The sequence below is a fragment of the Pseudomonas cerasi genome (assembly GCF_027983475.1).
In the GTDB taxonomy this organism is placed as follows: Bacteria; Pseudomonadota; Gammaproteobacteria; order Pseudomonadales; family Pseudomonadaceae; genus Aquipseudomonas; species Aquipseudomonas cerasi.
On the sequence record NZ_JAQJVM010000003.1, the window covers coordinates 749,061 to 1,210,433 of the forward strand.

Annotated in this window: 317 protein-coding genes, 3 tRNA genes, 9 pseudogenes and 2 riboswitches (2 of these 331 running past the window's edge); of the genes and pseudogenes, 151 read left to right on the forward strand and 178 right to left on the reverse strand. The window is 60.0% G+C overall.

Features of this window, described 5'->3' with window-relative positions; all coding sequences use genetic code 11:
* The 4 genes from syrE to syrB1 form a co-directional block, all read right to left on the reverse strand.
* Positions 1-7,962: the beginning of a syringomycin E biosynthesis non-ribosomal peptide synthetase SyrE gene (syrE, locus tag PI739_RS19290; protein WP_271352103.1), read on the reverse strand. The gene continues 20,409 nt to the left of window position 1, outside the view; only the first 7,962 of its 28,371 coding nucleotides appear in the window; its start codon is at positions 7,960-7,962; the stop codon falls past the left edge of the window.
* A 388-nt stretch (positions 7,963-8,350) separates the two neighbouring features.
* Complete coding sequence (syrC, locus tag PI739_RS19295) at positions 8,351-9,562, reverse strand: syringomycin E biosynthesis aminoacyltransferase SyrC (protein ID WP_054081196.1); 1,212 nt, start codon at positions 9,560-9,562, stop codon at positions 8,351-8,353.
* A gap of 72 nt (positions 9,563-9,634) precedes the next feature.
* Positions 9,635-10,567, reverse strand: a complete 933-nt coding sequence (syrB2, locus tag PI739_RS19300; RefSeq protein ID WP_003349549.1) for a syringomycin E biosynthesis L-threonyl-[L-threonyl-carrier protein] 4-chlorinase SyrB2 — start codon at positions 10,565-10,567, stop codon at positions 9,635-9,637.
* 17 nt (positions 10,568-10,584) lie between these two features.
* Complete coding sequence (gene syrB1 / locus PI739_RS19305; protein ID WP_054081197.1) at positions 10,585-12,429, reverse strand: syringomycin E biosynthesis L-threonine--[L-threonyl-carrier protein] ligase SyrB1; 1,845 nt, start codon at positions 12,427-12,429, stop codon at positions 10,585-10,587.
* Between the two features lie 332 nt (positions 12,430-12,761).
* Here syrB1 and PI739_RS19310 point away from each other — a divergent pair, with 332 nt between their 5' ends.
* The 7 genes from PI739_RS19310 to PI739_RS19340 all read left to right on the forward strand — a co-directional run bounded on the left by PI739_RS19310 (position 12,762) and on the right by PI739_RS19340 (position 92,380).
* Complete coding sequence (locus PI739_RS19310) at positions 12,762-13,823, forward strand: TauD/TfdA family dioxygenase (RefSeq protein WP_003433909.1); 1,062 nt, start codon at positions 12,762-12,764, stop codon at positions 13,821-13,823.
* 80 nt (positions 13,824-13,903) lie between these two features.
* Positions 13,904-15,604, forward strand: coding sequence for a cyclic peptide syringomycin export ABC transporter SyrD (gene syrD, locus PI739_RS19315; RefSeq protein WP_003433908.1), 1,701 nt, complete (start codon positions 13,904-13,906; stop codon positions 15,602-15,604).
* Positions 15,605-15,742: 138 nt separating this feature from the next.
* Positions 15,743-31,777, forward strand: coding sequence for a non-ribosomal peptide synthetase (locus tag PI739_RS19320; RefSeq protein ID WP_271352104.1), 16,035 nt, complete (start codon positions 15,743-15,745; stop codon positions 31,775-31,777).
* A 38-nt stretch (positions 31,778-31,815) separates the two neighbouring features.
* Complete coding sequence (locus tag PI739_RS19325) at positions 31,816-48,180, forward strand: non-ribosomal peptide synthetase (protein ID WP_408637179.1); 16,365 nt, start codon at positions 31,816-31,818, stop codon at positions 48,178-48,180.
* A gap of 416 nt (positions 48,181-48,596) precedes the next feature.
* The gene (gene sypC, locus PI739_RS19330) at positions 48,597-89,195 is read left to right on the forward strand and encodes a syringopeptin non-ribosomal peptide synthetase SypC (RefSeq protein WP_271352106.1); all 40,599 of its coding nucleotides are present in this window, start codon (positions 48,597-48,599) and stop codon (positions 89,193-89,195) included.
* Positions 89,196-89,258: 63 nt separating this feature from the next.
* A complete protein-coding gene (gene macA / locus PI739_RS19335) occupies positions 89,259-90,416 on the forward strand; it encodes a macrolide transporter subunit MacA (RefSeq protein WP_054080908.1) in 1,158 nt (385 codons plus the stop codon).
* Between the two features lie 2 nt (positions 90,417-90,418).
* Positions 90,419-92,380 carry a MacB family efflux pump subunit gene (locus tag PI739_RS19340; protein WP_151342821.1) on the forward strand — a complete coding sequence of 654 codons (1,962 nt, stop codon included), beginning with the start codon at positions 90,419-90,421 and terminating at the stop codon, positions 92,378-92,380.
* Between the two features lie 208 nt (positions 92,381-92,588).
* Here the strand turns inward: PI739_RS19340 and PI739_RS19345 are convergent, their stop codons facing one another.
* On the reverse strand, positions 92,589-93,923 hold the full coding sequence (locus tag PI739_RS19345; RefSeq protein WP_003433886.1) for a diaminobutyrate--2-oxoglutarate transaminase family protein: 1,335 nt from the start codon (positions 93,921-93,923) through the stop codon (positions 92,589-92,591).
* Between the two features lie 275 nt (positions 93,924-94,198).
* Between PI739_RS19345 and PI739_RS19350 the strand changes: the two genes are divergently transcribed.
* The 5 genes from PI739_RS19350 to PI739_RS19370 all read left to right on the forward strand — a co-directional run bounded on the left by PI739_RS19350 (position 94,199) and on the right by PI739_RS19370 (position 103,277).
* The gene (locus PI739_RS19350) at positions 94,199-95,629 is read left to right on the forward strand and encodes an efflux transporter outer membrane subunit (protein WP_271352107.1); all 1,431 of its coding nucleotides are present in this window, start codon (positions 94,199-94,201) and stop codon (positions 95,627-95,629) included.
* The gene (locus tag PI739_RS19355; protein WP_271352108.1) at positions 95,626-96,729 is read left to right on the forward strand and encodes an efflux RND transporter periplasmic adaptor subunit; all 1,104 of its coding nucleotides are present in this window, start codon (positions 95,626-95,628) and stop codon (positions 96,727-96,729) included. The genes PI739_RS19350 and PI739_RS19355 overlap by 4 nt, the downstream gene beginning before the upstream one ends.
* Positions 96,726-99,758 carry an efflux RND transporter permease subunit gene (locus PI739_RS19360; protein ID WP_271352109.1) on the forward strand — a complete coding sequence of 1,011 codons (3,033 nt, stop codon included), beginning with the start codon at positions 96,726-96,728 and terminating at the stop codon, positions 99,756-99,758. Before PI739_RS19355 ends, PI739_RS19360 begins: the two co-directional genes overlap by 4 nt.
* 470 nt (positions 99,759-100,228) lie before the next feature.
* Complete coding sequence (locus tag PI739_RS25090) at positions 100,229-101,857, forward strand: methyl-accepting chemotaxis protein (RefSeq protein ID WP_003433879.1); 1,629 nt, start codon at positions 100,229-100,231, stop codon at positions 101,855-101,857.
* A 241-nt stretch (positions 101,858-102,098) separates the two neighbouring features.
* Positions 102,099-103,277, forward strand: a complete 1,179-nt coding sequence (locus PI739_RS19370; RefSeq protein WP_032609567.1) for a DUF2252 domain-containing protein — start codon at positions 102,099-102,101, stop codon at positions 103,275-103,277.
* 124 nt (positions 103,278-103,401) lie between these two features.
* Here PI739_RS19370 and tspO read toward each other — a convergent pair whose 3' ends face one another.
* On the reverse strand, positions 103,402-103,842 hold the full coding sequence (tspO, locus tag PI739_RS19375) for a tryptophan-rich sensory protein TspO (protein ID WP_003371008.1): 441 nt from the start codon (positions 103,840-103,842) through the stop codon (positions 103,402-103,404).
* Between the two features lie 396 nt (positions 103,843-104,238).
* Here tspO and PI739_RS19380 point away from each other — a divergent pair, with 396 nt between their 5' ends.
* A complete protein-coding gene (locus PI739_RS19380; RefSeq protein WP_271352110.1) occupies positions 104,239-105,564 on the forward strand; it encodes an NAD(P)/FAD-dependent oxidoreductase in 1,326 nt (441 codons plus the stop codon).
* A gap of 47 nt (positions 105,565-105,611) precedes the next feature.
* On the opposite strand, the gene PI739_RS19385 is transcribed toward PI739_RS19380, so the two are convergent.
* Both PI739_RS19385 and PI739_RS19390 read right to left on the reverse strand, forming a co-directional pair.
* A complete protein-coding gene (locus PI739_RS19385; RefSeq protein ID WP_003433875.1) occupies positions 105,612-106,682 on the reverse strand; it encodes an alpha/beta fold hydrolase in 1,071 nt (356 codons plus the stop codon).
* 508 nt (positions 106,683-107,190) lie between these two features.
* Positions 107,191-107,910, reverse strand: a complete 720-nt coding sequence (locus PI739_RS19390; RefSeq protein ID WP_004417680.1) for a hypothetical protein — start codon at positions 107,908-107,910, stop codon at positions 107,191-107,193.
* Between the two features lie 497 nt (positions 107,911-108,407).
* Here PI739_RS19390 and PI739_RS19395 point away from each other — a divergent pair, with 497 nt between their 5' ends.
* The 3 genes and pseudogenes from PI739_RS19395 to PI739_RS19405 all read left to right on the forward strand — a co-directional run bounded on the left by PI739_RS19395 (position 108,408) and on the right by PI739_RS19405 (position 110,318).
* Entirely contained in the window at positions 108,408-108,872 is a 465-nt protein-coding gene (locus tag PI739_RS19395; RefSeq protein ID WP_096107405.1) for a DUF3429 domain-containing protein, read from the forward strand.
* Positions 108,873-109,292: 420 nt separating this feature from the next.
* Positions 109,293-109,403: pseudogene (locus PI739_RS19400) on the forward strand (IS66 family transposase); the annotation flags it as partial.
* Between the two features lie 78 nt (positions 109,404-109,481).
* Entirely contained in the window at positions 109,482-110,318 is an 837-nt protein-coding gene (locus PI739_RS19405) for a PhzF family phenazine biosynthesis protein (protein ID WP_271352111.1), read from the forward strand.
* Between the two features lie 204 nt (positions 110,319-110,522).
* Here the strand turns inward: PI739_RS19405 and PI739_RS19410 are convergent, their stop codons facing one another.
* The 3 genes from PI739_RS19410 to PI739_RS19420 all read right to left on the reverse strand — a co-directional run bounded on the left by PI739_RS19410 (position 110,523) and on the right by PI739_RS19420 (position 112,584).
* A complete protein-coding gene (locus PI739_RS19410; protein ID WP_099265957.1) occupies positions 110,523-111,050 on the reverse strand; it encodes an NUDIX hydrolase in 528 nt (175 codons plus the stop codon).
* A 73-nt stretch (positions 111,051-111,123) separates the two neighbouring features.
* The gene (locus tag PI739_RS19415; protein ID WP_099265958.1) at positions 111,124-111,594 is read right to left on the reverse strand and encodes an arsenate reductase ArsC; all 471 of its coding nucleotides are present in this window, start codon (positions 111,592-111,594) and stop codon (positions 111,124-111,126) included.
* A 90-nt stretch (positions 111,595-111,684) separates the two neighbouring features.
* Positions 111,685-112,584 (reverse strand): LysR family transcriptional regulator, encoded by a 900-nt coding sequence (locus PI739_RS19420; RefSeq protein ID WP_042930937.1) that lies wholly within the window; start codon positions 112,582-112,584, stop codon positions 111,685-111,687.
* 131 nt (positions 112,585-112,715) lie between these two features.
* Between PI739_RS19420 and PI739_RS19425 the strand changes: the two genes are divergently transcribed.
* The 10 genes from PI739_RS19425 (at position 112,716) to PI739_RS19470 (ending at position 123,873) form a co-directional block, all read left to right on the forward strand.
* Positions 112,716-114,008: a CitMHS family transporter gene (locus tag PI739_RS19425; RefSeq protein ID WP_003314918.1), complete on the forward strand. Its 1,293-nt coding sequence runs from the start codon at positions 112,716-112,718 to the stop codon at positions 114,006-114,008.
* Entirely contained in the window at positions 114,009-115,373 is a 1,365-nt protein-coding gene (locus tag PI739_RS19430) for an acyclic terpene utilization AtuA family protein (RefSeq protein ID WP_096137310.1), read from the forward strand.
* A complete protein-coding gene (locus tag PI739_RS19435; protein WP_060707809.1) occupies positions 115,370-115,690 on the forward strand; it encodes an AtuA-related protein in 321 nt (106 codons plus the stop codon). The genes PI739_RS19430 and PI739_RS19435 overlap by 4 nt, the downstream gene beginning before the upstream one ends.
* Positions 115,691-116,021: 331 nt before the next feature.
* Positions 116,022-116,759, forward strand: a complete 738-nt coding sequence (locus PI739_RS19440) for a FadR/GntR family transcriptional regulator (protein ID WP_003401136.1) — start codon at positions 116,022-116,024, stop codon at positions 116,757-116,759.
* On the forward strand, positions 116,756-117,772 hold the full coding sequence (locus PI739_RS19445; RefSeq protein WP_003370963.1) for an ABC transporter ATP-binding protein: 1,017 nt from the start codon (positions 116,756-116,758) through the stop codon (positions 117,770-117,772). The genes PI739_RS19440 and PI739_RS19445 overlap by 4 nt, the downstream gene beginning before the upstream one ends.
* Positions 117,769-118,902, forward strand: a complete 1,134-nt coding sequence (locus tag PI739_RS19450; RefSeq protein WP_003435279.1) for an ABC transporter ATP-binding protein — start codon at positions 117,769-117,771, stop codon at positions 118,900-118,902. The genes PI739_RS19445 and PI739_RS19450 overlap by 4 nt, the downstream gene beginning before the upstream one ends.
* The gene (locus PI739_RS19455; protein ID WP_271352112.1) at positions 118,899-120,401 is read left to right on the forward strand and encodes an ABC transporter substrate-binding protein; all 1,503 of its coding nucleotides are present in this window, start codon (positions 118,899-118,901) and stop codon (positions 120,399-120,401) included. Before PI739_RS19450 ends, PI739_RS19455 begins: the two co-directional genes overlap by 4 nt.
* 28 nt (positions 120,402-120,429) lie before the next feature.
* Positions 120,430-121,374, forward strand: coding sequence for an ABC transporter permease (locus PI739_RS19460; protein WP_003435284.1), 945 nt, complete (start codon positions 120,430-120,432; stop codon positions 121,372-121,374).
* A complete protein-coding gene (locus PI739_RS19465; RefSeq protein WP_003370958.1) occupies positions 121,374-122,246 on the forward strand; it encodes an ABC transporter permease in 873 nt (290 codons plus the stop codon). The genes PI739_RS19460 and PI739_RS19465 overlap by 1 nt, the downstream gene beginning before the upstream one ends.
* A 31-nt stretch (positions 122,247-122,277) precedes the next feature.
* Positions 122,278-123,873 (forward strand): gamma-glutamyltransferase family protein, encoded by a 1,596-nt coding sequence (locus tag PI739_RS19470; RefSeq protein WP_176556632.1) that lies wholly within the window; start codon positions 122,278-122,280, stop codon positions 123,871-123,873.
* 95 nt (positions 123,874-123,968) lie between these two features.
* Here PI739_RS19470 and PI739_RS19475 read toward each other — a convergent pair whose 3' ends face one another.
* A complete protein-coding gene (locus PI739_RS19475) occupies positions 123,969-125,363 on the reverse strand; it encodes a PepSY-associated TM helix domain-containing protein (protein ID WP_054080929.1) in 1,395 nt (464 codons plus the stop codon).
* A gap of 108 nt (positions 125,364-125,471) precedes the next feature.
* Positions 125,472-125,882, reverse strand: a complete 411-nt coding sequence (locus tag PI739_RS19480) for a DUF2946 family protein (RefSeq protein WP_054080930.1) — start codon at positions 125,880-125,882, stop codon at positions 125,472-125,474.
* A 976-nt stretch (positions 125,883-126,858) separates the two neighbouring features.
* On the opposite strand from PI739_RS19480, the gene arnB reads away from it, so the two are divergent.
* From arnB to PI739_RS19520, 8 genes are read left to right on the forward strand one after another with little or no spacing between them, the layout of a single operon-like run.
* On the forward strand, positions 126,859-128,007 hold the full coding sequence (gene arnB / locus PI739_RS19485; protein WP_058396909.1) for a UDP-4-amino-4-deoxy-L-arabinose aminotransferase: 1,149 nt from the start codon (positions 126,859-126,861) through the stop codon (positions 128,005-128,007).
* The gene (arnC, locus tag PI739_RS19490) at positions 128,004-129,017 is read left to right on the forward strand and encodes an undecaprenyl-phosphate 4-deoxy-4-formamido-L-arabinose transferase (RefSeq protein WP_058416506.1); all 1,014 of its coding nucleotides are present in this window, start codon (positions 128,004-128,006) and stop codon (positions 129,015-129,017) included. Before arnB ends, arnC begins: the two co-directional genes overlap by 4 nt.
* Positions 129,014-131,008, forward strand: a complete 1,995-nt coding sequence (arnA, locus tag PI739_RS19495) for a bifunctional UDP-4-amino-4-deoxy-L-arabinose formyltransferase/UDP-glucuronic acid oxidase ArnA (protein ID WP_271352113.1) — start codon at positions 129,014-129,016, stop codon at positions 131,006-131,008. The genes arnC and arnA overlap by 4 nt, the downstream gene beginning before the upstream one ends.
* Complete coding sequence (gene arnD, locus PI739_RS19500; protein WP_054081100.1) at positions 131,008-131,889, forward strand: 4-deoxy-4-formamido-L-arabinose-phosphoundecaprenol deformylase; 882 nt, start codon at positions 131,008-131,010, stop codon at positions 131,887-131,889. Before arnA ends, arnD begins: the two co-directional genes overlap by 1 nt.
* Positions 131,889-133,538: a lipid IV(A) 4-amino-4-deoxy-L-arabinosyltransferase gene (gene arnT, locus PI739_RS19505; protein ID WP_271352114.1), complete on the forward strand. Its 1,650-nt coding sequence runs from the start codon at positions 131,889-131,891 to the stop codon at positions 133,536-133,538. The genes arnD and arnT overlap by 1 nt, the downstream gene beginning before the upstream one ends.
* Complete coding sequence (gene arnE / locus PI739_RS19510) at positions 133,535-133,879, forward strand: 4-amino-4-deoxy-L-arabinose-phosphoundecaprenol flippase subunit ArnE (protein ID WP_003370936.1); 345 nt, start codon at positions 133,535-133,537, stop codon at positions 133,877-133,879. Before arnT ends, arnE begins: the two co-directional genes overlap by 4 nt.
* Before the next feature lie 26 nt (positions 133,880-133,905).
* Entirely contained in the window at positions 133,906-134,310 is a 405-nt protein-coding gene (gene arnF / locus PI739_RS19515; RefSeq protein WP_003435329.1) for a 4-amino-4-deoxy-L-arabinose-phosphoundecaprenol flippase subunit ArnF, read from the forward strand.
* Positions 134,288-135,682 (forward strand): UDP-glucose dehydrogenase family protein, encoded by a 1,395-nt coding sequence (locus PI739_RS19520; RefSeq protein ID WP_003435331.1) that lies wholly within the window; start codon positions 134,288-134,290, stop codon positions 135,680-135,682. The genes arnF and PI739_RS19520 overlap by 23 nt, the downstream gene beginning before the upstream one ends.
* A 33-nt stretch (positions 135,683-135,715) precedes the next feature.
* Here PI739_RS19520 and PI739_RS19525 read toward each other — a convergent pair whose 3' ends face one another.
* From PI739_RS19525 to PI739_RS19535, 3 genes are all read right to left on the reverse strand, one after another.
* A complete protein-coding gene (locus tag PI739_RS19525) occupies positions 135,716-137,203 on the reverse strand; it encodes an ArnT family glycosyltransferase (protein ID WP_271352115.1) in 1,488 nt (495 codons plus the stop codon).
* A gap of 233 nt (positions 137,204-137,436) precedes the next feature.
* Complete coding sequence (locus PI739_RS19530) at positions 137,437-138,456, reverse strand: hypothetical protein (RefSeq protein ID WP_003435335.1); 1,020 nt, start codon at positions 138,454-138,456, stop codon at positions 137,437-137,439.
* Between the two features lie 431 nt (positions 138,457-138,887).
* Positions 138,888-140,492: a hybrid sensor histidine kinase/response regulator gene (locus PI739_RS19535; protein WP_044308042.1), complete on the reverse strand. Its 1,605-nt coding sequence runs from the start codon at positions 140,490-140,492 to the stop codon at positions 138,888-138,890.
* Between the two features lie 266 nt (positions 140,493-140,758).
* On the opposite strand from PI739_RS19535, the gene PI739_RS19540 reads away from it, so the two are divergent.
* A complete protein-coding gene (locus PI739_RS19540) occupies positions 140,759-142,921 on the forward strand; it encodes a TonB-dependent receptor family protein (protein ID WP_271352116.1) in 2,163 nt (720 codons plus the stop codon).
* Positions 142,922-142,948: 27 nt separating this feature from the next.
* On the opposite strand, the gene PI739_RS19545 is transcribed toward PI739_RS19540, so the two are convergent.
* Both PI739_RS19545 and PI739_RS19550 read right to left on the reverse strand, forming a co-directional pair.
* A complete protein-coding gene (locus PI739_RS19545) occupies positions 142,949-143,497 on the reverse strand; it encodes a cupin domain-containing protein (RefSeq protein ID WP_003344936.1) in 549 nt (182 codons plus the stop codon).
* Positions 143,498-143,624: 127 nt separating this feature from the next.
* Complete coding sequence (locus PI739_RS19550; RefSeq protein WP_003370896.1) at positions 143,625-144,374, reverse strand: gamma-glutamyl-gamma-aminobutyrate hydrolase family protein; 750 nt, start codon at positions 144,372-144,374, stop codon at positions 143,625-143,627.
* A gap of 130 nt (positions 144,375-144,504) precedes the next feature.
* Here PI739_RS19550 and PI739_RS19555 point away from each other — a divergent pair, with 130 nt between their 5' ends.
* The 3 genes from PI739_RS19555 (at position 144,505) to PI739_RS19565 (ending at position 147,626) form a co-directional block, all read left to right on the forward strand.
* Complete coding sequence (locus tag PI739_RS19555; protein WP_058416498.1) at positions 144,505-145,392, forward strand: LysR family transcriptional regulator; 888 nt, start codon at positions 144,505-144,507, stop codon at positions 145,390-145,392.
* A gap of 145 nt (positions 145,393-145,537) precedes the next feature.
* On the forward strand, positions 145,538-146,602 hold the full coding sequence (locus PI739_RS19560; protein WP_003370890.1) for a Rieske 2Fe-2S domain-containing protein: 1,065 nt from the start codon (positions 145,538-145,540) through the stop codon (positions 146,600-146,602).
* 73 nt (positions 146,603-146,675) lie between these two features.
* The gene (locus PI739_RS19565; protein ID WP_003370888.1) at positions 146,676-147,626 is read left to right on the forward strand and encodes a PDR/VanB family oxidoreductase; all 951 of its coding nucleotides are present in this window, start codon (positions 146,676-146,678) and stop codon (positions 147,624-147,626) included.
* Here PI739_RS19565 and PI739_RS19570 read toward each other — a convergent pair whose 3' ends face one another.
* Together PI739_RS19570 and PI739_RS19575 are read right to left on the reverse strand one after the other, a co-directional pair.
* On the reverse strand, positions 147,627-148,337 hold the full coding sequence (locus PI739_RS19570; protein ID WP_046719385.1) for a GntR family transcriptional regulator: 711 nt from the start codon (positions 148,335-148,337) through the stop codon (positions 147,627-147,629).
* Between the two features lie 75 nt (positions 148,338-148,412).
* On the reverse strand, positions 148,413-150,383 hold the full coding sequence (locus PI739_RS19575; RefSeq protein WP_054080943.1) for a putative bifunctional diguanylate cyclase/phosphodiesterase: 1,971 nt from the start codon (positions 150,381-150,383) through the stop codon (positions 148,413-148,415).
* 251 nt (positions 150,384-150,634) lie between these two features.
* Between PI739_RS19575 and PI739_RS19580 the strand changes: the two genes are divergently transcribed.
* Entirely contained in the window at positions 150,635-151,627 is a 993-nt protein-coding gene (locus PI739_RS19580; protein WP_046719383.1) for a nucleoside hydrolase, read from the forward strand.
* A gap of 52 nt (positions 151,628-151,679) precedes the next feature.
* On the opposite strand, the gene PI739_RS19585 is transcribed toward PI739_RS19580, so the two are convergent.
* Both PI739_RS19585 and PI739_RS19590 read right to left on the reverse strand, forming a co-directional pair.
* On the reverse strand, positions 151,680-152,363 hold the full coding sequence (locus PI739_RS19585) for a hypothetical protein (protein ID WP_046719382.1): 684 nt from the start codon (positions 152,361-152,363) through the stop codon (positions 151,680-151,682).
* 138 nt (positions 152,364-152,501) lie between these two features.
* The gene (locus PI739_RS19590; RefSeq protein WP_003370874.1) at positions 152,502-153,401 is read right to left on the reverse strand and encodes a LysR family transcriptional regulator; all 900 of its coding nucleotides are present in this window, start codon (positions 153,399-153,401) and stop codon (positions 152,502-152,504) included.
* Positions 153,402-153,540: 139 nt separating this feature from the next.
* Between PI739_RS19590 and PI739_RS19595 the strand changes: the two genes are divergently transcribed.
* Both PI739_RS19595 and PI739_RS19600 read left to right on the forward strand, forming a co-directional pair.
* Positions 153,541-154,884: an MFS transporter gene (locus PI739_RS19595; protein ID WP_183131695.1), complete on the forward strand. Its 1,344-nt coding sequence runs from the start codon at positions 153,541-153,543 to the stop codon at positions 154,882-154,884.
* An 18-nt stretch (positions 154,885-154,902) separates the two neighbouring features.
* Positions 154,903-156,177 (forward strand): glucarate dehydratase family protein, encoded by a 1,275-nt coding sequence (locus PI739_RS19600; RefSeq protein WP_046719380.1) that lies wholly within the window; start codon positions 154,903-154,905, stop codon positions 156,175-156,177.
* A 16-nt stretch (positions 156,178-156,193) separates the two neighbouring features.
* Here PI739_RS19600 and PI739_RS19605 read toward each other — a convergent pair whose 3' ends face one another.
* The 13 genes from PI739_RS19605 to nac all read right to left on the reverse strand — a co-directional run bounded on the left by PI739_RS19605 (position 156,194) and on the right by nac (position 167,807).
* Positions 156,194-157,858, reverse strand: coding sequence for a PqiB family protein (locus tag PI739_RS19605; RefSeq protein ID WP_054080947.1), 1,665 nt, complete (start codon positions 157,856-157,858; stop codon positions 156,194-156,196).
* A 168-nt stretch (positions 157,859-158,026) separates the two neighbouring features.
* Positions 158,027-158,860, reverse strand: coding sequence for an ABC transporter substrate-binding protein (locus PI739_RS19610; protein ID WP_003435362.1), 834 nt, complete (start codon positions 158,858-158,860; stop codon positions 158,027-158,029).
* Between the two features lie 52 nt (positions 158,861-158,912).
* The gene (locus tag PI739_RS19615; protein WP_172831865.1) at positions 158,913-159,641 is read right to left on the reverse strand and encodes an amino acid ABC transporter ATP-binding protein; all 729 of its coding nucleotides are present in this window, start codon (positions 159,639-159,641) and stop codon (positions 158,913-158,915) included.
* Positions 159,642-159,660: 19 nt separating this feature from the next.
* Positions 159,661-160,401 (reverse strand): amino acid ABC transporter permease, encoded by a 741-nt coding sequence (locus tag PI739_RS19620; protein WP_003435366.1) that lies wholly within the window; start codon positions 160,399-160,401, stop codon positions 159,661-159,663.
* 6 nt (positions 160,402-160,407) lie between these two features.
* Positions 160,408-161,109: an amino acid ABC transporter permease gene (locus tag PI739_RS19625; protein ID WP_003370856.1), complete on the reverse strand. Its 702-nt coding sequence runs from the start codon at positions 161,107-161,109 to the stop codon at positions 160,408-160,410.
* A 118-nt stretch (positions 161,110-161,227) separates the two neighbouring features.
* A complete protein-coding gene (locus PI739_RS19630; RefSeq protein WP_003370854.1) occupies positions 161,228-161,980 on the reverse strand; it encodes an SDR family oxidoreductase in 753 nt (250 codons plus the stop codon).
* Between the two features lie 127 nt (positions 161,981-162,107).
* Positions 162,108-162,878: a LamB/YcsF family protein gene (locus tag PI739_RS19635; protein ID WP_003370850.1), complete on the reverse strand. Its 771-nt coding sequence runs from the start codon at positions 162,876-162,878 to the stop codon at positions 162,108-162,110.
* The gene (locus PI739_RS19640) at positions 162,868-163,290 is read right to left on the reverse strand and encodes a biotin/lipoyl-containing protein (protein ID WP_003370848.1); all 423 of its coding nucleotides are present in this window, start codon (positions 163,288-163,290) and stop codon (positions 162,868-162,870) included. The genes PI739_RS19635 and PI739_RS19640 overlap by 11 nt, the downstream gene beginning before the upstream one ends.
* Positions 163,290-164,261: a 5-oxoprolinase subunit C family protein gene (locus PI739_RS19645; RefSeq protein ID WP_003370846.1), complete on the reverse strand. Its 972-nt coding sequence runs from the start codon at positions 164,259-164,261 to the stop codon at positions 163,290-163,292. Before PI739_RS19645 ends, PI739_RS19640 begins: the two co-directional genes overlap by 1 nt.
* Positions 164,258-164,929, reverse strand: a complete 672-nt coding sequence (gene pxpB / locus PI739_RS19650; protein ID WP_003370843.1) for a 5-oxoprolinase subunit PxpB — start codon at positions 164,927-164,929, stop codon at positions 164,258-164,260. Before pxpB ends, PI739_RS19645 begins: the two co-directional genes overlap by 4 nt.
* The gene (gene accC, locus PI739_RS19655; protein ID WP_003370840.1) at positions 164,926-166,278 is read right to left on the reverse strand and encodes an acetyl-CoA carboxylase biotin carboxylase subunit; all 1,353 of its coding nucleotides are present in this window, start codon (positions 166,276-166,278) and stop codon (positions 164,926-164,928) included. Before accC ends, pxpB begins: the two co-directional genes overlap by 4 nt.
* A gap of 55 nt (positions 166,279-166,333) precedes the next feature.
* Positions 166,334-166,780 (reverse strand): acetyl-CoA carboxylase biotin carboxyl carrier protein, encoded by a 447-nt coding sequence (locus PI739_RS19660; protein ID WP_003370838.1) that lies wholly within the window; start codon positions 166,778-166,780, stop codon positions 166,334-166,336.
* A gap of 115 nt (positions 166,781-166,895) precedes the next feature.
* The gene (gene nac / locus PI739_RS19665; RefSeq protein ID WP_003435378.1) at positions 166,896-167,807 is read right to left on the reverse strand and encodes a nitrogen assimilation transcriptional regulator NAC; all 912 of its coding nucleotides are present in this window, start codon (positions 167,805-167,807) and stop codon (positions 166,896-166,898) included.
* Positions 167,808-168,083: 276 nt separating this feature from the next.
* On the opposite strand from nac, the gene PI739_RS19670 reads away from it, so the two are divergent.
* From PI739_RS19670 to PI739_RS19680, 3 genes are all read left to right on the forward strand, one after another.
* Positions 168,084-169,292 (forward strand): aspartate transaminase, encoded by a 1,209-nt coding sequence (locus PI739_RS19670; RefSeq protein WP_003435387.1) that lies wholly within the window; start codon positions 168,084-168,086, stop codon positions 169,290-169,292.
* The gene (locus PI739_RS19675; protein ID WP_161428862.1) at positions 169,264-170,886 is read left to right on the forward strand and encodes an MFS transporter; all 1,623 of its coding nucleotides are present in this window, start codon (positions 169,264-169,266) and stop codon (positions 170,884-170,886) included. The genes PI739_RS19670 and PI739_RS19675 overlap by 29 nt, the downstream gene beginning before the upstream one ends.
* A 64-nt stretch (positions 170,887-170,950) precedes the next feature.
* The gene (locus tag PI739_RS19680; protein WP_099265966.1) at positions 170,951-172,282 is read left to right on the forward strand and encodes an OprD family porin; all 1,332 of its coding nucleotides are present in this window, start codon (positions 170,951-170,953) and stop codon (positions 172,280-172,282) included.
* Positions 172,283-172,347: 65 nt separating this feature from the next.
* On the opposite strand, the gene PI739_RS19685 is transcribed toward PI739_RS19680, so the two are convergent.
* A complete protein-coding gene (locus PI739_RS19685; RefSeq protein ID WP_003370828.1) occupies positions 172,348-172,656 on the reverse strand; it encodes a putative quinol monooxygenase in 309 nt (102 codons plus the stop codon).
* A 26-nt stretch (positions 172,657-172,682) separates the two neighbouring features.
* A complete protein-coding gene (locus tag PI739_RS19690) occupies positions 172,683-173,867 on the reverse strand; it encodes an L-dopachrome tautomerase-related protein (protein ID WP_248672379.1) in 1,185 nt (394 codons plus the stop codon).
* A gap of 278 nt (positions 173,868-174,145) precedes the next feature.
* Here PI739_RS19690 and PI739_RS19695 point away from each other — a divergent pair, with 278 nt between their 5' ends.
* A complete protein-coding gene (locus PI739_RS19695; RefSeq protein WP_271352117.1) occupies positions 174,146-174,727 on the forward strand; it encodes a TetR/AcrR family transcriptional regulator in 582 nt (193 codons plus the stop codon).
* Between the two features lie 5 nt (positions 174,728-174,732).
* Here PI739_RS19695 and PI739_RS19700 read toward each other — a convergent pair whose 3' ends face one another.
* The 3 genes from PI739_RS19700 to PI739_RS19710 all read right to left on the reverse strand — a co-directional run bounded on the left by PI739_RS19700 (position 174,733) and on the right by PI739_RS19710 (position 177,418).
* A complete protein-coding gene (locus PI739_RS19700; protein WP_003435392.1) occupies positions 174,733-175,707 on the reverse strand; it encodes a 5-oxoprolinase subunit C family protein in 975 nt (324 codons plus the stop codon).
* Complete coding sequence (locus PI739_RS19705) at positions 175,704-176,576, reverse strand: 5-oxoprolinase subunit B family protein (RefSeq protein WP_003435393.1); 873 nt, start codon at positions 176,574-176,576, stop codon at positions 175,704-175,706. The genes PI739_RS19700 and PI739_RS19705 overlap by 4 nt, the downstream gene beginning before the upstream one ends.
* A gap of 86 nt (positions 176,577-176,662) precedes the next feature.
* Positions 176,663-177,418 (reverse strand): 5-oxoprolinase subunit PxpA, encoded by a 756-nt coding sequence (locus PI739_RS19710; protein ID WP_003370817.1) that lies wholly within the window; start codon positions 177,416-177,418, stop codon positions 176,663-176,665.
* A gap of 156 nt (positions 177,419-177,574) precedes the next feature.
* On the opposite strand from PI739_RS19710, the gene PI739_RS19715 reads away from it, so the two are divergent.
* Positions 177,575-178,492: a LysR family transcriptional regulator gene (locus PI739_RS19715; protein WP_003346362.1), complete on the forward strand. Its 918-nt coding sequence runs from the start codon at positions 177,575-177,577 to the stop codon at positions 178,490-178,492.
* 12 nt (positions 178,493-178,504) lie between these two features.
* Here the strand turns inward: PI739_RS19715 and PI739_RS19720 are convergent, their stop codons facing one another.
* Positions 178,505-179,440: a LysR family transcriptional regulator gene (locus PI739_RS19720; RefSeq protein ID WP_003435394.1), complete on the reverse strand. Its 936-nt coding sequence runs from the start codon at positions 179,438-179,440 to the stop codon at positions 178,505-178,507.
* Positions 179,441-179,596: 156 nt separating this feature from the next.
* Here PI739_RS19720 and PI739_RS19725 point away from each other — a divergent pair, with 156 nt between their 5' ends.
* The gene (locus PI739_RS19725) at positions 179,597-180,001 is read left to right on the forward strand and encodes a RidA family protein (protein ID WP_003370814.1); all 405 of its coding nucleotides are present in this window, start codon (positions 179,597-179,599) and stop codon (positions 179,999-180,001) included.
* Positions 180,002-180,020: 19 nt separating this feature from the next.
* Here PI739_RS19725 and PI739_RS19730 read toward each other — a convergent pair whose 3' ends face one another.
* The 5 genes from PI739_RS19730 to PI739_RS19750 all read right to left on the reverse strand — a co-directional run bounded on the left by PI739_RS19730 (position 180,021) and on the right by PI739_RS19750 (position 186,142).
* A complete protein-coding gene (locus PI739_RS19730) occupies positions 180,021-180,362 on the reverse strand; it encodes a hypothetical protein (protein WP_003370812.1) in 342 nt (113 codons plus the stop codon).
* A gap of 132 nt (positions 180,363-180,494) precedes the next feature.
* Positions 180,495-181,745: a thiolase family protein gene (locus PI739_RS19735; protein ID WP_003435397.1), complete on the reverse strand. Its 1,251-nt coding sequence runs from the start codon at positions 181,743-181,745 to the stop codon at positions 180,495-180,497.
* Positions 181,742-183,628 (reverse strand): feruloyl-CoA synthase, encoded by a 1,887-nt coding sequence (locus PI739_RS19740; protein ID WP_189494697.1) that lies wholly within the window; start codon positions 183,626-183,628, stop codon positions 181,742-181,744. The genes PI739_RS19735 and PI739_RS19740 overlap by 4 nt, the downstream gene beginning before the upstream one ends.
* A gap of 169 nt (positions 183,629-183,797) precedes the next feature.
* Positions 183,798-185,246, reverse strand: coding sequence for an aldehyde dehydrogenase (locus tag PI739_RS19745; protein WP_044308021.1), 1,449 nt, complete (start codon positions 185,244-185,246; stop codon positions 183,798-183,800).
* Between the two features lie 65 nt (positions 185,247-185,311).
* On the reverse strand, positions 185,312-186,142 hold the full coding sequence (locus PI739_RS19750) for a p-hydroxycinnamoyl CoA hydratase/lyase (protein WP_271352118.1): 831 nt from the start codon (positions 186,140-186,142) through the stop codon (positions 185,312-185,314).
* A gap of 211 nt (positions 186,143-186,353) precedes the next feature.
* Between PI739_RS19750 and PI739_RS19755 the strand changes: the two genes are divergently transcribed.
* Entirely contained in the window at positions 186,354-186,842 is a 489-nt protein-coding gene (locus PI739_RS19755; protein ID WP_003370802.1) for a MarR family winged helix-turn-helix transcriptional regulator, read from the forward strand.
* A 41-nt stretch (positions 186,843-186,883) separates the two neighbouring features.
* Here the strand turns inward: PI739_RS19755 and PI739_RS19760 are convergent, their stop codons facing one another.
* Positions 186,884-188,206, reverse strand: coding sequence for an OprD family porin (locus tag PI739_RS19760; RefSeq protein ID WP_271352119.1), 1,323 nt, complete (start codon positions 188,204-188,206; stop codon positions 186,884-186,886).
* Positions 188,207-188,533: 327 nt separating this feature from the next.
* On the opposite strand from PI739_RS19760, the gene mhpT reads away from it, so the two are divergent.
* Positions 188,534-189,754 carry a 3-(3-hydroxy-phenyl)propionate transporter MhpT gene (gene mhpT / locus PI739_RS19765; protein ID WP_003435407.1) on the forward strand — a complete coding sequence of 407 codons (1,221 nt, stop codon included), beginning with the start codon at positions 188,534-188,536 and terminating at the stop codon, positions 189,752-189,754.
* A 512-nt stretch (positions 189,755-190,266) separates the two neighbouring features.
* On the opposite strand, the gene PI739_RS19770 is transcribed toward mhpT, so the two are convergent.
* The 3 genes from PI739_RS19770 to PI739_RS19780 form a co-directional block, all read right to left on the reverse strand.
* Entirely contained in the window at positions 190,267-191,214 is a 948-nt protein-coding gene (locus PI739_RS19770) for a SphA family protein (RefSeq protein WP_003435410.1), read from the reverse strand.
* 85 nt (positions 191,215-191,299) lie between these two features.
* Entirely contained in the window at positions 191,300-192,067 is a 768-nt protein-coding gene (locus tag PI739_RS19775) for a coniferyl-alcohol dehydrogenase (RefSeq protein ID WP_058416880.1), read from the reverse strand.
* 86 nt (positions 192,068-192,153) lie between these two features.
* Entirely contained in the window at positions 192,154-193,635 is a 1,482-nt protein-coding gene (locus PI739_RS19780; RefSeq protein WP_248685097.1) for a benzaldehyde dehydrogenase, read from the reverse strand.
* 280 nt (positions 193,636-193,915) lie between these two features.
* Here PI739_RS19780 and PI739_RS19785 point away from each other — a divergent pair, with 280 nt between their 5' ends.
* Positions 193,916-195,679: a sigma-54-dependent Fis family transcriptional regulator gene (locus PI739_RS19785; RefSeq protein ID WP_058396882.1), complete on the forward strand. Its 1,764-nt coding sequence runs from the start codon at positions 193,916-193,918 to the stop codon at positions 195,677-195,679.
* A 50-nt stretch (positions 195,680-195,729) separates the two neighbouring features.
* Here PI739_RS19785 and treS read toward each other — a convergent pair whose 3' ends face one another.
* The 4 genes from treS to PI739_RS19805 form a co-directional block, all read right to left on the reverse strand.
* Positions 195,730-197,793, reverse strand: coding sequence for a maltose alpha-D-glucosyltransferase (gene treS / locus PI739_RS19790; RefSeq protein ID WP_271352120.1), 2,064 nt, complete (start codon positions 197,791-197,793; stop codon positions 195,730-195,732).
* 164 nt (positions 197,794-197,957) lie between these two features.
* Positions 197,958-198,527 carry a LysR substrate-binding domain-containing protein gene (locus PI739_RS19795; protein ID WP_244618977.1) on the reverse strand — a complete coding sequence of 190 codons (570 nt, stop codon included), beginning with the start codon at positions 198,525-198,527 and terminating at the stop codon, positions 197,958-197,960.
* Positions 198,524-198,823, reverse strand: a complete 300-nt coding sequence (locus tag PI739_RS19800) for a LysR family transcriptional regulator (protein ID WP_003370783.1) — start codon at positions 198,821-198,823, stop codon at positions 198,524-198,526. The genes PI739_RS19795 and PI739_RS19800 overlap by 4 nt, the downstream gene beginning before the upstream one ends.
* Positions 198,824-199,052: 229 nt before the next feature.
* Entirely contained in the window at positions 199,053-199,658 is a 606-nt protein-coding gene (locus PI739_RS19805; protein WP_003435425.1) for a DJ-1/PfpI family protein, read from the reverse strand.
* A gap of 142 nt (positions 199,659-199,800) precedes the next feature.
* Between PI739_RS19805 and ftrA the strand changes: the two genes are divergently transcribed.
* Positions 199,801-200,754 (forward strand): transcriptional regulator FtrA, encoded by a 954-nt coding sequence (gene ftrA, locus PI739_RS19810; protein WP_096120694.1) that lies wholly within the window; start codon positions 199,801-199,803, stop codon positions 200,752-200,754.
* Here ftrA and PI739_RS19815 read toward each other — a convergent pair.
* The 11 genes from PI739_RS19815 to PI739_RS19865 form a co-directional block, all read right to left on the reverse strand.
* Entirely contained in the window at positions 200,714-201,910 is a 1,197-nt protein-coding gene (locus tag PI739_RS19815; RefSeq protein WP_129485266.1) for a serine hydrolase domain-containing protein, read from the reverse strand. The two genes, ftrA and PI739_RS19815, sit on opposite strands and share 41 nt — an antisense overlap.
* Complete coding sequence (locus tag PI739_RS19820; RefSeq protein WP_080479702.1) at positions 201,907-203,061, reverse strand: iron-containing alcohol dehydrogenase; 1,155 nt, start codon at positions 203,059-203,061, stop codon at positions 201,907-201,909. Before PI739_RS19820 ends, PI739_RS19815 begins: the two co-directional genes overlap by 4 nt.
* 24 nt (positions 203,062-203,085) lie before the next feature.
* Positions 203,086-203,730 (reverse strand): LysE family transporter, encoded by a 645-nt coding sequence (locus PI739_RS19825; protein ID WP_003370769.1) that lies wholly within the window; start codon positions 203,728-203,730, stop codon positions 203,086-203,088.
* Between the two features lie 15 nt (positions 203,731-203,745).
* The gene (locus PI739_RS19830; protein ID WP_003370767.1) at positions 203,746-205,494 is read right to left on the reverse strand and encodes an FAD/NAD(P)-binding protein; all 1,749 of its coding nucleotides are present in this window, start codon (positions 205,492-205,494) and stop codon (positions 203,746-203,748) included.
* Positions 205,494-207,677 (reverse strand): 2,3-diaminopropionate biosynthesis protein SbnB, encoded by a 2,184-nt coding sequence (gene sbnB, locus PI739_RS19835; protein WP_271352121.1) that lies wholly within the window; start codon positions 207,675-207,677, stop codon positions 205,494-205,496. Before sbnB ends, PI739_RS19830 begins: the two co-directional genes overlap by 1 nt.
* A 5-nt stretch (positions 207,678-207,682) precedes the next feature.
* Complete coding sequence (locus PI739_RS19840; protein WP_271352122.1) at positions 207,683-209,002, reverse strand: lysine N(6)-hydroxylase/L-ornithine N(5)-oxygenase family protein; 1,320 nt, start codon at positions 209,000-209,002, stop codon at positions 207,683-207,685.
* Positions 209,003-209,046: 44 nt separating this feature from the next.
* Positions 209,047-210,027, reverse strand: coding sequence for an ABC transporter substrate-binding protein (locus PI739_RS19845; protein ID WP_271352123.1), 981 nt, complete (start codon positions 210,025-210,027; stop codon positions 209,047-209,049).
* The gene (locus PI739_RS19850) at positions 210,024-211,178 is read right to left on the reverse strand and encodes an NAD(P)/FAD-dependent oxidoreductase (RefSeq protein ID WP_271352124.1); all 1,155 of its coding nucleotides are present in this window, start codon (positions 211,176-211,178) and stop codon (positions 210,024-210,026) included. Before PI739_RS19850 ends, PI739_RS19845 begins: the two co-directional genes overlap by 4 nt.
* A 14-nt stretch (positions 211,179-211,192) precedes the next feature.
* Positions 211,193-212,692, reverse strand: a complete 1,500-nt coding sequence (locus tag PI739_RS19855; RefSeq protein ID WP_003435449.1) for a methionine--tRNA ligase — start codon at positions 212,690-212,692, stop codon at positions 211,193-211,195.
* On the reverse strand, positions 212,685-213,077 hold the full coding sequence (locus PI739_RS19860) for a cupin domain-containing protein (protein WP_003435452.1): 393 nt from the start codon (positions 213,075-213,077) through the stop codon (positions 212,685-212,687). Before PI739_RS19860 ends, PI739_RS19855 begins: the two co-directional genes overlap by 8 nt.
* A 333-nt stretch (positions 213,078-213,410) precedes the next feature.
* Positions 213,411-214,376 (reverse strand): site-specific integrase, encoded by a 966-nt coding sequence (locus PI739_RS19865; protein WP_271352125.1) that lies wholly within the window; start codon positions 214,374-214,376, stop codon positions 213,411-213,413.
* A gap of 223 nt (positions 214,377-214,599) precedes the next feature.
* Between PI739_RS19865 and PI739_RS19870 the strand changes: the two genes are divergently transcribed.
* On the forward strand, positions 214,600-215,064 hold the full coding sequence (locus PI739_RS19870; protein WP_122241436.1) for an Xre family toxin-antitoxin system antitoxin: 465 nt from the start codon (positions 214,600-214,602) through the stop codon (positions 215,062-215,064).
* A 5-nt stretch (positions 215,065-215,069) separates the two neighbouring features.
* Here the strand turns inward: PI739_RS19870 and acuI are convergent, their stop codons facing one another.
* On the reverse strand, positions 215,070-216,053 hold the full coding sequence (gene acuI / locus PI739_RS19875; protein ID WP_074806396.1) for an acrylyl-CoA reductase (NADPH): 984 nt from the start codon (positions 216,051-216,053) through the stop codon (positions 215,070-215,072).
* A 49-nt stretch (positions 216,054-216,102) separates the two neighbouring features.
* Complete coding sequence (acuR, locus tag PI739_RS19880) at positions 216,103-216,762, reverse strand: acrylate utilization transcriptional regulator AcuR (protein WP_044308005.1); 660 nt, start codon at positions 216,760-216,762, stop codon at positions 216,103-216,105.
* Between the two features lie 135 nt (positions 216,763-216,897).
* Between acuR and PI739_RS19885 the strand changes: the two genes are divergently transcribed.
* From PI739_RS19885 to PI739_RS19910, 6 genes are all read left to right on the forward strand, one after another.
* Positions 216,898-217,977 carry an NAD(P)H-dependent flavin oxidoreductase gene (locus PI739_RS19885; RefSeq protein WP_058396874.1) on the forward strand — a complete coding sequence of 360 codons (1,080 nt, stop codon included), beginning with the start codon at positions 216,898-216,900 and terminating at the stop codon, positions 217,975-217,977.
* A 101-nt stretch (positions 217,978-218,078) separates the two neighbouring features.
* Positions 218,079-218,846 carry a molybdate ABC transporter substrate-binding protein gene (modA, locus tag PI739_RS19890; protein ID WP_271352126.1) on the forward strand — a complete coding sequence of 256 codons (768 nt, stop codon included), beginning with the start codon at positions 218,079-218,081 and terminating at the stop codon, positions 218,844-218,846.
* Positions 218,847-219,527 (forward strand): molybdate ABC transporter permease subunit, encoded by a 681-nt coding sequence (gene modB / locus PI739_RS19895; protein WP_003370743.1) that lies wholly within the window; start codon positions 218,847-218,849, stop codon positions 219,525-219,527.
* A gap of 3 nt (positions 219,528-219,530) precedes the next feature.
* Positions 219,531-220,619 (forward strand): molybdenum ABC transporter ATP-binding protein, encoded by a 1,089-nt coding sequence (modC, locus tag PI739_RS19900; protein ID WP_054080969.1) that lies wholly within the window; start codon positions 219,531-219,533, stop codon positions 220,617-220,619.
* 89 nt (positions 220,620-220,708) lie between these two features.
* On the forward strand, positions 220,709-221,779 hold the full coding sequence (locus tag PI739_RS19905; RefSeq protein WP_003435474.1) for a DNA topoisomerase IB: 1,071 nt from the start codon (positions 220,709-220,711) through the stop codon (positions 221,777-221,779).
* Positions 221,780-221,944: 165 nt separating this feature from the next.
* Positions 221,945-222,030, forward strand: a tRNA-Leu gene (locus PI739_RS19910).
* 290 nt (positions 222,031-222,320) lie between these two features.
* Here PI739_RS19910 and PI739_RS24755 read toward each other — a convergent pair.
* From PI739_RS24755 to PI739_RS19960, 11 genes are all read right to left on the reverse strand, one after another.
* The gene (locus PI739_RS24755; RefSeq protein WP_003370737.1) at positions 222,321-222,509 is read right to left on the reverse strand and encodes a hypothetical protein; all 189 of its coding nucleotides are present in this window, start codon (positions 222,507-222,509) and stop codon (positions 222,321-222,323) included.
* Positions 222,510-222,772: 263 nt separating this feature from the next.
* On the reverse strand, positions 222,773-223,531 hold the full coding sequence (locus PI739_RS19915; RefSeq protein WP_192876183.1) for a lytic polysaccharide monooxygenase auxiliary activity family 9 protein: 759 nt from the start codon (positions 223,529-223,531) through the stop codon (positions 222,773-222,775).
* A 149-nt stretch (positions 223,532-223,680) separates the two neighbouring features.
* The gene (locus PI739_RS19920; protein WP_003370733.1) at positions 223,681-224,067 is read right to left on the reverse strand and encodes a VOC family protein; all 387 of its coding nucleotides are present in this window, start codon (positions 224,065-224,067) and stop codon (positions 223,681-223,683) included.
* Position 224,068: 1 nt separating this feature from the next.
* Positions 224,069-225,082: an isopenicillin N synthase family dioxygenase gene (locus PI739_RS19925; protein ID WP_044308000.1), complete on the reverse strand. Its 1,014-nt coding sequence runs from the start codon at positions 225,080-225,082 to the stop codon at positions 224,069-224,071.
* A 226-nt stretch (positions 225,083-225,308) separates the two neighbouring features.
* A complete protein-coding gene (locus PI739_RS19930; RefSeq protein ID WP_271352127.1) occupies positions 225,309-225,947 on the reverse strand; it encodes a cysteine hydrolase family protein in 639 nt (212 codons plus the stop codon).
* A 226-nt stretch (positions 225,948-226,173) separates the two neighbouring features.
* The gene (locus tag PI739_RS19935; RefSeq protein ID WP_032609754.1) at positions 226,174-226,464 is read right to left on the reverse strand and encodes a hypothetical protein; all 291 of its coding nucleotides are present in this window, start codon (positions 226,462-226,464) and stop codon (positions 226,174-226,176) included.
* 253 nt (positions 226,465-226,717) lie between these two features.
* Positions 226,718-226,791, reverse strand: a tRNA-Cys gene (locus tag PI739_RS19940).
* 200 nt (positions 226,792-226,991) lie between these two features.
* Complete coding sequence (locus tag PI739_RS19945; protein WP_271352128.1) at positions 226,992-228,731, reverse strand: tannase/feruloyl esterase family alpha/beta hydrolase; 1,740 nt, start codon at positions 228,729-228,731, stop codon at positions 226,992-226,994.
* Positions 228,732-228,848: 117 nt separating this feature from the next.
* Positions 228,849-230,255 carry an efflux transporter outer membrane subunit gene (locus PI739_RS19950; RefSeq protein WP_271352178.1) on the reverse strand — a complete coding sequence of 469 codons (1,407 nt, stop codon included), beginning with the start codon at positions 230,253-230,255 and terminating at the stop codon, positions 228,849-228,851.
* Positions 230,255-233,401, reverse strand: coding sequence for an efflux RND transporter permease subunit (locus tag PI739_RS19955; RefSeq protein ID WP_271352129.1), 3,147 nt, complete (start codon positions 233,399-233,401; stop codon positions 230,255-230,257). The genes PI739_RS19950 and PI739_RS19955 overlap by 1 nt, the downstream gene beginning before the upstream one ends.
* Before the next feature lie 2 nt (positions 233,402-233,403).
* The gene (locus PI739_RS19960; protein WP_271352130.1) at positions 233,404-234,606 is read right to left on the reverse strand and encodes an efflux RND transporter periplasmic adaptor subunit; all 1,203 of its coding nucleotides are present in this window, start codon (positions 234,604-234,606) and stop codon (positions 233,404-233,406) included.
* A gap of 144 nt (positions 234,607-234,750) precedes the next feature.
* Here PI739_RS19960 and baeS point away from each other — a divergent pair, with 144 nt between their 5' ends.
* Both baeS and PI739_RS19970 read left to right on the forward strand, forming a co-directional pair.
* Complete coding sequence (gene baeS, locus PI739_RS19965) at positions 234,751-236,142, forward strand: sensor histidine kinase efflux regulator BaeS (protein WP_058417382.1); 1,392 nt, start codon at positions 234,751-234,753, stop codon at positions 236,140-236,142.
* On the forward strand, positions 236,139-236,822 hold the full coding sequence (locus PI739_RS19970) for a response regulator (RefSeq protein ID WP_065349752.1): 684 nt from the start codon (positions 236,139-236,141) through the stop codon (positions 236,820-236,822). The genes baeS and PI739_RS19970 overlap by 4 nt, the downstream gene beginning before the upstream one ends.
* Before the next feature lie 134 nt (positions 236,823-236,956).
* Here the strand turns inward: PI739_RS19970 and PI739_RS19975 are convergent, their stop codons facing one another.
* Genes PI739_RS19975 through PI739_RS19985 form a run of 3 tightly spaced genes read right to left on the reverse strand, consistent with a single transcriptional unit; the run spans position 236,957 to position 240,032 of the window.
* The gene (locus tag PI739_RS19975) at positions 236,957-238,357 is read right to left on the reverse strand and encodes an LLM class flavin-dependent oxidoreductase (RefSeq protein ID WP_271352131.1); all 1,401 of its coding nucleotides are present in this window, start codon (positions 238,355-238,357) and stop codon (positions 236,957-236,959) included.
* Positions 238,358-238,361: 4 nt separating this feature from the next.
* A complete protein-coding gene (locus tag PI739_RS19980) occupies positions 238,362-238,802 on the reverse strand; it encodes an acyl-CoA dehydrogenase (protein WP_271352132.1) in 441 nt (146 codons plus the stop codon).
* 15 nt (positions 238,803-238,817) lie between these two features.
* On the reverse strand, positions 238,818-240,032 hold the full coding sequence (locus PI739_RS19985) for an SfnB family sulfur acquisition oxidoreductase (RefSeq protein WP_271352133.1): 1,215 nt from the start codon (positions 240,030-240,032) through the stop codon (positions 238,818-238,820).
* Between the two features lie 425 nt (positions 240,033-240,457).
* On the opposite strand from PI739_RS19985, the gene PI739_RS19990 reads away from it, so the two are divergent.
* Positions 240,458-241,696, forward strand: coding sequence for an acyl-CoA dehydrogenase family protein (locus tag PI739_RS19990; RefSeq protein WP_054080980.1), 1,239 nt, complete (start codon positions 240,458-240,460; stop codon positions 241,694-241,696).
* Between the two features lie 7 nt (positions 241,697-241,703).
* Here the strand turns inward: PI739_RS19990 and PI739_RS19995 are convergent, their stop codons facing one another.
* The 6 genes and pseudogenes from PI739_RS19995 to PI739_RS24965 form a co-directional block, all read right to left on the reverse strand.
* On the reverse strand, positions 241,704-242,690 hold the full coding sequence (locus PI739_RS19995; RefSeq protein WP_187809533.1) for an ABC transporter permease: 987 nt from the start codon (positions 242,688-242,690) through the stop codon (positions 241,704-241,706).
* Entirely contained in the window at positions 242,687-243,691 is a 1,005-nt protein-coding gene (locus PI739_RS20000; RefSeq protein WP_271352134.1) for an ABC transporter permease, read from the reverse strand. The genes PI739_RS19995 and PI739_RS20000 overlap by 4 nt, the downstream gene beginning before the upstream one ends.
* Entirely contained in the window at positions 243,678-245,249 is a 1,572-nt protein-coding gene (locus PI739_RS20005) for a sugar ABC transporter ATP-binding protein (RefSeq protein ID WP_271352135.1), read from the reverse strand. Before PI739_RS20005 ends, PI739_RS20000 begins: the two co-directional genes overlap by 14 nt.
* A gap of 15 nt (positions 245,250-245,264) precedes the next feature.
* Positions 245,265-246,269 (reverse strand): sugar ABC transporter substrate-binding protein, encoded by a 1,005-nt coding sequence (locus PI739_RS20010; protein WP_271352136.1) that lies wholly within the window; start codon positions 246,267-246,269, stop codon positions 245,265-245,267.
* A 243-nt stretch (positions 246,270-246,512) separates the two neighbouring features.
* Positions 246,513-247,691 (reverse strand): methyl-accepting chemotaxis protein, encoded by a 1,179-nt coding sequence (locus PI739_RS20015; RefSeq protein WP_408637180.1) that lies wholly within the window; start codon positions 247,689-247,691, stop codon positions 246,513-246,515.
* Positions 247,665-248,186, reverse strand: a pseudogene (locus PI739_RS24965) (MCP four helix bundle domain-containing protein); the annotation flags it as partial. The pseudogene PI739_RS24965 and the gene PI739_RS20015, both read right to left, overlap by 27 nt.
* Positions 248,187-248,349: 163 nt before the next feature.
* Here PI739_RS24965 and PI739_RS20020 point away from each other — a divergent pair.
* The gene (locus tag PI739_RS20020) at positions 248,350-248,778 is read left to right on the forward strand and encodes a VirK family protein (protein WP_003364296.1); all 429 of its coding nucleotides are present in this window, start codon (positions 248,350-248,352) and stop codon (positions 248,776-248,778) included.
* A 94-nt stretch (positions 248,779-248,872) separates the two neighbouring features.
* On the opposite strand, the gene PI739_RS20025 is transcribed toward PI739_RS20020, so the two are convergent.
* The gene (locus PI739_RS20025; protein ID WP_032609756.1) at positions 248,873-249,343 is read right to left on the reverse strand and encodes a DUF3237 family protein; all 471 of its coding nucleotides are present in this window, start codon (positions 249,341-249,343) and stop codon (positions 248,873-248,875) included.
* 178 nt (positions 249,344-249,521) lie between these two features.
* Positions 249,522-250,709, reverse strand: a complete 1,188-nt coding sequence (locus PI739_RS20030; protein WP_003364299.1) for a XylR family transcriptional regulator — start codon at positions 250,707-250,709, stop codon at positions 249,522-249,524.
* A gap of 169 nt (positions 250,710-250,878) precedes the next feature.
* On the opposite strand from PI739_RS20030, the gene xylA reads away from it, so the two are divergent.
* From xylA to PI739_RS20050, 4 genes are all read left to right on the forward strand, one after another.
* Positions 250,879-252,195: a xylose isomerase gene (xylA, locus tag PI739_RS20035; protein WP_271352137.1), complete on the forward strand. Its 1,317-nt coding sequence runs from the start codon at positions 250,879-250,881 to the stop codon at positions 252,193-252,195.
* Between the two features lie 133 nt (positions 252,196-252,328).
* Complete coding sequence (xylF, locus tag PI739_RS20040; RefSeq protein ID WP_271352138.1) at positions 252,329-253,333, forward strand: D-xylose ABC transporter substrate-binding protein; 1,005 nt, start codon at positions 252,329-252,331, stop codon at positions 253,331-253,333.
* 102 nt (positions 253,334-253,435) lie between these two features.
* Positions 253,436-254,992: a D-xylose ABC transporter ATP-binding protein gene (gene xylG / locus PI739_RS20045; protein ID WP_271352139.1), complete on the forward strand. Its 1,557-nt coding sequence runs from the start codon at positions 253,436-253,438 to the stop codon at positions 254,990-254,992.
* A complete protein-coding gene (locus PI739_RS20050) occupies positions 254,993-256,129 on the forward strand; it encodes a sugar ABC transporter permease (protein ID WP_046719331.1) in 1,137 nt (378 codons plus the stop codon).
* Positions 256,130-256,217: 88 nt separating this feature from the next.
* Here the strand turns inward: PI739_RS20050 and PI739_RS20055 are convergent, their stop codons facing one another.
* Positions 256,218-256,466 carry a hypothetical protein gene (locus PI739_RS20055; RefSeq protein WP_046719330.1) on the reverse strand — a complete coding sequence of 83 codons (249 nt, stop codon included), beginning with the start codon at positions 256,464-256,466 and terminating at the stop codon, positions 256,218-256,220.
* A 142-nt stretch (positions 256,467-256,608) separates the two neighbouring features.
* On the opposite strand from PI739_RS20055, the gene PI739_RS20060 reads away from it, so the two are divergent.
* Entirely contained in the window at positions 256,609-257,067 is a 459-nt protein-coding gene (locus PI739_RS20060; RefSeq protein WP_054080988.1) for a thiol-disulfide oxidoreductase DCC family protein, read from the forward strand.
* Between the two features lie 92 nt (positions 257,068-257,159).
* On the opposite strand, the gene PI739_RS20065 is transcribed toward PI739_RS20060, so the two are convergent.
* From PI739_RS20065 to PI739_RS20085, 5 genes are all read right to left on the reverse strand, one after another.
* Positions 257,160-257,235, reverse strand: a tRNA-Gly gene (locus tag PI739_RS20065).
* A gap of 66 nt (positions 257,236-257,301) precedes the next feature.
* Positions 257,302-257,862: a CDP-diacylglycerol--glycerol-3-phosphate 3-phosphatidyltransferase gene (pgsA, locus tag PI739_RS20070; RefSeq protein WP_003400851.1), complete on the reverse strand. Its 561-nt coding sequence runs from the start codon at positions 257,860-257,862 to the stop codon at positions 257,302-257,304.
* Between the two features lie 32 nt (positions 257,863-257,894).
* Positions 257,895-259,718 (reverse strand): excinuclease ABC subunit UvrC, encoded by a 1,824-nt coding sequence (uvrC, locus tag PI739_RS20075; RefSeq protein ID WP_003393963.1) that lies wholly within the window; start codon positions 259,716-259,718, stop codon positions 257,895-257,897.
* A gap of 2 nt (positions 259,719-259,720) precedes the next feature.
* Positions 259,721-260,365, reverse strand: coding sequence for a response regulator transcription factor GacA (gacA, locus tag PI739_RS20080; RefSeq protein ID WP_002553344.1), 645 nt, complete (start codon positions 260,363-260,365; stop codon positions 259,721-259,723).
* A gap of 169 nt (positions 260,366-260,534) precedes the next feature.
* Positions 260,535-260,849: a helix-turn-helix domain-containing protein gene (locus PI739_RS20085; protein ID WP_003364326.1), complete on the reverse strand. Its 315-nt coding sequence runs from the start codon at positions 260,847-260,849 to the stop codon at positions 260,535-260,537.
* A gap of 129 nt (positions 260,850-260,978) precedes the next feature.
* Between PI739_RS20085 and PI739_RS20090 the strand changes: the two genes are divergently transcribed.
* The 7 genes from PI739_RS20090 to PI739_RS20120 all read left to right on the forward strand — a co-directional run bounded on the left by PI739_RS20090 (position 260,979) and on the right by PI739_RS20120 (position 269,156).
* Complete coding sequence (locus PI739_RS20090; protein ID WP_003435509.1) at positions 260,979-261,212, forward strand: DNA-binding protein; 234 nt, start codon at positions 260,979-260,981, stop codon at positions 261,210-261,212.
* A 747-nt stretch (positions 261,213-261,959) separates the two neighbouring features.
* Entirely contained in the window at positions 261,960-263,042 is a 1,083-nt protein-coding gene (locus PI739_RS20095) for a 3-deoxy-7-phosphoheptulonate synthase (protein WP_003435510.1), read from the forward strand.
* Between the two features lie 81 nt (positions 263,043-263,123).
* Positions 263,124-263,405 (forward strand): peptidylprolyl isomerase, encoded by a 282-nt coding sequence (locus tag PI739_RS20100; RefSeq protein ID WP_002553340.1) that lies wholly within the window; start codon positions 263,124-263,126, stop codon positions 263,403-263,405.
* A 216-nt stretch (positions 263,406-263,621) separates the two neighbouring features.
* Positions 263,622-265,490: an extracellular solute-binding protein gene (locus tag PI739_RS20105; RefSeq protein ID WP_248680777.1), complete on the forward strand. Its 1,869-nt coding sequence runs from the start codon at positions 263,622-263,624 to the stop codon at positions 265,488-265,490.
* Positions 265,491-266,555 carry a microcin C ABC transporter permease YejB gene (locus PI739_RS20110; RefSeq protein WP_271352140.1) on the forward strand — a complete coding sequence of 355 codons (1,065 nt, stop codon included), beginning with the start codon at positions 265,491-265,493 and terminating at the stop codon, positions 266,553-266,555. It begins immediately after the preceding gene.
* The gene (locus tag PI739_RS20115; protein ID WP_003435512.1) at positions 266,555-267,577 is read left to right on the forward strand and encodes an ABC transporter permease; all 1,023 of its coding nucleotides are present in this window, start codon (positions 266,555-266,557) and stop codon (positions 267,575-267,577) included. The genes PI739_RS20110 and PI739_RS20115 overlap by 1 nt, the downstream gene beginning before the upstream one ends.
* Before the next feature lies 1 nt (position 267,578).
* The gene (locus PI739_RS20120) at positions 267,579-269,156 is read left to right on the forward strand and encodes an ABC transporter ATP-binding protein (RefSeq protein WP_046719327.1); all 1,578 of its coding nucleotides are present in this window, start codon (positions 267,579-267,581) and stop codon (positions 269,154-269,156) included.
* A 50-nt stretch (positions 269,157-269,206) separates the two neighbouring features.
* Here PI739_RS20120 and PI739_RS20125 read toward each other — a convergent pair whose 3' ends face one another.
* Positions 269,207-270,376: a PilT/PilU family type 4a pilus ATPase gene (locus tag PI739_RS20125; RefSeq protein WP_003435515.1), complete on the reverse strand. Its 1,170-nt coding sequence runs from the start codon at positions 270,374-270,376 to the stop codon at positions 269,207-269,209.
* 123 nt (positions 270,377-270,499) lie between these two features.
* Here PI739_RS20125 and PI739_RS20130 point away from each other — a divergent pair, with 123 nt between their 5' ends.
* A complete protein-coding gene (locus PI739_RS20130) occupies positions 270,500-270,775 on the forward strand; it encodes a peptidylprolyl isomerase (protein ID WP_002553334.1) in 276 nt (91 codons plus the stop codon).
* Between the two features lie 74 nt (positions 270,776-270,849).
* Here the strand turns inward: PI739_RS20130 and pgm are convergent, their stop codons facing one another.
* The 5 genes from pgm to PI739_RS20155 all read right to left on the reverse strand — a co-directional run bounded on the left by pgm (position 270,850) and on the right by PI739_RS20155 (position 279,705).
* Positions 270,850-272,496 (reverse strand): phosphoglucomutase (alpha-D-glucose-1,6-bisphosphate-dependent), encoded by a 1,647-nt coding sequence (pgm, locus tag PI739_RS20135; RefSeq protein WP_003435518.1) that lies wholly within the window; start codon positions 272,494-272,496, stop codon positions 270,850-270,852.
* Between the two features lie 163 nt (positions 272,497-272,659).
* Positions 272,660-274,987, reverse strand: coding sequence for an ATP-dependent DNA helicase (locus PI739_RS20140; RefSeq protein WP_271352141.1), 2,328 nt, complete (start codon positions 274,985-274,987; stop codon positions 272,660-272,662).
* 105 nt (positions 274,988-275,092) lie between these two features.
* Positions 275,093-276,499, reverse strand: coding sequence for an aminotransferase-like domain-containing protein (locus PI739_RS20145; protein WP_271352142.1), 1,407 nt, complete (start codon positions 276,497-276,499; stop codon positions 275,093-275,095).
* 91 nt (positions 276,500-276,590) lie between these two features.
* Positions 276,591-278,093, reverse strand: a complete 1,503-nt coding sequence (locus PI739_RS20150) for a hypothetical protein (RefSeq protein WP_003435527.1) — start codon at positions 278,091-278,093, stop codon at positions 276,591-276,593.
* A 589-nt stretch (positions 278,094-278,682) separates the two neighbouring features.
* The gene (locus PI739_RS20155; protein WP_099266074.1) at positions 278,683-279,705 is read right to left on the reverse strand and encodes a zinc-dependent alcohol dehydrogenase family protein; all 1,023 of its coding nucleotides are present in this window, start codon (positions 279,703-279,705) and stop codon (positions 278,683-278,685) included.
* Between the two features lie 309 nt (positions 279,706-280,014).
* Between PI739_RS20155 and PI739_RS20160 the strand changes: the two genes are divergently transcribed.
* The gene (locus PI739_RS20160) at positions 280,015-280,929 is read left to right on the forward strand and encodes a LysR family transcriptional regulator (RefSeq protein WP_271352143.1); all 915 of its coding nucleotides are present in this window, start codon (positions 280,015-280,017) and stop codon (positions 280,927-280,929) included.
* Positions 280,930-281,103: 174 nt separating this feature from the next.
* On the opposite strand, the gene PI739_RS20165 is transcribed toward PI739_RS20160, so the two are convergent.
* Positions 281,104-282,048, reverse strand: coding sequence for a GlxA family transcriptional regulator (locus PI739_RS20165; protein ID WP_271352144.1), 945 nt, complete (start codon positions 282,046-282,048; stop codon positions 281,104-281,106).
* Positions 282,049-282,241: 193 nt separating this feature from the next.
* Between PI739_RS20165 and PI739_RS20170 the strand changes: the two genes are divergently transcribed.
* The 8 genes from PI739_RS20170 to PI739_RS20205 all read left to right on the forward strand — a co-directional run bounded on the left by PI739_RS20170 (position 282,242) and on the right by PI739_RS20205 (position 290,219).
* Complete coding sequence (locus PI739_RS20170; protein WP_271352145.1) at positions 282,242-283,186, forward strand: choline ABC transporter substrate-binding protein; 945 nt, start codon at positions 282,242-282,244, stop codon at positions 283,184-283,186.
* A 74-nt stretch (positions 283,187-283,260) separates the two neighbouring features.
* Positions 283,261-284,148, forward strand: a complete 888-nt coding sequence (locus tag PI739_RS20175) for a 3-dehydrocarnitine:acetyl-CoA trimethylamine transferase CdhC (RefSeq protein ID WP_058396240.1) — start codon at positions 283,261-283,263, stop codon at positions 284,146-284,148.
* A gap of 57 nt (positions 284,149-284,205) precedes the next feature.
* Complete coding sequence (locus tag PI739_RS20180; protein ID WP_074806189.1) at positions 284,206-285,171, forward strand: L-carnitine dehydrogenase; 966 nt, start codon at positions 284,206-284,208, stop codon at positions 285,169-285,171.
* Between the two features lie 107 nt (positions 285,172-285,278).
* Positions 285,279-285,755 carry a thioesterase family protein gene (locus PI739_RS20185; RefSeq protein WP_271352146.1) on the forward strand — a complete coding sequence of 159 codons (477 nt, stop codon included), beginning with the start codon at positions 285,279-285,281 and terminating at the stop codon, positions 285,753-285,755.
* Between the two features lie 188 nt (positions 285,756-285,943).
* Positions 285,944-286,663 (forward strand): GntR family transcriptional regulator, encoded by a 720-nt coding sequence (locus tag PI739_RS20190; protein WP_003364375.1) that lies wholly within the window; start codon positions 285,944-285,946, stop codon positions 286,661-286,663.
* Positions 286,660-287,673 (forward strand): ADP-ribosylglycohydrolase family protein, encoded by a 1,014-nt coding sequence (locus tag PI739_RS20195; RefSeq protein ID WP_129485610.1) that lies wholly within the window; start codon positions 286,660-286,662, stop codon positions 287,671-287,673. Before PI739_RS20190 ends, PI739_RS20195 begins: the two co-directional genes overlap by 4 nt.
* Positions 287,674-287,833: 160 nt before the next feature.
* Entirely contained in the window at positions 287,834-289,303 is a 1,470-nt protein-coding gene (locus PI739_RS20200; RefSeq protein WP_004413701.1) for a purine-cytosine permease family protein, read from the forward strand.
* Positions 289,293-290,219 (forward strand): PfkB family carbohydrate kinase, encoded by a 927-nt coding sequence (locus PI739_RS20205; RefSeq protein WP_096121446.1) that lies wholly within the window; start codon positions 289,293-289,295, stop codon positions 290,217-290,219. Before PI739_RS20200 ends, PI739_RS20205 begins: the two co-directional genes overlap by 11 nt.
* A gap of 21 nt (positions 290,220-290,240) precedes the next feature.
* Here PI739_RS20205 and PI739_RS20210 read toward each other — a convergent pair whose 3' ends face one another.
* Positions 290,241-291,446: an MFS transporter gene (locus tag PI739_RS20210; RefSeq protein WP_024663665.1), complete on the reverse strand. Its 1,206-nt coding sequence runs from the start codon at positions 291,444-291,446 to the stop codon at positions 290,241-290,243.
* A gap of 110 nt (positions 291,447-291,556) precedes the next feature.
* Between PI739_RS20210 and PI739_RS20215 the strand changes: the two genes are divergently transcribed.
* Entirely contained in the window at positions 291,557-292,183 is a 627-nt protein-coding gene (locus PI739_RS20215) for a TetR/AcrR family transcriptional regulator (RefSeq protein WP_004413707.1), read from the forward strand.
* Between the two features lie 79 nt (positions 292,184-292,262).
* Positions 292,263-294,116, forward strand: a complete 1,854-nt coding sequence (locus PI739_RS20220) for an ABC transporter ATP-binding protein (protein WP_271352147.1) — start codon at positions 292,263-292,265, stop codon at positions 294,114-294,116.
* Between the two features lie 92 nt (positions 294,117-294,208).
* On the opposite strand, the gene PI739_RS20225 is transcribed toward PI739_RS20220, so the two are convergent.
* A complete protein-coding gene (locus PI739_RS20225) occupies positions 294,209-295,177 on the reverse strand; it encodes an ABC transporter substrate-binding protein (protein ID WP_129485607.1) in 969 nt (322 codons plus the stop codon).
* Between the two features lie 87 nt (positions 295,178-295,264).
* Positions 295,265-296,083 (reverse strand): phytanoyl-CoA dioxygenase family protein, encoded by an 819-nt coding sequence (locus PI739_RS20230; RefSeq protein WP_271352148.1) that lies wholly within the window; start codon positions 296,081-296,083, stop codon positions 295,265-295,267.
* Between the two features lie 107 nt (positions 296,084-296,190).
* On the opposite strand from PI739_RS20230, the gene PI739_RS20235 reads away from it, so the two are divergent.
* Both PI739_RS20235 and PI739_RS20240 read left to right on the forward strand, forming a co-directional pair.
* Positions 296,191-297,099 carry a LysR family transcriptional regulator gene (locus tag PI739_RS20235; protein WP_003364395.1) on the forward strand — a complete coding sequence of 303 codons (909 nt, stop codon included), beginning with the start codon at positions 296,191-296,193 and terminating at the stop codon, positions 297,097-297,099.
* Positions 297,100-297,197: 98 nt separating this feature from the next.
* A complete protein-coding gene (locus tag PI739_RS20240; RefSeq protein ID WP_271352149.1) occupies positions 297,198-298,070 on the forward strand; it encodes a LysR family transcriptional regulator in 873 nt (290 codons plus the stop codon).
* 54 nt (positions 298,071-298,124) lie between these two features.
* Here PI739_RS20240 and PI739_RS20245 read toward each other — a convergent pair whose 3' ends face one another.
* From PI739_RS20245 to PI739_RS20260, 4 genes are all read right to left on the reverse strand, one after another.
* A complete protein-coding gene (locus tag PI739_RS20245; RefSeq protein WP_003364399.1) occupies positions 298,125-298,550 on the reverse strand; it encodes a VOC family protein in 426 nt (141 codons plus the stop codon).
* Positions 298,551-298,727: 177 nt separating this feature from the next.
* Positions 298,728-299,621: a nickel/cobalt efflux protein RcnA gene (locus tag PI739_RS20250; protein ID WP_248672368.1), complete on the reverse strand. Its 894-nt coding sequence runs from the start codon at positions 299,619-299,621 to the stop codon at positions 298,728-298,730.
* 7 nt (positions 299,622-299,628) lie between these two features.
* Positions 299,629-299,922: a metal-sensing transcriptional repressor gene (locus PI739_RS20255; protein ID WP_271352150.1), complete on the reverse strand. Its 294-nt coding sequence runs from the start codon at positions 299,920-299,922 to the stop codon at positions 299,629-299,631.
* A gap of 113 nt (positions 299,923-300,035) precedes the next feature.
* A complete protein-coding gene (locus PI739_RS20260; RefSeq protein ID WP_024663669.1) occupies positions 300,036-301,148 on the reverse strand; it encodes an NADH:flavin oxidoreductase in 1,113 nt (370 codons plus the stop codon).
* A gap of 139 nt (positions 301,149-301,287) precedes the next feature.
* Between PI739_RS20260 and PI739_RS20265 the strand changes: the two genes are divergently transcribed.
* Entirely contained in the window at positions 301,288-302,172 is an 885-nt protein-coding gene (locus tag PI739_RS20265) for a LysR family transcriptional regulator (RefSeq protein WP_248680770.1), read from the forward strand.
* Between the two features lie 9 nt (positions 302,173-302,181).
* Here the strand turns inward: PI739_RS20265 and PI739_RS20270 are convergent, their stop codons facing one another.
* The gene (locus PI739_RS20270; protein WP_044309371.1) at positions 302,182-303,144 is read right to left on the reverse strand and encodes a GGDEF domain-containing response regulator; all 963 of its coding nucleotides are present in this window, start codon (positions 303,142-303,144) and stop codon (positions 302,182-302,184) included.
* An 18-nt stretch (positions 303,145-303,162) separates the two neighbouring features.
* The gene (locus tag PI739_RS20275) at positions 303,163-307,215 is read right to left on the reverse strand and encodes a CHASE domain-containing hybrid sensor histidine kinase/response regulator (protein ID WP_271352151.1); all 4,053 of its coding nucleotides are present in this window, start codon (positions 307,213-307,215) and stop codon (positions 303,163-303,165) included.
* A gap of 508 nt (positions 307,216-307,723) precedes the next feature.
* Here PI739_RS20275 and PI739_RS20280 point away from each other — a divergent pair.
* The 8 genes from PI739_RS20280 (at position 307,724) to PI739_RS20315 (ending at position 316,174) form a co-directional block, all read left to right on the forward strand.
* Positions 307,724-309,355, forward strand: a complete 1,632-nt coding sequence (locus tag PI739_RS20280; RefSeq protein ID WP_248694494.1) for an ABC transporter substrate-binding protein — start codon at positions 307,724-307,726, stop codon at positions 309,353-309,355.
* Positions 309,352-310,302 carry an ABC transporter permease gene (locus PI739_RS20285; RefSeq protein ID WP_003364415.1) on the forward strand — a complete coding sequence of 317 codons (951 nt, stop codon included), beginning with the start codon at positions 309,352-309,354 and terminating at the stop codon, positions 310,300-310,302. Before PI739_RS20280 ends, PI739_RS20285 begins: the two co-directional genes overlap by 4 nt.
* Positions 310,303-310,306: 4 nt before the next feature.
* Positions 310,307-311,239 carry an ABC transporter permease gene (locus PI739_RS20290; RefSeq protein WP_004413727.1) on the forward strand — a complete coding sequence of 311 codons (933 nt, stop codon included), beginning with the start codon at positions 310,307-310,309 and terminating at the stop codon, positions 311,237-311,239.
* Positions 311,236-312,879: a dipeptide ABC transporter ATP-binding protein gene (locus tag PI739_RS20295; protein ID WP_122267302.1), complete on the forward strand. Its 1,644-nt coding sequence runs from the start codon at positions 311,236-311,238 to the stop codon at positions 312,877-312,879. Before PI739_RS20290 ends, PI739_RS20295 begins: the two co-directional genes overlap by 4 nt.
* Before the next feature lie 243 nt (positions 312,880-313,122).
* Complete coding sequence (gene ehuB, locus PI739_RS20300; RefSeq protein WP_074806165.1) at positions 313,123-313,995, forward strand: ectoine/hydroxyectoine ABC transporter substrate-binding protein EhuB; 873 nt, start codon at positions 313,123-313,125, stop codon at positions 313,993-313,995.
* A 57-nt stretch (positions 313,996-314,052) separates the two neighbouring features.
* The gene (gene ehuC, locus PI739_RS20305) at positions 314,053-314,730 is read left to right on the forward strand and encodes an ectoine/hydroxyectoine ABC transporter permease subunit EhuC (RefSeq protein WP_003383635.1); all 678 of its coding nucleotides are present in this window, start codon (positions 314,053-314,055) and stop codon (positions 314,728-314,730) included.
* A 3-nt stretch (positions 314,731-314,733) separates the two neighbouring features.
* A complete protein-coding gene (gene ehuD / locus PI739_RS20310) occupies positions 314,734-315,384 on the forward strand; it encodes an ectoine/hydroxyectoine ABC transporter permease subunit EhuD (RefSeq protein WP_004413732.1) in 651 nt (216 codons plus the stop codon).
* Positions 315,377-316,174 (forward strand): amino acid ABC transporter ATP-binding protein, encoded by a 798-nt coding sequence (locus tag PI739_RS20315; RefSeq protein WP_248670660.1) that lies wholly within the window; start codon positions 315,377-315,379, stop codon positions 316,172-316,174. Before ehuD ends, PI739_RS20315 begins: the two co-directional genes overlap by 8 nt.
* Before the next feature lie 67 nt (positions 316,175-316,241).
* On the opposite strand, the gene PI739_RS24970 is transcribed toward PI739_RS20315, so the two are convergent.
* Together PI739_RS24970 and PI739_RS24975 are read right to left on the reverse strand one after the other, a co-directional pair.
* Positions 316,242-317,114: a methyl-accepting chemotaxis protein gene (locus tag PI739_RS24970; protein WP_371857176.1), complete on the reverse strand. Its 873-nt coding sequence runs from the start codon at positions 317,112-317,114 to the stop codon at positions 316,242-316,244.
* Between the two features lie 33 nt (positions 317,115-317,147).
* Positions 317,148-318,170: pseudogene (locus PI739_RS24975) on the reverse strand (methyl-accepting chemotaxis protein); the annotation flags it as partial.
* Positions 318,171-318,487: 317 nt separating this feature from the next.
* Between PI739_RS24975 and mexE the strand changes: the two are divergent.
* The 5 genes from mexE to PI739_RS20345 all read left to right on the forward strand — a co-directional run bounded on the left by mexE (position 318,488) and on the right by PI739_RS20345 (position 326,416).
* A complete protein-coding gene (gene mexE, locus PI739_RS20325; RefSeq protein WP_004413738.1) occupies positions 318,488-319,729 on the forward strand; it encodes a multidrug efflux RND transporter periplasmic adaptor subunit MexE in 1,242 nt (413 codons plus the stop codon).
* A gap of 12 nt (positions 319,730-319,741) precedes the next feature.
* Complete coding sequence (locus tag PI739_RS20330) at positions 319,742-322,933, forward strand: efflux RND transporter permease subunit (RefSeq protein ID WP_024663676.1); 3,192 nt, start codon at positions 319,742-319,744, stop codon at positions 322,931-322,933.
* Entirely contained in the window at positions 322,933-324,330 is a 1,398-nt protein-coding gene (locus PI739_RS20335; protein ID WP_003364436.1) for an efflux transporter outer membrane subunit, read from the forward strand. The genes PI739_RS20330 and PI739_RS20335 overlap by 1 nt, the downstream gene beginning before the upstream one ends.
* 143 nt (positions 324,331-324,473) lie before the next feature.
* Positions 324,474-325,568 (forward strand): HEAT repeat domain-containing protein, encoded by a 1,095-nt coding sequence (locus PI739_RS20340; protein WP_024663677.1) that lies wholly within the window; start codon positions 324,474-324,476, stop codon positions 325,566-325,568.
* A gap of 485 nt (positions 325,569-326,053) precedes the next feature.
* On the forward strand, positions 326,054-326,416 hold the full coding sequence (locus PI739_RS20345) for a histone-like nucleoid-structuring protein, MvaT/MvaU family (RefSeq protein ID WP_003364441.1): 363 nt from the start codon (positions 326,054-326,056) through the stop codon (positions 326,414-326,416).
* Positions 326,417-326,887: 471 nt separating this feature from the next.
* Here the strand turns inward: PI739_RS20345 and PI739_RS20350 are convergent, their stop codons facing one another.
* A complete protein-coding gene (locus PI739_RS20350) occupies positions 326,888-327,496 on the reverse strand; it encodes a DUF4946 domain-containing protein (RefSeq protein ID WP_161437854.1) in 609 nt (202 codons plus the stop codon).
* Between the two features lie 100 nt (positions 327,497-327,596).
* Between PI739_RS20350 and gloA the strand changes: the two genes are divergently transcribed.
* The gene (gloA, locus tag PI739_RS20355) at positions 327,597-328,118 is read left to right on the forward strand and encodes a lactoylglutathione lyase (protein ID WP_003364444.1); all 522 of its coding nucleotides are present in this window, start codon (positions 327,597-327,599) and stop codon (positions 328,116-328,118) included.
* A gap of 93 nt (positions 328,119-328,211) precedes the next feature.
* Here the strand turns inward: gloA and ahpF are convergent, their stop codons facing one another.
* From ahpF to PI739_RS20370, 3 genes are all read right to left on the reverse strand, one after another.
* Entirely contained in the window at positions 328,212-329,774 is a 1,563-nt protein-coding gene (gene ahpF, locus PI739_RS20360) for an alkyl hydroperoxide reductase subunit F (protein WP_271352152.1), read from the reverse strand.
* 124 nt (positions 329,775-329,898) lie between these two features.
* Positions 329,899-330,462: an alkyl hydroperoxide reductase subunit C gene (ahpC, locus tag PI739_RS20365; protein ID WP_002553298.1), complete on the reverse strand. Its 564-nt coding sequence runs from the start codon at positions 330,460-330,462 to the stop codon at positions 329,899-329,901.
* Positions 330,463-330,572: 110 nt separating this feature from the next.
* Entirely contained in the window at positions 330,573-331,532 is a 960-nt protein-coding gene (locus PI739_RS20370; protein ID WP_058417359.1) for a site-specific integrase, read from the reverse strand.
* Positions 331,533-331,709: 177 nt separating this feature from the next.
* Here PI739_RS20370 and PI739_RS20375 point away from each other — a divergent pair, with 177 nt between their 5' ends.
* Positions 331,710-332,720, forward strand: coding sequence for a DNA-binding protein (locus PI739_RS20375; protein WP_054081008.1), 1,011 nt, complete (start codon positions 331,710-331,712; stop codon positions 332,718-332,720).
* A gap of 10 nt (positions 332,721-332,730) precedes the next feature.
* Here PI739_RS20375 and PI739_RS20380 read toward each other — a convergent pair whose 3' ends face one another.
* The 3 genes from PI739_RS20380 to galU all read right to left on the reverse strand — a co-directional run bounded on the left by PI739_RS20380 (position 332,731) and on the right by galU (position 336,398).
* On the reverse strand, positions 332,731-334,005 hold the full coding sequence (locus PI739_RS20380) for a hybrid sensor histidine kinase/response regulator (protein ID WP_044309390.1): 1,275 nt from the start codon (positions 334,003-334,005) through the stop codon (positions 332,731-332,733).
* A gap of 92 nt (positions 334,006-334,097) precedes the next feature.
* Complete coding sequence (gorA, locus tag PI739_RS20385; protein WP_003364454.1) at positions 334,098-335,456, reverse strand: glutathione-disulfide reductase; 1,359 nt, start codon at positions 335,454-335,456, stop codon at positions 334,098-334,100.
* A gap of 102 nt (positions 335,457-335,558) precedes the next feature.
* On the reverse strand, positions 335,559-336,398 hold the full coding sequence (gene galU, locus PI739_RS20390; protein WP_003364457.1) for a UTP--glucose-1-phosphate uridylyltransferase GalU: 840 nt from the start codon (positions 336,396-336,398) through the stop codon (positions 335,559-335,561).
* A 374-nt stretch (positions 336,399-336,772) separates the two neighbouring features.
* Here galU and PI739_RS20395 point away from each other — a divergent pair, with 374 nt between their 5' ends.
* Positions 336,773-337,054, forward strand: coding sequence for a hypothetical protein (locus PI739_RS20395; protein ID WP_003400694.1), 282 nt, complete (start codon positions 336,773-336,775; stop codon positions 337,052-337,054).
* 55 nt (positions 337,055-337,109) lie between these two features.
* On the opposite strand, the gene PI739_RS20400 is transcribed toward PI739_RS20395, so the two are convergent.
* On the reverse strand, positions 337,110-337,463 hold the full coding sequence (locus tag PI739_RS20400) for a hypothetical protein (protein WP_003411257.1): 354 nt from the start codon (positions 337,461-337,463) through the stop codon (positions 337,110-337,112).
* Positions 337,464-337,630: 167 nt separating this feature from the next.
* Between PI739_RS20400 and PI739_RS20405 the strand changes: the two genes are divergently transcribed.
* The 3 genes from PI739_RS20405 to alkB are packed head-to-tail and all read left to right on the forward strand — an operon-like array spanning position 337,631 to position 338,844.
* A complete protein-coding gene (locus tag PI739_RS20405) occupies positions 337,631-337,936 on the forward strand; it encodes a DUF1883 domain-containing protein (protein ID WP_003364463.1) in 306 nt (101 codons plus the stop codon).
* Between the two features lie 14 nt (positions 337,937-337,950).
* Positions 337,951-338,133, forward strand: coding sequence for a hypothetical protein (locus tag PI739_RS20410; protein WP_003364465.1), 183 nt, complete (start codon positions 337,951-337,953; stop codon positions 338,131-338,133).
* Between the two features lie 24 nt (positions 338,134-338,157).
* Positions 338,158-338,844, forward strand: coding sequence for a DNA oxidative demethylase AlkB (alkB, locus tag PI739_RS20415; RefSeq protein WP_054081010.1), 687 nt, complete (start codon positions 338,158-338,160; stop codon positions 338,842-338,844).
* Here alkB and PI739_RS20420 read toward each other — a convergent pair whose 3' ends face one another.
* The 4 genes from PI739_RS20420 to gnd are packed head-to-tail and all read right to left on the reverse strand — an operon-like array spanning position 338,845 to position 344,072.
* A complete protein-coding gene (locus PI739_RS20420) occupies positions 338,845-340,662 on the reverse strand; it encodes a glycoside hydrolase family 15 protein (RefSeq protein WP_054081011.1) in 1,818 nt (605 codons plus the stop codon).
* A gap of 50 nt (positions 340,663-340,712) precedes the next feature.
* Complete coding sequence (locus PI739_RS20425) at positions 340,713-341,522, reverse strand: Cof-type HAD-IIB family hydrolase (protein WP_054081012.1); 810 nt, start codon at positions 341,520-341,522, stop codon at positions 340,713-340,715.
* The gene (zwf, locus tag PI739_RS20430) at positions 341,515-343,047 is read right to left on the reverse strand and encodes a glucose-6-phosphate dehydrogenase (RefSeq protein ID WP_004413763.1); all 1,533 of its coding nucleotides are present in this window, start codon (positions 343,045-343,047) and stop codon (positions 341,515-341,517) included. Before zwf ends, PI739_RS20425 begins: the two co-directional genes overlap by 8 nt.
* Positions 343,047-344,072, reverse strand: a complete 1,026-nt coding sequence (gnd, locus tag PI739_RS20435) for a phosphogluconate dehydrogenase (NAD(+)-dependent, decarboxylating) (RefSeq protein WP_072366055.1) — start codon at positions 344,070-344,072, stop codon at positions 343,047-343,049. Before gnd ends, zwf begins: the two co-directional genes overlap by 1 nt.
* Before the next feature lie 263 nt (positions 344,073-344,335).
* Here gnd and PI739_RS20440 point away from each other — a divergent pair, with 263 nt between their 5' ends.
* Positions 344,336-344,509: a DUF6026 family protein gene (locus PI739_RS20440; RefSeq protein ID WP_003364475.1), complete on the forward strand. Its 174-nt coding sequence runs from the start codon at positions 344,336-344,338 to the stop codon at positions 344,507-344,509.
* A 161-nt stretch (positions 344,510-344,670) separates the two neighbouring features.
* Here the strand turns inward: PI739_RS20440 and PI739_RS20445 are convergent, their stop codons facing one another.
* A complete protein-coding gene (locus PI739_RS20445) occupies positions 344,671-345,162 on the reverse strand; it encodes a GNAT family N-acetyltransferase (RefSeq protein WP_003364477.1) in 492 nt (163 codons plus the stop codon).
* 616 nt (positions 345,163-345,778) lie between these two features.
* On the opposite strand from PI739_RS20445, the gene glgA reads away from it, so the two are divergent.
* The 10 genes and pseudogenes from glgA (at position 345,779) to PI739_RS20495 (ending at position 359,873) form a co-directional block, all read left to right on the forward strand.
* Entirely contained in the window at positions 345,779-347,377 is a 1,599-nt protein-coding gene (gene glgA / locus PI739_RS20450; RefSeq protein ID WP_003364480.1) for a glycogen synthase GlgA, read from the forward strand.
* A gap of 16 nt (positions 347,378-347,393) precedes the next feature.
* A complete protein-coding gene (gene treZ, locus PI739_RS20455) occupies positions 347,394-349,208 on the forward strand; it encodes a malto-oligosyltrehalose trehalohydrolase (RefSeq protein WP_004413771.1) in 1,815 nt (604 codons plus the stop codon).
* Positions 349,198-351,276 (forward strand): 4-alpha-glucanotransferase, encoded by a 2,079-nt coding sequence (malQ, locus tag PI739_RS20460; protein ID WP_046719303.1) that lies wholly within the window; start codon positions 349,198-349,200, stop codon positions 351,274-351,276. Before treZ ends, malQ begins: the two co-directional genes overlap by 11 nt.
* Complete coding sequence (locus PI739_RS20465) at positions 351,273-354,056, forward strand: malto-oligosyltrehalose synthase (protein WP_054081014.1); 2,784 nt, start codon at positions 351,273-351,275, stop codon at positions 354,054-354,056. The genes malQ and PI739_RS20465 overlap by 4 nt, the downstream gene beginning before the upstream one ends.
* Before the next feature lie 17 nt (positions 354,057-354,073).
* A complete protein-coding gene (locus PI739_RS20470) occupies positions 354,074-354,475 on the forward strand; it encodes a DUF2934 domain-containing protein (protein ID WP_003364488.1) in 402 nt (133 codons plus the stop codon).
* Between the two features lie 156 nt (positions 354,476-354,631).
* Entirely contained in the window at positions 354,632-356,815 is a 2,184-nt protein-coding gene (glgX, locus tag PI739_RS20475; protein ID WP_004413777.1) for a glycogen debranching protein GlgX, read from the forward strand.
* Positions 356,812-357,841 (forward strand): annotated as a pseudogene (locus tag PI739_RS20480) (acyl-CoA dehydrogenase). The gene glgX and the pseudogene PI739_RS20480 overlap by 4 nt, the downstream one beginning before the upstream one ends.
* 13 nt (positions 357,842-357,854) lie before the next feature.
* Positions 357,855-358,628 (forward strand): PIG-L deacetylase family protein, encoded by a 774-nt coding sequence (locus PI739_RS20485; protein ID WP_054081016.1) that lies wholly within the window; start codon positions 357,855-357,857, stop codon positions 358,626-358,628.
* Positions 358,625-359,251 carry a class I SAM-dependent methyltransferase gene (locus tag PI739_RS20490; protein WP_003364496.1) on the forward strand — a complete coding sequence of 209 codons (627 nt, stop codon included), beginning with the start codon at positions 358,625-358,627 and terminating at the stop codon, positions 359,249-359,251. Before PI739_RS20485 ends, PI739_RS20490 begins: the two co-directional genes overlap by 4 nt.
* Positions 359,220-359,873, forward strand: coding sequence for a glycosyltransferase family 2 protein (locus tag PI739_RS20495; protein ID WP_003364497.1), 654 nt, complete (start codon positions 359,220-359,222; stop codon positions 359,871-359,873). Before PI739_RS20490 ends, PI739_RS20495 begins: the two co-directional genes overlap by 32 nt.
* 9 nt (positions 359,874-359,882) lie before the next feature.
* Here the strand turns inward: PI739_RS20495 and PI739_RS20500 are convergent, their stop codons facing one another.
* The 4 genes from PI739_RS20500 to pcaD form a co-directional block, all read right to left on the reverse strand.
* The gene (locus PI739_RS20500; protein WP_004413784.1) at positions 359,883-360,923 is read right to left on the reverse strand and encodes an alpha/beta hydrolase family protein; all 1,041 of its coding nucleotides are present in this window, start codon (positions 360,921-360,923) and stop codon (positions 359,883-359,885) included.
* Positions 360,924-361,471: 548 nt separating this feature from the next.
* Entirely contained in the window at positions 361,472-362,080 is a 609-nt protein-coding gene (locus PI739_RS20505; protein ID WP_003364501.1) for an FMN-dependent NADH-azoreductase, read from the reverse strand.
* A gap of 74 nt (positions 362,081-362,154) precedes the next feature.
* Complete coding sequence (locus tag PI739_RS20510; RefSeq protein WP_003364502.1) at positions 362,155-363,114, reverse strand: LysR family transcriptional regulator; 960 nt, start codon at positions 363,112-363,114, stop codon at positions 362,155-362,157.
* 80 nt (positions 363,115-363,194) lie between these two features.
* Entirely contained in the window at positions 363,195-363,986 is a 792-nt protein-coding gene (pcaD, locus tag PI739_RS20515; protein WP_271352153.1) for a 3-oxoadipate enol-lactonase, read from the reverse strand.
* Between the two features lie 126 nt (positions 363,987-364,112).
* Here pcaD and PI739_RS20520 point away from each other — a divergent pair, with 126 nt between their 5' ends.
* Entirely contained in the window at positions 364,113-364,481 is a 369-nt protein-coding gene (locus PI739_RS20520; RefSeq protein WP_003364507.1) for an MmcQ/YjbR family DNA-binding protein, read from the forward strand.
* Here PI739_RS20520 and PI739_RS20525 read toward each other — a convergent pair.
* A complete protein-coding gene (locus PI739_RS20525; protein ID WP_054081018.1) occupies positions 364,476-364,910 on the reverse strand; it encodes a DUF1294 domain-containing protein in 435 nt (144 codons plus the stop codon). The genes PI739_RS20520 and PI739_RS20525 overlap by 6 nt on opposite strands.
* Positions 364,907-365,737, reverse strand: a complete 831-nt coding sequence (locus PI739_RS20530) for an undecaprenyl-diphosphate phosphatase (RefSeq protein WP_004413791.1) — start codon at positions 365,735-365,737, stop codon at positions 364,907-364,909. Before PI739_RS20530 ends, PI739_RS20525 begins: the two co-directional genes overlap by 4 nt.
* A gap of 251 nt (positions 365,738-365,988) precedes the next feature.
* Between PI739_RS20530 and pnuC the strand changes: the two genes are divergently transcribed.
* A complete protein-coding gene (gene pnuC / locus PI739_RS20535; protein WP_054081019.1) occupies positions 365,989-366,552 on the forward strand; it encodes a nicotinamide riboside transporter PnuC in 564 nt (187 codons plus the stop codon).
* Entirely contained in the window at positions 366,549-367,094 is a 546-nt protein-coding gene (locus PI739_RS20540; RefSeq protein WP_003364515.1) for an AAA family ATPase, read from the forward strand. The genes pnuC and PI739_RS20540 overlap by 4 nt, the downstream gene beginning before the upstream one ends.
* Here PI739_RS20540 and PI739_RS20545 read toward each other — a convergent pair.
* Positions 367,071-368,396: a sigma-54-dependent transcriptional regulator gene (locus tag PI739_RS20545; RefSeq protein WP_054081020.1), complete on the reverse strand. Its 1,326-nt coding sequence runs from the start codon at positions 368,394-368,396 to the stop codon at positions 367,071-367,073. The genes PI739_RS20540 and PI739_RS20545 overlap by 24 nt on opposite strands.
* A gap of 328 nt (positions 368,397-368,724) precedes the next feature.
* Here PI739_RS20545 and PI739_RS20550 point away from each other — a divergent pair, with 328 nt between their 5' ends.
* Positions 368,725-368,991 (forward strand): hypothetical protein, encoded by a 267-nt coding sequence (locus PI739_RS20550; RefSeq protein ID WP_003315350.1) that lies wholly within the window; start codon positions 368,725-368,727, stop codon positions 368,989-368,991.
* Between the two features lie 160 nt (positions 368,992-369,151).
* On the opposite strand, the gene PI739_RS20555 is transcribed toward PI739_RS20550, so the two are convergent.
* The 4 genes from PI739_RS20555 to cobW are packed head-to-tail and all read right to left on the reverse strand — an operon-like array spanning position 369,152 to position 375,683.
* Positions 369,152-369,763, reverse strand: a complete 612-nt coding sequence (locus PI739_RS20555) for a vWA domain-containing protein (protein ID WP_054081021.1) — start codon at positions 369,761-369,763, stop codon at positions 369,152-369,154.
* Positions 369,764-369,816: 53 nt separating this feature from the next.
* Positions 369,817-370,851, reverse strand: coding sequence for a magnesium chelatase ATPase subunit I (locus tag PI739_RS20560; protein WP_003364520.1), 1,035 nt, complete (start codon positions 370,849-370,851; stop codon positions 369,817-369,819).
* On the reverse strand, positions 370,851-374,615 hold the full coding sequence (gene cobN, locus PI739_RS20565) for a cobaltochelatase subunit CobN (RefSeq protein ID WP_004413802.1): 3,765 nt from the start codon (positions 374,613-374,615) through the stop codon (positions 370,851-370,853). Before cobN ends, PI739_RS20560 begins: the two co-directional genes overlap by 1 nt.
* 3 nt (positions 374,616-374,618) lie before the next feature.
* Positions 374,619-375,683 carry a cobalamin biosynthesis protein CobW gene (gene cobW / locus PI739_RS20570; protein ID WP_011268157.1) on the reverse strand — a complete coding sequence of 355 codons (1,065 nt, stop codon included), beginning with the start codon at positions 375,681-375,683 and terminating at the stop codon, positions 374,619-374,621.
* Between the two features lie 119 nt (positions 375,684-375,802).
* A riboswitch (cobalamin riboswitch) is annotated at positions 375,803-376,024 on the reverse strand.
* A 58-nt stretch (positions 376,025-376,082) separates the two neighbouring features.
* A riboswitch (cobalamin riboswitch) is annotated at positions 376,083-376,297 on the forward strand.
* Positions 376,298-376,396: 99 nt separating this feature from the next.
* Between cobW and PI739_RS20575 the strand changes: the two genes are divergently transcribed.
* From PI739_RS20575 to cobM, 4 genes are read left to right on the forward strand one after another with little or no spacing between them, the layout of a single operon-like run.
* Positions 376,397-376,579 carry a CbtB domain-containing protein gene (locus PI739_RS20575; protein WP_003342053.1) on the forward strand — a complete coding sequence of 61 codons (183 nt, stop codon included), beginning with the start codon at positions 376,397-376,399 and terminating at the stop codon, positions 376,577-376,579.
* Positions 376,580-376,589: 10 nt separating this feature from the next.
* Positions 376,590-377,312, forward strand: coding sequence for a CbtA family protein (locus PI739_RS20580; protein WP_046719297.1), 723 nt, complete (start codon positions 376,590-376,592; stop codon positions 377,310-377,312).
* Positions 377,290-377,739 (forward strand): cobalamin biosynthesis protein, encoded by a 450-nt coding sequence (locus tag PI739_RS20585; protein WP_044309339.1) that lies wholly within the window; start codon positions 377,290-377,292, stop codon positions 377,737-377,739. The genes PI739_RS20580 and PI739_RS20585 overlap by 23 nt, the downstream gene beginning before the upstream one ends.
* Before the next feature lie 32 nt (positions 377,740-377,771).
* On the forward strand, positions 377,772-378,521 hold the full coding sequence (gene cobM / locus PI739_RS20590) for a precorrin-4 C(11)-methyltransferase (RefSeq protein ID WP_003364531.1): 750 nt from the start codon (positions 377,772-377,774) through the stop codon (positions 378,519-378,521).
* A gap of 87 nt (positions 378,522-378,608) precedes the next feature.
* Here cobM and PI739_RS20595 read toward each other — a convergent pair whose 3' ends face one another.
* Positions 378,609-382,091: an indolepyruvate ferredoxin oxidoreductase family protein gene (locus tag PI739_RS20595; RefSeq protein ID WP_046720267.1), complete on the reverse strand. Its 3,483-nt coding sequence runs from the start codon at positions 382,089-382,091 to the stop codon at positions 378,609-378,611.
* Positions 382,092-382,263: 172 nt separating this feature from the next.
* On the opposite strand from PI739_RS20595, the gene PI739_RS20600 reads away from it, so the two are divergent.
* From PI739_RS20600 to PI739_RS20610, 3 genes are all read left to right on the forward strand, one after another.
* Entirely contained in the window at positions 382,264-382,731 is a 468-nt protein-coding gene (locus tag PI739_RS20600; RefSeq protein WP_004413813.1) for an Lrp/AsnC family transcriptional regulator, read from the forward strand.
* A 492-nt stretch (positions 382,732-383,223) separates the two neighbouring features.
* Positions 383,224-383,775 (forward strand): sigma factor-like helix-turn-helix DNA-binding protein, encoded by a 552-nt coding sequence (locus PI739_RS20605; RefSeq protein ID WP_248688343.1) that lies wholly within the window; start codon positions 383,224-383,226, stop codon positions 383,773-383,775.
* Positions 383,776-383,876: 101 nt separating this feature from the next.
* On the forward strand, positions 383,877-385,013 hold the full coding sequence (locus PI739_RS20610; protein ID WP_058396267.1) for a M14 family metallopeptidase: 1,137 nt from the start codon (positions 383,877-383,879) through the stop codon (positions 385,011-385,013).
* 36 nt (positions 385,014-385,049) lie between these two features.
* On the opposite strand, the gene PI739_RS20615 is transcribed toward PI739_RS20610, so the two are convergent.
* The gene (locus PI739_RS20615; RefSeq protein ID WP_161428832.1) at positions 385,050-386,279 is read right to left on the reverse strand and encodes an MFS transporter; all 1,230 of its coding nucleotides are present in this window, start codon (positions 386,277-386,279) and stop codon (positions 385,050-385,052) included.
* Between the two features lie 106 nt (positions 386,280-386,385).
* On the opposite strand from PI739_RS20615, the gene PI739_RS20620 reads away from it, so the two are divergent.
* A complete protein-coding gene (locus PI739_RS20620; RefSeq protein ID WP_046719294.1) occupies positions 386,386-386,931 on the forward strand; it encodes a TetR/AcrR family transcriptional regulator in 546 nt (181 codons plus the stop codon).
* 78 nt (positions 386,932-387,009) lie between these two features.
* Entirely contained in the window at positions 387,010-388,314 is a 1,305-nt protein-coding gene (locus PI739_RS20625) for a leucine-rich repeat-containing protein kinase family protein (protein WP_271352154.1), read from the forward strand.
* A 20-nt stretch (positions 388,315-388,334) separates the two neighbouring features.
* On the opposite strand, the gene PI739_RS20630 is transcribed toward PI739_RS20625, so the two are convergent.
* Complete coding sequence (locus PI739_RS20630) at positions 388,335-389,039, reverse strand: YebC/PmpR family DNA-binding transcriptional regulator (RefSeq protein WP_003364547.1); 705 nt, start codon at positions 389,037-389,039, stop codon at positions 388,335-388,337.
* A 326-nt stretch (positions 389,040-389,365) separates the two neighbouring features.
* Here PI739_RS20630 and PI739_RS20635 point away from each other — a divergent pair, with 326 nt between their 5' ends.
* Positions 389,366-390,988, forward strand: a complete 1,623-nt coding sequence (locus PI739_RS20635; RefSeq protein ID WP_271352155.1) for a type VI secretion system Vgr family protein — start codon at positions 389,366-389,368, stop codon at positions 390,986-390,988.
* On the opposite strand, the gene PI739_RS20640 is transcribed toward PI739_RS20635, so the two are convergent.
* Positions 390,928-391,701 carry an enoyl-CoA hydratase gene (locus PI739_RS20640; RefSeq protein WP_004413827.1) on the reverse strand — a complete coding sequence of 258 codons (774 nt, stop codon included), beginning with the start codon at positions 391,699-391,701 and terminating at the stop codon, positions 390,928-390,930. The genes PI739_RS20635 and PI739_RS20640 overlap by 61 nt on opposite strands.
* Before the next feature lie 88 nt (positions 391,702-391,789).
* On the reverse strand, positions 391,790-392,998 hold the full coding sequence (locus PI739_RS20645; protein ID WP_096121473.1) for an acetyl-CoA C-acyltransferase: 1,209 nt from the start codon (positions 392,996-392,998) through the stop codon (positions 391,790-391,792).
* 190 nt (positions 392,999-393,188) lie between these two features.
* Between PI739_RS20645 and PI739_RS20650 the strand changes: the two genes are divergently transcribed.
* Both PI739_RS20650 and PI739_RS20655 read left to right on the forward strand, forming a co-directional pair.
* Complete coding sequence (locus PI739_RS20650; protein WP_003411342.1) at positions 393,189-393,668, forward strand: LEA/WHy family protein; 480 nt, start codon at positions 393,189-393,191, stop codon at positions 393,666-393,668.
* A gap of 130 nt (positions 393,669-393,798) precedes the next feature.
* Positions 393,799-394,677 carry a glycoside hydrolase family protein gene (locus PI739_RS20655; RefSeq protein ID WP_271352156.1) on the forward strand — a complete coding sequence of 293 codons (879 nt, stop codon included), beginning with the start codon at positions 393,799-393,801 and terminating at the stop codon, positions 394,675-394,677.
* Between the two features lie 37 nt (positions 394,678-394,714).
* On the opposite strand, the pseudogene PI739_RS24760 reads toward PI739_RS20655, so the two are convergent.
* Positions 394,715-395,011: pseudogene (locus PI739_RS24760) on the reverse strand (hypothetical protein); the annotation flags it as partial.
* A 592-nt stretch (positions 395,012-395,603) separates the two neighbouring features.
* Here PI739_RS24760 and PI739_RS20660 point away from each other — a divergent pair.
* Both PI739_RS20660 and PI739_RS20665 read left to right on the forward strand, forming a co-directional pair.
* Entirely contained in the window at positions 395,604-395,846 is a 243-nt protein-coding gene (locus tag PI739_RS20660) for a hypothetical protein (RefSeq protein ID WP_044309348.1), read from the forward strand.
* Positions 395,843-398,584, forward strand: coding sequence for a glycoside hydrolase family 3 protein (locus PI739_RS20665; protein WP_271352157.1), 2,742 nt, complete (start codon positions 395,843-395,845; stop codon positions 398,582-398,584). The genes PI739_RS20660 and PI739_RS20665 overlap by 4 nt, the downstream gene beginning before the upstream one ends.
* 15 nt (positions 398,585-398,599) lie before the next feature.
* On the opposite strand, the gene PI739_RS20670 is transcribed toward PI739_RS20665, so the two are convergent.
* The 3 genes from PI739_RS20670 to PI739_RS20680 form a co-directional block, all read right to left on the reverse strand.
* Complete coding sequence (locus PI739_RS20670; protein WP_271352158.1) at positions 398,600-399,250, reverse strand: TetR/AcrR family transcriptional regulator; 651 nt, start codon at positions 399,248-399,250, stop codon at positions 398,600-398,602.
* Positions 399,251-399,272: 22 nt separating this feature from the next.
* Positions 399,273-400,634: an MATE family efflux transporter gene (locus PI739_RS20675; RefSeq protein WP_271352159.1), complete on the reverse strand. Its 1,362-nt coding sequence runs from the start codon at positions 400,632-400,634 to the stop codon at positions 399,273-399,275.
* Between the two features lie 116 nt (positions 400,635-400,750).
* The gene (locus PI739_RS20680) at positions 400,751-401,005 is read right to left on the reverse strand and encodes a hypothetical protein (RefSeq protein WP_003315380.1); all 255 of its coding nucleotides are present in this window, start codon (positions 401,003-401,005) and stop codon (positions 400,751-400,753) included.
* Between the two features lie 153 nt (positions 401,006-401,158).
* Between PI739_RS20680 and PI739_RS20685 the strand changes: the two genes are divergently transcribed.
* Positions 401,159-401,476, forward strand: coding sequence for an ElaB/YgaM/YqjD family protein (locus tag PI739_RS20685; RefSeq protein ID WP_003364576.1), 318 nt, complete (start codon positions 401,159-401,161; stop codon positions 401,474-401,476).
* Positions 401,477-401,567: 91 nt separating this feature from the next.
* Here the strand turns inward: PI739_RS20685 and PI739_RS20690 are convergent, their stop codons facing one another.
* Positions 401,568-401,909 (reverse strand): hypothetical protein, encoded by a 342-nt coding sequence (locus tag PI739_RS20690; RefSeq protein WP_003364578.1) that lies wholly within the window; start codon positions 401,907-401,909, stop codon positions 401,568-401,570.
* A 267-nt stretch (positions 401,910-402,176) separates the two neighbouring features.
* On the opposite strand from PI739_RS20690, the gene PI739_RS20695 reads away from it, so the two are divergent.
* The 7 genes from PI739_RS20695 to PI739_RS20725 all read left to right on the forward strand — a co-directional run bounded on the left by PI739_RS20695 (position 402,177) and on the right by PI739_RS20725 (position 408,121).
* Positions 402,177-403,247 (forward strand): M4 family metallopeptidase, encoded by a 1,071-nt coding sequence (locus tag PI739_RS20695; protein ID WP_004413842.1) that lies wholly within the window; start codon positions 402,177-402,179, stop codon positions 403,245-403,247.
* Between the two features lie 41 nt (positions 403,248-403,288).
* Positions 403,289-403,588, forward strand: coding sequence for a protealysin inhibitor emfourin (locus tag PI739_RS20700; protein WP_003364583.1), 300 nt, complete (start codon positions 403,289-403,291; stop codon positions 403,586-403,588).
* Between the two features lie 266 nt (positions 403,589-403,854).
* Positions 403,855-404,484 (forward strand): paraquat-inducible protein A, encoded by a 630-nt coding sequence (locus PI739_RS20705; protein ID WP_044309352.1) that lies wholly within the window; start codon positions 403,855-403,857, stop codon positions 404,482-404,484.
* Complete coding sequence (locus tag PI739_RS20710; RefSeq protein ID WP_003364588.1) at positions 404,481-405,095, forward strand: paraquat-inducible protein A; 615 nt, start codon at positions 404,481-404,483, stop codon at positions 405,093-405,095. Before PI739_RS20705 ends, PI739_RS20710 begins: the two co-directional genes overlap by 4 nt.
* Positions 405,088-406,767, forward strand: a complete 1,680-nt coding sequence (locus PI739_RS20715) for a PqiB family protein (protein WP_003364592.1) — start codon at positions 405,088-405,090, stop codon at positions 406,765-406,767. Before PI739_RS20710 ends, PI739_RS20715 begins: the two co-directional genes overlap by 8 nt.
* Positions 406,764-407,387: a PqiC family protein gene (locus tag PI739_RS20720; RefSeq protein ID WP_044309353.1), complete on the forward strand. Its 624-nt coding sequence runs from the start codon at positions 406,764-406,766 to the stop codon at positions 407,385-407,387. Before PI739_RS20715 ends, PI739_RS20720 begins: the two co-directional genes overlap by 4 nt.
* Positions 407,388-407,671: 284 nt before the next feature.
* Complete coding sequence (locus PI739_RS20725; RefSeq protein WP_054081032.1) at positions 407,672-408,121, forward strand: helix-turn-helix domain-containing protein; 450 nt, start codon at positions 407,672-407,674, stop codon at positions 408,119-408,121.
* A gap of 30 nt (positions 408,122-408,151) precedes the next feature.
* Here the strand turns inward: PI739_RS20725 and PI739_RS20730 are convergent, their stop codons facing one another.
* Positions 408,152-409,063: a LysR family transcriptional regulator gene (locus tag PI739_RS20730; protein WP_122267329.1), complete on the reverse strand. Its 912-nt coding sequence runs from the start codon at positions 409,061-409,063 to the stop codon at positions 408,152-408,154.
* Between the two features lie 112 nt (positions 409,064-409,175).
* Here PI739_RS20730 and PI739_RS20735 point away from each other — a divergent pair, with 112 nt between their 5' ends.
* Both PI739_RS20735 and PI739_RS20740 read left to right on the forward strand, forming a co-directional pair.
* A complete protein-coding gene (locus PI739_RS20735) occupies positions 409,176-410,012 on the forward strand; it encodes a pirin family protein (protein WP_003364601.1) in 837 nt (278 codons plus the stop codon).
* A gap of 12 nt (positions 410,013-410,024) precedes the next feature.
* A pseudogene (locus PI739_RS20740) lies at positions 410,025-410,135 on the forward strand (LysR family transcriptional regulator); the annotation flags it as partial.
* A 13-nt stretch (positions 410,136-410,148) separates the two neighbouring features.
* On the opposite strand, the gene PI739_RS20745 reads toward PI739_RS20740, so the two are convergent.
* The 8 genes from PI739_RS20745 to PI739_RS20780 all read right to left on the reverse strand — a co-directional run bounded on the left by PI739_RS20745 (position 410,149) and on the right by PI739_RS20780 (position 419,396).
* Positions 410,149-411,678, reverse strand: coding sequence for a sodium:solute symporter family protein (locus PI739_RS20745; RefSeq protein ID WP_271352160.1), 1,530 nt, complete (start codon positions 411,676-411,678; stop codon positions 410,149-410,151).
* Entirely contained in the window at positions 411,675-411,935 is a 261-nt protein-coding gene (locus PI739_RS20750; protein ID WP_003364607.1) for a hypothetical protein, read from the reverse strand. The genes PI739_RS20745 and PI739_RS20750 overlap by 4 nt, the downstream gene beginning before the upstream one ends.
* A 146-nt stretch (positions 411,936-412,081) precedes the next feature.
* Positions 412,082-413,017 (reverse strand): choline kinase family protein, encoded by a 936-nt coding sequence (locus PI739_RS20755; protein ID WP_003364609.1) that lies wholly within the window; start codon positions 413,015-413,017, stop codon positions 412,082-412,084.
* A complete protein-coding gene (locus PI739_RS20760; RefSeq protein WP_074806102.1) occupies positions 413,014-413,967 on the reverse strand; it encodes an aminoglycoside phosphotransferase family protein in 954 nt (317 codons plus the stop codon). Before PI739_RS20760 ends, PI739_RS20755 begins: the two co-directional genes overlap by 4 nt.
* 10 nt (positions 413,968-413,977) lie before the next feature.
* Positions 413,978-415,258, reverse strand: a complete 1,281-nt coding sequence (locus tag PI739_RS20765; RefSeq protein ID WP_058396280.1) for a Zn-dependent hydrolase — start codon at positions 415,256-415,258, stop codon at positions 413,978-413,980.
* Positions 415,236-415,994, reverse strand: a complete 759-nt coding sequence (locus tag PI739_RS20770; RefSeq protein WP_003364616.1) for a DeoR/GlpR family DNA-binding transcription regulator — start codon at positions 415,992-415,994, stop codon at positions 415,236-415,238. The genes PI739_RS20765 and PI739_RS20770 overlap by 23 nt, the downstream gene beginning before the upstream one ends.
* Before the next feature lie 80 nt (positions 415,995-416,074).
* Positions 416,075-417,478, reverse strand: coding sequence for an amidase (locus PI739_RS20775; protein WP_096121478.1), 1,404 nt, complete (start codon positions 417,476-417,478; stop codon positions 416,075-416,077).
* Between the two features lie 310 nt (positions 417,479-417,788).
* Positions 417,789-419,396, reverse strand: coding sequence for a M10 family metallopeptidase (locus PI739_RS20780; protein WP_271352161.1), 1,608 nt, complete (start codon positions 419,394-419,396; stop codon positions 417,789-417,791).
* Between the two features lie 464 nt (positions 419,397-419,860).
* Here PI739_RS20780 and PI739_RS20785 point away from each other — a divergent pair, with 464 nt between their 5' ends.
* Entirely contained in the window at positions 419,861-421,189 is a 1,329-nt protein-coding gene (locus tag PI739_RS20785; RefSeq protein WP_024662335.1) for a sensor histidine kinase, read from the forward strand.
* Between the two features lie 121 nt (positions 421,190-421,310).
* Here PI739_RS20785 and PI739_RS20790 read toward each other — a convergent pair whose 3' ends face one another.
* Together PI739_RS20790 and PI739_RS20795 are read right to left on the reverse strand one after the other, a co-directional pair.
* Positions 421,311-421,937 (reverse strand): glutathione S-transferase N-terminal domain-containing protein, encoded by a 627-nt coding sequence (locus PI739_RS20790; RefSeq protein ID WP_248671637.1) that lies wholly within the window; start codon positions 421,935-421,937, stop codon positions 421,311-421,313.
* A gap of 42 nt (positions 421,938-421,979) precedes the next feature.
* Entirely contained in the window at positions 421,980-422,876 is an 897-nt protein-coding gene (locus tag PI739_RS20795) for a LysR family transcriptional regulator (protein ID WP_003364628.1), read from the reverse strand.
* A gap of 158 nt (positions 422,877-423,034) precedes the next feature.
* On the opposite strand from PI739_RS20795, the gene PI739_RS20800 reads away from it, so the two are divergent.
* From PI739_RS20800 to PI739_RS20810, 3 genes are all read left to right on the forward strand, one after another.
* Positions 423,035-424,600 carry an MFS transporter gene (locus PI739_RS20800; protein ID WP_248670643.1) on the forward strand — a complete coding sequence of 522 codons (1,566 nt, stop codon included), beginning with the start codon at positions 423,035-423,037 and terminating at the stop codon, positions 424,598-424,600.
* The gene (locus PI739_RS20805) at positions 424,597-425,574 is read left to right on the forward strand and encodes an LLM class oxidoreductase (protein ID WP_103736153.1); all 978 of its coding nucleotides are present in this window, start codon (positions 424,597-424,599) and stop codon (positions 425,572-425,574) included. Before PI739_RS20800 ends, PI739_RS20805 begins: the two co-directional genes overlap by 4 nt.
* A gap of 82 nt (positions 425,575-425,656) precedes the next feature.
* On the forward strand, positions 425,657-426,835 hold the full coding sequence (locus tag PI739_RS20810; RefSeq protein WP_248671636.1) for an LLM class flavin-dependent oxidoreductase: 1,179 nt from the start codon (positions 425,657-425,659) through the stop codon (positions 426,833-426,835).
* Between the two features lie 50 nt (positions 426,836-426,885).
* Here PI739_RS20810 and PI739_RS20815 read toward each other — a convergent pair whose 3' ends face one another.
* From PI739_RS20815 to PI739_RS20905, 20 genes and pseudogenes are all read right to left on the reverse strand, one after another.
* Positions 426,886-427,743 carry a DUF6282 family protein gene (locus tag PI739_RS20815; RefSeq protein WP_248671635.1) on the reverse strand — a complete coding sequence of 286 codons (858 nt, stop codon included), beginning with the start codon at positions 427,741-427,743 and terminating at the stop codon, positions 426,886-426,888.
* A complete protein-coding gene (locus PI739_RS20820) occupies positions 427,740-428,513 on the reverse strand; it encodes an alpha/beta fold hydrolase (protein ID WP_248671634.1) in 774 nt (257 codons plus the stop codon). The genes PI739_RS20815 and PI739_RS20820 overlap by 4 nt, the downstream gene beginning before the upstream one ends.
* Positions 428,514-428,585: 72 nt before the next feature.
* Positions 428,586-429,557, reverse strand: coding sequence for an NAD(P)H-dependent flavin oxidoreductase (locus PI739_RS20825; protein ID WP_096105520.1), 972 nt, complete (start codon positions 429,555-429,557; stop codon positions 428,586-428,588).
* A 77-nt stretch (positions 429,558-429,634) separates the two neighbouring features.
* Positions 429,635-429,997, reverse strand: coding sequence for a hypothetical protein (locus PI739_RS20830; protein WP_004413869.1), 363 nt, complete (start codon positions 429,995-429,997; stop codon positions 429,635-429,637).
* A gap of 34 nt (positions 429,998-430,031) precedes the next feature.
* Positions 430,032-430,751: an RraA family protein gene (locus tag PI739_RS20835; protein ID WP_004413870.1), complete on the reverse strand. Its 720-nt coding sequence runs from the start codon at positions 430,749-430,751 to the stop codon at positions 430,032-430,034.
* Positions 430,735-431,925, reverse strand: a complete 1,191-nt coding sequence (locus PI739_RS20840) for an isocitrate/isopropylmalate dehydrogenase family protein (RefSeq protein ID WP_096136948.1) — start codon at positions 431,923-431,925, stop codon at positions 430,735-430,737. The genes PI739_RS20835 and PI739_RS20840 overlap by 17 nt, the downstream gene beginning before the upstream one ends.
* The gene (locus tag PI739_RS20845; protein WP_032657573.1) at positions 431,922-432,944 is read right to left on the reverse strand and encodes an aldolase catalytic domain-containing protein; all 1,023 of its coding nucleotides are present in this window, start codon (positions 432,942-432,944) and stop codon (positions 431,922-431,924) included. The genes PI739_RS20840 and PI739_RS20845 overlap by 4 nt, the downstream gene beginning before the upstream one ends.
* 278 nt (positions 432,945-433,222) lie before the next feature.
* Positions 433,223-434,134: a LysR family transcriptional regulator gene (locus tag PI739_RS20850; protein ID WP_333782055.1), complete on the reverse strand. Its 912-nt coding sequence runs from the start codon at positions 434,132-434,134 to the stop codon at positions 433,223-433,225.
* Positions 434,135-434,582: 448 nt separating this feature from the next.
* A complete protein-coding gene (locus PI739_RS20855) occupies positions 434,583-434,915 on the reverse strand; it encodes a hypothetical protein (RefSeq protein ID WP_074806071.1) in 333 nt (110 codons plus the stop codon).
* Positions 434,916-435,082: 167 nt separating this feature from the next.
* Complete coding sequence (locus PI739_RS20860; protein ID WP_003364653.1) at positions 435,083-435,313, reverse strand: hypothetical protein; 231 nt, start codon at positions 435,311-435,313, stop codon at positions 435,083-435,085.
* Positions 435,300-436,169 carry a DUF4225 domain-containing protein gene (locus PI739_RS20865; protein ID WP_428835019.1) on the reverse strand — a complete coding sequence of 290 codons (870 nt, stop codon included), beginning with the start codon at positions 436,167-436,169 and terminating at the stop codon, positions 435,300-435,302. Before PI739_RS20865 ends, PI739_RS20860 begins: the two co-directional genes overlap by 14 nt.
* 9 nt (positions 436,170-436,178) lie before the next feature.
* Positions 436,179-436,995: pseudogene (locus tag PI739_RS20870) on the reverse strand (DUF637 domain-containing protein); the annotation flags it as partial.
* Positions 436,996-437,161: 166 nt separating this feature from the next.
* The gene (locus PI739_RS20875) at positions 437,162-437,494 is read right to left on the reverse strand and encodes a hypothetical protein (protein ID WP_065349634.1); all 333 of its coding nucleotides are present in this window, start codon (positions 437,492-437,494) and stop codon (positions 437,162-437,164) included.
* The gene (locus PI739_RS20880; protein ID WP_239989887.1) at positions 437,494-438,054 is read right to left on the reverse strand and encodes a hypothetical protein; all 561 of its coding nucleotides are present in this window, start codon (positions 438,052-438,054) and stop codon (positions 437,494-437,496) included. The genes PI739_RS20875 and PI739_RS20880 overlap by 1 nt, the downstream gene beginning before the upstream one ends.
* A 63-nt stretch (positions 438,055-438,117) precedes the next feature.
* Entirely contained in the window at positions 438,118-440,631 is a 2,514-nt protein-coding gene (locus PI739_RS20885; protein ID WP_333782056.1) for a DUF637 domain-containing protein, read from the reverse strand.
* 54 nt (positions 440,632-440,685) lie between these two features.
* Entirely contained in the window at positions 440,686-440,973 is a 288-nt protein-coding gene (locus tag PI739_RS20890) for a hypothetical protein (protein ID WP_065349632.1), read from the reverse strand.
* Between the two features lie 80 nt (positions 440,974-441,053).
* Positions 441,054-441,296: pseudogene (locus tag PI739_RS25095) on the reverse strand (TreTu family toxin).
* Positions 441,297-442,032: 736 nt separating this feature from the next.
* Positions 442,033-447,129: pseudogene (locus PI739_RS20895) on the reverse strand (hemagglutinin repeat-containing protein); the annotation flags it as partial.
* 620 nt (positions 447,130-447,749) lie between these two features.
* Complete coding sequence (locus tag PI739_RS20900; protein ID WP_096121485.1) at positions 447,750-448,265, reverse strand: hypothetical protein; 516 nt, start codon at positions 448,263-448,265, stop codon at positions 447,750-447,752.
* Between the two features lie 3 nt (positions 448,266-448,268).
* A protein-coding gene (locus tag PI739_RS20905) for a two-partner secretion domain-containing protein (RefSeq protein ID WP_271352164.1) crosses the window boundary here: on the reverse strand, positions 448,269-461,373 show its 3' portion. The gene runs 3,869 nt beyond the window's last position; only the last 13,105 of its 16,974 coding nucleotides appear in the window; the start codon falls outside the window, past its right edge; the stop codon is at positions 448,269-448,271.

The window sequence follows — 461,373 nt, forward strand, 5'->3', positions numbered from 1 at the left end:
TGCCTCAAACAGGTGCTGAATGCACAGGTCCGTCGGGTAGTCCTGGCGGGTCTGGTTGAAGGTCTCCAGCAGCAGGTTGCGCTCGGCGGCGGGCAGCACATCCAGCTGCGTAACGTCCATCTGTGGTGTGTGCGCCAGTGCGTCGGTCAATTGCTCCAGCGCACACTGCATCATGGCGCCAAGACGTTGCGGATCCGCGGGCTGAACGCCGTGTATCATCAGGCTGAGGTCACTGCCGTAATCATTGACTGACAGGCATAACGGGTAATTGGTGCGCTCGGAGCTGTCGAGCAGGCGCAGGCCCGGCCATTGCAACTGGCTGTCCTCACTCTGGTGCCGGTAGTTGAGCAGGCTGGAGAACAACGGCACTCCCGCGGCCACGCTACTGCAACGCTGAGCCAGGGCCAATGATGCCTGCTCGTGGCTCAGTAACTCGCTGAGATCACGGTGGGTGGCCATGACCAGTTCGTGGGCGCCTTGCGTGGCCAGTTGCACGCGAACCGGCAGGGTGTTCATGAACATGCCCATGGCTCGCTCGGCGCCTATCGTACCTTGCAGGCGGCCGGTGACCGCAGTGCCGAACACCACATCATCGCGACCGGTACAACGGGCCAGCACCTGGGCCCAGGCGACATGGAACAGCACCGCCGGGGACATGCCGCGCTCCCGGGCCTGAGTCCGGATACGTGCGCAGAGGTCAATGCTCAATGCCAGTTCGGCCTCTTCGACGTCATTACCGTCACCCTGAACTTCCAGCAGTTCGAACGGAGCGGTGGGTGAATCAACATCAGCCAGGCGGCGGGTGAAGTAGGCTTCGTGGGCACTTGAAGGGCTGGCGAGGGTCTGTGCGACAAACTCCCGGTAAGGCTGCGGTGGCAGCAGGTCTGCGCTGTGGCCGCGCATCAGCAGGCGAATTTCTTCGAGTATGAGTTCCAGGGTGACGTGGTCGCTGATCATATGGTGATCAATCAGCGCCAGTAGCCAACGATCCGAGTTTGGATCGCCAGCAATGTAGGCGAGCAGTAGCGGTGCCTGGCGCAGGTCCAGACGCAGACGACTGGGATCACTTAGACGATCCATCTGGCTGAATACATCTTCATTGGGCGTCAGGGTGAGCGTATGTACCGGCAATTGCGCCTGGCGGTGCACCACTTGCACCGCTTGCGGCAGGCCGGTCCAATGCACCGAACTGCGCAGGACATCATGGCGGTCGATAACCGTTTGCAGGCTCTCAAGAAAGGCGTCAAGACGTGCACGGCTGTCGAACTCGATCGTCGAGCGCACAAGGTAGGCGTCGCGTTCATGATTCAGCAGGTAATGAAACAGGATGCCTTCCTGAAGCGGTGCAAGCGGATAGACGTCCTGGATATTGGCGGCTCCACCCGGAACGGCGGAGGTAATCAGTTCAATCTCATCAACGCTCAGTTCCACCAGCGACAACATGTCTGGCGTTAATTGCGTGCAGTGGGCAGGAATGCGATTGGCCGGTGCCTGGAACAGGGGTTGTTTGTCCTGGCTGATAGCCAGAGCCATTTCACGCACGCTGGGCGCAGTGAATACAGTGTTTACGCTGAGATTCAGGCCCTGCTTGCGCAGACGGTCGATCAGCGAGACGGCCAGCAGTGAGTGGCCACCCAGTTCGAAGAAATGGTCGTGACGGCTTACCTGCTCGATGCCCAGCAGGTCTTGCCAGATAGCCGCGATCTGCGTTTCGGTTTCGCCTTGCGGGGCTTCATAGGCACGGCTGATCAGTGCATCGGCTTGTGGGGCTGGCAAGGCTTTGCGGTCCAGCTTGCCGTTCGGCGTCAATGGCATTGACTCGAGCAGCACATAGGCCATCGGGATCATATAAGCCGGCAGTTGTTCCTGCAGCCAGTCGCGCAAGTTTTCGATGTCTACCGAATCACGCTCTGCGATCAGGGTGTAATAAGCCACCAGACGTTTATCGCCCGGCACATCTTCACGAGCCGTGACCACCGCTTCATGAACCGCCGGGTGTTTGGCCAGCGCCGCCTCGATTTCGCCGATCTCGATACGCAAACCGCGAATCTTCACCTGGAAGTCATTACGGCCCAGGTATTCCAGCGCGCCATTGGCCAGCCAGCGACCCACGTCGCCGGTTTTGTACAGGCGGGCCTGCGGATCGTTGGAAAACGGGTCAGCGATGAAACGCTCGGCACTCAGCTGCGGCTGGTTAAGGTAACCCCGCGCTACGCCGATGCCGCCAATGTGCAGTTCACCGGCCACGCCCAGTGGTTGCAGCTGGCCCAAGGCATCCAGCACGTGCATCTGAATGTTGGCAATCGGACGGCCAATAGGCACGCTTTCGCCCGGATCCGTCGAGCGGCATTCCCAGGCAGTAACGTCGATGGCCGCTTCGGTCGGGCCATAGAGGTTGTGCAGTTCAACGCCCTTGATGTGTTGCTCGAAGCGGCGCTGCAATGCACGAGGCAAGGCCTCGCCGCTGCACAGTACGCGGCGCAGTTGCGGGAAGTCGCGGGTTGAACGGTGCTCCAGAAATACATCGAGCATCGAGGGCACAAAGTGCAGCAGGGTGATGCCCGCGTCACTCATGACCTGTGCCAGATAGTCAGGGTCTTGATGGCCACCGGGACGCGCCATGACCAGTTCGGCACCGGCCAGCAGCGGCAGGAAAAATTCCCAGACCGACACGTCGAAGCCGAACGGGGTCTTTTGCAGCACGCGATCATTGCTGTCCACTTGATAGGCGTCACGTGCCCAGAGCAGGCGGTTAACGACTCCAAGGTGCTCGTTCATCACGCCTTTGGGCGTGCCGGTGGAACCGGAGGTGTACAGCACGTAGGCCAGGTGGTTTGGCTGCAAACCCAGGGCCTTGGCATCCGGATTAACGCTCGGCTGCTTAGCCATTTGCGCGAGGTCATCGCGGTTATCGAGCACCAGCACCGGAAGGTCCAGGGCAGGCAGGTTGTCGTGCAGATCCTGAGTGGTCAGCACTGCCTGCGGCGAGCTGTCCTCAAGCATATAGGCCTGACGCGCGCTCGGCAGGTCCGGATCGATCGGCACGTAGGCGCCACCGGCCTTGAGAATACCCAACAGCGCCACGACCATTTCCGGTCCGCGACGCAGGCTGACCGCAACTCGCGTATCCGGCTCCACGCCCAGTTCGATCAGGCGATGGGCGAGCTGGTTGGCCTGTTGGTTGAGTTCGGCGTAGGTGAGCAGCGGTCCGCTGTCGCCGCGTACGGCGCAGGCATCCGGACGCTGGTTGACCTGGTGTTCGATCAGTTGGTGAATCAACACATCGCGTGGATAAGGGTGAGCGGTATTATTGAAGCCCGCCAGCAACAGCTCGCGCTCGTCATCCGGCAGTATCGGCAGGCTGTTCAACGCGGCATGCGGGGTGTGTTCCAGCGCTTCCACCAGGCTGTGCAGTGCAACCTGCATGTACTCGCCGATGCGCTGGGCATTGATTTGCTGGACGGCCTGAATAGTGAGCGTGAAAGCATCGCCCAGGTCATCGACGTTCAGGGTCAACGGGTAGTTGGTATTGTCTTCGGTGCCGAAAGACTCGATCCCTTCCCAGGCGGCGGCAGCTTGTGCCGAAACATCGCCCACGACACTGTGCCGGTAGTTGAGCAATGCACTGAATAGCGGCGTCGGTGCGGCCACGCCGCTGCAACGCTGGGCGAGCACCAGCGGAGCATGCTCATGCCCCAGCAAGGATGTCAGCCGCTCGTGGGTCGCCTTCAATCCCTCGGCCACTGTCGTCGCGTCGATATCGACGCGCAGCGGCAAGGTATTGATAAACATGCCCAACGCACGGTCGGCACCGTCGCCGGCCTGCATACGGCCCAGCAGTACCGTGCCGAACACCACTTTTTCACAGGCCGAGACATTGCCCAGCACCCGCGCCCAGGCCAGGTGCATCAGGCTCGCGACGCTGACGCCTGCCTGTCGAGCCTGAGCCCGCAAACGCAGGCTCAGCTCGGCGGCCAGGGGCACGCTGGCCTCTTTGAGGTCACGGCCGCCGTCCTGCACATCCTGCACACCGAATGGCAGGGTCGGCTCGACGATGTCGCCGAGCATCTCGCGGAAGAACGCTTGGTGCTGAGCATCACGGCCCCCCAGGCGAGCCTGGGCGACATAGTTGCGATACGGCACCGTCTCAGCCAACGCATCGCCCTGACCGAGCAGGTGCGCCTGAATTTCATGCAGGACCACGGACAGGGAAGTGGCGTCGCTGACCAGGTGATGGGACAGCAGCATCGCCAGCCAGCGGTCGTTGACCGGGTCATGGCTATAGACAATGCGCATCAATGGCGCGTTACGCACATCAAGGCGGTAATGCCGAGGGTCGAAGCGCTGGTGCAATTGCTCGTCAACCGGGCCGTCTGCAGGGTCGAGGAACAACTCGGTGACTTGCAGTTCAGCCTGGCGCAGCACCACTTGCACCGGTTCATCAAGATCTTCCCACAGCACTGCGGTGCGCAGGATATCGTGGCGGTTTATCACGCCTTGCAAAGCGCCGCTGAAAGCGTCCAGCCGCGCCCGGTCTGACACGCCAAACAGTGCTTTCAGGGTATAGGGGTCGCCCTGTTCGGCACTGATATGGTGGTAAAGAATCCCCGCCTGCAACGGTGCCAGCGGGTAGATGTCCTGCACATTGGCAGCACCGCCGGGCACGTCCTTCGCCACGCGGTCGATCTGCGCCTGAGTGAGGCTGATCAGCGGCAGCAAATCAGGGGTGATGTGTTCGCAATGTTCGGGAATCAGGTTGGCCGGCACCACGACGTCCGTGCCGCCATCGATTGCTGCGGCAAGCGCCGCCACGGTCGGCTGGCCGAACAGCACATGCACATCGGCGCTCAGACCGACATCGCGCATTTGCTGGATCAATTTCACCGCCAGCAGCGAGTGGCCGCCCAGCTCGAAGAAGTGATCATGACGACCCACCTGTTCAACCTTGAGCACGTCGGCCCAGATCGACGCCAGCAGCGTTTCCACTTCGCCTTGCGGCGCTTCGTAACCACGGCTGATCAGCGATTGCGCATCCGGAGCAGGCAGTGCCTTGCGATCCAGCTTGCCGTTGGGCGTCAAGGGCAGGCTGTCCAGCTGCACAAAAGCGCTGGGAACCATGTATTCGGGCAGGTGTTCAAGCAACTCTTTGCGCAGGTTTTCGGCGGGGACCGGTTCGCCACACAGGTAGGCCACCAGACGCTTGCTGTCAGGTTGTGCCGGGTCGTCTGCGCGGGCAACCACTACCACTTCACGCACACCGGTGCACAAAGCCAGAGCGGCCTCGATTTCGCCGATCTCGATACGCAAGCCGCGGATCTTCACCTGGAAGTCATTACGGCCCAGGTATTCCAGCGCGCCATTGGTCAGCCAGCGGCCCACGTCGCCGGTTTTGTATAGGCGGGCCTGCGGGTCGCTGGAAAACGGGTCAGCGACGAAACGCTCGGCACTCAATTCTGGCTGGTTCAGGTAACCCCTGGCCACGCCGATGCCGCCAATGTGCAGCTCACCGGCCACGCCCAGTGGTTGCAACTGGCCTGACGCACCCAACACGTGCATTTGAATATTGGCAATCGGACGGCCAATAGGCACGCTTTCGCCCGGATCCGTCGGGCGGCATTCCCAGGCAGTAACGTCGATGGCCGCTTCGGTCGGGCCATACAGGTTGTGCAGTTCAACACCCTTGAGCTGTTGCTCGAAGCGGCGCTGCAACGCGCGAGGTAAAGCCTCGCCGCTGCACAGCACGCGGCGCAGTTGCGGGAAGTCGCGGGTTGAGCGGTGCTCAAGAAACACATCGAGCATCGAGGGCACGAAGTGCAGCAGGGTAATGCCCGCGTCACTCATGACCTGCGCCAGATAGTCGGGGTCCTGATGGCCACCGGGACGCGCCATGACCAGTTCGGCACCGGCCAGCAGCGGCAGGAAAAATTCCCAGACCGACACGTCGAAGCCGAACGGGGTCTTTTGCAGTACCCGATCGTTGCTGTCCACGTGATAGGCGTCGCGCGCCCAGAGCAGGCGGTTGACCACACCCAGGTGTTCGTTCATCACGCCTTTGGGCGTGCCAGTGGAACCTGAGGTGTACAGCACATAGGCCAGATGATTCGGCTGAAGACCCAGAGCTTCGGCATCCGGGTTGTTGATCGGTTTTGAGGCAAGCCGGGCGCTGTCCTGGTGGTCATCCAGAATCAGTACAGGCAGCGTCATGGCCGGCAGGTTTTCGCTCAGGTCCAGAGTGGTCAGCACCGCCCTTGGCGAGCTGTCCTCAAGCATATAGGCCTGACGCGCGCTCGGCAGGTCAGGATCAATCGGTACATAGGCGCCACCGGCCTTGAGAATACCCAACAGCGCCACGACCATTTCCGGACCGCGACGCAGGCTTACCGCAACCCGCGTATCCGGTTCCACGCCCAGTTCGATCAGGCGATGGGCGAGCTGGTTGGCCTGTTGGTTGAGTTCGGCGTAAGTGAGCAACGGCCCGCTGTCGCTGCGCACGGCGCAGGCATCCGGACGCTGGGCGGCCTGTTGTTCGATCAGTTGGTGAATCAGGATGTCGCGAGGATAGGCGAGGGCGGTTTGGTTGAAAGTTGCCAGTTGCTGATGCTCGTTTTGGCTCATCAGCGGGAAGTGTGCCAAAGGGTTGTCGTGTTGATTCAGCACAGCTTCAAGCATGGCGAAAATGCGCTGCTGTATGCGCTGAACTTCCTCGAAGGTGAAGTAAGCCGTGTTGAAGTTGAAGTCCAGGTGGATGTCTTCAGAGGGATGGTAATCGCGTACGAAGATCGCCATGGGCGTCTGTTCGTAGCCGTTGTCCAGCATCAGCACCCGCGCCGGGTCTTCGCAGCCGAACGTGACATCACCATCGAAGCTTTCGAATGACAGTGAAACATCGAACAGCTGATGGCGTCCGGTTTGCGCCAGCCGCAGGCTACGGTTGAGTTCGGCAATCGGGAAACGCTGGTGACGGTAAGTGCGGCGTAGTTGCGTACCGATGTTATTCATCAGGTCGACCAGCGTTGCATGCGGATCGAAGCCCACGCGAATCGGGCTGATCGAGGAAAACATCCCGATGGTGGCTTTCTGACGAGCATTGGTGCGGTTATGCACCGGCATTCCGACAACGATCTCATCGACGCCTACGGTACGGCAGAAATAGGTGCTGATCACTCCGACCAGTACATGAGCCACGGACAGGTTGCATTCGCTGGCAAACTGCGTAAGCGCGTTGTAAAGCGCGCGGGGCAACATGGCTTGAACCTGGTCACTGGGAGCTGGACCGTTGGTTACGCCTGCCTTGAAATCCGCTCTGCGTTGCAGCAGAACCGGCGGCAGTTGGGCGTAGGTCTGCTCCCAGAACAGTCGATCACGCTCGTAGCGAGAAGACGTCATGTAGGCCTTGTCTTCTTCAAGGAACGAGAGGTAAGAAGGCCCCTCAGCAAGCGTTTGCTTGCCTTCCAGCAAGCCTGAGTAGGCATCGCTGACGGCGTGCGCGATCAGCACTGCACCGATACCGTCGGCGACCAGGTGGTGCAAGCGATTGAACCAGTAATAAAGTTGCGGACCGCAACGAACCAGACGCGACTCCCAGAGTTGTCCGGTCATTGACTCAAAGGGTTGGCGGAAGGACTCGCGCAGATGCGCAATGGCATGCTCGGCGTCGCCGTCGACCTCAGGCAAGTCGGTCACTTCAAGCTTGAACGGCGCCTCGGACAGAACACGCTGGCCGCCCATGCCCCTCTCGTGGCTGAAACTCAGGCGCAACGCGTCATGGCTGTCGATGACCATCTGGATGGCTTTCTCGAACAACACAATATCGATCTCGCCCTTGATCTCCAGAGTCATGCCGATGTTGTAGTAAGGCAGGTGCGGGTGTGTGAGCTGATCGAGCCAGATACCTTGCTGAACCGAAGCCAGCGAAAGGGGTTCTTGTTCTTGCGTGCACAGATTGTCGATCAACGAATTCATCTCAAAGCACCTGTTTGCGAAATCAATTGGCTCGTCTCCGGTCGAAGGGCGGCGCGGCATGTGGCTGGACGACTGCCAGTCGGAGGGAGGACTAAAAACATTGAAAAAAAAATAGAGCATCCCCTTGGGGATGTCTGTCGTGGGAAGCTGGGACAACTGCGGGCTTCCGGGCTGGGTGTTCAATGATTCAAGACTGTTCGGTATAAAGGCCCGGACCGATTCGACTGGCTTGTGGAGCGGGGTGGTGAAGGGAAGGTTGTTGATTGGTGCTGCGCCAGTGTGCCGCCTGGAAGGTGAGCCGGTTACCGCCGCGCTCAAGGCCGCAGCGCAGAGTGAAGTCGGGGGCCTGAGCCCCCGCCCTTTTATTCGCCGAGGTATCGCGCGACTGTCAGGCGACAGCGGGCTGAAGAACTTCGTCCAGGAAGCTGAAGGCGGTGTGTTTCGATTGCGGGCTGGAGACAAAGAACGCGAGGTGGCTGCCATTGTGTTCTATGTGCAGCGTGGCGTCCTTGATCGACGCAGCGATATGCCGTGAGCCACCGATGTGCGTCGTCGAGTCGGCATCGCCAGCCACGACCAGAGTTGGCGCGCTGATGCGCGCCAGTCGTGATGCCAGCTCGGTCTTGTTCAGTGCGTCATTCAAACGCGCATAGCGATAGAACAACTCGGGATTGACATAGGGGTAAAGCACCACGTGGGCAATGGACTCGGGGGTAGTGGCCAGCGTCGACTGGTCCAGGAACATCGCTTGCAGGTCAGCAGCCTCGCCGCGATCCTGAGCTGCGCTTTCCATCAGCCATTCGAAGTTTTGCTGATGAGCGGTGCGCAGGTCGTTGTCGCCCAGGTTGTAATCCCCATGCCACAGGCTCAGGGAGTTGACCCGGTCGGCATGGGCTGCAGCGGCGCTCAGGGCGATGACCGCGCCGCCGCAGATACCCATCAGATGCGCGCTGGATAACCTGAAGTGATTCATTACGCTGATCATATCGGCAACCTGGGCATCGGTGTCCACCGCGATCTGGTCGAACGCCTCGCAGGCACCGAACAGTCCCCGGGTCTCCCAGGTCACGACAAAAAACCGCTCGCTCAAGGCATTGAACCAGTCGCGGCAGAGATCGAACGGAATGCCGCAGGGTAATGCCAGAACCACAGGAGGCAGCTCGCGGTTGGTACTGGCATGCACCAGCAAAGGCGCATGGTCACGGGTGGTTAGATGCAGTGTCTCGATGTGCGGCACTGCACCACTGAATTCGAAATGCTTGAGCAGTCGATTGAAGGCGGTGACGTCTTCAGCATCGTCGAAGTGCTCGTAGGTATAGTCGAGCGCTTCGCATATTTTGCGGCTTATAAAGTATTCGAACGACGACAGTTGTGCCTCGTCCCCATGCAAGTACTGGAGGGTGCGCACACCGATGCGCGCAAACGCCGCATTGATTGCCCGCTCGGCGGCTCGCACGCTGGAGCACGCCGGCTCTGGCAGAGGACCGTCGTCCCGGGCGAGAAAGCTCAGGCACACGGGATCGGGCAAATTGAGGGCAAGGTGCCTGAGCATCCTCACCGTCTCGCACAGACGCATCGCTGCATCGGAGGAAATAGTCATGGATCGTCACTCTTTGTCGGGCGCTTTTTTCAGGCACATTGCGCGAGGCTACTGTCGTCTGACGTATGTGGGTCAGACCGCTTCGAATTTCTTGCCGCGTGTGGTGTGAGTCACAAGGCGGTTGTATTCCGGTGTTTCGTCACCGATCACCTGCACCGCACCGTATTTCTCCAGGCTGATGCGGCCGCCGTACTCTTCGATGTGGTCCGAATCCGGATAGATGTGCACGAACGACGGTACGTAGCGTGACGCAAAGCCCATGCGCATCTCCTGTGATTCGCCGCTGTGCGGATAGGACGCGTGCATCAGGGTCGACCAGAAAATGATGAACTGCCCGGCTTTCATCTGCATGGGCACAGCAGAGGCCTCGTCGGGCTTCCAGTTCTCATCGATCTGCAACTGGCGATAGTCGTAACCGAAGAAACCGCGACGCACGCCGTCCTTGACCACCGAGTTGTTGGCGTCGGGCTCATAGCTCATGCGCTTGGTTTCGTCGTAGTTCATGCTGTTCTGGGTGCCAGGAATGAACTGCAGGCAGCCATTGGCAATGTTGGCGTCGGTGAACGCCGTCCAGACGGTGATGGTGCCGCCGAACTCTTCGTTTTCCGGCCAGATGATCTGCGGCTTGCCGGAGGCATTGGCGAACGTATCGGCCTGATGCCAGTCGGTGCCTTCATCGCCCGGATACTTGGGAAAGAACTCGGTGCGCCAGCACAGCACATTAGGGCCGAGGATACTTTCGACGCGATCGCAGATTTCCGGGCGACAGATGTGGCTGGCCAGAAAGTCATCGTCCAGATGGCGGTCATAGTTGGCGATGTTGGTACCCCCGGAAATGGCGTCCAGGTCCTGATAGGCGGCGGCGCTACGGTCGAGCAGGCGCAGACGGGTGCGCTTCCAGGTTTCCTTCATTTCTTCTGGCGAATAGGCGTCAAACGGACCGATAAAGCCGTTTTTCTCGAACGAGGCACGCTGTTCCGCAGTTAAAGCGAATTTTTTGCTCATGAGCTTTTCCTTTTCGGTCAATGGGCTTGAACAAGGCTACGGGAGATGTGGTCGGCCAGGACTTTGGCCGTTGCGCCATCCGCCAGGATCCCGGGGTCGAGGTTGATTTTGTAATGTGTCTTGAGCTTGCTCAGCGAGCGGATCAATGCCAGAGAAGTGCCGCCGGAATCGAAGAAATCGTCATTGACACCGATGTTTTTCAGACCCAGGTCTTCGCTCCAGACTTTGAGCACGAAGTGCTCCTGTTCACTGAGGCCTTTGACGTCAGTCGTTTGTGAAGTCGTCGCGGCAGCGGTTGGCGAGGGCAGTTGTTGCTTGTCGATTTTGCCGTGGGGGGTCACCGGCAGCTCTGCCAGTGGCACATACAGCGAGGGACGCATGTACTCTGGCAAATTTTCGGCCATCAATGCAGCAACTTCGCTGCGGGCCTGTTCGGTCCAGGCTTCGACGCCCTGGGCTGGCACCACGTAAGCCACCAGGCGCAGGTCGCCATCGCCGTAATCATGTACGCCAACATGGGCAGCGGCCACGCTCGGGCTGGTTTGCAGAGAGGCTTCGATCTCGCCGGGCTCGATGCGGAAACCGCTGATTTTCAATTGCTCGTCGCAGCGACCGGCGTAACGGTATTCGCCATTACCCTCCAGAGTCATCAGGTCGCCAGTACGGTAGGCGCGTACAGCACCGGGCAACTCGATGAAGCGCTCGACGTTGAGCGCCTCACGGTTCAGGTAGCCCTGAGCCACGCCCGCGCCTTCGATGTACAACTCGCCAGTAGTGCCTGCCGCGACCGGAGTCTGACTCGCGTCAAGCAGGTGCAGGCGCCAGCCGTCCAGCGGCTTGCCGAGAGACACCATGGCCGCTGTTTCCAGATCCTGCGCCAACACTCGCTTGAAGGTGGTGTGAACGGTGGCCTCGGTGATGCCGTACATGTTGATCAGCGCAGGCTTCTGGTCGCCATGGCGCTCGACCCAGGAACGCAGCACGCTGGCGGGCAACGCTTCGCCACCGAACACTACATAGCGCAGCGCCAGAGAAGCAGTGTTGCCACGATCGGCTTCATCAAGACCACGGAAAGCCGATGGCGTCTGGCTGAGCACGGTGATGCGCTGATCGGCGAGCCATTGACGCAGGGCGGCAGGAGAACGCGAGACGTCATACGGGACAACGGCCACCTGGCCGCCATGGGCGAGGGCACCCCAGATTTCCCAGACCGAGAAGTCGAAACCGATGGAGTGGAACATCGACCAGACGTCCTGGGCGTTGAAGCCATAGACGCGTTGAGTACTTTCCAGCAGGCGACTGACGTTGCCATGGGAAACCTGTACGCCCTTGGGCTCACCGGTGGAACCCGAGGTGTAGATGATGTAGGCAGTGGCAGTACTCGGGTCGATACGGGTGTCTTCAGCGGCCGATTGCAGCGCCGGCGCGGACAGTAACTCGTCGAGTGCCAATACGCGCAGCGACGGTATTTTCGGCAGGTTGGTGGCATCACCGATGATCAGGCTCAGCTCGCTGTCACGCACGATGTGCTCGACGCGTTTGCCAGGGTATTGCGGGTCGACCGGCACATAGGTGCCACCGGATTTGAGAATACCCAGCAGGCTGGTGACCAGATCGACGCTGCGCGGCAGGTACATGCCCACACGCGTGCCATAGGTCACACCTTCATCGCGTAAACGTGCAGCCAGCTTTGTCGACAGCGCGTCGAGCTGTGCGTAGCTCAACGTCCGGGCGGCATCGCTGACGGCGGTGCGCTCAGGAAATTGTCGCGCCCTGTCACTGAATATCTCGTGCAGGAAAGCACCGGGTTTGAGAGGGGCTGACGCGGCGCTAAGCGATTCGTCAGTGTTCGTAATCGGCATGACCAAGGCTCCTGTGTAATAACCAGACGCAGCGTTCAAATCCGCTGCAATCGAGACATCCCTGCGGCCTGACGAATCCGTCAATGGGCCGGCATGATCCGCAGTTGGCGCATTTCAGCACCGACTGCCGGGCTGCGTCTGTCGAGGGAAATGGGGACAAAGCCTGCCGATTCTGATCAGTACGCATCGACACTCTTCGCGACCGATGTCCCGGATTGCGGTGACAGACGCCTCTGGTCATCAGTGTTTTTATTCTTGCGCGGTGCCGGAGCGTACTGGTCTGGCTCCATACAAAAAGTGGATGTGAAGGGCTGAGGTCCAGGAGTTTGTTCATGAGTCTTCAAGCTAACACTGCGCCCGTTTTCGCTGATGAACAGCAAACGGATGCGCCAACCTGGCCTGACAGGGCCGCTGACCCGTCGGTACGGTTGTCCTTGCTGGCTACCGGTACCCGTTTGCCTGTGGTGATCGAGCCAACAGTTGACGGACTGGATCCGGTGCTGTGGGCCAGCGCCCGGCGCGAAGCGATCGAGACGCTGCTGTGCCGTCACGGCGCGGTCTTGTTTCGGGGATTTGATCTGCCTTCGGTCGCTGCCTTCGAAGGCTTTGCCGAGGCGCTTTCACCTGGCCTGCACGGCGCGTACGGCGACCTTCCGAAAAAGGAAGGCGGGCGCAATGTCTATCGCTCAACGCCGTATCCAGAGCGCGAGATGATCCTTTATCACAACGAGAGTTCGCACCTGGAAAGCTGGCCACGCAAGCAATTTTTCTTTTGCGAGCAGCCATCGCGGGTGGGTGGAGCAACGCCGCTGGCGGATATCCGTCAAGTGCTCGCGTACCTGCCGCAAGAGGTGGTCGAGCGCTTCGAGAGCAAAGGTCTGCTTTACAGCCGGACCTTCACCGCCGGTGTCGAGCCGAGCTGGGAATCGTTCTTCGGCACGTCCGAACGCAGCGTTATCGAGCAGCGTTGCCGCGAGCAAGGTACAGACTTCGAGTGGCTTGACGGCGACACCCTGCAGCTGCGCACCCAGTGCCCGGCAGTGATCACCCATCCCTTCACGGGCGAGCGTTGTTTCTTCAATCAGGTGCAATTGCATCACCCGTATTGCATGGGCGAGGAACTGCGTGAGGACCTGCTCGACATGTTCGGCCCCGAGCGCCTGCCACGGTTGGTCAGCTATGGCGACGGCTCAGCCATCGAGGACTCGGTGATGGCCTTGATCGGTAAAGCCTACGAGGCTTGCGCTGTGCGTTTCGACTGGCGCAAGGGTGATGTGGTGATGCTTGACAACATGCTTGCCGCACACGCCCGTGACCCTTATGAGGAACCCCGGCTGATCGTTGTCGCCATGGGCGAAATGACCGCTCGCGGCGACGTTTGGCAACCGGCCTGAATGACCGACATCCCGTTATCAAGCCAGGACTTTCAACCACCGGCGCCCGCGCTGGCTAATGAATTCAAGGGCAGCAGCTAATGAAAACCAAGCAAGAAAAGAAGGCCAGACCAGGCTCGATCATGCGTCTGTTGTGGAGCAGCCATCCCTGGCTGACGTTCTTTACGCTGCTGACCGGGCTCATCAGCGGCGTTGCGTCCATTGCCGTGGTCAATGTGATCAACCAGGCGATTCACGAGGAGACCTTTCAGCGTGAGTCGTTGTTCTGGTTCGTTGGCCTGAGCCTGGTTGCCCTGGTTTTCCGCAACGGTGCGTCGCTGTTTCCGGCCTACGCCAGCATGCGCATCATGACCCGTATGCGCATTGCCCTGTGCCGCAAGATCCTCGGCACGCCGCTTGAGGAAATCGACCGCCGTGGTGCGCCGAATGTGCTGACCCTGCTGACCAGTGATATGCCGCAACTCAACGCTACGCTGTTGGTCATGCCAACGATCCTGGTGGAGTCGGCGGTGTTCCTGTTCGGTATTGCCTACCTGGCCTACCTGTCCTGGGTGGTGTTTGCAATAACCATCTCGCTGATGGTGCTGGGCGTTGCAATGTACATGCTGTTTTTCATGGGTGGCATGAAGTTCACCCACAAGGTGCGCGACGAGTTCACGGCCTTCAACGAATACACACACGCGCTGGTGTTCGGCCTCAAGGAACTGAAACTCAACGGTATTCGCCGCCGCTGGTTCAGCCGCTCGGCGATCCAGGAGTCTTCGGTGCGGGTCGCGAAGTACAACTACATTGAACGGCTCTGGTTCACTGGCGCCGAAAACGTTGGCCAGTTGACCCTGTCGTTGCTGGTCGGCTGCCTGCTGTTCGTTGCGCCGATGTTCGCTGTTATCGATGCCAGGACCATGAGCGCCAGTGTGCTGGCGGTGCTGTACATCATGGGTCCGCTGGTGATGCTGGTCAGCGCCATGCCGATGCTGGCCCAGGGACGCATTGCCTGCACGCGACTGGCGGATTTCGGATTCTCCATCAACGAACCGCACCCAGAACCGGAAACCAGCGATGCCGACAATGTGCTGCTCCTCGATCACAAGAAGTCATGGGGCAGTATCCAGCTGAAGAACGTACACATGAACTACAAGGACCCGCAGAGCAGTTCCGGTTTTGCCTTGGGACCCATCGACCTGACGATCCACTCCGGTGAACTGGTCTACATCGTCGGCGGCAACGGTTGTGGCAAAAGCACCCTGGCCAAAGTGTTTTGCGGCCTGTACATCCCGCAAGAGGGTCAACTACTGCTCGACGGTACGGCGGTCACAGACGACTCGCGCGGCAACTATCGCGATCTGTTCTCGGCGGTGTTCTCTGACTTCCATGTGTTCAACCGATTGATAGGTCCTGACGAGAAAGAACATCCCAGCACCGATCAGGCGCAGAAATACCTGTCGACTCTGGGCCTGGAAGAAAAGGTCAAGATCGAGGGACTTGGTTACTCGACCACCACGGACTTGTCGTACGGCCAGCAGAAACGCCTGGCACTGGTTTGCGCCTACCTGGAGGACCGTCCGATTTACCTGCTGGACGAGTGGGCCGCCGACCAGGACCCGCCGTTCAAGCGTTTCTTTTACGAGGAATTGCTGCCGGACCTCAAACGTCGCGGCAAGACGATCCTGATCATTACTCACGACGATCAGTACTTCCAGTTGGCCGACCGCATCATCAAGTTGGCCGACGGTTGCATCGTCTCCGACGTGAAGTGCGAGGTCCAGGGCAAGCGCGCCTGAACTCAAGCGCAGTCCAAATTCCCAGGGATGGTCCTTCACAAAACTGCATGAAGCAGGCTCGTCCCGGGCTCCGAATCGACTACCGGTTATCGCTGCCTTTTGTATGCGGCCAGGCCGACCCTTTGCGAGAAGAAATGTATGGCATTTGCCCTGACCGCTGCGCAACGCAATATCTGGCTGGATCAGATGACCCAGGGCGACTCGCCGTTATACAACATCGGCGGCTATATGGAGATCGATGGTGCCGTCGATTCCGTGTTGTTCCAGCAGGCCGTGGACCTGTTGATTGAAGAACACGATGCTCTGCGCATGGTCCTGCTTGACGAACGTGACGAGGAGGGCTTGCCGCTACAGGCCTTCGCCTCGAGCATGCCGCAGTGTATGACTCCGATCGACCTGCAAGGGCATGACGACCCGCGTCAGGCAGCCGAACACTGGGTGCAGACCCGGCTTGAAAAAGCGTTCAGGCTCGAGGGTGGGCCACTCTACCGAATGCATTTGCTCAAACTCGAAGAGCAGCGCTTCTACTTTGTGTTTTATACCCACCACATCGTGCTCGACGGCTGGAGCATCGACGGTGTCTGTACGTACCTCAGTGAGATTTACAATGCGCTGCTCAATCAGCGCACGCCTGACGTTGCGGCGCCGTCCTATGTCGATTTCATCAAGGACGACCTCAAGTATCGCGGGTCGCGACGTTTTTCGCTCGATCAAGCCTACTGGCTGGACAAATACCGTGAGATCCCCGATCCGTTGCTGACAGCGCGCCCGCGCCAGGTCTCTATTCAGAACCAGACAGCACACAGCCGCAGCGGCCACATCAGCTCCGGTCTTGACCGTGGTCTGGAGCAGCAGATCGACGATCTGGCGCTTCGACTGCAAGCCTCTTCGTTCCATGTTTTGCTGGCAGTGCTGTACGTGTACTTCACCCGCGTCTACCAGCGTGATGAACTGGTCATCGGCCTGCCGATTCTCAACCGCTCCAATGCCGGCTACAAGAAGACCCTGGGGCTTTTTACCCAACTCAGTTCGGTGCGCCTGAAATTCAGTCCAGACCTGCCGTTCGCAGAACTGGTCCAGGGTATATGTCGGGCAGTCAAGCAGGATTACCGCCACCAGCGGTTCCCGGTCAGCGACCTCAACCGGCTGCTGGAATTGCGCCGTACCGAGCGTACCCAATTGTTCGATCTGACGTTCTCCTATGAGCGCCAGAACCTTCCGCTGCATTTCAATCAGGCAGCCGCCAGCACTACCAAGTGTTCGAACAACCACGAACAGACGCCGCTAGCTATCTACCTGCGCACCAACGCCTGCGAAACTGAATCGTGGATGCACTACATCTACAACGAGGCGTTTTTTCAGCACGACGAGATTGTCCTCCTTGCCGAGCGCTTGCAGCGTGTTATGGAGCAGGGGCTGACGAATGAACAACTCCCGGTGAACGGGTTCTCGCTGATCAGCGAGACCGACACCTCCCGGGTTCAGGCGTGGAATGCCGATCAGCCACATTTCGCCGATGACCTGACTATCCACCAGCAGTTCGAAGCACGCGCTACAGAACGACCAGACGCCGTGGCGCTGGTATTCGAAGATCAAACCCTGAGCTACGGCGAACTCAACGCCCGCGCCAACCAGGTCGCGCATCGCTTGCTCGCGCTGGGTGTGCTCCCTGATGATCGCGTGGCGATCTGCGTCGAGCGTGGCCCGGCGATGATTATCGGCTTGCTGGGCATCCTCAAATCCGGTGCCGGTTATGTACCGCTGGACCCGGCTTACCCACTAGAGCGCCTGGCCTATACCCTCGGCGACAGCACGCCAGTGGCATTATTGAGCCAACAGTCAGTACAACAAGCGTTGCCGTTATCTGAAGTGCCGCTGATCTATCTCGACGACGCCGACCTGCAGAACGAATCCGTGTGCAATCCGCAGGTAGCGGTCAAGTCCAGCGACCTTGCCTATGTGATCTATACCTCCGGCTCCACCGGTCTGCCCAAGGGCGTAATGGTCGAGCATCGCAACGTTGCACGACTGTTTTCGGCCACGGAAGACTGGTTCGGCTTCAGCGAACAGGACGTGTGGGCGCTGTTCCACTCGTTCGCCTTCGACTTCTCGGTCTGGGAAATCTGGGGCGCATTGCTGCACGGCGGCCGCCTGTTGATCGTGCCGCAACTGGTCAGCCGCTCGCCAGAAGACTTCTATAGGCTGCTGTGCAGTGCCGGTGTCACGGTGCTCAACCAGACGCCAAGTGCGTTCCGCCAACTGATTGCGGCTCAGGGCGAAAAAGAGCAGACACATTCGCTGCGTCAGGTGATTTTCGGTGGTGAAGCGCTGGAAACGGCGATGCTCAAACCGTGGTACGCCCGAAAAGTGAATGCTGCTACACAACTGGTAAACATGTACGGCATCACCGAAACCACAGTGCATGTGACCTATTACCCGTTGCAGCCTGGAGACGCGCAGCGCGTTGGCGCCAGCCCGATTGGCAAGCGCATTCCCGACCTGCAGCTGTACCTGCTGGATGCTTATGGCCATCCGCTGCCACCAGGCGCGGCGGGCGAGTTGTACGTGGGCGGGGCAGGCGTGGCCCGTGGCTACCTCAATCGCGATGAATTGAACGCGACGCGCTTTCTCGATGATCCATTCGCCCCGGAACCCGGGGCGCGAATGTACCGCTCTGGCGATCTGGGTCGTTGGTTGCCGGACGGCAGCCTGGAATACCTGGGCCGTAACGATGAACAGGTGAAAATTCGTGGCTTCCGTATCGAACTGGGCGAGATCGAAGCTCGATTGAGCGCTTGCAAAGGCGTGCGTGAAGCGGTGGTCGTGGTGCGTGAAGACGAACCGGGCGACAAGCGCCTGGTGGCCTATGTCATCGGCACGGCAGACCTGGAACCGGACGCTACCTGGTTGCGTGAACAGCTGCGCCTGTCGCTGGCCGAGCACATGTTGCCGAGCGCTTTTGTCAGCCTGGAGGCTTTCCCGCTGACCGCCAACGGCAAGCTTGATCGCAAGGCACTGCCGCTGCCCGTGGCCGAGGCCTATGCCCGGCGTCAATACGAGGCCCCGCAAGGCCTGACGGAAACCTGCCTGGCCGGGTTGTGGGCCGAGTTGCTGGGCGTCGAGCAGGTAGGCCGTCATGACCAGTTCTTCGAATTGGGTGGGCATTCGATGCTGGCGGTGAAACTGATCGAACGCATGCGCGACATCGGTCTGAATGCCGACGTGCGCGTGCTGTTCGGCCAGCCGACCCTGGCCTCGCTGGCGGCAGCGAGCGGCAATGTCACGGACGTGCAGGCGCCCACCAATAAGATTCCCGCCGACTGTCGGCACATTACCCCCGACATGCTGCCTCTGGCCCGACTCACCCAGGCTCAGATCGACCGTGTGGTCGCCACAGTGCCGGGCGGTGTGGGCAACGTGCAGGATATCTATGGGCTGGTGCCGTTGCAGGAGGGCATTCTTTATCACCACTTAAGCAGTGAGGAGGGTGATCCGTACCTGTTGCAGGCGTTGTTGCGGGTCAATAGCTTCGAGCAACTGCTGGACTTCACGGAGGCCTTGCAGCAAGTCATTGACCGTCACGACATTCTGCGAACGGCGGTAGCCTGGGAAGAGCTCGACGAGCCAGTGCAGGTGGTCTGGCGTCAGGCACGGCTGCGCGTCGAGGCGTTTTTGCCGCATCCGGAGCAGGGTGATGTCGCGGCCCAATTGCAGGCACAGTTCGATCCACGACGGATACGCATGGATCTGCATCAGGCACCGATGATGCGCCTGCATTACGCAGAGGATCCCGTCAACCAAAACTGGGTGGCGGTGTTGCTGTTCCATCACCTGATCGATGATGCCACCTCGCTGGCTTTGCTGGGCGCAGAGATCGAGGCGTTCAGACAAGGGCGCGGCAACCATCTGCCAGCGTCGGTACCGTATCGCAATCATGTGGCTCAGGCGCGATTGAGCATGAGCCGCGAGGAGCACGAAGCGTTCTTCCGCGACATGCTCGCCGATGTTGACGAGCCGACCCTGCCGTTCGGCCTGCAAGACCTGCAAGGCGACGGCAGCGGAGTCGACGAAGCCCTGCTACCGGTTGACCCGGAGCTGGCCGAACGTCTGCGCGCCCATGCCCGACGCCTCGGCGTCAGCAACGCCAGCCTGCATCACCTCGCGTGGGCTCAGGTGATCGGGCGCCTGTCAGGGCGTCAGGACGTGGTCTTCGGTACTGTGCTGATGGGCCGCCTGCTCAGTGGTCAAGGCGCCGAACGGGCCTTGGGCATGTTTATCAATACCTTGCCATTGCGCGTCGCGGCCGGAGAGCAGGGCATTGAGGCTGCAGTGCGTACCACCCACGCACGGTTGGCGGCGCTGGTCAGTCATGAGCATGCACCGTTGTCACTGGCCCAGGGATGCAGCGGCGTGGCGGCACCGACACCGTTATTCAGTGCACTGATGAACTACCGCCATGTCGCGGTCGGCGCCCAGACACCTCAAGAGGCAGGGCAGACCAGGCTTTGGGGCGGTGTCGAGGTACTCGGCGGTGAAGAGCGCACCAACTACCCACTGTCCTTGTCGGTGGACGACCTCGGCGAATCCTTCGGCCTGACCGTTCAGGCAGTGGCCGGAATCGGTGCCCGGCGTATCTGCGGTTACATGCACACCGTGCTGGAGCAACTGGCCGACGCGCTGGACAGCCGGCCCGATGCACCCTTGCACAGCCTCGACTGGTTGCCCGTGCACGAGCGTCGCCAATTGCTGGAAGACTTCAACGCATTCGACTGCGGCTACCCGCAAGACGTTTTGCTGCACCAGCTGTTCGAGGCCCAGGCGGCTGCGCAACCCGACTCGGTGGCAGTCACCTACGAAGGCCAGCAACTGAGTTACCTCGAGCTCAATCAGTGGGCTAACCAGATTGCCCATCGGTTGATCGCCGAAGGCATTGGTGCTGATGACCGGGTGGCGATCTGTGCGGAACGCAGTCTGGAAATGATCGCGGGCCTGGTGGGCATTCTCAAGGCCGGCGCAGGCTACGTACCACTCGACCCTTCTTACCCTGCGGAACGTCTGGCCTACATGCTTGAGGACAGCGCACCGAAAATGCTGCTGACCCAACGCGGTTTGCGCGAGCGCGTTGCGCAGGCCGTCCTGCCGGTGTTGCTGCTGGAGGCTGATGCCCGCGCCGAGAGCGGTATTGACCGCACGCCGACGACCAATCCGCAGCTTGCGGGGCTTGGCGCGCAGCACCTGGCTTACCTGATCTACACCTCTGGCTCTACCGGACAGCCCAAAGGCGTGGCCATGCCCCATGCGCCGCTGGTCAATCTGATGCATTGGCAGATCGCCCAGACTGTCGAGCACGGTCGCCCGAGGCAACGCATCTTGCAGTTCGCCGCGCTGGGTTTTGATGTGGCCTTTCAGGAAATCTTCAGCACCTTGTGTGCAGGTGGCGAACTGTCTCTTATCCACGGTGATACCCGTCTGAATTTCCGCCGCCTGTTCCAACATATTTGCGAGCAGCGTATCGAACGCCTGTACATGCCATGTATTGCCCTGCAGGCATTGGCCGAGGCGGTAGTCGCTGAACCCGAACAGACTGATTGCCTGTTGCAGGACGTAATCACTGCCGGTGAGCAACTGCGAATCACCGAACCGATGCGGCAGTTATTCGCCCGTTTGAACGACGCCCGCCTGCATAACCACTACGGCCCGACCGAGTCCCATGTGGTCACGGCGCTGACCCTTGAGGGTGACCCGCAGGCCTGGCCGACCTTACCAAGCATCGGTCAGCCGGTGGCCAATACCCGCATTTACCTGCTCGACGAACACATGCGCCCCGTTCCGGTGGGCGTCGCGGGTGAACTGTACATCGGCGGTGCGTGTGTCGCGCGTGGCTACTTGAACCGTGATGAACTGACCAACGAACGCTTTATCGCTGATCCGTTTGCCGCCAGCGATGTCGGCAACCCACACGCGCGCCTGTACAAGACCGGCGACCTGGGTTGCTGGCAGGCCGACGGCAGGATCGTCTATCTGGGCCGTAACGACGATCAGATCAAGATCCGAGGTTTCCGTATCGAACTGGGCGAAATCGAGGCGCGTCTCGGTCAATTTCCAGGTCTGCGCGATGCAGCGGTGCTGGCCCGCGAAGACGTTCCCGGTGAAAAGCGCCTGGTCGCTTATTTCAGCGTGCACGCCGGGCAGGTGGTGCCCGAGGCCGACCAGATGCGTCTGCATTTACAGGCGCTGCTGCCGGATTACATGATCCCCGCAGCCTATGTACACCTGGAAAAACTGCCGGTCTCGCCCAACGGCAAACTGGATCGTCGCGCGTTGCCGCAGCCATCAGCCGATGCCTTCGTCAGTCGCGACTATCAGGCCCCGATCGGCGACACCGAAATCATGCTGGCTGAGCTCTGGGCCGACGTGCTGAGTGTTGAACGCGTCGGTCGGCAGGACCATTTCTTTGAACTGGGTGGTCACTCGCTGCTGGCGGTGAAGCTGATCGAGCGCATGCGTCAGGCTGGCCTGAGTGCCGATGTGCGCGTGCTGTTCGGCCAGCCCACCCTTGCTGCACTGGCGGCGGCGGTGGGCGGCGGCATCGAGATCGAAGTGCCCGCCAACGGCATTCCCGACGGCTGCGAGCACATCACCCCGGACATGCTGACCCTCACCACACTGGACCAGTCGAGTATCGAGCGTATTGTCGCCAGCGTTCCCGGTGGCGCAGCGAACGTGCAGGACATTTACCCGCTGGCACCATTGCAGGAAGGCATTCTTTATCACCATCTCGCCGCGGAGCAGGGCGACCCGTATCTGCTGCAAGCAACCTTCGCCCTGCATGATCCGGCGCACGTACGACGCTTTGCCGAAGGCTTGCAGGCAATGATCGATCGCCATGACATCCTGCGCACGGCGCTGGTCTGGGAAGGTCTGAAACAACCGCTGCAAGTGGCTCTACGCCGGGTCGAGCTGTCGATTGAGCAAATCACCCTGGCACCGGGCGGCGGCGATATCGTCGCCCAGATGCAACGCCGTTTTGATCCCCGCGAGTACCGCCTCGATCTCAGTCAGGCCCCGCTGGTTCACCTGGCCTTTGCCCAAGACCCGGAGAACCAGCGCTGGGTGGCGATCCTGCTGTTCCACCACATTGCCCTCGACCACACCGCGCTGGACGTGATGAGTGCAGAAATGCTCGCTCACGTGCACGGCAACGTGGCGCAAATGCCGGCGGCGATGCCTTACCGGAATTATGTGGCGCAGGCCCATCTTGGCGTGAGTCGCGAACAACATGAAGCATTTTTCCGCGAGATGCTCGGCGATGTCGATGAACCGACGCTACCGTTCGGTCTGCTTGAGGTGCAGGGTGACGGGCAGGGCATCAAGGAGGTTCGCCACGCGCTTGAGGCTGATTTGTGTCAGCGCCTGCGCACTCAGGCGCGGCAACTGGGGGTGAGTGCAGCAAGCTTGCATCACCTGGCCTGGGCGCGAGTGCTGGGCAGCGCCAGCGGGCGTGAAGACGTGGTATTCGGCACGGTGTTGCTGGGGCGCATGCAAAGCGGCCTGGGTGCCGACCGCGCCTTGGGCATGTTCATCAATACCTTGCCGCTGCGGGTCGATGTCGGTACGTGTGCAGTGCGTCAGGCCGTGCGTCAGACCCACGCCCGTTTGACCGCATTGCTCGGCCACGAACACGCGCCGCTGGTGCTGGCGCAACGTTGCAGCGCAGTGGATGCAACGTCGCCGCTGTTCAGCGCGTTGCTCAACTATCGCCACAGCCCGGCACGCGAAGCCAGCGGTGGCGAGCGTTGGGCGGATACCCAGGTGCTCGGCGTACTCGAACGGACCAATTACCCGTTGACCCTGTCGGTGGACGATCAAGGCGAAGGCTTCCTGTTGAACGTACAGGTAGCAGCCGGTTTCGATGGCCAGCGGATCTGCGACTATATGCAGACCGCCCTGAGCCATCTGGTTCAAGCCCTTGAATCGGCACCGGACTCAGCAGTGCGCGATCTGCCAGTGGTGCCGGAAGCCGAACGGACGGAGCTGCTGGTGGCGTTCAACGACACCGCGCGGGACTATCCGCAGCAACAGACCGTGCATAGCCTGTTTGAAGCTCAGGTGCGGGCGTGCCCCGAGGCTTGTGCGGCAATCCACGACGGCGTTGCCTTGAGTTATGCCGAGCTCAACACTCGGGCCAACCGTCTGGCGCGGCATCTGCTGGGGCTTGGTGTGCAGCCGGGTGACAGTGTGGCGATTTTGCTGGAGCGCAGCCATGACCTACTCGCCAGTCAACTGGCAGTGCTCAAGTGCGCGGCGGTGTATGTGCCGCTGGACATCAATGCACCGGTCGAGCGTCAGGCATTCATGGTTGAGGACAGCCAGGCGCGTGTACTGCTCACTCACAGCCAAGTGTCGCTGGAAACCGCTGCACAGCGTGTCGATCTCGATGGTTTGCCCCTGAACGATCTGAAAGACACTGATCTGGCGTTGCCGCAGTCAAGCGAAAGTGTTGCCTACATCATGTACACCTCTGGTTCGACGGGTGTTCCGAAAGGTGTGCTGGTGCCGCATCGGGCCATAAGCCGTCTGGTGATCAACAACGGTTATGCCGATTTCAACGCTCAGGACCGCGTGGCGTTCGCTTCCAACCCTGCATTTGACGCCAGCACGCTGGATGTCTGGGCACCGTTGCTCAACGGCGGCTGCGTGGTGGTGATCGGGCAGAACGACTTGCTCTCCCCATTGAACTTCCAGCGCCTGCTGCTGGAGCAATCCGTAACCGTGCTATGGATGACCGCCGGTTTATTCCATCAATACGCTTCGGGGCTGGGCGAGGCTTTTTCGCGCTTGCGCTACCTGATTGTTGGCGGTGATGTGCTGGACCCGGCCGTTATAGGCCGGGTGTTGGCGAATGATCCGCCACAGCATCTGCTTAATGGCTATGGCCCGACCGAGGCGACGACCTTTTCCGCGACCTGCGAGATTGTTTCGGTCGGCAATGGCTCGATTCCTATTGGCAAACCCGTGGGCAACAGCCGCCTGTATGTGCTCGGTAGCCAAGGCCAACCCGTGCCGTTGGGCGTGCCCGGCGAGCTGTATATCGGCGGGCAGGGTGTCGCCAAGGGGTATTTGAATCGGGATGAACTGACCCTTGAGAAATTTGTTGCCGACCCGTTCGACAGCGACCCACAGGCACGCTTGTACCGCACCGGCGACCTGGTTCGCTGGCGTGCCGATGGCAATCTGGAATACCTGGGTCGTAATGACGATCAGGTGAAAATCCGTGGTTTCCGCGTTGAACTGGGTGAAATAGAAGCACGCCTGGCCGAGCATTCGGATATTCGTGAAGCCGTGGTGCTGTGCCGTCAGGATGAGCCTGGCGACAAGCGTCTGGTGGCTTATGTAACCGCGCTGCAGCCTGAAACCGCGCTGGACATCGAACACCTGCGTAACCATCTGCAAGGCTTGTTACCGGACTATATGGTGCCGGCAGCCTACGTGCAGCTCGATGCGCTGCCGCTGACCGCCAATGGAAAGCTTGACCGCAAGGCGCTGCCAGTGCCGGATGCGCAAGCGCTGATCAGCCGTGGTTACGAAGCACCGAAAGGTGAGGTCGAAGTGGTGCTGGCCGAGATCTGGGCCGAGGTACTGCAGGTCGAGCGGGTTGGTCGCTACGATAACTTCTTCGATCTGGGCGGGCACTCTCTGCTGGCCATGCGCATGGTGTCTCAAGTACGCCAACAGCTGGGCGTTGAATTACCGCTGGGCGAGCTGTTTGCACTCGGTGAACTGGCAGCGGTGGCCACAGCGCTGAATGGCGTGGCGCGCAGTGAACTGACAGCGATCCTGCCGGTGAAGCGTGATCAGCCAATGCCATTGTCCTTCGCCCAGCAAAGGTTGTGGTTCCTGGCACAGATGGACGGCGGTAACGAAGCCTATAACATCCCGATGGCACTGAGCCTTGTGGGGGCGCTCGACGTCACCGCCCTAGCCCGAGCCCTGGCACGTATCGTCGAACGCCATGAAACCTTGCGCAGCCGATTTGTGACCTGTGAAGGCGCTGCGCAAGTACTGTTCGTGCCCACCTGCGCAGACGCCGGGCTGTCTGTCGAAGACATTCGTCATGCGCCTCATGGCCTGGAAGAGTTTATTCGGGTCGAGGCGGTAGCACCGTTCGATCTGGCTAACGGCCCGCTGATTCGCGCTCATTTGCTGCAAGTGGCCGACGACCGTCATGTGCTGCTGATGACTGTGCACCATATCGTCGCCGATGGTTGGTCGATGGCTGTACTGAGCCAGGAACTGCTGAAGCTGTACCCGGCGTTCTGCCAGGGACAGCCCGATCCACTGCCGGCGCTGGCGATCCAGTACGCCGATTACGCGGTATGGCAACGTCGCTGGCTGTCCGGCGAACGCCTGCAACACCAGGCCGCCTATTGGCATCAGGCACTGGAGGGAGCGCCGACGCTGCTCACGTTGCCGACTGATCGGCCACGTCCGGCGCAGCAGGACTTCGCCGGTGCCAGCCTTGCCGTGCAACTGAATGCAAATCTGGCAGCAGACCTGCGCAAACTGGCACAACGTCAGGGCGTCACGCTGTACATGGCGCTGATGGCCGCCTGGGCGACGACACTCACGCGCCTTTCGGGTCAGGCCGACGTGGTGATTGGCAGCCCGGTGGCAGGGCGAGGTCATACCGAACTTGAAGACCTGATCGGCCTGTTCGTCAACACCCTGGCGGTGCGCATCGACACCTCGGGCAATCCGAGCGGCGAGGCGCTGCTGGCCCGGGTCAAGGCCCGCGTACTGGAAGCACAGGAGCATCAGGACCTGCCGTTCGAACAGGTTGTGGAAGTCGTTCGCCCGACACGCAGCCTGGCCCATCCTCCTTTGTTCCAGACCACGCTGAACTGGATGCCGGGAAAAAACGTTGCCGATTCGCTTGGCGACCTGAGAGTGGAGCCGGTCGAGCAGAACAGTCAGGTGTCCAAATTCGACCTTTCGCTGAACCTGAGCGAGCAGGGCGAGACGCTGGCAGGGACGCTGGACTACGCCACGGCGCTGTTCGACGAAACCACGGCGCAACGGTATCTCGACTATTTCATGCAGATCCTCGAAGCCCTGGCGGCTGATGAGCAGACGCATCTTGATCGCATCCCGCTGGTCGGCGAAGAGGAACGCCGTTACCTGCTGGAAACGCTCAACACGACGGCGCTGGCGCAAGTTAATGACGAGCAGACCGTGCATGCCATGATCGAAGCCCGGGCCGCCAGCGCGCCAGAAGGTGTAGCGGCTCAGGTGGGCGAGCATTGCCTGCACTACGGCGAGATGAATCAACGCGCCAACGCACTGGCCCACCACCTGATCAGTCTCGGCGTAGGTGTCGATGATCGCGTGGCGGTCATGGCCCGTCGCGGGCTGGACACGCTGGTGGCCATGCTCGCCGTCCTCAAGGCAGGCGCAGGCTATGTCCCGGTCGATCCGTCACACCCTGACGAACGCATTGCCTATCTGCTGGCCGACAGCGCACCCAAAGTACTGCTGACCCAACAGGCTCTGATGAACCGTGTGCCGCAAACGTCTGCACCGGTCATCGCCTTTGACCGCCCTGAATGGCCGCAACGCCTGGAAAACCCGCAAGTGGCGGGGCTCAACCCCACGCATCTGGCTTACGTAATCTACACCTCCGGCTCCACTGGCCAGCCAAAAGGCGTGATGGTCGAGCACCGCACCCTCGGCAACCTGATCGACTGGCATTGCCAGGCCTTCGATCTCCAGGCTGGCAGCCATACCGCCAGCGTCGCTGGCTTCGGTTTCGACGCCGTGGCCTGGGAAGTCTGGCCGGCGCTGTGTGCCGGGGCGACCCTGCACCTGCCGCCTGCGGACTTGGGTAATGAACAGATTGATGCACTGCTCGACTGGTGGATCGCTCAACCGCTGCAGGTGGCTTTCCTGCCAACGCCGGTCGCCGAATATGCCTTCAGCCGCGACCTGTCTCACCCCACCTTGCGTACGCTCTTGATTGGTGGCGACCGTCTGCGCCAGTTCCAGCGCGATCCGGGCTTTACCGTCATCAACAACTATGGCCCGACCGAGGCCACGGTGGTCGCCACGTCGGGGCGTTTGCTGCCCGACGGCAGACTCGACATCGGCACACCGATTGCCAATACCCGCGTGTACCTGCTCGACGAGCATCAACAACTGGTGCCGCTGGGTGTGGCGGGCGAGCTGTACGTCGCCGGAGAAGGCGTGGCGAGGGGGTATCTGAACCGACCGGAGATGACCGCCGAGCGCTTTCTGCGTGATCCGTTCCACGCTGACGCACGGATGTACCGCACCGGCGACCTGGCACGCTGGAACGCCGATGGCACTCTCGACTACCTGGGGCGTAACGATGATCAGGTGAAGATTCGCGGCGCGCGCATCGAACTGGGCGAGATCGAAGCGCAGCTAAGCCGATTGCCGGGCATCGAAGAAGCGCTGGTGCTGGCCCGAGAGGACGAACCGGACCAGCCAAGGCTGACGGCTTATTTCATCGAGCGCGACGGTTCGCTGTCGACGCCGGTGGCAGAACTGCGCTCTGCCTTGCTGACAGTGCTGCCTGGCTACATGGTGCCCAGCGCCTTCGTGCGTCTGGACGCCTGGCCGCTGACGGCCAATGGCAAAGTCGACCGCAAGGCCCTGCCAATGCCGGATCGCGACGCGCTTCCGGATCGGGAGTACGAGGCACCCCAGGGGCCGGTGGAAATGGCCGTGGCCGAGATCTGGAGTTCGTTGCTGCACGTCGAGCGGGTGGGTCGTCATGACCACTTCTTCGAGCTGGGCGGGCACTCGCTGTTGGCCGTCAACCTGATCGCGCAAATGCGGCGCCAGGGGCTCGATGCCGATATTCGCACCCTGTTCACACAGCCGACGCTGGCCGCGCTGGCTGCGGCGGTGGGTAGCCTGAATGAAATAACAGTCCCGCAAAACGCCATCCCGGACGACTGCAAGCGCATTACGCCAGAGCTGCTGCCACTGGCCGATCTCGACCAGGCCGCCATCGACCTCATTGTCGCCAGCGTGCCCGGCGGCGTGGAAAATGTGCAGGACATCTACCCGCTGGCACCACTGCAGGAGGGGATTCTCTACCACCATCTGGCTGCCGAACAAGGCGATCCGTACGTCCTGCAAACGGTATTCGAGACTGCTGACCGAACGCGTTTGAATGCCTTTGTCGATGCCTTGCAAAGTGTGATTGATCGCCACGACATCCTGCGAACTGCAGTACTTTGGCAAGGCCTGGAAACACCGGTGCAGGTTGTCTATCGTCAGGCTCGGCTGTTGCTGGAGCAGGTCGAACTCGACCCGCTAGAGGGGCCGATCATGGAGCAACTGCAACAGCGCTTCGACCCTCGCCATTCGCGGCTGGACATTAGCCAGGCACCACTTCTGCGGCTGATCTTCGCCGAAGACCAGCCCAACCAGCGTTGTGCGGCGATCCTGCTGTTCCATCACATGGTCCTCGACCATACAGCGATGGAGATTGTGCTCCACGACATGCAGGCGCATCTGCTGGGGCAGGCTGACCAACTCGAAGCAGCCATTCCGTATCGTAACTATGTGGCCCAGGCTCGCCTGGGTATAAGCCGCGAGGCCCACGAAGCGTTTTTCCGCGAATTGCTCGGTGACATTGACGAACCGACGCTGCCGTTCGGGCTGCTGGATGTGCAAGGGGATGGCCGCGATGTTGAAGAAAGCAGCCTGACACTGGACCGGCAGTTGAACAGGCGTCTGCGCGCCCAGGCACGGCAGCTGGGGGTAAGCGCCGCAAGTCTGATGCATCTGGCTTGGGCTCAGGTATTGAGTCAGGTATCGGGCAGGCACACCGTCGTATTCGGCACCGTGTTGATGGGCCGCATGCACAGTGGCGAAGGCGCCGAACGGGCGTTGGGCATGTTCATCAATACCTTGCCGCTGCGCGTCGATCTGGCCGGGCAGGGGGCACGGGACGGCGTACGAGCGACCCATGCCCGACTCACCGCATTGCTCGGTCATGAACACGCGCCGCTGGTGCTGGCGCAGCGTTGCAGCGGCGTGGCGGCACCGTTGCCACTGTTCAGCGCGCTACTCAACTACCGCCACAGCAGCGTGGCAGAACCCACCAACGAATCGATCGAGGCCTGGCGCGGCATCGACGTGCAGAATGGTGAGGAGCGCACCAACTACCCGTTGACCTTGAACGTCGATGATCAGGGTGACGGTTTCAGATTTTCAGTGCTGGTGACCGGCAAAGTCGGTGCCGGGCGAGTCTGCGGGTACCTGCAGACCGCGCTGGAAAATCTGCTTGTTGCGCTGGAGCAGTCACCGGACGCCGCGCTCGAAAGCCTGCCTATCCTGCCTGCTGCCGAGCGTGAGCAGTTGCTGGTGCAGTTCAACGACACCGCGCTGGATTACCCGCACGAACAGACCATTCACGGGCTGTTTGAAGCACAGGTCGAGCGCACACCGCAAGCCATGGCAGTGGTTCATGGCGAACAACGCCTGACCTATCGCGAGCTTAACGAACAGGCCAACCGCCTGGCCCATGCCTTGCGCAAGCAGGGTGTGCAGCCGGATTCGCGGGTCGGGATCTGTGTGGAACGCGGTGTGGAGATGGTCGTCGGGTTGCTGGCGATCCTCAAGGCGGGCGGCGGTTACGTGCCGCTCGACCCGGCTTACCCGGTAGAACGAATTGCCTACATGTTGCAGGACAGCGCGCCTGCCGCTGTGCTGGCGCAGTCGGCGACTGAGGCGTTACTGGTCGACGTATCGGTACCTGTGATCAATCTTGATGCAAGCAACTGGCAGGACGAATCCGCCCGTAATCCGCAGGTGCCGGGGCAGACCTCAGCGCATCTTGCTTACCTGATCTACACCTCAGGCTCGACCGGCCTGCCGAAAGGCGTGATGATCGAGCACCGCAACACCGTTAACTTCCTGACCTGGGCGCACACGGCATTCGACGGCTCTGCGCTGGAAAAAACGCTGTTCTCCACCTCGCTGAACTTCGACCTCGCGGTCTACGAGTGCTTTGCGCCGCTGACCTCGGGTGGCAGCATCGAGGTGGTCACAAACGTGCTGGAACTGCAACACGGCGAGCACGATATCGGCCTGGTCAACACCGTACCGTCGGCGCTGAAAGCGCTGCTGGAAATCAACGGTTTGCCAGAGTCGGTCCATACCGTCAACGTCGCAGGAGAAGCACTCAAGCGCAGTCTGGTGGAAAACCTGTTCGAGAAAACCAGCGTGCAGCGCCTGTGCAATCTCTATGGCCCGTCGGAAACCACCACTTACTCAAGCTGGGTGGCGATGGATCGCGAAAACGGCTTCGCTTCACACATCGGCAAACCAGTCGGCAATACACAGTTTTACCTGCTGGATGAGCAACGACAGCCCGTGCCACTGGGTGTTGCCGGAGAGATCTACATCGGCGGCGCGGGCGTGGCCCGCGGCTACCTGAACCGTGACGACCTGACTGCCGAACGCTTCCTCGCGGATCCGTTCAGCCGGCAGCCCCAGGCACGTATGTATCGCACCGGCGACCTGGGTCGCTTCCTGCCAGACGGCAATATCGAATACCTGGGCCGTAACGACGATCAGGTGAAGATTCGCGGCTTCCGTATCGAGCTCGGCGAGATCGACGCGTGTCTGGCCAGGCATCCTGCCGTCCAGGATACGGTAGTCACCGCTCGTGAAGACGTCCCCGGTGACAAACGCCTGGTGGCGTATTACACGGTCCGGTCGGCGCAAACGGAACCAGCCATCGACAGCCTGCGCGGCTGGCTGCTAGGGCAGTTGCCGGCCTACATGGTCCCGGTGGCTTACGTGCGTCTCGATGCATTGCCTCTCACCCCCAACGGCAAACTTGACCGCAAGGCGCTCCCTGCGCCGGGCGAGGGCGCGTTGATCAGCCGTGGCTACGAAGCTCCGCAAGGCGAGAGAGAAGTACTGATCGCCGATATCTGGCAAGACTTGCTGGGTGTGACGCAGGTTGGCCGACATGACCATTTTTTTGAGCTGGGAGGTCACTCCCTGCTCGCCGTCAGCCTGATGGAACGCATGCGTCAGGAAGGCCTGGAGGCCGAGGTCAAGTCGCTGTTCAAACACCCCACCCTCATGGAATACGCAGCAACAACGGAAAGAATGGAGATTGTTCTGTGAGCATGATTGAACTGTTGGCAGTACTGGAAGAGAAAGATGTGCAGCTCGCCGTCAAGGGCGACCAACTGGTCGTCAGCGGCAAGCGACAGTCCCTCATGGAGCCCGCCGTGCTGGCGCTGTTGCGCGAGAACAAGGCGGCATTGATCGAACTGATCAATGCCGGCGAGTATTACAGCGGCAAGGCCGATGAAGTGGAGGTTCCCGCCCAGGCGATTGTGCCGGGCTGCGAGCGCATCACCCCGGAAATGTTGCCGCTGATCAAACTCGACCAGGCAGCCATCGAAAGCATCGTTGCCCGCGTCCCTGGCGGCGTGCGCAATGTGCAGGACATCTACCCGCTGGCGCCGTTGCAGGAAGGCATTCTTTATCACCATATTGCCGCCGAACAAGGCGATCCATACGTGCTACAGGCACAGTTTACGATTGCCAGCCGGGAGCTTTTCGACGAGTTCACCACGGCCTTGCAGCAGATCATCGACCGCCACGACATCCTGCGTACCAGCGTGGTATGGGAAGGCCTGGACGAGCCGGTTCAAGTTGTGTGGCACAAGGCTGATCTGGTGCTCAGCGAAATCATCCTTGAGCCTGACGCCGGTACCGCCAGCGAGCAGTTGCAACAACGCTTCGACCCACGGCATTACCGCCTCGATATCAGCCAGGCACCCTTGCTGCGGCTGGCCTTCACCCACGACGTGGCCAACCAGTGCTGGGTGGCGATGTTGCTGTTTCACCACATCGCCATCGACCATGCGGCGCTGGACCAGATCCATCATGAACTCCATGCGCACCTGAGCGGTCAGGCCCACACCCTGGGCGAGCCAGTGCCGTATCGCAACTATGTGGCCCAGGCCCGGCTCGGCGTCACGAACAAGCAGCATGAAGGGTTTTTCCGCGAGATGCTCGGCGACGTCGACGAGCCTACGCTGCCGTTCGGCCTGCACGATGTGCGCGGCGACGGCCATGGTATCGAAGAAGCGCATCAGACCCTGCCTTTAGAGCTGAGCCGGCGCTTGCGAAATCAGGCCCGACTGCAAGGGGTGAGCGCGGCGAGCTTGCATCACCTTGCCTGGGCACAGGTGCTCGGGCGCCTGTGCGGGCGCAGCAATGTCGTATTCGGCACCGTACTGCTCGGGCGTATGCGCGGCGGCGAGGGGGTTCGCCGGGCCTTGGGGATGTTTATCAATACCTTGCCGCTGCGGGTGGACGTGGGTGAGCAGGATGTGCGCGCCGGGGTCAAGGCGACCCATATACGTTTGACTGCATTGCTCGGCCACGAACACGCCTCGCTGGCGTTGGCCCAGCGTTGCAGCGGTGTATCAGCACCGACGCCACTGTTCAGCGCACTGCTCAACTATCGCCACAATTCAGCTGAAGCGGCGACCGATCAGGAAGTCACCGATCAGACCGCTCAACTCTGGGAAGGGATTGAGGTGAGGGGCGGCGAAGAACGCACCAACTACCCATTGATTTTATCCCTCGACGATTTTGGCGAAGGATTCAGCCTGAATGTTCAGGCTGTCACCGGTATCGGTGCCCAGCGGGTTTGCGGGTATATGCAGACGGCGCTGGAAAGCCTGGTGCATGCACTGGAGCAGACACCGCAGACGTCGTTGAACAGCTTGCCGATCTTGCCGGCCGACGAGCGTGAGAAGTTGCTGGTGCAGTTCAACGACACCGCGCTGGATTACCCGCAGCAACAGACCATTCACGGACTGTTTGAAGCACAGGTCGAGCGCACGCCAGATGATGTGGCCGTAGTGCATGGCGAACAACGTCTGACCTATCGCGAGCTTAACGAACAGGCCAACCGCCTGGCCCATGCCTTGCGCAAGCAGGGTGTGCAGCCGGATTCGCGGGTCGGGATTTGTGTAGAGCGCGGCGTGGAGATGGTCATCGGCTTGCTGGCGATCCTCAAGGCGGGCGGCGGTTATGTGCCGCTGGACCCGGCGTATCCGGTAGAACGAATTGCCTACATGTTGCAGGACAGCGCTCCGGCCGCAGTACTGGCACAAACCGCGACTCAGGGCTTGCTGGCCGACGTTTCAGCGCCTGTCATCAATCTTGATCTGAACGATTGGCAGGACCAATCCGTCCAGAATCCGCAGGTGCCGGGGCTGACTTCAGCGCATCTTGCCTACCTGATCTACACCTCGGGTTCCACCGGCCTGCCGAAAGGCGTGATGATCGAACACCGCAACACCGTTAACTTCCTCAGTTGGGCACACACGGCTTTCGACGGCTCTGCACTCGAAAAAACGCTGTTCTCCACCTCATTGAACTTCGATCTTGCGGTTTATGAGTGCTTCGCGCCGCTGACGTCGGGCGGCAGCATCGAAGTGGTCAAAAACGTCCTTGAGCTGCAACACGGCGAGCACGATATCGGCCTGATCAACACCGTACCGTCGGCGCTTAAAGCACTGTTGGACGTTGACGGGCTGCCGACGTCGGTCCATACGGTCAACGTCGCCGGTGAAGCGCTGAAACGCAGCCTGGTTGAATCGCTGTTCGAAAAAACTGGTGTGCAGCGCCTGTGCAACCTCTACGGCCCATCTGAAACCACCACCTACTCAAGCTGGGTGGCGATGGACCGCGAAGATGGCTTCGCAGCGCACATTGGCAAGCCAGTCGGCAATACACAGTTTTACCTGCTGGACGAACAGCAACAGCCTGTGCCACTGGGCGTTGCCGGTGAGATCTACATCGGCGGTGCTGGCGTGGCGCGGGGTTATCTGAACCGTGACGACCTGACTGCCGAGCGTTTCCTCAAAGACCCGTTCAGCCAAAACCCAGCGGCACGCATGTACCGTACCGGCGACCTGGGGCGCTACCTGCCAGACGGCAATATCGAATACCTGGGCCGTAACGACGATCAGGTGAAGATCCGTGGTTTCCGTATCGAATTGGGCGAGATCGATGCACGCCTGGCCAAACACCCGGCGGTCCATGAAGCGGTAGTCACCGCCCGTGAGGACATTCCGGGCGACAAACGCCTGGTGGCTTATTACACCGTCCAGGCAGCTCACACTGAGCCAGACATCGACAGCCTGCGCGGCTGGCTGCAGGAACAACTGCCGGCCCACATGATCGCTGCGGCCTACGTGCGTCTCGACGCAATGCCGCTGACCCCGAACGGCAAACTCGACCGCAAGGCCCTGCCAGCGCCGGACAGTGACTCACTGATCAGCCGTGGCTACGAAGCCCCACAAGGTGAAACCGAAACGCAGATCGCTGCTATCTGGAAAGACTTGCTGGGCGTTGAACAGGTCGGTAGACATGACAACTTCTTCGAGCTGGGCGGACACTCACTGTTGGCAGTCAGCCTCATAGGGCACATGCGTCAGTTGGGCCTGAGCGCCGATGTGCGTGCGCTGTTCGGCCAGCCGACGTTGGCCGCACTGGCTGCTGCGGTCGGTGGTGGCACGGCAGTCATGGTGCCGGCCAATCTGATCGCCGGGGATTGCAAACGCATTACGCCTGAGCTGCTGCCGTTGATCAATCTGACCCAGGTGCAGATCGATCAGGTCGTGGCAAGTGTGCCGGGTGGCGTGGCGAATGTGCAGGACATCTACCCGCTGGCACCGTTGCAGGAAGGCATCCTCTATCACCACCTGGCCGCCGAAAGCGGCGATCCCTATGTGTTGCAGACTCAGTTCGCCTTTGATAACCGCGAACGTATGGACGCTTTTGTTCAAGCGTTGCAAACGGTTATAGACCGTCACGATATTCTGCGCACCAGTGTGGTGTGGCAAGGCCTTGAGTCCCCGCTGCAGGTGGTCTGGCGTAAGGCCCAATTGCACCTTGAAGCGCTCGAACTGGATCCTGTGAACGGCGATATCGGCGAGCAACTGCACAGCCGCTTCGACCCGCGTCACTACCGCCTGGACATCGGTCAGGCACCGTTGATGCGCGTGGTCTATGCCGAAGATCCGCCCAACCAGCGGATTTGCGCGATGTTGCTGTTCCACCACATGGCCCTGGACCACACTGCGCTGGAAGTGGTGAAGCACGAAATACAGAACGGCTTGCTCGGCGATGCCGAAGCCTTGGCAGCGTCGGTGCCCGTGCCGTACCGCAACTATGTGGTTCAGGCACGCCAGGGTGTCAGCCAGGCTGATCACGAAACGTTCTTCCGCGACATGCTGGGCGATATCCTAGAGCCGACCCTACCGTACGGCCTGCTGGATGTGCAGGGCGATGGCAGCCACGTCAAGGAAGCCAGCCTGACGCTGGACCCTCAACTGAATCTGCGCCTGCGGGCTCAGGCCCGGCAGCAAGGCGTCAGCGCCGCCAGCCTGGTGCATCTGGCCTGGGGCCAGGTGCTCGGCACTGTGTCGGGCAAGCGTGACGTGGTGTTCGGTACGGTGTTGATGGGGCGGATGCAGGCCGGTGAGGGCGCCGAACGCGCCTTGGGCATGTTCATCAACACTTTGCCGCTGCGGGTTTCGGTAGGTGAGCAGGGCGTGCGTGACGAGGTCAAGGCGACCCATAAGCGCGTGACCGCGTTACTCGGTCACGAACATGCACCCCTTGCCCTGGCCCAGCGTTGCAGCGGCGTTGCCGCACCGACGCCGCTCTTCAGCGCTTTGCTCAACTACCGCCACAGTGCAGCTGCCAGGGTTTCCGAACAGGCGATCCAGGCCTGGCAAGGTATTCATGTTCTGAGCAGTGAAGAACGTGCCAATTATCCATTGAGCTTGAGCGTCGATGACTTTGGCGATGCTTTCAGCCTGAATGTACAGGCTGTGGCGGGTATCGATGCCAGGCGCATCTGCGATTACATGCAGACCGCCTTGAGTCATCTGGTCGAGGCCCTTGAATCCGCCCCGGATTCAGCCGTGTGCGACCTGCCGGTAGTGCCGGAAGCAGAACGTCGACAACTGCTGTTGGCGTTCAACGACACCAAGCAAGACTACCCGCGGCAGCAGACCGTGCACGCCATGATTGAAGCCCGGGCAGTCAGCGCACCCGAAAGTGTCGCGGCTCAGGTGGGCGAGCATTGCCTGCACTACGGCGAGATGAACCATCGCGCCAACGCCCTGGCCCATCACCTGATCAGTCTCGGCGTAGGTGTCGATGATCGCGTGGCGGTCATGGCCCGTCGCGGGCTGGACACGCTGGTGGCCATGCTCGCCGTCCTCAAGGCAGGCGCAGGCTATGTCCCGGTCGATCCGTCGCACCCTGACGAGCGCATTGCCTATCTGCTGACCGACAGCGCACCCAAAGTGATGCTGACCCAGCAGGCTCTGATGAGCCGTGTGCCGGAAGTATCTGCACCCGTCATCGCTTTCGACCGCCCTGAATGGCCGCAACGCCTGGAAAACCCGCAAGTGGCGGGGCTCAACCCCACGCATCTGGCTTACGTAATCTACACCTCCGGCTCCACTGGCCAGCCAAAAGGCGTGATGGTCGAGCACCGCACCCTCGGTAACCTGATCGACTGGCATTGCCAGGCCTTCGATCTCCAGGCTGGCAGCCATACCGCCAGCGTCGCTGGCTTCGGTTTCGACGCCATGGCCTGGGAAGTCTGGCCGGCGCTGTGTGCCGGGGCGACCCTGCACCTGCCGCCTGCGGACGTGAGCAATGAACAGATCGATGAGCTGCTCGACTGGTGGATCGCTCAACCGCTGCAGGTGGCTTTCCTGCCAACGCCGGTCGCCGAATATGCCTTCAGCCGCGACCTGTCTCACCCCACCTTGCGTACGCTCTTGATTGGTGGCGACCGTCTGCGCCAGTTCCAGCGCGATCCGGGCTTTACCGTCATCAACAACTATGGCCCGACCGAGGCCACGGTGGTCGCCACGTCGGGGCGTTTGCTGCCCGACGGCAGACTCGACATCGGCACACCGATTGCCAATACCCGCGTGTACCTGCTCGACGAGCATCAACAACTGGTGCCGCTGGGTGTGGCGGGCGAGCTGTACGTCGCCGGAGAAGGCGTGGCGAGGGGGTATCTGAACCGACCGGAGATGACCGCCGAGCGCTTTCTGCGTGATCCGTTCCACTCCGACGCCCGGATGTACCGCACCGGCGACCTGGCACGCTGGAACGCCGATGGCACTCTCGACTACCTGGGGCGTAACGATGATCAGGTGAAAATCCGCGGCTTACGCGTTGAGCTGGGTGAAATCGAAGCACGCCTGGCCGAACACGCCGATGTTCGTGAAGCCGTGGTGCTGTGCCGCCAGGATGTTCCTGGTGACAAGCGTCTGGTGGCGTATGTCACGACGCAGCAGCCTGAAACGGTGCTCGACATCGAACACCTGCGCAGCCATCTGCAAGGCACATTGCCGGACTACATGGTGCCGGCAGCCTACGTGCAGCTCGATGCGCTGCCGCTGACCGCCAACGGCAAGCTCGACCGCAAGGCCCTGCCAATGCCGGATGCGCAATCGCTGATCAGTCGTGGCTATGAAGCACCACAGGGCGAGGTTGAGATCCAACTGGCATCGATCTGGGCTGATGTACTCACGGTCGAACAGGTCGGTCGCCATGACCACTTCTTCGAACTGGGCGGCCACTCGCTGCTGGCAGTGAAATTGATCGAGCGCATGCGTCAGGTCGGCCTGAGTGCCGATGTGCGCGTACTGTTCAGCCAGCCTACGCTGGCGGCACTGGCGACAGCGGTCGGCGGTGGCACGGAAGTCGTGGTGCCGGCCAATCTGATTCCGGAACGCTGCGAACACATCACCCCGGACCTGCTGCCGCTGATCAGCCTGACTCAGGCGCAGATCGACTGCGTGGTAAAGCATGTGCCCGGCGGTGCTACTAACGTGCAGGACATTTACCCGCTGGCGCCTTTGCAGGCAGGTATTCTTTATCACCACATCAGTGCCGAGCAGGGCGATCCATACACCCTGAAAGCCCTGTTCAGTCTGCGCGACCGCGCACGACTGGACGATTTCAGCCACGCCTTGCAAGCGGTTATCAATCGTCACGATATCCTGCGTACCGCTGTACTGTGGGAAGGTCTCGACGAACCGGTGCAAGTGGTGCTGCGCCAAGCTGAAATGCACGTCACCGAGTTGTGCCTCGATCCGGTAAACGGCCCGATTGATGAACAGTTGCACGAGCGCTTCGATCCCCGGCATTACCGCCTCGATGTGCGTCAAGCGCCCTTGATGCAGATTGTCTTTACCCATGACCCGCTCAACGATCGCTGGCTGGCGATGCTGCTGTTCCATCACTTGGTCAATGACGCAACCTCGCTGTACGTGGTGCTGCATGAAATGCAGGCGCACTTGCTAGGTCAGGGTGCTTCTCTGGGTCAGAGCGTGCCGTATCGCAACTACGTGGCCCAGGCCCGGCTGGGTGTCAGCGATGCGCAGCATGAAGCTTTCTTCCGTGAAATGCTCGGTGATATCGACGAGCCAACGCTACCGTTCGGTTTGCAGGATGTGCAGGACGGCTGCGGTGACATCGAAGAGGCGAGCGTGATCCTGCCCGCTGAACTGAACCTGCGTTTGCGGGCTCAGGCTCGACAGGCAGGCGTCAGCGCGGCGAGCCTGATGCATCTGGCCTGGGCACGGGTGCTCGGCAGCGTCTCGGCCCGTGAACAGGTGGTGTTCGGCACGGTACTGCTGGGCCGTATGCAGGCCGGCGAGGGTGCAGACCACTCGTTGGGCATGTTTATCAACACCTTGCCACTGCGCGTCGATATCGGCGCGACGACGGTGGTCGAGGGATTGAAAGCGACCCACGGGCAACTAACGGCTTTGCTGGGCCACGAACACGCGCCACTGGTACTCGCCCAACGCTGTAGCGGCGTGGATGCCCCGGCGCCACTGTTCAGTGCGTTGCTCAACTATCGACACAGTGTCGTGAGCGACGTTTCAGCGGAAACCGCCACTGCCTGGGAGGGGATCGAGTCCTTCGGTGCCAAGGACCATACCAACTACCCGTTGACCCTGAATATCGATGACGTAGGCAACGGTTTCAACCTGACGGTACTGGTCAGCAGCACCGTCGGTGCCAAACGCGTCTGTGGCTACATGCAGACCGTGCTGGAGCATCTGTCGAATGCCCTGGAGCAGTCACCGTCCTCGACCCTCGACAGCCTGCCGATCCTGCCCGCTGCCGAACGTGAGCAGTTGCTGGTGACGATCAATGACACCGCGCGGGACTATCCGCAGCAACAGACCGTGCATGGCCTGTTTGAAGCTCAGGTGCGGGCGTCCCCCGAGGCTTGTGCGGCAATCCACGACGGCGTTGCAGTGAGCTATGCCGAACTCAACACTCGGGCCAACCGTCTGGCCCGGCATCTGCTGGGTCTTGGCGTGCAGCCGGGTGACAGCGTGGCGATTTTGCTGGAGCGCAACCATGACCTACTCGCCAGTCAACTGGCAGTGCTCAAGTGCGCGGCGGTGTATGTGCCGCTGGACATCAATGCACCGGTCGAACGTCAGGCATTCATGGTTGAGGACAGCCAGGCGCGTGTACTGCTCACTCACAGCCAAGTGTCGCTGGAAACCGCTGCACAGCGTGTCGATCTCGATGGTTTGCCCCTGAACGATCTGAAAGACACTGATCTGGCGTTGCCGCAGTCAAGCGAAAGTGTTGCCTACATCATGTACACCTCTGGTTCGACGGGTGTTCCGAAAGGTGTGCTGGTGCCGCATCGGGCCATAAGCCGTCTGGTGATCAACAACGGTTATGCCGATTTCAATGCAAAGGATCGTGTGGCATTTGCCTCCAACCCGGCGTTTGATGCCAGTACGCTGGATGTCTGGGCACCGCTGCTCAATGGCGGCTGTGTGGTGGTGATCGGGCAGAACGACTTGCTCTCCCCATTGAATTTCCAGCGCCTGCTGCTGGAGCAATCCGTAACCGTGCTGTGGATGACCGCCGGTTTATTCCATCAATACGCTTCGGGGCTGGGCGAGGCCTTTTCGCGCCTGCGCTACCTGATTGTCGGCGGCGACGTGCTGGACCCGGCCGTTATCGGCCGGGTGTTGGCGAATAATCCGCCACAGCATCTGCTCAACGGTTATGGCCCGACCGAGGCGACGACCTTTTCCGCGACCTACGAGATTGTTTCGGTCGGCAATGGCCCTATTCCTATTGGCAAACCCGTAGGCAACAGCCGCCTGTATGTGCTCGATAGCCAAGGCCAACCCGTGCCGTTGGGCGTGCCCGGCGAGCTGTATATCGGCGGGCAAGGCGTTGCCAAGGGCTATTTGAACCGTGATGAATTGAGCACCACGCAGTTTGTCGTCGATCCGTTCAATCCGTCGGAAAACGCACTGATGTACCGCACCGGCGATTTGGTTCGCTGGCGCGCCGACGGCAACCTGGAGTATCTCGGCCGCAATGACGAGCAGGTGAAGATTCGTGGTTTCCGCGTTGAACTGGGTGAAATCGAAGCGCGCCTGGCCGAACACTCCGCTGTTCGCGAAGCCGTAGTGCTGTGCCGTCAGGATGTGCCTGGCGACAAGCGTCTGGTGGCTTATTTCACCGCACACCAGCCTGTCGACATCGAACACCTGCGCAACCATCTGCAAGGCACGTTGCCGGACTACATGGTGCCGGCAGCCTACGTGCAGCTTGACGCTCTGCCGCTGACCGCCAACGGCAAGCTTGACCGCAAGGCGCTGCCAGTGCCGGATGCGCAAGCGCTGATCAGCCGTGGTTATGAAGCACCGCAAGGCGAAGTCGAGACCCTGCTGGCAGCGATCTGGGCGGATGTACTGACGGTCGAACAGGTCGGTCGTCATGATCACTTCTTCGAACTGGGCGGCCATTCGCTGCTGGCAGTGATGCTCATCGAACGCATGCGTCAGGTCGGCCTGAGTACCGACGTACGTGCGCTGTTCAGCCAGCCAACCCTGGCCGCGCTCGCCGCAGCGGTGGGCGGGTACACCGACGTGCAAGTGCCGGATAACCTGATCGTGCCGGGCTGCGAGCGTATTACCCCGGACATGCTGCCGCTGGCTGACCTCGATCAGGCAGGGATTGATCGGGTCGTCGCCAGCGTGCCGGGCGGCCTGGCCAACATTCAGGACATCTACGCCCTGGCCCCCTTGCAGGAAGGCATTCTCTATCACCATCTGGCTGCGGATGAAGGTGATCCCTACATCTTGCAGATGCTCTTCACGTTCGATGATCGCGAGTGCCTGGCCGGTTTCGCCGCGGCCTTGCAGAGCGTGGTCGAACGCCACGACATCCTGCGCACCAGCGTGGTCTGGGAGGGGCTTGAGCAGCCGGTGCAGGTGGTATGGCGCAACGCGAAACTGAGCCTGGAAGAGGTGGCCATCGATCCTCTCGACGGTGACGTGCTGACACGACTGCGCGAGCGTTTTGACCCGCGTCACTATCGCCTGGACATCGGCCAGGCGCCGCTGATGCGCATCGCCTATGCCGAGGACACCACCCACCAGCGTCTGGTCGGCATGTTGCTGTTCCACCATCTGGCGCTGGATCACACTTCGCTGGAAGTGGTGGTGGAGGAAATGCAGGCCAGCCTGCAGGGTCAGATCGAGCAATTGCCGGCCCCCGTGCCTTATCGCAACCATGTGGCACAGGCGCGTCTGGGTATCAGCCAAGCTGAACACGAAGCGTTTTTCCGCGACATGCTCGGCGACATCGACGAACCGACTCTGGCTTACGGCATACAGGACGTGCAGGGCGATGGCAGTGGCATCGAGGAAGTGAATCAGTTACTCGACAGCCAACTGAGCAGCCGTATACGCAGCATTGCGCGGCAGTTGGGGGTCAGCGCTGCAAGCCTGGCCCACCTGGCATGGGCTCAGGTGGCAGGTCGGGTCTCGGGGCGCGAAGAAGTCGTGTTCGGCACCGTACTGATGGGCAGGATGCAGGGCGGCAACGGTGCCGACCGGGCGCTGGGCATGTTCATCAACACCTTGCCGTTGCGCATCAGCGTCGGCAGCCAGAGCGCTCTGGCGGCGGTCAAGGTCACTCACCAACGCCTCTCGGCACTGCTGGGGCATGAGCATGCTTCGCTGTCGCTGGCCCAGCGCTGCAGCGGCGTGCCGAGTTCGCTGCCGCTGTTCAGCACCTTGCTCAACTACCGCCACAGCAACAACGGTGCGGCATCGACCGACACATTGTCAGCCTGGCAGGGCATTCAGACCCTGAGCATGGAGGAACGCACCAATTATCCGTTGTGCCTGAACGTCGATGACCTGGGCGATGACTTCATGCTCACCATTCAGGCCGTCAAGCAAATCAGTGCAACGCGCATCGGCGAGTACATGCAGGTTGCACTGCGCAGCCTGGTGGAAGCACTGGAACGCACCCCGCAAGCAGCGCTGAACAGCCTACCGCTGCTGCCGGACGATGAACGCGAGCTGTTGCTGACGGGTTTCAATGACACTGCCCATCCTTATCCTCGCGATGTGCTGATTCACCAACTGATCGAACACCAGGTCAACCAGCGTCCGGGTACTTGCGCCGTACGCGGCGACAGCGGACCGCTGCTCACTTACGCCGAACTCAACCAACAGGCCAACCAGCTCGCCCATCGCCTGATCGAGCTGGGCGTGGAGCCGGATACGCGAGTTGCGGTCAGCCTGCGTCGCGGACCGGAAATGGTCGTGGCGCTGTTGGGTATTCTCAAGGCCGGTGGTGCCTATGTACCGATCGACCCTGACCTGCCGAGCGCGCGTCAGGCCTATATGCTCGAAGACAGCTCGCCAAGGGCGGTGCTGACTACTCTGGACCTGAGCGAAAACCTGCCGGCCATGACGCTGCCTGTACTGATTCTGGATGACCACCAGGACAGCGCACAGCTTGCCGCACACCCGACCGGCAACCCGGATGCCAAAGCGCTGGGTCTTCAGCCCAATCATCTGGCCTACGTGCTGTACACCTCCGGTTCCACCGGCACGCCCAAAGGCGTGATGAACGAGCACCTGGGCGTGGTCAACCGCCTGCTCTGGGCGCGCGACGCCTATCACGTGGACAGCAATGATCGGGTACTGCAAAAGACCCCGTTCGGCTTCGACGTGTCGGTCTGGGAGTTTTTCCTGCCGCTGCTCGCCGGTGCCGAACTGGTCATGGCCCGTCCCGGTGGCCATCAGGACCCTGACTATCTGGCGCAGGTCATGAGTGACGCGGGCATTACCCTGCTGCACTTCGTGCCCTCGATGCTCGATGTGTTTCTGGAGCACCGCTCAACCCGCGACTTCCCGCAACTGCGCGGCGTGCTGTGCAGCGGCGAGGCCCTGCCTCGTGCGTTGCAGCGCCGCTTTGAGCAACACCTCAAGGGCGTTGAACTGCACAACCTGTATGGCCCGACCGAAGCGGCCATCGACGTTACTGCGTGGGAATGCCGCTCGACGGATCCGGGCGACAGCGTGCCCATCGGCCGTCCAATTGCCAACATTCAGATGCACGTGCTGAATGCCCTGGGCCAGTTGCAACCGCTGGGCGTGGCCGGTGAGCTGCACATTGGCGGCATCGGCGTGGCGCGGGGTTACCTGAACCAGCCGCAGCTGAGTGCCGAGCGTTTCATTGCCGATCCGTTTTCCAAGGACCCGCAGGCCCGCCTGTACAAAACCGGCGACGTGGGTCGCTGGCTGGCCAATGGTGCGCTGGAATACCTGGGCCGTAATGACTTCCAGGTGAAGATCCGCGGCTTGCGTATCGAGATCGGCGAAATCGAAGCCGCTCTGGCCAAACACCCGGCGGTCCATGAAGCGGTGATCACCGCTCGCGAAGACATACCCGGTGACAAACGCCTGGTGGCTTACTACACGCAGTCTGCCGAGCACACTGCTGTCGATATCGAAACCCTGCGCGGTCACCTGCAGCAGCAGTTGCCTGAATACATGGTTCCGGCCATTTACGTACTGCTCGATACCATGCCACTGACGCCGAACGGCAAGCTGGATCGCAAGGCGCTACCCGCACCGGACGGTGATGCGCTGATCAGCCGTGGCTACGAGGCGCCCGAAAGCGATACCGAGATGGCCATTGCGCATATCTGGCAAGACCTGCTGCAACTGGAGCAGGTCGGCAGGCATGACCACTTCTTCGAACTGGGCGGCCACTCTCTGCTGGCCGTGAAACTGATCGAGCGCATGCGCCAGATCGATCTGATTGCCGATGTACGCGTGCTGTTCAGCCAGCCGACCCTGTCAGCCCTGGCGGCGGCGGTGGGCGGCAAGGGGGCCGTCGAGGTGCCCGCCAACCTTATTCCCACCGACTGCGAGCGCATCACTCCAGACATGCTGCCGCTGGCATCACTGAGCCAGGACGACATCGACCGCGTGGCGTCCAGCGTGCCCGGCGGCATGGCCAACGTGCAGGACATCTATGCCCTGGCGCCGCTGCAGGAGGGGATTTTGTATCACCACCTTGCAGCGGTCGAGGGTGACCCGTACCTGCAATACGCACTATTTTCCTTCGACAATAACCAGCGTCTGCACAGTTTCGCCCAGGCACTGCAAGCTGTAATCGCGCGGCACGATATCCTCCGCACCGCCGTGCTTTGGGAGCGTCTCGAGGCTCCGGTGCAAGTGGTCTGGCGTGAAGCGCCTCTGATGCTTGATGAGCTGGTAATAGATCCGGCCGATGGCGAGGTCACCGAACAGTTGCTCAAGCGTCTCGACCCGCGTCACACGCGCCTGGACATCCGTCAGGCGCCGATGCTGCGCATCGGTTATGCCCACGACGCGGTAAATAATCGCTGGCTGGGCATGCTGTTGTTCCACCACCTGGTTGACGACGCCACGTCGCTGCGCATTCTCACCAGCGAAATCGAGGCGCACATGCTCGGCCAGCAAGCCTCGCTGCCGCCGTCCGTGCCTTATCGCAATTACGTGGCCCAGGCCAGACTCGGTGTAAGCCGCGAGGAACATGAGGCGTTTTTCCGTGACATGCTCGGTGACATCGACGAGCCCACGCTGCCATTCGGCGTGCAGGACGTGCAGGGCAACGGGCGCGGTATCGAGGAAGCATGCCAGCGGGTCGATATCGACCTGAGTCAGCGCTTGCGGGCGCAGGCTCGTCAACTCGGGGTCAGCTCCGCCAGCCTGTATCACCTGGCCTGGGCCCGTGTATTGGGCGCGGTGTCAGGCAAAGACGATGTGGTATTCGGCACCGTGTTGCTCGGTCGTTTGCAGGGCGGTGTCGGCTCCGACAGGGCGTTGGGAATGTTCATCAACACCTTGCCGCTGCGCGTCACGCTGGGTGAGCAGGGCGTGCGCAGTGGCCTGAAAACCACTCACGCACGGCTCAGTGGCTTGGTCGCCCATGAGCACGCCTCACTGGTACTGGCCCAGCGCTGCAGCGGGGTGCCCGCGTCAACGCCACTGTTCAGTGCCTTGCTTAACTATCGGCATGTCGACGCAGAGGTCAATCAGCAGGCTTTCGACGCCTGGCAGGGCATTGAACATCTGCACAGTGAAGAACGCACCAACTATCCGTTGACCCTTTCGGTCAACGATGAAGGGGTGGGCTTCAGCCTCACGGTCCAAACCATCGCCAGTATCGATGCGCAACGGGTCTGCGCGTATATGCAGACGGCACTGGAGAGCATGGTCAGCACACTGGAGCAGTCCAGCGAGATGCCTCTGGCAGGTTTGTCGGTTGTGCCGGCAGCAGAGCGTGAGCAACTGGTGTTCGGGCTCAACGCTACCGAGCTGGATTACCCGCAGCAGCAGACCATTCATGGCCTGTTCGAAGCGCAGGTCGAGCGCTCGCCGCAGGCTTTGGCGGTGGTGCATGGCGAACTGCGCCTGACGTATGGCGAGCTCAACGACCAGGCCAACCGCCTGGCCCATGCCTTGCGTAAACAGGGCGTTCAGCCGGATTCCCGCGTGGGGATCTGCGTAGAACGCGGGGCAGAAATGATCGTCGGCTTGCTGGCGATCCTCAAGGCGGGCGGTGGCTATGTGCCGCTGGACCCGGCTTATCCGGCCGAACGAATTACTTACATATTGCAGGACAGTGAGCCAGCGGCGGTGTTGGTCAAGGCAGCCACTCGGCATTTGCTGGCAGGCGTTTCGGTGCAGACCATCGACCTTGATGATCAGAGCGCCTGGCAACACGAATCCATACAGAACCCGGAAGTCGAGGGCCTGACCTCGGCACATCTGGCGTACCTGATCTACACCTCGGGTTCGACCGGTATGCCGAAAGGCGTGATGATCGAACACCGCAACACCGTTAACTTCCTGACCTGGGCGCACACGGCTTTCGACGGTTCTGCGCTGGAAAAAACGCTGTTCTCCACCTCGCTGAACTTCGACCTCGCGGTCTACGAGTGCTTTGCGCCGCTGACATCGGGTGGCAGCATCAACGTGGTGAAAAACGTTCTTGAACTGCAACACGGCGAACACGATATCGGCCTGATCAACACCGTGCCGTCAGCGCTGAAAGCGCTGCTGGAAATCAACGGGTTGCCAGGATCGGTTCACACCGTCAACGTCGCTGGCGAAGCGCTCAAGCGCAGTCTGGTCGAATCACTGTTCGAGACAACCGGCGTGCAGCGCCTTTGCAACCTGTACGGGCCGTCCGAAACCACCACTTACTCAAGCTGGGTGGCGATGGACCGCGAAGACGGCTTCGCTCCGCATATCGGCAGGCCGGTGGGCAACACCCGGTTCTATCTGCTGGACGAGCAGCAACAGCTCGTTCCGCGAGGTATGCCGGGTGAAATCTACATCGGCGGGGCAGGTGTGGCCCGTGGTTATCTGAACCGCGATGATCTGACCGCAGAACGTTTCCTGAAAGACCCGTTCAGCCAGCAGCCCGCGGCACGCATGTACCGCACGGGTGACCTTGGCCGTTATCTGCCGGATGGCAATATCGAATACCTGGGTCGTAACGATGATCAGGTGAAAATCCGTGGTTTCCGTATCGAACTGGGCGAGATCGAAACGTGTCTGGCCAAGCACCCAGGGGTACAGGAAACGGTGGTTGTCGCCCGTGAGGACGTACCAGGCGAAACCCGTCTGGTGGCGTATTTCACAGCGTCCGACCCTGCACGGCTACCGGAAAGCAGCGATCTGCGCACGTACCTGCAAGGGCTGCTGCCGGACTACATGCTCCCGGCAGCTTATATGCCGCTTGACGCGTGGCCGCTGACGCCGAACGGCAAGCTCGACCGCAAGGCCCTGCCGGCACCGGACAGCAGCGCACTTGTCTCGCGCGCTTACGAAGCCCCGGTGGGTGACGTCGAGATCAAACTGGCAGCGCTTTGGGCGGACCTGCTTAATGTCGAAAAGGTCGGACGTCATGACCATTTCTTCGAACTGGGCGGGCATTCTTTGTTGGCGGTGAGCCTGATTGAGCGCATGCGTCAGGCGGACCTCGAAGCTGACGTTAGAGTGCTGTTCGGTCATCCGACGCTTATTCAGGTGGCGGCGTCAGTGGGCAAGGTCAAGCGGCTGGAGGTGCCGGAGACGAAAATTCCGACGTTCAAGCGCAAACGCCGTATCTGAAGCCACGGCAACCACCCGACCGGTTTGCAAACGGTCGAGTGGTTGCCTTCCACCCTGAAGCCCTTCGCAACGCTTTCCCAACGTTTTCCCAACATCCCCCCTGCTTGTTCAGCCAAGCGCTCGCACATCGCTGCGTTGACGTCACCCTCAAGTCTTGTCCCAGCTTCCCACGACAGACAGTCGCCTGTGGATGCTCTAATTTTTGCGGCGTGTGGGAAGCACGGCGAATGGGAAGTTTCGTGTGTGTCATAGGATCGCAGCCCTTTATTGCTGCGGCTCCAATCATACCTGCGCCCGGATCCCGTTCTGTCTTCGAGTTTCGAAGCCCCTCCGTATTTATCGTGCGAAACACTGTTTGCGACACCGTGCCCCGGAGTCGTCAACCCTCTCCGAAATGAAAAACAGCAGGTTATTCGATGCACTTCAGCGAATTGATGGCAGTTCTTTCCACGCACCCGATCCGTCTTCAACAGGAAGAAGATGATCTGGTGATTCTCGGAGACGACGAGGGGCTGGACAGTGCCACTCTTGAAAGCCTGAGCGTGCACAAGGCAGAACTGCTGACGCTGGTAGCTCGAATGGGCGGTGACTGGCTCAGTCCGGCGTTTCGCATTACCACGGACATGCTGCCGCTGGCCAATCTGAGCCAAGAGGCGATTGACAGAATCGTCGATGCGATACCGGGCGGGGCTGGCAATGTGCAGGACATCTATCCGCTGGCGCCTCTGCAGGAAGGGATTCTCTATCATCACCTGGCGGCCGGGCAGGGCGACCCGTATGTATTGCGGGCGTTGTTCGGGGCCGAGAGCCGCGAACGTCTCGACGACTTCGCCCAGGCACTGCAGGCGGTGATCGAACGCCATGACATCCTGCGCACGGCGATGGTTTGGGAAGGCCTAGACGAACCGGTGCAAGTGGTGTTGCGCGATGCGGCGCTGGCCGTGGATGAACTGACGCTGGACGTGGCTGACGGCGACATCGAAACCCAGTTGCACGAACGCTATGATTCCCGGCAGTTCCGCCTCGATTTACGCCAGGCCCCGTTGATGCGCATGGTCTGTGCTGAAGATCCGGCCAACGCTCGCTGGGTCGCTATCCTGCTGTTCCACCACATTGCCATTGACCACGCCGCGCTTGAGCTGGTGAAACACGAGATGCAGGCCTTTCTGCTCGGCGAAGGCCATGCCTTGCCCGAAGCAGTGCCGTATCGCAACTACGTGGCACAGGTTCGGCTGGGTGTCGGGGCTGATGCTCATCAAGGTTTTTTCCGCGAGATGCTGGCCGACATCGACGAGCCGACGCTGCCGTTCGGCGTGGTCGAAACGCTGGGCAGCGAGCAACTGATCGAAGATGTGCACCTGCCCGTCGATGAAGCGTTGAGCGCGCGCCTGCGCACACAGGCCCGGCAGCTTGGGGTCAGTGCCGCGAGCCTGCATCACCTCGCCTGGGCGCGGGTGGTGGGTGCACTGTCGGGCAAATCGGATGTGGTTTTCGGCACAGTGCTGATGGGCCGGATGCAGGGCGGCGACGGTGCCGATCGGGCACTGGGCATGTTCATCAACACCTTGCCGTTGCGGGTCAAGCTGGAAGGGCACGCGGTGCGTGAAGGGGTCAGAACCACCCACGCTCGACTGACTGCCTTGCTCGGTCATGAACATGCGTCCCTGGCCCAGGCCCAGCGTTGCAGCGGCGTGGCCGCACCGGCGCCGTTGTTCAATTCGCTGCTCAATTACCGTCACAGTGCCAGCGAATCGGTGGCTTCGGCCGAAGCGCTCCAGGCCTGGAATGGCTTGCAGAGCCTGGGCAGCGAGGAGCAGAGCACTTACCCGATCACTCTGTCGGTGGACGACCTGGGCCAGCGCTTCAGCCTGACGGTTCAGGCCCTGGCGCAGATCGGTGCACAGCGCATCGGCGAGTATATGTTGACGGCACTCGGCGCGCTGGTAGAGGCGCTGGAGCAGCAGCCGCAAACCCCTTTGCAGCGTCTGCAAGTCCTCTCTTCAGCCGAACGCCAGCAAGTGCTGCATGACTTCAATGACACGGCACGCGACTACCCACGCAACAGCAGCCTGCAGGAACTTTTCGAACAGCAAGTGGCGGCGCAGCCTGATGCACTTGCTGCTGTACAGAATGACCAGTGCCTGACCTACCGGGAATTGAACGGTCGCGCCAACGCGCTAGCTCGTCACCTGGTCGACCTCGGCGTGCAACCGGGTGAGCGGGTGGCATTGCTGCTGGAGCGTTCCCTTGATCTGCTGGCCGGTCAATTGGCCATTATCAAATGCGGGGCGGCATACGTGCCGCTGGACATCAACGCCCCCGCCGAACGTCAAGCGTTCATGCTGCAAGACTGCGGGGCGCGGCAAGTGTTGACGCTGGCTCGCCACGACCTGCCTGAAGGCATCCAGCGGATTGACCTTGACCTGCTGCAACTGCCAAGCGATGCGCACAACCCGGCATCATCAGCGTCCGCCGAATCGGTGGCCTACATCATGTACACCTCCGGTTCCACCGGTATGCCCAAAGGCGTATTGGTGCCGCACCGTGCTGTCAGCCGTCTGGTGATCAACAACGGTTACGCTGACTTCAATGCACAGGATCGTGTAGCGTTCGCCTCAAACCCGGCGTTCGACGCCAGCACCCTGGATGTCTGGGCGCCACTGCTCAATGGCGGCTGCGTGGTTGTGGTGGAGCAGTCGGTGTTGCTGTCTCTGGACGAGCTCCGCGCGCTGCTGTTGTCCCAGTCGGTCAGCGTGCTGTGGATGACCGCGGGCCTGTTCCATCAGTATGCCGACGGCCTGATGGAGGCCTTCGCGAAATTGCGCTACCTGATCGTCGGTGGTGATGTGCTGGACCCGGCGGTGATCGCCCGGGTATTGAAACAAGGCGCTCCGCGACACTTGCTCAACGGCTACGGCCCGACCGAAGCGACGACCTTTTCCACGACCCATGAGATCACCTCGGTCGGCAACGGCGGTATTCCTGTCGGTCGCCCGATTGGCAACAGCCAGGTTTATGTGCTCGATACCCTGCGCCAACCGGTGGCCGTGGGCGTGGGCGGGGAGCTGTATATCGGCGGGCAGGGCGTGGCCAAGGGTTACCTGAACCGTCCTGAGCTGAACGCCACACAGTTTGTCGACAATCCTTTCAGCGACGACGCTGGAGCCCTGTTGTACCGCACGGGTGACCTCGGCCGCTGGAACGCAGACGGGGTTATCGAGTATCTGGGCCGTAACGATGACCAGGTGAAAATCCGTGGTTTCCGTATCGAACTGGGTGAAATCGAAGCATGTCTGGTCGAATGCTCTGGCGTCAGGGAGGCCGTGGTGTTGGCCCGCCAGGACGAACCTGGGCAAAAGCGCCTGGTGGCATACGTGGTCGGCGAAGACAACAGCGCCTTGTCAGCGGTCGAACTGCGCCGCGAACTGGCGGCTTCTCTGGCCGAATACATGGTGCCAAGCGCCTTTATGGTGCTGGATTCTTTCCCGCTGACCGCCAACGGCAAGCTGGATCGCCGGGCCTTGCCGGCACCGGACGCTGACGCCTATGCCAGCCGTGAATTCGAGGCACCCGAGGGGGAAGTGGAAATCACCTTGGCGCGCTTGTGGTCCGAATTGCTCAACGTTGAGCGCGTCGGCCGCCACGATCACTTCTTTGAGCTCGGCGGGCATTCGCTACTGGCCGTCAGCCTGATCGAACGTATGCGTCAGGCGGGCCTGAGCGCCGATGTACGCGTGCTGTTCAGCCAGCCCACGCTGGCCGCACTGGCCGCAGCCGTCGGCGCAGGCCATGACATCAAGGTACCCGCCAACCTGATAGACAAAGGCTGCGAGCGCATCACCCCGGAGCTGTTGCCACTGGCGAATCTGACCCAGGTGCAGATCGACCAAGTGGTCGCTACCGTACCCGGCGGCGTGGCAAATGTTCAGGATATCTACGCGCTGGCACCGTTGCAGGAAGGCATTCTCTATCACCACATGGCAGCCGAGCAGGGCGACCCCTATGTGCTGCAGAGCCAGTTTGCCTTTGATGACCGCGAGCGCCTGGACGCCTTCGTTCAAGCCTTGCAGATGGTTATCGACCGGCATGACATTCTGCGTACCGGGGTGGTCTGGGACGGTCTGGACTCACCCGTGCAGGTGGTCTGGCGTGAAGCGAAATTACACCTTGAGGGGCTTGAACTTGACCCGGCGGACGGAGAGATCGGCGCGCAACTGCATAGCCGCTTCGATCCGCGTCACTACTGCCTCGATATGACTCAAGCGCCACTGATGCGCCTGGTCCATGCCGAGGACCCGCTCAACCAGCGAATTATCGCGATGCTGCTTTTCCATCATATGGCCCTGGACCATATGGCCATGGAAGTGGTGCAGCATGAAATGCAGGCCTGGCTGTTGGGCGAGGCAGAATCCTTGTCGGCGCCGGTGCCCTATCGCAATTACCTGGCTCAGGCGCGTCTGGGGGTCAGCCAGGCGGATCATGAAGTGTTTTTCCGCGACATGCTGGGCGATATCGACGAACCGACGCTGCCTTTCGGCCTGCAGGATGTGCAGGGCGATGGCCGTGATATCGAAGAAGCCGCTCTTGTCGTGGACAGCCAGTTGAACCTGCGACTGCGTGCTCAGGCCCGACAACAGGGTGTGAGTGCCGCGAGTCTGGTGCATCTGGCGTGGGCTCAGGTGCTGGGCAAGGTTTCCGATCGTCGCGATGTGGTGTTCGGTACTGTACTGCTGGGCCGTATGCAGGCCGGCGAGGGCGCTGACAGGGCGCTGGGAATGTTCATCAATACCTTGCCGCTGCGGGTCGCCGTAGGCGGGCAAGGGGTACGCGCCGGGGTCAAGGCAACACACGCGCAACTTACCGCGTTGCTCGCTCACGAACATGCCTCACTGGCGTTGGCCCAGCGTTGCAGCGGTGTAGCCGCACCAACGCCACTGTTCAGCGCACTGCTCAATTACCGCCACAGCGCGGTGGGCAGCGCTGCAGAACAAACTGCCCAGGCCTGGCAGGGTATTCAAGCCCTGAACAGTGAAGAACGCACCAACTATCCATTGACCTTGAACGTCGATGACCTTGGTGACGGCTTCAAACTGACCGCGCTGGCGGCGAGCACGGTCGGTGCGCAGCGTGTGTGTGGCTACATGCACACGGCGCTGGAACAACTGGTGGACGCGCTTGAGTTAATGCCACAAGCGTCGTTGCAAAGTCTGTCGATTCTGCCAGCTGTCGAGCGTGATCATTTGCTGGTGGATTTCAATGACACCGCGCTGGATTACCCGCAGCAGCAGACCATTCACGGGCTGTTTGAAGCACAGGTCGAGCTTACGCCGCAGGCTCTTGCGGTCGTCCACGGCGAACAGCGCCTGACGTATCGCGAGCTTAACGAGCAGGCCAACCGCCTGGCCCATGCCTTGCGCAAGCAGGGCGTTCAGCCGGATTCGCGGGTAGGCATTTGTGTAGAACGCGGCGTGGAGATGGTCATCGGCTTGTTGGCGATCCTCAAGGCGGGCGGCGGTTACGTGCCACTCGACCCGGCTTATCCAGCGGAACGTATCGCTTACATGTTGCAGGACAGCGCTCCGGCCGCAGTGCTGGCGCAAACCGCGACTCAGGGCTTGCTGGCCGACGCTTCAGTACCTGTCATCAATCTTGATCTGAGCGATTGGCAGGACCAATCCGTCCAGAATCCGCAGGTACAGGGGCTGACTTCAGCGCATCTGGCCTACCTGATCTACACCTCGGGTTCCACCGGCCTGCCGAAAGGCGTGATGATCGAACACCGCAATACTGTGAACTTCCTCAGTTGGGCGCACACGGCTTTTGACGGCTCTGCACTGGAAAAAACACTGTTTTCCACCTCGCTGAACTTCGACCTCGCGGTCTACGAGTGTTTTGCACCGCTGACCTCGGGCGGCAGCATCGAAGTCGTCAAAAACGTGCTGGAACTGCAACACGGCGAGCACGATATCGGCCTGATCAACACCGTACCATCGGCGCTCAAGGCCTTGCTGGAAGTCGATGGACTGCCGAAATCGGTCCATACAGTCAACGTCGCCGGTGAAGCGCTGAAACGCAGCCTCGTGGAAAACCTGTTCGAAAAAACCGGCGTGCAGCGCCTGTGCAACCTCTACGGCCCATCCGAAACGACCACCTATTCAAGCTGGGTGGCAATGGATCGTGAAGATGGCTTCGCAGCTCACATCGGCAAGCCGGTCGGCAATACACAGTTTTACCTGCTGGACGAACAGCAACAGCCTGTGCCACTGGGCGTTGCCGGTGAGATCTACATCGGCGGTGCTGGCGTGGCGCGCGGTTATCTGAACCGTGACGACCTGACTGCCGAGCGTTTCCTCAAAGACCCGTTCAGCCAAAACCCAGCGGCACGCATGTACCGTACCGGCGACCTTGGCCGTTATCTGCCAGACGGTAATATCGAATACCTCGGCCGTAACGACGATCAGGTGAAAATCCGCGGCTTCCGTATCGAACTGGGCGAGATCGATGCGCGTCTGGCCAAACACCCGGCCGTCCACGAAGCCGTAGTGACAGCCCGCGAAGATGTGCCGGGCGACAAGCGTCTGGTGGCTTATTACACCTTGGCGACCGGAAACACCGTGGTCGACATCGATAACCTGCGCAGGCATTTGCAGGAAAAGCTGCCTGAGTACATGGTGCCGGCCATTTATGTGCGGCTTGAGGCCATGCCGCTGACCCCGAACGGCAAACTCGACCGCAAGGCTTTGCCAGCACCGGACGCCGATGCACTGATCAGCCGTGGCTACGAAGCTCCACAAGGTGAAACCGAAACGCAGATCGCGGCCATCTGGCAAGAGCTGCTGGGCGTTGCCCGGATTGGTCGTCACGACAACTTTTTCGAACTCGGCGGTCACTCGCTGCTGGCAGTCAGCCTGATCGGACGTATGCGCCAGTTGGGTCTGAGCACCGATATACGCGTGCTGTTCAGTCAGCCGACGTTATCTGCACTGGCTGCCGCAGTCGGCGGTAGCACGGACATCGTGGTGCCAGCCAATCTGATCACCGAGGATTGCCAACGCATTACGTCTGAACTACTGCCACTGGCCAACCTGACCCAGGCACAGATCGACCAGGTGGTTGCCAGCGTGCCGGGCGGCGTGGCGAATGTGCAGGACATCTACCCGTTGGCGCCGTTGCAGGAAGGCATTCTCTATCACCACATCGCCGCCGAGCAGGGCGATCCGTATGTGCTGCAGGCGCATTTCGCCTTTGACGACCACGCGTGCCTGGACGCTTTCGTCCAGGCTTTGCAGGCAGTTATTGATCGACACGACATTCTGCGCACCGGTGTAATCTGGAAAGGCCTGGACTCACCCGTACAAGTGGTCTGGCGCCACGCGCAATTGCCTCTTGAGGCGTTGCAACTCGACCCCGCAGCCGGTGATGTCAGCGCGCAACTGCACAGCCGCTTCGACCCGCGTCACCACCGCCTGGATGTCACTCAGGCACCGCTGATGCGCTTGGCCTACGCCGAAGACCCCCTGAACCAGCGGATCTGCGCGATGCTCCTGTTCCACCACATGGTCCTCGATAACATGGCGATGGCCGTGGTACAGCATGAAATGCAGGCCTGGCTGTTGGGCGAAGCTCAAAACCTGTCGACACCGGTGCCATACCGCAATTATGTGGCCCAGGCGCGACTGGGTGTCAGCCAGGCCGAGCACGAAGCGTTTTTCCGCGACATGCTCGGGGATGTGGACGAGCCGACGCTGCCATTCGGCCTGCTGGATGTGCAGGGCGATGGCCTTGATATCGAGGAAGCCAACCTGGCGCTGGCCCCTCGGTTGAACCTGAGACTGCGCGCTCAGGCCCGACAACAGGGCGTGAGCGCCGCCAGTCTGCTGCACCTGGCCTGGGCTCAGGTGTTGAGCACGGTTTCCAACAGGCAGGACGTAGTGTTCGGCACCGTGCTGATGGGCCGGATGCAGGCAGGGGAAGGCGCCGAGCGGGCCTTGGGGATGTTCATCAACACCTTGCCGCTGCGGGTTTCAGTGGGCGGAAAGAGCGTGCGTGACGCGGTCAAGGCCACCCATGAGCGTCTGACTGCCTTGCTGGGTCACGAACATGCTTCGCTGGCGCTGGCTCAGCGTTGCAGCGGCATTGCCGCACCGACGCCACTGTTCAGTTCGCTGCTCAACTATCGCCACAGTGCGCCTGGCAGCGTATCCGAGCGGGCTACCCAGGCCTGGCAGGGTATTCATACGCTGAACAGCGAAGAACGCACCAACTATCCATTGACCTTGAACGTCGATGACTCCGGTGAAGGCTTCAACCTGAACATGCTGGTCAGCAGTACCGTGGGTGCCAAACGGGTCTGCGCTTACATGCAGACTGTGCTGGAGCATCTGGTGGATGTGCTGGAACAGTCACCGTCCTCGGCCCTCGGCCGCCTGCCGGTCCTGCCTGCTGCCGAACGTGAGCAGTTGCTGGTGGCGTTCAACGACACCGCGCTGGATTACCCGCAGCAACAGACCATTCACGGGCTGTTCGAAGCACAAGTCGAGCGCACGCCAGATGATGTGGCCGTAGTGCATGGCGAACAACATCTGACCTATCGCGAGCTTAACGAGCAGGCCAACCGCCTGGCGCATGCCTTGCGCAAACAGGGCGTGCAGCCGGATTCGCGGGTCGGGATCTGTGTAGAACGCGGTGTGGAGATGGTCGTCGGTTTGCTGGCGATCCTCAAGGCGGGCGGCGGTTATGTGCCGCTCGACCCGGCGTATCCAGCGGAACGTATTGCTTACATGTTGCAGGACAGCGTGCCTGCCGCTGTGTTGGCGCAGTCGGCAACTGAGGCGCTGCTGACCGACGTTTCGGTGCCTGTTATCAATCTTGATCAGTGCAACTGGCAGGACGAATCCGTCCAGAATCCGCAGGTGCCGGGGCTGACTTCAGCGCATCTGGCGTACCTGATCTACACCTCGGGTTCGACCGGCCTGCCAAAAGGCGTAATGATCGAACACCGCAACACCGTGAACTTCCTGAGCTGGGCACACACGGCTTTTGACGGGGCAGCACTGGAAAAAACGCTGTTCTCCACTTCGCTGAACTTCGACCTCGCGGTCTACGAGTGCTTCGCGCCGCTGACCTCGGGCGGCAGCATCGAAGTCGTCAGGAACGTGCTGGAACTGCAACACGGCGACCACGATATCGGCCTGATCAACACCGTGCCGTCGGCGCTGAAAGCACTGCTGGAAGTTAACGGCCTGCCGGAATCTGTGCACACCGTGAACGTGGCGGGTGAAGCACTGAAACGCAGCCTGGTTGAATCGCTGTTCGAAAAAACTGACGTGCAGCGCCTGTGCAACCTCTACGGCCCCTCGGAAACCACCACCTACTCAAGCTGGGTGGCGATGGATCGCGAAGACGGCTTCGCTGCGCACATCGGCAAACCAGTGGGCAATACGCAGTTCTACCTGCTGAATGAACAGCAACAGCCCGTTCCACTGGGCGTTGTGGGCGAGATCTACATCGGCGGGGCCGGTGTGGCGCGCGGTTACCTGAACCGTGACGACCTGACTGCCGAACGCTTCCTCAAGGACCCTTTCAGCCAACAGCCTGCGGCACGCATGTACCGCACCGGCGACCTTGGCCGGTATCTGCCAGACGGCAATATCGAATACCTGGGCCGTAACGACGATCAGGTGAAAATCCGCGGCTTCCGTATCGAATTGGGCGAGATCGATGCACGCCTGGCCAAACACCCGGCGATCCACGAAGCCGTAGTGACTGCCCGAGAAGACATTCCCGGCGACAAGCGTCTGGCGGCTTATTACACCCTGAGCGCAGGGCAGGCTTCGGTGGACATCGATAGCCTGCGCGGCTGGCTGCAGGAACAACTGCCGGCCCACATGATCCCGGCGGCCTATGTGCTGCTCGACGCAATGCCGCTGACCCCGAACGGTAAACTCGACCGCAAGGCCCTGCCAGCACCGGACGGTAATGCACTGATCCGTGGCGGCTACGAGGAGCCACAAGGCACAGCCGAAATCACTCTGGCGAAGATCTGGAGCGACTTGCTCAAGATCGAGCGTGTCGGTCGCCACGACCACTTCTTTGAACTGGGCGGTCATTCGCTGCTGGCAGTGAGTCTGATTGAACGTATGCGCCAGGCCGGCCTGAGCGCCAACGTGCGTTCGCTGTTCAGCCAGCCGACCCTCGCGGCACTGGCTGCGTCGGCAGGCGCGGTCGACGAGCTGGTCATTCCGGCCAACGGCATTCCTGCGGACTGCCGGAGAATCACTCCGGACATGCTGCCGTTGATCGACCTGAATCAGGAGCAGATCGACCAGGTGGTGGCCTGCGTGCCCGGTGGCGCAGCGAACGTGCAGGACATCTATCCGTTGGCGCCGTTGCAGGAAGGCATTCTCTACCACCACATCAGCGCCGAACGGGGCGACCCCTATGTGTTGCAGGCGCAGTTTGCCTTTGACAGCCGCGCACACGTTGACACCTTCGCCAAAGCGCTGCAAATGGTCATCGACCGCCATGACATTCTGCGCACGTCCATGCACTGGGAAAGCCTTGATGAACCGTTGCAGGTGGTCTGGCGCCAGGTCGAGCTAGGCGTCGAAGAAGTTCAACTCAACCCCAGGCTGGGTGATGTAACCCGTCAGTTGCAGGAGCGCCTTGACCCACGCCAGATACGCCTGGACATCCGTCAGGCACCCTTGATGCGCATGGTGTGTGCTTTGGACACCGTTAACCAGCGCTGGGTGGCGATCTTGATGTTCCACCACATGATCCTCGACCACACCGCGCTGGATCAGGTGCAGCATGAAATGCGGGTCTGCCTGCTCGGTCAGGCCGAGCAACTTGGCGACTCCATTCCCTACCGCAATTATGTCGCTCAGGCCCGACAAAGCCTGAACGAGCAGGATCACGAGCAGTTCTTCCAGGACATGCTCGGCGACATCGACGAGCCGACGCTGCCATTCGGCCTGCACGATGTGCAAGGCGACGGCAGCGCTCTCGATCATGCCCGCCTGCAGCTGGACGGCGCTTTGAACCAACGCTTGAGAGTTCAGGCGCGGCAACTTGGGGTCAGTGCGGCGAGCCTGATCCACCTGGCGTTCGCGCAGATGCTGGGCCGCGTCAGCGGACGTGAACACGTGGTGTTCGGCACCATCCTGATGGGCCGGATGCAGAGCGGTCGAGGTGCCGAACGAGCCCTTGGCATGTTCATCAACACCTTGCCACTACGGATAGACCTGGGCGACCAGGGCGTGCGTGAAGGGGTCAAGGCCACGCATCGGCGCTTGACCGGCTTACTCGGCCACGAGCATGCGTCCCTGGCGCTGGCCCAGCGTTGCAGTGGCGTGGTCGCACCGACGCCGCTGTTCAGCGCCTTGCTCAATTATCGCCATAGCAACGTCGCCGTGACCGATGAGGCACTGACGGCGTGGAATGGCATGCAGTCGCTGGGGCTGGCCGATGAAGAGCGCACCAACTACCCATTGACCGTCAACGTTGACGATACGGGTGAAGGTTTTCTGTTCACCTCGCTGGTCACGGCGAGCATCGGCGCGCAGCGTGTGTGTGACTATTTGCAACTGGCCGTAGAGGGGCTGATCGATGCGCTGGAACAGGCACCGCAAACCCCGCTGCATGCTATTTCAATATTGCCGCTCAGCGAGCGTAAGCAGTTGCTCGAACAGTGGAACGAGCCCGGCAACACCTATGCACACGAAACACCGATCCACCAGCAATTCGAAGCCCGCGCTACAGAACGACCAGACGCCGTGGCGCTGGTATTCGAAGATCAAACCCTGAGCTACGGCGAACTCAACGCCCGCGCCAACCAGGTCGCGCATCGCTTGCTGGCATTGGGCGTGCGCCCGGATGATCGCGTGGCGATCTGCGTCGAGCGTGGCCCGGCGATGATTATCGGCTTGCTGGGTATCCTCAAATCCGGTGCCGGTTATGTACCGCTTGATCCGGCTTACCCGCTGGAGCGCCTGGCCTATACCCTCGGCGACAGCACGCCGGTGGCGTTGTTGAGCCAGCAGACCGTGCAGCAAGCCTTGCCAGTGACGGAACTGCCAATCATCAGTCTTGACGATGCCGACTTGCAAGACGAATCCGTGTGCAATCCGCAGGTAGCGGTCAAGTCCAGCGACCTGGCCTATGTGATCTATACCTCCGGCTCCACCGGCCTGCCCAAGGGCGTGATGGTCGAGCATCGCAACGTTGCAAGGCTGTTCTCGGCCACTGAAGAGTGGTTCGGTTTCAATGAACAGGATGTCTGGGCGCTGTTCCACTCGTTCGCCTTTGACTTCTCGGTCTGGGAAATCTGGGGCGCATTGCTGCACGGCGGACGTCTGTTGATCGTGCCGCAACTGGTCAGCCGCTCGCCGGAAGACTTCTACACATTGCTATGCAGCGCTGGGGTAACGGTGCTCAACCAGACGCCGAGCGCGTTCCGGCAACTGATTGCTGCCCAGGGCGAGAACGCGCAGGCGCATTCGCTGCGTCAGGTGATTTTCGGTGGTGAAGCGCTGGAAACGGCGATGCTCAAGCCGTGGTATGCCCGCAACGTGAATGCCGAGACACAACTGGTGAACATGTACGGAATTACCGAAACCACGGTGCATGTGACCTATCACCCGTTGCAGGCCGACGATGCACAGCGTAGCGGTTCCAGCCCGATCGGCCGGCGCATTCCCGATTTGCAACTGTATGTCCTCGACACCAATGGCGAGCCGGTACCGGTCGGCGTGGTTGGCGAGCTGTATGTCGGCGGCGCCGGTGTGGCGCGTGGCTACCTGAACCGTGAAGCACTGACGGCCGAGCGTTTTATCGACAACCCGTTCAGTACGGCGCCGGGTGCGCGCCTGTATCGCACCGGCGACCTCGGACGCTGGCTGGCCGATGGCAGCCTGGAATACCTGGGCCGTAACGACGAACAGGTCAAGATTCGCGGTTTCCGTATCGAACTGGGCGAGATCGAAGCACAACTGGCCGCGTGTGACGCTGTACAGGATGCGCTGGTGCTGGTGCGTGAGGACGAGCCCGGTGACAAGCGTCTGGTGGCCTACGTCATCGGTACGGCGGGACTGGAACCGGACGCTACGCAACTGCGCGAGCAACTGCGCCTGTCGCTGGCCGAGTACATGCTGCCAAGCGCCTTTGTCAGCCTGGAAAGTTTCCCGCTGACGGCCAACGGCAAGCTCGACCGCAAGGCTTTGCCAGCACCCGACCGCTCGGCGGTGGCCAGTCGCGGCTATGAAGCACCTGAAAACGATACCGAGATGGCCATTGCGCGTATCTGGCAAGACCTGCTGCAACTGGAGCAGGTTGGTCGTCATGACAATTTCTTTGAGCTGGGCGGCCACTCGCTGCTGGCCGTGAAACTGATCGAGCGCATGCGCCAGATCGATCTGGTTGCCGATGTGCGCGTGCTGTTCAGCCAGCCGACCCTGTCTGCCCTGGCGGCCGCAGTGGGCGGGAAGGGTGCTGTAGAAGCCCCCGCTAACCTTATTCCCGCCGGCTGTGAGCGCATCACCCCGGACATGCTGCCGCTGGTGTCGCTGAGCCAGGACGATATCGACCGCGTGGTGGCAAGCGTGCCCGGCGGCCTGGCCAACGTGCAGGACATCTATGCCCTGGCACCGTTGCAGGAGGGGATTTTGTATCACCACCTTGCCGCAGTCGAAGGTGACCCGTACCTGCAATATGCACTGTTTGCCTTTGACAGCCTCGAGCGGCTGCACAGTTTCGCTCAGGCCCTGCAAGGCGTGATCGCCCGCCACGATATCCTGCGCACCGCGATGCTTTGGGAGCGTCTCGACGCACCCGTGCAGGTGGTCTGGCGTGAGGCAACTCTGGGCCTGGATGAGCAGGTGCTGGACCCGGCCGAAGGCGACATCACCGAACAACTGATCAAGCGCCTGGACCCTCGTCACACGCGTCTGGACATCCGTCAGGCGCCGATGCTGCGTATCGGCTATGCACAGGACGCGGCGAATAATCGCTGGCTGGGCATGCTGCTGTTCCATCACCTGGTGGACGATGCCACCTCGCTGCGCATTCTCACCAGTGAAATCGAGGCGTACATGCTCGGGCAGCAAGCCTCGCTGCCACCGTCCGTGCCTTATCGCAACTACGTGGCCCAGGCAATGCTCGGTGTCAGCCGTGAAGAGCACGAGGCGTTTTTCCACGACATGCTCGGTGACGTCGATGAGCCGACGCTGCCATTCGGCCTGCAGGACGTGCAGGGCGACGGAAGCGGTATCGAGGAAGTACGCCAGGTGGTCGACATCGACCTGAGCCGCCGCCTGCGCGTGCAGGCCCGACAGCTCGGGGTCAGCTCCGCCAGCCTTTATCACCTGGCCTGGGCCCGTGTACTGGGCGCTGCATCCGGCAAGGACGATGTGGTGTTCGGCACCGTATTGCTCGGTCGTCTGCAGGGCGGTGCCGGGTCTGACAGGGCGCTGGGGATGTTCATCAACACCTTGCCGTTGCGTGTCACGCTGGGCGAGCAGGGCGTGCGCAGCGGTCTGAAAGCCACCCACGCACGACTCAGCGGGCTGCTGGCCCATGAGCACGCCTCGCTGGTACTGGCCCAACGTTGCAGTGGTGTACCCGCTTCGACGCCATTGTTCAGCTCGCTGCTCAACTTTCGCCATACCGGTGATCTCGACGCAAGTGACCAGGCGCTGGTCGCCTGGGAAGGCATTCAGGCGCTGCATGGCGAAGAACGCACCAACTACCCGCTGACCTTGTGCGTGGATGATCTGGGCGAAGGTTTCGCCTTGACCGTCATGACCGAAGGGCAGATCGGTGCCAAACGTGTGTGTACCTACATGCACTGTGTGCTGGAAAATCTGGTGCAAGCACTGGAACAGACCCCGGACGCTGCGCTGGGAGCGCTGAATATCCTGCCCGCGATCGAGCGCCAGCAACTGCTGGAAAGCTGGAACACTCCGCATGCCCTGCAGGCCGACGACACCCTGATTCACCGTACCTTCGAAGCCTGGGTGGTGGCGCAGCCGAATGCCGTGGCCTTGCATTACGAAGACCGCACCCTGACCTATGCCGAGCTGAACACTCGCGCCAATCAGGTGGCCCATTATCTGCTGGGCCTGGGCGTGCAGCCAGATGACCGGGTAGCGATCTGTGTCGAGCGCAGCCTGGAAATGATCGTCGGTCTGCTCGGGGTGCTCAAGGCCGGTGCCGGTTACGTGCCGATTGACCCGGCCTATCCGGCCGAGCGTATCGCCTACCAGGTGCAGGACAGCGCACCGATGGCGGTGCTGGCCGATGCTGCAGGGCTGGCGCTGCTGGGCACGTTCGATGGCCCACGCATGGATTTGCACAGTCCGGCGTTGCAGGCCCAACCGGGTCACAATCCACAGCTGACCGGGCTCAGCCCGCGCCACCTGGCGTACGTCATCTACACCTCCGGTTCGACCGGCCTGCCCAAGGGCGTAATGGTCGAGCATCGCAACGTGGCCCGTTTGTTCTCGGCCACACAGAGCTGGTTTGGTTTCAACGAGCAGGATGTCTGGGCGTTGTTCCATTCATTCGCCTTCGACTTCTCGGTCTGGGAAATCTGGGGTGCGCTGTTGCACGGCGGGCGTTTGTTTATCGTGCCGCAGCTGGTCAGCCGCTCCCCGCAAGACTGCTACGCGCTGTTGTGCAGCGCCGAAGTGACGGTGCTCAACCAGACTCCGAGCGCGTTCCGCCAGTTGCTCAACGCCCAGGGCGAGAGCGATCAGCGACATTCCTTGCGCCAGGTGATTTTTGGTGGCGAAGCGCTGGACACCGGGATGCTCAAGCCTTGGTACGCCAGGGTGATCAACGCCGGTACGCAATTGGTGAACATGTATGGCATCACCGAAACCACGGTGCATGTGACCTACCACCCCTTGGTGGCGGCAGATGCGCAGCGGGCGGGCGTGAGTCCTATCGGTGTGCGCATTCCCGATTTGCAGTTGTATGTACTCGATGCACGTCGCGAGCCGGTGCCGGTGGGTGTTGTTGGCGAGCTGTATGTCGGCGGTGCCGGTGTCGCGCGGGGCTACTTGAACCGTGAAGCGCTGACCGCCGAGCGTTTCCTGGCGAACCCGTTCAGCAAGGATCCTCAAGCGCGCCTGTACCGAACCGGCGACCTGGGTCGCTGGATGGCTGACGGCAGTCTCGATTACCTGGGCCGCAACGACGACCAGGTCAAGATCCGTGGCTTCCGTATCGAGCTGGGAGAAATTCAGGCGGTGCTGGCTGCCTGCGATACGGTCCGCGAAGCGCTGGTGCTGGTCCGCGAGGATCAACCGGGTGACAAGCGCCTGGTGGCCTATGTGATCGCCGAGCCGGGCCACGAGATCGTCGCGGCTGACTTGCGTGCGCGGTTGCTGCTGTCTCTGGCCGACTACATGGTGCCCAGTGCTTTTGTGGCACTGGACAGCTTCCCCCTGACCGCCAACGGCAAGCTCGACCAAAAGGCATTGCCTGCACCGGATGCGCAGGCACTGGCAATGCGCGAATACGCGCCGCCAGAGGGCGATGTCGAGATCGCCATCGCGCAGATCTGGCAGTCCCTGCTGCAAGTGCCGCAGGTCGGCCGCCACGATCATTTCTTCGAACTGGGCGGGCATTCGCTGCTGGCCGTCAAACTGATCGAGCGCATGCGCCAGATCGACCTGTCGGCTGACGTGCGCGTGCTGTTCAGCCAGCCGACCCTGGCCGCACTCGCTGCGGCGGTGGGCGGGTACACCGACGTGCAAGTGCCGGATAACCTGATCGTGCCGGGCTGCGAGCGTATTACCCCGGACATGCTGCCGCTGGCTGACCTCGATCAGGCAGGGATTGATCGGGTCGTCGCCAGCGTGCCGGGCGGCCTGGCCAACATTCAGGACATCTACGCCCTGGCCCCCTTGCAGGAAGGCATTCTCTATCACCATCTGGCCGCGGATGAAGGTGACCCCTACATCTTGCAGATGCTCTTCACGTTCGATGATCGCGAGTGCCTGGCCGGTTTCGCCGCGGCCTTGCAGAGCGTGGTCGAACGTCACGACATCCTGCGCACCAGCGTGGTCTGGGAGGGGCTTGAGCAGCCGGTGCAGGTGGTATGGCGCAACGCGAAACTGAGCCTGGAAGAGGTGGCCATCGATCCGCTCGACGGTGACGTGCTGACACGACTGCGCGAGCGCTTTGACCCACGGCACTATCGCCTGGACATCGGCCAGGCGCCGCTGATGCGTATTGCCTACGCCGAGGACACCACCCACCAGCGTCTGGTCGGCATGTTGCTGTTCCACCATCTGGCGCTGGATCACACCTCTCTGGAAGTGGTAGTGGAGGAAATGCAGGCCAGCCTGCAGGGTCATATCGAGCAATTGCCGGCCTCCGTGCCTTATCGCAACCATGTGGCACAGGCGCGTCTGGGTATCAGCCAGGCTGAACACGAAGCGTTTTTCCGCGACATGCTCGGCGACATCGACGAACCGACTCTGGCTTACGGCATACAGGACGTGCAGGGCGATGGCAGTGGCATCGAGGAAGTGAATCAGTTACTCGACAGCCAACTGAGCAGCCGTATACGCAGCATTGCGCGGCAGTTGGGGGTCAGCGCTGCAAGCCTGGCCCACCTGGCATGGGCTCAGGTGGCAGGTCGGGTCTCGGGGCGCGAAGAAGTCGTGTTCGGCACCGTACTGATGGGCAGGATGCAGGGCGGCAACGGTGCCGACCGGGCGCTGGGCATGTTCATCAACACCTTGCCGTTGCGCATCAGCGTCGGCAGCCAGAGCGCTCTGGCGGCGGTCAAGGTCACTCACCAACGCCTCTCGGCACTGCTGGGACATGAACATGCTTCGCTGTCGCTGGCCCAGCGCTGCAGCGGCGTGCCGAGTTCGCTGCCGCTGTTCAGCACCTTGCTCAACTACCGCCACAGCAACAACGGTGCGGCCTCGGCCGACACATTGTCAGCCTGGCAGGGCATTCAGACCCTGAGCATGGAGGAACGCACCAACTATCCGTTGTGCCTGAACGTCGATGACCTGGGCGATGACTTCATGCTCACCATTCAGGCCGTCCAGCAAATCAATGCTCAGCGCATCGGCGAGTACATGCAGGTTGCACTGCGCAGCCTCGTGGAAGCACTGGAACACACCCCGCAAGCAGCGCTGAACAGCCTGCCGATACTGCCGGATGACGAGCGCGAGCTGTTGCTGGCGGGTTTCAATGACACTGCCCATCCTTATCCTCGCGACGTGTTGATTCACCAACTGTTCGAACAACAGGCCGCCCAGCGTCCGGGTGCTTGCGCCGTACGCGGCGACAGCGGACCGCTGCTCACCTACGCCGAACTCAACCAACAGGCCAACCAGCTCGCCCATCGCCTGATCGAACTGGGCGTGGAACCGGATACGCGGGTCGCAGTAAGCCTGCGTCGCGGCGCGGAAATGGTCGTGGCGCTCTTGGGTATTCTCAAGGCCGGTGGTGCCTATGTGCCGATTGACCCGGACCTGCCGAGTGCTCGCCAGGCCTATATGCTCAGCGACAGCGCCCCTCGTGCGGTGCTGACCAGCAACGATCTGCTTGCAGATCTGCCAGCCCTAAGCGTTCCGGTGCTGGTGCTCGATTACCGCGATGACCTCGCGCAACTGGCTAAGCAGCCGAGCGGCAACACGGATGCCAAGGTCCTGGGTCTGCAGCCCAATCATCTGGCCTATGTGCTGTACACCTCCGGTTCCACCGGCACGCCCAAAGGCGTGATGAATGAACACTTGGGCGTGGTCAACCGCCTGCTCTGGGCGCGCGACGCCTATAAAGTGAACAGTCAGGATCGGGTACTGCAAAAGACCCCGTTCGGCTTCGACGTGTCGGTCTGGGAGTTTTTCCTGCCGCTGCTGGCCGGTGCCGAACTGGTCATGGCGCGTCCCGGTGGCCATCAGGACCCTGACTATCTGGCGCAGGTCATGAGTGACGCGGGCATTACCCTGCTGCACTTTGTGCCTTCAATGCTCGATGTATTTCTGGAGCACCGCTCAACCCGCGACTTCCCGCAATTGCGTCGAGTGCTGTGCAGCGGCGAAGCCTTGCCGCGCGCGTTGCAGCGCCGCTTCGAGCAACACCTCAAGGGCGTCGAACTGCACAACCTCTATGGCCCGACCGAAGCGGCCATCGACGTTACCGCCTGGGAATGCCGTCCGACAGATCCGGGCGAAAGCGTGCCCATCGGCCGTCCGATTGCCAACATTCAGATGCACGTACTGGATGCCCTGGGCCAGCTGCAACCGCTGGGCGTGGCCGGTGAGCTGCACATTGGCGGCATCGGCGTGGCGCGGGGTTACCTTAACCAGCCGCAGCTGAGTGCCGAGAGTTTCATCGCTGACCCGTTTTCCAACGACCCGCAGGCCCGTCTGTACAAAACCGGCGACGTGGGTCGCTGGCTGGCCAATGGTGCGCTGGAATACCTGGGCCGTAATGACTTCCAGGTGAAGATCCGCGGCTTGCGTATCGAGATCGGCGAAATCGAAGCCGCTCTGGCCAAACACCCGGCGGTCCATGAAGCCGTGGTCACGGCTCGTGAAGACATACCCGGTGACAAACGTCTGGTGGCTTACTACACGCAGTCTGCCGAGCACACTGCTGTCGATATCGAAACCCTGCGCAGTCACCTGCAGCAGCAGTTGCCTGAATACATGGTTCCGGCCATCTACGTACTGCTCGATACCATGCCATTGACGCCGAACGGCAAGCTGGACCGCAAGGCGCTACCCGCACCGGACGGTGATGCGCTGATCAGCCGTGGCTACGAAGCGCCGCAAGGCGAAATCGAGGAGCAGATCGCGGTTATCTGGCAAGACCTGCTGGGCGTCGCACAGGTCGGGCGTCACGACCACTTCTTCGAACTCGGCGGTCATTCGTTGCTGGCGGTGAGCCTGATCGGGCGTATGCGCCAGTTGGGTCTTCGCGCCGATGTACGCGTGCTGTTCAGCCAGCCGACGCTGGCAGCACTGGCCGCAGCCGTGGGCGGTGGCACCGAGATCGTGGTGCCAGCCAACCTGATCACCGAGGATTGCCAACGCATTACGCCTGAGCTGCTGCCACTGGCGGACCTGACTCAGTCGCAGATCGATCAAGTCGTGGCAACCGTGCCGGGCGGCGTGGCCAATGTGCAGGACATCTACCCGCTGGCGCCGTTGCAGGCAGGTATTCTTTATCACCACCTGGCCGCCGAAATCGGCGACCCCTATGTGTTACAGACGCAGTTCGCCTTTGCTGACGGCGAGCGTCTGAATGCCTTCGTTCAGGCTTTGCAGGCGGTCATCGACCGCCATGACATTCTGCGCACCAGCGTGGTCTGGGACGGTCTGGACTCACCTGTGCAAGTGGTCTGGCGTCAGGCCCGGTTGCACCTGGACGCGCTTGAGTTTGATCCGGCAGACGGCGATATAGGAACACAACTGCACAGCCGCTTTGACCCGCGCCATTACCGTCTGGACATCGGCCAGGCGCCGCTGATGCGCGTGGCCTATGCCGAAGACCCGCTCAACCAGCGCATCTTCGCGATGCTGCTGTTCCACCACATGGCGCTGGACCACGTGGCGCTGGAAGTGGTGAAGCATGAAATGCAGGCCTGGCTGGCGGGCGAGGCAGACAGCCTGGCAGCGTCGGTGCCTGTGCCGTATCGCAACTATGTGGCCCAGGCACGCCTGGGTGTCAGCCAGGCCGATCACGAAGCGTTTTTCCGCGACATGCTCGGCGATATCGACGAGCCGACGCTGCCGTTCGGCCTGCTGGACGTGCAGGGTGAAGGTCGTGACATCGAGGAAGCCAGCCTGGCGCTGGATCCTCAACTCAACCTGCGCCTGCGTGCTCAAGCCCGCCAACAAGGGGTGAGTGCCGCAAGTCTGGTGCACCTGGCCTGGGCTCAGGTGTTGGGCAAGGTATCAAACAAGCAGGATGTGGTCTTCGGTACCGTCCTGATGGGCCGGATGCAGGGGGGCGAAGGTACCGAGCGAGCCTTGGGGATGTTCATCAACACCTTGCCGCTGCGGGTTTCGGTAGGCGAGCAGGGCGTACGCGACGGGGTCAAGGCCACTCATAAGCGCTTGACTGCCTTGCTCGGTCACGAACATGCCTCGCTGGCGTTGGCCCAGCGTTGCAGCGGTGTTGCCGCGCCCGCGCCGCTGTTCAGCGCGCTGCTCAACTATCGCCACAGCGGGGTCGGCAGTGTGTCCGACCAGGCCATGCAGGCATGGCAGGGCATTGCGGTCCTCAGCGGCGAAGAACGCACCAACTACCCATTGACGTTGAACGTCGATGATCTGGCCGATGGGTTCAGCCTGACGGCGTTGGTGGCTTCGTCAATCGGTGCTCAACGTGTGTGCGGCTATATGCACACAGCGCTGGAAAACCTGTTGACGGCACTGGAGCAGACGCCAGAAACGCCGTTGCAAGGTTTGTCGATTCTGCCAGCTGTCGAACGTGATCAGTTGCTGGTGGATTTCAACGACACCGCGCTGGATTACCCGCAGCAGCAGACCATTCACGGGCTGTTCGAAGCACAAGTCGAGCTTACGCCGCAGGCTCTTGCGGTCGTCCACGGCGAACAGCGCCTGACGTATCGCGAGCTTAACGAGCAGGCCAACCGCCTGGCCCATGCCTTGCGCAAGCAGGGCGTTCAGCCGGATTCGCGGGTCGGGATCTGTGTAGAGCGCGGCGTGGAGATGGTCGTCGGGTTGTTGGCGATCCTCAAGGCGGGCGGCGGTTACGTGCCGCTGGACCCGGCGTATCCGGTAGAACGAATTGCCTACATGTTGCAGGACAGCGCACCTGCTGCCGTGCTCGCGCAGTCGGCAACTGAAGCGCTGCTGGCCGACGTTGCAGTACCTGTCATCAATCTTGATCTGAGCGATTGGCAGGACCAATCCGTCCAGAATCCGCAGGTGCCTGAGCTGACCTCGGCGCACTTGGCGTATCTGATCTACACCTCGGGCTCCACAGGTCTGCCGAAAGGCGTGATGATCGAACACCGCAACACCGTTAACTTCCTGACCTGGGCGCATAGTGCTTTCGACGCCTCTGCGCTGGAAAAAACGCTGTTCTCCACCTCGCTGAACTTCGACCTCGCGGTCTACGAGTGTTTTGCACCGCTGACCTCGGGCGGCAGCATCGAAGTCGTCAAAAACGTGCTGGAACTGCAACACGGCGAGCACGATATCGGCCTGATCAACACCGTACCATCGGCGCTCAAGGCCTTGCTGGAAGTCGATGGACTGCCGAAATCGGTCCATACAGTCAACGTCGCCGGTGAAGCGCTGAAACGCAGCCTCGTGGAAAACCTGTTCGAAAAAACCGGCGTGCAGCGCCTGTGCAACCTCTACGGCCCATCCGAAACGACCACCTATTCAAGCTGGGTGGCAATGGATCGTGAAGATGGCTTCGCAGCTCACATCGGCAAGCCGGTCGGCAATACACAGTTTTACCTGCTGGACGAACAGCAACAGCTTGTGCCACTGGGCGTTGCCGGTGAGATCTACCTCGGCGGTGCTGGCGTGGCGCGGGGTTATTTGAACCGTGACGACCTGACTGCCGAGCGCTTCCTCAAAGACCCGTTCAGCCAAAATCCAGTGGCACGCATGTACCGCACCGGCGACCTGGGTCGCTACCTGCCAGACGGCAATATCGAATACCTGGGCCGTAACGACGATCAGGTGAAGATTCGTGGTTTCCGTATCGAACTGGGCGAGATCGATGCGCGTCTGGCCAAGCACCCGGCGGTCCACGAGGCAGTGGTCACTGCCCGCGAAGACATTCCCGGCGAAAAGCGTCTGGTGGCTTATTACACCCTGAGCGCAGGGCAGGCTTCGGTAGACATCGACAGCCTGCGCGGCTGGCTGCAGGAGCAATTGCCGGCCTACATGATCCCGGTGGCCTACGTACGTCTCGATGCACTGCCACTCACCCCGAACGGCAAGCTGGACCGCAAGGCCTTGCCAGCACCTGAAGCCGATGCACTGATCAGCCGTGGTTATGAAGCCCCACTAGGTGAAACCGAAGCGCAGATCGCAGCCATCTGGCAAGACCTGCTGGGCGTTGCCCAGGTCGGCCGTCACGACAACTTCTTCGAGCTGGGCGGTCATTCGCTGCTGGCGGTGAGCCTTATTGGCCGTATGCGCCAGTTGGGTTTGAGCGCTGACGTGCGCGTGCTGTTCGGCCAGCCGACGTTGTCCGCCTTGGCGGCCGCAGTCGGCGGTAACACGGACATCGTGGTGCCAGCCAATCTGATTACCGAGGATTGCCAACGCATTACGCCTGAATTGCTGCCACTGGCCGACCTGACCCAGGCACAGATCGATAAGGTAGTCGATAGCGTGCCGGGCGGCGTGACAAATGTGCAGGACATCTACCCATTGGCGCCGTTGCAGGAAGGCATCCTCTATCACCACCTCAGCGCTGAGCGCGGAGATCCGTATTTGCTGCAATCGCTGTTCGCCTTCGACAGCCAGGAGCATGTCGACGACTTTGCCCGCGCCTTGCAGTTCGTGATCCAGCGCCATGACATTCTGCGCACTGCACTGGTCTGGGAGGGACTGGACGAACCGATGCAAGTGGTCTGGCGTCAGGCGTTGCTGATGCGCGAAAGCTTCGACCCAGATCCGCAAGGCGGCGATGTCGCGACACAGTTGCACCAGCGTTTCGACTCCCGCCGCCACCGTCTGGACATTCGTCGGGCGCCGATGATGCGTCTTGTACATGCCTGGGATGAGTCAAACCAGCGCTGGCTGGGCTGGTTACAGTTCCATCACCTGGTCATGGACCATACAACGCTGGAAGTAGTGCGCCATGAGATGCAGGCCTACCTGCTGGGGCAGGGGGCTCAACTGGGCCTGGCGGCACCCTATCGCAATTATATTGCTCAGGTCCGCCTGGGCATGAGTCAGGAGGAACATGAGGTGTTCTTCCGCGACATGTTGAGCGATGTTGACGAGGCGACGCTGCCGTTTGGTTTGCAGGAGGTGCAAGGTGACGGTCATGACATCGAAGAAGACTTTCTGCCGGTGGATCTGGAGCTCAGCCGTCGTTTGCGGGCCCAGGCCCGTCAACTGGGAGTCAGTGCCGCCAGCCTGGTCCACTTGGCCTGGGCGCAGCTGTTGAGTAAGGCCTCGGGGCGTGACGACGTAGTGTTCGGCACCGTGCTGCTGGGCCGGATGCAAGGTGGCGAAGGCTCGGAGCGAGCGCTGGGCGTGTTTATCAACACCTTGCCGCTACGTGTGGGCCTGGGCGACCAGGGCGTGCGTGACGGGGTCAAGGCCACGCACCGGCGCTTGACCGCATTACTCGGGCATGAACACGCGTCTCTGGCGCTGGCCCAACGTTGCAGTGGCGTGGTCGCACCGGCGCCGTTGTTCAGCGCCTTGCTCAACTATCGCCACACCAGCGTTGCCGTGACCGATGAAACGCTGACGGCCTGGAATGGCATGCAGGCGATAGCACTGGGCGATGAAGAACGCACCAACTATCCACTGACCCTCAACGTCGATGACCGCGGCGAAGACTTCCTGTTGACCGTACAGACCATACCGCTGATCGACGGCGCCCGGATTTGCGCCTACATGCTGCAAACATTGAGCAATCTGGTCAACGCGCTGGAGCAAGCGCCGCAGACACCGTTGCACGCTATTTCGATCCTGCCGGACAGCGAGCGGCAGCAGTTGCTCGAACAGTGGAACGAACCTGGCAATACCTATACGAGCGAGACACCGATTCATCTGCAATTTGAAGCCCGCGCAGCAGAGCGGCCGAATGCCGTGGCGCTGGTGTTCGAAGAGCAGACCCTGAGCTACGGCGAACTCAACGCCCGTGCCAACCAGGTTGCACATCGCCTGCTGGCCCACGGCGTTCGCCCGGATGATCGGGTAGCGATCTGCGTCGAACGCGGCCCGGCGATGATCATTGGCTTGCTGGGTATTCTCAAATCCGGCGCCGGTTACGTGCCACTGGATCCGGCTTATCCGCTGGAGCGCCTGGTCTACATCCTCGGCGACAGTGCGCCGGTCGCGTTGTTGAGCCAGCAGTCAGTGCAGCAGACGTTGCCTGTCTGCGAAGTGCCGCTGATCTATCTCGACGATGCCGACCTGCAGGACGAATCCGTCTGCAATCCGCAAGTACCGGTCAAGCCCGCTGACCTTGCCTACGTCATTTACACCTCCGGCTCCACCGGTCTGCCCAAGGGCGTGATGGTCGAGCATCGCAACGTTGCACGACTGTTCTCGGCCACCGAAGACTGGTTCGGTTTCAATGAACAGGATGTCTGGGCATTGTTCCACTCGTTCGCTTTCGACTTCTCAGTCTGGGAAATCTGGGGCGCACTGCTGCACGGCGGCCGTTTGTTGATCGTGCCGCAACTGGTCAGCCGCTCGCCAGAAGACTTCTACAACCTGCTGTGCAGTGCCGGGGTGACGGTGCTTAACCAGACGCCAAGTGCGTTCCGTCAACTGATTGCTGCCCAGGCTGAAAACACTCAGGCACATTCGCTGCGTCAGGTGATTTTCGGCGGTGAAGCGCTGGAAACGGCGATGCTCAAGCCGTGGTACGCCTGCAGCGTGAACGCTGGCACGCAACTGGTGAACATGTACGGCATCACTGAAACCACAGTGCATGTGACCTATTACCCGTTGCAGCCCGAAGACGCCCAGCGCGTCGGTGCCAGCCCGATCGGCAAGCGCATCCCGGACCTGCAGCTTTACCTGCTCGACGCCCATGGCGAACCCGTGCCGACAGGCGTGATCGGCGAGTTGTACGTGGGCGGTGCCGGTGTTGCTCGTGGCTACCTGAACCGTGAAGCTCTGACCGCCGAGCGTTTCCTCGATAACCCATTCAGCACCGCACCGAGTGCGCGCCTGTACCGTACCGGCGACCTGGGACGCTGGCTGGCCGATGGCAGCCTTGAATACCTGGGCCGCAACGACGAACAGGTCAAGATTCGTGGCTTCCGTATCGAACTGGGCGAGATCGAAGCGCGTCTGGCTGAATATCCGGACGTCCGCGATGCCGTGGTGCTGTGCCGTGAGGATGTGCCCGGCGACAAGCGCCTGGTGGCCTATGTCACGACACAGCAGCCGGAAAGCCTGCTGGACATCGAAAGCCTGCGCGAGCATCTGCACGGTGCATTGCCGGAGCACATGGTGCCCGCAGCCTACGTGCAACTCGATGAGTTGCCACTGACGGCCAACGGCAAGCTCGACCGCAGGGCTTTGCCGGTGCCCGACCGTTCGGCGGTGGCCAGTCGTGGCTATGCAGCGCCTGAAAACGACACCGAGATGGCCATTGCGCGTATCTGGCAAGACCTGCTGCAACTGGAGCAGGTTGGTCGTCATGACAACTTCTTTGAGCTGGGCGGCCACTCACTGCTGGCCGTCAAACTGATCGAGCGGATGCGCCAGATCGACCTGGTTGCCGACGTGCGCGTGCTGTTCAGTCAGCCGACCTTGTCTGCCCTGGCAGCAGCGGTAGGCGGCAAGGGGGCACTGGAAGTACCCGCCAACCTCATTCCCGCCAACTGCGAGCGCATCACCCCGGACATGCTGCCTCTGACAGTCCTGAGCCAGGATGATATCGACCGTGTGGTGGCAAGCGTACCCGGCGGCCTGGCCAACGTGCAGGACATCTACGCTCTGGCACCGCTGCAGGAAGGTATTTTGTATCACCACCTTGCCGCGACCGAGGGAGACCCGTACCTGCAATACGCGTTGTTTGCCTTTGACAGCCTCGAGCGTCTGCACGGTTTCGCCCAGGCACTGCAAGGCGTGATCGCGCGGCACGATATCCTGCGCACCGCCGTGCTTTGGGAGCGTCTCGACTCTCCGGTGCAGGTGGTCTGGCGTGAAGCACCTCTGGGCCTGGATGAGCTGATACTTGACCCTGCCGATGGCGATATCGCCGAACAACTGCTGGAACGTCTGGACCCTCGCCACACGCGTCTGGACATTCGTCAGGCACCGATGCTACGCATCGGTTATGCACATGACGCGGAGAACGACCGCTGGCTGGGCATGCTGCTGTTCCATCACCTGGTGGACGACGCCACGTCGCTGCGCATTCTCACCAGCGAAATCGAGTCATACATGCTCGGACAGCAAGCCTCTCTGCCACCGTCCGTGCCTTATCGCAATTACGTAGCGCAGGCCATGCTCGGCGTGAGCCGAGAAGAGCACGAAGCGTTTTTCCGCGACATGCTCGGTGATATCGATGAACCGACGCTGCCGTTTGGCCTGCAGGACGTGCAGGGCGACGGAAGCGGTATCGAGGAAGCACGCCTACAGGTCGACATGGACCTGAGCCGCCGCCTGCGCGTGCAGGCCCGCCAGTTCGGGGTCAGCTCCGCCAGCCTGTATCACCTGGCATGGGCTCGTGTTCTGGGCGCCTTGTCAGGCGAAGATGATGTGGTCTTCGGCACTGTATTGCTTGGCCGCCTGCAAGGCGGTGCCGGGTCTGACCGAGCGCTGGGGATGTTCATCAATACCTTGCCGTTGCGTGTCACGCTGGGCGAGCAGGGCGTGCGCAACAGTCTGAAGGCTACCCACGCCAGGCTCAGTGGGCTGCTTGCCCATGAACACGCCTCGCTGGTACTGGCCCAGCGTTGCAGTGGCGTGTCCGCTTCGACGCCGCTGTTCAGCGCTTTGCTCAACTACCGACATATCGCCGCTGAGGTCAACCAACAGACACTGGACGCCTGGCAAGGCATCGAAAGCCTGCGCGGCGAAGAGCGCACCAACTATCCGCTGACCCTTTCAGTAAACGATGAGGGAACGGGCTTCAGTTTAACGATTCAAGCCAGTGCCAGCATCGACGCGCAACGCGTCTGCGCGTATGTGCAGACCACTCTGGAGAATGTGGTCAGCGCACTGGAGCAGTCCGGCGAGGTGCCGCTGGCAGGCTTGTCGGTTCTGTCGGCCGCGGAGCGTGAGCATCTGGTGTATGGCTTGAACGCTACCGCGCTGGAATACTCGCAGCAGCAGACCATCCATGGGATGTTCGAGGCACAGGTCGAACGCACGCCTCAGGCGCTCGCTGTGGTCCACGGCGAGCAGCGTCTGACGTATCGCGAGCTTAACGAACAGGCCAACCGCCTGGCCCATGCCTTGCGCAAGCAGGGCGTTCAGCCGGATTCGCGGGTCGGGATCTGTGTAGAGCGCGGCGTGGAGATGGTCGTCGGGTTGCTGGCGATCCTCAAGGCGGGCGGCGGTTACGTGCCACTGGATCCGGCCTATCCAGCGGAACGTATTGCTTACATGTTGCAGGACAGCGCTCCGGCCGCAGTACTGGCGCAAACCGCGACTCAGGGCTTGCTGGCCGACGAATCAGTACCTGTCATCAATCTTGATCTGAGCGATTGGCAGGACCAATCCGTCCAGAATCCGCAGGTGCCTGAGCTGACCTCGGCGCACTTGGCGTATCTGATCTACACCTCGGGCTCGACCGGCCTGCCGAAAGGCGTGATGATCGAACATCGCAACACCGTGAACTTCCTGACCTGGGCGCACGCGGCTTTTTACGGCTCTGCACTGGAAAAAACGCTGTTCTCCACCTCGCTGAACTTCGATCTTGCGGTCTACGAGTGCTTTGCACCGCTGACCTCGGGTGGCAGCATCGAAATCGTCAAGAATGTGCTTGAACTGCAACACGGCGAGCACGATATCGGCCTGATCAACACCGTACCGTCGGCGCTTAAAGCACTGCTGGACGTTGATGGGTTGCCGGAATCGGTCCATACGGTGAACGTGGCCGGTGAAGCGCTGAAACGCAGCCTCGTGGAAAATCTGTTCGAAAAAACCGGCGTGCAGCGCCTGTGCAACCTCTACGGCCCATCGGAAACCACTACGTACTCAAGCTGGGTGGCGATGAACCGCGAAGACGGCTTCGCAGCTCACATCGGCAAACCAGTGGGCAATACACAGTTTTACCTGCTGGACGAGCAACAGCAGCCTGTTCCACTGGGTGTTAGCGGTGAAATCTACATTGGCGGTGCCGGTGTGGCACGGGGTTATCTGAACCGTGACGACCTGACCGCCGAACGCTTCCTCAAGGACCCGTTCAGCGAACAGCCAGCGGCACGCATGTACCGCACCGGAGACCTGGGGCGCTACCTGCCAGACGGCAATATCGAATACCTGGGTCGTAACGACGATCAGGTGAAGATCCGCGGCTTCCGTATCGAGCTGGGCGAGATCGATGCACGCCTGGCCAAACACCCGGCCGTCCATGAAGCAGTGGTGGCTGCTCGCGAAGATGTTCCGGGTGACAAGCGTCTGGTGGCTTATTACACCCTGAGCGCAGAGCAGGCTTCGACAGACATCGACAGCCTGCGCGGTTGGCTGCAGGAGCAACTGCCAGCCTACATGATCCCGGTAGCCTATGTGCTGCTCGACGCACTGCCGCTGACGCCGAACGGCAAGCTGGACCGCAAGGCACTGCCAGCACCGGAAGCCGATGCACTGATCCGCCGTGGTTACGAAGCCCCCCAAGGCGAAACCGAAACCCTGCTGGCGCAAATCTGGAGCGACCTGCTCCAGGTTGAACGCGTCAGCCGTCACGACCAGTTCTTCGAGCTGGGCGGTCACTCCTTGTTGGCGATGCGCCTGATTTCGCAAATTCGTCAACAACTGGGCGTCGAACTGAGCCTGGCCGCGCTGTTTGCCCACCCCGAACTGAGCACACTGGCACTGGCCATCGCCCAGGCCGGACGCAGCATCCTGCCGGATATCGTACCGGTGGCACGCGATCAGGCCTGGCCATTGTCGTTCGGCCAGCAACGCCTGTGGTTCCTCGCCCAGATGGAAGGTGCCAGTGCGGCCTACCACATGCCTGTCGGCTTGAGCCTGCGGGGCGAGCTGGATCGCGCGGCAATGCAAAGAGCGCTGGAGCGTATCGTGGCGCGTCACGAGGGTCTGCGCACCACCTTCATTCAGGGCGATGACGAACAACCATTGCAACGGATCAGCCCGGCGGATGCGGGCTTCAACCTGCAACTGCACGATCTGCAAGGGCTGGTGGATGCCAAAGAGAAGCTTCAGGCACTGGCCAGTGAGGAGTCGCTGCAAAGCTTCGATCTGGAACAGGGCCCATTGATCCGAGGCCGCCTGATCCGTATGGCCGAGGACCATCACGTCCTGTTGCTGACCATGCACCACATCGTTTCCGATGGCTGGTCAATTGGCGTGCTGACCCGTGAACTGGCGGCGCTCTACGCGGCATTCAGTCAGGGCCAGGACGACCCGTTGGCGCCACTGGCGCTGCAATACCTGGACTACGCGGTGTGGCAGCGTCGCTGGCTGAGCGGCGATCTGCTGCAGCAACAAAGCGACTACTGGCAGCAAACCCTGGCAGACGCTCCGGCGCTGCTGATGTTGCCCACCGACCGGGTGCGTCCGGCACAGCAGGACTATACCGGCGCGGTGCTGCCCATCGTGCTCGACGAAGACCTGACTCGCGGCCTCAAGGCATTGAGCCAACGTCACGGCAGCACCCTGTTCATGACCCTCATGGCCGCCTGGGCTGCACTGCTGGGGCGGCTGTCCGGCCAGGACGACGTGGTCATCGGCACGCCAGTGGCCAACCGCACACGCAGCGAAGCCGAAGGATTGGTGGGCCTGTTCGTCAATACCCTGGCGATCCGCGTCGACCTCAGCGACAAGCCCACGGCAGAAACGCTGCTGGCGCAGGTCAAGAGCAACACGTTAGGCGCCCAGGACCATCAGGACCTGCCGTTCGAGCAGGTGGTGGAAGTGATCAAGCCGGTGCGCAGCCTGTCGCACAGCCCGGTGTTCCAGGCCATGCTCAGCTGGCAGGACATGGGCGGTGGGGATTTCGCCCTTGGCGATCTGCAACTGGAGAGCCTGAGCGCGGGCCATACGCTGTCCAAGTTCGATCTCTCGCTGGACATCGGCGAAGCCCAGGGTCAGTTGTTCGGTTCGCTGGAATACGCCACTGCGTTGTTCGATGAAGGCACCATCGCCCGCTATCTGGGCTACCTGCAGCGTTTGCTGCACGCCATGGTCGCCGATGACCGCCAGGTGCTGGAACACGTACCACTGCTCGATACCGCGGAGCGCAAGCGTCTGCTGGTCGACCTTAACGCTACCGACGTGCCTTACCCGCAAGATCGCACGATTCATCAGCTGTTCGAGGAAAAGGTCCAGGCACAGCCCGACGCCATCGCCGTGGCCTTCCAGGCGCAGCGCTTGAGCTATGCCGAACTGAACCGCCAGGCCAATCGTCTCGCTCACCACCTGATCAGCCTGGGCATCGGTCCGGATGATCGAGTGGCGATCTGCGTCGAACGCGGAGTGAAAATGATCGTCGGGCTGCTCGGTGTACTCAAAGCCGGTGCCGCCTACGTACCGCTGGACCCGGCTTACCCGGCCGAGCGCCTGGCCTACATGATCAACGACAGCCAGCCGGCGGCGTTGCTCACCCAGCGCGGCTTGCAGGAGCGTTTGCCTGCACTGTCGATGCCGCTGGTATTGCTCGACGACGAGCATTGCCAGGGCTTCGCCGAGTGCGATGACAACCCGGTCGTACCGACACTCGGCGTGCGCAACCTGGCGTATGTGATCTACACCTCGGGTTCCACGGGCAATCCGAAGGGCGTGATGATCGAACACCGAGGCCTGGTCAACTACAGCGTCGATGCGGCGCGGCTGTTTGGCCTGTCCCAGAGCGACACGGTGCTGCAACAAAATACCCTTAACTTCGACCTGTCGGTGGAGGAGATCTTCCCGGCACTCCTGGCCGGTGCGACTCTGGCGCCAAGCCGCGAGATATTCGGCAGTGAGGGCACTGAAAATCACGGCATTTACCCGACCGTCCTGCACTTGACCGCCGCTCACTGGCACACCCTGGTCGCCGAATGGCACAACCAGCCGCAGGCTGCTGAACAACGCCTGGCCGAGGTGCGCCTGATCAACGTCACAGGTGACGCATTGTCGGCACAGAAACTCAAACTCTGGGATGAGGTGCGCCCGGCACACACTCGCCTGATCAACACTTACGGGCCGACCGAAGCGACGGTGTCCTGCACCGCGGCCTACGTCAGTCACGACGCTGCGGTCGGCAGCGAAGGCAGCGGCAACGCGACCATCGGCAAGCCGATGGCCAACACCCGCATCTACCTGCTCGATGCCCATCAGCAGCCGGTACCATACGGCGTGGCCGGTGAGATTTTCATCGGTGGCGACGGCGTGGCACGCGGTTACCTGAACCTTGCAGAGGTCAACGCCGAGCGCTTCCTCGCTGATCCGTTCAGCAACAGCCCTGATGCCCGGATGTACAAGACCGGTGACCTGGCACGCTACATGGCCGACGGCCGTATCGAATACCTGGGCCGTAATGACTTCCAGGTCAAAGTGCGCGGTTTCCGTATCGAGCTGGGCGAAATCGAAGCGCGTCTCGGTAGCTGCAAAGGGGTCAAGGAAGCGGTGGTGATCGCTCGGGAAGACAATCCCGGCGAAAAACGCCTCGTGGCCTACGTGATCGCCCAGCCACAAACAAACCTGGATGCCGCCAGACTGCGCGCCGAACTGGCGCCGCAACTGGCCGAGTACATGCTGCCAAGTGCGTTCGTGCTGCTTGATGCACTGCCGCTGACACCGAATCGCAAACTCGATCGCAAGGCCTTGCCAGCTCCAGCGGACAACGCCTTTGCCAGTCGCGAACATGTCGCCCCGCAAGGCACCAGCGAAAAAGCCCTGGCGCAGATCTGGCAGAACCTGCTCAACCTGGAAGCAGTAGGGCGTCATGACCACTTCTTCGAACTGGGCGGGCACTCGCTGCTGGCAATGCGCCTGATTTCCCAGGTGCGTCAGCGCATGGGCGTCGAGCTGAGCCTGGCGGACATCTTCGCCCAGCCGGAACTTGCGGCGCTGGCTCAGGTAGTGGCACACGCTGCCGGCAGCAGCCAGCAGCCCATCGTGCCGGTGTCCCGCGATCAGTCCTTGCCGCTGTCGTTTGCCCAGCAACGCCTGTGGTTCCTCGCGCAGCTGGACGGCGGCAGTGCGGCTTATCACATTCCAGCCGGTCTGCGTCTGCGCGGCAGGCTCGATCAGGACGCACTGAAGCGCGCGCTGGACCGTATCGTTGCGCGCCATGAGGCATTGCGCACAACCTTTGTCCAGGAACAGGACCAGGATCCGCTGCAGCGCATCGCTCCAGCCGATATCGGCTTCAACTTGCAACTGCAGGTGCTGACCGGGCAGGGCGACGCGGAACAACAACTGCTCGCCATCGCCGCAGAAGAGGCCGAAGAGGGCTTTGATCTGCTCAACGGCCCACTGGTGCGTGGACGTCTGGTATGCCTGGCCGATGATGACCATGTCTTGCTGGTGACCATGCACCACATCGTCTCTGACGGCTGGTCCGCTGGCGTGTTGACCCGTGAACTGGGCGTGCTCTATGCAGCGTTCAGCCAAGGCGCCGAGGATCCGTTGCCAGCATTGCCCGTGCAATACGCCGATTACGCGCTGTGGCAGCGCAACTGGCTGAGCGGCGACGTGCTGCAGCAACAGCGCCAGTACTGGCAGCAGACTCTGGCCGGCGCGCCGGCCTTGCTGACCTTGCCGAGCGACCGGCCACGCCCGGCGCAACAGGACTACAGCGGCCAGTTGCTCGGCCTGGTCCTCGACGCCGACCTGACGCGTGGCCTCAAGGCGCTGAGCCAGCGGCATGGCAGCAGCCTGTTCATGACGGTCATGGCCGCATGGGCTGCGTTGCTGGGACGTCTGGCCGGTCAGGACGACGTGGTCATCGGTACGCCGGTGGCCAACCGCCTGCGTACCGAGGTGGAGGACCTGATCGGGTTCTTCGTCAACACCCTGGCCGTGCGCGTCGACCTCTCGGGGACACCGAGCGTCCAAAGCCTGTTGCAGCAGGTCAAACAGCAGACCCTGGCCGCCCAGGCGAATCAGGACCTGCCGTTCGAACAGGTGGTTGAGGTGGTTCGCCCACAACGCAGCCTGTCCCACAGCCCGATTTTCCAGGCCATGTTGTCGTGGCAGAACAACGAAGCATCCGATCTGGCGCTTGGCGACATGAGCCTGCAGGGCGTCGCAGTGGCTGGCCATACGGCCAAGTTCGACCTGACGCTGGACATGACCGAGGTCGGCGATCAACTGATCGGCACGCTGGAATATGCCACGGCACTGTTCGACGAAAGCACCCTGCAGCGTTACATGGGCTACTTCCAGCGCTTGCTGGAAGCCATGGTCGCCGACGACCGCCAGTTGCTGGAGCAGGTGCCGTTGCTCGATAAGGCGGAGCGCCAGCATCTGCTGGTCGACCTTAATGCTACCGATGTGCCTTACCCGCAAGACTGCACGATTCACCAGCTGTTCGAAGAAAAGGTCCAGGTACAGCCCGACGCTATCGCCGTGGTCCACGAGGCGCAGCGCCTGAGCTATGCCGAATTGAACCGTCAGGCCAACCGTCTGGCTCATCACCTGATCGGCCTGGGCATCGGCCCGGACGACCGGGTGGCGATCTGCGTCGAGCGCGGTGTGGAAATGATGGTCGGCCTGCTCGGTGTGCTCAAGGCAGGGGCGGCTTATGTACCGCTGGACCCTGCCTATCCGGCCGAGCGACTGGCTTACATGATCACCGACAGCCAGCCAGCGGCGTTGCTGACCCAGCGTGATCTGCGCAAGCGCTTGCCGACCCTGACCTTGCCACTGGTGTTGCTCGACGGCGATCAGCGCGCCACCTTTACCGAGCGTGACGACAACCCGGTGGTGGAAGCCCTCAGCGTGCGCAACCTGGCGTATGTGATCTACACCTCGGGCTCCACGGGCAATCCGAAGGGCGTGATGATCGAACATCGCGGCCTGGTCAACTACAGCGTCGATGCGGCGCGGCTTTTTGGCCTGGCGCCAACCGACACCGTGCTGCAACAGAACACCCTGAACTTCGACCTGTCGGTGGAGGAAATCTTCCCGGCCTTGCTGGCGGGTTCCACCCTGGCTCCGAGCCGCGAGATATTCGGCAACGAAGGTCTTGAAACTCACGGCATTCATCCGACGGTCCTGCACTTGACCGCCGCGCACTGGCACACGCTGGTGGCCGAGTGGCACAACCAGCCTCAGGCTGCCGAACAACGCTTGGCCGAGGTGCGCCTGATCAACGTCACGGGCGATGCGCTGTCGGCGCAGAAGCTCAAGCTCTGGGACGAGGTGCGCCCGGCGCATACTCGCCTGATCAACACCTATGGTCCGACCGAGGCAACCGTTTCTTGCACCGCGGCTTATGTCAGCCATGATGCTGTGGCCGGCAGCGAAGGCAGTGGCAACGCGACCATCGGCAAACCGATGGCCAACACCCGCATCTACCTGCTTGATGCCCATCAGCAGCCCGTGCCCTATGGCGTGGCTGGTGAGATCTTCATCGGTGGCGATGGCGTGGCACGCGGCTACCTGAACCTTGCCGAGGTCAACGCCGAGCGTTTCCTCGCGGATCCGTTCAGCAGCAGCCCTGATGCCAGGATGTACAAAACCGGCGATTTGGCACGCTACATGGCTGACGGCCGCATTGAATATCTGGGGCGTAACGATTTCCAGGTCAAGGTGCGCGGTTTCCGTATCGAACTGGGCGAAATCGAAGCCCGCCTGGGCAATTGCGCCGGGGTCAAGGAAGCGGTGGTGATCGCTCGGGAAGACACTCCTGGTGAAAAACGTCTTGTGGCCTACGTGATTGCACAGCCACAAGCGAACCTGGATGCCGCCAGCCTGCGCGCCGAACTGGCACCGCAACTGGCCGAGTACATGCTGCCGAGCGCGTTTGTGCTGCTTGATGCACTGCCGTTGACGCCGAACCGCAAGCTCGACCGCAAGGCGTTGCCGGCTCCGCAAGCCGATGCCTTTGCCAGCCGCGAACACGTGGCGCCGCAAGGGGCCACAGAGCTGGCGCTGGCGCAGATCTGGCAGGACCTGCTCGATCTGGAACAGGTGGGCCGTCACGACCAGTTCTTTGAACTGGGCGGGCACTCGCTGCTGGCGATGCGTCTGATTTCCCAGGTGCGCCAGCAGTTGAGCGTCGAGCTGGGCCTGGCGGATATCTTTGCCCAGCCGGAACTGGCCGCCATGGCACGCATACTCGCCGACGCCAAAGGCAGCAGCCAGCCGCCTATCGTGCCGGTGTCCCGTGATCAGGCCTTGCCGCTGTCGTTTGCTCAGCAGCGTCTGTGGTTCCTCGCGCAGCTGGAAGGCGGCAGCGCGGCTTACCATATTCCGGCAGGGCTGCGTCTGCGTGGCACTCTGGATAACCCTGCGCTGGAGCGAGCGCTGGACCGTATCGTCGCCCGCCACGAAGTGCTGCGTACGACCTTTGTGCAAGAGCAGGACCAGGATCCGGTGCAGCGCATCGCTCCTGCCGATATCGGTTTCAGCCTGCAACTGCACGTGTTGACCGGGCAGGCGGATGCTGAACAGCAACTGCTCGCCATCACCGCTGCAGAGGCCAACGAGGGCTTCGATCTGCTCAACGGTCCGCTGGTACGGGGACACCTGGTGCGCATGGCCGAGGACGATCATGTGTTGCTGGTGACGATGCACCATATCGTCTCCGACGGCTGGTCCGCGGATGTGCTGACCCGCGAGCTGAGTGCGCTCTATGCGGCGTTCAGTGCCGGTGCCGAGGATCCGTTGCCCGCTTTGCCGGTGCAATACGCCGACTATGCCGTGTGGCAGCGCAACTGGCTGAGCGGCGAAGTGCTGCAGCAACAGCGTCAGTACTGGCAGGAGACCCTGGGTGGCGCGCCAGCCTTGCTGACCTTGCCGACCGACCGGCTACGCCCGGCACAACAGGACTACAGCGGCAACGTTCGCGGCCTGGTGCTTGATGCAGAGCTGACCAGCGGCCTCAAGGCCCTGAGCCAGCGACATGGCAGCACCCTGTTCATGACCGTAATGGTCGCATGGGCCTCGCTGCTGGGGCGTCTGGCCGGCCAGGACGATGTGGTGATCGGTACACCGGTGGCCAACCGCCTGCGTGCCGAAGTGGAGGACCTGATCGGGTTCTTCGTCAATACCCTGGCGATACGCGTCGATCTGTCCGGCGCACCCAGCGTCGAAGCGTTGATGCAGCAGGTCAAGCGTCAGACGCTGGCAGCGCAGACCCATCAGGACCTGTCGTTCGAACAGGTGGTCGAGGTGGTTCGTCCGCAACGCAGCCTGTCCCACAGCCCGATCTTCCAGGCCATGCTGTCCTGGCAGAACAACGAAACGTCCGACCTGTCGCTCGGCAGCATGAACCTGCAAGGCGTAGCGGTAAACGACCACACGGCGAAGTTCGATCTGGTGCTGGACATGACCGAGGTCGGCGATCAGTTGATCGGCACGCTGGAATACGCCACGGCGCTGTTCGACGAAAGCACCATGGACCGTTACCTGGGCTATTTCCAGCGCCTGCTGGAAGCTATGGTCGCCAATGAACAACACATACTGGAACACGTTCCATTGGTGGATGCAGTCGAGCGTCAGTATCTGTTGACCGGTCTTAATGCAACCGACCGCGCTTACCCTGAGGGTCAGTTGATGCATCGCCTTTTCGAGGCGCATGCAGCGTCTCGACCTCAGGCGCTTGCGGCCCGTCAGGGTGAGCAGACGCTGACCTACGCCGAACTCGACAGCCGCGCCAACGCCCTGGCTCAGCACTTGCGCCAACACGGCGTGCACGCGGGAACCCGAGTGGCGATCCTGCTGGATCGTTCGGTGGAACTGTTGACCAGTATGCTGGCCACGCTCAAGTGCGGCGCGGCTTACCTGGCGCTGGATCGCCTGGCTCCCGAAGAGCGTCTGCGCTTCATGCTCGAGGACAGCGAAGCAACCCTGTTGCTGACCCGCAGCGAACTGACGGCACCTGACCTGACACAGAGACTCGATCTGGACACCCTGGATCTATCAGCGTTGAGCCAAGGGCCAGTCGTGCTTGCAGATGAAGCTGCAGGCGAGACCCCGGCGTGCATCATCTACACCTCCGGCTCCACCGGCCTGCCCAAGGGCGTGATCGTGACCCACAACGGCATTGTGCGGCTGGTGCGGGACAACTACGACTTCCGTGCCGATGACCGCGTGGCGTTTTCTTCCAACCCGGCGTTCGACGCCAGTAGCCCGGAGATCTGGGGTGCCTTGCTCAACGGCGGCCAGTCGATAATCGTCGAGCCTTCCGTGTTGCTTGAGCCGGCGGCCTTTGCGGCCTTGCTCAAACGCCATGCGGTGACGGTGATGTTCAGTTCGACCGCGTTGTTCAATCTGTATGCCGGGTTGATTCCCGAAGCTTTGGCAGGCTTGCGCATGCTGGAGTGCGGTGGCGAACGGGCGGATCCGGCGTCGTTCCGCCGGGTACGGGAGCACTCGTCTCAAGTGCGCTTGTTCAACGGCTACGGCCCGACCGAGGGCACCACGTGCGCCACTCGTTACGAAGTGTTTGATGTGCAGCCGGGAACCCTGAGCCTGCCGATCGGCAAACCCAACGCCAACGTGCGCATCTATCTGCTCGACGCGTGCGGCGAGCCGGTGCCGATGGGCAGCGTCGGCGAGATCTACATCGGCGGGGTCGGGGTCGCGCTTGGCTACCTGAATCGCCCGGAACTGACCGCAGAACGCTTCAGCGACGATCCGTTCAGTCAGCAGGCGGGCGCGCGTCTCTATCGCACCGGCGACCTGGCGCGTTGGTTGCCGGACGGCAACCTCGAATACCTGGCGCGCAATGATGGCCAGGTGAAGGTCCGCGGCTTCCGTGTGGAGCTCGGGGAAGTCGAAAGCAGCCTGCATGGGTGCGATGGCGTGCGCAACTCCGTGGTAGTGGCCCGCGAAGACAGCCCGGGCGACACGCGTCTGGTGGCTTACTACACCGTGCACGCTGACGTTGAAGCACCCGAGCCGGAGGCTCTGCGTGCACAACTGAGCGCCAGCTTGCCGGAATACATGGTCCCGAGCGTATTCATCTGCCTGCCAGACTTGCCGCTGACGCTCAATGGCAAGGTGGATGTCCAGGCACTGCCAACGCCGACAGCGGATCAGTTCGTGAGCCGAACGTTTGAAGCCCCGGCAGGGGAGTTGGAGATTCGTCTGGCGAAAGCCTGGGCGGAAGTACTTGAATTGCAACAGGTGGGACGTCATGACAGCTTCTTCAATCTCGGCGGTCACTCGCTGATGGCGGTACGACTGGTCAACCAACTTGTACAGAGTGGCTTGCCGGTGTCTCTGGCCGACGTTTTCCAGCACGCCAGCGTGGCGGCCCTGGCCAGCCTGCTGGGCAGCCGCGGCGAAGAGGTTGCAGCGCAGCTTCATGAGCAACTGGTGCCGGTGCGCACCACCGGCAACCAGCGTCCGCTGTTCCTGGTCCACGAGTTCACCGGCCAGGATGTGCACTTCGCGGCGCTGGCGGTACACATCGACAGCGACATTCCGGTCTACGGGTTGAGCGGCATCCCGCTCGGTCAGGAACAGTTGCTGACCATGGAATGCCTGGCAACGCGCTTGTTGGGTGCGATGCGCAGCGTGCAGCCGCACGGACCTTATCGCTTGGCGGGCTGGTCGTTCGGAGGGCTTCTGGCCTACGAAATCGCCATCCAGCTGGAGGGCATGGACGAGGAGGTGGAGTTTATCGGCATGCTCGACACCTACATGCCGCGCCTGGTGGATCAGGGTCGCGAGCGTTGGGACCTGCAGACCGCCCACCGTCAGCACCTGCTGGAACACTGCGAGCAGTTCTGGAAAGCCCGGGGCGAATGCGCGCAGGCTCTGGAAGCCCTGGAGCGAGTGCGTGCAAACCGGCAGGCCTTTGATTTCGCCGGGCTCCTGCAGCACTGCCGTGAGCAGGGTGCGCTGCCGCCGGAGCTGGACATCTACACGAACGAGGGTCTTTGCCAGTACCTCGACCGAGAGGTGGCTCACGGTCATGCGCAGGCCAATTACACGGTTTACCCCAACAGCGTGCCGCTGCACCTGTTCACTGCCAGTGAGTGGGAACCCAACTCGCAGAAACACAGCGGTTACCTGGGTTGGGATAGCGTACTGCCCGTCAGTCAGTTGCGCAGTATCAAGGTCGCGGGCGATCACTTGAGCATGATGAAGCCGCCACATATCGAGGGCCTGGGTCAGGCGATCAGCCAGGCGTTGACTGATCTGCCCGATCGGCCACGGGGGGCTGACAACGCCCACCGGCCGTTGCTGACGATTCAGGGCGGACGCCGCGATCATGCGCCCGTGTTCTGTGTCCCGGGGGCAGGGGACAGTGTGACCGGTTTCATCGGCCTGGCCGAGGCACTGGGCCCGCACTGGCCGATCCACGGGCTGCAACCGCGCGGGCTGGATGGCCGCACGGTGCCTTACAGTCTGGTGGAAACCGCTGCCGAAGCGTATCTGCAAGCACTCGACAGCACTCACCCCGAGGGGCCGGTGCATCTGCTCGGTCATTCGTTCGGCGGCTGGGTGGCCTTTGAAATGGCCCAGCGCCTGACGGCACGTGGCCGCGAAGTGGCTTCGCTGACGCTGATCGACAGTGAGTCACCGGGCGGCAACGGCGTGGTGGGCAAACCTTACACCGCGATAGGCGTACTGGAACGTTTGATCGAGACCATGGAACTGGCTGCGGGCAAGTCGCTGGGCATCGATCGTGCGGCCTTCCGGACCCAGGACGATGTCGGTCAGATGCGCTTGTTGCATGCCGGGATGGTGCGGGCAGGGATGTTGCCGCAGCGTTCTTCGGCGGACGCGATGCGCGGGCCTGCGCGGGCTTTCGGTACGGCGTTGCGCACACGTTATCAACCGTCGCAGATCTACTCCGGGCCGGTGCGTCTGGTGCTGGCCGATGACCCAGTGCTGGATGCGGCGGGCAATCAGCGCGAACAGCAGGCGATGGTCAGCGGCTGGCGCCAGTGTGCTCCGGATCTCACTGTCTGGCGTGGGCCGGGCAACCATTTCACCATTCTCAAGGCGCAGCATGTACAGCATCTGGCGAACTGGTGGCTACCCCGCCAATAACGCCGTTTCTTCAAGCCCGGCGGTCCATCGCCGGGTCAATTCTCAACACATTCGTGGCTTTCTATGAAAAAGTTGAAGTTTCGCAAAGTGCTCATCGTTGTCGTGCTGCTGGTTCTGGCAGCGGGTATTGCCTACAGCGTCCAGTCTCCGGAAAAGGCTCCGGAGTACCTGACCGCCAAGGTCGAACGCACCGACATCGAAAACTCGGTGCTGGCCAGCGGTGTGCTGCAAGGCATCAAGCAGGTTGACGTCGGCTCGCAGGTCTCGGGCCAGCTCAAGTCCCTGAAGGTCAATCTGGGCGACAAGGTCAAACAAGGTCAGTGGCTGGCGGAAATCGATCCCGTGGTGCTGCAGAACACCCTGCGCCAGTCGCAGGTCAACGAACAGAACCTGATCGCCCAAAAAGACGCGGCTGTGGCGCAGCTCAAGGACGCCAAAGCCATTTACCAACGCTACAAGCAATTACGTGCGGATGACGCAATCTCGCAAAAGGACTTCGATACGGCGCAATCGGATTTCGAGGTCCGGAGTGCCAACCTGCGGTCGCTGGAGGCACAGGTGCGCGACGCAAGAATTCAGATCGAGACCGCCAGGATCAACCTGGGCTATACCCGTATCGTCGCGCCGATCAGCGGTGATGTGGTGGGTATCGTGACGCAGGAAGGCCAGACTGTGATCGCCAGCCAGCTGACACCGGTGATTCTCAAATTGGCGGATCTGGACACCATGACTGTCAAGGCACAGGTCTCCGAGGCCGACGTGATTCATATCACCCCCGGGCAAGAGGTGTATTTCACCATTCTCGGCGATGCCGAAAAACGCTATTACGCCAAGCTGAAGGGCACGGAGCCAGCACCGCAAAACTTCCTGGATGCACAATCCAGCACCGCCAGCAAGCCGAACAGTGCGGTGTTCTACAACGCATTGTTCGACGTCCCCAACCCTGATCACCGTCTGCGTATTTCGATGACCGCCCAAGTGCATATCGTGCGTGAAAAGGCCAAGGACGTATTGACTGTGCCTGTTGCGGCCCTGGGCGACAAGAACGGCGACGGCAGCTTCCCGGTACGCGTTGTCGACGCGCAGGGCCAGGCCCAGAGCCGCAATGTGCAGACCGGCATCAACAACAACGTGCGGGTCGAGATCAAGAGCGGCCTTGCCGAGGGTGACCAGGTGGTGATCGGTGAACCGTCGACCACACCAGCGACAGCGGGGGCCTGACCATGAGTCGAGCTCTTCTGGAACTCAAGGGTGTCACCCGGCGTTTCGTCGCCGGCGAGAAGGACTTCATCGCGCTCAATGACATCAACCTCACGATAAATGCCGGCGAACTGGTTGCCATTACCGGGGCCTCGGGCTCCGGCAAGTCAACGCTGATGAACGTGCTGGGTTGCCTGGACCACGCCAACAGCGGCAGCTACAAGGTCGACGGGCGTGAAACCGGTACGCTGACCGATGATGAGCTGGCAGAGCTGCGCCGTGATCACTTCGGTTTCATTTTTCAGCGTTATCACCTGTTGCCGCACCTGGCGGCGATCCAGAATGTCGAAATGCCGGCCATCTACGCAGGCACCGGTAAAAGCATGCGTGTGGAGCGCGCGCAGAAGCTGCTTGAGCGCCTGGGACTGTCCGGGCATCTGGAGCACAGGCCAAGCCAGTTGTCAGGCGGCCAGCAGCAGCGGGTGAGTATCGCCAGGGCCTTGATGAACGGCGGTGAGATCATTCTGGCCGACGAACCCACCGGAGCCCTCGACAGTGTGAGCGGCAAGGAGGTGATGAACATCCTCCTTGAGCTCAACAGCGCCGGGCACACGGTGATCCTGGTAACCCACGACGAGAAGGTTGCGGCGCACGCCGAGCGCATCATCGAAATGCGTGATGGCGAGATCATCGCCGACCGGGTCAACACTGACCGTCCGATCGTCAACGAAAAAACCACCGAGCGCCTGCCGAGCAAACCCAGGCAGGGCAACCGGCTGATGGCCAACATCGGCCTGTTCCAGGAGGCCTTCGTCATGGCGTGGGTGGCGCTGATCTCGCACCGCATGCGCACGCTGCTGACCATGCTCGGGATCATCATCGGCATCACCTCGGTGGTGTCGATCGTTGCGATCGGCGAAGGGGCCAAGCGCTATGTGCTCAAGGACATCCAGGCCATCGGTAGCAATACCATAGAGGTGTTCCCCGGCAGTGACTTTGGCGACACCAAGTCTATGGATATCCAGACTCTGGCGCTGTCCGATGTGACGGCGTTGAGCAGTGAGTACTACATCGACAGCGCCACACCGAATATCGGCCGCAACCTGCTGGTGCGCTACCGCAACATCGACGTCTCGGCGACGGTGAGCGGGGTCAGCCCGAGTTACTTCCAGGTGCGTGGCACCAAAATGGGCTTGGGCGTGGGTTTCAACAAGGATGATGCCCGGCGGCAGGCACAGGTGGTAGTAATCGATCACAACACGCGGATTCGCCTGTTCGGTCCCAAGGTCGATCCGCTGGGCCTGGTGATTCTGGTGGGTAACCTGCCGTGCACGGTGATCGGCGTGACCGAGAACAAGAAAAACATCTTCGACACCAGCAAGAACCTGAATATCTGGATGCCCTACGAAACCGCCTCCGGACGCCTTCTGGGTCAGACCTACCTGGACGGCATCACCGTGCGGGTCAAGGACGGACAGCCAAGCAAGGTGGTCGAGGACAACGTGAACAAGCTGTTGCAAAAGCGTCACGGGACCAAGGACTTCTTCACCTACAACCTCGACAGCGTGATGCAAACGGTGCAGAAGACCAGCCAGTCGCTGGCCCTGTTACTGTCGTTGATTGCGGTGATCTCGCTGGCGGTCGGCGGTATCGGGGTGATGAACATCATGCTGGTGTCGGTCACGGAACGGACGCGCGAGATCGGCATTCGCATGGCAGTCGGGGCACGCCAGGCGGATATCCGTCAGCAGTTTCTGGTGGAGGCGGTGATGGTCTGCCTGATTGGCGGGGTCATCGGCATCGGCCTGTCGTTCGTGATCGGCTATGTGTTTTCACTGCTGGTCAAGGAATGGCAGATGGTGTTCTCCGTGAGCTCGATTGTCACTGCGTTTATCTGCTCGACATTGATCGGCATCGTGTTCGGCTTCGTACCCGCACGTAACGCGGCACAGCTCGATCCGATCGAAGCGCTGGCACGGGATTGACAGGGGGATTGCAGGACAAGGATGTCCTGCCCGTTGGAAAAGGGCGTACGACCGCGCATTGAAAAGTGCCTGCGGGCGGAGTCAGAAAGATCGGCGTATGAGGTCGGCGCAGGAAGCTTAAGGGCAGGGATCCTGCTCGCAAGAGGCTGGTGCAGGCAACGAATGTCTGTCGTCTGCGTCAGCCTCCCGAGCAGGCTTTTGCGAGAGATCAGCCTACCGCACTGACGCTGGAAACCCGTGCGGCGCTGCTGCTCCTGAGGGCCTGTTCGAAGCGGTCGAGAACTGTACCTACTTCCGACTCGGTAATGTTCAAAGGTGGCAGGAAGCGCAGGACTGCGCTGCTGCGTCCACCCGTTTCGATGATCATGCCGTTGTCGAAGCACTCCAGCTTGATCGCTCGCGCACGTGCGCCATCGCCAGCCCCAGGACGCGATCCGCTGGCCGGTTTGACGATCTCCACGCCCAGCATCAGCCCACGGCCACGAACATCGCCGATAAACGGGAACTGTCGGGCGATATCTTCCAGCCCGCTTTGCAACTGCTCCCCCCGGCGCGAGGCATTGCCTGCCAGGTCGTGCTCCTTGATATGACGCATGGTCGCAGCTCCGGCCACCATCGCCACCTGATTGCCACGGAATGTGCCTGCGTGCATACCCGGGCCCCATGTATCCAAGTGCTCGGCATAGACGATCACTGATATTGGGTAGCCACCACCGATGGCCTTGGACAGCACCAGAATATCCGGCGTTATCCCGGAATGTTCGATGGCAAACAGGTTGCCGGTACGCCCGAGTCCGGTCTGCACTTCATCAATAATCAGCAAGATGCCGAACTCGCGGGTGATCTCCCGCACGGCGCGCAGCCACTCGGCCGATGCCGCGATACAGCCGCCTTCGCCCTGAATCACTTCGACCACCACCGCCGCCGGTTTGGGCACACCGCTTTCCGGATCACTGAGTACCGTGCGGATGTACTCGATGGAGAGGCGGTCGGTATGTTCGCCATCGGTGCCGAACGGGCAGCGGAAGCGATAGGGGAAGGGCAGGAAGTGGGTGCCCTGGGCCAGCAGGCCGGCTTTGGGGTTGAGGTTGCCCATGGCCGACAATGCGCCAGCGGTCATGCCATGGTAACCACCGTGGAAGGACATCAGCGGCGAGCGCTGGGTGTAATGGCGAGCCAGTTTGATTGCGGCTTCGACCGCGTCTGAGCCACTGGGGCCGCAGAACAGGATTTTGCTGTTGTCACGCATGCTGGCGGGCAACGTCGCAAACAGTTCTTCGACGAAGGCGTGCTTGGCCGGTGTGGCCAGGTCAAGGGCCTGCTGCAGATGATCACTGTTGAGAAATTCGATCACCGCCTCGCGGACCACCGGTGGGTTATGACCCAGTGCCAGCGTGCCAGCGTTCGACAGGCAGTCGAGGTACTCCCGGCCATTGGCGTCCTTGACTCGCATGCCTTTGCCGCTGACAAACAGTTGCTGGAAGGTCGCTGCATAGGTGCGCGCATTCGACTCCAGTTTCTTGAGATTGCTTAACTCTTCCATAGTCGATCCCTTGTTGGCACAGGTACGGATTCATTGCTACTCGCTTCGAGCAGAGCGCGATTCTGTAAGAACCTCAGGGGGATCGCCAACTTATCGCCGCCGGACTGTCCCCGTATTCCACGACAGACATCTCGCGGCCTCAGGCGTTAAATGCATGCTACGAAAGGGATTTGTGGCGCTGTAGGAAATCTCGCGACAACGCTCCTGATCGCCCGGATCCCTGCGCCGTTGCCTTATCTCCAGACAACCACTGTTCCGGAACCTTCGAGAGCTTTATGTCGATTGGCAAACCTGCTGGCCACTTCCTGTTGTCGACGTTTCTGGTGTCGCTGCTGAGCGGCTGCACGCTAGGACCGGACTACCACTTGCCTGCGGTGGCGGTTGCCAGCAAGTGGCATGCGCCACTGCCGCATGACGCGTCGATGGTCGGGCTGCAGGATTGGTGGCAACAGTTCAATGACCCTGCGCTGGCAACCCTGTTGCGTCTGGCACAGGCAGACAGTCCGTCACTCGACAAGGCTCTTGCGCGCATTGCCCAGGCACGTGCGACGGTGGACGACAGCGTTGCCGACCGGCTGCCGCAAGTGAGCGGCGGTGTGAGCAAGTCACGCGCCGGCATCAGGCAGAGCGGGGTGCGCCAGAGCGGCAAGACCTCCGGCGCAACCCTCGATGCGTCCTGGGAACTGGACCTGTTCGGCAAACTGCGACGCACCGACGAGGCTTCACGCAATCTGCTCGAAGCACGTGTCAATGATTGGCATGACGCTCGCGTATCACTGGCCGCCGAGGTCGGTGATGACTTCGTGCAGTACCGCGGCTGCCAGATGCTGGTGAACGCTTACCGTGATCAGGCGCAATCCCAGGAGCAGACAGCACGTCTGACTCGCGTATCGTTTCAGGCCGGGTTTACCGCCGCCGCCGATTCATCGTTGAGCGACGCCAGTGCGGCGGCGAGCACTGCGACTCTCATCAAACAACAGAGCGAGTGCGACGTGCTGCTCAAGAGCCTGGTGGACCTGACTGGCAGCGACGAGGAACAGGTACGAGAAGTGCTCAGCCATAACCCCGCGCGACTGCCGCAGCCTGCGTTGCTGGATGTACGGGAAATACCCGCCGATCTGGTGCGCCAGCGCCCGGACCTGGCGTCCAGCGAACGCGAACTGGCCGCAGCGAATGCGAAGATTGGCGCTGCCCAGGCTGATCGTCTGCCGAGCCTGAGCCTGGTTGGCTCGTTCGAAGTGGGGACCACCACCGGAGTATTCAGCCGCGATTGGAGCCTCGGCCCGCAACTGACTGTTCCGCTGTTCGATGCAGGCAAGCGCCGGGCGGCGGTAGATTCTGCGCGGGCGGATTATGACACGGCGCTGGCGACCTACCGGCAAACCCTGCGCACAGCGGTAATGGAGGTCGAGCAGGCGCTGGTGCGCCTGGACGCGGCGCGGCGCTCGCAAGCCAGCACGCAGCGGGCCAGCGACGGTTATCAAGCGTCGTTCGAGGCCACAGACCGCAACTGGCAGGCCGGTAATGCCAGCCTGCTGGACCGCGAAGAGGCTCGCCGCTCGGCGCTGTCGGCAGAAATCGAATTGATCAACGTGCAACAAAATCAGGTGCGCTACTGGATTGCCCTGTACAAGGCCCTGGGCGGTGGATGGCAGGACAGTCGCGAAGGTTTGGCCGGTGAAACACCGAAGCGGGGCGGCGCATGAGGAAGATACGCGTGTATGGGCTGCTGACGCTGGCAGTGCTGGGCGTTTCGGGCTGGCTATTGTCTGGCCGCGCAGAGCCGCCCCCGGCAGCCGCGGCCGCGCCGGCCACCAGCCTGACGGTCGAGGCGGTGCAACCGCGTCGCGAAGACTGGCCGCAGGAGCGTGTGGCCAGCGGTGCGCTCGCACCGTGGCAGGAAGCCGTGATCAGTGCCGAGACCGGAAGCTTGCGTATCGCCAGCCTGAAAGCTGATATCGGCGATCAGGTGAAGAAGGGCCAGGTTTTGGCGACCCTGGCCGATGACAGCGTGCTGGCCGAGGAAAACAAGCAGAAGTCGGCGGCCGCCCAGGCCTCTGCGCAACTGCAGGAAGCCCGCTCCAATGCCAGACGGGCGGCCTCGGTAGGGCAGAGCGGCGCCCTGTCCGAGCAGAAACTGGAAGAGTACCGGGTCAAGGTGCAGACCGCCGAAGCTGACCTGGCCTCGGCGAATGCCGATCTGCGCAGCATCCGGATCAAACTCACGCAGACGCGCATCGTCGCGGTGGATGACGGAATCATTTCCGGGCGCAAGGCCTTGCTTGGCGATGTGGTGTCGGCGGGCAGCGAAATGTTCAGAATGATCCGGGAGGGCCGCATCGAGTGGCAGGCGGAACTGGATGCCCAGCAACTGCCAGGCGTCAAGGCCGGGCAGCTCGCCCGTGTGAAGCTGCCCGGCGGTAATGAGGTCGAAGGGCACGTGCGGCTGGTCTCGCCAGTGCTTGACGGCAAGACCAGCAGGGCGCTGGTCTACGTATCCCTGCCGACAGGGTCGATGGCCCGCTCCGGCATGTACGCCAGCGGTCGCATCGAACTGCCGTCCAGCCCGGCGCTGACGGTTCCTGACACCAGCGTGATCCTGCGCGACGGGCGCTCCTATGTGTTTGTACTGGGCAAGGACATGCGCGTCAGCCAGCAAGTGGTAGAGATCGGACGACGTCGTGGGTCGGCGCTGGAAATCCTCGCCGGCCTGGCAGAGCAGGCACAGATCGTCCGCAGCGGTGGGGCCTTTCTCAATGACGGGGCCAGCGTGACGCTGGTCAACGCCGAGGCCCGCGCGCAATGAATATCTCCGCGTTGTCGATTCGTTACCCGGTTCCGGCGGTCATGCTGTTTTTATTGCTGACCCTGTTTGGTTTCCTCGGATTCGAGCGTCTCGGCATCCAGGACTTTCCCGACACCGATCTGCCTGCTGTGGTCATCAGTGCCTCGCTGGAAGGGGCCGCCCCCGAGCAACTGGAAACCGAAGTCGCGCGCAAGCTCGAAGACAAGCTGACCTCGCTGCGCCTGCTCAAGCATGTCACCACGCAAATTACCGAAGGCAGTGTCCTCATCAATGTGATCTTCGACATCGACAAGGATGGCAACGAAGCCCTCAACGAAGTGCGCAATGCGGTGGACAGCGCTGCGGCTGAATTGCCAGCCAACCTCGACACGCCATCGGTAACCCGCCTGACCACCAACACTACGGCGTTGCTGACCTATGTGGTCGATGCGCCACGCATGGACGAAGAAGCGTTGTCATGGTTTGTCGACAACGAGCTGAGTAAACAGCTGCTGACCGTGCGTGGGGTCGCGAAGATCAGCCGGGTGGGCGGCGTGGACCGCGAAGTCCAGGTTGACCTTGATCCGGCGCTGATGGCCGGTCTGGGTCTGAGTGTGACGGATATTGCAGATCGTTTGCGGGCGATGCAAAAAGACAATTCCGGAGGGCAGGGCGATCTGGGCAGCGGTCAACAGGCGCTGCGTGTCCTCGGCGGTATTGACGACCCCGCAGCGCTGGGCGCTATCCGCATTCCCGTCAGCGATGGACGGATGCTCGCTGTGCAGCAGTTGGCCACCGTGCGCGATACCCATGCCGAGCGTACTACGCTGGCGTATCGCGATGGCAAACCGGTGATTGGCTTTCAGGTCATCCGCTCCCTGGGCTTTTCCGACGTCGGCGTGACCAGGGATTTGCGCCAGGCAGTCAGTGAGTTCGCCAGGCTGCACCCTGATGTGCGTATTGAAGAGGCGAGTAATGCCGTCGAGCCGGTGATGGAAAACTATCGTGGCTCCATGGCGCTGCTTTACGAAGGGATGTTACTGGCTGTGCTGGTGGTCTGGTGGTTCCTGCGTGACTGGCGGGCGACCGTTATCGTGGCCACGGCGCTGCCCTTGTCGATCATCCCGACCTTCGGCGTGATGTATTTTGCCGGTTTTAGCCTCAATACCGTATCGCTGCTGGCGCTGGCGCTGGTGATCGGCATTCTGGTCGACGATGCCATCGTTGAGGTCGAAAACATTGCGCGACACCTGCGCATGGGCAAAACCCCACGGCAGGCGGCAATCGAAGCGTCCGACGAGATCGGCCTTGCGGTATTGGCAACCACCGTGACCCTGGTCGCGGTATTCCTGCCGACCGCTTTCATGGGCGGGATTTCCGGCAAACTGTTTCGCCAGTTCGGTGTGACCGCCAGCGCTGCGTTGATGTTTTCGTTACTGGTCGCCCGTCTTCTGACGCCGATGATGGCTGCGCACTTTCTCAAGGCGCGATCGCATGGCGAACACGACGGCGGTTTGATGAGGCGTTACCTGGGCTGGATTCATACCAGCCTGAGCCGCCGCAAGACCACCATGGCCATTGTGGGCGCTCTATTCATCGGCTCGCTGGCGCTTATACCCTTGCTGCCGACCAGCTTTCTGCCTGCACAGGATATTGCCAGCAGCACCGTCAGCCTGGAATTGCCGCCCGGCAGCAGTCTGGCGCAGACCGGCGAGATTACCTTGCAGGCTGAGAAGCGTTTGCGTGCGATCCCTGAAGTGGCCCACGTGTTCATCGCAGCGGGCAGCGGCGATGCCGGCAGTGCAGGTAATCGCAACGCGATACTGACCGTCGATCTGCTGCCGCGAGACCAGCGCGCCCTGAGACAATCCCAGGTGGAAGCGAGCATGCGTGAAAGTCTGCGCAGTTTGCCTGGTGTGCGGGTGACGGTCGGTGGTGACGCCAGCGGCGAACGGCTGGACATCGTCCTCGCCAGCGATGATGGCGATTTACTGGAGCGTACCGCCGCCGCGCTTGAACCGCAGTTGCGCCAGATAAAGGGCATCGGCAACGTCACCTCAAGTGCTGCGGTGCAACGACCGGAAATCCAGATGCGCCCGGATGTTGTCCGCGCGGCAGAGCAGGGTGTCAGCAGTCAAGACATCGCCGACACCCTGCGCATGGCCACCTATGGTGAATACAGTTCGTCTCTGGGCAAGATCAATCTGTCCCAGCGCCAGGTCAATGTACGGGTGCGCATGCAGCCGCAAGTACGTACCGACCTGCAGAGCCTCGCTCAGTTACGGATCACGGGGCGTGATGGCCAGATCGCACTGGCGTCGCTGGGAGAGCTCAGCATGGGCAGCGGCCCCGCGCAGATTGATCGTATCGATCGCTTACGCAATATCACCCTGTCCATCGAACTCAATGGCAGCAATCTGGGCGAAGTGATGGAACAGGCCAGGCAAACGCCGGTCATGCAGAACCTGCCAGCGCAAGTAAAACTGGTGGAGCAGGGCGAGTTGCAGTTGATGAGCGAGTTGTTTGGCAACTTCAGTCTGGCGATGGCCGTTGGCGTATTCTGTATCTACGCGGTGCTGGTGTTGCTGTTCCATGACTTCATGCAGCCGCTGACCATCCTGTCGGCGCTCCCGCTATCGCTTGGTGGCGCACTGTTGGCACTGTTGATCGGCGGGATGAGTTTTTCCATGGCGTCAGTCATCGGTCTGCTGATGCTGATGGGGATCGTCACCAAGAACTCGATCCTGCTGGTGGAGTACGCAATCATGGCTCGCCGTGCGCCGACCGTAAGCCGCTACGAAGCGTTGATCGACGCCTGCCACAAACGCGCCCGGCCAATTCTCATGACCACCATTGCAATGGGCGCGGGCATGCTGCCGACCGCACTGGGATGGGGCGGCGAATCCGGTTTCCGTCAACCGATGGCGGTGGTCGTTATCGGCGGACTGTTGGCCTCAACCGTACTAAGCCTGTTGGTAGTGCCCGTTATCTTTACTTATATCGATGATGGCCATGAGACACTTATAAAGTGGTTTCGCAGGCCTGGGTAAACAGTGTAATGCTGCCTCGGGGCTGGCTCCCTGACCGGAATAAGCACCAGAGAATACTTCGCATTCCGACATACTTCCTCCCTGGGTTCCACTGAGCGCACCCAGCGCATCAGTACCCGTTTTCATGCAGTCCCCCCTTTTTATCCAGTAACACCCCCGTGGCTATTCATAAAATCCGCTTCATGCCGATAAAGACAGGGAGCGCGAAAAGTCAAAGTGTCGTGAACAGCACTTTCTACCTCTCGCGGCCCGTAAAACTAACGGTCTTGGGCCAGATATCTACTAGGCTACGGCACGGTTAGTTTGTTGTAGGAAGCAGGTTCTGCCCTGGCACAGAGAGGGGATGGCCATTTCTGTAGTCCAACGAACCGCTTACAACAAAAGTACAAAACCACGCGTAACTACTTGCCTCTAGTGCAGTAGGGCTCTCGGACAGAAGTGCCCCCTTACTTAACGATGATGGATAATCAATGAACCTGATAAATCGCACCAGTTTCGCTAAAAAACTCATGGCCGCGTTCATCGTTTGCGCCATGATCACGTTGGCTGTGGGTGGTTTGGGCATGCTCGGTATCAACCGGCTTTCCGATGCCCTTGAGCTGACGTTCTCGAATAATCTGGTTTCAGTGGCCAACACCAACGAGACGATGACCGCCCTGACCACTCATAACCGCGGGCTTTACCGTTTGCTCGATGCCAAGGACAAGGCCACGGCGGAGAAAATGCGCCAAAGTATCAATGCCGAGCTGGAGCGTGCGCAGAAAGTCTATGCCATCTACCGCGCCACCCCATTGGAGGACGATGAACGCGCAGCGGGCGACCAGTACGACGCCTTGATGTCAGCCTACATCTCTGCTTCCCAGAACATCTTTGACCTGCAGCAGGCGGGCAAACTGGAAGACGCGCGCAATCGCCTCAACGCGCTGGCGGACGGGGAGTTCAACAAGGCTCGCGGCTACCTGCAGATCATGATCGACTCCAACAAGCGCCAGATCAAAGAAGGTGCAGAGGCCGCTGACAGGCTGCAAAGCAACTCGGTATTCATGTTGACGGCGGGTATCGTCATCGCGTTTGTGGTGGCGATCATGTTGGGTATTCTGATCACTCGCATGATTACAGGACCACTGAGAAGCGCTATCGAAGTTGCACAACGTATTGCATCGGGCGACTTGACCCAGAGCGTTTCCAGCACCCGAGGCGATGAAGCGGGGCACCTGCTCAATGCGATCGGCACGATGCAGGGCAACTTGAAACGCACGATTCAGGAGATTTCCAGCGCGTCCGATCAGCTTGCCTCCGCAGCCGAAGAGCTTGGCGCGGTCACCGAAGAAAGCACACGCGGCCTTACTCGACAAAACGACGAGATTCAACAGGCTGCAACGGCGGTAAACGAAATGACGGCTGCTGTTGAAGAGGTAGCCCGCAATGCAGTGTCTACCTCGGAGGAGTCCAAAGCACTGGCAACCGACGCCGCGAACGGTCGTGGCCAGGTGGATAACACCGTCAAGGGCATCGGCACGATGGTCAGGGAGATTACCGAGTCGACGGGGTCAGTGACCACGCTTGCCGGCCACGTCCGGGATATCAGCAAAGTGCTTGAGGTCATCCGCAGCATTGCGGAACAGACCAACCTGCTTGCGCTGAACGCCGCCATCGAGGCTGCACGCGCCGGTGAACAAGGCAGAGGGTTTGCTGTGGTAGCCGACGAAGTGCGCGCTCTGGCGCACCGCACCCAGGCTTCAACGGTGGAAATCGAAGGCATGATCGGTACCGTGCAGTCCGGTGCCGACGGTGCGGTCGCTGCAATGAGCAAAAGCCTGGCGACGGCCACCAACACCCAGGAACTCGCTCAGCGTGCCGGCAGCGCCCTGGAAAAAATCACCAGCGGCGTAGGCACCATCAACGAGCGCAACATGGTGATTGCCTCGGCGTCCGAAGAACAGGCCCAGGTCGCACGCGAAGTGGATCGCAACCTGGTCAACATTCAGGAGCTGAGCGCACAGTCTGCAGCGGGCGCTAATCAGACGAGTGCATCCAGTCAGGAACTGTCACGGCTGGCGATTTCGTTCAACACGATGGTTGCGCAGTTCAAGCTTTAACGGGCTTGTGCAGGTGTATTTCCGGTCTGATCGTCTGGACCGCTTTGACCGGGAATACACACTGCTTTCTCTTGTTCTTTTCTTGTTGACGGTCGACCTTGCCAGTTTGCGGTGGGCAAAGCGCTTGAAATAGTTTGAATCCGGCTGGGACGCTGAAATAAACAGCGATCAGATATGAAATATCTTGAAACATTCGTGTCACATGAAGAGTCAATGGAATAACCCTCTTCAAGGTTTTCCGATGAAAACGCCTCGCCCGAACACACGTCTCAAATCCCTCATCAATCTGCGCAATCTAAAAATGGCGCGGTCTGCGCACGCGTTCGTTCGAGGCAATACCGCCCAGTTCTATGAGTGGCTTCACAGCCAGTCGGGCAGACGTCTGCCCAGCGGTCCGCCGGTCTGGATCTGTGGCGATTGTCACGCCGGCAATCTCGGGCCCACGGGGGATTCGAGAGGGCGCATCGACATGCATATCCGCGATCTCGATCAGGCCGTCATCGGTAATCCTGCCCATGACCTGGTGAGGCTGGGGTTGTCGTTGGCGACGGCTGCTCGTGGCTCGGACTTGCCCGGCGTTACCACGGCAAGAATGCTGGAAGAGATGATGCAGGGCTACGAAGAAGCTTTTTTGGGCGACGACGATGAAGAGCCTGATCGCCCTGCGCAAGTGAAAGCCGGAATGCGTAGCGCGGTACAACGCACGTGGAAGCACCTTGCCAAGGAGCGCTTCGAAGGTACGCAGCCGACCATTCCGTTGGGTAAGCATTTCTGGCAACTGTCACGCGCGGAACGCGATGCAATCAAGGAGCTTTGCGAAACGCCGGAGATTCATGCGCTGGTGACATCGCTCAAAGGCAGGTCGCAGGATGACCGTGTGCGCTTACTCGACTCCGCCTATTGGGTAAAAGGATGCAGCTCTCTGGGGCTGCTTCGCTATGCGGTGCTGATGGGTGTTGGCGATGAAGAGGATGAAGAGTTCTGCCTGCTCGACGTCAAGGAAGCCGTCGCAGCGGCGGCCCCCCGTACGGCAAGGGCTCGCATGCCCAGAGACAATGGCAAACGGGTAGTGGAGGGCGCCCGGAATCTGTCGCCCGGCCTGGGCAGCCGAATGGTTGCCGTGCGAATGCTGGATCATTCGTTCTTCATACGTGAGCTGCTTCCTCAGGACATGAAGCTGGAACTGGATGAGCTCACCGAGCAAGAGGCCATGCAGGCCGCAGCGTATCTCGCAAAAGTGGTTGGTAACGCCCACGCCAGACAGATGGATCTGGCCACACGTGCGGCGTGGATCAGAGATCTGCAAAGCAATCGCTCCGAGACCCTGGACGCTCCCTCCTGGCTATGGTCAAGCGTCGTTCAACTGGTCGGCAGTCACGAGCAAGGCTACCTTGAGCACTGTCGGCGCTACGCGCTGTAGCGCCTTGTGAATTGAGCGGAACAGATTAACTGCCGATGCTGGCCGTCCTTGGCTTACATGAATCAGTTAATCAATATTCTGCTCAAACTCGCCGGGGAAGCATAAGGAAGTCAGCGCCAGGCACTTATCGGTTGTGGCGCAGAATGGAGAAGTTCAACGCCGCTGCCACCGAGAGCCAGACCAGGTAGGGAAACAAAATCAGCCCGGTGATGATGTCCAGTTGCAAGGCCATCACGATCATCGCGGCAACCACGACCCACAGCAGAACCAGAATCACCATCGCAGCAACCAGACGGTTCGCGCCAAAAAACACCGGCGTCCACAACGTGTTAAGCGCTATTTGAGCGGCCCACAAGGCCAGTACGATCTCGCTGCCGGGGATCAGCGTCAAGCGATAGCCCGCCCAGGCGAGAAGCAGATAAATCGTCGTCCACGCCACCGGAAACGCCCAGTCAGGGGGGGTAAAGCTCGGTTTCTTAAGAGATTCGTACCATGCTCCTGGCTTGAAGATGATGCCGGTTGCTCCGGCGGCGCAGCAGGCTAAAAGGAAAATGAAGAAGGTCATGGGTTGTCCTGGGTCGAGGGCTTATGAGGCTGATCGGTGGTAGCGATACCCAGGTTGGACGCCTTTGTGTTGAAAAGGTCCGTTTTTTTGATGTGAGGGTCAGAGCGAAGAAGAGAGGCGTGCCCTCTGCTTGACGCCTTGGAAAGCGCTGTTGCCGAATTGTAAAGCCTACCTCGGCGCCTCGATAAAGTCTGCCGAAGCGTGCCGCTTAAACGGTGGTTTCTACCAGGTAGCCCCGCGTTTAAGCGCTTATTGACGGCCTTATGGTGGTGTAATAAACCCTTGATGGCAGATGCCCGTCAGACCACGGTGGTCTGCGCTTTATAGGAGGACTGGCTGGACGGGTCGGGCTTTAGCAACAGGTCACTCTTCTGAACTCATGTGGATAACCAGAACATGCCAGCACCTTTAACTCCCGTGCATACCTCTGCAGATCTGCCGGCGGAGGCCGATGTGGTTGTGATCGGCGGCGGTATCATCGGCGCGTTTACCGCCTATTACCTTGCCAGGCGCGGCATGAAGGTCGCGCTGGTTGAAAAGGGCCGCATAGGCGCCGAGCAGTCAAGCCGTAACTGGGGATGGTGCCGTCAGCAGAATCGCGATGCGCGTGAATTACCGATGGCCACCAAAAGCCTGGAACTGTGGGAGCAATTCGCCGAGCAATCCGGTGAACAGACCGGCTTTACGCGATGCGGCTTGCTCTACCTGAGCAACAACGACCAGGAGCTGGAAGGGTGGGCGTGCTGGGGCGAGTTTGCGCGCACTGTCAACGTGCAGACCCAGATGCTCACCGCCGAGCAGGCCGCCGAACGGGGCAGGGCGACTGGCAAGCTATGGAAAGGTGGGGTGTTTGCGCCCACAGATGGCATTGCCGACCCTTCCCGCGCAGCCCCCGCAGTCGCGCGCGCGATCATGGCACTGGGCAGTAGCGTGCATCAGGACTGCGCCGTGCGGGGCGTCGAGACCGAAGGCGGTCGCTTGTCGGCAGTCGTCACCGAAAAAGGCACCATCCGCACCCGGCTCGCGGTGCTTGCCGCAGGCGCTTGGGCATCTTCGTTCTGCCGCCAGTATGGTATTCGCTTCCCGCAAGCGACGATTCGTCAGACCGTGCTTTCGGTCACCGCCCCGAGCCAGGAAATTCCCAGTGCGCTGCATACCACCGGCGCGTCCATGACCCGCCGCTTTGATGGCAGTTACACGCTGGCGATCAGTGGCCGGGGTCGAGTCGATATCACGCCGCAGTTGCTGAGGTTCTCTACGCAATTCCTGCCAATGTTTCAGCGTCGCTGGCGCAACCTTGCGCCTGGGGGCTTGGAAGGCTGGCAAGCAGGCCACGAAAGCTTGAAGCGCTGGCGCCTGGACCAGCCAACGCCGATGGAGAGAATGCGCATTCTCGATCCAAGCGCTGACGCCTCCGCAGTTGCGCTGACTTACAAGCGCGCAGTGGAATTGGTGCCGGCACTGCAGGGTACGTCGATCAAGGCGTCCTGGGCCGGTTACGTGGACAGTACGCCGGACGGCGTTCCCGGTATCGGAGAAATGTCCAGCCTGCCGGGATTGGTGATTGCGGCCGGGTTCAGCGGGCATGGCTTTGGTATTGGCCCCGGCGCGGGTCATCTTATTGCCGATATTGTCAGTGGTGTGAGCCCCATTGTAGACCCGCGTCCTTATCACCCTGACCGCTTTCAAACGTCCGCCTGGGGCAAGGTGGCGGACTTTTGAGCTGAAGCCGGTTTGTTGAAAACGTTTGGCCGGGGTAAGCGGGTCGTCTATTTCGCCTTTTCAGTCTCAAGCATGAACTGCCCGAGCTCCTTGCTATAAAACTTCGCCATGCTCGTGGTGCCGTGACCACGGGTGTCGGCACTGGCGGGGATAAGTAATAGCCGTGCGTGCTTGAGCTCTTTCATCGACGCCTGCATCAGGCCTGTTTCCGGCGGGATGCGCTCATCGTCCGCTGAATTGATGGCCAGCACCGGAGCTTGAATTTTTTTCAGACCGGGGGCTGCGTTGAAGTCGGCGGAAGATTGCCATTGGTAGATGAAGTCATTGGCGTCGGCGGTTTGTGCAGCGCTGAGGCGTTCATCCACCAGCTTATCGGCCTGAGCGCGGGTCGGGGCAGCCGCCTGATACGCCAGAGTACCGCCGCTGGTACCGATGCTGAACATCGCGTTGGCCAAGCGTAGGGACGGCGGTTGCGCGCTGTAGTTGCCGTTGTTCCAGGCCGGATCCTGCTTGATTGACTCGACCAGCAAGCGGCGCATCATCCAGTTGCGGGATGACATTTCGGTGGGTTGGGAAGCCATGGGCACCAGTGCGTCCATCATCTGCGGCCAGTTCTGGCCCCACATCCAGGTTTGCATGCCGCCCATGGAGTTACCGATGATCAGCCTCAGGTGCTTGATACCCAGACCTTCGGTGACCAACCGATACTGGGCTTGAACCATGTCGTTGTAGTTGTACGCCGGAAACCGAGTGCGCAAGCCATCCGATGGTTTGCTGGACTGGCCCACGCCGATGCCATCGGTGGAAATGATGTAGTACTTGCTGGCGTCCAGCGGTTGACCAGGGCCAAACAGCTCCCCGCCAAAATCCTTGCTCAGCATATCGCTGCCTGGCCGATAGGTGCCGTGCAGAAAGAGGATGGCGGGATTTTTGGGATTGCCAAGGGTGATGTAGTGCAGTTTGAGGTTGGCGAGTTTTTCACCGGTATGGAAGGTGAACTGCGGTGCAACCCAGTCGCCCTCGGTCGCAGCGGGTAACGGCGCGGCACTGACGGCAGAACCGAGTAAGGTCAGAGAAAACAACAGCCCGATCGTGGGACGTGAAATGAGTCTATGCATGATTGTGTCCTATTATTTTTGTTTTAGGAGGTCCTGCGCTCCGATGCTTGCAGGAGATTAATTACTTGGCGCGCATTTCGCTGGGCCTTGGGATGGTGCCACCGCGGCGCAATGTCCCCGGTGTCAATACAGGGGATCTTGGTTCCCGTCCCGTTCTGTATTTTTTTCAGGGCGTCATGGATGTCGAAAAGATCATCTTCCAACGATCAGATAATGTTAAGTTAATTTTTATATAACATTACTTAACACCTTGGCGCAGCTTTATTTTGAAGAGCAGGCTTGAAAAAAAGCGAGGGAGCGCGTTAGCGAGGGAGCGGTGGAGGGGGGGGGTGAGTGAGTTGCGCCCGTAAGAGGGTTGACTGGGCCAAAAGCCCAGTCAGCCCAGTCGAAGCGATGAAAACGCAGCTGGAAACCTCAAACGGTTTGGCCGGAAGCAATGACCTTGCTCGGAATTTCGCCAGGACGTCAAATGCAATGGCCAAGGAAAATTAACCAGTAATGGTTTTCGTTAGTTATCCTCGCCAGCGATCACGATATGGCTATGTTCATCAGCATCATTGATTCTGCTAGAGCCTCTTCCAGTCAGATCAAACGAGATTACCAAGCCTGGCCGCATGTCTTTTGGTCCGTCAGTCTTGCTGTTGCTGAAATGGCCGGCACCGCCCCATACGATACTTTTGTTCGCGCAGACAGCGGAGGCCTCTCTTGTAGCCGCCGCATCCCACGCTACATTCAAAGCTAGCCTCTTTTTCATGTACAAAATTTTTTGCATCGGCGTTTTAGGCTGATCTATCGCCATTTTTCTATCAATTCCAGAAACATAAATCCCTGCACGATGAGCACTGCACAGCGCCTCAGAAACCTTGTCTAGCCAAGCGTCTCCGTGTCGACCCCATGATGCTTCCAGAAAGTGTTTGACAGCGCTTTTTCCATCGCTCAATGCTTCTCTGAACGCGGCGCCATCGGAGTGCTTTACAAACTCTACCGCCAGGTGGTCGACGCCTGCATTTTTAAGTTTTGCAGCGGACTCGGTTATTAGTTTAGGTATGAAAAGCTTACCGTGCTCATCACCAATGTACACAAGGTTGTTGTCACTGGCTGCGCCTACTAGCGTATCAACGGGCCCACCCCTTGGAGGCCTGACATTTATACTGGGGTTGATACCTGCCGATGAGCTGCCTGAACTGACATAGCTGGTCGGGCTGGATGATGAAATTCTATTTAGCATATTATGTCCTTCGTTGTTCGAATTACGTTAGCTGGGAGTGTCGCTACCACATCGAATGTCACGCACCAAAGGGTTCCAGACATCACCGTCGTTTAAGTGGCTCATACTGGCTTGTCAGTTCCCTGATATCTGAAGGCCATAAGATTTGCTTTATTGCGCACGTGAAAGAGCAACGATGGTGGCGCGCAACGACGGGCAAAAGCACGGAAAGCAGGGCTTTTTCTGCTGCCAGGGCTCATGAGATGACTCCGTCAGCAAGTAGCAAACTGATTGCACGCCTTGAAGATCAACGCTGGGGTTTGATCTGGATAGGCCGGGCAGGGGGCCGATGCGGGATATCGTTCAATTTACTCAAATGGTCACTGCTCTCGGCTCAATCACGATATGGGGTTACCCTTAAGGCCGGGTAATGAGGCGGAGCCCACCTGCCGTTAATGCCTCGCTCAAGCGGGGCTTTTGGGCCTACAGTCTTGAGTGTCTCACTGCAAGGAATACACATGAACGCGTTGCCTTCAACCTCTCTGCCAAAGCCCATCAGCATGCTGGGTTATGGCGGTCTTTTGCCGTTTATTTCTCTGGCGCTGCTGATCCCGTTCTCTGGCGACTATCGGCCGCTGTTTGCGATTGCGCTTGTTAACTATGGAGCCGTCATCCTGAGCTTCGTCGGCGCCTTGCACTGGGGCTTCGCCATGACCGCGCAAGACATGAAAGCCGAGCAGCGCAGCGGCCGGTTCATCTGGAGTGTCATCCCTGCACTTATTGCCTGGATTGCCACGTTACTGCCAATGCCATTGGGTTGCTTGCTGTTGGTCATCGGCTTTGTTGTCCACCTCTGGCAGGACAGGCAACTCTCGCGGGTTATAAGCTTGCCCGCCTGGTACCTTCCGATGCGATTACGGCTTACCGTCGTGGCTAGCGTCTGCTTACTGCTTGCCGCGATAGTTGAGGTGCTTCATTTATGAAGCACCTCACAATCAAATGTTGGCCGTGGAAGGTTCGCCGATGCAGCGTCAGCAAGCACAGAGGGAGGTCGAGGCATCGGGGTTCATGAAAGGGAGGTAAGGATTGGTGAAAGCGGCTACACATATACAGACATAGAAACACACATAATTTAACATAATATACATTATGCGTAACAGGATGTTACGCGATCTTGGCAGCGTTTCCGCAGGAAAAGGCTCCTGTCGACACATGCAACCAGCCTCGAATCAATCCTGAGTGAAACCGCCACGCACATTGATCTATCACGAAGCTAAAAACACTGAGCGAGCCCTGCGCTGTATCGAGTTGCTTTACGAAATTGATAGCGAAGCCCACGACCTGTAGCCGGATTTACAGCGCCGAATACGGTAAGAAAAAGCCTTATCCGTGATGGCTACGCAGCGCTGTCGCGATACCTCGATGATTCGGTTGTACCCATTAACAATAATGGGGTCGAGAACCAGATCCAATCACGGGCTCCTGGACTCAAGAACTGGCTCTTCGCAGGGTCGTTCGTGCGGCTATGTAGACACTATCCTGCGATGTATTTAGGGTTACCTTTCCCACGGAACCCGACCGACGAGCGCTTTATGCCCAATACACTGAGTTTTCACCAGGTTGATGTATTCGCCAGTAAGCCCCTGGAAGGCAATGCCCTGGCAGTCGTAAGCGACGCTGATGATCTGACCACCGAACAAATGGCCGCGTTCGCACGTTGGACAAACCTTAGCGAGACGACATTTCTCATGCGTCCTACCCATCCTGATGCGGATTATCGTGTACGTATCTTTACTCCAATCCGTGAACTTTCTTTCGCTGGCCACCCTACTTTAGGCAGCTGTTACGTGTGGTTGGGGGATCATGGTTTTTCGCAAAGTAAAGAAGTCGTTCAGGAGTGTGATGCAGGTTTAGTTCACATCCGCCGCGACGGCCCTCGTTTGTCTTTCGCGGCACCACCGTTGCTACGTGGAGGCGCGGTTGAAGACGATGTTTTGCACCGCATCATCGATGGATTGGGTGTTGCACCTGACCGTATTATTGCGAGCCAATGGGCAGACAACGGCCCGGGTTGGGTTGTGGTAATGCTGCGCACGCGTGAAGAATTGTTGGCAGTACATCCAGACTATGCAGCACTGAATGGGTTAAACGTAGGGGCCTTTGCGCCTTGGGTCGGGCGAGATGCAGAAGCTGATGTCGAAGTTCGAGCCTTCATTAGTAACAGGTCTGCAGAAGACCCTGTTACTGGTAGCCTTAATGCCAGCCTTGCCCAATGGCTAATACCCGCCGGGCTAATGCCAAAACGATATACCGTCAGCCAAGGTACGGCGTTGGGACGTCGCGGACGAATTCAGGTAGAACAGATCGGTGAAGGCATCTGGGTTGGTGGTGAAGTTCAAAAATGCATTACCGGCCAAGTCTCTTTTTAGCAGATGATTAAAATCAGGTTGAGTCAGCGAGCTTTTGATGACGATCTACCAAGGAACGTGAGACTCATATTCGCCTGCAGAACAACCGCCCTCGCCCAACCTTAAAGTCCCTGAGATTGATAACTCAACTAAACAGTCATTTAGTTGAGTTATCAATCCCCCCCCACAAGCGCCCCTCCTGCACTTGACCCAGACATAAAATACTCACCGATTGACGACCAACTCCGAGACGACTTTTCTCAGCATTAAGGTCTCGCGTTGTATGGACAGCCCCATCGAAGACTCCTGACGCTGCATAACAGCCTCATTATGAGCGATGGCTTCAGTTACGCTGATCCAGACGGGCCGCATGCCATTGGCTATTTCATGGCTTTCCATTCTAACGGGCTCTAATTGGTGCGCGACTTCGCACAGATAAAAATGTGAGGTCATGTGCATCAGATCATACTGGGGCTTCCAATAGGGCCGGTATTCTTCGATGTAACCATAATGCTGGAGCACCTGAATTTCGCGAGCGCCCGTCTCTTCTTCAAGTTCACGCTTCAACCCTGTAACAACGTCCTCGTCTGCATCAAGGCCGCCTCCAGGAAAGCTGAAGTCGTTATAGCGTTCAGTGAACAGTAAAAGTATTTTCTCATCCCTCAATACGATGCCGCGTGCCGCATGGCGTCTGAATATTCTGCCCTGTGTGGACTTCAGTTCGGGATGAATGATTTCGGTAATGAGCTGCATGGGATCTTCATTTCGAGTGAGCTGGAGAATTCGAAGCAGTTGTCAGCCTGGTCGTAGCAACCTTTATTGCTCTTCAAAGCGAACCTATACGATCAAGTTCGGCCTTGAGCTGGTCGGTGCTGATGGCCTCCAGTGGCAACGCAAGAAACGCTGTCACACGCTCGCGAATTTTGGCGAGTGTACTTTCAAACGCTGCGGTGATCTGCGCTTCCGACCCGGAGACTTCGGAAGGATCAGCCAGCCCCCAATGCGCCTTCAGGGCAGGCCCGAAGAAGATCGGGCAGGTTTCACCTGCAGCCCTGTCACAGACGGTGATCACGATATCTGGAAGCGAGCCTTCAAAAACGTCCGAAGCCTTGCTGCTAAGGCCTGCGGTGGAAATACCTGCTGCTTCCAGGGTTCGCAAAGCCTGTTGATTTACCTGGCCACTGGGAAAACTGCCCGAGCTGACTGCCTCCAGACCTGGATGCGCCAGATGGTTGAAAAGCGCCTCAGACAGAATGCTGCGGCAGCTGTTGTGGGTGCACATGAACAATACTTTCATCGTTGCATACCTTGAGTCAGAAACCGGGACGCAATGCCGAGACACCCGTCTTTCTTCTATCCCATCCTATTCCATTCGTATAACAGGAAATCAATGGCTGGGATCGCCGAGCGTGCGCAGCCCCTCCAGCAACCGAACAAATTCGACAACAGCTGGGGCCATTGTGTGCTCCGTACGGGTAATGAGCCCGATTTGCCGAACAACACCCGGATGATCAACTGGCACCTTGCTCAGGTCTCCCCGCCCATCGTCCGCTGACTCCGGAAGAAGTGTAACGCCCTGCCCCTGCCTGACCAACGCCAGCACGGTAGACATGTAATTGGCTTCCAGCCCCGCAGATAAAGGCAGTTGCTCGTCAGCAAACACTCGCTCGACCAAATCGCGAACGCTGCTTTCCCTGCCGGTAAGAACGATCGGAAAAACAGCTATCTCGTCCAGTCTCACTGTCGGACGCTTTGCCAGTGGATGGTCTTTTGGGGCGAACAGGCACAACCGGTCTTCCAATATCGCGTTGAACTCCAGCCCATGAGTGGGCCGAGCCTGTACGCCTAATCCGAAATCCACTTCGCGCTCCATGACAAGCGTGTCGATGCGTTGCGCGACGACATCTCGCAGTCTGACCTCGACACCGGGAAACCGCTCGCGGAACGTCTTCAACACGACAGGCAGTACACCGGAACACAGCGATGGCAAGGCGGCGATGGTGATCAAGCCGCGTCGTGAGGCTGCAATATCCCGCGCAGCAGTAACGATGTTGTCCAGATCCAACAGCAGTTTTTCCATGGGTAAACGCGCATTTTGCCCGGCGCCGGTCAAGCAGACATGACGCGGGCTTCGTTCCAGCAAGGCAACGCCAAGCCAATCTTCCAGTTGCTGGATTTGTACGGTCAGTGCAGACGGCGACAAGTTGAGAGCAGCTGCGGCCTTGGAAAAACTGCCGGTCTGAGCGACTGACAGAAAGGCGCGGATGTGCTGGATCGAATTCTTCATTTTGTTTTTCCGAACAAGACCCACTGAATATTTCAATTCACAGAGCATAGCGTCGTTGTTATTACTCTTGCAAAACAACAAGAGGGTGTCTCGTCGCTGCCGCGCACAGGGATGCCAAAGAGGATCTGCCCATGCTCGCCACACTCGGTGTGATAACCATCCTTGCCATGCTCGTCAGTATTATGAGCAAACGCATATCTCCCCTGGTTGCATTGATCGCCCTCCCGATCATCGCCGCCCTCCTCGCTGGTTTTGGTCTGCAAACCAGTGGTTTCATCATCACAGGCATCAAGAACGTTGCGCCTGTAGTCGGGATGTTTGTATTCGCCATCCTCTTCTTCGGCATCATGACGGATGCCGGCATGCTCGATCCGATCATCGATCGCATCCTCAAACGGGTCGGTACACGGCCGACCCGCATCGTCATGGGCACCGCACTGCTGGCGCTGTTGGTGCATCTGGACGGCTCCGGCGCGGTGACCTTTCTCGTGACCATTCCGGCAATGCTGCCGTTGTATACGCGGCTGGGCATGGATAAACGCATACTGGCCTGCGTCACGGCGATGGCTGCGGGTGTCAACTTCCTGCCCTGGACGGGTCCGGTGTTGCGCTCCTCCGCAGCCCTTCACGTGCCGGTTTCGGATCTGTTTCAGCCGCTCATTCCGGTGCAGATCGTCGGACTGATCTTCGTCTTCACCTGCGCGTTCTTCCTGGGACGGCGTGAAGAGCGACGCCTGGGCCTGGGTCCTGACAATCTCGATGTAAAACCCCACCAACGCGTGCTCAGTGATGCCGAGCGTGAACTGCGCAAGCCTCGGTTGTTCTGGGTCAACCTGCTGCTGACGCTGGTGGTGATGGGCGTAATGATCGCGGGGGTTGTCGATCCGGTGGTGATGTTCATGCTCGGCACGGTGATTGCCTTGTGCATCAACTATCCTGCCGTGGACGCACAACGGGCACGCATCGACGCACACGCCAAAACGGCCCTGACCATGGCCAGTATTCTGCTTGCTGCCGGGGTATTCACAGGCATCATGCAGGGCACCGGGATGCTGAAGGCCATGGCAGAAGTGGCCGTAGGCCAGATCCCGGCCGGGCACGGCAAGCTGATCCCGGTCGTCGTAGGCTTTCTATCCATGCCCTTGAGCCTGCTCTTCGATCCGGACTCCTTCTACTTTGGCATCATGCCCGTGGTCGCCGAGGTCGGCAAAGCGCTCGGCGTTGACCCGATGCAGGTCGCGCAGGCGTCGCTGCTTGGCGTGCATACCACCGGCTTCCCGGTCAGCCCGTTGACGCCAGCGACCTTTCTGCTGGTCGGCCTGTGCAAGATCGAACTGGCTGACCACCAGCGTTTCACTATCCCTTTCCTGTTTGCGGCCTCGGTCATCATGACCCTGACCGCTATGGTAATAGGAGTTTTCTGAATGAAAACAATACGGATTGGTTCAGGAGCCGGTTATTCCGGCGACCGCATCGAGCCGGCGATCGAGCTGGCCGAGCATGGGCAACTGGATTACCTGGTATTTGAATGCCTCGCAGAACGTACCATTGCACTGGCACAGCAGTCGCGTCTGGCAGACCCATCAGCAGGCTACGATCCATTGCTGAGCGAGCGCATGCGCCGGGTCTTGCCTTTTGTGGGCAACGGCGTTGACGGTACGCGCCGCCGCTTGCGAATCATCACCAACATGGGCGCTGCAAATCCGCTTGGCGCCGCTAGTGAAATACGCCGGATAGCGGCAGAACTGGGCTTGAACGGCTTGAAAGTCGCAGCCCTGACAGGCGATGACGTGCTCACAGCCCTGCTGCAACAGCCCGATCAAACCCTCGACAACGGCAGGTCTCTGCGATCCCTCGGCGACAGGCTCATCTCGGCCAATGCCTATCTGGGCGCGGAAGGAATCATCCAGGCCTTGCGCGCCGATGCTGACGTGATCGTTACCGGAAGGGTCGCTGATCCCTCACTGTTTCTCGCACCGCAAATGTTCGAGTTCGGCTGGGCCGAGGACGCATGGGCATTGCTGGGCCGCGGAACCCTGGTCGGGCATTTGCTCGAATGTGCCGGCCAGGTCAGCGGCGGCTATTTCGCGGATCCTGGTGTTAAAGACGTCCCAGACCTCGACCGTCTGGGCTTCCCGCTGGCCGAGATAGATGCGGCAGGCAACGCCGTCATCAGCAAAGTGGCAGGCTCCGGTGGCCGCATTGATACCGCCACCTGCACCGAGCAAATGTTGTACGAAGTGCATGACCCTGCCGCCTATCTGACGCCGGATGTCAGCGCGGATTTCACCGATGCTTCCTTCGAATCCATCGCCAGAGACGAAGTGCGCGTTCAGGGGGCGGACGGACACGCACGTCCCGCGACGCTGAAGGTGTCAGTAGGTTTTCTGGATGGCTGGATCGGCGAAGGACAAATGTCCTACGGCGGCCCCGGCGCGCTGGCTCGCGGACAATTGGCGAAGGACATCGTACTCAAACGCCTGGCCCTGACAGGCGTGGTATGTGAGGACATTCGAGCCGAACTGATCGGCGTTAATGCCTTGCATGGAAGTCACCTGGGAGCTCGCGCCGAGGGCGAGCCCTGGGAAGTACGCCTCCGGGTGGCCGCGCGTTGCGTGGACAAAAACGATGCAATACGCGTCGGCAATGAGGTGGAAACCCTCTACACCAACGGCCCATACGGCGGCGGCGGTGCGAGCAAGTCAGTCCGCCAGGTAGTCGCGGTGGCGTCGTTGTTTGTGCCGAGAGACCAGGTCAACTTGCACGTACATCTGGAGGATCTGGCATGAACACCACCAAATTGCGGGACATCGCTCATACACGTACCGGTGACAAGGGTGACGTCTCCAATATCTCCATCGTTGCCTTTCGCATCGACGATTATCCACGTCTGGCTGAGCTGCTGACGGTGCAACGGGTCACTGAACACTTTGCCGAACTGCTGGATGCAAATGGACCACCCGTACGGCGCTACGAACTGCCACGTGTTGGTGCGCTCAACTTCGTCCTGCCCGGCATCCTGCGTGGCGGGGTCACGCGGTCACTGGCGCTCGATGCCCACGGCAAGGCTCTGGGGGCCGCACTGCTCGATCTGGCCCTGGAATGACGAGCGGCTTAGCGCGAGGCGGCACATCGGTCGCGCACCTAGCGGTGCACTTTGGCGCACCCTGCACGCATTGATGCAACAAATCCGTACCCGCTGAAAAATTGGTTCACTCAACGGCGAACCAATCCCCTTGCCATGCCGCGGACCAACCCGGCGGACCTTTGAACATTGGCCCGCCAGGCTTGATCCGCGACAGTGGCTGGCCATCTTGCCCGGCAAAATTGACCGAACCAATTTTCATTGGCATCGCTCTTGCACCAGCCCTTATGCCTGGAACCCCTGCCTGCGGGCAGCTCAGGGCATCTTTTTTCGGTCTGGCGCGAGTACCACGATGCAAAGGTTCGACCCTGACATCCCCATCGACAACTCTTCGAAACTGGCGCTGGACGCGTTGCGCCAGATCGTTGCCCAGCATGCGGCCTTCCCCCAGCGGGCATTGCCTACCGAGCGGGATCTGGCGGCCGATTTCGGGGTTAGCCGACGCGCAGTTCGTCGCGCCCTGTCGGTGCTGGAAGCCGAAGGCCAGGTCTGGCGTCGGCAAGGTAAGGGGACATTTGTCGGACCGACGCCACCCAGTGCCGCCATGAGCTTCGCGCGGCTTTCCGGCCGGACCAATTTCACCGAGGTCATGGAAGCGCGCCTGCACCTGGAGCCAGCGCTTGCCTCACTGGCGGCGGTACGGGCCAATGGTGAACAGATGGCGATTCTGCGCCGCCTTGCCGAGCGCACCACTCGCCAGCAGGTCGCCGAGCAGACCGATGCCGAAGGCATCGAGCTGTGGGACAGCGCCCTGCACCGTGCCATTGCCGAAGCCGCGGGTAATCGGCTGATGCTGGACATCTTCGAAATGCTCGATGCGATTCGTCTGGACCCCGCCTGGCGAGACTTGCGTCACCGGGCGCGCAATGCCGACCGCCTCGACACTTACAGCCACGATCACGACGACATTGTCAGCGCCATTGAAAGCCGCGATCCGATCAAAGCCGCCACCGCCATGCGCGGCCATTTACGTGCGCTGCAACAGGCCCTGAACACAGTCATCAACCAAGACCTGGAGGCCAGCCTATGAGCGCCACTGCCCACCTCACAGAAAACGGCGACGGCACGGTGCTCAGCATCAGCGACCTGACCGTCCGCTTTGCCGGTGCGCCCGCCAATGTTGTCGACGGCGTGTCGTTTTCCGTCAAGCGCGGCAAGACCCTGGCCATCGTCGGCGAGTCCGGCTGCGGCAAGAGCGTGACCTCAATGGGCCTGATGGGCCTGTTGCCGACGACGGCCAAGGTAGACGCCAGCGACTCGCTGCTGATCGATGAAGCCTTGTTGGGCATGTCCGAAGAGCGCCTGCTGGACGTGCGCGGCAACCGCATGGCGATGATCTTCCAGGAGCCGATGACCTCCCTCAATCCGGTCTTCACCATCGGTGAGCAGATCGCTGAAAGCGTGATGCGTCATCAGGGCCTTTCAGACAAGGCTGCCCGCCAGCGGGCTCTGGACATGCTGGAAAAGGTCCGCGTGCCGGACGCTCGCCAGCGGCTGGACGCCTACCCACATGAACTCTCGGGTGGCATGCGGCAGCGGGCCATGATTGCCATGGCGCTGGCCAATGACCCGGCGCTGATCATCGCGGATGAACCGACGACTGCGCTGGACGTGACCATTCAAGCACAAATCCTCTCGCTGATCGCCAACCTGCAGACCGAGACCGGCACAGCGATGATTCTGATCACCCACGATCTGGGTGTAGTCGCCGAAGTCGCCGATGACGTCATGGTCATGTACGCCGGGCGTGTCGTGGAAAGCGGCCCGGTGAAAACCCTGTTCGACGATCCGCAGCATCCGTACACCATCGGCCTGATGGGCTCGATGCCCTCGATCGGCCCTCGTGAAGGTCGTTTGGCGACCATTAACGGCCGGGTGCCGACGCCGGCAGAAATGCCGGGCGGTTGCCGTTTCGCCGGGCGTTGCCCGTTCGTGATCCAGCGATGCCGAGACGAACGCCCGCCGCTGCTTGAGTTGTCTCCCGGACACTTCGCCGCGTGCATCCGTGCGCCTTTGGAACAGCATGTGGGAGTCAGTGCGTGAACCTTTCCAGACCAGACATCGCCGGGCGCGTCAGCCCCGACAGCAACGCGCAGAAACCCATTCTGGAAGGCATCGGCCTGAGCAAGCACTTTACCGTGCAAAGCGGCCTTTTGCAGCCGAAGAAGCCGCCGGTACAGGCTGTCAATGAGGTCAACCTGTCAGTCCGCAAGGGCGAGACGCTGGCATTGGTAGGCGAGTCCGGCTCGGGTAAATCCACCCTTGGCCGCTTGCTGCTCAACCTGCTGCAACCGACTGCGGGCGACGTGATTTACGAGGGCCGCAACCTGGCCAACCTGACGCCGGAAAAACTGCGTCAGGTACGCCGTGACTTACAGATCATCTTTCAGGACCCGTTCGCCTCGCTGAATCCACGCATGACCGTGGAATCCATCGTTGGCGAACCGATCTGGCTGCACAGCCAGGCCAGCCGTAGCGACCGTCAGGCTAAAGTCGCCGAGTTGTTGCGCACGGTAGGTCTGGCTCCGGAACACGGCGGTCGGCATCCCCATGAGTTCTCCGGTGGTCAGCGCCAGCGCATCGGCATTGCCCGCGCCCTGGCTTCCGAGCCGCGCTTGATCCTCGGTGACGAGCCGGTCTCGGCGCTGGACGTTTCAGTGCAGGCGCAAGTGGTCAACCTGCTCGAAGACCTCAAGCATCAATTCGGCCTGACCCTGGTGATTGTTGCCCATGGCCTGGCCGTGATTCGCCATATGAGCGACCGCGTGGCGGTGATGTACCTGGGTGAAATCGTCGAACTGGCGCCGGTCGACGCGCTGTTCGAAAACCCTTTGCACCCTTATACCCAGGCGCTGATGGCCGCTGTGCCGGTCAGCCACCCTGACCTGCGCCAGCCGCGTCCGCTCCTCGGCGGCGATATGCCCAGCCCCAGCCGCCCGCCTTCGGGTTGCCGCTTTCATACCCGTTGCCCGCACGCCCGTGCGCTGTGCAAGGACGCTGCGCCGGTCATGGAAACAGTCGAGGCCGAACGCCAGGTCGCCTGCCACTTCTGGCGTGAAATCGCCAACGCAGGCAGCGCCACGCTGATCCTTCCGACACCCAGCGCTGCCTACACCCAGCGCCTGAATCTGTTCAAGCACCATCAATCCCTTGCAGTGGAGAGCCAGCCATGAAAATCGCACGCGTCGTGACAGGAACATTGTTATTGCTGGCCGCCAACGCTGCCTTTGCCGAATCGACGTTGCGCATCGGCATTCAGGACGATCCCGATGTGCTTGATCCGCATCGTTCGCGCACCTACTCTGGCCGTCTGGTCTACACCGCGCTGTGCGACAAACTGGTGGACGTCAACCCGGACCTGACCTACTCGCCGCAACTGGCCACCGCCTGGAACTGGAGCGAAGACGGTAAAACCCTGACCATGACGTTGCGCGAAGGCGTGACGTACCACGATGGCGAACCTTTTGATGCCGCCTCGGTGAAGTTCAACCTCGACCGCGCCCGCACCCTCCCCGACTCGCTGCGCAAAAGCGAGCTGGCCTCGGTGGACAGCGTCGAGGTGATAGACGCAAAAACCGTCGCCATCAAGCTCAAGCAGGCCGATGCCACGCTGGTTTCACAGCTGTCTGACCGCGCCGGAATGATGCTCGCGCCGAAAGCTGCGCAAGGCGAATTCGCCTCCAACCCGGTCTGCTCCGGCCCTTACAAATTCGTGCAGCGCGTGCAGCAGGATCGAATCGTGCTGGAGCGTTTTGACAACTACTGGAATAAACAGGCTTATCACTTCGACAAAGTGGTGTTCCTGCCGATTCCAGATACCTCGGTGCGCCTGGCCAACCTGCGCTCCGGCGACCTGGACACCATCGAGCGTGTTGCACCAACCGATGTGAAAACGGTCAAGGGTGACAGCAAGCTGGCGATCTACAACACACCCGGCCTGGGCTACATGCAACTGATGTTCAACATCGGCAACGGTGAAAAAGCCAACTCGCCGATGGGTAAGGACAAGCGCGTACGCAAAGCCTTTGAGCTGTCCATCGACCGCGATGCTATCAACCAGGTGGTGTTCGAGGGTCTGTACGCGCCAAGCGCTCAGCCGTTCCCGAAAAACAGCCCGTATTACGACAAGGACCAGCCGATCCCGGCTCGCGATATCGAGAAAAGCAAGGCGCTGCTGGCTCAGGCCGGTGTGAAGCTGCCATTGGCGGTGGACCTGAAAGTGGCCAACAACCCCATCGCACAGCAGGTCGGGCAGATCATTCAGGCCATGGCTGAAGAAGCAGGCTTCAAGGTCAACCTGATTGCCACTGAATACGCGACGATGCTCAGCGAACAGGCGAGCGGCAACTTCCAGATCGGCATGAGCGCCTGGTCGGGCCGTCCTGATCCGGACGGCGATATCCATCAGTTCGTGACCTGCAAAGGCGGCCAGAACGACGGTAAATACTGTAACGCCAGGCTCGACGAACTGCTCAACAAGGCGCGCACCGTGAACGACGTTGCACAACGCCAGGCGCTGTACAACGAAGCGCTGCGTTTGTTGGCCGATGAAGTACCGACCGCCTACCTGTATTTCGACCCGCGAATCATTGCCATGCGTAACAACGTGACCGGTTTCGTCCCTAACCCGGACGGTCTGATTCGTCTGAACAATGTCGCGTTCAAGCCATGACTGACGGGCGCACCTGCGAGGTTCCGGTATGCTGATGTTCATCCTGCGACGCCTGCTCAGCTCGATACCGACGCTGATTCTGGTATCGCTGTTCGTCTTCACCCTGCAGAAGCTGCTGCCGGGTGACCCGGTGCTGGCCATGGCCGGGGAAGAACGCGATCCAGCGGTCATGGAATACCTGCGCGACAAATACCGGCTCGATGACCCGATCCCGTTGCAGTACCTCAACTGGGTCGGCAACGTGCTGACCGGCGACCTGGGAACATCGCTGCGCACCGAGCAACCGGTGACCACGCTGCTGGCGTCGAAACTGCCGGTGACTATCGAACTGGCCGTGCTGGCCCTGCTGATTGCGCTGTTTATCGGCATTCCCACCGGGATCATTTCGGCGGTGCGCAAAGGCACTGCGGTGGATTACGGGGCCAACGTGGTGGCGCTGTCGGGGATTTCCATCCCGCACTTCTGGCTGGGTATTCTGCTGATCATGATCTTTGCAGTGAAACTGCAGTGGCTACCCGCCTCCGGCTTTGTGCCGATGGGTGAGGACTTCGGGCAAAACCTGAAGACCCTGATCCTGCCCGCGTTCGTACTGGGTGCCGGGCTTTCCGGGATTCTCATGCGCCACACCCGCAGCGCCATGCTGGAAGTCCTGCGTGCTGACTACGTCCGCACCGCACGGGCCAAGGGATTGTTCCCGCGCACGGTGATTCTCAAGCATGCGTTGCGCAACGCATTGATGCCGATCATCACCCTCACGACATTGCTGTTCGGCGAGTTGCTCGGCGGTGCGGTGTTGACCGAGCAGGTATTCAGCATTCCGGGGTTCGGCAAGATGATTGTCGACGCCGTATTCAACCGTGACTACGCCGTGGTGCAAGGCGTGGTGTTATGTGTCGCGATTGGCTTCCTGATGTTGAACTTGCTGGCAGACGTGCTTTATCGCCTGATCAACCCACGCCTGAGGACTGCCTGATGACCGCTATCGCCAGCCTGTCGCACAGCGCGATCCTGCCCCGCAGTCGCTCGCCTTTTCTGAAAAAATTCCTGGCCAACAAAGGCGCAGTGATTGGCGCGGCAGTGTTGTTGCTGTTTGTCCTGGCCGCCGTTCTGGCGCCCTGGATTGCGCCTCATGACCCGCTCAAAGCCAACTTCCTCGCGGTACGCAAGGCACCTTCATTGATCTACTGGATGGGCACCGACGAACTGGGGCGCGATTTATTCTCGCGCTTGCTGTATGGCGCACGCAGTTCGCTGCTGGCCGGTGGTGTTTCGGTGGCCATCGCCATGGTCATCGGCGTGCCGCTGGGCCTGCTGGCCGGGTACTTCGGTGGCAAGCTGGACATGATCATCTCGCAGGTCATGGAAGCGCTGTTGTCCTGTCCGTTCCTGGTGCTGGCCATCGCTTTGGGCGCCTTTCTCGGCCCCAGCCTGACCAACGCGATGATCGCTATCGGCCTGTCCGCGATGCCGATCTTTGCCCGCCTGACCCGCGGCCAGGTGCTGTCGATCAAACACGAGGATTACCTCGAAGGTGCCCGAGCCATCGGTCTGCCGGATCGCTGGATCATCCTGCGTTACGTGCTGCCCAACGTGATGTCGCCGCTGGTGGTACAGGCCACATTGACCATCGCCTCGGCGATTCTGGCCGAAGCCAGCCTGTCGTTTCTCGGCCTGGGCCAGCAACCGCCGTCGCCGTCCTGGGGCTCGATGCTCAATACTGCGAAAAATTTCATGGAGCAGGCGCCGTGGATGTCGATTGCGCCAGGTGTGGCGATCTACATCACAGTCCTGTGTTTCAACCTGCTGGGTGACGGCCTGCGCGATGCGCTGGACCCCAAGGGCTAAACCTTTCGTCTTCTGCCAAAGAGAAACGCTTATGTTCGATGATCTGGATTACAACCAACCGTACGCGTCGGCCCGCTCGCCGGTGATGGGCAACAATATGGTCGCCTGCTCTCAACCATTGGCCGCTCAGGCCGGGCTGGACATGCTGCGCCGTGGCGGCAATGCGGTCGACGCCGCCATCGCCGCGGCCATGGTGCTGACTGTGGTAGAGCCCACCGGCTGCGGCATCGGCAGCGATGCTTTTGCCATCGTCTGGGACGGCAGCAAGCTGCAGGGCTTGAACGCTTCCGGCCGCGCGCCACAGGCCTGGACACCGGAATACTTCGAAGGCCAGAGCCAGATGCCGCAACGCGGCTGGCCTGCGGTCAGCGTGCCGGGTGCAGTGTCGGCCTGGGTGGAGCTTTCGGCACGCTACGGCAAACTGCCCTTCGCGACCCTGGCCGAACCGGCGATCGGCTACGCCCGCGATGGCTATCAGGTCACACCGATTATCGCCGAGCTGTGGAAACGCGGCGCGCATCTGCTCAAGGACCAACCGGGCTTTGCCGAGTGTTTCATGCCGGATGGCAAGGCCCCCATGGCCGGAGAGAAAATCCGGCTCAAGGACCATGCCCGCACGCTGGAACTGATCGCGCAGACCAAAGGCGAAGCGTTCTATCGCGGCGAACTGGCGCAAACAATCATCGCCCATGCCAACGCCAATGGCAGCGTGATGAGTCTCGACGACCTGGCGACGCACACTGTGGACTGGATCGACACCCTGTCAGTGCCATACGCAGGCGCTGTGGTGCATGAACTGCCGCCCAATGGCCAGGGCATTGCCGCCCTTGCCGGCCTGACCATGCTCGAAGCACTGGGCGTCGGTAAACACCCGGTGGACAGCCTCGAGACGGTTCATCCGGTGCTGGAAGCAATGAAACTGGCCCTGGCCGACCTCGACGAACATGTCGCCGACAGCGAGCACATGCGCGTGCCCTCAGCCGATTTGCTGGGCCAGGCTTACCTGACGGAACGCGCACGGCTGATCACCGATCAGGCCGCCAATCCCGGGCACGGCTCGCCAAAACCGGGTGGCACGGTGTACCTGTCGGCAGCGGATGAAAGCGGCATGATGATCTCGTTCATCCAGTCCAACTATATGGGCTTCGGTTCGGGTGTGGTGGTACCCGGTACGGGCATCAGCATGCAGAACCGCGGCGCGGGCTTCTCGCTGGACCCGCAGCACGTCAATTACGTCGCGCCGCGCAAACGCCCGTTCCACACCATCATCCCCGGTTTTGTCATGAATGCCGACGGCACGCCGCTGATGTCCTTCGGTTTGATGGGCGGCCCGATGCAGGCGCAGGGTCACTTGCAGATGATGATGCGCATCCTGCGCTACAAACAGAACCCGCAAGCCGCTGCCGACGCACCGCGCTGGAGGATCGAATCCGGCCTGAAAGTCGCCGTGGAGCGTGCGTTTGACCCCGAGGTGGTGAAAGCACTGCGCGCCAAGGGTCACGACATCGATGTCGAAGAGCCGAGCGGCGTGTTTGCCTTCGGCGGTGCGCAGATTATCCAGCGCACCGCGCATGGATACGTGGGCGGGACCGATCCGAGGAAGGACGGAACGGTCGCAGCGTATTGAGCGACCGCGATATCCGCTACTGACAAGCCATCGAGCAGACGGCCCTGGTCGGGAAACAGTTGCTCGATGCGCTTGGTAATCCGCGCAACTAAGGGTTACACCTTGCCGTCGACCAAGGGTCTTGCGGCTCGCCGGTAGCCCAGCAGCGCGTCCAGGACGATAAAGCCCAGCAGACTCACGCCCAATACGGGCAGGGCAAAGCCAGTCAACACTGCGACCAGGATCAACGCCCATTGCGCGCCCGGATTCAATGAGCGCCAGAGACTCAAGAGCGTTGCCTGCTGATTGCGTGGTTGAGAAAGCGTTGGACGACGTCGCCACCACATCACATAACCCATGACGACCATGGCCGCCAGGCCACTGGCGAACACCACCAGCACCAATTGATTGGCCAGACCGAACAACACGCCCATGTGCGCATCAATGCCCCAGCGGGTCAGCTTGGCGGGCAGCGAATAGTCTGCAAACCTGACGTGATCGACCACTTCCAGTGTTTGCGGGTTGATCGACACGGCATCCACTTGCGTCGGCCAACTGCGATCTATCTCGCTGACCACCCACGCCTTGTCGCTGCTCGCGGATGGCCTGATCTCAACTTTGGCTGCATCGATATGCTCGGCACGCGCGCTGGCCAGAACGCTGTCAAACAAGGCAGGGTCCAACACGGATGCCTGTGTCGTCGGCGCCATGTGCATATGGTGCTCGGCGTGCTCGTCCATGGGCATAGACATTGGCATCGCCGCCGACTTGCCCAGTGCGGTGGCCACACTGGGCGTTGACCAGCCATAGTAGGCACGCAGTACGCCAATGTTATCGCCAGCGTACTGTGACCACGTCAAACCGGTGGCCGAGAAGAACAGCAGCCCCAGCAACAGCCATACGCCCGTGGTTGCATGCCAGCGGCGCATGTTGCCGCGTTCACGACTCTGCCGACGACGGCGAACCGTCCACAGCACCAGACCGCCGAGCGCAGCCACCCACAGCCATGAGGCGGCCAGCTCGCTGTAGATCCTGCCGACATCGCCCAGTAGAAGGCCCCGATGAAACTGATCGATCCAGGTGCGTAGGGGTAGTACGCCACTGGTACCGTAGACCTTCATGTCGCCGCGAATTTCGCCACTCACCGGGTCCACGAACAGCGCTCGATGCTCTGATGGGCCAAAGCCCGGATCGCTGAACATGACCCGAGTGGTATCCCCTTCCCGGGGTGCCGGGCGCACTGCGGCAACGCTCAGGCCTGGACCTGCCGATGCCTGCGCGCGCTGGATCTGCGCCTGCAAGCTCATGGCAGGACCACGGCTGTCTGTGTGCAGCGCACGCGCATAGAGCGAATCTTCGATCTGCGGGGTCAGCGCATAGACGATGCCACTCAAGGCCGCGACCAGCATGAACGGACCGACGAATACGCCGATGTAAAAATGGAGCCTTTTCAGAAAGGCGACAAACGCCCCGGAAGGCCGTAGCTCCGGGCTTGAACAGGATGCAGACATAAGGACTCACCAACGTATAAACGCGCCCCGCCGGAATGACCTTCCGGCAGGCTGTAAAGACAATATCGGTTGTTCGTGCGAGCGATAATCACACGTCCACGATGGGCGCTACGGGGCCTGTGGATTGAGTCGCGGGAGGGAGTACCTTGGCAGGTTGCCGAGCCAGAGGTCGGGCAACACGAAACGAGAACGGCGGATACGGGTCAGCCAGCCCAGCGCCACGAAGAAAATCATCGCCAGCGTCAGCGTGCCGGCAAACGAACAGTCTCCCGACTGCGCCTTCATGCCGCCTGACATGTCCGTCTTTTTGGACGAGCCGTCCATGGACATGTGCATCGTGTGATGCCCACCGTGCATATCCGACATCCCATGGTCTGCATGGGAGACCGACGCCACTGCAGTGCCTGCAAAGGCGGCCATCATCTGGCCGTGACCGATGCTGCACGCAAGACCATTGAACAGGACAACTGCGTACAGTATCCAGGCAATGGGCGAGCAATGGGTTCGGAAGAAGTTCATGGCGGCTAATTTAACATCTCCAGCCGGAACTAGACAGAATGGGGTGTACAGATCGGCAGCCTTCGCAGGAGCGATAATCGCGGTGAAGCGGGTTATACGAGCCCGCCATGTGCTGGTGGACGCCAGGGCGCACCGCGTGGTTTCTTGCTTCGCTGCATCGAATGAACCTGGCAATTGCAGTCGAGCAGACAGTCGTTTTTAAATCCGTCGTTAAATACTTCGCCTGTACCCGCCACCTACAGGATCGTGCCAATGGACATAAGAGAACATGAAGTAAACCTTGAACACCTTGCAACAACCAGCACGCGTGCACTGAACCGTCTCGAACTTATAACGCCCCCAATCACACCTCGATGATGACCCGTACCAACCTGGCCCTTATACACGTACTTTTCCATACCACACTGCCCGACTCTATCGCTTGGTTATATATATCACTTGATGGCGACACTGTTTTCTACACCCGAGCGAATTCCTCTTGACCCGGGTTTATCCGGACGCGCAGTCTGCTTTTCAAAAAACCGAGAAAAAAGCTGCCTCCCCCCCAATGAAACCGGGCCAATAGCAACCTGTTCGATTCAGGTTCGACCCTGTTAAAAAACGCGAAACCCATTTCGCGGTCATGAAACCTTCATTAAAAAATCCTGCAACTGCAACACACTTCATCCGCTTTAACTTTCCATGATTATCATGAACAAGCTGAACTAAAGCTGTCTGTTCATGACGAGCTCGATGAAACCTGAACGCCAGATTAATAATTCTACATGGACGCATAACGACATTGTCGGCCGTTTGAGTTTCCCCCTACTCTATGCTTCGAAAGCCTGCCAGGCGATACAAAAAAGCAACGGCATCTGGACATTATTTTTACAATTGAACGCCTAAGTTCACGGCACTCACGCACCCTGTATTTGCGCACTCGTCGTGTGACTTTTTTATGTTCGGCCCTGCTGCGTCAATCGGAGAGTCTCTGTAAATGAGTCAAACTTTTCTTGCCTTTTCACGGCCGTCCATTGGCGATGAAGAAATTGCTGCGGTAACGCGCGTGCTGCGTTCCGGATGGATCACCACCGGCCCGGAATGTCAGAAGCTGGAGGAAGAGTTCGCCGAACGGGTCGGCGCGCAACATGCAGTTGCACTGTCTTCGGCCACCGGAGCGATGCACATTGCGCTGCTGGCGCTGGGTGTAGGGCCTGGCGATGAAGTGATTACACCATCGCAAACCTGGGTGTCGACAGCCAACATGATCTGCCTGCTGGGGGCCACTCCGGTGTTTGTCGATGTTGACCGTGACACCCTGATGACCAGCGCCGCGCTGATAGAGCAAGCCATCACCCCCCGGACCAAAGCGATCGTGCCGGTGCATTACGCAGGCGCCGCATTCGATCTCGATCCGCTGTATGCGCTCGCCGAACGGCACGGCATCACCGTGATCGAGGATGCTGCACATGCCGTTGGCACCGGTTACCAGGGACGTCCGGTCGGCCAGCAAGGCACTGCGATCTTCTCTTTTCACGCAATCAAGAACATGACCTGTGCCGAAGGCGCGATGCTGGTCACCGACAATGCACGGCTGGCTGATCGGGTGCGTCAGCTTAAATTCCATGGTCTGGGTGTCGATGCCTACGACCGCCTGACCCTGGGTCGCAAGCCTCAGGCCGAGGTCATGGAGCCTGGCTTCAAATACAACCTGGCCGACATGAATGCGAGCATTGCGCGGGTGCAGTTGCAGCGTCTTGACGCCATCAATGCACAGCGCCAGACACTCGCCAGCCATTACCTCGATCGACTGGCCAACAGCCCCGTTCTGCCTCTCGCCCTGCCCCGGCATGCCCAGCAACATGCCTGGCACCTGTTCATTCTGCGCATCGACCCCGAGCGCTGCGGGCTGAATCGCGACGCCTTCATGAAGGCCTTGCAAGCGCAAAACATCGGCACCGGCATCCACTTCATCGCGACTCACCTGCACAGCTATTACCGCAAGCGTTTCCCGAACGTCCGTCTGCCGGACACTGAATGGAATTCATCAAGGCTGTGCTCCATCCCCCTGTTCCCCGACATGACCCTCGATGATGTCGAGCGGGTGGTCGGTGCCATTGAATCGACCGTGGAATCCAGCCATTGAAACCGTATCCCATCAAGTTCGTGTCGATCGTCATCCCGGTCTACAACGAACAACAAAGCCTGCCAGAGTTGTTGCGCCGTACTGAAGCGGCCTGCGAACAGCTCAACCACCGATTCGAAATCGTGCTGGTCGACGATGGCAGCCGCGACGACTCGACAGACATCCTCCAGCGGGCTGCCGGACGCGCCGACAGCCCGTTCGTCGCGGTGATCCTGAATCGAAACTACGGTCAGCACGCCGCCATTATGGCCGGATTCGAGCAGTGCCAGGGCGACGTGGTCATCACCCTCGATGCCGATCTGCAGAATCCTCCCGAGGAAATCCCTCGCCTGGTGAAGCTCGCTGAACAAGGGTACGACGTAGTCGGCACGGTGCGCGGCAATCGTCAGGACTCCGCCTGGCGACGCTGGCCATCGAAACTCATCAACCTGGCCGTGCAGCGTTCCACCGGCGTGGCCATGAACGATTACGGCTGCATGCTGCGCGCATACCGACGCACGATTGTCGATGCCATGCTCGCCTGCCGGGAGCGCAGCACGTTCATTCCTATTCTGGCGAACAGCTTCGCGCGACACACCACCGAGGTGCTGGTCGACCACGCCGAACGCGAGCACGGCGACTCCAAATACAGCCCGATGCGCCTGATCAACCTCATGTTCGACCTGATCACCTGCATGACCACCACGCCCCTGCGCCTGCTCAGCATCATCGGTTTCAGCATGGCGTTGCTCGGTGTCTTGTTCGCGGCGCTGCTGATCGTTCTGCGCCTGATCTTCGGCGCGTCATGGGCCGGGGACGGCATGTTCGTCCTGTTTGCCGTGTTGTTCGTGTTCACCGGAGGGCAGTTCATCGGTATGGGACTGCTGGGTGAGTACCTGGGCCGGATGTACAGCGACGTGCGTGCGCGTCCGCGCTTCTTCATCGAGAAAGTCGTGCGCAGCTCGTCCCGAGTGGCCACCGACAGCGTTGATTCCCCTGTAACTCCCTATATGAACAAGGTCGCGCCATGAGCATTAAAGCTGTCGTTTTCGCGTATCACGATATTGGCTGTGTCGGTCTGCAAGCGTTGCTGGATGCAGGCTATGAGATTGCCGCAGTGTTCACCCATGCCGACGACCCCAGGGAAAAAACCTTTTTTGGTTCTGTGGCCCAGATGTGCGCCCGGCACGGCATTACGGTGCATGCCCCCGAGGACCCGAATCACCCGCTGTGGGTGGAGCGCATCGGCAAACTGGCCCCGGACTTCATTTTCTCCTTTTACTATCGCCAGCTCCTCGGCGATTCGTTGCTGGCCTGCGCGAAAAAGGCCGCGCTGAACCTGCACGGCTCGCTGCTCCCGCGTTATCGCGGCCGCGCGCCGGCCAACTGGGTGCTGGTCAACGGCGAAAGTGAAACCGGCGTGACCCTGCATCAGATGGTCAAACGCGCGGATGCCGGGCCGATAGTCGCCCAGCAGCGGGTTTCGATCAGTGCCACCGATACCGCCTTGACGCTGCATGGCAAATTGCGTGATGCCGCCGCTGACCTGCTTTGCGAAACACTGCCCCTGCTGGCGGCAGAAGGGCAACTGCCAGCTACGCCTCAGGATGAATCCCGTGCAACGTATTTCGGTCGGCGTACCCCGGCTGACGGCTTGATCGACTGGTCGCTGCCAGCCACCCAGCTCTACAACCTGATCCGCGCAGTAACACAGCCCTACCCTGGCGCATTCTGCCCGGTAGGCGAGAACAAGTTGATTGTCTGGGCCGCCAATGCCGAGGCAGGCAATAACGGCGAAGCACCCGGCACGGTCATCAGCCACGACCCGTTGCGTATTGCCTGTGGCGAGGGTTCGCTGGTCATCACCGCAGGGCAGCGCGGCGACAGCGGCTTGTACCTCAGTGGTGCACAACTGGCGCGCGAATTCGGGCTTGTAGCAGGCTCGCAACTGCTCGATAAGGCACAGAGCCGGTCGATCCGTCGTACCCGTGTGCTGATCCTCGGCGTCAACGGTTTCATCGGCAACCACCTGTCCGAGCGTCTGCTGCAGGATGACCGTTACGAAATCTACGGCATGGATATCGGCTCGGACGCCATCGAGCGCCTGCGCGCCAAGCCGAACTTTCATTTCATCGAAGGTGACATCAGCATCCACACCGAGTGGATCGAATACCACATCAAGAAATGCGACGTTGTGCTGCCACTGGTGGCCATCGCCACGCCGATTGAATACACGCGCAATCCACTGCGGGTTTTCGAGCTGGATTTCGAAGAGAACCTGAAGATCGTCCGCTACTGCGTGAAGTACAACAAGCGCGTGATTTTTCCGTCCACCTCCGAAGTCTATGGCATGTGCCAGGACGCAAACTTCAACGAAGACACCTCCAACCTGATCGTTGGCCCGATCAACAAGCAGCGCTGGATCTACTCGGTGTCCAAGCAGCTACTGGACCGGGTGATCTGGGCCTATGGCCAGAAAGGCCTGCAATTCACCCTGTTTCGTCCGTTCAACTGGATGGGACCGCGTCTGGACCGCCTGGATTCGGCGCGCATAGGCAGCTCGCGGGCCATCACTCAGTTGATCCTGCACCTGGTCGAAGGCACGCCCATTCGCCTGGTGGACGGCGGCGCCCAGAAGCGCTGCTTCACGGATGTCGTCGACGGCATCGAGGCGCTGGCGCGGATCATCGAAAACCGCGATGAGCGCTGTAACGGACAAATCATCAACATCGGCAACCCCGATAACGAAGCCAGCATCCGTCAGTTGGGTGAAGAGTTGCTTCGCCAGTTCGAAGCCCATCCGTTGCGCGGCCATTTTCCGCCTTTCGCGGGCTTCCGCGAAGTCGAAAGCCAGTCCTTCTATGGCAAGGGCTATCAGGACGTCAGCCACCGCACGCCGAGCATCGACAACGCTAAAAAGCTGATTGGCTGGACACCGGGTATCGAGCTGAGCGAAACCATCGGCAAAACCCTGGATTTCTTCCTGCGCGAAGCCATGGCTGAAAAAGCGGACCAGTGCTGATGCAGGCAGGCCTGAGAATCGATGTCGACACTTACCGAGGTACCCGTGAGGGCGTGCCAAGGCTGCTGGACATACTCGACGAAGCGCAGGTCAAGGCGACCTTCTTTTTCAGTGTCGGCCCCGACAACATGGGGCGCCACCTGTGGCGCCTGGTAAGGCCCACGTTCTTCTGGAAGATGCTGCGCTCCAGGGCGGCGAGCCTGTATGGCTGGGATATTCTGCTGGCCGGTACCGCATGGCCGGGCAAACCGATTGGCCGGGACCTTGGCCCACTGATGCGCCGCGCGCTGGATGCAGGCCACGAAATAGGCCTGCATGCGTGGGATCACCATGGCTGGCAAGCGAATGCCGGACACTGGAGCGACCGACAGTTGACCGCCCAGATACACCGTGGGGTCGATTGCCTGAGCGACATCCTCGGCCAGCCGGTGGTGTGCTCTGCGGCAGCAGGCTGGCGCGCCGACCAGCGCGTCGTGCAGGCCAAAGAAGCGTTTGGCTTTCGTTACAACAGTGATTGCCGGGGCGTCAGTCTGTTTCGCCCGTTGCTGGCGGATGGAAGTGTCGGTACCGCTCAGGTTCCGGTGGACTTGCCGACCTTCGATGAAGTAGTCGGCCCGCACCTCCAGCCGGATGCGTTCAACGACTACATTCTCGGCCGTTTTGCCGCACGCAGACTCAATGTCTACACCCTCCACGCCGAAGTGGAAGGAATCATCATGGCCGACGGTTTCAGGCAGCTGTTAAAGCGCGCCAATACCCAGGGCATCCACTTCGCACCGTTGGGCGATCTGCTGCCAGGTGCCATTGAACGGCTGCCTTCCGGGCATATCGTTCGCGGTCACCTGCCCGGCCGCGATGGCTGGCTGGGGGTGCAGCAGTGATGCACGTCAGGCACCGTCATCTTGCGTTACTGTTATTGGCGTTCGTGCTGGCTTATCTGCTGCCCCTGGGCTTTCACGGCCTGTGGATTCCCGATGAAACCCGCTATGCGCAGATCAGCCAGGAAATGCTCCACAGTGGCAACTGGGTCGTCCCGCACTTCATGGGATTGCGTTACTTCGAAAAACCGGTTGCCGGTTACTGGCTGATTGCACTGGGGCAGCAGGTTTTTGGCGAAAACCTGTTCGGCATGCGCATTGTGTCGGCACTGGCCAGCGGCTTGAGCGTGCTGTTGGCCTATTTGCTGGCCGGCAAGATCTGGAACGACCCGCGCAAGCAGTTCGCCAGCGCCTTGCTGTTCATGAGCTTCGGCTTTGTCGCGGGCCAGGCCGGTTACGCCAATCTCGATCCGCAATTCACCTTCTGGACCAACGTGGCACTGCTGGCATTCTGGTACGCCGTGCACAGCGTCGGTCGAGCGCGTCTGGCGGCATGGGCGGTAGTCGGCGTGGCCTGCGGGATGGGGTTCATGACCAAGGGCTTTCTCGCCTGGGCACTGCCCGTCATCATCACCCTGCCTTATATGCTGTGGCAGCGGCGCCTGGCCGAGCTGCTCAGATTCGGCCCGCTCGCGGTACTGATTGCCGTCGCCGTCTGCCTGCCGTGGGCGCTGACGATCCACCAGCAAGCGCCCGACTACTGGCGTTACTTCTTCTGGCACGAGCATATTCACCGCTTTGCCGGGGACAATGCGCAGCATGCCCAGCCCTGGTGGTTCTATATGCCGCTGCTCGTGGCGGCTTGTGTGCCGTGGGCACTGCTGTTGCCGGTAACACTGAAGCAGGCATGGCAACAAAAAAGCCGCCCTGACATTGCCTTTTTGCTGCTGTGGCTGCTGCTGCCGCTGGCGTTTTTGAGCCTGAGCAAAGGCAAACTGCCGACCTACATACTGCCGTGCCTGCTGCCGTTGGCACTGCTGATGGCCAATGCTCTGGTCGATCGCCTTGATAAAGGTCACAGCACTGCGTTGCGCGCGAATGGATTAGTCAACGCGACCGTCAGCTTTGTCGGGCTTGTGGCGTTGATCTACCTGCAACTCAAGCAGCCCGTCTACGAAAACGAACCGATGCATCTGTCACTGGCGGTCATCGTGCTTCTCGGATGGACATTTGCCAACGCGCTGCAAGGCTTGCGTCCACTGACGTTCTGGACCATGCCGGCGCTGGGCAGTTGGCTGCTGATCGCATTGCTACCCGCTGCACTGCCAAACGATGTGATCAATAACAAGACTCCCGACCCGTTCGTGGTCAGGCACCAGGTCGAACTGGCGGACTGCACGCATCTGCTGAGCAACGATCTGGGCGCGGCCTCGGCACTGGCGTGGCGCCTGAAACGGCCTGATGTTGCGCTGTTCAACACCTGGGGCGAGCTGGAATACGGGCTGGGCTATCCCGATGTGCAGGGTCGCGAAGTCCGCCTGCAGGACATCGATGCCTGGATGAAGAACGCCCGCAGCCAAGGCCGGGTCGGCGTCATCATGCGCGGCAAGAGCGATGAGGAGCTGAAAGAGCTCGAAAGTCTTCCCAAGGATGGTCAGCGCTATGACGAAGGCAACCTGGCCATCCTCATTTACGAGAAATCGGCATCGTGACCTGGCTGATGCTGGCGTGTGCATGCCTGCTGACCTGTCTGGGCCAGATCGCGCAGAAGTACGCAGTACAAGACTGGCGTGGCGCATTTCCCGGCGCGTTTACAGCGCTGCGTTCGATATGGCTGTGGCTGGCGGTGGCCTGCCTTGGAGCGGGCCTGCTTATATGGCTGCTGGTGTTGCAACGCCTGGACGTTGGCATCGCCTATCCGATGCTGGGTCTTAATTTCGTGCTGATCACGCTGGCAGGTCGCTATCTGTTCGATGAGCCGGTTGACGCACAGCACTGGCTGGGTATTGCGCTGATTCTTGTCGGGGTATTTCAGCTGGGGCGTCAGGCGTGACGCGCTGCCGGGCAACCCTGTGCGCCATGGCCAGTGTGGCGCTGGTCAGCGCAGCGCAACTGGGCATGCGTTGGAGCATGAGCCGCCTGCCCTCGCCCGCTCAATGGCTCGAACTGCACAATCCGACGCAGCTCGATCTCCGTGCACTGATGGTCGTTTGCGCCTCGATCACCGCTTATGCGCTCTCCATGTTTTTCTGGCTACTGGCCCTGCGGGGCTTGCCCCTGAGCCGTGCCTATTCGCTGCTCAGTATCAGCTACGCGCTGGTTTATATGCTCGCCGCAGCGCTGCCGTTTTTCCACGAGACGTTCACGGTATCGAAAACTGTGGGTGTCACCCTGATCGTGGCAGGTGTCTTGACCATCAACCTCCGGCGCATGTGCGACCCATCACCTCAGGATCTTTCCCATGAAAATCAGCGTTTTCGGTAGCGGATATGTCGGCCTGGTACAAGCGACAGTGCTCGCCGAAGTCGGCCACGATGTGGTCTGCATGGACATTGATCAGGCCAAGATCGATCAGTTGCGCCTGGGCCAGGTGCATATCTACGAGCCTGGCCTGGCCAACCTGGTGCGTGAAAATCTGGATCAGCAGCGTCTGAACTTCACTACCGACGGGCAACTGGCGGTGGAGCATGCCGAGGTCCTGTTCATCGCGGTCGGCACGCCCTCTCGAGACGATGGTTCAGCTGACCTGAGCGGCTTTTTCGCGGTGGGCGAAGCTATCGCCCGGCATCGACGCGAACCACTGATCATCGTCGAGAAATCCACCGTACCGGTCGGCAGTGGCGACGCCTTGCGCAGCCACATCGACAAGGCGCTGCGTCAGGCGGGCCGGCTGTTGCAGTTCGATATCGTCTCCAACCCGGAATTTCTCAAGGAGGGCTCGGCGGTCAACGATTGCCGGCGCCCGGACCGTATCGTCATCGGCTGCGAAAATGAAGCGGTGCGCAACGTCATGCGCGAGCTGTATGCGCCGTTCAACCGCAATCATGAGCGGATCATGTTCATGGACCTGCGCAGCGCCGAACTGACCAAGTACGCCGCCAACTGCATGCTGGCGACCAAAATCAGCTTTATCAACCAGATCGCCGAGCTGGCAGAACATCTGGGCGCAGACGTCGAGTCCGTGCGGCTGGGCATCGGTGCCGACTCACGTATTGGTTACGACTTCATCTACCCCGGTTGCGGCTATGGCGGCTCATGCTTCGGCAAGGACATCCGTGCGTTGATACACAGCGCCAGAGAGGCGCATTGCTCCAACGACCTGCTGTCGGTGGTCGAGGCCATCAACGAACGACAGAAGAACAAACTGTTCGAGCGGGTCAACGCGTTCTATCAGGGCGACCTGCGCGGCAAGACCTTTGCCCTGTGGGGCCTGGCATTCAAGCCCAACACCGACGACATGCGCGATGCCCCCAGCCGCGTGCTCATGGAAGCGCTGTGGGACGCGGGGGCCAGCGTGCGCGCGTTCGACCCCGAAGCCATGCAGGAAACCCAGCGCCTCTATGGTCATCGCAAGGATCTGATTCTCATGGGGACGCCAGAATCAGCGCTCAACGAGGCTGATGCATTGATCGTCTGCACCGAATGGCAGCAGTTCAAAGCTCCGGATTTCGAGTTGATCCAGCAGCGCCTGAACGCCCCGGTCATCTTCGACGGACGCAATCTTTATGACACCGAACGACTGGCAAAACGCGGCTTTCACTACTTCCCCATCGGGCGTGGCGAATCGTGCGATCTGCCGATCCCGCAGAAGCAGTGGATACCGCATGATCAAGTGGCGAGCAGTCAGGCCGTATAACAAACCTGCGACGCTCGCCGTGCAGAGTGGCTGTCAGTAACTGACAGCCACTCCCAGCGGTGCCTGACTGACGAAATAGTAGATACGATCCCCGACCTTTACGCTGTCAACAATCCGCAGAGGTGGTTCGGGTGGCTGCATGCTTTCCATCACAGCGACATTGCCGTCAGCGCTGGTAAGAAAACCAGTCAATTCAGCGTTGCTAGCGAGTGTTTTCAGCAGGCTCTGACTATAGAACACGCTGGCCCCCGCCAGCCGTTCGCTGGGCTGGAATAAGTCCACATGGCGTCCCTTGACCTGTAGGGCATGAACCTTGTCGGTCAGCGGCAGGAACGACAACTGCCGGTCTGCTCGCGGTGCCAGCCAGAGGGCTGCGCCGAGATACCCCGTCACAATCAATACGGCTCCGGCCACCGTCATCGCCCGTCTGTTGCGTACCACGAACGCAGCTGACGCAGAACCTTGCGAGCGTGCCTTGAGCCGCTCGCCCAACACAAAGGCGTATTCCGCCGCGATTACGGCCGCCGCCGGGGCCAGTGACATCAGATAAACCATGCGTTTACTCGAGGCCAGCGACAACAGCAAGAACTGCGCGATCAACCACAGACTGAAAAACAGCAGGTAACGATTGGCCAGCAACTGTTTGCGGAAATGCCACAGCCCCAGGTAGACGAGCACGTTCCATGGCAAAAAGGCCTCGGGCAGCTTCGTCAGGTAGTAATGGAACGGCTCGTAATGCCCCGCCTCTTCGAACGAACCACTAAAGCGTCCGACACTGTTGGTCCAGAGCACATCCTTCAGCGACTGCGTACCGCCCTGCCCGTATAGAAAGCACAGCCATACCAACAGCGGCACCAGGGCCAGGACGGTGAACATCGCCGGGCGTAGCCAGTGGGCGAGCACAATGCGTTTGCTCTGCAACGACTCGCAAACAAGCCAGACGAAGATGACCACACCCGGCATCGCGAGGCCCAGCACGCCCTTGCTCAGGGTTGCCAGCGCAATGCCCATTACGAACAGCAACCAGGCTCCTGCGCAGGATTCGTCGTTGCGCAGACGCTGACTGGCGTAGAAAAAGCCCAGCAACGCCATGCTCACGCACAGCGTCAGCAGCGCGTCCTCGCCCACCTGCCGCGAATTGCTCCAGAAGCTGGCCTGGGTCGCGAGCATGAACGCAGCCACCCAGGCCACAAAAACAGGGCGCCCGAAACGACGCAGCATGCTGTAAAGCAGCAACACGCTAAACAGACCCGCACAGGCAGATGCGAGCCTGACCGCCCAGGGAGTCGCACCGAACACCCCGATGGACGCAGCGTCCAGCCACACACTCATCGGCGGCTTTTCCAGGAACGGTTGATCATTAAGCTTCGGCGTCACCCAGTTGCCACTCAGGTGCATTTCCATGGCAATACCCGCCACGCGGGGTTCTGTCGAGTTTTGTAATTGGTGATTGCCCAGCGCGAGAAAAAACAGCAACGCGCCCACTAACAAAAGCAATGGAGACAGTACGCGAGAAGTCATCAAGGGAATTACCGCAAAACCGTGGAAGGGAGAACATACAAACCGAGCGATAAAGTATAAGAGACTTATTGTTGAGAATTTGTTAACCCATGAAACCTTCAGGGTGAAATCCCTGCATTGATCGTGAACAGTTCAGGCTCTGTTCAGACTTCATCGCAGCTATATAAAAACAAAAAAATGGGGAGCGATAATCGCCCCCCATTCGATACATCAGTTCACGCTTTTTAAGTGAATCAGACCGCAGCAACTACCTTGGCTGGCGGCTGAGTACGACGACCCAGTACACCGGCGCCTGCTGCTACCAGACCCGAGATCACCAGAGTAATCAACAGAATCCAGGCACCTTGCGAAACGCGCTTGGCAGTCACTTCAGCTGCTTCACGGGCTTTCTGTTCTGCCTGAGCTTTCAGTTCCTGATACTTGGCATACGCCTGACGATAGCTGGCCTGAGCCTGATCGACGATTTGATTGGCTTCGGCATCAGTCTTGTTGCCACGCGCCTTGATCAGATTGACCAGCGCCTGACGATCAGCCGCATCCCAAGCCTGGTCGCCTTTGGCTTTGATGCGATCCATCAGACCGCTCAATTGCTCGTCAGCTTGCTGAGGATTCTGTGCGCTCTGCTTGGCAGTATTCTGCGCATCCTGCTGAGTCGCTTGAGCTTCCTGCTTGACGTTGTCCGGGTTCAGCTCGGGCTTGCCGGTCTGACGCATGGCCGTTTCGATTTCGCCCTGGATATCGTCCAGATTGAAATCAATGCCCTGAGCGCGCAATTGATCCTGAATCTTGCTGCCAACGGCCGGAGCCACCTGTGCGATACCGCTGCCCAGGGCCGACATGCCGCTGCCTGCCAGATTGAGGCCACCGCGTACGACGCCGGTCACTGCGCTGGAGACCAGATAAACAGTGATAAGCGATACAGTCGCCCACACCAGCAGGCCATGAAACGCGCCTTCGCGCTGCGCGAGACGTCCCGCGGCCCAGCCGCCGACGAACAGCGAGATCACCGAGCTTACAACGACCCAGATACCTGCGCCCGTACCCATACCGGACAGTGGATTGGCTTCCTGCATGGGATCGATACTGGCACTTCCGATTGCCGTACCCAGCAGGTTCAGCAACAGCGACACAACCATGGCCAGAACAACACCGGCCAGAATCGCACTCCAGGAGATTCGTTTAAGCAGCGGAGCCGCTGCATGAGTTTCGTGGTACACAGGGGCACCTGGGGCGATACGGTCGTCGCGAATCATAGTCATAGTCCTTTGAGTCATTGGCAGTGAACGCACAAATGTGTGACGTACCCATCAATGACCCAGGCGACGTTCAGGAAGTTTAAAAATTTTATAGACTTTTTTTCAGGCTGTACAAAGCACAATAGAACAGTATTGTTAATGACGCACAGCAACGGAACGTAACCTTCGCCCGATGCTCCAAGCGCTTTACACACTTACCGTTTCATTAGGCTGTTTGCTCTAATTATTGAAGTTGTCTGACGTCTGCCAATAACAGACGAGAATTAACCTGTTGCCAACTTTTAACTGTCGATACTCACTGGATATACGCAACTCTGCAGGAATGCGCGCAGGTATCGTAATAAAGACAGCGCCGTGCACTGTGCGCCAAAAAGCATGAAGGCCCGACTGAGAACAGTCAGGCCTTCGCAGGTGCATTGCCAGTGCCGTCAGGCGATACCGTTAGGCCCGTCAAGAACCTGCCTGACCTTCCTGGCGAGGTCCTGCGGCATACAGGGCTTGGACACCACCTCAAACTCTGAGCCGCCAATGTCGGTTCGCTCGATCGAGCTCTCAGCGTAGCCGGTGGTCAGCAGCACCTTGACCTTGGGGTACCTGCGCCTGACTTCCCGCGCGAGCATTACCCCGTTCATGCCGCCCGGCATGATCAGGTCGGTGAACAACAGGTCATACGTGCTGCCGGCCTCGAAGCGCTTCAGTGCCTCACGGGCGTTGAGGACGATTTCCGACACATAGCCGTAATCATCCAGCACCATCTTCGCCAGTTCGGCCACGTCAGGACGGTCTTCCACGATCAGAATCCGCTCGGAGCTGCCAATGCGCCTTTCCGAAGCTTTCGGCGGATCGTTTTTACTCAGTACCGCCTCGTCTACCGGGAAATACAAGCGCAGCGTAGTACCGACACCTTCTTCGGTATAAATACGCGCCGCGCCGCCCGACTGTTTGGCAAAGCCGTAGACCATCGAAAGACCGAGCCCGGACCCCTTGCCTTCTTCCTTGGTGGTAAAAAACGGGTCCATTACCCGATCACGGATACTCGCGGGCATGCCGATGCCATTGTCCGTCACCGCAATAGAAACATAACGCCCCGGCAACAGACCGTCATAGGACATATTGGCCAGCTCATCGACGACCAGATTGCGGGTTTCGATGAATATCTTGGGGTTGGGCCTGCCAATCAGCGCGTCCCGGGCGTTGATGAAAATGTTCAGCAAGGCAACTTCTGCCTGGGTCGGATCAATGCGGCAGTTTTTCAGTGCCGGATCCAGATCGGTTTCGATCACCACTTCCGGTCCAAAAGTACGCTCGATCAACGGCTCTGTCGTGGAGACCAGGCCATTGAGATTGAGGACTCGCCCCTGCAGCTTCTGTTTGCGGGCAAACGCCAGCAATTGCTTGGTCAATGTGCTGGCGCGTTCAACAGCAGACTTGGCGTGATGAACACTGCGCTGGACACGCTGCACGTCAATGGAGGGTTTCTCTGCCGCACTGCCGATCAAGTCGATATAGCCGCCCATCACTTGCAGCAGGTTATTGAAGTCGTGCGCGATGCCACCGGTAAGCTGCCCCAGGGCCTCCATCTTCTGTGCCTGACGCAATGCCTCTTCGGCATCTCGACGGCGGCTGATGTCCAGCTGCGACGCAAAGAAATAGATCAGGTCACCCGCGTCGTTATAGACCGGAGAAATAAACAGGGCATTCCAGAACGTTGAACCGTCCTTACGGTAGTTGAGAATCTCAGTGGAGATATCGACGCGTTCGTCGATTGCATCGCGAATGGATTTCACCACCGCCCGATCAGTGTCCGGCCCTTGAAGAAACCGGCAGTTGCTACCGATGATTTCTTCTGACGCATAACCGGTCATTTCCAGAAATGCACGGTTGGCAAAAATGATGGGGTTGTCCGGGCGATTGGGGTCCGTCACGATCATCGGCATCCGTGTCGTTTCTACCGCCGCGAAAAAGATATCCTTTCCCTGATGCTTGATATCTCCCGTCGCCGCATTGTCGACTCGGGCTTTATTTTCCGACACTCCAGAAACTCCACGACTGTTTATTGGGCTAGTGCGAATGCTCTCTCTAATGGCTAGGACTGGCGAAGCCTGAAAGGGTTCTCGCTGAGCAGACAAAAAGCAAATTATATTCAGTTAGTGCATTGAACAGCCTGAAAATATCGCCCGGCATCGACTGTTCACTCACCGGTTTAGTGACGCCAGTCACACATCACGCATCGAACACCTGTCCCTTTTCCAGAGCACGCAGGGCTGGCAGTTGACGCTGGCCGTGAACCACAAGGCGTATGCACTTGCAGTACCACCCACCGTTTCTGCTTTCCCCCTTGAACCTGACCCTGCAATTGTTCGGTTTCAGTACGGCTCTTGCTTTTACCTGTGTCGCCGAGGCTGATGTTGTCAGCCTGTCCAACATCGAAGTGGACGGCTCACGTATCGACAGCCCGGCGCAAATCCCGCGCGACGCGTTACGGGAAGTTCCGGGCGGTACCAACATTGTCGATATGAACACCGTCGAGCAAGGACGGGTCGCCAACAATGAAGACGTGTTCAAATACCAGCCCGGCATCTACGCCAAGGCCGCCAACAGTGAGGGGGCAAAAATCTCGATTCGTGGTTCGGGCCTGAACCGGGCGCCTGGCGCGCATGCCTCCGGGCTGTTCGAAATGCTCGACGGCTTGCCGCTGACCGGCCCCGGGGGTACGCCCTACGAACTCAAGGAGCCGTTATGGCTGAGCCACGTAGAAGTACGACGCGGTGCCAATGGCTTTGAACTGGGCTCGCTGGCGCTGGGTGGCGCGGTTAACTATGTCACCCACACCGGTTATGACGCGCCCAGGCTGCAGTTGCGCTACGAAGCAGGAAGCCACGGTTACTCGAAACGGCAGATCAGCTCGGGACAGGTGTTGGGCGATCTGGACTATTACGTCAGCGTGACCGACTCAAGCTACAACGGCTTCCAGGACCAGAGTGCCGGCGGTAGCCAGGGTATCGCAGCCAACGTCGGTTACCGGTTCAGCCCGAATCTGGAAACCCGCTTCTTCTTTCGTTACCGGGAAACCGACAACGACTCGCCGGGCAGACTGACCCGCGAGCAGATCCGCCATGATCCACAGGCGGCCAATGCGCTCAACCGTACGCGCGACTCAAAACGCCTGCAACCCGGCAGCACCTGGCTCGGCAACAAGACCACTGTTTATCTGGATGAAAGCTCACGCCTCGAAACGGGTCTGGTCTATCACGATTACCCCATGGACCTGCGCGAGGGCACCAATCGCCTGAAAGTCGCTTACACCGATATCAGCGGCACGCTCAATTACATACGCCAGGACACCGTGTCTGGCCATCAGAGCACGACCACGCTGGGACTGCGAACCACCAAGGGGCTGCCTGACAACGGCGCATCGGAATTCGTCCGCGTGCCAGCCGGCAACACCGCAGGCTATGTGCCAGGGACCAGAACCCGGGATTACAGCTACCTGGGCTCGGACAGCGTGCTGCACCTGAGCAATGATCTGGAGCTGGTACCGGACCTGTGGCTGACAACGGGCGTTGCCGCCCTCTATACCCGTCGCGAAACAGAGGTCACCTACCCCGCAACCCAACAGGCCGTCAGCACTCACGCCTGGGACTATGCCACCCGGCTGGGCCTGCGCTACGACTTCACGCCGCAATTGCAGCTTTACGGCAATCTGAGTCGCTCGGTCGAGCCGCCGCACGCCTGGTCAATGATCTGGGGTTCCAACCGTTTTTTCCCAGCAGGCAGCGGTGCGGCGACCGGCCTGCAGAGTATTGGCGTCAAACTTGAAAATCAGACCGCGACTACGCTGGAGCTCGGCGGCAAGGGTAATAGCGCAGCAGGCGACTGGACCGCAGGGTGGTATTACTCGCAGGTCAGACATGAACTGCTCAGTGTCGAAACCCAGGCAGCCAGCGCGACAGGCTCGCAAGTCATTGCCGAGTCCAACGCCAGCCCGACCATCCATACCGGTATCGAACTCAGCCTGGACAGCCCGCTGTGGCAGGGAGGCGCTGCGGGCAAGGTCGATTTACGCCAAGCCTACACGTTCAGCGACTTTCACTACCGTAACGACGACCGCTTCGGCGACAACGCGCTGCCGGGTATCCCCCGGCATTACTATCAGGCCGAGCTGCGCTACAGGCATCCTGTCGGCGTTTACGTAGCACTCAACACTGAGCACGCGTCGAGGATCGCGGTCGATTACGCCAACTCGTTTTACGCCGATCAGTACACCTTACTGGGCGCCACACTGGGCTACGCGTCACCCGGCGAAGACTGGCAGACCTGGCTGGACCTGCGCAATCTGACTAACCAGCGTTACGCCAGCACCGTGACACCCGGCTATGACGACAACGGCAAAGACATCGCACGCTCGACACCCGGCGACGGGATGGGGATTTATGCCGGTATTTCCTGGAGCCTTCGTTAGGCGCAAGGCATCGTTGGCTATCGGCACCTAGAAGTTGGCCGGGGTGTTGGCGCTGATGATCTCCGCTTCGTCCTGGCCGATGTTGCGGAAGCGATGCGGCAAGGTGGTCGGGAAGTAATAGCCGTCACCCGGACCGAGAATGTTGACCTGCCCATCGATGGTCAGCTCCACGGTGCCGCGCGTCACCAGACCGCACTCCTCACCTTCGCTGTGGACGATGGGTTCATCGCCCGAGTCGGCGCCCGGCGCGTATTGCTCACGCAGAAACCGCATCTGCCGGCTTGGCAATGTCGCGCCGACCAGCAGCAGGCGGGCACCGTTGCGCCCAAGATCGGGTTGATCGCCGGCTCGAAACACGTACTGATCCTGACCCGGAGGCTGATCGAACGTGAAGAAATCCGCCAGCGTCATGGGAATCCCTTCAAGCAGCTTTTTCAGCGAGCTGATGGAAGGACTGACACGATTTTGTTCGATGAGGGAAATCGTGGCATTGGTCACACCACTGCGTCTGGCGAGCTCACGCTGTGACAGCTTGTAGCTTTCACGCACCAGTTTGAGTCGTGCTCCCGTATCCATAGTGGCCTTATGTGAAAGATATCCGGTGAATGAGGCAGCGCCCCGGTGCAATGGATCGTCCATCACCCGAAGCCATCAAGCCGGATATTAAATCACGTTTGCCCACAACACTCAGCAGCTCATCGCTCTAGCGACTGCTGCGCGCATACCTCTGGCAGGCCTCGCGAAAGGCCTTGAACAGGCTGAGCGACACGGGGTTGTCCATGAACGCCCATTCCGGGTGCCACTGCACGCCCAGCACAAAGCCTGGCGCACCAGGCATGGACACCGCTTCGACCAGACCGTCGGGGGCCAATGCTTCCGCGCGCAGGTCCGACGCCATGCGATCGATACCCTGACTGTGCAGGCTGTTGACCTCGAACCCCGGTGCCAGGCCCAGCGAGTCGAGCAAACCGCCAGGCTGTACCTGCACGGCATGCTTTGGCGCGTACTGCACCGCCAGCACCTCGCTTTGTGGCTCGCGATGATCCAGATAGCCGGGCAGCTCCTGGACACGCTGATGCAGGCTGCCGCCCAGCGCGACATTCAGTTCTTGAAAGCCGCGGCAAATGCACAACACCGGCACCCCCTGAGCGATGGCAGCCCTGAGCAATGGCAAAGTTGTGCGATCCCGGAAGACGTCATGGGCGGTGCCCTCCACGCTCGCCGGCCCATTGTAGTGACGCGGCTCGACGTTGGACGGCGAGCCGGTAAACAACAGGCCATCCAGTGAGGCAAGCAGTTGCGCAGGCTCGGTGGGCACCTCGAGCGCAGGCAGGATTACCGGCATGCCCGCGAAGGCTGCGGCCTCGACGTACTTGTCGCCTGCGGTGTGAGAAGAGTACTTGCCCAACTGCTGACGGCAGGCGGTGACACCAATCAAGGGAGGTCGCGACATAGGTTGAATCCTGTGTGAAATCTGAGTGGTCAGCGCCGATTACCGGACGCTATCCAGCGGGAATGAAACCAGTCTAGGATAGTCATCCGCGCAACAAACATAGGCATTCAGGCAAAGGAACAATGCACCAATGCAATATGAAATCACCCACGCCGACCTTTCATTGGTGCTCGCCCTGGTTCGCGGCCGCACCCTCGCCCGTGCCGCCGACCTGTTGCAGGTTGATGTATCGACCGTGTTTCGCTCGATCCGTCGTTTGGAAGCCGCCCTTGGTGCCGCGCTGTTTGAAAAGAACCGGCGCGGGTACGTACCGACCGATACCGCTCAGGCCATGGCCGAACAGGCCGAGCGTGCCGAACAGGCGCTTGCCGCTGCGCGCATCGCTTTGCAGCAGGGCGAACAAGTCGTCAGCGGCACGGTGCGCCTGACCTGTACCGATGCGGTACTGCACAGCCTGCTGTTGCCCGCGCTGGCAGACTTCATGCCGCAGTACCCTGCCCTTACGCTGGAGCTGGCCACCTCCAACGCCTTTGCCAACCTCAGCCGTCGCGATGCCGACATCGCCCTGCGCCTGACCAATACGCCTCCCGAGCACCTGATCGGGCGCTGCCTGGGCAGTGCCGACTACTTTGTCTGCGGTCGCCCGGAATACCGCGAGGCCCTGACGCAAAACCCTGCCTCGATCCCCTGGATCAGCCCGGACGACTCGATGCCCGACCACACCTCGGTGATCTGGCGCAAACAGGCGTTTCCAGGGGTATTACCGAGCTACCGCTGCAGCAACATGTCGGCTGTCTCGCAGTTGGTCGCTGCCGGCCTGGGCGTGGCGGCGCTGACCGGTTTCACGGTCGAGGGCCTGGGTGCGGTCGAACGCCTGAGCGGCCCTCTGGAAGGATGCCGCACTGACCTGTGGCTGCTGACCCGCCCCGACTGCCGCGCCCTGCGTTCTGTGCAGACCCTGCTGGAAGCACTCGCGCCGCGCCTGCGAGCGGCGCTGCTGGTATCCAGCCCCGGCTGATCAATCTCTGTGGATCCATTAAATAATAGTTAACTAAATTAATCATTGGATTAATCTCGATCCTGTGGCATTAATAATCGCGAGGAAACAACATGATTCATTCTGTGGATCCATAAGATCAATAATCGAACCGTGGAGAACCATCATGCACCCGAAAAATGCGTGGTACGTCGCCTGTACAGCGGATGAAGTCGCTGACAAGCCTCTGGGGCGGCAGATCTGCAACGAAAAGATGGTGTTCTATCGCGACCAGGACCAGCAGGTCATTGCCGTCGAAGACTTCTGCCCGCATCGCGGCGCCCCGCTCTCGCTGGGTTATGTCGAGAACGGCCAGCTGGTGTGTGGTTATCACGGACTGGTCATGGGCGGCGACGGCAAGACTGTTTCAATGCCCGGCCAGCGTGTTCGCGGCTTCCCTTGCAACAAGACCTTCGCGGCGGTCGAGCGCTACGGCTTCATCTGGGTCTGGCCCGGTGACCGGGAAAAGGCCGACCCGGCACTCATCCACCATCTGGAATGGGCAGTCAGCGACGACTGGGCCTACGGCGGCGGGCTGTTTCATATCCAGTGCGATTACCGCCTGATGATCGACAACCTGATGGACCTCACCCACGAAACCTATGTGCATGCGTCAAGCATCGGCCAGAAGGAAATCGACGAGGCAGCGCCCGTCACAACGGTCGAAGGCGAGGAAGTGGTCACCGCCCGGCACATGGAAAACATCATGCCGCCGCCGTTCTGGCAGATGGCACTGCGTGGCAACAACCTGGCCGATGACGTGCCGGTCGATCGCTGGCAGATCTGCCGCTTCACGCCGCCCAGCCATGTGCTGATCGAAGTCGGCGTAGCCCATGCAGGCAAAGGCGGCTATCACGCGCCCAAAGAGTTCAAGGCGTCGAGCATCGTCGTCGACTTCATCACCCCCGAGACCGACACCTCCATCTGGTACTTCTGGGGCATGGCGCGCAACTTCAATCCCGCTGATGCAGAGCTGACCGCCAGCATCCGTGAAGGCCAGGGCAAGATCTTCACCGAAGACCTGGAAATGCTTGAACGCCAGCAACAGAACCTGCTCACGCACCCGCATCGCAGCCTGCTCAAGCTCAATATCGACGCCGGTGGCGTGCAGTCACGCAAGATCCTGGAGCGCCTGATCGCTGCCGAGCAGGCCGGTCGCGGCGAGCAGATTCCCGTGATGGCGACGAAATGACCGGCCATTGCCCGTCGAAACACCAAGAAAACAATCAGAAGTGACCCGTGCCGCGGTCACCCGAGGACCTGACATGATCGACGTGAAGGTGTTATCACGCAACGATGAAGCGCTGGACATCTGCAGCTTTGAACTGGTGCGGGCAGACGGAGCGCTGTTGCCGCCGTTCACCGCAGGCGCGCACATTGACGTACACCTGCCTGACGGGCTGATTCGTCAGTACTCGCTGTGCAATGCCCCGAACGAGCGTCACCGCTACCTGATTGGCGTCCTCAACGACCCGGCTTCGCGTGGTGGCTCGCGTAGCCTGCATCACCAGATTCAGACTGGCGCACAGTTGCGCATCAGTGAACCGCGCAACCTGTTCCCGCTGGCTGAAAACAGCCGACGCACCCTGCTGTTCGCCGGCGGTATTGGCATCACACCCATCCTCTGCATGGCCGAACAACTTGCGCTGGAGGCTGCCGATTTCGAGCTGCATTACTGCTTGCGTTCCGCCGAGCGCGGCGCCTTTATCGAGCGCCTGAAGCATTCGGCATTTGCCGAGCGCATCACGCTGCACTTCGATGAACAGCCGGACACTGCGCTGGAGGCTGGCAAAGTACTCGCCCGCCCACAGCCCGATACCCACCTGTACGTGTGCGGGCCGGGCGGTTTCATGCAATACATCCTCGACAGCGCGCGGGCCGCTGGCTGGTCCGAGGACACTCTGCACCGCGAGTACTTCTCCGCAGAGCCGGTCGACACCAGCAACGATGGCAGTTTTTCAATCGAGATCGCCAGTACCGGCCAGGTCATTGCCATTCCGGCCAATAAAACGGTCGCTCAGGTGCTCGAAAGCCACGGTATCGATATTCCGCTGTCGTGTGAGCAAGGTGTGTGTGGCACCTGCCTGACGCGGGTGTTGAAAGGCATTCCGGATCATCGCGATCTGTTTCTGACCGAAGACGAGCAGGCGCTCAACGATCAGTTCACGCCCTGCTGCTCACGTTCCAAGACGCCCGTGCTGGTGCTCGACATCTGATCAGTCCGGGCGCTGAATGACTTTCATGCGCTCGTTCTGCCCGGCGCCGAAGATTTCTGCATAGCGCAAGGTGGCATTGGCATGCTCGCGCATGATGGCCTCGGCGCGAGCGCCCTGCCCATTCACCAGCGCATCCACGACGGCGTGATGCTGCATGTGGGCGAAATTGAACCGCCGGTATTCGCGAATCAGGTTGTCGCGATCCACGGCCAGCGCGGTTACCGAGGCAAAAGGCAGATGGTCGTTGCGTGACAGTGCATCGGCAATGGCGCGATTGCCGCTGCCCTCGACGATCACGCGATGCAGGCGCATATTCATGTCGTGATAGACCTCAAGGTCATCTTCAGTGACATGGCCCTTTTCGAACAGCGCGTCACCCTGTACCAGACAGGCCTCCAGCTCGTCACGCGCCTCCTGGGTCAGGCCGCGCTCGGCCATCTGCCGCGCGGCAAGCCCCTCAAGGACACCGCGGACATCCACCGCGCCGGCGATTTCCATCGGGCTGATCGAGCGCACCTGAAAACCACGCCCGCCAAAGGGCACCAGCAGCCCCTCCTGCTCCAGCGTCCGGAACGCCATGCGCACCGGCATGCGCGAAACGCCGAACAGCTCGGCAGTCGGCACCTCCATCAGACGCTCGCCGGCAGCCAGCTCGCCTGATGCAATCATCTTGCGCAACGCAACAAGGACGGTCTGCCCGGGTTTGCTCATCAAAAGGCTTCCGTGGGGATCAAAAAACGCATCTTACCCCACGCACGCCTGAGAGAATCGCCCACATGCAATCGATCAGAGAGGGCACGATGCTGCGTAACCGAAGGTGCGCTCTTCATCGGGTATTTCAATCCAGGCCAGCGTTTCTGCAAAACTGATCGGCGGGCTGTAGAAGTAGCCCTGCACCATCGTACAACCCAGGGTGGTCAGTGCATTCAGCTCATCCTGTGTTTCGACGCCTTCGATCACGCAGCCCAGAGACATGTCCAGACTCAAGGCAACCAGCGATTTGACGATCTTGTAACTGGCCGGGTTGTGGTGCACGCCGGTGACAAAACTGCGGTCGATCTTCAGCTTGGTCAGCGCCAGCGCGTGCAACTGACTGAGGCTTGAGAATCCGGTGCCGAAGTCATCCAGCGAGATACCGCAACCCAGCTTGCGGAACTGGGTAATGGCCTGCTGCACCTGAGCAATATCCTGCATGACCGCCGTTTCGGTGATTTCCAGATCGAGCCGCGACGCATCGAAGCCGCTGTGTTCGATGATCTCGACAATTCTGCTGACACTTTCCCAGGTCGCACAGTCGTGCGCGGACAGATTGAACGACAGCCTGATAGGCGCGGGCCACGACAGGGCCATGCCAAGCGCCTGGGTCAACAAGGGCACGGTGAGCTTGTTGATCATGCCGATGCGCTCGGCGATCGGAATGAAATGCGCCGGCGAAACAGACCCCAGTTCCGGGCTGTTCCAGCGCGCCAGTGCCTCGAAAGCCACCGTTTCGCGCGTGCAGCTCTCAATGATCGGCTGAAACGATACGTGGAACTCGGTTTCCAGATTGGCGCGCCGCAAGGCCTGTTCGGTAACGCCGTCGGCATGCAATTGCTCACGGTGGCTGGCGGAGAACAGGCAGGTGGTTCCGGGGTTATGGTTCTTGCCTTGATACAGCGCGTAATCGGCAAACTCGAACAGCTGGGTCGCATTATCCGCCGTGGCCGGGTACGTCGCCAGGCCCAGTGTCGCGCCAATCTGGATCGGCATGTCCGACAGTTCGAAGCTTTCGTGCATGAGGTCACACAGGTGTTTGCCAAACGCCAGCAACGCGTCACTGTGCATGTCACCCTTGATCACCAGCGCGAACTCGTCACCGCCCAGTCGCGACACATGCACCTTGTCACTCGAGGCGCTGGTCAGGCGTTCAGCCACCAGCATCAGCAAACGGTCGCCGATGCGGTGACCATAGAGGTCATTGACCGGCTTGAACCCGTCCAGGTCCAATACCCCCACTGCCAGGCCGCTGCGCTGCGCCATTGCCTCGGTCATCGCGGCATCCAGAGTCTGAAAGAACTGGCGACGATTGGGCAGGCCCGTCAGGCTGTCCTGATTGGCCAGCAGCAGATTCTCGTTACTCAGTTGCTCGGTCTTTACCTGCACATTCACCAGGCTGGTGAAATCGCGGTACTGGTAATGAAGAATGATCAGCATGCCGATCGACACCAGCACGATATTCACCGCTGTGGCGATAAAGGTAACGTTGTACGTCGAGGCGAAGAAAATGACGAAGGCGGTGTTGACGACCAGGGCGGTGGTCAGCGCTGCAGGCCGCAAGTGCATCATGCAGAAGATGCAGACGATCACCGTAATACCCATGAAAAACGCGACATGCGCCTGGGAGTAGGCATCGCCGTAAGGGTAAAGCGACAGCGACCAGGCGGCAAACCCGGCCGCTATCACGCCTGCCAGGCCATGTGTACCACGCAGCGTGGCCAGAATGATCGCCGGAGCGGGTGGCGGCCGGTTTACCGTGCGCAACCATTTGCGTGCACGGACGGCACAGATAACCGTAAGCAGCGCCGGGACCAGCAGCGTCAGCCACACCGGAGCGGTTCGCCAGTGGGTGAACGCCAACGCCCAGGTATTGACCAGCAGCACGAAGTACATCAACGGCAGTTGCCGGGACAACGCAACGTATTGGGCCTGCAACAACCTGGGGTTATCAGCAGGCACAGACATCAGGGCACGCAAGGCACCCGGTAGTTTTTTCAGCATCGCAAGGCTTCTCTGTTACCACAGTCAAAGCACACGTGGCTTGCTGCTCATCATGCGAACCGGACAGCTAATTGTCGGCTCACTTGTCAGGCTCTCGGCGGATGTGATTAATTCTTTACGGTAAAACCGAGCCGTGCATCGGTTTAATTGAAATAACCTGTTGGCAACCTTTTTTCCGCGTGCCTTCGCATAAGTCAGCGGCGCTTGCACACCTTCTTTTCAATCGTCCCCTACAGGCAAGGAGCATTACCGTGAACAGGAAAGTCATTATCGATACGGACATGGGCTGGGATGACGTACTGTCGATCGCCTACCTGATGAAACGACAGGACATCGACATCCTCGGCATTACAGTGACCGGATGCGGCGAAACAGACCTCGGCTGGGGCGTGATCATCGCGCAGCATTTGCTGGGCATCGGCAATCGACTCGGCAGCGTCGTGGCAAAGGGTACCGATCAGCCACTTGAGTACGACAACCGCTTTCCGCAACCCTTCAAAAACGACATGAACGACATCATGGGGCTGCTCGGGACACTGAACCCTGCCACGCTGCCGGAACTGTCGAGCCTGCCCGCCTGGGAGTTCATGTATCAGACGGTAAAAAACAGCCAGGACCCCATCACAGTGCTGTCGCTGGGGGGCTTTACCAACATCGCAAAGATGCTTTCGTTGAGCAGCCAGTCAGCCGACTTCAAAATGCTCAAGCAGATCGTCGCCATGGCCGGCGCGGTTTACGTCGACGGCAACGTCGCGGCATTGAACAACGCGCAAAAGTCATGGGATCAGGGAGAGGCCTACAGCAGCAACCACTATGCAGAATGGAATGTGTTCGTCGACCCTGTCGCCGCCAACACTGTTTTCCAGTCAAGCCTGCCGTTGACGCTGGTGCCGCTGGATGTCTGCAACCAGATCATCCTCGACGCCAGCTACTGGCAATTGATCACCGCCATCGACCCTGTCGCCACGCTGGTCAAACAAGTGCTCGAACACAAATCCGGAACACACGCCGAAGGGCTTCCCGTGCCGATCTTCGATCCGCTGGCGACCATGCTGATGGCAGGTGGTATTGCAGCGACAAAAATCGATGAGCAGTTTCTGTCGGTCAACACCGAGTTGACGCCGCAGGACAACCATTGTGGTCAGATACAGCTGCAAGGCAGCGGCTCACGAATGATTGCATCAGTGCTGGGTGTCTCGCAGGTCGCGTTCAGAAACAACTTTGCCCAGGTCATCAATAGCTGAGGCCAGTGTGAAATGCTGCGCCGCGCCTTCTCAGCCTGGCGCAGTCACTCCATCAGTTCGCCGCCACCTGAGCCCGGTCGGCCTGCATGACCAGAGCCTTGAGCGAGGCGTCGAACTGTCTCAAGGCATTCACCTGCAAATCACGCTGCTGATCGATTTGTGCAGCGATCTCCGGAGCGGCCTTGCCTTGCACCCAGACCGAGGTCATTTCCCGAACCACTTCACCTTCGGCCTTGCCGATGTATTGCAGGTTGTTGTCATAGAAGCGCGCCATGAAACGCGCTTCGACCTGACTGTTGCGCTTGCTCACCAGGCGGTTGTAAGTGTCGAGCATGACCACTACGTCCGGGCGGGCCTGCATCAGCGCATCGAGGTTGTTGTAAACGGTTACCGAGGCGAACTCTTTCTTCAATGAGCCCACCAGCCAGTCGGTCGCCAGCGCAGGGTCCGAGCTGTTGATGAATGCGTTGCGGATACGCGCATCGAGTGCGCCATTGCTGCCGCTCCTGAGTGCCACCGAATGGTAGTTGTTCAAATACTGAAGGTTGCTGAGGGTATTTTCGCTGTACAGCACGCCCACCGACTGAGTGTGTTGCAGGCTGGCAGCGCTGTCGGCGACGGGCATGAAATGGCAGGACTGTTCGGAGACCGGAGAGACGGCAGCATTGACGGGGGCAGTGAACATAATGCTGGTGCTGAACACGGCAGCAAACGTCAACAGATTGAACATTCTCATCGCGTCGTCTCCCTTTGGAGCAGGTGGCTATGGCGCCATCCTCCTCCTTTGCCGGAAAAACAGAACTTGCCTTGCTTGATGATGACTATCGACTGAATGAATGATAGTTGATACCACTACGTTACAAGGTTTTTCGCTTCAATTTTCATCCGCCCTGACGGCCGCACGAATGGCTTCGAGCAGCATCCGGCACGCCGGGTTGTCATTGTCGGTGCGCCAGACCAGGTGCAACTCGCTCTGCACGCCTTCGCCCAGGTCAATGTCACGAAACACGACGTCCTTGAACACCACATTGGTCGCACAACGCGGTACCAGTGCCAGCCCCATGCCAGCGTTGACCAGCGCCAGAATAGTCAGTGACGATCCAAGCCATTGGACATACTCCGGTGCAACTCGTGCGGAGCGAAACATACCGGTCAGCAGTTCGTTGAACGGTGGGTACGCCGAATGCGAATACATCAGGAACGGTGCGCCATCCAGATCGGCCACCGCGACCGAGTCCGCATGCGCCAATCGATGATTGCTCGGCACGGCCAGCACAAAAGGCTCGCGTACCAGGCATTCGCTCTCGTACCCCGGCTGAAACAGTGGCGCTCGCACGATACCGAGGTCAATGCGCCGCGCCCTGAGTGCTTCGTGCTGCTGATAGGTGTTCATTTCAGTCAGGGAAATCTTCACCTGCGGCTGCTTGAGGCGCGCCTCGGCGATCACCCTGGGCAGAAACTCGTACACGGCGCTGCCGACGAAACTGATGGTCACCGAGCCGATGTCACCTTCGGCAAAGCGTCGCGCGGAAATGGCCGCCTGCTGCGCACGCTCCAGCAGGGTCTGCGCCTCGATGAAAAAAGCCCTGCCCGCCGCGGTCAGGGCCACACTGCGGGTGCTGCGGGTGAACAGCTCGACGCCCAGATTATGCTCCAGTATCTGAATCTGCCGACTCAACGGCGGCTGCGTCATGTTCAGCCGTTCGGCGGCACGGCGAAAATTCAGCTCCGTTGCCACCGTGGTGAAGCAACGCAGTTGAGAAAGCTCGAACATTGATCCACTCCCGGTATCAATCAAGTCACTAACTGGATTGGACGGGAATAATACACGCCCTCATGATCGACTCATCCCCAAAATAACAATGAATGGGAGTCGCCTCTTGAATACCGTCCCTGGTACTACGGACGTCACGGTGCTTGCCCGTGCGGCCGCCAAGGTGAAACGCCACGTGCTGCCGCTGTTCGTGGTGATGTTCATCGTCAATTACATCGACCGGGTCAACATCGGTTTTGTACGCAGCCATCTGGAAACCGATCTGGGTATCGGCGCAGCGGCTTATGGGCTGGGCGCCGGATTGTTCTTTGTCGGTTACGCACTGTTCGAAGTCCCCTCCAACATGCTCTTGCAGCGCTACGGCGCCCGCGCCTGGCTGACCCGCATCATGTTTACCTGGGGCGCGGCTGCGATGGCCATGGCATTCGTTCAGGGTGAAACCAGCTTCTACGTGCTGCGCTTCATTCTCGGCGCCGCCGAAGCCGGTTTCTTCCCCGGCATCATCTATTACTTCACCCAGTGGCTGCCTTCCAGCGACCGCGGCAAAGCCATGGCGCTGTTTCTCAGCGGCTCGGCGATAGCGTCGGTCATCTCCGGACCGGTGTCCGGCGCCCTGCTCGGCATCGAGGGCCTGAACCTGCATGGCTGGCAATGGATGTTCCTGATCGAAGGCTTCGCATCGATCGTGCTCTGCGGTTTCGTCTGGTTCTGGCTGCAATCAAATCCTCACGAAGCACGCTGGCTCAGTGATGAAGAAAAAACCGCGCTCAGCACCGCCATCGCCGAAGAGCAACGGCTGCGCGAAGCAGCACAAACCGTCAGACCCTCGGTATTGCGCCTGCTGGCGGACCGGCAGATCCTGCTGTTCTGCTTCATCTACTTTTCCGTGGCGCTGACCATCTACGGCGCCACCTTCTGGCTGCCGAGCATGATCCGCAAGATGGGCAGCTTCAGCGATTTCGAGGTCGGGCTGTTCAATTCGATCCCGTGGATCATCTCCATCGTGGCCATGTACGGCTTTGCAGCACTGGCTGCACGCTTCAAGCACCAGCAGGCCTGGGTGGCAGTCACCCTGGTCATCGCCGCCGCCGGCATGTTCATGTCCACCGTCGGCGGTCCGGTGTTCGCCTTTGTCGCCATCTGCTTCGCGGCCATCGGTTTCAAGGCCGCGTCTGCGCTGTTCTGGCCAATCCCTCAGGGCTATCTGGATGCACGCATTGCCGCTGCGGTCATTGCGCTGATCAACTCAATCGGCAACCTGGGCGGTTTCGTTGCGCCCACCACGTTCGGCTTTCTGGAACAGACCACCGGTTCGATTCAAGGCGGTCTGTATGGACTGGCAGCGACATCGCTGCTGGCTGCCGTGGTGATCTTCTTCGCCCGCACCACGCCACGAGGTGATCGCGGCCGCCCGTCAAGGGCTGAGCGGCCTGCAGCGCTCAGCCCTGCCGTTACTGGCACCCCTTCCAGCCTCAAACCCTGACCTTCGGGAGACCGCCCTTTGAAAATCATACGTGTGACCGTGACCCCTATCGCCTTTCGCGACCCGCCACTGCTCAACGCCAGTGGTATTCACGAACCCTTTGCCCTGCGCTCGATCATTGAGGTGGAAAGCGACAACGGCTACATCGGTCTCGGTGAAAGCTACGGGGATGCCCCGGCACTGGCGATTCAGCAACACGTGCAGAACCAGCTGATCGGGCTCGACCCGTTCAACCTCAATCAGCTGCGCAGCATCGTTCAGGCGACCGTGGCAGCGCATAAGCCTGCCAGCCTGGCGGGTGCCGAACTGGCGCCGGGCTCACACGCGAGCAAGGCGGTCAGCAATGCCTATTCTGCGTTCGAAGTGGCGTTTCTGGACCTGCAGGCGCGTTCCATGAACCTGCCATTGGTGGACCTGCTCGGCGGTGCCATTCGTGACCAGATACCCTTCAGCGCCTACCTGTTTTTCAAATACGCGCAGCATGCCGATGCGCCTTACGCGCCCGACAGCTGGGGTGAAGCGCTCAGCGAAGAGCAGATCGTTGCTCAGGCCCGGCGCATGATCGAAGCCTACGGTTTCAAAAGCATCAAGCTCAAGGCCGGAGCACTGCCGCCGGAACACGAGGTGTCGTGCATCAAGGCGCTGAAAAAGGCTTTCCCCGGTTATCCGCTGCGCATCGACCCTAACGGCAACTGGTCACTGGAGACTTCGATTCGCATGGCAGAGCTGCTGGGCGATGATCTGCAATATTACGAAGACCCGACGCCGGGCCTCGACGGCATGTCCGAGCTGCATAAACGCACCGGTCTGCCGCTGGCAACCAACATGGTGGTAACCGATTTCGACGAGTTCCGCCGCAGCGTGGCTCTCGACAGCGTGCAAATCGTACTCGCTGACCACCATTACTGGGGCGGCCTGCGCGACACTCAGGCACTGGCGAAGATGTGTGACACCTTTGGCCTCGGCGTGTCGATGCACTCCAACTCGCATCTGGGTATCAGCCTTATGGCCATGGCCCACGTTGCAGCGTCGGTGCCTAATCTGGACTACGCCTGCGACACGCACTACCCGTGGCAGGAGCCGGACGAGGAAGTCATCAAGGGCGGCAAACTGCCGATTGTCGACGGCTGCGTCAGCATCACCCGCGCGCCCGGCCTGGGGCTGGAACTGGACCATGACCAGCTCGGCAAGCTCAACGACCAGTATCACAGCTGTGGCATTCGGCAGCGCGATGACGTGAAGCAGATGCAAAAGTACAAGCCGGACTGGAAGGCGGTCAAACCGAGGTACTGAAGCCGTCCGGCTCGGCTTAATCGGCCTGCTGAGCAGGCGCGGTCCTCTGGTAGACACCCGGTCGATCCTGACGGGTGCGGCCGCGGATCAAGGCTTCGGGGTTGCGGCTCAGGTAATCGGTCAGGACCCTTACCGAGCGGGCCATGCGCTGAACGTCGTCGATTGTCCGATCGATCTGTTGATGCACAGGCGAGTCCTCGGCGAGTGCTGCGCCGGCAATGTCCAGTGTGCTTCGGGATTGCAGCAGAACGCCGTGCAGTTCAGGCATCACCTGCGCGTTGAAAAGCCTGAACGTCTTTTGCGCCTCGCCAAGGCTGCCATTGAAGTTGCCGGCGATCTCCTGCACCGGCACGTTGCTGAACTTGTCGATGATCTGCTGTACCTGCTCCTGCATCTTTTCAAGCTCCCCCGGCACGGTCGGGATTATCAACGGCTGCGCACTGACATCGAACGGCACCGGCGCAGCGTTGGCGATAAAACCCAAGGAAATATACAGTTGTCCGGTCAGCAGACTCTCGCTGCGAGGCTGCGCACGCAGGCCTCGTTTGACGAAGTCGGCTATCAACTGTGCCGTACGTGCATCATCGGTAACGCCTAACGTCTTCACGATTTTTTCATTGGCCATACCCAGGCGGTCGGGGTATATCTGCGCCCCTACGATGCTGGTGAACGACTTGCTGGCGGCGTCGTAGTCCAGGTCTACCGAGACGACTCGCCCCAGCGTTATGCCCATGAACTCGACCGGCGAATTGACCTCCAGCCCCCGCAGCGACTGACTGAATATCATACGGATGTAACCCGGTTCGCCGTCGGGCGGCGACAGCGCCTTCTGCTGATCGTCAAACAGCATGAAGCGTGCATGCTCCGCGGCCCGGGGCGCATTCGTACGGTAATCCGGCTCGACGAAGGCCACCCCTCCCGCCAGTATCGTCGAGACCGATTCAGTCTTTATTTTCAGACCATCGGCATCCACCGTCATGCCAATGCCGCTGGCATTCCAGAAACGCGTGTCGGTAGTCACGAAACTGTCGTTGGGCGCATTGATGAAAATTTCCGCATCCACGCCCTTGCCGTCTGCGGATAAATGGCAGGCCGCTATCTGTCCGACCTGAATGCGTCGGTAGTACACAGGAGACCCGACCTCCAGTGAGCCCATGTCTGCGGCGTGCAGGGTAAAACGCGTGCCTTTTGCGCCGTAGGTAATGGGTGGCGGAGCTTCCTGACCGACAAAGTGTTTTTTCGTATGCCCGGACGTACCGCTGTCCGCCGCGATAAATGGCCCGGAAAGCACTGTATCCAAGCCCGATACACCGGTGACGCCTATACGCGGGCGCACCACCCAGAACAGGGAGTCCTCGGCAGTGAAAGCACGGGCGCTGGCATCGAGGTCCACCGTCGCCACAACGCCTGTACGGTCCTTGTTCAAGGCCACGGCCGATACCTCGCCAATCACCACATTCCTGACCTTGACCCTCGTCTTGTGAGGTTCAAGCCCCTCGGCGCTCTGGAAGGTGACGAAGATTCTCGAGCCTTTCGACAGTGTGCTGCTGATCAGCAGCGACAGGCCTATCAAGGCAGCGAGCAGCGGAACCAGCCATACAGGGGATACGCCGAAACGTCTCTTTCGGGTGATGAAAGCAGCGACTGCCGATGGAGAAACCGAACCTGAGCGATCAGACATTTTGTCCTCTGAGACGCCCACGCGGGGTCATGCCGACGATTGATACTGTCGGTCGGACTCTGAACCTCGGCTATTAATAAACCATCAAGGAAATATCAAGATCTGATCAAGATGCGATGGCGCCGTTGCGGCATGAAGCCGACCGTTTGGTCGGCTTCATGCCCTTGCTCAAGGCAACGGGTCGAATTTCAATTCGCTGAGGCTTTGTACCTTGTCTTCGCGAACCATCTTGTATTCGGTATTCGGGCCAATCCAGTGCGCCCAGATCGCGTCGATCTCACCTGCGGCTTCCATTGCGCGCAGCGATTCGTTGACCTTCGCCAGAAAGGCCGGTTCGCCCTGGCGCATGCCGGCACCAATGGGCTCAAGCGCCATCGGTTCCTTGGCAATGACCAATTCCACGCCGCCGGCCTTGGCCTGCCCTACCAGCTTGATTGCGGTCATGGTGTTGGTCACCAGACCCACCACCTTGTTCTGTTGCAGTGCCATGTAGGCAGAGCCGGTGTCCTGGAAGGTCACTGGCGTCGCGTCAGCCAGACGGATCGACTGCTCGGAGGTAGAGCCTTTGGTCGAACTGATGCGTTTGCCCTTGAAGAACGATTTCGGTTGATCGGCATTCGCGGCACGGACTACCAGTGTTTCCTTGGCGATGTAGTAAGGGTCGCTGAACTGGATCTGGTCGGCACGGCTCTTGGTGTAAGCCAGGTTGGCGAAAATCACATCCACGCGGCCCATTTTGACTTCCGGGATACGTGCTTCGACCGACAGTGGCTTGAGTTCCAGCTCCACGCCCATGTGTTTGGCCAGGGCTTTGCAAAGATCGACGTCCATGCCCACCAGTTCGCGGGTTTGAGGGTCCGGTGCCGAGAACGGCGGAACGTCGGCATACACGCCACAGCTCAGGCTTTTCTTGCTCATCACATCGCTGAGCTGATCAGCATGGACCACCGAAACAGCCAGCGGCGACAACGCCAGTGCAGCCAGTACAGACTTGATACGCATGGTGAGACTCCTGGAAATGAATTGAGTGATTCGCTGAAATCAGTGCCTGCGCTCAATGGCTGCGCAGGTCGGCAATGAAGCGCTGGGCACGCGGATGGGTCGGTTGCTGAAAGAACACCTCAGGGCTGGATTTTTCGAGGATCTGCCCCGCATCCATGAACCAGATGGTGTCGGCCACTTCCCGGGCAAAATTCATCTCGTGGGTGACGCACATCATGGTCATGCCCTCTTTGGCCAGGCCTTTCATGACGCCGAGCACCTCGCCGACCATTTCCGGGTCAAGAGCGCTGGTGGGCTCGTCAAACAGCATGACGGGCGGCTCCATCGCCAGCGCGCGAGCAATCGCCACACGCTGCTGCTGGCCACCGGACAACTGTGCGGGGTAGGCACCGGCCTTGTGTGCCAGCCCCACCCGATCCAGCAACTCCATGGCGCGGGCGCGCGCTTCACTGCTCTTCAAGCCACGGACCTTGGTCGGGGTCAGGATGATGTTGTCGAGCACCGACAAGTGCGGAAACAGATTGAAGCTCTGGAACACGAAACCCACGCGGCTGCGCAGCCGATTGACGTTGGCGTCGGTGCCGTTCACGTCACGGCCGTCAAACAGAATCTGGCCTTCTTGCACGTCCTCAAGACGATTGACGGTGCGGATCAGTGTCGACTTGCCCGAGCCTGAGGGCCCGCACAGCACTACCACTTCGCCGCGCTGCACCTCGGCGGTGATATCGGTCAGGGCCTGGTACTCGCCATACCATTTATTGATCCTGGAAAACATGATCATCGGATGCATTGGGCAACCCTCAATTATCGGTAGTCAAAGGCCGGGGAACGGGCACAGGCGATACATCGCCTTCACGTTTGCGGGCAATCCGCTGCTCCACCACGGCGGCGAGACGGGTCAGGCCGTAGCACAGCACGTAGTAAGTGATCGCCAGGATGAAGAACACCTGAAACGGCTTGGTTAGCAGTTGGTTATTGATCTGATTGGCGGCAAAGGTCACTTCCTGGACGTTGATCACGTAGCCCAGCGACGTTTCCTTGATGATCGAAATGAACTGGCTGATCAGACTCGGCAAGGCGTTGTACAGCGCCTGCGGCAGGATCACCCAGACCGTGGTGCGCAGGTAGCCCATGCCCAGTGCACGGGAGGCTTCGTATTGACCGGTCGGCAGCGCCTGAATAGCGCCGCGGATGATTTCGCACAGGTAGGCGCTCTGATAGACCACCAGCGTGCAGAGCATGGTGGTGAAACCGGTGATGTTATGGCCGATCAGCAAGGGGACCAGAAAGTAGGTCCAGAAAATCACCATCAGCAGCGGAATGCCGCGCATCACGTAGACCCAGACCGTCGCCGGGTAGCGCAGCCAGCGCCACGGCGAAACCCGCGCCAGCGACAACAGCAGCCCCAGAGGAAAGGCCAGCAACAGGGCCAGCGCCGCCAGCATCAGCGTCGAAATCAGGCCGCCCATCGGACCGTGGGGGTATTGACCGACCAGCAGCAAGGTCCAGTTATCGCGAACAATCGTGAAGACATCAAACATCGCCGCCTACCTCGCCATGGCTTTGCTGAATTGCCGGGCCAGCACAGCACCCAGGCCCATCAGCATCAATGAAATGGCCAGGTAGACCACGGTTGCGACCAGATACGCTTCGAAGGTGCGGAAGGTGTAGTTCTCGACTTCGCGGGTAGCATAAGTCAGCTCCACCACGCCGATGGCCATGACCAGACTGGTGTTCTTGAACAGCAGGACCGTGTGATTGATCAGCGACGGCAGGCAGTTGCGAACCCCTTGCGGCAGGATCACGTAACGCATCGAGCGCACATAACCCAGGCCCAGCGCGCGCGACGCCTCGACTTGCCCGGCCGGAATCGCGCGTAACCCGCTGCGAATGTCTTCACTGAAATACGCCGCCTGGCAAAGGCCCAGGGCGATGACCGAAAACAGGTACTCGGTGCTGTAGTTGGCCAGCCAGATCTGTGTGTTTTCGGACAGCAGCGTGGGAATGCCGAAATACCAGAGCATCAGTTGCACCAGCGTCGGCACATTGCGGTGATAGGACACATAACCCGCCACCAGGCGCTCGGCGTACTTGTTGCCGGTCAGGCGAATCGACACCAGCAGCAGGGCTACCGCCATGGCCAGACACCAGGCAACGAATGCCAGTTGCAGGGTCGTTTCTATGCCCTTGACGATCAGCTCGGCGTACTCGCCCTGCAGGATCGCTGAAAGATCGAATTTACTCGTCATGGTTGTTCCCATAGACATTCAGCCAGGGCAGAAGCAAGGCGCCAGCGGGTCTGGCGCGGGTATGACATGGCGGCTGATGCCGCTCTCGTGATGGGGGACAGCCCTTGCAGGCGCAGCCTCAGCCTTCGTAGTCCTGCGGACGCGCAGTCGACAGACCGCCGGGCACCTGTAGCGTCGGGGTGATTTCCATATGCCCGATGTTGACCGCGATGGGCGCGGCAATCACATAGGCGATCGCATCGGCAATGTCCTTGGCCACCGGCAGCTCATAGCCCTCGATGAAACGCTTGCGCACTTCCTCGGAGTCGCCATGCACGTGAGCGAAGATATCCGTCGCCACGCGCCCCGGGCAGATTTCGGTGACCCGCACGCGCTTGCCGAAGGCATCGATGCGCAACTGACGGGACAGCATGCTTACCGCAGCCTTGGTCGCGTGGTACGTCGAGTTGCCACCGAAGTTGTAGGCAGCAGCGATCGAACTGATGTTGATGATGTGCCCGCAATCACGCTCGACCATCCCCGGCAACGAGAGCCTGGCAATCTGCAATACCGCGCGCAGGTTCACATCGACCAGCAGATCGATCCCTTCAGCGTCCGCCTTGAGCAGCGAGCCGGGCCGGTCGACGCCGGCATTGTTGACCACGACATCGAAATGATGGGCCTGAAACAAGGCCGTCAGGCCAGCCAGATCAGTCACGTCGATAGCGTGCGCGATACAACCGGTGCGCTGCGCCAGTGCCGCCAGCTTGTCTGCACTGCGCGCCAGCGCATGGACCTGCAAACCTTCGGCACACAGCCGCTCGACGACGGCCTCGCCAATGCCGGAAGAAGCGCCGGTGACCAGCGCGGTTTTATAATCGGAAAAAGGCATGTCAGGGTTTCCTTGAATAAGCGTCGATCAGCCGCTTGGCTGTTAATGCTGATCGCCTTGTACTGGACTTTAACGAGCGTCATGGGCAGCGACCAAGACACAATGGTTGTGTGGCAATAAGCTGCGCTTATGACCCGAGCAACTGTGAAACCGGGGTGATGACACCGCCCTGCTCTTCGATGCTCCGGCGAATGCTGCGCGCCAGCTCCACCGCCCCCGGCGTGTCGCCATGCAACAGAATCGACTGGGCGTTGACCGCCACACGCTTGCCGCTCAGGGTCGTTACCGAGCCGTCCTGCAACAGTTGCGCAACCCTGGCCCTGACCTGCTCCGGGTCTTTGATCACCGCACCGGGCGTACCTCGCGGCACCAGCAGGCAATTTTCGTCATAGGCGCGATCAGCCAGAAAGGTCGTTGCCACCCTCAGGTTGCACGCCTCGGCGGCCTGCTCGATGGCCGCGCTGCTGGATGAGCTGATGATCATCTGCGGGTCAAAACCTGCAACAGCCCTTACCAAAGGCCCGGCCAGTTCGGCATCCGCTGCGGCCATATTGCCCAGCGCCCCGTGAAAACTCATGTGCGTGACGCGGTAACCGGCAGCGGCTGCAAGGCCCGCCAGAGCGCCGAGTTGATACACCACAATGGCGCACAACTCCTTGAGCTCGATGTTCATTCTGCGGCGGCCGAACCCCTGCAGATCCGGAAAGCCGACATGCGCACCGAGATCAATGCCCAGCGCCTTGGCGCGGCGCACTGTGCTGTCCATGATCAGCGGATCCCCGGCATGAAAGCCGCACGCCACGTTGGCCGAGGAGATCAATGGCATCAGGACCTCGTCCTCGCCCATGGTCCAGGGCCCGAAGCCCTCACCCAGATCAGCATTCAGATCAATGCGCATGATCAAGTTCCTCCAGTTCAATCAGCGGCTGGCCATAACCGACGCGCTCGTTTTCGGCGGCCAGGAAGCGCAGTACGCGCCCTGCCTGATGACTGCGCACCGGCAGGTACAACAGGCCGATACGCAACAGCCCCAGCAACTGCCCCACAGCCACTGCATCGCCGGGTTTTACGTAGCTGCTGCGTTCATCGGGATGACTCGATACAAACACGCCGGGGTTGTCGGCACTCACCACATGGGCAGTCAGCGCCGACGGTTCAACGGCGACCTGAGGCGCAGAGGGCACAGCGCAGTCCTGTACAGGCTCGCCGCGGCGGATCAACAGCTCGAACCCCGGCCGCCTCAACTCCAGCACAGTAATGCCGGCGTCCCGAATACACGCTGCCAGCTGGCGAATCTCTTTGATGTTCATCAGCGATGTCCTTGCAGGCTGCGCAGCGCGAGCACGCGCCGGGCGTCTTCGATGAAAGCGTGATTGGTGTCCAGCGCGTCGACCGCTTCGTCGTAGCTGCACTGCACAAAACGGACCTTGCTGCCGATCGGCGCCTGGCCAAGACGCCACAGATCGGCCTCGATGACTGTGGCAAACTTGGGATAACCGCCACTGGGCTGGGCATCACGCATCTGCACGATCGGCTGTCCGCCGTGGGGCACCTGAATCACGCCAGGCACGATGCCATGAGAGCGGATTTCCAGCGTCTCGCGCGCAAGCAAGGGCGTGCCCTCCATGCGGTAGCCGTAACGGTTGCTCTGCGTGGTGATTTTCCAGTCACCGGCAAAAAACGCTGCTTGCGCCTCGGCACTGAAACAGTCGAATTCGGCAGCCGGCAGCACGCGGATGGCCGGCAGCCCGTCAAGCAACAACGGCAAGGCCGCCACCGACGATTGCACCCCGAAATCACTGGCACGCAGTTCGTTGGCAGCGCCCGCAGGAATCACATCACCCTGCTGCAACGCACGGCCCTGCCAGCCACCAAAAGCGCCGCGCAATTGCGTGCTGCGCGAGCCCAGCACCAACGGCACGTCGACGCCGCCGGCCAGACACAGATACACGCGGCTGCCCATCGTCGGGTAATTGAGCCGCAACACCTGATTCTTGCGTGCCTGAGCGACCCAATTGCCTGGCAGCCGCTCACCATCGAGCGACGCAGCGCAGGCGGCGCCGGTGATCGCGAAGGTGCAGTCATCGACAAAGCGCACTTCGAACGGGAACAGCGGAATTTCAATCCCCGCGGCGTCTTCATCGTTGCCCAGCAACAGGTTGCCGAGCCGCAGTGACAGCGTGTCCATCGCGCCAGACGTGCCGACGCCGTAGCCGAGGCTGCCGTGCCGCCCCAGATCCTGAACGGTCGCCAGTGCCGTAGCGCTGATAACTTCGATCATCGGATGATCCTCTCGATACGCAAGCGCAGTTGATCGCCGGGTTGCAACAGCGCCGGAGGCTGCTGACCCGCATCGAAAAACACCATTTCCGTGCGTCCTATGGTGTTCCAGCCACTGGGGCCGGCCGACGCGGAAATACCCGTCTGAACGCCACCGATGGAGACCGACCCGGCCCCGATATCGAGTACCGGCACCTTGCGCCGCGGCGTTGCCAGGCGCTGGTCCATACCGCCCAGGTAGCAATAACCCGGATGGCTGCCCAGGGCGTACACCGGGTACAGCGGCTCACAGTGCAGATTGGCGATGGTTTCGATATCCAGCCCGGTATGGGCGATGACATCGGCCATGTGCGGTCCGCCGTCACCGCCGTATACCACCGGCAATTCAATGATCCGGCCCTGCAACGGCAGCGGCTGGCACTGCTCCCAGGCCTCCAGCAAACGGGTTTTCAGACCGGCCAGGTCCCGCGGTGGCGCCGCGAAGGTCAGCATCAGGTTGTTCATCCCCGGCACCGCCTCGCGTACCTGCGGCCAGTCCTTGCTCAGACGGGCCAGTGCCCATATGCGTTGCTGCGGTGCCAGGTCGAGCTCGCCGGGTGCTTCGAACAGCAACGCGGTGGTTCCCAGCAAGGTGATTCTTGGCGCATTCGGCGCCTGCACGAGACTCATGGGTGGCTCCTTGTCTGCAACCAGCGCTCCAGGTGATGAATGTCCATGCCACCCTTGCAGAACACCGGGTCCTGCAGAATGTCGCGATGCAGCGCGATGTTGGTAGAGATGCCCTCGACGTGCATTTCGCTCAGTGCCAGACGCATGCGTGCCAACGCCTCATCGCGACTGGCACCATGAGTGATGACCTTGGCCACCATCGAATCGTAATAAGGCGGAACGCGGTAGCCGTGGCTGACATGCGAATCGACCCGCACGCCGAAACCACCGGGGATCTGCCAGCGGGTGACCTGGCCCGGCGTCGGCATGAAGCTGCGCGGGTCCTCGGCGTTGATCCGGCACTCCAGCGAATGGCCCGACACCGTTACGTCGGCCTGACTGAAGCTCAGGCGCTCGCCCATCGCCATGCGGATCTGCTGCTGAACAATGTCGATGCCGGAGGTCATTTCCGTTACCGGGTGCTCGACCTGCAGGCGGGTGTTCATCTCGATGAAATAGAACTCGTCCTTTTCGAAGAGGAACTCGAACGTGCCGACGCCCTGATAGCCGATCTGGCGGCAAGCCTGTGCGCAACGCTCGCCCACCCTGGCCATCAATGCTGCGTCGATGCCGGGTGCAGGCGCCTCTTCAAGCACCTTCTGGTGGCGGCGCTGCATCGAGCAATCCCGTGAGCCGAGCCAGACGGCATTGCCATAGGCATCGCACAACACCTGAATCTCGACATGGCGCGGCTGGCCCAGAAACTTCTCGATATACAACTCGGGATTGCCGAAGGCGTGTCGGGCTTCTTCGCGGGTCAGCGCAATCGCATCGAGCAGACGAGACTCTTCCTGAACCACACGCATGCCCCGCCCTCCGCCGCCGCCTGCGGCCTTGACGATGACCGGGTAACCGATGTCGCGAGCGATCTGCAGAATGCTCTGCGGGTCGGCCGGCATGCTGGTATCCGGACCGGGTACGCACGGCACGCCGGCTTCGCGCATCGCCCGCTTGGCAGCGACCTTGTCGCCCATGACCCGAATGCACGCAGCACTGGGGCCGATGAAGGTCAGGCCAGCCTGCTCGATGCGTTCGGCGAACATGGCATTTTCAGACAGAAAGCCATAACCGGGATGGATCGCCTGAGCACCGGTCAGTTGCGCGGCATAGAGCACGGCCGCCTGATTCAGATAGCTCTGCGCCGCTGCGGCGGGACCGATGCACAGCGCTTCGTCAGCCTGTTGTACATAACCGGCATCGCGATCCGCTTCGGAATACACCGCTACCGTGCGCAGGCCCAGGCCCTTGCAGGCACGCTGGATGCGCAGGGCGATTTCGCCGCGATTGGCGATCAATACTTTATCGAACATCAAAAACCCCTGATCGGTGAACCCGCAAGACGGCCTGCAAGGCAGCTCAAGACCATCACGCAATGCTGAACAGCGCCTGACCGGCCTGAACCTCTTCGCCATTGGCAACCAGAATGGCAGTCACCACCCCTGCCGCCTCAGCCTTCACCGGATGAAACATCTTCATGGCCTCGACCACCGCCAGAGTCTGCCCCACCTCGACGGACGTACCGATCTCGACAAAAGGCGGCTGGTCGGGTGCCGGGGTCAGGTGCAACACCCCGTACAGCGAGGCGCACGCCTGTGTCTGTTGTACGGCGGTCGTCGTACTTGTCTGAGTCGGAGAAACAGTGCGCGCTGCGAGCGTCGTCTGCACTGTCGCAACAGCCGGATTGACGCGGTTGGCGACCTGAGCGGGCTCGCGCAGCAAACGCAGCTGCGCGTCACCTTCACACAGGCTGAGTTCGCTCAGGTCCGATTCGGCCATCAGGTCGATAAGTGCTTTGATACGTTCCGGATTCATGCAAGAGCCCTTGCCTGGCAAATGAAATGTGGCTGAGGGCAATGTAACGAGGCAGGTTTTTGACCGCCAAGACGGTTTGACTGTGGGGTGATAAGCGCCCCTTATGACGTCGGGATCACTGCGCGCGGCGGTTGCCGCGCATTTCGGCGACCAGTTCCAGAAGGATCGCCTTGACCGCCTGGGCCGGCACCGACAGCGGCAAGTGCCCGGAGAGGCACAGCGCGAGAGGGGCTTCGATCTCGGGTTCGACAATGCGGCTCAGGTTGACCGCATGCGTGTCTGCCAGCACCCGCGCTGCAGATTCGGGAAGAATGGTCGAGCCGAATCGATCGGCGACTGCCGCGGCCAGCGTCGTCGAAGATTCGACTTCTGCCACCACCCGGGCACTGTGCTCGATACGCACAAATGCCTCGTCCACCAGACGACGGACAGTGTTGTAGGTGCGCGGCAACAGCAGGTCGATATCGGCCAGTTCCCTGAGCGGAATTTCGTCGCGCCCCTGAAGCGCCTCTTCGGCACTCACCAGGTACAACTGCTCGCGTATCAAGGGCACAAAACTCAAGCCATGTACCTCGCGTCCGCCATAAAGAACGGCCATGTCCATACGCCCGTTCATGATCAACTCACTGAGGGTGGTGCCAAAGTTCTCATTGAGGTACAGCAGAATGCCCGGATGACGCTCGCGTACGCGTTTGAGCAATGGCAGCGACAGGGTCGAAGCGGCAGTGCCGGGTGCCAGCCCTACCGACACCGGCCCCGATAACGCCAGACCACTGGCGTTGACGTCACTCTGTGCCTGCTCGCACTGGCGCAGGATCACCTGAGCATGCCCGTACAGCACCTTGCCCGCCTCGGTCGGGGTGACGCCGCGCTTGGTGCGGATCAACAACTGTTGCTGCAACTCGGCCTCCAGCGTCACCAACTGCTGACTCAGCGCAGGTTGTGCGATGTGCAGCACATCGGCGGCCTGAGTCAGGCTGCCGATATCGACAATTTTCACGAAATATTTCAAACGGCGAAGGTTCAAGGTGCTGCACTCCAGAGTCACGACACACGGGCTTCAGCAAGACCCAGGCCAGCTCTGGAAAAACCAGGCATAAGCAATTGCTATGTCAGCTCCCGCTGAACGGGCTCGCCAGGCGCTGATCCCCCTGCAACCATTGCACGCCCGCTTTTGGTGCGACGCCGGTTCATCTGCGGTCATAAGCGCTGCCTATCAACCCAGAACGAAATGGTCTTATGGCGCTCGCTGCTCTGGCTCGTAACGTATTCCCCGTCAAGGCCATCAACGAGGAATGCCAACGTGACCGCATCTCGCATCGCTGCCCGCGTGCTCCGCATCAAACCGTCGCCAAGCAGCGCTGCTGCCGATCGGGCCAATGAACTGCGGCGCGCAGGCAAATCGATCATCAATCTGGTGGTTGGCGAGCCGGACTTCGACACACCGGCACACATTCGTCAGGCCGCCTGTGCCGCCATCGAGAACGGTGAAACACGCTACACGCTCAACGCTGGCACCACGGCGCTGCGCGAGGCAATCGCCGCCAAACTGCAGCGTGAAAACGGCCTTGCTTACGCGCCCGGCCAGATCGTGGTGACCAGCGGTGCCAAGGCCGCGATTTTCAATGCATTCGCGGCGACATTGAGTGTCGACGATGAAGTGCTGATCCCCGCGCCTTACTGGGTGTCTTACCCGGACATGGTCCTGGCCTGCGACGGTCGTCCAGTGACCCTGGCCTGCCCGGAGGAAAACCAGTTCAAGCTGACTGCCGCGCAGTTGCGCAACGCGATCACGCCGCGCACCCGCTGGCTGCTGCTCAATTCGCCGAGCAACCCGACCGGTGCCACCTACAGCGCATCCGAATGGCGCGCGCTGGCCGACGTACTGCTCGACTACCCGGACGTGCTGGTCATGACCGACGACATTTACGAGCACATTCGCTACGACGACGCTCCGCTCAGCCACCTGCTCACTGTCGAGCCAGCGCTGCGCGAACGCGTGCTGATCATCAACGGCGTGTCAAAAACCTACGCCATGACCGGCTGGCGCATCGGCTACGCAGCAGGCCCCGGCGATATCATCAACGCGATGGCGACCCTGCAATCACAGTCCACCAGCAACGCCTGCTCGGTGAGCCAGGCCGCTGCGGTGGCCGCCCTGACCGGCGACCAGTCTTTTGTCGGCGACAGCGTCAAGGTCTACAGACAGCGCCGCGATCGTTGCCTGGAGCTGATCAACGCGATTGACGGCCTGAGCTGCATCAAGCCCGAAGGCGCGTTCTATCTGTACGTCAATTGCGGCGCGCTGATCGGCAAAACCACACCGTCAGGCTCGGTACTGGAAGCCGATACGGACGTGGTTCTGTACCTGCTGGAAAGTCAGGGCGTTGCCGTTGTCGCAGGCACCGCCTATGGCCTGGCACCGTTTTTCCGGATGTCTACGGCGACTGCCCTGGAAACCCTTGAAACCGGTTGCACACGCATTGCGACTGCCGTCGCTGCGTTGCGCTGAGCACCTCGACATGACGACGCCGAGCCATCCGGCCCTGACCTTCAAACAGGCCTTGTTGGCCATGCTCGGCATATCACTGGTACTGGGCCTTTCCGCGCTGGATCAGACCGTCATCGGCAACGCACTGCCAAGTATCGTCGCTGAGCTCAACGGTTTCGAGTTGTACGCCTGGGTCGCCACCGGCTACCTGCTGGCCTCTATCGTGACCATCCCGATCTTTGGCCGGCTGGGCGATTTTTACGGGCGCAAACCGTTCGTGCTGACCGCAACAGTCATCTTCACGCTGGCCTCGCTGCTCTGCGCACTGGCAGACAGCATGTTGGTACTGGTGATCGGGCGAGCCTTGCAAGGTGTGGGCGGCGGTATGTTGATCGGTACTGCCTTTGCCTGTGTGCCCGAGCTGTTTCCCGACACCCGCCAGCGGTTGCGCTGGCAGGTGTTGCTGAGCGCCATGTTCAGCGTGGTCAATGCCATCGGCCCGGGGTTGGGCGGTTATCTGTCCGGCGAGTTTGGCTGGCGTTCGGTGTTTTGGTTGAACCTGCCCCTGGGCGTGATTGCCTTGTTTTTTGCCTGGCGCTTTTTGCCGTGGTATCGCCCGCAAGGCTATCGACCCCACTCTGACGGTGCGATCAGGCTCGACTGGCTCGGGGCTTTATTGATCGTCCTGACGCTGGGCAGCCTGCAACTGTTCGTCGAATGGCTGGGCCAGCGTTCTCTGTCCGTCAGCCTGACATGTGGCGCCGTGACCCTCGCTGCCATGCTCGGCCTGTGGTTCCACGAGCGCCGCTGTGCCTTTGCCTTGCTGCCCGCCGGGCTGTTCGCCAACCGCAGCATCCGCCTGCTGTTCATCATGTCGCTGTTGGCCGGCGCCATCATGTTCACCCTTCTGTTCTACCTGCCGCTGCTGTTGCAGGGCAGCTACGGCTACTCGCCAAAAGACGCAGGGTTACTGCTTACCCCACTGGCGCTGAGCATCACCCTGGGCGCCATCGTCAACAGCCGGATCGTCACGCGCATGGCCAACCCCAACCGGCTGCCGATCGCTGGGTTCGCGGCCTTGTCGGTTGCCTGCATCGCCTTGGCACTGGTCGGACTGCACGCCGGCTTCACGACCTTACTGGGGCTGATTCTGCTGGCGGGGCTGGGGCTGGGCTTCATTCTGCTCAACCTGACCGTGTTCACCCAGACGCTCGCCGAGCGGCAATTTCTCGGCATTGCCACGGCGCTGACCCAGTCCTTGCGACTGGTCGGCGGTTTGCTGGGCACAGCGGCCATGGGCGTGCTGGTCAAGGTGCTGTATGTCGCCAATCTGCAAAGTGCGCTGAACGCAGCAGGTCAGGCGTCGGCCTTACCGCGCCTGGCCGACCCTCAGGTTCTGCTGCAGCACACGCCTGCCAATGTCGATGCGGCGCTGCTGATAGCGCGCACCGCCCTCGCCCAGGCGGTGGGCACGGGGCTGCTGACATGCGCCGGGCTGGGCGTGCTCGCGTTGCTGGTTCTGCACCGCCTGCCTCGCGTCACCCTTCATCAGGTATCCCATGCAGCAACGTCTGCAACGGATTCATCTGCAACACCTGTTCCTGAAAAACAATAAGAAACCTGACTGCCGCCCGACCCTGCCTCTCACAACACTTAATGACAGTATGAGGATGAATCCGATGGAGCGTATCAATCGCGCCGCCCCTTTCGTTGCGGGCTTTTGTGGACTGCTGATCGCTCAGCAGAGCTTTGGCGAAGGTTTTCTGGAAGACAGCAAGGCCAGTATTCTTGCGCGCAACTTCTTCAGTAACGCGGACAACCGCAGCGGCGCCGCCGACCCGAACTACACCCAGGAGTGGGGCCAGGGCTTCATGCTCAACTACCAGTCGGGCTACACGCCGGGCACAGTGGGCTTCGGTGTCGACGCACTCGGCCAGTTGGGCATCCGTCTGGACTCGGGCAAAGGCCGTCACTACAACCCGCAAAGCACGGCGTTCAACGGCAATATCTTCCCCACGGACAGCGATGGCCGCGCGGTCGATGAGTTCAGCAGCCTGGGCGCGACGCTCAAGGCACGCGTCTCCAGGACCGAACTGAAATACGGCACGCTGGTGCCCATGCTGCCGGTGGTGATGTCCACTGACCGCATGTTGCAACAGACTTTTCGTGGCGGGCAGATTCAGTCTGGCGACCTGAAGGACTTCACCTTCACCGCAGGCCAGCTGGAGCATGTCATGGGCCGTGGTTCGACCAATCAGATGGGCATGTCGATTCCGGGTGCAAACAACCCGCTGACCGGCGAGTTCGTCAACAAGTTCTACTATGCAGGCGTCGATTACAAACCGACAAAAGACCTGACCTTGCAGTACTACTACGGCAACCTGGAAAACTTCTACAAGCAGAACTTCCTGGGCCTGAAATACGACATGCAGCTGGGTCCGGGCATCCTGCGCACCGACCTGCGCCATTTCGACAACCGCTCGGACGGCGCCAACGGTCACGACCCGGCGTACTACACAGTTGGCTATTACGGCAACGGCGTCACCAAGGGTGAAGTCGACAGCCGCCTGTCCAGCGCCCAGTTCACCTACCTGATCAATGGCCACACCTTTGCTGCGGGTTACCAGGCGGTGACCGGCGACAGTGATGCTGTCTGGCTGAATCAGGGTGACGGATCGACTGCCTACTTCATGACCGAATCAATGATCGGTAAATTCCAGCGTGCAGGAGAGCGCACCTGGCAGGTTCGCTATGGCTACGACTTCGCCAGACTGGGCGTACCCGGCCTGAACTTCCTGGCCATGTATGAAAGCGGTTCGAACATCCAGACATCCGACGGCGACAAGAAGGAATGGGAACGCAACGTCACTCTGAGTTATGTGGTGCAGTCCGGTCCGGCAAAGAACCTCAGCATCGCGCTGCGCCACGCGCAACTGCGCACCGAATTCGCCAGCCAGCGCGATTCCGATGAGCATAGGGTGATCGTCAGTTACCCGATCAATATTTTCTAAGGTGCTCAATACGGTGTGCTGACTCACCGCGAAAGGGCCCGGACTGACTGGGCCCTTTTGGACACTCAGCTCGATACCTGATCAAGAAATATCAACCGCGGCGGCTCTGCCAGCAACTCGCCGCTGACCGCCGCGAACTGCTGGTAGTGCGACGTGGCGACATGGGCGTCCAGTGCTGCCTGATCCTTGAAGCATTCACGCATGTAGAACGTGCCGCGCTCATCACGCGCCTCGAACAGCGTGTACTCGATATTGCCCGGCTCCGCCCGGGTCGGTTCCACCAGTGCCGATAATGCGTGTTTCAGGGCCGCCTCTTTGCCAGCACTGGCTTTCAGGACGGCCATCAAGGCCATTGGCTTTGCAGATGTGTTCATTATCGATGCTCCGGTATTCGATTCGATCAATGGGTCGGTGCGGGCGCAGCGTCTATTTTCAAACGCAGCAGGCTGTAGGGTTTTTCGCGCTTGTCGTGGCCGGCGTTGAAGTTGGCCTGGCGGTGCAACTGGTTGACGATGAAGTACAGATAGCCATCCGGGCCGATCGACAAGGTGTCAGGCCAGAGCATGCGCGGATCGTGTGCCACCGTTTGCCAGGTGCCATCCGGCAGGCGCTTGCGAATCGAATTATGCTCGTAGTCGCCTGCGTATACGGCGCCCTTGGCATCAGCCTCCAGGCCATCCGAAGCGCCTTTTTCACCGAGGTCCTGCACCGCCGCTGCCAACTGCCGCTCACTGACCTTGCTGTCATTCAACAGATCGGTGGCCACGGCATACAGATGACGGCTGGACAACGGCGAGAAATACAGTGTCTTGCCGTCTGCCGACAACGCAATGCCATCCGAAGCGACGCCGACCGGTTTGCGCGTTCCGTTCGGGCCATCGCCCAGCACGGCCACGCCCTCGACGACGGGTACGAAAGCCGGATCGACAGATGTTGACTGCGCCCCGTTCAGGCGCCGCACGGCGTGACCGCTGGCAATATCCATGACAATGATCGCACCCGGCCCGCTCAAGGATGAATCCGTTACATAGACCGTGCCCTCCGATCCCTTGCGCAAGTCAAAGCGCATGTCGTTGACATAAGTGCCGGGCAAGATGACGTTATCCGGAAACACCAGGCGCTTGACGATTCGGTTGGTGGCCAGGTCCACCGCAACCAGCTTGGCGCCGCCTGGACGCGGAGACGCAAAACCCGGTGCGGCCGTGTCCAGAAGCCAGACACGGCCCTTGCCGTCGGCGACCACACTCTGCACGCTGATCAGCCCATCACCAGGGTCTTTGGGGTTCTCCTTGTTGACCGCCAGATCGGGGTAGGCAACCACTTTGCCGTCACGAATCTCACCCACCGTAAACGGCACCTTGTCACCCCAACGAGGGAAGTTGACGAAAATTCGCCCGGTTTCAGTGACTGTCACACCGGTGGGCATCGCATCGTAAAAGGCATGCACCTGTTCGAGCTTGCCGATCGGTTTGTCGGCAGGCGCACTGGCAGGCAATGGAATGGCGGTCGCGCCATAGGCCAGCGAAGTGGCGAGTGTGGCTGCGGAAATGATGGCAATTGCGGCGGAAATTTTCGTTCGATGCATGGTGCTCTCTCCTGAAGGGCCAGCGGTCCATCAGCATTGGGGGCTTTTTGTGCCATAAACAGGTTGGCGATTAGTCTGAGCTTTCTTGTTACAAAGAAAAACGCGGGTAACACGCTAACACTTTCAACGCGAAGGCGAAGATCCATGTTGCTTGCCAGCCATTCCCTGCAGTCAGCATCCTGACGATCAGCGGTTTTGATGACGGTCAGCATCAATGCTATAGTCACGCTCTTACTGGCCCAGAAAGCCACAATCAGACAGGCAAAGAGGCGACCCCTATGAGAGTCACCAAGGCCCAGGCCCAGGCCAACCGGGCACATATCGTCGAGACGGCTTCCGTGCAGTTTCGCGAGCATGGCTATGACGGTGTCGGGGTCGCCGACCTGATGGCTGCGGCAGGCTTTACCCACGGCGGGTTCTATAAGCATTTCGGTTCAAAGTCCGACCTGATGGCCGAGTCGGCGGCGTGCGCCATCTCGCAGACCGTGGCGCAATCGACCGGCATCGATCCAGCGCAGTTCATCGATCATTACCTGTCCCGAGAGCACCGTGACAACCTTGGCACGGGCTGCCCCATTGCCGCGCTGAGCGGCGATGCAGCGCGCCAGTCGGACCCGGTCAAAGCAATCTTCGCCGACGGCATCGAGAGCCTGCTGGCAGCGCTTGCTCCCGACCAGGCAGCACCCGGCGGCGAAGAATGGAAACAGGCGCGGGCAAACACCATCGACCGCTTTGCCCATGCGCTGGGGGCGCTGCTGCTATCACGCAGCTGCCCGGATGACTCGCCGCTGGCGGACGAAATACTCGAGGTGTGCCGCGCGAAGATGCGGGCACACCTGGAGTCCGGGCAAACCGACTGACCGTCTCAGGAAGGAAACAGTTTGCTCAGGCACGCCAGCTTCTTCTTGTATGACTTGCGCGCCACCAGCGCTTCCTCCAGCGTTACAGCCACGAATCGGGCGGTCTGATTGGGTTGCATCTGACCGATCAGATCCAGGTCCGCGCTGATCACCGTGCCGATCATCGCGTAGCCCCCGCCCGATACGGCATCACGGTGCAAGACAATCGGTTCCAGCCCGGCAGGCACCTGAATTGAACCGATCGGGTAGCAGCTGTCGACGATATTGGACGGATCGGAACCGGCGCCGAAGGGCTGCTCCCTGGGCTGGAAGGTCAGCGCCCTGCCCCCCTTGAAGCGATAACCGATGCGGTCGGCTTCCGACCCTACGCTCCAGGGCTCGGAGAAAAAGCTGGTGGCGGCAAATTCGGTCAGACGCTCGTAATACAGGCCCGGCACGACCCGCAGATACACTTCCCCGCCCAGAGACTGGCGCAAGGCCATCGGCAGGCTGGCCCCGGCACGTCCCTTGCCGCTGGGCGTGCCTATCGGCAGCAGGTCATCAGCGGCCAGTCGGCGCCCCTGAAAACCGCCAAGCGCACCCAGCGTGTAAGTCGAACGGCTGCCCAGTACCAGCGGCACATCGATACCGCCCGCGACGGCCAGATAGGTACGCGCGCCGTCCTTGGGGAAGTCGAAGCGCAGCACTTGCCCGGCCTTCACCGCAAAGGCGGTGTCGTGGTGCATTTCCACGCCGTCGAGGCGCGCCGCCATGTGCGCGCCGCAGACCGCGGCCAACGTGTCGCACTGGAACTCCAGTTCCGGCCCCAGCAGTGTGCATTCAAGCCCCGCCGCGCCGGGCGGATTGCCGACCAGCTGATTGGCGGCGCTGAGCGCGTACTGGTCGAGCGCACCGGAGGGCGGTATGCCCAGGTGGTAATAGCCCTCGCGGCCGAGGTCCTGAACCGAGGTGGCCAGACCGGGTTTGAGCACCTTGATCATGCCAGCACCTCCTGCAACGACTTGGGATAGCCCACCGGATCGGCGAGAAAGGCATCCAGTGAAAACTCGACCGGGCGGATGCGCAGATCGAAGCGTCCGGCTTCCACCTCTGCGACAGCCTCGTCATAGGCTTGCCGGTCAAGCGGTTTGAACTGGACGATGTCGCCAGGCCGGAAAAACACCATGTGCTCTTTCAGATAGGCCAACCCCTGCTGCGGGTCATAGATCGGCGCCGGAGTGACGCCAAACATCTGATAACCGCCCGCCCCGCGTACCGAATAGATACAGCCGAAGCAGCCGCCGTGACCGAGTGTGAGCTTGGGGGTATCGGTGCGCGGACGCAGGTATTTGGGCACTTGCAGCTGGCGTTCGCGTTCCACCATCTGGAACATGAACGGCAGACCGGCGACAAAACCGACCATCGAAACGAACCACGGCGCGCCGCTGTGCGCCGCGATGAAGGCATCGACATCCGCCAGATTATTGATGCGTGCTGCGTATTCCAGGTCGGTGGAACCGGGGTCCTGATGGCGGTCACGAAAGCGCATCAGGGTTTCGTGGGTCCACGGATCGTTGTACAGCACCGGGATCTCGATGATCCGGGTCTGCAGGGTACGTTCGGCGACTGCACCGGCCTCGGCCGCCCTCACCGCCTCGAGCAAGGCATGCGGTGCGATACGGTCCGGGTCAAAACGAATCTGGAATGACGCGTTGGCCAGACACACGTCCAGCACACCATCGAGCGCCAGACGCTCGACCGCACGGGTCACCGCAAGCCCCGTGAAAAATGCTTCCAGCGACATACTGTCACTGACTTCGGCGAACAGATGTTCATCAGCGCCAAAGCTGTAGCGAATCGGATCAGCCATGTCTGTTCCTTTCTTGAAATCGTTGTAGAACGGCAGGCAAAAATCAGTAACACAGCTCGTGCGTCTACGCGCACGATGCCGTTGACTCAACGCGGTGCACGCACCTTGACGCCTGCAGCGTCCAGCGCCAGGCGTGTCGCTTCTGCAAGGTCCAGCGCGCCGGGCGTATCGCTGTGCAGACAGATCGAATCGAATTCGATGCTCAGGTCCTCACCTTCGACAGTACGCACCAGACCTTGCAGGCAAGCGCGCACCACGCGGGCTGCGACTTCGGTCGGGTCCAGGGCCCGTACGTGACGGGTGAAAACGATGGAGCCGCTGAGGTCGTAATCGCGATCGGCGTAGAACTCGCGGATCACCGGCTGGCCCAGCTCCTCGGCGATCTTGCAGATCACCGAACCGGGCATGCAGTAAAGCAGCAAATCGGGCTCCAGGCGCTGCAGGTTTTCCACCAGCAGGCGGGCTGCGGCTTCGTCCCTGGCCAAGTGCATGTACAAGGCTCCGTGGGGTTTGAAATGCTGCAAGGCCACACCCTGGACCCGCGCCAGCTCGCGCAGGGCGCCCAGTTGGTAGAGCATGTCGTCGACCAGTTCCTGGGGCGTCGAGTTGATATGCCGGCGGCCAAAGCCGACCAGATCACGGAACCCCGGGTGTGCGCCGATGGCAACGCCCAGACGTTTCGCCTGCTCGATCGTGCGGCGCATGGTGCCAGGGTCGCCCGCGTGAAAACCGGTCGCAATATTGGCCGAGCTGATAAAGGTCATCAATTCAGTATCGACGCCGTCACCAATGGTCCAAGCGCCAAAGCTTTCACCCATGTCCGAGTTGAAATCCACCTGCATGGCTGTTGCTCCTGTGGGCTGTCCGGACAAGGGGCTATCCGGCTTCATGCAAAGCACGTTAAATTCACCCGCACCCCTTGGGTAGATCTATTAACAGATACGCCATCTTCTGAAAAACAGATACCCCGCTACATCGAACGTCTGTCTGGAGTGCTTATGTCCCTGACCTTGCGCCAGGTCCGTTATTTCGTGGCAACTGCCGAGATCGGGCAAATCTCGCAGGCGGCCATTCACCTGAACATTTCCCAGTCGGCGGTCACCACGGCGATCAAGGAGCTGGAGAGCATGCTCGGCACCCTGCTGTTTCAGCGCTCGGCGCAAGGCATGAGCCTGACTGAAGCAGGCCGTCATTTTCTCAACAGGGCTTACGTCATTCTGCGCAGCGTCGATGATGCGCTGAACAGTCCGCTGCCCGATATCCGCGCCAGCGGCGTATTGCGTCTGGCCGCCAGCTACACGGTCATCGGCTACTTCCTGCCGCATCATTTGCAGCGCCTGGAGCACTGGCACCCGGACGTCGCCATCGAGGTACATGAGCAGGAAAGACAAGCCATCGAACAAGGCCTGCTACAAGGTCGCTTCGACATGGCGGTGGTGCTGACGGCCAACATCACTCACCCGGATATCATCTCGGAAACGTTGTTCAACTCCGAGCGCCGCCTGTGGCTGTCCAGCCATCACCCGCTGTGTCAACGCGCCTCTGTCAGCCTCGCCGACGTCGCGCAGGAGCCCTATATCCTGTTGACCGTCGACGAAGCCGAACAAAGCGCCATGCGCTACTGGGAACTGGCCGGGCAGCAGCCAAACGTCAGAATCCGCACCAGCTCGGTGGAAGCAGTACGCAGCATGGTCGCCAACGGCAGCGGCGTGGCGATCCTTTCCGATCTGGTGCATCGCCCCTGGTCGCTGGAAGGCAAGCGTATCGAAACGATCACCGTCACCGACACAGTAACGCCCATGAGCGTCGGCCTGGCCTGGCACCGCGAACGTGAATTGAGCCCGGCCATGCAGGCCTTCCGCAACTATTTTCATGACGCATTTCTGGCCCCGCAGCAACTGTCGGCACGGCGTTGAACCCGCGGCACGCTATTGCGCAGGGCGTGTCGGTGGCCGAGTGACGGGCGCATGCTCGGCCATCAGCTCGGTGATCCAGTCGATAAACACGCGGACCTTGATGCTGATGTGACGGTTCGGCGGGAAGGCCACGTACATCGGCATGCTGTCCAGCTGCCAGTCTTCGAACAGCGGGACAAGGGCTCCGCGCTCCCGATATGGCCTGGCCATGTAGTCCGGCAGCCAGAGAATGCCCATTCCGGCCAGCCCTGCGGCAACGTAGGCATTGCCATCATCCACCGCCAGCGTATAGCGCCCCTGCACATGGACCTTTTCCCCGGCGCGGTGCATGGCGTAGGGCAGCGCCTTGCCGGTGCGCGCCCACAGATAGCCGACGATGCGATGGGCCGAGTCTTCAAGCTCTTGCGGATGAACAGGCGTGCCCATGCGCTGCAGATAGTCCGGCGCAGCGTAAACGCCCAGTTGCAGGTCGCCCACCCGCCTCGCCATCAGCGACTGATCGGCTATTTCACCTCCCCGCACCACGCAGTCGACGTTCTCGCCGATCAGGTCGACCATACGGTCGCTGACGCCCATATCGATCTGAATATCCGGATAACGCGCATGAAACCCTGGCAAGGCGGGCATCAGCAGCATGCTGGCCAGCGGGCTGGGTACGTCCACGCGCAAACGCCCTCTGGGCAGCGATGTTGCACTGGACAGGCTGGTCTCGGCGTCATCCATATCGGCCAGCAGCCTGACCACGCGCTCGTAAAATACCGCACCGTCGGCAGTCACGTTAACCCGCCGCGTGGTGCGGTTGAGCAGCTTGACCCGCAAGCGTGCCTCCAGTTGTTGTACCAGTTGCGTCACGCTGGTCTTGCTCATGTGCAGCGTGCTGGCAGCCTTGGTGAAACTGCCGGTTTCCACCACGCGAGCAAACGCTTGCATTGCGTCGAAACGGTCCATCCTCGCCCCGCCTGTCTTGTCCCATCAGCCTGTCGATTGTTTGGGTTTCCCAAACAGTGCTGAGTACGGTTGCTCGTTTATCGCGCTGACGCAAGTCCCTACTGTGGCTTCAACGCTGACTTCAGCCTTCGTACTCAAGTTCTGATGGAGATCCCCATGACCCAACGTGACGTCGTTTTCCCGGCTGGCCGCCAGGCGCTTTACGAGCGCAATCGCTATTCGCCCGCCATACGCTCCAATGGTTTTCTGTTCGTGTCCGGACAAGTCGGCAGTCGCGAAGACGGCTCACCCGAGCCTGATCTGGAAAAACAGGTGCGCCTGGCGTTCACCAACCTGAACGCCATCCTGCTGGCGGCCGGTTGCACCTTCGACGATGTGGTCGACGTGACGGTGTTCATTGTCGATCCCGAGACAAGGTTCGAGCGGATATGGAAGCTAATTCCCGAGTTTTGGGGCGAAGCGCCGCACCCGACCCTGACCGGCGTCGGCGTGACCTGGCTGTATGGCTTCGATTTTGAAATCAAGGTCATCGCCAGGCTGCCGGAAGCCGTCGAGCAATAACCGGGCAGCGTGGGTCCGCTCAGCGGCGAATCGGCACCACACGGTCGCTTGCATCCGCCGCCAGGGGCTCTTCGAACTGCTGGAAGAACTGCCCGGAAACGACATGATCGAGAAACTGCGCCTGCTCTTCGGTGGCCAGACGTATCGGCGAGTAGCCGTCGGCATCGGGCACTGCGAAAAGGCGCGCCTTGCGTTCGTGGGCCACCGCGATGAACGCCCTTTTCTCTTCGTCGGACATCGACGAAAAACAATCGGAAAGATTTTCCAGCGAGCGCACCGCCAGATCCTGGTCGAGCTGCTTGTCATCCGTGAACATCAAATGCCAGACGAAATCGAAAGAAAGCTCAGCGAGGGCACGCATAGACGGGGTTCCGTGGGGTCGAGAGGTGCGAGATTCACCGTTCGCCACGATTCGGTCAAGCGCTAAAGGATGACCTGCTTGAGGCGTAGCGTTTAAAGCAGGAAAATGTCGCATTTGCGGGTATTTGCCTGGCTAGACACGGCTGGACGCACAGTGGGGATTCTCGATCAGCAGCGCCATGCCTTGCCCGCCGCCGACGCAGGCTGCCGCGATACCGTAACGCAGGCCTGCGTCGCGCAGTTGCCGGGCCAGAGTCATGACCAGACGCAGCCCGGTGGCAGCCAATGGGTGACCCAGGCCCAGTGATCCACCCAGGCAGTTGAGCCGCTCGTGGTCCAGCTCCAGCGTTTGTGCCACTGCCAGAACCTGAGCGGCCTGCGCTTCATTGATTTCAAGCCGACCGATATCGCTCAGCGCCAGCCCGCTGCGCTGTAACAGCAAGCGGATCGCAGGTGCGGGGCCAATGCCCATGAACTCTGGCGCGACACCCGTCACCGCGCTGGCCAGCAGATGCGCCAACACCGGTCTCGTTGACTGTGAAGCACGCCCCACCAGGGCCGCCGCCGCGCCATCGACCACCGCACAGCTATTGCCTGCGGTCTGCACACCGTTCGCGTGAATGGCGCGCAAACGCGATAGCGCTGCCAGATGGGTCGCACGCGGATGGCTGTCCTGCGTGACCACTTCAACCCCACGCGGCAACTCGATGCCACGCGGCTGATAGCCTTCCAGCGCAAAGCGCTCGCGGCTGACCGGGACAATTTCCTCGGTCCATTTGCCGGAAATCTGTGATTGCAGCGCCCGCTCATGGCTGAGCAAGGCATAGCTGTCTACCGCCTCACGACTCAACCCATGACGCTTGGCGAGGTTGTCTGCGGTGGAGATCATGTCCATCGCCGGTGCCGGGTCATACAGCGCTTCCCAGAGAAAATCCTTGAACTGCACGGCGGCACCGAGCGAGAAGCCATTGCGGTGGGTATAGGCCGCGATCGGGTTGCGCGACATGGACTCGGCGGCGACGCACAGCGCCATCTGCCCACCTTCGCCCACGTGCAAGGCGGCCTGGCGCAACAGTTCGAAACCGGTCGCGCAGATGCGTTGCACACCCAACGCCGGAACGCTCTGCGCGACGCCGCTGTACAGGCCGATGTGCCGGGGCAGCAGGTACGCATCGAAACTGGCCTGCGCCATCGAGCCAGCCAGTACGCTGTCGACCTGATCCGCCTGAATGACGGCCCGCGCCAGGACCTCGCGGCCGACCTTGATACCCAGATCGATGGGCGAAACAGGCGCCAGAGCACCGCCCAGATCCACCCAGGGTGTGCGCACGGCATCGACGATGGCCACGTCGCTGAATGCCGAATACTGCCCGCCGCCACTCATGCCTTGGGCTCGGCACAGAGCTTGTCGGGGTCCTGATCACGGTACAGCGCTTCGACCTTGTCTGCGCGCCACTGCAGGACGGCGCGCTGGTTGATCGACCCCTTGTCGGTGATTTCGCCGCGATCGATAGACGCGGGCTCATCAAGCAGCACGATCCACTCCAGCCGGCTGGCGTTGCCGTTCGCGCCCTGGTTCAGGCGCGCCAACCAGCCGGCGAACCATTCACGCACCGGCGCACTGGCCAGGACCTGCGCATCGCTGGCCTGTGCATCCAGCCCGGCCAGTTGCCGGCACTCGTGCACCCTGGGAAACACCAGCGCCCCGAGGCATTCGCGGTCAGGCGCGGTGATGACCACATCCTGCACGTACGGCGAGCCTTCCAGCACCGCGCGGTTGCGCATCGGGCCGACACTGACGAACACGCCCGACGACAGCTTGAAATCCTCGGCCAGTCGCCCGTCGAACATCAGGCCCAGCTCCGGGGCCGCAGGATCGGCAAGCTTGATCGCATCGCCGGAGCAATAGAAGCCGTTCTCGTCGAACACTTCGGCCGTCTGCTGCGGCGAGCGCCAATAGCCCGGCATGATGTGCGGGCCACGAAAACGCCCTTCGAGCTTGCCATCCACCGGCACCAGGCACACTTCGCATCCCGGTGCGGGCAGGCCGATATATCCGGCCATCGACAAGGGCCCGGTGGTGAACGTGCAGGACGGCGCGGCCTCGGTCATACCCAGTCCGGCCATCATGCGAATCCGCTCGCCGCAATGCTGCTCGGCCACCCGGTCAAGACGATCCCAGATGCTTTGCGACAGGCCGGCAGCGGCGAAGAAGAACAGCTTGATGCGCGAGAAGAATCGCTCGCGCAGCTCGGCGTCCTGCTCCAGTGCGTTGACCAGCTCTTCCCAGCCCTTGGGCACAGTCAGGTAAGCGGTAGGCGAAATTTCCTTGAGGTTGCGCAGCGTCTCGGCGAAGCCTTGTGCAGTTGGCTTGCCGTTGTCCAGATAGAACGTGCCACCGTTGTACAGCACAATACCGATGTTGTGACTGCCGCCGAAGGTGTGGTTCCAAGGCAGCCAGTCGACCAGCACGGGCGGCTCTTCGCCGAACACCGGGAAGGTCTGTAACAGCATCTGTTGATTGGCACACAGCATGCGCTGGGTAGTCACCACCGCCTTGGGCAGTTTGGTCGAGCCCGAAGTGAACAGAAACTTGGCGATGGTGTTGGGGCCGCTGGCCAGGAACGCGGCCTCGGCCTCGCTGCCACCCGGCTCTTCGAGCAGGCTGGAGAAGCTCAGCTGAGGCCTGCCATTGAGCTGTCCGCGTACAGTGATGACGGGCGTGTCCGCAGGAATGATCGCATCGATGGCACGCTGAAACGGCGCGGCATCGCTGACAAATACCAATCCTGGCTGCAATACGTCGCAGACGTGGCGTAACTTGGCGAAATCCTGAGACATGACCGAATACGCCGGTGATACCGGGCAGTACGGAATGCCGGCGTACATGGCCCCCAGAGCAAGCTGCAAGTGCTCGATGTCGTTACCTGACAGCAACGCCAGCGGCCGATCGGCGGAAAGGCCGTACGCCAGCAGGCTCTGTGCGATAGCGCGCACGTCAGTCAGCATCTCGGCATAACTGACCTTGCGCCAGCCGCCCCGGCTGTCGCGCGCGGCAATGAAGGTCTGTTGTGGACGCAACCGCGCCCAGTGCACCAGTCGGTCGAGCAGCCGGTCGGGTAACCGCGCCAGAGGTTCCAGGGCTCGCATGTGCAGAACGCCCTGCTCTTCCCGCACCTCGATGGGCGGGTGGCCGATGGAGACCTGACGGTAGCGCGGTGGATTATCTTCACTCTGCAGCGTTGATGATCTGATATCGGAACTCACGTGCGTTCTCTCCATCAAGGTACGCAGGCACCAAACGCCATGCAGCGGTCCGGGCCGAGCGTTGCAGCACCAGGCTGCAGCCTTGTTATTGTTATGCCTGACTTACCGGCGACACAGTCTTGTACAAAAGACCGCTGCCGCCAGCCTGGAAGCGTTCGAATCGGATGGCTCAGATCGGATAGTGCCTGGGCCCGTTTTGCAGCGTCACCCAGCGCAACTGGGTAAAGTGCTCGATCGAAGCCTTGCCGCCGAAACTGCCATAGCCGCTGGACTTCACCCCACCGAAGGGCATTTGCGCCTCGTCGTGCACGGTGGGTCCGTTGATATGGCAGATCCCGGACTCCACCCGTTGCGCAAGCGCCAGGGCGCGGCTGGTGTCACGACTGAAAATCGCCGCCGAGAGACCGAAATCCGAATCGTTGGCCAGCCGCAACAGCGCCTCGTCACCGTCGCCGCGCAGCACCACGGCCACCGGGCCGAAGGACTCTTCGCGGTACAGGCGCATGGCATCTGTCACGCCGTCGAGCAGCGTCGGTTGCAGAATGCTGCCCTGCAGTTGCCCGCCCGCCACCAGCGTTGCGCCAAGCGCCACAGCGTCGTCAATCAGGCCCTTGATGCGCGTCCCGGCACCCACGTCGACCAGCGACCCGAGAACTGATTCGCTGTCATCCGGATTACCGGCGCGCAACGTTTTGATCTTGGCCGTCAGCTTGGCAACGAAGGCATCGGCGACCTTATGGTCGACGATCAGCCGTTCGGTGGACATGCAGATCTGGCCCTGATTGAAGTAGGCGCCAAAGGCGGCGGCCTCTACTGCCGCGTCTAGATCCGCGTCGTCAAGCACCAGAAACGGTGCCTTGCCACCCAATTCCAAAAGTGCCGGTTTCAGATACCGCGCCGACAGCTCACCGACGATGCGGCCTACATGAGTGGAACCGGTGAAATTGACCCGCCGCACTGCCGGGTTGGCAATCAGGCGCTCGACAATCGCCGGCGCATCGGCCGGCGCGTTACTGATCACGTTCACCACGCCGTCACCCAACCCGGCATCCTGCAGCACCTGGCCGATCAGCCGATGCACGGCGGGACTGAGCTCCGAGGCCTTGAGCACCACGGTGTTGCCGCAGGCGAGTGGCATCGCGATGGCCCGTGTGGCGAGAATCACCGGCGCATTCCACGGCGCGATACCGAGGACCACACCGCAGGGCTGGCGCAGCGCCATGGCAAAATTGCCGGGAACATTGGAAGGAATGACATCGCCGGTGATCTGCGTCGTCATGGATGCCGCTTCGCGCAGCATGTTGGCGGCCAGCTGTACGTTGAAGCCGTACCAGTTGGCCATTGCTCCGGTTTCGCCGGCAGCAGCGATGAATTCGCCGCTGCGGGCCTGCAACTGCGTAGCAGCCTCGAGCAGACGCGCCCGACGCTCGCCGGGCACCATCGCCGCCCATGAGGGGAACGCAGCCTGCGCGGCTGCGACTGCCGCATCGGCATCTTCCAGAGTCGCCGCCGCTACCCGCGAAACCACCTCGCCAGTCACCGGGTTGCAGCGTTCAAATGTACGTCCGTCACGCGCGGGGCACGACTGTCCGCCGATCAGCAGGGGCACGTCCAGCATGGTGATTCCTCTTTATTGTCTTTATCAGGAACTACAGACTTGGCTCGAAACGTCTGGATATCAGACTAGCGTTTGTACGCTTCCAGACCAGGCTTGATGCTCTTGTCATCGAGGAACTGCTTCATGCCCTGCTCGCGCCCGCCTTCCTTGTCCAGCAGACGTGACTGGTCCAGCTTGGCGTACAGATAGTCTTCGTTCTGCTCCCAGGTCAGTTCGCGGCAGCGTTTGAAGCCGTGCTTGGCGGCGCGCAGTACCACCGGATTCTTTTCCAGCAGATTATTGGCCAGATCGATGGTCACCTGACGCAGTTGTGCCAGCGGTACGCTTTCATTGACGAGGCCCATTTCAGCGGCTTTCTGACCGTTGAAGGTTTTGCCGGTCATAATGTAGTACAGCGACTGGCGGTGGCCCACAGTGTCGGCCATGGCCTTGCTCACCAGGTTGCCGGGCGGAATGCCCCAGTTGATTTCCGACAGGCCGAAGGTCGCTTCATCGGCGCAGATCGCCAGATCACAGGCCACCAGCGGGCTGAAACCTCCACCGAAGCACCAGCCGTTGACCATCGCGATGGTTGGCTTGGCGTACATGCGCAAAATCTTCCACTGCCACTGGGAGGCTTCGCGACGGATTTTTTCCTGCAGAATTTCCGGTCCGGCGTCCACCTCGCGGAAATACTCCTTGAGGTCCATGCCAGCGGTCCACGCCTCGCCGGCACCGGTCAGCACCAGAACGCCCGCATCGGGATCCTGCTCCAGGGTTTCCAGCACATCGATCATTTCGCGGTTCAGGGTCGGGCTCATGGCGTTGCGTTTTTCCGGCCGATTGAGGATGACCCACGCGATACCTTGCTCGATCTCGACCTTGATGGTTGACCAGCGGCCTTCATATTTGCTCATGGCGATGCTCTCTTGTTCTTGGCTTGAAGATGACTCAAAGCTAAACCGCAAATATAGTTATGTCAATTAACTGTTATTCACATTAATCAAAATCTCGGCACTCCGCATGAACAGGCTGGTCACAGTCACGTATGCCCCATAGCTATCGTTCGCCAACCTCGGCAAACTGACCGGCTGATTGACCCATCAAACCATAAGGACCGCATTTTCAATGGCCAAGCCATCTGACATCGCCGACGTTTGCCAGGCTCCCGTACAGGCTGCCGAGGCACGTTTGCCAACGGATTCTGCGCTGGATGATCTGATCGGTTATGCCATGCGCCGCGCACAACTCAAGCTGTTCCAGAACCTGATCGGACGTCTTTCCGCACACGACCTGCGCCCGGCGCAGTTCTCGGCGCTGGCGATCATCGAGCAGAACCCGGGTCTCATGCAGGCAGACCTGGCCAAGGCGCTGGCGATCGAACCGCCGCAGGTCGTTCCATTACTGAACAAGCTCGAAGAGCGTGCGCTGGCAGTTCGGGTGCGTTGCAAGCCGGACAAACGCTCATACGGCATCTTTCTCAGCAAAAGCGGCGAAACACTGCTGCGCGAACTGAAACAGATCGCCGTGGACAGCGACCTGGAATCCACCGCCGCGCTGGATAAAAAGGAACGTCAGGACCTGCTCAGGTTGCTGAAAAAGGTGTATCAATCGTAAAAGCGCTCATCGACGGCTTCCCTGCCGTCGATGCGCGATGATTACCAGAGCGGCAAGCTGTATTGCACGATAAAGCGTGTCTGGTTCTCGTCACGAAAGGCTGCACCCACCGGGAAGTCGTTGCGATAGATCGACTTGCGCGCCAGCAGCCCGACGTTCTTCAGCGGTCCGCTTTGCACGACGTAGCCCAGTTCCATCTGAAACTCACGCTCCTTGCGATCATCGGCATTGAAAGCGGCCAGCTCGATGTTGTCGCCGCGCACGTAACGCAGACGACTGCGCAGCCCGACCAGCCCGACTGCCGTGAAGTCATAGTCATAGATGGCTTGCCAGGTGCGCTCCTTGGCGTTGAGGAAGTCCGAGCTCATGGTCATCTCGCTCAACCCCATCAGTTCGGTGCCCGAGACATAAGGCGTTGCCGTGTCGCCACTGGAATGCATGTAGCCAAGGCTCACGCTGTGCCCTCCCCACTTGTAGCCAAGCAACGCGGAAAGGTTCTGGTTGTCTACTTCACCGGCCTTTGCACTGCCGGTATCGCGGCTGAAAAAGCTGCGCAGATCGGTGGTCAGCACGCCGTCGCCAATCGCCAGCTTGTGCAACAGGGCCAGGGTGTTCTGGGTGTAGAGATCGTCTACCTCGGCGTGGTACGCCCGCAGGCTCAGGTCCTTGTTGACCTGATAATCGCCTCCGGCGTAAGCCATGTGCGACGAGGTTGCCGCCCCATTGAAACGGCGGTTCGGTGAAGCGAGGCTGATGGGCTGGTAGTTGCTCGAGTCACGTTTGTTGACCCGGTCGATGTAGCCCGCATTGAGGGTCAGGTCATCGATGTCCTTGGAGGTCAGCGTGGTGCCACGAAAGGTCTGCGGCAACAGTCGCGAGGGGCTGGCGAAAGCGAACGGCAGGAAAATCGACACGTCGCCGGTCTTGACCGTGGTTTCGTGAAATTTCAGCTTGCCGGTCAGGGCCAGCCGCGAATACTCGTCAGCCGCCCGGCCATCGCTGGCGGATACTGGCAACAGCTCGGTGCCGCTGCGGTCTGGCGAGGAATCCAGTTTCACCCCGACCAGCGCTCGCGCATCGAGACCGAAACCCACCGGCCCTTGGGTAAAGCCGGACTCCGCATTCATGATGAAGCCCTGCGCCCATTCCCGAGTCGCAGTCTTGGCGCCATCATCCTTGTAATCGCGGTCCATATAATAGTTGCGCAGCGTCAGGGTGCCATGGCTGTCATCCAGAAAGCCCTGCGCCTGTGCAGGGTCGGGAATGGCACTGATACCCAGCAGGCCCAGTGCAAGGCCACAACGTTTTCCACGTAAAAAGGGAGCTGACACAGCGCTTGCTGCATCATGAGCGAGCTTTGACATGTTCGGTGTCCACTTATTGTTGTTGTTTTTGGAGTCGGTCCGGCGCTAACTGCGGGCCCGTGAGTAGAGAATTGAAAGATTCCACCGCCGCGTCAATCCAAAATGACCGATAATCGAACATTAATATTATTAACTACTTTATCAGCTTGTTGATATTCCGTTGCTAACTCAATGTTTTTGAAAGACTAAACACTTCTTTTTATCACTCTTCCAGTCAGATTCACTTTTTAGTTATTTTTGTTACCTTGATAACGACCTGTCACAACGCCTCGATTGGCGCTCGGGAACAGGCTTTTCTCCACAACAAAAACAACAATGAGGCTTGCCATGAACAGTCCATTACGTCGATCGACGCTGACCATTGTCTTGTGTTTTATCGTTGCGCTCATCGAGGGTTTCGACCTGCAGGCTGCCGGAACGGCCGCCGCCGGGTTGCGCCAGACCTTCGCCCTTGATCCAAAAATGATGGGCTGGGTGTTCAGCGCCGGGATCATCGGGCTGCTGCCTGGGGCGTTCTTTGGCGGGTGGATTGCCGATCGCATCGGCCGCAAGAAGATTCTGGTGAGCGCAGTGCTGCTGTTCGGGGTCTTTTCGCTGAGCACTGCGTATGTCGAAAGCTTTTCCGGCCTGTTGCTGGTGCGCTTCATGACAGGCCTGGGTCTGGGGGCGGCCTTGCCCAACCTGATTGCCCTGTGTGCAGAAGCTGCAAGCGAACGTCACCGCGGCCTGGCTATCAGCGTCATGTACGCAGGTGTTCCACTGGGCGGTGCCTTGGCGGCGGTCGTCGCCATGTTCACCAGCGAGCACTGGCAAACCACGTTCATCATCGGTGGTCTGGTGCCGCTGTTGGTGGCTCCGCTGATGATCCTGTTGCTGCCTGAGTCCAGCGCTTTCAAACAGCAGACCAATGCTGACAGCGTTCGGCATTCAAGCGCCACTGCGTTGTTCGGCGAAGGCCGGGCTCGCACCACGCTGGCGTTGTGGCTCGGCTACTTCTTCACCCTGACCGTGATGTACATGCTGCTCAACTGGCTGCCTTCACTGCTGATCGGTCAGGGCTTCAGCAAACCGCAGGCGGGCATGGTGCAGATGTTGTTCAATATCGGCGGCGCACTGGGCTCGCTGTTGGGCGGGTTGTTGCTTGATCGCTGCAATGGCATCAAGGTCGTGCTGTTCGTCTATGCCGGCTTGCTAGCAGCGCTGGCAGGCGTGGGTCTGTCGGTCGGTATCGTACCGATGGCCATTGCCGGGTTTGCAGCCGGGGTGTTTGTCATCGCCGCGCAGTTGGTGCTGTATGCGCTGGCCCCGCCGTCCTACCCGACCTCGGTACGCGCCACCGGTGTGGGTGCTGCAGTAGCCATCGGCCGTCTCGGTTCGGTTGCCGGCCCGCTGGCGGCCGGACAACTGCTGGGCGCTGGCGCTGGAACCGCCGGCGTACTGCTGGCCACCTCGCCAGGCCTGGTGATTGCCGCACTGGCGGCTATTACAGTGCTGTCCAGGTCAGCCGCCGTCGAGCAGCGTGAGCTCAAGGCTGCAGGGTCGAGCTGATCAAGGCCCTCTTCGCGAACAAGCGAAGCGTCGCCCGGTCCACTCCCACGGCCTCCGGCCAGAATCAAAAGCGGATTTATGTATAACAATGAGCAATCCGTGTCACATCGTTCTGGGGGTTAAGTGAGATTTGTTTTAGATCTCAGGCGGCTTTTTTGATCGCGATGGCACTGTCGACGCAGAGTGCGACGTTAGTGACGGCTGAGTCCTGGCGCTGAGATGGGGCCAAAGTAACCAAAGCCCCTCGCTCCTGTTTCCGGCCCGACTTCGTCGGGTTCCTTCGCCCTGACACTGATCCGGGCGTCGCCGCAACGGGCCATCCATGGCCCGGCGCGGCTAGCCTGGCGTCCTGCCAGGCTACCCCCGGATCAGCAACTCGCCGAGGGGCGAAAAGGCGGCCTGAGCCGAACCTCAATCCACCTGAAATCGCAGAACCCTTGTGTGACGCAGAGCGTCACGAACTGCATTCCCACGCGGAGCGTGAGGAACGATAGTCAAAACATTCCAATGCCTTAAAGCTTGTGCAGAAAATTCAGCACCAGCTTGTTGCCTTCGGTGCGGTTTTCCGCGCCCTGTTCGAAGTAGCTATTGACCGTCAGCACGTTCTCCTTGTTGAAGGCATACAGCAGGCCCGGGCCGATAGCCCAGACCTTTTCCTTCCGACCACTGACATCATGGCCGTCCACCTGAGTGTCGGTGAACTGCTTGAGCCAGTAACCGTTGAGCCCCAGCGAAAGTTGCTCGTTGACTGCGTATTGCAGAGTCAGGTTGGCATGCAGAGCCTGCCCTGCCTGCGTGTCGGAAGCATTGCCGAATCCGGCTTGCGGGTCATCATTCTTGCCGTTCCACAAATACATGAAACGCCCGCTGGCCGACCATTTCGGCGAGAACCAGTAAGTCGCGGCGTAGTAAGGGTTGAACGACCAGAAATTACTGCCCGGGTTGATCGAGCGATTGCGATCATAAGCGCCGACCGGAATCGCAATGTCCGCCTCGACACGCTGGGTCAGCAGCGGGCTGCCATCGGCATGGGTGATCGTCGGCAGTTGCAGAAACGGACCGATGACCAAATCACCGAAACCGGCACGCGAACTCAGGGCGGTGTTGCCTAGGCCGTCATCCACGTCGACATGTGCCAGCGACGTGTTGATTGCGGTAATACCCGGCATGGCACCATTGGCCATTGGCTGACCGACGTAGATGATCTGCGTGGTCACCGCCAATACATCCACATCCTGTTTGGGAAGTTGCAGTTTGTCGCCATTCACGTCATTGAAACGATTGGCCTTGGCATAGTTCAGATACTCCTCCAGATACCAGCCCGGACCCGCAGGCGCCGGGGATCCGTCGTAGAAGCTGGTGTTGCCCAGATTGAGGCCGGGCAAGTCATAGGCGTATGCAGTCGAGGACAAGGCGATGAATGATACGGTCGCAACGGTACGCAAGACAGACTTGGGCATCTTGTGATTCCTGTAATTATTGTTGTTGTTTTCAAGTGCCCCCGACGCCACGAACGCGTCGCCGGGGTTGCAACACGTACAGCCATTACACGTAGGAAGCGGCCAACCCTCCATCTATGGGCAAGTTGACGCCGTTGATCCAGCGCGAGGCGTCGGAGCACAGAAACGCAATCACCTCGGCCACCTCATCGGCCAGCGCAGGACGTTTCATGTGCAGGCCATCGCGGGCTACCCGCTCCTGGCCAACCATGCTGACAAAGTCTCCCAGAATCGGTGTGAACACCGGCCCCGGTGCGACGCAGTTGACGCGCACAGAATGATCGCGAAACCATTCCTGCGACTGCTTGAAACTCCAGACGATCAACGCTTCCTTGAAATACTGATAGCAGGTTTCATGGGCAACCGGATTGGCAGCCAGCCACTCCTGCCCTGCGCTGTAGCTTTCAGTGGCGGCCAACGCCTTGTGCAACTCCAGCCTTTCCGGCCACTGCGAGCCGAGTATCGAAGCTATGTTGACGATACTGCCGCCCGGTGAAATGCGCGGCAACAGGCGTTGGGTCAGGTGGCGCAGCCCGAGGTAATTGACCTGGGCGACCGCCTGAACGGGCGCTGTGCCAGGTACACCGGCGATGTTGCACAGGCCGTCGATCTGCTTGGGCAAGCGCTCGATCAACGCATCGATATTCTTTGGATCGGCCAGGTCCGCCTGGAAAAAACTGTCTACGGTCAATTGCGGTTCATGACGATCGATGCCGATCACTCGGGCACCCTGGAAGCGTGCCACACGTGCCAGCTCAGCGCCGATGCCGGATGACACACCAGTCACGATCAGTGTTTTGTTAGTCAGGTTCATAGTCACGAGCTCTTATTGTTGTTGGATCACGTCTTGCCGTTGAATCACATCACCTGTTGCAATGAAGCATGGAATGTCAGTCAGACTCAGAATGGGTAGGCTGGCGCCTGGTTCTTCACCGTGACCCACTGCCATTGGCTGTATTCATCCCAGTCCGAGGGGCTGCCAGCGCTGCTGCCGTTGCCCGACGCACCGCGCCCGCCGAACGAATTGACACACTCATCGGCCACCGTCTGATCGTTGATGTGCAACATGCCGCACCTGAGCCGGTCGCCAATCGCCGTCGCGCGGCCGATGTCCGGGGAGATCACCGCAGCTGCCAGGCCATACTCGGAACGGTTGGCCAGTTCGATGGCTTCCTCGTCCGTGGAAAAGCTGACCACAACCGCCACCGGGCCAAAAATCTCTTCCTCGAATGCGCGCATACCGGGTTTCACGCCGCTGAGCACCGTCGGGCGATAGAACAGGCCTTCATACTCGCCACCGGTTTCCAGTCGCGCACCGGCCTGCAGGCTGTCACTGACCACCTGATGCACGTGCTGCAACTGCCGTTTGTTGATCAGCGGCCCCAGAGCAGCCTCACCGCGTGCCGCATTACCCACCGTCAGTGCCCGCGCCTTGTCCGCCAGCTTGCGGGTCAGCTCGGCAGCGATGGATTCGTGCACCAGGATCAACCCGGTGGCCATGCAGATCTGCCCCTGGTGCAGCCAGGCACCGAACGCCGCATTGCTGGCGGCCAGATCAAGGTCGGCGTCTTCGAGAATCACCAGCGGATTCTTGCCGCCCAGCTCCAGCGACACTTTCTTCAGGTTGCGGCCCGCCGCTTCGGCAACCTTGCGTCCGGCCCCGGTCGAGCCGGTGAAGGTGATCATCTGCACATTGGTGTCGCGGCACAGCGCTTCGCCGGCACCGGCAGAACCCGGCAGCACGTGCAGCAGCCCTTTGGGCAGACCGGCTTCCTCGAACAGCCGGGCGATCAGGAAACCGCCGCTGATGGGTGTCTGCGGATCGGGCTTGAGCACCACGGCATTGCCAGCAGCCAGCGCCGGAGCGACCGAGCGCAGGGAAAGCACCAAGGGAAAATTGAATGGCGAAATCACTCCCACCACACCGTGCGCGACACGCCGCGCGTAGGACAGACGACCGGCCTGACTGGGCAGCATCAGGCCATGACCATGAGCCTGCGACAGCATGCCCGCCGCCTGACGCAACAACACGATGGTCTCGTTCACTTCGTGCTGGCCCTTTTGCAGGCTGCCGCCGGTCTCGCGGGCGACATACAGCGCCAGTTCATCGAACGCACAAACCGCGTGATCGGCGGCGAGAAGAAATATGTCGGCCTTTTCACGCGGCCCCAGCGCCGCCCAGGCAGGTTGAGCCAGCGCGGCCTCACGGCAGGCAACCGCGATGTCCGCAGCATCGGCCATGGCTGTGTTCATCAACAGCTCGCCGGTCGCAGGCTCGATGACGGGCAATGAGGGAGACGAGGAAGGAATCCAGTCGCCATTGAAAACACATTCGGCTTCAATCGCGCGTTGCAACAGAGGGGTGCCATCAGACGCTGACATATTAAGACTCCGGCTTTTATGGTTGTAATCGCCTGCCCCATTTGCCACGGGAAGCATGCGCCGTACGTACGTCAGAGCAAAGCCTGTGCCGGGATTGTCATCCGACCATCATGTCATCACTCAACCGCTTTAGAACAAGGGTTTTCGACGACCACGCTGAAGCGTCGAGCCCCCTCAGGCGGAAACTCTACGCGGACCCGCTTGTTCATTTGATGAAGTTATGTTTATTAATCAAGCCATGATTTGATCATTTCGACCATCACCCGGCCGAGGTACAACCATGGATAATCCCCACTGTGAGTTGCCCGATCACAGCGTTCCCACCGAACATTTCGCGCCTCGCGGCGACAGCAGTCAGATGCATTCAGGTGATTCGCCAACCCCCGAGGAGTTGACCAGTTGCCTGTTCTTCTCGCCTGACGATGGGCGCATCTGGCTCAACGACCAGCGGATGTTGCTGCTGCACACCTCATCGTTCGGCACCCTGCGCCGCGAAATCATCGAACGTCTGGGCCAGGAGCAGGCGCGCGGGATGTTCACCCGAGCCGGGTATCTGTCTGGCGCACGGGACGCCCGATTGATTCGCGAACGCTGGCCAATGGCTGACGCTTCGTCGGCGTTTCGTGCCGGTACGCACTTGCATACCCTGGAAGGCATGACCAAGGTCGAGCCGGTGCACTTCAAATTCGACGCCGAGTCGGGGTTTTACGAGGGCGAGTTTCTCTGGCATCACTCCTGCGAAGCCGATGAGCATGTCGCGGCGTACGGCATCGGCCAGGATCCGGTGTGCTGGACCGAAATCGGCTACGCCATCGGTTTTGTCAGCGGCCTGTTCGGACAGATGGTGGTTTTCCGCGAAGTGGAATGCCGTGGCATGGGGCATGCGAGCTGCCGCGTGGTCGGCAAGACCTCGGAACAATGGGGCGATGTCGAACGCGACCTGAGCTACCTGAGAGCAGTCAAACCGCCTGCACCCGTGCACAGCGCACCGGTGCCTGCGGCGAGCTATGAAGCAAGCCCGCCGACCGGCAGCAACCAGCCGCTGGTCGGCGCAAGCGCTGCCTTCAATGCGGCCACGCAGGCGCTGCAACGGGTGGCGATGACCCCGGCAACCGTCTTGATCAGCGGCGAGTCCGGGGTCGGCAAGGAGATGTTCGCCCGCCAGTTGCACCAGCTCAGCCGCAACCGCGAAGGCCCGTTTGTGGCACTCAACTGCGCAGCTATCCCCGACAACCTCATCGAGGCCGAGCTGTTCGGCGTGGAGCGAGGGGCTTATACCGGGGCCACGCACTCCAGAGCCGGGCGTTTCGAACGCGCCAACGGTGGCACGCTGTTCCTGGATGAGATCACCTCCCTGAGCCTTGCCGGGCAAAGCAAGCTGCTGCGCGCCTTGCAGGAGCGGGAGATCGAGCGCGTCGGGGGTGCGCACGGTATCAAGGTCAACGTGCGAGTGGTGGCGGCGACCAACGTCGACCTGCGTAAGGCGGTGGCCGATGGCGATTTCCGCGAAGACCTGTTCTATCGCCTCAACGTTTACCCGATCGCCCTGCCGCCATTGCGCGAGCGCCGCGATGACATCCCGCTGCTGATCAACTTCTTTCTCAAGCGCTTCTGTCAGGAGTACGGCAGGACGCCGGCCGGATTGACCATGCGCGCATTGAAAACCCTGCTGGGCTATGACTTTGCCGGGAACGTGCGCGAATTGCAGAATCTGATCGAGCGCGGCCTGATCGCCAGCGATGAAGGCCAGGCCATCGATCTGGTGCATATTTTCCGCAACGAGTCGTTACCACGGGACGCCTATTCGCTGAATCACCATGGCGCGCTGCGTCAGGCATCGGCTGCGAGCGCACAGCAGGCACCTGCTACCTCCCTGCTGGACTCCCTTAATCAGTCGGATCAGGCGTTCTCCATCGACGACCTTGAACAGCGCCTGATCCAGGAGGCGCTGGACAAGAGCGAAGGCAACCTGGCGGCCGCCTCGCGCTTGCTGGGCCTGAGTCGCGCCCAGTTTGCCTACCGCCTGAAAAAGCGTCAGCCCTGAACAGCCTGACTCAGCGGTAACGCGCAGCCGATCCGGCTGCGCGTTACACCTTACAGTGGCAAGGCGCTGACCACACGCAGGGCCAGCCCTTCGTAGGCGTCCAGGGTGATAGTGAACTCGCCCTGCTCGGTCAAATCGCCTTCGACACGCTCGTTGATGATGTCGACCACCGGACCTGGCGCAATACCGGGCAGTTGCAGCGTTTCGACGATCGTCTCGGCGCTGAAATTGAGCGCAGTGATCTGCGTGCCCTTGCCAGCCGGCAGTTCATGGACCATGACCAGCAGCCCCGGATGCTCGACATCCGGAATCAGAATCTGACGGCTTGCGGCGATGTCATAGGCACGGCGCACAGCAAGAATCTTCTTGAGCTGCGAGGCAAACGAATCAGGTCGCTGAAGCTGACTGACCAGGCTGCCGTAAAGCGTCTTGGGACGAGGCATGTCACCCGCAGAAAACTCGGCTGCGGGGTCCAGATCGACCAGATCGTAGGCGCCACGATGAACCCAGCGCGTGTCGCCATCCTGCATCAGGTGGTCGACCTGCTCGGCCGGCAGCGTCAACGCACCGACGAGGTCCCAGCCCGACAGGGCAAATACGCCCGGCTGCATGGCGTTGTACATCACCAGCAGCAGGTGAATGTGCTGGATCTGCTGAATGTCGGCATCGGTAATGGTGCTCAGGTCACGAATGCCCAGCGCAGCAGTGATGATGCTCGCTGTGGTGCAAGAGACGCCGTTGGTGACGAACTTGAGGTTGTATGGCGCGTGTTCGCCGGACAGTTTCTCGTACATTTCCTCACGGATGTGCTCGCGCAGGATGTTGCCCGGGAACGTCTGGCCCTGGTAATGGAAGGTGTCGTGAGCGTGCAGCGTCCAGAAGTGCACCAGTTCCAGGGTCAGCTCGTCGTGGTTCTGCAGGGCATGGATCAACGATGCCGGATCGATGCCATAGGCATGCACCTGACGCAGCATCAGGCGCAGGAATTCGGTGGTGCCGGTCAGCAGCGCGTGCTGATAGGCCGGCCGGGTAATGAAGTCGTAGGACAGATCCGCGCCACCCTGCCCCATGGAGGAAATGTCATCGATGGTCAGGTTCAGCTCCTGGAAGCTGAAGCCGCCCGCCTTGCGGATCGCACCAGCCAGAAGCTGGTTGCCGGTGATCGACAGCGGATGGCTTTCCGACCAGGCGGTGCCTTCGGCGCGACGTTCGACGCCAAGGAAGCCGTTGGCGTCCAGACGTAACACCCGGGCGCCCATGACATCGATGGCATGCAGCGCGTCACCGATGATCATCTGCTGCGCGGCAAAGCTGGGGTCCAGCCAGTTCAAGGAGGGCTGGCCGTCCTTGAAGTAATGCAGGTAGACCCAGCGGCGGGCCTTGCCGTCGACGCCGTGTACCACGTCGGTGGCGCTCCAGTCGGTTTCCTTGACCCCAGGCTCGAAGAAGATCACCCGTTGCAGCTGGCCGACGATGTAGTGCTTGTCGCGCAGCTGATCCACCACATCGGGCATCAGGTTGACCGCATCGCGGCCGGCTGGCACTTCAGGCAACAGCTGCCAGTCTTCCTCACGGATCTCGACCATGTGGAACAAACCGGGATAATCCTCGTACGCCATCTCGGCCAGGCGGAAGTCTGCGCCCTTGCCGGTGTGCGACGGAATGATGTCATCAATGATCACCGCGTTGTGCGCTGCGGCAATGCGCGACAGGCTCAACAGTTGTGCTTCGGTACCCAGGTCCGGGTCGATGCCGAAACTGATGCGGTCGAAGTTGCCATCGATGCTCGGCGTGCGCTCACGCCCCTTCAGTCCGCCGGAGAGCTTGAGCGGGCCGTTATGAATGCCCTGAATGCCGATTTCCGACAGTGCATGCCACAGCGTTTCATCACCCAGTGCTTCAAGCACCGAGCCACCTTCACGGGTGACGATGGAGGCCGGGTAGGCGGTAAACCAGACCGAGGCGATAGCGGAGGCGTCTCTGGGACGCGCAAGGGCGAAAGGACGCTGCCAGAGCCTGCCCTGCCCCGAATAGGTCTTGGCGCGCTGTCTTGCGGCGTTAAGCATCGATTGCTCGACCAGCCAGTCCACGTATTGCTTGTCCGGTATCGTCATAGCGTTCAGTCTTCCTCTCGAATCGGCGACCTGAGACGCCCCGCATGCGGAGCGTCCTGAATGTATTGCTTACGGATATGAGCCTTGCCGGCCCGATTCGTTGCATTCATGTCGCGGTCAAACGCTCGTTAAGGGCACTGTGACAACGTTTTGCGACACCTGCGTCAATCAGGCCGAGTGTTCGAGGCCGGTGGTTTCTTGAGTGCCTGAACCACGGCATTGGCGGCGTTGGACAACAATGAAGCAGGCCGCGCCACGACGCTGATCTGGCGTCTCACGGTCAGCGGCAGCGGGATAGATTCCAGCTCGCGAAGCCGCCCGCTCAACAGCGCGCTGGGCACAATCGAGATGCAATGGCGCTTGGCGACCAGGTCCAGCAGCGTGTCCAGGCAACTGAGCTCGCCGCGTTGGCTGAGCCGTAGCTGTGCCGATGCCAGTTGCTGGTGCAGGCGCTCCACCCCAGGATGCCGCCAGGCCACATAGCGCGACACCTGCGCAAGTTCGGCGAAACACTGCGCCGCGCCCTGCTTGCTTCGCGCCGCTACCAGTACGTAATGGTCCGACCAGCAATGGTGTTCGAGATAATGCTCGTCCAGCACAGTAGCCGGCAGGATGAGGATATCGGCCACGCCCTTTATCAATGTGTCCAGCGACGGATTCTGTTCGCTGCGGTGCAGCACGTTCAGATGGATATCGGGGTAATGATGGGCGAGAAAGTCCAGCGAGGCACTCAGGCCGGTCTCGCGGATGTGCGAGTGATAATGAATGGTGACGCTACCACTGACCCCATTTTTTTTAGTTGTTCGAGCGTGGCCATGATATTTCCCAGGGTCTGGCTGATGACCTTGCCTTCAGGGGTGAGCGTGCAGCCTGTGCGACTGCGAATGAACAGGCGTTTTTCGAAAAAATCTTCGACCTCCTTGATGGCATAGCTGATGTTCGACTGGCTGCAGCCCAGAATGGCGGCGGCCTCCGAGAACGAACCGTGCTGTGCAACGGTTTGAACGACTTTGAAGAAGTGGGTTTTCATGTGTCCTGCACTCTGGTTTTGCAAAGGTGGGTGCGGCCCTGCCGCTGAGCCAAAGGCTCGGGAATACAGGAAACCCCCGCCGAAACACCGATCTGGCCGGGTTATCGGCCATTCGAATGAATGTCTCAAGCGGGGGTAAAGCGAACGCTGGCTATCGCGTTGAAGCGCTGGCTATGCACATTTCGGGCACATAGCCTCTTCAGGGGTATCCGCAGCGCGACTGGATGACTCAGTCGTTCTCGGTCCAGTCGAAATCCATTTGCAGCGCCGTGCGTTCGGCCAGTTCACGGCTGTGCAGGCGCTCGACCAAGTGCAGGCTCATGTCGATACCGGCAGAAATACCTGCCGATGTCACGAACGAGCCCTCATCGACCCAGCGCAGCGTGCTGAGCACGTCCACTGACGGGAACATTTCCTTGAGGTCGTCGATGTCTTCCCAATGCGTGGTCACTTGCTTGCCGGCCAGCTTGCCGGTCCTGGCCAGCAGGAAGGCGCCGGTGCACACGGCAGCGACCACGCGGCCAGGCTCCGACTGATCGCTGATCCAGTGAATCACGTCGGGTTTTTCCAGTTCGGCGGTCACGACGCCACCCGGAACGATCAGGCAGTCGACGGCCGGATGGTCGTTGATCGAGAAATCCGGATCGACCTTGAGGCCGGCGCGGGCACGCACCGGCGCGGTGCTGCGGCCGATGGTGAATACGTTGAACAACTGCCGGTCATCACGGCTGTTGCGAGCGTGCATGCGGGTTGCGGTGGTGAACACTTCATAGGGGCCAGCGAAGTCGAGAACCTCGACGTCGTCATAAACGTAGATACCGATATTGAGTGGCACGAGTTGGCTCCAGGGCCTGCATGGCAGACCACTTGCATCATAGTGAGGGTTAAGCGGGTTTCAGCGGTGACACAGAGCAGATTACTCAGTAGCATCACGCCAAACTACTGGCTGAAATGCCAATATCCGGTAACATCGCGCCATGAAAAATCATCTCGTTGTCGCACTCATCTATAACCAGCTGTGCACCTTCGAATTTGGCTGCACGGTGGAAGTCTTTGCGCTGAAAAGACCCGAGTTGGGCGTCAGTTGGTACGAGTTCGCGACCTTCCCGGTCGACGACGGACCGATCACCGCTGCCGGGGGCATCACTATCGTGCCGACACCCGGCGAGGTGCTGCTGGAAAACGCCGACACCATCATCGTGCCGGGCTGGCGCGGGGTGGAATCCGCGGTTCCGCAACGGCTCATCGAACAGCTCCAGGCGGCTCATGCACGCGGCGCGCGAATCTGCTCGATCTGTACCGGGGCCTTCGTCCTGGCGGCGGCGGGTCTGCTCGACGGGCACAAGGTGACGACCCACTGGCGCTACACCGACCTGCTGGCCACCATGTACCCTGGCCTGACCATTCAGCCCAACGAACTCTATGTGGATCAGGGCAGCATCGTCACCGCAGCAGGCTCGGCCGCCGGGCTGGACATGATGTTGCACCTGGTGCGCAACGATCACGGCTCGCGCGTCGCCAACATGGTCGCGCAGCGCATGGTCATCCCGCCTCATCGCGAAGGCGGACAATCGCAATACGCATCCCGGCAACTGGTATCGGCCAGCGACGGGCCGATTTCCAACCTGATGGACTGGATTCGCAGCGACTTGCAGCGCCCGCATAGCATCAAGGAGATGGCCTCCAGGGCGGCGCTCAGTACCCGTACCTTGCACCGCAGCTTCATGGAAAGCACCGGGCTGACGCCTTACGACTGGTTGCTCGGTGAGCGCATTGCCTACGCCAAGGAACTGCTGGAATCGTCGAAATTACGCCTGAACGAAGTGGTGGACCGCGCCGGCTTCGGCTCCGAAGAGTCGTTTCGCCGGCACTTCCGCAATCTGGTGGGCATCAGCCCGAGCAGCTACCGCAAGCAATTCGCCCGGGCCTGACCGCAGGCGCGGGGTAAAGCGCATCGACGATCGCGTCGGCAAATTCGCCCCACGCGCCGCCAACCGCTGTATTGGTCAGGACCACCATGCTCAGCGCAGCATGCGGATCGACCCAGTAATGGCTGCCATACAGGCCGCACCATGACCAGGTCCCTGCGCCCTGCCGCTGCCCGGCGAGCACTGGATCGGTGAGAATCATCGGCCCCAACCCGAACCTCCAGCCGGGTCCGCGGCTGGCGATGCTCGTCTGGCCAATCGCATTGCCCAGCAAGCGTGCGGTACTGGCTTCACTCAATAGCGGCGCGCCGCCGAGACGCAGGCATTCGAGCAGCCGAAGATAGTCATCAGCCGTGCCCAGCATTCCCGCACCGCCCGACTCATACGCACCGGTGTCAAAGACGCGAGCTGCGGACAGCCGCGCCTTGCCGCTGGCGAGCAGCACCTCATCCTCGTCGGCGATACGCTGCGGGCCGCTGAGCCCGTCCTTGTAGGCGCTGGCCAGCGGATGTTCCGGCAGGTGCCTGAATGAGGTCGCGTGCATGCGCAACGGTACGGTTACCCATTTATCGATGGCTTCTGACAACTTCAGGCCAGTGGCCTGTTCGACCACTGCACCCAGCACATCAGTGGCCAGCGAATATCCCCAGGCGCTGCCGGGCTCGAAGAGCAAGGGCACACGCGCCAAACGTGTCAGATTTTCCTGCAGGTCGAACGGGACCCGGTCCAGCCCGTCCGACACCCCGGCCCGCTGATAGGCATTCTCGGGCGCCTGCTCAAAGCCGTAGCTCAAACCCGACGTGTGCGACAGCAGGTGCTGCAGCGTGATGGACGGTTCGCGGCCATTGGCCAGATGCGGTCGAAAGGCTGGCAACCAATGAGTCACCGAAGCCTGAAGATCCAACACACCCCGTTCGCAGAGCCGCAACACCGCAACCGAGGTCAACAGCTTGGTCAGTGAGGCCAGGCGAAAACGCGTGTGGCGGGTGATCGGAATCTGCTGCTCGCGATCCGCCCAACCGCGTGCACTGGCGTATTCCAGGCGGCCCTGGCGAGCCAGCAACAGCACCCCGCCGACGATCCGGCCCGGCTCGACGAATCCCCGCCAGACCTGCTCAAGACGCTGTATGCCCGCCTCGTCAGGGCGGTCATGGTTCACTCGCCCCTCACAGCGCGGCTGAAAATCTGCGCGTAGACCTGCGCCGAATGGCGAATCGGGTTGGTGTGCGAGCAGCCATCGACGAAAGCCATCCGCCCGACGCGCTCGGCTTCGCGATCATCGATGCCGATCTCGCTCAGCGTATGTGGAATGCCAATCTGCTCGCGCAGCGTCAGCAGCCAGTCCATCACCCCGGAGAAGCCGGGCGACGGCAACCGCAGGTAAACCGCCAGATCGTCCATTTGCGTCTGCAGCACCGAACGATTGGCCTCCAGCACATAGGGCAGCAGGATTGCGTTGAGCAAGCCGTGATGCTGATCGTAGAGCGCCCCAAGGCTCTGGGCGATCGCGTGTACGCCGCCCAGACCGCGCTGAAATGCAGCGGCGCCAAGGCTGGAGGCCACCAGCATCTGCTGCCGCGCCTCAAGGTCCTGCCCGTCGGCGACGACACGCGGTAGAAACGCCTTGATCATCTGCATGCCCTTGACCGAAACCGCTTCGGCCATCGGGTGCCAGGCCGGCGAACACCAGGACTCCATGCAGTGGGTCAAGGCATCGGCGCCGGTGGCGGCGGTCAGGTGCCTGGGCAGGTCGAGTGTCAGCGTGGCATCCAGAATCGCGATGCGCGGCATCATGCGAATGTGCAGGATGGTGCGTTTGACCTGCGCCTGTTCATCGGTAATCACTGACGCACGCCCGACTTCAGAGCCGGTCCCGGCCGTCGTCGGCAGCGCAATCAGCGGTGCAATGCCATCCGGATCGGCGCGCAGGTGGTTGTCGTTGATGTCTTCGAAATCCCATAACGGGCGGGTCTGGCCCGACATCAGCGCGACTGCCTTGGCGGCGTCCAGCGCCGAGCCGCCGCCAAAGGCAATCACACCGTCGTAGCCACCGGTTCTGTAAGCGTGCAGCCCCTCGGCGACGTTGGTGCCGGTCGGGTTGCCCTTGACCCGGTCAAACAGGCCGCAGTGGCCCAACTGACTGCGGCAGTCCTCTACGGCGCTGGCGATCATGTCGGTGCTGCCCAGAAAGCTGTCGGTGATCAGCAGCGGACGTTGTATGCCGGTCACCCTGCAGGCGTCGGCCAGTTCGTTGACGCGTCCTGCGCCTGCGCGGATGGAAGTCGGGTAGTGCCAGTCGTTGCGATGCATTCAGGTATTCCTTTACAGATGACTTCAGTGGATGAAGCCAACAGGCAGCAAACCGATCAGCAGGCGCAGGCCGAAAGCGATCATGAACAGGCCGGTGACGATGTCGATGGCCTTCTTCATGCGCTGATAGCGCGCCTGTACCGCAGGTATCGAAAACAGCGTGGCGAGCAGCACGAACCAGGAAATCGCCAGTACCGCGATGATCGACACACCCGCAGTGCGCACCCACATCGGCATGCCTGGCGTGGTCACGGTGGTGAACACGCTGGTGTAGAACGCCAGTGCCTTGGGATTGGTCAGGTTGGTCAGCAGACCGAACCGATAGGCACGGCTCAGACTGCCAATGCCCAGCGCAGCGATGTCCCTGGGTTTGGGCTGGCTGCCGGCACTGCGCAGGCTTTTGCTGCCGAGCCAGGTGAGGTAGGCACCGCCGAGCAATTGCAGGGTCGGTTGCAGCCATGGCAACTGTTGAAATACCAGCCCCAACCCGGTGGCGGCCAGCAAGGCCCAGAGAATGCTGCCCGAGGCCACGCCCAGCCCGGCACAGATACCCTGCTGCCGCGACTGGCTGAACGAGAGTTGGGTGATCACCAGAAAATTCGGACCGGGGCTGATGATCAGCACGATGAACGCGCCAGCGAGAGCGGTCAGCAACGTGATTTCGTACATGGCAATAATTCCTTTTTAATTAATAGCTTGAATGGCTTTGTTCAACTGAAATGTGATGCCACTTGAAGTTGTCTTTGTCAGCGTATCCAGGCAGGACTCGACCGCCCGGCGCGCCTCGATCAGCGCGCGACAGCACGGGTCAGGTGTCGGTATGTAGTGGTTGTAGAACGTGCAGCCTTCCACGGCGGGCCCGAGAACCCATAGCCGCTGCTGCACCTCACCGTCGCGACCGATTGCGCGGCCCGCTACGTCGGTGTCGATGCCATCGGCAGGCCAGGCATGGGCGGCGCGAATCAGCCCGCGCTCGCGCAGATCGTTGATCAACCCCCGACGACTGCCCGACACGCCGCTGTGGGCAACGCGGGCAGACAGGCAGTTATGCGGCTCCTGCACGTCACTCATCGGCGGCAAGAGCGTCACGACCCCGGCTTCGATCAGCGCCAGCAGGTCCTCATGGCGTTCCTTCTGCGGCCCACCGACCAGACGATTGCTCAGCCCCGCCCATACGCCATAGAACTCCCGCGTCGAGGATTCAGTCAGGCCGTTGCGATCAGCGACCAGACGCAACAGGTCGCGATAATCGCGCCAGACCTCCAGCGCCTGACAGATCGGGCTGTGCGCGGTGCCCAGCCGACTCAGGGCCAGGTCACGTTTGATCCAGTCGACAAACCACGGTCCATACGAGTCTTCGGCGCCAGACCAGGTCTGAGTGCTCAGCCAGTGCTCAGGATCGAATGCACCCCATTGCTCTGCCAGACGGGCAAACACTGCCGATCTGGTGATGGACTCGCGCAGCAGGCGCTGAACAGAGTCCAATCGCCCAGGCGCCTCCATCCGGACCCTGGCCTGATAAAACACGGCACGCATCTCATCCTTGATCAGGGGCAGCACATCGGCGCGAAAGTCGAGCCGCCCGCCTTCCCTCTGCTCGCGCAAACGGGCTATGGCATCGGCCGTAAAAAACAGCCTTGGCAACGGGGCGTGACGGCAGGCATGCCATTGCGGCCTGGCATGAAACGGCAATCCGCTACGCGAATGCATCAGCACCCTGGGCTCGCGTCCGGACGGCAGGTAGCGCCAGCCGGCAAAGCCACCATCGCGCACGTAGCGCCCGCCGCGCCCCTCAGTCAGATGGGCCAGCGTGTCCATGGCCGTGAGTCCCAGGCCTTCGATGACCACGCAATCGCCGACGTCCTGCTGCGCGGGGTTTTCAGGTGCGTGTCCGCTGGTGAGGAATACGCCGTCGACGTCCATTACCAGGCTGCCGGTGCGCAGCCGGAAACCCGGCGTTTTTGACCTTGGCTGGCCGCTCAGCACCTGCTCGGTGTGGTGACGCACCTGCACATGCGCCGGGCAGCGTTGCAGCAGGAAACGGTAACTGTCCTGCAAATAGCGCCCGAGCAATGCACGCGGCACGAAGTCGCCAAATGCCACCGCTCTGCCCTGCCCGTCCAGGCTGACATGACCGCGCGCGTCCAGGCGTACATCCTCACGGCTGCACCATTGCAAAAAGGTCGGGCCTGGCGGTTCGCACGCCGGGAATGCCGAAGAAAACGCTGACAATTGACCAGCCATGGTGTTGAGCATCAGGTAATCCGGCTGCTGCGCAAGGTGCAGCCCGCTGCCCGGCGGCTGCGGATCGAACACCTCGATACGCAGCGGTTGCTGCACGTCTTGGCGACTCATGCCGATCAACTGCTCCAGAATGCTCAACCCGCGTGAGCCCATGCCGATAATGGCGACGGTATGCGTGTGCATGGCCATCACCAGCGCGCCGATTCAAAGAAGAACTGCGGCACCGGCAAAGCGCTGCACTCGGCCACCGCCTGGCGATACACCCGCTGCCCCACGGCGAGGTCCAGCACGCCGAGCCCGAACGGCGAAAAGATCGAAGCCTTGTCCGGACTCAGCTCCACTTGCCCGGTCATCAGCTGTGCCAGCGTCCCGGTAATGAACGAGCGATGCTGATACTGCTGCACGGCAAGGTCAGGCGAGGTCTGAGCCTTGAGGCAGTGTTCGACGTCATCGAGGATGTTGTTGGCCTGTGCAATGACCTCCGGACCCAGATCGCGCAACGAGATGTTCAGCACCAGTTGCCCCGGCTGAAACACCGGTTCCAGTACATAAGGGCTTGGCGCGGTAGTGGCGAACACCACCACATCGGCTTGCAGGCACGTCACCAGGTCGCTCGGCTCGCTGTGCAGTCCATGGCGACTGGCAGCATGCCCGACCAGCGCCAGCGCCGAGTCATGGTGCTGATCGAAGACGCTGACGGCCTCCATCGTCCAGCCATCGCTGACGAACATGTCGAGGATGGTGCGGGCAATGAAACCGGCACCGATGAACGATATTCGTCCGACATGACGCTGCTGGCGGTTCATCCAGCGTGCCCCAAGCACCGCCGAGGCTGCCGTGCGCATGGCGCTGATGCGCGAGGCTTCCAGACAGGCAAAGGCATAGCCGGTCAGTGGATCGTTGAGGATCAGCACTGCCGAGGCGCGCTGCAGGCCCGTGTCGATATTGCCCGGAAAGCTGGAAATCCATTTGATGCCACTGATTGGCTGCTCGCCCGACAGGCTGGCGGGCAAGGCAATGATGCGATTGGCCGGTGCCTGCGCAAAGCGCAGAAAGTAACTGTCGGGATTGATGGTCTGACCAGCCTCATGGGCCAGATACGCCGCCTGCACGTCATCGATACAGACCAGCGGGTCTGCCGCCAGCAGGCGTGCAACCACCTCACCGTCGACCACATGGAAAGCCGACCGCTTCAGCCGCTCGGCGGCCAGCCAGAAGGTTGAACTCTGCTCCTGCGCAAGCGCGCTTGCACCCGAAGGCGCTGCGACTGAACCGCCGTCTTCGCGAGCAAACTCGGTCCCACAAGGCGTTGCGTGCGCGCGCACGACCTTTACACACCCATTCTGTAGGAGCGAGCTTGCTCGCGAAGGCGTTTCCACGCTTCCCGGAGATGTTGCAGCCTCTGATGAGGAAAGATCCGCCAAGGTCATGCTCAGCACTTCATGGCCAAAACGCTGCTCGACCCACTGATCATCGTAAAGAGTATCCAGGTAGCGCTCGCCCCAGTCCGGCGACAACGCCACGACCACTGAACCGGGCTCGATGCGCTCGCGCCAGGCATGCACCGCAGCGATCACCGTTGCGGTGGACCCGCCGACCAGCAGGCCCTTGCTGCGCGCCAGGATTCTGCACATGGCGACGGTACGGGATTCCGGGACCATTTCCAGCGCGTAAATACCATCAGCCTTGAAGATTGGCGGATGCTGGCTGGTGCCCAGTCCCGGTATGAAGCGACGGCTGGCCGGAGTGCCAAAGGTCACCGAACCGACGCTGTCGACGGCAATGATTCTGGTGGTCGGGTGATGCCGCTGAAAATGCTGGACACAGCCCATCAGCGTGCCAGTGGTCCCGGCACCGACGAACACATAATCCACATGGCCGAAATGCTGGCTGATCGAACGCGCTGTGGTTCGCGCATGGGCACGCGGGTTGGCCGCATTCTCGTATTGATTGAGCCAGACATAGCGCGGGTCGCTGGCCACTTTTTCACGAATCAGCTCGATGCGCGTCCCGAGAAAGCCGCCGTTGGCGTCCGGGATTTCGACCTGGATGACCTCGGCGCCGTAGCTGCGCATCATGCGGATGTTGTGGCTGGAACTGTTGGGGTCGACCACGCAGGTAAACGGGATGCCCCGTTCAGCGCAGATCATCGCCAGCGCCACCCCGAGATTGCCCGACGAGGACTCGATCAGAATCGTGTCCGGGCCCAGCAGCCCTCGCGCCTGAAGGTCATTGATCAACCCCACGGCAGTCTTGAGCTTGATCGAGCCTGCCGGGTTGAGTGATTCCATTTTCAGGAAAAAATCGGCCCCCAGGCCAGTCACCTTGAGGAAGGTCTGATCGTGAACGATTTCGCAAAGAGAGTTGTACATGGGCTTCACTTCCACTGTGCCAGCAAGGGTTCGGCGGCCGGTGCTACAACCTCCTGAAGGGCCGTGGCGATACGCTCGGCGCGCAACGCCATCAGTGAAAACGACTGACTGTCACTGATTCCGTGACTGCGTTCGGAAAGACCGTTGACCCAGATATTCACGTCGCACTCGCCTTGAGTGGCGACTCGATAATCCCGATCGATGAGCAGCCCCCCGTCGACATCGGCCTGCAGCCATGGCTGCAAACCACTCAACAACGGCGGTATCAGGTAGTGCTGATACCCGGTGCCGAGCACCACGGCGTCGACCTCCAGTACCTGAGTGCGCTGGCTGAACGTGTCGGTCAGCTCGACCCGGTAGCCCTCGGCGACGGGCTCGATGGCGCTGATCACGCTGTAGGCGTAGGTCTGCAGGCGCTTGCGACCAGCGATGGCGTCTTCGTAGATCAACGAAAACAGCTTCTGGCTTTCGTCCGGATCAATCCCTGCGTAATTGGTCGAGCGGCTCCAGTCGAGAAAACGCTGCCGCGCGGCGGGGTCCAGGCTATGGAAATAATCGACGTGATCCGGAGCGAATACCCGGTTGGGGAACTGGCCCAACTGGGTGAGTTTGAAACCAGCCGAGCGATGCACTGAATGCACCTTGATGTTGGGGTCGCGGCTGACCAGTTCCAGCACCGATTCACTGGCGCTCTGCCCCGAACCGAGCACCAGCCAGCGCTTGGGCAACTGCTCGCCAAAGGCTTGCAGGCGGCTCAGAAACTGCGACGTGTGAAACAGCGTCGGGCCGATCAGCGCCTCGAACGCGTGCGGAATACGCGGCGCACTGCCGCTGGACAGCACGACATTGCGCGTCGTGAAGCTGGTATCCGGCGTGCATACGCGTAGTTCATGCAGGCGTCCGTGACGCAGCACCGGGTCAATGCCTGTGACCGGCGTGTTGAAGCAGGTCTGACTGCCCACCTGTGCGGCGACCCAGGCCAGATAGTCCGACCATTCATGGCGACTGGCCGGGCGGCCCAGCAGGCCGAAATCGAACATTCGCCCGTGTTCCTTGAGGTACATGGCGAACGAGAAGCGGCTGCGTGGATTACGCGGGGTCACCAGATCGCGAAATACGTGATGGTTGATGTCCGTTCCGGCCAGCAGCAGTTCGCGATGCCATTGGCTGTCCTGCGCGGCCTCCAGATAGCGAACGGACAGCGCGCCCAGCGGGTCATTGGCCTCCCGCGCATCGGCAAACGCGCAGGCCAGCGCGATACCGGCCGGACCGAAGCCGATACAGACGGCGTCCGAATGCAAGGTGTGTGGTGTCGAGTTACCCATGAAGTTCCTGTCCTTAGAGTTGGTGTAAAGCGGTGTTTTGGGTGCTATGGGGTGATGCGGCTCAGCCCGGTGGGGCCTGGCGTCCAGAGGCAGGTCGTCGCGTTGCGCAGCTCGCCCTGATCGAAGCTGACCGCGCCCAGCGGTGTGTTGAAGGTGCTGTGCCGAAGTGCGTCAGGCAGTTGTGCGGCGCGAAGAGCGCTGCGAGCCACCTCGGCCAGCACGTAAAGCATCAGCAGGCTTTCGCGAAAGTAGGTCTGCGGTTCGGCAGCGAACAGCGACCGGTGCAGTGCCTGGGCCTGACAGCGATGTTCGGCGTTGTCGGGGGCTCCGAAGCCGATCACGAAGGTGTTACTGTCGTGCGCTGCGGCGCGCCCCAGATACGGCGAGGCAGCGTCGTCGGTCAGCACCAGCGGTCGAGTACTGCCCGCTTGCCGCCGCGCTTGCCAGTGCTCGCGACTGGGGTTGAGGCGTCCGGCAAACACCTCGACATCGGCCTGGTCGAGCTCGTCGACACGTTGCAAACCGGCACTGGCCAGTGCCGCGCTGATGGCGACGCACAAGGCCCGACCGTGAGCACTGTCGTCGGCCTGAACATGCACGCGCGGCCACTGACGAGTCGCCAGCCAGCTGACCAGCTCCGCCGCCAGTTGCCGGTCCGAGGGGCAGAAACGAAAGACGTTGTCATGCTCCAGAGTCAGGCAATCGATCGTCGCCGCGGGGGTCAGCAGGGCAATGCCGGCGTGTCGATACAGCGGCGCGGCAGCGACGGCGGCATCCGAAGAGAAATGACCGATGACCAGATCGGCCTTCCAGTCGATCATTTGCCGGGCCACATCGGCACCGCGAACGGCATCGGCAGCGTCGTCGAGAAAGTGCCACTGCACCCGCTCAAGCCCCGGCATGCCATTGCGCGCCACCGCCAGTGCCCTCAAGAAGGTCCGTGCATGCGGCGTGTCGTCGGGGTCGAACAGAGCGCTGACCCCTATCCGCAAGCCCGGCAGGCGCGATTCGATCGAAGACGTCATGACTGCACGCTCGCCAGCGCGAGGCCTTGGACTGAAAAGCCCGGCATCGACCTGCCTGGCGACAATGCCGACCAGCCAGAGCAAGCGCGGTCAGCTCCGGCCAGATGCCTGCGCAGTTGCTCGACCGCAATGTGCGCCACGCCGGGTGCAAACTTGAAGCCCAGCCCGGACATGCCTGCGGCCAGATACACCGGGCTGCGCTCGGCGCAGAACCCCAGCATCGGCCGACCGTCGGCGCTGTAGCTGTCGAAACCGGGCAACACATCGAGCACGTGCGGCTTGCCGACCGAGGCGCACAACTGGGCGACGCGCTTGCAGGCGTCCTCGGCATGCCGTGCGTCAGGCTGCGCAAGGTGCTCGGGCCACAGACCGCTGTCACGCGCGCCACAGCCGGTCTGCACGATATGCCGAGTCAGCGGTATGCCGTAGCTCTGGCTCACCGCATCAATCACCGGCATTGACCAGTCGCCTTCGGTCAACACCCGGGCCAGGGGAATCGAGCGTGCTTCCAGCCCCGAGTGCGGCACCAGGTGCTGGCTCCAGGCACCGGCAGCGACCACCACGGCCCGGCAACGCAGCGTGGCGCTGCCCAGGTCGATGTGCACAAGGTCGGGCGCACGGCAGTCGATGGACTTGATCTCGCGGTGCTCCAGCAGCAAGCCCTGCTGGCGCACCGACTGACACAGCGCAGCAACGGCCTGGCGCACATTGCCGACGCAGGCGCGCGGCTCGAACAGGTTGACGCGTTCCAGCGTCGGACAGTGCGGGTAGCGCTGGCCATCGAGCTCGTGACCTGACAGCAGGCGCATCGGGTAGCGTTCGCTGCCGTACTGGTCGATGGCGCGGTGCAGGTTATCCAGCTGGTCCGTAGCCGCCCGGTAAATCACCCCGGTACGCCGCAACGCAGTGGCGTAAGTGCTCGCAAAAACCCCGTCGTTCATCAGGCTGATGGAATAGGCCGCCAGCTCCATCAGCAACGGATCGCTGTCATACAGACGAACCAGGCCACCGGAATAACCGCTTGCGCCCAGGCCGCCGGCTGCGCCCTTGTCGATCAGCGCGACCGACACACCGGCGCTGCACAGCTTCGCCGCGATACTGGCGCCGGTGATCCCGGCGCCAATGACCGCTATCTCATAATCGATGAGCATTGTCGTGAATCCGTTCAGATGGAGTATTCAGCGGCCGGGCCGTTCATCAGCGTGGCGTGGACGCGGGCCTCGGGCAGTCCGAACGCGCTGATGATCTGCGCTGACATGTCCGGAATCAGCGCCTTGCCAAGCACCGCGATGAATGCCGCCAGATGGCTGACCGGACGACCTTCGGCCAAACGCGCGCGAGTAATGGCGATTACGTCCAGCAGCACCTGGGCCATGCGTTTCATCGAAAACTGCGCAGGCTCCGAGGCTTTGCTCCATTGCAAGCGCAGCGCTTCCAGGAGTCCGGCGTCGGCCCCGCAGAGGCCGCTCCACCAGTGGTCGTCACGATTACTTCCAGCGTCCAGCAAGGCCGGGAAAAACTCGCTGAACACCTCTGTCCGCCATGCGAGGAACTGCGCCAGGCGGAAATCACCTTCGCTTTCTTCCGGCGCGATACTCGCCAGATACAGGCGCGCACTGTCGGCGCAGGCTTCACGGGCCAGGTCACCGACCCAGATCGCGTGGTTGCGACTGGTCGACAGGTTCAGGCCGTCCAGCTTGAGAAACTGATTGGGCATGAAGCGCTGGCGGACCTTGATGTCGCGCAGCGCCGACAGTTGTGCCGGGTAGACGATGGCGTGGCTGAACACACAGTCAAAGCCGAGAAAGTGCACCAGCGTGCCCTGCCCCGACTGCCAGTACTGACGAAACAGCTCCGGACGCCCGACGCGGTCGGCGTACTCCCGAAATGCCGCCATATAGCCTGCCAGCCCCATGAACCAGGTGTGCACCCGGCACGAGCCGTCGGCCTGCAGGTCGAGCCCGCCGTCGCCTGGACGCGTGACGCCCCAGTCATGCAAGTGCTCCAGGCTGTCGCGCAACCAGCTGTCGAGCGGCTTGCGCCATGACTGGCCCAGCAGACGGTCACGCAACTGCGGCTTGAACCCGGCCAGTTTCAGAAACGCGCGATGGACGGTTTTCCATTGCGAGGGCTGACCGCAGAGCTTGCAGCGCAAGTCCGTCATCAGCTCGGCGTCAGGGGCCTGAGCACAGTTCTCGCACTGACTGGCGTCGGACTCGGCACCGCAGTAATTGCAGTTGCCCCGGGCAAAGGCCTCGTAGCCCCAGACGTCGCAATCAGGGCAATACGGCTCGCTGGAATCCCGACATTCGATTGCGCCGACATCACGCAACGCACTGAACACCTCACCCACCGCTTCGGCAAACCACGCATTGTCGTGCGGGCGCATCCAGTTGTCGGGCTGTATGTTGATGGCCGCCAGAGAAGCTTCGATACGGTCGGAATTGCGCCTGGCCAGCTCGACCGGGTCGACGCCCTGCTCCAGTCCTTTGCGCAGCATGTAGGACTGGTAGTCGTCGGAGTAGGACACCAGCACACACTCGTGACCGCGCTGACGCTGCACCCGGGTAAACACATCAGCGGCCAGAAACGGTCCGGCGATATGGCCTATGTGCAAATCGCCGTTGGGTGTCGGTGGCGTGATGGTGACGATGAACTTACTCATCGAGGCACCCCGTGGTCTCGCTGTGCTGCGCCACGAATGCGTTGACGTAGTTCATGTCCCACCAGACCACATAAAAGTGGAAGTCCTCGGCGGAATCGTTGATGACGTAATGGTTGGTGTGTTTCGGAATGGCGGCGATATCGCCGACGCTGAAATCCATCTCCCTGTCACCGACAACCAGACGCGCACTGCCCTTGATGGCGATGAAGATTTCCTGATCGATCTGTGTGTGTGCTTCGCTGCGGGTGCCCGGACGGACCACGCACCAGCCGCCAGCAAACGGCATCGGATAGCCTTCCCACGGCAGCAGGCGGCTGCCATCCAGACCGTACTCCTGTACCAACGAGTCGAATCGGGTTTTACGGTGTATATCGAACTTTTCCATGCTCAGTCCCGTACGTTTCAAGTGCGGCAAAGCATGAAATTGTTGCCAATTGTTGGCTATCCGATTGCCGGATACCTCAGGGTCGAACTATCCACTTTTTGGATGGCGATCCGCAGGCAGGCCCACCGTCCTATTTTTTTTGACAATGACGGCTATCGATAACGCTGATAACTGAATCGGGAGCGGCGGTGTTAACGTTGCCGGCGATGAACGAACATTTCTCCCGGCCCCGCGAATCCGCGTCGCGATGCCGGTGAATCTCTGCTCTGCTTCATCACTCCTTTGGTTAGATCTTTTAAGCCACCCCGTTTACGCGAGGTGGCTTTTTTTTGCTCAAAGGTCGAACCCGTCCACAACGTTGCGCCGCTCGTTGTCACTGCGCATGTCGTAACTGGCGGTGGTCGAGATATGCGTGTGGTGCGCGAGCTTCTGGGCAATCGACAGATCGAACTCTTCTATCACCCGGGTGATGAACGAGCGTCGAAAATCGTGGGGCATGATGTTCACGCCCACTTGCCGCCCGCGCTGCTTGGCGATGAAGTAAATGGCATGTTTGGTGATTCTGTCGCGGGTGATATGGCTGCCACGGCGGATCCGGTTGAACAGGAACGGGTCATCGCCCTGCCCCGGCGGGAGGCACGACCGGCGCAAGGCCAGCCAGTCGTTCAGCGCCTTGAAGGCCCATTCGGGGGCGTACTTGATCAGTTGCTTGTTGCCTTTGCCCAGCACCCGCAGGCTGCGCTCGGCGAAATCGATCTGGGAAAGGTCGAGGTTGACCGACTCGGACTTGCGCATCCCCGAGCCATACAGAATGGCAATGATCGCGGCATCGCGACGCCCTTGCGGCCTGGGGTCGGCAGCACAGGCTTCCATCAGCTCGCGAATCAGCGTGCGACGGATGTTGCGGCCCTTGGCCAATCGCGTGCCGCTGACCGGTTTGATCGAGCGGATTTTCAACAACTGATCGTGGCTGATCAGGTCGTGCCGCCAGGCTTCGTTCATCACCCCGCGAATAGCGTTCACATACAGCGAGGTGGTATTGGGCGCATAGTCATCCTGACGCAGCGTTGCGACCAGCGCGGTAACGTGGCCAGGTTGCAGGGTGTGCCAGGGAATATCATGAATATCGACGTCAGCCATGCCCAGCCGGTCTGCCGCATCCTGCAGAACGTAGGTCATGGTCAGGCGGCTTGAAGGTGCCAGGCGGTCGAGGTAGAGGCGCAGCGGCTTGTTGACGTCGGGCAGCGAAGGCTGGCTGACAATACGTGCGTCCTGGTCGGTGTGAGGGTCGTGCGGCATAGGGAGCGACGCCTTTTCTGGTGCAAGCGCGTGCCAACAGCCACGGCGCTTTTCATTCGTATTCAGGCGACCGACTTTAGCACGGGGGCTCTGGCGCGACACCTGCGCTGCAGCGCACCGCCTTCCCGGTCAGGCAACGCCCGGTAACATCCTGCCGCTTGAACAACGTGTCGCCTGAGATAGCCTTGGCCGTCCTTTCCGCCACCGAAGGCCGGCACGCACCTTGATTCCTTCCTCTGCCAGCAAAACAACTGGCCGTCGTGAAGCGGCGGCCAGTTTCTGGTTGCTGACTTACCAGCTCAGTCAGCGCAGCGAAGCCGAACGCCTGACGAACATTCAGGCGGGCTTTGCGCCGCGCTGGATCCGTGCAGTCCGGGACGCGCTGGCCCTTGGTCCCCGGCAAATGGAAGCGCTGTTCAACGCATCGATTTCAACCCTCGAACGGCGCCAGCGCCAGCAGCAGTCACTGGACCTGGTGGCCTCCGAACGCCTGGACCGTGTGGCGATGATTGCCAGCCACGCTCTGAAGGTGTTTGCAACGCCCGAGCGTGCCGGCCAATGGCTGGTTACGCGTAATACGTCACTCGGCGGTCGCACGCCGTTGCAATTATGCGAAACCGGGCTCGGCACGACGCAAGTGCATCGCGCACTGGTCGCACTCGAGTGTGCCAGTGCCGACGCGCCGTGATTCACTCAGCGTGCAGTATCCACCACGATCCGCCCACGAACCTGCCCTGCAATCAATTGCGGCGCGAGGTCGATCACCTCGCTCAGGCCGACTTCACGGCTGATCAGCGGCAGCAACGACATGTCCAGGTCGCTCGCCAGCCTCGACCAGGCTTCCAGCCGGTCCGCGCGCGGGCGGGTCACGCTGTCGATACCCGCCAGCGTGACACCGCGCAGAATGAACGGCGCAACCGAACCCGGAAACTCCATGCCCTGCGCCAGGCCACAGGCCGCCACCACACCGCGATAACGGATACCGGCGCACACGTTCGCCAATGTATGGCTGCCGACAGAGTCGACTGCCGCCGCCCATTGCTCCTTGGCCAGCGGTCGCCCAGGCTGAGAGAGGGTTTGCCGGTCAATGATCTGTGCCGCGCCGAGTTGCTGCAGGTACTCGCTTTCCGAAGCCCGCCCTGTGGAGGCAATGACCCGATAGCCGAGCCTGGCGAGGATGGCGATGGCAAAGCTGCCGACCCCACCATTGGCGCCGGTGACCAGCACATCACCGTGGTCCGGGGTCAAGCCGTGCTTTTCCAGTGCCAGGACACTGAGCATCGCGGTGTAGCCCGCCGTGCCGATGGCCATCGCCTGCGCCGGCGTGAAGGCCTGCGGCAGAGGAATGAGCCATTCGCTCTTGAGTCGGGCCTTCTGCGCCAGGCCGCCCCAATGCCCTTCACCGACACCCCAGCCATTGAGCAGAACCTTGTCCCCGGCCTTGAATTCAGGGGTGTCGCTGGCTTCGACCGTACCGGCCAGGTCAATACCCGGCACCATCGGAAAGCTGCGCACGATCGGGCTCTGACCCGTGATCGCCAGCGCGTCCTTGTAATTGAGCGTGCTGTGCGACACGTCGATCGTCACGTCGCCCGTGGGCAGCCGCGCTTCGTCGATGTCGGTCAGATTGACGTGGTAGCCCGCCTCATCCTTGTCGATCAAGATGCCCTTGAACATATGCGCCTCCAATTTAGACTGGTCGTCTTTAAATAGCCCTGAAGAGAAATCATTGCGGCAAACCACGAAGGTAGCCGGCGATGAACGTGTTCAATGGTGTAGCGCTTTTGACCAGCCGGGCGCGCAGCACTGCGCCTTCCCAGCCGATCCAGAAAAACGCGGCCAGCTCATCGCAATCAGCGTCTGCAGCCAATTCGCCCATTGATTGCGCAGACCTCAGACAGCCCGCCAGCTTTGACTGCCAGTCCAGCAGCGTCTGTTCCAGTACCTCTCGAAATCCGTCCGGCAAGAGACTGATTTCCTGGCCCAGATTGCCGACCATGCAACCGCGTCGGTAGTCGTGTCGCGCCATACCGCCCTTGGCGCTCTGCACAAAGCCGACCAGTCGTTCCAGTGGCGAAAGCGCCTCATCCAGCAGCCAGCGGTCCAGCCGCTGTGCGAAATAGCGCGCGTACTCATCCAGCACCGCCCGGCCGAAGGCTTCCTTACTGGGGAAATAGTGATAGAAGGAGCCTTTGGGAATGCCGACTTCCTTGAGGATGTAATCCAGCCCCGTGGCCGAAAAGCTCTGTTCGGTGAGCACTTCCAGACCGCGGCGCAACAGCGCCTCGCGGGTCTCGAGGTTATCGCGATCAACCTTCGGCGGCCGGCCGGGACGCCGGGGCCTGGCGAGTGAGGGAGTGGGTAGTGGGATAGTTGGCTGAGTCATGCCTGAATAGTAGACCGATCGTTTTTTATGTCAACCGAATGGCCCTGCCGGCTTGTCGACGCTCGCCGTTGCGTTTGCCATTCACACCATTCTCGCGCTCAATGAGCGTTTGCCGAATGCCTGCCGGAGAATCCCATGAGCCAATGGCCAGATAGCCGCATCATTGACCTGTTCGCCATCGAACTGCCCCTGTTGCAAGCCCCCATGGCGGGCGCCAGCGGATCGCAGATGGCCATTGCTGTGGCTCAGGCTGGCGGCTTGGGGGCATTGCCCTGCGCCATGTTCACCCCTGAGAAAATCGATCAGGAAGTCGCGACTTTCAGACAGCAGACCGGCAACGCCCCGCTGAACCTGAATTTCTTCTGCCATCAGCCTCCGGCCGACGATGCCGAGCGTGCTGAACGCTGGAAGCAGTCGCTCAAGCCGTATTACGAGGAACTGGGTGCCGATTTCGATGCGCCAACACCTGTCTCCAACCGCGCGCCTTTCGACAGTGACAGTTGCACGCTGATCGAACGATTGAGGCCGGAAGTGGTGAGTTTCCATTTCGGCCTTCCGCAGCCATCGTTACTGGATCGGGTCCGGGCCACCGGTGCGAAGATCATCTCGTCAGCCACCACAGTCGAGGAAGCGGTCTGGCTGGAGCGACACGGCTGCGATGCGGTAATTGCCATGGGCTATGAAGCAGGCGGCCATCGGGGGCTGTTTCTCAGCGATCAACTGCACACACAGGTCGGCACCTTTGCGCTGGTGCCGCAAATCGCTGACGCGACAAGCATCCCGGTCATCGCGGCAGGTGGCATTGCAGACGGTCGCGGGGTCGCAGCAGCATTTGTCCTGGGCGCTTCGGCGGTACAGGTCGGAACCGCGTATCTATTCTGCCCGGAAGCCAGCGTCAGCGCCCTGCACCGACAGGCACTATACGATGCCTCGGGCAGCCAGACCGCTCTGACCAACCTCTTCACCGGGCGCCCGGCGCGAGGCATCGTCAACCGGATCATGCGCGAGGCAGGCCCCATCAGCCCGCTAGCCCCGGCATTTCCGTTGGCGGGCGGTGCCTTGATGCCGCTGCGCGCGCAGGCGGAAAAACTGGGCAGCAGTGACTTTGTGAACCTCTGGGCAGGCCAGGCAGTCGGTATCAAACATCAGCTGGGGGCCACCGAACTGACGCGGCAACTGGCTGAAAACGCGCTGAAAATTCTGTCTCCGCAATAAAACAGTGCTTTCAGAACAACAGGGTGACGCTATATATTTATCTATATAGCGAAACGCCCTTATCTCGATGGCGTACGTTTTCATCATCAAGGAGCTGTTTCATGCGAACGACCACGCTGCGCGCCATTCTCAAGTTCTCCGTGCTGGCCTTGGCCGCCTCTGCTGCAGCCCATGCGTCTGCCGACGAAGTGCAGGTCGCCGTGGCGGCCAATTTCACCGCGCCGATCCAGGCGATAGCCACTGACTTCGAGAAGGACACCGGCCACAAGCTGGTCGCTGCGTTTGGCGCTACCGGTCAGATCTATACGCAGATCAAAAATGGCGCGCCGTTCGAGGTGTTCCTCTCGGCTGACGACACGACACCCGCAAAACTCGAGCAGGAAGGCGACACCGTCAAGGGATCGCGTTTCACCTACGCGGTCGGAACGCTGGCGCTGTGGTCAGCCAAGGATGGTTATGTCGACAGCAAGGGCCAGGTGCTCAAGGCCAATCAGTATCAACACTTGTCCATCGCCAACCCCAAAACCGCTCCCTACGGCCTGGCAGCAACCCAGGTGCTGAGCAAACTGGGCCTGACCGAAGCCACCAAAGCCAAGATCGTCGAAGGTCAGAGCATTACCCAGGCCTACCAGTTCGTGTCCACCGGCAATGCCGAGCTGGGTTTCGTGGCCCTGTCGCAGGTCTACAAGGATGGCAAGTTGACCAGCGGCTCGGCCTGGATCGTACCGGATGACCTGCATGACCCGATCAAGCAGGACGCGGTCATCCTTAACAAAGGCAAGGACAGCGCCGCTGCCAAGGCGCTGGTCGAGTACCTCAAGGGCCCGAAAGCCGCCGCGATCATCAAGTCCTTCGGATACCAGCTGTAAATGCCGCTGGGGAGTGCCGACATCGCGGCGATCTGGCTGACGCTGAAACTGGCGTCGCTGACCACCGTTATCCTGCTGATCATCGGCACGCCCATCGCGCTGTGGCTGGCGCGCACTGATTCATGGCTGAAGGGGCCGATTGGCGCAGTGGTCGCCCTGCCCCTGGTGCTGCCGCCAACCGTTATCGGTTTTTACCTGTTGCTGCTGCTCGGGCCTAACGGTGCGGTGGGTCAGCTTACCCAAAGCTTGGGGATGGGCACGCTGACTTTCAGCTTTGCCGGGCTGGTGATTGGCTCGGTTCTGTACTCGATGCCTTTCGTCGTGCAGCCGCTGCAGAACGCGTTTGCAGCGATCGGCACCCGCCCTCTGGAGGTCGCAGCCACCTTGCGGGCCGGCCCTTGGGACACTTTTTCCCACATAATTCTGCCACTGGCAAAGCCGGGGTTTATCACTGCGGCGATCCTCGGGTTCGCGCACACGGTCGGCGAGTTCGGTGTGGTGCTGATGATCGGCGGCAACATTCCCGAGAAAACCCGTGTGGTGTCAGTGCAAATCTTCGATCACGTCGAATCCATGGAGTACCTGCAAGCGCACTGGCTGGCCGGCGCGATGCTGGTCTTTTCCTTTCTGGTGCTGCTGGCGTTGTATTCCAGCGGCAAATCCAAAACGGCATGGAGCTGAGTCATGGCGTCGCCGATAGAAGTCCGCCTGCAAATGGCCTACCCGGATTTCACCGTCCGTACCGACCTGAGACTGCCGGGTTCGGGCATTACCGCGCTGTTCGGGCCTTCCGGCTCGGGCAAGACGACCTGCCTGCGCTGCATCGCCGGTCTGGAAAAATCCGATCAGGGCTTCATCCGCGTTCACGAGGAAGTCTGGCAAGACACTGAAAAAGGTATTTTCCTGGCTCCGCACAAGCGGGCGATCGGCTACGTGTTTCAGGAAGCCAGCCTGTTCCCGCATCTGTCGGTACGGGACAATCTGGAGTTCGGGATGAAACGTATCCCGCGCCAGCAGCGCCGCATTCAACTGCCGCAGGCCAGCGAATTGCTCGGCATTGATCATCTGCTAGAACGCAGCCCGGACAAGCTGTCCGGTGGCGAGCGCCAGCGCGTAGGCATCGCACGCGCGCTGCTGACCAGCCCGCGGCTGATGCTGCTCGATGAGCCGCTGGCGGCGCTGGACACCCGGCGCAAAAGTGAAATTCTGCCGTACCTGGAGCGCCTGCACCGGGAGCTGGACATCCCCATGCTGTACGTCAGCCACGCTCAGGATGAAGTCGCACGCCTGGCGGACCACTTGGTACTGCTCGACGCAGGCAACGTGCTGGCCAGCGGTCCGATCCACGAAACCCTGGCGCGGCTGGACCTGCCTCTGGCGATGGGCAGTGATGCGGGGGTGGTCATCGAAGGCACGGTCAGCGCCTATGATCACCATTACCAGCTGCTCACCGTGACGCTGCCCGGCAGCAAACTGAGCATGCGCGTCGCCCACGTGCAGATGCAGGTCGGCACCCTGCTGCGCATCAAGGTCCAGGCCCGGGACGTCAGCCTCAACCTGCAACCCGATTACCAGAGCAGCATCCTCAACCGCTTGCCGGTCACGGTGATCGAGGAAGCGCTGGCCGACAATTCGGCGCACGTCCTGGTCAAACTGGACGCGGGCGGCACGCCGCTGCTCGCGCGCATCACTCGCTATTCCAGCGACCAACTTAACCTGCACAGAGGCCAGTCGCTCTGGGCGCAGATCAAGGCGGTCGCGGTGCTGGCCTGACCTTTCGAAAAAAACCGCCACGCAGCAAATAAACGGCACCACCGTAAAAGGCCGAGGTCAGTGTTTTTAACTGCCTTTGGAACTTAGCCATGCCTGACTCGACTGCCATCAGCCAGCCCGCCAGTGAACTGCATTACGTAGACGACACTCAACCGGGCCTTACACGCAAGGTACTGCGCGGCAAATTCGCGTACTTCGACACTAACGGTCAGCGCATCAAGGACGAGTCGGAGATCAAGCGCATCAACGCTCTGGCAGTGCCGCCCGCCTACACCGAGGTGTGGATCTGTGCCGACCCGTTGGGTCACCTGCAAGCCACTGGCCGCGACGCCCGCGGGCGCAAACAGTATCGCTACCACCCGCGCTGGCGCGAAATACGTGATCAGGACAAATACTCGCGGCTGATCGAGTTCGGCCATGCGCTGCCCAAAGTGCGCAAGCAGATCGAAGCACAGCTCGCCCAGCCGGGCATGGGCCGGGAAAAAGTCATGGCGACGGTCATTTCATTGCTGGACGCCACTCTGATCCGCATCGGCAACAGCCAGTACGCCAAGGAAAACCGTTCGTACGGCCTGACCACCCTGCGCAATAAACACGTCGAGGTCAAAGGCGGTCAGATCCTCTTCGAATTCCGCGGCAAGAGCGGCGTCGAGCACAAGGTCAGCGTCAAGGATCGGCGTCTGGCCAATGTGATCAAGCGCTGCATGGAGCTGCCCGGACAAAACCTCTTCCAGTACCTGGACGAAGACGGCGTGCGCCACGCAGTGACCTCATCCGATATCAATGCCTACCTGCAAAGCCTCACCGGCTCGGACTTCACGGCCAAGGACTACCGAACCTGGGCGGCCAGCGCGCTGGCGCTGGCAACGCTGCAAAAACTGCACTGGGAGCCAGAAGCCGACGCCAAACGGCACATCGTCGACATGGTCAAGGCAGTCTCGAAACAACTGGGCAATACCCCCGCCATCTGCCGAAAATGCTACATCCACCCTGCGGTTCTGGAGGGCTTCCTGCTCGGCAACCTGGCCAAACTCCCCCGCTCCCGACAACGCAAAGGCCTGCGCCTGGAAGAAGTCGCCCTGGCAAGCTACCTGCGAATACTGGCTGACAAGGTCGAGGCCGTGGTTAACGATGCGGTGGTGAAAGACAGCAAAGCCTGAGCCGCCCGACCACCGCATCAGCCTTTGCTGCAATAAAATTTCGTAGCCTCATGATTTGCCAAGCATTTCTGACAGACAAAAAAGCAGCGTCTTGCACCCTTCGAGACGCTTTCAAGCTTGCTTCATGGGGGCCGGGTGTATATATTCCCTGCTCTTGGCGCTACCGCCCCGATGGCGAAATTGGTAGACGCAAGGGACTTAAAATCCCTCGTCCTTTGGACGTGCCGGTTCGACCCCGGCTCGGGGCACCACATATATGAAGGGCTTACTGGGCATTTTGCCGGGTAGGCCCTTTTTGTTTTGGTGCGGAAAAATAGTCGTGGTCCGCAACTCCAAAAAACTCCTTTTCCGGCGCTCTGCCGACGAACACCACTCTCCAAATCTGAAGCACTCAAGCACTGCACGCCCTCACCGCGATTAGGGGTCACTCCACGTACGTCAAGTACACCAAAAAAGTTCATCGCCACCATGGTTCCATTCAGCGAGATTTCGAGGCAATAGCAGATACCAGGCACGGTCATGTAGATCCCGGCTCTAATGTCTACTTTTCCCTAAATACACTTGTGCAGATTCGATCGACAACAAATGCCATCGCGATCATCCAGCCGAGGAAAAATATTGTCCGTGTGTCGTGATCTATTCCAGGAATCTCGAATCCCAGCCATGCACCTGCGAACATCAGCGGCATAAACAAAGCAAGGGCAAGCAATCGTTCTAAAAGTCGACCCACACTTGAAACTCCACATAAAAAAACGTGGGTTGTTTTAAGCCTTTTCATGATGCAAAAAAAGCCCGGCGCTGAGGCCGGGCCTTCTGATCATCAATTTCTTCTCTGCGCAGGCCTTGTAGTATAAGCGGGGGTAATACGTCGCTGGACGCTTGCACCCTACCCTTCACATCCGTCGCCTCACTCTCCGAACGCGGCCACATCTTAAACAGAGCGGATCCAGGAGTCATCAAGGCGCAGAGCTTACACTGCTGGCCGAATGAGCCTTACTCACCAAAATCAACATCAAACGCCTGATAAAATGCTTTATCGGTTTCGGCGACGATCCAAGCAAGAAGAATGACATGATGTCCGTGTTTATCGCTGGGTAATGTTGCTTTTGTAATCTCTGCGGGCTGAAGCTCATCCCGGTGTTTATCAAAAGGACTCAACGGCGAGATATCGCTCCACATCAACCCGTCTTGACCGTCCGATTTGAAGTGGTTATCACTGACGTAGTTCTTTCCCTGGAAGGCCTCCCGGCTAATGGGTTTGCTTTCATCCCAGCCGTCTTTGGTAATAAACCACCGGTAGCCGCGTGTGACATGTACGGCATGGTACGCCCATCTAACTTCAAACTCGTCTCCACCCGCAACGCTCAACCGAGGCCACTTTTCAGCCGTACCATGACCTTTTTGCGTTATTTCCTCAATGATCCCGACATCCGTCAGGTTCAAGCATTTACGCCGATCATCTTGCCCCCCGCTCAGTATGAGTCCGTCTGATGGCGGGTTGGCAAGCGGCGGCGCTGACGCAGGCGGATCGAGATTAATAGGCTCATCGACGCCAGGGAAGTCGTGCGCAAGACCAAATGTCTCGTCTGGAAAGTTTTTGCCTCCTTCCATAGCGACCACCTCCCACTCCAGCAACAGCCCTTTGGATATGGCATAAGAACCACGGGATTCGGGACTGGTTACCATGCCGTGTCTGGGTTGTGCGCTATCAGATGTACTCATGTCCATATCCTCAATTATTGAATCAGGCATCCTTTGCCTGTTGCACAATTGAAGACCTGCTTTCATGAACGGAATAGCTAGCAGTTCAGCGAGTAGATTTTTCCGTAAAACCCTGAACCAAGGGTGCGGGAAGCTAACCAAGCCGGCCCGCTCGCCACTCCATACTCGGCAGCAGCGTTTCAGAGCATCACGTTAATGCGAAAGACGTTCTGCTCAGGGTCCAGCAGCACGGCCTGATACCAGTTGTAATAGGTCAGGTACGGTTCCTTGATCAGTTTCGCGCCCTGCGCCACTGCCAGCGGCACCAGTCGGTCCACCTCGGCTTGGTCGGACACGTCGATGTTCAGCAAAAACCTGCACCCCGTGCTGCCTGCAAATGCTTCCAGGCCAAGCAGCTCGTACGCATCCAGTGCGTTGAAACCAATGCAGGACTTGCCGGTGTCCAGCCCGCGAAAGATGGGTGACCTGATGGCCTCGATTTCGCGAAAGCCGAACAGGTTCGAGTAGAACGTGCTCAGGCGGACGATGTCCTGCGCGAACACGTTGACGTAAGACAGTGAGTTCATATCAGGCCACCTTGCTACCGCCAAAAGTGGTCTGCTTGACGAACTTGGACAGCAAATGATCGCCCGATGTCACCGGCGCATGCCGAGGCGTGGCGCCAGACGGCAGGCAGCCTGGCAGGCATTGAATTAACGTGTCGTAGTTGGGTTGATGGAAGAACACCAAAGACTGTCGACGGTTGTCCTGCTCGCTGGTCATCGGCGGGTTGACCACTCGATGCAGCGTGGAAATCCACTGGTCGTTGGTCCACTGCATCATCAGGTCGCCAATGTTGACCACAAAACCATTCTCGACATACGGCACATCGACCCACTCGCCTTGACGATTACGTACTTGCAAGCCGCCCAGCGCGTTATCGGGGCGCACGATGGTCAGGCTGCCGTAGTCGGTATGCGCACTCGCACGTAATTGACCAGCCTCGACTTCGGTCTTGATGTCCGGATAACTCAGGCTGCGGAACATGCTGATATGCCGGTCGATCTTGTCATCGAAAAAACATTCATCCAGCTCCAATGCCAAGGCAAACAGGCGCATCAGCGATTGGGCCAATTCGCTCATGGCATCGAAATAGGCCTGATAAGCCTCCTTGAATCCGGGCAGCAGGTTTTGCGCAGGCCAGACATTCGGTGCGAAGTGCGAGCCGGCCTGGGCATTGTGATAATAATCTTCATCCGGCACATCGCTCGGCCCGATGGAGAAAGACTCCTTGAGATCCCCCGGCGCACTTTCCTCCAGAGAATAGGAAAGGCTCTCCTCGGCCACCGCACTGTAACCCCGCACCATCTCCGGGCTGGGCCGATCTACCTTGCGCTTTTCCGACAGCGGCAAATCAAAGAATTGGCGGGTCAAACGCGAGACCCTGTCGATAAGCTCTCCGGGAATCTGATGCTCGGTAATGACCAGAAACCCGATGTCCCTGCACGCCTGATTGACTGCCTTGGCTACGGCAGCCTTACCGTCCGGGTCTTCTGAGAAATAGGGGGCCAGGTTGATAATGGGCACATATTGCAGAGTCATACGGCTGTTTCCTCTCGCTGACACGCTGCTGGAAAGGCTCACCAACAAGGGTGAAGGTCAGCGAGGCAAGAGCAGAAAGCATGCCACTGGAAGAATTCATCGCTCATACAAGCAGTTAGCTGGTTCGACCGTTAAAACCGGATCAAACGGTCTGAAACAGAACGCATGGTTTGAATGCACAGGTCTGAAAAACGGGCCAGAATTGCGCACATTCGACCCGCTGTTTTCAGGCGTTTTCAATGCGCTGGATGACGTCGGCAGTCGTTGTCACTTCGCCAAACTCATAGGCAATCGTCGTCAGCGATATTCGCTGTACCTCTTCGGCTGAAACAGCGCCGAACCCGACATCCGGGTAGTCCATTGCAGCGTTGGCGTCGCTCAGGGCGATGACTTTGTATTCTCGATGCACCCCGTCCCTGATCGTGGTTTCACAACACACATTGGTGACCGTACCGCAGACGATGATGGTGTCGACATCCCGCGCACGCAGCACGGTGTCCAGGTCCGTGTTATGAAAGCCGCTGTAAAACAGCTTTTCGACAATCACATCACCCGACCGAGGCGCTAGCGCTTCGATGACCTCAACGTCCGGATCATGCCGTGCCAGTATCTGGTCCACATTCGGATAAAGATCACGCATGCGTCCGGTATCAGAACCATCGCCGCGCACGATATGGCGAAGATAAACCACCGTCACCTGCGCAGCCCGTGCGGTTTGCAGCAGCATCTGAATGGGCTGGACGATGCCCGCAGTACTTTTTACGTACAACGCCCCGGTGGGCTCACAAAAGACCTTTTGCATGTCTACAACGATGACCGCCGTTCTGCGCGGAATGATCGGCCAGCGGACAAGGGGTTTGCTCATGGGACTTACCTCGATTGAGCCTGACAGGCTGGATAGCCTTGCCAAGCAATAATCGTGCTGTATGTCTTCAGGGCATCTGTATGGAAGAACTGCGCACCGGTCACGCGGCAGTGCATGCGTCAGGGGCTAAAGAAGTCCTGCGGTCCGCGGTGAAGACGTCATCAACTTAGCAATCGACTTCTTAGCTTCCCTCTCTCTATTTATGCGTAAAGCATCAAACGAAAGCTCAGGAATCCTTGAAGTTCTTCAACTCCATTTTGGCATTGGCTATCAGGTCAGGCGTCATTGGCCTTCCCTGCCTGTCCAGAAGTATCGGGGTGCATGCGCATCGGCAGCGCACCCGATTATCCCCTTCTGCCCACCAATCGAGCATCTGCTGCCCCGTGAACAACGCGCCATGTCGTTCGATATGATGCTCCCGACTGGTGGATGTCAACGCGGACAGGTGCATGAATTTCACCGGCATCCCGAGGCGCTCTGAGTCGGCGATGTCGTTCTGCAACTTGCGAATCCGCATTTCATGAAGTTCGGAATCAGAAATTCTACCGACCAAGGCTGAGCCCTCGTTAAGACACACATGAAATTAATAGACCACTCAAGCAACTCACGCCACTTTCCAATCGTGTATGAGCCAGCCCTTTTGTTTGCTGGCTGAGCGCGGTGCCTATGAATGATTTCAGTGTCCCGGAGTTGTCCTGATCAGATGGAAAAATACAAATCTGCGCCCAATAAAAAACCCCGCAGACGTTAATCTGCGGGGCTTTGAATAGTGGAGGCCGAGGTCGGAATCGAACCGGCGTAGGCGGATTTGCAATCCGCTGCATAACCATTTTGCTACTCGGCCTCAAACGAAAGATGCTTCACTTGAACATCAAACGTGTTTTGATTTCGCGGGAAACCTGTATTTCTTTGGCTTCCAACCCATTGAATCTAAAGGGTTTTTTTCAATTCCTCGCTCAGGAATGGACGCAATTCTGTACTGGTTCGCATGCCATGTCAAGAACGAGGAGAAAATAATTCGCCCACACTGTACCGGGGCAAGCTCTACTGCGCCTGACGTTCCAGAGGCGTATACGGTTTGAAGAACCCACTGCCCATCCATTGCGGTGTTTTTTCCGTGGTCAGCGGCTGGGCGCGCTGGTAGCTGTTTGCGTTTTTCGCGTAGCCCTTGTGGTCGTACTCGGCCATGAACGGGTACGGGAAGACCTTGCGGGTACGTCCGCGATTGCCCACGTTTTCCTTGACCATGGACGCCGGCAGCGACTGTGCCAGCGGCCTCTGCCTGTTGCCGGCCTTGTCGGGGCCTGCCTGTCGGACAACGATGGCGTCCGGGACCCGGCTTTTTTCGACCCAGGCCATGATCGGCGTCAGCAGATCGACCAGGCTTGGCCCTTCCCCGCCGCCGCAGTGATAAACGCCGGGCAGCATGTACAGCCTCGAGAATGCCTCGGTGCGGCTCTTGCCCATCTGTGCTTCAAGCGCCTCGTGGTACGCCAGGGTGTTGAGCGGTGAGACGTTCGGGTCGGCCCAGCCGTGCCACAGGATCAGCTTGCCGCCGTGGCTGGCGAATGGCGAGAGATCGGGGTTGGTGGCGTCGTACAGCGCATGCAACGGGCGCAGTTGATCAAAGGTTTTCTCGTCGAAGTTCAGCGCATTCAAATCGAAACTTGCCGGTGGGTTCTTCTCGAACACGACGTTGCGAATGGCCTCCAGCGCGGCCTTTTCACTGTATACCGTCTGATCGGCGCTAACCGGCACGAACACGCCGGCCCAAGCCAATTCCGAACCCGGCTGCGGGCCGCCCAGGGTCAGTCGCTCACCACTGGCAGCGTCCTTCGGGCCTTCGTAAAAGCGTCTGACCGTGGCCACCTCCTCTGCGCTCAGGCACGTGGCGGGGTCGGCCGACGCCTTGCATTGCAGCGCGGCGGGATCGAAGTGGCAGATACGCGGATCCGCTATCAGGCCGTCAATCTGTCCGTCCAGCACATCGCATTGGTCAAGTACGGCCTTGTGCAGCAACGGCAGTCGTGAGGCGAGCAGGATAGGCTTGCCGTCTGCCCCTCGGTTGGAGCGCGCCATCCAGCCGTGATACAGGGTTTTCTGCACTTGAAAGTTGAGCGCCGGGGCTCCGGCAATGATGCCGTCGAAATCGTCCGGGTAACGCTGTGCTTCGATCAACGCCTCGCGACCGCCGTCCGAGCAGCCACTGAAGTAGGCGTATTCTGCTTTGCGACCATAGAACGCGGCGATCAGTTTCTTCGAGGCCAGCGCAGTGAGGTGCACACCACGATGGGCAAAATCGGCGCGCTTTTGCGGGTCATCACCAAAATGCTCGTCTGCCGCCCGATGGCCCATGTCAGTGGAAGCCACCGCAAAGGCGCCGGCATTCAGGGATGTGCAGCCATCAGCGGCACGCACGGTCGAGTTGACGTTGCCACACAATCCGCCGCAGCCGACTTGCAGGTAGCGCTGCTCCCAGGTCCCGGTTGGCAGCTCAAGCCTGAAATTGATCTCCGGCGCCAATTGGCCTTCCACCGCACACACCGCAACACCGTCACGCGTCGATTCACTGGCCGCCAGCACACGACTGCCCTGCCCGCCGATGTCACTGAGTTCCACGCTGCTCAGTGCAGCACAACTGCTGATCGGTTTGACCACTGCAAGCCGGGCTGTATTGTCGGCGGTCGCCGCGGATGCCATACGGGCCAGAGCCGGCGTCTGAATGCTGAGTGAAGTGACCAGCAGCAACAAGGCGTGGGCGTACTTCGGCTGGGAGGGTTTCATGAGAACTCCTGTTCATGAAGGATCAAAACCACAGTGCGAACCTGCAAATGGCCGCACTGTGGGCAAGGGTAAAACGTTCAAGCCTGGCGATTATTCAAAGGCTAGTGGAAAAAACCATCACCGATTCCATCCGCCGCCCATGACCTTGTAGAGCGTGACGCGGTTGCTCTGCTCTGTCAGGCGCAGGGAAATCAGGTCCTGCTCGGCACTGTACAGCGAGCGTTGCGACTCGAGCGCCTCCAGATAACTCTGCGATCCGCCGCAGTATAGGGCGTCGGCCAGTTCGTAGCTTCTGCGGCTGGCATCGGTGTAGGCCTGCTGCGCGGCAAGCCGCTCATCCAGCGTGCTGCGCACCGCCAAGGCATCGGCCACTTCCTTGAATGCGGTCTGGATCGTCTGCTGATAGGTCTGAATCTGGATCTGGTTCTCGATCTTGGCCGAGTCAAGCGTGGCCCGATTGGCGCCGCCGTCGAAAATCGGCACGCTGATACTTGGCGCAAAGCTCCACGCGCCGGTTCCGGACTTGAACAGACCTGAGAGGCTGGTGCTGGAAGAGCCTGCACTGGCAGTCAGGGTGATACTGGGGAAGAACGCCGCACGCGCTGCACCGATATCGATGTTCGCGGCTTTGAGTGTGTGTTCGGCACTCAGCACGTCCGGGCGACGTTGCAGGAGGCTGGAAGGCAGGCCATCCGGCACCTGCACCAATTGCGCCACCGACTGCATGTCGGCATCGGGCAGCAGCTCCTCCGGCAGATCGCTGCCCACCAGCAGGCGCAAGGCGTTGCGGTCCTGAAGAATCTGGCTTTTATATTGCGCCACATCGCCCCTCGCCGATTCGACCGTTGTCTGCGCCTGGGCCACTTCCAGCCCGGAAGAACCGCCCAGCGCATGACTGTTTCTGGTCAGGTCGTAGCTTTTCTGCTGGCTGGCCAGCGTGTCTTCGGCAAGTTTCAGAAGCTGGTTGTCGGCGGCCAGGGTCAGCCAGCCGGTCGCCACTTCGGCGATCAGGCTGATCTGCGTACTGCGCCGTGTTTCGGTCAACGCCAGGTAATCCTCGAGCGCTTCGTCCTGAAGGTTCTGGATACGCCCGAACACATCCAGTTCATAGCTGCTCAAGCCCAGCTGCGCGCTGTACTCATGGCTGATCGACGACTTGCCGGTCATCGAGGTCGATGACGGCGTGCGTGTATGCGTGCCGCTGCCACTGGCATCAATGGTCGGCAGGCTCGCCGCCCGTTCGATGCGATATTGCGCCTGCGCTTTCTCGACATTGAGGCTGGCCAGGCGCAGGTCGCGGTTATTCACCAGCGCCAGGTTCTGCAGGCGCACCAGGCGGTTATCGATGAAAAAATTCTGCCATTCGATATCCGTGGGCACGCTGCCCGACGCAGCCGGTTGGGCAGCCGTCGCTGGCAGCCATTGGCTTGAAACCGGCGCTTCAGGGCGCTGGTAATCCGGGGCCAGGTTGACGCAGCCCGCAAGCAGCGCCGTGACAGCCAGCGAAGGCCAGAAAAGACGCATCATGCTTCACCTGTAGATGTGGGTTGAGCCGCAGGAGCAGTGCCTGACGAACGACTGAAGCGGCGACGCACTTCCACGAAGAACAGCGGCACCAGGAAAATCCCCAGCACGGTGGCGCTGAACATGCCGCCCAGTACGCCCGTGCCGATCGCATTACGCCCGGCCGAGCCTGCACCGCTGCTGAGGGCCAGCGGCAGCACACCGAACATGAACGCCAGCGAAGTCATCAGAATCGGACGCAGTCGTTGCCGGGCGGCAAGAAGGGTCGCTTCATGCAGGCTTTTGCCCTGTTCCTGAAGATGTTTGGCGAACTCGACGATCAGAATCGCGTTTTTCGCCGCCAGGCCCACGGTGGTCAGCAAGCCCACCTGAAAGTACACGTCATTGCTCAAGCCACTGATCCGCGTCGCCAGTACCGCGCCGACCACACCCAGCGGCACCACGAGCATGACCGAGAACGGCACCGACCAGCTCTCGTACAGGGCTGCCAGGCAGAGAAACACGAACAGCACTGAAATGGCATAGAGCAGCGGCGCCTGGGAGCCGGACAGGCGCAGTTGATAGGACTGCCCGGTCCACTCGTACCCGATGCCTTCGGGAAGTTGCTTGATGATGGCCTCAACCGCATCCATCGCGGTACCCGAGCTGACACCTGGCGCAGGATCGCCCACCACCTCAAGTGACGAGCTGCCGTTGTAACGCTCCAGCAACGGCGAACCATAACTCCAGCTGCTGCTGGCGAACGACGAGAACGGGACCATTTCGTCATTGCTGTTGCGCACGAACCAATGGTCCAGATCGGCTGATTGCATACGCGAAGCAGCCTCGCCCTGCACGTAGACTTTCTTCACTCGCCCCTGATTGAGGAAGTCATTGATGTAGCTGCCGCCCAGCGCAGTGGACAGGGTCGAGTTGATATCGCTGGTGGACAGGCTCAGCGCTCCGGCCTTGCGATCGTCGATGGTCACTTTCAGCTGCGGAGTGTCGTCCAGGCCGTTGCTGCGCACGCCCAGCATGCTCGAGTCCTTTCTCGCCAGCTCGATAAACTGCTCGCGTGCCGCGACCAATGCCTCATGCCCCACCCCGCCGAGGTCCTTGAGTTGCACATCGAACCCCGAACTCTGCCCCAGGCCACGTACCGCAGGTGGCTGCATGACAAACACGCTGGCGTCACCGATGCTCGCCAGGGCCAGCGTCGCGCGCTGTGCCACCTGCGCTGCGCCCTGCTCCTTGCCGGAACGCTCGCTCCAGTCCTTGAGCTTGATGAACGCCCTGGCGGTGTTCTGACTGTTACCGCCCATCCCCAGCCCGGAAATACTGATCAACGCCTCGACCTCCGGCTGTTTGAGCATGTAAGCCTCGAACTGCCGCATCACCGCCTGTGTACGGCTGTCGGTAGCACCCACCGGCAGCTGGATCTGCGCCATCAGCGCGCCCTGGTCTTCATCCGGCAGGAACGAGGTGGGCAGACTGACGTAACCCACCGCCATGACCACCAGCACCAGCGCATACACCAGCAGGCCCCGTCCGCGATGTTCGATGACTCCGCCCACGCCTCGCTGATAGCGATCGGCGCTGCGGTCGAACGTGCGGTTGAACCAGCCGAAAAAGCCACCGCGCTGTGCGTGCAGTTGCGCATCCGAGGCTTTGAGCATCGTTGCGCACAACGCTGGCGTCAGGGTCATTGCAACCAGTACCGAGAGCAGCATGGCCGAAACGATGGTCACCGAAAACTGCCGGTAGATAATCCCGGTGGAACCGCTGAAAAAGGCCATCGGAATGAACACGGCGCTCAGCACCAGCGCGATACCGATCAGCGCGCTGGTAATTTCATCCATGGATTTGCGGGTCGCCTCCAGCGGGCTCAGGTGTTCTTCGCCCATCACCCGCTCGACGTTTTCCACCACCACAATGGCATCGTCTACCAGCAGGCCGATGGCCAGGACCATCGCAAACATGGTCAGGGTATTGATCGAATAGCCGAACAGCGCAAGCACGCCGAACGTACCCAACAGCACCACCGGCACGGTAATCGCCGGAATCAGCGTGGCGCGCAGGTTCTGCATGAACAGAAACATGATCAGCACCACCAGCACGATCGCCTCACCCAGCGACTTCACCACCTCCTTGATCGACAGGCTCACGAATGGCGTGGTGTCATAGGCAATGACTGTTTTCAGTTGCATCTGCGCGGGGTAGAACGGTTCGAGTTCCTTGAGTTTGGCCTTGATCGCTTCACCAACGCTCAGCGCGTTTGCGCCTGACGCCAGCTGAATACCCATTGCCGCCGCAGGCCTGCCATTGAGCGCCGAGTTGATGTCATAGCTCTCGCTGCCCAACTCCACTCGCGCCACATCGCGCAAGAGCACGACAGCGCCGTCACTGGAAGATTTGACGACCACGTTCTCGAACTGCTCGGGCGTCTGCAGCTTGCTGCGGGCACTGATGGTCGCATTCAACTGCTGACCTTCCACCGCCGGCAAGGCCCCCAACTGGCCTGCCGAGACCTCCGTGTTTTGCGCCTCCAGGGCCGAGCTGATGTCGGAGGGCATCAGTGAGTACTTTTCCATCTTCGCCGGGTCCAGCCAGATCCGCATCGCGTACCCCGACCCCAGGGTCTGCACGTCGCCGACGCCATCCACACGGCTCAGTTGATCGAGCAGCGTGCTGGAAATGTAATCACCGATCTGCGTGCCGGTGACGCTTTCGTTATCGGAGGCCAGGGCGACCAGCATCAGGAAGTCGGAACTGCCCTTGGTCACCGCCAAGCCTTCGCTCTGCACGCTTTGCGGCAGGCGCGATTCAGCCTGCTGCAGCTTGTTCTGCACCTGCATCTGCGCCACATCAGGGTCGGTGCCGGCGGCGAAGGTCAGGCTGATGCTCGCACTGCCCGCAGAGCTGCTGGAGGCGGACATATAAGTCAGCCGGTCCAGCCCCTTCATCTGCTGCTCGATGACCTGTGTGACAGAGTCTTCGACGGTCTTGGCCGATGCACCAGTGTAAGTGGCGGAAATCTTTACCGTCGGCGGCGCGATATTGGGGTATTGCTCAAGTGGCAGCTGGCTGATGGACAGCCCACCGGCAAACATGATGCAGATGGCAATGACCCAGGCGAAGATGGGCCGATCGATGAAGAAACGAGCCATATTCAGCCCTCCTTCACGGCAGCGGCAGTGGCCGCAGTACCAGACGCTGGCGAATCGGCGTTGTCAGCGCTCTGCACAGTAATTTCGGTGCCTACCGGGGTTTTCTGTCCGCCTTCGACCACGACTTGATCATTGGCCTTGAGCCCGCTGCTCACCCACCACTGGTTGCCCACCGTGCGGTCGACGCTGATCACCCGCTGCTCGATCTTGCCGTCAACCACCAGCAACACCGTGGTCTGGCCACTGGCACTGCGGGTGACGGCCTTCTGCGGAATCAGGATCGCATTCTGATCCTGCGCCTGCTCCAGCACCGCCACCACGTACATGCCGGGCAGCAACAGCCGCTCCGGATTGGCAAAGCTGGCACGCAGCGTCACCGTGCCGGTGCCCTCATTGACGCTGACCCCGCTGAATTGCAGGCGGCCTTCCTGGCTGTAGGTGCTGCCGTCATCCAGCTTGAGGGTGATTCGGGCTTCCCCGTCGCTGTTGGTTTGCAGCTTGCCGCTGGCCAGGTCGCGCTTGAGACGCAGCAACTCGGTGGTGGACTGGGTGACGTCGACGTAAATCGGGTCCAGTTGCTGAACCGTGGTCAGCGCAGTGTCCTGCTGGGCCACCACCAATGCACCGGGGGTCACGGTCGAGGTCTCGATGCGGCCGCTGATAGGTGCGGTAATCCGTGTGTAGGCCAGATTGATGCGTGCGGTCTGCACATCGGCCTCCGCCACTTTCACCTCGGCGGCGGCAGTCAGCAGGCTGGCCTCGGCGTCTTCTTTATCCTGCTGGCTGATGGCATCGATCTTGGCCAGTTGCACATCGCGTTTGGCGGTGGCCTGTGCGGACTTGAGCGTGGCACGGGACTTGGCGAGCGTGGCCTGCGACTCTGCCAGAGCCGCCTGGTAGGTCGCGCTGTCGAGTTGGTACAACGGCTGACCAGCCTTGATTTCGGCGCCTTCGACGAACAGTCGCTGCTGCACGATGCCACTGACCTGAGGCCGTATCTCGGCAACCATGTACGCTTTGGTGCGCCCCGCCAGCTCGGTGGTCAGCGATTGGCTGCGCGGTTTGACGGTGACCACCGACACGCTCGGTTTCTCCGCAGCAGGCGGCGAATTGCCGTCTGAACAACCGCTCAGAAGACCGATAAGGGCTGCGTAGATGACAAAGGTCAAAGTCATCAGGTATTTGGCGAAAATCTTGCTCGACATGATTGCCTCAGGACGTTGTGGCGAAAGCCTGACGCCAGAGTGCGAGGCAAATGTGCAGGAAAATTGAAGATTGCCGCGTTGACTTGAAACTTGCCGTCGCGAGGGCCTAAATGGACGCCGTCTTCAGGGAAACCCCGAGCCTTCATGAAATCGAGCATCTCCACCAAACTCTTTGTCGCGGTATTGGCCAGCGTGCTGTCAGTCATCCTGATCATGGGCCTGACCGCGAACTGGAGCTTTGCCCGCGGCTTTCTGGGTTACCTCAACGAACAGGCCATGCAGCGCATGTCGCCGGTCCTGCCACGGCTGGCCGCTGCCTATGCGCGCGAAGGCAGTTGGGAATTCATGCGTGACAACAAGGATCGCTGGTTCGAAGTGATGCGCCCGGAGCCGGCGCAGGATTTCGCCATCCCCGGGCTGGCGACGCCGCCTACCTCCGACCTGACCGGCGCAGTGTTCCGGATCGCGCTGCTGGATGCGCAGAAGAACCTGGTGATGGGCTTTCCAGGGGTCCATGACGATGAGTTCATGCGCCCGGTGGAAGTCGACGGCAAAATCGTCGGCTGGATGGCGGTCACGCCCTTTCAAAGTGTCAGCGAAGCCGGTGGCGAGCGCTTTCAGCAGTACCAGTTGCGTGCCAGCCTGGCGATGGGCGTGCTGTCGCTGCTGCTGGCGGTGCTGATTGCCTGGTGGATCGCGCGCACCCTGCTTGATCCGGTCAAACGTGTGGCCGCGGCAACCCATCGCCTTGCCGCAGGTGAATACGCCAGCCGCGTGGCGGTTTCCTCGAACGACGAGGTCGGTCAACTGGCGCGCGACTTCAACCAGTTGGCGTACACCCTGGAGCGCAATGAGAAGATGCGCCGCGAATTCATGGCCGATGTGTCCCATGAGCTGCGCACCCCGCTGTCGGTCCTGCGTGGCGAACTGGAAGCCATCGAGGATGGCGTGCGCACACTGGATCAGGCGTCGATGAAGTCTTTGCAGGGCGAAGTCGGCATGCTCAGCAAGCTGGTGGATGATCTGTATGAGCTGTCCCTGGCGGATGTGGGCGCCCTGACCTACCGCAAGGTCGACTGTGATCTGGCGGAGCTGCTGACGAATATCACCGACATGTTCGAAGAGCGTTGCGCAGCCCGTCAGTTACATTTGCAGCTGGAGCTTGCTGGCGGAGCTCTACCGGTGCACGCAGACCCGGGACGCCTGCAGCAATTGATCAGCAACCTTCTGGAAAACTCGGTGCGCTACACCGATGCCGGTGGCACAGTGCACGTGCGTGCTGCCCTGCTGGGTGATGAGGTGCGCGTCGATGTGATGGATTCCGGCCCCGGCGTCGACCCGCAGCAACTGCCCAGACTGTTCGAACGTTTCTATCGCGGTGAAACTTCACGTAACCGCGCCAGCGGCGGTGCGGGTCTGGGGTTGGCGATCTGTCACAGCATCGCCCTCGCCCACGGCGGCAGCCTGAGCGCCGACCATTCGCCCACAGGCGGCCTCTGGCTGACCCTGTGCCTGCCCGGACACTTGCGCCCATGACCGCTACAAGCGTTGAAACACCGATTCTCATTGTCGAAGACGAGCCCAAGCTGGCGTCGCTGATGCGCGACTATCTGATCGCGGCCGGGTATTCGACCCACTGCCTGAGTAACGGGCTGGACGTTGTGCCCGCTGTCAGAGCGAACGCGCCACAACTGATCCTGCTCGACATCATGCTGCCTGGCCGCGATGGCATGGACATCTGCAAGGAGCTGCGCAGCTTCAGCGACGTGCCCATTGTGATGATCACCGCACGCGTCGAGGAAATCGACCGATTGCTCGGCCTGGACCTCGGTGCCGACGACTACATCTGCAAACCGTTCAGCCCCCGTGAGATGGTCGCTCGCGTCAAAGCCATCCTGCGTCGGAGCGCTTCCAGCGAGCCGCACACGCCCAAGGGTTTGCAGGTGGACGAAGCGCATTACCAAGCCTCGTTCAACGGTATCACCCTGGACCTGACCCCGGTGGAACTGCGTCTGCTGGCGACCTTCGCCCGCTCACCGGGCCGGGTCTTCTCCCGTGACCACTTGCTGGACAGGCTCTACTCGGATCACCGCGTAGTGACCGACCGCACCGTGGACAGCCACATCCGCAACCTGCGCCGCAAACTGGAGCAGGCCTGCCCGGGTCAGGACCCGATCCAGTCGCTGTACGGGGTGGGCTACAAGCTGGAGTTGTGACCGGTCCTGTGCGGAGCATGGGTACGATAGTTACAGGACGATCGTTCCTCACGCTCCAGCGTGGGAATGCCTGTCGTGACGCTCCGCGTCACAAATCTGAGCCACGCAGCCTGCGCAACGACAGTCATCACACCTCAGGCACTCTTCGTCTGCCGGTTGCTCTGCAGCGCAGCCAGGTCACGGAAGGCAGCGCCCGGATGACTTGCTTCCAGACGCGGCCCATCGCCAAACAGCTTTTCGCGCAACGTGCCTTTGGCGTATTCGGTCTTGTAGACGCCGCGCTTCTGAAGCTCAGGCACCAACAGCTCGACCGCATCGATGAAGGTTTCATGGGTCAGCGCGTACGCCAGGTTGAACCCGTCAACGTCGGTTTCTTCAACCCACTCCTGCAGCAGATCCGCCACCGTTTCCGGGCTGCCGACAAACAGCGGGCCGAAGCCACCGATTCCGACCCAATCGGCCAGTGCCTGCGGTGTCCATATCGTGTTCGGGTCTGCACTGGAAAAGGTCTCGACCGCCGACTGAATGGCATTGGTGTGAACGTGACGAAGGGGTTCGTCGGGCTTGAACTGGCTGAAGTCGATACCGGTCCAGCCGGAAATCAAGGCCATCGCGCCCTCATAACTGACCCAGCTTTTGTATTCCTCGAATTTGGCCCTGGCCTTGGCATCCGTCTCGCCGAGGATCACCGTCTGCAAATTGAAAATCAGCACCTCGGACGGGTCGCGACCGGCCTCTGCGGTGCGCCGGCGGATATCGGCCACGGTCTTTTTCAGCAGGACTTTCGAGGGCGCTGCAACGAAAACGCATTCGGCGTGCTCGGCGGCGAACTGCTTGCCGCGACTTGAAGCGCCGGCCTGATAGAGCACAGGCGTGCGTTGCGGCGACGGCTCGCACAAATGGATGCCAGGCACCTGGAAGTGTTTGCCGACATGGCGAATCTCGTGGATTTTGGTCGGATCACTGAATACGCGGCGCTCCCGGTCACGCAGAATCGCGCCGTCTTCCCAGCTGCCTTCCCAGAGTTTGTAACAAACCTCCAGATACTCCTCCGCGTAGTCGTAGCGCGCGTCATGTTCGGTCAGGGTTTTCTGGCCCAGGTTCTTCGCACCGCTTTCCAGATACGAGGTGACGATATTCCAGCCCGCACGCCCCTTGGTCAGGTGATCCAGCGTCGACAGGCGACGGGCAAACGGATAGGGATGTTCGAACGACAGCGACGCGGTCAGGCCGAAGCCCAAATGTTCGGTCACCAGCGCCATGGGCGGGATGAGCTGCAACGGGTCGTTGACCGGCACCTGAGTAGCCTGGCGAAATGCCGCCTCACCGTTGCCGCGATAGACGTCGTAAATGCCCAGCACATCGGCAATGAACAAACCATCGAACTTGCCGCGTTCGAGAATTTTCGCCAGATCAGTCCAGTATTCGAGGTCCTTGTACTGCCAGGAACGGTCACGCGGATGTGCCCAGAGGCCCGGCGATTGATGGCCGACGCAGTTCATGTCAAACGCATTAAGGCGGATTTGGCGAGGCATGCACTTACTCCTGAAGCTGTGGCGGAACCACGCCGTTGAGGCGTTGATTGCCGATAACCTGATAGTGCCAGCGCAGCGGCTCACGGCCGGCCGGGGGTGGCAATAACGGGCGCTGCCCGGTCAATTCGTACTGAATATTGCCCACCGCCTGCAGAGCCTCGGCGCTGGCAATGACCGCCTCGCTGCTGGCGATCAGGTGTTGCTCGGCCGAAGCGTCCAGATGCCCGGCGCGCTCCAGCAGCGCGGCGGCGACGTCCAGACGAATCTGCAGGTCCCCGACCTTGCTGATCACATAAGGGTCATCGACCACGCGCTGCAGACCACTGAGCGACCACGGCCGACCGTGCTCACGCAGGTAATCGAGGGTGTCTTGCAGGCCCTGGCGCGCCTGATCAAGGTCTTCGGCGGCGACCGCCAGTTGTGCGGTAATAGCGGGATGCGTCATGGGCATACTCCTTGATCAGTTCCAGGCGTGGCGTGGCGGTGCAATGCCGTTGAGCACCTGATTGCCGATCAGGTGATATTTCCAGCGCGCCGGGTCATGCAGCGTGTGGGTCCGCGCATTTCGCCAGTGGCGGTCGAGATTGAGTTTGCCGAGCACCGAGCGGGTGCCGGCCAGTTCGAACAGCTGGCTGCCGGCGAGCAAGGCAATCTGCGCCGACAGCACCTTGGCCTGGGCGACAATCACCGAGGCCTGTGCAACGCTGGCTTCACTGGGTTCGGCCAGGGCGTGGTCGATGGCCTGCCCGGCTTTGGCGAGGATCGCGTCGGTGCCGTGCAGGCGCCACTGCAAGTCGCCGATGGCGGCAATGCTGAACGGGTCCTGCCAGCCGAAATCCTGCTTGCTGTCGATCCATGGCCGCGCCAACCGGGCGTGCTTCAGGGTTTCCTCGAACGCGCCGTGAGCAATGCCGGTGTCCACCGCGGCCTGAATGATCTGCGAAATCGGCCCATTGGCCGTCGGTTCGTCGAAAGCGCGATACGCCGGGATCACCGCACTCGACGGTACGCGAACGGCCTTCAAAACAGCCCCGCCGCTGGCCGTGGTGCGCTGCCCGAAACCGTCCCAGTTATCGATGATGGTCAGGCCCGGATTGTCGCGTTCGACGAAGGCGATGAACGCCTGATTCTGCTCGTTGACGCCTGAAACCGGCACGAGGTGCGCAAACAGTGCGCCCGTGCAGTAGAACTTTTCGCCATCCAGCACCGCGTGCTCGCCCTCAAAGCGAATCCGGGTCTGAAAGGCGCCGGCGTTCTTGCTTTTCGACTCGGAGAACGCATTGCCGAAGCGGTAGCCGGCCAGCGCCTTGCCGAAGTAGTGGCGTTTCTGCTCCTCGGTGCCGGTCTGCAAGAGGATATCGAGCACGCCCAGATGGTTCTGCGGGATTTGCCCGAGTGAAGGGTCGGCGGCAGAAATAAGCTTGATCACTTCCGCGACGGTGACATAGGAAACGCCCGCACCGCCGTAGGCCTTGGGTACGGTAATGGCCCACAGTCCGCTGGCGGAAAACTCATCCAGCTCGGCGACTGGCAGACGCCGTTCGCGATCACGCGCTGAAGCTTCCTCAGCGAATCGACCGGCCAGTGCCCTGGCCACTTCGATGGCTTCGGCATCCGAACCAATGACGTGCGCGGCGAGAGGTGCGGCAGTGGGAAGAGAGGAAGGAAAACTCATGGACAGGCTCCTGCTCGTTGGCGACAGGTTGAAAACACTCAACACGCTTGACCCTGAACATTGCACAGCCCGTGCCGAAAAATAATTCATTTAAAATCAATAACTTGAACATATCAGCTCATGAATGACGGCACCCCGCAGAGCAAAATGTTCGATCGCTGTTGCTGGCCGAACAGCGGCGCACTCAGAGCACATCCAGCGCAGACACAGGTATTCCAAGGCCGACGAGCTGCCGGCATGGCTGACAACGCTGTGCGATTGGCCAGCCAGCGGTCATGCCACTGTTGGCTGATCAACAAGAAAAACAGCGACTCATAAATAAATCATTAAAATCAGTCAGTTACATTCAGGCACAAAGCATGCAGAGAGCCTGGCGAACCTTCCACCGGCCCATGTGCCGATCTCTTCGTGCTCAGGAGTACTGCATGACTCAAACAACCGGCTCAAACCCGCTCTCGCTGGGGACCGATTACGAAACCCTGGCCAACCGATTTCGCCCGATCTTCCGTGAGATTGGCGCTGGCAGCGTCGAACGCGAAAAAGCTCGCGCCCTGCCCCATGAGCCGATTGCCTGGCTGCAGAAAGCCGGTTTCGGCGCTGTGCGTGTGCCTATCGAATATGGCGGTGCGGGTGCATCGATCAGCCAGCTGTTTCAACTGCTGATCGAGCTGGCCGAAGCCGACTCGAACATTCCGCAAGCCCTGCGCGCGCACTTCGCTTTCGTCGAAGACCGCCTGAATGCACCACCCGGCGCGGACCGTGACCAGTGGTTTGCGCGCTTTGTGGCCGGGGATCTGGTGGGTAACGGCTGGACCGAAGTCGGTGCGGTGAAAATCGGCGACGTGATTACCAAAGTCAGCCCGCAAGGCGACGGTTTCGTGCTCAACGGCACCAAGTTTTACAGCACCGGCAGCATCTTTGCCGACTGGATAGACGTCTACGCCCAGCGCTCCGATACCGGCGCCGATGTGATCGCGGTCGTCGACGCCAGGCATGCCGGCGTGCGTCACAGTGACGACTGGGACGGGTTCGGCCAGCGCACCACCGGCAGCGGCACCTCGGTCTATGACAACGTACCGCTGCCGGCCACACACGTCATACCGTTCGAGCAACGCTTCAAATACCAGACGGCGTTTTATCAATTGGTGCTGCTGGCGGTGCTGGCCGGGATTGGTCGAGCTGTCGAACGCGACATCGCTCAGGAAGTGCGCGATCGCAAACGCGTCTTCAGCCATGGCAACGCCGGGAGCGTCAGCCAGGACTCACAAGTACAGCAAGTGGTCGGTCAGATCGCCGCTCAGGTTTACGCCGCCGAGGCCGCAACGCTGCGCTCCGCCGAGCCGTTGCAGCGTGCGTACCTGGCACGCTTCGGAGATGACCCACAGCGGGAAAAAGACGCCAATATCGCCGCCGAAATCGAGACCGCCAAGGCACAGGTGATCGTTTCGGAGCTGGTGCTGCGCGCTGCCAGCGATCTGTTCAACGCACTGGGCGCTTCAGGTGTCAGCGTCAACAAGGCGCTGGATCGCCACTGGCGTAATGCGCGCACAGCGGCATCGCACAATCCGCTGATCTACAAGGCGCGCATTGTCGGTGACTGGCGCATCAACGGCACCGAGCCGCCGTTTGTCTGGCAGATCGGCAGCGGTAAAGGTAACGCTTGAGGGGCACTTACGCCGCGTTACGCAGCAGGTGGCGACTGGTAAAACTGAACGCCAGCACCAGAAAGATCAGCGCCCCGGTCGCAACCTGCTGCCAATAGAAGTTCCAGCCGATCAGCAACAGGCCATTGGCGATCACGTTGATGAACAGCACGCCCAAAAGTGTGCCCGGAATATTCGGACGCCCTTGACGGCTGAGCGTCGTACCGATGAACACGGCACCGATGGCATTGATCAGGTAAGCGTTGCCTGACATCGGCACGTAGGCGTTGACCGTCGAGCTGAGCAGGATACCCGCCACTGCGCAGGCCAGCGCGCTGGCGAAAAACACCTGCACGGCAATGCGTCGCGTGGGCAGGCCCGAGTAATACGCCAGTTGCGGCTGCGTGCCCAGCGCAAGGATTTCCCGCCCCAGACGCCCGCGTGCCAGGACCAGCCCGTAAAGTCCTGCCAGCAACCCGACCACCAGCAGCGGCAATGGCACGCCGAGGATCAGCACAGCGCTGATCCCCGGTAACACGCCCTGAGCGATATAGATCGGCTGGCCACCGTCGGATAACAACTGCTGCACGCTGGTGCCGATAAACAGCGTACCCAGCGTCGCCAGAAACGGCGAAATACGCAGCCCGGCGATCAGCATCGCGTTGAACACCCCGGCCATGCCACCTGCCAGCATAGCGACCGCAATGGCCGCCCCCAGACCATGACCGCCATTCAGCGTGACCACAAAACCGAGGCTGGCAAAGTCCAGCGCCGTTCCCACCGACAGATCGATACCGCCAGCCGCAACAGCCCAGGTCATGCCGATTGCCACGATGGCCAGCAACACGAAGTTGTTCAGTACCAGACTCGACAGGTTGCCCCAGCTCAGAAAGCCCGGCGCATTGATCGCGAAAAACAGCAGGATGATCAGCACCAACAGCGGCAGGACCGCTGGCAACAGGCGCGGCAGAACCTTGATCAGCGTCGAAGAGTTCGTCAGGGTCAGCGTATTCATTGTTTACCCTCCCGGCGGCCGAATGCTCCGGAAAATACCACCACCAACAGAATCAACACGCCTTGCACGCCGTTGACCCAGAAGCTGGAAATGTTCAGCAATTGAAAGCCGTTGATCAAAAAGCCCAGCAGCAGCGTCGCCAACAGCGTGCCGGGAATGTTGGCGGTCAGACGCCGCGAGAACACCACGCCGAGAAAGGCAATGGCCACCACTGACAGCAACATGTCACCGGAACCGGTCGTGCTGCCACTGAAAAAAGCTGCGGAGCAGAATGCAGCCAGCGCGGCGCAGCCTCCGGCAATCAGGTAACTGGCAAACACATAGCGCCGCAGATTCAACCCGGCAGCCTCGGCTGCTTGCGGGTATTCACCGATGGCGTACAGACGCAAGCCGAACGCGCTGTGCTGAATCACCAGCCACAACACCGCCGCGACGCCCAGCAGCACCCAGGCCAGCGCAGGAACACCCAGCCAGACGCCGGACGCCAGGCTGTCCAGCAATGCCGAGTCGGTCGCGAGCACAGTGTTCTGGGTCAGCACCAGTTCCAGGCCGGCAATCAGGTTCATGCTCGCCAGCGTTGCCAGTAACGGCGGCAAGCGTAAAAACACCACCGCCAGACCGTTGAACGCGCCGACCAGCAGGCCGCAGCCGAGCGTCAGGCCAATCGCTTGCCAGGCATCGAGCCCGGCATTGTTCAGGCTGCTGTAGACGGCCGCACACAGACCGAGATTGGCCGCCAGCGACAGGTCCAGGCCGCCGCTGACCACATTGGAACCACCACCGATAACCACGCAGGTCAGGCCCAGCGCGAGTATGCCGAGCGTTGCTGACTGGGCGAACACGTTGCTGATGTTGCCGAGGCTGAGGAAGTCAGGCGCACTGACAGCAAAGCCGAGCAGAATCGCCAGAAACACCAGCAACGACCCGCGCTGCGCCAGTTGCACGAGCCAGCGTTGCGCTGGATCGCCAGCCTGTGCGATTGATAGATCAAGCGCGGACATAATGGGCCTCCGGAGGGCATGATTGGCTGTCATGGTCGCTTTCACTGGCGCCCGTGGCACAGGCCAGCAACTGGTCGCTGTCGGTGCTCAATGAGTCGAATTCGCCTGCAATGCGTCCTCTGTGCAGGACCACAATGCGCTGAGTGATGCCAATCAGCTCCGGCAAGTCCGACGACAGCACCAGCACCGCTGCACCGCCCTCCGCAAGCCGGGCAATCAACCGGTAGATCTCCACCTTGGCGCCGATGTCGACACCCACGCTGGGCTCGTCCAGCAGGTATAACGTCGAATGGCGGCTCAGCCATTTGCCCAGCGCAACCTTTTGCTGGTTGCCACCGCTGAGCGCGTGCACCGGCGCATCATGACCTGAGGTCTTGATTGCCAGTTCATCAATCAGGTGTTGGCTTTCCCCGGCTTGCGCCGCAGCGTCGAGCAATCCCCAGCGGCTGAAGCGCCCCAGGCTGGCCAGCGTGATGTTCTCCAGCACCGAAAGCGCCGGTGCCACGCCATGCGTGCGGCGCTCCTCGGGGACCAGCGCGATGCCATGGCGTACCGCGTCACGTGGTGATTTCAGCTGCAACGGCTGACCGTTCAACAACAGTTCGCCGCGATCCGGCTTGAGCAGCCCGAACAGGCTTTTGAGCAGCTCCTTGGCACCCGAGCCGACCAGCCCGGTCAGGCCCAGCACTTCGCCACGCCGCACGCTCAGGTCAACGCCGTCGTAGAAGCACCCTGCCCCCAGCCCGCGCAGTTGAAGCACGGGCGTGCCGGGTAATGTCCGGGCACGAAAATATTGCTCGCCGACCTCCCGATTGACCATCAGCCGGGCGATCTGCGCGGTGCTGGTGAGTGCCGGATCGACCACCGCCACATCGCGTCCGTTACGCAGCACGGTGACCTGATCACACAGCGATTCGATCTCCTGCAAATAGTGGGAAATGTAGACAATGGTCAGCCCTTCATCGCGCAGGCGGCGGACAATGCCCAGCAAGCGGTCCACCTCCTGCTTCACCAGTGACACACTCGGCTCATCGAACACCAGCACCTTCGGCCTGGCCAGCAACGCACGAGTGATCTGCAGTATCTGCCGCTGAGCGCTGTCCAGGTCACGTACCAAAGCCCCCTCAGGCAGGCGCATGGCAAAGTAATCGTCCAGAAGCCTTGCCGCTTCGCGCTCCTGGGCGCGGCGATCAACGAAGGGGCCACGCTTGATTTCCTGCCCGAAAAACAGTGCCTCGCCGACGCTGAAGCTGCCCGGCAGCAGTCGCTCCTGATGAATGAAATGCACGCCTGCGGCTTCGACCTGACGCGGCGTGAAACTGTCGAACGGCTGGCCGTGAATACTCAAACTGCCGGCATCGGCACGATGAATACCAGCGAGGATCTTGATCAGGGTCGACTTGCCCGCCCCGTTTTCTCCCACCAGCCCGTGAATCGTTCCGGCCTCGACCTTAAGGTTTACGCCGTCCAGCGCCTGGGTTGCGCCAAAGCACTTGCTGATACCCGCCAAGTGCAAGGCCGGTGGCGCCACTTCAAGGTCTGCAATCGCTGATCCCATGATCGATCTCCCGCGTCAGTTATCGCCTCTGAGCTTTTGCACGTCAGGCAGGTTGGCGGCCGTCGTCAGCAGGGTTGGCACCTGGGTCTCCTTCGGCAGATCGTGCTGTCCGGCCAGGTAGCGGGCGACGTTCTGCACCGCAGTCTTGCCGATCAGTGCAGGCTGCTGGGCAACCACGGCGCCCACCGGCGAATCGTCGCGGCGCATCAGCTCGAGCACTTCCGGTGTGCCGTCGACGCCGTAGGTCTTGATTTCGGTTCTGCCGGCATCGATCAGTGCCTTGCTGGCGCCCAGTTGCGGGATGTCCCAAGCGGCCCAGATCGCCGAGACAGTGTCTTTGGGGTACTTGTTGAGCAACGCCGAGACTTGCGAGTAGGCGTCCTGAACCGTGTTGGGAATGACATCGCGCAACTCGGGCTCGATGATTTTCAGCTGCGGATGATCCTTGAGTGCCAACTTGAGCTGGTCATAACGAATGGCGCAGACCGGCACGCCATAAAAGCCATTGAACACCAGCACATTACCCTGGCCACCTGCGTCCTTGATCAGTTGCCCGGCCAGTGCCTTGCCCGTGGCCACGTTGTCGGACGTGGTGTTGTTGAGGCTGTATTGCGATGGCGCATCAATGGTGAACAGCGGAATCCCCGCCTTGCTGATGCGCTTGAGCCAAGGGTCGATAACACTGAGGGTGCCGAGGGTCTGGATCACTGCATCCGGCTTTTGCGTGACCACGGTCTGCAATTGATTGACCAGGTTCTTGTCATTGCGACCGGCATCGAGCGTGATGGGCGTGCCGCCCAGGCGCTTGACCTCAGCCACCTGCGCCTGGAAGGTCTTGATATCGAAGTAGTGACTGGTGCCGGTCATGCTGATCGCAATGCGTTTGCCCGCCAGCGAAGGTACGTCGCTGTCCTCGGCATACGCAGTTGCGACGAGGCTGGTGGCCAACAGGGTCATCAACAGTGTGCGCCCTATTGCATGCAGGCGGTTTGTCTTGAAGGTCGGGACGGCATCAGGCATTCGGGTGGCTCCGCTGGCTCAGGAAAACAATCCTGATCGGCAGTGCACAGGTCATGCCCAAAGCCGTGCGCTGCGCCTGGCTATGGCGCGAGGCCCGGCGGCAGGCGCTTTCACGCCGTTGCGCTGGATGGTGTGGGTGCGCAGTAGCCGGTTTTACCGGCGCAAACGCCGAACACATTGTCGGTTCGCTGTTGCCCGTACAACAGCGAATCGATGCGGGAGCGTGCCTGCTACAGGAGCGTGTTATCTGAGCTTGAACTGCCCCAGCGTGGTCGTCAGATCACTCGCCAGCTCGGCCAGCGACTGGCTGGCGCTGCCGGTCTGGCCGGTGCGCACCGCCGATTGTGCCGACAAGTCACGGATGCGCACCAGGTTGCGGTCCACTTCCCTCGCGACCAGCGCTTGTTCTTCAGAGGCGCTGGCAATTACCGTGTTGCGCTCATCGATGACCATGACCGAACTGGCGATGCTGGCCAGCACAGCATTGGCCGACTCGGCCTGTTGTTTGGTGCGCTGCGCCTGGTCGGTACTGACTTCAAGCGCAACCAAGGTACTTTTGGTGCCCTGCTGGATGTGCCCGACCGTGGTTTCGATCTCGCGAGTCGATTCGCTGGTGCGGTGTGCCAGAGCGCGTACCTCGTCGGCGACCACGGCAAAACCCCGTCCGGCATCACCCGCGCGTGCCGCTTCAATGGCAGCGTTGAGGGCCAACAGGTTGGTTTGCTCGGACACCGCGCGAATGACATCCAGCACCTTGGTGATATCCAGCGTGCGGGTTGCCAGCGCCTGCGCCTCGACCGACGCGGTGCCGACATTGCGGGTCAGCTCAAGGATCGACTGGACGGTTTGATTGAGCTCTTCCTGACCTTCGCGGGCCGACACCGAAGAGGCTTTGGATTCTTCCGAGGTGGCCACCGCATTACGCGCGACTTCATCGACCGCCTGGCTCATCTCGGTGACCGCGGTGGCCGCCATTTCGATTTCGCTGTTCTGCACCACCAGGTCGGCGTTGCTGTTGACCATCAGGGCGCTCATTTCTTCCGTGGCCGACGCCAGCTGGTGAGCGGCATCGCCCACCTGAGTCAGGGTCTGGCTCAGATTGCCGCGCATGCGCTCCATCGATTGCAGCAACAGGGCCGCTTCATCAGTGCCCTCACGGTTGATTGCGCTGGGACGCAGGTCGCCCGCAGCAATGGTTTCCGAGCTGTGCAGCGCCTGACTGATCGGCACTGCCAGACTTTTGGTCAGGCGCCAGGCGAGCAATACGGTCAGCAACACCGTCAGAAACATAACCCCCTGAGTGACGATCAGGGCGTTTTCATACACCGACGTCGCTGCAGCGCTGGATTCGGCTTCGGAGTCATCATTGATTTTTTCCAGCTTGCCAAGGGCGGCTTCGATACTTTCCGCCATGGCCTTCATCTCGCCCCAGACGAGCGCCCTTCCGGCCTCTGCCTGATTCTCGTTGATCAGCGTATAGACCTTCTCGGCACGCTCGATGTAGCCCTGATAAGTGCTCTTCAGACCCTCGAAGATCGCGCGCTCTTCATCATCGGTGATCAGCGGGTCGTAGGCCTCTACGGCCTTTTGGAAACCGGCCTTCCTTTCAAGGAACTCGTTGTGAGCCTGAGCCACCTGCGCAAGATCATGCGTGGCAAGCATTTTGGCCACGGTGGTGCGGGTTTTCTCGACCGCCAGGGCAATATCGTCACCCAGCGCAATCCCTGGAAGCGCGTCGTTTTCGATTTCAAGCGATTGCTCACGAATACCGTGCAATTGCTGAATGCTGAAAATACCAAGCCCGAACACCAGCACCACCATCACAGCAAAGCAGGCGGAGGTCCGCGCGGCTATTTTCAGCTGTCTCAGCATCTTCAATCCCCTTCCCGTGACCGGTAAATAAATGAGTATCGTCATTCCTATCGGCAGAACAGGAAAAAGGATGAAGATGCTCCGAACAGAGAGGTGCCACTGTTATCAAGGCCCACCCGAATCGAAGCTTATGGTAGGTTTCGCGACGCTCGATAATCGCGAGATGGACGGGTCTTTTCACCCTTCAGACTGACTTCCTGGAGCTGCCATGAAACCTTGCTACGCCGCCGCACTGTTTGCTCTTTCACTGCCAGGCCTCGCTCACGCAGGCGATGCGCTACCCACCTACTCCGCCATCACCCAGGCGCTGAACACTGGAGAATCGGTCGCCGTGGTGATCGACCTGGGACAATGCAAATCCTCGATCGCAGGCGCCGAGCCGTCCAAAACCAAAGGCGGCAAACGCATCGATGCCTACCGCATCACACCCGACGGCACCCTGGCGTTTTCGGACACTCACTTCAGCCTCGATCGCGATAACAAGCCCATCGAGCAATTCATTCGCTATCAGATACGCTCGAACGGCACAGCCACATTCAGCATGACGACACTGAATGTTCCTGGTTATCAGCAGGTGGGCACTCCGGTGAGTTATGAGTGTGCGGTCGGCAAGGGACTAAGCTTTTTTGCCGGATGAGCTGGCTCAACGCATGACTGTATAAGAAGAGGTCGGCGTGAGGGAGAGACCAGCCCCACGCCGTCAGAATTAAAGCTCGCTGCGCGTCTTCACGTCAGCTGTTTTTTTCAATGTCTGCTTGCCGGTCGTTGACCTGAAAAATGCTGACACGCAGGCTGTCATCCCCCGGCTTGATGCTCACCCTGCCGACGTACAGATTCCGCTGCAAGTGATCATGCGCACCGGCAGGCACGCTGAACTGCTTGCTGCACGTAAAACTCGATTCGGTCAAAGGCGCCCGGTCCGTTTCATGCCCTGCCAGGAGCCCCTCGCCTACTACCTCTATGTTCACTCCGTGATCAGTGAACAAGGTGTAGTACAGGCTGACACGCGCCAGGTCGTCGCCCTGGGGCACCAGATAAAGGCTGCCTCCAGGAAGTACCTGCCCCTGCAATCGCTCGCCACGAAACTCTCCACCCTGTATTTCACAGCTGCTGCGCTGCATCTTCGAAGGGTCGCAAAGCAATTGCGGCTTATCGATACGCAGGTGAATGGTCAATATTTCATGCAACTGCATAGTCTCTATCCCCTACGTCCCATCGTGCATGTGAAGACTGGTGATTCGTTCATAATTGTACCAAGGTGTATGTTTTAGCCCGGACGCCTGGAAACTGTCAACTTAAGCGAACCGACTGGTACTGTTATGAGGGGTGTAGGAAGGAATGCATTCAAAGCTTGTCGCTCACCGCCCAGGCCTCCAGCGTTCATGACGCCGCAGCACCTCCACCCTGCTGGTACTCTCGCGGCGTGCAGCCGAACTCGCGACGAAACACAGTGTGCAGGTATTGCGCAGACCGAAAACCGCAATCGCGGGCGATCTCCGCAATGGCCAGCCCGGTGTTTTCCAGTCCGTTTGCAGCGGCAGCCAGTTTGAAACGCAGAATCTCGTCATGCACGCTGCAGCCCCTTACCCGGCGAAAGTGTGACTCCAGTGACGAACGCGAAACGCCCACATAGGCGGCTACCTGTGCAGTCTTGATGCCTTGGCACGCGTACTGCCGGATAAACAGCAGCGCTTGCATGACATAGGGGTCACCCAAAGGCTGATGCAGACTCGACGCCTGCACGTTGACAGTATCCGGCGGTATCAGAATGTGTGTGCCCGAGGACGGCATGCCGTGCAACATCTGGTGCAGCAGACGTGCAGCGGTGCGACCCATGGTGTCGGTGCCTTGAACGACCGAGCTCAGAGGCACGCGAGTGAGGGTTCTGGTCAAAGGATCATTGTCGATGCCGATCAGTGCCACCTGTTCGGGAACGGCGATTCCGGCGGTCAGGCAGGCCTGCAATAGCTGACGAGCGCGCGCATCGGTCACGGCGATGATGCCGATCGGCTTGGGCAGGCTTTGCAGCCAGGCGATCTGCTGTTCTACGGCGCTGTCCCAGAGCGGCGCGCTGGTGCCCAGACCACGATAGACCTCGGCGTGCAGGCCGTCGCGTTGCAGCAAGCGGCGAAAGGCCTGCTCGCGCTCCTGGGCCCAACGATTGGCTTGCGCTTCAGGCAGGCTGAAGCAGGCAAAGCGTGTCAGCCCGGCCTCAATCAAGTGCTCATAGGCCGCCTTGATCAAGGCGTGATTGTCAGTCGCCACATAAGGAATGCCCTTCGGGTAGGCGCGTTCGTCCTGATAGGACCCACCGACTGCCACCACCGGCAATTTGATTCCGGCCAGTGCCTCGCCGATCAGCGGGTCATCAAAATCGGCAATGATCCCGTCGCCCTGCCAGCGCTCGATGCCTTTCAGGCGACAGAGGAAATCCTCCTCCAGAAACAGGTCCCAGGACACCCGGGTGCTGCTGAGGTAGTTGCCGATGCCGCTGATGATACCGCGGTCATAAATCTTGCTGCCGTTGAATAACAGCGCAATACGGTGAACGGGAGGTACGGTTTTCATTGTTTTTATGCCGATTCGATAAGCACGACGCCGTTGGCCACAGACTAGGCCGCTGACCGGCGAATCTCAACACTCAAAATCGCACTGTGCGTTGGCGATTTTCATAATCAGCGCACGCTGGGCCGTTGCTAGTATCCAGACACCGCCAAGAACAATAAGGAAAACGCTCATGCCGTACTTCCCCGACGTCGACAGGGTTCGCTATGAAGGCCCTGACAGCGACTCGCCCCTCGCCTTTCGCCACTATGACGCCGACAGGCTGGTCCTCGGCAAACCCATGCGCGAGCATTTGCGCATGGCGGCCTGTTATTGGCACACCTTCGTATGGCCGGGTGCCGACATGTTCGGTGTCGGCACCTTCAAGCGCCCATGGCAAGGTTCCGGTGACCCGATGGAACTGGCCATCGGCAAGGCCGAAGCGGCATTCGAGTTTTTCTCCAAGCTCGGCATCGATTACTACAGCTTCCACGACACCGATGTGGCACCGGAAGGCGCCTCATTGAAGGAGTATCGCCACAACTTCGCGCACATGGTCGATCACTTGGAGCGCCATCAGGAACAGAGCGGCATAAAACTGCTGTGGGGCACGGCCAACTGCTTCAGCAACCCGCGTTTCGCCGCAGGCGCTGCCAGCAACCCGGACCCTGAAGTGTTTGCCTACGCCGCGACCCAGGTGTTCAGCGCGATGAATGCCACCCAGCGTCTCAAAGGGTCCAACTACGTATTGTGGGGCGGTCGTGAAGGCTACGAAACCCTGCTCAATACCGACCTCAAGCGTGAACGCGAACAACTCGGTCGTTTCATGCGCATGGTCGTTGAACACAAGCACAAGATCGGTTTCAAGGGTGACTTGCTGATCGAGCCCAAGCCACAGGAGCCGACCAAGCATCAGTACGATTACGACAGCGCCACATTGTTCGGCTTTCTACAGCAGTACGGCCTGGAAAACGAGATCAAGGTCAATATCGAGGCCAACCACGCCACGCTGGCCGGGCACAGCTTCCACCACGAAATCGCCACGGCGGTCTCGCTGGGGATCTTCGGCAGCATCGACGCCAACCGTGGCGACCCACAGAACGGCTGGGACACGGACCAGTTCCCCAACAGCGTCGAAGAGATGACCCTCGCCACCTACGAGATCCTCAAGGCTGGCGGCTTCACCAATGGCGGTTTCAATTTCGACTCCAAGGTGCGTCGCCAGAGCCTCGACGATATCGATCTGTTCCACGGCCACGTCGCCGCGATGGATGTCCTTGCCCTGGCGCTGGAGCGTGCCGCCGCCATGGTGCAGAACGATAAACTCCAGCACTTCAAGGATCAGCGCTACGCCGGCTGGCAGCAGCCTTTCGGACAATCGGTACTGGCGGGCGAGTTCAGCCTTGCATCGCTCGCCGAACACGCCTTCGCCAACGAGTTGAACCCGCAGGCCGTCAGTGGCCGCCAGGAACTGCTCGAAGGTGTGGTCAATCGCTTTATCTACACCTGACCGGCGTAGCTGGACGTCGCCGTGACATTCAGGCGACAAATCTTCATACGCGACGTCCGGCAACGCTCTACAGTTCTATCGGTATCACCCTCAGTCAAGAAGTGTCTCAAACAACAATAAAAGGACGCACCCTATGAACACCCTCAAACGTACGCTGCTCGTCGGCGCGCTGGCCTTGCTGTCCCTGCCGGTCATGGCCGACTCTGCGCACCCGAAAATAGGTTTTTCCATTGATGACCTGCGCCTGGAACGCTGGTCACGCGACCGTGATTACTTCGTTGCTGCGGCGGAAAAGCTGGACGCCAAGGTCTTCGTGCAATCGGCGGATGCCAATGAACAGAAACAGATCTCGCAGATAGAAAACCTCATCTCTCGCGGCGTCGATGTGATCGTCATCGTGCCGTTCAACGCCACCGTGCTCACCAACGCCGTTGCCGAAGCCAAAAAGGCCGGGATCAAGGTGGTGTCGTATGACCGGCTGATCCTCAATGCCGATATCGATGCGTACATCTCCTTCGATAACGAAAAGGTCGGCGAGATGCAGGCCAACGGCGTGCTGAAAGCAGCGCCCAAGGGCAATTACTTCCTGCTCGGCGGCGCGCCCACCGATAACAACGCCAAGATCCTGCGTGAAGGCCAGATGAAAGCGCTGCAACCGGCTATCGACAGAGGTGACATCAAGATCGTCGGCCAGCAGTGGGTAAAGGAGTGGAACCCTACCGAAGCCCTGAGCATTGTTGAAAATGCCCTGACCCGCAATAACAACAAGATTGACGGCATCGTCGCCTCCAACGACGCCACTGCCGGCGGCGCGATTCAGGCCCTCGCCGCACAGAAACTGGCCGGCAAAGTCCCTATCTCGGGCCAGGATGCGGACCTCGCGGCGGTCAAGCGGGTCATCGATGGCACGCAGACCATGACCGTCTACAAGCCGCTGAAACTGATTGCCACGGAAGCCGCCAAGCTCTCCGTGCAACTGGTGCGCAACGATGAGAAACCGAAGTTTGACTCGCAGTCGGACAATGGCATGAAGAAGGTCGACACCATGCTGCTGACCCCGACCTTGCTGACCAAGGACAACATCGACCTGCTGGAGAAAGACGGGTTCTACACCAAGGCGCAGATTGACGGGCAATGAGCCTCGATCGTTGATACGTCGCTGAAAGCCAGAGCACGACCCTGCAGTTAGGCAGGGTCGCCGCTCAGGCCAAGCCATCACACCTTCGTAGAGCCCTGCGCCATGTTTGACTACCTGTTGCAAATGAACGGCATCGTCAAATCCTTCGGCGGTGTAAAAGCGCTCAACGGCATTGATATAACAGTGAAGCCCGGCGAATGCGTCGGCCTGTGCGGCGAGAACGGCGCGGGCAAGTCGACATTGATGAAAGTCCTGTCGGCGGTCTATCCCCACGGCACCTGGGAGGGCGAGATCCTGTGGGACGGCCAACCGCTCAAGGCACAATCGATCAGCGAAACGGAAGCGGCCGGGATCGTCATCATCCATCAGGAGCTGACGCTGGTCCCGGACCTGTCGGTGGCCGAAAACATCTTCATGGGTCACGAGCTGACGCTTCCCGGCGGGCGCATGAATTATCCGGCCATGATCCACCGCGCCGAGTCGCTGATGCGTGAACTCAAAGTGCCTGACATGAACGTGGCGCTGCCGGTTTCCCAGTATGGCGGCGGCTACCAGCAACTGGTGGAAATCGCCAAGGCGCTGAACAAGAAGGCGCGCCTGCTGATTCTCGACGAGCCTTCCTCGGCCCTGACCCGTTCCGAAATCGAGGTGCTGCTGGACATCATTCGTGACCTGAAGGCCAAAGGGGTCGCGTGCGTGTACATCTCGCACAAACTCGATGAAGTGGCCGCCGTGTGCGACACCATTTCAGTCATCCGCGACGGCAAACACATCGCAACCACCGCAATGGCGGACATGGACATTCCGAAGATCATCACCCAGATGGTCGGACGCGAAATGAGCAACCTCTATCCCACCGAGCCGCATGATGTCGGCGAGGTGATTTTCGAAGCGCGGCATATCACCTGCCATGACGTCGATAACCCCAGGCGCAAGCGGGTTGACGACGTGTCGTTTAGCCTCAGGCGCGGGGAGATCCTCGGCATCGCCGGGCTGGTGGGCGCGGGCCGCACCGAACTGGTATCCGCCCTGTTTGGCGCCTATCCGGGTCGATACAGCGGTGAAGTGTGGCTCGATGGCCAGATGATCGACACGCGCACGCCGCTCAAATCGATCCGCGCCGGCCTGTGCATGGTCCCCGAAGACCGCAAGCGCCAGGGCATCATTCCGGACCTGGGTGTCGGTCAGAACATCACCCTCGCGGTCCTCGACAGCTACTCGAACATGACCCGCATCGACGCTGAAGCCGAGCTGGGCAGTATCGACCGGGAAATCTCGCGCATGCACCTCAAGACGGCCAGCCCGTTTTTACCGATCACCAGCCTGTCAGGCGGCAATCAGCAGAAAGCCGTGCTGGCGAAGATGCTGCTGACCCGCCCGCGCGTTCTGATTCTCGACGAGCCCACCCGCGGCGTCGATGTCGGTGCCAAGTACGAGATTTACAAGCTGATGGGTGCGCTGGCAGCCGAGGGTGTATCGATCATCATGGTGTCTTCGGAACTGGCCGAAGTGCTGGGCGTGTCCGACCGTGTACTGGTGATTGGCGAAGGCCAGTTACGCGGCGACTTCATCAACCATGAACTGACTCAGGAGCAGGTGCTCGCCGCTGCACTCAGCCACTCCGATGCCCCTCACAATAATGCCCGGAAGACTGCGTAGATGAACCAGGTCAAACAGTTCTTTACCCGCTACAAAATGCTCGCGCTGGTGATTGCCATTGCCGTTATCTGGCTGTTCTTCAGTTGGCAGACCGAGGGCGGCTTCCTCACCCCGCGCAACTTGTCCAACCTGCTGCGACAGATGTCCATTACCGGGATTCTGGCCTGCGGCATGGTGCTGGTGATCATCAGCGGCGAGATTGACCTCTCGGTGGGCTCATTGCTTGGCCTGCTCGGTGGCCTGGCGGCGATTCTGGATGTGGTTTACCACGTTCCGCTGCTGGCGAACCTGAGTGTGGTGGCCTTGTGCGGCCTGATGATCGGCCTCGCCAATGGCTACATGACTGCCTACCTGCGGATTCCCTCTTTCATCGTCGGGCTGGGTGGCATGCTGGCGTTTCGTGGCGTCCTGCTGGGGATCACCGGCGGCACGACCATCGCCCCGGTGTCGCCGTCGCTGGTCTATATCGGCCAGGGCTATCTGCCGCATGCGGTAGGCACAGGGCTCGGTATTCTGTTGCTGGCATTGACGCTGTTCCTGACCTGGAAACAGCGGCGCAACAGAGCGCTGCACGGGCTGGCGGCACATTCGCTGATTCGTGATGTGTTGCGTGTGTTGCTGATCGGCGCCGTGCTGGGCGGCTTTGTCTATGTGCTCAACAGCTACGACGGAATCCCCGTTCCGGTGTTGCTGTTGCTGGTCCTGCTCGGCGTGTTCAGCTACGTCACCAGCCAGACGGTCTTCGGACGCCGGGTCTACGCCGTCGGCAGCAACATGGAAGCCACGCGCCTGTCCGGCATCAACGTACAGGCCGTGAAGCTGTGGATCTTCGGCATCATGGGCGTGATGTGCGCGTTCGCCGGGCTGGTCAACACCGCACGCCTGGCCGCCGGCTCACCCTCGGCCGGCAACATGGGCGAACTCGACGCCATCGCCGCATGCTTCATCGGCGGCACGTCCATGCGTGGCGGTTCAGGCACTGTTTACGGTGCGCTGCTCGGCGCATTGGTGATCACCAGTCTCGACAACGGCATGTCGATGCTCGACGTCGACAGTTACTGGCAGATGATCGTCAAGGGCGGCATTCTGGTGCTGGCGGTGTGGGTAGACGTAAGTACCCGCGCCGGGCGGCGCTGATGGGAAGCCCGGCTGTGAGGCCGGGCTGCCTGAGAAGTATCATTAGCCTTGGCTTCACTGCTGTTGAATCTCTTTGAAGCACCCCTCTTCAATCCCGCCCCAGCCACAGCGTGGCGTCCTTCCACGCGCCTACCGTCACCAGTTCCTCCAGAGTCTCCAACAGGATTTTCTCCCAACTCAACGCCCGGCGGCTGCTTCTACGATCCTTGAGCGTGGTCAACGAAACCGTGGAGCGAATGCCCGGTCGTTCGATGGCATGGCCAATGGCCCTCGCAAAGGTGTACGAGGTCCCTTGGCCATCTGGCTGCACCGGCCCGAGCTGGCCGAGTGTGCCCAAGCGCTGGGCCGCAACTGCCGCTATGACACGTGTCTGGATCCGCGACTGTCGGAGCCTTGGAGACCAGGACGACAGTCACCGCCCATTGTCAGCACGGCCTTTTGAGCATAAGGTGTAAAAAACCTATACAAGACTACTAGCGATGTACAAGAAAGTTGACTGGCCGCTGACGCTTTACTTTGATGGTGACTGCCCGCTCTGTGCCCGAGAAGTCAGAACATTGCGCGCCCATGCAAAGCCTGAGCGGCTCTTGTTCGTGGATATCCGTGATGACGCCTTTGACGCCACTTCTCAGGGATTCACACTTGAAGACATGGAGTCGTTACTGCACGCCAGATTCAGCGATGGCACGTGGATCAAGGGTCTGGACGCGACACTCTGGAGTTGGCGAGCGGCCGGCCTGGGTGCGTGGGTCGCGCCGCTGTCATGGCGATTCATGAGGCCGCTGTTCAACCTGGGCTATCGGCTTTTCTGCCGCTCGCGCCCTTACCTTGCCTGGATGCCCCACCCTGACGGCAGCCGCCGTTGCAGTAGCAACAGCTGTGCGATCCCGGACGCAAAACCTGCTTCGGACAAGCGGACTTCCAGTACGGAAAGGTAAACAAGGACTGCCTACCGCAAAAACGAAAAAAGACGCCTAAGCGTCTTTTTTTGCTGACTCAGTGAACTTCGAGGATTCAGTGAATCAATATTTGGAGCGGGAAACGAGACTCGAACTCGCGACCCCGACCTTGGCAAGGTCGTGCTCTACCAACTGAGCTATTCCCGCATTGTCTTGATGACGGGCGCTATTCTAGCGATTCAGATAGCGGCGTCAAGCCTTTGATTCAAAAACTTATTTTTTTTCTGCAGTCGTCCTGAGGTGCGGCCACGCGGCTCTCAGGTATTGCACCATGGACCAGAGTGTCAGCCCCGCAGCAATGAGCAGCAGCGCATAGCCGAGAATCACCCACAGGGTGATGGCCGGCGGGTTGCCGAGCAGAATGACCAGCGCGAGCATCTGCGCCGCTGTCTTCCACTTGCCCATGTTGGAAACGGCAACCTGCGCACGCGCGCCGATTTCCGCCATCCATTCGCGGAGCGCAGAGATTACGATTTCACGGCCGATGATCACCGCTGCGGGCAGCGTCAGCCAAAGATTGGCATGCGCCTGAACCAGCAGCACCAATGCCACGGCCACCATCAGTTTGTCTGCTACTGGATCGAGAAAGGCGCCAAAGGGCGTGCTCTGTTCAAGACGGCGGGCCAGATACCCGTCGAGCCAGTCGGTCGCCGCAGCGAACGCAAAGACTGCACTGGCCGCCATGTAGCTCCAGTGGTAAGGCATGTAGAACAACAAAATGAAGATCGGAATCAGTAAAACGCGTAGTACGGTGATCAGATTAGGGATATTCATCGGCACAACTGGCTACGAGGTGAACGAGCATTCTACTCGCTGTGCAGGTTTGCATAAATCGACTCTGCCAGCTTTTTGCTGATTCCGGGTGCTTTTGCTATTTCATCGATGCTGGCACGGGACAATTCCTGCAATCCACCGAAATGTTTGAGCAGATCACGACGCCGGGTCGGCCCGACACCCGCGACGCCCTCGAGGGTCGATGTACGCCGGGTCTTGCCCCGGCGCGCACGGTGGCCGGTGATCGCGAAACGGTGCGCCTCGTCGCGAATCTGCTGAATAAGGTGCAGGGCCGGAGAGTCGCCGGGCAACGTGAATTCATGCGCTGAGTCGTTCAGGTACAGCGTCTCGAAACCTGCCTTGCGCGTGGTGCCCTTGGCCACACCGAGCAGGATGAGGTCAGGAACCTGTAATTCATTGAGCACGTCACGCGCCATGGACATCTGACCCTTGCCACCGTCCACCAGCAGCACGTCCGGCAACTTGCCCTCCCCGGCCTTGATGCGGCTATAACGTCGGGTCAACGCCTGGTGCATCGCAGCATAGTCGTCGCCTGCCGTCACGCCTTCGATATTGAAACGCCGGTAATCGGACTTGATCGGGCCTTCGGGGCCAAACACCACGCAGGATGCTACGGTCGCCTCACCACTGGAGTGGCTGATGTCGTAGCATTCCAGACGCATCGGTGGGTCTTCGAGACCCAGCACCTTGGCCAGCGCTTCGAACCGCGACGCAACATGCTGACGGTTGGCCAGCCGCGCGGTCAGTGCCTGCTCGGCATTGGTGACCGCCATTTGCTGCCAGCGCGCCCGGGTGCCGCGCACGCGATGACTGATAACCATCTCGACGCCGCGCAGTTCTTCGACGGCGTCGACGAACGCAGGAAAATCGTCGTTGATGACATTGACGATGACTTCGCCGGGCAGTTCACGGTCGATGCCGCCGAGGAAATACTGAGCCAGGAATGCCGACATCACTTCGCCGACCTCCTCTTCTATGCCGACCTGCGGGAAGAAGTTCTTGCTGCCCAGCACCCGCCCGCCCCGCACGCTGATCAGGTGCACGCAGGCGCCGCCAGGGTTGACGAACGCGGCGACCACATCGACATCGCCGGTACCGCCGTCCATGCTTTGCTGATCCTGGACGCGGCGCAGCAAGGCGACCTGATCGCGCAACTCGGCTGCGCGTTCGAAATCGAGCGCCATCGCGGCTTTTTCCATGGAGGCGTTCAGTTCGTCACTCAGGGCATTGCTGCGCCCTTCGAGAAACATCACCGAGTGACGTACGTCCTCGGCATACACCTCAGGCTCGACCAGCCCGACACACGGCCCTTTGCAACGTTTGATCTGATATTGCAGGCAAGGACGCGTGCGGTTCTTGAAGTAGCTGTCCTCGCACTGCCGCACCTGAAAGGTCTTCTGCAGCAGGCTAAGGCTCTCGCGAATCGCGCCGGCACTCGGGTAAGGCCCGAAATAACGGCCCTTGGCTTTCTTGGTACCACGATGAATGCTCAGTCGCGGAAAGGCATTATCGGACAGAAACACATAGGGATAGGACTTATCGTCACGCAAGAGAATGTTGTACGGGGGCCGCCACTCCTTGATGAGGGTCTGCTCCAGCAACAGCGCTTCAGTTTCGTTGCCCGTGATGGTGGTCTCGATCTGGGCGATGCGCGACACCAGCGCTCCGGTCTTGGGCGCGTGTCCGGTCTTGCGAAAATAGCTGGCAAGACGCTTCTTGAGGTTCTTGGCCTTGCCGACGTAAAGCAGTGTGGCTTCGGCGTCGAACATACGGTAGACGCCGGGACGACCGCTACAGGTCGCGAGAAATGCACTTGGATCGAAAGTCTGGGTCATGTTCAGGCGCTGGCATCAACCATGCCGTGACGTACAGCGAGCAAAGCCAGTTCAACATCACTGCTGATCGAGAGCTTTTCAAAGATACGGTATCGGTAGGTATTAACGGTTTTCGGTGAAAGGCACAGCTTGTCCGAGATGGTCTGGACTTTCTGGCAGCCGACGATCATCAGGGCAATCTGGATCTCGCGCTCGGACAGCAGATCGAACGGCGAATTGTTGACCTGCGGTTGAAACGACTTCAATGCCAGTTGCTGGGCAATCTGCGGGCTGATGTAACGCTGACCGGCAAACACCAGGCGAATGGCCTGGACCATTTCGGCAAGCCCGGCGCCCTTGGTCATGTAACCGGCAGCGCCAGCCTGCAGCAAACGGGTCGGGAAAGGATCTTCTTCACAGACGGTAACAGCGACGACCTTGATATCAGGGTGGCTGCGCAGCATCTTGCGCGTCGCTTCCAGCCCACCGATGCCCGGCATCTTGACGTCCATCAATACGACGTCAGGCTTGAGCTCGCGCGCTTTCTTCAGGGATTCCTCGCCGGAATCGGCCTGCCCGACAACTTGCAGACCATCAATGTCGGCGAGCATGCGTGTGATGCCTGTCCGGACAAGATCATGGTCATCGACAACTAGCACCTTAATCAAGCAGACACCTCGCGCAACGGTCATAACGAATGCCAATCACCATAACAAAAACAACGAGTCAGACCTAGCACTGCGAACACCGTCTCACATCAATATGATGGCAAGCACCTCAGGCAGTGCTGCAAAAATCTCGATACGACAGCAGAGCGGCGCCCGCCCCGGGCTTTTATCACTTGACCGACGGAAGCTTCGCAGCCCCCGATAATGGCCCCGAGAGCTCGGCGATAGTGGTTGTCAGGCGCCGGATAGCATCCTGATCTTCCTTGCCCAGCACTCGGTAATTGCCCAGGATTTTTTCCTCGATAAGGCTGAGATTGTCGATCGGCACCGGCGTTCGCGTCCCCGTCAACACGTAAAGCACGTCAACACCTTTGGCTGCAACCGCCGCCAGGTAATCGGCCTTCGGTGCACGATCACCATTTTCATACTTTCCCTGGGCATTAGCCTCGACGCCTCCTATTTCACCGAAGGTACGCTGAGACATGCTCAGACGTTCTCTTTCCTTTCTCAGTCGGTAACCGATTCCACTCATTTGAACCTATTATCCTGTTGAAGCCATCCGAACGAGTGTTAGAATCTCGCGGAATTGAATAGATTTGAACGATTTTGAACTATGCCCGGAATTCGCACCGCCGCACAAGCCAAGGCCTGGCTGGATCAACAGGGCAAATCTGTTCAGGAGTTCGCTCGTGAAAACAGCATTGATCCGGCGACCACTTACCAGGTACTGGCAGGACGCAAGAAAGGAAGGCGCGGTGAAGCGCATAAGGTAGCTGTACTGCTGGGCATGAAGATCGGGACGATCCCGAACACGGAAGCCCGGCATGAAGAAGCACGTGAAGAATAGCCGTTATTGGCTGGTGACAACGCATCCCGGACAAAACGCCAAAGCCGTTGCCTGCATTCAGGTATACAGGGTTGCGGGCAAAATAGCCCGCGCCGAATACGGCATGCCATCAACCGTTGAGCGGTTCGCTGTGGCTACCGGGGTTCCACCTGCCTGCATTCGCGAAAAACGATAATCCCGTTGATTGAATTTTCCAATTGAAGGCGCCTGGTTTCCTGAAGTAAGCTTGCGCTCAATTAACGGAGACCCACCATGCTGCAATCCACTTCACCGCTACTCGACGCTGTTACCGGCATTACTTGCCGTGCACGCGCTGTGGCTGTCCAGACTGCCTCGGTGAGCGCATCCGTTGACTCTTATTATGGGTATTGGTTTAGCCACTGGCGCGCCTGATACCCATCCGGCGCCCACGTTAAGGGGACGCCAACCAGAGAATTCTCTAACCCCCGGTCGGCTTCCCGACCGGGGGTTTTGTTTTTTCAGGGCCACGTATTTCAACGGTCTGTTCAAGAACAGCCGTAAACCATCAATCTGCATTGCATCGAGGACACAACATGAACTACGCCACTTATTACCGCAACGACATCGATTTTGCCTGGCGATTTAGCCACCTCCGTTCGGGACAGCCTGCCGCCTCCGTTCGGTCTCTGCCAGGTGGCAATCACATACCCCCGGTTCTAGAAGCCCTTTGTCGAACACCCCAGTAGGTCTGCGCGGGAGCGTCCCGCCAGCCCAGGAAGCCAGAACATGAATTCGTCCGTTGCCGTAACCCCGTCCGACCTGTCCAGCCACGCCGTAAAACTGGCAGACAACAGCCCCGCCTCGAAACGCCTGCCAGGGACCCTGGAATTGAAGATGCGCCTGCCCCTCGACGCAGCGCTCACCGAACAGGTTGCAGCCCACCGCCGCGCCGTACGCGCCATCCTTGAAGGTCAAGACTCGCGGCTGCTGGTCATCGTCGGCCCCTGCTCGATCCACGACCCTCGATCCGCCCTTGAATACGCTGAGCGACTGGCCGACCTTGCCGCGCAAGTCAGTGACCAGATGCTGCTGGTAATGCGCGCCTACGTCGAAAAACCGCGCACGACGGTGGGCTGGAAAGGCCTGGCTTACGATCCGCGCCTCGATGGCAGTGACGACATGGCCGAGGGCCTGACGCTGTCGCGGCATTTGATGCGGGATATGCTGGGCCTGGGCCTGCCGATCGCCACCGAGATACTGCAGCCCATGGCGGCAGGCTACTTCGACGATCTGCTCAGTTGGGTCGCGATTGGCGCTCGCACCACCGAATCGCAGATCCATCGCGAAATGGCCAGCGGCCTGCCCATGGCGGTCGGTTTCAAGAACGGTACTGACGGCGGCGTAACGGTGGCCAGCGACGCGATGCGTTCGGCGGCGCATCCGCATCGTCACTTTGGCATGGACCGTCATGGCCACCCGGCCATTATCGAGACGCAAGGCAATCCGGACACGCACATTGTGCTGCGCGGCGGTCACGGCGGCCCCAATTACGATCGCCAGAGTGTGGCCAAGTTGCAGGCGAGCCTGAGCAGGAATAATGTCGCGTCGCGGATCATGGTCGATTGCAGCCATGCCAACAGTGGCAAGGACCCGCTGCGTCAGCCAGCCGTATTCGAAGACGTGCTTGAACAGCGCTTGTCGGGCAATACCTCGCTGATCGGCATGATGATCGAGAGCCACCTGTTCGACGGCTGCCAGGCATTGGGCGGGACGCTGCAGTACGGCGTTTCGGTCACCGATGGCTGCCTTGGCTGGGAAGGCACCGAACAGCTGTTGCGTCGCGCGGTTGACCGTCTGCGTTACAGATAAACAGAGCGAAGGAACTTTGTCGGGAAATACCGCACTGAATCCGGTAGGCTGTTTCTTTTTTTTCACAGGAGATTATTCCCCATGGCTAAAGCCACTGCCCGCCACATCCTTGTTTCGAGCGAAGAAAAATGCAACGAACTCAAGGCTCAGATCGAAGGCGGCGCTGATTTCGCTGAAATCGCCAAGGCCAACTCCAGCTGCCCATCGAGCCGCCAGGGCGGTGACCTGGGTTCGTTCGGTCCAGGCCAGATGGTCAAGGAATTCGACACTGTCGTATTCAGTGCTCCGGTGAACACCGTTCAGGGTCCGGTAAAGACTCAGTTCGGCTACCACCTGCTGGAAGTGACCAGCCGTCAGGACTGATCCTGTCGCGCCGCATGCCAGACGGCTCATCTTCGGATGGGCCGTTTTTGTATGTGGTCGTTTTCAACAGCGCAGTGGCTTGGCGAAGCGGCCATTTGTCTGTAGAAGATAGCGCGATGCAGGGCCATTAGCTCTGTCATGATTGTTGTCACCGCTGTACAGCCAGTCGCCTTTAACCCTGACATTCGCTTGCGAACGTCAGTCAGGATTCGAGTCATGCGTTTTGTTTTTTCATCGTTGCTCGCCTTGACGCTGACCTTCGTTGGCGCAACCCAATCGCTGTCCGCAGCCCCGCAACACGCCCTGACCGTTTACGGCGAAGCGCCACGCTATCCAGCCGATTTCAAGCACTTCGATTACGTGAACCCGGACGCGCCCAAAGGCGGCAGCATGCGACGCTCGGCCATCGAAATCGGCCAGTTCGACCACCTGATGCCCTTCACCGACAAGGGGATGGGCGTTTCGCAGATCAATGGCATGCTTTACTCCCCACTGGCTACGCGCTCGATGGACGAGCCCTACACCGTCTACGGGCTTGTCGCCGAGAAAATGGAGCGTGGCGCGGATGGCCTCTCCCTGCGCTTTTACCTGAACCCGAAGGCGCGTTTCGCGGACGGCACGCCGATTACCGCCAGTGACGTGAAGTACACCTACGAGTTGCTGATGACGCAGGGTAACCTGCAATACCGGACCCAGTTTGAAGCGGTCCAGGGACTGGAGGTCGAATCGCCTTCGCAAATCCGCTTCGACTTCAAGAACAGCGATAACCGCACCCTGCCCCTTGATCTGGCTTCGCTGCCGGTATTCCCCGAGCACTGGTGGAAATCCCGTGACTTCGCCAGCGGTGCCGGCTTTGAAATTCCGCCTGGCAGCGGACCCTATCGGATCAGCCATGTGGACCCGGGCCGCACTGTCACCTTCGAGCGCGATCCGGACTGGTGGGGCAAGGACCTGCCGGTCAGCAAAGGCCTGTATAACTTCGACAGGTTCAGCATCGAGTACTTCGGCGACATTGATGTTGCACGTACGGTACTCAAAGGCGGCGCCTATGATTACAACCGCGAGTTTTCGGCGACTGGCTATTCAATTCGCTATGACGGCCCCGCCCTCAGCGACGGGCGCCTGCAGAAAGCCCAACTGGCCAGGGGCGCGGTGCAAAGCTCGCAGGGTTTCGTCTTCAACCTGAGCCGCCCCATGTTCCAGGACCGTCGCGTGCGCCAAGCGCTGTCGCTGCTCTGGGACTTCGAATGGACCAACCGGCAGATGATGCGCAACATGTACATTCGCCAGAACAGCTTCTTCTCCAACTCGGAGCTGGCCGCCAGCGAACTGCCCACGCCTGCCGAACTGAAAATCCTCGAGCCACTGCGCGGCGAAGTCCCCAAGCAGGTGTTCGACAGCGTGTTCGAGACGCCCAAAACCGATGGCACAGGCTTCATTCGCGACAAGCAACTGCAAGCGCTGGCCCTCATGAAAGAAGCTGGCTGGACGCCCAAGGGCGATGAGCTGGTGAATGCCCGGGGCGAACCGTTCAGCTTTACCTTTCTCAATGCACAAACAGGTTTCGAGCGAATGCTGCTGCCCTACAAACGCACCCTGGCGCAGATCGGTATCCACTTCGACATTCGCCGCATCGATGCCGCGCAATACCTCAACCGCGTCATGGCCCGCGATTACGACATGATTGTCACCGGCTACCCGGTCTCGACATCGCCCGGTGCCGAGCTGTACAGCAGTTTTGGCTCCAAGGTGGCGATGGACCCGGGTTCGAGCAATTACATGGTGCTGCAAGACCCTGCTGTCGACACGCTGATTGCCGGCCTGCTCAAGGCCGACAACAAGCAGACCATGACCGACTACGCCCATTGCCTGGACCGCGTACTGCAGTGGAACTACTACTGGATTCCCAACTACTATCCGCCCGGCTCTTCAACCGTCTGGTGGAACCGTTTCGGCATCCCCAAAATTCAGGCCAGCAACAATGAGGCCATCGAAACATGGTGGGAAATCAGCCCGACACCGCTGACCAATGAGCAATTCGCTGAAAAACGCGGCGCCTCGGCCATCGTTTCGGAGATGCAGTGAATGCTCGGTTATATCCTGCGGCGCCTGCTGCTGATCATCCCTACCCTGCTGTGCATTTTGCTGGTCAACTTTTTTATCGTGCAGGCCGCACCGGGCGGGCCTGCGGAGCAAGCCATTGCTCGCCTGCAAGGGATCGGCGGTGCAACCGTGGGCGCGGGTGCCAGCGAGTCTGCCGGGGCGGGTCATTCCAAAGCGTCCCGCGGGCTGGACCCGGCGCTGATCAAGCAGATCGAACGTCAATACGGTTTCGACAAACCGCTGCACGAACGTCTCTGGCTGATGCTGAAGAACTATGCACGACTGGATTTCGGCAGCAGCTTCTTTCGCGGCGCAACGGTGACCGACCTCATTCTGCAGAAAATGCCGGTGTCGATATCACTGGGGCTCTGGGCGACATTGCTGACGTACCTGGTATCAATCCCGCTGGGGATTCGCAAAGCGGTGAAACACGGCAGCCAGTTCGATATCTGGAGCAGCACCGCCATCATCATCGGTTACGCCATGCCAGCCTTCCTGTTCGCCATGCTGCTGGTGGTGGTGTTCTGTGGCGGCACGTCGCTGAACTGGTTTCCGGTGCGCGGACTGGTTTCGGACAACTTCGAGCAACTGACCACGATCGGCAAGATCGCTGACTATTTCTGGCACCTGGCGCTGCCGGTCTCGGCGCTGGTCATTGGCGGCTTTGCCACGCTGACCCTGCTGACCAAGCATTCCTTTCTCAACGAAATCACCCGTCAGTACGTGACCACGGCCCGCGCCAAGGGCATGAGCGAGCGACGGGTGCTGTATGGTCATGTGTTTCGCAATGCCATGTTGCTGGTGGTGTCGGGCATTCCGCAGGCGTTCATCAGCGTGTTCTTTGCCGGTTCGCTGCTGATCGAGGTGATCTTCTCGCTGGATGGCCTGGGCCGCATGAGCTATGAAGCCGCTGTGTCGCGGGACTACCCGGTGGTGTTCGGTTCGTTGTTCATCTTCACCGTGTTCGGCCTGCTGATAAAGCTGATCGGCGATATCTGCTACACGCTGGTCGACCCCAGAATCGACTTCAGCGCGAGGAATGCATGATGCGCAGCCTTTCGCCGCTGGCCCGTCGTCGCCTGGAACGTTTTCGCAGCAATCGCCGCGGCTGGTGGTCGCTGTGGCTGTTCTGCGGTCTGTTTGCCCTGACACTGGGTGGCGAACTGATCGCCAATGACAAGCCTCTGCTGGTCAGCTATCAGCACTCGCTCTATTTCCCGGTATTCAAGCGTTATACCGAGCAGCAATTCGGCGGCGAGCTGCCCTTCCAGCCCGATTACCGCAGCGACTACGTACGCACACTGATCAGCAAAGGGGACGGCTGGATGCTGTTCCCGCCCATCCCGTTCAGTGACGACACGCCCAACTATGACCTGAAAACCCCGGCACCCAGCCCGCCGTCTGCAGAAAACTGGCTCGGCACCGATGACCAGGCGCGCGACGTCATGGCGCGGGTGATTTTCGGCGCCCGGGTGTCGATCCTGTTTGCGCTAGTGCTGACCTTCATCAGCGCGCTGATCGGGATCAGCGCCGGGGCGTTGCAGGGCTACTACGGCGGCTGGGTCGACTTGTTCGGCCAGCGTCTGCTGGAGGTCTGGTCAGGCCTGCCGGTGCTGTACCTGCTGATCATCCTGTCAGGTTTCGTCGAGCCCGATTTCTGGTGGCTGCTGGGCATCATGGCGCTGTTTTCCTGGCTGACCCTGGTCGATGTGGTGCGCGCCGAGTTTCTGCGCGGGCGCAACCTCGAGTACGTCAAGGCCGCTCGGGCGCTCGGTCTGGGGGATCGAAAAGTGATCATGCGCCACATCCTGCCCAACGCGATGAATGCGACGTTGAGCTACCTGCCGTTCATTCTTACCGGTGCCATCTCGACCCTCACTGCGCTGGATTTTCTGGGCTTCGGCATGCCTGCCGGCAGCGCGTCACTGGGTGAACTGATCGCCCAGGGCAAGCAGAACCTGCAAGCGCCCTGGCTGGGGCTGACAGCGTTCTTCTCCCTCGCGTTGATCCTGACGCTGCTGGTATTCATAGGCGAGGCGCTGCGTGATGCCTTCGACCCGAGGTCCTGACATGTCGGAAAACCTGATCGAAATCCGCGACCTGAGCGTCGCCTTCAACGGGCAGAAAGTGGTCAGTAACCTGAGCCTGGATGTGCGCCGCGGCGAGTGTCTGGCACTGGTGGGGGAATCCGGCTCCGGCAAGTCCGTCACCGCTCACTCGATCCTGCAATTACTGCCCCGCAGCGGCACCCTGACCACGGGCAACATCACCTACCGAGGTCAACAGCTGGTGGGTGCCGACGACCGCACTCTGCGCGAGCTGCGCGGCAACCGGATTGCGATGATTTTCCAGGAACCGATGACCTCGCTGAATCCGCTGCACAGCGTGGCCCGACAGATCGGCGAAACGTTACTGCTGCATCGCGGCATCAGCGGTCGTGAAGCGCAGAAACGCATTGTCGAGCTGCTGGAGCTGGTAGGCATTCAACAGCCGGAAAAACGCCTGAAAGCCTACCCGCACGAACTCTCTGGAGGCCAGCGCCAGCGGGTGATGATAGCCATGGCGCTGGCCTGCGAGCCGGAGCTGCTGATTGCCGACGAACCGACCACTGCGCTGGACGTCACGGTGCAACGCAAGATCCTCGTGCTGCTCAAGGAGCTGCAACAGCGCCTGAACATGTCGCTGTTGTTGATCAGCCATGACTTGAACCTGGTGCACAGCGTCGCGCAGCGCGTCTGCGTGATGCGCGCCGGTGAAATCGTCGAGCAGTCCGATTGCAAGTCGCTGTTCAAATCACCTCAGCACCCTTACAGCCGCCTGCTGCTGGACGCCGAACCTGCCGGCGAGCCGCTGCGACGCGACACCCGGGAAACGGTGCTGCAAGTCGACAACCTGAAGGTCTGGTTTTCCCTGACCGGCGGCATCCTGCGGCGGCACAAGGAATACCTCAAGGCGGTGGATGACATCAGCCTGAGTATTGAGCGCGGCAAAACCCTCGGTATCGTTGGTGAGTCAGGCTCTGGCAAGTCGACTCTTGGTCAGGCGATCCTGCGTCTGCTAGAGTCGCGCGGCAGTATCCGCTTTCGCGGGCAGGCGCTGGACGGCCTGAGTCAGAAACAGATGCGACCGTGGCGTAAAGAGATGCAAGTGGTCTTTCAGGACCCTTACGGCAGCCTCAGCCCACGCATGTCAGTGGCGCAGATCATCAGTGAAGGACTGGAGGTACACAGCCAGTACGACCCGGCGAAATGCGATGCCGAGGTCATTCGGGCACTGGAAGAAGTCGGCATCGACCCGCAGAGCCGGCATCGCTACCCCCATGAGTTTTCCGGTGGCCAGCGTCAGCGTATCGCCATTGCCCGAGCGCTGGTGCTGAAACCCGCATTGATTCTGCTCGATGAGCCGACCTCGGCGCTGGACCGGACCGTGCAGAAACAGGTCGTTGCGCTGTTGCGCGAACTTCAGGAAAAGCACGGCCTGACGTACCTGTTCATCAGCCATGACCTGGCGGTAGTCAAAGCCCTTGCCCACGACGTGATCGTGGTCAAGGATGGCAAAGTCGTCGAGCGCGGCGCCAGCCATGACGTTTTCGATGCGCCGCAGCACCCGTACACACAGGAATTGCTGGCGGCCGCGCATCCTGAATGATCTGACCCACAACGAAGCTTCTGCCCGGAAGGTTTAGGAGCGTCTCCGATTTACGCTTGCGGACCCGGCTCGTCATCATCGACCAGCCCCCACTCGGCGGTGCTTGCCGTGCTGCTGCCGGTCGGAGCCGGTGGCGGTGTGGTCAGTGTTCCGGCGCCGCCTTCACTGTGCAGCTTGAGGCGCAGGCGCACGTTGTTTTGTGAATCGGCGTTCTTGAGGGCCTCTTCTTCGCTGATCGCACCTTCGACGGCCAGATTGAATAGCGCCGAGTCGAACGTCTGCATACCGAGGCTGCCGGACTTCTCCATGATGCCCTTGAGCTCGGTCAGTTCATTGCGCTGGATCAGGTCGCGAATGGTCGGCGTGCCCATCATCACTTCCACCGCCGCACGACGCTTGCCATCCGGGGTTCTGACCAGTCGCTGCGAGACGAACGCCTTGAGGTTGTTGCCCAGGTCATGCAGCAACTGCGCGCGACGCTCTTCCGGGAAGAAATTGATGATCCGGTCCAGCGCCTGATTGGCGTTGTTGGCGTGCAGTGTCGAGATCGCCAGGTGGCCGGTGTCGGCAAACGCCAGCGCGTGCTCCATGGTCTCGCGATCGCGAATCTCGCCGATCAGAATCACATCCGGCGCCTGGCGCAGCGTGTTCTTCAGTGCCGCATGGAAGCTGCGGGTATCGACCCCGACTTCGCGCTGGTTGACGATCGACTTCTTGTGGCGATGGATAAACTCGACCGGGTCTTCGATGGTGATGATATGGCCGCTGGCGTTGCGGTTGCGGTAGTCGATCAGCGCCGCCAACGAGGTCGACTTGCCCGAACCGGTGGCCCCGACAAACAGCACCAGACCGCGCTTTTCCATAATCACGTCAAGCAGTACGGGCGGCAGAAACAGGTCTTCGAAACGCGGGATGTCCAGCTTGATATTCCGCGCGACGATGGACACCTCGTTACGCTGCATGAAGATATTGATGCGGAACCGGCCGATGCCAGCCATCGAAACGGCGAGGTTCATCTCCAGTTCGCGCTGAAACTCGAGCTTCTGCTCCTCGTCCATCAGCCCCTGGGCAATCACCGCCACCTCTCCCGGTTTGAAGGTTTCGCTGCCCAGTGGCTTGAGCACACCGTTGAACTTGGCGCACGGTGGCGCTCCGGTGGAAAGGTAAAGGTCCGATCCGTCCTGACTGGCCAGAATCTTCAACAGCGCCGGGAAATCCATAATCAATACCGTTCAAAATGAAGTAAAAAGACCACGGCCGTCAGGACGGCACGCGTGACGCGCGGGCGTCGCTCAGCAAGAGCAGGCATAATGGCAGCCTTTTGCAGCAGGTGATATTGCGACATGAAAGCCCAAGCCCGCCATATTCTGGTGAAGACCGCCGAAGAGGCCGAACAGCTCAAGCTGCGCATTGCCAAGGGTGAGGCGTTTGACGTGCTGGCTAAAAAGCATTCTAGCTGCCCGTCCGGCAAACGTGGCGGCGATCTGGGTGAAGTCAGGCCTGGGCAAATGGTCGGTGCGATCGATCAGGTGATCTTCAAAAAGCCGCTACGCGTCGTGCATGGGCCGATCAAGAGCAAATTCGGCTATCACCTGGTGCAGGTGTTCTATCGCGACTGAAGCACACGCCAAAAGCTGAAAAACCCCGAACCGAGTGAGGTTCGAGGTTTTTCAGGCATTGACCAGTGTGGCAATCAGTTCGGCGAAATGGCGCCATCTACCAGCACTTGAGCTTCTGCCACCAGACGCTTGAGGTGATCTTCGCTGACAAAACTCTCGGCATAGATCTTGTAGATGTCCTCAGTCCCTGAAGGGCGCGCGGCAAACCAGCCATTTTCGGTCATGACCTTCACACCACCGAACGCCTGATCGTTGCCCGGCGCGTTGCTGAGCACCTGCTGAATAGGCTCGCCCGCCAGTTCAGTGGAAGTCACTTGCTCCGGCGACAGTTTGCTCAGCAGTGCCTTCTGTTGCGGGTTGGCCTTGGCATCGACGCGGGTCGAAAACGGCTCGCCCAGCTCTTCGGTCATGGTCTTGTAGATCTGGCTTGGATCGCGACCGGTACGCGCAGTCATTTCCGCAGCCAGCAAGGCCGGAATCAGACCGTCCTTGTCGGTGGTCCAGACCGTACCGTCGCGGCGCAGGAACGAGGCACCAGCGCTTTCTTCGCCGCCAAAGCCTAACGAGCCTTCAAACAGGCCTTGTGCGAAATACTTGAAGCCGACCGGCACTTCATACAGGCGACGGCCCAGGCGTTTGGCCACACGATCGATCATGCCGCTGCTGACCACGGTCTTGCCGACCGCTGCATCGGCACGCCACTCAGGACGGTTCTGAAACAGGTAGTCGATGGACACGGCGAGGTAACTGTTGGGTGTCATCAGTCCGCCAGACGGGGTCACGATGCCATGACGGTCGTGATCCGGATCGCAGGCAAATGCAACCTGATAGCGGTCCTTGAGACCGATCAGGCTTTGCATGGCATGGCTGGAGGACGGGTCCATGCGAATCTGACCATCCCAGTCGACGGTCATGAAGCGGAACGTAGGGTCGACAAATTTATTGACCACATCCAGATTCAGGCCGTAATGCTCGCCAATTGCCGACCAGTAGCTCACCCCGGCCCCGCCCAGCGGGTCGACACCAAGACGCAGACCCGAATTGCGGATGGCGTCCATGTCGATCACGTTCTTAAGGTCGGCCACGTAGGTGTTGACGTAATCATGGCGGTGCGTGGTATCGGCACGCAGCGCTTTTTCATGGCTGATGCGTGAAACGCCAGTGACTTTCTCGGCCAGCAGTTCGTTGGCCTTGTTCTCGATCCACTTGGTGACATCACTGTCGGCCGGGCCGCCATTGGGCGGGTTGTACTTGAAGCCACCGCTTTGCGGCGGGTTGTGCGAAGGCGTAATGACAATGCCGTCCGCCAGCCCTGAAGTACGGCCGCGGTTGTAGCAGATGATCGCGTGGGACACCGCAGGCGTCGGGGTGTATTCGTCACCTTGCGAAATCATCACCTGCACGCCATTGGCGGCCAGCACTTCAAGCGCGGTGGCCGCGGCCGGGGTCGACAGCGCGTGGGTATCGGCACCCAGAAACAACGGGCCGTCGATGCCGTTGGCCTTGCGGTACAGACAGATCGCCTGACTGATAGCCAGCACGTGCCATTCGTTGAAACCCAGGTCAAACGATGTGCCACGGTGCCCGGAAGTGCCGAACGCAACACGTTGAGTGGGCACCGATGCATCGGGCTGGCCGGTGTAGTAAGCCGTGACCAGTCTCGGAATATCGACCAGTAACTGCGCAGGTGCCAGCTTGCCGGCGAAAGGACTGAGACTCATACAACCTCCACGAAGAAATGAAATACGGAGAAAAAATAAAGACTTGCTGCGGCTGCCAAGGTGATCAATGCCGCAGTTTACTGGCAGTTCGACAGCGCTGCTTGAGTATCGATCCCCGGTATCTGCTTCTGTTTCAGCTCAATCGCCAAAACGGCAACCGACCTCAGGCCATTGACGTTTCGGGCCGCCACCACGCTGGAAACAACTGCTTCACCTTGTGCTCGGCAAAACGGTCATCGATGAGCATGACCACACCGCTGTCACTCTGGCTGCGGATAACCCGCCCCGCAGCCTGCACCACCTTCTGCACGCCGGGATAAAGGTAGGTGTAGTCATAACCGGCGCCGAACAGCGCCGCCATGCGCTGCTTGAACTGTTCGTTGACCGGATTGAGCTGAGGCAGGCCCAGGGTGGCGATGAACGCGCCGATCAGGCGTGCGCCCGGCAAGTCGATGCCTTCACCGAACGCGCCGCCCAGCACGGCAAAACCGATGCCCTGACTGCTCAGGGTGAACCGGTCGAGAAATGCGTGGCGCTCACTCTCACCCATCCCCCGTGCCTGCTGCCAAAGGCTGATGTGCGGGTGAGTGCGCGCCATCAGCTCGGCGACCTGTTGCAGGTAATCGAAACTGCTGAAGAACGCCAGGTAATTGCCCGGCCGCGCGTCGAACTGCTCGGCCATCAGTTCGACAATCGGCGCCAGCGAAGCCTGACGATGGGTGAAACGGGTGGAAATGCGACTGACGATGCGCACGTCGAGCTGATCGTGATGAAACGGCGACTCCACGTCGATCCATGCCGTGTTGCCCGGCAACCCCAGCAGGTCCGCGTAATAGTGGCGCGGGTTGAGCGTTGCGGAAAACAGTACGGTGCTGCGCGCAGCGGTCAGGCGCGGCCGGATGAAACGCGCGGGGACGACGTTGCGCAGGCTGAGGCGCGACAGAATGCGCTTGCCGCCCGCCTCGCGCCGGGTGATGTCGAAAATGAAATGCTCATCGAACAGCTCGGCGATGCGCGCAAAGCCGATGGCTTCCAGGTAGAACCCCTGCAACGTGCCATCCACTGCCTGCGGGTGCTCGTTGAAATGATCACCGATGGTCGAGATGCACTGGTTCAGGCTGCCGATGAATTTTTCCGGTGCTGCCGAATAAGCCTGATAGGCGCCGGGCTGTGCCTTGTGCAGCGCATTCCATTGTCGATCCAGACGCTGCAAGGCTTTTTTCACCGGTTCCGGCGCTGTCTGAATCAAGGCTTTCAACTGGCTCTGGTCAAGACTGGCGCTGTACATCTGGCGTGCCCGTTCGACCATGTTGTGGGCCTCATCGACCAGCACCGCAACGCGCCACTGATTGAGCTGACCGAGGCCGAACAGCAACGCGCTCAGGTCAAAGTAATAGTTGTAGTCTGCGATGACCACGTCAGCCCAACGCGCCAGTTCCTGGCTCAGATAATATGGGCAGACCTGATGCTGCAAGGCGACATCGCGTACGCCCGCCTGATTCAACCACGGCGAGGTCAGCGCCGCCGAGCGAGCGGCTGGCAGACGATCATAAAAGCCGCTGGCCAGCGGACAGGAATCACCGTTGCAGGCTTTGTCCGGATGCTCACAGGCCTTGTCGCGCGCCACCAGCTCAAGGACCCGCAGCTTCAGCTCCGGCGCGCTGTGATTAATGACTTCCAGCGCATCCAGCGCCAGTCGACGCCCTGGCGTCTTGGCGGTGAGAAAGAAAATCTTGTCGAGCTTCTGGCCGGGCGCGGCCTTAAGCAACGGGAACAGCGTGCCCACCGTCTTGCCAATACCGGTCGGCGCCTGAGCCATCAGGCAACAGCCAGTACTGACGGCCTTGTACACCGACTCGGCCAGCACCCGCTGCCCGGTGCGGAAAGACGCGTGGGGGAATTTCAGGCTGCCCAGTGTCGTGTGCAGCGCCTGCGTATGCGCCAGCTCCTGCTGCGCCCAGCCGAGGAAAATCGAGCACTGTCGTTCGAAAAACGCTTGCAGCGTAGCCGCGCTGAACGGCTCGCGAATCAGGGTTTCCTGCTCGCTGACAATGTTGAAATACACCAGGGCCAGCGTCACGTTTTCAAGCTGCAGGCGCTGGCAAAGCAGCCAGCCGTAGACCTTCACCTGCGCCCAGTGCAACTGACGGTGGTTGGCCGGCATCGCGTCGAGTTCACCGCGATAGGTCTTCACTTCTTCCAGCTGATTGCGACTGACGTCATAGCCGTCCGCCCTGCCCCTTACCGTCAGCTCGCGATAATCGCCACTCAACGACAACTCGGCCTGGTAATCGGCGCCGCGCCGCGTGGCAACCGTGCGATGCCCGGCAATGCCTTCCTGCGCCGTGGGTGACGGCGTGAAGCGCAGGTCGAGGTCGCCCACCTTGGCGGTGAACTCACACAACGCGCGCACGGCCACGACATAACGCGCAGGCAGGTCGCTGGCGAGAACAGGCTCGGGATCAGGGTTTACGGGGGCGTTCGGGGTCACTGCGCTGGGGAGCCGTTGGTTGTGAATACTGGACAGGCGTCCAGTTAACAACCTTGAACCACGTCTGGCAAACACAAATGGATCGACGGCCTGCCATGTCGAGGTCTATGGCAGACGAGCGTGAGTCAATGCCTCTGCCAATGCGCCCAGCAGCTTGGCAGGTTCACGAGTCCAGTCAGTGGCATAACTGATCCACAGATGTTGCGAGTAGCGGTTCTGCAAAGTGAACAGTTCACCGGGGCTGACGACAATCGACCGGGCCAGCAGCGCAACGAAGACCTGGCGCAGGTCCACGGGGTATGCACTCTCGGCCCATATGCCGCAGCCGCCCTCGGGCAACTGATAACTCAGCATCCCGCCAGTCCGTTCATCCAGTTGCTGGGTCATCGACTGCATGCGTTCGGTCAGCGTCTCGCGCAACGCCATCAGTTGCCTGTCCAGACGTCCGCTGCTGCATAACCTGGCGATGGCCCTTTGCCGAAGCGGCGGCAGCTCGAATGCTCGCAGGCAGAAATACTGCTGCCAACGCGCATCCAGGCTCTTGCACAGCAAGTAAGCATAGGGCGCCTCAGGCCCGAGACTTTTCTCGAATCCGCCCATGACCACCAACCGCTGAGGGTCGATCCAGTGCCGCAGCGGAGACTGCCCGGCGGCAAATTGCAACCCGGCGTGACTGTCGTTTTCCAGCACCCAGACTTGATGACGGTTGAGCACTTCGGCGACAGTCTGGCTGTTGTTCTGCGCACGCATGCTGCCTCGCACCGGGTTCAGCAACGAGGGCAACACGGCAAGCCCGATGTCATGGCCGCGCAACAGGCCGTCGAGCCGGACAGCATCAAGGCAGCCGGTCTCGTCCAGCGGCAGTTCGATTACCCGGATGTCGAAGGATTGCAGCAAGCGCAACAACGCCCAGGCACAGGGCGATTCCACCAGTACCGTGCCGCCGCGCAGGCCCAGCGTGCCGAGCACCGCCTTGAATACGCCATGAAAGTCAGCAGCGATATAGACATTCTCAGCGTGCCAGCAATGCACTGCATCGTAGGTATAACGGGCGGCAATTGCCGTGCGAAGTTCTGGCTCACCGCATGGCTGAAAAACCGGGTCCCGCTGACGCGGGTAATGCCTGCCCAGCTCGCGCTCCATTGCCGGCAGCGGATTGTCCTGAGCGTGCAAAAGCGCCGGTTCATCGCAGCCCAGCAACGCCATGCCGGGGCGACGGGCGTTGTCATACAAGGCCTGCAAAAGATCGCCGTCTGCGTCCGGTATCACCAGGCCCTGCGCACTCAAGCTGCGCGGTACCGAGTAATAGCCTGATTTTGGCAGCGAATAAACGCGCCCTTCCTTTTCCAGCAGCGAGTAGGCGCTTTGCACCGTCGATATTGATACGTTCAGTCGCTGGGCCAGCTGTCGCAATGACGGCATTTTCAGTGCCAGCTCGCCCTGCTGCTGGTCAACCAGACGCACCAGGTAGCGGTAGACCGCCTGATAGGCGAAATCCGTGTTGTTTTTCATGCAGGTATCCACCGTTCAACCAGAACAGGCTTCAGAACATTGCTATATGACCGCCGCCGTTTGCCGGTAGCAGCCATGCCTGGCAACCGGATCAGCGTCCCGAGAGCATCTCGGCCACTGCCTGCCCCGTCGCCGGGTCGACGGTCATGATCCGGCGCTTGTCAGGATCGGCTGCACGGATTCTGGCGATGATTGACTGCGGGTCGTCGAAGTTCACCCGCTGCTTGCCGTAAAGGTTGTGCAATGACTTGAGGCTCAGACCGCTGATATCCACCAGCCACTGCATGACCTGATCCGGCGCTGTCGAACCCGACAGCGCCTTGTGCAGATCCGGCAGCGCTACCAGCATCCCTGGGTGGCAACTGCGCAGAAAGGACTCCAGGCCATGGCCATGATCGACGAACGGCGAAAACAGCATGCACACCAGTTGAGTCTCGTTCAGGCCGAAGCCCTCCTGAGCGAAGCCCGATGCCAGCTCGCGGCGCGCCTCGATGCGCGCCCGACCGGCATAAGCGCTGAGCGTCTGGTCGATCAATCGTGGCGGCATCTGCTTTCTGCGCATCAGTGACGTCGCCAGTTCAAGGTATTCGGCGATCCCGTCGGCATAAGTACGCGCTTGCAGGTATTGCGCGGTCAGGCCACGCATGTGGGCCATCAACAAAGGGTTGGCGCAATCGGACTCACTGAAGCTGAACGACAGATCATCGAAGCGGAAATCGAGAAACTCGGTCAGCAGGTTCCAGTGTTCGTCCGCCTTGCAACTGACCAGATCGGCAATGGTAATGAACGCCGGCGAGCTGCTTTTTTCAGGCAGCGTCATGGCTCGACTTGCCGGCGGGCTGTCATCGCCCTCCCCGTACAGCTCGTGATAGTAAGCCTCGCCAATCGTATCGATGACCTTGAGCACGCTGGCCAGCGTCTGCTTGCCCCAACTGCCCGAATACTGCCCGGTACGCTGGGCCAGTCGCATGATCCAGGTCGCATACTGACGCTGCTCTCTGCGCGAGTCGCCGCTGACGACCGCATCGACGCCATTGCCCCAGCTCAGGGCGCGTCCTAGAAACTCCGCAAGCCCGAGGTAACAGGTATTGCAAAACGTGGTGCGGGCGTCGCCAGCGGACAGGTGCCCACCCAGCAGCATGTCCAGACGATTCTGCTCACGCCCCGCGCTGGAAAAAGGCAGATCCGGCTCGAAGGCCTGTGTGTACTGACTGTCGATCATCAGCATCTCGACACGCGGGTCGTCGTACAGAAACAACGCTGAATAGGTGCGGTTGATGTTATCCATCACCGCAGGGGTCATGCCCGCGTGACGCCGATTGGCAACCCGCAGGTTGAATGTGCCGGGCGAACGGCAGGCAATACTCAACTGCGCAGCGCGCAGAAAGGCCAGCGTGTAGGCACTGTCCTTGCCACCACCGAAAGCCACCAGCACCTTGAAGCCGGCAATCTGCTCGATGCCGCCAGCCGCAACAATCAGGCGCTGGATCAACAGCTGCAGCGCGGTGCGCTCTGCGCGCGAGAAGTACCCCAACAAGCGTTGCAGCACTTGCTGGTAGACATAATTCATTGCCTGTTCGTGAATAGAACTCATCGTGCGTCACCTGCCTGTCGCTCAAGGCATGACACGGTGCAGACAGAATATTGAACATCAAGCTGACAACTCAATTTATAGTCGAGCATGACTCATTCCCTGAGTGGTAATTACCGACGCATTATCAGTATCTTTAAAACAATTACAATAGACAGTTTGCTTTAAAAAACAGTGCAGTCAGCAGAACATCCTCAACAACTTAAACAAATCGTTTAATTGTACTATCGAACTCATGAGACACGCGAAACGCTTGAAAGCCATAGCCTGCAAACCCTTCAGGCAGGCTGTTCAGGCTTTACCGATGCCCTTGGGGCATCGATCCAGTTACTGTTTCATTCTAGCCCGTGGGAAAGGACATTTATAAGTCGCCGTGACTGTCAGCGCCAATACACTTAAATAAACAGTCGAGACGGTCCTGCCGCTGCGATGCTCTTTTTAATATTCATTCACGGTTACCCCACTTCCAGAAAAACTGACAGGGGCATTATTCAGAAGTGTTTAATTCGTGGTGTTCTTTTTCGATGTGGGATGCAAAAAGCCTTCCGTTCGGAAGGCTTTTCAATAACGAGCGCTGACAGGAGGTGATGAATCAGACCGCCTCGACTTCCAGCACCGCACGCCCGCCAATCGGGCAGACATCCATGTAACGGTGCGCCTGCACCACCTGCTCGAACGGAAAGCTGCGCGTCTGCAACGGCGCCAATACCTTGTCGGCGGTCATCTGATTGATCTGCTGCAAGGCGCGTTGCAGTGCGGTCTCATCCTGGGTAATGCCCAGCTCGGGCTTGCCGGTGAAATTGCCCAGGCAATGCACGTAGAACTGGATGTTCTTCTGGAAAGCGGCACAGGCCGGAAACGGCGTCTGATTACCGCCTTGCAGGCCATACAGCACCAAACTGCCACGCGGCGCAAGCACATCGCCCATGATCGACATCTGCGGACCGCCAAGGCCATCGAAGACGGCATCGACACCACGGTTGTCGGTGTACTTGTTGATTGCCATCAACAAGTCCTGTTCTTCGGTGACCACCACTTTTTCAGCGCCCAGTGACAGCAGATACTCACGAGCATCCTCGGTCTTGGTCGCGGCGATAACCCGAGCCCCCAGTGCCTTGCCCAACTGCACGAATGCAGGGCCGGAGCAGTGGCTGGCGTCGGTGACCAGTACGGTTTGACCGGACTTGATACGCGCCAGATCAACGTATGCAAAGTACGCCACCAGATACGGCGTGTAATGCACGCTGGCCTGGACCGGCGTCAACGCATCCGGGTAGCGGGTCAATGCACGGCGCGGCATGACGATGGATTCGCCGTAGACCGGGTGCTGGTTGGCATCGGCCGCAGGAAAACTGGCGACCTTGTCGCCTACTTGCAGATCATCCACACCGTCGCCCAGCGCGGTAACCACGCCAGCCATCTCATAACCCAGACCGGCAGGCAGCCGGGCATGGGTAGATGCGAGATTTTGCCGCCAAAGAACGTCGTACCAGCTGACACCGATGGCCTGAACACGCACCTGCACCTCGCCGGTGACAGGCGACGCGACAGGATGCTCTTCGACTTTGAGCACCTCGGCCGGGCCAAACTGGTGAAAACGGATCGTGCGGGACATTTAGAACCTCGCCTGTGAACCTTGATGCCACAAACTTTATCCGGGCATTGCCGGCAACACCATCGGTGGCTATTAATAGTCGACATGCCTGTCATCGATTGTGTCCTGTGCGCTGCACGGCGCAGCCAGACAGCGTCTGGGCGTCGATGCGCGTAATGGCCGCCATTGTTCGCATGTCGACGAAACATTGCAAGCCGTGTGGACATTCAGTAACCCTCACAGTAATTTTCGCTGCGCCCGACCCGCATTTGCTCGTACTATCGCACCCTGCTCACGTCCTCAACCGACAAATGGCCCGAGATATTCCGCATGAATCGCAACGACCTGCGTCGCGTCGACCTCAATTTGCTCATCGTTTTCGAGACCCTGATGCATGAGCGCAGCGTCACACGTGCGGCGGAAAAGCTGTTTCTCGGCCAGCCGGCAATCAGCGCTGCGCTGTCGCGGCTACGCGGCCTGTTCGATGATCCACTGTTCGTGCGCACCGGGCGCAGCATGGAGCCCACCGCCCGAGCGAAGGAAATCTTCGCCCTGCTCTCCCCGGCACTCGACTCCATCTCGACAGCGGTCAGCCGTGCCTCAGAGTTCGACCCGGCGACCAGCACCTCGGTGTTCCGCATCGGCCTGTCCGATGACGTCGAGTTCGCGCTGCTGCCCACCCTGCTCAAGCGTCTGCGCTCCGAAGCGCCGGGCATTGTGCTGGTGGTCAGACGAGTCAATTACATCCTCATGCCGCCCCTGCTCGCCTCCGGGGAGATTTCCGTCGGCGTCAGCTATACCCAGGACCTGCCCGCCAACGCCAAGCGCAAAGTCTTGCGCAGGAGCAAGCCGCAACTGCTGCGCGCCGACTCGATACCCGGCCCGTTGAGCCTCGACGACTTCTGCGCCCGCCCCCACGCACTGGTCTCCTTCGCCGGCGACCTGAGCGGCTTCATCGACGAACACCTGGAAAAACTCGACCGCAAACGCCACGTCGTCCTCGCCGTGCCCCAGTTCAACGGCCTGGCCACACTGCTGACCGGCACCGACATCATCGCCACCGTGCCTGATTATGCGGCGCAGGTCCTGACCGCCGCAGGAGGCGTGCGCTCTGAAGACCTGCCGATTGAAACCCGAACGTTCGAACTGCACATGGCCTGGCGCGGCGCGCAGGATAATGATCCAGGGGAGCGTTGGTTGAGGTCGCGGATTCAGATGTTTTTTGGGGATCCGGATAGCCTCTAAACGAATTAACACCCTATCGCCTAGACATCTACAGCCCCCGCTAAACGCACGAACATAATCACTCAAATTGGCGCTCCTACTTCCACTGCTACCAACACCAGCCGAAGAGTACAGCTATAGCCAACACCAAAACCCGCCTACGCAAAGCCCAACCTCGCCCCCTGAAAACAAGACTCAAATCCCCTCCCGCCGCCGATCCTCCCTAGGGCATTTCGCAAACCGCGCTCGATAGCTGCGAGTGAAATACGACGGCGATTCGAACCCGCAGGCGATGCTCACTTCCAGCACACTCAGACCGCTTTGCCGCAGCAGTTTCCGGGCTTTCTCCAGGCGCAGGCCCAGATAGAAGTTGCTCGGCGTGTCGTTCAGGTGCAGGCGAAACAAGCGTTCCAGCTGGCGCCGGGTGACGTTGATCGCTTCGGCAAGGGCCAGGGTGCTGAGGGGGCGTTCGGTTTGCTGTTCCATCTCTCCGATCACGTGCACCAACTTCTTGTTGGCGATGCCATAGCGCGTAGCGATCTGCATGCGTTGGTGGTCCCTGCGCGTGCGGATGCGGCCCAGTACGAATTGTTCGGATACCTGAATCGCCAACTCGGGGCCGTGCGCCTGGGCGATCAGGTCGAGCATCAGGTCGATGGACGCTGTGCCCCCTGCGCAGGTGATGCGGCGGCGGTCGATCTCGAACAGTTCCTGGGTCACGGTGAGCTGTGGGTAGGACTCCTTGAACGCTTCAATGGCTTCCCAATGCAGGGTCAGGCGATGGCCATCGAGCAAGCCGGTTTCAGCGAGCACACAGGCGCCAGTGTCGATGGCGCCCAGGGTCACGCCTTCATGATCAAGGCGACGCAGCCATTGCTGCAGGGCCGGCGTGGCGAACTGCAGCGGTTCAAAGCCGGCCACCACCAGCAGGGTCGCGCCTTTTTTCAGCGACTCAAGCGCCGCGTCGGCGTTGACCGACATGCCGTTGCTCGCCTGTACCGCGCCGCCGTCGGCGCTGAGGACGTGCCAGCGGTACAGCTCGCCACCAAAGCGGTTGGCCACCCGCAAGGGCTCTAGCGCGGAGATAAAGCCGATGGCCGAGAACCCCGGCATCAGCAAAAAATAGAAATCCTGGGCCATGGTAACGCTCTCCTCGGACCTGCAGCGTGGCACGTTGATACTCCCGTTCATGGGCACATTCAAGGGGCAGGTCGCCGCAGTGCAAAAGCGGGTCGCTGCAGTGCGCTTGGCCGCCCTCCAGGCAGGGTAATTTGTTCCCACGGTGCACAAAGACGCCGACACCCCACAATAACGATCTGCCGAGGGCCCCACCATGAACCGACTGATTAGTTGCAGCGTGCTTGCACTCGGCGCCAGCGCGCTCTTGAGCAGCAATGTAATGGCGGCTGATGCCGCTTCATGCCAGAACGTGCGCATGGGTGTGGTGAACTGGACCGACGTGATCGCAACCAGCGCCATGACCCAAGTGTTGCTCGACGGCCTCGGTTACAAGACCAAACAGACCAGCGCTTCCCAGCAGATCATTTTCGCCGGCATCCGCGACCAGCGCCTGGAGCTCTTTCTGGGCTACTGGAACCCGTTGATGACCCAGACCATCACGCCGTTTGTCGAGGCCCGGAAGGTCAAAGTGCTCGACAAACCGAGCCTGGAAGACGCTCGCGCCACCCTCGCCGTGCCGACTTACCTGGCGGACAAGGGCCTGAAGACCTTTGCCGACATCGCCAGGTTCGAGAAGGAACTGGGCGGCAAAATCTACGGCATCGAGCCTGGCTCAGGCGCCAATACCCAGATCAAGGCGATGATCGCCAAAAACCAGTTCGGCCTGGGCAAATTCCAGTTGGTTGAGTCCAGCGAAGCCGGCATGCTCGCCGCCGTGGACCGTGCCGTACGCCGCAAGGAAGCCGTGGTGTTTTTCGGCTGGACGCCGCACCCGATGAACGTCAACGTGGCGATGACATACCTCAATGGCAGCGACGACGCCTTGGGCCCGAACGAGGGCATGGCTACGGTATGGACGGTCACTTCGCCGACTTATGCCGAACAGTGCCCCAACGTGCATAGATTGCTGACTAACCTGACGTTCACCGCCGCCGACGAGAGCCGGATGATGCAGCCGCTACTGGATCACAAGGATGCTCTCGAGTCCGCCAGACAGTGGCTCAAAGACCATCCTCAAGACCAGGCGCGCTGGCTGGAGGGCGTCACCACCTTCGACGGCAAACCGGCTGCGGCAAATCTCCAATTGAGCAGCCAATAACCTGATTTTGAACGGCCGCTTCGCGATCATCCATCGTCGCGAACGGCATCCTCACGCCTGTAAGGAGCCACCCCATGAACCACGACGTCATCATCACCTGCGCACTCACCGGTGCTGGCGACACGACCGCCCGAAGCCCTCACGTGCCGGTCACGCCCAAGCAAATCGCGGCCGCCGCGGTTGAGGCCGCCAAAGCCGGTGCCACCGTGGTGCACTGTCATGTGCGCGACCCGCACACCGGCAAGTTCAGCCGCGACGTGGCGCTGTACCGCGAAGTGATGGAGCGTATTCGGGAGGCCGACATCGACATCATCGTCAACCTCACCGCTGGCATGGGTGGCGATCTGGAGATTGGCGACGGTGAACGCCCGATGGAGTTTGGTGCCAATACCGATCTGGTCGGCCCAATGACACGTCTGGCCCATGTTGAGGAACTGCTGCCGGAAATCTGCACCCTCGACTGCGGCACCCTGAACTTTGGCGACGGCGACACTATTTACGTGTCCACCCCGTCGCAACTGCGCGCCGGCGCCAGACGTATCCAGGCGCTGGGCGTAAAGGCCGAGCTGGAAATCTTCGACACCGGCCACCTGTGGTTCGCCAAACAGATGATCAAGGAGGGTCTGCTCGACAACCCGCTGTTCCAGCTGTGCCTGGGTATTCCATGGGGCGCACCCGCCGACACCACCACCATGAAAGCCATGGTCGATAATCTGCCCGCCGATGCGGTGTGGGCGGGCTTTGGTATTGGCCGCATGCAGATGCCGATGGCCGCGCAAGCGGTGTTGATGGGCGGCAACGTCCGGGTCGGTCTGGAGGACAACCTGTGGCTGGACAAGGGCGTGCTCGCCACCAACGGTCAATTGGTGGAACGCGCCAGTGAAATTCTCAGCCGCCTGGGCGCACGAGTCATGACCCCGGCAGAAGGCCGCATCAAGATGGGCCTTGCCAAGCGCGGCTAATGCCTTCAAGACATAAAACCCTGTGATTGAATCACCGCACTCTTCAGGATCGTCGCCATGAGCTTTATCACTGAAATCAAAACCTTCGCCGCTCTTGGCAGCGGCGTCATCGGCAGTGGCTGGGTATCCCGCGCCCTCGCCCATGGACTGGATGTGGTCGCCTGGGACCCCGCGCCCGGCGCCGAAGCAGCGTTGCGTAACCGTGTCGCCAATTGCTGGGGTGCGCTGGAACAACAGGGTCTGGTACCCGGTGCATCCCAGAACCGCCTGCGCTTCGTGGCCACCATCGAGGAATGTGTCAGCGACGCCGACTTCATTCAGGAAAGCGCCCCGGAACGCCTGGAACTGAAACTGGATCTGCACCGCAGAATCAGCGCGGCGGCCAGGCCGAATGTGTTAATTGGTTCAAGTACGTCCGGCCTGTTGCCAAGTGACTTCTACGAAGGCTCCGCGCACCCGGAACGCTGCGTAGTCGGTCACCCGTTCAATCCGGTGTACCTGCTGCCGTTAGTGGAAGTAGTGGGCGGCAAAAATACCGCTCCGGCGGCCATACAGGCGGCAATCAAGGTCTATGAATCACTTGGTATGCGCCCGCTGCATGTGCGCAAGGAAGTCCCCGGCTTTATCGCTGACCGCTTGCTCGAAGCGCTATGGCGCGAGGCGCTGCACCTGGTTAATGACGGCGTGGCGACCACCGGTGAAATCGATGATGCGGTTCGCTTCGGCGCCGGACTGCGCTGGTCGTTCATGGGCACCTTTCTCACCTACACATTGGCGGGTGGCGATGCAGGCATGCGCCACTTCATGACGCAGTTCGGCCCGGCATTGCAGTTGCCGTGGACCTACCTGCCGGCACCGGAACTGACCGACAAACTGATCGACGATGTGGTCGACGGCACCACTGACCAGTTGGGTAAACACAGTATTTCGGCATTGGAGCGCTACCGTGACGATTGCTTGCTCGCCGTGCTGGAGGCGGTAAAGACTACCAAGGCCAGGCATGGCATGAGCTTCGCGGAATAAACCTACGGTAGCTGGCTTGCCTCCGGTGGGTGGCTGTGAGTCTTCCGTCACCCTGCAAAGCACACCAGTTACCTCATTTGATCAGAACTGACCCGGAATCCTCCGACATGCCTGCACTGACCACCTACACCACCCGAGTCCAACCCGACTGGGTCGACTACAACGGCCACCTTCGTGACGCGTTCTACCTGCTGATCTTCAGCTACGCCACTGACGGCCTGATGGACGCCCTCGGACTGGATAGCGATAACCGCGAAGCCAGCGGCCACTCGCTGTTCACCCTGGAACTGCACCTCAACTACCTGCACGAAGTGAAACTCGGCGCCGAGGTCGAGGTGCATACCCAACTGATCGCCCACGACGCCAAGCGCGTGCATCTCTATCACAGCCTGCATTTGGCAGGTGATGAAATGGAGCTGGCCGGCAATGAGCAAATGCTGTTGCACGTCGACCTGAGCGGCCCGCATGCAACGATGTTTACCGAGGCAACAAAGGAAAGACTTGACGCTATAAGCGCCGGGCAGTCCGATCTGCCGAGGCCCAAACTCCTCGGCCGAGTGATCGGGTTGCACACAGGAAAATAATCGAAAAGCCCCCTACTGCCAAAGTTTTGGCCCGCATCGGACTGCCTTGAATGGCACTGGAGAGCGTGTGACCGCGAGGTGACTTGTCGAACTGCGAGCATCATTCGCGTAACCCGTTAAACATTGGTGCCTCGCATATCAATTCGCACAAAAACAGCTTGCATTCCGATCCAACATGCAACTATAAAATGTACATGACTAGACAGGTTCGATTCGACAAGAAAACCCAGGTGATCAATGAGCTGATCCGCCGTATCGAAAGCGGCCAGATGAGCTCCGGCGCCCTGCTTCCCGGGGAAAATCTTCTGGCCCAGGAATTCAACGTCAGCCGCGGCACGCTGCGCGAGGCGTTGTCCGAGCTCAAGCGGCGTAACTTCATTGCCACCCAGACCGGCGTGGGTTCGATCGTCACCTACGACGGCTTCAGCCTGGACCAGCGTGCCGGCTGGGCTCAGGCCCTGGCCGACACGGGTGCTGGCGTGCGTACGGAAATCCTGCGTCTGGTGGCGGTGCAACGGCCCGACATGGAGGTGCGCCTCGGCACTTCCAGCCTGGTGGCCCTGGATCGCCGGCGTATCGCCGCTGATGGCAGTATCGTTTCCCTGGAGCGCGCCTTGATCCCGGCGGTCGATGGTTTGGAAAACCTGCCGCAAAACGGTCTGCTGGAACAGTCACTGACAGTGACCATGGCCGCCCACGGCTTCATCGGCGACAAGGGCGATCAGTGGATCGGTGCAGGGCCTCTGAACCGTGATGATGCCGTGCTGCTGGCACGCGAGCCCGGCACGGTGTTTCTCAAGGCCGTGCGCACGACCTTTGACCGCCGTGAACGTTTTATGGAGCACGTAGAGAGCCTGTTGGACCCCGTGCATTTTCGCCTTCACCTCGCCTTCGGATCGTCCACATGAGCGCAACATTTCTGCAAGACCGAGGCCTGGGTGCCTTTTATGGCCTGGCCTTGGGCGACGCTTTGGGCATGCCGACGCAGTCGCTGCCGCGCGCGTTGATCCTGCAACGCTATGGCCGTATCAATACGCTGATCGGTGCCGATGCCGACCAGCCGATCGCACCGAACATGCCTGCGGGCGCCATCACCGATGACACCGAGCAGGCGATCCTGGTGGCACAATTGCTGGTGGCCGGCTGCGGCAGCATCGACCCGACAGCCTTGGCCCACAGCCTGATCGAGTGGGAAGCCGCGATGAAAGCCAAGGGCTCCTACGACCTGCTGGGGCCTTCGACCAAGCGCGCGATTGAAATGATCCTTGACGGCCACAGCCCCGAAGAAGCCGGCCGCTTCGGCACCACCAATGGCGCGGCAATGCGTATTACCCCGGTGGGCATCGCAGCCGACGTGAGCAACCGCGAGGCCTTCATGGCGCTGGTGGTGCAAGCCTGTCAGGTGACCCATAACACCACGCTGGGCATCTCCAGCGCGGCGGCGGTCGCGGCCGTGGTGTCCGCCGGGATCAATGGCACGCCCCTGGCCGAAGCTCTGGAGATAGGTACTGAGGTAGCCCTGAGTGCCGAACGCCATGGTCATTGGGTTGCGGGTGGGCGTATCGCCGCGCGCATTCAATGGGCCAAGGCACTGTGCGCTGACTGCACAGACGAACAGCTGGCCGACCGGGTGCACGATGTGATTGGTACCTCGGTCGCCTCACAAGAATCAGTGGTCGCTGCCTTCACCCTCGCCCACCGCGTGGCGAGCAGCCAGCTCAGTCCGTTCGATGCAGTGTGCATGGCGGCCAGCCTGGGCGGTGACACCGACACGATTGCCGCCATTCTCGGCGCCATGCTGGGTGCCTGCAATGGCATGCAAGCCTGGCCGGCGGCGTTGATCGAGCAAATTGATGCGGTCAACGCGCTCGATCTCGCGCCCTTGGTCGAACAACTGCTGGTCCTGCGTACCGGTTGATAGACCGGGCTGTGCTCGCTCACTGTGAACGAGATCACCCTCGCCCTCAGCCTTCCGAGCGGCGATCTGGCTGACCCGATTTCGGAATAGCCAATTTGCACTGGATTGCACCTGCTGACGTACTGCCACAACCACAATAAAGGCAATAGGAGCAACGCAAATGACGACATCGTCCGCCTCTCAAGGTGCGGGTCAGCTGGAAACCCGCGGTATCGAGCCGGTTCCTGAAAACGAGTGCAACGGCCACCCGCTGCAACTGTTCTGGGTCTGGTTCGCCGCCAACATCAGCATCCTGGGCTTGCCGCTGGGTGCCACCCTGGTAGCGTTTCAGGGGCTGGCCATCTGGCAGGCAATCATCGTCGCCATCCTCGGTGCCGCCGGCTCGTTCGCCGTGGTCGGCGTTATCTCCATTGCCGGGCGCCGCGGGCGGGCACCGAGCCTGACGCTGTCCCGGGCCATCTTCGGGGTGCGAGGCAATATCGGGCCCACGCTGGTTTCGCTGATGTCGCGCCTGGGCTGGGAAACGGTCAACACCACCACCGCCGCGTTCGTCCTGCTGTCACTGTTCGCGATCCTTTTCGGCACCCCCGTGGAGGCGAAAAACTCGCCTGGCCTGACCCTGCTGTTCATCGCCTTGTTCGTGCTGCTGACCCTGACCGTCTCGGGCCTGGGCCATGCCACCCTGCTGGTCATCCAGAAATGGGCAACTTACCTGTTCGGCGCGCTGAACCTGGTGGTCGGTGGCTTTCTACTCACCCACATCGACTGGAGCCTGGTCTTCGACGCGCCGGCAGCGCCACTGAGTGCCATGATCATTGGCGTCGGCACCATGGCCGCCGGCACGGGTATCGGCTGGGCCAACGCGGGCGCCGACATGTCGCGCTATCAGCACGCCAGCGTGAAGGCCACTCGACTGGTGGCCTCGGCGGCATTTGGCGCAGGGATCCCTCTGGTTTTGCTGATCACCCTCGGCGGCTTGCTGTCGGTGGGCAACGATCATCTGGCGTCAGCCACCGACCCGATCATCGCCATTCGCGAAATGTTGCCCACCTGGATGGCCGTGCCCTATCTGATCACTGCGTTCGGCGGTCTGCTGTTGTCCAATAACCTGTCGGTCTACTCAGCCGGCCTGACCACCTTGACCCTCGGCCTGAAGGTCAAGCGAGTACATGCAGTCATCGTCGATATCATCGCGATCTTTGCCGGCTCGATCTATTTCATGCTGATCGCCGACAGTTTCTACGGCCCCTTCATTACGTTCATCTCGATGTTGGCGGTGCCCATTACCGCGTGGGTCGGCATCTTTGTCGTCGACCTGCTGCATCGCCACATCTACTCCCCACACGACCTGCTGGACCAGACCCCAAAGAGCGCCTACTGGTATCGCGGCGGTGTCGAATGGCGCGCGCTGGGCTCGTGGGCATTGGCTATCGTGCTCGGCTTCAGCTTCACCACCGTGGCGACCACCCCGGAGCATGTGCTGTTCAAAGGTTTTCTCGCCGATTCCTGGCTGGGTCATAACGGCCTGGGCTGGATCGTGACCTTCATTGTCGCCGGTGGCCTGTATGCGCTGCTCGGCGGGGCGCGTGATCGCCGTGTCGTTACCGAAGAGGCTGCCCATGCCCGCTAAATTGCTCTACACCGGCCAGGTCGTGGTTGACCTGGTCATGGCCATCGACCGCCTGCCGCCGTCGGGCGGAGATGTACTGGCCAGCAGCGCCACGTTCGAGGCCGGAGGCGGCTTCAACGTGATGGCCGCTGCCTGCCGCAATGGCTTGCCTACGGTTTATCTGGGTCGCCATGGCCAGGGCCGCTTCGGCGACCTTGCTCGCCAGGCCATGCGCGACGAAGGCGTGGAGATTGCTACGATGCCTGTTCCCGGTGAAGATACCGGCCTGGCCGTTGCCCTGGTGGAAGCCTCGGCCGAGCGCTCGTTCATCTCCTATGTGGGCGCTGAAGGTGGTTTGTCTGCCGATGACCTGCAGGGCGTGCAGGTCAGCGCCGAAGATTACGTAGTTGTCAGCGGCTACAGCCTGGCACACAAAAACAAGGTCACGGCCCTGCTCGCCTGGCTGGACGGATTGCCCGGCGGCACTACCGTGGTATTCGACCCAGGCCCATTGGTTGATGCGCTTCATGGCGTCGAGATGCGCGCCGTACTTCCTCTTATCAGCGTATGGTCCAGCAACTGCGAAGAAGCCCTGCGCTTCACGCAAACCCGGACGCGCGCCGACGCGCTCCACCACCTGGCGTCCATTCTGCGCGAAGATGCGCTCATAGTGATTCGTGACGGCCCCGCAGGTTGCTGGGTCCACCATGCCGGACAGACGCGACACATACCCGGCTTTGCCGTCACGGCAATCGACACCAATGGAGCTGGCGACGCCCACGCGGGTGTGCTGCTGGCCGAGTTGGCCAGAGGCAGCAGTGTCGACCGCGCGGCGCTGCGCGCCAATGCGGCAGCAGCGATTGCGGTCACACGCCGAGGGCCGGCGACGGCGCCTGGCCGTGAGGAGGTAGATGCGCTGGTGGGGGCCGATTTTTAGGCTGGCTTGAGCTCGCTGTGCTCAACCAGCCAGACCACACTCCCGGTCCAGTCGGCTGCCCCGTGCAAAACCATGAGCACCTGCGCGCAGTGCGATCACCAGACTTAGCAACAACAGCATCAGCAAGACCCAAGGAAAGGAACCTGCCCCCCATTGGCCAAGCAAAACGCCACCCAGTAGCCCTCCGCCTGCGATGGCGCTGTTCCAGACCACGACGTTCATCGAAAGCGCGACATCTGCGCCCTCACCTGCCGAATCGGCGAGCGCGGTTTGCAGCAGTGTGGCGGCGCCACCGAAGGTCAGTCCCCAGATAAAAGCACCGACGTAAATGGCCGGTGCAGAGCCGGAAAACACGCCGAAGAACACTGACACCGCTGCGAATGTTGCCAGGCTGGCAAGTACTGTCTTGCGCAGATGTCGATCAACCAGCCGTCCCGTGACCCAGATGCCGGCCAGTGCGGCGACCCCGAATGCCAGCAATACCAGGTCCACATCATTCGCCAGCCCCGCCGCGGAAACGAAGGGAGCGACGTAGGTATAAAGCAGGTTGTGAGCCAGCATCCAGGTGAACACAACGCCCAGCACCGAGCGTACGCCGGGCGTGAAAAAGACCTGACGTAACGCCATGCGCTGTGCGGAGGACTTGCCGGAATAGTCCGGCACTTTGACCAGCACCCAGATGATCAGCAGCACGGTCATCCCGGACATCAAGCCAAACGCCATGCGCCAGCCCATGAACCCGCCAAGCCAGGTTCCCAGAGGCACGCCCAGCGACAAGGCAACGGGCGTACCGACCATCGCCACGGCCAGTGCACGGCCTTGCAGTTGCGGGACCACCATGCGCCGCGCGTACCCGGCGATGAGGCTCCACGCCAGGCCCGCCGAGACGCCTGCGAAAAACCTTGCGATCAGCGTCAGTCCGTAACTGGACGACAACGCAGTGACGCTGTTGAAAACCAGAAAGCCGGCAATCGTCACCAGCAAGACCGTCCTGCGCCGCCAGCTTTGCGTCGCGATCGTCAGCGGAATGGCGGCCAGCAATGAGCCCAACGCATAAACAGTCACCATCTGCCCGGCAAACGATGCAGACACCTCCAACCCGTCGGCGATCTGCGGCAACAAACCTGCCGGCAAAGTCTCGGTGACAATGCAGATGAAACCCGTCATTGCCAGCGCCAGCAACGCCCCCAGCGGGAGTGTTTCGCCCTGCTTCTCATCTGTAATCATTGCAAAACCCTCACTAATATACTGATCGGTACAAATATAGGCAGATGGAGTCAGGTGGTCAACGACTTATGTATCGATTAGTATTTAAGTAATTCCATAGGAGACTCGACATGGCACAGCTGGGGCGTCCGCGTACATTTGACCGTGACTTGGCGATCACCCAGGCGCTACACCTGTTTTGGGAGCACGGCTACGACGCAACTTCCCTAAGCCAGCTCAAGGCAAACATAGGTGGCGGCATCACGGCGCCGAGCTTTTACGCAGCGTTTGGCTCTAAAAACGCCCTGTTCAATGAAGTGATGGAGCGCTACCTCGACACCTACGGCCGAGTCACCGACAGCCTGTTCGATACGACCCTGCCGCCCAGAGACGCGATTGAAATCACCCTTCGTCACTCAGCGAAAATGCAGTGTGAGCCTGGGCATCCTAAAGGGTGTCTGGTGGCGTTGGGGCTGATGAGCGCCTGCTCGGACGAGAGCAAGGCCATTTCCGAACCCCTTGCTCGGGCCAGGGATCTGAACCGCACAGGTATCGTGGCCTGCATCCAGCGCGCCGTTGCGGCAGGTGAATTGCCCGCAACGGTAATACCGGAAACGCTCGCGGCCGTGTTTGACAGCTTTCTTCTGGGCTTGTCTACACTGGCGCGCGACGGTGTCCCACATGCCACACTGGACGCCGCAGTGACCCAGGTGATGAGACTGTGGGACAGCCTGGGCAGTGTTGCCGACAATCATTGACCCTGAAGCTCAATATGGAAGAGGTTCGGGAGGCGTCGAGGACGCCAGACTCTTTGCACTGTTTTTTTTGGAGAACACCATGCTTCGCGCGTTTGAAAAATGGCTTGACCCCTTCCCGCCTGACGAAGTGCCACCACCACCTGACGGCCTGGCGCGGTTTCTCTGGGCCTGCACGCGAGGGGCACGCGGTTACATCCTTGCGTTTGCGCTGCTGTGTGCCGGTGTGTCGATTTACGAAGCCTGGCTGTTTTCCTTCCTCGGGCAGGTCGTGGATCTGTTGTCCACGTGGCAGGCTGGCGGCGATACGGCCGCGCAGGAAAGCAGCGTGCTGTGGGGTATTGGCCTGGTATTGCTGAGCAGCATCGTGCTGGTGGCATTGCGCACGATGGTGCAGCACCAGGTATTGGCGATCAACCTGCCCCTGCGTTTGCGTTGGGACTTCCACCGATTGATGTTGCGGCAAAGCCTGTCTTTCTTCTCCGATGAGTTCTCCGGCCGCGTCACCACCAAGGTGATGCAGACAGCGCTGTCGGTGCGCGAGGTGCTGTTCACCATCATCGAAATCGTCCCCGGTATCGGCGTCTATTTCATCGCGATCATTGCCCTGGCCGGCGCCTTCGATTTGAAGCTGATGCTGCCTTTCCTTGTCTGGCTGATGCTGTTCGGTCTGGCCATGCGCTACTTCGTGCCACGCCTGGGCAAGGTCGGGCAGGAGCAGGCCAACGCGCGCTCATCGATGACCGGACGTGTCTCGGACGCCTACACCAACATCACCACGGTAAAGCTGTTCTCCCATTCCAAGCGTGAAGCGCATTTCGCGCGCGCGGCGATGGAGGACTTCAAGCTCACCGGCTTGCGCCAGATGCGTCTGGTCAGTCAGTTCGAAATCGTCAATCAGGCCCTGGTGGTCGCACTGATCATGGGTGCTGGCGGTTACGCCCTGTGGCTGTGGCACCAAGGCCAGGTCGGCACCGGTGCGGTTGCGGCGATCACCGCCATGGCGTTGCGCATCAACGGTATGTCGCACTGGATCATGTGGCAGATGACCTCGTTATTCGAGAACATCGGCACCGTCCAGGACGGCATGCAAACCTTGACTCGCGGTCCCAAGGTTCAGGATGCGCCGGACGCGAAGGCTCTGGTCACCCGTGGCGGTGCGGTCACCTTCGATAACGTGAGCTTCAATTACAACGGCGAACGCCAGGTGCTGGATGCCCTGAGCCTGAGCATTCTTCCAGGTGAAAAAATCGGCCTGGTGGGTCGCTCCGGCGCCGGGAAGTCCACGCTCATCAACCTGCTGCTGCGCTTTTATGACGTGGACAAGGGCTCGATCAGTATTGATGGGCAAGACATTGCGCACGTTACTCAGGACAGCTTGCGCAGCGCCATCGGCATGGTCACGCAGGACACCTCGCTGCTGCACCGCTCCATTCGCGACAATATCGCCTACGGGCGTCCCGATGCGACCGATGAGCAAATCCGTAGCGCTGCGGCGAGTGCGCAAGCCGACGGGTTCATCAGCCAGCTGAGCGACAAGCAAGGCCACAGTGGCTACGACACGCTGGTGGGTGAGCGCGGTATCAAGCTGTCGGGCGGCCAGCGCCAACGCGTCGCCATCGCCCGGGTGATGCTCAAGAACGCCCCGATCCTGCTGCTCGACGAAGCCACCAGTGCGCTGGACTCGGAAGTCGAAGTGGCAATCCAGGAAAGCCTCGATGAAATGATGCAGGGCAAGACGGTGATCGCCATCGCCCACCGTCTGTCCACGATTGCCGCCATGGACCGGCTGATTGTCATGGACGACGGCCGCATCATCGAACAAGGCACTCACGCCGAACTGCTGGGCAGAAACGGTACCTATGCGCGGCTGTGGCAGCACCAGAGCGGCGGGTTTCTCGGGGAGGATCAGGGTGTGGCCGATATCATCGATTAGGCAGACTGACCAATAGCCCCGCCAGGTCGCTGGTGGCGTACGCAAGCACTCCAGCGGCGATAAGAGAAGGGGCATCCATGCCCTTTCTTGCCTTAAAGCGTTGCTTCGATCTTTTTGGCAGCAGCGTCACTGACCCAGGTGTGCCAGATTTCCGGGTGCTCCTTGAAGAATATCTTCGCCAGCTTGGGTGAATCGATACGCTCCTTGCTCATGCGGGCCAGGTTCTGGTTTAACAGGTCGATCGGCAGATTGACCTTTTCCAGAACGGCTACCAATTCCGGTGCCTGCTCGTGAAAGACATTGGAAAGCCCTACCTGAATGCTGATTTTCTTATCGACGCCCGGCTTTTCTTCCAGCTTCAACAGATCGACTTGTCCCATTAACGGCGTCGGCGACCAGTAGTAGAAAAGAATGGGCTCGCCCCGCTTGTAGCTCGACAAAACGGCAGCATCCAACGCCGGGCCTGTACCCGGGCGGAAGTTGGTATAACTGGCTTCCAGGCCATAGCTCTTAAGCATCTCGCTGTTTTCCAACTCGCAGGTCCAACCCGCCGGGCAATTGTAGAAACGGCCCTTGTCCGGTTCTTCCGGGTCCTTGAAGAGCGCCACGTACTGGGTCAGGTCGGCGATCTTCTTCAGATCGGGAGCCTTGGGCTTGAGGTTGCGTTTGGCATCGCCTTCGACCAGATAACGTGGCACATACCAACCTTCGGTGGCCCCGATAATCGGTGCCCCCACACCAACTACCTTCCCACTGGCGGCCGCCTTGTTCCAGACCTCGCTTCGCCCGATCCACTCCTCCGCCAGTACCTGAATGTCGTTATTGCTCAAGGCGCTTTCCATGGTGATGGAGTTGCCTGGCAATGTATCGATCGCACAGCCATAGCCGTCCTTGAGCAATATCTGCAGTATGTCGGTGAGCAACATGCCGCTTTCCCAATTGAGCCCGGCAAATTTGACCGGTTTACCCGACTCGCACCAACCGGCGGCCTGGCTTGGAGCACTGCCGGCAAACAGCCCGAGAGCAATCAGTGTGGCGGTAAGGTTTTTTCTGATCTTCACAATCGCACGCTCCAACACAGTGAACAGGGTTATGGCAGTGCAAATGCTCGTCACATCAGTGGCGAACCTGTTTCATCTACATGAAACTCAAGCTCCTTGATGTATCGTCGGGAACCAATCTTCGCGCAGTCTCTGACCGGTCTGCATCGCATGCCCTGGATACGGTGGAGAGGTCCGTCCTGGACGCTCGAAGTAACGTATATCGTCGCCAAGCCAGCGCAGCGACAAGACACGACGGCGCTGAGCCGACGCATTGCCTCTAGCACCATGCACGGTACGGAAATCGAACAGCACCGCGTCGCCCGGCTGCATCTCCCATTCCAGTACCTGCAGGCCTTGCTCGGTATCAGTATCTGGATCCGGCGCGTCGCGGTACCCGCCAGCATCTTTGTAGAAATCGCTTTGATCGGCCCAGTGCACCGGTTTTATGCCCTTCTCCCAACGGTGTGAGCCGGCAAGCAGCCGCAGCGTCGACTCGCGCACCGGGTCCACGGGGATCCAGAAACTCACGTTCTGGCTACCTTCGACAAAATAGTAAGGGATGTCCTGGTGCCATGGCGTGGCCTTCTGCGCGCCGGGTTCCTTGACCAGAACATGATCATGAAAAAACTGTGCCGATCTGGAGCGCATCACGGCAGCCGCGACAGACGCTGCCGGTGAATCCTCGACCATGGCGCGAAACTCTGGAATCCGCTGCCAGTTGCAATAGTCGTCGAAAAAGCCGCGCGGTTTGTCATCCTTCTCGACGTAACGGCTGGCGTAAGCACCCGGCTCGGCGAGGTTGCGCTCGATTCCGTCGGCAATGGTGCCGATCCAGTCGCGGAAAACGCCGCGCAGGCAAATTGCGCCATCGCGCTGAAAGGCCTCAATGTCTTCTGTCGTGAGGGCAAACGAATGTTGTGTCATGACCTGAAACTCCCTCGGAGAAGAATAAATGTGGGCAAGGGCAAATATTTCATGACACACAGCGAAGATAAAATAATATGTATTGATTTATCACCCAAGAAATTCTTATGAAGTTCAGTCTGCGACAACTCCGTTATGCGCTCGCTGCCGCCAAACACGGCAATCTCACGTTGGCGGCCGAAGAGCTGCATGTTTCCCAACCGTCAATTTCAACGGCGATTACCGACCTCGAGCAGCTTTTTGGTCAGCCGCTGTTTGTTCGTCAACGCGGACTGGGCGTATCGCTTACGCCTTTCGGGCGCACAGTGATGGCCCAGGCCAGGCGGGTTCTGGCCGAAGCCCGGACGTTTTCAGACATCGGCAGCGACAACAACGACTTTTCCGGAGAGCTGGTACTGGGTTGTTACGAGGACCTGGCACCCTATTGCCTGCCGCAGATCCTCAGGCGCCTGCAACAGGAACATCCGCGAGTGAGGGTCGACATGCGCGAAGGCGGCTTCGACTATCTGGGCAAGCGCCTCGCCGAAGGTACTCTGGAGCTGGCGCTGACCTACGACCTGGGGCTGCCGGCAAACATGGCGTGTATCGAGTTGCGTCAATTGACTGCCCATGCCCTGCTGGCGGCTGATCACCCATTGGCAAACGAGCCCGATGTCAGTCTGCAAGCACTCAGTGAAGGCAATCTGGTAGTTACTGATCAGGTCCACAGCTGGCAGCACGTGCTGGACCTGTTCAACATGCATGGACTGTCGCCTCAAAGCCTCCAGCGCACCCACAGCTTCGAGTTTCAGCGCAGCCTCGTCGCCAACGGATTCGGTGTTTCCCTGACCTATACCAGGCCCTTCGGCGACCGCAGCTACGACGGTCAGCCCTTGGTGTGTCGCCCGATACGCGAAACGCTGCCCACCCAGCGCATCGTACTGGCCTACGATCAGCGCTACCCGTTAACGCCGCCCGCCGAAGCATTCAAAAATCAGGCCGTTGCCTGGTTCCAGGAAAGAGTACCTTTTGTCTGAGGCAGCGCCCGGGCGCCTATGACGCTGAAGCGGCGACAACCCGCCAACAACAAAATAAACAAATGCATTTTTAGCAAAAATACAATTATTCTTTGCCCATGATCAAAGAACTGAAAACGTTTATCGCCGTGGCAAGAGAAGGCACGTTCGCTGCGGCGGGCAGCAAGATCGGGCTCACCCAGGCCGCTGTCAGTGCGCAGATGCAGCGCCTTGAAGCTGAACTGGGCGTCGAGCTGTTCGACCGAAAAGGACGTTCAGCCCAGCTCAACCGCATGGGGCAGCAGGTGTTGTTACAAGGTCAGGATCTGGTGCGCCAGTTCAGCAGCCTCGGCACTACGACAGTAGGGCTACCCGCGAGCGTGCTGGTGACCATCGGCGCAATTGCCTCTGTACAACGCTCCTTTCTGCCGGACGCGCTGGCTCGGTTTCATCAGCAATTCTCCGCGTGCAGGACGCGCGTCATTCCCGGCCTGTCCATGGACCTGGTCAATCAGGTGGACGCTGGCGAGATCGACATGGCAGCGATCATCCGCCCGCCCTTCTCACTGCAAAGCGACTTGCGCTGGACAACGCTGGTCCGTGAACCCTATCGCCTTATCGTGCCTGCTGACATGCAGGGGGATGACTGGGCCGAACTGATTTCGGCTCATCCATTCATTCGTTACGATCGATCGTCATTTGGTGGCCGACAGGTCGATAGGTTCCTGCGCCAGACCCGTGTCTCGCTGCGCGAAGTCTGCGAGCTCGATGAACTGGATGCGATTATGAAACTGGTCGCCAACGGCGTCGGCGTCGCATTGGTTCCGGAAACGGCAACCCTGCAGAGATGGCACGCCGGTGTGCGCTCTATCGACTTGAAAGAGCATACGTTCCATCGCGATATCGGGCTGGTACATCGCGCTCGCCGCAGCCTGACCGAACCGGTAACCGCGCTGGTCCAACTGATCAACGAACACGCTCTGACTCGTTAGCGCTGCGCCCGCTCTAGCAGGCCTGGCGCAACATAGTGTGCGCCAGGCTTTTTACTATTTTGCGAACAGCTGACTCATGTCCTTGAACGCCTTGAACTCAAGCGCATTACCGCAGGGATCGAACAGGAACATGGTGGCCTGCTCACCCACCTGCCCCTTGAATCGAATGTAGGGTTCGATGACGAACTCGGTGCCGAAGGATTTCAAGCGCTCGGCCAGAGCTTCCCACTGAGCCCATTCCAGAATGATGCCGAAGTGCGGAACCGGAACGTCGTGACCGTCTACCGGGTTGCTGTGCACGCTCTCTTGAGAGGCGGTTTTCGGGTGTTCATGAATCACCAACTGGTGCCCGTAGAAATCGAAGTCGACCCACTGATCGCTGGAGCGCCCTTCGGAAAGACCGAATACTTCACCGTAGAAGGCACGTGTCGCGGCCAGGTCATAAACCGGGATTGCAAGGTGGAAAGGAGAAAGACTCATCAGGACTCCGATTGCAGCTCTTGGTGGCGTGTGAGCCTGACAGCGTGCTCGCTGTCCGGCGACTTATTCAAGTTCTACTCATGCTAAGGCCGGACGAAACCAACAAAAATCAATATATATTTTAAAGATGCACAAATTATTTTTGTGATAACGGTCACGCTCAAGCACCAGACCAGCTCACGAATGCAGGCTGATCCAGCCGTTGATCCCTACATACATCCCGACACAGATAATCAGGACGCTGGACAGGTAAGGTGCGCGTCGAGCAGCTGCACTGAGCCAGGGGAAACGATTCGAGGCTTTTCGCGCACCGATGGCGGCGGCAGCGCCAACGGTGACCAGCGTGACGGCGAGACCCAGGCTGAAACAGATCACCATCATCGCGCCCAGAGTGACCTGCTTCACCTGCAGGCACAGCAGCAACACGGTGATGGCTGCTGGGCAAGGGATAAGCCCCCCGGTCAAGCCGAACATCAGGATCTGGCCATTGCTGACCTCGCGATGGGTGAAGCGCTTGCGAATGTCGTCGGCATGGGCCTTTTCATGGGCGTCCTGATAGCCTTCGGCGCTCAGGTTCAAGCCGTCCAGATCACTGTGGTCATGGCTGTGACCATGTTCGTGTTCGTGCTCATGCTCATGCTCATGCTCATGCTCTTTGAAGTTGACATCGTGGCCATGGCCTGCATGCCCGTGACTCTGCCGGGCACTTTCGAATTTATACAGCTGCTCGCCACGCCAGGTGCGCCATAGCATCCACAATGCAATGGCGATGATCACGGCAGATGACCCGAGCTGGAAGTAAGGTTCCGTGGTTTCAGCATCCAGCCCCTGGCCCAGATACATCCCGCCGATTGCCACCAGCCAGACAACGGCGGTGTGCGAAACGGTAGCGGCGACACCGAGCATCACGGCCTGTTTAACAGAGCCACGAATGGCCACAATGAACGCCGCCATCATGGTTTTCGAATGCCCGGGCTCCAGCCCGTGCAACGCGCCCAGCAAAATGGCACTGGGGAAATACAGCCAGGCATGCGAACCCCCTTGCTGCAACAGCTCGACGAAATTCGGCATGCGAGACCTAAAGGTATTTGGTGATTTGCTTGAAGGCTTCCAGCGGTGCCCGCTCGCCCCTGGCGAGTGAACCGAGCGTGTCTTCGAGGCAGTGATCGATATGATCCTGAATCAACGTGCGCTTGGCCTGGCACACCGCTTTCTCGACCGCGTGCAGCTGCTGGGCGATGTCCACGCACTCGCGCCCGTCTTCGATCATGGTGATGATGCTGCGCAAATGGCCGTCGGCCCGTTTCAGGCGCTTGATAACAGCTATGTGGGACTGGTGCGTATGGCCGTGGGGGTGGTCGTGTTCACTCATGGCTTGAGCTCTGGCCTGGACAATTCAGACCGGCACTCTATCCCCCCAGGGAGGATAGAGTCAAAGGTAATGCAGGATTGGAACCGGAAGCGAGCCCACCTATGAAAACCTGTTCAATTCATCCCGTTGAATGCCAGCTCGCTGTCCTTGATATTGGCAATCGGCCCGAGAATGGCTGGATCGAAGTCGCGGAGTGGCGCGCCCTGACGCAACAACTCTGGCAGGTCCGGATTGGCCAGCGCACCCTTGCCCACTGCGATGATGTCCGCACCTTGGCGAAGCACCTGGTCGGCTTTTTGCGGATCGTGCAGGCCGCCATTGGCGATCAGCGCAACACCCGGCGCGTAGCGACGGGCCAGTTCGACCAGGCTGGCTTCACCCTGGGCAAAGGCCGGCTGCCATGCTTCATGTTCGGTCACATGGATGTAATCGACGCCGGCATCGGCCAGCGCATCGAAAATGATTTCGGCATCGCTCTCGTCCCCCGCCCATTTGTGCTGAAAGTCGTTGACCTTGCCTTGTGAAAGACGCACGCCCACCGGTGCCTGCCCGGCGACTTTTTTCACTGCGGCGATGACCTCGAGCGTCAGTCGCAGACGCTGTCCGACCTCACCGCCCCATTGATCGGTGCGCTGATTGCTGTAGTCGGTGAGAAACTGATCGAGCAGGTAGCCGTTCGCCCCATGTATCTCGACACCGTCAAAGCCTGCAGTGCCGATAGCCAGTTGCGCCGCGTGGGCGAACCCGTCAATGGCCTCGGCAATGTCCTTGTCACTCATCGCTTGCGGGATCCGGTAGCTGCCCGCGCCGTAATAGAACGCCATCTGTTCGCCCTTGGGACGAATGGCCGAAGGACCCGCAGACTCGCTGACGAAGCGATTGGCCTGGCTGAGCGCGCCGGCGTGCATGAGTTGCGCAATCATGACACTGCCATGCCGGTGCACAGCATCGGTCGTAGCACGCCAGGCCTGAGCCTGCTCGTCATCGGTGAGCCCGGGCTGGAAGCGGTAGCCTTGGGAAAAACGGCGATCGGTGTAGTTACCCTCGGTGACGATCAGGCCGAAACCACCCTTGGCGAATCGCTCGTAATAGCGCGTCATGTCCTGCGTTGCACTGCCCTGCTCGTCCGCGCTCACGCGTGTCATGGGCGCCACCGCAAACCTGTTCTTCAGTTTCAGATGACCGATATCGAACGGAGCTGTAACGTGTTTGTTTGTCTCGCTCATACTTCAAATCCTCACTGTGCAGACCGGCTACGAATTGCCCGCTGTCATTGACAGAACCTGCAGCAACGGTAAGGGGTGGCGCAGCCCATTGGAACCCGGCCGTGCAGATAAGGCGCTTTAACGAAAATGGATAGAATCCGTGCAAATATCTGACATAGAGGTGTTCGCCGCCATTGCTTCCAGCAGGAGCCTGTCGGAAGCGGCGCGTCGACTCGGGTTGTCGCCGATGGCAATCTCCAGGCGTCTGGCTGCGCTGGAAAACGACCTGGGCGTCAGGCTGGTTCACCGCACCACCCGCTCGGTATCCCTGACGCCGGAGGGCGAAGTGTTTCTGCCCCACGCCAAAACCATGCTGCACACCAGCGAAACCGCCCGCGCCACGCTGAAAGGCGATACCGGTAAGGCCAGTGGCGTGTTGCGGGTGACAGCACCCAGCGTGTTTGGTCAGACTGTCATCATGCCGCTGCTGCCGGTATTGATGCAGGAGAACCCGGCACTGAGTGTCGACCTGACACTGTCGGACAGCATCGTGGACATCGCCGGGTTAGGCATCGATGTCGCCATTCGGATCGCCACGATACGTGACTCCTCGCTGGTGGCCAGATCGCTGGCGCCCAACCCACGGGTCGTGTGTGCAAGCCCCGACTACCTGATGCGGCGCGGCCAGCCATCGGTACTCGACGAGCTCCGCCAACACCCATGCATCACCTTGCATGCGATGCCTTACTGGACGTTCATCAGAGAGGGCGAGCCGGTGGCCATTCGCGCTCAGGGTACGTTCTCGGCCAACAGCGTCGAAGCGGTGCGCACGGCGTGCAAACAGGGCCTGGGGCTGGCCATGCTGACCTATTGGGACGTTCAGCAGGAAATCCGTGCAGGCAGCCTTCTGCAGATACACTTCGAAGACGTCACCCCCGAGCAACTGTCGGTGACGGCCGTATTGCCGACCCGCCAGCGCGTACCTCACCGGGTACGCCTGTTCGTCGACCGCCTTGAAGCAGAGCTCAAGAAAAATACGGTTTGAAGCAAGGTGTCAGTGCCATGGTGCAACCTGTATCGGCTCAAACCGGCTGCAGTTTCGTCCTTCATGCTTGGCCCGGTACAAGGCCCGGTCGGCTTCCGCCAGCAATGCTGCTGCAATCGAGTCAGGCGCAGTACCGGCCGCCACGCCCGGGCGCGGGATGGGCAGCGCGCCAGCCTCCAGACTTGCCACCCCCACCGACACTGTCACCCGGCCCAGGTCGCTGGTTTCATGGGGCCTGGCAAGGCCATGAATGTGCTCCACGATTTCCTCCGCCAGCCGGCAGGCACCCTCTGCGCCGGTATCCGGCAATAGCACGGCGAACTCCTCGCCCCCATAACGGGCCACCAGATCGGTAGACCTGTGCACGCAATGTTTCACGGCATGGGCAATGGCAATCAGGCACTCATCGCCTTGCAAATGGCCATAGTGATCGTTGTAGCGCTTGAAGAAATCGATATCGAGCAACAGCAGCGAGAATGCCCCCTGATTGCGCCGCACGCGCAGCCATTCACGCTCGATGCTCTCGTCGAGAAAACGCCGGTTGGCCAGCCCCGTCAGCCCATCGGTCTGGGCCAGCAGATTGAGCTGGTCCATCGCCATTTTCAGGCGCAGGTGGGTCTTTACGCGCGCCGTGACGATCAACGGCTGAATGGGTTTGCCGATGAAATCCACCGCACCCAGCGCCAGTCCGGCTTCCTCGATGCGGGTTTCGGTGTGGCTGGTGATGAAGATGACCGGGACGTCTTCCAGCAGTTGATCGGCCTTTAGCGTCTCGCAGACCTCAAACCCGCTCATTCCAGGCATCTCGGCGTCGAGAAGGATAAGGTCCGGACGCATGTCCCGGACCATCTTCAGGGCCTGGGCGCCACCCGTGGCAAAACGAATCTGTCCCAGGCCATTGAGAACTTTGCTCAGCACACGAATGGCGGAAATATCATCATCGACAATCAGCAGGCTAGGTACAGGTTGCATGATGGATGAAGCTCCTTTTTATAAGTCGGCACGTTCGAGCAGGTGCAGTGCCTGTTCGAACTCGAGTCCTTCAATGGTTTGCCAGAGCTGTTCGACCAGTGCCTGTCCGGCCAGCTCCTGAAGCGCGGCAGCAGCCAGCGGAAACTGGTCCAGCGCGGCTATATCACGGTTTTCAAGCAATTCACGCAAGGTCGATAACGCCTGTCGGGAGGCATCGGGATCCGCATCGATACGCGGGGCCGGTGTCCTTTCCTCAAGTACCGGCGTGCGGTCTTGCAAAGCACGGAAAGCGGCGCTCACACCCCGCAGAGCCGGCTCAGGGTCCGTACCGTGGCGCAGCAGGGCTTCCGCCTGCCCGGCATGCAGCCCTACTTGCCTAGCGCCGAGCAGCAGCGCAGCACCGCGCAGCTTGTGCAGGTCAGCCATCGTTTGATCGGGGCTCTGTCGCGCCCGTGCCAGAAGGCTCTCGCTCTCGCCGAACGCGACAAATTCATTGAAAAAGCGCCGCAGGGACGAGAGAAACAAGGGCACATCATTGCCTAGCCGAGCGGCGACCTCCTGGGTGTCGATACCTTCGATCACCGGCCATGCAGAGCCTGTCGGGGCTTCCTGCAGCAAGGTGCCGACCGCCAGCGGAGCGCCTCGAACACGCTCGACGGCACGACGTACCGCCCGGATCAGGGCGGCGGGGTCCAGAGGCTTGGTGAGGAAGTCATCCATACCCGCGAGCTCGGCCTGTCGCCGCTCCTCTGCCAGGGCGCCTGCGGTCAACGCCAGCACGGGCAATCGTGTCAGGCCCAGTTCATTGCGCAAGCGCCGCGTGGCCTCATAACCATCCATTTCCGGCATCTGCACATCCATCAGCACGGCATCGAAGACATCTGGCGTCTGACGCAGTCGTTCAAGGGCCAGCAGACCATTGCTGCAGGTCTGAACCACAGCGCCCTGTTGCTGCAACAACAGGCTGGCGACCTCCAGATTGATCTCGCTGTCGTCCACCAGCAGCAGGTGCAATCCACTCAGCCAGAGCGTCATGGAGGTATCCATTCGCGTGGCCTGAATGACCCTTTCGGTGCTGCCCTGGTACTTGGCGATACAGGCATTGATCGCGTTGAACAAGGCCGAGCTGTCCAGCGGCTTGAGCAATACCTTGTCGACCAGAGGGAGCAGTTCTTCCCGGATCCCGGACGGGGTCACCAGAATGACCGGAAGCGGCGTCGCCTCGATCAGTTGTTGCACCTGCTCAACCTGCGGCTGCTGCCAGTCCACCAACAACACATCCGGCAAGTGCGCGTTGACGTGATTACGCTCTTGCAAGGCGACGTGCAGCGCCTGTTCGTCGGTCAGGTTTGCCACTCGCCAGCCCAGGCCGCGACATAAGCGTTGCAGCGCCGTGGACGACTGCACGTCGTCGCTGAGCAGCATGACCTCCAGACTGCTTCCCGGGCCGGACGGCTCCAGATCGCTCTGGCTGCTCTGAAACGGCAACTCCACCCAGAACTCGCTGCCGGTGCCGAGTTCGCTCTCCACCCCTATCCGGCCGCCCATCTGCTCGGCCAGCCCGCGCACCACCGACAAACCCAGTCCGGTGCCGCCAAAACGCCGCGTGGTAGACGCATCCGCCTGTGTGAACGGCGCAAACAGCTGGCCGAGTACATTGGCCGGTATGCCACAGCCCGTGTCCTGCACAGAGAAGCGCAACCAGCAAGTATCGGCGTGATCGTCTTCACGACTCACTGTCACATCGACTCCGCCGACTGTGGTGAACTTGAGCGCATTGCCGACCAGATTCATGAGGATCTGGTTGACCCGCAATGCGTCTCCTATCAACTGGCCAGGCAGCGATGCCACGACGCTGACAGAAAAACGCAAGCCTTTCTCCTGCGCCTGGGGCGTGAACAGCTCGCCCAGTTCGTCGAGCAGTTGTCGAGGGCTGAAGGGGTTATGTTCCAGCCGCATCTCTCCCGCCTCGATCTTGGCGATGTCGAGGATATCGTTGATGATCCCCAACAAGGTCCGGCCCGCAATCTGCAGCTTGGTCAGCAACTGGCGTTGCTGGTCGTTCAAGGCGGTGTTGTGCAGCAGGTGGGAGATGCCGATCACGGCGTTCATGGGCGTGCGAATTTCATGGCTCATGTTGGCCAGGAACAGACTTTTGGCCGCATTGGCAGCTTCGGCGCTGGACTTGGCCGCGTGCAATTCGGCGCTATGGTGCAGCCGTTCGGTGATGTCCTGAGCGATACCCAGATGACCGATGAGTTCTCCATCGGCGGTACGGATCGGGGTGATGATCATCAGCACAGGGACCGTCGTGCCATCCTTGCGTACGTAGGTCCATTGTCGGGTTTCCGAACCTTCGAGGGATGCCTTGTAGCAAAAGACGTCAATGCCTTCGATCGGGGTGCCGTATTCACGACTCAGCTCAGCGGAGCGTGCGGCCACTTCTTCAGGAAGATGAAACACGCCTGGACCGTTACCGCTGACCATTTCCGCATTGCTGTAGCCCAGCAGCAATTCGGCGCCCCGATTGAACACAAAGATCTGCCCCTGCATATCGGTAGCGATGATCGAAACCTCCGAAGAGGCGTCCAGCACCCCCTGCAGCAAACCCGCCACTCTGGACAGCTCTGCAGTGCGCTCGCTGACCTGTTGCTCAAGCTGTGCGTTGAACTCCATGAGGTAGCGTTCGACGCGCTTGCGGTCGGTGATGTCGTGCATCATTTTCGCCGCGCCGAGTATGGTGCCGTCCGTCTCGCGGATGAAGCTGCAGGTAATGGTCACATCGATCAGTTGACCGTTCTTGTGCAGACGCCGGGTTTCCAGCGTCGGGCCTCGCTCACCGCGGGCCACCCTTTCCAACAACTGTTCGTCTTCATGAACCAGATCTGGCGGAACCAGCAGTGGCGCCAATGGACAGCCCAGCACTTCGTGCTCGTCATAGCCGAACATCTGCTCGGCAGCCCGGTTCCAGGTGATGATCCGACCGTCCAGGGCTTCACCGATGATCGCGTCGCTGGAGTTTTCGACGATAGTGGCCAGCCTGGCCTGACCGGCAACCACCTGCTGTTTGCGCTGACGGGACAACAGTAGAGTGCCAACCAGCACCGTCAACATCAGGCTGACCAATGTACCGATGATGAACACCCTGCCCGCCGGAACCGGATCGAGTGCCTCGGCAAATGCCGGGTGAGCGCCTACCTCCATGCGCCACACGCGGCCATAGATGTCTCGTTCGAAAGCATAGGTCTGCAAGACCTCCTGCTCATGACCGCTTTCCGGAGTCTGGTAGATCAGATGCTGGCCTTCACTGACGTCATAAAGCTTCAAGTGCACTCTGTGGTTGAGAGGGTCCAGATTGCTCATCACCTCACGCATGGCCAACGGCGCATAGGTCCAGCCGATCAGGGATGTTTCGCGCTGGGCGATATCGGTCGGGGTTTCAGGGGTGCTGTAAACCGGTAACAGGAATAGGAAAGCACGCAAGTGGTCATCATTGTCCTGCAGCAGGGTAATGGGCGCCGACAGGGTGGCAGCGCCACTGCGCATGGCCTGAAGGGCTGCATCGCGACGATGCTCCTCGGAGGCGATGTCCAGCCCCAGTGCCTGGACGTTGCGGGCCAGCGGGTCGATGAATTGAATGATGAAACGGTCTCCCTGCTGGGCACCCAGCCGACCAAGACTGAAGTCCGGCCTGCCATCTGCCCTGACACGCCTCACGAATTCGGCCTCATCGCTGGCCGCGACACGACGGATGAAGCCGAACCCGCGCGCGCCAGGGTATTCCTTCTCGATATTGCGCCCTTTGCTGTAGCGGCTCATCTGGCTGCTGTTGATATGCTCGAGGTCCAGCATATGAACGGCACCGCGCAGGCCTCGAAGACGATACTCGTACACCCTGAGTCGTGCCTGCAAGTTATCGCCGATGCCCTCTCCGGCCTCCTTGAGTGCCTGTTCTATACGCGTATCGATCGATCTGCGCTGTTCATGGCTGGCAATAAAGCTGACGCTGAGCCCGGCCAGCAGAACCACAGCCATCCAGCCAACGAGCCACGTGAGAGAGCTTTTCTTCATCAATCAGACACTCGTTTTCAATCCTGAATACTGTGAGGTGACCAGAGGACACCGTCCGCCTGCCCTGGCGTGTCTCTGCGACCTCAAGCGTAGATTGTCTTCGACCAAGCGCCAGTGACGTCGCCATCGCTGCATGGTTTATCGCGTGCAAGTGGTCGCAGGGCATTTGCCAGCAGCCAGCTGCAACTTCGGGCGTGGGTCTGGCCGATGAAAGGGACGATTTTGATCGGACTCAGTGACGACGACCAAAAGTCTGGTTTTTGACAAAGCGCTGTTTGCCAAGGACATAAAGCCTTAAAAGATACTAAATAAGCATAATAAAAAATAAATTAATCACAAAAACCTATATTAGCTTAGAAGAAAAAAGACTTTTACAGCGCATGACCATAAGAATACGGTCTTAAGAAATCAGTGCTGAAGCACTGTGCTCGACTTGAAGAGGACCTCCCATGCGCCGTACACCGCCTTCGACTTTTTCGACTGGACTCGCCCCCCGGAGCGCAGTGCGATGACTGGGCGCACGTTCCTCCCGCGCCTGCTGCTCGCCGCCTTCACAGCCATTACCCTGCTCGGCTGCTCACCCTCCAGCCCGGACGGCCAGGCAGCCAAAACCCTCAAAGTGGCGTTCTTCAGAGACAACACCACGCTGGTCAGCCTTGACCCCTTTCAGGTGTACTGGCTGGAGCATCGGGTGGTGCTGCGCAATATTGCCGAGTCCCTGACCGATCAGGACCCGCAGACCGGCAAGATCATTCCCTGGCTGGCAGAACGCTGGGAAGTCAGTGACAACGCGCTGGAATATACCTTTCACTTGCGCAAGGACGTGACCTTCAGCAACGGCACACGTTTCGACGCTCAAGCGGTGAAGACGGCCTACGACGCGGACAAGTCGTTCGCCGCACAACTGCCAGCCACCTTCGGCGCCACTTACCTCAAAGGTTACGACCACGCCGAGGTACTGGACGACTTCACCATCAAACTGGTGCTGGCCCAACCCAACGCGGGCTTCCTGCAAGCCACCTCCACCACCAATCTCGCCATTCTTGCTCCAGAGTCCTACGCACTCAGCGTCAAGGAGCGTTCGTTGGGCGCGATCATTGGCACCGGGCCATTCGTGCTGGAGCGCTACACGCCTGAAAGCGGTTTGCGCCTGATCAAACGCAAGGGCTATGCCTGGCCATCGGCCAATGCGCAGAACAAGGGCGAGGCGCATCTGGATGCGGTCGAGGTCAGCTACGTGCCGGAAGAAAGCGTCCGTAACGGCCAGTTCGTTCAGGGGCAGGTGGACATCCTCTGGCCGCGCAATCCGTTCTCCGAGGTGGACCTCAACCTGTTCAAGTCCAGGGGCGCGACCATTCAGAGCCGTTCGCTGCCAGGACCTGCGCTGAACCTGTACCCCAACACGCGTGGCAATCGCATTCTTGCCGACCGCAACGTGCGCCTGGCCCTGCAAAAGGCAATCGACCGCAAGACCTACGCAGCCACCGTTTACAACCCGCAATTCCCGGTGGTCTCCGGCATCTACGACGTCACCACGCCGTTTTATAAAAGCCAGGCCGACAAACTGACCTACGACCCTCAAGGTGCAGAGCGCCTGCTCGACGCTGCGGGCTGGCAGAAAAACGCCGACGGCTATCGTTATAAGGAAGGCAAGCGCCTGAAGCTGGCCTACAACCTGTCCCCCGCCGAAACCGCTGGTGATGTGCTGATTCAGGATCAACTGCGCAAGGTGGGTATCGAGCTCAAGCTTAACGTGGTGACCACCGCCGAGTGGGCTGCGGCCAATGCGGCAGGCAATTATGACCTGACGTCCACCTACATGACCCGCGCCGACCCGATCATTCTGCAGACCATCATCGACCCGCGCAGTGCCAACAGCTCGACGCTGGCGACCAACCTTTACGCGCCGGAAACGCTGCCCAAGGCCCTTGAGCTGTTCGACGCAGGACTGACAGCCACGCAAAGCGAACAGCGCGCCAGGGCTTATGGCGAGTTGCAGGACCTGCTGGTCGACGAGGGCTCGGCGATCCCGGTTTACGAGCGCGTCTGGCAAGCCGCCACGGCGAAAAACGTACGCAATTTCCACTGGACGGCGGAAGGCTTTGCGCTGTTCAACGACATCGAGTTGGCAACGCCATGAGTCGCTATATCCTCAGTCGGATCGCGCAAGCGCTACTGGTACTTTGGGGTGCCTACAGCGTCACCTATTTCATTCTTTACCTGCTGCCCGGCGACAGCCTGTCGATCATGCTCAGCGCCTCGGGTGTCGAAATCGACTCCCTGTCCGCGCAGGACCTCGCCAAGGCCAAGCTCTATTACGGACTGGACCGCGGCATCTTCGAGCAATACGTCGATTTGCTGTGGGGAGCGTTACATGGCGACTTCGGCAATTCGCTGACGCTCAACCGCCCGGTTTCGGAATTACTGATCGAGCGTCTGCCACAAACCCTGAGCCTTGCGGGGCTGGCCATTGTTCTGTCACTGATCGGCGGGACAGGTCTGGCGTATCTCACCGCCTACGTACGCTGGCAGCCCTTGAAAGTCGCCTTGTCACGCCTGCCGTCGCTGGGCTTCTCGGTGCCGGTCTTCTGGATGGGCCTGCTGTTCATTCAACTGTTCGCGTTCACTCTTGGCTGGTTCCCGGCGACCGGCAATCAGGGATTCTCCAGCCTTATATTGCCCGCCGTCACGCTGGCGATCCCCAGCGCCGCGGTGTACGCCCAGGTCCTGCAACGTGGCTTTCAGGGCGTCTGGAAAGAGCCCTACATCATCACCGCTTATGCCAAGGGCCTGACTCGCGCGCAGGTTCAGGCCCGCCATGCGTTCAAGAATGCTGCCCTGCCGCTGCTCACACTGATCGGCCTGCAGGTCGGCAACACCGTGTCCGGCGCAGTGCTGGTGGAAACCATTTTCGCCCGCTCCGGGGTCGGTCGACTTGCCCAGGAAGCCGTTTTGCGCCAGGACATCCCGGTGGTACTGGCCATCGTTGCGGTCTCTGCAGCTGCGTTCGTCGTGGTCAATCTGATCGTTGACCTGCTGTACCCCGCGCTGGATCCGCGCATCGCCCACACGCCAAAGGTCTCCTGACGCCATGACTATCTTCGACAACCGCCTTGCGTGCCTGACCCGCCTTGTTGATCCCAGTCAAAACCTTCCCGGCAAAAACGCACCTGCCGCGCAGTGGCAGCGACGCAGCAGCCTGAGTCGCGCCGTGGAGGCCGCCAGGCCCCTGCTGCGCCGCCCGGGGTTTCTGCTCGCTGTGGCAATGGTCGCCTTTGCGCTGCTGGCCGCGCTGGCACCCAATCTGCTGAGCAACTACGCACCTTATGCCACCTCGCCTGCCGACAAGCTCGCCGCCCCGAATGCCGCGCACTGGTTTGGCACCGACGAGCTGGGCCGTGATCTTTATACCCGCGTGGTGCATGGATCGAGCCTGTCGGTACAGGCCGCATTGCTGGCGGTGGGCATCGCCATGGCCGGTGGCCTGAGCCTGGGGGTGATTTCCGGTTTCGCAGGCGGGCGCATCGATGCAGTGATCATGCGTCTGATCGATGTATTGCTGGCCCTGCCCGGCTTGCTACTGGCGCTGGCGATTGTCACCGCCATCGGGTTCGGCACCCTTCCGGTGGCCATTGCGGTCGGTGTAGGGATCATCCCCGGATTCGCGCGCACCACCCGCGCCGAAGTATTGCGCGTCAAGACCCTGCCTTACGTCGAGGCCGCGCGGCTGGGCGGTGCAAGCTGGACGCGAACCCTGCTGCGCCACATCCTGCCGAACGCCTGGGGCCCGGTGGCGGTGCTGGCAACTTTGGACTTCGGCGCGGCGATTCTGGCGACTGCCGGGCTGAGTTTTCTGGGTTTCGGCGCCGAACCACCGGCCGCCGAGTGGGGCACGCTGATTGCCAACGGCCGCCATTTTCTGATGACTGCACCTTGGGTGTCGCTGTTGCCGGGCCTGTTCGTGGTTGGCGTAGTGTTCAGCTTCAACCACATCGCCCGCACTCTAGAAGAGACTCAACGATGACCGATACCGCTCAACTGATCGACATTCGTCATCTGAGTGTCGCCTACCGCTTCGACGGCCAGATCAACCTAGCCGTGCGCAACGTGTCCTTTCAGGTCGCCCGAGGTGAAACTGTGGCGATTGTCGGCGAATCCGGCTCCGGCAAGTCGACGATGGCCAACGCCATACTCGGCCTGTTGCCGGACAATGCCGCCATTACCGGCGGCGAGCTGCACGTCGATGGACACGATCTTGGCCATGCCGGCGAACGCGAGAAACGGCGAATTCGCGGCAGCACCATCGGCCTGGTGCCCCAGGACCCGATGGTCGGCCTCAACCCTACCCTGCGCATCGGGCGACAAATCGCTGAAGCACTGATTCAGGCCCACGGCCGGCGTTACCCGGCAGTGGATGCCGATGTGCTGGAGTTGCTGCAGCAGGTCGGTCTGGACAGGCCGGTATTGCGCGCCCGCCAGTATCCGCACGAACTGTCCGGTGGCATGCGTCAGCGCGTGCTGATCGCCATCGCGTTGGCGGGCAATCCTCGCCTGATCATCGCCGACGAGCCCACCAGCGCGCTGGACGTGACGGTACAACGCAAGATCCTTGATCATCTGCAACGTCTGGTGGCCGAGCGTGGTATTTCCCTGGTGATCATCACCCACGATCTGGGCGTGGCGGCCGACCGGGCCGATCGAGTGCTGGTGATGAACAAAGGCGAACTGGTCGAACAAGGCCCTCCGCAACAGATACTCATCGCGCCTCGCCATGTCTATACCCGCGCACTGATCGCCGCAGCACCGGCTTTCGGCCAGCGCAAGAGCCCGGCAACAGTGCGACCGGTCGCGAGCAGCGACACACCTCTGCTGACCCTGAGCAACATCGGCAAGACCTATCGTCTGCCCTACGTGAAAGGCGAAGACGCCGACTTCCAGGCGCTGCAAGACGTCAACTTCAAGGTGTATCCCGGCCAGACCCTGGCCATCGTCGGCGAGTCCGGCTCTGGTAAAAGTACTGTGTTGCGCATCGCACTGGGTCTGGAAAAACCCACCCACGGACGAGTGCAGCTGGACGGCCAGGATGTCACCGACCTGGGCTGGCGCGAATTCAGACCGCTGCGGCGGCGTATCCAGTTAGTGCAGCAAAACCCGTTCGCGGCCCTTGACCCACGCTTCACGTTATTCGAAAGCATCGTCGAACCCCTGGTCTCGTTCGGCCTGCTCAAAGGCCGCGAACTGGAGCAGGCCGCACGCCGGTTGATAGAGCGAGTGCAGTTGCCCTTGGCCTATCTGGACCGCCTGCCCCGCGAGCTTTCCGGTGGCCAGCGTCAGCGGATTGCCATTGCCAGAGCGCTGGCCCTGCAGCCCGATCTGCTGCTGCTCGATGAGCCGGTTTCGGCACTGGACGTGTCGGTGCAGGCGCAGATTCTCGACTTGCTGGTCGAGCTGCAAGCCGAATCGGGCATCGCCTACGTGCTGGTGTCCCACGACCTTGCAGTGGTCGCCAGCGTTGCCCATCAGGTACTGGTGCTCAAGCATGGCAAGACCGTCGAGCAGGGTCTGGCCGAGGATGTTTTTGCCAGGCCTGAAGCGGCTTACACCCAGGAGTTGATTGCCGCGATACCTGGCCGGCGTCTGGAGTTACAAACAGGGACGCACTGACAAATACCTGGGCTTGCATCAATGGGTCGCACGACGTTTGAAACCCATGGCCTCGGCGACTGCGTATATGCATATTCCTTATCGATATTTAAATTATCTTTTTAATAGCTATAGAGTTTCGTCTTATGCACCAAACGTTGCCGAAGCAGGATGCAGGCAAGACCAGGCTACCTTGCGCACCTGACTCGCATGTTCAGGCCGCATCAGCAACAAGCCCCCATCCCCCTACTTCGAGCACCCGCAATGAAAGGCATCAACCCCCTGTCGTTCCCAGCCCTGATGGGTTTAGCGCTGCTGCTGAATGCCGTCGTTTCATTCCCTGCCCTGGCCGGACTGCTGGAAAAAGGCCGCACTGACGGCCTGACCGCTGGCATCGCCAATGAACAGCCCTATGCCTACATCGGCACCGATGGCAAAGCCACCGGGGCCAACGTCGAGATACTGCGGGCGATTCTCGAACCGCTGGGCATCAAGCAGATCGAGACGCCTATCACTGACTTCGGTTCGCTGGTGCCGGGTCTGGCAGCAGGTCGTTTCGACTTGATCGGTGCAGGCCTGTTCATCAATCCGAATCGCTGCAAGGTCATCGCGTTCTCCAACCCGGTGACGCGATCCGGCGGTGCGTTCATTGTCAAAACCGGCAACCCGCTGAACCTGCACAGCCTCAAGGACGTCGCCAGCAACGCCAAGGTGCGCCTGGCCACTCAACCTGGCAGCAATCAGGTTCAGGAAGCCAAAGACAGCGGTATCGCCAACGGCAACGTGGTGTTGTTCGACAAGGACACCGAGGCATTGGCCGCCTTGCAGGCGGGTCGCGTGGACGTGGTGTATTTCCCGGACGCCGAAGTTATCAGTCTGATCAAGAAAGCCAACAGTCCGGACATCGAGCGCGCCTTGCCTTTCGAGCAGATTCCGGACGCCAGTGGCAAACCGGGCTGGAATTACCACGCCTACGGCCTGCCAAAAAACGATCCGGCCTTCGAACAGGCCTTCAACGAACAACTGGCCAAACTCCGGGCGTCGGGCGAGCTGCTGAAAATCCTGCAGAAGTACGGCTATACCGAAAACGAACTGGCTGACCCGGCCATCACCGCAGCCCAACGCTGCAACCCATGATCTGCCCCGCCCCGCAAGGGCGCGCAGTAAACGGCCCTGACCCACACGAGTACGGCCATGCCTGTTGATGCTGCAACACTGGAAACCGCAGGTTTCATTGCCAGACAACTGGCCCACGGCGCCTGGATCACCCTGCAGATCACCGTGCTTGCCGAACTGCTGGTACTGGTGCTCTCGTTTGTAATCGCCCTGATGCGCCTGTCGCCATTCCGGGCGTTACGCTGGTTCGCCACGGTGTATGTCGAGGTGCTGCGTGGCATCTCGGCATTGGTGCTGCTGTTTTACCTGTTCTTCATTCTGCCGCTGTTCGGCATCCGCCTGTCCCCCATGACCACCGGCGTGCTGGGGCTGGGCCTGACGTTTTCGGCGTATGGCGCGGAAATCATTCGTTCGGCATTGATCAACGTCAGCCAGGGTCAACGTGACGCTGTGCGTGCGCTGGACTTCGGGCCGATAAGCGCGTTTCGGCGAATCATTCTGCCGCAGGCCCTGCCGTTTATGATCCCGCCGATGGGTAATCAATTGGTCGAGCTGCTGAAAACCACGTCACTGGTCTCACTCATCACCCTCACCGACCTGACCTTTACCGGCAGTCAATTGATCACCACGCTGGGCCAGCAAACGCTGATCTGGAGCATCGTGCTGGTGTGCTATTTCGTGATGGCCTGGCCATTGAGCTGGCTGGTCAAGCGTTATGAGCAGCACGCCACCGCGTGGCGCACGGCCAGGGGATGAACGATGGAGTTTGATATCGCATTCGTCTGGTCGATTCTGCCGGAGCTGTTTCAGGGCTTGCTGGTGACCGTGCAGGTCGTGGTGCTGGGGTTCCTGCTCGCGGTTTTGCTCGGTCTGATCCTGGCCCTGACACTGCGCTCGCAGATAACCATCGTGCATCGCCTGAGCAAAGGCTACCTGAGCTTTTTCCGTAATACGCCGTTGATGGTCCAGTTGTATGTGCTGTTCTTCGCGCTGCCGCTGGCGGGCATCACCTTCCCGGCGATCACCACCGGTGTGATAGGTCTTGGCTGCTATTACGCGGCCTATATCGCCGAAGCGTATCGCGGTGCCATTGACGACATCCCGGCCGGACAGTGGGAAGCCGCACGCGCCCTTGATTTCAATCGTGGCGACACCTGGCGGCGCATCATCCTGCCGCAGGCGTTGAAACCCATGCTGCCGGTGCTCGGCAATTACCTGATCGGCATGTTCAAGGAAACGCCGCTTCTGGCGGTGATCACCATCCCTGAACTGTTTCAGGCTGCCAAGCAGGTCGCCGGCATGACCTATCGTTACAACGAACCGTACACAGTGATGGCGCTGATGTTTCTGGCGATCAGTGTGCCGACCTCGTTGCTGTTCAAATACCTGGAAAGGCGCAGCCATGTCTGATCTCGCACACACCGCAACCCCACCCGTCACCACTGCGCAGATACAGCTGAAACACGTGGTCAAGGACTTCGGCCGCAACCGGATCATCGACCATCTGAACCTGAGCATTCCTCAAGGTCAGAAAGTCGCCTTGATCGGCCCCAGTGGCTCGGGTAAATCAACGGTATTGCGCCTCATCAAGGGGCTGGAAAACTATCAGCAAGGCAGCATAGAAGTCGCAGGCGAAGCAGTGCCCGCGCGCACATCCGGATGGCACTGGCCTGGCGCACGCAAGGCTCCGGTGGAACATCGGGTAGGCATGGTGTTCCAGCAGTTCAATCTGTTCCCACACCTCACCGTGCAGGAAAATGTCACCGAAGCATCGCTACGGGTACTCAGGCTGCCTCGCGAAGAGGCCCTTGAACGCGCGCATCAATACCTCGGGCTGGTCGGGCTCGCTCACAAGGCCGATGCCTATCCGAGCCAGCTCTCCGGTGGTCAGCAACAACGTGTAGCGATTGCCAGAGCACTGGCCATGCGTCCGCAGGTCATGTTGTTCGATGAAGTCACGTCAGCGCTCGACCCTGAGCTGGTCGGCGAGGTACTGGCGGTAATTCGCTCGATTGCCCACGAGTTTCAGATGACCATGTTACTGGTGACCCACGAGATGAAATTCGCTCAGGACATCGCTGACCGGGTGCTGTTCATGGAGGGCGGGCGCATCGTGGCGGACGGCACCCCGAGCGAAATTCTGCTGAATCCGCAAAACGAGCGGACTCGAAGGTTTCTGCAGAGGGTGGAGCAGCGCTGATTGCCAGCGCCGCTCTTTTTACAGGATGAGACTTTTGGGCCTCGCGACTTTTTGAAAGTGGCTGCAATCAGATCCGGAAGCGCGCAACCATGCCTTGCAGGTTGCTGCCCAGGCGCGCCAGCTCCACGGTAGACGCTGCGCTTTGTTCGGTGGCCGTAGCCGACTGGTCGGCGATGTCCCGTACGCTGATGACACTGCGATTGATTTCGTCGGTGACGGCGCTCTGCTCTTCAGCGGCAGCAGAAATCTGTTGGCTCATCTGTTCGATGGTCACAATCGAATGAGTGATTTCAAGCAACGATTCTTCGGCCTGCCGCGCCAGCGCCACGGTGCCTTCGGTACGTTGACGGCTGGCATTCATCAGATCCGATGCCGCGCCGGTGCCATCCTGCAAGGACTTTATCAGCGCCTCGATTTCAGTCGTGGATGACTGTGTACGCTGAGCCAGCGAGCGCACCTCATCGGCCACCACGGCAAAGCCGCGCCCCTGCTCACCCGCACGTGCGGCTTCGATCGCCGCGTTGAGGGCCAACAGGTTGGTTTGTTCCGCGACCGCCTTGATCACATCAATGACACCGCCGATCTTGTCACTGTCCTGAATCAGGCGCTGCATGGCCTCGCCCAGTTGCCCCACTTCACCGGCAAGCTGGCTGATTTCACGCGTGGCGTTTTGCACCACACTGCTGCCGTGGGTTGCGCGGTCACTGGCCTGTCTGGCGGCCTGCGATGCATCTTCAGTGTTCTGCGCCACTTCCTGAACGGTGGACGCCATTTGGTTCATGGCGGTCGCCACCTGGTCGACTTCCAGTTTCTGCTGAGTAACGCCCGCGCTGGTCTGTTCGCTGACGGCTGAAAGCTCCTCGGCCGCCGTGGCGATCTGTGTCACACCATTGCTGATACCGCCAATCAGGGTACGCAGCGATACGGTCATGTGTTGCATGGTGTTTTGCAGCAGGCCCAGCTCATCCTGGCGAGTGGTGCTGAGGTCATTGGTCAAATCGCCGTCGGCAATTCGACGCGCAGCGATCACCGTGGAATCGAGCGGACGGGTAATCTGACGGGTAATCAGAATCGCCGCGAAGATGCCCAGCAGCAATACGATCACCGCCACCGTGAGCAACTGGGTTACGGCGCTGTCTTTTTCTTTATTGGCACTGACTACCTGGCCCGCCATCAGCTTTTCGGTACTGGTGACGACGTCCATTGACTGCTGGCGAAGGCTGTCGCGAATCTGATCGTTCTGTTGCATCAGTTGCGAGATGGAGACCATCAACGACTTGTACTGTTGCAGCGCCGCGAGCGCCTCATCCACCGCCGGGCCGGCCTTGTTCGGCAATTGGTTGCGCGCACTGCTCACCTGAGCGATCAGTGAGTCGGCAGCATCGAAGGTGATCTGCCTGTTTTCAGCGGTCGGGATACTGATATAACGGCGAAACACCAAGCGAAAATTGGTCATGCCATTGCGCAGGTCGCCAGCAATCTTTACCTGGTCGATACCGCTTTGATCCAGCGAGCGGGAAACGTCGTCCAAGGTCTTTTGCAGGAGTGTCTCAAAGCTTCCGCTCACTTGTTCGGAAATGGTGATCAGCGGCTGCATGGCCTGATCAATTTGCCGATTGTTATCGACCAATTGACTGAACGTTTGTCTCAAGCCACCCGCCTGATCGCGAATACCTCTGAGGATATCGGCGTTGGCCGGAACGGTCAGAATCTTCAGGCCTTCCTCGATGGTCTTGCCCAGATTGTCCAGGGCGGCCGTGTAGCCCTGCGAATTACTCGCGTCAGGCTTGGCGGTATAGGCCTGCGCAGCGATCCTGAGGCTCAGCGCATCGGCCTTCACCTCAGAAACCCTGGCTGCCTTGCCCAGCCGCTCGATCAGCAGGTTGGTGCTGAGGTAACCGATCGCGGTGACCGTCATCACACCCAGCAGTATCAGACCGAAGCCTACACTCAGCTTTTTGCTGACCTTCAAATTGTCCAGCCATGTCGACTTCATCAAACTTTTCCTCGGGATTTATCGCAATAACCAAGGATCGACTGGTCGCTGGCGAACTTGATAGCCGCGGCGATTGCAAAGATTGATCGAAGAGATAGCAATATGACATGAGCTTTTTTGGCTCACCATAAGGTGAGCATTCTCAGCCCCGAATGCCTGACCGCCATCCACCCTGCGGGTCACCCGACTGCAGGTTTTCGAAGACCTATGGGTACTCATCATTGCCAGTGATAGTAACCTTCGGTTTATTCGATTCGTTAATAACACCCCGTGCGCAACAGAATCCGCCCCATTCTTCACTATTGGCGGAACTTCCCATGCACCAGACAATCAGCCATCTGCGCTACCCTCTCACCGCCCTCGCCTTGATCGTCATCAGTGCCTGCGGCCGTGCGCCGGAAGCCACCAGTGCGCCTGGCGCAGCCAAAGTCAGTGTGGCCAAGGTACTGGAACAGCCAGTCAACGAGTGGGATGAATTTACCGGTCGTCTCGAAGCACCTGAAACGGTCGAAGTTCGCCCAAGGGTCTCCGGTCAGATCGACCAGGTAGCCTTCACCGACGGCTCGCTGGTCAAGAAAGGTGACCTGCTGTTCCAGATCGACCCTCGCCCTTTCCAGTCGGAAGTCCGCCGTCTCGAAGCCCAGTTGCAACAGGCCCGCGCAGTCGCTTCGCGCAGTGACAGCGAAGCCCAGCGTGGCGAGCGTCTGCGCAGCAACAATGCGATTTCCGCCGAGCTGGCCGAATCGCGTACCACCTCGGCGCAGGAAGCCAAGGCCGGTGTCGCGGCCATTCAGGCGCAACTGGACCTGGCTAGACTGAACCTCAGTTTCACCCGTGTCACCGCACCGATTTCAGGCCGCGTAAGTCGTGCCGAAATCACCGCCGGCAACATTGTCACCGCCGATGTCACTGCCCTGACCAGCGTGGTTTCCACCGACAAGGTCTACGCCTACTTCGACGCAGACGAGCGCGTGTTCCTCAAGTACACCGAACTGGCCCGCAAAGGCCAGCGCGGTCAGAGCACGCCGGTGTATCTGGGGCTGTCCAACGAACCCGGCAACCCGCATCTGGGCCAGATGAACTTTGTCGACAATCAGGTCAACCCGAGGACCGGCACCATTCGTGGCCGCGCCGTGTTCGATAACGCCGACGGTGCGTTCACTCCCGGCCTGTATGCGCGCCTGAAACTGGTGGGCAGCGGCACTTACTCGGCCGTGCTGATCAATGACGAAGCAGTGGGCACCGACCTGGGCAAGAAGTTTGTGCTGGTCATGGACAAGGACAACAAGCCTGCCTACCGGGCTGTCGAGCTGGGGCCGAAAATCGAAGGCCTGCGCATTGTGCGCAATGGCCTGGGCAAGGATGACACCATCGTCGTCAAAGGCTTGCAGCGCGTACGTCCCGGCCAGCCTGTAGACCCTGAAGTCACTCCGATGGCCAGCGCCGACACCCTCGCCGCACTGCTCAAACAACGCCAGGCCCTTGAAGCCAGCAACCTGCCACAAGTGGCGCCCAAAGCGGCCGTCAAAATCGCCAGCGCTGCCGCGCCGCGCGGCTAAGGGACTCGTCCGATGAACTTCTCCAAATTCTTTATTTCACGGCCGATCTTCGCCGCAGTGTTGTCGCTGCTGATCCTGATCGCCGGTGCCATCTCGCTGTTCCAGCTGCCGATCAGTGAATACCCGGAAGTCGTGCCGCCAACCGTGGTGGTACGCGCCAACTTCCCCGGCGCCAACCCCAAGGTGATCGGCGAAACCGTGGCCTCGCCACTGGAACAGGCAATTACCGGTGTCGAAGGCATGCTCTATATGTCTTCGCAGGCCACTGCCGATGGCAAGCTGACCCTCACCATCACCTTTGCACTGGGTACTGACCTGGACAATGCGCAGGTGCAGGTGCAGAACCGCGTGACCCGCAGCGAGCCGAAGCTGCCTGAAGAAGTGACACGCATCGGCATCACCGTGGACAAGGCCTCCCCCGACCTGACCATGGTTGTGCACCTGACCTCGCCGGACAAACGCTACGACATGCTGTACCTGTCCAACTACGCCGTGCTCAACATCAAGGATGAGCTGGCGCGACTGGGCGGCGTCGGTGATGTGCAGCTGTTCGGCATGGGCGATTATTCGCTGCGGGTCTGGCTCGACCCGAACAAGACCGCCTCACGCAACCTGACCGCCACTGATGTGGTCAATGCGATTCGCGAACAGAACCGTCAGGTAGCCGCTGGTCAGCTGGGCTCCCCGCCCTCGCCGAATGCCACCAGCTTTCAGATGTCGATCAACACCCAGGGCCGCCTGGTCAGTGAGGAGGAGTTCGAAAACGTGGTCGTGCGCGCCGGTGCCGATGGCGAAATCACTCGCCTCAAGGACATTGCACGCATCGAACTGGGCTCCAGCCAGTATGCGCTGCGCTCGTTGCTGAATAATCAGCCTGCGGTAGCGATCCCGATCTTCCAGCGTCCCGGCTCCAACGCCATCGACATCTCCAACGATGTACGGGCACGAATGGCCGAGCTCAAGCAAAGCTTCCCGGAAGGCATGGACTACAGCATCGTCTATGACCCGACGATCTTCGTCCGCGGTTCCATCGAGGCGGTGATTCACACGCTGTTCGAAGCACTGATACTGGTCGTGCTGGTGGTGATCCTGTTCCTGCAGACCTGGCGCGCATCGATCATTCCGCTGGTGGCCGTACCGGTCTCGCTGATCGGCACCTTTGCGGTCATGCACATGTTCGGTTTCTCGCTGAACGCGCTGTCCTTGTTCGGTTTGGTACTGGCGATCGGTATCGTGGTCGACGATGCCATCGTGGTAGTGGAGAACGTCGAACGGAACATCGAGCTGGGCCTGGAACCGGTCGCTGCCACGCACAAGGCCATGGCTGAAGTAACAGGGCCGATCATCGCGACGGCGCTGGTGCTGTGCGCCGTGTTCGTGCCTGCGGCATTCATCTCCGGACTCAGCGGTCAGTTCTATAAGCAGTTCGCGCTGACCATCGCCATTTCGACGGTCATTTCCGCCTTCAACTCGCTGACTCTGTCGCCTGCACTGGCGGCGGTATTGCTCAAAGGTCATGACGCGCCCAAGGATCGCTTCTCGCGCTTCCTCGACAGAATGCTCGGCAGCTGGCTGTTCCGCCCGTTCAACCGCTTTTTCGAGAAAGCCAGCCACGGCTATGTCGGCACCGTTGCCAGGGTCATTCGCAGCAGCGGCATTGCCTTGCTGGTTTACGCGGGCCTGATGGTTTTGACCTGGATGGGCTTTGCCAGCACACCGACCGGTTTCGTCCCGAGCCAGGACAAGCAATACCTGGTCGCATTTGCCCAGTTGCCGGACGCCGCGAGCCTGGACCGCACCGAGGATGTCATCAAACGCATGTCGGAGCTGGCCCTCAAGCAGCCTGGCGTGCAGGACGCCATTGCCTTCCCGGGTCTGTCGATCAACGGCTTCACCAACAGCCCGAATAACGGCGTGGTGTTCGTGACCCTCAAGCCGTTCGACGAGCGCAAGGACCCGAGCCTCTCGGCCAACGCGATTGCCGGCGCGCTGAACGGTCAGTTCGCCTCGATTCAGGAAGCCTACATGGCGATCTTCCCGCCACCACCGGTACAAGGCCTGGGCACCATCGGCGGCTTCCGTCTGCAGATCGAGGACCGTGGCAACCTGGGCTATGACGAGCTGTACAAGGAAACCCAGAACATCATCGCCAAAAGCCGCAGCGTGCCGGAACTGGCCGGGCTGTTTACCAGCTACACGGTGAACGTACCGCAAGTCGATGCCGCGATTGACCGCGAGAAGGCCAAGACCCACGGCGTGGCAGTCAGCGATATTTTCGACACGCTGCAGGTGTATCTGGGGTCGTTGTATGCCAACGACTTCAACCGGTTCGGCCGCACTTATCAGGTCAATGTCCAGGCTGAGCAGCAGTTCCGCCAGGATGCCGACCAGATCGGCCAGCTCAAGGTGCGCAATAACCTGGGCGAGATGATCCCGCTGGCGACCTTCGTCAAGGTCAGCGACACCGCCGGCCCCGACCGCGTCATGCACTACAACGGCTTCATCACTGCTGAAATCAACGGTGCAGCAGCACCAGGCTACAGCTCTGGCCAGGCTCAGGCGGCGGTCGAGAAACTGCTTCGCGAGGAACTGCCCACCGGCATGATCTACGAATGGACCGACCTGACCTATCAGCAGATCCTTTCGGGCAATACCGCGCTGTTCGTGTTCCCGCTCTGTGTGTTGCTGGCGTTTCTGGTACTGGCGGCTCAATACGAAAGCTGGAGCCTGCCGCTGGCGGTGATCCTGATCGTACCGATGACCCTGCTCTCGGCGATTGCCGGGGTGATGATCGCCGGCAGCGACAACAATATCTTCACGCAGATCGGCCTGATCGTACTGGTAGGCCTGGCGTGCAAGAACGCGATTCTGATCGTCGAGTTCGCCAAGGACAAACAGGCCGAAGGGATGAGCCCGCTGGATGCGGTACTGGAAGCATGCCGCCTGCGTCTGCGTCCGATCCTGATGACCTCGTTCGCCTTCATCATGGGGGTCGTGCCGCTGGTGCTGTCCAGCGGCGCGGGTGCCGAGATGCGCCATGCCATGGGTGTCGCGGTGTTCTCCGGGATGCTGGGGGTCACTTTCTTCGGCCTGCTGCTGACGCCGGTGTTCTACGTGCTTATCCGTAATTACGTCGAACGCCAGGAGGCCCGCAAGGCCGCCAGAGCAAACAGCCAGCAAAACCTGCCTGCGGAGATGCATTGATGAGCGCCTACAAAGTCTTCATCCCGAGCCTGCTGGTCATGGCGCTGGCGGCCTGCGCCGTGGGCCCGGACTACCAGGCACCGGTCACGGCGCCAGCCAAACTGGCGTCCGCCGCCCAGGGCAACTATGACCGCAGCAAAGTGGACAGGGTGTGGTGGCAGCAGTTCGAGGATCCGACCCTCAATAAACTGGTGGCCAGGTCACTGGACGGCAACCGCGATCTGCGCGTCGCCTTCGCCCGCCTCAAGTCGGCGCGGGCCATACGCGATGACGTCGCCAACGATGTGATGCCCGTGGTGACCAGTCGCGCCAGCAGTGACATCGGCAAGGGTCAGCAACCCGGCATCACCGAGCGCCGGGTCAACAGCGAGCGCTACGACCTGGGCCTGGACATGGCGTGGGAAGTGGACCTGTTCGGGCGTATTCAGCGCCAACTGGAAGCCAGCGATGCCGATCAGGATGCTGCAGAGGCCAACCTCTATCAGCTTCAGGTCACGCTGATTGCCGAGGTGGTCGACGCCTACGGTCAACTGCGCGGCGCACAGCTGCGTGAAGCCATTGCCCGCGACAACCTGAAAAACCAGCAGAGTTCTCAGGACGTGACTACGCAATTGCGTGATGCGGGCGTGGGCAACGAGCTGGATGTGGTACGTGCAGAGGCACGACTGGCTGCCGTCGAGGCCACCGTTCCACAGTTGCAGGCCGAGCAGGCTCGCCAACGCAATCGTATCGCCACGTTACTGGGCGAGCGCCCGGAAAACCTCAGCGTCGACTTGAGCCCGAGCAAGCTGCCTGCCATCGCCAAGGCCTTGCCGATCGGCGACCCGACGCAAGTGCTGCGCAATCGGCCGGACATCCGTGCAGCCGAGCGACAACTCGCTGCCTCGACCGCACGTATCGGCGTCGCGACTGCCGACCTGTTCCCGAGGGTCAGTCTGAGCGGTTTTCTGGGCTTTACCGCTGGGCGCGGCTCGCAGATCGGTTCGTCAGCGGCCAGAGCCTGGTCGCTGGGGCCGAGCATCACCTGGGCGGCCTTCGATCTGGGCAGTGTCCGGGCGCAGATTCGCAGTGCCGACGCCGACGCCGAGGGCGCACTGGCCAACTACGAGCAGCAGGTACTGCTTGCTCTGGAGGAGTCGGAGAACGCGTTCAGCGATTACGACAAACGCCAGCAGCGGCTGGTCTCGCTGATGCGCCAGAGCGATGCGAGTCGCTCGGCGGCCAGGCTGGCCTCGGTGCAATATCGAGAAGGCACGGCGGACTTCCTGGTCCTGCTGGATGCCGAGCGCGAACGTCTGGCAGCCGAGGATGCTCAGGCGCAGGCAGAAATCGAGCTGTACCGTGGCATCGTGGCCATTTACAAGGCACTGGGTGGCGGCTGGCAACCTCAGGCCTGAACCTGAAAAACCGGTAAAAAAACCCCCGCGCCCGATCAGGCCGCGGGGCTTTTTTTGCCTGAAATCCGGCTGCATCATGATTGCCGTTTGACAGCTGCCAGCCACTCCCCGAAGCTGCAACCCGTCAAGCATTGGAAATCGATATGCCCAGACTTTCTACCATGGGGTTATCGCCTCAACCCACTTCTCGACGTCGCTGGCTGATCGGCGCAGCGGCTGCAGCGCTGCTGATGCTTTCGCTGGTTTTCTGGTGGTGGCGCACGCCCGTCCAGACCGCGCCCGCCAGGTTGAGTCATACCTATGCCCAGGCGCTGGAACAGGCACACGACGGTAAACCGGGTGCCGCGCGCGTGCTGTATCAACAACTGGGACGGACTGACCTGTCTGACACGCAACGCATCAGCCTGCTCGCCGAACTGAGCGACTATCCCAGCCCCCAGGCCCTCAAGTTGCTTGATGCGGCCTTGAGTAACCCGTCCGCGCAAGTGCGCGAAGCGGCCATCGATGTCAGTGTCAGGCTGGTCTCCAACAGTCAGCGCAGTCTGTTGCTCGGCCCCCTGCTGGATGACGCCGAACAATCCGTCAGGTTTCGCGCCACCAGCGCCCTGCTTGGCCTCTCACCTGATGAGCTGGGCCTGTACTTTGCCGTTCTGCAGCAAAGTGCCGAGGCGTTTCAGGAGTCACTCAAGAGCCAGCCGCAAAGCGCACAAAACCAGCTGCAACTGGCCAGGCTGTATCTGCAGACCGGCGACCTGGAACCCGCGCTCGCGGCGCTACAGCGCGCCACCGCGCTGGACCCGGGCAATATCGAAGCAGCGCTGGCGCATATCGAATTACTGGACCGCAAGGGCCAGGCCGAGCAGGCGCGCAGCCTTTTCGCGCAACTGCTCGAGCATAACCCTGGCTCGTCCCTGCTCCAGCATGCCCTCGGCATGTGGCTGCTGAACCACGGCCAGGCTGAATTCGCCGTGCTCAGCCTGGCCAAGGCCACGGAACTGGCGCCCGATAACAACGACTATCGCTATGACCTGGCGGTTGCCCTGCACTCGTTGAACGAGCTTGAAGCGGCACAGCGGCAGTTGACTCAGATCGTTCAAAACCAGCCCGCCAATCGCAAGGCCAGAGTGCTGCTGATCCAGTACTGGAAAGAGAACGGTCAGCTGCAGAACGTGCAGATTCTGCTGGCCGAGCTCGAACAGCAGAACCCGGATGACCCTGTGCTGCAACAGGGACTGTAGGGTCAGAAACGCAACGCCGAGACAGGCCAAAGGCTATCTTTGCATGGTCTACACGCCTTTCAGTCCGCGGCGTTCGCACTGCTCTGCCATTTCCTCATCCGATAGTCCTATTGCCTGTCGGATATTTCTCTTTTTAAGCTACCCACTCTCTCATGACACGTTTTCCATCCGTGGCTAATATCGGAAATAACTTACACTGCCCCTCCGCGTACAACACGGACATCATCCCCTATATCCAACATCGTCTCCCCGCTTCATTTAACGAATTTGAAAAAGGCTATTTTCTAACTGAAAAAAAAAGTGCATCATTTGCGGGCGACTGAGTTATAAATACCCTCTATCTGCGCAATGACAAGCCGCGAAGGCCAAGTTTCAGCATAGAAACCGCAGGTATCGGGCACCCTCGAGTGAGCGAATCGGTCATCAGTTTTGTCTCATCGCTTTATAGGGCTGACAACAGCCATTACATTGTTGGAGTATATTAATTGTCCAGACTTGCCGAGTTTCGAGCAGCAGAGAAAGCCCTTCAGGAACAGCTTGCACAGCTGGAATCGTTGAAGAATGACGCCGGATTGAAAAAGGAGATCGAATTCGAGCAAAAGCTCCAGGACCTGATGGGCACCTACGGCAAAAGCCTGCGTGACATCATTGCAATCCTTGACCCTGCAAGCGCTACCTCACTGGTCGCACCCGCAGGTCCAAAGCGTCGCCGCGCACGTGTGGTCAAGGTTTACCAGAATCCGCACACGGGTGAGCTGATTGAAACCAAGGGCGGCAACCATCGCGGCCTCAAGGCGTGGAAAGAGCAATACGGTGTAGACACTGTTGATTCATGGCTTCGTGCCTGATTGCAAGTTGTCACTTGAAGCCCTGCACGTGCAGGGCTTTTTTGTCTGCGCCGCTGCATATGATCACCTGCGCACTGCAGCTTTTTGCCCGGACGCACACACAGTTCCTTTCGTTGGACACCGGGAATTCATATACATGATTGAGTGAACTGCCCGGTACATATACTTCAGGGCACCGGGAAAATACCGCGAGAATAATGACGCCAATAAATCTGGATTATGCGATTCAGCACACAGTTACAAACCTGAACAGTCCCTGAAGTGTGTAGAGTAATTATTCAGTTTGGCGGTGTAATGAGATACATCCTTATTTGTTTCTCAATGATTCGGCGCGTCGAAGAGCACCACATTCGCAGCACAGCGGAGCTTCACACTTTTTTCACATGCACTCTCGGATGATGAAGACCGCTAAAGGAATAGCGCCCCATGCCCGCCTCGGCGGGCTTCTTTTTGCCTGCGAAAAGGCAGAGGTCACTGCGTATCGTCCAGGCGCAGACTCTCGCGAATACGCAGTGCCTCATCCTTGTTGTTCGCATAGCCGTCTGCCGATCCCGCATAGGACAACGACCAGGCCAGCTCCTTGCTGGCGGCCGCGACCAGTGTCTGGGTCAGCACGTGCACACCATTCTGAGTAATGGTGCAGGTGGTTTCGAGTGCGGGCACGACGCTGAGTCGACTTTCACGGACATGCGTGCAAGCGCTCTGCAGTCCGCTCCGGGCAAAATTGACCTGAATCGACTTGCGCATTTCCAGCAGAACGCCCTGGACATTGACTTCATGCCCTGGCGTCAGGCGCGTCTGGGTGAGTTCCATGACCATCAGCGGATTTCCACTTTGATCGTTTTTCACCGCGCGCTGTCTGACTTGCACGGAAGGTTGAACGGGCTCGCCCGACTCGGTCGGTATCGACTCGACCTCCCAGCCTGCGGGCCAGACGATCATTGCATCGGCGGCATGCACCTGTGCAGTGCCCAACAGCAGGAACAGGCAAAGGCTTGGCACGGAGCGTCGGTAGTGCGAAAGGATCATGATCGGGTCGCCAGAACGGATGACCCGAAATTCTGAGCCTGTTGTCGGCATCGAGCAAGGCCGACGCGACGTTATCCGAGCCGGGTTTGGCACTGCGCGCCCTGCCCCGTATCATTTGGCATTATTTGTACATTCTGTTGGAGACACATTGATGAGCTTGCACGAACTCAACACATTACCGGGCGTCACAGCCGATCCTGAAGCGGCCACCCGGCAGTTTGTGTTCAATCACACCATGCTGCGCGTCAAGGACATTACCAAATCGCTTGATTTCTATACCCGCGTACTGGGCTTCAGCCTGGTCGAGAAGCGTGACTTCCCGGAAGCCGAATTCAGCCTGTACTTCCTGGCGCTGGTCGACAAGGCACAGATCCCGGAAGACGACGCCGCCCGCAACGAATGGATGAAGTCGATCCCCGGCATTCTGGAGCTGACCCATAACCACGGTACCGAAAGCGATGCCACAGCGTCTTACCATAACGGCAACAGCGACCCGCGCGGCTTTGGCCATATCTGCGTGTCGGTGCCGGATGTGAAAGTCGCCTGCGAGCGTTTTGAAAGCCTGGGCGTCGACTTTCAGAAGCGCTTGTCCGATGGCCGCATGAACAGCCTGGCCTTTATCAAGGACCCGGACGGCTACTGGGTAGAGATCATCCAGCCAACGCCGCTCTGAGACTGCCGGTGATCGCTTCGGCAAGGGGCGATCCGCGTAGAAAGCAAAAAGCCCCGTGATCGCTCACGGGGCTTTTCGTTTACCGCTCTCCGATCAGGCAGGGGCGGAGGTACGGATCAGGTGGTCGAAGGCGCTCAGGGAGGCCTTGGCACCTTCGCCCAGGGCGATGATGATCTGCTTGTACGGTGCAACCGTCACGTCACCAGCAGCGAAGATGCCTGGCACCGAGGTTTCACCGCGAGGATCGACCACGATCTCACCGCGCGGCGACAACTCGATGGCACCTTTGAGCCACTCACTGTTGGGCAGCAGGCCGATCTGCACGAAGATACCTTCGAGCGGTACGTTGATCTCTTCGCCTGTGGTGCGGTTCTTGTAGCGCAGGCCGTTGACCTTCTGCTCATCACCTGTCACTTCAGTGGTTTGCGCACTGGTGATCACGGTCACGTTCGGCAGACTGTGCAATTTGCGCTGCAGCACCGCGTCGGCACGCAATTGCACGTCGAACTCCAGTAGAGTCACGTGAGACACGATACCTGCGAGGTCGATTGCAGCCTCGACACCCGAGTTACCGCCACCGATGACAGCGACGCGCTTGCCTTTGAACAAAGGACCGTCACAGTGCGGGCAATAAGCCACACCCTTGTTACGGTACTGCTGCTCACCCGGCACGTTCATCTCCCTCCAGCGTGCGCCAGTGGCAAGGATCAGCGTCTTGGCCTTGAGGCTGGCACCGCTGGCAAACTTCACTTCGTGCAACTCGCCGGCTGCGCCAGGAATCAGCTTGTCGGCACGCTGCAGGTTCATGATGTCGACTTCGTACTGCTTGACGTGCTCTTCAAGCGCCACGGCCAGCTTCGGCCCCTCGGTATGTTGTACCGAGATGAAGTTCTCGATGGCCATGGTGTCGAGCACCTGACCGCCGAAACGCTCGGCAGCAACACCGGTGCGGATGCCTTTACGCGCAGCATAGACTGCCGCGGCCGAGCCAGCCGGGCCACCGCCGACGACCAGCACATCGAAAGCCTTCTTGGCGTTGAGTTTTTCCGCCTGACGCGCACCGGCGCCGGTGTCGATCTTGGCCAGAATCTCTTCCAGGCCCATGCGGCCCTGACCGAACAACTCACCGTTCAGATAGATGCTGGGCACCGACATGATCTTGCGATCGGTGACTTCTTCCTGGAACAGTGCACCGTCGATAGCGACGTGCTTGATACCAGGGTTCAGCACTGCCATGAGGTTCAGGGCCTGGACGACGTCCGGACAGTTCTGGCAGGACTGCGAGAAATAGGTTTCGAAATGGAATTCGCCCTGAAGTGCGCGAACCTGTTCGATGGTTTCCGCACTGACCTTGGGTGGATAGCCGCCGACTTGCAGCAGCGCCAGGACCAGCGAGGTGAATTCGTGACCCATGGGGATACCGGCAAAACGCAGGCTGATATCGTGGCCAGGGCTGCTCAGCGAGAACGACGGCGTACGTGCGTCGGTGCCGCTGTCATTCAGGGTGACGTCCTTGGAAACACTGATCACATCATTGAGCAGTGCAAGCATTTCCTGAGACTTCGCGCCGTCATCAAGGGACGCGACGATCTCGATGGGGCGAGTAACCCGCTCCAGATAGGATTTCAACTGGGCTTTAAGATTGGCGTCCAACATGTGGCGGCTTCCTGTTTACAAAGGGTAGAAATAACAACGCCCAGGCGATTACCGCCCGGGCGTTTTTTGGGGCGATGCGGTTTACTTGCTCAAGAGCTCAACGCCCCCAGCCGATTCATGCGACTCAGATCTTGCCAACCAGGTCCAGGGACGGAGCCAGAGTAGCTTCGCCTTCTTTCCACTTGGCTGGGCAGACTTCGCCCGGGTGAGCGGCAACGTACTGAGCAGCCTTGATCTTGCGCAGCAGCTCGGAAGCGTCACGACCAACGCCACCGTCGTTCAGTTCGACGATTTTGATCTGACCTTCAGGGTTGATCACGAAAGTACCGCGATCCGCCAGACCGGCTTCTTCGATCAGCACGTCGAAGTTGCGGGAGATGGTCAGGGTCGGGTCACCGATCATGGTGTACTGGATCTTGCCGATTGCTGGCGAAGTGTTGTGCCATGCAGCGTGGGCGAAGTGGGTGTCGGTCGAAACGCTGTAGATTTCAACGCCCAGCTTCTTGAACTCTTCGTAGTTGTCAGCCAGGTCTTCCAGCTCGGTCGGGCATACGAAGGTGAAGTCGGCCGGGTAGAAGAATACGACAGACCACTTGCCTTTGAAGTCAGCGTCCGAGACGTCAACGAAAGCGCCGTTCTTGAACGCGGTAGCCTTGAACGGTTTTACTTGGCTGTTGATGATAGGCATCGGTATATCTCCTGATGGGTTGGATGGGTTGTGAATTCGATGGAGTGAAGCTTACGCATGATCGATGACAATCGCTCATTGGCAAACCTGATGTCACTGATTGCTTTTCACTATGAAGGCAGCTTATCGATAGAAGAAACCTTCGGACCGCTCCCCGCCTCCGATGGGCTCAGGAACGGAGCGGCATCAATGTAGCGCATCGCCGACTTGATGTCCCTCCAGCCTACATAGGACATCAGTGACTTGAGGTCCCAGCCGTTGCTGTGCGCCCAGCTTGCAAAACCGCGACGCAACGAGTGGCTGGTGTAGCGCTCGGCGGCGATGCCTGCACGCTGGAGCGCCTGACGCAGCAACGGGATGATGCTGTTGGCGTGCAACTCCTCCTCTTTAAGGTTACCCCAGCGGTCCACTGCCCGAAAGACCGGACCGCGTACCAGCGCGGTACAGTTGATCCACTCTATATAGGCCTGAACCGGGCAAAGCCGCTGCAAGGCCGGGGTCTGATAGGTGCGGCCCAGATTTTCTCGATCGCCTTTGCTCCGCGGCAAATACAGGCTGATTCCCGAGTTGGCGATGGCCTTGACGTCCTGTACTTGCAGGCGGCATAGCTCGTCACTACGAAACCCGCGCCAGAACCCCAGCAGGATCAGCGCCGAATCGCGTCGGCCGCGCAACAGCCGTGGCTGATCGTGTTGTGCGCTTGCTTCGCGTATTTCGATCTCCAGCCAGGCGATGACTTTTTCCAGATCCTGCAACTGCAAGGGCTCGGCCTGCTTTTCCTGTGCGGGGTGCAGCGCACGAATGCCCTTGATGACCTTGCGCACCATCGGTGCCTTGGTCGGATCGACAAAACCCTGGCTGACGTGCCACTGAGCCAGCGCTGACAAACGCAGCTTCAAGGTGTTCACCGACAGCGTCCCGGCATGGCTGGCCAGGTAACGCGCCACGCTTTCGCTGGTCGCCGGCAGAAACCCGCCCCATGTCACCTCGAAATGCTCGATGGCAGCCCGATAGCTGCGGCGCGTGTTGTCGCGGGTCGCCGCCTCGATGTAGCGATCAACGTCATTCATGGCTCAAACCTGCTCGGGTGTACCGGTAAGGGCGCCGTAAAGGGAGCTGAAGACGCCTGACACGGGATAATACGCCAATATCCCGTGTTAATTAATTCAAAAAATGGCTAATTATTTCAAAACATATAGTATGTAATTACAGAGTACATACCACAGTATGAAATCGTAGGAGACAGCATGGCCCGTGGCGGTGTAAACAAGGCGTTAGTGCAGAAAGCGAGAGCGTCCCTGCTGTCCCGAGGCGAAAACCCCAGCATCGACGCGGTACGTATCGAAATGGGCAATACCGGCTCGAAAACCACTATCCACCGCTATCTGAAGGAGCTTGAATCCACGCAAGCCCCAGCGCCGGATATCAATGAGGAATTGAGCGATCTGGTCGCGCATCTCGCCCAAAGGCTTCAGGAACAGGCGCAAGAGCGTATTGATCAGGCGCGCGATGAATATCAGGCCGAGCGCGACACCCTGCAGCGGCAACTTGCGGGCACTCAAGAGCAGATCAGCCAGCTGGAAAAACACGCACAGCAGCGTGAACAGGCTCTGGAACAGCAGGCCGCCGCCCTGCTCCACACGCAAGGCACACTGCAGGATGTGCAGACAGAACACGCCCGGTTGCTTCAGGCCAATCAGGACCTGGAGGCACGCCTGCGCGACAAGGACGGGCAGATCCATTCGCTTGAAGAAAAACACCAGCACGCCCGCGAGACACTGGAGCACTATCGCAACTCGATCAGGGAGCAACGCGAGCAGGAGCAGCGACGCCACGAAACCCAGGTTCAGCAGCTGCAAATGGAACTGCGACAGGCACAGCAAGGCCTTGCCATGCACCAGGAAAACATTACACAGCTCAATCGAGATAACGAAAGGTTGCTGGCTGAAAATCGCAACACCCTGCGCGAACTGCACAGCCAGACCGACCAGCTGAAGCAGGCCAACACGCAGAATGCCGCCTTCGCCGAACAACAGCACCACACCCGCACCCAATGCGCGCTGCTGGAAGAAAGGTTACGCAGCGCGCAGGACGAAAACACCGCACTTAAACAAGGCATGACCGATGCGCAGCAACAGAGCCGCATGCTGGAACTGCTGCTGACCAAGAAGGAAGCGGCACTGGAGAACCTGCAGACAAGGCTCGATCAGCCGGACAAACCCAAAGCCACCAGAAAGAAACCATCAGACAAAGCCTGATCAGCAAGCTTCAGGCCAGCGCTATCTCGCCGCATGGCAGATGCAAATCAACCCGGGTGCCCTGACCTTCGGCGCTTTCTATATGCACGTGTCCGCCGGCTTGCCGGGTAAAGCCGTAGACCATCGACAAACCCAGGCCGGTTCCCTGGCCTACCGGTTTGGTGGTGAAAAACGGATCGAACACCTGATCGATAACATCCCGAGCAATGCCACAGCCGTTATCTTCAACACTAAGCTGTACGTAGTCGCCAGGCAGCAGACCGTCTTTTTGCGTCTCCAGCGTTAACGCGCGGCTGCGCACGCACAACCTCCCTCCGACAGGTACGGCATCGCGCGCGTTGATGACCAGATTCAACAAGGCATTTTCCAACTGATGCTCATCGGTGCGCACCGCGCTCAGCCCCTCCTCCAGCTCGATCTCCAGGTGCGCATGAGCGCCGACCGTCCCCCGCAACAACTCTTCCATGGAGCGGACCATGCAATTGACATCCACCACGGTGACGTTAAGCGACTGCCGACGGGCAAATGTCAGCAGCCTGCGGGTCAGTGCAGCAGCACGGTTTGCAGAACTCGCTGCGGCATCCAGGTAGCGATCGACCTCACTGACACGCCCGGCAGCCACACGCAGCCTGATCATGTCCAGTGCGCCAATCACGCCGGAAAGTACATTGTTGAAGTCATGGGCGATACCACCAGTCAACTGACCGATAGCATCCATCTTCTGCGCATGGCGCAAGACCTCTTCAGCCATCGCCCGCTCGGCAATTTCAGCCTGCAACAGCTCATTTGCAGCTTCCAGCTCACGCGTGCGCTCGGCGACGCGCAACTCCAGACTTTCGTTGAGTTCGCGCAACGCCTCTTCTGCATTGACCTGAGCGGTGATGTCGGTGTGAGTACCCAGCCAGTGGGTAATGTGCCCCCTTGCGTCGCGCAGCGGCAGCGCACGCGAAAGGAACCAGTTGAAAGCGCCGCCCTTGCCACGTATCGGAAATGTATCTTCCCAGATCGAGCCAGTGGAAAAGCAGTATTGCAGACGCGCCATCACGCGCTCGCGATGTTCGGGGTGCAGAACCGAGCGCCACCCCAGGGCAGTCATGGCCTCGAGCGAAGCGCCGGTGTACGCATGCCAACGCTCGTTGTACCAATGGATTTGCCCGCGGGGGCTGGCAGTCCAGGCCAGTTGACTCATGTTGTCAGCCAATGCCCTGAACTGACGCTCGCTTTCACGCAAGGCATCAATGTGCTGCGCGACTTCGCGGTCCTGCTCGGCAGAATGCAATGGCATTCTGGCCGGTGGCTGCTCTCTATTCACGTCGGGATCCATCCTCTCGAAACTCTTACCCCGGAGTTCTTCCTGAACTCCGGGCGTTGCGTGACTTAACGTTTGACAGGCGTCCGCATGGTAACGAACTCTTCTGCCGCGGTCGGGTGTACCCCGATAGTATCGTCGAATACCTGCTTGGTCGCGCCAGCCTTGATGGCAATGGCCAGGCTCTGGACGATTTCGCCAGCATCCGGCCCGACCATATGGCAGCCCAGCACACGATCGGTTTTGGCATCGACGACCAGCTTCATCAATGTGCGCTCCTGATCATCGGTCAGGGTCAGCTTCATCGGCCTGAAACGACTCTCGAAAATCTGCACATCGTGCCCGGCCTTGATTGCATCCTCTTCGGTCAGACCGACCGTACCGATGTTCGGCAGACTGAAAACCGCCGTCGGGATGTGATTGTAGTCTACCGGGCGATACTGCTCGGGCTTGAACAGTCGGCGCGCGACCGCCATGCCTTCAGCCAGAGCGACCGGCGTCAGCTGCACACCCCCGATGACATCGCCGATGGCCAGGATAGAAGGCTCGCTGCTCTGGTAATTGTCATCGACCTTGATATAGCCGTGCTCGTCCAGCTTGACGTCGACACTGTCCAGACCGAGGTTGTCGAGCATTGGGCGGCGCCCTGTTGCGTAGAACACGCAATCGGTCTCGAGCGTGCCGCCACCTTTCATGGACAACAGCAGACTGCCGTCGGCCTGCTTGTCGATACGCTCGATATCGCTGTTGAAGCGAATCGTCATGTGGCGCTTGAGCAACTCTTCGTGAAGATGGGTGCGAACACCGCCATCAAAGCCACGCAAGAACAACTCGCGGCGATAGACCAGCGTGGTGTCGGCGCCGAGCCCGTTGAAAATCGAGGCGAACTCCACCGCGATGTAGCCGCCACCCACAACGACGACCCGCTTGGGTAGCGTTTTGAGATAGAACGCCTCGTTGGAGGTGATCGCGTGCTCGCGCCCTGGTACGTCAGGCACCTGGGGCCAGCCGCCGGTGGCAATCAGAATGCGCTCGGCACTGTAGGTCTGACCGTTGATTTCGACCTGCTGCGGGCCGGTCAATTTCGCATGCCCTTCAAGCAGCGTCACGCCGCTGTCGACCAGCAACTTGCGATAGATGCCATTAAGGCGATTGATCTCACGATCCTTGTTGGCGATCAGCGTGGCCCAATCGAACTGGGCCTCACCCAGCGACCAGCCGAAGCCCTTGGCATGGTCGAAATCCTCGGAAAAATGCGCCCCGTACACCAATAGCTTTTTGGGTACGCATCCTACGTTGACACAGGTTCCGCCCAGATAGCGGCTCTCGGCCACAGCGACCTTTGCGCCGAAACCGGCAGCGAAACGCGCCGCCCTGACGCCGCCCGAGCCGGCGCCAATTACAAACAGATCAAAATCAAAGGCCATCGATATCTCCTTGGCAGAGGCACAGCATAGCCGCTTGGCGGCCAGTCAGAAATGACAAAGCCACCCGAAGGTGGCTTTGTCCCGGGCGTCATCAATCAGAAATCAATGCGCTTTGCCGGTTTTGTAGAAATGCTCGAAGCAGAAGTTGGTCGCCTGGATGTAGCCTTCCGCACCACCGCAGTCAAAACGCTCACCCTTGAACTTGTAAGCGAGTACGTTGCCTTCGGCAGCCTGCTTCATCAAGGCGTCGGTGATCTGAATCTCACCACCCTTGCCCGGCTCGGTCTGTTCGATTTTCTCGAAAATGTCCGGAGTCAGGATGTAGCGGCCGATGATCGCCAAGTTGGACGGCGCATCTTCAGGCTTAGGCTTTTCAACCATGTTGGTCACGCGGAACAGGCCCGGCTTGATCTCTTCACCCGCGATCACGCCGTACTTGTTGGTTTCCTGCGGATCGACTTCCTGAATGGCGATGATCGAGCAGCCATAATGCTTGTGCAGTTTGACCATCTGCGCCAGCACGCCGTCACCCTCAGGGTTGACGCACAGGTCGTCCGCGAGAACCACGGCGAAAGCTTCGTTGCCGATCAGTGGGCGACCGCTCAGGATGGCATGGCCCAAACCTTTCATTTCGGTCTGACGGGTGTACGAGAAGCTGCACTCGTCGATCAGCTTGCGAATACCAACGAGGTACTTTTCCTTGTCAGTGCCCTTGATCTGGTGCTCAAGCTCATAGCTGATGTCGAAGTGGTCTTCAAGAGCGCGCTTGCCACGACCGGTCACGATGGAAATTTCGGTCAGGCCTGCAGCGAGGGCTTCCTCAACACCGTATTGGATCAGTGGCTTGTTGACCACCGGCAGCATTTCCTTGGGCATGGCCTTGGTCGCTGGCAGGAAGCGAGTACCGTAACCGGCTGCTGGGAACAAGCATTTCTTGATCATAAAAGTCCTTGGTAAGGGCTGTTGGTGTTAACGGCGCAGTCTAATGATGAGGCAGGCACCTTACAATGCCCCGCCTTTGGCCGTCCGATGCCATGATAGAGGAATACTCGTACAGATAGTTCCGCACTTTCTGGATATTGCCTTTACATAAAAGCAGCTCAAGGCACCGTCAAACTGCCCTCAAGGCCTGCGCGGCCGGACCTCAACACCGTTTCTCGACGACTGCGGACTTTACGCCCGGCTTCGCCAACGGCAAGCGGCGACAAGTGGGAGGCAGGCAGTTTATGATGCAAAACATGGCGGAACGATGGCACCCGTTATCAGTCCAACGCTCGCATTTGTTAATTCCCTGGCCTTATCTCGAAGCGAAAAACATGATCAGAATTTTGTCCATTATTGCTGTGCTGGGCCTCACCGGCTGCGCAACCGCCTCCAATACCTACCTGAAAAACGGCAAACAGGGCTTGAGCATCGACTGCTCCGGCGAGGCGATGTCCTGGGCAAGCTGCTACGAAAAGGCGGATGCTTCCTGTGCAGGCACAGGTTATGAAATTGTCGGCACAGATGGCACCCCGCAACCTGCCGAAAGCGACAAGACGCTGGGCGTGGACGTTGGCAACTACAAAAGCCGCAGCGTGCTGGTGGTCTGCAAGTAATCAGGTCTGCCGCCCTGTCCACCGCGGACAGGGCCAGCTGACCCGGCCTGACTGATCAGCCTGAAATGCACGCTTCGGCAGCGTTCTGCACATCCCTGAAACGAATGGGCACGTTGGAAAGTCGTTCGTAGACCTTGATCGTACTACCGCCCGAGCGGCTTTCGATATCCACTACTGCCGCGGGTGACTTGCTGAGTTTCTGCGCGACGATGACCCGCAGGCCGTCATGCCGAGGCTCGATCAGAGGCGGCTTGCGACTGCTGCTGATCTTGCCAGCGAAGCAATCGGCGTATTCCTGAGGATTTTTGCCCGACATCACGTTCATGGTGGGGGGTGTATGCTCAATGTCGTTCACTGTGGCACAGCCAGTCATTGCCAGGGCCAGGACTACTACAGCAGCCAGTTTCATACAAAGCCTCCAAATAAAGGTCCTACGACAAGCCCCAGCGCAATTAAATCCCGGCTGAGGCATTTTTTCCCGGAAACACGGCAAATTAATGCTCACCGACGTCAAATTGCGGGCGTCGCATGCTATCGTTTTGATTTTTCAGAAAAACCCCGATTTCGGAGCCCGTCATGAAATTCGTACACCAGCGTGAGCATCTCAACGAGGACGACCTTGTCGTCATCGAGTGCTCTCAGACCTGCAATATTCGCCTGATGAACGATGCGAATTTTCGCAGCTTTAAAAATGGTGGTCGGCACACCTATCATGGCGGCGCGTTCGACAGATTCCCGGCCAAGATCGCCGCGCCAAGCACCGGTTTCTGGAACATCACCATCGATACTGCAGGCCGCAAGGCAGACACCAACGCCGGACGCAAACTGCCTTTCACTCACAAGATCAAGATCGTCCGGCGCTCGACCTCTCGCCTGGGATGATGCAAGGAGTCACCGTGAACAATCCAGCCCCGCGTACGACCAAATTCGCTGTCAGCTATAAGCTCAATGGCGAACGCCGCTTCGAATTTGCCCAATTGCAATCGGCGTCCACCGAGGAAGCCGAAGCCGCCTTGAAGAAAATGCACGGCGAGAGCGACGACCTTATTACCGACGTCAAGGTCAGCAAGGCTCTCTGATACTCACCGGAGCTCGATCCGATCATGCAACGCAAAGGTGACACTCCCGCCACGCTGGACCTGTTCGCAGACCAGACGGCCCAGCCTCGCAGCGATGAGCGGATCGGGCCTGGGTCGTGGCTGTTCAGAGGCTTTGCGCTGACCGCCATGCCGCAACTGTTGGCCGCCCTTGAGGAAACGCTGGGCCTTTCGCCGTTCCGGCACATGCAGACCCCCAGCGGTCTGAGCATGTCTGCAGCGCTGAGCAGTTGCGGACAACTGGGCTGGATAACCGACCGTCATGGTTATCGATACACGGCAACCGACCCGCAAACAGGACAGGCCTGGCCGGCGATGCCGGACGCCTTCATGCACCTGGCGCAGGACGCCGCACTCGCAGCCGGCTATGCCGGGTTCGTGCCTGACGCCTGTCTGATCAACCGCTATATCCCGGGCGCCAGGATGTCCCTGCATCAGGACCGAAACGAACACGACCATCGCTGGCCAGTAGTGTCGGTATCACTGGGCATACCGGCCATCTTTCAGTTCGGCGGCCTGCTGCGCAGCGACAAGACTCAACGCATTTCCCTGTTTCATGGCGACGTGGTGGTCTGGGGCGGCGAGGACAGATTGCGCTTTCACGGCATTCTGCCCATCAAGCAGGCAGAACATCCGCAATTGGGTGAGCAACGGATCAACCTGACCTTTCGCAAGGCCGGCCGCGACAGCTGATCAGGCCTCTTCGAGCACGCCGGACGTCCGGGCCAGCGCCGGGCATACCGCCCGGTGCAGGTTAAGTGCTGTATTGATGATGCCGATGTGGCTGAACGCCTGCGGGAAATTGCCCAGCATGCGCCCGCCCTTCGGATCGTACTGTTCGGCCAGCAGACCAACGTCATTGCACAGACCCACCAACCGTTCGAACAGCCGCGCGGCATCATCAGCCCGGCCCAGCAAGACGTAGGCATCGGCCAGCCAGAACGAACAGACCAGAAACGTCCCTTCCCGACCGGCAACGCCATCGACACTGCGCTCGTTGTCATAGCGCAGCAGCAGACCATCCTGCATCAGCGTACGCTCGATCTGCGCGACAGTACCGATAACTCGCGGGTCTTCAGGCGCAAGAAAACCGGTCAGCACAATCTGCAGCAGACTGGCATCCACTTCTGTCGAGCCATAGGTCTGTACGAAGCTGCCAAGCTCGGCATCGAAACCGTGGCGACAGACATCGGCATGGATTTCGTCCGCCACTTTCCGGTAGTGCACTGCCAGCGCACGATCCTCATCGCTCTCGGCAGCCTGGGCGATCTGCGTGGCGTTACGGTCAAAGGCCACCCAGGCCATGACTTTCGAGTGCGTGAAGTGCCGCGGCTCGGAACGTATCTCCCAGATGCCCGCATCCGGCAGGTGCCAGATCTTCTCCAGATACGGCATGACCACCTTGGAAATCGCCACGCTGCGCGGGTGCTGCGCCATACCGCCGCGCAGCGCCTGGATCATGGCGTCGGCCACTTCGCCGTAGACGTCCAGCTGAACCTGCGTCGCCGCACCATTGCCGACGCGCACCGGCAGCGAGTTCTCATAGCCACCCAGCCAGGGCAGCTCGTACTCCTGCAAACGCCGCTCGCCGCCTACGCCGTACATGATCTGGATCTGTTCCGGGTTACCGGCAACCGAGCGCAACAGCCAGTCCCGCCAGGCCTGAGCTTCCTCGAAATAACCCAGATTCATGAATGCCAGAAGGGTCATGGTGGCGTCGCGCAGCCAGCAATAGCGGTAATCCCAATTGCGCTCGCCACCCAACTGTTCGGGCAGTGAGGTGGTCACGGCGGCAACGATGCCGCCGGTGGGCGCGTAGGTCATGGCTTTCAGCGTAATCAGCGAGCGCTTTACCTGAGCCGTCCACGGCCCGACGTCAGGGCAGCGATCAGAAAACTCGCGCCAGTAGGCAGCGGTGCTTTCCATAGCCTGGTCGGCATCGATCTGCTCGAGCAAGGGTGCAAAGGATGCCTGATAGGCCAGCGTGAAGACCTTTCGCTCGCCTTCATCGACGTGAAAACGGCTGGCGGTGTGATGATCCTGAGGATGCAGTGCCACAGGGCTGCGCAAAACCAGCATTTCCGGCCCGGCCACTGCCGTCAGGGTATGAGCATCCTTTCGCTCGACCCAAGGCACACTGCTGCCGTAATCGAAACGGATGGCGAGGTCTACAGCGAACTCGACCCGACCGGACAGCCCTACCACCATGCGCACCACGTGGCCGGAGGTCTTCATGGGCATGAAATCGATCAGCATGGCGCGACCGTCACGGGTTTCGAAAACGGTTTCGAGAATCAGCGTGCCGTCGCGGTAACGGCGCTCGACGGCGATAACCTCGGCGGTCGGCGCGATCTTCCAGCGGCCATGCTCATCACTCCCCAATAGAGCGGCGAAACAGGCCGTCGAGTCGAAGCGCGGGAAACACAACCAGTCCAGCGAACCATCACGGGCGACCAGCGCCGCCGTCTCGCAGTTGCCCAGCAATGCGTAGTCTTCGATCAGTGCAGCCATCCAGAAATGCCCGTCGTGATGATGATTCGTTAACGTGGGTAAACAGCTGATCAGGCGTTCAGGATGTAACGCTCGATGGCGTTGGCCACTCCGTCCTGCTCATTGCTATCAGTAACATGATCAGCCTGTCCCTTGACTGTCTGCTCGCCCTGCCCCATGGCAATCGACAAGCCTGCCTTGTGGAACATCGCCACGTCGTTACCGCCGTCGCCTATGGCCGCCGTACGCGACAGGTCGACGCCCAGATAGTCCGCCAGCGCGACCAGAGCGGAACCCTTGTTGGCCTCCAGCGCGGTGACATCCAGGTAGTATTTTTGCGAGCGGGCCGCCAGCGCGAGTCCTTCGATCTGCGGATTGAGCTGCGCCTCAAGGGTCTTGAGCAACTCGAAATCACCGCTGGCCGCGACGATCTTGTCGACGCGATCCAGATACGGCTCGAAACTCTCGACCTGAACATAGTCATAGCCCAGCGCATCGAGCTCATGATCGACGTAATCGGCGTCGGGATCGAGCAGCAGCCACTGATCATCGGCAAATACCCAGATGGCAACGTTCTGCCCGGCAAACAACTCCAGACAGATGCGAACGGCGCGCGGGTCAATGCGATGAGCCACCAACAGGCTGCCATCGGGATGAGTGATGGTGCCGCCATTGAATGCCACGGTGGGCAAATCCACACCCAGCGCTTCGATCACCTGGCGCATGGCCCTGGGCGGGCGACTGCTGGCCAGCGTGAAGTGAACGCCCGCATCACGCAGGCGCTTGATGGCGTCGATATTGGCTTGGCTAAGGCTGTGATCACGGCGCAGTAACGTGCCGTCGATGTCGGACAACAGGAACTGTACGGGCAGTTCAGACATTCAATTCTCTCCATTCCCGACCATCACGACTCAGCAACTCTTCGCCCGCTTGCGGACCATCCTTGCCAGCTTCGTAAAGCTGCACTTGCGGCTGCGCGGCCCAGGCGTCGAGGAACGGCTGCACTGCACGCCAGCCGTTCTCGATGTTGTCGGCCCGCTGGAAGAGCGTCTGATCACCGGTCAGGCAGTCATAAATGAGGGTTTCGTACCCGGTGGAGGGCTGCATCTCGAAGAAATCCTTGTAGGCGAAGCCCAGCGCGATATCTTCCATCTTCAGTTCCGGGCCAGGACGCTTGGCAAACAGGTCGAACCACATGCCTTCGTTGGGCTGGATCTGGATCCGCAAGTAGTTGGGCTTGAGCCGGTCGACTTCGGTATCGCGGAACTGCGCGTACGGAGCAGGCTTGAAGCAGATGGCGATCTCAGTGCTGCGAGCGCTCATGCGCTTTCCGGTGCGCAGGTAGAAAGGCACGCCCACCCAGCGCCAGTTGTCGACCATGACCTTGAGCGCAACGTAGGTCTCGGTGTTGCTGTCCGGCTCCACGCGATCTTCCTGGCGATAACCGACGACCTGCTTGTCGCCCATCACGCCCTTCGCATACTGGCCACGCACCGAATTGGCCAGGGCTTCCTCCTGGCTCCAGGGCCGGATTGCACCGACCACCTTGGCCTTCTCGCCGCGAACGGCATCGGCACCGAAAGCGGCAGGCGGCTCCATCGCAACCATCGCCAGCAGCTGGAACAGGTGGTTGGGCACCATGTCGCGCAAGGCACCGGTGTGTTCGTAAAAGCTGCCGCGGGTTTCGACGCCTACGGTTTCCGCAGCCGTGATCTGGACATGGTCGATGTAGTGATTGTTCCAGAACGACTCGAACAGGCCATTGGAGAAACGGCTGACCAGAATGTTCTGCACCGTCTCCTTGCCCAGATAATGATCGATCCGGTAAATCTGCTTCTCGCTCATGACCTTGAGCAGGCAGCCATTGAGCTCGACCGCACTGGCCAGATCGGAGCCGAAGGGCTTTTCGATCACGACGCGACGAAACCCGTTTTCGGTTTCCTGCAGCAAACCTGACGAACCCAGCCGCTGGGCAACCTCACTGAAAAACCGCGGCGCAGTGGCCAGATAGAACACCGCATTCGCGGTGCCAGTGCTCTCGATCTTGCTGGCGATGTCCTGATAAGTGGAATCGTCGAGGAAGTCGCCCTGCACATAACTGATGCGCTCGGCCAGCTTGCTCCACAGGGCCGGGTCGAGGGGATCCTTGCCACCGCCAGCAACCTTGCCGGCGGCTTCATCCCGAATGAAGTTCTCGAGCTTTTTCGCAAAGTCGGCATCGCTGATCGCATTGTGATCGACGCCGACGATATGCAGCCCTTCATCCACCAGACCGTCGCGTGACAGGTTGTAAAGCGCCGGCATCAACAGGCGCTTGACCAGGTCTCCATGCGCACCGAACAGAAACAGGGTCGTGGGTGGGGCTACCTCGGTTTTTTGCTCGGCACTGCCACGCGACAGGCCCATTACTTGGGTTCCTTGTGGCCACCGAATCCAAAGCGCATGGCGGACAGCATCTTGTCCGCGTACGAACTTGTCTGGCGAGAACGGAAACGCGCAAACAGGGCGCTGGAAAGAACAGGAACCGGAACCGCCTGCTCGATGGCCGCTTCGATGGTCCAGCGACCTTCGCCGCTGTCGGCAACCGAACCGGAGAAAGCATCCAGGTGCGGGTCGGTAGCCAGGGCATCGGCAGTCAGGTCCAGCAGCCAGGACGACACCACACTGCCACGACGCCAGACTTCGGCAATGTCGGCCGTGTTGAGGTCGAAACGCTGTTCAGGCGGCAGGTGTTCGGAATTTTTCTGTTTGAGAAGATCGAAGCCTTCGGCGAAGGCCTGCATCATTCCGTACTCGATGCCGTTGTGGATCATCTTCACGAAATGCCCGGAACCCGCAGGGCCGGAGTGGATATAGCCACGTTCGGCGCGGTCGTCGGTCGATTTGCGGTCACGAGTGCGCTCGATCGAGCCAAGGCCCGGAGCCAGTGTCGCGAACAGCGGATCGAGGCGCTCGACAACGGCGGCCTCGCCTCCGATCATCATGCAGTAGCCACGCTCAAGCCCCCAGACGCCACCTGACGTACCGACATCGACGTAATGCAGGCCCTTTTCAGTGAGCTCCTGAGCGCGCCGGATATCGTCCTTGTAGAAAGTATTACCGCCGTCGATGATCACGTCATCGGCGTCAAGCAACTCACTGAGGGTCTGAATGGTGTCTTCGGTGGGCGCACCTGCCGGGAGCATTACCCAGACAGCACGGGGCTTGGCGAGCGTGCTGACCAGTTCCTTCAGATCTGCGACCGCAGTCGAACCGTCATTGGCCAGGGCGTTGCGCGATGCTTCATCACGGTCGTACACCACAGTCGTGTGACCATTCAGCATCAGACGGCGTGCAATGTTGCCGCCCATGCGGCCCAGTCCAATAATCCCAAGTTGCATGAAGGTGCTCCTTAAATCGTAAAAAGGTGCCTCGCTTGCCGTCCAGCGCATCGACAGGTTACGAGCATGCTGATTAGTCAAGCGAGGCGGAACGTCGGTTCCCTTGCGAGAAGATGAAGACGCGAGCGCCCTCCTGTGGTGCATTTTGTCGCGATTAAGAGACATTCGCGACAATTAAAAATAAAAAAGTTCCAAAATCATGCAAAAGAAATCAAAATCGGTGCCGATAGAGAGGGTAAGCAGCGGCGGTCAGGGATTGAAAGTCATTGCCACGGGCCTCTCTGAGGTTGAATCCGCCATTTGCGAGGTGAGCAATGGGCACTGTACTACCAGCACTTGCACCACAAACCCTGTATGTCACTATCCGTCGTGACGAACTGCGCACATTAAAAGAAGAGCGCGAGCAGTTGCAGAAAAAAGTGGCTCATTTGAGCTCGATGCTGCAGCAATCGCAGTTATCCGCCCCCGTCAAGATGCTTCAGGCCTGACCGTAACTGTATCATCCTTCAAAACGCCTCAGGGCAAGCCCGATAACTCGGCTTGCCCACCTGACCTGCCCTCCTGTCGATCCCTGCAACCAGTTCCACTCTCCGGGCAGCGCACGTCTGCACCAGCGCCATCAGGAAAAGAACCCTGGCGAATCGGCTCTCTATAGCGTTTTTTGCCAGAACATCGCGCGCCCCATTTCAGGGCTCAACTGATAGTTGTCAAAACCAAGCTTTCTGTAGGCCCCCTGCGCAATCTCGTTGCCTTCCAGTACCTCCAGCGTCAGCTTGCAGCAGCCACGCTGGCGTGCAATCTCCTCGACCTTGAGCAGCATTTTCTGGCTGATACCGAGGCCTCGATATTGCGAGATCACCGCGACGTCATGAATATTGACCAACGGACGACAGGCAAAGGTTGAAAACCCCTCGAAGCAGTTGACCAGCCCCACCGGCTCTCCCGAGATAAATGCCAGCACACTGAACGCATACGGACGCTTCGCGAGTTCGATTGCCAATTGCTGGCGGGTGTCGTTCGACAGAGGCCGCCCCGTCCCCAAGGCATCCATTGAATACTCATTCAATACGAACCCGATTGCATCCGCGTGCACAGGATTGGTGTAACTCGCTTGCAGTACCAGTACCTCGGGGGCTTCCATTTCCATCCTCGTCAATTCAATCAGAGTGATTCAGTGAAATCAGTCATAGGGTAAACGCCTCAGGCCAACGTCAAGGCCGGGGCTTGCGGCCCGATTCTATCCTGCCCTGCTTCAAAATGTTCCGGCGCAGATGTAAGGATTTTCTCGTCGTGCCCGCAGATTGACCGCCACACGCACCCGGAAAAGGCGCTACGCACCGTTGCTGCTCATTACGGCCTGACAGCATCGGGATTTAGTGATGAAAACCAAACGCCTGGACGGGATTGTCCAACGATCCGACGACCGGTAATGAGCCCTACGGACGCCGAAAACAGCGGTAAAAAAGCGCAGCGACCGCCCGGCTGCTACCTGCAGCGTGCCATCACGTGCGGCGTCGAAGCCTGTTCCAGACATTCGCAAATAAAAAAGTCGAAACTTCTCCAAAACGGCCGGGTCAGCTGATTAGAGCATCTATGCTATTGGCTGACATCCGGTAATGGCGACATCACACCGCTTTGTCACTATGCATGGTCCAAACGGGTATCGATCTTGCGTAGTGCACGTATGTGTACCCGGCCATAGGAAATGGCCAATAAAAATCAAGTGATGCACCAAGACTGTTTTAAGGGGAAAATTGATGATTAGCGCCGCTGTGAAAACCCAGAAGGGAGAGAGTTTTAACCAGCCTGTCGGCGAGCTGACTCATCTGCCGGTGTTCTCTACCAAGAGCGTTCCTGTGCTGCAAATGCCAACGTCGACTGTTCAGCCTCAGTCGACCATGTCTCAAGTCAACAGACGCAAAGTGTTGTTCGTGACCTCCGAGCTGGCCGATCTGGTGAAAACCGGTGGCCTGGGCGATGTGTCTGCCGCACTGCCGCGAGCCATGCGCCACCTGCACGACGTGCGAGTGCTGATTCCAGGTTATCCGCAGGTCATCAACAGCGGTAATCCGATCCATATCATCAGCCAGCTGGGCGGGCATGCAGCGCTGCCGCCTTGCAAGGTGGGTCGCATGGACATGAAAGATGGCCTGGTGATCTACGTGCTGATCTGCCCGGAGCTTTACGAGCGCGAAGGCACCCCTTATGCCGACAGCACCGGCCGTGACTGGTCCGATAACCATATTCGCTTCGCCCGTCTGGGCCTGGCAGCTGCCGAGTTCGCCGCTGGCGAAGTCAAGAGCCAGTGGTGCCCCGAGCTGGTTCATGCCCACGACTGGCCAGCCGGCTTGGCGCCTGCTTACATGCGCTGGCGCGGGCAGTCCACGCCAAGCATCTTCACTATTCACAACCTCGCCTATCAAGGGACCGTGAGTACGACGTCGAGCCGTGAGCTGGGCATTCCGGACTCCGCCATTACCCCTGAAGGCATGGAGTTTTACGGCCAGCTGTCTTTCATCAAGGCTGGAATGGCCTTTGCCAGCCACATCACGACCGTCAGCGCCACCTACGCTCGGGAAATCACTACTCCGGAGTTTGGTTGCGGCCTGGAAGGCTTCCTGCAAAGCAAGGCCAACAAGGGTCAGCTCAGCGGTATCCCCAACGGTATCGACGAAAGTTGGGATGCGGCCACCGACGAACACCTGATCTGCCACTTTGCGCCCAATGAATGGATGCGCAAGGAAATCAACGCTGACTACGTTCGTGAGTTGTTCGAACTGGACGCCTCGACCGGGCCGCTGTACGCAGTGGTATCACGCCTTGTGTATCAGAAAGGTCTGGACCTGACGATCGGCGTCGCCGAACACATCGTCAACAATGGCGGGCAGATCGCAATCATCGGCCGCGGTGAACCCGAGGAAGAAGAGGCCATGCGTGAACTGGCGGCACGCTTCCCCGGGCGTATCGGCGTGCGCATAGGCTTCAACGAAACCGACGCGCGACGCATGTTCGCTGGCAGCGATTTCCTGCTGATGCCGTCCCGCTATGAGCCTTGCGGGCTGAGCCAGATGTATGCGCAACGCTTCGGCTCTCTGCCTGTCGCACGCAATACCGGTGGCCTGGCCGATACGATTGAAGACGGTGTCACTGGTTTCCTCTTCAACGAATCGACAGTCGAAAGCTACACCAAGGCCCTGGATCGTACTTTTCAGGTCTTTGCTCATCCCGAACTGCTCAACGCCATGCGCTGCCGTGCAATGGCGGCTCCCTTCAACTGGCATCAGGCGGTAGAGCCCTACGCAGATCTCTATCGCGATCTGTTGAAGAAAAACGTGAGTATTTCCAGCAACTACTAGGTTAAGGATTTAATGGATGCCCCTGCGTACAGACGATAACTGGCGCCACGGCGCCGTTTTGTTGGACCCTGAACACACCCGGTTTGCCCTCTGGGCACCGGATGCCTCCTTCGTAAATGTCGAACTGCAGGATGGCCAGTCATTGGCCATGCTGCCTCAGTCCGACGGCTGGTTCGTCCTTGAGGCCCGCTGCAAGGCGGGTACTCGCTACCGCTTCAGGATCGACCACGAACTGGACGTTCCTGACCCCGCCTCCCGCGCACAGCTCGATGACGTTCACTCTGAAAGCCTTGTAGTCGACCCTGACGCTTATTCATGGCAAAACACTGCATGGAACGGACGTCCATGGCATGAAGCGGTGATCTATGAACTGCACGTGGGCGCCATGGGCGGCTACGCTGGCGTGGAAAAGCACCTGCCGCGACTCGCCAAACTGGGTGTTACTGCGATCGAACTGATGCCGCTTGCGCAGTTCCCCGGTGATCGCAACTGGGGCTACGACGGCGTTCTTCATTATGCTCCGCAATCCTCCTACGGCACGCCTGAACAGCTCAAGCAACTGATCGACACCGCTCACGGTCTTGGCCTGATGGTGATTCTGGACGTGGTGTACAACCACTTCGGCCCGGACGGCAACTACCTGGGCAGTTACGCCAAGGAGTTTTTCCGCAGCGACCTGCACACCCCATGGGGCGATGCGATCGACTTCAGGCGCCCGCAGGTGCGCGACTTTTTCGTCGATAACGCCCTGATGTGGCTGCTCGAGTATCGCTTCGACGGCCTGCGCATGGACGCGGTGCACGCCATTCGCGACAAGACCTTCCTGCCGGAGTTTGCGGAGCGGGTTCGCGGGCGCATTGAACCGGGCAGGCACGTGTGGCTGAACCTTGAGAACGAGTTCAACCAGGCCAGTCTTCTGGAAAAAGGCTTCGATGCACAATGGGACGACGACGGTCACAACACCCTCCACGTGCTGTTGACCGGTGAAACCGACGCCTACTATTCCGACTTTGCCAAAGAGCCGACGCAGAAGCTTGCGCGCCTGCTCAGCGAGGGGTTTGTCTACCAAGGCGAACCGACGCGTCATGGGCACACGCGAGGCGAGCCCAGCGCGCATCTGCCGCCGTCGGCCTTTGTGCTGTTTCTGCAGAACCACGATCAGATCGGCAACCGCGCACTCGGTGAACGCCTCCCGCAGCTCTGCGCGCCTGCTGCATTGAAGGCCGCCACCGCCCTGTTGCTGCTTTCACCGATGATCCCGTTGATGTTCATGGGCGATGAATGGGCGGCCAGCGAGCCGTTTCTGTTCTTCACCAGCCACCACGGCGAACTGGCCGATGCGGTACGTGAAGGACGTCGCAAGGAGTTCGCTGATTTCGCCGCGTTTGCCGACCCGGAAAAGCGCGAGCACATCCCTGATCCCAATGACATCAAGACGTTCGAAGCGTCGCGCCCGGCGTTTTCCGCGGTCGATCTCGACACCGACATAGGCCTTGATCATCGCAGCTGGCTGGAGTTCTACACGCAGTTGCTGGCCTTGCGGCACAAGGAAATCATGCCGCGCCTGCAGGGTGCACGCTTCCTGAAGACCGATATTCTTGGTGACAAGGCGGTCAGTGCGCGCTGGACGCTGGGTGATGGCAGCGAACTGCGCATTGATCTCAATCTCAGTGAGCACGCGGTCGACGCACCGCCGCAAACGGGTGCCCGCGAGATATTCTCCAGTGCCGAAAAATCGTCCGAACTTTCCCCACGCGGCATCCTCAATGCTTACACGGCCATTGTCAGCCTGAAAGCAAGCGATGTTCTGGAGGAACAGGATGAACAATGAGCAATTGGAGAGGCTTGCAACCGAGGCAGGATTGTCGGTTCACTGGGTCGATGCCAACGCTCGACCGCAGACCGTCAGCCCTGATGTGCTGCGCAAGGTATTGGAGGCGCTGGGCTATCCGGCTGAAAACGGCGAGGCTATCGATGCCAGCCTGCTGCGCCTGCAAAAGGCCAGTCACGGCACCACTGCCCCGCCGCTGCTGACGGTCGATGTAGAAAGCAACCTGGACCTGTCGCAATGGTTTGCTCCACAAACGCCGTTTACGCTTCACCTCGAAGACGGCTCTTCACTGGATGCCAGACTGACCTCCAGTGCAGAGCTTCCGGCACTTGCCCCGCCCGGCTACCAACAGCTGGAAATTGCCGGCCAGCACCTGACCATCGCGGTCGCACCGAAAACCTGCTTCAGCATGGCAATGGCGACCGACACCTCGAAGCCGCACGGCTGGGGACTGACCGCTCAGCTCTACAGCTTGCGCCGTGAAGGTGATGGCGGTTTTGGTGACACCGAAGCACTGGAGAAGGTCTTGCGCTCTGCCGGGGAACGAGGTGCCGACGCGTTGGGCATCAGCCCGATCCACGCCATGTTCGCCAACGACCCTCACCGTTACAGCCCTTATTCACCTTCCAGCAGGCTGTTTCTCAACAGCCTGTATGCGTCGCCGGGTGCGATTCTCGGCGAAAGTGCGTGGCGTCAGGCAATCGAAGACGCGCGTGTCGGCGACGAGATGAAGCGTCTTGAAACACAGACGCTGATCGACTGGCCAGCTGCGGCCAACGCCAAATGGAAAGCGCTTCACGCGCTTTATGAGGGCTTCAGTGCGGGTGATCACCCACTGCACGAAGACTTCAACAGCTTCCGCCACAGCGGTGGTGAAGCGCTGGAAAATCACTGCCGCTTCGAAGCGCTGTGTGCCGAGTCCGAAACACTGAACATCGGTAACAACTGGCATGAATGGCCGGAACAGTTCAAGGACCCTCGCGGTGAAGCCGTCGCAGAATTTGCCAAAAGCCATAGCGAGCAAATCAGCTTTCATGCGTTCGCCCAATGGCTCATAGCCCGTGGTCTGGAGCGCGCGCAGGTGGCAGCACGCAGCAGCGGCATGCGCGTCGGCCTGATTGCCGATCTGGCCGTGGGTGCCGATGGCGCCGGAAGCCAGGCCTGGAGCCGCCAGGACGAGCTGCTGTCAGCCCTGACCGTCGGCGCACCACCCGACATTCTCAACCGTGCTGGCCAAAGCTGGGGGATTTCCGCGTTTTCACCGGACGGCCTCAAGCGCAACGGTTTTCGTGCGTTCATCGAGATGCTGCGGGCCAACTTCGCCCATGCCGGCGGCTTGCGTATCGACCATGTCATGGGCTTGCAGCGCCTATGGGTCATCCCGCAGGGGGCGCCTCCGAGTGAAGGCGCGTACCTTAATTTCCCGCTGGACGACATGCTTCGCCTGCTGAGTCTGGAATCCTGGCGGCACAAGGCGATCGTGCTGGGTGAAGACCTCGGTACGGTACCTGAGGGCCTGAGCGAAAAACTCAGTGCCAGGGCGATTCTTGGCATGCGCGTACTGCTGTTCGAACAAAACAACGGTCAGTTCAAGCCGATTCTCGACTGGTCGGATCAAGCGCTGGCGACCACCAGTACCCACGACCTGCCTACCCTCGCAGGCTGGCTCAGCGAGCTGGATATCGAATGGAATGCCCGCCTCGGCCACATTGACGAGCAGCATGAATCGCAGTGGCGCGAAGAGCGCACACGGGAATATGAAAGCCTGCGGCGTGCCTTGAGCCAAAACATCGACAGTATGCCCTCCGGTACTGAAGACCCGGCCCAGATCATCGACGCGAGCATCAGCTACCTTGGCCATACACGTGCGCCATTGGTCTTGCTGCCGATAGAAGACGCCCTGGGTGTCGAAGAGCAGGCCAACCTGCCCGGCACCATTGACAGTCACCCCAACTGGCGCAGACGTCTTCCCGGCGATGCGGCCTCTCTGCTTGATAACCCGAATGCTGCTCGACGACTGGAATTGCTTTCCCGATCCCGGCTGCAGGCTACGGAGCGTGATCAATGACCCGTCCATTACAGCCTTTGCGCGCCACCCAGCGCCTGCAATTCCACAAGGATTTTACCCTCGACGACGCTGTGCCACTGGTGCCCTACTTCGCCAGCCTGGGTATCAGCCACGTCTACGCGTCACCGCTGCTCAAAGCCCGTGCCGGCTCGATGCACGGCTACGATGTCGTTGATCCCACGGTCATCAACCCGGAACTGGGCGGCGAGCCTGCCCTGCTGCGCCTGGTCGAGACCCTTCGCGAGCACGGCATGGGGCTGATTCTCGACATCGTGTCCAATCATATGGCGGTCGGCGGTGCCGACAACCCATGGTGGCTGGACCTGCTGGAATGGGGCCGTCGCAGCCCATATGCAGAGTTCTTCGACATCCAGTGGAATTCGCCGGACCCGCTGCTGGAAGGCCAGCTGTTGCTGCCATTCCTGAGCAGCGATTACGGCACGGTATTGCAGGCCGGTGAAATTCCGCTGCGCTTCGATGCCGAGCATGGCTCGTTTTACATCGAGCACTATCAGCATCACTTTCCGATCTGCCCACTGACTTACGACTCATTGTTGCAGGCCGTGGATCACCCGCAACTCAAGGAAATGGCCCAGCGTTTCACCGCTCTGGCGCAGTTCCCGCAAGCTTATGAGCGCGCGCGCCAGGCCAGGACCGAGTTGGCCGAACTGGCCAAGGACCCGCAGGTACTCAAGGGTATTGAGCAGATTCTCGCGCATTTCGATTCGAGCAAGCCGGAAGGCTTCCAGCGCCTGCACCGGTTGCTGGAGCGTCAGCACTACCGTCTGGCCAGCTGGCGCACCGCTGGCGATGACATCAACTGGCGGCGTTTCTTCGACATCAACGAGCTGGGCGGCCTGCGTGTCGAGCGGCCACAGGTGTTCGAGGCGACCCATGGCAAGATATTCCAGCTGATTGCCGACGGCCTGGTCGACGGGCTGCGTATCGACCACATCGATGGTCTGGCGGACCCGCGCGGCTACGGTCGCAAGCTGCACCGCCGGGTTAAGAGCTTGCTCAAGCTGCGTCCCGAGCATGCGCAGATCGATCATCTGCCGATCTTCGTCGAGAAAATTCTCGGCCCCGACGAGCCGCTGCGTGAAGACTGGAGCGTTGACGGCACGACGGGTTACGAGTTCATGAATCAGGTGTCATTGCTGCAACACGACCCCAAGGGCGAAGAGCCTCTGGGTGAGCTGTGGAGCCGCCTGACCGAGCGTACCGCCGACTTCGATCAGGAAGTGCTGGTGGCCCGGGATCTGGTCCTGCACGGCACACTGGCGGGCGATTTCGAGAACGTTGCCCAATCGTTGTTGCAGGTTGCTCGCAGCGACCTGATGAGTCGCGACCTGACCTTGGGTGCAATTCGCCGTGCCCTGCTCGCGCTGATCGTCAATTTCCCGATTTATCGTACCTACATCTCGGTATGCGGCCGTTCGGCGCAGGACGACAAGTATTTCCAGCAGGCAATGGAAGGCGCGCGTGCGACGCTGAACGAAGGCGACTGGCCAGTGCTGGATTACCTGGCACGCTGGCTCGGTGGCGAACCGTGGCGAAAACTGCCACGCGGCCCGCTGCGCAAGCTCTACAAGAATGCCTGCGTACGCTTCCAGCAACTGACCTCCCCGGTTGCCGCCAAGTCGGTCGAAGACACGTCGTTCTACCGCTCTGCCGTGCTGCTCTCGCGCAACGATGTGGGTTTTCATCCGCAGCACTTCAGTGCGCCGGTAGATGACTTCCATCAGGTCTGCCTGCAGCGTCTGGAGAAGTTTCCGGACAATCTGCTGACCACTGCAACACACGATCACAAGCGCGGTGAAGATACGCGTACACGTCTCGCGGTCCTGAGTGAGTGCGCCCCGTGGTACGCCGAACAGGTTGAGCGCTGGAGACAGCTGGCAATGCCGCTCAAGGGTGACGAGCCGGCCATCAGTGCCGGCGACGAGCTGATGCTTTACCAGGCCTTGCTGGGCAGCTGGCCGCTGAGCCTGGAGGGTGAAGAAGCTCACCAGGAATACGCGAAACGCATGGTCCAGTGGCAAGAGAAAGCCCTGCGCGAAGCCAAGCTGCAAAGTAGCTGGAGTGCACCGAATCAGCCCTACGAAACCGCTTGCCGCGAATTTCTGGAGCGTTTGCTGCTGGCACCGGAAGCCTTGGCGTTGCGCCAATCCCTCAGTGCGACAGCCAACCGTATTGCCACCGCAGGCGCGCTCAACAGCCTGGCGCAAACCTTGCTACGCTTGAGCGTACCCGGTGTTCCCGATTTGTATCAGGGCACCGAGTTCTGGGATTTCAGCCTGGTGGACCCGGACAACCGTCGCCCGGTTGACTACGCTGCACGGAAACAGGCCCTGGCCGAAGACGCAAGCGTTGCCGAGCTGCTGACTGACTGGAAGGACGGACGCATCAAGCAGGCTCTGATCGCGAAGGTCTTGAACCTGCGCGCCGAACATCCGGTATTGTTCAGCGAGGGCAGTTATCAACCTCTGGAAATAAAGGGCAGTCACGCCGAGCAGGTGATGGCCTTTGCCCGGGAGACGCAAGGAGTGCGCGCTATCATCGTAGTACCACGCACATGCAGTGAACTATTGGGTACTGCGCAAACTCCATTGATTAATGCTGCCAATTGGGGCGACACGCGGATCATATTGCCGTTTGCCGACTCCGGTTCTGACTGGAAGGGACTCTTTTCTGACGTTGTCGTGACGAGTGATCGGGAAGTACCGCTCAGTGCAGCGCTTGAAAGATTTTCCGTCAATCTGCTTATTCAAACTATGTAATAGCTGGGAGTCTCAAGATGAGTGCCGACGAAAAAAGAATTCGCGACTTTGCTTACCAAATCTGGGAATCGGAGGGCAAACCCTCCGGTCACGACGAGCGTCACTGGGAAATGGCGCGCAAGCTGGCCGAAGCCGAAGCGCTGGCGCCGAACAAGTCCAGCGTACGCAAATCGACCAAGCCCAAGCTGCCTGAGGTAGACAGCGCCAAGGCGCCGGCTAAAGGCGCAGCCAAGCCCGCAGCGAAATCGGCGCCTGCGCCAAAGCCTGCCGGTGAAGCCAAGCCCAAGCCTGCTCCCAAGGCGGCCGCCAAACCTGCACCCAAGGCCAAGCCCGCTGCAGCCGCTGCAACCGACGCCCCTGCCAAAGAGGCTCCTGCCAAGCCTGCTCCGAAGAAGCCGCGCAAGCCGTCGAATTCTTGAAACTCTTCTGGCCGCGCACCGGTCAGTTATTGCAGGTCTCGCTCTGACCAGAGATGAGGCCTGCTACACCCCCTTAGATTATCGTCAGTATCGGAGCCCGCGGCTTCGATAGCGGTCTTGGCCGCTCAGAAAATCATTCGACGTCAGGAAGTCATCATGAATACGAAGTCCACTACACCGGCAGAAGATAATTCGGCCCCGCTAGACAACCCTGGCAGTACCCCGTCTCGCATTCGTGAAGGACTTCCCTTTCCTCTCGGTGCAAGCTGGGATGGCCTGGGCGTCAACTTCGCCCTGTTCTCGGCCAACGCCACCAAGGTAGAACTGTGCCTGTTCGACTCCACCGGCGAAATCGAACTGGAACGCATCGAACTTCCGGAATACACCGACGAGATTTACCACGGCTATCTGCCGGACGCGCACCCGGGCCTGATCTACGGTTACCGCGTGTACGGTCCGTACGATCCGAAGAATGGTCATCGTTTCAACCATAACAAGCTGCTGATCGACCCGTACGCCAAGCAACTGGTCGGCGAACTGAAGTGGTCGGAAGCGCTGTTCGGTTACACCATCGGCCATCCTGACGGCGACCTGAGCTTCGACGAACGCGACAGCGCCCCTTTCGTACCGAAAAGCAAAGTGATCGACGAGGCCTACACCTGGGGCCGTGATCAGCGCGTTGGTACGCCTTGGGACAAGACGATTTTCTACGAAACCCACGTACGCGGCATCACCATGCGTCACCCTGAGGTGGCCGAAGAGCTGCGCGGCACGTTTGCCGGTCTGGGATCAGCGCCGGTCGTCGAGCACATTCGCAAGCTGGGTGTGACCTCCGTCGAGCTGCTGCCGATCCATGCCTTCGTCAACGATCAGCATTTGCTGCAGAAAGGCATGACCAACTACTGGGGATACAACAGCATCGCGTTTTTCGCCCCGGACCCGCGTTATCTGGCGAGCGGCAAGATTGCCGAGTTCAAGGAGATGGTTGCGCACCTGCATCACGCGGGCCTCGAGGTCATCCTCGATGTGGTCTACAACCACACCGCCGAAGGCAACGAGATGGGGCCTACCCTGTCGATGCGCGGTATCGACAACGCCTCGTACTACCGGCTGATGCCTGACGACAAGCGCTATTACATCAACGACTCGGGCACCGGCAACACCCTCGACCTGAGCCACCCTTGCGTATTGCAAATGGTCACCGACTCCCTGCGTTACTGGGCTTCGGAAATGCATGTCGACGGCTTCCGCTTCGACTTGGCGACCATTCTGGGCCGCTACCACGACGGTTTCGACGAGCGCCACAGCTTCCTGGTCGCCTGCCGTCAGGACCCGGTGCTGCGTCAGGTCAAACTGGTCGCCGAGCCTTGGGATTGCGGTCCGGGCGGTTACCAGGTGGGCGGTTTCCCGCCAGGCTGGATGGAATGGAACGACAAGTTCCGCGACACCGTTCGTGCCTTCTGGAAAGGTGACGAAGGCCAACTGGCAGATTTCGCTGCGCGCATGACTGCCTCCGGCAACATGTTCAACCAGCGTGGCCGTCGTCCGCAGGCGTCCGTGAACTTCATCACCGCGCACGATGGTTTCACGCTGCATGACCTGGTGTCATACAACGACAAGCACAACGAAGCCAACGACGAAAACAACCAGGACGGCAGCAACAACAACCTGTCCTGGAACCATGGCGTCGAAGGTCCGACCGAAGATGCGGAAATCAACAGCCTGCGTCTGCGTCAGATGCGCAACTTCTTCGCCACCCTGCTGCTGGCACAAGGCACGCCGATGATCGTTGCGGGCGATGAATTCGCGCGTACCCAGCACGGCAACAACAATGCCTACTGCCAGGACAGCGAGATTGGCTGGATCAACTGGGATCTGGACGAAGATGGCGAAGCGCTGCTCAAGTTCGTCACCCGCGTGATCAAGCTGCGTCAGACCTACCCGATCCTGCGTCGTAGCCGCTTCCTGGTAGGCGACTACAACGAGGAAATCGGCGTCAAGGACGTGACCTGGCTCGCTCCGGATGGCAACGAGATGAGCGTCGAGCAGTGGCACGATGCCAATGGCCGGTGCCTGGGCATGCTGATGGATGGTCGTGCACAGGAAACCGGTATCCGTCGCGCGGGTGCCGACGCGACGCTGCTGCTGGTGGTCAACGCGCATCATGACGGTGTCAACTTCACCCTGCCGGAAGTGCCTGAAGGTACCCATTACGAGTGCCTGATCGACACCAATCAGGATGATGCACGCAATAAGGAGCACTTTGCGTTCGGTTCGGAATACACCGTGACGCCGCGTTCGCTGTTGCTGTTCGAACTGAAGCGTGAAGACCAGCAATGATCGATGCCTTGAGTGAGTTTCTCGACTGGCGCAAGCACGGTTATGCCGATACGCGTGCGCTGGGCGAGTGCTTGCAGGCATTGGTCAACGAAGGTCTGGATCAGCTTCCCCTGCCTGCCCGCGGTCAGACACTTGAGCGCTGGCGGGCGCGGGGGGGGGGGGGCGGGGGCGGGGGTCGCCCCCCACGACCTGGGGTTGTGCAAGTTGTACGAGGGGCACACGGACGCCTTGGCGATCATGGCGGAACTGGGTGCCCCGCCCCCCGAACAATTCAGCACCTGGGGCATGTGGGCGGCAGAGCCGCCACAGGCACGGGTGAATATCAGCGGCGCTGGCGATGCACTTCGCCTGCACGGCCGCAAGGCATGGTGCTCGGGCGCTTCGGCGTTGAGCCATGCATTGATAACGGCATGGGACGCCGAGCATCGGCAGCAACTGATTGCAGTGCGCCTTGACCAGCCCGGCGTACACATGACCGGCGACGGCTGGCGCGCAGTGGGCATGGGTGCTACCGGCAGCATCGATGTGGTTTTCGACAATGCCGTCGGTCAAGCGATCGGTGCGCCGGGTGGCTATCTCGACAGAGCTGGCTTCTGGCAGGGCGGCATCGGCATTGCGGCCTGCTGGTACGGCGCATCCCGCGCCATCGCGCAGCGCCTGCTGGCCCATGTCGGCAAGCGCGAGGAGCCGCACGCCCTCGCGCACCTTGGCGCTGCGGACGTGGCGCTGCATGCCGCAATCGAGGTGCTGCGCGCAGCTGCCGCGCACCTGGATCAAGCGCCGGCCGACGATGCAGAGATGCTTGCCAGACGTTGCCGCGCCTATGTCGAACAAGCTGCCGATCTGGTCATCCAGCATGTGGGCCGGGCCGTCGGCGCCGGGCCTTATTGCAAAGATCCGCACTTTGCCCGGTTGATCACCGACCTGCCGGTTTTCCTGCGTCAGAGCCACGCCGAACAGGACCTGGCAGCATTGGGCCAATCAGTCGGCAAGGCGTTGCCCGCTGCACGGACGTGGTCACTATGAGAGCGTATAGAGCATGAGCGAAGGGTTCGTAGTGAGTGATGACGAGTCCGGCCAGGGGACATCCCTTGCTGCCTGGAATGCTTCGGTCAGGCTGAACGGCTTGCCAGCGATCACTGCCGACTTGTTGGTGCCGACCAATTGCCGAGCCGTGATCATCGCCCCGCATCCGGATGATGAAGTACTGGCCTGTGGCGGACTGATGAGCCAACTGGCACAACTGGAGCGCAGCCTGTTACTGATCTCGGTCACCGATGGTACAGCCAGCCATCCAGGCTCCACCCTGTGGCCTGTCGATCGTCTGTCCAGAGCCCGGCCCGAGGAAAGTGCCGAAGCCTTGGATCGTCTCGGTATACCTGCCGAGGGCCTCGAATGGTTGCGTTGCGGCTTTCAGGATGGCGCCGTGGCCGAGTCGGAGGAACGGCTGGTGGCCTTTCTCGAACAGCATCTGGGCCCTGCGGACGTGGTGTTCGCCACCTGGGCAGAAGATGGCCACAGCGACCATGAAGCGGTCGGCAGAGCCAGTGCAAAAGCCTGCGCGACGACCGGAGCACAGTTTTACGAAGTACCGGTCTGGGCCTGGCACTGGGCCGACCCCGAAGATGAACGTCTGCCATGGGACAGAGCGCGCAAGCTGCTGCTCGATCCGGTGACCCTGGCCCACAAACGCAACGCCGCCCAAGCGTTCACCAGCCAGCTGCAGGGTGATCCGGCAATCGGTCTTTCGCCGGTTTTGCCGGCTGCAGTGTTGGAAAGACTGCTGCGCCCCTTTGAAGTGGTGTTCACATGAGCGTCGAGGACAGTTATTTCAATGAGCTGTTTCTCAACAACGATGACCCGTGGGCATTCAAGCAACGCTGGTACGAACGGCGCAAGCGCGCACTGACCCTGGCCGCCCTGCCCCGCGAGCGCTACCGTTCGATATTCGAACCCGGCTGCGCCAATGGCGAACTCAGTGCCGATCTTGCCGGGCGCTGCGACGCGCTGGTGTGCTGCGACACCTCTAACCTGGCTGTGGACCTGGCACGCAAGCGTCTGGCCGACTTGCCCCATGCCAGAGTGTTACAAGCGCGTTTGCCACAGCAATGGCCGCAAGGCGAATTCGACCTGATCGTCTTCAGCGAGATGGGTTATTACCTGGACGCCGACGACCTGCACGGCCTGATCGACCGCGCACTGGCGGCCCTGTCACCGGACGGCCAGTTGCTCGCCTGTCACTGGCGGCCCGATATCGAAGGCTGCCCGCTGAACGCCCAGGCGGTCCACGACATCCTTGCTGCACGATTGTCCATGCACCGACTTTTCAGTCATCACGAACAGGATTTCCTGCTGGACCTGTGGAGTCGTGATGGAACCTCCGTAGCAGAACAGGAATTCTCCGATGATCGGCATTCTGATCCCGGTGCACAATGAAGAGCAGTTACTCGACTTGTGTCTCGAAACGATAAAGCAGGCGGCTGCCCACCCCGACCTCAAGGGCGAATGCGTGGAAGTGCTGGTGGTGCTCGACAGCTGCACTGACCGCTCGGCGGAGATCGCACGAGCCCATGGTGTGATGATTCTTGAAGTCTCGGCGCGCAACGTGGGGCAGGCACGCGCACAGGGTGCGGCGTTTCTCCTCGACCGAGGCGCACGCTGGCTGGCGTGTACCGATGGCGACAGTACCGTGGCCAGTGACTGGCTTGCCGAACAGCTGGCGCTGGATGCCGACGCAGTGTGCGGAACGGTGACGCCCGGCGACTGGAGCAAGGACATCTCGGCTGCTGCGCAGGCTGCTTATCTGCAGCATTACCAGCACCGTGACGGTCACCGACACATTCATGGTGCCAATCTGGGTGTCAGCTCGATTGCCTATATCAGCGCAGGTGGATTTCCGGCCCTGACCTGCCATGAAGACGTGCATCTGGTCCGGCAACTGGAATTGATCGGAGCACGGATCGCCTGGAGCTGCCGCCCCAGGGTCACCACCAGCACCCGCCTCGACTCGAAAGCCAGGGGCGGGTTCGGTGATTTTCTGAGTTCGCTGAACGCCTGAAGGGCGTGCTTACTGGTGATGCGCTGTCTGCATGCCTGAACGGTCATCGTCGGCCGAATTGAGCGCGGCGCTGAAGAAACGCACCGCTTCGGCACTCAGGTTACGATGGATATCCTCGCGGTCCACGCCATCAGGGTCATTGCACAGCAACGGCGCAGTCGCGCGTTGCTCGTCACTGCACGGTGCCATGAAGACAAAATGCCCTGCCCCGGCCAGCAACTTGTAGTCGGGCGGCTGCGGCAGCTTGCGCGCCAGTGCTTCTGCGTTTCGGTCGATCGCCAGCAACTGATCGTCATCCCCCGCGTACATCAGCACCGGCACGTGCACATCACCCAGCGTGTGACGGCCGAACATCAGGCTCAGCGGGGCCATTAACATCAGCGCGCCAACCCGTGGATCAGCCTGAGCGTGAAGGTCATCACGGTCTGCGACAAGCTCGCCCTGCGTCTTGCATGCATCGCGGTCTGTCGGGCGCTCGGCGCAGTACTGACGCAGACGCTGCAGATCAGGTTGCGCGCCAGCGAGAATCAGCGCGGTTTCGCCACCGGCCGAATAACCGATCACGCCCACTTGCCGGGCATTGAGATAGGGGGCCAGCAAGGGGTCGAGCAAGGCCGTGCTGATCGCTTCGGAAATCTGCAGCGGGCGGCCATACAGGTTGCTCAGGCTGCCAAGACGGCTGTGATCGCGATCATTGTCGCCAGGGTGAACCACGGCAACCACCACAAATCCCTGACGCGCCAGCGAAGTGGCCAGGTCATGCAGCGCAAGCGGAGTGCCTGTGTTGCCGTGTGACAGCAACAACAGGGGGAAGCGGCCCATTGCGATAGGCGCCTCTTCACCGGCTTCGACACGATAGCCGTGAAGGGTGCTCACCTGCTCGGCGGCGGTGGAGGGGTAAAAAGCGATGGCCTGCACCGGCTGGGAATCCAGCGGATCAGGAAAACTCAACTGGTGGTAGCCCGCGCTCCAGGCTTCATCCGCCTGAGCGTGCACCGAAACAAGGCTATCGAGCAGGAAAACCAGCATCACTGCACAAAGACGTACCATGGCAAGGCCCAACCTTTGCAAATCCGGAACTTCGCCCGGACAATCCATCAAGCGCTTGTGTCGAGCATCATGCTCCAGCGCGCCGTTCCCACCCAGATATGAGTGTTGAAAACAGAAATAGTGCACAAGCCGGGCCATAAACTGCCCGTTGTTTTTTCTCGAGGGCGAATACTCCCGCCAGCCTGACAAGGCGATGCTCGAAAACCCTAGGCTCTGTACGTAAAGTGGCTGCGCTCGGTGATGCTGCGTTAAAAACAGGCTCGGATGCGAGTCCAATCGGAATGCTCATTTACAACACGTAGAGTTGAACGCGACCCCGGCCGTTCCTCGCCTGTTTTTGCCTTGCCTGACCTTCGCTCGCCGACTTTTCGTACAAACCCAGTCTAGTCCCGTAAGAACCCCATTACCTGTAAGAAAGCTGTCAAGGTTGTATCCCGTTAACGCGCCGTTCAGCGCAGCCCATCGCCATGCATCAGAAACAAAAAAACTCCACAACCCGGCAGGAAAACCCCGCGCAGGTTGTAGAGTTTCGTGAAGACGGCTTTTGATCAGGCCGCGAACAGCTCGTTCTGAATGTAGTGCTGAGCAGCACTCATGGCGCTGGCACGCGGCTCTTCGCCATACGCCAGGCCGTGGGCGCGGACGAATTGCAGGTCGGTGATGCCGATGAAGGCGAACAGCGTCTTGAGCAGCTCTTCGTGACCGGTGCCAGTGGGTTGCCCGGCGTGCAGACCGCCCGAGGTGGAAACGATAATGACTTTCTTGCCGCCACACAGGCCTTCAGGGCCGGCTTCGGAATAACGGAACGTGCGACCCGCGATCAGAATCCGGTCAAACCAGGCTTTCAGCTGGGTCGGAATGGTGAAGTTGTACATGGGTGCGCCGATGACCAGCACGTCCGAATCGAGAAACTGCTGCAAAGTGGCTTCGTTGCCTGCCACTTCCTGCTGCTGGGCGGCGTCACGGACTTCTACCGGCGTGCCCGCCGCAGCGAGGCTGGCAGCAGAGAAATGCCCAAGCGCGTCACTGGCAAGATCGCGATAGGTGACCTGGCTGTCGGCGTGCGCATTCAGGTAGGCCTGGACAACCTCATGGGTCAGCTGACGCGAAGCGGAGTGATCGCCGAGGATGCTGGAGTCGAGGTGCAATAGTTTCATAACGTAGCTCCCTTAAGAAAATCGCCACTGAGCGATGAAGTGGCGAGCATCCTATCCTTGATCGCAATAGATGATTAGTGGTCTTGAATGCGACTGTTCGTTCTATTAAGAGAACAATAGAGTGAGTCCGGACTGAGGCTCAGTTCTTTGAACGAGGTCTCGAACGCATCCAGCAGGCCCCTGACGGCGGGAAGCAGGCCACGGCGCGAGGCGAACACAGCATGCACGATGCCGCACTTGGGTCGATGCTCGCTGAACAGCTCTACCAGGCGTCCGTCCTGCAAGGCTTCCCTGACAATCAGCTCGGGAAGCTGTGCCACGCCGACTCCCTGCAAGGCGGCCTGCAGCATCATGTCCAGGTCCGAGCTGATGAGCCGCGGCGTGTGGCGTATTTCGGCATAGTGGCCGGGCTGCGTCTCCAGCAACCAGCGATGCTCGTGATTCGAAGAGGGCATATCGAGGCTGGGCAGTGTCGACAGCGCCTCTAGAGAAGGCGTTGCCGACAGCCTGGCCGCCAGGTCCGCGCGTGCCACCAGACGCTGAGCGCTGTGCCCGAGCTTCTTGACCACCAGGCCGTCGTCCTCCAGTGGTGGAAAACGCACACGCAGCGCAATGTCGATGTTCTCGGTCAGCGGGTCGACGCGTCGGTTGGTACTTTCGACCTGGATCTGAACCTTGGGGTGCTCGGCCGCGAAGCGGGCGATGGTCTCGTTGAAGCCCATCGCTGCCAACGCCGGAGGACAACTGATCACCACCCTGCCCTGCGGTTCGGATTTGGAGCGCAGGATGGCCTCTTCGGCAGCCTCGGCCTCGACCAGCATGGCCACGCAGTGCGCGTAATAGTCACGCCCGCTTTCGGTCACCGCGAAGGTGCGGGTCGAGCGGTGGATCAGCCGAACACCCAGGCGCTCCTCAAGCCCGGCAATGCGCCGGCTGAGTTTGGACTTGGGGATCCCCAGCTTGCGGCTTGCCGGCGCAAAGCCCAGGCACTCGACCACCTGGACGAAATAAAACAGATCGTTGAGATCAAACACCCGGCCACCTCGTTTTCAGAGCCGGGAGTATGCAACGCCGTGCCCCGCGTCTCAAGACCGGGACTTAGGACCGCGCCCGGCTATTCGGCAGTCAGAAATGCCAGTACCGGCACAGTGAATGCCTCACTCGCCTCAACACTGGACAGGTGGGCCGCGTGCAGCTCGATGATCTGCGAGCCCTGAATCCGTTCGACTATGAAACGACCGTCCGCCGGGGTCGTTACAGCATCCTCCGTGCCACAGACCACCAGCACCGGCAGCTCGATGGAAGCGATCTGTTCACGGAAATCCGCATCGCGCACGGCCGCGCAATTGGCCGCGTAACCCTGTGGCGAGGTGCGTGCCAGCATGCCGACAACCGTGTCGACCGCAGCAGGTTCGGCGACCGCGAAGGAAGGCGTGAACCAGCGCGCAATCGAGGCATCGCGCAACGCGATCATGGCTGACTGGCCGTCACGCAGAACGGTTTCGATGCGAGGGTTCCAGACATCGGGATTGCCGATTTTAGCGGCCGTATTGCACAGCACGACCTTGTGCAGGCGCTGCGGCGCATTGATTGCCAGCCTTTGGCCGATCAGCCCGCCCATGGACAGGCCGCAGAAAAAAGCCTTGTCGATGTCCAGCGCGTCAAGCAGCGCCAACACATCGCGAGCGTTTTGCTCGATGCTGTAACTGCCCTCGCTGACCAGCGATTTGCCATGACCGCGGGTGTCGTAACGCAATACCTGAAAGTGACGGGTGAATGCAGGCACCTGGTTATCCCACATGTGCAGATCAGTGCCCAGGGAATTGGACAGGACCAGCACCGGCGCGCCCGCCGGGCCTTCGAGCAGGTAGTTCAGTTGACCATCAGCAAGTTGCACGGCAGACATTCGAGACTCCGGATAAAGGCAAAGCTGCACACTAATGAGTGTCGCGGCAGCATACAATCCGCTGATCGAATATCCGTGCGGCTATCGAACAGCTTACCGTGCGCCGTCAGAACCCAGGGAGCATCCATGCCAAAGAGCCCGCAAAAGACCCTGCACAAGGAAGACATCGCCAGATTCTGCCTCGACCTGCCGGGCGCGCGTGAAGACTACAAATGGGGCGGCGTACGGGTTTTTTCCGTCGCCGAAAAGAAAATGTTCGCGGTCATGGACCTGGTCGGCGAGGACCTCGCGTTCAAGGTCCACCCGGAGTTGTTTCTGGGTTACGTGGATCGCCCCGGCATACGACCTGCGCCCTACCTGGCGCGTGCGCACTGGATCAGCGTGGCAGACCTGCAGACGCTGAGCGCCGATGAGTTGCGCGACCTGCTGACCCGCTCGCACCAGTTGGTGGTCGGCAGGCTGCCGAAACGGCAACAGATCGGCCTGACGCTATAACGGCAACAGCTGCACAAGCCGCTTGCCCAAAAACAGCCAGTCAATCCACAACGCCTGATGCACCAGCACGATCAGCCAGAATACGACCTGAAAAGACACCTTGCGGGTCTTGTGCCGGAACACCTGTTGCGCGAGCAGCGCGCCGGGCCAGCCGCCGAGCAGCTCGACACCATGCAGGACGTTCTCCGGGGTGCGCTGGCCAGCACTGCCGGCCTGTCGCTTGTCATGCCGGTAAAGCACGAACGCCAGCAGGCTCATGACGATCAGGACCAGCGCCGGGATCGGCGTGACCTGCCTCAGCCATAGCGATGCCGAGCCGTAGACTGGCAACGCACACAGCAGCAACAGCACCAGAATCTTCAAGCGCAATTGCCGGACCGGCGGCCTGCCAAGGCTGGCTTGCCGTGACGACGCGCGGCTCGCCGTCATGCCTTGGCCGATGCCCAGTCGATCCAGCCAAACTGCCAGGTCGCCAGGATCAGCAGGCCGAAGGCGATGCGATACCAGGCGAACACCGCATAACTGTGAGTGGCGATGAACTTGAGCAAACCGCGCACTGCGATCATCGCGAAGATGAACGAGGTGATGAAGCCGATGGCAAACACCGCGAAGTCGTCAGGGCGAAACATGTCACGGTACTTGTAGCCCGAATACACTGCGGCACCGACCATCGTCGGCATGGCCAGGAAGAACGAGAATTCGGTCGCCGCCTTGCGGGACAGGCCGAACAGCAGGCCACCAATGATCGTCGAACCCGAACGCGAGGTGCCGGGAATCATCGCCAGGCACTGTACCAAGCCTACCTTGAGCGCATCGCTCCAGCTCATGTCATCGACGGTTTCGGTGCGCACGGTGTGTTCGCGGCGCTCGGCCCAAAGCATGATCACCCCGCCAACGACCAGTGCCGTGGCCACGGTAATGGCATTGAACAGGTAGTGGTGGATGGTATCGGCGAAAATCACGCCCAGCACCACGGCCGGCATGAAGGCGATCAGCAGGTTGAGGGTGAAACGCTGCGCCTGTTGCTGTTTCGGCAACCCCACGACCACGTCGAGGATCTTGCGTCGAAACTCCCAGACCACCGCCAGAATCGCCCCCAACTGAATGATGATGTTGAAGGCCATGGCACGTTCGCCGCCAAAATCGATCAGGTCGGCGACGATGATCTGGTGCCCGGTACTGGAGATCGGCAGGAACTCCGTCAGCCCTTCTACAACACCCAATATCAACGCCTGAGCAGCGGTCCAAAGATCCATCATTCCCCCATGAAGCGATGCCGCAGGCTCGCTGTTTAATGTTGTCGTGTAAAAAATGCTTGCCACTATGCCGCCACATGCCTGAACGAAGCTTGAAGAAACTCGCGCAAATGCAAGGCGCGGAATGCTAGCAGACCTGCACGCACAAAGCCTGCTGACGTAAGGTCTGGCGCAACACAAGCTGCACGCAGCGCGCAGAAGCGCATACAATCGCCGGCCCCGCCCCTCACTACCCTCACCAAGGAGCCGCCATGTCCGGGCTTGAACTCTTCGCTGCCGCCATCGGCGTTATCGCGGTCTGGCTGACAGTGAAGCAGAATCCCTGGTGCTGGCCAATCGGCCTGGTCATGGTGGTGATCTACATCTGGATATTCTTCGACGTAAAGCTGTATTCGGACATGCTCCTGCAGGTCATCTACGCAGGCCTGCAGGTCTATGGCTGGCTGCAATGGACGCGGCACGGTGACGGCCTGCCGGTCAAAGCCGTGACCACCTTGCAGAACAGTTCGGTGCTCAAGGGGCTGGCGGTCGGCGCACTTGTCAGCGTCGCACTGGGGGCAGGCATGGCGCATTTCACCGATGCGGCACAGCCCTGGCTGGACGCCGCGCTGACCGGGTTCAGTCTGGTGGCGCAGGTCTGGATGGCGCAAAAACGCGTTCAGTGCTGGCCGCTGTGGATCCTGCTCGATGTGATTTTCGTCGGCTTGTTCATCTACAAAGAGTTGTACCTGACGGCTGCGCTGTATGGCTTGTTCACCCTGCTGGCGGTAAAGGGCTGGCGCGAGTGGCGCAACGATCTGGCGCTGGCGCGATGAAAGTTCTGGTTCTCACCGGCCCCGAGTCGAGCGGCAAGAGCTGGCTGTCGGCGGAAATACAACACAGATTCGGCGGCCTGCTGGTCGGCGAATATGTCCGGCAGTTCATCGATCAGCAGGGCCGCGATACCGTTTACGCCGATATTCCGGCCATCGCCCAGGGCCAACTGGCCTGGGAGGACGCCGCGCGCGGCGCCGAGCCAGACTTGCTGATACTCGACACGCACCTGTTGAGCAACATGCTCTGGAGCCGCACGCTGTTCGGCGACTGCCCTGCGTGGATCGAACAGCAACTGCTGAGGCGTACCTATGACCTGCATCTGCTGCTGTCGCCTGAAGGCGTTGACTGGATCAGCGACGGCCAGCGCTGCCAGCCGCAATTGGGTGAACGCCAGGCCTTTTTCGACGCCAGCCGGGAATGGCTGGAACACCACCGGCAGGCTTACCGGGTAGTGGGCGGTAACTGGGAGCAGCGCCGCGTACAGGCGCTGACCGCTGTCTCGCAGTTGCTGGGCGATTCAGCGGATCTGGTGCTTGTGTAACAGCCGGTAAAACGTCGGCCGCGAAATACCCAGCACTCTGGCCGCCACACTCAAATTGTCACTGTGGCGCGTCAACACGTCACACAACGCCTGACGCTCGGCCCGCGACTTATAATCCTCCAGCGTCCCCATGCTGCCAACACTGTCCTCCTCACCCAGCAGGCCGAGATTTGCCGCTTCTATCTGCCTGCCTTCGGCCAGCACCAGCCCGCGCCGAACGCGACCGGCCAGCTCGCGCACATTGCCCGGCCAATCGTGCTTGCCCAGCGCAACCAAAGCATCCTGACTGAAACTGCGCGCCCGCCTGCCGGTTTCCTGACTGTACAAATGGGCGAAATGGTTGGCCAGCAACGCCAGATCGCCATGACGCTCGCGCAATGGCGCCACCCCGACCTGCAGCACATTGAGCTGGTAATACAGGTCCTCGCGAAAGCGCTTTTTGCGCACCGCCGTTTCAAGATCCTCGCGGGTCGCGGCCAGCACCCGCACATCCACTGCAATCGGTTCGCTACCGTCCGCGCGCTCGATCTGCCGGTCTTCGAGAAAGCGCAGCAGGCTCGCCTGGGTATCCAGCGGCAGCTCACCGACCTCGTCGAGCAACAGCGTGCCGCCGTCTGCGGCTTCAAGCAACCCGACCCTACGTTCCTGAGCATCGTCAAACCCGCCGTCCTCATGACCGAACAGCACGGCGTGGATCGACTGCCCGTCAGACGCTGCGCAATCGACCACGATAAAGGGTTTGTCGCGTCGCAAGGACTGAACATGCAGGCTGCGCGCGATCAGTTCCTTGCCCGTGCCCCGTTCGCCCCTGATCAATACCGGCGAATCGGTGGGCGCCAGTTTGCTCAGCAGCCTGCGCAATTCACGGACAGGCCGACTGTCGCCGAGCCACTCGGGTTCCACGCTGAATTGCAAAGGCGAGCCCTGCAATTGCGGCCGCCCGGCCGTAAACGCTCTGTCTAGCGAGGCATGCAGCCGATCCGCGTCGAAAGGCAGCGTATGAAAGTCGAAAAACCAGCGGCAGACGAAATCACCGATTTTCTCGCGGCGCAAATCACTGACTGCCAGCACTGCAATCCAGCGCACCGGGCTGTTAATGAACAGCGCCTCGAGCCTGGGCAAGTGTTCAAAATGATCGGGGGTCAGGTGAATCAGGCCTACATCACAATCAGCAATGATTGCCGAACCCGATGGGCTTTCCTGCACCGTCCATCCGGCCTCGACCAGAACGGGGATCAATGGATGACAGTCGTCACCGCCGTCGAGCATTAACAGACGTCGTGTTGGGGCCGATCCATGCATGAGGTTTCCTTGGCGCCCGGCGTATGGAAGATTTGAAAAGCTTTTTATAAACAGTCTGTTGGCGAGCCCACTCATCACCCTAGCAAATATTTGACGCAGCGTTGTACCGTTTGGGTCTAACGCTCATAACCTGCTGTCATTAGTGCGCTACCTGCCCGGTTCTTGCGGCAACAGGCAGCCTTCCACGTGCCCCATCAAAAATAATTCGCAAATATTTTCAATGAACGGTGTGACTCATGCCCCCTTGTCGTTCATCAACACAAGTAACCAGCCGGACGGTCAGCCCGCCGCCGAGACTGAATTGATATGGGCACTTGAGGAAACGACCATGAACGCCCCACTGCGCTTCAACGATGCACTTCTGATCGCTGGACACGCTTTTGAACCCTTCCAGTGTGTTGCCTGGGCACCACAGGACGGTAACGGCGAACTGAGCCTGACGGTGATCGACCGCACCAGCAACCGTATCGGTCGCAAGCAGATCCCGAGCAGCACCTATTCCGACAAGCGCCAACTGGCCAGCGCTCTGGAACAGGCCCGTGCAGAAATCAGCAACGAAGGCTACGACCTTGAGCCGTGGACCATGCCGGCTTGATGGCTGACTGAGCGGGCTCCCCGCTTGGCGTAATGGAAAACCCTGTGGGGTCGCCGCCCTTGCCGCGCCCACAGAAGTGTGTTTTCAGTGCCATGCTCTGCGCGCGCTCCGCCCCCGCAGAGCATCGGCAAGAGAGCCGGGCCTGAGGGGTTCCCCACCCTCAGACCCGCTTCAACTCATCGATGTGCCGGTACTCAGCCCCCAGACTCGATGCCAGTTCCCGCGCCCTTCCCAGGCGGATCGGGCCTTTCTCGATATCGATCAGCAAGCTGGCGCAGTCGAACGCAGGGAGTGCCGGTAACGACTTGATCCGGCCATCGGTCAGCACCAGAACCCGCTGCTGTTCGGCCGGATAGCGTTTTTGCCGTTGCCCCAGCCATTCAGCTGCCTGTCGCAGCGCTTCCGGCAACGGCGTACCACCGCCAGCCCCCAGTGCATCCAGCCAGGGTGTCAACGCCGATGAGGCCTTCAGCCCCTGATGTTGCCAGCGTGGCGCAGTGCCGCTGGCGGTCAGTAAGGCCAGCCGCGCGCGGCGTTGATAGGCATCGTCGAACATCTGCGACAGCAGGCCCTTGGCCTGACTCAACGCCTGATGGCGGCGGGTAGACGCCGAAGCATCGACAATCACCAGCAATAACTCGCTGGGCCGGCTGCTGCGCGGCTGGCGAACCAAATCCTTGTGGCTCTTCGGCTGACCGCGCAGAAAGGTCGGTAGCCATTGCACCGGGCCATCAGCACCGACACGCACAGCGCCCTGCCTGCCGCAGGCCAGTCGACCGGGACGGGGAATGGCATCCGCCCCCTGTATGGCGCGGGGACGGATGCCTAGGGCTTTTTTGGCCAGCTCGGCACTTCGCGGCGTGAGCCGGTCGTGACGGCCTGGGCGGGCAACTCACCCCAGCTGCCCTGCCCGCCGTCAGGCTCGGCCTGTTTGCTGGACGAGCCCGGAGGCGGTGGCGGCGCCTCGGAATTCTGCGGTGGCGGTGAGGGCTCGCGACGCCGGTGACGCAAGGCAAATTCGGCAACCGCTTCGATGTCCTGCTCTTCAATGTGCCCGGCACCCCGCCACGCCGCATGAGCACGCGCAGCCCGCAGCCAGACCAGATCGGCACGCATGCCGTCGACACCTGCGGCAAAGCAACGCTCGGTGATCATTGCCAGCGACTGGTCATCCAGTTCGATGCTCGACAATAGCTGACGGGCCTGTTCACAGCGCAGCTTCAAGGCATCCTGCTGCGCTTGCCACTGCTGGCAGAAGCCCTGCGGATCGGTGTCGAAATCCAGACGGCGACGGATGATCTGGCTGCGCTCGGCAGGCAGTGTATGACCGCTCAGCGCCACATTGAGGCCAAAGCGGTCCAGCAACTGCGGGCGCAATTCACCTTCTTCGGGGTTCATGGTACCGATCAGCACGAAACGCGCAGCATGACGATGGGAGATACCGTCGCGCTCGACCAGGTTGACGCCGCTGGCCGCGACGTCCAGCAGCAGGTCGACCAGATGGTCGGCAAGCAGGTTGACCTCATCGACATACAGCACGCCGCCGTCGGCCTTGGCCAGCACGCCCGGAGAGAAGCGCGCGCGACCCTCGCTCAGTGCGGCGTCAAGGTCCAGCGTGCCGACCAGACGCTCTTCGGTAGCACCCAGCGGCAAGGTGACGAACTGACCGCTGGCCAGCACATCGGCCAGCCCGCGGGCCAGCGTCGATTTGGCCATGCCCCGCGGCCCTTCGATCAACACGCCGCCGATGCGCGGGTCGATGGCAGTCAGGCATAACGCCAGTTTCAGGTCATCAGCACCGACCACAGCGGCCAGCGGAAAATGCGGAGTTTCACTCATCGTTGAATCAGACACGGTCATCAGTTCTCTTCTATGTCCAGGAGCAGGTCTTCCAGCGCCTGCTGATACTCGCCAGGCTCCTGCCAGAGGCCGCGCTGCTGGGCTTCGAGCATGCGCTCGGTCATGTCGCGCAAGGCATCAGGATTGTGCTGAGCGATGAAATCGCGAGTCGCCGGGTCCAGCAGATAGGCGTCGGCGAGCAGCGCGTACTGGTGATCATCGATCAGCTCGGTGGTCGCATCGAACGCGAACAGGAAATCCACGGTCGCGGCCATCTCGAACGCCCCCTTGTAACCATGGCGCTTGGCCCCTTCGATCCATTTCGGATTCGCTGCGCGCGAACGTATCACCCGGTTCAGCTCTTCCTTGAGGGTACGGATTTTCGGCAGGTCGGGCTGGCTGTGATCGCCGTGGTAACTGGCGGTCTTCTGCCCGCTGAGGCTTTCCGAAGCGGCAAGCATGCCGCCCTGAAACTGGTAGTAGTCGTTTGAGTCGAGCAGATCGTGTTCGCGATTGTCCTGATTCTGCAGCACCGCCTGCACCTGAGAAAGCCGCTGGGCAAAGCGCTGGCGTGCGGGCGTACCTTCATCGGCAGCGCCATAGGCGTAACCGCCCCAGTTCAGGTAAACCTCGGCAAGGTCATCGCGGCTCTGCCACAGGCGGCCATCGATAGCACCCTGCACGCCAGCGCCATAGGCACCGGGTTTGGCACCAAATATCCGCCAGCCAGCCTGACGCGCCGCTTCGTCTTCATTCAGACCTTCTGCGATGAAGCCCTGCCGTTCTTCACGGACCCTGGCCGCCAGCGGGTTCAGGTCGTCGGGCTCGTCAAGCGCCGCGACGGCCTGCACCGCAGCGTCGAACAGCTTGATGAGGTTGGCGAACGCGTCACGGAAGAAGCCGGAGACCCGCAGTGTCACGTCCACTCGTGGGCGGTCGAGCAGGCTGATCGGCAGAATCTCGAAGTCATCGACCCGCTGACTGCCCGTCGCCCACACCGGACGCACGCCCATCAGCGCCATGGCCTGGGCGATGTCGTCACCGCCGGTACGCATGGTCGCCGTGCCCCACACCGAGAGGCCCAACTGGCGCAGGTGGTCACCATGGTCCTGGAGGTGTCGTTCCAGCAGCAGATTGGCGGACTGGAAGCCGATTCGCCAGGCCGTGGTGGTCGGCAGGTTGCGCACATCCACGGTAAAAAAGTTGCGGCCGGTGGGCAGCACATCCAGACGCCCCCGGCTCGGCGCGCCGCTGGGACCTGCCGGCACGAAACGACCACTCAGGGCATCAAGCATGCCCTGCATTTCGCCGGGGCCGCAGGCATCCAGACGCGGTGCGACGACGTCACGCAGGCTGTCGAGGATCTGGGCCAGATCATCGTGTGCAGGCAAGTCAGTCAACGCTTCGCCCTGGATGACGCGTTCGATAAGGATGGCGGCGTAAAGCTCCAGCCGCTCTCGAGCATCGCCGGCACTGCGCCAGGGATCGCTGCTCAGGGCCTGCAATGCAGCGGGACGCGGGCCGGTCCAGGGTTCGGCCAATTCGCAGTTCAGCGGGTCGAAGTCCAGCTCGAACGCCTTGCTCAACGCACGCAACAGACTGGACTGCGCGCCACGCCCGTCACCACGCGGAATACGCAGCAGGGCCAGCAAGGTATCGATGCGCAGACGACCTTGCGGCGATTGACCGAAGATATGCAGACCATCGCGAATCTGCGATTCCTTCAGGTCACACAGGTAAGTGTCCAGCCGTGGCAGCCAGAGCGCCGCGTCGGCATCGCTGTCGAGGTTCTCGCCAAGCGCCAGTTCGCGGTCGATATGGGTTTCACGGACCAGCTCGAGAATGTCACGCTGCAGCTCGCGCGCGCGGCGCGGATCGAGCAATTGCGCTTCGTAGAATTCGTCGGCGAGCAGTTCCAGATTGCGTAACGGGCCGTAGGTCTCCGCGCGGGTCAGCGGCGGCATCAAGTGATCGATGATGACCGCCTGAGTGCGCCGCTTGGCCTGTGCGCCCTCGCCCGGATCGTTGACGATGAACGGATAGATGTTCGGCATGGCGCCCAGCACCGCGTCCGGCCAGCAGGTTCGCGACAACCCCACACCCTTGCCGGGCAGCCATTCGAGGTTGCCGTGCTTGCCGACATGCACCACCGCGTGCGCGCCGTAGGCCTTGCGTAGCCAGAAGTAGAACGCCAGATAGCCATGAGGTGGAACCAGATCCGGGTCGTGATACACCGCGCTCGGGTCGACCTGATAACCCCGTGCCGGTTGAATCCCGATGAAGGTGAGACCAAAGCGCAGCCCGGCGATCATCATCCGGCCGCTGCGAAACATCGGATCGGTGTCCGGCGTGCCCCAACGGGCGTTCACCGCGTCGCGATTTTCCTGCGGCAGTTCGTTGAACGCCGCCAGGTATTCCTCCAGCGCCATGCTCTGGTGACACGGGCGTTGGTCGATACTGTCCAGATCATTGGTCACGCCGCCGAGCAGTTGCTGGATCAGTTCAGTGCCAGTGTCCGGCAACGGCGCCAGCGGATAGCCCTCTGCCTGCATGGCGCGCAGGATATTCAGCGCCGCAGCAGGCGTATCGAGCCCCACACCATTGCCGATCCGCCCGTCGCGAGTCGGGTAGTTGGCGAGGATCAGCGCCACGCGCTTTTCGCCATTGGGCAGGCGCGCAAGCTCGATCCAGCGCCGCGCCAGTTGCGCGACGAAATCCATCCGGTCCGGCTGGGCGCGGTAGCAGACCACGTCCGACTGGCTGCGCTCACTGCGCCAGGCCAGGTCCTTGAAGCTGATCGGCCGGCTGATGATCCGTCCGTCCAGCTCCGGCAAGGCAATGTGCATCGCCAGATCACGAGCGCCAAGGCCCTGTTCGCTGGCCTGCCAGGCAGGCTCGTTGTCCTGCGCGCAGATGGCCTGAATGACCGGCACGTTGCGCCGAAACGGCCGCAGATGCGGCGCTTCCGGACTCGACTGGGCAAAACCGGTGGTATTGAGGATCAGCTCGGTTTCAGCCTCATCCAGCCAGTCCTCCACCTGAGTGAAACAGCCGGGCTCCTTGAGGCTGGCCACGGCTATGGGCAGCGGGTTGATGCCTTGCGCCTGCAAGCGCACACAGAACTCATCGATGAAACCGGTATTGGCGGCCTGCAGGTGCGAGCGATAGAACAGCAGCGCTACCACCGGCTGCTCGGCAAGCCAGTCTGCCTGCCAATCGGCAAGCTGCGCGCTTGCCAAACGCGGATGGTAGATCGCCATGCGCGGCAACGGCGCGGGCTCGACCCAGGAATAATCGCGGTCCAGCCAGCGACTGGCCATGCAGTTGTACAGTTGCAGCGCGTTTTGCAGGCCGCCCTGACGCAAAAACTGCCAGAGTCGGTCGCGCTCTACGGCAGGCACGGTGCTCAAATCACTCAGCTCTGGATCAGGGCGGTCATCACCCGGCACCAGAATGACCTGAACGCCGCGTGCCGCGAGCTCCATCAGCCGCTCGACGCCGTAGCGCCAGTAGCCAATACCGCCGTGCAGAGAAATCAGGATGACCTTTGCGTGACGCAGCACTTCATCGACGTACAGGTCGACAGAGGCGTGATTCTGGACCTGCATCGGGTTGGCCAGACGCAGGCTGGGGTAGTCTTCGGGGAGCTGCCGGGCAGCTTCGGCCAGCAGCGCCAGGCTGGAGTCGCCGCTGCAGAGAATCACCAGCTCGGCCGGGGTCTGGCCCAGATCGGCAATATTGTCGTCAGGTACGAAACCGCCGGGCTGGGTTCTCAGTAAATGCATGGGTCAGCCGGCAATCGCAGCGTTGAGTTGCGCTTGCAGGGCTGCGGCATCCAGCTCCTGACCAATCAGCACCAAGTGTGTGGCACGCTCTTCATCGGCACGCCAGGCGCGGTCGAAGTGCTTGTCGAAACGCGTCCCGACACCTTGAATCAGCAGGCGCATCGGCTTGCCGGGAATGGCCGCGAAGCCCTTCACACGAAGAATGCCGTGCTGCACCACCAACTGATTCAGTGCATCGAGCAGGACTTTCTCGTCAGCTTGCGGCAGTTTCAGGGATATCGAATCGAACGCGTCGTGATCGTGGTCATCATGATCGTCATCGTCGTGGTGATCATGGTGGGTCTTGCGCGCATCGATATGCAGTTCGGACTCGGCACCGACACCCAGCAACACGCTGATCGGCAGGCGACCACTGCTGGCTTCGATCACCTTGACGGCAGGCGGCAACTCTTCGGCAACTTCGGCACGCACCGTCGCCAGACCTTCGGCGTCGATCATGTCGGCCTTGTTGAGGATCACCAGATCAGCGCTGGCCAGTTGATCGGCAAACAGTTCGTGCAGGGGCGACTCGTGGTCCAGGTTGGGATCAAGTTTGCGCTGCGCATCGACCTGATCAGGGAAGGCAGCGAAAGTACCAGCCAGTACCGCCGGGCTGTCGACCACCGTAATCACCGCATCGACCGTGCAGGCGTTGCGGATTTCCGGCCATTGAAAAGCCTGGACCAGCGGCTTGGGCAGCGCCAGCCCCGAGGTTTCGATCAGGATATGGTCCAGATCACCACGGCGCGCGACCAGTTCGCGCATGACCGGGAAGAACTCTTCCTGCACGGTGCAGCACAGGCAGCCGTTGGCCAGTTCGTACACCCGGCCGTTGGCTTCTTCTTCGGTGCAGCCGATCGTGCACTGCTTGAGGATTTCTCCGTCGATGCCCAGCTCGCCGAACTCATTGACGATGACCGCAATGCGCCGCCCTTCGGCGTTGTCGAGCATGTGCCGCAACAGGGTGGTCTTGCCCGAGCCGAGGAAGCCGGTGACGATGGTGACGGGAAGCTTGGCCAGTGTTTTCATCAGGTGCCCTTTGGCAATGCGGCGGGCAAACAGGACGAGAACCGCATGCAGGACACGCAGATCGGATCGCCACCGGATCACCCCGCCCGGTTGTAGTGAGAATTCTCCAGGGCCGCAGCATGTGCGGCCCGTTCGAGGCAGGTCTCCTGGCTCACGGCGGCGTGCGGCAGGCAGTGAGAAACGCCGACACGCATTCATCGCGCCTTCCCGCCGCAGCAGTGGCTGTGCAATGAACATGACCGTTTACAGTTGCGGGGGCAGCTGCGGCTTGTACCGCATTCCCGTCTTAGCTCCACTGGGTGATGTTTTACCCAGGGAGAACCTCGAGTCAGCAAGGCTACGCAGTGACTGCAGACAGGTCAATCGTTCAGATTGACGCTGCCCTGCCGCCCATGCTCTCCTGTGCGCCTTGTTTCGGGTGCCCCTCACGGGGTGAAACGGGAAACCGGTGCGCTCGCGTTGTCGAGCAAGTCCGGTGCTGCCCCCGCAACGGTAAGCGAGAGTAGGTCTGATCCACTGTGCCGCTGGCATGGGAAGGTGACCTTGCAGGCTTTGACGCACTGACGTCCTGGCCCCTCGCGAGCCCGGAGACCGGCCCGATATGCTTGCAATGACAAACCCGCGGTGGGCGGGCGCAGTTGAAACCTCCGGCATCTGCCGGCAGGCTCTTTTGCGCGTTGCCCACTTGCCGATTACCAACAAGAGGGAACGCCATGTCGACCATCAGCAGCCACGCCGCCGCGCCCAGCTCCACACGCACTCAACGCCTGACAGCCGCCATCAGCGCTGCGCTTCTCGGCGCCTGCCTGGTGTACTTCGCCGGTTTCTCGCACATCGCGGCCGTGCACAACGCGGCACACGACACCCGTCACAGCGCTGCCTTTCCTTGCCATTGAGGGCCACACAATGTTCAAGCGAATCGCCTACACCGCAGGTTTCACCGGCCTGCTCGCCGCCCTGCTGCTGACCCTGCTGCAAAGCCTGTGGGTGGTGCCGCTGATCCAGCAGGCCGAGACCTACGAAAACGCGCCTGCCGAGCAACTGCATCAGCACACGGACGGCGCGTTGGCCGAACACAGCCATGCCCATGAAGAAGCGGCCTGGGAGCCCGAAAACGGTTGGCAGCGTGTGCTGTCCACCACCGGCGGCAACCTGGTGGTCGCGGTGGGCTTTGCGCTGATGCTTGCCGGGCTTTACACCCTGCGGGCACCGGGTCGCACCGTGCAAGGCGCATGGTGGGGGCTGGCCGGTTTTGCCGTGTTCGTGCTGGCCCCGACCCTTGGCCTGCCACCCGAACTGCCAGGCACGGCCGCCGCCGAGTTGAGTCAGCGTCAGCTATGGTGGCTCGGCGCTGCTGCGTCGACTGCCGTCGGGCTGGCCTTGCTGGTGTTCGGCCAGAACTGGCTGCTCAAAGCACTGGGTGTGGCGATTCTGCTGGTCCCGCATGTGCTTGGCGCGCCACAGCCGCTGGTCCATGAAAGCCTGGCTCCCGAGGCTCTGGAATCGCAGTTCATGATGGCCTCGCTGCTGACCAACGCGCTGTTCTGGGTCGCTCTGGGATTGATCAGTGCCTGGCTGTTCCGCAAAAACGATGTGCACGCCGACCATGTCGACCTGCATCAGGCCTGATCCAGTTACCCTTCAACCCGGCGCACCTCTGGTCGCCGGGCTGGGCTGTCGGCGCGGCTGCTCGGCTGCGCTGTTGCGCGATCTGCTTGAGCAAAGCCTGCAGGCACTTGAGCTGGACATTGCCCGGGTGACCGCGCTGGCGTCCATCGACCTGAAACAAACCGAGCCCGGTCTGCTTGAGCTGGCCGGGCAACTGGCAGTGCCACTGGTATGCTTCAACGCCGCGCAACTGGTAGCGTGGGAACTGCACCTGACGCACCGCTCTGCGCAGGTCTTCCAGAGCACTGGCTGTCATGGCGTCGCCGAAGGCTCGGCCCTGGCACTGGCGGCGCAACTGGGAGACGGTACGGCCACGCTGCTGATAGAACGACAGAAAAGCGCGCAGGCCACATTTGCCTTGGCAATCAGCCCTGCGCACAGCGGATAATCTCCCCGCGCTCATTCACCCCGGAGAATTCATTGACTGTCTATTTCATCGGCGCAGGCCCTGGCGATCCGGAGCTGATCACCGTCAAGGGACAACGCCTGATTCGCAACTGCCCGGTCATTATCTACGCAGGCTCGCTGGTCCCCCTCGCTGTGCTGGAAGGTCATCAGGCCGTGCAGGTGACCAACAGCGCCGAGCTGCATCTGGAGCAGATCATCGAGCTGATCAAGCGCGCACACGCACAGGGCCAGGATGTCGCACGCGTGCACTCCGGAGACCCGAGCCTGTATGGCGCTATCGGCGAGCAGATCCGCCATCTGCGCGAACTGGGCATTCCGTTCGAAATCATTCCGGGAGTGACCGCGACCGCTGCCTGCGCTGCATTGCTGGGCGTCGAGCTGACCCTGCCGGACGTTTCGCAAAGCGTGATTCTGACCCGCTATGCCGACAAGACCTCAATGCCCAGCGGCGAGGAACTGGCCAGTCTGGCCAGCCATCGGGCAACGATGGCGATTCATCTGGGGGTGAACAACCTGCAGCGGATCGTCGAAGAGCTCGTGCCACATTACGGCGCCGACTGCCCGATTGCCGTGGTGCACCGCGCCAGCTGGCCGGATCAGGACTGGGCCGTTGGCACGCTGGCGGATATTCAGGAAAAGGTACAGGCCAAGGGCTTTCGCCGTACAGCGCTGATTCTGGTCGGACGTGTGCTTGCCGATGACACCTTCAGCGAGTCCTCGCTGTACCGCGCCGGGCATGCCCACCTGTTCAGGCCGGTGTAGTCAGTACCTCTACGCGGCACGACGATCGCATTGCGTAATGAAAAGCGTGCCAACGCTGAGCTGGCACGCTGATTGGTATTGCCCTCCTCAGGCAGCCGCCTCATACAGCTTCGGCGCGGCCACTTCGCCGCTTTCCAGGCTCTTGCGCAGAATATCGGCCTGCACGGCAGCTGCTTTCATGGCGCTTTCCTTGATGTAGCCATAGCCGCGAATGCGTTCCGGCAGGCGTGCCAGACTCAAGGCGGTGTGGCGATTCTGCGCCTGAAGGTGCTGCAGGATCAGTTCGACATCGCTGACATAGCGATCAATCAGCGCCCTCTCCTGCTGACGCTCAAGGCTGCGACCGAACGGATCGAGCGCCGTACCACGGAGAAATTTGAACGCCGCCAGCACATCGAAAGCGCGCAGCATCCACGGGCCAAAGCTGCGTTTGCGTGGCAGGCCCGTGTGCGGGTCGCGCTTGGCCAGCCACGACGGTGCCAGATGAAACTCCAGTCGATAGTCACCTTCGAACTGCGCCTGCAACTGGCGGGCAAACTCGCCGTTGCTGTACAGCCGCGCCACTTCGTATTCGTCCTTGTACGCCAGCAATTTGAAGTAATTGAACGCCACAGCCTCGGTCAGCGTCGGCTGCTGACCGGGGAACGCCCGCGATTCGCTGTCGCGTACGCGTTGCACCAACGCCAGATAGCGCTTGGCGTAAGCCGCGTTCTGATACTGCTTCAAGGCATCGACGTTGCTCTGGATACGCTGATCAAGGTCCATCGGTTGCGGCTCGCTGACCTTGTCTTGCGGATTGACGAAGGCCTCCACGGCGGCGGGATCATGCGCGGTACGACGGCCCCAGAGAAACGCCTGCTGATTCAGGTTGACCGCAACGCCGTTGAGTTCGATGGCCTTCTCGATGGCCGCCGAGGTCAATGGAATCAGGCCCAGCTGGAACGCATAGCCGAGCATGAACAGGTTGCTGGCGATGCTGTCGCCCATCAATCGGGTGGCCAGCGAGGTGGCTTCGACAAAGTGGGTCTTCGCCGCGCCGACCGCCTCGATGATGGTCTGCTTCATGGCCTCGGCCGGGAACACGGCATCCGGATTGCGCGTGAACTCGGCGGTCGGTGTTTGCTGGCTGTTGACCACCGCATGGGAAATCTTGCTGTCGAGCTTGGCGATCGCATCCGGGCCGGCAGCCACCAGCAAGTCACAGCCGAGCAGCAGGTGCGCTTCACCGGCGGCGATACGCACGGCGAACAGATCCTCCTGGCGCGCGGCAATGCGGATATGGCTGACCACCGGACCGAATTTCTGTGCCAGACCGGCCTGATCAAGCACGCTGCAGCCCTTGCCTTCCAGATTCGCGGCATAGCCCAGCATCGCGCCGACGGTGGTCACCCCTGTGCCGCCGACACCCGGCAGGAGAATATTGAACGGCCTGTCGAGCGACGGCAGTGCCGGTTCTGGCAGACGCGCGAACGCCTCGACCTGCTTGGGCAACACAGGCTTGCGCAGTTTGCCGCCATGCACCGTAACGAAGCTTGGGCAGAAACCCTCGACGCAACTGAAATCCTTATTGCAGGCGCTCTGATCGATTTCGCGCTTGCGCCCCTGTGCCGTTTCCTTGGGCAGCACAGACAGGCATCCGGATTTCACCCCACAGTCGCCGCAGCCTTCGCACACCGCCGGGTTGATCAACGCGCGCTTTTCCAGGTCAGGCATGGTGCCGCGTTTGCGACGGCGGCGCTTTTCGGTGGCGCAGGTCTGGTCGTAGATGATGACCGACACGCCTTTGAACTCGCGTAACTCGCGCTGCACGCTGTCCAGGTCGCGCCGATGATGAAAGGTGGTAATCGGCGCGAAGTCCTCACGACTCGGGTACTTGTCCGGCTCGTCGGAAACCAGCGCGATGCGCAGCACGCCTTCGTTGAACACCTGACGGCTCAGTTGATCGACGCGCAGCACGCCGTCGATCGGCTGGCCACCGGTCATGGCCACCGCATCGTTGTAGAGAATCTTGTAAGTAATGTTGACCTTGGAGGCCACTGCCGCACGCAGCGCCAGGTGCCCCGAGTGAAAATAGGTACCGTCGCCCAGGTTCTGGAAAACGTGCGGAGTTTCGGTGAACGGTGCCTGACCGATCCAGGTCACGCCCTCGCCGCCCATCTGGGTGAACGTATCGGTTTCGCGATCCATCCAGATGGTCATGTAATGGCAGCCGATCCCGGCCAGGGCGCGACTGCCCTCCGGAACCCGGGTCGAGGTGTTATGCGGGCAGCCGGAGCAGAAATGCGGGGTGCGCTGGGTGGTGAACAGCGGCGCCTGCAACGCTTGCTCCTTGTCGCTGAGAAACTGCAGGCGCGCGTCGATCTGCGGGCTGCTGTAGAACGGCGCGAGGCGTTTGGCGATCACCCTGGCAATCATCGCCGGGGTCAGCTCACTGAGGTTCGGCAGCAGTGAACGGCCCTGCTCATCGAACTCGCCGACCACCACTGGCCGCCGTTCAACAGGCCAGTTGTAGAGCTGACCGGTCAACTGGTCTTCAATGACACTGCGTTTTTCCTCGACCACCAGAATTTCGTCCAGCCCTTCGGCAAAATCGTGCACCGACACCGGTTCCAGCGGCCAGCTCATGCCGACCTTGAGCACGCGAATCCCGACCTTCTCGCACAGCTCCTGATCGATACCCAGCTCTTCGAGGGCCTGCCGCACGTCCAGATAGGACTTGCCGGTGGTGATGATGCCCAGCCGGGGTTGCGCAGAATCGATCACCACCTTGTTCAACTGGTTGGCGCGCGCGAAGGCCCTGGCGGCGTAGATCTTGTAGGTATTGAGTCGGGCCTCCTGAGCCAGCGGCGGGTCCGGCCAGCGGATGTGCAAACCGCCTTCGGGTATGTCGAAGTCGTCAGGGATACGGGTTTTGATCCGCAATGGATCGACCTCGACCACCGCGGAAGAGTCGACGTTCTCGGCAATGGTCTTCATCGCCACCCAGCAACCACTGTAACGCGACAGCTCCCAGCCAATGATGCCGTAGTCGAGAATCTCCTGGACATTACTGGGGTTGAGCACGGGGATCATCGAGGCAATGAACGCGTGCTCACTCTGGTGAGCGATGGTCGATGATTTGCAGCCGTGGTCGTCGCCCGCCAGGATCAGCACACCGCCATTGGCCGCAACACCGGCCGAGTTGCCGTGCTTGAACACATCACCGCAACGATCTACGCCCGGCCCCTTGCCGTACCAGAGGGCGAACACGCCATCGTACTTGCCATGTGGGAACAGGTTGACCTGTTGACTGCCCCAGACCGCCGTGGCGGCCAGTTCTTCGTTGATGCCCGGCTGAAAATGGATGGCGTTTTGTTGCAGGTAGTCCTTGGCGTCCCAAAGGCTCTTGTCCAGATTACCCAGCGGCGAACCGCGGTAGCCAGAGATGAACCCGGCAGTGTTCAGGCCCTGCGCCTCATCGCGCTGCTTTTGCAGCATCGGCAGGCGGGTCAGGGCCTGTGTGCCGGTCAGGTACAGATTGCCGGTGGCAAGCCGGTATTTATCATCCAGACGAATATCAGCCAGGGACATGCGCATACCTCTCTTGTTCTTATAAGTCAGGTCATTTGCACCGGGACGGTCCTGCCCGGCAGCCTTGCAACTAGACTGCCAGCAGCAAAGAGGCTTTTTCTTTCTAAATGCGCGCAAATCTGCTGATATTCAGCATGCTTTTTTCGGCCAGAACAAAAAACAAGGTCAATTCATGCAGCCAAAATTGAGCCCTATCGATCGCAGGATTCTTCGTCTGCTGCAACATGACGCCAGCCTGTCGGCAGCGGAAATCGCCGAACGCGTCGAGCTGTCGCAATCGCCCTGCTGGAGACGCATTCACCGCCTTCAGGAAGACGGGGTGATCGAACGCACGGTCGCCCTGCTCAGCACCCAGAAGCTGGGACTGAGCATGACGGTGTTCGTCGAGGTCAAGCTGTCAGGCCATGGCCGTCGCTATCTGGCGGAGTTCGAGGAGGCAATCATCGGCCACCCCGAGGTGCTGGAGTGCTACACGATGGCCGGGGGGATGGATTTCATGCTCAAGGTGGTCGCTCAGGACATCGCCAGCTACGAGCGCTTTCTGCGCGATCATTTGCTGCAATTGCCCCACGTCCACGAAGCCCATTCAAACATCGCCATGAGCACGGTGAAGCGCACCACGGAGCTGCCGCTGGACTAGGCGATATCGGGGAGAAGCCAGAAAAGAAAATCCGCCGAGCGAGCGCTGGCGGATTATCGGTATCAATGAGGGCAATAAAAACATTTGACTTGCAAATGATAATGATTATTATTGCATCAGCGGGTCGCGAGACTCGCTGGATAACCGGGAAGTCTTAGGTCGGCTTCCTGATTATCTCCTCATCAGGCTAATCACGGTTTTTGACCCGGCTTTTTGCCGGGTCTTTTTTTGGTTCTTTCTTTATGGTTTCGCTGCTTCAGGCTAATGAAGTCTGGGTGTTGCGCGGTGTGTTGCAATGACGCGGATCATAGCAAAGGCCACTCGATCAAGGCCATGCTTTTAGGGCAAAAACGCCACGATGCGGCAGATAAAAAGTAATTGCTGCGACTTTTCACTTGAGAATGATTCTCGTATTCACTAGTCTATTCTTGTCACGGACGCTACCCGACATCACAAGGAAGACTCCCATGGACGATCAGCGAGCGATACATCATGAGTAATCAGCTCTCGTCTCTATTGCACCTCCCTGTCCGCGTGCCCGAGCCGCAACCCACGCTGCAGACCATTGAACTCGGTCACCGACTGGGCAAGCTCTCGCGCCGGACCCGGCAGATATTCCTGCTCAGCCGACTCGACGGACTGGCCTATGCCGACATCGCGCGCTTCATGAACGTCGATATCGCCCGGGTAGAGCGTGCGATGCTTCGTGCGCTGGGCAAGGCCCACGTACCTGGCGCGGCAGACACCCCAAGCGCTGCCATTCAGGCTGCCATTCAGAATCAGGCCAGTCGCTGGTATGTGCACCTGCAGAGCCCAGCGGCAACCGCCAGCGAACGAATCGAATTTCGCCACTGGCTGGACGCCGACGCCGCGCACCTTTCGGCCTTCCAGAACAGCGAGCGACTGTGGCGTCAGTTGCAGGCGCCCGCCTCGCTGCTCGGCGCATCCGGCTGGCATCGGCGCAGGCGCAGTGTGTATCTGATCTGGTGCCTGCTGACCGCCTTCATCTGCAGCCTGATGGTCACCGCCGAGGCCATATCCTGAGGCGCAGATGACCGTTGCAGTGAAGTTTACGTCGCAGGGCGCGATGTTGATCGGTGTACAGTAGTGGCCTGAAAAGGCATCTACGCAAGCAGGCACCTATCTTGACTCTCACTATTGGTTCAGATTTCGACAGCGGCAACATTCAGGTTCTCGACGCAAGCGACCCGGCGCATATCAGGCTGGCGATTCGGCCCGACACGCAAAGCGCGCATTTCCAGTGGTTTCATTTCAAGGCAGAAGGCCTGAACGTCGGCCAGACCTATGGCTTCAGCCTGACCAATGCCAGCGAATCCACGTTCAACAGTGCCTGGACCGGTTACAACGCCGTGGCGTCCTACGACCATGAGAACTGGTTTCGGGTAGCGTCGGATTTCGACGGCAAGGCGCTGAATTTCAGCCTGGCCCCGGACCAGCCGCAAGTCTGGTTTGCGTACTTCGAACCCTACAGCCGCGAACGCCATGAGTGGCTGATCGAACAGGCGCAGGAAAAAGCCGGTGCGCAGTTGCTGGCTGTCGGCAAAAGCGTCGAGGGTCGGGATATTCAACTGCTGCGCAAAGGCGACGGTGCCGAAGGCAAACGCAGGATCTGGATGATTGCTCAGCAGCACCCTGGCGAACACATGGCCGAATGGTTCATGGAGGGCGTAATCGAACGCCTCCAGCAAAAGGATGACGCCGCGCTGCAGCAATTGCTGGCAGAAGCGGATCTTTACCTGGTACCGAACGTCAACCCGGACGGTGCCTTTCATGGCCACTTGCGCACCAACGCCAACGGCAAGGACCTTAATCGTGCCTGGCAGGACAGTACCGAAGCGCTGAGTCCGGAAGTGTCTTTCATCAGGCAGCAGATGGAAAAGTACGGCGTGGACATGTTCCTCGACGTGCACGGCGACGAGGAAATCCCCTACGTATTCACTGCCGCCTGCGAAGGTAATCCGGGGTATAGCGCACAGCAACGCCAGCTTGAAGAGCGCTTTCGCAGCCGCCTGTGCGAGGTCAGCGACAACTTCCAGACGGCTCATGGCTACCCACGCAGCGCGCCCGGTCAGGCCAACATGAACCTGGCCGCCAATGCTGTGGGCGAACGCTACAAGTGCCTGTCACTGACCCTGGAAATGCCGTTCAAGGATCACGACAACGCGCCAGACCCGGTCACCGGCTGGTCAGGCAAGCGCTCCGCGCAACTGGCCGGGGATATACTGACCGTGTTGTCCGAGATGGTAAAAGAGCTGCGTTAAGGGCTGTCCTGCCTTCAGGCAAACCGAAATGCCCACCTATGCGTGGGCATTTTTGTTTGCGCTGGCGGCACGCCGTACGATCAGACTGGCCAGCGCGATCAGCGCCAGCGTGATCACCACTGCCCCGTAGACATTGCTGGTCATCACCAGCCCCGCCGAGTGGGCAAAGAAACCGGCGACCAGTGCCGGTATGCAGAAGGCCAGGTAGCTGAGCACCAGAAAAGCCGACATCAGCCCGCCCCGCTCGTGGGCATGCGCCAAGGGCATGAGCATGCGCAGCGCGCCCAGAAAGCTCGACCCGAAACCCACACCTGCGACCACTGCGCCGACGAAAAACAGCCACAGCAAACCCAGGTTGATCGAAAGCAGGATCACCGCGACACCCAGCGGCAGAAAGCTCGCACCTACCCACAAGCCGAGTACCGGCTCGCGCTGACGCAACGTCAGAATCGCCGCCGCCCCGCTGAGGGTCAGCGCCGCAACCGCCAGGCCGCCATTGAGCGGTGAGGTGGAGCCGGTCGCCGCTACCAGCAAGGACGGGCTCAACGACAGAAAGAAGCCACCCAGCGCCCACGCGGCGATGTCCACCGGCAGAACCAGCCACAGCATGCGCCGTGCCTGCTGCGGTACATGCAGCGAGGGCTTGAGGGATTGCCAGACACCGGGCTGAGGACTGACGGTTTCTTCGACGCGTCCCAGGTACAGGGCCTGACTCAGAAATGCGGCCAGCAGCAAGCAGTAACCGAGCATCAACGGCAACGGCGCGAACTGCGCCAGCAGTGCCGTCCCCAGAGCGCCAACGGCCATGCCGAGCATCGGCGAAATGCTGTTGATCAACGGCCCCTTGACCGAATCATTGTCCAGCAAGGCTGCGCCCAGTGCGCTGGCAGCCAGACCTGTTGCAAAACCCTGCAGCAGGCGCGCAGCCACCAGCCAGTTGACGTCACTGGCCAGAATGAACAGCAGCATCGAGACGCTTTGCAGCAGCAAGGCGCCGAAAATCACCGGGCGCCGCCCCAAATAGTCAGACAGCGACCCGCCCATCAACAAGGCAGCCAGCAGGCTGAATGCATAGACTGCAAAAATCAGGGTAAGCACGCCCGCCGAGAATCCCCATGCTTCCTGATAAAGGTGATAAAGCGGCGTGGGCGTGCTGGACGCGGCAAAAAAGCATAACGTGGTAAACGCCAGAAACCCGAGATGGTTTCGTGCCCGACCGTCAGACTTCACGTCTGGCGACGTCGAATCGTGTGAAGAAAGGGACATGGATACGCTCTCCGCCAATGCAACCTGTTAAAGCCATAAATTAGCTTTTGCGGAGTGTGCGACGTGATAGCGCTTAAAGCAAATACTTTGTGTTAAGGTCCGCCGTATGGCTATTAAAGAAGCAGTTCGCACCGGAGGCCGCAGTGCCCGTGTGCAGGAATCCATCCACCGCGCCGTCCGCGATTTGTTGCAGGAGCACGATCGGTCGGCACTCAGCGTGCCGATGATCGCGACCCGCGCAGGCGTTACGCCGTCGACCATTTATCGCCGCTGGGGTGATCTGACCACGTTGCTGGCGGACGCTGCCCTGGAGCGTCTGCGCCCTGACGTACCGATCGATCAGGGCAGTCTGCATCAGGACCTGCTGACCTGGAGTGAAATGTATCTGGACGAAATGTCCTCGGCACCTGGCCGGGCATTGATGCGCGATGTCGCCGCCAGTACCTCCGGCTGTGTCGGCAAGTGTGCGGCAATGGTTCGCGAGCAGCTGCAGGTCATGATCGATCGCGCCATCGCTCGCGGCGAGGTTTCCCCCAGTGCCGACGACATTATTGATGCCGTCATCGCGCCGATGATTTACCGGATTCTGTATGCCGAATCGGCGCCGACGCCCGAACGCGTGCGTCAATGGGTCGACCGCTGCCTGAGCTGAGCCGCTTTGCAGGGAGTCAGCGGGCGCAACTCCCGTTATCATGCGCGCCTCGTCCGACATCAATGACCGAACCTATTCATGCACACCCTCGCAGATCTACGCGCCGGCAAGCTGGCAGGCACCCAACGGCTTGACCTCTCCTGTGACCTGAGCGAATTCCCGGTTGAAATCTTTGACCTGGCCGACACGCTGGAAGTCTTGAATCTCAGTGGCAACAGGCTGACCTCACTGCCTGACGACCTGTGTCGCCTGACCCGCCTGCGCGTGCTGTTCGCGTCAGATAACGCCTTTACGCACCTGCCGGAAAGCATTGGCCAATGCCAACAGTTGCAGATTGTCGGCCTCAAGGCCAATCGCATAGAACAGGTCAGCGCCGCAGCACTGCCGCCGCGCCTGCGCTGGCTGATCCTCACCGACAACCGCATCGAGTCGCTGCCCGACGAACTGGGCCGCCGCCCGGACCTGCAAAAGCTGATGCTCGCCGGCAACCGCTTGCGCACCCTGCCCGCGACCCTCGCGCAGTGTCACAAGCTGGAGCTGATCCGCATTGCGGCCAATCGTCTGACCGAGCTGCCGGACTGGCTGCTGAGCCTGCCTGCCCTGGCATGGCTCGCCTTCGCCGACAACCCGCTGTGCGCTGAACGCCCCACCGCGCCGATTCGTGAAATCCCCTGGCAACACCTCAGCCTCCATCAACGCTTGGGCGAAGGTGCGTCGGGTATCATTCAGCAGGCGGTCTGGCACGACGCCGGCGCTGAGCACATGGCAGCGGTCAAGCTGTACAAGGGCGCGGTCACCAGCGATGGATCGCCGCTCAATGAAATGGCGGCCTGCATCGCCGCAGGCCGCCACGCACAGCTGATCGAGGTGCTTGGACAGATCAGCGGGCATCCCGAGCATCAGCGCGGCCTGGTCATGGCGCTGATAGCCCCCGATTTCGGCAATCTTGCCGGCCCGCCGAGCCTGGAATCCTGTAGCCGCGATGTCTACGCCAGTGACACGCGCTTTTCCCTGCCGGTACTGCTGCGCCTCGCTGAAGGTATTGCATCGGTCACCGCGCACCTGCACGCCCGCGGGATCACGCATGGTGACCTGTATGGCCACAACATTCTTGTGCAGGAGGATGGCAATTGCCTGCTGAGCGACTTCGGTGCGGCGTCCTTTCACCCGTCAGCCGGGTTGGGAGAGGCGCTGGAGCGCATCGAAACGCGGGCATTCGGTATCTTGCTGGGGGAACTGCTGGAACGTTGCGAGGCAGATCCGCAGGATCAGGACGTCATGGCGGGTCTACAGGCGCTGCAGGCAAGCTGCGTGCAGCCTGATTGCCAGCAACGACCGTCGCTGGCAGAGATTCTTCTACAGATAAAAACATGGAGCGCGTAAAGCGCTCCATTGCGCAGTGATCAGCCTGCCAGACCCACGTAAACGTTCTGCACGTCATCATGGTTGTCGATGGCTTCGAGAAACGCTTCGACTTCGGCCATCTGCTCATCGGTCAGGCCGTCCACGGTGCTTTTCGGGCGGTAGCCCAGTTGCGCGGACTGGACAGTGAAACCGAATTCCGGAAGCGCCTTGCAGACTGCGTCCATGTCGGTGGACTCGGTGAGGAACAGCGTCGCGCCTTCTTCACCTGGCTCGAAATCCTGGGCACCGGCCTCGATTGCCGCCAGCTCCGGGTCGGCATCCGCTGCTGCAGGAACAGCCTCGATCATGCCCTGATACAAAAAGTCCCACGAAACCGAACCCGCAGCACCCAGCTGGCCCTTGCGGAACAGCACGCGAATTTCCGAGACCGTCCGGTTGATGTTGTCGGTCAGGCACTCGACGATCACCGGCACGCGGTGTGGCGCAAAACCTTCGTAGGTCAGACGCTCGAAGTTGACGCTTTCGCCCAGCAGGCCGGCGCCTTTCTTGATGGCACGTTCCAGAGTCTCGCGCGGCATCGAGGCCTTCTTGGCCTGCTCGACCACCAGCCGCAGACGCGAGTTCATGTCCGGGTCTGCACCAGCACGAGCCGCGATCATGATTTCCTTGGACAGCTTGCCAAACGTACGTCCCTTGGCATTGGCTGCCGCTTCTTTATGCTTGACCTTCCACTGTGCGCCCATGTCTGCTCTCTTGATTCGCTAGGCGCCTCGCCGCCTGCGTCTGCATGACTCACAGAACGCGGCGCAGGCAAGGCGCTGAAAAAGGGTCACCGGCAAATACCCTGTCCGGCGCGGCGCATTTTATACGCGATCACGGCAGATGAAACCCCCGACAGGCAGATTGGCCTGACGAACTGGCCAAGATGACTATCAATCCGGCCAACGGCACTCATCGTCTTTCCATCAACGCTTGTAGGCTCTTTCCGAAAAACCTTGCAGCAATGCTTTTGTAACCCCGTATTCCGTAACCTTCGCGGCCCCGTTTTTGAAGCTAGAGAGCCCCGCGGATGCGCAAGGACCTGCAAGTGCCCTTCATGCTGGCGATCACCGACTGCCAGCCGGATCTGCATATCATCAGCCTCGCCGGCCATGAAGCCCTCAACGAAACGTATCGCTTCGACATCTGGATGATCGGCAGCGACCCGCAGTGGGATGTGCACAGCCTGCTGCAACGCGAAGCGTTTTTAAGCTTCGGCGAATCCGGCGGCGGCAGGCATGGCCGTATCGAGCATGCGGCCCGGCTCCACAGGGGGGCTCGAATGAGCCTTTACCATCTGATCCTGATGCCTGATCTGCAACAGCTGGCGCAGCATCGACATCGCCGCACCTATCAGGACCTTGCGATCCCTCAACTGATCATGCGATTGCTTGAAGCGCACGGCATCGGAGCAAACGCTTACCGCTTCGAGCACATGAACGGCCTTTATCCTGCCAAACCGTTGCACATCCAGTACGACGAAAGCGATCTGCACCTGTTGCAGCGCCTGTGTGAGGAAGAAGGCATGCATTTCCGTTTCGAGCATCGACGGAGCGGCCACCGGCTGGTGTTCTCGGACGACCCAGCCAGCTTTCCGGCGCAGCCATTGCCGGTGCGCTTCAAGCGACCGCAAGCGTCAGGCGCGTTGCGAGATACGCTGTTGCACCTGGCCGAGCGACTGGCGTTTGCGCACGCTTCAAAACAAGTCGCCGAGCACCCGCAACCTGCGCATGCACCCTCATCGCTGCACGATGAACATCCTCTGACGATAGCGGCCAATCATGCCTTTCAACCGCCAGGCGTTCGTGGAGCAATCAGTCGCCAGGAGGCACTGAGTCGGCAGCGTGGCAGTCGCAGGCTGGAGCGCCTGCGTTGCGAGCGGCGCGATGTCAGAGGCCAAAGCACCGACACCGCCTTACAGTGTGGTGAAGTCATTCAGGTGCTCGATCACCCGGAGCCATTGCTCAACGACCAATGGCTAGTGACCGAAGTCGCTCACGCTGGCAGGCAGTTACAGGTGCTGAAGGGTGTCGCCGCTCATGATGCGCTGGCAATCCTGCGCATCCTCGTGGAAGCGCAACGTTCGTCACCCGAGGCTGAACAGCTGCAAGGCAACGGCTACTGCAACAGTTTCAGGGTAATACCCTGGGCGACGCCGTTTCGCCCCTCGATCAGCCACCCTCGACCTGCGGTCACCGGTGAGCATTTCGCCACATTACAGCGCAACGGCATGCAGCCGGACCCACCCGGATATCGCTCAATCCGCTTCGACTGGCACGTTCAGGATCTGGAAGACGAACCCGCACAGCGCTGGCCGTTGGCCGAGGTCGCTTGCGCGGAGGTTCATCGGCTACCGCCGGGCGCACGTGTGTTAGTGCGCTACCTCGACAATCATCCCGAACGGCCGGTGATTTGCGCAGTACTGTCACCGGGTCATGAGCTGGACGGGATGACCGCACAGCCGGCTGGCTGTATTCGAGTGGCGAGCGGTCGGCACTTGCACGTCAATGCCCACGACGGATTGCTGGTACGCGGGCAAACCGCGGCGCTGCAGGTCGACCCGCAACGTATCCTGATCGTGGGCCATGAAGATCAGCAGTCCTTGAAGTCGGGCTGGCGTTTGTCGATAAAGGCGCGCATGCCCTCTTTCTGATCCTGGCTGGCGAAGGCGGCGTGAAAAACCCGGCGCTCGAAGCGAATACCTTCGGCCAGGCTGACCTCGAATGCGCGATTGACGCTCTCCTTGACCATCATCGCCACTGGCAGGGATTTACTGGCGATCACCGCTGCCACTGCCAGCGCTTCCGGCAGCAACTGATCGAGCGGCAGCACGCGGGCCACCAGACCGGCGCGCTCGGCCTCTTGAGCATCGATCAATCGGCCGGTCAGGCACATTTCCATGGCCTTGGCCTTGCCGACCGCGCGAGTCAGTCGCTGCGTACCGCCCATGCCGGGCAACACGCCGAGATTGATCTCGGGCTGTCCGAACCTGGCGTTTTCGGCAGCCAGAATGAAATCGCACATCAATGCCAGCTCACAGCCGCCCCCCAAGGCAAAACCGGCCACCGCAGCCACCACGGGTTTGCGTCGCGCGGCGACCCGGTCGCTTTCACGAAACAGGTCATCGAGATAGATCTGCGGGTAGGACAGGTCGACCATTTCCTTGATGTCCGCACCGGCGGCGAAAGCTTTTTCCGAGCCGGTCAGTACGATACAGCCGATCGCACTGTCCGCCTCGAACTGGTCGAGGGCATGGTTCAATTCGTTGATCAGGCGCGCATTCAGGGCGTTCAACGCTTGGGGCCGGTTCAGCTTGATCAGACCTACGCTATCTATAACCTCTATGAGAATAGTCTCGTAAAGCATTGATAAATATCCTTTTTATTTAATTAGACAATTAATATTTTTATAGAATCAACATTCAATTCTTAGATCAAGTTCTTGATTAATAAGGCTAATTCAAAATCTCGACAGCGATTGCAGTAGCCTCGCCGCCGCCGATGCAGATCGCCGCAATGCCGCGCTTGAGCTGTCGACGCTGCAACGCTGCCAGCAGCGTCACGATGATACGCGCACCCGAGGCACCGATCGGATGGCCCAGCGCGCAGGCACCGCCATTGACGTTGACCTTTTCGTGCTCAAGCCCCAGCTCGCGCATCGCCACCAGCGGCACGACGGCGAACGCCTCATTGATCTCGAACAGATCCACGTTATCCAGGCTCCAGCCTGTCTTACCCAAAAGGCGCTGAATGGCCCCTATCGGCGCCGTTGGAAACAGGCCCGGCTGATCGGCAAACGCCGCGTGCGCATGAAACACCGCCAGAGGCCGCAGGCCACGCCGCCGAGCCTCGGACTGGCGCATCAACAGCAGCGCTGCCGCGCCATCGGAGATAGAGCTGGAGTTGGCTGCGGTGACCGTGCCGCCCTCGCGAAACGCGGGTTTGAGCGTGGGAACCTTGTCCGGACGCGCCTTGGGCGGCTGCTCGTCGTGGGTGATTTGCTTCGATTCTTTGCCTACGGTGACCTGTACCGGCACGATCTCGGCGTCGAAATGGCCTCCGGCAATGGCCTGTTGCGCGCGAGCCAGTGACGCCAGCGCAAAGGCATCCTGCGCCTCGCGAGTGAAACCGTTGAGCCGCGCGCAGTCCTCAGCGAAGGTGCCCATCAGCCGACCTGGCTCATAGGCATCCTCAAGGCCGTCGAGAAACATGTGATCGAGCACTTTGCCATGCCCCATGCGATAACCGCTGCGCGCGCGGTCCAACAGGTAAGGCGCATTGGACATGCTCTCCATGCCGCCAGCCACCACCACCGCAGTACTGTCTGCCAGCAACAGGTCATGGGCCATGATTGCGGCCTGCATGCCGGAACCGCACATTTTGTTGACCGTGCTGCACAGCGTCGCATGGCTCAGCCCGGCACCCAGCGCCGCCTGTCGAGCGGGTGCCTGGCCGAGGCCTGCCGGCAATACACAACCAAACAGCACGTGCTCCACGTCTGCAGGCTCGATGCCTGCGCGTTCTACAGCGGCACGGATGGCGATAGATCCCAGCGCGGTGGCGCTGAGGCTCTGCAGGTCGCCCTGAAAACCACCCATGGGCGTGCGCAGGGCACTGACAATGACCACGGGGTCTTGATGAGGGGGTGTCCTTTCGATGGACATGGCTATCTCCAGTCTTGTTTTTATAGGTACGGTTTTCTATAGGTACGCGGGAATCATCAACCTGCTGCCTTGCAGACGCAATGGTTGAGGCAGGCAGATTAGCCGCTATCCCGGCATCGTGCCCGACGCGACGAATCTCTCACCACTGGCGAGGTCTGAAGATCACTGAACCTGACGCTGGAGCACACGAATGTCGCTACGCCTGATCCGCGCCCTGCTCTCCGGGCTGCTTATCCTCGGCTTGAGCGCCTGTGCGCTGATTCCCCATCGAGACCCGCTGACGATCAGCGTCGTGGGTATCGAACCCATCCCCGGCCAGGGTCTGGAACTGCGCATGGCGGTCACGTTGCGGGTGCAGAACCCAAACGAAACCGAGATCAACTACAACGGCGTCGCGCTGGACCTCGACGTGAACGACAGACTATTGGCCTCCGGGGTCAGCAACCAGAAAGGCACTGTAGGACGCTTCTCCGAGGCGGTGCTGGTGGTGCCGGTCAGCGTGTCGGCATTCGCTGCCTTGCGCCAGGCACTGGGGCTCAGTCAGAGCCAGCGTCTGGACAATCTGCCCTATACGCTTCGCGGCAAACTGGCTGGCGGCCTGTTCGGCACGATGCGCTTCAGTGACAGCGGCACGCTGGATCTGCGCCAGGCCGAGGGAGATCCCTGGTAACAAGTGATTATGGGTGGCAATGCCTGTCCGGGTTCTGGCAGGGTAAACGGGACGATACAGGTGGCATGCTTTCTGCTCGCTGACTGCAGCGCATGCCCTGCGCCTCCCCACCCTCAAGGAAGATTTGCCAATGACTCCGCAGAACCCGTCAGCACGTTTTTCCCCGACCTTTCTGGCCCTTGTGACGCTGATGCTCAGCCTGTGCATGGCACCGACATGGGCTGCAGAAAAAAGCGCCAAGCGCGGCATTGCCTACGACATCGCCCTGCCCGCCGACCTGAGTGCGTTATCTTCGGGCGTGAGCTGGTGGTACAACTGGAGCCCCAGACCCCATGACCGTCTGGCGTCGTACGATTATGCGTCGATGTACGGCGTGGATTTCATCCCGATGGTATGGAACAGCAACGTTGACGACGGGCAGTTGAAGCAATACCTGCTGGCTCATTCAGCCATCCGCTATTTGCTGGTGATCAATGAGCCGAATCTGCTCGACCAGGCCAACATGACGCCCGAAGCGGCAGCCAGCTTCTGGCCGAGGCTGGAACAGATCGCCGCCCAGACCGGCGTAAAACTGGTGGGGCCAGCGATGAACTGGGGAACCATGCCGGGCTACGGCGACCCGGTGGTGTGGCTCGATGCCTTTTACACAGCCTATCGATCGATGAATCAGAATCGGGACCCGCGCATCGATTACCTGGCTTTTCACTGGTACGACTATGGCTTGCCGGGAATGCTCGATCGGCTGTCGAAGTACGGAAAACCCTTCTGGGTCACCGAGTTCGCCAATTGGCACGCCCTGGATGACGGTGCGCAGATTGATTCAGTCGACAAGCAGAAGCAGCAGATGGCGGAAATGGTCGCCACTCTCGAGCAGCGCCAGGACGTGTTCAGATACGCCTGGTTCACGGGCCGGATGAACCCTGACCCGCACTTTTCCAGCTTGCTGGACGCTGAGGGCAAGCTGACCGAACTGGGCCAGTATTATCTCTCGCTGCCACACAGCGAGTAACCTCCCGCTGCTCGGCCAACGCGTCTTCGCAGCCTCTCAGCGAGGCCGCGCCGATCTCGGTCAGACCGCTGATGATGTGCTGGGTATAGGGAAATGATTGATCGGGCTCCAGGACTCTTGTCGAGATCAGCAGCCCTTCCCCGACCAGCGTGTCGACGGTTGCCACACAGACGTGGATTGCCGGAGCGCTTGAATACGCGCGCACCAGCTCCCTGTAGATCTGACCGAATGTCAGTTTTTGCGGTTTGCTGAAGCACAGGCGACTGACGATGTGCAGCACTGCAAGGTCCAGCCGTTGTTTTTCGTCACTCACCACTGTTGCCTTTAACTTAATGAAACCTGACGCGCGACCGACTGAATATGCCTGTCGTTTTTCTGCGTCGACACACAGCTTCGGTCAATCGACAATGCACACTTGCACGTCCATTTTTTTAAATGGCCACGAATAAAATTAATGACGCCGATTATCAGTCGCGCACGGTAAGCCCTGAACAATTCCTTTACAGGTTAATTAAATAACTGGCGCATCCCGATACTTTTATCTCTCGTACCAGGCTTTTTAAAGCGCGCACGAACCGCGAGGATGCAAAGCTTACCAGCCCTCTAAACCTAACGACAATTAGGTTTATCAAAAAACAATAAATCCCTATTTTTCTCCGTTATTTTGGATTTTTATAGCTTTAAAATAGCCATTTTATCTAATTTATGCTTAAAAACGCGCTTAAATTCTCTGCCTTTATCTGGAAAAATCAGATGATAGCCACATGACATCATTTATTAAAATCTTCATTACTCATACTTTAGCGACCGGTGAACTTTTTTCGCTCTCGCTGGACTGAGTGTTCAGCCGAGCAATAGGCGATTGCAACAGCCGTCCGTTTTTATCCTGCAAACCATCAATCGAGATTCAATCGATGACTAGATCAATGCTGTCTGTTTTCAGTGCAGTACTTCTGTGCGCGCAAAGTGCCTTAACTTTCGCCGCGGACTCAACTTCCAGCACACCTGCCACCGGGTCCGATCAACAGATCCGGACGCAGGTGGAAGCCAAGCGCGACCAGTTATCAGGCGCCGACAAGATCAAACCGGCTCAACAACAGAGTTCGTCGTCCCTGCTCGAAACGCCGGTGGACACCGACGACGCCCCTGCCCAGGCACAACGACCATGAACAACCTCAATCAACCGATCACATCGACCGGAAGGACACTTGCCTTGTCAGCTTTCAAACAGACCCTGGGCCTGAGTCTGCTGACGTTCAGCGTCATGCAGGCCAACCTGGCACTCGCCGCCGTGACCCCGGCGACCGGCAACGAAGTCGAAGCGCGCGTCAGCTCGATTCTCGACAACATGAACCAGTCGGAAAAGATCAACTTCACCCGCGTCGACGACGGCCACATGATCCCGTCCCTGCTCAAGTGGGGCATCAAGGGCACCGTGGCGTATGACTCGTCCATGGGGGTACACGTCAACAACGCCACGTTCGGCGCGCAATACCCTTCGCAGTCTGCGCTGGCAGCGACCTGGAGCATCAACCGGGCCAAGGAGTTCGGTCTGGCCATCGCTTATGAAACGCGCATTTCCGGCGGTCAGCAGATGCTCTCGCCAGGCGTGAACCTGTACCGGACACCCTACAACGGCCGCTCGGCAGAATACGTCAGCGGTGAAGACCCGTTCCTCGGCGCCGTGCTGGCACCCGCTATCGTCAACGGCATCCAGGCTCAGGGTATCCAGGCCAGCGGCAAGCACTACCTGGCCAACGAACAGGAAGCCAATCGTCAGGCGGTCGACGTCAAGGTCGATGAGCGCACCCTGCGCGAACTGTACCTGCCAGGCTTCGAGTCGATGGTGAAGAACGCCAATGTCGCCTCGATCATGTGTGGCTTCAACAAGGTCAACGGCGACTACGCCTGTGAAAACCATCACCTGATCACCGAAGTGCTCAAGGGCGAATGGGGCTATCAGGGCATGGTCATCAGTGACTTCAACGCCATTCATGATGCCTTCAAGGGCGCATGGGCTGGTACGGACATCGACATGCCCTCCGGCCTGCAGTTTACCGAAGCCAAACTCCTGCCCTACCTGTGGAGCGGGCAACTGACCCAGAACGTGATCGACGACAAGGTCAAACGCAACCTGCGCGGCATCGTCAGCTACGACCTCCAGAACAACCTCAACACCGCCAAGACTCTCGAGCATCCGGAATACGGCATGCGTGCCGCGCTGAATACCGCGCGCGAATCCATCGTGTTGCTGCGCAACGAGAACACCGCTGCCGGCAAACCACTGCTGCCGCTGGACCGTTCGGCAAAAATCGCCGTGATCGGCAACTGGGCGCACGACGTACCGGCGTCGCCTTTCGGCACCGCCAATTCCCCGCCCAACAGCTACGTGACCGAGCTGAGCGGTTTGCAGCAACTGGCATCCAGCAGCAGCGATGTCACGTATCTGTCAGAGATGAGCCTGAATCCGGCGAGCTCGGTGTGGTATCAGCCAGCAACCGGCGATAACGGGATCAGCAACGCCGGGGTAAAAGCCGAATACTTCTCCAACACGAGCTTTTCCGGTGACCCGGTGCTGACGCGTGTCGAACCCGGCGTGAACCTGAACTGGACCACCGGCAGCAACGTGACCAACACAGGCAGCACTGCGGTGTCTGGCTTCAGCCCGACACCCGGCGCCTTCTCGGCACGTTTCACCACCACCATCAAGCCCACCATCTCGGGCGCCCAGGCGTTCAAGGTGCGTGCGGACGGCCCATACAAACTCTGGGTCAACGATGAGCTCATCGTGCAGAGCGACGGTGTGCCTTACTCGGGCGATGTGGTGAATGCGCTGACAACGTCGGGGAAAACTGCAGCATTGTCGGCCGGCAAGACCTACACCGTGAAACTGGAATACCAGCGCGTGCAAGGCAATTTCATTCCGGTACTGGGCGGCCTGACAGGCGTGCAGATGAGCTGGGCTGCGTTGCGTCCGCCAAAGGACCTGTCGAAATACGATGCGGTGGTGGTTGCGACCGGGACTACGTCTGAAAACGAAGGTGAAGGTTCCGACCATGGCTTCGATCTGCCGGACCAACAGGCTGAACTGATCAGCTTCGTCGCCAAGGCCAACCCCAACACCATCGTCGTCATGCACGGCGGTGGCGTGGCCAACATGCAGCCATGGGCGAACAAGGTCGGCGCCACGCTGCAAGCTTGGTTCTCGGGTCAGCAAGGCGGTCAGGCACTGGCCGAGATTCTCTACGGCAAGGTCAACCCGTCGGGCAAGTTGCCGGTCACGATCGACAAAAAGATCGAGGATAACCCGAGCTATGCCTCCTATCCGGATCCGGCAGCCTATCGCGGCAGCAACCCGCTGACCGAGATGACCTACAGCGAAGGCCTGTACATGGGTTATCGCGGGTATGACAAGAAACACGCCAAGCCGCTTTATCCGTTCGGTTATGGCCTGTCCTACACCACGTTCAGCTACAGCGACCTGAAACTGTCGACCAACGTGCTGACGCCAGGCTCGACGATCGACGTGAAATTCACGGTGACCAACACCGGCGACAAGGCAGGCTTCGAGGTGGCGCAGTTGTATGTGCAACCGGTCAAACCTGCTGTGGACCGTCCGGAGAAAGAGCTCAAGGGCTTCACCAAGGTGTACCTGCAGCCGGGCGAGAGCAAGACCGTCAGCGTACCGATAGACTCGCGCTCCCTGGCTTACTACGTCGACAAGACTGCAAGCTGGAACGTCGATGCCGGGAAGTTCAAGATCCTCGTCGGTGCGGACTCGGATAACCTCACACTCAACAGGACGCTGATCACCCTGTACCCGGAAAAACTGACCACGCGTGACAGCAACCCGCTGCCATTGCCACTGCGCAAGGCAGTCCAGGTCAGCGCGGCACAGACCTACTGATGCCCCCTTCAAGGCTCATGGATGAGCCTTGATATCCCTTCCCAATCGCTGCACGTAGATATCGAAAACCGCCATGACATCCACGTCCTGAGGGCTTCGCAGCCACTGAATCTGCAAGCCGTCCATGACCGAGAAGATCTCCTGGGCCAGGGCTTTGACATTGATATCGCTGCGCACTTCCCCCGCCTCTATCAACCCCTGCAAATGCCCGCATGCGTGTTCGTGGGTCAGTTGGAATCGTTCAAGGTGCCAGGCCCAGGCCGGGTGCGCCTTCGACAGGCTCTCGGTATTCATCAGCAACGCTGCCTGACACTCCTCGGCATTCTCGATGCTGAAACTCATGCTCAGCTTGAGAAACTTCAGAAACCCTTCGAGCGTCGGCTCGGTGACCAGATCCTGAAAGCGCGACGTGACCCGCTGGTCCCTGCGCTCCAGCAAGGCCGCGAGTAATGCTTCCTTGTTGGGGAAATGGTGAAGCAATCCGACCGTGGTGATACCGGCAAGCAGTGCAACCTCGCGCATCGACGCACTCGAATAGCCGTCTCTGGCAAAAACAACAGTAGCGGCGTCCAGCAAGGCCTTTCGGCGCATGTCTCCCTTGGGTGCGCGGCGACGCTTGGGTGGAGCCGTTTCTGCGGATTCATTCCCTGATTCTTCGATGACCATAAAAACCTGATAACGCGTTGATTCAATGTGCCCCGATGCTCATGACCGGGGCCCTGCTGGTAAAAAACCGTTTCGCCGCCAGCGACGCCGTGGTGATGGAGATCAGCGCGATGAGCGCATTGCCGGTAAACATGCCGGGCAAGGCGCCGCTGCTGCCGAACCAGTGGGTCCCGGCGAAGACGAACGGCACTGTACCCGCCGTTGCCCTGAGCCAGGCAAACACCGCGACCCACCACGACCTGTTCATGGTGATGAATACCGCGATGGCGACAAAATCCAGACCAATCAAAACCCAGAGACCGCCGCCCCACAAACAAAAGGCCATGAACACGGCGCGGGCTTCATCTCCCAACTGGTAGAGGTCGGCAATCATGCCTCCACAAAGCAGCAGCACCAGCCACACCGCCAGCCCATAGCAGACCACCAGTCGCCGGGTAAAAGTGACCGCGGAACGCACGCGATCATCGCGGCCCGCACCAATGTTCTGACCCAGCACCGGAGCCAGCGCGCCAGGCAAGGCAAAAAAAGCGCAGTACGAAAACTGTATGACTCGATCCAGCACGGTCATCGCGGCCAGAGCCGAGGTGCCGAATACCGAAAGCGAGGCGACAAGATAAGCCAAACCGACTGGCGTCGCCAGATTTGCCGCCATCGCCGGGAGCGCCAGCCTGAAGGTATGCCGCGCGTGCAGGCGCGACAGTTTCAGATGACGCGTGAACACCATGCCTATTCGGCTGCGCACCCAATACAGACCGATGGACGCGGAAACTGCTGCAGACACGGCAAACGCGATACCAGCACCGTCGAGCCCCAGGCCGAACCCAAAGATGAAAAACGGGTCCGCCACTGCCAGTGTGGCGGCAGCGGACAGCACGACGCCCATGGCCCTACGGTTGTCACCAATGGTTCTGAGCATTTGCGCCGACATCTGCATCACCGCCTGCAACGCGGTAAAAGGCAAAGTCAGCCAGATAAAACTGCGCGCTGCCTCGTAAGTGGCCGCCTCGGCACCCAGCCATCGCATGATCGGCACGATAAACGTCAATTGCGCGGCGGCGGCCAGACCGCTGACCATGATCACCATGAGCATCAGGCTGGCGGTGAGCCTGGGTATCGATCTGGCTGCCCGATGGCCGATGCGTGCGGCAAGCACCGAGGCCCCGGCGATAATCAGGCCGGTTGCCAGCGCACCGTTGAAAAACATCAAGACCTTGGCAATGCCGACAGCCGCCAGAAGCACGGGGTCATGCAGCATCGATACGTAGACCAGCGTGAGAATGTCGACCAGAAAGACGGCGAACAGGCTCAAGGCACTGGCACTGGCGGTAACGACGATATGGCGCGCTACGCTGCCCTGGGTAAATCTTGCACTGGCTTGGGCCATCAATGTTCTCAAAAGGCCTGACGGGTCAGGAAGGCAAGACCCCTCACCAGGACACCCTCACGCTGAAGCGTGAAGAATGATCGACGCGGATTGTCGGGCGCTGTCGGGTTGTGCTGCTATCTGCTCGCCGCCATCAGACGATTCACTTCACTGCGAACCATGTTGGCGTATTCCGGCGGACTCATGGTGTCCAGCTCGGACCGAACCCATTCAGACCACTTGCCCTTGCGCTTGGCGCGCTCGCCCATCAAGCGTGCCGCCTCGCCCTTGGCCTTGCCCAGATTGCTCTGCCACAGTTCGAACAGACGGGATTTTTCGTCTTCGAGAGCGGTACGCTCAGGGAGCGGCCGATTGGCCAGATTGAAACTCATCACAGTCACCTACGGCTAAAAACGGCTGCATCTTACACCCGTAAGGGGCATTGCTTGCAGAGTCTTGCGTCGGGTCATTCAAGCAATTGCAACTTTTAAGGATACGCGAGACTCCATTGAACACTGTTGCCACCACTTGAAAGGAATACACCCATGGCTCGTAAGACCCCTGCTCAACAAGCTGCCGATCAAATCAAGGATCAGGCATTCAGTGACCTGCAGGCACTGATCGAAGAATCCGACAAACTGCTCAAGGAAAGTGCTGCTCTGGTGGGTGAAGAAGCAGAGACATTGCGCGCGCAGTTGAGTGTCAAACTCAAGCAGGCACTGGACTCGATGGCCAGCGTCCGCGAGCGCACCAAGCCGGTTGTCGAAGCAACCGAAACCTACATCGGTGGTCACCCATGGCAGACCGTGGCTATTTCTGCGGGCTTTGGCCTGGTAGTTGGCCTGCTGCTGGGTCGTCGTTGATCGACTGATGAACGGCATCGCGGGCCAGTTGCTGACCCGCGATGCCGATGCACTGAAGTGTGATGAAGCAGATCTAAACCCGGCGAACGCCCTATCGGGTGTGCTGTACCACCGAAGGCTCGGCAAAACGGTGCGACTTGGTCACCTTCGCCTGTAACGCCACGCGCTCTTCCTCAGCCTTGGCCTGGCTTTCATAAGGCCCTATCAATACCTGCTGTTTGCCGTCCACGTCCACGATGATCGGGGCATAACTGCGCTCGAGTAACCAGGCGCTGGAATCGCTGACCGCCTCCCGCGAGTTCATCTGAATGAACCACTGTGGCGTAGAGACCGGAGCGGTCGCTGCCGCACCCTGGACTTTATCCCTGGCGGGCCCGCCTCCATCGCATCCGGCCAGAGCCAGTACCGCTATCATCATTACCGTCTTGCGCACGTAGGTCTGCTCCTCGTCTGAAGTGGCGCGAGTCTAACATTGCCGCGCGGCCCGTTGATCGCCTGTGTCGAGGTGTCGCATGGGCCCTGGAATGACTTGAAGTCCCCGCAATACGGGGCTATTGCCACTTCAGTCAGGTTTGGCGGTAACCACTGATCATGTAATCGGATATTTCGTTGCATATAAACGCCACGGGAGGTGTCACACGAGTGCGACCATGTTGATCGGTGGCTTGCCGCCATCGGTGCATTAGTACAGGAGTTCATCATGTGCGACGACCGAAATCCCCTGCATTGCTTCATTCCGCCTTACATGCTCGAGCGTATGGCGCAGTCCCCCAAGACCCTGGTCAGCGCCCGGGCCATTGCCAACCTGACGAGCAGTTCGGCGTTCCTCGCCTCCCGCCTGACCGCCCGAACCATGCCCTCCATGCACGCGATCAAATCGCCTGACGGACGAAAGCACCGCGTGATTCATGATGCCAAGGGCACTGACAATCTCCCCGGCGCCGTGGTGCGCAAGGAAGGCCAGGCAGCCACGGGCGACAAGGCGACGGATGAAGCCTACGATGGCTCAGGTGACGTCTATGACTTCTATGCGCAACTGTTCGAACGCAACTCACTGGACGACAGTGGCATGTCGCTGGTCTCGACGGTGCACGTCGCCGAGGTGGATTTCAACGGTGATCATGTACCGCTGAGCAATGCCTATTGGAATGGCAGCCAGATGGCTTACGGCGATGGAGATGACCTGGTCTTCAAGCGCTTTACTGGCAGCCTTGAAGTGATCGGTCATGAGCTGACCCACGGCGTGCAGAGTTTCACGTCGAACCTTGACTACCGCGGGCAATCCGGGGCCTTGAACGAGCACTTTGCCGACGTATTCGGCATGCTGGTGCGCCAGTGGAAACAAGGCACCAGCGCCGCCGAGTCGGACTGGGTGGTGGGCAAGGAGCTACTGGTGCCTGCCCCGACGCGACGAGGCATTCGCGATATGGAAAAACCCGGCACGGCGTATTCCAACGATCCGGATCTGGGTGATGATCCGCAACCCGCGACAATGGCCGACCTGTACACCGGGGCCAAGGATCGCGGCGGTGTACACATCAACTCGGGCATTCCCAACCGGGCATTCGTACTGGTGGCCAAGGCGCTGGGCGGAAATGCCTGGGAAGTGGCGGGCAGAATCTGGTATGAAACGATGCTGAAGCTGGCGTCGGACAGTCAATTCGTCGATTGTGCCAAGGCCAGCATAAAAATCGCCTCCGACCCGCGCTTCGGCCCCAAAGCCAAAAAAGCCGTACAAGCGGCCTGGAAAGAGGTCGGCGTCAAGGTATAGCCAAGGTCAGCCAAGGCATAACCATCAAAAAGGTGCTTGAAATGAAGGTCTGTCTAGTGCAATCCGGCGGTTTTGCAGGTGCAGTCAAACGCTGTGAAGTCGATACAGCGACCCTTGAGCAGCCCGAAGCCGAGCAGTTGCAGCGGCTGGTGAGCGACAGCGGCCTGAACCAGTCCAGCAGTGCTTTTAATGACGAAGCGCGGGACCTGAATCAGTACGAAATCACCATCGAGGATGACGCCAGGGCAATCTGCCTGACGTTCGACGAACACAACGTGCCTGCATCCGCCCGCCAGTTGCTCGGCTTTCTCAAGCAGCGCGTCAAACCCGGCAAGCTCTGAGACAGGCGTTTGTCAAAGGACTCTGGCTGCAGCGATGCCCTTTCGTCGACAGATGGAGGGCATCGCTGCTACCGGATTCGCCACTATTCTCCGCGCATGGAATAATGGCGCAGTGACATGTGAACCACCCGACACCCTGACGGTCAATGATTTGTACCAGCCCGCTAGCGCTGACCGTACAAAAAAAAACGCTTCACACTGCCATTAACGAGGTATCTTTTCGTGCTGCGCGTTCTTACCTCCTTACCTCTGCATCAATGGCGTCGATGAGCACTGTGCATCCTATCGAACACTCTTCCGGCCTGATCATCTGCGAGCATTGCGACTCGCTCTACGAAGCTCACCCTCTGCAACCCGGCGAGGCGGCATTCTGCCTTCGCTGCGAAGCGCTGCTCGGTCGTGGCCATCGGGTGACCATAGAACAGCTATTGGCGTTGACCATCGCCGCAGCCATGCTTTTCCTGTTCGCCAATCTGTTCCCGGTCATCAGCATCAACATGAAGGGCCTGTCCAACGAGGTCACGCTCTGGCAGTCGGTTGAAGCCCTTGCTCAAGGACGAATCACGATCATTGCACTGGTGGCCGGGCTGTCGATCATTTTTGCGCCGCTGCTGCAAATCGTCCTGCTGTTCTGGGTGCTGGTACATGCACACAAGGGCATCGTTGCGCCCGGCTTCAGAACCTGTATGCGTGCGCTTGAGCATTTGCGCCCATGGAGCATGCTCGAAGTGTGCATGCTCGGCATTCTGGTGGCGATCATCAAACTGTCCGGGATGCTTGACGTACACCCCGGCGTCGGCCTTTGGGCCATGGCAATGCTGATGGTGCTGATCCTGCTGATCGCCAACAAGGATATCCGCCGGTTGTGGGATGAACTGGGAGTGCAGCCGCAATGAACGGCATCCCCTTCGCCCATGAACACAAGCTCTGCCTGTGCCACACCTGTGGCTATGCCTGCCAGGAGGACGCTACGCGCTGTCCGCGCTGTGATTCGCCGGTGCACAGGCGCAAGCCCAACAGCATCAGCCGCACCTGGGCGTATCTGATTGCTGCGCTGATTTTCTATATCCCGGCCAACGTACTGCCGGTGATGTACACCAACCTGCTGGGCAACCGCAGCGAAAGCACGATCATGAGCGGCGTCATCGAGTTTTTCGAAAGCGGCTCCTGGGACATCGCCATCCTGATCTTCGTCGCCAGTGTTCTGGTGCCGTGCATCAAGTTTCTGGTGCTCGGCATGCTGCTGATTACCTGCCAGCGTCGCAGCACCTGGGCAATGCGCGAGCGCGCGCGTCTGTACCGTTTCATCGAACTGATCGGTTACTGGTCGATGCTCGATGTGCTGGTTGTAGCCCTTGTAGCGTCTCTTGTTCAGTTTCGTGAGCTCAGCACCATCGAGCCGCGACTCGGTATTCTGTTTTTTGGCTTGGTAGTGGTGATGACGATGTTCGCCGCCATGAGTTTCGATCCCCGGCTTATCTGGGACGCAGAGGTTGAAGATGTCTGATAGTACCCTCCCCCCGCCTGCTTCAGTGCCACGCCCTGAAGTCAAACGTCGTCGCCTGCGTGTCTCGTTGATCTGGCTGGTACCGATCGTTGCTGCGATCATTGGCATATCCATGGCCTTCCATGACTGGATGAACATCGGCCCCAGAATCACTGTCAGCTTCCTGACAGCCGAAGGCCTGGAAGCCAACAAGACCCAGGTCAAATACAAGAACGTGGTCATCGGCATGGTCACGGATATCAGCCTCAGTGAAGACCGCACGCATGTGCTGGCCAACATCGAGCTGAACACCAGTGCTACTCCGTTCACACGGGTCGACAGCCAGTTCTGGGTGGTGCGCCCACGCATCGGCGCACACGGTGTTTCGGGTGTAGACACACTGCTTTCGGGTGCTTTCATCGGCGCCGACGCCGGCAGCGCAGAGGAAACCAAGACCAGCTTCACCGGCCTGGAAACCCCGCCTCCAGTGACCTTTGGCGAAAAAGGCAAGCGCTTCACCCTGCACACTGACGATCTGGGCTCGCTGGACATCGGTTCACCGATCTACTTCCGACGCATTCAGGTCGGTCAGGTGGTAGCTTACGATCTGTCCAAGGACGGCCGCGGCGTCGATATCCAGATTTTCATCAACGCACCGAACGATCAGTACATCACCACTGACACACGCTTCTGGAACGCCAGCGGTGTGGACATCACCGTCGGCGCATCAGGGGTCAAGGTCAATACACAGTCCCTGACCTCGATCATTTCCGGGGGCATCGCCTTTCGCGAGCCCAACTGGAGCCCGGACTCGAAGCCGGCGGACGAGAACGCAGAATTCAAGATATTCGATGACCAGACCACGGCGATGGCACCTCCCGATGGCGAGCCACGCTACATCCGCATGCGCTTCAATCAATCGCTGCGCGGTCTTACGGTCAATGCCGCGGTAGACTTCCTCGGGGTCAATATCGGCAAGGTGGTATCGGTCGATCTGGATTATGACCCGGCCACCAAGACCTTCCCCGGCATCGTTGGCGCGGTGATTTATCCCAAGCGCCTGGGGGCGGCCGAGTCCAAGCTCAAGGAACTCGGCGGCTCGGGTGATGAAGAAGAACAGTCTGCCCGGGTATTGGGCGCCTTCGTGGCCAATGGTCTTCGTGCCCAGGTCCGTAACGGCAACCTGCTGACCGGCCAGTTGTACATCGCCATGGAGTTCGATCCGAAGGCGCCGAAGGTCGCGTTCAACGCCAAGGCCCGACCGCTGGAGATCCCTACCGTGCCGGGCAGCTTCGACAAGCTGCAGGAGCAACTGCAGGCATTCGTCGAGAAGCTCAGCAACTTGCCGATCGACCAACTGGCCGGCAACCTCAACGGCACCCTCAGCGAGTTGCAGAAAACCCTCAAGCAGGTCAACAGCAGCGTGTTGCCGCAGATGCGTGGCACCTTGCAGCAGGCCGAGAAAACCCTGGGCACTGCCAACGACTCGTTCGCCGAAGATTCACCGGCGCGTCAGCAACTGGGCCAGGCCATGGATGAAGTGCAACGTACCGCGCGTTCGGTGCGGGTCCTGACCGACTTCCTCAGCCGCCATCCTGAGTCGTTGATTCGCGGCCGCACGGGCGATGCTGCCCCACGCTCGTTCAACGCCCCGTCCTCGTCCCGAGCCATTGATCCGGAGCCAAAACAATGACCTTGCGCCTGAAACTGGTGGTACTTGCCGCAGCACTGGGCCTGGGTGCCTGCACATCGACACAGACCCACTACTACACGCTGATCGCGCCAATGGGCGCGACGAGCGCTGCCACCAGCAAACCCATGCCGTTCCAGTTCGAGATGCTGCCGGTCATCATGCCGGTGCAGGTCGACCAGCCGCCGCTGGTGGTTCGTCAGGGTAACGGCAGCCTGGCCATTCTGGACACTGAACGCTGGGGATCACCGCTGGGCGACGAGTTTCATGACGCGCTGACCCCGCAGCTGGAGCGCCGTTTCGGCAGCCGCGACATGGCCGGTTTGCCAAAGAACAGCGATCAGCCAACGCTGTCGATCCGTACGGACGTCAGGCGCTTCGAGTCGATGCCCGGCAACTACGCACTCATTGATGTGGTGTGGACACTCGGCCTTCGCGACGCCGGTGCCACGGCGGGCAGCAAACGGCAGAGCCTGACCTGCAGCAGCGTGATCCGCGAGCAGGCCGGTGAAGGCATGGAAAATCTCATCATTGCTCACCAGAAAGCGGTTGCCCAACTGGCGGACAAGATCGCCACCACGGCAGCGCGCTGGACCGCACAGCCTGGTTCTCGCTGCCTGTAAACCTCTCGGGAGGCCTGCGCACAAGGCCTCCCGATTTCGCTGCATTCGGCCTGAAACCCTTCTGCCAGCCGCCTGGACGTCGCAGCTCAGAAGCGTTCAATTCCGTACAAAAATGTATCACCCTGACTGATTCCTACGTACACTCTGCCGCCTGTCTGGCACGTTAGTACCTGATCGGACCGAACACGCAACCTCTCGCCTTTGCCGGGATGTCTGATCAGTCGATGCCGGAAACGCTTGTTAACCCTGGCTGTAGCGATGCACAGTTTATCGAGGACAAACGGATGACAGGGATCGGACCACGGCTGAAAAAGGAACGTTTGCGCCTCAAGCTTTCGCAAAGCGCACTGGGCGCGATAGGTGGCGTGGAAACCAACGCTCAGGGCAATTACGAGAACGGCGTCCGCTCTCCCCGTGCGGATTATCTGTCCAGCATTTCGAATGCCGGCGTTGATGTGGCCTATGTGGTCACCGGCCTCAGCGCTACGCATAACGTCCCCACTGTCATAACGTCGGACAGCCCCAGCTGCGCCCCGCTCAACCGCGTCGTCGAACGCTTGCACGGCAACCTGCACGACGTGACCCAGAACCTTTACCTGTTCACCCGCCTGATCGAATCGAATCCAGGCGTTGGCAATGTGGACAGCAATCAGCTGGAAAACATCAAGAACGACGCCGAAGCGATCACCGTCGCCACCGTTCGGCTGATCTATATGACGTCACGAATCAAGTAACGCGCAAGTATCGCGTGCCGCCAAGGCTGCTCATTGCGCCGCAAACGCCTTGTCCCTTAGTTTCTCCATCACCAACGCAATAAATGCCGACACCGCTGGCGGCAGATGTTGCCGACTGGGGTAAAGCACATGCAAACCATGGCTGGTGCGCTGGTACTGCGCCAGTACCGGCACCAGTCGGCCATCCCGCAGATCCGAGCGGATCAGCGTCGCTGGCAACAACGCGATACCGAGCCCGGCAAGGGTCGCCTTGCGCAACGCCTGCGCGGTGTTGGCATTGAACCGGCTGGCAATGTGCACCTCATGCATCTTCGCGTCCGGCCCGAGCAACCGCCAGGCTGTGACGCCACCGCGATGCGCTGCGCTGACACAATAATGGCTGTGCAGGCTCTGCAGGGAATCAGGCATGCCGTAAGCGGCAATATAAGTCGGACTGGCGACCATCGTGTCATGGCTTTCATCGATCAATTGCCGCCCAACGTATCCCGAGTCCTGCAATGGGCCGCCCCGAAAGGCGATGTCCAGCCGGTCAGCGATCAGGTCGGCGTGATCATCACTGAGCACGAACTCCAGTTGAACGCGCGGGTAGCGGGCAAGAAAATCGGCCACCCAGTCCATCGAGAAAAAGTCGAAGAAATCAGCCATCGCTGCGATACGTACCAGACCACCCGGCTCATCACGCCCTGAAGCAAGCTGTTCTGCGGCCTCCATCACTCCGTCGACCGCACCGACGCAGCGGCCGTAGAAATCCTCTCCAGCCTGAGTGAGCACCAGCTTGCGCGTCGATCGCTGCAACAGGCGAGTGTCCAGCTGCATTTCCAGTTGCTGAACCCTGCGGCTGATCGTATTGGAAGGCATGCCCAAGTGCCTTGCTGCCTGGGCAAAACTGCCGCTGCGCACCACCTGCACAAACAGGGCAACGTCATTGAGATCGAACACCACGCCTGGATTCCTTCAATTTATGGATCAGTCCAAGCCAACTATACCGGCTAATCAAGCAATCCATTGACGCTTATTCTTGGCGCTCAGGCATCAAGGCCCAGAGGAGAACGCCATGAACAGCATCGCCAGTATTCGGCCACGCGCCATTACCCATCGCACTACCGGCAAAACCCGAGGGCCGATCACCCGACTGGTGAGCCCGGGCGATCTGGGTCAATTGTTGAAGCCTTTCGTGTTTCTGGATCGAATCGGCTTCACGTCCGAGCCGGGGAAAACAGGATTCGGCATGCACCCGCATTCGGGTATCGCGACGCTGACCTACATGATCGAAGGCGAGCTCACCTATGAAGACACCACCGGCAAATCCGGAGTACTGCCCAGCGGCGGTGTGGAATGGATGAGCGCCGGCAATGGCGTCTGGCATGACGCTCAGCCAATCAGCGGTTCGGCAGTCAGGGGCTTTCAGCTATGGGTCGCACTGCCCGCCGCGCAGGAAAATGGCCCGGCACAAAGCGCATACCTGTCGGCAGCGCAGGTTGCGCAACAAGGCCCGGCAAACGTGCTTCTGGGACGCTATGGCAGCGCAAAAAGCAGCCTGCCGGCACCGGAAGGCATGAATTATCTGGCAGTACAGCTCAAGGATGGCGAGCACTGGCGCTATACACCACCCGCTGGCCATAGCGTGGGCTGGCTGGCAGTCCACACCGGACAGCTGGACGCAGGCGGCCCGATCGGCGCGGGTGAGCTGGTGATTTTCGAGGAATCGGATCGCCCCATCGACATCGTCGCCAAGGGTGATGCCCACTTCGTGCTGGGATCGGCAGTCAAGCACCCGCACGACCTGGTCACAGGCTACTACTCGGTACACACCAGCAAAGCCGCGCTGATTCAGGGCGAGCTGGAGATAGAACGCATTGGCGCACTGTTGCGCGAGGAAGGCAGGCTCTGATTAAGCAGCCTCCTGTTCGAGCCTTGGTGGCAGCGCTTTACCAGGCCGTATCTGTACGACCCGGGGCGCCGCTACCTGCCCTCGCCGCTGAGGGCTTTCATCGACTTTATCAATGCGCGCTGAGCCACAGGCAGCGTCAGCTCATCGCCACAACCGGACCCACGCCACGCCGAGCTGGCGCCGCCATGGCGAACAACTCATCGACGCGTCTGACTTCATCCGCACTCGGTTTGATGGCAACGGCACAGGCAACGAAGATGCCCGCATTGAAAATCAGACCGACGATGCCACTGGTCAACGAGCCCAGTGCCGGAATGTCATCCGGGTAGATCGTGGTCAGCACGATGGCGATCACGATCCCCACCAGCATGCCGGCAATCGCGCCCTGCTTGTTGCCATGACGACTGAACACGCCGAAAAACAGCGGCACGGCCAACTGGATGATGCCCTGATAGGAAATCTGCGCCAGCAATTGCAGGCGGGCATAGTCGAAGGTCAGGTAGGCCAGCAATGAGGCCGCCGCAATGAACACCACCATGCCGACCTTGGCGAGAATGGTCTTCTCGCGATCACTGCGCGGCTTGCTCCAGGTCGCCAGGTCATTGGCAAACTGCGTACCACACACCTGCACGCAGCCGTCGACATGACCGATACTGGCTGCCAGTACGATCATGATTGCCACGCCGAGCAGCCATGGCCCGCCGATGTCGAACAGGGACAGGAACCAGCCATGTTGCGGATGAGCCGCAACGCTCGGGTCCTGGCTGATCGCCGCGGCGAAGAGCATCAGAATCCCGTAGAAGCCGCCTACCAGCAGGATGGTCAGCAGCGTGCCCTTCTTCACCGAGCGCACGCCGCTGGCGGTGTAGATACGCTGAAAACTCATCGGCCAGCACATCGAGCCGATCACGCCGGTAAAGATCAGGCTGAACATGTACATCGGCCCATAGGTACTGCCTGCTCCGCCAGGAATCAACAGCATGCTGGCGGGCAACTGCGACAGGTTGCTGAACGACGCCTGCGCACCGAACAGCAGAAAGATGCACAGCGCAGCGCACAGTACGTAGGCGATCAAACCTTGATACATGTCGGTCATGATCAGGCCGCGCATGCCCATGCTCACCGTCCAGTACTGACGAATCAGGATCACCACCACCCCGACCAACAGGCAGGTGGTCACGCCCCAGCGGCCGAAGCTGGCGAACTGAAAAAGCGTCGCCAGGGCCTGAATCCCCATCACCACCCAGGGGAATACCGAGATGATGCCGATGATCGACGCAATGCGTTTGACCACGGGACTGTTGAAGCGCATCCCCAGCAAATCCGGTTGGGTGGTCAGGTTGAAGCGCTTGCCCCAGGTCCAGGCACGGTTGGCCATCAGGTACATCGCAGTCACGCCCAGCGTGGCGTAGACCATGCCGTAAAAGCCCAGCGCGCCACCGACCGACAAGGCGAAAAACGCTGTGAACGTTGCGCCCGGCCACCAGGAGTTGGTGTAGCACATGGCGATGCACCACGGCCCGTAAGAGCGGCCACCCACGGCGTAATCGGAAAAGCTCTCGCTCTTGCGGTTCGTCGCGTACAGCACCGCAATCATGCCCGCCAGAAATACACCGATGAGGCCGAAGGTGATGTAAAGATCCGAAACCGTAGTCGTACTGATCATTGCCCGTCCCCCTCTTGTGGAATTTCACCCAGCAGCGACTCGACCACGTAGAGCATCCACAGGCCCAGCCCCATGAGCACCGCGATCAGAATCCAGTAGAAGATCGGCAGCGGAATGCCGAGCACCAGCACGCTGCTGCCGCTGACTTTGAGGTAAAACGGCGGAAACAGCGCCATCATCAACAGCGCGAAGAAGTACAGGCCAAACACCAGATTCTTCAGGCGGCCGGGGGTAGAAAGGGACGGAACGTTACTCATGGAGTGCTCCTTGAATTTCAGGATCTGGCTATGGATAAGTGATCGGATAAAACTCAAGCAGTGAAAGAAACACGCGGTTACCCGCTACTTTTTTATTATTGAAGTACTTGTTTTACGTATTCGAAGGCTCACAGGACGAGATCGACTCAGACCTGCCGCAGCCAGGTTTCCCATTGCGAATCATTGATGATGCTGCGCGCCCGCATGTGCTTCCAGGTGCCGTACTTGTAAAAGTCGAAGTCCAGTTGCGACACCGCGTGCTGCACCATCGCCCAGGTCGACCATTTGATGTCGGCCAAGGCCTTGTTGAGCTTGATCCGCGCGACGGTTTGCGCGCTGACCTGGCCGAAGTAGTCCTCAATCAGCGCCAGCTCCATGTCGTCGCTGAAAAACATCTCGCCGAACCACAGCGCCAATTCGTAATGGCGGTCGTTGTTGGAGGCGTACTCGAAATCCACCAGGCGAATCTGGCGATCCGCATTGAGCATGAAGTTGCCTGCCAGCGTGTCGTTCATGCACGGCGCCAAGTCGATCCCGGAAGCCTGCAGCGCAGCCTTTGCGCGCTGATATTGCAGACACAGCCAGTCGTCATCCTGAGGCTTGATACCCTTGAGCTCGGCCACCTGGCTCTGGTGCTCGGTTATCATGTCGAATACGGTCTTGGTCTGTTGCAGCAGCGGCTGATCGTTGAACGCCTTGAGCCCGCGCAAGGCACTGTGGCGTATGTCGCGTTGCAGGAAGTCATGGTTGGACGACGCCCGCCAGCCCTCCATGAACTCGAACACCTCGACACCGAAGGCTTCGAGGAAAGCGAAAACCGGCGCGCCATACCCGGTTTGCGCAGCCTTCACACTGGCCTCGTGGGCGGTGTGACGGTCGATGAACATCTCTGTACCGACGCCTGGCACCTTGAAGAAATAAGCCGTGTCGGCGCCCTCGACCTCGACCCGCCAGTTGGTATTGGAAATGCCGCCACTGACCGGCTCGTAGTCAACGCGGCGGCCTTGCCAGCTGTCGATGCTGCGCACGGCGGCTTCCAGTTGTCGTTCCTGGGTACTGACCGACTGCCCTAACGTTTTCATGCTCTACCCTCCTGAACCTGACGCATCCAGCCTTCCAGCCGCGGGTCCTGAACGCACTGTCGGCAGCGCAACAGCGTCCATTGCCCGACCTTGGAAAACTCCAGTGGCCGCGAGGACGTGGTACCGGCCCAAAGCCCCCACAATGTCCAGTACCAGTCGTTGATCAGCGCATACAGACGGCACACGGCGTAGTCGATTTCCAGGCATTGTCCGGCCCACGCGCTGATCCCCTCGCGCCACTGACGCTCGAACGAATAAAGCTCATTGAGGGTAATCGCCACGTCGTACCACGGGTCCATGCAGCCACCGTAGTCAAAATCCACCAGACGCAACTGGCCTTCGCTGGACACCATGACGTTGCTGGACACTCCGTCACCGTGCAGCGGAACTGCTTGCACGGCGTGGCTCTGCAGCGCCTGGCAGGCCATGTCGACGCAGCGGTCGATCCATTGATGCTCGGCAGGCAGCGCAACGTTATCGCGCCCGCACAAGGTGCGAAGACGCTCGATATCCGCCATCGGCGAGCGCACGGCATCAGGCACAGGTCCGGCATGCACCTGCCGTTTGAGTGCCCATAGCGCTGCAAGCCGACCGGGTGCGAGCAGATCGTCGAGCCGCGCAGCTCGCCAGTTCGAACCCAGGTCCTCGAAGATCAGCACGCCATTGGCCTGGTCTGCGCCAAGCAGACGCGGTGCCGCCGTACTGCGGCCGGCACATTCGCTGGCCTGGGCTACCGTGTCGAAATCGATCAGTTGCGCCATGTCGGCATGCAGAACCTTGACGTAGCAACCGCCCTGCGCGCTACTGACCCGAAAGCCTGCCCACTCGGTCGACAATCTCGAAGGCGAGGCCACGCCCTGCGTCACGTTCTCGATCTCGGCGTCCTCAGCGAACCCGCAAGGTGCCAGTGCGCTGCGCAGGCGTGTGGTCAGGTCGTCGGCATATGACATGCTCAGCCCCTCAATTAAATGACGCGGATGAGGTGCAAGCCCGATGCAACAGACCGGTCAGCATGCGCAAACCGTTGTGCATGTCCTGATCGCTGGTGTACTCGGCCTCATTATGAGAAACGCCATTACTGCTGGGGATGAACAGCAGGCACACGGGATAGCGCCGGTTCAGACTGATCGCATCGTGACCGGCGACGGTCATGCTGTCGGTGGTCGACAAACCCAGCTCAGCGCCTACGCCATGCGCCAGTGCAGCGAACCCGTCATGCAGCCTGGCAGGCGAGCGCAAGACGCTGCTTTCCACTTCAAACGCGGTCATGGTCTTGTCGGCGATCGCGTGCAGCGTTGCATCCAGGCGTTCCGAGGCAGCGCTCAGCAGATCGACGTCGCGGGAGCGGTACTCGATGAGCAGCGACACCCGCGAAGGCACGACGTTGGGCGAATTGGGGTAGACCTCGATACGTCCTACCGAACTGTGCATCTGCACGCCGTGCTGCAAGGCTTCGTCATGCACCGCAGTGATGGTGTGTGCAGCAGCCAGCAACGCATCCCGGCGCGCGGCCATGGGCGTGGGGCCGGTGTGATTCTGCTCGCCATCGAAACGCACTCGCCGTTTCAGCGCGGCCCAGGTCTCGCGCACTACGCCGATAGCCGTCTGGCTGCTTTCCAGGCCAGCACCCTGCTCGACATGAATCTCGACATACCCGGCAATGTTCACATCAACCTGATCGTTGCCCAGATACCCGATGGCCTGCAGGGCGTCCTTGAGACGGATGCCATCACCATCGCGGCTTTCCCAGGCGTCGTTCAGCTTCAAGGCACCGGTGAACACGCCACTGCCGATCAGGCTCGGCTGAAAGCGCGCGCCCTCCTCGTTGGTCCAGTTGACGACCGCCAGATTACAGCGTGGGACTTCGCCACGCTCAAGCAATTGCCGCGTCAGACTGGACACCGCCACGGCGCCGGCAAGCACGCCGTATACGCCATCGAAACGCCCGGCACTCGGCTGGCTGTCCAGGTGCGAACCGCAGAGCAGATAAGGCGCGTCAGGATCAAAGGTCATGAGGCCAAACAGGTTGCCCACCGCATCGATACGGACTTCGAAGCCGTGCGCGTCGAGCCAGTCCCGAAACAGGTCGCGTACCTGACCGTCTTCGACCGAAGCCGCCAGCCGATGCAAACCACCGGCGGGTGTGGCACCGATCGCCGAGCTTTGCCGAAACAATGCTTCGAACGCTGCCAGATCAGCTGCGCCCGGCTCGATCAGTTCAGGAATAGAGGGTGTCGACATGATCTTTCTCCAGGCGTGTCGCAAACTCGTCGGATAGCGCGCGATTAGTGACCAGGGTCGTGATCGCGGCAAATGGCAGGGTGTTGATAAAGGTGCGATGACCGAACTTGCCATCGTCAGCCAGCACAACGCTGCGCGTGCAATGCCTGACCAGCGTTCTGCGCAACATGGCTTCTGGCTCCTGGTAATCCATCAGGCCAAAGTCCAGGTCAATGCCGCCGATGCCCATGAAGGCAATGTCGTAGTGAAACTGCCGAGCGAATTCCAGCGTATGGGGACCGATCAAGGCGTTGTCGGTGCGCCGCACATCACCGGGCGCAACCAGAACCTGATTGTCGCTCTGGTGCGATATCAACTGGGCGATGTCCAGCGAATTGGTGATGATCTTCAACTGACTGAACCGGGTCAGTTGCTGGGCCAGCGCCAGCGTCGAGGTGCCGGTGTCGAGGAAGATGGCCATGCCTTCGCTGACCAGCTGCGCAGCACGCACGGCGATGCCCGCCTTGGCGCGAGGCTTGAGCCTGCTGCGCTCCTGCAACGGCAATTCTTCGCTGGACCTGGGCAGAATAGCGCCACCGTGAATGCGCCTTAACCTGCCCTCTTCCTCCAGATGCTTGAAGTCGCGGCGGATGGTCTCTTCGGAGACAAACAGCAATTGTGCAAGGTCCGACGCCTTGACCCGCTGCTGTTGAGCGAGCAGGCGCATGATTTCGTCCAGACGCGGCTGATTGAGCATGGGGGTGACATTCCGTTGCAAAGTGATGACTCCAGTGTCCGGGCCGTTGGCCCCCTGATCCGTGTGCGAGAGCGACATGTCTATTGCCCCGAAACCGGTGGCAGGTGCTGATCCCAGGGCGCAATGGCTTCTACAGCGGCACAGAACTGCAGCACCTGGGCATCGGCAAAGCGTGGACCTACGACTTGCAGGCCGATCGGCAACCCCTCGGAACTCCAGCCACAAGGCAGGTTGGCGGCCGGGTTGCCGGTGATGTTGAAAGGGTAAGTGAACGGCGTCCAGCGCGCCCACGGCACAGCGCCGTCCTGCCCGGCATAGCCCACGGGGGCGACATCGTCTGCGGCAAACGGCAGGATCGGCAGCGTGGGCATGAGCAGCAGATCGTAATCTTCAAACAGCGCGTGCACCTGATTGGCGAACGCCGCACGCTGTTGAAGAGCCTGCAAATAATCACTCAGGCTGTACTGGGCAGACCGCTTGATCAGATCGGCAAAGCCGGGATCGAGCTGGTCCAGTTTCTGCGCAAGCGCCTTGCCATAGGCAATACCGCGCCCGGCGACCCACAGGGTTTCGAAGGTCGCCAGCGGGTCATGCCAATCCGGTTTGAGTATGCTGACTGTGACGGGCAGCGACCTGGCGATATTGCCCACGGCGGCATCAACCGCTGCAGCGACTTGCGCATCGACCGGCGTGTCGAACAGCGTCGGGCAGAAACCGATGCGCAAGGGTTTCAGCGGCTGGTCGCAACGGGCCAGAAAGGACTCGTCGGGAGCTGGCAGCGCCTGATGATCCAGTGGATCGGGGCCCGACAGAATGTCGAACAGCAATGCGCTGTCGCGCACGGTGCGGGTGATCGGTCCGGCATGACTGAGCATCTCGGTGGCCGACCAGGGCCAGGTGGGAATACGGCCCAGCGTGCCCTTGAGGGCAAATGCGCCACAGAACGAGCCCGGAATACGTACCGAGCCGCCGCCGTCGGAGCCCAGTGCGGCTGGCACCATTCGCGCCGCCACGGCAATTGCCGAACCGGAGCTGGAGCCGCCGCTGGTGAGGTTCGGGTCCCACGGGTTGCGCCCGTTGCCGAACACCCGCGACGTACTGGCGCCCGTCCAGCCGAACTCGGTGGTCGCTGTCTTGCCAAGAATGATCGCGCCAGCGTTCTTCAGGCGACGGATGATGGGTGCGTCCTGGGCCGGCACCGAGTCCAGAGCGGTCAACGACCCCCGGGTGGTGCGCAGCCCTGCGGTGGAAAAGAGATCCTTGATGCCAAAGGGTACGCCGTGCAGCCGCCCGCGCACCTCACCGCGCTGCAGTTCGGCGGTCATGCCTTCGGCCTGTTCAAGCGCCGCCTCGGCATACACATCACCGAATGCATTCAGTGTGGAATTGTGGGTTTCAATCGCTGAAAGGCACAACTCGGTCAAGCGTATCGGCGTCAGGCCCCCTTCGCGAACAAGCGTGGCAGCTTCAATCACGTTAGGCATGGAAGATGGCTTGGACTCAATCAAAGCAGATACCTCTCAGACACTTATGCGCAATGCACGGCACCAACGGCTGTCGGCGCATTACATTCAGCAGGCCCTTATGAGTCAAGTGGGTTTTGTTGGATATATTGAATTTGTGGTTTTAAATTTTGTAACAGCACCGTCACGGTGCCAAAAAACGCGCAAAACGCTGCCTCGCCCAATTGCGGTGCGCGATTAAAACCAGAAAAGAAGGGGAAAGTCGGCGGGAAAGGACTGCGCCTGTCAGCGACGCAGTCCTGTCATTGAGATCGGTCTTTCAGGTCAGCGATCAGACCGCCAGATCGTGGGCATGGAACTCGCTGACGCCGACCAGCTGGATTTCAAAGTCCGCATGCAGGTCGCCATTGACGTTGCCGGACAGCACATGATCAGCGAAACGCAGCTGGCCAGCGCCAGTGAACTCGCCGCTGCCGATGAAGCTGAAAGCATCGAGGGCCTTGGTGTCCACGTTGGCATCCATTTTCAGGAAGCTCAGTTTGTCGCCTTGCTGGCTATTGAAGTCGGTGATCACGTCGCTGTTGTGGCCTTTGCCCATTTCCGACAGATCGTTGAACACGAAACGGTCAGCACCGCTACCACCAGTCATGATATCGGCGCCCTGACCGCCCACCAGTTTGTCATTGCCGGCACCGCCGAACAGAACGTTGTCCGCATCATTACCGGTCAGGGTGTTGTTGCGGTCATTGCCCAGCACGGTGAATGCACCCTCGCCTTTGAGATGCACATTCTCGAAGTTCGCCAGCGTCCCGGCATTGAGGTTGATCACCTGTGCAATGGGCGAGGTATTGTCGTAAGTGATCTTCAGCGTATCGACGCCTTGATCGGCCTTTTCCTGAACAAGGTCCAGTTCGCCGGCCTGATCGATGACGTAGGTATCGTTGCCCAGTCCGCCGATCATGGTATCCAGACCACCGCGGCCATTGAGCACGTTATCCAGATCGTTGCCGATCAACGTGTCATTGAAGGCAGAACCTATGGCGTTTTCGATGTGCGCACCGTAGGCAATCGCCAATCCGGAATTCATCAGCGTGGGTGCGTCAGGGTTCGCGTTGTAATCGAGAAACGCCTTGCCGATAGTGCTGAACTCACCCTCGTTGAGGTTGATTTTCACCGAGGCTTCCTGATTGCTGGCATCGATGGTGTCTTTGCCGCCAGCGTCCCAGATGGTCTCGAATACCGATTGCCCGGGCGCCCACTTATAGACGTCGTCGCCAGTGTGATAGTGGGTGTTGGCACCGTATATAAACTGCATGGCCGCGACATCGAGCAGCATCGGCGTGGTGGGCTTGAAGCTGTAATTGTTGGTGTAGCTCATGATGGTGTAACGCGCATCTTCGAATTTGGCATCGAGCAGGACATCGTTGTACTGCGAGCCTTCGAACGAATGCTTCAAGCCCAGTGCATGACCGGTTTCATGCATGAACGTGAGGTAATCGTCCGTGCCCTTGGCTGGATCGGCCGCGTTGACGTTCGGTCCGATCCAGACATCGCCGGAGCGGCCCAGCGTGCCCGGCGCGTAAGCTTGGCCAAACTCGGAGCCTTGCAGGCCCTTGAAGCCGCCGAAGCGAATGTCTCCGACATTATCGGGGGTGTCCTGAACCTCGGTGAACTTGATATCAGCCACAGCGCTCCAGGCATCCAGTGCGCTTTTTGCGGCTGCCGCCTGGGCGTCGGTCAGCGAATAGGCATCGCCGGGTTCCTGAGAGCGACTGTAGTCAGTGGCATAGACAGAGTCGGCCCGATGAAAACTGTAAGTCAGATGGGTACCGGAAGAATCCCCGAGCCAGAATGGCCCCCATAGCAGACTGGTAACTCGGTCGTCGGCAGCCCCCTCGGGCAAGAGTTCGGCAGGACTTGATTCATTTGGGCCGGGCATCGGCGTTGCTCCTGAAGAATACAGACGTTAGTGATAGGCCAACGATCTTTGCCAGCGCAAAAACCGAACAGCAGTTTATTACACAGCACACATAATATGGACATAATAAGTTACAAAAATAGCGTTCAGAACGGCCGGTTCATTACTCTCAATACCTGCCAACTTCTTATGACGAGTGAACTTTAACTTCTATTACAAGTGCCATTTAATGGCGCGTCGCCATATAGGTTTCTTAGCACCAGCCAAGACAGTAAGAAGTGACTGCTTCGAGGGTATTCGAACACGATCGGAACGCCCTTCGATTGCGCAGGATTGCTTCACTGCGTGTCGAGGGGGGAGGCTGAATAAAGGGGACATCGTTCAAACCTGCGCACGCCGAGCTGATTTATGCGGCGTATACCTTGCTGCACTCTATGGATCATAGGCATCATAAGACCCAATTTCATCCGATCGCGGTGCGCCCCATGACCCACCACCCTGCGCCACTCCCCGCCAGCGAGGAAGAACGAGTCCTGTCTCTTGAGCATCTCAAGATACTGGACAGTGCTCCCGAGCAAGACTTCGACGACATTGTGCTGCTCGCCACCACATTGTGCGACGCGCCCATCGCGCTGGTTTCGCTGGTTGACCGAGAGCGCCAGTGGTTCAAGGCCTGCATCGGCCTGGACGTGCAGGAGACGCATCGCGACCTGGCATTCTGCGCCCACGCCATCCTGCAGCCTTCCGATGTGCTGGTGGTGGAAGACGCAACCACTGACCCTCGCTTCAGAGAGAGTCCGCTGGTGCTCGGGCCTCCCTACATCCGTTTTTATGCAGGTGCGCCGATTCGTACCGAGGCCGGTCATGCGCTGGGCACCGTCTGCGTGATCGACATCTGGCCGCGCGTACTGAGCGAACAGCAACGTCGTGCCCTGCTGGCACTGGCGCGGCAAACCGCAGCCCTGATGCAATACCGCCTGGTCTCGGAGCAACGTGACCAGCACGCCGCCGAACTGGCGCTGGGGCTCGAAAGCGCACAGAGCCAAAGCCTGGCTCTGGAGCGCAATTTGCGCCAGTCGCAACGGGTGTCTTCGCTGGGCATGCTCACGGCAAGCATCGCTCATGACTTCAACAACCTGCTCCAGGCACTGAGTGCCAGCCTGCAACTGATCCGCATGCGCTCACGCCGCCCTACCGACGTCGAGACGCTCAGCGATACCGGACTGCGAGCAGTGGATCACGGTCGCCAACTGGTGACTCGCCTGCTCAACAGCGTTCGCCATGACGGTCCCGAACTGATCTGCATCGATGTCAGCGAACGGATCGATGCCGCGCGTGACCTTCTGTTGCGTTCGGCAGGCGACACGCTGGACCTTTCATTCGACCTGTCCGCCCGAGGCTGGGGCGTGTTGTGCGCAGAAGCGCAATTGCATACCACCTTATTGAATCTGCTGAGCAATGCGCGTGATGCAATTTCAGGCCCTGGCAAGGTGCATATCTCGACCCGGCTGGAGTCCATCAAGGAAGACCCGCAATTCCCGGAAGGTGATTATCTGGTACTCAGCGTGAACGATAACGGGCCTGGCATGACAGCCGAGCTCAAGGAGCAGATCTTCGAACCTTTCTTCACGACCAGAAGTGCCGACCCGGGTGCCGGGCTCGGCCTTGTTCAGGTGCAGGAGTTCGCGGTAAATGCCGGCGGAGGCGCACGCGTCGAAACAGCACCGGGAAGCGGTACTACGGTGCATCTCTATTTGAGAATACTGGGGCCGATCAGTGCAACCAACGCGCCAGCCCATATAACCGAACATTAACAACGGCTCATCGCCAGCGAGGCGTGGTTACTTCAGGCACGCCTTGAATTAAAAAGGGCCGAACATTCAATGTTCGGCCCTTTTAATTTTATAACCTGCTTCATCATTAACGTCGGGTGTTTCATGGCCAATGGCGTCTTATGACCGCGTTGACCAACGGCTCAGCCTCAACCCGTAACAACAGCGCATGAAAATCCGGTCGGGCGTTATGCAGGTGCTCCCGGGCGCCACTCCATCGCGTCACGACAGAGGCCAGAATCTCCACTGCGCCGGGTGAATCGCAACGCCAAACCCCGGCATCAGCAAACAGGTCGGCAAACGTCTCCCAGTTTTGATGCAACCGCCTCCGGGCGCCCGCTTCGAGCAGCCTCTCCAGCCCATCGTCGGCACTCGTCAGCCAGCGCTGCGGGTAATCAATGATCCCGATGGCGGCATAGCAGTTGGCTGCCGTGTAAACCAGCGCGCGAAGCGCTTGAGCACGCTGCGCGGAATCGCCAGGCAGAAGCCCGGAACCTGGGTACTCCAGGCCCAGATGGATCAGGATCGCAGCGCTTTCAGTGAGTACCGAGCCATCGGCGAGCACCAACGTGGGAACTTGCATCAACGGGTTGACCCGCCTCAACGCCTCCTTGCCTGGCCCCTCCTCCCATCCACAGGCGTTGCACACTGTAAAAGGTACCGAGCAGCGCTGAAGCGCTATCTCTATAGCCGCTGAACCCGAACGTTCCGTGCCGAAAAGCGTGTACATGCCAGTGCTCCTTGCCAAGTGCTGCAGGCTCGCTCCGTACAGTCATACTGATGGAGGAGCAAACAAATGGGCGTGCATGAAATCAATGAAGACTCGCAGGCGCAGCGAAAGATGCTTGCTGGACGGCCAGAGCAATCTGAACGTTCCGGTGTGCACCGTGTAATCAGCCAGGACAGGTATCAGCTCGCCGTCGCGGACGGCCGATGAAATCATGAAGTCCGGCAGACAGGCAATGCCCAACCCGGCCCGCGCAACGTCCACCAGAATCTCGGTGGTGTTACACACCATGGCCTGAGGTAACTCAAGATCATCGACGCCTGGCTCACGACGCAGCGGCCAGTGTTCGAACTTTCCCGAGGAGGGAAACTTGTGCAACAGGCAGGCGTGCTGACTCAGGTCGCCAGGATGCCGGGGTATACCATGCCGGGCAAAATAGTCCGGAGCGCCGACAATGCGCAATTGGAAGCTGCCCATCCGCTTCGACATCAGGCCCGAGTCGGCGGGATCTCCGGTGCGTAACACGACATCGAAGCCCTCCTCGATGATATCGACCATCCGGTCCGAGAAATCGATATCCAGTTCGATATCGGGGTAGGTGCGCATGAAGTCGATGATCACCGGCATGACCAGTCCGCTGACCAACGGCAGACTGATCCGCAACCTGCCCCTGGGCAGATCCCTGGCATTGATCAACTCCATTTCCGCCGCTTCCAGCTCCGACAGAATGCGTCGGCAACGCTCCAGGAATATCGAGCCTTCCAGCGTCAGGGCGATACTGCGCGTACTGCGATGAAAAAGCCGTACACCGAGGCTCTCCTCCATACGGCCAATGCTCTTGCCGATACCCGACGAAGAGATGCCCAGGCGTTTTCCGGCCTGGGTAAAACTCCGTGTTTCGGCAACCAGAACGAACACGGCGATGCTTCCGAGCGATTCCAATACCCACTCCTATTCAGGACAACCCTGTCCTATACGTTCGGAACATAAGCCTGTTTTTGTTTGCGGGCGCAACCCCTAATCTCCCGGCAGGGCAATCGCTCTTGGATAAACGCGTGCATCACAGCAAAACCCGGGCACGCTTCACAGGGACATTGCACATGACCACAGCACATCGGGTCCAAACACAACCCACTGCGGGACGATGGGGGCAACTGCTCGCGGCTTGCCTGACCGGCATTCTGATCCCGTTATGCTTCACCGGCCCTGCCGTGGTTCTGCCTTCGATAAACCAGGCGCTGGGCGGATCAGCGGTCGAGCTGACCTGGGTCATCAACGCCTACATCCTGACCTACGGCAGCGCGATGATGGCCGCCGGGAGCCTGACGGATATCTACGGCAGAAAACGCGTCTGGTTGATCGGGCTGGCGATCTTCGTGCTCTCCACCTTCGCCATTCCGGCAGCTTCCTCCGTGGTCCAGATCGACCTGCTCAGACTGGTTCAAGGCCTGGGTGGCGCGGCAGCGTTCGCCGGGGCGATGTCGTCGCTTGCCCAGACCTTTCATGGCGCCGAGCGCACCCGAGTCTTCAGCCTGCTGGGCACCACCTTCGGCATAGGTCTGGCCTTCGGCCCACTCGCAGCCGGCTCGCTGGTGGATTCGGCAGGTTGGAAATGGTCATTTCATGCGACTGCACTCATCGGCGTCGCGGGGTTCCTGCTGGTGCTGTTCAGCGCCACCGAATCAAAGGATCCCGACGCCACGGGTATGGACTGGCCGGGCGCAATCAGTTTTACCGCAGCATTGGCCCTGTTCACTTACGCAATCCTGCTCGCCCCTGAAGAGAGCTGGAGCGATCCACTGGTGATGGGTGGCATCATTGGCTCACTGCTGCTGTTCTGGATATTCATCGCCGTGGAGCGGCGCGTTGCCCGTCCCATGCTGGACCTGTCACTGTTCAATAGCGCGCGCTTTGTCGGCGTGCAGATTCTTGCAGCCAGTCCGGCATTTTTCTTTGTCGTGCTGATCATCATGTTGCCAGCGCGCTTCATTGGTATCGACGGTCTCAGCGCTCTGGAAACCGGGCAAATGATGACCGCACTGGCCGCGCCCCTGCTGATCGTACCGATGCTTGCCGCACAACTGGCACGTCGTTTCACCTCCGGGCTACTGTCCGGTATCGGTTTGCTGCTGGTGGCTGTCGGCCTGCTGTGGCTCGCGCTGGCGCTGGACAGCGGAGCAATCAAAACCGCCTTGCTGCCGATGGCCTTGATCGGTATCGGCATCGGTCTGCCCTGGGGGCTGATGGATGGCATGGCGATCAGTGTGGTTGAAAAGGAACGCGCCGGTATGGCTACCGGCATCTTCAATGCCGTACGCGTTTCTGCCGACGGCATAGCCATTGCGATCGCAGGCGCACTGCTCGCCACGTTCATTCAGTGGGGTCTGTTCGATGCCCTGACGGGTGTCGCGCCTGATGTGGTGACAAACGCTGCCAACCGCGCCGCATTGGGCGACCTGCAGAATGCGATCGGTCTTCTGCCCGGCCAGGCAGAACTGCTGCACCAACAGTACGCCACCGCGTTCCGCAATCTGCTGTTCATTCTCAGCGCCGCCACCGTGCTGACGGCCGTGGCGGTCTTTGCGCTGCTTGGTCGCGTACGCGCTCATGAAGAACCGCCCATAGAGGCCTCCGACACGCTTGAACTGGCGGGCGAAATCAAGTGAGTCCCTATGAAATATCAGGCGCAAAGCGGCATCCCGCCTTTGCAAAGGTATTCGCGCCAGGTCACCTCACGTTCGGGCTGATCGCGCCTCTGGAGGGCTACCCCGACTCCGCAGCACCGACCATGAAAGACCATCTGGCCTTGGCCATTCAGGCCGACAAGGCCGGTTTCGCCGCGCTGTGGCTGCGCGACGTACCGCTTCTCGACCCGGGGTTCGGCGACGCCGGTCAGGTGTTCGATCCTTTTGTCTACGCCGCGCTGCTGTCTGCCGTCACCCGGCAAATCTGCATCGGCACGGCAGGCATCATATTGACGCTGCGTAATCCGCTGATGGTCGCCAAACAGGCGTGCAGCGTGGACGTGTTGCTCGAGGGACGCTTCCTGCTGGGTGTGTCGACGGGGGACAGGCCCGGCGAATATCCTGCGTTCGGCGAGCATTTCGACACCCGCGCGGAACGCTTCAGAGACGGCGTCGAACTGCTGCACGCGGTGACCGAGCAGTCTTTTCCAGTGTTCAGATCGCGCCATTACGGGCAACTCAATGGCACGCTGGATCTACTGCCGAAACCGGTTTTCGGGCGGCTGCCTATGCTTGCCATCGGCCGCTGTCAGCAGGATATCAAATGGCTGGCCAATCACATGGATGGCTGGATATGGCATCAGAGCGGCTTCGACACCTTGCCTGAAGTGATCAATCATTGGCGCAGTGCCAATGAGCAAAAACACTTCAAGCCCTACGGCTATGCGACGTTCTTCGATCTGGACGAGAACAAGGACGCGCCGATGAAAGTCGGACGCGGAATCAGTACCGGGCGCAACGCCCTCATCGCCCTGTGGCAGCGTCAGCGGGAACAGGGGGTTTCGCATGTGGCGCTGAACCTCAAGCCCCTGAGGCGTCCGGCCACAGAAGTGTTGCAAGAGCTGGAAGAGTATGTGCTGCCGTACTTCCCGACCCGCCGGGGTGATCATGCCTGAGCGAATACTTCATCGGCACGGCCACCGCAGGTTCAGGATGTAGCAAGGACGAACGATTCAACTACCGACCTGGGAGGTCACGATGCGCGCTGAAAAATCCTATCCGATAAAAACCAACCCGATGCACAGCAGCCCGAACAAGATACAGCTGGGTGTTTTCTCCACCAATACCGAGGGTGGCTGCACCGTCACCAATGCGCCTGAACGCCTGCGCGGAGACGACTGGGCTGGCAACCTGGAAATCGCACGGATTGCCGACGATGCGGGGTTTGAAGCCTTCATACCGGTAGGCCGCTGGAAAGGTTTCGGCGGTACCAACAATACGGGCGGTGTCTGTTTCGAGACCTATACCTGGGCTGCCGGTATTGCAGCCCTGACCAGTCAGATCGCGGTCTTCACCACCTCGCACCTGCCCACCGTACACCCGCTGTTCGCGGCCAAACAGGCGGTGACCATCGACCACATCAGCGGCGGGCGCTTCGGGCTGAATATCCTTTGCGGCTGGTATGGCGCGGAAATGCGCATGTTCAGCGGCCACATGATGGAGCACGACAAACGCTACGACTACGCGGAAGAGTGGCTGCACATTGCAAAAAATGCCTGGGAGCAGCAGACCCCGTTCGACTTCAAAGGCGAGTATTTCAACATCTGCGGCGCAATCTCGCAGCCACAACCCCTGAATAAACCCTACCTGATCAACGCAGGAGGCTCGCCGCGCGGCAAACTGTTCTGCGCAGAACATTGCGATGCCGCATTCCTGATCGTCAAACATCTGGACGGCGAACACGCCGTGCGTGAGCAGATCGCTTCTTACAAAGACCTGGCGAAACAGAAATTCGGTCGTGACATAAAGATATGGTGTTATGGCTACGTGGTGCAGAAGGACACGCAGGAGCAAGCAGACGCTTACCTGGACTATTACGCCAACCAGTTGGGTGACGATGAGGGCTGCGACATCATCACCGGCGAGCTGGGTATCCAGACCGGCATTTTCACCCCCGAAGACGCCGTGCGTTTCCGTTTCCACTTCAAGGCCGGATTCGCCGGGGTGCCCCTGGTGGGCACACCCGAGAAGATCGTGGAGCTGTTCAGGAAGTATTCTGACTGGGGGATCGACGGCATTGCCCTGACGTGGCTCGATTACCACGAGGGTATAAAGGACTTCGTGAGAGAAACACTGCCGCTGATGGAAGACGCGGGCCTGCGTGAATCCAGAGTTGTGGAGGCGATTGCTTCGAAGGTGTCCGCAGCAGTAGCCTGATGGCCAGGCCGCCCTGGCAGTGCTAACCAGGGCGGCCTTATCCGAACAGTTTAAAGGGCCAACATGCGTTGCGGATTCAACAGCGTCACCTCGGTGCGGCGCTCGCCGCTCAAGCCGAACGCATCGAACCACTGCCCGCTCAACGACAGCCACTCGTGGACATCGATCTGACTGGTCTGCCCCAGGTCCGAGCTGTAGACCACATTGCCGACATGACTCAACACATCGCTGAAATCCTGCCGGTCCTGATAGCCCAGCAGGTACGTCAGTGCGGTCTGCTCGATGTAGACCGATGGCTCTGTGCCGATCAGCGCAAGCTCGGCCGCGTCTAGACCGGTCAACGGATTGGCAGGCTGGTTGAGCATCAACCTCGGCACACCGATCCGCAGCGCTTCGTCGATCAACGTCCTGACTTCATTGGCATCAGCATGCCCGGTCGAGATCACCAGCGGATAGTCACGTGCCATTTTCAGAATATCCTGCGCCTGTGGCGTCAGGCGGCCGTTCTCCGATGTCACTCTGGCAGGCTTGATGGGCTTGTCCCGCAACAGCGGAAGGCTCAGGTTGCGGGCCAGCGTGCTGGTATGCGTTCTGCCTGTGACGGTTGGCAAGTGAACAATGAAACGTCCAGATTCATCGCCACGCAAACAGAGGCTGCGCTCGACCACACGGTAGTCGATGCCGCCGGCAATCTCGTTCAGCACCACCGAGCCGCTGACCGGAAAACCCTGATTGCGTGCTTCCCATGCCTGGGCCGCCGTACACCCCAGGTGATTTTTCAATACGACCCGGCCCTGCACCGCAGCGTAGCGTCTGCCCGCCTCTATCGCTCCATGACGGCGAATGAACGCGTCAGGATTGGCGTGGTAATGCAGATCAATGAAGCCTGGCTCCTCAATCTGACTCATTGCACACACTCCGCTCTGGCGATCAGAAATGTATCGATGCTCTCCAGCACCCGGTCCAGATCATCTGCCAGCGGGCGCATCCCGCCATCAGGCACACACAGTGAGCGTTGTCTGTGGCCTTTGGTATGCAGCACATGACGCGCCCCAACCAGTTGCGACTTCCCGCCAAACACGCTCAGCACACGCCCTTTGTAATCGAGCAGGCACTCACTGATATCCAGACCGCTCAGTAGCCGGAATCCCAGGGTCAGACGCTGTCCCTGGGTTGATAGCGTTGCGTCATTCTCGCTGACGGACGGGTGCTCGTGTTTCTGGCCTTCAGGCAACACCAGATCGTCCAGCAGGCGTTTGGCTTGCTCGACATGCCCTTGTTCTGCCAGATCAGCCATACGTCCCAGCCTGGAATCCAGCAGCGCATCGGCTTTGGCGGGAGAAGAAAGCAGCAACAACGCAGGCGTCGACCGCATTGATGAAGTGCCTGCCAACGCCTGTACCAACGCACCACCCAAGGCCACGCCGACGAGTACATCCGGTATCCCCCAAGGTTCGAGTGCGCTGACCCAGCGCTCGGCAAACCCGCCAAAGTCTTCGCCGGGCTTGAGCGGCAGGGACAGGGAATCAAAAACCCTGACCTGATACCCCCTCGCAGTGAAATGCTCGATCAGCGGTTGGGCAAACCCGCCCTCGTCCCAGACCGGCATCACCGGTGAAAGAATGAATACGCTTGATTGCCCGACACCGAAGGTCTGGCAGGTGATGCAATGACTCATGGCTTTTGCTCCTGCAAAAATGACAAGACCCGCCTTGTCGAGCGGGTCCGGTCGTTGCTCCATCGTGAAGGCTCAGCGGGTCGTGCGAAGGCGTTCGACACTGGCGGCATAGCCGCGCAGGGTCGACTCGATGATCAGTTGCGCGGGCAGCACTTCCTTGATCAGGTCCGCGACTTCGCCCGCCCAGATGGCCCGGATACTGACATCGTCGGCCGCCAGCGCGGCTTCATAGTCCAGGCGCAGTTGACCGGCTGAGGCAGCGAAAGCCTGCTCCTCACCCACCCAGCTAGCGGAAAAGTCATTGCCGATCACACGTCCGCTGTAGCCCTCGGGCCAGTCGATGCCGCGTACCTGATCAAAGATCCGGGTTCGCACCGTATCGCTCGCGACCGCCTGCAGCAGTCGCTGTTTTACCCGTTCGGAAGGCAGTGCCTCCTGCGAAGCCAGAAAGCGCGTGCCCATCATCACGCCGTCCATGCCCAGCGCCAGCGCAGCAGCCATGCCACGCCCGTCGGCGATCCCGCCGGCACCGATCAGCACGACATGCTCACCCACCGCGTCGCGGACCGCCGGGAACAGCGGCAGTGAAGCGCGACGCAAACTGTGACCACCCGCCTCGGCACCTTGCACAATCAGCGCATCGGCACCGGCGTCCAGCGCTTCAAGCGCCTGGTCAACGTCATGCACCTGAACGATGACTTTGGCGCTGGCCTGTTGAATGGGCCGGACGAAAGGACGTACATCACCAAACGACAGGACAACCACCGCCGGACGATACTCCAGCGCCAGATGAAGCAATTCGAACTGTTTGGCCACGGTAAACATGACCAGCCCGACGCCCCAAGGCTGCTGCACCTCTCGCATCATCTCCAGTTCACGTGCCATCCATTGCGGGTCGCCGTAACTGGCACCCACCAGGCCGAGGCCACCGGCACGGGAAACCGCAGCCGCCAGACGCCCACCGGACGCGCCGCCCATGGGCGCCAGAATCAGCGGGTGGTCAATGCCCAGAAGAGAGGTCAGTGCTGTATTGATCGTGGTCATCGCATAATCCCTGTGCAAATCCGAGTGAATATCAGACGAAGGCGGCCTGTGCGCCGCCCTCTTCTGCCGGTCGTGGCTTAGCCGGCCTTCTGTAAGGCAATTTCAGGGGTGATGTACTCGGCCACGTTGTACAGGTGATATTCCCAAGTGCCGGTTTCTTTCAACCGGGAGTAGCGCGACAGAAACTCTGCGTCGGTAAACAGCGACTCAAACTGACAGCGATCACTCCATTGCGCCTGATTGATAACGGTCTTGCCGTCGATGCTTTTCATCAGCCGGCTCCATTTGAAGGCACTGTAAGTGCGCGCCACGTAACTGACCGTCTCTTCAAGAATCTGAATGGCCAGATCCTGAGCCCCCTCGTTTACCTGTACGACATTGATCAGATAAACCGCGTTGTCATCGGTGACGGATTGAGCGTCGAACAATTCCATTTTCATCATCATTTCCATTCAAGTGGGAAGGCAGCTCGGTTCACGCCTGCGAAGGCATCGCGACGCTGATTTTTTCAGCATCAGTCAGCCAGGGCTGGTCGTAGCGATAAGTGCTACGGGCTTTTTCCAGCGTCCAGCCGGCTGATATGGCTTCGATGATGCGGCGCTCTGTCTGCTCGACCGCCTGGGCACGGCGTACGACCTCGACAGCCAACTGCTGTGGAATCACAACGCAGCCGCTGCCATCACACACCAGAAGGTCGCCGGGCTGGACCGTCACGCCATCGATAAGCAGAGGCACTTGTACAGCCTGGAGTTGAGCGCGGTTCTTTGCCGACTGCATGAAACGCCCGCGACTGAACAATGGGTAACGGCACTCGATGACCGTATCGATATCGCGTGCCACGCCATCGATCACGGTGCCCTTGATGCCATTGGCCAACGCGAAGTGGGTCATGATGTCGCCCCATACTGTGCAGTCCTGGCGTCCGTTGTTTGAGGAAACAATCACCGCGCCGGCCGGTACATGATCGATATAGTTGGCAGCACCCTTGAAGACCGCAGATGCATCGACCGGCTCGTACTGCACGGTAAACGCGATGCCCACGCAACGAGTGCCAGGGACTTGCGAGGCAATCCCCAAAAGCCCGCCGTCGATCCCCAGGCTGTCCAGCGCGTCAGACAAGGACGCAGTATCGAGATGTTCACATGCCTCCAGCACGGCTTGCGCAATGGGTACAGCTTCAAAGTGCGCTGACATGACGTTCTCCCTGTGCTGCAACCTGTTCGTTGCCATACCCGAACGTGCGGGACTGCAACTCGATGCACTGCTGAACGATCGCTTCGCCCACTTGAGCCGTGGTATGGGAACCGCCAAGGTCATACGTGCGTGTGGATGTGCGAGAAACCAGGCTGACCGCCTGGCTGATACACGCCGACTCGGCCGGAAACCCCAAATACTCCAGCATCAGCGCGATGGCCATGAACATCGCGCCGGGGTTGGCCTTGTTCAAACCCGCGTGAGCAGGTGCGCTGCCGTGTACCGGTTCGAAATAAGCACCTGAATTGCCGAAGTTGCCACTGGGCGCAAACCCCAGGCCGCCCATGACTCCGGCGCCGAGATCGGAAAGAATATCGCCGAACATGTTCTCGGCAACGATCACCCCGAAGCGCTCGGGACGTTGCACCATCCACAGGGCAACCGCATCGACGTTTTCGATGACCCCGGTCACGTCCGGATAACGCAGAGCTGTTGCTTCGAAGATGCCCCGTGCAAAGGCGCTGCTGTGCCGCAGGACCATGGGTTTGTCGACAAACGTAACCCGCGTGAAATGATTCTTGCGGGCGTACTCGAAGGCGTATTCGAAAATACGCGTCAGGCCACTTCGCGTCTGCAGGCGCAACGTCACCGTCGCATCATCCTGCCCTTCTCGCTGCCACGCCGCGCCGAGGGCTTCCCGCTCTTCGAGCAGCGGCACCAGTGCATCCGGGATACAACCGAAGTCCAGCCCCGCATAAAGCCCTTCGGTGTTTTCCCGGATCACGACAAAGCGAAATCTGTTTTCGCCAGTCATGTCAGTGACCGGGCGGACATTGGCGTAAAGGTCCAGGTTCTGCCTGAGCTGAATGACCGGACTGACATAGCGGCGGTTCTGGCCCTGAAGCGCCATTGGCAACTCTGCTTCGGCCTCTGCCAGCGGCTTGCTGGTGATTGCGCCAAGCAATGTCGCATCGCAACTGGCCATGATCTCCCAGGTACGGGCCGGAACGGTTTCCCCCTCGGCCCTCCAGCATTCCCAACCGATGTCAGCCGAAATCAGATCGAATGGCAGGTTCAACGCCGCAATCACCGGTAATGCCGCCGCCATGACTTCAATGCCGATCCCGTCACCGGGCAATACACAGATGCGCTTTCGGAGGACTTGAATGGTCATAGCGCGACTCCCTTTGCGCTGTTCGACAGGCCGCTGGTCGACAACACCGCTCGCGGCGCAAGACGCGCTACCTTGTCCTGCTGATGCATGACCTCGATCGCTCGATACTCGGAAGTCAGCTGAAAGCGCTCGAGGGTGTCCCGTACGCGTTGACTGCTGTCATAGGGGAAGTTGTAAGTGCCCAGAATGATATCCATCAGCGGGCTGGGCATATTGTTGTGCGGTACCGCACGGGCCGTGGCTTCCGACAGTTCCATCACCTTCACCAGGTCATAGCCATGACTCACGCCGGTACGCTCCAGGTAGGCAACCAGCATACTCAGGTGAAGATTGCCGGCTCCCTTGCCCATGCCACATATGGACGTGTCGATGTATTCAGCGCCGGCTTCTATAGCCGCCACTGCATTCGCCAGCGCCAACGACATATTGTTATGGGCGTGAAAGCCCAGCGGCACCAATAGTCGGCTTGAGAGACGACTGAACAGTCGATCTACATCGGCTGGCAACATATGGCCATTGGAATCCGCACAGCAAACGATATCCGCGCCAGCCCCCTCCGCGCGTACCGCCGTATCAAGCACACTGCCTGGCGTCTGCGAAGTCACATGCGTCACATTGGCGCTGACACTGAAGCCGTGATCGCGAGCCAGCGACAAGGTCACAAGCCCCTCATCCAATTGATCGCGCCGCAAACAGACGCGGATCATCGAAACGCCCTGCTCCCTGAGCATGGCGAAGTCATCCGTGGTGATGTTTCTGGGGTGAACCATGACGGCCAGTTCGATACGGCCGTTGGCCGCCTGCGCAATCTTTTCAATGAAGCCTGCGCCTACATCACTGGTCAGACCGTGCTCGCCTTTCGGGGCGAAGGATCCTTTGCAATAACCAATTTCGCAGAGGTCGACACCCGCACTGGCCAAGCCAGCGACCACTATCTGCGCCTGATCTTCTGTGAAGTTGAAGTTGTTCCGATAACCACCATCACGCAATGTAACGTCGAGAATTTTTACGTCGGCCATGAGAATCTCCTGCTGTCCTTAGGGTGTCATCAGGGTGCTTGAGATGATCTTGCCACTGCTTGAGTTTTTATAATTATCCAACAGCGCGCCATCTAACAAACCTTGCCGAGCCGACACCTTAACGTCTCGGAGTTTCGAGTCATGAACTGCTCCACTCGACATTGATCCTCGTCAAAACAGCCGAACTTGTAAACTGTCGATATTTGATGAGGGGATGGGAATTTTTTCACCGCACGACTGTTTTGCCGACAACATAACCAGCGCGAACTCAGCCCTGGCTAGCGATAACAGCTTTCCACATAATTCATGGCAGCCTGTATGGAAGCCACCGCGCGCAAGTCTTCATGCACACCGAGCCAGACATCGACTTCCAGCGGAGCCGACAATTCCACCCGGCACAGACGATCATTACCCTCTACGGCAAAACTGGGCAGTAACGCGATACCCACACCGGTTTCCGCAGCACGAATTTGCAACTCCACCGTTTTGGCCTCCAGCACAAAGGGTCGATCCCCGACGATATCCCTCAGCCAACCATTCTGATTGTCACTCATCAGTTCATTGTCATAAGCAATAAACTCATAATGCTCCGGAGGGCGTTGCTCCAGATAAAAACGTGCGCAATAAAATGAAAAGGAAGCTGTGCCAATGCGGCGCGCGACGATGCCGCTTTCAACAGGTTTGGAAAACCGTATACACAGGTCAGACTGGCAACTGGATAACGATGAATACTGGTGATCGCCCAACAAGCGCAACACAATTCCGGGATGCATCGCCCGAAACGCCCCCAACCGCGGTACCAGCTTCTCGACCGCCACCGACGGCGGCGCACTGATGGTCACCTCCACAGCCTGCACCACCTGAGCCGCAACCGCGAGACGGCCAACAGCCTGAGTCTGCGCCTCGATCTGTCGCCCGATCGCCGCCACACGCCGTCCCTCATCGGTCAGTTCATACAAACGCTTGCGACGGTCGACAAGCTTTACATTCAGAGACCTTTCCAGCGAAGCGATACGACGCGACACCGTGGCGTGCTCCACACCCAGCATCCTTGCAGCGCCACTCAGGGAACTGACCGTGGAAAACATCACGAAGTAACGCAGGTCCTCCCAGTCAAAACAGATCCTGGGTTTTCTGAACAGGTTATTAACGTCAAGGGAAACTGATCCATCCACTGGAGTCATTGTCATCCAAGCCTTATCCTTATGCGGTTCGTGCGAACAGGTAGTTTTGTTATGTTTTAAACCGAGTATTGGCAGATGCTTAGAACGATAAGGATAAGGCTGACAACTTCCTCAGGCCCGGACAGCGAGCGGGTGCCGCTGGGTAGTTTAGTTTATTGGCGGGTGGGTATTGCGGAGTGGGGTTCGGATGATTTGGGACGGGGGTGTCCGGAGTGGGGGTTTGCTAGGGTGACATCTCTTAAACAGAGGTAAGGCAGAATCATTTCAGAATGGATAAGAACGCCAACCAAAACTATTGATCAAAGCCTTACGGAGGGCGATCTAATACATTTTGGTCAAGAAGAGTTATTTCCAAGTCTGCTTGCGCCTGACGAAACACCCTATAAAAATCATGAAAATTCTTGAAATACGGACAAACTAATACGGTTAACAAGAAAAACAGCCACCTCCCATTTCAAAATGACTGCAACCACGCATGGTCAGCCACTCGCTCATCGTCATGATTAAAGTCCTGAAAATGAGCTAGAACATCTTTCTCTTCGGCGTTTAACGCAACCGAATCGAGCTGAGCAAAGCCACTTTTGACAGGCGTGTATTGATTATTACACGCGCCCTCCCTAGGCGCGTTGCAACCTTGCAGCCCCGCACCGGTTTTGCCATCGTTCAAGGCCTTATATTCATCTTGCACCCTTCTACGGCATGCCAGTGGGTCAGAACTTGTGATGCACTCAACCGACTCTTTAGCAAGAGCATCCACTTCTTCGCGTGGGCATTTCAATACAACCATTGGCAATGCTCACACTTGGCTGGACTTAGTCAACGCTAGCAGCAGCTTTCCTTGCAACCTCTCCGCTAAAAGACGATCAAAATTGTTCAACTGTCTGCGGTTTTCCGTCACCGAGCTATGTCCTACCCTTGTGACGAGGAACGGCAAATATTCCTTTCGGAGATAATTCATTCCGTCACAAAAGCCTTCACAAAAGCCCAGCGCTTAATAGTCCAAAAAGTCGCGAACAGAATAGCCAGAGGCCCACCAACCACATAATACACCCAAGCCGAGTCGGTCTTAAATAAAACCGAGAAAAGAGCGGATATTATAATTGCAAAAAATATACTCACACCTAAAACCATGCTTAGCAAGGCAAAAGACATAAACAAAAAATAGAAATACTTATTTCTTTTCATCAGAAACCTCTTTATAGATGCTATTTCCTTTTCCTGCGAGACTATAGAAATACATACCCATCGCAGTGCCATAAGGAGTAGCCCCTATAGCTGGTAAAAAGAAGTTATTATCCACGCCACTCACCATAACTCCAAACATCGACTTAGGCCTATTCAGACCATCAGCCAAGCCCATTTTTAAAGGAACCTTCACTAGCCCAGCACCCAGCGAAAGAGCAAAATCGGCGCTACTGTAGACAACGCCCCCCAGATTACCAGGAAGAAGGGAGAATGCCTCTTTTACAGGATTATACCCTTCACCTCCACCATAAAAGTGGTTGTAAATACCCGTACCGCCTTCTACGACATTACCAGCGCCAAATGCAACCATCGGAGCACCGAAGACGCAACCTACTCCGCTTCCACATAAAGTATACCCTGAGGCCACACTAATCCCACCAGTTACAATAGACCCCGTTTCAGTACCCAAAGGAATAACATCGCGAGTCGCTAGATCTTTAGCGGCATCGATATAGCTATAGTTGAACAGTTCCTTCTCCTGCTGGGCATCAACCCACATAAGCTCATTACCAAGCCCTGCAACGTCAGACTCTTTTATCATACTATCTCGATATTCCGGACTAGCCCGATCATACTGTGCCCAGCACTTAATTACATAACACGATGCTTTGTCCAAATTCTCCTTAGTGAACCCTCCTTTCTTCACCTCGTCACGCTTAGCCATTTCTTCATCTTCATGGGACTGCCGATTATACATCGTGGCATTTTTAGTAATCCAAGCAGCTTTTTCAATTGAGCCCGCGTTGGCATCGTCAGATGAAGCTGCTGCCAAAACGCCAACAATTTGTGAAGCCATAGGAAGCAGAGTTTTATCGTTCTGGACCAAACTCTCCAAAGACACAACCAAGGCTTCATTGGCACCTGCAGCTAACGCACCAGTCCTGAAATCTCCGCCTGTAGCCTTTGACAGCAGTCCTCCCACCATTGCGTGACTTGGGAGGCATACCCTCCGCAAATTTGCCGTAGGTATAGTCACCCACTGCATTGAAACTCGCCGCAGCCAAGGTATTGAACAACGCAGTCTTGAGTGCATCACTGCCGCTGCCGCCCTTGCCAAGAGCATTACTCAGTAACGTAGACGTCCCGTTCTGCAGAACCTGATTACCAGCAAACTGACCCACGCCTTCCCAAGTCGAGAGCTTGGCTCCAACGATCTTGCCGGTGTTCGGATCACTATGAGTACCCGTAAAATCATTAAAATACGCAGCCGTCAGACCCGCCGTCACTCCTGAAATGGCATACCCTTTAAGAGCATCCGCAGACGTTACGTCCTTGACTACCGCCCCGAGGTTTCCGCGGTTATTAATAACGCTGACCGTTGCGTTGGTAGCGGCACCCGCTGCAACAGCGCCCGCGCCTGCAGAGAGGAACGCTGCCGTGTTGGCACCCATAGTACCTGCCGTGACTGCTGCCCCTGTGGATGCACCTACCGCGCCCATTGCCATAGGCTCATTGCCCGCGAGCAGATCGAGCCGGTTGCCGGCTTCTATCAGACCGGCGTTGACCAGATTGTTACCGGCAACCGCTGACAGGTTATTGGCCGCACGCAAGGTGCCAACGTTGTCGAGGTTTTGGCCGGCGATCAGCGAGACATCGTTACCGGCAATCAATGCACCGGTCGGGTCAACTCAACGACCATGTTGTACTCGGTTCCTGCAACCGCCATTTACTCATATTTTCATATCACGCCAGCAGTCCTATATAAGCTCAAAGGCTAAACGACACGCCATTTCACTTGACGCGCTAACTATATCATTCACTCTGCAGAGCCAATCAAGAGTCAAAAAATTACTTTACAAACATATCAATATCACTCAGTGCATCCTCTATCTGCCCTGAAATCGCGCTATCATTTAAATGATCACGAAAGGCCGTAATCACCCTAACTTTATCTAGTTTCTGATGAATTCTAGCGACATGCCCTAGGCAAGTTGCCGACAACCCCCTAATATCAGGATTGCTACTTTCAAGCCCATCCAAAAACTTTCTCTGCGCCCACTCCCAGTCTGGATCATAAAAAGCAATTGACAACAATGCCTCACAAACAGATTTTATTTCCTTTGAATCCAAAGCTTTTTCAACAGTGCTTCTGTCATAAACAGGAGAGTTTTTATAATTCATCACCTATCTCCGCCAATTAAAATCTTACCTTTCCGATCGACCATGCCTGCCTGCTGCAAAGCCCGTTGCATATCTGCGTGCAAGTCCCCCCAAGAACGAACATGTCCGTTATAAGTCGTATCCAATGTTTTATCAAAAACAACAAACTCACCAGAATCATAATCGATCCCAACCCGACGAGGAGAAGTAATTTTGACTTGAATTGAAGTATCCAAAGCATCTTGACCATTGACTGGGGCCCGGCTTTTTACCGCATTGTCAACTTTACCGTGATAGGGCGCTCCCTCATAATCCAATCGCCTAGCAGCACCTGCGTTCATCCCCGCCGTTGATGACTCCTGCTTGCCAGCATCCTGAAGAGTATCAACGGTGCGATCTACAACAGGTTTATTTACAGATGAACCACCATCTCTTTCAAGCCGGGTTGACGCTTTCGCAAGCACACTGCGGAATGCGACCACCCCACCAGCAGCGGCTGCTAATCCTCCCCCAATGGCCTCCGCCAACTCAACAGTTTCTTCGGGCGTGAGCTTGAGCTTGGCCTGGAGTGTTTCTGCCACGGCCTGCGCTAGCACCGGTCGTCGCAACTGCCAAGGTCTCCTGAAATTCCAGGTTCTCATTGATCAGGATCTGCAGCGAGTCCTTGGCGTATCACCCAAAGCATCGTAGACACTCGAAAGATCGGCTACCGTGTTAGCAACATCCCTTGAGGACGGTTTACACAGGGAAACGTCGAACCTGCAATTGATGATCGCTTCAATCGTTTGATCCTCGCTCACTTTTTTGTAAGCGGCCACAATCGAATCGCACTCGGCAGGGGCACATTTCCTTAACTTTTCGGCTGCCTCTTTCAACTGGTTATGGGCAAGGTAGTTGTACTGCGTACTGTTAGCCGTCACCGCCGCTGCTGCCGATGCGTCCCCGCCCGTTGCGGCAGCAGTGAGAGCACCGATCAACTGCGAGGCAGTCATCAGCTTGCTGACACCTGCTTGATACGCTTGGGAGTTTTTGTCTAAATCACTTGGCAGCATCCTCTCCGCCAGATAATCGACAACCATTTCATTCGCGCCAGCGGCCAAGGCACCCGTTCGGAAATCGCCGCCCATGGCCTCGGACATCAACCCGCCAAGCACGGCATGCATGCCGACTTTGGTGAGTTTGCCCTCATCGAACAGAGTGAAATCACCGATCTTGCCTGCGGCAATGGCGCCACCCGTAGCGATTCCCGTACTGACGATGGAAGAGCCAAGGTTATCCTTGAAACTCCCGCCCATGATCGCGGTCTTGATCACAGATTCGGTGATCACCTTAGTCGCAACGGTCTGAACACTCGCAAGGTCCAAGCCCAGATTTTTCGGATTGATGGTCGGTACGAAACCTGCCATGACGCCCGCCATGGCGTATCCCTTGATGGCGTTGGAAGACGTCACGTCTTTGAACACGGCGCCAAGATCACCCTTGTTGTTGATCGTGCTCGTCACCGCCGTCGTCGCAACGCTGGTTGCTACAGCGCCGCCAATACCAGCGCTTAAACCAAAGCCTGCTGGGCCCATCACCGCCGCCATCAGGATGGCGACAACAATCTGCGCAGCAGGCCCAAGGCCCGAGTTGTCGTACTTGAAGCTTTCGTGGATTTCCTTGACCTGACGCCAGTCGATGTCACCTCGTTTCTCGGCATCCTTGATCCAGGCCAGTTGCGGATCAGCCTTGACCATTGCGTCGATGCTCTGGCTTACGCTTTGCTGATTGACCTGTTTCACATCAATGCGCAGACCGTTAACGGCCTGAATGGCAACTTCGCCTTTGGCCACCAGTTCGCTCTGGCGAAAGGTCTCGTCGGTTGCCCCTTTGCCTTTTGTCGAGAACCACGCTGCACTGCTTTTGTTCTTGGTGTGGCTTTCGTCGTGGAGGTCTTTCACGCCCTCGAAATCGATTGCGCCGCCACTGTTGATCAACAGGTCGTTGCCACTGTTCAGTTTGGCAACCTGATAACGCTGGTCGCCGCCACTTGCCAACGTCAGGTTACCGCCTGTAGTGATTTCACTGCTGATATTGCGCGTGTCGGTCACTTCATCGCGCTTGAAGTTTTTCGCCCCAAAACTCCCCTTCTTCTTTTTGTCATACAGCGAATAATCACTGTCCTGCGCAGCCAAGATGTCGAGGTTTTCACCGGCAACCAGGTACGCCTCTTTACCCGCTGTAATACGGCTGGAGATCACGGCGAGGTTCTGGCCAGCCTGCAAGGCAACGCTGCCTCCCGCGTCAAGATCGGCGGCAACCTGGCTGACGTGGTCTTCCTGGCGGGTCAGTTTTTTGCTTTTCGACAGGGAGTGTTCTTCGTCCGCCGCAGAGCTGATGGTGAGGTTTTCGGTCGCGGCCATGGCGATGTCGCGTTTGGCGTCGATCTGGCTGGCGATGACGGAGATGTCGCGTCCGGCCTGAACGGTCAGGTCGCGCCCTGAACTGGCGGTGGAGCCCAGTTGGGTGATGTCGCTGCTGTTGTGTTTGCTGTCCGAGAACAGGCTGTTGGTGACTTCGGTCGGGGCGATGGTGACGTCGCGTCCGGCCTGGATGCTCATGTCACGACCGCTTTGCAGCACGCTGCCTTTGTTGATGACGTCGCGGCCTGCCGAAATGCTCATGTCGTTGGGGGCTTCGATGCGCGCGGCACTGTCGGCGAACTCGTTGTGGCGCTGACCGAGCACACTGTTGTCCATCGAGGTGATGCTGCGTTCGTTGATCACGTCGCCGTTGATCGCGGTCAGTGAAACATCGCGACCTTTGATGATGCCGCCAGCGGTGTTGATCAGATCATTACCCGCGAGCAGATCGAGCCGGTTGCCGGCTTCTATCAGGCCGGTGATGATCAGGTTGTTGCCTGCGACTGCCGAGAGGTTGTTGGCGGCGTGCAAGGTACCGACGTTGTCGAGGTTCTGGCCTGCGATCAGTGAGACGTCGTTACCCGCAATCAATGCCCCGGTCGGGCCAAGGCGATTGTCGGCCTGTGCCAGATACAGAAATTCGTTGCGCAGATGCTTGATGCCCTGATCGCTCAGGCCACGACTAAAGCGCGCAGCAAAGGAAGGGAGGTTTTGCAGTAAGCAGATAAAACAACACCGGCGCAGGGCCGGTGTCAAATCGAGGCTGGGATCTACAGATAAATAAGCACCCTGAGTTTCCGAAGATACTTATTAACTATTTCGATTTAATATATCCAGAAGCTTTTCAAATCCTTTAGGGACAAGATCTTTTTCCTCTGGAGAAAGCAAAATATTCATGACCTGCTCATCACAAGCACGGTCATATATATCAATACCTATCCAGCCTTCAGACCAAAATTCTACGGTCGCCAGCTTGTTAAAGCCTTCCAGCCCTATCCGCTCAAGGTTACCAAAATCCCCACTGGCGAATGTTGAATACTCTACGGCGTAGCCTTTCAATAGAGACTTAACTTCTTTATTAAACTGAAAAGCATCCATAACCCCTCTCACTTACTATCTAGCACAGTAATATTTTTTACCTCAGGGAGATGTTCCCCACCCTGTTTATTAAGAAAATACTACTGGGGTTTACTTGCGTCCAGACCAATCATTTTATACCAACCTTCCTTACCACCCTGCAACAATCCACTACTTGGAATATCAAACTCGACATAGACGAAACCTTTAGACGCACCCCCCTTAAAATCAGCGGCACCGTTAGTTCAGATAAAGGTTTGCCCGCCGCCTCCCTGAACAATTTTGTTACTACTTTGCATCTGTGCCAGTTCATCAGGAGACATCCATCTCCCGACACTAGCCATGCTTACATCATTAATAGTTTGGGTTTCGCCAAGCTTCAATGCGGTATTAGCAGTTTCTTTTGTACAAACAGAGGAGCCAAAAAAATCACAGAACTCTAACGGCCTTGACCACGACCTCTATTGACCGCATCTAGAAGCAGTTCTAGCTCAAGGCCATAACTATTCGGCTCGAAGCTCTCCTCTATACCGTTCAGCAAAAACTCATTAGAAATCAACTCGCAAAGATCGTCTACCTCACTTAATGATAATGAACCATTAGGTAATTTCTCAGCCAGTGCGAGTTGGTACTGACCCGCCATAAAGCATAAGGAAAATAAGAGCTGCAATTGGGCGCTTGTTAGGAGGCAGCTCATTTCCCGGTCCCCGAAGCCGATTTCCCCCAACCTGTCACGATTTTACCTTCAGTATTGACCACGATGACTGCATCCGTTCCGTATACCTAAAAGTTGGACCGTACTTTGAAGGGACATATTCAATTTTTAGAGGGCTAGACCAAGCGCCACTGAGTGCAGACTCGCTTACACCAATACCACCATCCCTTCCTGCAAATTGTTCTAATGCGTGATTTGAATAGCTAGTGATCTGTGTAGGAGCCCTTGCTCCGGCGGCCTGCTCAGCAACCATTTGCATTTTGAGTCTAGCAGCATTAGCCGCGCTGCTTGCGCCGGAATCAGCAATAGAGGGAACGCCTTTTGCACCATCAATGTCCCGCTCAGCCTTCACCAAAGCAGCAAGATTACCCCCTGCCTTGGGCTTGAGTCCCCCCCCCCGCCACCTCAAAATAGAGCGAGCCATCAGGACCAACAACCTCGACGTTCCCGGTGCGGGTGTTAACCACGCGACGGTAGCCTTCTGGTAATCCACCCGTTTTATTGAAAGAGGCACCGGCCGAGCTGTCCTCGCGGTAGTACGAAGGAAGTGCTGTCTGATCTGAGGCCTTCGTTGCCCCTGCCACTGCCTGCGGTGCTGCGTCGGGAGTTTTGATTGGCCTGGATGCCTTGTTCCAGTTTGCATCAATGGTCACTTTCACAGGATCAATTGGCCTGCTTGCAGCAACGCTTGATCCCGTTCCCACGCCTTTGATTATTGCGGCGCCTGCGACACCCGTAGACGCAACAGCAGTGCCCAATGCAATATTAATCAGCGTGGTCGCACCGCGTACGTAAACATCTCCTTTCTGAGCATTCGCATCAACGTCATAAAGTTCCTTGAGCTTATTATCACTGCTTACTAGATCGTCTCGATCCTTCCCACTCAAATCGCTTGCCACTGTTTTAGCCATCGCGTCTTTGGCAGCAGCAATCTTGTCACCAAACAGTTTATTCAGAACGATACTGCCGGCCATTCCCAGTGCCATTTTTGCAGGACCCATTACCGTTTGAACGCCCAACCCAAGAAGTTCGGCTTGCTCGACAGGCAATTTATCTAGATAACGCTGAAGACGCTCGGCCTGCTCCAGCAATTTCCCTCCTGGAGTATCAGAATTTGCATCTTGCAGCCATACCATCTTATTAACGCCATCCTTATCTTTGTAATGAATAGGATCTGCATCAGCGTTAAAGCCATCACTGCACCCGCCGGCAGCGTTGCAAGCGGCCTGCTGAACATTAAATTCAGAAAAACGGCTGCTAAAACTTTGTATGACTGCAATATCGTCCTGTGACAGCTTGTTAATATCCTCAACGTTCCTGCCGTTTTGCACAAAAGCTTTGGTCAGGTTAAGCGCCAACTCGTCTCCGAACTGCTCCCTTACGGAGTCTGGTACGTCGTTTATAGAAACACTCTGCGCCTGGATATTTTTCCAAACCTGCTCAGCGGAAGACACTGTCCCAGCCAGGAGAGTGCTCGCAGCATTTAACAAGTCCACAGTTTTGCCGGGATAACTCTGTATAGCAGTTTTCCAGGCATTTACAGTCCCAGAAGGATCCGCGACCGCCTCCAACGAACTCTTCGTCACATACAAATCAGTCCGATGTTCATCATCACGCGTGATCTCGTATGCCTTGTCGACATCACGATTCAAGCCCGCTGTTGAGTCCTTACCCGCCGTATCACTGCGCACCACCACATCGCCTGCACCCACGGTGCCCCGGACGATCTGTTCACGATCCTTGTTGTAGTTCCAGCCCTCGACGCTCCAACCGTTTTTCTGGTCATCGCCTTTGCCTACCTGAGTCGAGTCCTGCGTGGTACTGCCGCTGGTACCGTACGAGCCACCAACGTTCAGGTAGTAACCGTGTTCCTTGTCCTTGCCCGCGATGTCGCTGTAACCCAGCGTGTTGGTATCCAGCTTGAGATTGCCGCTGTCGGAGGCGATCAGTGCGCCGTCGAGTTGGGTGTGGTTCTCGGTGCGGATGTCGACCTTGTCTTTGGCCGTGATGCGGGTCTGTTCCTCGATCCAGTTCTTGGAGCCGTTGGTCTGGCCGTACCCGACCGAGCCACTGACGCTGCCGCCAAAGCCAGCCACGACAGTTGCGCTGAGGTCGAATTCCTTGCCTTCGACTTTCCCGGTGTCCGGCAGGGATGTGACGTTCAGGTCGCGACCTACACGTCCGACGACATCGTTGCCACGCAGCGTGGCTCCGGCAATATTGGTGTCCTGACCGCTGGTGAAACCGAGCTGATTACCGGCATACAGGTAAACTTCCTGCTGCTGTTTGCCTTCGCGCTCCAGGTCGCCCTTGCCAATATTGACGCTGGCGTAAACACCGAAACCTCCTGGGCCGATGGCGATACCAGCCTCCCCGCCGGCATTTTTACGGGTGTTTTCGGTGGAGCTGTCGTTCTGTGCTGCCTTGATATTGAGGGTGTTGCCGGCATTCAGACTGATGTTTCGCTCTGCTTGGGCCTGCGTGCCGATCAGATTTAGGTCATTGCTGGCCTTGAGGTTGACGTCACGACCTGCCTGCAACGTAGTAACGGTCGAGGCCTCCTGACTCTGATCACCTTTGGCGGTGCCGCTGCTGCCGCCCACGCCAAGTTTGAACCCGCCACTGCTGCTGCCGTGGATACCACTCCAGCTTTTCTGCTCGCTGGTTTCCTGGCTGTAGCTGCCTTTGGCGGCATCAAGCGTGACATCCCGGCCTTTGATATTTATGTCGCGGCCAGCCTGCAATTGGCCGCCGCTGATCTGAACGTCGTTGCTCGCGGAGATGTTCAGGTTGTTGCCTGCGTCCAGCGTCGAGGCGCGGTTGGTCGTTTCGACCACTTGCTGGCTGGTGCCCTGCTTGCTGTTACCGAACTTTCCATCGCCCGTCGGGCCAGACAGGAACTGCGAGGTGCTGTCTACTGCCTTGAGCGTGCTCGATCCCTTGCTCGTGGCGTCCTCCCCCTTGCCTGCGCCGCTGATGGCGTCCTTGGTGCTGCCATAGTTGTGATCAATGCTCGCACTCAGGCCATTGCGTGAGTTTTCACGTTGTTGTTCAACTGTCCTGGATTCACGTGCGGCATCAATCTTGATGTTGCGCCCGGCAGTCAGATTGATGTCATTGAGCGCCTGAAGGTCAGAACCTACCTGATTGATGTCGCGCTTGGCGTTGACCGTGAGGTCTTCACCCGCGCGGACCTGGCTGGCGGCAGCGCTCTGTTGCTCAAGGCGGTTGTTTTCCTTGGTGCGATCAACGCCTGCGAAGAACGTCACGCCATTGGCGTTGGAAGACACGCCAATGCCCGACTGCCTTTTCTTCTCCCAGTCCTGATTGGAGTTGGTGCTCTGTGCGGCCAGAATGTTGACGTCCTGACCCGCATTCAGACTGACGTTTGCACCTGCGTTGACGCTGCTGCCGATAACATTGATGTCGCGCTCGGTCTGCAGACTTACATTTCCTGCAGCATTGATCTGGCTGCCTACACTGGTGCTGCTCTGCGCTTGGCCACCAGCTTCTTTAGCCGATGAGATGGACAGGAATCCGCCAGACACTGAAAGACCGGTTTTCTTCTTGTACTCGTTGCTGTGGCTGGAGGCTTCGTCGTTGGCAGAGAGCAGATTGATGTCGCCGGTTTTATCCAACAGCCCGGCTCGGAGGTCCACATCATTGCCTGCGCCGATGTTGCTGGCACGCAGTGTGATGTCCTTGCCTGAAGCCACTACCACATCGTTGCCGGCATTCAGTTCACTGGCGACTTGGGTAGAGCTGGTCTTCAGCTCGCTTTTTCCACTTTTGGACACGCCAAAAGAGCCGGATTTACTTTTCTGGCTGTAAGCACCCAGCTCATCGACACCCGAGAGTACGGTCACATCGTTAGTGGCGCCGAGAATCAGGTCATTGCCTGCCGAAAGACGGCTGCCAATGATACTGACGTCATGCCCACCGTTGATGCTGACGCTGCCGTCAGCAGCCTTGGTGGTATTGATGGTGAGGTCTTGCCCTGCATTGATTACCGACGCCACGTTGCTGCTGTCGTAGCTTTCCTGCTGCTTGCTACTACTGCGTCCGAACGACCCCTTGCTCTTTTTGGCATAGAAGTACGAGCTTTCGTCCTGAGCTGATGCAATGGTCAAATCTTGCGCAGCATCAAGAGCAACGTTGCTGCCCGCATTGATGCGGCTGGCGATGATGTCGAGATTCTGCCCTGCCTGCAAAGCCACACTGCCGCCCGCTTTCAGGTCCGCAGACACCTGGCTGACATGATCTTCCTGCTCGGTCACTTTCTTACTCTTGCCGTACGAATGCTGTTCATCAGCCGCCGAGGACAGGGTCAGGTTTTCCGTCGCGGCCATCGCGATGTCGCGCTTGGCGTCGATGCTGCTGGCGATCACGTTGATGTCGCGGCCGGCATGGGCCGTCAGGTCGCGTCCGGCGCTGACCGTGGAGCCCAGTTGCGTAATGCTGGAATTACTGGAGTTCGCACCGCGTGTCTGGCCGTTCTCGGTCTGGGCCGAGTCGATAGCGACGTCACGGCCCGCAGAGATGCTCAAATCACGACCAGCCTGCAATACGCTGCCGGTGTTTTTCACGTCACGACCCGCTTGCAAGGACATGTCGTTGGCCGCTTCGATGCGTGCCGCGCTGTCAGCAAAGTCCTGACGCCAAGTCGCATCATCCGCAGCGCTCTGATGGCTGGTCACCGTGCGTTCGTTGATGACATCGCCGCGCAGGGCGGTCAGTGTCACATCACGTCCGGCGATAATGCCCCCGGACTTGTTGACCAGGTCGTTACCCGCCAGCAGGTCCAGACGGTTACCAGCTTCTATCAGGCCGCTGTTGACCAGATCATTTCCAGCAGCAGCCGACAGGTTATTGGCCGCTCGCAAGGTGCCGACGTTGTCGAGGTTTTGCCCCGCGATCAGCGAGACGTCGTTACCGGCAATCAATGCACCGGTCGGGCCAAGGCGATTGTCGGCCTGAGCCATATACAGCACCGGCACCAGCACTTTTTCGCCATTCACTTCATGCTCTTCGAGCCAGACGATGTCGTGGGTCAGCGCTGCGACTTGTTGTGAGTTCAGCGATACGCCGACCGCCAGATTCAGCTGCTGCTTGCTGGCGATTGCGTTGTTCATCAGGTACTTGAACTGGGCCTCGTTGGAGGTTTGTCCATCGATGAACGCCTGACCGGTGCGGGCCACGACTGCTTGCTGGACGAGGCGTTGCTCATACAAGCCATCGCCCAGGCGCTTGGCACTGACTTCGGGGTCGTAGCCCAGGCCTGCGAGCAGGTAATCCGAACTCATGAATTGCTTGAGTTCGGTGAGGACCGGGTTGGTTTCGATCAGGTATTTTTGCGGTTTGGAAACGGACGAGCTACTTGGCAACCCTTCTACTCTGGTCACCGTTTGCGCTGCGGCAGAAACGACCGGCGTAATCGAGCTGGCTTGAGCGACTGTTTGAGTGGCGGCGCTGACCTGACTGGCCTAAGTAATCAGCGGATCTACAACCGTCGGGGTATTAACAACTTTGGTGCCTGCGGCAGTCGCTGCCACCCCCCGTTTTCGATTTAGCTCAGCGCGCTGATTCAAGTGGCATCGGCGATGGCATCTGCAATAACGACAGGTCGCAGTATCCATGTAGCCATTATTGATGGCTATAGGGTGAAAAAGCAACTGAACATACCGGCGCTAGAATGCGCCGGATATCAGCCAAAGCAAAATATCTGCTGATTAAGACTCTGCCAAAAAAAACTTTAACCGTTGCCACTCCATCTGACTACACAAATGTCTGGCCGGAAAATCGCGAATCTAAAGCGTCATTATTCTGTACAACCCTCAACCCTAAGGCGTCCAATTCCGTCTGACTACGCAATTTACGTTAAGGATTTGCAGTATTCGCGTTAACATATATTTTCCCTCTAGGCTCAACTACACAAGTAGCTTCTGGCAAAAAACTCATCATCGTCCAACCAGGCCCCATAGCGACTGTACTCGGCCTAGGATCTGAGTAGCAGCTTTGCCTGTCGCTTTTACACACATTTATTTTGATGGGTTTATAAAAAAACGTGGTCTGCCCACTGTTTTTATCGAAGGGACCAGTCATGTATTGATATAAACTTGATAACTTGTTCTGGCGCATCTTCTAAGGAGGCTCTGTAGTCCGTAACAAAACTAACACCTGACAATATTTTTCCGTCTTTTCTTAGAAGAAAATCATCATCCGCATCATTAAACAAGACATCAAACCCCCTCTCTAAGCTTCGAAGATCATCCCCCACACCGACACTACTAAATTTTCCAAGATACCCTTCACCTACAGCAATTCTATAAAGCCTTCCGCTATTTTCAAAGTACAGCGAGACCACCTCATTCATAAATCGATATGAAAATAAAAGCTCATCACCAAAACCAATCTTTCTCTTAATTCCGACCCAAGATTTATTCTGAAGGAGAATGTCACGCACAGGTACTTCCGGACCGTACCACTCAGCCACCCCAATTTTTTCGCTAATATTGAAAAACGATTCACCTAAAGAAAATCCTGCTGCTGACATACCTGGAACAAGGTCAGAGTACAAATCAGGGAATAAATTTTTCATAGATCACTTCCACCCCTTCCACTCACCGCCCTCATATTTCAGACGATTTCCTTGGGTATCATAGTATTGTTGATAACGCGTAATAGTGCCCGGACTAAAATCAGGCGACGGATCGATTACCCGTATTTCTATATCTTTATTGCCAATCTTCTCAGTACCAACAAGTTTATAGTACGGGCTATCACCGTGGGTTCCACCGCCCGGATGAAACTCTACCTCTTTTATTGTCGGGTGTCCTTCAACGTTAAAGACCTGTGCTCTACCTGAAGTGCCAGCCAATGGTGCTTTCGGCGTAACGCTTGCACCATCAAGCGTTAGCGACTGCTTGATATCATCAATCGATTTACCCCACATGCTCGACGGCGATTCAGCAATATTTCGCGGAATCCCTGCTTGGTCGGCCAGATCGTCTCTCAGCCCAACACGCGCAATTGCAGAAGTAGCCGGCACTTCAGCGGCACCTGCGCCTTTTGCACCGATTGAAAGCAATGAACCGGCCTTACCTAGTATAGCCGCTAATCCAAAGCCAGACAGCTCTCCGGCCATGAACTCGCCCCACGCCTTTACGAACTCGGTCGCAGGCTGAACACCCTCAAATCCTTCACCTCGCGCGAGCGCCCTTCCGGCCTCAGCCATCTGCTCAGGTGAGGCTCCCTGGTTTTGCATGTACTCCATTTGGGTAGTCGCCGCTTGCCCATAGGCGGCCAAACCTGGTGGCAGGTGATCACCGAAATTGTACTGGGTAGCATTCTCCGCCACCCATGAAGCTGTTTTCAGGCTCTCACCATCGGCTCCGCTCTGCGTGGATGCGGCGAGTAAACCCACCAACTTCGAGCTCATGCTCAGTAGATTCGGATCGGCTTTCACGAGCTTATTGAGATCTGCCACCAAGGCCTCGTTAGCACCCGCTGCTAAAGCACCGGTTTTGAAGTCACCTCCACTGACTTGGGCCAATAACCCGCCGACCATGGCGTGGACCACGGTCTTCTGCAGACTGCCGTCGGCAGCTGGAACGTAATCCCCAACAGCATGGAAGCTAGCCGCCGCCAAGGTATTGAACAATGTGCTTTGCAGCGCATCACCCAAATCACCGCCTTGGCCCATGATCTTGCTCAGTGCAGTTGACGTGCCGTTCTGTAAGCCTTGGTTTGCCGCGAACTGACCAATCCCTTTCCAGGTACTAAGGTTGGTAGTGACTTTGCCAGTCAAAGGGTCCGTCGTGGTGCCAGTCCAATCATCGAAATAGCCCGCAGTCAGGCCCGCCGTGACGCCAGAAATGGCATATCCTTTGAGGGCATCACTAGAGGTCATATCTTTGACGACGGCACCTAGATTGCCCTTATTGTTAATCGTACTGACTGCAGCACCGCTGGCGGCGGAGGTCACCACGGCAGTCAGCGCGACATTGCCCCACCCAGCAGCAGTTGCCGCTCCGGCGGCGGAAGTGCCAGCTGCGGCCATCGCGGTACCAGAGCCTGCTGTGGCCCCGGCCGCTGAACCCAATGCAGCACTCGCTGCGCCCGCTGTTAAAGCAGTCACGATGATCATAATGGCCAACACAGCGCCCGCGCCCAGACCCGAATGGCTGTATTTAAAGCTTTCGTGTACCTCTTGGACCTTACGCCAGTCGACATCCCCACGAGTCTCCGCGTCCTTCAACCAAGCAAGGCTTGGATCGGCTTGCACCATGCTATCGATGGTCTCGCTTACTGACTTCTGGTCGATCTGCTTGAGATCAATTTTCAAGCCTTCGACAGCCCGGATCGCTACCTCGCCTTTGGCCACCAGCTCGCTCTGGCGCAAGGTTTCGTCGGTGTTGCCCTTACCTTTACTCGAATTCCAGGCAAGGTCACTTTTGCTCTTCTCGTGACTCTCCTGCTTCAGATCCTTCACGCCCTCAAACGTAACCGCACCACCACTTTGAATCGTCAGGTCCTTACCGCTGTCCAGCTTCGCGGCCTGGTACTTCTGATCGCCCCCGCTCGCCAGCAAAAGATCTCCACCCGTGGTGATTTCACTACCGATGTTTTTCACATCAGTGATTTCGTCACGCTTGGTTTTCTTCGCCCCAAAACTCCCCTTCTTCTTTTTGTCATACAGCGAATAATCATTGTCCTGCGCAGCCAGAATGTCGAGGTTTTCACCGGCAACCAGGTACGCCTCTTTACCCGCAGTAATACGGCTGGAGATCACGGCGAGGTTCTGGCCGGCCTGTAAGGCAACACTGCCCCCGGCATCAAGATCGGAGGAAACCTGGCTGACGTGGTCTTCCTGACGGGTCAGTTTTTTGCTTTTCGACAGGGAGTGTTCTTCGTCCGCCGCAGAGCTGATGGTGAGGTTTTCGGTCGCCGCCATGGCGATGTCGCGTTTGGCGTCGATCTGGCTGGCGATGACGGAGATGTCGCGTCCGGCCTGAACGGTCAGGTCGCGTCCGGAACTGGCGGTGGAGCCCAGTTGGGTGATGTCGCTGCTGTTGTGTTTGCTGTCGGAGAACAGGCTGTTGGTGACTTCGGTCGGGGCGATGGTGACGTCGCGTCCGGCCTGGATGGTCATGTCACGACCGCTTTCCAGCACGCTTCCTTTGTTGATGACGTCGCGGCCTGCTGAAATGCTCATGTCGTTGGCGGCTTCGATGCGCGCGGCACTGTCGGCGAACTCGTTGTGGCGCTGACCGAGCACACTGTTATCCATCGAGGTGATGCTGCGTTCGTTGATCACGTCGCCGTTGATCGCGGTCAGTGAAACATCGCGACCTTTGATGATGCCGCCAGCGGTGTTGATCAGGTCATTGCCCGCGAGCAGATCGAGCCGGTTGCCGGCTTCTATCAGGCCGGTGTTGATCAGGTTGTTGCCTGCGACTGCCGAGAGGTTGTTGGCTGCGTGCAAGGTACCGACGTTGTCGAGGTTCTGGCCGGCGATCAGTGAGACGTCGTTACCCGCAATCAATGCCCCGGTCGGACCAAGGCGATTGTCGGCCTGGGCCAGATACAGCACCGGCACCAGCACTTTCTCGCCATTCACTTCGTGCTCTTCGAGCCAGACGATGTCGTGGGTCAGTGCAGCGACCTGTTGTGAACTCAGCGACACGCCCACAGCCAAGTTCAGTTGCTGTTTGCTGGCGATGGCGTTGTTCATCAGGTACTTGAACTGCGCCTCGTTGGAGGTCTGTCCATCGATGAAGGCCTGACCAGTGCGGGCCACGACTGCCTGCTGAACGAGGCGTTGTTCATACAAGCCGTCGCCCAAGCGCTTGGCGCTGACTTCCGGATCGTAGCCCAGACCTGCGAGCAGGTAATCCGAGCTCATGAATTGCTTGAGTTCGGTGAGGACCGGGTTGGTTTCGATCAGGTATTTTTGCGGTTTGGAAACAAACGAACTGCTGGGCAGGCCCTGCACTCGGGTAACGGTTTGTGCTGCGGCAGACACGAGCGGCGTGATTGCACTGGCTTGCGCCACTATGGCGGGCTGAGTACTGGAGACGCTCACGGGGCTATTCTGCGTAACCACCGTGCTCGGAACAGCGGCAGTGACAGGGCTGCCCTGAGCAGCAACAGGGTCGCGAACAGCGGCAATAACCGGACCACCTTGAGTATTTACGACAACCTGGGTAACGGCGGCAGTCGCGCCTGACTGGGCACCTGTTGGAGCCTGATTGACCGCACTGAGCGGGTTACCCTGAGTCCCATTTACAACCTGACCGGCCTTGTTGACCTGAGCGCCTTGCACCATTCCGGCATTCTGAGCAGCCGAACTGCCGGAAGAAACGGCAGTGATGAGCGGAATGCCAGATGTAGAGCCAACGTTCTGAACAGGCAGCAAAGCGCCGCTACCCTGATTGCCAGTTGCAATGCCTGTAACGCTGTCGACACTGGTGACACCTACGGAATCAGAGGTATGACCGGGTAGTACAAATCCGCCTATGGGCGCGGCACCTGGTGCGCTGGCGTCAAAGGAGGATGCGTTGGCGCTCACACCAGCACCTTGTCGTATCACCGAAGCAAGCTGGCGGGTGGCATTGGATATCTGGCCTACCGAGCCGATCTGGATGGTGCTTGCCTGCGCATCGGAAACGGTATGCTCGCGTTGCGCGACGGATACGGCCGCGCCGCCCATGGTCCAGCTTTGTGGCAGGCCGACGGGTTGGGCGACAGCGGCTGCGGTGCCGGTCTGGCCGCTCAGACGGAACAGTCCGTTCTGGCCGGTGGGCAGGCTGAAGCCTGGCAGGCTTAACGGGTTGACTTGTTGTTGGGCCAGGTCTGGGGGGAGCTGGGCATTGATCCTGATAACTGTGGCACCAGTGCCGGAGGTACGCGTGTCCTGAACCTTGCTGGTGCCTGCGCTGCCTGCATAGTCCTGGTGGATGACACTATTTTGCAGGTCCTGTTTGGCAGTGATGGAAACGTTTCCGCCCGCTTGAATGACTGCACTGCGTCCGCCGTTACCGCTGCCGTCTTTGGCGACTTCGACGTCGCTTACTAGTGAAAATCTAGTAATCTCGCTTGGTAGTGCCAGCAAACTATTACGGTCATAGCTTGAGGTAGGCAACGGCCTATCATTATTGTACTGAAGGATAGTATTTTCGACATAGACCTTCGTAACGGAGTCCTCAACAACGTATTGATTATACGTGTAAGGATTCTCACTACTATCAAACACATCCTCTCCCACAACCAAACCCAACCTCAGGTCTCCGTCTTTACCAATATAATAAACATTAGGATAGTCAGGATTATTGCGTCGATTGTAGGCGTCTACGCTTGGCATAGATCGAATTACAGTCCCATCAGTAACTCCGCTAGCAAGATACGTACGCGTACGCTCGATACTGCCGCTCACAGCACCTAGGTTGCTCACATTATTAGCATTTATAACAATATTTCCGACGGCACTTATTGTACTCTTACTATTTAAAAAATCGCCACCACTGAAAGTAAAATCTCTGCCCGACGTCAAAAATGCGGAAGCGCTACTATCGTTATCCTGGCCGCCCTCGAAAAACTCCTTAGCGACAAAATTAACTGAGTAGTGATCACCTCGACAATCTAGACATTGTACGGCGATCAGACCTTTCACCAAGGTTCTGCCTACCGCGAATCCCTGATCTCCGCCGGCACCTTCTGTGCGATTATCAAATGAAGATGCGGTTATAGAGAAGCTGCTTCCGCTTTCCATAGAACCTGAAATGTTTGAAACTTTGCTTGCACTATCGACGCCGTAACCTTTGACAATCACATTACGCAAGCCATACACATCACCTCTCTGGTTAATAACAGTGCCAGCATTAACTTGCAAGTCACCGCCACTGAATAACAGCCCCTGACTATTTAGTAGCGAGGGCGTATTCAATGTGAGATCCTGAGCCGCCCCCAACGTACCGTAATTATTAATAGCACCCGCACTGAACACCAGATCACCAGCCGATGTAATACGACTATAGTTATTAGCACTCCCTGCAATACCAATATCTGCGCGCGAGCCACCAGCAATACTTCCACCACCAGTTAAATTCAGCTGATTAGCGGTCAGATTCAATGTACCGACACTAGAAGTCCTACCACTACCGGTAAACGTCCCGCCAATACGTATGTCTACCCCGCCATCGCTCGCAATCAAGCCATCATTCGTCCAGTTTCCGCCACTCCCACTGAACGAATTCGACGCCAGCAATTGCCCGCCCGCCGTCTGATTCAAGGTGCCGACATTCACCGTCAGACGCCCGGCCTGAATAACGCTGCTGTTGGTCCAGCTATCGGCACTAAGCGTCAAACCACCGCGAGTAACAATGCTGCCGCCAGCATTGGTGACGTTAACCGTAGAAATATTAAACGTGCCATTACCCGTATGCAGCAGCGAACCGCCCCCATTGAGGAAGTTGCCAGCGTTGAGAGTCAGGTCGCTGTTGGCGCTTTCCAGGGTGCCGTTGCGGTTGTCGAACAGGTTGCCGATCTGGAAGTTTGTGGCGCCGCCACCGCCCAGCGCACGCAGTTGTCCGGTCTGGTTGTCCAGACTGGCAGCGGTCACGGCCAGGGTGCTGTCGCTTTCGATGATGCCAAGGCGGTTGTTCAGTGCGCCGCTCAGGTTCAGCTCGACCTGGCCACCGGCGATCTGGCCGTCGTTGTCGCCGCTGTTGTCGAAGTTGCCACCGTTGACCCGCACCAGGCCTTTGGCGTACAGGCCGCCGTTGCGGTTGTCGAAACCCGGGGTGGTGATCAGCGCTTCGCCGGTGCGTGCGGAGACTCGCCCGCCGTAGTTGTCGAAGCCGCCCAGCGCGGTCAGGTTGAGGCGTTGCGCCTGAATGACACCGCCCTGGCGATTGGCGTCATAGCCATTTTTCAGCACGCCGGCCAGTTTCGCGGTGAACAGACCTTGCAGGCTGGACAGCACTCCGCCCTGACTGTAGAGGTTGGCACCGGTCAGGTTCAGGTCGCCGTTCTGCGCGATGATCCGGCCGTTCTGGTTGTTGACGGTATCAGCGACATCCACAACCAATGCGCCGACGCTCTGGACCGCGCCACGAACGTTGGAGAGGCTCGCTGCATTCAAATGCGCATCGGCGTTCTGGCTATAGATCAAGCCATCAGCATCGTTGAGGACACTGCCACCCGCGACGACTTTTAGTGTGTTGTTGGCAGCAACAGTGCCGCGGTTACGGTTGTCCAGTTGCCCGGACGTATTGAGGGTCATCAGGCTTTGGCTGATCAGTTGCCCGGCCTGGTTGTTGATCGCCGCGCTGCGCCGCAACAGCAGGTTACCGCCGCTGGCCAGCTTGCCGCTGGTGTTGGTCAGGCTGCCCAGCAGGTCGAGTGTCATATCGGCCTTGCTGCTCAGGTTACCGGCGCTGTTGTCGAGGCTGCTGCCTTCGAAGCTGAAACCCTGCTGCGCCGTCAGGTTACCGGCCGCGTTGTTCAGGGCATTGGCTTTGATGGTCAGCCCTGCACCACTGTCGATCAGGCCGTTCTGGCTGTTGTTCAGCAGGCCCGCGACGGTCAGGGTCTGGCCGGTTCCGCTGGAGAGGATGCCGCCGCTGTTGTCGAGGCTGTCAGCGGTTACGCTCAGTGTGTTCTGGCTGACCAACGCACCGTTGCCGCCGTTGAGCAATTCACCGGTTAGGGTTGTAACGAGGTTGCCGTTGCGGCTGGACAAGGTGCCATTGGTACGGTTATCGAGTCGATTGCCGGAAACGTTCAGGCCCTGCCAGCCGGAGATCAGGCCGTTCTGGTTGAGCAGGTTGGTCGCGTTGACTGTCAGCACGTTGCTGCTGATCAGCTTGCCGCTACTGTTGTTGAGGGTGCGGCCATCGAACCTGAAACTCTGTGCGCTGGAGACCTCGCCAGACTGGTTATTCAGGTCGCGAATGCGGTTAAGGGTCAGCGAACCGTCTGCCGTAATCAAGCCGCCGAGGTTGTTGAGGTCGTTGCCTTGCATGTCGATGGACAACCCGGCGTCGCCCATCACGCGTCCGCCATTGAGCGACAGTGCATTGAGGACCAGAGTCATGTCACGCGTGGCCGACACTTCGCCGCTGTTGCCGGCATCCAGGCTGCCCGCCGTCAGGTTCAGGGTGCCGGTACTGTTGATCAGGCCTTTGGCGATGTTGTTGATCGATGTGGCGTTGAGGATCAGGCTGGTGCCGCCCAGCACCTGGCCGTTCTGGTTATCGAGACTGGCCGTGCCCACCTTGAGCGCCTGAGCAGCATTGATCAGTCCTTTGTCACGGTTGGTGAGCAGACCGGTAACCGTCAGGTCCAGGTTGTTGCGGCTGGTCAGTGTACCGCCTGTGTTATCGAGGGTATTGGCGGTGGCATCGACACCGGCTGCGGCGATCATGCCTTTGACGTTGGTCAGCGCACGGGCGATGCGCAGGGTCAGCAATTGGTTGCTGAGCAGTTTGCCGCCGCTGTTATCCAGTTGTTGCGCGTTGACGGTAAACGCCTGAGCGCTTGATATTTCGCCGTTCTGATTCAGAACCTCGTTGACGTTTTTCAGCAGCAGTGCGCCCGGCGCGTTGATCAAACCGCCCTGGTTGTCCAGCTGGCCGTTGTTCAGGTCCAGGCTCAGGGACGTATTGCTGAACAGCTTGCCGCCCTGCTGACTCAGGCGGCTGACACTGGCGGTCAGTGCCTGGCTGCTGCCGATGCTGCCGCCATCGCTGTTGGTCAGTCGTGCGGTCGTCAGGTCCAGACGATCACTGCTGCTGACGCGACCGTTATGGCTGTTGTCAAAATCCCCGGTCTTCAGGGTCAGCAGGCCTTTGCCGCTGATGTTGCCTTTCTGGCTGTTATCAAGACTGGCACTTTTCAGGTCCAGTGCGCCGTCGGTCAAAAGCTTGCCGCCCTGGTTGCTGATTGCCCCGGTGCTGTCGAGGGTCAGTTTTCCAGCGCTGGAAATGCTGCCTGCGGTATTGGTCAGACTGCTGGTCTTTACCGTCAGGACATCTTCGTTGCTGATCAGGCCTTGAGTGTTATCGAATGCTGCAGACAGGTCGATACCCAAGGCTTTGAGGGCACTGAGCGCACCACCGGTGTTGTCCAGGGTGCTACCGACCAGCGTCAAGCCGCCTTGGCTGGAGAGCAGACCGTTGGTTCGGTTGGTGATCTGCGCAACGTTCAGATTCAAGGCTTTCTGCGCCAGCACCTGACCGCTGTCGCTGTTGTTCAGTTGCTGGCCGGTCAGGGTAATCACGTCCTGACTGGACAGTTCACCGCCGCGATTATCGATGCTGGTGACATTGATACCGAGGGCTTGGGTTGCGCCGATGAAACCGTTCTGACGGTTGTCCAGCGCGTCGCCGCGCAAGGTCAGTGTGCCTTGGGCAAGCATCTGGCCGTTCTGTTGTTGAAGATTGGCAATCCGCGCGTCGAGGTTTTGCTTGCTCGCCAGTTGCCCGAACCGGTTATCGGCTGTTGCGGCGGTCAAATTCACATCGCCGTCACCAATGAGCGTGCCCTTGACGTTGGTCAGGGCGGTATTGACCATCAAGTCCAGAGCTGCGCGGCTGCTGATCAAGCCTTCGGTGTTGTCCAGGCTGTCGCTGCGAGTATTAAGGGCCGCAGCGGAAATCGTACCTTTGACGTTGCTCAGCGCCTTGTTGACGATCAGCGTCAGAGCCTGACTGCTGAGCAGTTTGCCGCCACTGTTATCGAGGCTGTCGACGTTCAGGGTAAAGGCCTGTGTACTGGAAATTTCGCCGTTCTGGTTGGCCACGCCTTTGAGATTCTTCAGCAGCAACATGCCCGGGGCGTTGATCAGACCGCCCTGATTGTTCAACTGGCCGTTGTTCAGATCGAGGCTCAGCGAGGTGTTGCTGAACAGCTCACCACCCTGCTGGTCGAGGCTGGTCACGCTGGCCGTCAACGCCAGCGCACTGGCAATACGTCCGGCGCTCTGGTTGATGACCTTGCCTGCCGTCAATCGCAGGGTATCGCTGCTGGTCAGGCGACCGCCCTGGCTGTTGTCGAACGTGCCGGTGGTGACCTGCGTGGCGCCCTTGCCAGCCAGTTTGCCCGCCTGACTGTTGTTCAGGCGGGCGCTGGTCAGTGTCAGCGTGGCGTCGGTAGTAACGGAGCCCGCCTGGTTCTCCAGAGCGCCGGTGGTGGTGACGCTCAATGCATCGGCACTGGACAGGCTGCCTGCTGCGTTTTGCAGCGAGGCGGCATTGACCGTCAACGCCGCTTCACTGCTGAGCAGACCAGCGCTGTTGTCCAGCGCACCGGACACATCAATGTGCATGTCCTGCTGGCTGGCCAGCGTACCGCCTGCGTTATCCAGGCGTGCACCGTCGAGACGCAGGGTGTTACCGAACAACAGGCCTTTATTCAGGTTGATCACGCGCGCCACGGTCAGCCCAAGTGCAGTGCCTGCCAGGACCTTGCCGCCGTTGCTGTTGTCGAGCGTCTGACCAATGATGTCCACACCGATCTGGCTGGACAGTTCACCGGCCTTGTTGTCGATGTCGGCAACATCGATTTTCAGCGCTTTTGTAGAGCCCACCAGGCCTCCCGACCGGTTGTCGAGGGTTTTGCCGGTCAGGGTCAGATTGCCCTGCGCAACCAGCTCGCCGCCCTGCTGGGTCAGACTGCCGATATTGGCGACCATGTCTGCCTGGCTGGCGATACGACCGTTGCCGTTGACAACGCTGTCGACCTGCAACTGCATCAGGCCAGCGGCGTTGAGCAGACCGTTCTGGTTGTCCAGACGCGTGCCGACCAGTTCAAGACCGGCATTGCTGTTGATCAGGCCTTTTTGCGTGGTGCTCAGGCCGGTCTGGCTATTGTCGAGGGCATCGACGAACAGCTGCAGGCCTTTCTCGGCACGAATCGAACCGCCACGGTTGTCGACGCTGTCGCTATGCACGATCAACAGGTTCTGCGCGGCAATACGGCCGCCACGGTTATCCAGCGTCTTGCTCGACAGGTCCATCAAGCCTTTGGCTTGCAGGCTGCCACCCGCGCGATTGTCCAGTGCGCCGCTCAGTTTCAGAGTCAGTTGGCCATCTGTGACCAGTGCACCGGACTGGCGGTTGTCCAGACTCGCAGCACCGATGTCGATACCCTGCCCTGCGCCCAGCGTTCCGGCCTGATTATCGATGGTTTCAGTGATCACCAGTTTCAGGAACCGGTCAGCCATGACCTGGCCAGCGGCGTTATCGAGGCTCAGCGCATTCAGCGTCGTGTTACCGGCGCTGGTCAGCTCGCCGCTGCGGCTCGACAGCTGGCCAGTGACGTTTACCAACAGGTCGGCATCGCTGCTCAGGCTGCCGCTGTTGTTATTCAGCTCATTGGCCGCCAGATCGATACCGTTGCCAGACACCAGACCGCGCAGGTTGGTCAGCAACTGGTCGACACGCACGATCAGCGCTTTGTCGCTGAGCACCGAGCCAGCGGTGTTGTCCAGCGACGTCGCGGCCAGGGTGAAGCCGTTGGCGCTGGAAATTTCACCGCTGCGGTTGCTGACTGCATTGAGATTTTTCAGCAGCAACTGGCCCGGCGCGGTAATCAGACCGCCGTCGTTGTTCAGCACGCCTTTGCTTAAATCGAGACTGACGTCACTGTTGCTGTACAGACGGCCATCGTTAGTCTGATTCAGACCGGTGACCACGGCCGTCAGGGCCATGGCGCTGGCGATACGACCGGCGTCACTGTTATTGACCAACCCGGCATCGAGCTGAAGGGTTCCGGTACTGGTCAGGCGGCCGCCTTGCTGGTTGTCAAAAGCACCGGTGACGAGCTTCACGCCCTTGCCGGCGATACGACCGTTCTGGCTGTTGTCCAGGCTGGCGCTGGTCAGCGTCAGGGTTGCATCACTTAGAATCTGCCCGCCACGGTTCACCACGGCACCATCGACCGTCAGGGACGAGTTGCCGGAACTGGTGATACTACCGGCAGTATTGCCCAGAGAAGCGGCGCTCAACACCAGCGTGCCATCGCTGCGCAATGTCCCTTGATCGTTGCTGAGGACGCCCGTGTCTTTCAGACCCAGACTGTTTTTGGCGTAGACGCTGCCACCGCCCGTGTTGATCAGTTGCCCGACGTTCAACTGCACACTCTGCTGGCCGGAAACGGCACCTGCGCTCTGGTTGTTCAGGCTGTCGGCGTTGAGCAGCAACGCACCATTGGCCAGTAAACGGCCCTTGCCACTGTTATCGAACTGGCCAACGGTTGCGGTCAGCTCTCCAAGGCTGGAGAGCTCCGCGTTGCGGTTGTCCAGCGTCGCGGCACTCAGCTCGACACCGGTGGCGGAAATCAGGCCACGCAGGTTGGTCAGCAACTGGGCGACACGCACGATCAAGGCTTTGTCGCTGATCACCGAACCTTCGGTGTTATCCAGCGAAGTGGCCACCAGCGAGAAACCGTTGGCACTGGAAATTTCGCCGTTCCGGTTGTTGACCGCCGTGAGATTTTTCAGCAGCAACTGCCCCGGCGCACTGATCAAACCGCCCTGGTTGGTCAGCACGCCATTACTCAGGTCCAGGCTGACGTCGCTGTTGCTGTACAGTCGGCCATCGTTGGTCTGGTTCAGGCCGGTGACCACTGCGGTCAGGGCCATGGCGCTGGCGATGCGGCCGGCGTCGCTGTTGTTGACCAGCCCGGCATTCAGTTGAAGTGCGCCGGTACTGGTCAGGCGGCCATCCTGATGGTTGTCGAAGGTGCCAGTGGTAAGCACCACGCCATTGCCCGCAATGCGACCACTCTGGCTGTTATCCAGGCTGCCGCTGGAAAGCGTCAGACCTGCATCACTGATGATCTGCCCGCCCTGGTTGACGACGGCAGCATCGACTTTCAATGTGGCAGCACCGGCGCTGGTGACTCGACCGCCGGTGTTGGCCAGAGAAGCTGCTTTCAGGTCCAGCGTGCCGTCACTGCGCAGTACGCCCTGATCGTTATTCAATGCACCGGTGAGCGTCAGACCGAGCGTGTTTTTTGCATAAACGCTGCCGCCGGAGTTGGTCAGTTGCCCCAGATTCAACTGGACGCCCTGCTGTCCGGAAACCACGCCGTTCTGGTTATTCAGGTTATCGGCTGTCAGCAGCATTGTGCCGTTGGCGAGCAGACGCCCTTTCGCGCTGTTGTCGAACTGGCCGATGTTGGCAGTCAGGGTGCTCAGACTAGAAATTTCCGCGCTGCGGTTGTCCAGCGTTGCAGCACTCAGATTGAGGCCATTGGCGGAAATCTTGCCGCGCAGGTTGGTCAGCAACTGATCGACACGCACGATCAGCGCTTTGTCGCTGAGCAGCGAACCCTCGGTGTTGTCCAACGAAGTGGCCGCCAGCGTGAAACCGTTGGCACTGGAGATTTCACCGCCTTGGTTGTTGACCACGTTCAGGTTTTTCAGCAGCAACTGGCCAGGCGCATTGATCAGGCCACCCTGGTTGGTCAACAGGCCATTGCTCAGGTCCAGGCTGACATCGCTGTTGCTGTACAGTCGGCCATCGTTGGTCTGATCAAGGCCGGTAACCACGGCAGTCAGCGCCATGGCGCTGGCGATGCGACCGGCGTCGCTGTTGTTGACCAGCCCGGCGTTCAGTTGAAGCGCGCCGGTACTGGTCAGGCGGCCGTCCTGATGGTTGTCAAAAGCGCCAGTGGTGAGCACCACGCCATTGCCGGCAATG

What these genes read in the sequence shown, in the direction of transcription:
- PI739_RS20550 (WP_003315350.1), top strand. Translation starts at nt 368,725, where the DNA reads ATGAACGCCCCACTGCGCTTCAACGATGCACTTCTGATCGCTGGACAC.
- acuR (WP_044308005.1), bottom strand. Translation starts at nt 216,762, where the DNA reads ATGACTCAGCCAACTATCCCACTACCCACTCCCTCACTCGCCAGGCCC.
- PI739_RS20695 (WP_004413842.1), top strand. Translation starts at nt 402,177, where the DNA reads ATGTGCGACGACCGAAATCCCCTGCATTGCTTCATTCCGCCTTACATG.
- PI739_RS20335 (WP_003364436.1), top strand. Translation starts at nt 322,933, where the DNA reads ATGAGCGCCTACAAAGTCTTCATCCCGAGCCTGCTGGTCATGGCGCTG.
- PI739_RS19685 (WP_003370828.1), bottom strand. Translation starts at nt 172,656, where the DNA reads ATGAACACATCTGCAAAGCCAATGGCCTTGATGGCCGTCCTGAAAGCC.
- cobN (WP_004413802.1), bottom strand. Translation starts at nt 374,615, where the DNA reads ATGCATTTACTGAGAACCCAGCCCGGCGGTTTCGTACCTGACGACAAT.
- PI739_RS19785 (WP_058396882.1), top strand. Translation starts at nt 193,916, where the DNA reads ATGGATAATCCCCACTGTGAGTTGCCCGATCACAGCGTTCCCACCGAA.
- PI739_RS20715 (WP_003364592.1), top strand. Translation starts at nt 405,088, where the DNA reads ATGTCTGATAGTACCCTCCCCCCGCCTGCTTCAGTGCCACGCCCTGAA.
- PI739_RS20470 (WP_003364488.1), top strand. Translation starts at nt 354,074, where the DNA reads ATGAGTGCCGACGAAAAAAGAATTCGCGACTTTGCTTACCAAATCTGG.
- PI739_RS19615 (WP_172831865.1), bottom strand. Translation starts at nt 159,641, where the DNA reads ATGATCATGTTTTCCAGGATCAATAAATGGTATGGCGAGTACCAGGCC.
- PI739_RS20050 (WP_046719331.1), top strand. Translation starts at nt 254,993, where the DNA reads ATGAACCAGGTCAAACAGTTCTTTACCCGCTACAAAATGCTCGCGCTG.
- PI739_RS19525 (WP_271352115.1), bottom strand. Translation starts at nt 137,203, where the DNA reads ATGACTTCTCGCGTACTGTCTCCATTGCTTTTGTTAGTGGGCGCGTTG.
- PI739_RS19355 (WP_271352108.1), top strand. Translation starts at nt 95,626, where the DNA reads ATGAGGAAGATACGCGTGTATGGGCTGCTGACGCTGGCAGTGCTGGGC.
- PI739_RS20625 (WP_271352154.1), top strand. Translation starts at nt 387,010, where the DNA reads ATGCACACCCTCGCAGATCTACGCGCCGGCAAGCTGGCAGGCACCCAA.
- PI739_RS20280 (WP_248694494.1), top strand. Translation starts at nt 307,724, where the DNA reads ATGACTGGGCGCACGTTCCTCCCGCGCCTGCTGCTCGCCGCCTTCACA.
- PI739_RS19420 (WP_042930937.1), bottom strand. Translation starts at nt 112,584, where the DNA reads ATGAAGAATTCGATCCAGCACATCCGCGCCTTTCTGTCAGTCGCTCAG.
- PI739_RS19465 (WP_003370958.1), top strand. Translation starts at nt 121,374, where the DNA reads ATGACCGCTATCGCCAGCCTGTCGCACAGCGCGATCCTGCCCCGCAGT.
- PI739_RS19455 (WP_271352112.1), top strand. Translation starts at nt 118,899, where the DNA reads ATGAAAATCGCACGCGTCGTGACAGGAACATTGTTATTGCTGGCCGCC.
- PI739_RS19695 (WP_271352117.1), top strand. Translation starts at nt 174,146, where the DNA reads ATGAGAGTCACCAAGGCCCAGGCCCAGGCCAACCGGGCACATATCGTC.
- PI739_RS20095 (WP_003435510.1), top strand. Translation starts at nt 261,960, where the DNA reads ATGAATTCGTCCGTTGCCGTAACCCCGTCCGACCTGTCCAGCCACGCC.
- PI739_RS20160 (WP_271352143.1), top strand. Translation starts at nt 280,015, where the DNA reads ATGAATCGCAACGACCTGCGTCGCGTCGACCTCAATTTGCTCATCGTT.
- PI739_RS19530 (WP_003435335.1), bottom strand. Translation starts at nt 138,456, where the DNA reads ATGATTCGCGACGACCGTATCGCCCCAGGTGCCCCTGTGTACCACGAA.
- PI739_RS20655 (WP_271352156.1), top strand. Translation starts at nt 393,799, where the DNA reads ATGACTCCGCAGAACCCGTCAGCACGTTTTTCCCCGACCTTTCTGGCC.
- PI739_RS19770 (WP_003435410.1), bottom strand. Translation starts at nt 191,214, where the DNA reads ATGCCCAAGTCTGTCTTGCGTACCGTTGCGACCGTATCATTCATCGCC.
- PI739_RS20845 (WP_032657573.1), bottom strand. Translation starts at nt 432,944, where the DNA reads ATGGCCGACGTAAAAATTCTCGACGTTACATTGCGTGATGGTGGTTAT.
- PI739_RS20150 (WP_003435527.1), bottom strand. Translation starts at nt 278,093, where the DNA reads ATGAGTTCTATTCACGAACAGGCAATGAATTATGTCTACCAGCAAGTG.
- PI739_RS19680 (WP_099265966.1), top strand. Translation starts at nt 170,951, where the DNA reads ATGGAGCGTATCAATCGCGCCGCCCCTTTCGTTGCGGGCTTTTGTGGA.
- PI739_RS19735 (WP_003435397.1), bottom strand. Translation starts at nt 181,745, where the DNA reads ATGAGTGGCGGCGGGCAGTATTCGGCATTCAGCGACGTGGCCATCGTC.
- PI739_RS19700 (WP_003435392.1), bottom strand. Translation starts at nt 175,707, where the DNA reads ATGATCAAGGTGCTCAAACCCGGTCTGGCCACCTCGGTTCAGGACCTC.
- PI739_RS20440 (WP_003364475.1), top strand. Translation starts at nt 344,336, where the DNA reads ATGGGCACTGTACTACCAGCACTTGCACCACAAACCCTGTATGTCACT.
- PI739_RS19660 (WP_003370838.1), bottom strand. Translation starts at nt 166,780, where the DNA reads ATGAATCCGGAACGTATCAAAGCACTTATCGACCTGATGGCCGAATCG.
- PI739_RS19550 (WP_003370896.1), bottom strand. Translation starts at nt 144,374, where the DNA reads ATGTCGCGACCTCCCTTGATTGGTGTCACCGCCTGCCGTCAGCAGTTG.
- pxpB (WP_003370843.1), bottom strand. Translation starts at nt 164,929, where the DNA reads ATGAGTCTCGTGCAGGCGCCGAATGCGCCAAGAATCACCTTGCTGGGA.
- PI739_RS20635 (WP_271352155.1), top strand. Translation starts at nt 389,366, where the DNA reads ATGCGCAAGGACCTGCAAGTGCCCTTCATGCTGGCGATCACCGACTGC.
- PI739_RS20015 (WP_408637180.1), bottom strand. Translation starts at nt 247,691, where the DNA reads ATGAAGGCCATGGCGGAAAGTATCGAAGCCGCCCTTGGCAAGCTGGAA.
- PI739_RS20800 (WP_248670643.1), top strand. Translation starts at nt 423,035, where the DNA reads ATGACCACAGCACATCGGGTCCAAACACAACCCACTGCGGGACGATGG.
- PI739_RS20875 (WP_065349634.1), bottom strand. Translation starts at nt 437,494, where the DNA reads ATGAATTATAAAAACTCTCCTGTTTATGACAGAAGCACTGTTGAAAAA.
- PI739_RS20425 (WP_054081012.1), bottom strand. Translation starts at nt 341,522, where the DNA reads ATGTCTGAACTGCCCGTACAGTTCCTGTTGTCCGACATCGACGGCACG.
- PI739_RS20170 (WP_271352145.1), top strand. Translation starts at nt 282,242, where the DNA reads ATGAACCGACTGATTAGTTGCAGCGTGCTTGCACTCGGCGCCAGCGCG.
- PI739_RS20780 (WP_271352161.1), bottom strand. Translation starts at nt 419,396, where the DNA reads ATGCCCGGCCCAAATGAATCAAGTCCTGCCGAACTCTTGCCCGAGGGG.
- PI739_RS20850 (WP_333782055.1), bottom strand. Translation starts at nt 434,134, where the DNA reads ATGACAATGACTCCAGTGGATGGATCAGTTTCCCTTGACGTTAATAAC.
- modB (WP_003370743.1), top strand. Translation starts at nt 218,847, where the DNA reads ATGCCGCTGGGGAGTGCCGACATCGCGGCGATCTGGCTGACGCTGAAA.
- PI739_RS20245 (WP_003364399.1), bottom strand. Translation starts at nt 298,550, where the DNA reads ATGAGTCTTTCTCCTTTCCACCTTGCAATCCCGGTTTATGACCTGGCC.
- PI739_RS19850 (WP_271352124.1), bottom strand. Translation starts at nt 211,178, where the DNA reads ATGCTCATCGATTATGAGATAGCGGTCATTGGCGCCGGGATCACCGGC.
- xylA (WP_271352137.1), top strand. Translation starts at nt 250,879, where the DNA reads ATGCCGTACTTCCCCGACGTCGACAGGGTTCGCTATGAAGGCCCTGAC.
- PI739_RS20250 (WP_248672368.1), bottom strand. Translation starts at nt 299,621, where the DNA reads ATGCCGAATTTCGTCGAGCTGTTGCAGCAAGGGGGTTCGCATGCCTGG.
- PI739_RS19720 (WP_003435394.1), bottom strand. Translation starts at nt 179,440, where the DNA reads ATGGACCGTTTCGACGCAATGCAAGCGTTTGCTCGCGTGGTGGAAACC.
- PI739_RS25090 (WP_003433879.1), top strand. Translation starts at nt 100,229, where the DNA reads ATGAACCTGATAAATCGCACCAGTTTCGCTAAAAAACTCATGGCCGCG.
- PI739_RS20260 (WP_024663669.1), bottom strand. Translation starts at nt 301,148, where the DNA reads ATGAGCGAGACAAACAAACACGTTACAGCTCCGTTCGATATCGGTCAT.
- glgX (WP_004413777.1), top strand. Translation starts at nt 354,632, where the DNA reads ATGAATACGAAGTCCACTACACCGGCAGAAGATAATTCGGCCCCGCTA.
- syrD (WP_003433908.1), top strand. Translation starts at nt 13,904, where the DNA reads ATGAAAACCAAGCAAGAAAAGAAGGCCAGACCAGGCTCGATCATGCGT.
- PI739_RS19430 (WP_096137310.1), top strand. Translation starts at nt 114,009, where the DNA reads ATGAAAACAATACGGATTGGTTCAGGAGCCGGTTATTCCGGCGACCGC.
- xylG (WP_271352139.1), top strand. Translation starts at nt 253,436, where the DNA reads ATGTTTGACTACCTGTTGCAAATGAACGGCATCGTCAAATCCTTCGGC.
- PI739_RS20240 (WP_271352149.1), top strand. Translation starts at nt 297,198, where the DNA reads ATGATCAAAGAACTGAAAACGTTTATCGCCGTGGCAAGAGAAGGCACG.
- PI739_RS20525 (WP_054081018.1), bottom strand. Translation starts at nt 364,910, where the DNA reads ATGACGGCGAGCCGCGCGTCGTCACGGCAAGCCAGCCTTGGCAGGCCG.
- PI739_RS20085 (WP_003364326.1), bottom strand. Translation starts at nt 260,849, where the DNA reads ATGTCTCAGCGTACCTTCGGTGAAATAGGAGGCGTCGAGGCTAATGCC.
- pgsA (WP_003400851.1), bottom strand. Translation starts at nt 257,862, where the DNA reads ATGAATATCCCTAATCTGATCACCGTACTACGCGTTTTACTGATTCCG.
- PI739_RS19415 (WP_099265958.1), bottom strand. Translation starts at nt 111,594, where the DNA reads ATGAAAGTATTGTTCATGTGCACCCACAACAGCTGCCGCAGCATTCTG.
- PI739_RS19625 (WP_003370856.1), bottom strand. Translation starts at nt 161,109, where the DNA reads ATGACGAGTAAATTCGATCTTTCAGCGATCCTGCAGGGCGAGTACGCC.
- PI739_RS19725 (WP_003370814.1), top strand. Translation starts at nt 179,597, where the DNA reads ATGACCCAACGTGACGTCGTTTTCCCGGCTGGCCGCCAGGCGCTTTAC.
- PI739_RS20370 (WP_058417359.1), bottom strand. Translation starts at nt 331,532, where the DNA reads ATGAATGACGTTGATCGCTACATCGAGGCGGCGACCCGCGACAACACG.
- PI739_RS20295 (WP_122267302.1), top strand. Translation starts at nt 311,236, where the DNA reads ATGACCGATACCGCTCAACTGATCGACATTCGTCATCTGAGTGTCGCC.
- PI739_RS19730 (WP_003370812.1), bottom strand. Translation starts at nt 180,362, where the DNA reads ATGCGTGCCCTCGCTGAGCTTTCTTTCGATTTCGTCTGGCATTTGATG.
- PI739_RS19635 (WP_003370850.1), bottom strand. Translation starts at nt 162,878, where the DNA reads ATGCGCATTGATCTGAATGCTGATCTGGGTGAGGGCTTCGGGCCCTGG.
- syrB1 (WP_054081197.1), bottom strand. Translation starts at nt 12,429, where the DNA reads ATGCCGATTACGAACACTGACGAATCGCTTAGCGCCGCGTCAGCCCCT.
- PI739_RS19970 (WP_065349752.1), top strand. Translation starts at nt 236,139, where the DNA reads ATGACCGCTACAAGCGTTGAAACACCGATTCTCATTGTCGAAGACGAG.
- PI739_RS19690 (WP_248672379.1), bottom strand. Translation starts at nt 173,867, where the DNA reads ATGCATCGAACGAAAATTTCCGCCGCAATTGCCATCATTTCCGCAGCC.
- PI739_RS20505 (WP_003364501.1), bottom strand. Translation starts at nt 362,080, where the DNA reads ATGAAACTATTGCACCTCGACTCCAGCATCCTCGGCGATCACTCCGCT.
- PI739_RS19585 (WP_046719382.1), bottom strand. Translation starts at nt 152,363, where the DNA reads ATGAGAATGTTCAATCTGTTGACGTTTGCTGCCGTGTTCAGCACCAGC.
- PI739_RS20890 (WP_065349632.1), bottom strand. Translation starts at nt 440,973, where the DNA reads ATGGATGCTTTTCAGTTTAATAAAGAAGTTAAGTCTCTATTGAAAGGC.
- galU (WP_003364457.1), bottom strand. Translation starts at nt 336,398, where the DNA reads ATGATCAAGAAATGCTTGTTCCCAGCAGCCGGTTACGGTACTCGCTTC.
- PI739_RS19995 (WP_187809533.1), bottom strand. Translation starts at nt 242,690, where the DNA reads ATGAATACGCTGACCCTGACGAACTCTTCGACGCTGATCAAGGTTCTG.
- PI739_RS20840 (WP_096136948.1), bottom strand. Translation starts at nt 431,925, where the DNA reads ATGACCATTCAAGTCCTCCGAAAGCGCATCTGTGTATTGCCCGGTGAC.
- uvrC (WP_003393963.1), bottom strand. Translation starts at nt 259,718, where the DNA reads ATGACCCAGACTTTCGATCCAAGTGCATTTCTCGCGACCTGTAGCGGT.
- xylF (WP_271352138.1), top strand. Translation starts at nt 252,329, where the DNA reads ATGAACACCCTCAAACGTACGCTGCTCGTCGGCGCGCTGGCCTTGCTG.
- PI739_RS19905 (WP_003435474.1), top strand. Translation starts at nt 220,709, where the DNA reads ATGCCTGACTCGACTGCCATCAGCCAGCCCGCCAGTGAACTGCATTAC.
- PI739_RS20530 (WP_004413791.1), bottom strand. Translation starts at nt 365,737, where the DNA reads ATGGATCTTTGGACCGCTGCTCAGGCGTTGATATTGGGTGTTGTAGAA.
- PI739_RS20745 (WP_271352160.1), bottom strand. Translation starts at nt 411,678, where the DNA reads ATGATCAGTACGACTACGGTTTCGGATCTTTACATCACCTTCGGCCTC.
- PI739_RS19345 (WP_003433886.1), bottom strand. Translation starts at nt 93,923, where the DNA reads ATGGAAGAGTTAAGCAATCTCAAGAAACTGGAGTCGAATGCGCGCACC.
- ahpC (WP_002553298.1), bottom strand. Translation starts at nt 330,462, where the DNA reads ATGCCTATCATCAACAGCCAAGTAAAACCGTTCAAGGCTACCGCGTTC.
- PI739_RS20560 (WP_003364520.1), bottom strand. Translation starts at nt 370,851, where the DNA reads ATGACCGTGTCTGATTCAACGATGAGTGAAACTCCGCATTTTCCGCTG.
- PI739_RS19560 (WP_003370890.1), top strand. Translation starts at nt 145,538, where the DNA reads ATGCACCCGAAAAATGCGTGGTACGTCGCCTGTACAGCGGATGAAGTC.
- PI739_RS20375 (WP_054081008.1), top strand. Translation starts at nt 331,710, where the DNA reads ATGGCCCGTGGCGGTGTAAACAAGGCGTTAGTGCAGAAAGCGAGAGCG.
- alkB (WP_054081010.1), top strand. Translation starts at nt 338,158, where the DNA reads ATGCAACGCAAAGGTGACACTCCCGCCACGCTGGACCTGTTCGCAGAC.
- PI739_RS19860 (WP_003435452.1), bottom strand. Translation starts at nt 213,077, where the DNA reads ATGGAAAAGTTCGATATACACCGTAAAACCCGATTCGACTCGTTGGTA.
- ehuC (WP_003383635.1), top strand. Translation starts at nt 314,053, where the DNA reads ATGCCTGTTGATGCTGCAACACTGGAAACCGCAGGTTTCATTGCCAGA.
- gloA (WP_003364444.1), top strand. Translation starts at nt 327,597, where the DNA reads ATGAGCTTGCACGAACTCAACACATTACCGGGCGTCACAGCCGATCCT.
- PI739_RS20645 (WP_096121473.1), bottom strand. Translation starts at nt 392,998, where the DNA reads ATGTCCATCGAAAGGACACCCCCTCATCAAGACCCCGTGGTCATTGTC.
- PI739_RS20595 (WP_046720267.1), bottom strand. Translation starts at nt 382,091, where the DNA reads ATGTCCCTGGCTGATATTCGTCTGGATGATAAATACCGGCTTGCCACC.
- PI739_RS20465 (WP_054081014.1), top strand. Translation starts at nt 351,273, where the DNA reads ATGACCCGTCCATTACAGCCTTTGCGCGCCACCCAGCGCCTGCAATTC.
- ftrA (WP_096120694.1), top strand. Translation starts at nt 199,801, where the DNA reads ATGAAAAATCATCTCGTTGTCGCACTCATCTATAACCAGCTGTGCACC.
- treS (WP_271352120.1), bottom strand. Translation starts at nt 197,793, where the DNA reads ATGACGATACCGGACAAGCAATACGTGGACTGGCTGGTCGAGCAATCG.
- syrB2 (WP_003349549.1), bottom strand. Translation starts at nt 10,567, where the DNA reads ATGAGCAAAAAATTCGCTTTAACTGCGGAACAGCGTGCCTCGTTCGAG.
- PI739_RS20685 (WP_003364576.1), top strand. Translation starts at nt 401,159, where the DNA reads ATGGCTCGTAAGACCCCTGCTCAACAAGCTGCCGATCAAATCAAGGAT.
- PI739_RS20190 (WP_003364375.1), top strand. Translation starts at nt 285,944, where the DNA reads ATGTACATGACTAGACAGGTTCGATTCGACAAGAAAACCCAGGTGATC.
- PI739_RS19885 (WP_058396874.1), top strand. Translation starts at nt 216,898, where the DNA reads ATGAGCCAATGGCCAGATAGCCGCATCATTGACCTGTTCGCCATCGAA.
- PI739_RS19360 (WP_271352109.1), top strand. Translation starts at nt 96,726, where the DNA reads ATGAATATCTCCGCGTTGTCGATTCGTTACCCGGTTCCGGCGGTCATG.
- sypC (WP_271352106.1), top strand. Translation starts at nt 48,597, where the DNA reads ATGCACTTCAGCGAATTGATGGCAGTTCTTTCCACGCACCCGATCCGT.
- PI739_RS19820 (WP_080479702.1), bottom strand. Translation starts at nt 203,061, where the DNA reads ATGCATCGCAACGACTGGCACTACCCGACTTCCATCCGCGCAGGCGCA.
- PI739_RS19440 (WP_003401136.1), top strand. Translation starts at nt 116,022, where the DNA reads ATGCAAAGGTTCGACCCTGACATCCCCATCGACAACTCTTCGAAACTG.
- PI739_RS20400 (WP_003411257.1), bottom strand. Translation starts at nt 337,463, where the DNA reads ATGAAACTGGCTGCTGTAGTAGTCCTGGCCCTGGCAATGACTGGCTGT.
- PI739_RS20200 (WP_004413701.1), top strand. Translation starts at nt 287,834, where the DNA reads ATGACGACATCGTCCGCCTCTCAAGGTGCGGGTCAGCTGGAAACCCGC.
- PI739_RS19435 (WP_060707809.1), top strand. Translation starts at nt 115,370, where the DNA reads ATGAACACCACCAAATTGCGGGACATCGCTCATACACGTACCGGTGAC.
- PI739_RS20485 (WP_054081016.1), top strand. Translation starts at nt 357,855, where the DNA reads ATGAGCGAAGGGTTCGTAGTGAGTGATGACGAGTCCGGCCAGGGGACA.
- PI739_RS19950 (WP_271352178.1), bottom strand. Translation starts at nt 230,255, where the DNA reads ATGCGTCTTTTCTGGCCTTCGCTGGCTGTCACGGCGCTGCTTGCGGGC.
- arnB (WP_058396909.1), top strand. Translation starts at nt 126,859, where the DNA reads ATGAGTCAAACTTTTCTTGCCTTTTCACGGCCGTCCATTGGCGATGAA.
- arnD (WP_054081100.1), top strand. Translation starts at nt 131,008, where the DNA reads ATGCAGGCAGGCCTGAGAATCGATGTCGACACTTACCGAGGTACCCGT.
- PI739_RS20495 (WP_003364497.1), top strand. Translation starts at nt 359,220, where the DNA reads ATGATCGGCATTCTGATCCCGGTGCACAATGAAGAGCAGTTACTCGAC.
- PI739_RS20575 (WP_003342053.1), top strand. Translation starts at nt 376,397, where the DNA reads ATGTCGACCATCAGCAGCCACGCCGCCGCGCCCAGCTCCACACGCACT.
- PI739_RS20650 (WP_003411342.1), top strand. Translation starts at nt 393,189, where the DNA reads ATGTCGCTACGCCTGATCCGCGCCCTGCTCTCCGGGCTGCTTATCCTC.
- PI739_RS19840 (WP_271352122.1), bottom strand. Translation starts at nt 209,002, where the DNA reads ATGGGTAACTCGACACCACACACCTTGCATTCGGACGCCGTCTGTATC.
- PI739_RS20605 (WP_248688343.1), top strand. Translation starts at nt 383,224, where the DNA reads ATGAGTAATCAGCTCTCGTCTCTATTGCACCTCCCTGTCCGCGTGCCC.
- PI739_RS20330 (WP_024663676.1), top strand. Translation starts at nt 319,742, where the DNA reads ATGAACTTCTCCAAATTCTTTATTTCACGGCCGATCTTCGCCGCAGTG.
- PI739_RS20860 (WP_003364653.1), bottom strand. Translation starts at nt 435,313, where the DNA reads ATGAAAAGAAATAAGTATTTCTATTTTTTGTTTATGTCTTTTGCCTTG.
- PI739_RS19590 (WP_003370874.1), bottom strand. Translation starts at nt 153,401, where the DNA reads ATGTTCGAGCTTTCTCAACTGCGTTGCTTCACCACGGTGGCAACGGAG.
- PI739_RS20220 (WP_271352147.1), top strand. Translation starts at nt 292,263, where the DNA reads ATGCTTCGCGCGTTTGAAAAATGGCTTGACCCCTTCCCGCCTGACGAA.
- PI739_RS19320 (WP_271352104.1), top strand. Translation starts at nt 15,743, where the DNA reads ATGGCATTTGCCCTGACCGCTGCGCAACGCAATATCTGGCTGGATCAG.
- PI739_RS20020 (WP_003364296.1), top strand. Translation starts at nt 248,350, where the DNA reads ATGAAACCTTGCTACGCCGCCGCACTGTTTGCTCTTTCACTGCCAGGC.
- PI739_RS20775 (WP_096121478.1), bottom strand. Translation starts at nt 417,478, where the DNA reads ATGCCTAACGTGATTGAAGCTGCCACGCTTGTTCGCGAAGGGGGCCTG.
- PI739_RS20585 (WP_044309339.1), top strand. Translation starts at nt 377,290, where the DNA reads ATGTCGACCTGCATCAGGCCTGATCCAGTTACCCTTCAACCCGGCGCA.
- PI739_RS19385 (WP_003433875.1), bottom strand. Translation starts at nt 106,682, where the DNA reads ATGCATAGACTCATTTCACGTCCCACGATCGGGCTGTTGTTTTCTCTG.
- PI739_RS19540 (WP_271352116.1), top strand. Translation starts at nt 140,759, where the DNA reads ATGCACTTGCAGTACCACCCACCGTTTCTGCTTTCCCCCTTGAACCTG.
- PI739_RS20115 (WP_003435512.1), top strand. Translation starts at nt 266,555, where the DNA reads ATGCGCAGCCTTTCGCCGCTGGCCCGTCGTCGCCTGGAACGTTTTCGC.
- PI739_RS19930 (WP_271352127.1), bottom strand. Translation starts at nt 225,947, where the DNA reads ATGAGCAAACCCCTTGTCCGCTGGCCGATCATTCCGCGCAGAACGGCG.
- PI739_RS20405 (WP_003364463.1), top strand. Translation starts at nt 337,631, where the DNA reads ATGAAATTCGTACACCAGCGTGAGCATCTCAACGAGGACGACCTTGTC.
- PI739_RS20830 (WP_004413869.1), bottom strand. Translation starts at nt 429,997, where the DNA reads ATGAAAATGGAATTGTTCGACGCTCAATCCGTCACCGATGACAACGCG.
- PI739_RS19630 (WP_003370854.1), bottom strand. Translation starts at nt 161,980, where the DNA reads ATGCCTTTTTCCGATTATAAAACCGCGCTGGTCACCGGCGCTTCTTCC.
- PI739_RS19985 (WP_271352133.1), bottom strand. Translation starts at nt 240,032, where the DNA reads ATGAGTTTTCCTTCCTCTCTTCCCACTGCCGCACCTCTCGCCGCGCAC.
- PI739_RS20735 (WP_003364601.1), top strand. Translation starts at nt 409,176, where the DNA reads ATGAACAGCATCGCCAGTATTCGGCCACGCGCCATTACCCATCGCACT.
- PI739_RS19760 (WP_271352119.1), bottom strand. Translation starts at nt 188,206, where the DNA reads ATGTCAAAGCTCGCTCATGATGCAGCAAGCGCTGTGTCAGCTCCCTTT.
- PI739_RS20120 (WP_046719327.1), top strand. Translation starts at nt 267,579, where the DNA reads ATGTCGGAAAACCTGATCGAAATCCGCGACCTGAGCGTCGCCTTCAAC.
- PI739_RS20490 (WP_003364496.1), top strand. Translation starts at nt 358,625, where the DNA reads ATGAGCGTCGAGGACAGTTATTTCAATGAGCTGTTTCTCAACAACGAT.
- macA (WP_054080908.1), top strand. Translation starts at nt 89,259, where the DNA reads ATGAAAAAGTTGAAGTTTCGCAAAGTGCTCATCGTTGTCGTGCTGCTG.
- PI739_RS19640 (WP_003370848.1), bottom strand. Translation starts at nt 163,290, where the DNA reads ATGAACATCAAAGAGATTCGCCAGCTGGCAGCGTGTATTCGGGACGCC.
- PI739_RS19755 (WP_003370802.1), top strand. Translation starts at nt 186,354, where the DNA reads ATGGCCAAGCCATCTGACATCGCCGACGTTTGCCAGGCTCCCGTACAG.
- PI739_RS19960 (WP_271352130.1), bottom strand. Translation starts at nt 234,606, where the DNA reads ATGTCGAGCAAGATTTTCGCCAAATACCTGATGACTTTGACCTTTGTC.
- PI739_RS20520 (WP_003364507.1), top strand. Translation starts at nt 364,113, where the DNA reads ATGCCAAAGAGCCCGCAAAAGACCCTGCACAAGGAAGACATCGCCAGA.
- PI739_RS20760 (WP_074806102.1), bottom strand. Translation starts at nt 413,967, where the DNA reads ATGTCATATGCCGACGACCTGACCACACGCCTGCGCAGCGCACTGGCA.
- tspO (WP_003371008.1), bottom strand. Translation starts at nt 103,842, where the DNA reads ATGACCTTCTTCATTTTCCTTTTAGCCTGCTGCGCCGCCGGAGCAACC.
- PI739_RS19775 (WP_058416880.1), bottom strand. Translation starts at nt 192,067, where the DNA reads ATGAACCTGACTAACAAAACACTGATCGTGACTGGTGTGTCATCCGGC.
- PI739_RS19480 (WP_054080930.1), bottom strand. Translation starts at nt 125,882, where the DNA reads ATGAACTTCTTCCGAACCCATTGCTCGCCCATTGCCTGGATACTGTAC.
- PI739_RS19845 (WP_271352123.1), bottom strand. Translation starts at nt 210,027, where the DNA reads ATGACGTCTTCGATCGAATCGCGCCTGCCGGGCTTGCGGATAGGGGTC.
- PI739_RS20030 (WP_003364299.1), bottom strand. Translation starts at nt 250,709, where the DNA reads ATGAAAACCGTACCTCCCGTTCACCGTATTGCGCTGTTATTCAACGGC.
- PI739_RS19745 (WP_044308021.1), bottom strand. Translation starts at nt 185,246, where the DNA reads ATGCTGGACGTGCCCCTGCTGATCGGCGGACAGTCGTGCCCCGCGCGT.
- PI739_RS20765 (WP_058396280.1), bottom strand. Translation starts at nt 415,258, where the DNA reads ATGTCGACACCCTCTATTCCTGAACTGATCGAGCCGGGCGCAGCTGAT.
- PI739_RS19705 (WP_003435393.1), bottom strand. Translation starts at nt 176,576, where the DNA reads ATGGCTGATCCGATTCGCTACAGCTTTGGCGCTGATGAACATCTGTTC.
- PI739_RS19555 (WP_058416498.1), top strand. Translation starts at nt 144,505, where the DNA reads ATGCAATATGAAATCACCCACGCCGACCTTTCATTGGTGCTCGCCCTG.
- PI739_RS19990 (WP_054080980.1), top strand. Translation starts at nt 240,458, where the DNA reads ATGACTCAAACAACCGGCTCAAACCCGCTCTCGCTGGGGACCGATTAC.
- modA (WP_271352126.1), top strand. Translation starts at nt 218,079, where the DNA reads ATGCGAACGACCACGCTGCGCGCCATTCTCAAGTTCTCCGTGCTGGCC.
- pcaD (WP_271352153.1), bottom strand. Translation starts at nt 363,986, where the DNA reads ATGTCTGCCGTGCAACTTGCTGATGGTCAACTGAACTACCTGCTCGAA.
- ehuD (WP_004413732.1), top strand. Translation starts at nt 314,734, where the DNA reads ATGGAGTTTGATATCGCATTCGTCTGGTCGATTCTGCCGGAGCTGTTT.
- PI739_RS19475 (WP_054080929.1), bottom strand. Translation starts at nt 125,363, where the DNA reads ATGTCTGCATCCTGTTCAAGCCCGGAGCTACGGCCTTCCGGGGCGTTT.
- PI739_RS20680 (WP_003315380.1), bottom strand. Translation starts at nt 401,005, where the DNA reads ATGAGTTTCAATCTGGCCAATCGGCCGCTCCCTGAGCGTACCGCTCTC.
- PI739_RS19710 (WP_003370817.1), bottom strand. Translation starts at nt 177,418, where the DNA reads ATGCAGGTGGATTTCAACTCGGACATGGGTGAAAGCTTTGGCGCTTGG.
- PI739_RS19565 (WP_003370888.1), top strand. Translation starts at nt 146,676, where the DNA reads ATGATCGACGTGAAGGTGTTATCACGCAACGATGAAGCGCTGGACATC.
- arnA (WP_271352113.1), top strand. Translation starts at nt 129,014, where the DNA reads ATGAGCATTAAAGCTGTCGTTTTCGCGTATCACGATATTGGCTGTGTC.
- PI739_RS20395 (WP_003400694.1), top strand. Translation starts at nt 336,773, where the DNA reads ATGATCAGAATTTTGTCCATTATTGCTGTGCTGGGCCTCACCGGCTGC.
- acuI (WP_074806396.1), bottom strand. Translation starts at nt 216,053, where the DNA reads ATGTTCAAGGGCATCTTGATCGACAAGGATGAGGCGGGCTACCACGTC.
- modC (WP_054080969.1), top strand. Translation starts at nt 219,531, where the DNA reads ATGGCGTCGCCGATAGAAGTCCGCCTGCAAATGGCCTACCCGGATTTC.
- PI739_RS20105 (WP_248680777.1), top strand. Translation starts at nt 263,622, where the DNA reads ATGCGTTTTGTTTTTTCATCGTTGCTCGCCTTGACGCTGACCTTCGTT.
- PI739_RS20215 (WP_004413707.1), top strand. Translation starts at nt 291,557, where the DNA reads ATGGCACAGCTGGGGCGTCCGCGTACATTTGACCGTGACTTGGCGATC.
- malQ (WP_046719303.1), top strand. Translation starts at nt 349,198, where the DNA reads ATGAACAATGAGCAATTGGAGAGGCTTGCAACCGAGGCAGGATTGTCG.
- PI739_RS19395 (WP_096107405.1), top strand. Translation starts at nt 108,408, where the DNA reads ATGAACGCGTTGCCTTCAACCTCTCTGCCAAAGCCCATCAGCATGCTG.
- PI739_RS19380 (WP_271352110.1), top strand. Translation starts at nt 104,239, where the DNA reads ATGCCAGCACCTTTAACTCCCGTGCATACCTCTGCAGATCTGCCGGCG.
- PI739_RS19920 (WP_003370733.1), bottom strand. Translation starts at nt 224,067, where the DNA reads ATGAACTCACTGTCTTACGTCAACGTGTTCGCGCAGGACATCGTCCGC.
- PI739_RS19825 (WP_003370769.1), bottom strand. Translation starts at nt 203,730, where the DNA reads ATGTACGAAATCACGTTGCTGACCGCTCTCGCTGGCGCGTTCATCGTG.
- PI739_RS20185 (WP_271352146.1), top strand. Translation starts at nt 285,279, where the DNA reads ATGCCTGCACTGACCACCTACACCACCCGAGTCCAACCCGACTGGGTC.
- PI739_RS20825 (WP_096105520.1), bottom strand. Translation starts at nt 429,557, where the DNA reads ATGACCACGATCAATACAGCACTGACCTCTCTTCTGGGCATTGACCAC.
- PI739_RS20000 (WP_271352134.1), bottom strand. Translation starts at nt 243,691, where the DNA reads ATGTCCGCGCTTGATCTATCAATCGCACAGGCTGGCGATCCAGCGCAA.
- syrC (WP_054081196.1), bottom strand. Translation starts at nt 9,562, where the DNA reads ATGACTATTTCCTCCGATGCAGCGATGCGTCTGTGCGAGACGGTGAGG.
- arnF (WP_003435329.1), top strand. Translation starts at nt 133,906, where the DNA reads ATGGCCAGTGTGGCGCTGGTCAGCGCAGCGCAACTGGGCATGCGTTGG.
- mhpT (WP_003435407.1), top strand. Translation starts at nt 188,534, where the DNA reads ATGAACAGTCCATTACGTCGATCGACGCTGACCATTGTCTTGTGTTTT.
- PI739_RS19645 (WP_003370846.1), bottom strand. Translation starts at nt 164,261, where the DNA reads ATGATCGAAGTTATCAGCGCTACGGCACTGGCGACCGTTCAGGATCTG.
- PI739_RS20790 (WP_248671637.1), bottom strand. Translation starts at nt 421,937, where the DNA reads ATGTACACGCTTTTCGGCACGGAACGTTCGGGTTCAGCGGCTATAGAG.
- accC (WP_003370840.1), bottom strand. Translation starts at nt 166,278, where the DNA reads ATGTTCGATAAAGTATTGATCGCCAATCGCGGCGAAATCGCCCTGCGC.
- PI739_RS20445 (WP_003364477.1), bottom strand. Translation starts at nt 345,162, where the DNA reads ATGGAAGCCCCCGAGGTACTGGTACTGCAAGCGAGTTACACCAATCCT.
- PI739_RS20275 (WP_271352151.1), bottom strand. Translation starts at nt 307,215, where the DNA reads ATGAAGAAAAGCTCTCTCACGTGGCTCGTTGGCTGGATGGCTGTGGTT.
- PI739_RS20380 (WP_044309390.1), bottom strand. Translation starts at nt 334,005, where the DNA reads ATGCCATTGCATTCTGCCGAGCAGGACCGCGAAGTCGCGCAGCACATT.
- treZ (WP_004413771.1), top strand. Translation starts at nt 347,394, where the DNA reads ATGCCCCTGCGTACAGACGATAACTGGCGCCACGGCGCCGTTTTGTTG.
- PI739_RS20195 (WP_129485610.1), top strand. Translation starts at nt 286,660, where the DNA reads ATGAGCGCAACATTTCTGCAAGACCGAGGCCTGGGTGCCTTTTATGGC.
- PI739_RS19830 (WP_003370767.1), bottom strand. Translation starts at nt 205,494, where the DNA reads ATGGCCATGCACACGCATACCGTCGCCATTATCGGCATGGGCTCACGC.
- PI739_RS24970 (WP_371857176.1), bottom strand. Translation starts at nt 317,114, where the DNA reads ATGCAACACATGACCGTATCGCTGCGTACCCTGATTGGCGGTATCAGC.
- arnT (WP_271352114.1), top strand. Translation starts at nt 131,889, where the DNA reads ATGCACGTCAGGCACCGTCATCTTGCGTTACTGTTATTGGCGTTCGTG.
- PI739_RS20820 (WP_248671634.1), bottom strand. Translation starts at nt 428,513, where the DNA reads ATGAGTCATTGCATCACCTGCCAGACCTTCGGTGTCGGGCAATCAAGC.
- PI739_RS20180 (WP_074806189.1), top strand. Translation starts at nt 284,206, where the DNA reads ATGAGCTTTATCACTGAAATCAAAACCTTCGCCGCTCTTGGCAGCGGC.
- ehuB (WP_074806165.1), top strand. Translation starts at nt 313,123, where the DNA reads ATGAAAGGCATCAACCCCCTGTCGTTCCCAGCCCTGATGGGTTTAGCG.
- PI739_RS20130 (WP_002553334.1), top strand. Translation starts at nt 270,500, where the DNA reads ATGAAAGCCCAAGCCCGCCATATTCTGGTGAAGACCGCCGAAGAGGCC.
- PI739_RS20710 (WP_003364588.1), top strand. Translation starts at nt 404,481, where the DNA reads ATGAACGGCATCCCCTTCGCCCATGAACACAAGCTCTGCCTGTGCCAC.
- PI739_RS20900 (WP_096121485.1), bottom strand. Translation starts at nt 448,265, where the DNA reads ATGAAAAATTTATTCCCTGATTTGTACTCTGACCTTGTTCCAGGTATG.
- PI739_RS20090 (WP_003435509.1), top strand. Translation starts at nt 260,979, where the DNA reads ATGCCCGGAATTCGCACCGCCGCACAAGCCAAGGCCTGGCTGGATCAA.
- PI739_RS20420 (WP_054081011.1), bottom strand. Translation starts at nt 340,662, where the DNA reads ATGGCTGCACTGATCGAAGACTACGCATTGCTGGGCAACTGCGAGACG.
- PI739_RS20615 (WP_161428832.1), bottom strand. Translation starts at nt 386,279, where the DNA reads ATGTCCCTTTCTTCACACGATTCGACGTCGCCAGACGTGAAGTCTGAC.
- PI739_RS20270 (WP_044309371.1), bottom strand. Translation starts at nt 303,144, where the DNA reads ATGCAACCTGTACCTAGCCTGCTGATTGTCGATGATGATATTTCCGCC.
- PI739_RS20770 (WP_003364616.1), bottom strand. Translation starts at nt 415,994, where the DNA reads ATGCTCAATCAGCCGCGTCTGGACGAAATCATGCGCCTGCTCGCTCAA.
- zwf (WP_004413763.1), bottom strand. Translation starts at nt 343,047, where the DNA reads ATGGGCCTGTCGCGTGGCAGTGCCGAGCAAAAAACCGAGGTAGCCCCA.
- PI739_RS20060 (WP_054080988.1), top strand. Translation starts at nt 256,609, where the DNA reads ATGTACAAGAAAGTTGACTGGCCGCTGACGCTTTACTTTGATGGTGAC.
- PI739_RS20155 (WP_099266074.1), bottom strand. Translation starts at nt 279,705, where the DNA reads ATGTCCCGCACGATCCGTTTTCACCAGTTTGGCCCGGCCGAGGTGCTC.
- PI739_RS20600 (WP_004413813.1), top strand. Translation starts at nt 382,264, where the DNA reads ATGCAGCCAAAATTGAGCCCTATCGATCGCAGGATTCTTCGTCTGCTG.
- PI739_RS20630 (WP_003364547.1), bottom strand. Translation starts at nt 389,039, where the DNA reads ATGGGCGCACAGTGGAAGGTCAAGCATAAAGAAGCGGCAGCCAATGCC.
- PI739_RS20705 (WP_044309352.1), top strand. Translation starts at nt 403,855, where the DNA reads ATGAGCACTGTGCATCCTATCGAACACTCTTCCGGCCTGATCATCTGC.
- sbnB (WP_271352121.1), bottom strand. Translation starts at nt 207,677, where the DNA reads ATGTACAACTCTCTTTGCGAAATCGTTCACGATCAGACCTTCCTCAAG.
- PI739_RS20815 (WP_248671635.1), bottom strand. Translation starts at nt 427,743, where the DNA reads ATGAGTCAGATTGAGGAGCCAGGCTTCATTGATCTGCATTACCACGCC.
- PI739_RS19445 (WP_003370963.1), top strand. Translation starts at nt 116,756, where the DNA reads ATGAGCGCCACTGCCCACCTCACAGAAAACGGCGACGGCACGGTGCTC.
- PI739_RS19780 (WP_248685097.1), bottom strand. Translation starts at nt 193,635, where the DNA reads ATGTCAGCGTCTGATGGCACCCCTCTGTTGCAACGCGCGATTGAAGCC.
- PI739_RS19520 (WP_003435331.1), top strand. Translation starts at nt 134,288, where the DNA reads ATGAAAATCAGCGTTTTCGGTAGCGGATATGTCGGCCTGGTACAAGCG.
- PI739_RS20285 (WP_003364415.1), top strand. Translation starts at nt 309,352, where the DNA reads ATGAGTCGCTATATCCTCAGTCGGATCGCGCAAGCGCTACTGGTACTT.
- PI739_RS20005 (WP_271352135.1), bottom strand. Translation starts at nt 245,249, where the DNA reads ATGGGATCAGCGATTGCAGACCTTGAAGTGGCGCCACCGGCCTTGCAC.
- gorA (WP_003364454.1), bottom strand. Translation starts at nt 335,456, where the DNA reads ATGGCCTTTGATTTTGATCTGTTTGTAATTGGCGCCGGCTCGGGCGGC.
- PI739_RS20230 (WP_271352148.1), bottom strand. Translation starts at nt 296,083, where the DNA reads ATGACACAACATTCGTTTGCCCTCACGACAGAAGACATTGAGGCCTTT.
- PI739_RS19460 (WP_003435284.1), top strand. Translation starts at nt 120,430, where the DNA reads ATGCTGATGTTCATCCTGCGACGCCTGCTCAGCTCGATACCGACGCTG.
- PI739_RS19925 (WP_044308000.1), bottom strand. Translation starts at nt 225,082, where the DNA reads ATGACTCTGCAATATGTGCCCATTATCAACCTGGCCCCCTATTTCTCA.
- PI739_RS20755 (WP_003364609.1), bottom strand. Translation starts at nt 413,017, where the DNA reads ATGAAAACGTTAGGGCAGTCGGTCAGTACCCAGGAACGACAACTGGAA.
- PI739_RS19340 (WP_151342821.1), top strand. Translation starts at nt 90,419, where the DNA reads ATGAGTCGAGCTCTTCTGGAACTCAAGGGTGTCACCCGGCGTTTCGTC.
- PI739_RS20620 (WP_046719294.1), top strand. Translation starts at nt 386,386, where the DNA reads ATGGCTATTAAAGAAGCAGTTCGCACCGGAGGCCGCAGTGCCCGTGTG.
- PI739_RS19800 (WP_003370783.1), bottom strand. Translation starts at nt 198,823, where the DNA reads ATGAAAACCCACTTCTTCAAAGTCGTTCAAACCGTTGCACAGCACGGT.
- PI739_RS20865 (WP_428835019.1), bottom strand. Translation starts at nt 436,169, where the DNA reads ATGGCTTCACAAATTGTTGGCGTTTTGGCAGCAGCTTCATCTGACGAT.
- PI739_RS19425 (WP_003314918.1), top strand. Translation starts at nt 112,716, where the DNA reads ATGCTCGCCACACTCGGTGTGATAACCATCCTTGCCATGCTCGTCAGT.
- PI739_RS20100 (WP_002553340.1), top strand. Translation starts at nt 263,124, where the DNA reads ATGGCTAAAGCCACTGCCCGCCACATCCTTGTTTCGAGCGAAGAAAAA.
- PI739_RS19410 (WP_099265957.1), bottom strand. Translation starts at nt 111,050, where the DNA reads ATGCAGCTCATTACCGAAATCATTCATCCCGAACTGAAGTCCACACAG.
- PI739_RS20500 (WP_004413784.1), bottom strand. Translation starts at nt 360,923, where the DNA reads ATGGTACGTCTTTGTGCAGTGATGCTGGTTTTCCTGCTCGATAGCCTT.
- PI739_RS19935 (WP_032609754.1), bottom strand. Translation starts at nt 226,464, where the DNA reads ATGCGGATTCGCAAGTTGCAGAACGACATCGCCGACTCAGAGCGCCTC.
- PI739_RS19980 (WP_271352132.1), bottom strand. Translation starts at nt 238,802, where the DNA reads ATGACGCATCCCGCTATTACCGCACAACTGGCGGTCGCCGCCGAAGAC.
- PI739_RS20835 (WP_004413870.1), bottom strand. Translation starts at nt 430,751, where the DNA reads ATGTCAGCGCACTTTGAAGCTGTACCCATTGCGCAAGCCGTGCTGGAG.
- PI739_RS19620 (WP_003435366.1), bottom strand. Translation starts at nt 160,401, where the DNA reads ATGTTTGATGTCTTCACGATTGTTCGCGATAACTGGACCTTGCTGCTG.
- PI739_RS20810 (WP_248671636.1), top strand. Translation starts at nt 425,657, where the DNA reads ATGCGCGCTGAAAAATCCTATCCGATAAAAACCAACCCGATGCACAGC.
- PI739_RS19915 (WP_192876183.1), bottom strand. Translation starts at nt 223,531, where the DNA reads ATGCCTGATTCAATAATTGAGGATATGGACATGAGTACATCTGATAGC.
- cobW (WP_011268157.1), bottom strand. Translation starts at nt 375,683, where the DNA reads ATGAAAACACTGGCCAAGCTTCCCGTCACCATCGTCACCGGCTTCCTC.
- PI739_RS20350 (WP_161437854.1), bottom strand. Translation starts at nt 327,496, where the DNA reads ATGCCGACAACAGGCTCAGAATTTCGGGTCATCCGTTCTGGCGACCCG.
- PI739_RS20675 (WP_271352159.1), bottom strand. Translation starts at nt 400,634, where the DNA reads ATGGCCCAAGCCAGTGCAAGATTTACCCAGGGCAGCGTAGCGCGCCAT.
- PI739_RS20785 (WP_024662335.1), top strand. Translation starts at nt 419,861, where the DNA reads ATGACCCACCACCCTGCGCCACTCCCCGCCAGCGAGGAAGAACGAGTC.
- PI739_RS20580 (WP_046719297.1), top strand. Translation starts at nt 376,590, where the DNA reads ATGTTCAAGCGAATCGCCTACACCGCAGGTTTCACCGGCCTGCTCGCC.
- pnuC (WP_054081019.1), top strand. Translation starts at nt 365,989, where the DNA reads ATGTCCGGGCTTGAACTCTTCGCTGCCGCCATCGGCGTTATCGCGGTC.
- PI739_RS19945 (WP_271352128.1), bottom strand. Translation starts at nt 228,731, where the DNA reads ATGAAACCCTCCCAGCCGAAGTACGCCCACGCCTTGTTGCTGCTGGTC.
- PI739_RS20340 (WP_024663677.1), top strand. Translation starts at nt 324,474, where the DNA reads ATGCCCAGACTTTCTACCATGGGGTTATCGCCTCAACCCACTTCTCGA.
- PI739_RS20720 (WP_044309353.1), top strand. Translation starts at nt 406,764, where the DNA reads ATGACCTTGCGCCTGAAACTGGTGGTACTTGCCGCAGCACTGGGCCTG.
- PI739_RS20235 (WP_003364395.1), top strand. Translation starts at nt 296,191, where the DNA reads ATGAAGTTCAGTCTGCGACAACTCCGTTATGCGCTCGCTGCCGCCAAA.
- PI739_RS19855 (WP_003435449.1), bottom strand. Translation starts at nt 212,692, where the DNA reads ATGAGTAAGTTCATCGTCACCATCACGCCACCGACACCCAACGGCGAT.
- ahpF (WP_271352152.1), bottom strand. Translation starts at nt 329,774, where the DNA reads ATGTTGGACGCCAATCTTAAAGCCCAGTTGAAATCCTATCTGGAGCGG.
- mexE (WP_004413738.1), top strand. Translation starts at nt 318,488, where the DNA reads ATGCACCAGACAATCAGCCATCTGCGCTACCCTCTCACCGCCCTCGCC.
- PI739_RS19610 (WP_003435362.1), bottom strand. Translation starts at nt 158,860, where the DNA reads ATGCGTATCAAGTCTGTACTGGCTGCACTGGCGTTGTCGCCGCTGGCT.
- PI739_RS19865 (WP_271352125.1), bottom strand. Translation starts at nt 214,376, where the DNA reads ATGCCGCACGACCCTCACACCGACCAGGACGCACGTATTGTCAGCCAG.
- PI739_RS20175 (WP_058396240.1), top strand. Translation starts at nt 283,261, where the DNA reads ATGAACCACGACGTCATCATCACCTGCGCACTCACCGGTGCTGGCGAC.
- PI739_RS19750 (WP_271352118.1), bottom strand. Translation starts at nt 186,142, where the DNA reads ATGAGCAAATATGAAGGCCGCTGGTCAACCATCAAGGTCGAGATCGAG.
- PI739_RS20540 (WP_003364515.1), top strand. Translation starts at nt 366,549, where the DNA reads ATGAAAGTTCTGGTTCTCACCGGCCCCGAGTCGAGCGGCAAGAGCTGG.
- PI739_RS20255 (WP_271352150.1), bottom strand. Translation starts at nt 299,922, where the DNA reads ATGAGTGAACACGACCACCCCCACGGCCATACGCACCAGTCCCACATA.
- PI739_RS20210 (WP_024663665.1), bottom strand. Translation starts at nt 291,446, where the DNA reads ATGATTACAGATGAGAAGCAGGGCGAAACACTCCCGCTGGGGGCGTTG.
- PI739_RS19715 (WP_003346362.1), top strand. Translation starts at nt 177,575, where the DNA reads ATGTCCCTGACCTTGCGCCAGGTCCGTTATTTCGTGGCAACTGCCGAG.
- glgA (WP_003364480.1), top strand. Translation starts at nt 345,779, where the DNA reads ATGATTAGCGCCGCTGTGAAAACCCAGAAGGGAGAGAGTTTTAACCAG.
- PI739_RS20660 (WP_044309348.1), top strand. Translation starts at nt 395,604, where the DNA reads ATGCTGTCTGTTTTCAGTGCAGTACTTCTGTGCGCGCAAAGTGCCTTA.
- PI739_RS20110 (WP_271352140.1), top strand. Translation starts at nt 265,491, where the DNA reads ATGCTCGGTTATATCCTGCGGCGCCTGCTGCTGATCATCCCTACCCTG.
- PI739_RS20165 (WP_271352144.1), bottom strand. Translation starts at nt 282,048, where the DNA reads ATGGCCCAGGATTTCTATTTTTTGCTGATGCCGGGGTTCTCGGCCATC.
- PI739_RS20315 (WP_248670660.1), top strand. Translation starts at nt 315,377, where the DNA reads ATGTCTGATCTCGCACACACCGCAACCCCACCCGTCACCACTGCGCAG.
- PI739_RS19405 (WP_271352111.1), top strand. Translation starts at nt 109,482, where the DNA reads ATGCCCAATACACTGAGTTTTCACCAGGTTGATGTATTCGCCAGTAAG.
- PI739_RS19470 (WP_176556632.1), top strand. Translation starts at nt 122,278, where the DNA reads ATGTTCGATGATCTGGATTACAACCAACCGTACGCGTCGGCCCGCTCG.
- PI739_RS19605 (WP_054080947.1), bottom strand. Translation starts at nt 157,858, where the DNA reads ATGTCTGATCGCTCAGGTTCGGTTTCTCCATCGGCAGTCGCTGCTTTC.
- PI739_RS20205 (WP_096121446.1), top strand. Translation starts at nt 289,293, where the DNA reads ATGCCCGCTAAATTGCTCTACACCGGCCAGGTCGTGGTTGACCTGGTC.
- PI739_RS20750 (WP_003364607.1), bottom strand. Translation starts at nt 411,935, where the DNA reads ATGAGTAACGTTCCGTCCCTTTCTACCCCCGGCCGCCTGAAGAATCTG.
- PI739_RS19545 (WP_003344936.1), bottom strand. Translation starts at nt 143,497, where the DNA reads ATGGATACGGGAGCACGACTCAAACTGGTGCGTGAAAGCTACAAGCTG.
- baeS (WP_058417382.1), top strand. Translation starts at nt 234,751, where the DNA reads ATGAAATCGAGCATCTCCACCAAACTCTTTGTCGCGGTATTGGCCAGC.
- PI739_RS20125 (WP_003435515.1), bottom strand. Translation starts at nt 270,376, where the DNA reads ATGGATTTCCCGGCGCTGTTGAAGATTCTGGCCAGTCAGGACGGATCG.
- PI739_RS20700 (WP_003364583.1), top strand. Translation starts at nt 403,289, where the DNA reads ATGAAGGTCTGTCTAGTGCAATCCGGCGGTTTTGCAGGTGCAGTCAAA.
- PI739_RS20665 (WP_271352157.1), top strand. Translation starts at nt 395,843, where the DNA reads ATGAACAACCTCAATCAACCGATCACATCGACCGGAAGGACACTTGCC.
- PI739_RS19575 (WP_054080943.1), bottom strand. Translation starts at nt 150,383, where the DNA reads ATGCTGAAAAAACTACCGGGTGCCTTGCGTGCCCTGATGTCTGTGCCT.
- PI739_RS20290 (WP_004413727.1), top strand. Translation starts at nt 310,307, where the DNA reads ATGACTATCTTCGACAACCGCCTTGCGTGCCTGACCCGCCTTGTTGAT.
- PI739_RS20010 (WP_271352136.1), bottom strand. Translation starts at nt 246,269, where the DNA reads ATGCCTGATGCCGTCCCGACCTTCAAGACAAACCGCCTGCATGCAATA.
- PI739_RS19350 (WP_271352107.1), top strand. Translation starts at nt 94,199, where the DNA reads ATGTCGATTGGCAAACCTGCTGGCCACTTCCTGTTGTCGACGTTTCTG.
- PI739_RS19570 (WP_046719385.1), bottom strand. Translation starts at nt 148,337, where the DNA reads ATGAGCAAACCCGGGCAGACCGTCCTTGTTGCGTTGCGCAAGATGATT.
- PI739_RS19390 (WP_004417680.1), bottom strand. Translation starts at nt 107,910, where the DNA reads ATGCTAAATAGAATTTCATCATCCAGCCCGACCAGCTATGTCAGTTCA.
- PI739_RS20725 (WP_054081032.1), top strand. Translation starts at nt 407,672, where the DNA reads ATGACAGGGATCGGACCACGGCTGAAAAAGGAACGTTTGCGCCTCAAG.
- PI739_RS20545 (WP_054081020.1), bottom strand. Translation starts at nt 368,396, where the DNA reads ATGCATGGATCGGCCCCAACACGACGTCTGTTAATGCTCGACGGCGGT.
- PI739_RS19370 (WP_032609567.1), top strand. Translation starts at nt 102,099, where the DNA reads ATGAAAACGCCTCGCCCGAACACACGTCTCAAATCCCTCATCAATCTG.
- PI739_RS19310 (WP_003433909.1), top strand. Translation starts at nt 12,762, where the DNA reads ATGAGTCTTCAAGCTAACACTGCGCCCGTTTTCGCTGATGAACAGCAA.
- pgm (WP_003435518.1), bottom strand. Translation starts at nt 272,496, where the DNA reads ATGAGTCTCAGTCCTTTCGCCGGCAAGCTGGCACCTGCGCAGTTACTG.
- PI739_RS19955 (WP_271352129.1), bottom strand. Translation starts at nt 233,401, where the DNA reads ATGGCTCGTTTCTTCATCGATCGGCCCATCTTCGCCTGGGTCATTGCC.
- PI739_RS20670 (WP_271352158.1), bottom strand. Translation starts at nt 399,250, where the DNA reads ATGGTCATCGAAGAATCAGGGAATGAATCCGCAGAAACGGCTCCACCC.
- PI739_RS20640 (WP_004413827.1), bottom strand. Translation starts at nt 391,701, where the DNA reads ATGCTTTACGAGACTATTCTCATAGAGGTTATAGATAGCGTAGGTCTG.
- gnd (WP_072366055.1), bottom strand. Translation starts at nt 344,072, where the DNA reads ATGCGCTGGACGGCAAGCGAGGCACCTTTTTACGATTTAAGGAGCACC.
- PI739_RS20855 (WP_074806071.1), bottom strand. Translation starts at nt 434,915, where the DNA reads ATGGTTGTATTGAAATGCCCACGCGAAGAAGTGGATGCTCTTGCTAAA.
- PI739_RS20145 (WP_271352142.1), bottom strand. Translation starts at nt 276,499, where the DNA reads ATGAAAAACAACACGGATTTCGCCTATCAGGCGGTCTACCGCTACCTG.
- PI739_RS19975 (WP_271352131.1), bottom strand. Translation starts at nt 238,357, where the DNA reads ATGCCTCGCCAAATCCGCCTTAATGCGTTTGACATGAACTGCGTCGGC.